This is a genomic window from Cytobacillus sp. FSL R7-0680 (genome assembly GCF_038009245.1).
In the GTDB taxonomy this organism is placed as follows: Bacteria; Bacillota; Bacilli; order Bacillales; family Cytobacillaceae; genus Cytobacillus; species Cytobacillus kochii.
Window position 1 is genome coordinate 1 of the sequence record NZ_JBBPAO010000001.1, and the last position, 461,373, is coordinate 461,373.

The following is a 461,373-nucleotide window of genomic DNA, read 5'->3' on the forward strand; positions in this document are numbered from 1 at the left end:
GCGCACAAGACAAAAGAAAAAGGCAGAGAATTGCGCGCAAGTAGTGTACACGCGCACAATTCAAAAGAAAAAGGCAGAGAACTGTGCGCAAATTATGTAAACGCGCAAAAGACAGGCAGAGAACATGCACAAGTCGTGTTTATATGCCAAGATTACAAGCAAAGTAGAGGATGCTATGGCATAAATAAAATGTATATCGATAGCTTGAGGTTTTTAAAAGGAGCTAGATCGACAGAAGGATTCTGTATAATTTATTTTTTTTCCATAAGTAGTCGAACTTCACTTATCTTTCTTTCTTCTTTCTAAAAGAATCACATCTCTCCATCCGTTTACATGCTTGGCGATTTTCTCACGGATTCCTACTTGGCGAAATCCGTGTTTTTTATGTAAAGAGAGACTTGCATGGTTTTGTGGAAAGATACAGGCTTGCAATGTCCAGATTCCATGCTTCTCACTTTCAATGATTAAATTTGATAATAATATTGAGCCAATCCCTGTTCCTTGATATCCATTGAGAATATAAATACTTATTTCCGCAACGCCCTTATATACCTCTCTATTCGAATAAGGAGTGAGGGCAGCCCAGCCAACCACTTGCTGTCCATCTTTAGCAACTAAACGAGCATAAGGTAAATGTTTCTCATGCCAGTTATGCCAGTTTGGTGTTTCCTGCTCGAAAGTAGCTAAGCCGCTATCTATCCCTTGTTGGTAGATCTCTTTTACTGATTCCCAGTCTTCAACTACTAATGATTCGATTTTCATAGCTATTCTCTCCTCTATATCTCCTATTTTTTTAAAAAAGTCTTTTTATAAAAGGAGATAATTGTTAATAGTGTAATATCTCTTATAAGAAAAAGATATCAATCATTTCTAAGGAGGAGTATAAATGAGGAGGAGTTATGTATCGAAAAGTAAGCGTGGTATTAATCGTGAATCTCTCCCGTTTAAATTGTACGAAAAGGCAAAGAAATTTGGTGTGTGGGACCCTCGTGACATTGACTTTAGTCAAGATAAGAAAGATTGGCATACTTTATCAAAAGAACAACAGGATTCGATACTCAGACTAGTTGCTTTGTTCTATAGCGCTGAAGAGGCTGTAACTAAAGATATTCTGCCGCTGATTTATGCGATATCAAAACAAGGTCAATTTGAAGAAGAAATGTATTTAACGACCTTTCTTTTTGAGGAAGCAAAACATACAGATTTCTTTCATTTGTTTTTAAAAGAAGTAGGTATAGAAAGAGATAATAATTATCATTCTGAAGCATATTTAAATGTGTTTGATGAGATCCTTCCGCAAACGATGGAAAAGCTATTGGTAGATCAGAATCCACAAACAATAGCTGATGCAGCAGTTGTATACAATATGTTTGTTGAGGGTATATTGGCGGAAACAGGGTATTGGAATTTCTATGAAAACCTACAAGACTTAAAAAAATTACCAGGCTTACTTGAAGGGATATCTTATATTAAAAGAGATGAGTCGAGACATATTGGCTTCGGCACTTTTTTGCTACAACGTCTTATTACTGAAGATGACTCTATGTTTGATTATATTATGAATAAACTTCATCATCTCATGCCAATTGCCGAGGCAATTAATCAAATGCCTGAAGAAGTTAACCCATTTGGGGTGAAATTAGCAGATAGCAGAGCTTTTATGCTGAAGCAGTTACATGCAAGAATAGAAGTTTTACGTAGAGCGAAAGGTAAAACCTTAGAAGAAATTTATAAAATGGAACTTGTTGTAGAGTAGGATATGCTGTTCTTTTAAGCCGTTCATAAAGAATGGCTTTTTATTTTGAAAAGAGTAAATTCCTTCTTTATATTGAATTTAGTGACATGTTTTCTTAAGCTTGCTTTATATAAATAGAGGTTGGATATGAATGGATATGGATTGTTGAGTAGTGTTAGAATAAAGAATGAATCAATATAGAGAGGTCATTATGGATATATCTTACTTAGGATTAGCACTGGTAGAGTCATGGGGGATTGAAACGAGCACAAAATGGAAGATGGAGAATCCTGCTTTAGGACAATGTGGTGTCACAGCCTTAGTTGTTCAAGAATATTTAGGTGGAGAAATTGTGAAAACATTGATCGGCGAGATGTGGCATTTCTACAATAAAATAGGAGATAACTATATAGATTTTACAGTTAGCCAATTCGATCCTGCCATTGATTATAAGCCTGTTATTTCTAATAGACTGGAAGCATTTGAGGATACCAATATCAATCAGTATCGTTATTTAACAAAGGAAATGAACAATCGACTTTATTACTACTTAGAGAGGTAGGAAGAAATGATGGTAGATAGCCTTATTTTTGATTTAGATGGCACGTTATGGGATTCTAGAAAAACAGTTGCTGATTCATGGAATATCGTTATTCGAGAAGATGCAGAAGTGAAGAAAGAATTAACAGTAGCAGATTTAAAAGCAACAATGGGGCTAAGAATGCATGAAATTATGGAAAGACTGTTCCCTTATTTAAGTAAGGAGAAAAGAGAATCGTTATTAGAAGATCTTAGCAAAGAGGAACTAGAACATATCCGGAACTATGGAGGGACACTATACCCAAAAGTAGAGGAAACCTTGTCAGAGTTGGCTAAGACCTATCAATTGTTCATCGTAAGTAATTGCCAAGAAGGATATATTGAAGCGTTCTACGAGGCACATGGATTGGAAAAATATTTTCAGGACTTTGAAAACCCAGGAAGAACTGGATTATCTAAAGGGGAAAATATACAACTCATTATAAAGAGAAACAATCTACAGTCTCCCATTTATATTGGCGATACAGATGGAGATAGAGAAGCTGCAAAATATGCCGGAATACCTTTTGTGTATGCGAGTTATGGTTTTGGAGAAGTGATAGACAAAGATCAAATAATTGAACAATTTCAAGACCTACTACATATGAGGCTAGAGAGGGGATAGCTTATGAAAGCATTGGTCATATTATTCCCGGCATACGCTGATTTTGAAATTAGTCATAGTTTATTTTTACTTCGAAAAGTCGCAAAAATGGAAATTGTTACTACAACGGTTGATGGATCGCCAGTCACAAGTATTGGTGGTTTAAAAACAGCAATTGATGTCTCATTAGAAAATCTGAATATAAATGATTACCATTTTATTTTAATCCCCGGTGGTGATGGAATTGATAACGAGCTACTGAATAATAAATGGTTAATTCAGCAAATTCAATCAGCATTCCATTCACGTATTCCGATTGCATCTATCTGTGCATCGGCATTAATTCTCGGAAAAGCAGGTATATTGTCTGGTGAGCAATTCACTTGTTTAGCACATACTTATGATAAGTATCAATCACTCTTTGAATCAAGCTTCTATACAGGACAACCAATTGAAGTAAGTAATCGCATAATTACGGCTAAAGGAACATCCTTTGCTGCTTTTGCAATTGCCGCGCTTAAACTAACTGGTGTGGAACTCACTGACCAAGAGTGGGAAAAATGGCGCCAGTTTTGCATGATAACATAGTATTTATTTGATATGAAGTAAATCAGAAGAAACTAGTAATCACTTATATATTGGTTTTGAAAGAAAAAACACAAGGGGTGTGTTATTTTTGGATGAACGTAATGATTTAATTGGTGATATGTTAAAAAGCAAAAAATCTACGCCACTGCCAGGACAAGGTAAACCACTTCCTAAAGGCTATCTACAGAGGGATATTTTTCAAAACTTCCAAAAAGTTGCCAAGGATGCTGGTTACTTACCTCCATGGTTAACACTTCAAAAGGAAATCGCAGTGCTTGTACATCAAGCACAAAGTAAACAAGATATTGCCACCATTAATGAAAAAATTAAAAAATACAATTCGATTTGTCCACCACAAATGCAGCGCTACCCAATTAGTCTAGAGGGGCTAGAAAAAGCAAAAACACTATGGTGAAAAAAGTCCACTCGAACAGATTCTTATTCGTTTGATAGTCAGCCTGTTATACTTGCAAGAAAAGGAGGCGATCATTTTGAGTAAAATTATATTATTCGATGGGGAATGCAATTTTTGTGATCAGAGTGTGCAGTTTATATTGAAGAGGGACCATCAGGGTGATTTTTATTTTGCCTCCTTACAAGGTGAAAACGGGCAATCTCTATTAAGAAAACATGAAATAGATCCTGCAACTGATAGTTTTATATATATAGAAGATGATCGTGCCTATGATCAATCAACTGCTGCAATTAAAGTATTGCAACAATTAAGGGGAATGTGGAAACTAATAGCTGTCTTCCGTATCATTCCAAAACCAATCAGAGATAAGATGTATCAATTTATTGCTAAGCGGAGATATAAGTGGTTTGGTAAAAAGGAAAGTTGCCGTTTACCCTCACCGGAAATTCGAAAAAGATTTCTAGATTAATCTGATTGATTGGTAATCAAAAAAATAGGCATACATTTCATTTTAATAACATATATTGTGGTTTAGTTGTTAAAAGACACGGTCAATCTACAAAAAAAAAACAGAAGGTGTTCTTCTGTTTTTTTTAAGCAGTTGGTTTATTAAAATACTTTGTTGTAAAGGAAGTTAAAATTGCAAGAACTGTGTACAATACTGTCCAAATCATAAAGGTTCCATTATAGATTGTAAAGGAGAGTAAAGTAAAGATAATTGCTGTTAATAAAGGAACGAGATACATATTCCGTTTTTTCCAAGCCACAAGAATAGAAGCGGCTAATACAATAGTTGGATAGATAAGTATGGTTAATACGAGTGTCATTTTAAATCGCCTCCATTATCTCTATACCCGAAAAATAAAAAAAGAACCATTTTCGGTTCTTTAAAATTCTTTTTGGGAGATAGGAAGAAATAATTTAATACCCCTACGATTAAAAGGAAGGAGTTTGGAGTCAAGCGCAAGATGACTAATATATCCCGTCATACAAGCAATATAAGCTCCATTTATGCCCGTCGATAATTGAAAAAAATCAGCAATAAAATGAAAGAATACTACACCTAAAATAGAATGAGTGTAACTCCTGTGTGGGACAAATGATGCTATAAGAATATAGCAGCCCATGAGCATAAGCCAAACTTCTCGTAATAATATTCCGCACACAATGACTCCTATCCCAGTAATGATAAGCATATGTCGCTGCTTTATATAGGAAGATAAAAGAAACATCGCAAGTCCAATCCCCATGCTTACCCATTGATCTAAGGCTGTAGCTTCATAAAAACTATAAAAAATAATTAACAATCCAATCATTTGCGCAGTTGCTTTAATAAATTTGTGAGAGAGGGTGATTTTATTTCTCAGTTTACCATCGATATCTAGATCTGGTAAAAGTGCAGATATTGTGCCAATACCAATAAGCGCTAATGTGGCCGATGGCGTTGCTTGGAGTGTATTTGCGGTCACAAAACCTGCAACAGCACCAATACTCGCATGAGCGGTACCATTCACTTTAATTCCACCTTTTTCTAAGTTGTCTTTTTCTATTCTACAATAAAACATCTGTTCTGTTTATCCTTTTTGCAGGAAAAATGTCAAATGAACAAGAATTTATGTTAAATACTTTAATTAATGGGAATCAACCTCTCTTTTTTTCATCTTTTAAAACAATTTTGCCATAAGGAAGGTTAGGTACGATCCTCTTTATGGGTAAATACATTAAAATAAGTGGAATAAAAGGTTATGGTCACAAGAATATTTAAACGAATGACTATCGTTTTTATGTTTAAGATACAAAAAAGAGGAGAGGGACAATGAACTGGACACATCCATTTGCACTGGCAGTATTAGCTTTCTGGGCGTCTTATTTTATGAATGATTCATTAAGCATCTCTTTATTAGTGGCGTTGGGTGGATTCATCATCGGTTTGATATTCTCATTATTGATCTTTAAGAAGGCAAAAAGAAAACATATATGACAAGGAACTAAGAATTTATATTCCTATGAAGAGGGTGATGACGATACAAGCGGTTTTATTTGATTTTGACGGTACATTAGCTAATACATTGCCACTGTGCATTTATTCATTGCAAGAAGTGTTTCTTAAATTTGATCAGCGAGAATTAGCTGTGAAAGAAGCAAAAGAGTGGTTAGGAAATTCTGAAAAGAAGATTATAGAAGAGCATTTAATAAGCAATCAGAAATTAGACGCAATAGAATATTATTATAATGTTTATAAGAACAACCATTCAAGGCTAGTAGATAATAATAGAGAAATTGACCATTTATTGTCTTATTTGAAAGAGGAAGGAATTAAGCTGGCGATCGTTACGGGGAAAGGGAGAAGAAGTCTGCAGATTTCTTTAGAATGTCTGCATATGACAACCATTTTTGACTGTATAGTTACGGGAGATGATGTAGTGCAAGCAGAACCTGATCCAGAAGGTATCACTCTAGCCTTATCCATGTTAGATGTACCGGCATCCGAGGTGATTTTTTTAGGGGATAGCAATTGTGATATCGAAGCAGGGTTAAAGGCGAATATTTATACAGCGGGTGTGCATTGGCTACCTGATGGTAAGACAACTGAATTTAAGGTGATACCAGATTCAGCTTTTTTAACGGTGGATGAATTTTTAGAATTTTTAAAATTAGGTGCTTTACACGAGAGTTAACAAAATAAATAGATGAATAGGAGGTAAGGAAGCAATGAGTATTCAATATCCAATAGGCGAATTTTCTGTATGTGAAAAGGAAATTAATGAGAACAAGATTAATACTTGGATAATGGAAATAGAGAAATTTCCGCGCCTACTCCGTAAAGTTGTAGAAGAGCTTACTGAAGATGAACTAAATATACCCTATAGAACAGGGGGATGGACAGTGCGGCAGCTCATTCACCATTTAGCAGATAGCCATTTAAATGCTTATTTAAGGGTAAAGTTAGCGTTAACAGAAGAAAATCCGATGATCAAGGATTATCAACAAGATCAATGGGCACGTTTAGAAGACTATCATCTACCAATTGAAGTGTCTTTAAGTATGATAGAAACTGTTCATTTGCGTTGGACTGTTGTGCTAAAAAGTTTGTCTATTCATGATTGGGAGCGCACGTTTGTTCATCCTGAATCGGGACAAATTTCCATTGGGAAAGCAATTGGAATGTATGCATGGCATGGGCGCCATCACCTTGCTCATATTACGACTAAGCATAAAGGTGAGAAATGAATGAAGGATAAAAAATGGGGAGAATTTACGATTTCTCTTAATAAATCATATTTAGATAGAGAGTTAATTTATCAGTTTTTACATAATGAAGCGTATTGGTCAATCAATATTCCTAGAGAAGTCGTGATGAAATCGATTGATGAAAGTAGGCTAGTTTTTGGGCTGTATAGAGGTAGGATCGACGGTGATTTTGAGCAAGTAGGGTTTGCAAGAGCAGTCACAGATTTATCTACATTTGCTTATCTATGTGATGTTTTTATTTTACCTCAATACAGAGGAAAAGGCCTTTCGAAATGGTTGGTCGAAACAATCATTTGGCATCCAGATTTACATGATATTCGTAAATTTATGTTGGCAACAAAGGATGCCCATTCGTTGTACGAAAGATTTGGGTTTGAAACAGTTGAATCACCTGATTTGATATTGCAAAGGGTAAGGAAAGTACCTTATTAATCGTTCTTTAGAAAGGTGTAATCGTTTGTGAAAAGGTTACTATTTACATGTTGAGATGCTTTTTTATACATTAACTAGTTCTTTTGGTATGGTAAATTACCATTATTATTAAAGCAATATTCTAAAAATATTGAATTATAAAGATGGAATCGATAAAATGTATAAATATAGAAATAGAAAAGGGGTGTCACATGAAAATGGAACTGATTAGACATACCATTCGTGCAAGAGAAACATATGAAGTGAAGATAGAGTCATCGTTATTATGGGAGTGTGCCCTCGGAATCGCAGCCGTGACAAATACGCGTTTAATTTCACATATGGAAAAGCCGATGGAGGAATGGGATAATATTAAAAAAAAATTATCAAACGAGCTCCTAAATGAACTAGATATCGTCCAAAAGCACAATACATGGAAGGCATTGCTACAATTATTACATCAAAAAGAATTTGATAGTTTACATATGTTTGTTGATTATATTAATCATTTATCAGATAGAACGTTACGCTTTATATGTTTACCTTATATCGGATCGGATTTCCAACAATTAAGGTGTGATGCTTCAACAACAGATGAAACAGCGATAAAAGATATGCAGGAAGTAACGGAAAATAATTCTTTCTTTCCAAAATATGTTGAATATATTAGCTCTTCAGATGCAGATTTTTTGAAAAGGCATTTGGTTACAGTAATGACAGGCTGGTATGAAGCAATTATCAAACCAGAAGAAAAGCAGCTACGAAACATTCTCGAAAAAGATAAAAAGCTAAAAGAGTCTATGTATAAAAAGATGACAGCTGAAGAATTAGTAGAATGGGCGACAGGAGGCATCATTTATCATCCCGAACCAAGTGTAAAGAATGTGATGCTCATTCCCCAATATACATACAGGCCGTGGAATATTGAAGCTGATATAGAAGAAACAAAAGTATTCTATTACTCAGTATCGGATGAGAGTATAAGAGATACGAAGCCCTATGCAGTTAATCCATCATTAGTTCTTAGATACAAGGCATTAGGCGATGAAACAAGAATGAGAATGGTGAAATTACTTTCTGAAGGCGAATGTAGTTTACAAGAAATAACGGAGCGGTTAGCACTTGGGAAAACAACAGCTCATCACCATTTAAAAATTTTAAAAACAGCAAAACTAGTCGATACTGAAACATCTAAATATAAATTAAAACAACAAGCACTCCATTGGATGAATGAGGAAATGGGCATCTATCTTTCACAATAATGTTGAAATCAGGTGAGGAACGATAATGATAAGGTTAAAGATTAACAACGAGCTAGAATTGAAGGGTTTTATGTATGAAGAGGCGGATGAACTATTTGCGCTTATTAATGAGAATCGTACATACTTACGCGAATGGCTTCCATGGGTAGATGGAACAAAATCTGTTCAAGATTCAAAAGCGTTTATTGACCATACAGTTGAACAAATGGATCGAAATACTGGCTTAACCGTTGGTATTAGAGAAAACGGAAAGTTAATCGGCATCATTGGCTATAATAAGTTGAATCATGCCAATCGGATAGGTACAATCGGGTATTGGCTTTCACAGCAGGCAGAAGGTAAAGGTGTGATGACAAAAGCTGTGCAAGCGATGATTTCCTACGGATTTACTCAGCTTAATTTAAATAAAGTAGAAATTCATGCTGCAGTTAAAAATAGTAAAAGTCGTCGTATACCTGAAAAGCTTGGTTTTGTATATGAAGGAACGATTAGAGATGGCGAATGGCTCTATCATTATTATGTTGACACAGTTATTTATGGTTTGTTGAAAAGAGAATATAAGTGATGAGCTACCATTGATGCAAGAACAAATTCTATTTAAAAGAATTTGTTCTTTTCTTTATGAATAGAGTAGGAAAAAGGATTTACTTCTAGAATCTTATTAAAGATAGAAAGTGGGTGGAGGATGAGAGATGGAAATTAAAACTGAGGCAAAGAAAAATGTAAGATGGAAGCGCTTGCTACTATGGATGGGAGGGAGTCTTCTTGGGCTCATTCTACTTGTAATCATTGGCGCTTATTATTTCTTGAATCGCCCGTTACCTCAAGTTAATGGTGATATTCAACTGAAAGGGTTACAACAAGCTGTTGAGGTGGTCCGAGATGAAATGGGTGTTCCTCATATAGAAGCAACGAATGAGTATGACCTTTACTTTTCCCAAGGATATGTACAAGCGCAAGATCGTCTATTTCAAATGGACTTAAGTAGGCGGCAGGCATCTGGGAGATTAAGTGAAGTAATTGGTGAATCGACAGTAGATACAGATAAGTATTTCCGTACCTTGGGCTTAAGAAGAGCAGCAGAAGAATCAGTAGCTGAATATTCAGATGAGGGGATGCGGGTATTAAATGCATTTGCAGACGGAGTAAATGCCTATATAGAGGAATTACATACCACTGGAAAGTGGCCAATAGAATTTACGATACTTGGCTATAAACCGGAAGCATGGAAACCAATTGACTCATTAACAATTGGTAAGTATATGGCCTTTGATTTGGGCGGACATTGGAAAGATCAAGCTTTTAGACAGTATCTGTTGCAAACATTTCCTGAAGAAAAAGCGTATGATTTATTTCCGACCTATCCAGAAGAGGCACCAACTATTATTACTAAAGAACAATTAGATTTTTCAACCGCCTTTGCTCAAGCTGTTATCCCACATGAATTCAATGGGAGTAACAATTGGGTGGTAAGCGGAGATAAAACGGCAACTGGCAAAAGTCTTTTAGCAGATGATCCCCATTTAGGGTTGGCGACTCCTTCTGTATGGTATCAAATGCACTTACAGTCTGATGAAGTGAATGTAGGTGGAGTGATATTTGCCGGAGTCCCTGGAATTATTTTAGGACATAACGAAAACATCGCATGGGGTGTGACTAATACTGGTCCTGATGTGCAAGATCTTTATATTGAAAAAAGAAATCCAGAAGATCCTCACTTGTTTCTTTATAACGACAAATGGGAGAAGGCTCAAGTGATAGCTGAGCCTATAAAGGTAAAGGATAGTGAAACAATTGATTATGAAGTCATAGAGACAAGACATGGGCCTATTATTTCAGAGTTTGCCGCCGATGCTGCTACTAGTGAAACGGCACTTTCATTACAGTGGACAGCATTAGAGGCAACGACAGAACTAGAGGCGATTTTAAATATGAATCACGCTGAAAATTGGAAAGAATTCGAAGAGGCATTAGCAGCTTTTGAAGCACCAGCACAAAATTTTGTTTTTACAGATCGAGAAGGAAATATTGCTTATAAGGCGAATGGAAAAATTCCTATCAGGAAAAAAGGAAATGGCCTATTACCTGTACCGGGATGGACAGATGAGTATGCTTGGGAAGGTGCGATTCCTTATGACGAATTACCAACTATCGTCAATCCGGAAGAAGGTTTTATTTCTACAGCCAATAATAAGGTGGTAGGAGATGATTACCGTTATCATATCAGTCACAATTGGGCGCAACCATATAGACAAATGCGTATTCAAGAAGTATTAAGTGGAAGCAATAAATTAACTGCAGAAAATATGATGGAACTACAAATGGATGAAAAGAACCTTCAGGCAGAAGAATTTGTGCCTGTGATGCTTAAGCAATTAGCAAACGAAAAAGGTGAGAACATCCAATCAGCCCTTGACATCTTATCGAAATGGGACTATAAAGATCATCAAGATCTTGCTGCTCCTTATATTTTTAATCGCTGGATGGTTGAAATAGGAGAAGCATTATTTGAAGAGCAGATTCCAAAAGAAACGTTAGAATTATTTGGTGGTAAAAGATCGGCTGTTGATCAGCTTCTGCGTAATGCATTTGCAGGTAACCCGGGGCCATGGGTGAAGGATGTAGGGGGCATTAATGAATTATTAGTTGTATCGTTAACGGAAACACTTTCACAAATACAGGAAGATGAAGGCGGCGATATGGCAAATTGGAACTGGGGAGATTATCACCAAGTTTCCTTCACACACCCGTTATCTAGCGTAGCTCCTTTAAATTATTTATTTAATTATCAAGGTAGTATGGCAACAGGAGGAAGTGCTGTCACTGTTAAGGCAGCTGCATTTAAAAATGATGGGACGGTGAATCACGGAGCATCATGGCGATTTGTTATGGATATGAACAATCCAATGCAGGCTTATCATATCGTCGGTCCAGGTCAATCTGGGCATGTATCGAGTGACTGGTATCAAAATCAAATGGCGGATTGGGTAGAGGGAGATTATCATAAGACTACTTTAGGGGAGCCTGAAGGGAAGAGACTACTCTTAACACCAGAAGAATGATTATCTAGGATTTTTGAGTTGATAAGAAGAAGATAAATCCAACGCATTTTTTTAATCGATTAAGATTTTACCCTTTTTAATATGTACGGACTAGAGACAGGTGAATGAGAAGAGAAATAGCCAGCTAAAATAACTTTTTGGCTGGCTAAAAAATGTAATTAAATGATTACAAAAGAAAGCTTGCTATCCAAGAAATCAAAGGAATGGTTAAGATAGAAATTAACGTGCTATATACCGTTACCATAATGGCTTCGTTTTCTTCTTGTGTGTAGCGGGAAAATAATACTGAAGCCAGCATGAAGGTAGGCATACTTGTTAAAATAACTAATAAGAAAGTTAAATCTGTTTGTATTGACGTAAAACGTAAACAAATGATGCCGAAAAGTGGTAATATCAACAATTTCATTAATAAAGGAAACCATAAACCTTGAAAGTAAAACCGTCGTCCAACTTGAAAGAAAGTTGGAAGCAGAAAGCCTATATATAACATGGCTAATGGCGCAGCTAAGTTAGATAGCATTGAAGCCAGTTGCTTGAATATGATCGGTGCTTCCCAACCACTGATTACATATAACAACCCCAAACTAATGGCTAATAAAGGTATGTTTAATAAAGCTTTTAATTGTTTAAATTGGAATTTTTGATTGCTTTGTAATAAGTAGATACCTAATGAAAAAAGAACGACATCTAACCCTGCATCAAATACAGCGGCTAATAATCCACCGAGAGGCCCAAATAATGTAGCACTAAGAGGGATGCCGATGAAACCTGTATTACCTAGGGCGGCGAGTAAAGCCAATTGTTTAGGCTGATTAAGGTGTAAAAGACGGCCTAGAACTAATGTAAGGATAATACCTCCAGCATTAAATACAATGGATATCCCGAATACGAGAAAGACTTGTTGGAAAATGACGTCCGTAATTTTAGTATTGAAAACACCATTCAATATAATAAAGGGAACAGCTAGATTTAAAATAATCATCATTAATATATTTTTCATTTCTGCTGTGATTGATATCTTTAAAGCGATTAGTGCTCCGAAAACAATGATTATACCCATTGTTGAAATCGCAAGAATAACAGAGGTGACTTCCATATGACACTCCTTTCAGTATAAATTATACTGAAAATTCTTATATTTTTATAGTTCATAAAAGCAGAAAACTATAAAAATATCATTGGACCATTTATACTTAACGACAATAAGAAAGGTGTGGGTAGCTATGGTTGCTAAAGTAGCGATAGTAACAGGAGCGAATTCAGGAATGGGCTTAGAAACGACAATCGGTCTTGTAAATAAAAATGTAAAAGTAATCATGCTCTGTAGAAGTAAAATAAGAGGTGAAGCCGCGCTACAAAAAGTGAAAGCCATTACAGGAAAAGAAAATGTAGATTTAATGCTCTGTGATTTAAGTTCTATCAAAAGCATCGATGATTTTGTGGCAACCTTTTTTAGTAAGTATCATCATTTAGATCTTTTAATCAATAATGCAGGTGTAGTGACAATAAAAAGGCAAGAAACAGTTGATGGATTTGAGATGATGTTAGGGGTAAACCATCTCGGTCATTTCCATTTAACCAAGCAATTATTAGCAGCTTTAAAGGCTTCGGCTACTGCAAGAATTGTCATTGTATCTTCCGGTGCTCATAAATGGGGGAAAATGGATTTTGCAGATCCGTTTTTTAAAAAGGGTTTTAATGTAGCAAAAGGTTATGGAAGATCGAAGCTAGCCAATTTATTATTTATGAAAGGTTTACATGAAAGATTAGCACACACAAATGTGACAGTGAATGCACTTCATCCAGGAGCTGTTGCAACAAACATAGGTGTGGATAGAGAAACAGGATTTGGTGGCAAAGTGGTAAAATTACTGGTGCCATTTTTTAAAACAGCAGAGCAAGGGGCGGAAACGGCCATCTATTTAGCCACGAGTCCGGATGTAGAAGGGATATCAGGTGAGTACTATATTGACAAGAAAAAAGCCCATGTCTCTAAAAGGGCGAGTGATCCCCAACTAATCGAGCACTTCTGGAGATGGAGCATAGAACAGACGACGCTTTAATGATGACATCTAATAAAAAAGTTAACAGTGGGGTGAAATTTGTCTTCAATAGGTGAAATTGAAGAAGTACACGGTATATTAGTTTTGGAATTAAAATAATATTGAGTGAATCCCTTGTAGGACAAGGAATCAGGGTTTAAACAAACGAATAAAACTAATTTGAATGGTTTCATGCTTTAAGGAACGGGAATGAGTGTGAAAGAACGGCAAAAGAGGGGATGTTGCTATGTCTGAAAAAGGAGATTTCATGCTGGCGCATAAACAAAAGTTGAGGAACAAATTTACGTTGATAAGCATTTAGAAGCCGTGATAAAAGCGATTGCCATGTATGAAGTAGAAATGAGTATAGGGTCAATGAAGCCAATTTGAGAAGTTAAAGGGAAGGGTGGAGGAAGAGTAATGAGTTTTAAAGCAATAGTTGTAGATAAAGATGATAAAGATTTTTCTATCCAGTTGCGTCAACTTGAGGTAAGGGATTTACCTGCAGGAGAAGTATTAATTCAAGTAAAATACTCCGGAGTAAATTATAAGGACAGTTTAGCTAGTATACCTAATGGAAATATCGTTAAAGACTATCCAATGGTACCGGGCATTGACTTAGCGGGCATCGTTGTTTCATCTCAACATCCTGATTTTTCCAAAGGTGATGAAGTCATTGCTACGAGTTATGAAATTGGTGTATCCAGATACGGGGGGTATAGTGAATATGCACAAGTACCTGCACAATGGGTACTGCCACTTCCAAAAGGACTTACATTAAAGAAGGCAATGACGATTGGCACAGCTGGATTAACAGCGGCTCTTTCCATATTAAAATTAGAACAGAATGGTCTAACTGAAAATAGTGGGAAGGTGTTAGTTACTGGGGCTACTGGTGGCGTTGGGAGTTTTGCCGTTGCCTTGTTAGCTAACCGTGGCTATGAGGTCGTTGCAAGCACTGGAAAGAAGAATGAACGTGATTACTTAATGAACTTAGGAGCTTCTTCAGTGATTACAAGGGAAGAAGTGTATGATGGGAAGATAAGCGCATTAAGCAAGCAAAAATGGATAGCAGCGGTTGATCCTGTCGGTGGAGAGCCATTGGCATCCTTGTTAAGCCAAATTCAATATGGGGGTGCCGTAGCGGTTAGTGGTTTAACTGCTGGAACGAATTTACCTACGACGGTTTTTCCTTTTATTTTACGTGGGGTGAGTCTCTTGGGAGTTGATTCCGTTTTTTGTCCAATGGAGATGAGGAAAGAAGCTTGGGAACTATTAGCGGAAGAAAGTGATAAACTTCCGTTTGATCAGTTTATTTTTCAAGAAGTTTCATTGAGTGAAGTTGAGCATGTCTTGCCATTGCTTTTAAAAGGAGAAACGAGAGGAAGAGTACTTGTACACATATAGTATCTACTCACAATAACTTATAAAAAGGCGGTCCTAATTTCTGATAGAATGGAGCGAAAGACATGCAGTTGAAAAGTAACCGTCTCGTCATTCGATCGTATATGTATGAAGATTACGAAGCTTGGATAGCGGGATTAAAGAACCGTTTAGTATCGCAATCACGTCATGATGAAGGACGCCCACAAGATTTACCTGCTTATACTAAAGAAAAATTCAAGAAGAAAATCGAGCAATGGAGCAAGCAAGATGATGCCTGGCAATTATCTGAGTTTGGTATATTTAGAGAAAATGATGGTGCACATATAGGAATAATAGAATTGTATCGAACACAGAGGAATGGCAAGGAGTTAGTACTACTTGGTTATGCAATTCACAATCAATATTGGCGAAAAGGATATGGAAAAGAAAGCGTAGTAACGATCATACCTTTTATTTTTGAATATTTACAACCTGAAAGAATAGAATTACATATTGATAGTGATAACCTCGCCTCCATTCATTTAGCAGAATCTATTGGTTTTAAATATGAAGAGAAACAGTCTCAATTTTCATTTGATAGTGGAGAATGGAGCGAATTTTTTATCTATTATTTAGAGAAATAAGGAGAGGCCCCCGATTATGAAGGAGCCTCCCTGATATTAAGCGTTCAATTTTTCTTTCTCGTAAACAGGTACCCAACCTTCTGGTGTAACAAAGAGGCGAATAGCAACAACTTTTCGATCATCAGATAAAGTAAAATAGTGGCGCGTGTTTACGGGTACAGAAATTAAATCACCTGGATCTAAATGGACTTCAAAAAACGATTCATCTTTTCCTTGGATAATAAAGACTCCATGCCCACTTACGATGAAGCGGACTTCATCATCGGTATGATGGTGTTCTCTTTGAAAGTTAATTAATAATTCATCTAAATTTGGCGTACTGTCTGAAAGTGAAATAACATCTGCAGCTTTGTAGCCGCGCTTTTCAGAAATGGTTTTGATTTCAGTTGAAAATGCATCTAGTATGGCTTGCTTTTCATCATCAGATAAATCGTATTTTTCGTGTAATGTCACTTCTAATTGCTCAATGTTCCAATTTTCATAGATGACTTCTTGTGCAGTTAAAAATGTAGATACCTCTTGTTGATCAGTAATCACTTTTTCTTCGTTTTTGAATTTAATAATGGCCATGTAAAACGCCTCCTTTTAATTGAATAAGAGATAATTTATATTGAAATAAAAATTCGCAAGCCTCTAATAATTTTTTCGCTTCAAACCCATCGACTCCCCAAACAGTAATCCCGTGGTTGTGAATTAAGACTGCACCTTTCTCTTTGCTGACGTAAGCAGAAAAGTGATCCGCTAATGTAGGGATATCCGCATCATTGCGAATGATCGGGATGGTGAGTATATCATCTTCTCCCCATAGTCCAAATGCTTTAATTAACTCTTGATGCTGAAAAGATACTACACCTTCTTGATAGAAAAGCTCAGAAATAACATTATTAGCAACTGTATGAACATGAAGACTTGCTCCTGATGACGTTTTCTTATAAATTTCACAATGTAATAAAGTCTCAGCTGAAGGTTTAGATGACGTGTTTTCTAGGGGCTTTCCTTCTAAGTCTACTAATAAAAAATCATTAGCTGTTCTCTTTCTTTTATCAAGTCCGCTTGAAGTGACTAAAAAGCTGTTTTCATCTACGCGAATGGATAAATTACCACTAGTACCCATAAACCAATCTCTGGCTGCTAATTCATCTTTAATATCAGCTAATGTATCCCACTTTGTTTCATACGTTGTCATGATTTCGCACCAACTAGTTCATCGAGGTATTCAATGCAATCATGGAAGGTTTCGAAAGGTGTATAAGAAATACCAGTTTCTTCACATTTTTGAATTAAGAAATCTCTAGCAAGTACGGCATCTGCTATTTTGGCTGCTTCAAAGTCTGTAATCGAATCTCCAATAAGAATATTAAAGTGTTCAGGAGAAGAGTGTTTTCTAATAATGGTTGGTTTACAACAGCCGCAACCTTGTGAAGAACATAGTTCATCACACTGGTGTGGATAGTGAATATCTATTGTTTCTAAAGCAAAGCTTGCGTGATTGCAAAATACTTTCGTAAATGGCCCATAAGGTTCAAGTACTGGTTCTAAAAAAAAGTCAATCCCACCACTAACAATATAAAGAGGGATACCGTTTTCATGTGTATATCTAACAAAAGCTGAAAATCCTTCACGAATTTCTGCACTATTTAATACAAAATGGATAATCTCTTCTTTTTTACTTGTTGGTAAAAGTGAGAAGAGATTTTTAACACCCTCTTGGATAGAGATATTTTGAGCTAAAATATCTTCCTTGATCTGTTTTGCCTCAATAGGACCGAAATGCTCCATAATCTTTACAATGTTGTCGTTATTCGTAATTGTTCCATCGAAATCACAAAAAATCATTGGTTTTGTCATCTTTTATGACGTACCTCCCCATTTTGCTAATGCTGCTTCTAATTCTTGCGCTTTTGTTGCACGATGAGTATTTTGTTGTATGACGTGATCAATGGCTTGCCTAAAAGCTCTCACGCCAGCTGCTGCTCCTTCAGGATGACCATGGACCCCGCCGCCAGCATTAATTATACAATCATTGCCAAAGTCATGATAAAGCAACGGCACTAAACCTGGATGAATGCCTGCTGAAGGGACCGGGAATGCCTGATTCAAGCCATTTTCTTCGGTTAACTGTCTAGCGATAGCTAAGGTTTTTTCTTTTTCCATGGCAACAGAACCATATGGAGAAGGAAATAAAGAGAAATCTGCGCCTGCTAAGCGAGTAAGATTACCGAGTAATAAATCAGGAGCCACACCATAGAAGTTTGAAGAAGTATAGGCCCCACTATATGCAGGATGTGCCATGATAGGTAACTGCACTTCATTGTTTTCAGCTAGTGTTTGGAGCATATCTAGACCGTAAGTGTGAACATTGAATAATAATGCATCCGCACCTAATTCGCTCGCATGTTTTGCTTTATCTACTAAATCCATTGTTCTCCCAGATAAATTGACTGCATAAAGTGTCCTTTTTCCAGTCTTTTCATAGACTTCATCTAGTATTTCTTTACCTGCGATAATTCGGTCTTCAAAAGAGATGTTGACATCAAAAAGAATTTCATCATCTTTTACAATATCAACGCCCCCCATAGCCTGGTCTCTTAACTGTTCTCTTAAAAAGTGAATATCCCTGCCGATAATGCCTTTAAATATACTCATAAGTAATGGGCGGTCTTGAATATTTAGTTTCGATCTTATATTTTTTATACCGAATTTTGGTCCAGGAAAACGGGAAAGATCCTCATTATCAAATTCCAGATTTAATAATTTTACTTCACCATCTAGAGATAACTTTCCAAATACAGTTGTTAAGATTGCTGGAATATCAAATGTGAAATTATATGTAGGGTAGGCGATACTAATTTCGCACCTTACTTCACCGAATCGATTGGGATGTTCATCATCATAAAATTCTTGTAGTGCAGTGACTCTGCCTTTATGTTTTAGTAATTGTTTTTGCTCAAGTAATGGTAACGCTGTCCACGAGCCTATCGTTAATCCTAAAGCGATATCCTCTGCTTTTTTCTCTAATGAACCGGGTCTTGCGTATACTTGATAAGTTGCAATTACATCTCCCATATGAGAACCCTCCCTGATGATTTCGAATTAACATTGACAATAAAAAACCCTCTTCTTAATCAATAAGAAGAGGGTTAGTTCGCAGTGATAGAACCTTCTCCTTATCTGTCAGCATGATTGCTGCAAGAATTAGCACCGTGTTCATTTAGAATCGGTTGCCGGGCTTCATCGGGCTCGTCCCTCCGCCTGCTCTTGATAAGAAAATTTATGATTATCGTTTTAAATTTTTGCACAATTGTATTATGTCACCAGGTGTTTTATCTGTCAACAGAGAATTTTTTACGTTATATGACAAAATTCTTTTCCTTAAAAAGATGAAAAGTTTTAAAAAAAAGATTGACACTTTTTTATAATCGGTGCTAGTATTTGCTCAAGATATTTCAAAAAATGAATCTTTTATACTCTTATCAAGAGCAGGTGGAGGGAAATATGGCCCGATGAAACCCAGCAACCGACCGTAATATCGTTGTGAAACGAGGCGCAGCTAGAGAATTTCTGCGCCTAATGTAAGGCACGGTGCTAATTCCATTCAGAAGTTATTCTGAAAGATGAGAGGCAAAATCGTAATGACGAATGCCTCTTTCTGTACAGGAAAGGGGCATTTTTGTTTCTGTAATGACAAAGCAGGTCCGACTACATCTCTTCATGTAGTCACCCCTGTTTTGTGCCACAGATAAATAAAGAAATAAGGGGGAAGAGATATGGCTGTTTTAGATAATATAGGTTATCGCGCTTTGACAGAGGAATCAGCGTGTGAATACGTGAAGAGTTTAAAACTGTTTTTACCGGATGAAAAAATGACGGTGGAAGAGATTGGTGATGGTAATTTGAATTATGTTTACCGTATTACTTCTAATCATAAAAGTGTAATTATTAAGCAAGCACTCCCTTATGCAAAAGTAGTCGGAGAAAGCTGGCCTCTAACACTTAAACGTGCAAAACTGGAGGCAGAAGTGCTTAAGAAGCATGGTGAATTCGTTCCTCACCTCCTCCCAGCAGTACTAGCATCAGATGAAGAGCTAGCATTAACTGTGATGGAGGATCTTTCCCATTTGACAATTGTAAGAGACGGATTGATTCAAGGGGATCATTATCCGAATTTATCAGCTCATATTGGTGAGTACTTAGCAAAGACATTGTTTTCAACTTCAGATTTTGCTCTTCATCCGTTTGAGAAAAAGAAATTGGTCGCTAAATTTTCAAATCCTGAACTATGTAAAATCACTGAGGATTTAGTATTCACCGATCCATTTTTTGATGTGGAAACGAATGATTTTGAAGCTGAGTTGGCTGAAGTGGTTCAGCAACTATGGGCTAATGACAAGTTGAAACTTGAAGTAGCCAAAATAAAATATGCTTTTCTCACAGAAGCAGAGAGCTTACTACATGGTGACCTACATACAGGGAGTATATTTGCGAGTAAGAGTGAGACGAAGGTGATCGATCCTGAGTTCGGCTTTTATGGTCCGATTGGATTTGATGTCGGTCAATATATTGCCCATCTCATTTTCCAAGTACTTGTACGAAACGAAAACGATAGAATCGTTATTCTTCAACAGATAGAAGAAGTATGGGATGTGTTTTCTCAATATTTTTCAGAAGCTTGGCAAAATTCTGTTGTTAATCCTTTTACGAAAGTACCAGGCGCTCTAGAGTCTTTTCTAGCTAAAGTATTTAAAGATGCTATCGGAGTAGTAGGGTGTGAATTAATTCGGAGAACAATCGGATTGTCGCATGTGAAGGATCTTGATGGAATAGAAGATAGTTCAATTAGATTATATGTGAAGAAGGCAACGATTCAATTAGGTTCATCCTTGATTATTAATCGCAAAAACATAGTAACAATCTCGCAACTTCTTAAGGAACTGGAGGCGTATACATCATGAGTATACCAACACCAATTGAATGGCAAGAAGGTAGATTGAAAATTCTTGATCAAACCTTATTACCCCATCAAACAAGATGGATAGAACTCGAAACCATTGAAGATGTCTTTGAGGCAATTATTCAGTTGAAAGTAAGAGGGGCGCCAGCTATTGGAATTACTGCTGCTTATGGTTTAGCGATTGCTGCAAAAAAATACGAAGGGGTCGACATTGAAACTTTCCATCTTAGAATTCATGAAGATTATCTTTATCTAGCGGGCTCTAGACCGACAGCTGTTAATTTGTTCTGGGCTTTGGATCGAATGATGAAAGTAATAGAAACGCTGTATTCAACAGAGGAGACAATTATCAGTTTGGAGCAAGAAGCAAAGAAAATACATCAAGAAGACGAGGAGATTTGTCGCCAAATTGGTGAAAATGCACTAAGTCTATTGAATGGAAGGAAAAAGGTATTAACGATTTGCAATGCGGGGACGATTGCTACGGGAAAATATGGTACAGCGCTAGCGCCGTTTCATTTAGGCAAGGAGAAGGGTGTTGACTTTCAAGTATATGCTTGTGAAACGAGACCGGTTCTTCAGGGAGCGCGCCTAACTGCTTGGGAGCTTCAACAGTCCAATGTGGATGTGACGGTCATTACTGATAATATGGCTGCTCATACCATAGCAACCAAGGGGATTGAAGCGATTATAGTCGGGGCCGATCGTATTGCCAGCAATGGAGATACAGCGAATAAAATCGGTACATGGCAACTAGCTATTTTAGCAAACTATTTTCAAATTCCTTTCTATGTAGCTGCGCCATTATCGACATTTGACTTTTCTATCGCATCAGGGGCAGATATTCCGATTGAGGAGAGGTTGGCAGAAGAGGTGACTCATATTGGGCCAAACCAGATCACACCAGAAGGAACGAAAGTGTTTAATCCGGCGTTTGATGTGACAACGGCTAATTTAATTACTGCAATTATTACTGAAAAAGGCATTTTTGAAGCTGATCGAAACAAATTGGCACAATTGAATAAAGCAGAAGAGGGAGTTAGGGCATGAAGAACAATCGTATACTATTAGCGTTTCTTATTATTTTTATTTTAATCTTGGCAGGCTGCCAGCCAAAAGGAAGCAATTCAAGTAGTGAAGCAACTGCATCAACTAAAGAGAATAGTGTACATCCGTTAGCTAATAAAAAGATCGCACTAATCATGCAAATTAATTTAGGAACTTTTTCTGCACAATATATTGAAGGGGTAAAAGAGCAGGTAGAAAAGTTTGGTGGAACCGTTCAAGTATTTACTTCTGAAGGTGACTTAGCAAAAATGGCTTCCAATTTAGATGCAGCGATTAATCAAAAATTTGATGGGATATTAATTGATCATGGAACGAAGGAAGCGTTAACGCAAGGAGTAGAAAAAGCGGCTGCACAAAATATACCTGTAGTGGTCTTTGATGCTGATATTGCAGTGAAAGATGTAACTGTACTTCAACAAGGCGATGAAGAAATGGCGAAGTTGACATTAACCAAGCTTGCTGCAGATGCAGGAGGGAAAGCAAATATTGTTAAGATTTGGGTAGCTGGATTTGCACCGATGGAAAGAAGACAAGTAGCTTATGAACAATTTTTAAAAGAGAATACAGATATTAAGGAAGTAGCAGCATTTGGTGCTGCCACCGATAATACAGCATTAGATACTCAAGCACAAATGGAAGCAATCCTAAAACAATATCCAAATGAAGGTGAAATAACAGCAGTTTGGGCAGCTTGGGATGAGTTTGCTAAAGGAGCTGTCAGAGCGCTAGAGCAGGCAGGAAGAGAAGATATTAAAGTCTACGGGATTGATATGAGTGACGAAGACCTGCAACTGATACAAAAAGAAAACAGTTCATGGGAAGCGACAGCTGCCGTTGATCCAAAAGATATTGGTCGTATTCAAGTTCGATATTTGTACCAAAAATTAAACGGTGATTCGCCTAAAGAAAAAGTTATCCTTGATCCTGTTTTTGTAGAGAAAAGTCAATTACCTGATGAGGCAATTACAACAAACGAACTGCATGAATATATAGATGGTTGGGGAGAAAGTGAACAAGGCTATACGGAAGAATTAAAAGCACTTGAGGGCAATTGAATGAAATGGTTTGTAGCTAGTCAACCGACTTTTAGAGAGTCGGTTTTTGTATCTATGAAGGAGGTCTCCTTTAAGTGAGTGAAGTTGTTTTGGAAATGAAAAAGATTAGTAAGAGTTTTGGAAAAGTTACGGCATTAAAGAACGGGGAGTTAGTGGTTCATAAAGGAGAAATACATGCCTTGCTTGGAGCAAATGGAGCTGGGAAAAGTACATTAATGAAAATTCTCTCTGGGGTATATAGACAAGACCAAGGAGAAATTTTGATTAACCACGAAAAAGCAACTTTTCAACACCCTAGTGACGCGAAAGAAAAAGGAATATTTTGCGTTTATCAGGAGGTTGATACAGCCATTGTTCCACAGCTTACTGTAGCGGAAAATATTATGCTTGATCGCTTTTCACAAGAGAAAGGGTGGTACTTCTCTCGTAAGGATCTACATCGTCAGGCACAGGAAGCATTAACATTACTCGAGGTGAATGATATTGAGCTAAATCAAGCAGCTTCAAATCTAAGTCTTGCTAAAAAGCAATTGGTTCTCATAGCTCGGGCGTTAGTGCAAACGACTAAAGTCATTATTTTTGATGAGCCAACCGCTCCATTATCACATATAGAAGCAGAGAAATTATTTCATGTAATTAGGCAACTGAGAGTAAAGGGAATTGGTTGTATTTTTATTACACATCGATTACCTGAAGTATTCGCCATTGCAGATGTGGTAACGGTTATGAGAGACGGATGTCGGATTTCAACCGTACCAATTGCTCAGATAACGCAGGAAATGGTAATTGAACAAATGCTTGGAGAAGTATGGCATGAGGAAAGAAACGTTATGCACAGTTATAAACGAGGGGAAGAGGTTTTAGCACTTAAGAATATCAATCTAGGAAAGTTACAAAATATTAGTTTAAATGTATATGAAGGTGAAGTTGTAGGAATTGCGGGCTTGGTAGGTGCTGGAAAAACAGAACTAGCGAAAACAATATTTGGAAATACACCAGCCACTTCAGGAGAAATCAGAGTCTCTGGTAAGAAGATACAGGTGAAGCATCCAAAAACAGCTATTGCTTGTGGTATCACTCATATTCCTGAAGAAAGGCGGAAAGAAGGTCTATTCATTAATGAAACGATATCGAAGAATGTAACTTTCCCACAGCTGAAAAAGTACGTAAAAGGGGGTTTTATTAACAGAAAGGCTGAGAGAAAAGCTACTGAAGAAGTGATTTCAACTTTGCAGGTGAAAGCAAATGATGTGGACGTAGAGGTGAATCATTTAAGTGGGGGAAATCAGCAAAAGATCGTTATCGGTAAGTGGTTATCAAGTGAAGCGAAGGTTTATTTATTTGATGAGCCTACTAAAGGCGTGGACATCGGTGCGAAAAGAGAGATTCTTAAACTAATTCAACAGCTTGCAAAGGAAGGCAAGGCCATTTTGTATTTTAGTAGTGAAATCCAAGAATTATTAACAGTTTGCCATAGAGTATTAGTGATGTATGATGGCAAAATCGTGAAAGAATTTACGCAAAAAGAGGCAACGCAAGAAAAGATTCTGTTATATGCAAGTGGTGGAAAGGAAGTCAATCATGAAGGACCAATTGATCGCATTTCTATTTAAATACGGGGCAATTACTTTACTTATTCTTATTATTTTTTATTTTACAAGTGTGAGCCCATTCTTTTTAACCTATGATAATTTTTCGGATATATTACGTTCCATTTCGATTGTCACTGTGCTCGCGCTCGGGGTCACATTTACATTAGTAGTTGACGGTTTTGATTTATCTGTTGGCTCCACGATGTCATTAGCAACTGTTTTTACAGCTTCATTGATGGTTTGGTATGATTTACCGCTATGGTTAGTTCTACTATTACCAATTATCGTTGGAGTGGCAGTTGGATTATTTAATTCGTTCTTAATTGTTGTGATAGGTATTCCCGATTTATTAGCAACATTGAGCAGTATGTACATCGTAGCGGGATTACATCGGACTTATACAGAAGGATACTCAATTTATAACCATATGCCACTGACTTCTGGTGGGACAGCAATTGGTGAGTTTTCTAATGCCTTTCTATGGATTGGTCAAGGCCATTTATTAGGTATCCCTGTACCTGTATGGATCATGGTCATTCTAGTGTTAGCTTCCTACTGTTTTTTGAATTATACGAGATGGGGCAGAATCTTTTATATGACAGGAGGGAATGCCGAAGCTGCGACCTTATCTGGTGTAAAAGTAAAGAAAATCAAATGCATGGCTTATGTAATTTCAGGAATTTTTGCTAGCATAGCAGGCATTTTATTTACTGCTAGGGTAGGATCAGGGCAAATCGATGCAGGTGCACCACTACTGATGGAGGCTGTTGCAGCTGTATTTGTTGGCTACTCGGTACTAGGGGCTGGAAAACCAAATGCGTTAGGTACATTTTTTGGCGCAGCAGTCATCGGCGTATTATTAAATGGTTTAACTATTTTGAATCTACCTTATTATGGTTTTGATATTATTAAAGGGACTGTACTCGTTTTAGCATTGGCAGTGACTTATATGTATGCGAAAAATAAGTTTTCAACAAATAGCTTATAGAAGTAGTAGTAGTGGGTGAGGCACTTTTGTAGTTGCAGGTAGGCTAATCGCTTACTTTGGAAGATACAAATATTTGTTTTAGTTGATAAGGCAAAGGTGGTTTGTGTCTCATTTAAACGGAGAAATAGTGATGAAAGCTTTAGCAAATGCCGTTTACGAGTGGCTCAGATGAGAAATAGGAGACGAGAGGTGAGCAATGGCGATAGCGAGTGGCTCAGATGGAAAATAGGAACCGAGAGGAGAGCAAATGGTGTTTGCGAGTCGCTCAGATGGAAAATAGGAGACGAGAGGAGAGCAAATGGTGTTTGCGAGTCACTCAGGTGGAAAACAGGAGACGAGAGGAGAGCAAATGGTGATAGCGAGTCGCTCAGATGGAAAACAGGAACCGAGAGGAGAGCAAATAGCGATAGCGAGTCGCTCAGGTAGAAAACAGGAAACGAGAGGAGAGCAAATGGTGTTTGTGAGTCACTCAGGTGGAAAACAGGAAATGAGAGGAGAGCAAATGGAGTTTGTGAGTCACTCAGATGAGAGACAGGAACCGAGAGGAGAGCAAATAGCGATAGCGAGTCGCTCAGGTAGAAAATAGGAAACGAGAGGAGAGCAAATGGTGTTTGCGAGTCGCTCAGATGGAAAACAGGAAATGAGAGGAGAGCAAATGGTGTTTGTGAGTCACTCAGGTGGAAAACAGGAGACGAGAGGAGAGCAAATGGTGTTTGCGAGTCGCTCAGATGGAAAAACAGGAACCGAGAGGAGAGCAAATGGCATTTGCGAGTCGCTCAGATGGAAAACAGGAACCGAGAGGAGAGCAAATAGCGATAGCGAGTCGCTCAGATGGAAAACAGGAACCGAGAGGAGAGCAAATAGCGATAGCGAGTCACTCAGGTGGAAAACAGGAACCGAGAGGAGAGCAAATGGCGATAGCGAGTCGCTCAGATGGAAAACAGGAACCGAGAGGAGAGCAAATGGAGTTTGTGAGTCGCTCAGGTGGAAAACAAGAACCGAGAGGGGAGCAAATAGCGATAGCGAGTCGCTCAGGTAGAAAACAGGAGACGAGAGGAGAGCAAATGGTGTTTGCGAGTCACTCAGATGGAAAACAGGAACCGAGAGGAGAGCAAATAGCGATAGCGAGTCGCTCAGGTAGAAAACAGGAAACGAGAGGAGAGCAAATGGTGTTTGCGAATCGCTCAGATGGAAAACAGGAACCGAGAGGAGAGCAAATGGTGTTTGCGAGTCGCTCAGATGGAAAACAGGAACCGAGAGGAGAGCAAATGGCGATAGCGAGTCGCTCAGGTAGAAAACAGGAAACGAGAGGAGAGCAAATAGCGATAGCGAGTCGCTCAGGTGGAAAATAGGAGACGAGAGGAGAGCAAATGGCGATAGCGAGTCGCTCAGGTAGAAAACAGGAACCGAGAGGAGAGCAAATGGCGATAGCGAGTCGTTCAGATAGAAAACAGTAAACGAAAGCAGAGCAAAAGTGTTTTGAACATTACGTTGACCGGGAATCGGTGCTTGAGATAGGAAAACAGATAGGACAAACATAGAGGTGAGAATAGATACGGAGGAGTTCGCTGGAGGTAAGTATTTGTCCTAGTTTTAACTGGAACAACTTTTTCTTGTTACCTCTCTTAATAGGTGCAGATATTTACTTTGAAGATTCTCCACCAAGTGAACGAGCAAACTGGTTACCATAGCTCACCATTTTAGAATCGGCACCCGAAAAACACAAGTCGTTTCTTCTATATTTTTTCTCGGAATTTCACTCTCCACAATGGTTCAACAATTAGCATGCAGCTGATATAAAAAAGGCCGCTGAACATTTTTGGGTTCAGCGGCACTTTGTTGATTATTTTTCTTCTATGGATGCTTCAATATAGTTATTCATTTCTGTTTCGATTAGCTCAGCTAGTGATTCTGCCCCTGTTTTTCCTACATGGACGCCATCACCTCCGAAGTATTCGGGATGATTTTCTCCGAGTTTGTGCCAATCGACTAGTGTGACATGGTCTTCAACTTCCGCTTTTTCCAATAAAGCTTTATTTACATCTTCTTCCCATGAACGTGGTACCTTTGTATTTACAAGGTAAATATCTGCTTCACTAAATAAATCAACCAGTTCATCTAAATGCTTTTCACGGAAAAAGCCGTTTGTACCTAGCATGAAAATGATCGCATTTTCTTTTTGGTTAAAGGAAGTGTATTGCTGGCTAACATCGACTGCTTGATGAACTTGACGCCCTACCTTTGCATCAATCGTAATAGCAGGAAAGCGTAACTGTAGACTTGGTGCAACATCAAGCATTAATGAATCACCAATGGCAAGAATTTGGTTATAATGCTCAGCGGCAGGGAGTGGCTCTGCCTGTTTTTCTGCTTCATTCTCAACTTCTTCCGTACCTTCTGTATTCTCCTCTGGAGCTTCTTCAGAGGAGTCATTTTTCTCTGGAACATTCGAAGCTTCTTCTTTCGTTTCTTCTTTCGGTTGATCTTCACTATTTTCTTGGGAAATAACTAACTCTGTTGGTTTCTCTTCTTGCTCTTCTCCCTTGACAACTCCCGTCATACCAGCAATAAAGATAATAGCTACTAATGGGACAAAAGCTGCACCAACTCTACATTGTACATTTAAACTTTTCCATTTGAGCGGATTTATTTTCTTGAAATTTTTAAAGAATGCTCTAAAACCATACTTTCTAATCGGTTGCTCTAAGAATCGGTAGGAAACTTCTGCTATTGCAAAAATAGCAATGAGCTGTAATAGCACTCTCCATAACTGCGGTGCCGCTATTTGGTCGAGAGGCGTTGTTAAAATAATAATTGGATAATGCCATAAATAAATACCATATGAGCGAGTACCAATCCACCTAAGGGGTTTCCATGATAGCCATTTGCTTAATATACTTGATGGGTGACAGACACAAGCAATAACAACCGCTGATAGGAGTGCAATAAGGAACAAGCCCCCAATATATAGAAACGGATTATATTCATTAATGGTAAACATGCATAGTAACAAAATCACTAGCGCACCGACACTGGTTACATTAAGTGTTTGTTTTAGTTGGGGTGATAGCTTTTTAGCTGATAGCCTTTTCATTGGCCAAACAAGTGCTAGCCAACAACCAATTAATAATTCAAATGAACGTGTATCAGTCCCATAATAAACTCTGCTAGGATCACCATTGGGATCATATTGTAATGACATCCATAAACAAGATAATAAAGCACCTAAAAAGATAATCTTTGAAACAGTTGCTCGATGCTTGAAGATATAAATTAGAGCCGTTAGGGCAAGTGGCCATAATAGATAGAATTGTTCTTCAATTGCCAGTGACCATAGGTTTTTTATTGGAGATGGAGCAGCAAAACTATCAAAATAGGAAACCTCGTGGAAAATAAACCACCAGTTACTTACATAAAATAGAGAAGCTAGCGCATCACCACGCATAACGGATAACAAGTTTTGATGAAAAAGAACGACCCACACAAAGGTAATAAAAATCATTGCATAAGAAGCGGGTAATAAGCGGCGAGCACGGCCAACCCAGAACTTCTTCAAATCTAATTTCATGCTTTTGTTTTGATCCGGTAATAGAGTGGAAGTAATAAGGTAGCCAGATAGAACAAAGAAAAGGCTAACGCCTAAAAATCCACCTTCTGCCCAATCAAAGCGAAAGTGATAGGCGATGACGGCTAAGACTGCAATCGCTCTCAGTCCGTCGAGCCCGGTAATATAATGTGTGTGTGTCTTTTTTTTCATATGTACGTCCTCCATTTTTGATGCAATTAAACTCTAGCTGACGGAGGGAACCTTCCTCCGTTTTAAAGTGAACCTCTACTTATTTACGTATTTTCTATTAAACTTTATGTATATAAAATAGACGATGATTATGTCGTAATTAGTTTCAAAAAGCTTGTAAAAAAATTTGCAGAATAGCGATAAAAAAGCACTACAATTATTCATTTTACTCTTATTATGTAATGATTTGGATAGGTGGAAAGAATGATATATTATAAGGGGGAAAAGTCCTGTTTAATAGGGAAAAATAAGCAGTTAACAGGAGAAAAGAATCTTGAAATGATCAATGATATATTAGAAAAGGTCATTTAAAATTCAAGTTTACAATTATGGCTTCTTCCCAAAAAGTAAGACCCCTCTTTTTTAAGTAGGAGAGGCCTCATTTCTATTTATTCAAATCATACTTAGTTTATATAACGGTCACTTACTAGTATTTCATCGATGATCTCAGTTGGAATTTCAAACTGAACAACGCCCATATAACCAGGTGCCACTTCATATTCATTAAAAGAGATGATCAGGTGGTTATCTTCGTTGATAAAGAATGGTTGATCGCGATTAATAGTAGTAAATGATTCGACATCATCTAGCCAATAAATAAGATTTTCATCATTGGCCATATTCTGCTTCATTTGCTTTTTAATTTCTTCACTTATTACCTCTACATATGCTTCTGAAGTAAATAAACTAGGTAAAGTAATAACGGTTTGTAATTCTTTATCAATCGTAAGGTAATCTTTTTGTTCATATCCAGATGCTTCAGCTTTAAACGTATTAAGTTCAATAGAAAGTATCTGATTATTTTCATTCACAATGGAGTAATCACTTTGAATAGCTAGGTGACCATTACTATCCATATATTCTTGATATAATTGCTTTCCTTTTTCTAGAAAAGCTTGATTTAAATGAGTTTCTAGTTGGTGATTTTCTAGACCAGAGATTTCTGGTATCTCTACATCAATGGATTTACTTTCTTGTTCCTCGTGTATTTTATCAATGGTAATAACCTCAATAATTTGTTTTAAAATAGGTACTTCTGACATTGCTTTTGCCGCCTGAGGGCTAAAGTTTACTGTTGCTGTAAAAATACTCGCAGCTGCCACAATACTAGTTGGCCATATCCAACGCTTTTTCGTATGCTTTTGTTGAGTGTGACTAGTTAGTGCACTTTCTATAATATCATCTAACTCTGTTGGTATAGGTATATCATTATATTGTCTACGCCATTCTTTCAGTCGGTTACTCATCCATTTCATCTCCTTCTGTCAGTTCAAGCTTTAATAATTTTAAGCCGCGATATAATCGAGTCTTGACTGTATTGACATTTTCATCTATTACAGTAGCAATTTCTTGAATCTTTAAGTCTTCAAAATAGCGTAGTAAAATGACCGTTTTATATTGTAAGGGCAATTGTGCTAATGCATCATGTAAGTCAAAATGCATATAATCATCATGTTCTCCACTTTGCAAATAGGTGATTGTGTCATGATCTGATACAGTCATGCGTTTATGCTTTTTTAAGAAGTCGAGCGATGTACGTACGATAATCTTATAGAACCAACTTCTTAATGCATCTACATTTTCTAATTTATTCATTGAAAGCAATCCTTTTTTTATGGATTCACTGACAATATCTAAGGCATCTGCTTGGTTTCTAACATAACTATAAGCAAGCCGGTAGTAATCTTGTTTATGCTCTTCAATCATTTGTACAAACAAATTTTGGTTATTCATCTTTCAAGGAGCTCCTTTTAAAAAACTTTGTACAATGGATAGACGATTGATCTCATAGAAAAAGTTTGTGCGGAAAAAAACTTTTTATTTATTAATTATGCTAATGTTTGCTTAAGAAATAGAATTCGTAATGTAAAAGAAAAGTTGAAGAAACTGGAGGTGTGTTTATGGATCAACATTTATTTTTATTTGGTGGAAGTCCGCCCTTTGGAAGAATTCATGGAAAGCAGTTTGCTAGTCTCTGTAATCAAAAAAATGGACATGTAGCGATATTTTGTTTAAATCGTAAAGGCTGGCAAACTTATATGCCTAAATATCAGCATATTTTAGAAGAAGAAGGTGTAACTGATTTTCGCTATTATTTATTAGAAGAGACGAACTCAATCCGTAGTGAAAAAATAACTGGCATTATTATATGTGGCGGTGACACACTGTCCTATCATCACTATATCGTAACTAAAAGGGTAGGGGAGGAAATAAAGCAACTTTTTCAAGAAGGAGTGCCAATCGCAGGCTTTTCTGCCGGTGCTTTGATCTGCTCAGAATATTGTATGGTTTCCCCGAGCGATTATAAAGGAGATAAGCTGATGATTTTAAATGGCTTAGGTATTTTACAGAATTATATTATCGCTGCTCATTATTCAAAATGGAATGAAAAGCAGAACCTACTTGCTGTGATGACTGAAACGAAGACAGAGAAGGGGTTGGGCTTGGATGATGAAGCAAGTGTATATTTGAAAAATGGCCATATTGAATCGTTAGAAGGTAAGAATGTACATATCGAGAAAGGTTGGAGTTTTGAATGATAATCAAAGAGCTTTCCGTAGATGATGCGAAACAACTTGTACAATTAATGGAGGATGTAGAGGCAAGCAGTCCTTATATGTTGATGGAAGCAGGGGAAAGAACATTAACAGTTGAAGGAGCAGAGGCCATTATTAATAGAGATAATATAACGGTTATTGGTGCCGAAGATGAAGAACGATTGATTGGGTATACACTTGTGATCAAAGAAACGGTACGAAAGAAAAAACATTGTGCGAGTATTGTTGTCGGTGTTCATAAAGATTACAGAGGAATGGGAGTTGGAGGGCAATTATTACAGGCGGTACTAGCATGGGCCAATCATCAAGCTATCATGCGGATTGAATTGACAGTAGTATCAGAAAATGAAGCAGCACTTGCACTATACAAAAAAATAGGTTTTGAAGTAGAAGGGGTGAAGCGAAGATCGTTATTAATGGACGGAGAATATTATGATGAGTATTATATGGGGAAATTATTTTAAAAGAATTGAATAAAAAGAGAGAGATGATAGAACTCAACCTAATATAATTCAAGACACTTGAAAACATAAGAGATAGGTAAATAGAGAATATCCACTCAAGTGGATACACCACAATAGAAAAAGCAAGTCCACATAACTCTTGGCGATTGCTAAAAGATATGTGGACAAGATATTATGCTATGATTCAACTTTTGATTATACTAGAGCCGATTTGCTTCTTATCTTTCTAATTCGGCTTCCGTAACCCATTTATGGTTTTTGACTTTTTCCACACCAGTGGTTGGCGTATAGTCAATCATATAAACGGTTGTGTCTTCACTTGAAGCGATTTCTACTTCTGCGCCCTTCATACCTTCCATATGATCAGCAGTAGTCACAGCGGTTTCTCCCTCTTGTAATGGTGCTTCACCTGGTTCTTCAAGCTCTTCATGAATAATCCATTTGTGATTTTTCACAGGGTCACCACCAGAAGTAGGGGTATAGTTTACTGCATAAGCTGTTGTATTATAGGCGCCAACAATCTTTGCCTCCGCACCTTCCATGCCTTCCATATGTCCATTTTTTATTGTAACTGTAGAGCCCACAGCGTAAGTGGGTTCATCCGCTTTTTCTAGGCCTTCCGGGATTTCACCATCACTAGAATGATCCATTCCTTCATGGTCCATCTCTTCATGATTCATTTCTTCTTGTTCGTTCGTTTCATCATTAGTTGGTGATGAATCATTGTTGTTAGTACAAGCAGCTAAAAATACCATTGCCAACAAGGCAATTATTCCAACGGTTAGTTGCTTTTTCATTTAGGTCATCTCCTTTAATGGATTTGCAATTATTATAAATCGTAAATTTGCAGATTATATGAAGGAATATTGTCTTCTTCATTCTGAACAAAAGGAAAGATTATGATACCCATTTATATCCAATTCCCCATACGGTTTGTAAATGCTGATCAATAGGGAAGTCGACTTCACGTAGCTTTTCTCTTATATTTCGTATATGTGAATCAACTGTTCGATCTTCGATATATACACCGTATCCCCAAATTTTCGTAATGAGATGTTCGCGAGAGAAAACATGATTTTGATGAGATAAAAAAAGCTCAAGTAACACAAATTCTTTTTGCGTGACAGGGATTTTTTTCTTTTGATAGTAAAAATCATAGGATTCCTTATTTAACTGTAGTTCTTTAAATATGATTTCACTGCCAGTTGATTTTGTTCTTCTTAAGACAGCTTCGATTCTAGCGATAAGTTCTTCTTCATCAAATGGTTTTGCAATATAATCGTCGGCACCAATGGTTAGCCCCTTGACGACATCTGGTTTACTTCCTTTCGCTGTTAACATAATAATCGGCACATCACTTTGTTGTTTAATCAATTGACATAGATCCCACCCGTCCATATCAGGCATCATTACATCAATGATAACTAGTTCAATAGCGTGATCTTCCATATAATTAAGCGCACATGCACCGGAAGTTTTTTTTATACAAGAAAACCCGTTCTGTGATAAATATAGGTCTAATAAATCAAGCATCCGCATTTCGTCATCTACTAAAAGTATCTTTCTCATTTAATACCGCTCCTTTTAACATGATAGTAAAAGTTGTCCCGGTTTTTGAGTTGCTTTTGACAGTAATCTCACCATTATGGGCGTTGACTAATTCTTTCACAATCGAAAGACCAAGACCAGAACCTCCTTTACATGAATCGTTGCTATATGTTCCACGATAAAAGCGTTTAAAGATATGTGGGAGATCTTTTTCTTGAATGCCACTTCCGTTATCAATAATTCTTAAGTATAAATCTTTTGTATTCGTCCATATTTTTAATGTTGTTTCCGTAGCTGTTTGACTATATTTCAAAGAATTATCCAAAAGGTTATAAAGCATTTGTTCTACTCTAGCAGAATCGATATTCACATTAATATCTTTTTGGGGCATTTCCACATGTAATCTCATGGATTGATGCAAGAAAGCTGGTTCAAATTTATGATGTAAATGGGCTATGAATTCGCTTAACTGAATGGTTTGTTTCTTCATTTCAAAGCCGTATTGATCTATTTTTGCTAATTCAAATAAGTCTTCTACTAGTGTATTTATTCTTTTGGCTTCTTCCTGAATGATGGATAAATATTTATCACGTTCTTCAATGGAGAGATTCTTTCTTTGAACAATGTCAGCATATCCTTTAAGGTAAGTGAGCGGTGTTCTTAATTCATGAGAAATAGTAGCTAAAAATTGACTGCGTTCTTCCTTTAAATGCATTAACTCACTTGCAAGTAGGTTGATGGTTTTTGCTAGTTTACCAAGTTCATCATTTCCTATATCAGGTAGAGATATGGAGAAATCGCCACTTTTTATTTGTATCGTGGCTTCTTTCATCTTATTAAGCGGTCGAACTAAAGCGATAGAAAGCAATATTATAATCACAATCGTTAAGATAGCTGTGATTAATCCGGTAATAAAAAAATGATTATTTAAACGATCAATCAGTGTTTGAATAGAATCAGTGTTTTGGAACATGAAAACGTATCCTTGATTAGGAATAGAGCTTACAGTAACAATATAGGGTTGATTTTTCCAATCATTTTCTACGACACCGTTTTGTAGCTTCATTCCTGATGAAATTATTTTTTTTAAATCAATTGAAAGTGAGGAAGCAAGTACACTTCCCTTTAAGTTTGTAACCATCACATCCGTATTGGCTTCCTTTTCCATTAGGGCTACATGCTCAATTGTATCTGCTTCAAAACTTGTCTTTAACGTATCTCTATGAGCGTCTCCCCTAGATTGTAAGGCAAAAAGTTCCTCTTCCACTCGCGACTCAACTAAGGAAGAGTGAAGAAAGAAAAATAGAAAGAGTTCTAAAGTAAATATAATCAAGAAAAATATAAGTCCTAGTTTTACGGATAAATTCTTCATAGCATCACCTATCGCATATTATAGAGAATAGTTGTGGAGAATGTGTGCAGAGTGACTTGTCATATCTTAGCTTGTTTCGTACATAAGTATAGAGCAGAAAGCAAAAGAATAGTCACTTTCGGAGTGGAAGGTTGTGAAATGATGTACCGTGGTAAAAATAAATTCACCTCAATTATTATCGTGCTTGCTTTAACACTAATGATATATTTAATTATGAATGTATTTAAGCATACCGATGTCTATATCGTATATCGAGCAGGAATTGGGACATTTGTAATCACGGGGTTTATCATTACTGCAATTGTTGTTCTATATATAAAGGGAAATTCATTTGGTAAAAGACGATAGAAAGGGAGAGGTAATTCAAGTTTAAAAATTTAAGTACTTCCTGTATGCCTAAGTTCCTTTTATTGTCCTTGCATACTTTATCATATGCTGGTTGAAGATTGGCATGGAGAATAAGTAACGGAGATTTACTCAAAAGGGTTTGTATTTGTTCAGAACTCAAGAAGAGAAAAATAGCTAGAAGTTTTAGCATATTGGCACACGAGAAAAGGAATGTACGACATGATACGTGGTGTATCATATGCATATCTAATCTAATACAAAGCAAGATTTTGTCTTGCCATACTTAGAGGCTTCCAAATATTTAGTTGGAAGCCTTTTTTGTGTAGATATAAATTAATCTTCAACAATTATAAGGGGTTCAATCTATGTATGAAAGGTGTGATTCTGGAGACATTATGTGAATACGATGCAGGGGCTAGGAGGATTGTAGATATGTTTGGATTACCGATAAAATGTTTGCCTCTTTCAACATTTTTTTATTATCCCTATTTAAATTCAATTAGCCAAAAAGGTTGCTATAGACCCACTCGACTAGTGATTGCTATGATAAATATAGCTATTGAAGGGTGTGTTTTTTAGTGGATGAACAAAAATATAAGAATTTAAAAATTGGTGAAAAAGGTGCAAAGTTAAGTATTATTGTCTATATAATACTATCGGTTTTTAAGTTGACCGTTGCCTATATGACAAACTCAGCTGCGCTAAAAGCAGATGGATTAAATAATGTGACAGATATTATTGCGAGTATTGCCGTATTGGTGGGCTTAAGAATTTCACAACGGCCTCCCGATAAAGATCATAAATATGGACATTGGAAGAGTGAAGCAATTGCCTCCTTGATTGCTGCTTTTATTATGTTTGCTGTAGGTGCAGAGGTAATTATTGGAGCGTTTTCCTCTTTAGTAAATCAAACATCCGAAGCTCCTAATGCGATTGCTGGATATGTGGCTTTATTGGCTGCTGCAATAATGTTTGTTGTGTCTACTTACAACCAAAAGTTAGCAAAAAGCATTGATAGTAAATCACTATATGCAGTGGCAATGGATAATCGCTCTGATGCTCTTGTTAGTATTGGTGCTGCAATTGGTATATTTGGATCTCAACTTGGATTACCTTGGTTAGATACTGTGACAGCTGTAATAGTTGGGTGTTTGATTGTTAAAACAGCTTGGGAGATCTTCAGGGACTCTACACATCAATTAACAGACGGCTTTGATGAGGATAAGATTGAGGAATATGAAAATGCCATTCATGCGATTGAAGGTGTGAAAGAAATAAAGGAAATCAAAGGGCGTTTGTATGGAAATAATATCGTTGTAGATGTGATTATTTGTGTAGAAGGAACGATGGATATTAATCTTGCCCATGATCTTGCTACATTAGTTGAAAAAGAATTAATCGAGAATCATCATGTTTATGATGTCCATGTTCACGTTGAGCCTCATGAAACTTGTGAAGATGGGGGCTAATCGTAAATAAAAGAAGCTCATCTGAATAAATTCGGGTGAGCTTTTTTACTATTGTAGAACAAAACAATTTACAAAAGGGGAAATTCTAATTGACCAAATACAGTCAGTAAGCGTTAAAATAATTAAGTTAGAACAACAAGAAATAGAGGAGAGAATGGATGCAATCATTTGGAAAATTATTAAATTACATAAAGCCATATTGGTTTTTTGCTTGTTTGGGCCCTTTATTAATGTTTATTGAAGTAAGTATGGATTTACTTCAGCCCACAATCATGCAACATATGATTGATGACGCAATTGCTAATAATAACACGGAGCTGACGATTCAGCTTGGTATTTCTATGATCATTGTCGCCATCATCGGATTAATTGGTGGGATTGGTTGTTCTATTTTCAGCACAAAAGCTGCTGTCCATTTTTCAACAGACATAAGAAAGGATGTATTTAATCGTATTGTCCAATTTTCAAGTAGGGACGTGGATCGATATGGTTCGGGTAAGCTCATAACGATTGTAAGTAATGATATAAGTGTTTTACAGCGTGCGATATTAATGACGTTGAAAGTTTTTGTAAGGGGACCATTATTGTTCATAGGTAGTGTCCTAATCGTCTTTTTTACTGCAAGAGAACTCTTTCCAATTGTTATGATTGCTGTGCCGATCTTATTTATTATTATTATTTATTTCACAAAAAAATCAGCAGCTTTATTTAAAAAAGTGCAAGAAGCAATCGATGTCATCAATACGCGCTTACAAGAAAATTTAGCCGGTATTCGCGTTGTTAAAGCATTCGGAAGGGAAAACTTTGAAAAGAAGCGCTTTGCCGAAAAAAACAGCATGTTAACGAAGGTCAATATTTCAGCAGAACAATTTATTGCTCTCATGATGCCATTGTTGCTTTTTATTGTGAATTTAGGCATTGTGGCTGCTTTATGGCTTGGTGTAATAAAGGTTGATGGAGGAGCAATTGAAGTGGGAGCAATCCTTGCTTTTATAAACTATATGACAATTATTATGAATGGCTTGATGTCCAGTAGCCATGTGTTGATGTTGATAACAAGAGCTTTCCCTTCAGCTAATCGCATACAAGAAGTACTCACGGTTGAGCAAGATATGGTTGACGGTGAATATACCATTGTTAATCAAAAAGAGGATCATTTACTATTTAAAGATGTTGCTTTTAGTTATAGCAAAAATGGGGAGTATGTGCTGAAAAATTTGAACTTCACTATTCAACGAGGTAAGACATTAGGAATCATCGGTCCAACTGGTAGTGGAAAGACAACGATAGCCAAACTAATTCCTCGATTGTATGATGTCGATCATGGGCAAATCTTTTTGAACGGTGTTGATATAAAAAATTACACCAAAGAAACGTTACGGAAACAAATCGGTTTTGTCAGCCAACGTGCACTATTATTTTCTGGTACTATTGCAAACAATTTAAAAGATGGGAAAACCGATGCATCACTAGAAGAAATGAAACAAGCGGCAAATGATGCATGTGCAGTCGAGTTCATTGATAAATTGGATGAAGGTTATGAGTATGAAGTGGCGCAAGGAGGGAAGAATTTTTCCGGTGGTCAAAGACAAAGACTTTCCATTGCTAGAGCATTTATTAGGGAGCCAGACTTGCTCATTCTTGATGACTCAACATCCGCCGTTGATGCACTATCTGAAAAGAAAATTCAACAAGCATTAAAGCAGCGTCATTCGACGAAAATTATTATTTCATCAAAGATATCTTCCATAAGAGAAGCTGATGAGATTCTTGTTCTTCATGAGGGTGAGGTTGTGGCTAAAGGTAATCATGATACGTTGTTAGAAGAAAGTGGAGTGTACAAGGAGATTTACCAAACACAAGGGGGAGCCGGCCATGAATAATCAACCAAAAGAACAAAAAACACTAGATTTTGGCCGAGGACCTAGCCGCATGAATGGGAAAGGTGCAACACCGAAAAAATTTACAGGGACATTGCTACGTATATGGCAGTATATGAAACAACAAAAGTTAAGAATGATACTTGTTGTTTTTATGGTGTTATTATCAACTTTATTTACATTAGCTGGTCCTTATTTAATCGGTGTCATTATTGATGATTATATTTTAAAAGGTGATATTACAGGTACCATTGTCATGTCCGCCATACTTGCATGTATATATATCCTTATATCTATTACCACATGGGCACAAGCGCTCATAATGGTAAATGTGTCATTATTAACAATAAAAAAAATCCGCCAGGAATTATTTGATCAGCTCCAAAGTTTATCATTGAAATTTTTCGATAAGCGTTCTTATGGCGAATTAATGAGTCGAGTAACAAATGATATTGATCAATTACATGCAGCACTTAGTCAAAGTGTGATTCAAATAGTTTCATCCGTTTTAACAATTACCGGGGTAGCGATAGCGATGATTGCTTTAAATGGTGTGATGGCCATTGTGGCATTCTTGGTGATTCCACTTATGTTTTTAGCAACTAAAGCGATTGTGTCTTATAGCAGTCGTTATTTTTCTGCGAGACAGCGAGATCTTGGCGAAGTGAATGCGAAAGTGGAGGAGTCCATCTCTGGATTGGAGATCATTTCATTATATGGCAAAGAGGATGATGTTCTTACTTCTTTTAATTATCAAAATGAGTCGTTACGAACTTCTTCTATTCGTGCTGAAATATCTTCAGGATTTCTTGGCCCAGTGAATAATTTTATGAATAACTTGGGGTTAGCCTTTATTATATTTACAGGCGCGTTACTAGCGATTGTAAATATGGCTTCGATAGGGATGATTGCATCATTTGTGACGTATTCTCGCAATTTTTACCGTCCAATTAATCAGTTGTCAAATTTGATTACCACCTTCCAATCCGCCATTGCTGGTGCAGAGCGTGTATTTGAAGTTTTAGATGAAAAAACTGATATAGTTGATAGGCCCAAAGCTTTGAAGGTGTCTGCATTGTTAGGAAATGTTGAATTTAGGAATGTTTCTTTTGCTTATGAGAAGAAAGAGGTTTTATCATCGCTTAATTTTAGTGTGAAAGCTGGAGAGACCATTGCCATCGTTGGTCCAACTGGTTCGGGTAAAACAACAATCATTCAATTACTCGCTCGTTTTTATGATGTTACAAAGGGTGCAATCTATATTGATGGTGCAGACATAAGAGACTATGAAATCCGTCTACTTCGTAAAAATATCGGAATCGTCCTACAAGATTCTTATTTATTTTCTGGAACAGTTATGGAGAATATTCGTTATGGGAAGCTTAAAGCAAAAGATACAGATGTAATAGAGGCAGCCAAGCTTGCGTCAGCTCATGCCTTTATAAAACATCTCCCTAAAGGATATGATACGTTAATAGAAAGTGGCGGCAGCAATTTAAGTCAAGGTCAAAGGCAGCTTCTTTCTATCGCAAGAGCTATGCTTTCGAATCCCAATATTCTAATTTTAGATGAAGCCACATCGAGTATTGATACACAAACCGAAATTCATATTCAAAAGGGATTAGCACAATTAACGAAGGGGAAAACGACATTTGTCATTGCCCATCGCCTCAAAACAATTGAGAATGCCAATCATATTATGGTCATTAAGGATGGAGAAATCGCTGAACAAGGGACTCATCAGCATTTGTATAATCAAAATGGTGTTTATGCAGAAATGTATAACCAGCAGTTTTTAAGTCACTGATGTTATATACATACAATAATAAGGTGAAGGATTAAACGAGCACAAATGATAAACTTGTGTTATTTAATCACATATTGTATGAATGCGAATTTAAGGTGTCTTCATCTTAATCAATATCTTATGTAGAGAGGATTGTTCGTCCAAAGGAGGACCAACATCCTCTGTTTTATTTAGAACATGCTATTAGTCATGTTAAACGGTGTTTTTTTATCCTGTATTGTAGATTTTGTCTACTCATACCAAGTTCTTTTGCCGTATTGGTAATATGGTGCTGGTTTCTTATAAGTGCTTGTTGAATAAAATGGCGCTCGGCTTTTGTTAAATAGTCATTTAAAGTGTGGCCAATGTGTTCTTGCTTATTACTGTCGACAGGGTGATCGAATACTTTCTCTTTTTTTAAGAATGGTTGGGATTGTAATCGATGTCGATAATGAAAAGGTAAGTGATGATAGGTAATCGATTCTTCATATTCGATTAAGTTCATTGCGCCTTCAATAAGATGCTCTAGCTCTCTGACATTACCTGGCCATTCGTAATGAAAAAGGTTTGATAAAAGGGATGAATCAATATCTTTTACGCCCATTGCAAACTTCTCATTGTACTTATGAATGAAATGGTATACCAGTTCCTCTATGTCTTCTCTGCGCTCTTTTAACGGAGGGATGGATAAAGAAACAACACCTAACCGATAATATAAATCTTTTCTTAAATGTCCATTCGTAATTGCATCAATCGGATCCTCATTGATTGTAGCGATAATACGGACATTAAATGAACGGTCTCGTGTATCTCCCACCCGCCTTACTTTTTTCTCTTGTAGAACTCTCAATAATTTTGCTTGTAAGTGAATATTTAAAGAATTAATTTCATCCAGTAGAAGTGTACCACCTTCTGCTTCTTCAAATAATCCAGGCCTTTCGATTGCTCCGGTAAATGCCCCTTTTTTTGTGCCAAAAAGCAAGCCTTCTATCAGATTATCTGGTATGGCTGCACAGTTTTGCGAAATAAATGGTTTATGTGCCCGCTCACTTGCGTTGTGAATACTCTGAGCAAATAGTTCTTTTCCTGTACCTGTGTCACCGATGATTAAGATAGAAGAATCCGTACGCGTTGCTCTTTTGCTTGCTTCGATCACTTCAGTTATGGCTGGACTATGACCAATGATACTTTGGAAAGTAAAGCGAGTTTCTTCTCTTTGTTGTCTATTCTCTCTGATTAACTTTTCTAATCTTGTAATATCACGGGCAATCTCCATTGCGCCAATACGCTCGTTTTCGAAGAAAATAGGTAAAGTATGATTAACCGTAGTAATTTCTAGTCCTTGATTATTGTAATAACTTTGCTTTGCGTTCTCGATTTTAATGCCTTTTTCAACAGCTTCAAGCAAACGACTTTCTTCATTATGTTCAAATGAAAAAACATCATGTAAGTTTTTATATAGTACTTCGGCTTTAGCCATCCCTTCAATTTCAGCCATTTTCCGGTTATAAATGACCGTATTTCCGCCTTCATCAACGACATGGACACCAGCGTCAATTTCATCTAAGACTTTATCATAATAGTAATTCATTCGTTTTAGAAAGTTGTTCATGAATGTCCCCCCTGTAATTATTTATTATACACATTCGCAAAAATATTTTGCAGAAGATAGAAAAATATTTTTGCGAAAAGAAAAATATTTTTGCACCCAATAGGACGAAAATATTGTTAATTCGCATTTTTAGTAATTGGCACGTTATTTGCAATAATAATGGGGAACGATAAAAATAGAATAAGAGAAATACAATATAGAGTAGGAGGAATTTCGAATGGTACAGCCATATAAACATGAACCATTTACTGATTTTAGCGTAGAAAGTAATCAAGCGGATTATTTAAAAGGACTCGAAACGGTTAAATCCTATTTAGGTCAAGACTATGATTTATTAATTGATGGCGAAAGAATCTCTACAGATGAGAAAATCGTATCTATCAATCCAGCAAATAAAGAAGAAGTTATTGGTCGTGTGTCAAAAGCAAATCAAGCATTAGCAGAAAAAGCAATGCAATCGGCTGTGAGGGCATTCCAATCTTGGCGTAAAGTAAAGCCAGAAACGCGTGCCGATGTTTTGTTTAAAGCAGCTGCAATTATTAGAAGACGTAAACATGAGTTTTCCGCTCTTATGACAAAAGAAGCGGGTAAGCCTTGGAATGAGGCAGATGCTGATACAGCAGAAGCCATCGATTTCTTAGAATATTATGCACGACAAATGCTAGCGATTAAAGATGGTGTACCTGTCAATAGCCGACCGAATGAATACAATCGTTATGACTATATTCCACTTGGGGTAGGAGTTATTATTTCTCCTTGGAACTTCCCGTTTGCCATCATGGCTGGTACAACAGTCGCTGCAATTGTGGCGGGTAATACAGTGCTTTTAAAGCCAGCTTCAACTACACCAATCATTGCGGCTAAATTTGTAGAGGTATTAGAAGAAGCTGGATTACCTAAAGGCGTACTTAACTTTGTACCAGGAAGTGGTGCAGAGGTAGGTGACTATTTAGTTGACCATAAGGATACTCGTTTTATTTCATTTACAGGCTCAAGGGATGTGGGTCTTCGAATTAACGAACGTGCATCGAAACTAAATGATGGTCAAATCTGGATTAAACGTGTGATTGCTGAAATGGGAGGTAAAGACACGATTGTTGTTGATAAAGAAGCTGATTTAGAGCTTGCTGCTCAATCAATCGTCGCTTCTGCTTTCGGATTTTCAGGCCAGAAATGCTCAGCCTGTTCGCGAGCAGTCATTGTAGAAGATGTTTATGATCAAGTACTAGCAAGAGCAGTAGAAATCGCGAAAGATAAACAAGCGGGTAATCCTGAAGATCGAAGTAACTTTACAGGGCCGGTTATTGATCAATCAGCGTTTAATAAGATTATGAGTTATATTGAAATTGGAAAAGAAGAAGGAAAGCTTATGCTCGGTGGAGAAGGCGATGATTCTAAAGGTTATTTCATTCAACCAACGATATTTGCGGATCTAGATCCACAGGCGCGTATCATGCAGGAAGAGATTTTTGGTCCAGTAGTCGGTTTTACAAAGGCAAAAGACTTTAATCATGCAATCGAGATTGCGAACAATACAGAATATGGCTTAACCGGAGCTGTTCTCACGAATAATCGTGAACATATCCAACAAGCAAGAGAAGATTTCCATGTGGGTAATCTTTACTTTAATCGTGGTTGTACGGGTGCAATTGTTGGTTATCAGCCATTTGGTGGTTTTAATATGTCAGGTACAGATTCAAAAGCAGGCGGACCAGATTATATTATGCTTCATATGCAAGCAAAAACAACGTCTGAAATGTATTAAAGTCAATCAAGGTTAGAAAGGGATGATCATCCCTTTCTAGCAATCTATTAATCAAAACTGGAAGGATGTCGATAAAGATGAAAAATACAGTACAAACAAAACACCTGATCGAACAATCTGAAAAATTTGGTGCGAATAACTATCATCCACTACCAATCGTAATTAGTGAAGCTGAAGGGGTCTGGGTAAAAGATCCTGAGGGTAACAAATACATGGATATGTTAAGTGCTTATTCAGCAGTTAACCAAGGGCATCGCCATCCGAAGATTATTCAAGCGTTGAAAGATCAAGCAGAACGCGTGACATTAACATCAAGAGCTTTCCATAATGATCAATTGGGTCCTTGGTATGAAATGATTTGTGAGTTAACAGGCATGGATATGGCTTTGCCAATGAACACAGGTGCTGAAGCAGTGGAAACAGCTATAAAAGCAGCTCGTCGATGGGCTTATGATGTAAAAGGAGTAGCTGAGAACCAAGCAGAAATCATCGCTTGTATAGGAAACTTTCACGGCAGAACGATGACAGCTGTCTCCCTTTCTTCAGAAGAGGAATACCAAAAAGGTTTTGGCCCGATGCTTCCAGGAATTAAGCTAGTTCCTTATGGAGATATTGCTGCGTTAAAAGCTGCTATTACGGAAAATACGGCAGCATTTTTAATTGAACCGATTCAAGGGGAAGCTGGAATTGTTATTCCTCCAGAAGGGTTCTTAAAAGAAGCGCGTGAATTATGTAAAGAGAAGAATGTCTTGTTCATTGCCGATGAGATTCAAGCTGGGCTTGCACGCTCTGGAAAAATGTTTGCTTGCGAATGGGAAGGCGTAAGTCCTGATATGTACATTCTAGGTAAAGCTTTAGGTGGAGGAGTCTTCCCTATTTCTTGTGTAGTTTCAAGCAAGGAAGTTTTGGGTGTCTTCAATCCGGGCTCACACGGCTCTACTTTTGGTGGGAACCCGATGGCATGTGCGGTTTCTATGGCTTCCATTGAAGTGATTAAAGAAGAGAAACTTGTAGAGCGCTCTTTAGAGCTAGGTAACTATTTTGTTGATCAATTGAAGGAAATTAAAAATCCAATGATTAAAGAAGTGCGTGGACGTGGGTTGTTTATCGGGGTTGAGCTTACTGAACCTGCACGTAAATATTGTGAAGCGTTGAAAGAAGAAGGGCTTCTTTGTAAAGAAACACATGATACGGTTATTCGTTTTGCACCGCCACTTATTATTTCTAAAGAAGATCTTGATTGGGCAATTGAAAAAATAGTAAAAGTTTTAGGATAAGACAGTTTTTAATAAATTATTAGAATAATTTTTCTATATATGATATTATCTTAATAATCACTTTAACGCTGTAAGAGGAGAAAGATACAATCAATCACTTTTATCTTTCTCCTAAACCTTTATTTCATGGAAGTTATCAAACTTTTAAAAACGTAAACGCTTTCTTTTTTTAGAAAAATCCTGTTCGCATTTGTTTATTGGTAAAGAGTATTCATTAATAAAACATGATAGTAATATAACTTATTGCAAACAAATTCAGCTAGAGATTTCTCACCAAAGAAGAACTGGCCATACTGTTCATTCGTGAGAAGTCCTTGTACATATGTACAAGGCTTTTTGTGTATCTATAGAGTCAGTCAAAGGTGAATTTTTGTAAAATTTTCTAAAGTCTAAAAGGGATGATTTTATGAACTATAAAGATCAAATTCAAGAATGGTTTAATGAATTTCATAACCATCCAGAACCTAGTTTTAAAGAGTATGAGACAACCAAAAAAATTGTGTCTATACTGAGTGATTTAGAGGTTGATTATCAAACTTTTGGGGATTTAACTGGTGTAATAGCAGAGGTGGGAAGTGGAGATGAAGTAATTGCTGTTAGGTCGGATATAGATGCCCTCTGGCAGCAAGTAGATGGTATGTATCGTGCTAATCACTCATGTGGGCATGATGCACATATGGCTATTGTTTTAGGTAGTATTCTTTATTTGGATAAGCAAGCTTTAAGTAAGCGCATACGTTTTATTTTTCAACCAGCTGAAGAAAAAGGAAATGGATCTCTAGAAATGATTAAGCATGGCGCGATGGAAGATGTCACACATTTGTTTGGCATCCATCTCAGACCACATGAAGAATTATCTTTAGGACAAGTATCCCCATCCATCCATCACGGAGCATGTGTCACATTAGAAGGGAAAATTAGTGGTGAAGATGCCCATGGCGCCAGGCCTCATCAAGGAAGAAGCGCAATTGATGTAATTGCTACGATTTATCAATTTTTAAAGAATATCTATTTGTCTCCGTTTGATGCGTATTCTGTCAAATTAACTAATATTCAAACAGGTGGAGCAAGCTTAAATATCATTCCAGGTCATGCCACCTTTGGTATCGATATAAGAGCGCAAAAAAATGAACAATTAAAAGAGCTACAAACAAAAGTGAGTAAAGGGTTAGGCGATATTGCGACATTGTTTGATGTCGATATTTCATTTGATTGGATAGATTATACCCCTGGTGCAGTCGTCTCTCAACAAGCAGAGGAGATGGCAATACAGGCAATAACAGAGGTATTAGGTTCAGAAAGTGTGGCTCCCCCACTCATTACCCCGGGAAGTGATGACTTTCATTTTTATACGATCAAACATCCAAATGTCCATGCAACAATGATTGGTTTAGGTGCTGACTTAAAGCCGGGATTACATCACCCGCAAATGAATTTTAACCATACAGTATTGGACCAGGGTGCTCGAATAGTAGCAGCCTTGTTGAAAGCATAATTAAAGTGAAAAATATAAATGGGAGGATTTCTATGAAACAGGATCAAAAAATGACATTCGGTATGGCGCTAATTCCATTAGTTGTCATGATAGTAACAATGATGATTGCGGTTATTTATTTAGATCAAGGACCTCATATTCCATTAATTATTGGAACAATTACGGCTGCATTAGTTGCTTGGAAAGCAGGATATAATTGGAAGCATATTGAGGAATCGATGTATAAGGGGATTAAACTGGCATTACCTGCGGTCATAATTATCATGTTAGTTGGTTTAGTCATCGGTTCTTGGCTTGGTGGTGGTATTGTAGCAACAATGATTTACTATGGATTAAAGATTATCACCCCATCTTTGTTCCTCGTCTCTATAACGATTATATGTGCAATCGTTTCTTTATCAATTGGCAGCTCTTGGTCAACAATGGGAACGATAGGTGTAGCGGGAATGGGCATAGGCATGAGTATGGGCATCCCAGCTCCGATGATAGCTGGTGCGATTATTTCAGGCTCTTATTTTGGTGATAAGATGTCTCCGTTATCAGACACAACAAATTTAGCATCCGGCTTAACAGGTACTGATTTATTTGATCATATCAAACATATGTTATTTACAACCGTTCCTGGTATTATCATTGCATTAGCGGTTTATTGGTTCTTAGGCAAAGACTTTGGTAAAGGAGGAGCCAATCCAGCAGAAATTAATCAAACAATCCTTGCCTTACAAGATTCTTTTGTTATTTCACCATGGTTATTACTTGTTCCCCTTGTAGTTATTATTATGGTAGCAAGAAAAGTTCCGGCAGTACCAGCATTAATTGTAGGTATCCTCCTAGGCGTTCTTTGTCAAATCTTTGTACAAGGTGGTTCGCTATCTGAGGCAGTATCAGCTTTACAATCCGGTTACAAAATGGAAAGTGGAAATGAGATGGTTGATGGTCTCTTTAATAGAGGAGGTCTCGATTCGATGATGTACACCGTCTCCATGACGATTGTGGCCATGACGTTTGGTGGAATATTAGAAAATACAGGTATGCTACAAGCGATAGTCAATCAAATCTTAAAGCTAGCTAAGTCAGCAGGTAGTCTTGTTGCAACCACTATTGTATCTGCCTTTGCAACAAATGCGACGGCATCAGAGCAATATATTTCAATTGTTGTTCCTGCAAGGATGTTTTCCAAAGCATATCGCGATAAAAATCTGCATTCAAAGAACCTATCCAGGGCCCTAGAAGATGGGGGAACTTTAACCTCTGTATTTATACCATGGAATACATGTGGAGTGTTTATTCTTGCCACACTCGGAATAGGTGCATTAGAGTATGCACCCTATGCTATCCTGAATTTCATCGTTCCGATTATTTCTATCATTTATGCTTTTATAGGATTTACCATTGTTAAAATCACTGATGAAGAGAAAAGGGCATTGGAAAAAGAAGAAGAAGCATCATTAAATGCATAAACATAATGAAAGAGGGAGCCGAGTTTTTTCTTCGGCTTTCTTCTTTTATTGATAAGGAGAGAGAAATATGAAGATTACATCCATCGCTATCTATGCGATTCGTCTACCATTAAAACAACCGTTTGTCATCAGTTATCATACATATAAAGATATGCCATCCATTATCGTAAAAGTGGAAACGGATGAAGGTCTCATAGGCTACGGAGAAGCAGTACCTGATGAGCATGTGACAGGAGAAACATGGGAAGGCACTTATCAAGTAATTAAACATACACTTGGACCTGCCATATTAGGTATCAATCCAATGGAAATTGAAAAGGTACATGAAATCATGGACAAGCTCATTTATCAAGCACCTGCTGCTAAAGCTGCGATCGATATTGCTTGTTACGACTTAATCGGTAAAAAACTACAAGTGCCCGTGTATCAGCTCATCGGTGGACGTTACCATGTGCAATTTCCCATCACGCATGTGTTAAGTATTGGTGAGCCAGAAAAAATGGCGACAGAAGCACTGGAACAAGTCTCTAAAGGTTATACATCATTTAAAATTAAAGTAGGTAGAGATGTGAATGGGGACGTAGCAAGAATTAAGGCAGTTGCTGATAGCGTTAAAGACAAAGCCGTTATACGAGTGGATGTAAACCAAGGTTGGCAAACAGCGGCTGCTACTTTAAAAGGAATTAAGGCATTAGAAACGGTAGATATAGATTGGCTAGAGCAACCGGTAAGAGCAGATGATATTGATGGTATGGCATTTATTAGGTCTCATTCAACAGTTTCCCTTATGATTGATGAAGGACTAAAGGGAGCAAGAGAGTTGAAAGAGATTATTCAGAAAAATGCCTGTGATCGTATAAACATTAAGTTGATGAAGTGTGGTGGTATATTGCCAGCAGTTAAGCTTGCATATCAGGCAGAACTAGCCGGGATTGAGTGCCAGGTCGGATCAATGGTAGAATCATCGATTGCTTCAAGTGCAGGTTTTCATGTGTCATTTTCTAAAAAGAATATTACAAGTGTAGAATTAACCGGACCACTGAAGTTTACTAAGGATATCGGTGACTTACATTATGATATTCCTCATATTTCTTTAAAAGATCAACCTGGATTAGGCGTAAATATTGATGAAGAGATTCTAAAAGAATTGACTGTATTTGAAGATGTATTAAAGGAGAGTTGAAGAGATTGAATGTAATCATGAGAGAAATGACAAAGCAAGGCCCATCTTATGAAGTTACAAATCTAGAAGAACAGCATATTGAACAAATTTTACAATTGCAACAAAAGGTTATCCATGCCCTTCCGGATAAAAAAGTATTACAGCCTTTAGCGAAAGAGGAGTTCCTCAATATTTTAAGGGGAAATGGAAAAATGGTTGGTGCTTGGGTCAAAGAGCAATTAATTGCCTTTCGCGCATTGCTAATTCCACCTGAAAATGATCCTGAGCACCTTGGTCTAGATGCTGGTGTAACGGATTTATCCACGGTTATCTATCAAGAAATATCTAATGTAGATCCTATGTATAGAGGGAATAAATTACAGCAAAAGCTTGCTCAAATTTTAATGGAACAATTGAAAAAAGAATCACATCAGTATAGATATGTTTGTTGTACAGTCGCTCCTTTTAATTACCCTTCACTTAAGGATAAGTTTGCCCAAGATATGCAAATCATTGATCTTAAGGAGAAATATGGGGGTAGCCTTCGCTATGTTTTTATGAAAGATTTGCAAGCTACTAAAGTTGTCCAACAAGGAGAAGTGATTGAAATAAAGATGGATGATATCACCAAACAACAGCAATATTTACAGTCTGGTTGGCGCGGGGTGAAAATGATCATAGCAGAACAGGAGACAAAAGTGGTTTACACCCGTTTTAATGAGGCAGATTTATAAACGAAATAGTTTGACATTTAGGGTGAAGCGATGTATCTTAAATAATAATATTCGAGAGCGTTGAGTTGGAGGAGTAGTTTGACACCCTTATTTATAAGAGAGCTGCTTATTTTAGCTGAAAGAGTGGCGATAAGGAGTTAGATGAAAGACACCAATGAGTTCCATCTGAAAAGTTTTTACTAAGTAGGCGTGGACGGTGGCCACCGTTAACGGGCATATAAGAGATTACATTGAATGATGTAATAATTAGGGTGGTACCGCGAGAACCGAGCCTCGTCCCTTCTGGGATGAAGCTCGGTTTTTTTGTGTGATAAGAAAGGGGTGATTCACATGGATAGTGATGATGACGATAACGAAGATACAAACAAAATAATAAGGAGTGTGAATGATGATGTTCAAGATCAATGATGGAATAAGCCGTGTGAATTGCTCCGATGTAATGAAACATGTGAACAGAAAGATTACACTATGTGGGTGGGTTCACCGTGTTAGACATTTAGGAAGAATTACTTTCTTACAGTTACGGGATCGTAGTGGCATCATTCAATGTGTATTAGAGAATGAATTGGCTGAAATGAAACTTTCATTAGAGTCAGTTTTTTCTGTACAGGGTCTTGTTGTAAAGACAATGAAAACCGATACGGGTGTAGAGGTAATTGTAGATAAGCTTCAGTTATTAAACACTGCTAATGCACCTTTACCAATTGAATTAAATCAAAAAGAATTAGATGTCCACATGGACACATTATTGAATAATCGTGTTTTATCACTACGGAACCATAAAGAGCATCTCATGTTTAATATAAAGTCGGCAATTGTTGACGCCTTTTCATCTTTTTTACGAAATGAGGATTTTATCCAAATTTTCACACCGAAAATTGTAGCAGCGGGTGCTGAAGGAGGGGCGAACCTTTTCTCAATAGACTATTTTAATCAACCTGCTTATTTAGGGCAATCACCACAATTTTATAAGCAAATGATGGTAGCAGCAGGATATGAACGAGTATTTGAAGTAGCTCCTGTTTATCGAGCGGAAGAACATGCGACATCTAGACATTTAAATGAATACATTTCCCTTGATTTAGAGATGGGTTTTGTATTTTCGAGCAAAGAGTTGATGGAATTAGAGGAGAATCTATTACGGTTTATTTTTAACACCATTCGGGACGGTTATCAAAAAGAGCTACAAGAAGTCGGTGTAACAATTCCTTTAATTGAAAGAATACCCAGTATATCACTTCATGAAGCAAAGCAAATTTTAGCTCATGAATATCATAAATCCACTAGTGAGATGGAAGATTTGGATCCTGAGGGAGAACGGTTAATTTGTCAGTATTTTTCTGAAAAGGAAAACAGTGAATTAGTTTTTATCACACATTATCCAAAGACAGTTAGACCAATGTATGCCAAGCCATTAGAAAATCACTCATTATACACAGATTCTTTTGATCTATTGTTCAAAGGGATAGAGATTACAACTGGTGGCTTGAGGATTCATGACTATCAAGAATTAATCACTTCAATAGAAGAAAATCACTTAAAAGTTGCAGATTTTGAAAGTTATACGAATGTCTTTAAGTACGGTATGCCACCACATGGCGGTCTTGCAATAGGCTTAGAGCGACTGACAGCTAAAATAATGAATCGTCCTAATGTCCGCTTTGCGTCGGCATTCCCGCGAGATCGGCATCGATTAACCCCATAAGAAAATGCACGAACAAATGCTAAAGGTATAAGTATTTGTTCGTGCTTCTTTATAGAAGGCAAGCTATGACATGACAGAAAGAATATCAATCACTATCTACTGTCGTATCAGCCATCTCCACTAAATGTTGAGCGTTGCGACTAATTTCTTGAATCGTCGCTGAAAACTCCTGAATGGAGGCTGCTTGGGTATCTGTTAATTGATGAATTTGTGAGAAAGATTGATTAAGCTCAGTGAGTAACCCCGCTATACTTTTCGTAATTTGATCTATTTGCGAAACATGGTCTTTACTATTACTTGCAAGTTTACGAATCTCTTCCGCTACTACAGAGAATCCTCTTCCAGCGTCCCCAGCTCGTGCTGCTTCAATTGCTGCATTTAAACCTAAAAGGTTACTTTGATCAGAAATACTTTTTACAGCAGTGGATATTTTTCCGATTTCATCTGCACTATGGCTAACAGTCCCCATTTGTGAAGACATATCAGTCACTTTATCTGCAAGAATAGTCACTGATTTACTTATCTCTTCAATGGCTGCAGCTGTTTGTTCTGATACTGCTGAAAGACTTTCTGCTACATCGAAGAGCTGATTGGACTTTTCTAAACTAATTCCAATACCTACTCCACCGATTACTTCACCCTTCTCATTATGAAGGGGGATGGCTTTTGCAATAAGGGGAAAACCGAATAATTCTTTTGGTACCATAGATGTTTTGGTGCTATTTGTACGTATGGATTCTGTAATAATGTCACCGTCTATTAGAGGGTCCCCAGGAGAGACATTTAATGAAAATGTCTTTCCTGGATAATTAATGATTAATTTCTCTGTATCATATATACCAATAGTGATATCATCATGAATTAATGTATTTAAGTAAGGTGCTACCTTTAGAAAAGCGTCCATTACGTTTATTGATTGCTGTTCTGTTTCAATCATATTTTTATCTCCCTAATTATTAATATGGCAATTGTCTTTGACTATAATTAACAGAAATCCATTTCATTGTTGTAAACTCATCTAAACTCCAATCTCCATTTAATCGACCAAGTCCGGATTGTTTTTCACCACCAAAAGCAACAATAGGCTCATCGTTAATTGTGACATCATTTACATGAATCATACCCGTGTGAATTCTTTTTGCCATTTCAACACCGCGTTCTACATTGGCAGTATGAAGCGCCCCGCTTAATCCGAGTTGTGTATTGTTGGCAATATTAATGGCATCTTCTTCTGTATCAAAAGTCATAATACAAACAACAGGACCAAAGAGTTCTTTTTGTGCGACTGTCATTTCAGGGGTCACATTTGTTAAAATCGTTGGTGCAACTAAATTCCCGCTAATTTCTCCTAATAGGATAGGTTCTGCACCTTCTTGAATGCCCGTATGAATTAAATCCTCTAATGTTGATGCTTGTCGTTTATTAATAACAGGACCGATAACGGTTTCAGGGTCGCTAGGATCCCCGACTTTAAGTGCTGCTACCTTTTCTTTAAATTTGTTCATAAACGTTGGGTAAATTGATTTTTGAACGAGAATACGATTCGCAGACATACAAATCTGTCCTTGGTGTGTGAAACGGCTAAATGTTGCTGCATTAACGGCATAATCAATATCTGCATCTTCCATGACGATAAAAGCACTATTACCGCCTAACTCTAGTAAAGGTTTTTTAAAGTTCTTCACTGCTACTTGACCGATGTAACTACCTACTGTAGTAGAACCGGTAAAAGAAATGATTCTTGGAATCGGATGTTCTACAAAGCCATCGCCAATTTCCTTAATATCACATAATACAACATTTAGTAATCCTTTAGGGACACCAGCTTCTTCAAATATCTTTCCTATTAATGTACCACCAGTTACCATTGAATCTTCATGAGGTTTGAGGACTACTCCACATCCCGCGCCAAGTGCAGGAGCAACTGATTTCATAGAAAGGAAGAAAGGAAAGTTAAATGGACTAATGACTCCAACCACACCAGCTGGAACACGATATAATCTATTTTCTTTATGGTCTTCTGTAGACGGCAGAATTTTACCTTCCATACGAAGTGGGTAAGTGGCTGCCTCTTTAATCATATTTTTTACAAGGCCAATTTCAAAAGCCGCTTTTAATCGAGTACCTCCAAGTTCAGCAATAATTAACTGGACAATTTCTTCTTCATGTGAGTCGATAATGGCTACCGCTTTTTCTAATATGTCTCGTTTTTTATAGGGGTTGACACGATCCCATTCTAGCTTTGCCTTAGCACTTGCTTGATATGCTTCATCAATATCTTCTAATGTAGCACCATTTACTTCTGCAAGGATGTCTTCATTAAATGGATTAATATTTTGTAAGAGAGTTTGACTATTTCCTTGGCGCCATTCTCCATTTATAAACTGCTTATTTAATACTGATAATTGAAAACTCATGGAAAAACCTCCTTAGAATATATGAATCTAAGATGTTTATCGACTATAAGAGTCGAAAATGATAGTTAGTAAATGTAAAATATATAGGTAATTATATCTAATGTTGTTCATGTTTCGTTGAATTGTCACAAACGGTAGTTTTGTAAATATTTCATGAAATCAATTTGTTGGTTATTTTCTTTTTTCATCCAAGCGTACGTATGGGCTTGGGGTAATGTAATTTTTGATTGGGGGACTTCTAATAACCATCCTTCCATTAATTCTCTTCTTACAGTGGACAGCGGTAAATAGGAAACACCCAATCCCTCAATAATGAACCGTTTAGAAATGTGTATTTGCGATACTTTCATTGTTTTGATAAAGGCATACTGATAGTGAAGATCATTTTTTAGTTTAGACCAGTATATGGGATGATTGTCGGTTATTAAAAGATGATGAAATAAAATATCTTCCTCTTCCAATGGTGGTGCGCTCTCAGCATCTTTTCCATCATGCGCGATGATTAATTTAACATCTTCAGAGTATAGTATTTGATATTGCACCTCTCTTGAATTAGGCAGATTACAGCTCAAGCCGATATCAATATCCTCTTCGAAGAGAGCTTTTTCCATTTCCTCGGATTCTAGTACATGTACAGCTACTTCAACAAATGGATGCTTTCGCATATAATTTTTTAATGCGAAAGGTAGAATCGTATCAGCGATAATAGGAGAAATTCCTATGCTTAGCGAGGAAGTATATCCTTGCGTATAATGACTAAGTGCTTTTTTACCATCTTCAAAACTTGCTAGAATTTGTTTAGCATACGGAAGAAATTGTTTCCCGGCCTTTGTTAAACGCATGGAACGTCCCTCTTTCTTGAAAAGAGTGGTTGCTAATGCTTTTTCTAAATGACGGATATGAACAGTAACTGACGGTTGCGAAATATAAAGAGCTTCTGCTGTTTGTCTATAGTTTAAATAGTTTGCTGCTGTAATAAAGGTTTTTAACCATTGGAACTCCAATTTCCTCACCATCCTATCAATTAATATTATTAAATGAATTGATAAAAAATATTTAATTTTCTTAATTATACAACGATCGTATACTAAAAAAAAGAAGAGAGGAGAATGAAAATGTTCAGGAAAGGCTTAAAGGGTGTCGTTGCGGTTGAAACAAAAGTGGCTTCTGTAGATGGAGAAAAAGGAAGATTAACTTATCGAGGTTATGACGTTGGAGAATTGACGAAAACATTAACATTTGAAGAAGCAGCATTTCTACTGTGGTATGGGGAGTTGCCAACGGATAGGGAAGTGAAGAAGTGCATTCAAAAGATCAAAGATAATAGAGCATTAAGTCCTTTGCAATGGGAAGTGCTGCAGGCATTACCAAGAGATATGAGTTTAATGGATGTCATTCGAACGCTTATTTCATTAGAAGGTGATCAAACTTACAGCGGTCCCCCTACAGTGGAACAAGCCATCAAGCTAACAGCGGTAATTCCTACGATTATTGCTCACCGTACGAGACTATTAGCAAACAAAGATGTGGTCCATCCAGAGCTACAATTGTCACATGTTGAAAACTATTTATATATGCTTACTGGAAAAAAACCGTTAATAGCTCATGTTCAGGCATTAGAGACGTATATGATTTTAACGATGGAACACGGTATGAACGCATCAACATTTGCCGCTCGTGTGACCGCTTCTACTGAGTCAGATATCGTTTCTAGTATTGTAACAGCAATTGGTACAATGAAAGGACCACTACATGGTGGTGCGCCTACAGGTGTTATCGCATTATTAGAAGAATTGAAGGTTAGTAACGATAGAAAGAAAACGATTAAACATAAGATACTAAGTGGTGAAAAATTAATGGGGTTTGGCCATCGTGTATATAAAACGGTTGATCCAAGAGCCGAGGCTTTAAAAGAAAAGTTACTATCGATGCAAGTAGAGGATTCTTGGCTTCATTTTGCAATTGAAGTTGAAAAAGAAGTGGTTACAATACTTGCTGAGTTAAAACCTGATAGAAAACTATATACCAATGTTGAATTTTACGCAACAGCAATTATGAGAGCGCTCTCAATGGATCCTACTCTTTTTACTCCCACCTTCACTGCTGCTAGAATGGTAGGCTGGACAGCACATATTCTTGAACAAGCTGAAGATAATGTCATTTTTAGACCACAATCGACGTATGTTGGATCGGAAAAATAATCTCTGTATGTAAATGACAAAAAAGTTGCCCGAAAAATGGGCAACTTTTTTTGTGTAATTTTACATTATTACCCATATATTAATGATTTAGAATAAAGTATATTAAGCGTATGTAATTTTGAAAATGATGGATGGGAGGGAAGGGATGAAGTATATTTATTCTTTTAGTGTGTTTATATTGGTTTTGTTAATGTGTTTTTATTTAGTTGCTACAAGCATTGTAGGTAGTTATCTTATTGGTGATGAGTTGTATAAGAATCATCTTATTTTTCCAACTGCACAAGATGGAACACCTACTGTGGTGGATCAAGCGTTGTATGCATTTAAAGTTTCAGGCTATCCCTATTATGCCCTTCTCTGCTTTATGATGATTATATTTACTCTGTATAGAAAAAAGAGGAAAAGTAAGTAGTTACGACTTATTCAAAATACTTCTCAATAAAAGCTTCTTCTTCTTCTGGGGATAAGATTCCAGTTGCCTTACCAATTGTGCCATTTTGCAATGACCAGAAATAATTGTGGTCATTATCTACATTAGAGAAATCCCCTTTGCTCCATTTATCTAAAATAGTTAAAAGCTCTTCTTCATGTTCAAATTGATTGTTTTCAATCGTTTTTTTTACTTCTTCAATTGCTTGTTCTGACATTCGAACAGAACCCCACTTTTCACTTGCCTTGACTTTTTGATGTGTCATTTTATGCATCACATCAATTACTTCACTTTGAGTCGAATTTGTACTTAATCCTGTGTTTTCCGTATAGGCATTCATATCCCCATCTATACTAGCTTTTCTTGATGCTTTATTTGAAGTATCACCTTGAAGATTAGCTACTGAAAGAGAATCATTACTGAGATAACTTGCAGTAAACCAGCCTCCGCTAATAATCACAAATCCACTTATTATAATAATTACGAGCCATTTTTTCATATTAATTTGATCCCCTTTCAAAGTAGGAAGGTTTGTGAAGGTGGAAACTTTCTTAGAGAATTGATTTTAATACAGATTATTGTGAATATTTTACCATAACTTAAAAACATTTGTATATTTATCGTATTATACGATATAATCTTATTATAAGATGAAAAAGAATGAGGTTGATTATATGAATCCAACTGAACTAAATAAATACTGGACAGACATCTATTTTTACTTACGTTATCAAAATCAAAACGAGGATAAGATATCCCATCAAGGTGTAAGGATTTTGCAGCTTTTAGATAAGTGTGAACATATTGGAATAAAAGAAGTAGCGAAAAATATTGACGTCTCACACAATACTGCGTCTGAACATGTGAAGAGATTGATTCATAAGTCATGGATACATAAAGAAAGATCAACAGTAGATGAGAGAATGGTTATATTAAGGCTAACTGAACAAGGGAGGCAAGTACTAAAGAGAAATGCGAATCTTGACGAGGGAAAATTAGCGCATATTCTTGCTAGTATGACGCCTTCGGAGAAACAAATCATTGATTCAGCCTTACACTTATTAAGTGAGCGAGCGAAAAATGCAACTAATAGTTAAAATACTTCTTTCAGCAATCATTATTGGCGTTGTTACAGAAATGGCTAAACGTTTTCCTACATATGGTGGTGTCATTGCTGCATTGCCACTTGTCAGTTTATTAAGCCTTATTTGGCTCTGGGTAGAAAAAAATGATACAGGAGTGATGAGTGAATTCACACTTGGGGTTCTTTTAGGTTTACCAAGTACGATAGTGCTTTTGGCTATTGTCTTTTTTTCGCTAAAGTCTGCTTTTTCTTTTGCTGTTTCTATTCTTTTCGGTGTCATAGGTTGGGCAGTTTTTCTCGGGGCACAATTTGTCTTACTTAACCTATGGAAAAACATTAATTAATCAACGAGCTTTTTTCTCTTAGCGGTTTGCGTTATAATAATCAATGAATATTTAGTGCATCTAAAAAAATGATGATTAGATAAAAGTTGAAAGAGAGTGGGACATATGGGCCGTAAATGGAATAATATAAAAGATAAGAAAGCGGCAAAGGACGCCAATAATAGCCGTATTTATACGAAATTTGCCCTTGAAATCTACGTAGTGGCAAGACAAGGGGAACCTGATCCAGAATCGAATCAGGCATTAAAACAAGTATTGGAACGTGCAAAAACATATAATGTACCGAGAAATATTATCGACCGCGCGATTGATAAAGCGAAGGGTGGCGGGGAAGAAAAGTATGATGAACTTCGTTACGAAGGATTTGGTCCTGGAGGTAGTATGATTATTGTTGATGCCCTTACCAATAATGTCAATCGCACAGCATCAAATGTGCGTGCTGCATTTGGTAAGAATGGTGGAAATATGGGTGTAAGTGGCTCTGTTTCTTATATGTTTGATGCAACAGCTGTTTTTGGTTTAGAAGGAAAAACAGCGGATGAAGTGTTAGAAATATTGATGGAAGCGGATATTGATGTGCGTGACCTTCTTGAAGAAGAAGAATCAGTGATTGTTTATGCAGAACCTGACCAATTCCATGCTGTTCAAGAGGCGCTAAAAGGTGCTGGCATTGAAGAGTTTACGGTTGCAGAACAAACGATGTTACCACAAACAGAAGTGAACTTAGAGGAAGAACAACTTGCGCAATTTGACAAATTAATTGATGCCCTAGAAGATTTAGATGATGTACAACGTGTTTACCATAATGTAGACATGAGTGAATAAATATGAATGATGGATGCGATTTTTTGTTTCGCATCCATTTTATTCTATTTTTAGGAGGTGGTCACAAAATGCAAATCACCTTTTTGCTAAATAACGAAACAGCTCACGCAAAGCCTATAGAGAAGGCGATACTTTGTGTGAGGTAGAATAAAAGCAATCGCCATGTCTCTTCATTAGGCTTTGCGTCCTTATTATCTACAAACAATAAGGAGCGAGCGTAAGATGAGATATCAAAAAGCAAAGAATGTGTTACCACCTGAATTATTAAAAGAGATACAAAAATATATTCAGGGTGAATCGATTTATATCCCTAAACCCGTTCACAATAAGGATGGTTGGGGAATGAAATCAGGAGCAAGACTCAAAATCAGTCAAAGAAATGAAGAAATTAGAGCATCCTATAGTATGGGGAAAACAATGGATGAGCTAAGCGATGAATACTTTTTAGCTCACGAGACAATAAGGAAAATTATTTACACAAAATAAATGATTTATGCCGACTTTAATTTTTATTTAAATTCGGCATTTTTTTATGTTTACATATAGGGTAAATTAATAAGGAAGAAACTAAGGCAGGAGTGAAAATAATGATAGCCTTTATGACCAACGAACAGTATAATCTTGTGAAAAAACAGGTGAATAAAATAATAAATGCCAAGGCCTCTGTCAATGATCCAACGATCTTAAAAACAGTAAAAACATTGGCATGGGAAGCGGTTCAGCAATCATTACCTGATATGGCGGAGGAGGAGGCTTCCTTACTGGGACAAATGCAATTGGTTGACGATCGATTAGCTGCAGATAAATTCTTCTATGAATTAAAGCGTTACGTTATCCCCTTCCCAGCTCTGTCAGAAACGAAACTAAGGAAGTTATTTCCAAAAGTGAAGAAGCTGAAGTTCCCATTAATTGATGCAGAAGATTATCAAACAATGACCTATCTATCTTGGGATGAAAAGGGTAGTCAGTACCGAATGATTGTTGCCCCATACGAGCAAAGCTATATTGGTTTAAGAGGAACTTTCCAACCTTCTGAACAAAAAGGGCTTTGTCATATTTGTCACCGTTTTACAGATATAGGCATGTTCATAGTCGAGACAAAGGGTGAAGTGGTTGGTACTTTTACCAAAAGAGGTAATACGGTGTGTAAAGATATGAAAGATTGTAATCATCATGTAGAAACTTTGCTTCATTTGTCAAAATTTATTCGACATATAAAAGGAAAATAGATAAATGTAGCGAAATACTTAAGTGGATATTGATTTGATTTTTAAGCGGCACTTCAGCGATGAAGTTGCCGTTTTTCTTTTGGTTGAGAAAATATAATTTGTCTAGTAAAATGCGCACATGCTGAAGGCTTCTAGGCTGACTGTATGTGTTTTTTTCTTCAAGGTATGAGAAGATTCGGTTTTTTCTCTTTTTATCTTGTCAATTGAGAGATGTTTTATTATAGTAAATGATAACGATTATCATTTTCGCCAAGAGTTGAGGTGGATTTTTTACATAGAAACAAAGACGGTAGTATCTTAACTATTTCTATACATTTTAATAGAAAAATAAATAAAAAGAGTTGTGGGGATTGTGAAGAATAAAACAAGATTAGCAAAAATGATTATATTGATATCACCTATACTTATTATAATAACAACTATTTTATCTGTTATTTACGGAACTAAAGGGATATCTTTAGCAACGATTTGGGAAGCTTTTACTGCATACGATGAAGGTAATACCGATCATGCGATTATTATTACCTCAAGGTTACCGAGGGTATTAACGGCCATGTTAGTTGGTGCATTTTTAGCTGTATCAGGTGCGATTATGCAAGGGATGACAAGGAATTATTTAGCTTCTCCTTCCATTATGGGTGTAACAGATGGTTCGGCTTTTGTTATTACTATTTGCATGATTGTATTGCCGAATATGACTTCAATTGAAATGATACTGTTTTCAATGGTTGGCTCCGCATTAGGTGCAGGGATTGTCTATGGGTTTGGCTCATTAATACCAAAAGGTTTGACACCCGTTCGATTAGCGATTATTGGGACCGTCATAGGTACCTTTTTATCAAGTACTTCTGCTGCATTAGCATCGTATTTTCAAATTTCACAAGATGTTAGTTTTTGGTATAATGCCAAACTACATCAAGTAGATGTAGATACATTTCTTTTGGCCATTCCATTTGGTGTCATTGGTTTGATTATCGCTCTCATCACTTCTGGACATATTACCATTCTTTCTCTAGGAGAAGAAATTGCTGTTACTTTGGGGCAAAAGACGAAATGGGTGAAAGCACTTGCTTTATTGGCAGTCATTTGTCTGACTGGGACAGCAGTAGCCCTCGTTGGTAAGGTTGGTTTTGTAGGGTTAATTATTCCTCATATTGCGAGATTTTTAGTTGGTGTAGATTATAGATGGCTCATTCCATCTTCCGCAATAATTGGGGCGATATTTCTAGCAGTATGTGATATCATTAGCCGGTTTGTCAATCATCCGTTCGAGACACCAATTGGTGTTGTGACAGCACTCATAGGAGTGCCATTCTTCCTCTACCTGATTTATAAGAGAGGGGGCGAAAAGCATGCGTAAAACCGTTCTTATTGCGATTGCTTTATCTATTCTTATTTTAGTGAGTGCTTATGTAAGCTTAGTTTATGGAGTTATAAATGTAAATTTTACTGATGTCATCAATACTTTATTCCGTATTGATCCGTCTGATCAGCTTGATTTAGTTATTTTTGATTTTCGCTTGCCTCGAATTGTCATTGGAGCACTTGTTGGATTTGGTTTAGGAATAGCAGGTACGGTCATTCAAGGTGTAACAAGGAATGGATTGGCTGATTCCGGAATTCTAGGAATCAATGCTGGAGCAGGGGCTGCAATTGTTATATTTATGTTGTTTTTCCAAGGGCAGCTGGATTTAACTGGTTGGCTATCGATTATGATTATGCCGATTTTTGGATTGATTGGTGGACTACTTGCAGCGGTTATTATCTTTTTCTTCTCTTGGCAAAAGGGGACATTTGATACTGGTCGGTTAATTCTAACTGGAATTGCCATTAGTTCGGGTTTTGGCGCGCTTTCTATGTATATCTCTTTAAAAATGAATTCTTCTGATTATGAGATGGCTGCTGTTTGGGTATCTGGGAGTATTTATAATGCGAATTGGATTTATATTATTTCAATGATACCTTGGCTAGTTATTCTTATTCCATTAATTATCCGGAAAAGTTATTTATTAGATCTTTTTCGACTATCTGACATTAGTTCGAAGGGTGTAGGAGTACCTGTTGAACGTGAAAAGATTAAACTCATTATTTTAAGCATTGGGTTAATTAGTGCTTGTGTATCTGTTTCAGGAAATATTAGCTTCATTGGTTTAATGGCACCACATATTGCACGACAATTGGTAGGAATGAAGCATCAATATATTTTACCGATTTCGGGCTTGATTGGTATGTTTCTTGTGGTCATTGCTGATTTTGTTGCCAAAAATGTTTTCACGCCAGTCGAATTGCCGGTAGGAATTGTCATATCAATGATTGGTGTACCATATTTCTTATATTTATTAGTCAAGCAAAAAAGATAATGATGGGGGATGGGAAAGTGTTACATGGAGAAATACAACAATGGACAGTACATTCTAAAACAAAGCAAGACTATGTCATTTCAATTCATATGCCAGAGAGTCCACCCCCACCTGAAGGCTACGGTGTTCTTTATGTACTTGATGGTGATGCCTATTTTCAGTTGATAAAGGAAGTTATTCGGCTGCAGGCGAAACGGTCTGCTAAAACAGGCGTATCTGAAGTGATTATTGTAGGTATAGGATATGGAGCTAAAGATTTTCATTCAAGGAGGGTCTTTGATTTTACCCCACCTGCAGAAAGTGACCAATTACCACTACGACCAGATGGTAGTGCTTGGGGAGATACTGGGGGAGCGGAACAGTTTTATAACTTTATAGAAAATGAGTTAAAACCAGCTATTAATAAAGAGTTTCCGGTTAATCAAGAGAATCAATCCTTATTTGGTCATTCTTTAGGTGGGTTATTCACATTAATGACGATGATGAAAAATCCAACTTCTTATCAGGCGTATTTCGCTTGTAGTCCTTCGATCTGGTGGAATGGTCAAGCTCTCATGCAAGAAGTGCCAGCTTTTATGGAACGATTTGAACAAAGGCATGAGAATCTTGACATTCGCCTTTTTCTAGCAGCAGGTGGGGATGAGAAAGAACATTTATTGATAGCTGTTAGAAAGTATTATGAGAAAATCAATGAAATGGAACAACTGTCAGTTATCTATAAGGAAATAGAAGGAGAAAATCACGCTTCTATTATACCAACAGTATTAAGTACAGGTTTGAGATTTCTTCGGTAATTCTATAAAAAGGGGTTTTGTGATGCTTTATCACAAAACCCCTTTTTTAAATTGTTGCGGTTGTAAAATCAAATATGTTTTGGAATAAAAACCAACTTCTTCCCTCATATTAAGAAAAAGGGAGGTAAGAGATGATGGTTCGAAGTATTACCGCTTTAAATTCATTTCCTGTTTTGGGCCTTGCCATAGGTTTGATGACCCATGTAATTGTATTGCCCTCTGTATTAAGCGTGGCAGGACGTAGTGCTTGGGTTAGTTTAATGATAGCTGGAAGTCTTTATATTATTTGGATTCCTCTCATTTACATAATAATAAAGAAAACAGGGCAACAAAACCTGATGAACTGGTTAAAAACAAGCAGTCCTCCAATTGTGTATAATGCCATTCGAGCACTGATATTATTTCTTTTATTCATCAATGTCTTTGTTACATTATATACAACTTTTTCTTGGGTGAATACCAATTATATGATTCAAACACCTAAGTATGTTTTATTTATCATTTTAATCATTCTTTGTTTATTAGCTGCCCTCTCAGGTATAAAAGCAATTACAATTGCTAGTGGAATTCTATTTCCTATCGTTTGTTTACTTGGTTTTTTTATTATGATAGCCAATTTTAAGTTTAAAGATTATTCGTTACTTTTTCCCATTTTTGAAGAAGGATGGGCACCTATTCTTTTTGGTGTTGTTATTTTATCAGGAGGGCTTTTGGAGATTTTTTTGTTAGTTTTATTACAGCATCATATTAATGATAACATATCTTTAAAATTTTTCATTCCGATATGTATTTTCTTCGTCTTTGTTAATTTTGGCCCTTTAATTGGTGCGATTACTGAATTTGGTCCTTCACAAGCAGCAGAGTTAACGAACCCTGCTTATGCACAATGGCGCTTAATAACCTTAGGGAAATTTTTAAATAAGTTAGATTTTCTTTCTATTTATCAATGGCTTTCTGGTGCGTTTATTCGTATTAGCTTGTCTATCTTTATCATTGGGGATTTATTTCATTTTAAGACGCAAAAAAGAAAGGTGATTTTATTAATTAGTGTGTGTCTTTTTTTAATAATCGGACTATCTTTACCGATTGATGGACCGACTTATAAAATCATGATTGATCATTACTTTTTTTCTATTACAGTTATTGGGATTCTACTTGTGACGCTCAGTATTCATCTAATCCTATTAATTAAAGGAAGAGTGGAAAAAAATGAAAACGCGATTAAACAATAAGAAAAGACTGCCGAAGACTGATAAATTGGATGAGCAATACTTAAGGCAGCAATTCGCAATCAATGGCGACGTGCAATTTGTTAATTATTCGTTTCAGTATTATCCACAACCAGGGAAAGTGGTTGTTCTCTTTTCTGAAGTAATGATCGATAAAGGTAAATTAAGTGAGGCTTTAGGTAGGTTAGAAGAAAGTTTTTTAGCAGACCGACGCCTAGAAGAAAAAAGGGAAGAAAATGAGCAATTACTGATGTATCAAGTGAATGTGGAGGAAGAAGATAAAGAATCAATAGCTGAAGATATTTTTTCTGGTATGGTTTTTGTTCTAGTGGAAGAATTAGATGAAATCTTTAAATTTGATCTCCCTCAAATTCCAAACCGATCACCAGAAGAGTCCAATTCAGAATTATCTTTTCGAGGACCAAGAGATGGTTTTGTGGAAGACTTGCATATTAACCTTGCGTTAATAAGAAAACGGTATAAAACCTCAACGTTAGTAAATGAAGCAATTGAGTTAGGGGTACGTGGGAAAACAAAAATTAGTTTATTATATGTGAAAGATATAATAAAGGAGCAATATGTCATTGATTTAAAAAGCCAGTTAGCAAAAATAGAAACAGATGTGATTATTAGTACAACCGATTTAGAAGAGGTATTGTCAGGTAAGTACTATACTCTTTTCCCCTTGTTTAATTATACCGGACGTCCTGATAACGTAGTTGCTAATCTAGATTTAGGTAGATTTGTCATTATTGTGGATGGTTGTCCTACTGTAATGGTTGGTCCAACTACATTATTTTCAGTATTAAAAACACCGGAAGATCGCTTCACAGAATATTATTATACGAATATGCAAATGTTTTTTAGGTTAACTGGTCTTGTCATATCAAGTATTTTGCCAGGATTCTATGTTGCTATGATTTCCTTTCATATGGATCAATTGCCTTTCCCATTTTTGGCGACTATCACAGTATCGCGAATGGGATTACCATTATCACCACCGTTAGAGGCATTTTTAGTCTTAGCTTTATTTGAGTTATTTAAGGAAGCAGGTAATACTCTTCCAAGGGCTATCGGACAAACATTAACGGTCGTAGGGGGGCTAATCATTGGTGATGCAGCAATAAGAGGTGGTTTAACAGCTCCCACCATGCTTGTTATTGCTGGTGTCACTTCTGTTGCTGCGTATACCCTTGTTAACCAGTCACTCGGTGCCTCCTTAAGCCTTGTACGTTTCTTTATCTTGCTTTTTTCAGCAGTACTCGGTTTATTTGGCTTTTTTATCAGTATTTTTTCAGTGATATTGTATTTATCTAGACTAGAGATGTTTGGTTTGCCTTATTTAGCTCCACTTTCTCCTTTGTCATTTAAAGATACATTTGCAAGTATTTTAGAAAAACCATATCTTTTACGAAAAAAAAGGTCAAGTACTATGCGACCTAAGGATGACACGAAGGGTAGGCTAAAATGAAAAAAATCCTTATACCTATTATCGTATGTGCTCTTCTATTAAGTGGTTGTTGGGATGAAAAGGACATTGTGGAAATGCAATATATAACCGCCATTGGCATTGATTATGATAAGGAAAAAGAGGATTATATATTGTACGCACAGGTAGTGTCTTTTGCAGGTGTAGCAAAGTCGGAGCAAGCAGCAACAGTGCCGTCGAAAGTCTGGGTTGCTAAAGGGCAAGGAAAATCAATGGAAGCTGCTATAAATATGATTTACGATAAATCCAATCAAATAGTATACTGGGCACATATAGGAATCATTATTTTTCATGAACGATTACTGCAACATGGGATTGATCAAATAAGTGACAGTTTGGCTCGTTTTCAACAGATACGGGAAACTAACTGGATGTATGGCACGAAAGATTCGATTGAGGATATCCTACTAGTAACAAGTCTCTTTAGCTCCGCGGTTCAAACAACACTTTTTAATCCAGAGGAAGCTTATCATGTACACTCTATCATTTCACCTATCAGAATGCATCGGTTCTATTCAGACTTTACTGAGAAAGCTACCACCACAAAACTACCGATGATATCAGTAAAAGAGGATGTTTGGAGAACTAAGGGAGCAACAAATGATTCAGCTAAAAGCTCTGGAGTCTTCCTTTTAAAGGAAAAGAAATATTTAGGGGGCTTACCAATAAGTCAATTCAGAGGCTTACGTTGGGTAACAAAGACCACAAAAAGGTCTCCGTTAAGAATCAAATTGGAAAATAATGATGAAGTAAATCTCATTATTACCCAATTAGACCCACATTTGAAAATAAATGAATTAGACAAAGATAAATTTGATATCGATATTAATGCAAATGGAGGAATCATTGAGGTTCATAAAGAAATTTCGTTACCCATTCTGAAGGAAAAAATTATCGAAAAAATGGAGAAGGAAATTAGAGAGACCTATGAGAATGCTTTAAACATAAAAGCAGATATATATAATCTTGAAGAACTTGTGTATAGAAAAGATTATGACCGTTGGAAGCATGATTACAAAGGAAGGTTTACACTAACAGAAAATTCTATTGCGAATATAAATATCGATATTACTATTACGAAAACAGGAGAGTACGATTATCAATTTTCTTATTAAGATTGGGAGAGGGGAAGCAAGACGAAATGGAATACTATAAAAAGATAAGAGAGTATGTAGGTAAGGAGCCATTACTTTTACCTGGAGCTGTTGTTGTTATCGTGAATGACCGAAATGAGATTTTGCTACAACAAAGGCCGGAGTCTCTTTGGGGCTTACCCGGAGGATTAATGGACTTAGGTGAAAGTATGGAGGAAGTAGCGAAAAGAGAAGTTAGAGAGGAAACGGGGCTTGTAGTCGAGAATCTTTCGTTTGTTCAGTTGTTTTCAGGTAAGGAATTCTTTGTACGTACAAAAAACGGTGATCAGTTTTATGCCATTACTGCGGTTTATATGACAAATGACTATAGTGGGAAATTAACTACAAATAGTGAGGAAACCTTGTCTGCACAATTCTTTCCTATTGAACAGCTTCCAAGTGGATTAATCGAGAATTATCAAAAGTATATAGAACCAGTTAAACAATTATTAAAGCAACCATAAAAAAACAAGGCTCTCATTCTATACTTGAAGAGCCTAGTTTCTTAATCGCCTATTTAAAATGTAACAGTGATTGTTTGTTTCTAATTTCTGTTATGAGTGATTCTGCTGCTTTTCTACTAAGTACAATTTTCCCGTCGGCTAGCACTAAATTATCGTTCTCGATTTCACCAGTTATTTGACAAGCTTTACTGGCATTATACTTTTGTAATATAATTCGATCATTTTCAACGAATATTTCAAGTGGATCCTTCTCATAAATTTCTAAAGTATTTCTTAGTTCCTTTGGAATGACTATTCTCCCTAATTCATCAACTTTACGAACAATGCCTGTGCTTTTCAAAATGACTACCTCCTATTAATGGTTGTGGATTCCACTTATTTTTTTTAATAGTTAATTATTATACAATGTTAGCAAAAATCCTTTATTAAACTGGTTACATTTATATTACTATTTTTATCGTTTTTGTCATAAAAGTTTTTTTCTGTAAAATGGGATAGAGCAATCATAATAAGTTGACAGAAAATCGAATTCGTGATAATTTTATCTCAAGTTAAAGATATTTTAATTCAAGATATATAAATACTTTTAAATTATTATGTAGATATTAATTCTAGAAGGGAATGATTCGATGTACGGTATAAAAGGCGTTCATCATGTAACTGCGATTACTAGTAGTGCAGAAAAGAATTATCAATTTTTCACCTATACTTTAGGTATGAGATTAGTGAAAAAGACTGTCAATCAAGATGATATTCAAACATATCATTTGTTTTTCGCAGATGATACGGGAAGTCCTGGAACAGATATGACTTTCTTCGATTTCCCTAATATACCCAAAGGTGTTCATGGTACAAATGAAATTTTTCAAACATCTTTCCGTGTACCTAGTGATCAGGCATTGGCTTATTGGGTGAAAAGGTTTGACCGGTTAAATGTTGCCCATAGCGGTATACAAGAGCAATTTGGCAAAAGAGTTTTGCCGTTTGTTGATTTTGATGGTCAGCAGTATCAGCTTATTTCCGATGAAAATAATAAAGGTGTCGAAGCTGGGACACCGTGGCAAAATGGTCCTATTCCTTTAGAGTATGCGATTACTGGCCTTGGTCCGGTCTTTGTACGTGTATCTAATATTGATTATTTTAAAGAAATGCTGATGAAAGTATTAGAGTTTAGAGAAATTGCCCAAGAAGGTGACTTGTACTTATTTGAAGTTGGCGAAGGTGGTAATGGTGCACAAGTAATTGTTGAGTATAATACCGTTTTACCGATGGCACGTCAAGGATACGGTACCGTCCATCATGCTGCTTTTAGAGTGGAAGATAGGGAAGCTATTGATCATTGGACTGGGAGAATGGCGCAATTTGGCTACCAATCATCAGGTTTTATTGACCGTTTCTTCTTCGGCTCTTTGTATACAAGAGTTGCACCGCAAATTCTATTTGAGCTGGCAACAGACGGTCCAGGGTTTATGGGAGATGAACCATATGAGACACTAGGTGAATCGTTGTCACTGCCACCATTCTTCGAATCTAAAAGAGAACAAATTGAAGGCCTAGTCAGACCAATCGATACAGTTCGAAGTACAATTGACTTTAAAAAAGAATGACGCACTCTATGAGTATTAATTAGGATTAAGCAAACGCGATCTCATTTGATCGCGTTTTTTAATTTCGTTAAAATTAATTATGCTTAAAACAATACATACTTATCTGAGTTGATTATTTTTCAAGATGATACATAACACCCACCAATTAATAGGGATACTATTCATATGTTTTATCTAATTTGTGTGAAATACAATATTTATAACTAAAAGGAATAAGGGAATAACATGGAGGAGTGTTTTTTTAAAGAAATAAGAGAAATCAATTTTCATTTTGCATTTTCTAGTTTAGTATGGTTATATGTATAAAAAGTACGGTTAGGTTAGATGAAGGGGAAGATCGTTGCATGTCAGAAGAAAATATCACGAGAATACATATGTATGAAAAAGAATATATCCTTATTGGTACAGCACATATATCCAAAAATAGTGCGGAGCAAGTAAAAGAAGTGATTGAAAGAGAGCAGCCTGACTCCGTATGTATTGAATTAGATAAAGGTAGATATGAGTCTATTACAGAAGGAAATAAATGGAAAGACATGGATATTTTTAAGGTGATTAAAGAAAAGAAAGCAACACTTTTATTAATGAATCTTGCTATCTCCTCTTTTCAAAATCGTATGGCTAAACAATTCGGAATTAAAGCAGGACAAGAGATGATTCAAGCCATTGAATCTGCTAAGGAAACCGGAGCAAAGCTTGTGTTAGCTGATAGAAATATCCAAATTACGTTTTCTCGTATCTGGAGAGGACTGGGTTTTAAGGGAAAAGCAATGTTACTTTCACAAGTATTTGCCGGTATATTTAGCAATGAAACGATAACTGAAGAAGAATTAGAAAAAATGAAAAATCAAGACTCAATTGATTCCATTTTAAATGATTTTACTGAGGTATTCCCACAATTAAAAGTACCTTTAATTGATGAACGCGATCAATATTTGGCAGAAAAAATAAAGAATGCGCCCGGTGAAAAGGTTGTTGCTGTATTAGGAGCAGCTCATGTTCCAGGTATTAAAAGGGAATTTGAGAAAAAACATGATCTCAAGAAATTAACGGAGGTACCACCAAAATCAAATGCGCCAAAAGTAATTGGCTGGATGATTCCAGTAGCAATTTTAGTCCTTATTGTTCTTACTTTTCTCATGAATCCATCGGCTGGAGTACAACAAACAATTAGTTGGGCCCTTTGGAATGGAGGGCTCGCTGCTCTAGGGGCTGCTATTGCATTTGGACATCCTCTTACAATATTATCAGCATTTATTGCTGCGCCATTTACATCTTTAAGTCCGTTGTTGGCTGTAGGTTGGATCGCCGGATTTGTCCAAGCATTCATTAAGCGTCCGAACGTTCGCGATTTCGAAAACCTCTCGGAAGATGTATTTACATTGAAAGGGTTTTGGAATAATAAAGTAACTAGAATTCTCCTCATTATTGTGCTATCCAATCTCGGTAGCTCATTAGGAACTTTTATTGGCGGAGCAGATGTCATTCGTTTATTTATTGATCATTTATAAGTTATACTAGAATTAGTAATGTTCATTGAAAGGAAGTATGACGTTTGAAGAAATTCCCAACAATTATTATTGTTGCTATTGTAGTTGCGATAATAGCGTTTAATATGCTGGAAGCTGATTCAGCAGAATTAGTATTACGTGATCGAACGTTGATTTCAGCTGGTGCAGGTGTTTTGTCCGGAACCATTATGTGGATTCTTTTAACACTTGATAAAAAAGATAAAAAGTAATGTAAGAGCGCCTTTTCTTTTGAAAGGCGTTTTTTTATATGGGCTTTAGTTGTGATGTTCTCTTTTTGTCATAACAGTTGAGGTTGGTCAATACAATGAAATAACAACGAATGAAAGAGGGGACAGCATGAATACGAATAGGGTGATTACCAATGAAGTACTTGTACGCTATGCGGAGCTCAGCAGATTAAAAAAACAAATTGATGAAGAGTTAGGTGCTATGAAAAAAGTATTCAATGAATACTTTGATCAAGCGGTAGGGAGAAACGAAAAAGGTGAACTCATCCTCTCCCAATATAAATTACAGCGTCAAATTAGGGTGAAAGAGCAGTACGATAGAGAGAAGACGGTAAACAAATTAGAATCTATTAATCAGCATCAACTTATTCAAAAAATACCAGATGAGAAGAGAATTCAGTCTGCACTAGATTTAGAAATTATCGATGATAAAGATTTATCTGACTGTAAAACCACACAATATACGAAGGTGATTGTCGTTAAAGCAAAGGAATGAGGAGAAAAGATATATGGGATTTAGCATAGTTTGAAATATGTATTTTACACGAACAAATCCATTTTTTTGAATTTGTTCGTGTATTTGGTATTGTTCTGACTATATTTTGAACCGGCTTGTCTTATTTAAAGATGGTAGAGATTTGCTCTATTTCTTCTCCGGAAAGTTGCACTTCTAATGTTTTTAAATTATTCAACACTTGCTCGGCTCTTTTAGCCCCTGGGATAATTGCGTCGATGCTGTCTTTTGTTAAATACCAGGCTAAAACTATATGGGCGACTTCCACATTTTTCGCTTGGGCAATACCTCGTAATTCATCTACTTTTGCTAAGTTATCTTCAAAAACCTCTTTTTGAAAATGTGGGGAGTTAGCACGCAAGTCACTGAATGTTGTATTTTTATCGTATTTCCCTGCTAATAAGCCAGATGCTAGTGGAAAATAAGGTATGAATGAAATATTGTTTTCTTTTGTATAAGGAAGTAAGTCTGCCTCGGCGTTTCTCTGTAATAAATTGTATTCCCCTTGGTATACATCTACATAACCATCTTTATTGGCTTCTTTTAATTGATCAATAGAAAAATTAGATACGCCAATAGCTCTTATTTTTCCCGCGTCTTTCAGTTCTTTCAACGCTCCAACTGCTTCGTCTTTTGGTGTTGATTCATCAGGAAAATGAATGTAATAAAGGTCAATATAGTCAGTTTGGAGTCTACGTAAGCTATCGTCTACAGATTGTTTTAAGAAACTGGGACTGTTATCCATCACCACATCTTCTTTAACGAATTTATGAGCGCCCTTGGTCGCAATGACTGCTTCTTCACGTTTGCCTCTTTCTTGTAAAACCTCCCCAATGAGTTCCTCTGACCGCTCAGGCCCGTAAATAAAGGCTGTGTCAAGAAGGTTCACGCCATTATTCAATGCTTCATGAACCAGTTTTTTTCCTTGTGCTTCATCAAGGTTGGAGTATAAATTATGTCCACCCACTGCATTTGTTCCAAGACCAATAGGATTAACAAAAAGTCCAGATTTACCTAATTGTTGTTTCGACTTCATTTACTTCACTCCTTCTTTTAAGTTAATCTGATCATAACAAATAATGTTAAGATAACAAAGAAATGCGTTTGTCATTCTTTCTTTTAAGTTGACATCTACTTGACATGAAGCAGAACGATAATGAATAGTAAAACATACGTCAGGAGATTATGGTGAGTGAAATGAGAACTGTTTTAATAGTGGAAGATGAATTACCAATTAGCCAAGTATTAAAAGTTTATTTACAAAAGGCAAACTTTCAAACTGTCCAAGCATTTAATGGAACTGAAGCAATCCAAAAATTAAATGAATATCATCCATCACTTGTTTTATTGGATGTTATGTTGCCAGATCGGGATGGATGGTCAATTTTAAAGGAAATCAGAGCGCAAATGAAAACGCCTGTTATTATGTTAACCGCTCTAGCGGACGTTCAATATCGATTAAATGGATTAAATGAAGGAGCAGATGATTATATCGCTAAACCATTTAATGCAGAAGAAGTTGTAGCTAGAGTGCAAGCGGTCTTAAGAAGGACTGGTAAAAGTGATGAAAAAATCAAGAAGTACGGTGGTCTGATAATTGATATTAAGTCTCATAAAATTACATTAAATAGTGTGGTCATTGAGTTAACGCCTAGAGATCTTGCTTTGCTCATTTTTTTAGCAGAGCATCCGAATCAAACATTTACTAGGGAACAATTAATTGAACATGTTTGGGGTTGGGAATATGAGGGAAGCGATCGAGCGGTAGACTTAGCGATTAAACGAATTAGAAAAGCATTGCATTCATGGTCTTCAGAAGAAGGTGAAATCAAGACTTTACGTGGATTGGGGTATCAATTAAGTGTCTAATCAACAAAGTAAACCTAGAGAATCTCTACTTCGATATTGGACGACTCGCTATTTACTTGCACTTTGTGTCGGACTTCTAATTATCGCCTTTTTTTCTGTATTATGGATTAGGCATACCACAGTTGAAAACCGCCTCAATATTATGGAGTTAATGGCGGAAGAAATTGCTGACCGTTTTGTAGAAATGAGTGAAGGAAAGCCAATTCCAAAAGGAGATGTCCCAGGGTATTTGAATGATAGAGGACGTTTTATGGATTTAGAAAGTGATCCACTTATTTCAATTGTTGATACGTATGGAAATACTTTAACAACCAATCGGCCTCAAGATCGAATGTTACAATTTTCCGAAGTTCTTTTAAATGAGGATAAAACTGTTCAAGAATTAAATAATGATGCAACGAAAGAAGCTTTTTATGTTGTAAAAGTACCGATTACTTATCAAGATGCGCCTGTAGGCTGGGTAGTTATGCTAGAATCGAAAGCAAATCTAGCAGAAGTAAACCAAGAATATCGATTATTAGCTATGATGATTATTGGTTTGGCATTAATTGGCTGGGCAGCGATTTACTTCTTGTCGAAGAGATTGTCTAAACCTATCCAAGAAGTAGCAGAGGCAGCTAGGGAAATTCAAGCGGGGAATTATCAAATTGATTTAAAGGATTCATACCAAGAACAGGAATTATATGAGCTTGTACATTCTTTTAAAGAAATGTCTAAACGGTTAGAGAAATTAGAAACATTACGTACGGAGCTGTTAGCAGGTGTGACTCATGAATTAAAAACGCCGGTAACGTCAATTGACGGGTTATTGCAGGCTGTTCATGAAGGAGTGGTGGAAGGTGAAGAGGCAAAAGAGTTTATCAAACTGTCCATATTAGAAACAGAAAAAATGAAAAAAATGGTGGAAGATCTATTAGCCTTTAACACTTATGCCACGAATGTGATGCCAGTTCAACTACAAGAATATGAAATTAATCAATTAATTAAAGAATCAGTCTATCAATGGGAAATTACGCATGAAGTAAGTGAGGATTTTCAACTTGTTGTGTACCAAGCGAGCACGCCTTTATTTGTGCATATTGATCAGATAAGATTACAACAAATTCTAATTAATTTACTTAATAATGCCTTCCAGGCAATGGATGGAAAAGGGAAAATCGAGGTTAAAATAGATACGGGACCGAAGAATATCTCTATAAAAGTTAATGATAGTGGAAAGGGAATACCTGACGAAGAAGTACCATACATTTTTGAGCGTTTCTTTCGTGGACAAGAAAAGAAGCTTCGTGTAAGAGGGTTAGGTCTTGGCTTACCATTTAGTAAACTGATAGCACAATCAATGAATGGTGATTTAATTTTAGTTAAGACATCTGAGTGTGGTACTGAATTTATGATCGAATTACCTTATCAAAAGCACAGTTTTAGGAAGGATTGACCAAAGTGAAAGAACCTGATCATACAGCTGTAAGAGTGTCTTTATGGCGAGCATTACATTTAATTGTTGATGAAAAACCTTATATTTTTCATGATAATATCGGTTTAAAACTTATCTCTCCAAATGTTGATTGGCAGAAACGTCCTGATATAGATGTAGCAAATACAAGTGCTTTTAGAGCATCAATTGTCGCTCGCTCTCGTTTTGTTGATGATTTAGTTGTTGAACAATTTGAAAAAGGGGTAGATCAATATGTGATTCTTGGTGCGGGGCTTGACACTTTTGCACAAAGGCATCAAGAGTTATGTCCTCAGATGACCATTTATGAAATCGATCAAGTTGATACACAGTTATGGAAGAAAAAAAGACTGGAAGAAACAGGGTACCACATTCCTGATTGTTTAAAATTTGTACCGGTAAATTTTGAAGAGAAACAAGGGTGGTTAGATCAATTAAAGAAGAATGGTTTTGATGTTACGAAGCCTGCCGTTGTTGTTTCAACAGGGGTTACTCAATATTTAACTATAGATGCCATTATGGATACATTGAAAATGTTTAGTAAGTTAGCAAAGGGCTCAAGGTTGGCGCTGACTTTCCTACTCCCATTTGAAAACATAAAAAAACAGGATGAACGGAAAGAGGTGGATGAAGCAGAAAAAGGAGCAAAAGCAGGTGGAACGCCATTTATCAGTTTTTTCACCCCTTCAGAAATGCTAGCACTAGCTGAAGAGGCAGGCCTAAAAGATGTGACTCATCTATCATCTATTGATTTAAAAGAGAAGTATTTTCGTGAACGGAAAGATCAATTGATGCTGCAAGGTGGAGAAGATTTTATTATAGCAACGATATGAAAATATGTCGTTCCCTACTTTTATAAGATATCTATTCACATTTAACCCGCAATTTCAGATTATACCTGAAAGTTTGCGGGTTTTTTCGTACTTGGATACTCGGCGATTGAGCTGTGTGCTTTGGAAAAGTATTATGTCAAAACGAGATAGAACTGAAAGCCGAGGATAATACGTTAGCACGTCATTCAGATGGAAAAGCAGAATCGAACGCTTCGCAAAAGGTGTTTGCAAGTCATTCAGAAGGAAAAGAGGAAATGAACGCTTCGCAAAAGGTATTTGCAAGTCATTCAAAAGGAAAAGCAGAAACGAAAGCTTCGCAAAAGCTATTTGCAAGTCATTCAAAAGGAAAAACGGAATCGAAAGCTTCGCAAAAGGTATTAGCAAGTCATTCAGAAGGAAAACCGGAAATGAACGCTTCGCAAAAGCTGTTTGCAAGTCATTCAAAAGGAAAATCGAAAATGAACGCTTCGCAAAAGGTATTTGCAAGTCATTCAAAAGGAAAAGCAGAAACGAAAGCTTCGCAAAAGCTATTTGCAAGTCATTCAGAAGGAAAAGCGGAAATGAACGCTTCGCAAAATGTATTTGCAAGTCATTCAAAAGGAAAAGCAGAATCGAACGCTTCGCAAAAGCTTTTTGCAAGTCATTCAAAAGGAAAAGCGGAAATGAACGCCTCGCAAAAGGTATTAGCAAGTCATTCAGAAGGAAAACCGGAAATGAACGCTTCGCAAAAGCTGTTTGCAAGTCATTCAAAAGGAAAATCGGAAATGAACGCTTCGCAAAAGGTATTAGCAAGTCATTCAGAAGGAAAAGCAGAATCGAACGCTTCGCAAAAGGTGTTTGCAGGTCATTCAGAAGGAAAAGCGGAAATGAACGCTTAGCAAAAGGTATTTGCAGGTCATTCAGAAGGAAAAGCGGAAATGAACGCTTCGCAAAAGCTGTTTGGAAGTCATTCAAAAGGAAAAACAGAAATGAACGCTTCGCAAAAGCTGTTTGCAAGTCATTCAGAAGGAAAAGCGCAAATGAACGCTTCGCAAAAGGTGTTAGAGAGTACGTTAACAAACAGAAAACGAGAATTAACCCAAGGTGGAACCAACCGCAGAGATAAAAGAAATAACCGTCTTATGGAATAAACATACATTTATGTTTCATACTAACAAAAAGGAGTATGGGAGGTGGCGTAATGTATCAGTTAACGACGAAAGAATTGTCGGCAATTGAAGATGAAATTCGGGCGGAGGAAATAACAGCGAAGACGTTTAACTGGTGTGCTTCTCTTTGTGAGGACGAAGAAGTAAGGATGTCATTGGAAAAATTAGCAGAGGAACATCAGCTAAGGATTGCAGAATTATCAACCTATTTCAACCGAGCGAGGAAATTACATTAATTTTATTGGAGGTGGTTTCATTGCCGAATAATATCAATGGTCGTGGATTAACAGAACGAGAAATGTTGCAATTATGTTTAGAATTAGCAAAAGGAAGAGTTCCCGCTATTAGCCACACATTAATGGAAACGACTCATGATGAATTGAGAGATATTTATGAAGGGTGCTTAAAAACAAGTGCAGAAGCCCAAAAGGAAATCTTTCAATTAATGGAAAAGAAGGGATGGTATGAAACGCAACTCGCTACAGTAGAAGAAATCGAAAATGTACAAAACTTTATGCAAAATAATTTAAACCCATCTCCCTCCGAATAATATTCGGAGGTTTTTATTTCTTTTTTTACATAAAAAATTATTTTGACATATGCCTGACACATTCACTGATTAAATTATAAAACAAGGCAAGCAAAATCAAATGAAAGAAGGGATTTTTAATGAATGAATTCAATCATTTTGAAGATAATCGCGAGTATCAATCGAAGCGAAAAAATACTTGGTTTAAAAGTGTAACAATGACTGTAGCAAGTGGAGTTATGGGCTCAGCCCTAACTTTAGGAGCAATCAATTATTTTCCTAATGAAACAAAACAGTCTACGGAGGTTGTACAGGAGCAAGCAGAAACTAATGTTTCCAAAGTTAATGCTGAAACGGTATCAACTACGAGTGATGGGTCGATTGCAGATATAGTAGAAAAAGCCTCTAAAGCAATCGTAGGCGTTGTCAACATGCAAGAGCAGCAAGCAAACCCTTTTAGTCATTCTACAGGCAACACCCAAAGTGGGGAAGCAGTTGAAAGTGGTACTGGCTCTGGTGTTATTTTCAAGCAAACAGACAATGAAACGTATATTGTGACAAACAATCACGTCATTGAAGGAGCGTCTAATATTCAGGTTTCTCTGCATAATGGTGAAAAGCTTCAAGCTGAACTTGTTGGAACAGATTCATTAACAGATATTGCCGTGTTAAAAGTGAATGAAAAAGTAGACGCTGAAGTCCTTTCTTTTACTGATTCTTCAAACCTTCGTGCAGGAGATCAAGTGTTAGCAATAGGCAATCCACTAGGCTTAGATTTATCCAGAACAGTAACTCAAGGAATTGTAAGTGCAGTGGATCGATCGATTGAAGTCTCTACCTCAGCCGGAGAATGGGATTTAAATGTCATACAAACAGATGCAGCAATAAATCCTGGAAATAGTGGTGGAGCACTTATTGACACAAATGGGAATATGGTTGGTATTAATAGTTTGAAAATAGCTGATAGTGGCGTAGAAGGGTTAGGCTTTGCCATTCCAAGTAACGATGTCGAGAACATTATTGATCAGTTAATGAAGGATGGTAAAATCATTCGACCTTATCTAGGTGTTGGTTTGATGGACTTAAATCAAGTACCGCAGTTTTATCAAGAACAATTACCAAAAAATGTAGAAGAAGGTGCCATTATTACCCAAGTTGAGGAAGGTTCGACAGCAGAAACGGCGGGGTTGCAAGCTGAGGATATTTTAGTTTCAATTGGTGATCAAACTATTACAGCCGCTAATGACTTAAGAGAATCTCTTTATAAAGACTTTTCAATTGGCGATAAGGTTAAAATATACTTTTATCGTGATGGTGAAAAGAAAACAGTAGAAGTAACGTTACAAGGAAATGGGGAAAAGCAAGTTGAAAAAGAATAAATTATTGATTGCCACTGGTTGTATGTTTGTTGCTGCTGTCATAGTTGCTGTTGTTTTATACAATAGCCATTCAAAAGCAGCGACAGTCAATGGAGAAAATATAAGCAAAGATGATTTGAATGAAGCGTTAATGTCTCAATATGGCACTTCTGTTCTAGATACATTAATATCTGATCAAATTGTTCTTCAAGAAATGGATAAGGAGAAGGTAACTGTAACTGAAGAAGAAGTGGCTGAAGAAATGGATGCCTATATGGAGCAATATGGGGGAGAAGAGGCATTTAAAGAAGTGTTAGATGAAAACGGGGTATCCTATGACTCTATAGAACATAATATCGAAATCTACTTAGGTTCAAAGAAATTGATCACACCAGGAATAGAAATTACTGATGATGAGATGGAAACATACTTTGAAGAAAATAAAGAAAGTTTTTCTCAGGCAGAAGAGATAGAAGCAAGTCATATCCTAGTAGAAGATGAGGATACTGCCAAAGAAGTAAAACAAAAACTCGATGATGGTGACGATTTCTCAGAATTAGCAGCTTCTTATTCAACCGATGATTCAAATAAAGATAATGGCGGTGAATTGGGGTATTTTGGTGAAGGTGAAATGGTAGAAGCATTTGAAGAAGTGGCTTTTGCTATGGAAGTGGACGAAGTGAGTGATCCAGTTAAAACAGATTATGGTTATCACATTATTAAAGTAACAGATCATAAAGAAGCGAAAGAAGCCAATCTCGAAGATGCGAAAGAAGAAATAAAAGAGATGTTAATAGAGTCTAAGCTTTCTACTGAATATACGGAATGGCTAAATGAGAAATACGAAGAATACGAGATTAAAACGTATATTTAAAGGAGGTGAACGATTTTGAAAGGAAGGAAAGAGCTCAAACATGAAATCTCAAAAATGGATGGGGTTATACTTAAAAAACGCTTAAGTTCCTTTATGAATGCGGACCCCCATTCAAATGGGAGAGGGGGATATAATGTTCGTAGCGTATACTTTGATAACTTTGAAAACAAAGCACTAATAGAAAAAAAAGAAGGCTATATGAACCGGGCAAAATATAGGGTTCGCACATATAATAATGATTTTGACACAATTAATCTAGAAAAGAAAAGTAAGAAGAATAATCTGACCTATAAAGAAAAATGTCGGATGACAGCTGAGGAATATGAGCTTATTAGAGCTAGCGACATTTTATGGATGGAGAATGATTCCAGACCATTAATGAGGGAACTTTTCCATAACATGATTCGTTATCAATTGAAGCCAGTAACGGTTGTCGATTATGAGAGGGATGTTTATATCTACCCATATGGTAATGTACGTCTCACTTTTGATAGCAATATTCGTACAAGCTTAAGGAATCCCGACTTTTTAAATACGACAATGCCTATGGTACCATCCCTTGATCATCAATTGATGATACTTGAAGTAAAGTATGATGAATACATTCCCGATGTCATTAAAATGCTTCTGCAAATGCTAGATCGCAGGAAGGGCACGTATTCTAAATATCAATTAAGTAGAATGTATGGATTATAGAGAGAATAGGAGAAAAGCAAAATGGAAAGTGTGAATTTTTCAGATGTATTTAAATCAAGCTTTTTAGAAAAGACAGAGAGTTTTTCAATTATAGATTCCCTAATAGGTTTATTCATGGCTTTTGCAATTGGACTTTTTATTTATGCAGTATATAAGAAGACATTTTCTGGTGTGATTTATTCACATACTTTTAATATATCCCTCATTATAATGACCATGGCTACAGCATTAATTATTATGGGAATTTCCTCGAATGTCCTGTTATCACTAGGTATGGTTGGTGCTTTATCCATTGTCCGTTTTCGTACACCAATTAAAGACCCTATGGATCTTGTTTATCTTTTTTGGGCGATTGTTGCCGGTATTCTTTGCGGAGCAGGCTTTATTCCATTAGTGATTATTGGCAGTTTAATGATCGGTCTCGTACTTGTATTGTTCGTTAACAAAATTACGATTCAGAACCCTTACTTACTCATTGTAAAATATGGGGGTGAAGATGTGGAATCTCAACTAGAATCGCTATTATCAAAGGTCACTAATAAACATATGATGAAATCCAAATCTATCATGAATGGTAATCAAGTAGAAATTACTTATGAAGTAAGAATGAAAAAAGAGCAATCTCAAGTGGTGAATAATGTAACGAACCTTAGCGGGGTAGAGTCGGCTGTAATGTTAAGCTATGACGGTAATTTTACAGCGTAAATGAACAGGAGAAAGGAATATGATTAAACGCAAATATGTCGTTCTCGTTTTTCTAATGTTGGCTGTTTTATTTGTTGGTATTCTATTCTTTCTACCTCATTTACTTCCAAAAGGGGAAGTAGTTGATCACTCTTATGTTTCAAAAGTATTCAATAAAAATAAAGTGACTCAAGTTGAGTTAACCCTAGCAGAAGATGATTGGGAAGATATACTAGAGAATCCGACGGAAGAAGAATATAAGATGGCAAATGTGACGATAAATGGAACTAAATTGAACCAAGTAGCTGTTCGGACAAAGGGGAATTCTTCCCTTTCTTCCGTTGCTAGAATGGAAGATTCTGATCGTTATAGCTTCAAAATAGACTTTGATTACTATACCGATCAAACTTTATATGGATTGAAAAAGTTGAATCTAAATAACCAATTTAGTGATGCTACGCAAATGCGAGAATATTTATCGTATCAATTAATGGAGAATATGGGATTACCCACACCTGCTTATTCTTATATGTATGTGACCATTAATGGTCAGGAATGGGGATTATATTTAGGTGTTGAACAAGTAGACGAAGTGATGCTTGGAAGATATTTTGAAAATCCATATGGATCATTGTACAAGCCAGATGGTACAAATAGTGACTTGAAATGGGTAAGTGATGATATTGATGATTACTCAGGTTTAAACTTGAAATCAGAGGAGCAAGATGAACAAGCGTTAATAGATATGTTAGATAGTATCAATAATGGTGGCAATTTAGAAAAAACTTTAGATGTGGATCAAGTATTACGATATTTTGCAGTAAATACGGCTGTCGTTAGCATGGATAGTTACCAAGGGCAAATGAAGCACAACTATTATTTATATGAAAATGATGGTAAGTTCTCAATCATTCCGTGGGACTATAATATGGCATTTGGCGGCTTTGGAGTAGGTATGGGTGGCGGAGGACGCATGAACGGAGATTCTTCAATCGCTGAAGAAAACCAAAACAAAAATCAAAATCAGGAACAACAAGGTCTAGCACCAGGAGAAGGTGGGCAAGGTGAGGATGAACAAGGTCAAGTTCACCAAGCTGAAATGGGGAACTTCGATGGTGGCATGGGAAATAGTAATTTAATGAGTGAAGATACGATTAATTTCAGTATTTCAGAACCTGTAGCTGGTACTTCTTTAGATGAGAGGCCTTTACTTAATGCTTTATTGGCAAATGATGAATTTAAAAAGCAATATGAAGCATACCTTGAAAAGATTGCCGAAGAATATATGACAAAAGAGTCTTACCAAAATACAACTACACAAATTAGTACATTGATTCTTCCTTATGTAGAACAGGATCCTACCAAGTTTTATACAACAGAAGAATTTCTACAAGCAGTGCAAGGTGATGAGAGTTTACCAGCATTTGCTGAGGCGAGATCAGAATCGATACTTGCTCAGCTTTCAGGTGAATTAGAAGTAGAATCACAAGCTTCTGAAGTCAATAACATGTTCCCTAGCCGAGCAGGTGGTGATGACCAGGAAGGTCAAGAAAGAGGAGAAGTATTCCAACCGCCAAACGGTAATGAAGGAAACATTGATGGTGAAATGCCTGAACATCCGCAAGGCAATGGAGACTTTCCGCAGGAAGGAGATTTTGAGACACCAGAAGGGTTTGAAGGTATGCCTGGTGGTGAGGGACGTGGACAAGAAGAGCAACCTAGTACAGTAAAGTTCAAAACGTCAGCAATCATCTTGTATGTGGGTCTAATCACAGCTTTATTAGGAACAATTTTTTTTATCTTCTTGTTTAAACGAAGAGGAAGATAAGTAAATGCATAAATAATCAAAATACTATTGACAATTAATTCAATACCCGATAAAATTTCCTTTATCAAAGCAACACATTAAATTTAATATGATTCTTATCGAGAGAGACTGAGGGACCAGGCCCGAAGATGTCCGGCAACCTCCTTTTAAAGGGAAGGTGCTAAATCCTGCAGAATGATTTCATTCTGAAAGATAAGGTTTAATAACAATCATTTGTTGAGCCTCTTTCAAAGTGAAAGAGGCTCATTTTATGTTGTAGAGGATTTAGGGAGGGTGAGGTAAATGATTGAAGTCAATCATTTAGTGAAAATTTATAAAAGCAAAAAGAAGCAAGTAATAGGGGTTGACAATGTATCCCTTTCTATTAAAGAAGGGGAAATATACGGGATTATTGGCTATAGTGGAGCAGGGAAAAGTTCTTTATTACGCTGTCTAAATTTATTGGAGAGACCGACATCTGGTGAAGTGAAAATTGATGGCGTTGATTTAACATCTTTAACAAGTAAAGAATTAAGAAAAGCAAGGCAGAAGATAGGTATGATTTTTCAGCATTTTTATTTAGCGAGTTCGAAGACAGTGTATGAGAATATTGCCTTTGCTTTAAAAGCGGCAGGTAAAAGCCCGAAAGAAATAGATATCAGGGTGAAAGAACTATTAGAATTAGTGGGTTTAGCAGATAAAATTCATCAGTATCCCACACAATTAAGTGGTGGTCAAAAGCAAAGGGTAGGAATAGCCAGAGCACTCGCTAATGATCCAAAGGTTTTACTTTGCGATGAAGCCACGTCAGCTCTAGACCCTAAAACAACAAAATCAATCCTGAACTTATTAAAATCAATTAATAAAAAGCTAGGATTAACCATCGTACTTATCACTCATGAGATGGAAGTAGTCAAAGAGATTTGTCATAGGTTAGCTGTTATGCAAGATGGAAAGGTCATAGAAGAGGGACCGGTGTATGATATATTTGCGAATCCAATTGAACCACTTACAAAGGATTTCATTCAGAGTGTTCTTCAATTTGACTTACCACAACAATTGGTTGAAAACAGGAAGGGAACAATCATTAAGATTCAATTTAAAGGTGCAATAGCAGAAGAATCTGTTGTTTCTGAACTGTTCCAAACATTCAAAGTAAAAGGAAATATTCTTCACGGCAAGATTGAATATATTCAAGAAGTACCTCTTGGTATTTTTATTATGGAGTTGACTGGCGAAATACCTGAAATAGAAAGAGCTATACAATATATTCAAGAAAGAACACAGAATTTGGAGGTAGTTGAACATGTTGCTTGAGTCCATTCAGGCGTTACTTCCTGAACTAAATACAGCTGTATTACAAACAATTTATATGGTCGCCATTTCTTTAGTTGCGGCACTTATACTAGGTCTTCCACTAGGTATCTTATTATTCGTTACAGACGAAGGATTGTTCTTAAAGAATAGATTTGTAAATGCTGTTACCGGTTGGATTGTCAATTTGATCCGCTCTATTCCTTATATTATTTTGTTAGTAGCTCTATTGCCGTTAACAAAATTAATTGCAGGTTCAACTATTGGTCCTACAGCGGCTTCTGTTTCATTATCTGTAGCAGCGATTCCGTTTTTTGCAAGATTGGTAGAAACATCCTTAAGAGAAATAGATAAAGGAGTCATTGAATCTGCAGTAGCAGTAGGCGCTTCCCCTTGGATGATAATTAAGGAAATTCTTGTCCCAGAAGCGAAACCTGGAATTGTTCAAGGTTTAACGATTACGACTATTAGTTTAATTGGTTATTCAGCAATGGCAGGTATTATTGGCGGCGGTGGTATTGGTGATTTAGCGATACGTTTCGGTTACTATCGCTATGATAATGTCATTATGATTACGACAGTAATTGTCCTCGTTGTATTGGTGCAAATCATTCAAATTGGTGGGGATAAATTAACTAAATATGTAGATAAGAGATAATAAATTCAAACGATAGATATAGTAAAGGGGATAGAGCCTTTACTATATCTATTTATCCTAATGATTGAGTATTAAAGAGAAGATGGAAACAGACGGGGAGGAAGGATTCTATGAGCACGATAACAGCTTCATCTAAGGAAGCGTATTTAGCTGAACAACTCGCTCGACCATTTATTAAGACGGCTCAACAAGAAGAATTATTTCATAAAGCTACGATATTAGCAGAAGGATTTAGTAAGAGGGCGCAAAAGATTGATGAAAATGCAGAATTCCCTTTTGAAAATTTTGAAGAATTAAAAAAATCAAATTACTTAAGTTTAACGATTCCGAAAGAATATGGTGGTAAAGAGATTTCCTTATATGAATATTTCTTAATACAAGAAAGGATTGCCCAAGGTGATGCGTCTACGGCTTTATGTATTGGTTGGCACTTAGGTGTTATCTATGATTTAAGGGTTAAACGGAAATGGAAGGAAGAACAGTTTGCCAAGTTATGTGAAATGGTTATCAAAGATAATAAATTGATTAACCGCTGTGCAACTGAGGTAGCAACTGGCAGTCCAACCCGTGGTGGACTACCAGCGACTACTGCGGTGAAAAAAGGAACACAATGGATCTTGAATGGAAGAAAATCTTTTGCTTCGATGGCACCAGGGTTAGATTTTTCTCTTATTACAGCAACGATAGAAGCTTCAGGAGAAATTGGTATATTCCTTGTACCTCATGAGAACCCTGGTTTAAAAGTGGAATCAAATTGGAATATGCTAGGGATGCGGGGCACGCGTAGTGACGATCTCGTGTTAGAGAATGTAATTGTAGAAGAAACAGCATTAGTCGAATTAGAAGGTGTTCATTTTTATGCGATTCCTAATGCATGGTTACTACATTCAGCTGCTTGTTTTATTGGCGTTGCTATTGCAGCTCGGAACTATGCCATTATTTTTGCTTCTGAATATCAACCTAATAGCCTGCCTGGTCCAATCAGTGAAGTACCAGAAGTGCAACGTAAAATTGGGGAAATGGAACTCGAGCTACTAAAAGCGCGAACAGCACTCTATTCTATAGCGGATCGTTGGGATAATGAACCGAATAAACGAGGAGAATTAGGAGCAGAACTTGGAGCCATCAAACATCTTGTCTCTAACAGTGCTAATAAAGTGGTCGATTGGGCAATGAGAATAGTTGGTGCACAAAGCTTGCAACAAAGAAATCCTTTGCAGCGTTATTACCGTGATGTGCGAGCTGCGCTCCATAATCCGCCTATGGATGATGTAGTAATCACAAATTTAGCAAAAAAAGCATTATCATTTCAAAATAACAATGATTAATAAAACTATTTAAATCACATGCCCCTCTTCATATTTGGAGAGGGTTATTATTTGTATAGGCATATAGATTAGCTCCAATTTTTATCATTTTCATCGTATATGGGCTTCAAAATATTTCGTTTTTCATAATTCTTTTTTTAAAGGCTTCTTTCCTTTTGAAAATGAATTATACTAGTAGATGTGAAAATGAAAAACGTAGAAAGTGGTGTACAGATTGAAAAAGTTTATTTCATCAATGACAATGGTTTCTTCCGTACAATGGGTCTTTTTTATTTTTGCCAATACTGTTGTCATTCCGATTTCCATTGCCAATGTATTTGAGCTATCTAGTGAAACGATGGCAATGATGATTAGAGCATCACTCATACTTACAGGTATTACTTGTATACTACAAGGATGGAAAGGTCATCGTTTCCCGATTATGGAAGGGCATTCAGGCTTATTATGGGGAATTATCCTTAATCTTGGGCTTTCAGCACAAGCGCTTAATATTGGATTAGAACGTATTGGTGGTGGGATTGTTACTGGTATTGTTTTAGCTAGTCTAGTGACCATTTTGCTGATTGCTTGTGGTGGTTTTTCATTATTGCAAGCCATCTTTAGTCCGATGGTAATGACTGTATATTTGTTTTTGCTTACTTTTCAATTAATGTTTATCTTTTTTGAAGGTATGTTAAAGATGACCTCGACTGGCGTCATTGATATAGGTATAAGTCTTTATTCTGTAGTACTCGCGCTGATTGTCGCTACATTAAAAATGAAGGGTAATCAACTTATTAGCAATTTTTCTATCTTAATTGGCCTTTTAGGGGGCTGGCTTGGTTATGTCCTATTGTTTGGTAATGATGGGGCGGGTATGACAACATCGGCACCTTTCCAACTTTTTCCATTAGGGGCTCCTAATCTTGAAATGGGAATTGTCGTAGTCACTTTTGTTGCCGTATTATTAAACTTAAGTAATACATTTGCTTCTATTAACGCTGCAGAAAAACTTCTACAAAGGAGAGCAGCAAAAAAAGAGTTTAAAGGCTCAATGCTGATTACTTCAATTTCTACCATTATTGGATCTGGTTTCGGACTTGTTCCCTATACACCATTTACATCAACGATTGGTTTCTTGCAAAGTACGAGAATTTATGAAAGAAAGCCATTCTTTATCGGTGGTGCTTTACTTACGATCATTGGTATTGTTCCAATTTTAGGCTCATTTCTTTCAATGTTGCCTGTTACAGTTGGAAACGCAGTCTTGTTTGTTGCCTATATGCAATTATTTGGTACTGCATTCAGTAGTTTAAATGGAAAGACGTTTAATTCCAATACGATATTTAGGTTAGCAGCACCTGTATTAATTGGTATTAGTATTATGAATATTTCACCTGCTATCTTTTCGGAATTACCTGTACTCATTCAACCATTTTTAGCAAATGGGTTAATAATGGGTGTTATTATCTCAATTATATTAGAAAAAGGAGTGAACTGGCTTAAATACGAAGATCAACCTATTAAAAGAGGAAAAGCAAGTTGATGTTTCCTTCTTTGGTATAAGACATATTCTTGCACGTTTCTTAACTAGGCAAATGAAAATAAAACACGTAAGATAGAATAGTAGCGAATCAAAAAAGGGGATTTTGTGATGGAAGGAATTACACTGAGTTCATTGCTAGATGTAATTGGGGAGTTATTTTCAGATGAAGTGTCAATTGTAGTTTCAAATACAACAGAGTATATTTACTATCGTCCAAGTAAACGTGTTGACTTGAAAATTCGGCCAGGGGATATTGTAAAAGAAGGAAGTATTGCTGACAAAGCGCTTAAGGCTGAACAAAAGGTGTCAGAGTTTATTAATAGGGATGTATTTGGTGTACCTTATCACGGGATGGCTGTTCCATTTAAAAATAATGGAAAAATTGAAGGTTGTGTGACTGCTATTTTTCCAACATTGACAGAGGGGAAATCTGTCGTTACATTAAAGACAAGTGATGGTTGGGTACCTGTTCCATTTAATGAAGTATATTTCTTGGAAGCCAAAGATCGTAAAACACATGTTCATGCTATTTACTCTTCTGGTACGCATAAAAATACGCTACAGGAGTTTGAGTATATTTTACCAAAGGAAAACTTTATTCGCTGTCACAGGTCATTTTTGGTGAATGTTAATCAAATACAAGAGATATTTCCTGACTCTCATTCTACTTTTTTATTATTAATGAGAAATGGTGCAAAAGTGCCTGTTAGTCAATCCTATTCTAGTTATTTTCGTAAGTTGCTCGGCTTCTAAATCAAAGGCATAAATGGATGAATAACATTTAACTCAATATTTTCTGATTATCTGAAAAAATCTGCTGGCTTATCGGCAGATTTTGCTGTTTTATCAAAATTTTTCATTAATTATACTAAAAAAATAATCCCATTCTGATTTATTAGTAAAATAGTTATTAAGTATTCTTTACAGAAAGAGGGATGGGAATATGGATAATAAACTTGGGAGAGTTAAAATTCAGACACTTCAGAACAATATCATGACTGCAGAAGGGGCTGCAGAAATGATTAAAGATGGCATGACATTGGGGTTAAGTGGATTTACTCGTGCGGGAGATGTGAAAGCGGTTCCTGTCGCATTAGCAGAAAGAGCAAAAACAGAAGATTTTAAAGTCAATGTGTATACAGGCGCATCTCTTGGTTCGGATGTTGATAAGTTGTTTGCAGAAGCCGGTATTTTAAATAAGAGATTACCATTTCAAGCGGACTCAACAATGAGAAAAGGCATTAATAAAGGGGACTTCTTATTTGTTGATCAACATTTATCTCACACAGCAGAACTTATCCGTTCAGGGGTATTACATGTGGATGTAGCTATTTTGGAAGCGGTTTCGATTGAAGATGACGGAACAATTGTACCTACAACATCAGTTGGTAACTCCCTGTCTTTTGCAGAACATGCCCATAGTGTAATTGTTGAAATTAATATGGCCCAATTACCATCACTAAAAGGGTTACATGATATTTATAGTCCAGATAAACAAGGTGAGCGTGGTCCAATTCCAATTACAAATGTAGCCGATCGTATTGGTGCGATAGGTATTAAAGTGAATCCGGAGAAAATTAAAGCGATTGTGTTTACTGAACAAGGCGATTCACCTTCAACTATTGTTCAGCCAGATGAGGAAACAGTTATTATGGCACAACATTTAACCAACTTTCTTCGCAATGAAATTGCAGCAGGGAGATTAGATGAAAAACTTGCCCCATTACAATCAGGCATTGGTTCGGTAGCAAATGCTGTATTACATGGCATGATTGACTCTGAATTCACAGACTTAGAGGTGTATTCAGAAGTACTTCAAGATGCAGTATTTGATTTAATTGATGCTGGGAAAGTAAAGTTTGCGTCAGGCTGTTCCATTACACTTTCAGAAGAAAAGATGCAAGAAGTGTTTGCACATTTCGATCAATATCGCGATAAGTTATTGTTAAGACCACAAGAGATCACTAATCATCCGGAATTAATTCGCCGCTTAGGATTAATCTCTATCAATACTGCATTAGAACTAGATATCTATGGCAATGTGAATTCTACTCATGTTCAAGGAACTAAGATGATGAATGGTATTGGCGGATCAGGGGATTTTGCAAGAAATGCAAGGTTAGCTATATTCGTGACAAAATCAATTGCTAAAGATGGAAAAGTTTCAAGTATTGTACCTTTTGCTTCACATATTGATCATACAGAACATGATGTTGACGTAATTGTCACAGAACAAGGCTACGCAGATTTAAGAGGATTGGCTCCTCGTGAACGAGTTGAGTTAATCATTGAAAATTGTGCGCATCCGTTATACAAGGATCAACTTAGAGATTATTATTATGAAGCATTATCAGCAGGTGGCCAAACCCCACATATTCTAGCGAAAGCTTTTTCTTGGCATTTAAACTATGTGGAAAATGGCACAATGTTAGCTTCAGAGAAAGTGGATGTTTAAGGAACAAATATAAATTATAAAATACGAGTTAGAAAAGTAACCTAAGTTAATACTCAGGTTACTTTTTGTCGTGTCTCACTATCGTCTTTGTCTATATATACTGGAAAGGAAAGAGACTGAGTCGGAAACGAGTCAAAAAAGGGAGCCCAGGCAAAAATTTGATTGAATTCAAGCAGAAACGAGTCAAAAAAGGGAGCCCAGGCAAAAATTTGATTGGATTCAAGCAGAAACGAGTCAAAAAAGGGAGCCCGGGCAAAAATTTGATTGGATTCAAGCGGAAACGAGTCAAAAAAGGGAGCCGGGGCAAAAATTTGATTGGATTCAAGCAGAAACGAGTCAAAAAAGGGAGCCCGGGTAAAAATTTGGTTGGATTCAAGCGGAAATGAGTCAAAAAAGCGAGTCCACGGCGAAATTTGATTGGATTCAAGCGAAAACGAGTCAAAAAAAGCGGGCCCGGGCAAAAATTTGGTTGGATTCAAACGGAAACGAGTCAAAAAAGGGAGCCCGGGTAAAAATTTGGTTGGATACAAACGGGAACGAGTCAAAAAGGCGAGCCCAGGCAAAAATTTGATTGGATTCAAGCGGAAATGAGTCAAAAAAGCGAGCCCGCGAAAGAATTTGGTTGGATTCAAGCGGAAACGAGTCAAAAAAAGGGAGCCCGGGCAAAAATTTGATTAAATATTCAAGGGTAATTGCCTCACTCAGTCCGTTTCATCAGTTGTTTCGTTTTCGTATTTATCTCTGAGCTTTAAAGCCTTGTCAATCAGTGTACTGCCAATTTCATTTTTAAATTGAGTGTAGACTGGGTCTAGGACCTTTTTCCAACTGTTTTTTTCTTCATTGGTAAGTTCGTGAATGTGGATTGAACTCACTTTTCTTATTTCTTCGAGTTGATTTTCATTCATCTGGGCAGCTTGTTTTCGATTCCATTGCGTGACTTCAGACATAGCCTCAGTTAAGATTCGTTTTGTTTCACTTGATTGCTTATTCCAAACATTCTCATTCATTAAGACGGCATAACCGAGATAGCCATGATTGCTTATTGTCATATACTTTTGTAAGTTATAAAACTTTTTCGAATAAATATTAGAGATAGTGTTCTCTTCGCCGTCTACTTTCCCACTATCTAACAAGTCGTATGTAGAATTAAAAGATTCTTTCACTGAATTTGCATTCAATTCAAGAAATTGTGATGAGAGGACATCACTTTGCATGATTCGGAATGTTTGTCCAGCTATATCTTGCGGATAAATAATTGGACCATCATTGGATGTGAATTGCTTAAATCCATTACTCCAATGAGCTAAACCGATGAGTCCATCCCCCTTTACACTAGATAATAGTGTTTGTCCGATAAACCCGTCTAACCCTTCGTTAATGGCTTCATAGGAAGGGAAAATAAACGGCAAATCGAGTAGCCCCCATGCAGGGTTTAACATGCCAAGTTTTGATGTGGAGGGAGCAATAATATCAACATTGCCTTCTTGAACCGCTCGTATTTCTTCTATATCAGAGTAGAGAGAGCCGTTAGAGAAGACAACAATTTTAATATTTCCGTCTGATTTTTCAGCAACAATCTCAGCAAATTTATCAGCGGCCATTCCCTTTGGCGTATTATTGGAGACAACATGACTAAAAGTTAAAACGATTTGATCATTGAGCCCTTCTTGTTCATCATCATAAGGAAGGTCTTCTGTGAGAATATATTGTTTAAAACTAAAAAAAAGTGCAAGCGTTATAATAATGGTTAATAGTATGATGCTATATTTACTTTTCATCACCTTCACCTCATACTAAATAGTATCATTATTTTCAGATTAAAGGTCAAGTGTAGGTGGCAATGAAAGGAAGATTTGTTTGAAGGAAATACCTATTCGTTGGAAAATAACGTTGCTATCATATGGGGTTGTTATCTTTTTACTGCTTATTTGCGGGCTTGTTGTTATCGCAAATATGCAACAACAAGAAGAATTGGACTTAAGAGGCGAATCAATGAGTACGGCTAGGACAGTAGCAGAGCTTGCAGATATAAAAGATGGACTTGAGGGAGATGAGGGCTGGAAGATTATTAACCCCATTGTTGAAGAAATAAGGGTCATTAATAATACGGATTATATTGTAGTAATGAATATGGATAGAGTCCGTTTCTCACACCCAGTTAGAAGTATGATAGGTCATGTGTCAACTGGTAGTGATGAAGATCCTGCATTTGCCGAACATATTTATTTTTCCAAAGCAAGGGGAGAAGATGGTACATATTTAAGAGCGTTTATTCCAGTATTAAAAGATGAACAACTAAACCAAATAGGTGTGGTAATGGTTGGTAATAAAATTCCAACATTCAAGGAAATCGTCTCTGGCTTTTCTAAAGAAATCCTATTTATTGTGTTCCTCACTTTAATTGTAGGGTTTATTGCCTCATATATATTAGCCAATCATATTAAGAAGCAAATGTTTGATTTAGAACCGTTCGAAATTAAACGAATGTTTGAAGAGAGAACAGCAACCTTTCATTCCATCAATGAAGGGGTAATTGCGATCGATTATCATGAGAAAATTACGATCTTTAATGAAAAAGCAAAAAAAATATTTAATGTGAATGGAGAAGTAACGGGATTATCGATTCGTTCCGTTTTAGAAGATACACGTTTACCAGAAATTGTTGAGAGAAATGAACCGGTTTATAATGAACAAATTATGGTGAGTGGAAAAAGCATCTTGAGCACGAGAATTCCTATTAATAAAGATGGCCAATTAATTGGCGCCGTTGCTATTTTCCAAGATAGAACGGAGGTAGCAAAATTAGCAGAGGAACTTACTGGTGTAAGGAGTTTTGTTGAGGCACTGCGTGTGCAAAATCATGAGCATATGAATAAATTGCATACAATTGCTGGGCTTATCCAATTAGGAAAGCCAGAAAAGGCATTTCAACTTGCATTTGCTGCTTCAGAAGAACAAGAAAGTATATCTTTATTTCTTCATGAAATAATTAAAGACGATGCGGTAGCTGGACTCCTAATTAGCAAAATCAGGAGAGGGAAGGAACTAGATATTATCGTGACAGTTGATACTAATAGTAATTTGGATCACTTTCCTCCTCATTTAGATCATCATGATTTTGTTCTATTATTAGGTAATTTGGTTGAGAATGCTTTCGGCTCCTTCGAACAACTCGATCAGGAAGAAAAAATGATAGATATAAGTATCGAACAAGATGACTACATTTGTTCCATCCTTGTAGAAGATAATGGGATAGGTATAGAAGAATCTAATTTAGAAAAAGTTTTTACAAAAGGATTCACGGAAGGAAAAGAAAATGGGACTGGTTACGGATTATATTTGGTCAAACAAATTGTGGATAAAGGAGAAGGGCAAATAACTGTCACTTCTAAGGTAAATGAAGGTACTTCTTTTTTAATTACCTTTGGGGAGGTTTAACTTATGAATGATATTCAAGTACTATTAATTGAAGATGATCCAATGGTACAAGAAGTTAATAAAGGTTTTATATCTAAGGTAAAAGGGTTTCATGTGAAAGCCATTGCTAATAACGGAGAAGAGGGCATTAGACTTGCTAAAGATTTCTCACCAGATTTAATATTGCTTGATGTGTTTATGCCGAAAAAAGATGGATTAAAAGTTATGTACGAATTAAGGAAACAAAAGCTTAATGCAGAAGTAATCGTAATCTCGGCAGCTAAAGATAAGGATACGATTAAAATGATGCTACAAAATGGAGCAATCGATTATATAATGAAGCCGTTTAAATTCGATAGGATGAAGCAGGCACTTGAGAAGTTTCGTCAGTATCGTGAAAGCTTAAAAAATGAAGGAACAATGTCGCAAGAGCAACTTGATCAATTACTTTATACAGAACAAGTAACGAAAGTAGAGGTAGATTTACCTAAAGGGCTAAATGAATTTACATTGAAAGAAGTCATTAATTATCTAACCGTTCAACAACAACCGCAAGCAGCTGGAGAAGTGGCTAGCGGTATTGGGATTGCAAGGGTGACAGCTCGGAGATATCTTGATTATTTAGAGAAAAAAGGTGTAATAGTACTAGATATACAATATGGTGGGGTAGGGAGACCTGTGAATCGGTATATGATTAAAACGTAGTGCTGAAATATAGAATAATAATCACATAATCATGAACTAAAAAGAACTGTTGAGTAAAAGCTATTCAACAGTTCTTTTTAGTTCATTTGCCCCTATAGTAAAACTACTACTTTCCATGCATTGACGATGAAAGGGAGAAAATTTACGATAGATTATATACTTTAATTAAAGTATATAATCTATCTCCAAATGATCAAAGAGGAGGAAATGTTAGATGAAAGAGATTATCTCATTACAAGACATTAAACATTTTGATTCAAGATCAGAACAATTCCAACCGTTAGAATGGTACAAATCGATGCTTGAAAGTGGGTCTATTAGTTATAATGAGAATTCTGATACTTGGAATGCATTTAAGTATGATGCCGTAAAGACCGTTTTAAGCGACTATGAACATTTCTCCAGTGAAGGAGACCGTACAACGATTTCAGTAAAGTTTAGTGAAGATGATAAGCAAATGAATAGTAAAGTGAACTTCTTGAAAATGGATCCTCCACACAACAGAAAAGGAAGATCCCTATTAGCATCAGCATTTACTCCAAGAAGTTTAGAAAATTGGAAACCGCGGATTAATCAAATTGCTGAAAATTTAATTACACAAATAGAAAAGGGCAAGACGGAAGATATCGTAGCGGCATTAGCCAATCCTATGCCTGCAATGGTAATGTCAGACTTATTAGGGATTCCGAAGCCCGATGTAATTAAATTTAAGAAATGGGTCGATATATTATTTCTACCATATGATAAGAGCAAAAAGGATGTAATCGATAACCAAAAAAATCAAGCAATTAAAGAGTTCTTTACTTATTTACAACCAGTCATCATTGAAAAGCGACAGCAGTTACAAGATGACATCATTTCTGACCTCATTAGGGCGGAAGTAGATGGAGAAAGACTAACGGACTTTGAAATTATTGAAATGACAATGGCTATATTAGGTGCAGGGGTAGAAACAACGAGTCATATGATCTCAACAAGCTTTTATGCCCTTTTATATGATGACAACGAGTTATTTTCAGAATTAAAAGCCCACCCAGAATATATTGATCGAACGGTCGAAGAGATGTTACGATATCGTTTTCATATGAGTCGAAGAGATCGTACGGTGAAGAAGGATAACAATATTTTAGGGGTAGAGTTGAAAAAGGGAGATGTCGTTGTTGCCTGGATGAGTGCGGCTAATATGGATGAGGAAATGTTTGAAGAGCCATTTCAATTAAATATTCATAGAAAAAATAATAAGAAACATCTTACATTTGGAAATGGACCTCATTTTTGTTTAGGTGCACCATTAGCAAGACTTGAGTTGAAGCTCATTTTAGAAAACTTAGTTAAGCGTTTTTCCAAAATCGAACCTATCGAATCATTTGAACTAGAGCCCAACTTAACTGATTCTGCGACGGGTCAAACGTTAACCTCATTGCCTCTTAAACTTTCTTGAAATAAATAGAGTGAAGATTCAAGGTAAAATTAAAAGAATGAACAATGAATAGTTTCTCGGAAAATACGAACAAATTCTAATGAATAGGTTCGTATTTTTATTTTTAAGTATACAGATTTTACCGATTAATTAACGAACATGCTCTTATTAATTGAAACTATAATGAAAGAATCAGATGCGTTTATCTCCCAGTATAAGTTAAGATAGCTATATACGTTTTTGGAGGTGAACGGGTGAATGATTAGAATATATATCTTAGGTATGTTAGCACATTCAGTAGACTATCCTTATAATATCCGCAAAAAACTAATGAATGCACAGCCTTTCATAAAGATTAGTGAAGGAAAGTTTTATTATGATTTTGAAGCATTACATAAAAAGAATTGGATAGAGCCTGTACAAAAGCTACAAGAAGGAAGTCGCCCAGAAAAAACACTTTATCGGATAACCAATGAGGGACGTGGCCATCTGGTAGAAGAACTCTATCTTTGTTTTCAAAAATATACGGAAGTGGCAGATTTGTATATTGCCATTCATTTCTTAAATTATATTAATAAAGAAGAAGCCGCTTCTATTTTGAAACAAACCATTCAAAAGGAAAAAGAAAAGTGGGATACATTAAAAACGAAAAAAGAAGAAAAGGAAAAATATAACAAAGTCTCTGACTCAAGCCAATTAATTGCTTCTCATGCATTTGATAAAGCGGAATTTAATATTAAATGGTTAGAGAGAGTACTAGAATTCATAAAATAAATTACTAGACGAAAGAGAGCTTAAATAAATTGTGGCTCTCTTTTGTCTAGTCTATCCCTAATTTGACCTTAAATTTCACTTAGATGCTTATGGTAAGAGTAATCGGGGACTCTCCTCCTTTACTGGTTAAAATTATGTAACTTGGCAGTAGTCCATATATGCCAATCATTTTTACTGTCTCAACTAATAAGACCAAAATGAACAAAATGTTCACTATGACCATAAACTTCTTTTCATTTTCTGAAAACGCTATCATTCTAATTACAAAGAATAGTCAGATAGATAGTGTGACAGGAGATGATTAATGTGGGATTTTTAAGAATCTTTAAGAACTTAACCGTTCAAGTGTTAACAGCGATCGCACTTGGTGTGTTAGTTGGTTTAATTTGGCCAGATATAGGTAAAGAATTACAGCCGTTAGGAACTACTTTCATTAATGCAGTGAAGATGGTTATTGCCCCAATTATTTTCTTAACAATTGTTTTAGGAATCGCAAAAATGGGAGATATGAAAAAAGTTGGTAAGGTTGGTGGGAAAGCTTTTATCTATTTTGAAGTTGTTACCACGCTTGCTCTCGTTATTGGATTATTAGTCGTTAATATTGTAAAACCAGGTGACGGGTTAAATTTTAATGAGCTTGAACAAGGTGACGTATCTCAATATACAACCAATGCTGAAGAAGGCATTGATTGGATCGAATTCGTTACACATATCGTACCATCAAATATGGTGAATGCTTTTGCGGAGGGAGATATCCTTCAAGTTTTATTCTTCTCCATTCTATTTGGTGTTGCTCTTGCTTCTTTAGGTAAACGGGGAGAAGTTATTACTGATTTTCTTGACCGGTTATCCCATGTGTTCTTTAAGATTATCGGTTATGTCATGAAAGCTGCGCCAATTGGTGCGTTTGGTGCAATGGCATATACGATTGGACATTTCGGCTTAGGTTCTTTAGCACCGCTCGCTAAGTTGATGATGAGTGTGTATATTACAATGTTCTTATTCATCTTTATCGTTTTAAACATCATTTGTAAATATTATGGATTTAGCCTATTTAAATATTTACGTTTTATTAAAGATGAGTTACTTATCGTATTAGGAACGAGTTCTTCTGAATCTGTATTACCAAGAATGATGGATAAAATGGAAAGATTCGGTGCGTCAAAATCAGTTGTTGGTCTTGTCATTCCGACGGGTTATTCCTTTAACCTTGATGGGACTTCTATTTATCTTTCAATGGCGACGGTATTCTTAGCTCAAGTATTTGGAGTAGATTTATCTATTGGTCAGCAAATAACGATTATCTTAATTCTTATGCTTACATCTAAAGGAGCTGCTGGGGTTACAGGAAGTGGATTTATCGTGTTGGCTTCGACATTAGCAGCTATTCAAGTTATTCCGTTAGAAGGTTTAGCACTCTTACTCGGTGTTGACCGCTTTATGAGTGAAGGTCGTGCCATTACGAATATGATTGGTAACGGAATCGCGACAATCGCCGTGGCGAAAAGTGAGAATGAATTTGATGAAGAAAAATATCAACATGCAATTTCGAATATGAAAGAAATATCTCAAGAAGTGAATAAAGCAAGTTAAACGGTAAAGCCCTCTCAAGATAAACCTGAGAGGGCTTTGTCTGTAAGATGCTATTTGTGGTACGATAAATAAATCATTGATTGGTAAGGTGGAGCGTATATGAAGTTAACAGTAAAACCGTCATACATAAAGAAGTATAGGGAAGGTTTTCCATTAATAAATGAACAATCTGTTGAACGAATCCCTCAAATGGAAGAAGGGACGATTGTTGAGCTAGTGAATGAAAAGGGACAGTTTCTCTGTAAAGGTTACTATGGAATTCAAAATAAAGGTAGAGGCTGGGTATTAACGAAAAACCAGCATGAGCGAATAGACCAAGCCTTTTTTATGGAAAAGCTGAAGGCAGCAGTAAATCATAGACAAAAACTTTTTAACGACCCAGAAACGACTGCTTTTAGAATTTTTAATGGAGAAGGCGATGGCGTTGGAGGCGTTACAATAGATTACTATGATACGTATTATTGCATTAGTTGGTATAGTGAAGGTATCTATCAATTCAAACAAGAGATTATTAGGGCATTAGAGCAATGTATGCCGGTGAAGGCCATTTATGAAAAGAAAAGATTTAATCATAAAGGGTTGTATGTAGAAGATGATGATTTTGTTTGTGGTGAAAAGCCGACATTTCCTATTATCGTTAAGGAAAACGGGATAAATTATCCAATCTATCTTAATGATGGCGCTATGGTTGGGGTTTTCCTAGATCAAAGAGAAGTAAGGAAAAAAATAAGAGATCAATATGCCGATGGTAAAACAATCTTGAATACATTCTCATATACAGGAGCTTTTTCGGCAGCAGCTGCATTGGGCGGTGCAGTGAAAACAACGAGTGTCGATTTGGCTAATCGAAGTAAAGCGATGACAATCGAAATGTTTAGTGTAAATGGTATTGATTATGAAGAACAGGATATCATTGTTGAAGATGTATTCAAATACTTTAAATATGCGGTGAGAAAAAATTTATCATTCGATCTTGTCATTTTAGATCCACCTAGTTTTGCACGATCAAAAAAACATACTTTTAGTGTTGCAAAAGATTATGCTGCTTTATTAGAAGAAGCTATCTCGATTACTAATCAAGGAGGGATCATTGTTGCTTCATCTAATGCAAGTAATGTGCCGATGAAAAAGTTTAAAACATTTGTCTCAAAAGCATTTGCAACAAGTAATGGAAAGTATAAGATTCTTGAAGAATATTCATTACCTATTGATTTTAAAACGATTCCGTCTTTTCCCGAAGGAGACTATCTTAAAGTTTTATTTATAAAGAAAGATTAATAAAAAGCTACAGGGTACAGCACTACAGTATCCTGTAGCTTTTCTTTACAAATAATTGTTAATTGTTTTTGTAGAATAAATTTTTAGAATAATTGTTGTTTTTTTAATTTTTTCTTGTATACTTGTAATACAAGATTGAAATTAAAACGTTTTCATTTGGTGAAAGGGGGAGAATTATGAAAGGTAAAAAAATAAAAATTACAATCTCAATCGCTGCTATTATTTTTCTTACCATTTTTGGTATTAAGACGGCTGCTGATAATGAAGATAAAACCTTTTTATCCGTAGCGACAGCTTCAACAGGTGGTACCTATTATCCGATTGGAGTAGGTATGGCCAATATATGGAGTTATGAATTAAAGAATAAGAAAATTCAAGCAAGTGGACAATCTTCTGCTGGTTCGATTGAAAATATCGAGCTTTTAAGAGAGGGAGAAGCTCATTTAGCTATTCTTCAAGGGTTAATATCTTCTCAAGCTTATGCTGGAGATGATGGTTTTGCAGGTAAACCTTATAAAGACTTACGTACTGTGGCTATGTTATGGCCCAATGTAGAACATTTTGTGTTAATGGATAATGCTATTGAAACCGGTAACATTTCAGACATTGATGGCACTCGTTTTTCCGTTGGACCCCAAGCAAGCGGAACAGAACAATCAACTGTAGTAATGATGCAAGGGTTAGAATTAACTAAAGCTAATATATCACCAGAGTATCTCGGTTATAACGATACTGTTTCTGCAATGAGAGATGGTAGATTAGACGGTGGATCATTACCAGCCGGCATCCCAATCTCAGCAATTACAGATATGTTTGCTAGTAATGTCAAAGCTAGTATTCTTGAAGTAACAGATGAGCAGTTAGAAAAAATTAACGCTGTTTCAAACTCTTGGTACCCTTATACGATTCCTGGAGGAACTTATCCTCGTGTAGAGGAGGATATCCAAACCATTGCACAGCCTAACCTTTTATCTACAACAAAAGATATTGACGAAGAGACAATTTATACGTTAACAAAAACGCTTTATGAGAATCTAGACAAAATGTATGAAGTGCATAATTCTGCAAAAGAAATTACTTTAGAGACAGCACTTGATGGAGTGACTGTACCTTTACATGTAGGTGCTTACAAATACTTTAAAGAAGTTGGTTTAGAGATTCCTGAGGAATTAATTCCGCCAGAGGCAAAATAAGGAGGTTAGAAAATGTCGAATGTAAAAGGGGATGCCGTAACAGCAAATCAACAAGGCTTAGATAAAGAGGCTGGCGGAGGTATGCGTGTATTGCATGGTTCGTATGCCAAGGTTGTAGCGATATTAGCTATTTTATTATCTATATTTTCCATTTATTCAAATGGACTTTCTAATATTCAGGAGATTTATAGAAACTTAATATTTCTAGGTTTTATTCTCGTTTTAACATTTTTATTATATCCTGCAAGATCTTCATCAAAAAGTGGGCGTTTTACATTAGCTGATTATTTGTTTGTTGCATTAGCAATTTTGGGTGTAGGTTATTTAATTATTAATTATACAACCATTCATGTTGATCGTGGCTCACAGCCAATTTTAATTGATTATATTTTCGGTGCTATTACTATTATCGTATTGTTTGAAGCAGCAAGAAGAGCTGTAGGTCTATTTATCCCAATCCTTTGTGGTATTTCTGTTATCTATGCCTTATTTGGCACAATTTTTCCGTGGATATTTGGCCATGCGGGGTTCTCTTTAGAACGTTTGCTTTACCGTTTATATATGACCACTGAAGGCATCTTGGGTCTTACATTATCAACTGCATCAACCTTTATCGTTATGTTTATTTTATTCGGTGCCTTTTTATCTGCAAGTGGTGCGACACAACTATTTAACGATTTAGCATTAGCTATTGCAGGTAGAAAAAGAGGTGGGCCTGCACAGGTAGCTGTTATATCTAGTGCTTTAACAGGGTCATTAAGTGGGAGTGCTGTAGCAAATGTTGCCACAACAGGAGCTTTTACGATCCCGTTAATGAAATCAATTGGTTTAAAACCAAAATTTGCTGGCGCAGTTGAAGCAGCAGCATCTACTGGTGGAATGATTATGCCACCAATCATGGGTGCAGCAGCTTTTATCATGGCTGGATTTTTAGGTGTTTCCTATACTACTGTTATTCTCGCAGCCATTATCCCAAGCTTCTTATACTATATCGCTCTCATCTTTGCGATTGATATAGAAGCGAAGAAACAAGGGTTAAAAGGGATTAGTAAGGAGAATATACCAAATGTTTTACAAGTGTTAAAGGAAAGAGGCGTACTGATTGTTCCTATTATAGTGGTTATAGGAACATTATTGATTGGTAAAACAGCATTATTTGCAGGTTTTGCAGGTATCGGTTCCGTTATTGTTGCCAGTTGGTTAACGAAAGATAAGTCTAATAGAATCACAATTAAGAAAATGATTGAAGCATTTATCGATGGAGGGAAAGGGACAATACAAGTAGGTATCGCTTGTGCCGCAATCGGTATTATTATTTGTGTTGTTACCATGACAGGTATAGGTTCAACACTAGCTTTTAATATTGTTGATTTAACCGGTGGACAGCTTTGGTTAATACTTATTGTCGTTATGCTAACTTGTATTGTGCTAAGTATGGGATTACCTTCTACCGCACTATACATTGTTGTTGCTGTAACTGCTGCACCTGCATTAGTAGAGGCTGGCGTACAACCAATTGCAGCTCACTTCTTTGTATTCTGGTTCGGTGCTCTTTCAAATATTACGCCACCAGTAGCGCTTGCATCTTATACGGCAGCAGGAATTGCTGGAGCAAATGCAATGAAAACGTCATGGGAAGCTTTAAGACTTTCATTAGCAGGATTTATTATTCCGTTTATGATTGCATACAATCCAATACTATTACTCCAATCACCTGATGGCGGTAGTGTGGAAATTCTTTCTGTTATACTAGTATTAATTACTAGTACTCTAGGAGTCTATGCGCTAGCTGTTTCTATGGGGAATTACTTGAATACTTACTTACATGTAATTGAAAGAATTTTATTATTTTTCGGTGCATTGATGCTCATTAAACCAGGTATTATCACTGATGTTTCTGGTCTGGCTGTATGTGCACTTGTATTCAGTATTCATTTAATTCGTACAAGAAAGGAGACAAGTAAGGGTGTAGAGGTGAATATGTAAAGGAGATTAATAAATGAAAATTGAACGGAAGAAGATATCGGCACAAGTATTAGAGCAATTAAATGAAAAAATTAAAAGCAAAGAGTTTCCGCCCAATCAACCATTACCTTCTGAGAATGAATTGGCGAAATTATTTGGCGTAAGCCGCGCTCCTGTTAGGGAGGCACTCAGTGTCTTATCAGCAAGTGGGATCATTGAATCAAGACAAGGTGGCCGAAGTTATGTTAAAGAATTACATCTTGTCGATATGATGGACCGCTTAACATTGCAATATATTTCCTTAGAAGAGGTTTTTGAATTATTGGAATTAAGGATGATAATGGAAACAGAGGCCGCTGCTCTAGCTGCTAATCGTCGTGATTCTTCCGACTTAGAGAAAATAAAGAAAGCGCTAAAAGGGCTAGAGGAGACACTTACTAACCCTGATGAAGTGGGTCTTCAAGCTGATTTAGATTTTCATAAATATATGATTGAAGCAACAAAGAATAGCTTTATGGTAGGGGTCATGGATAATATCGGTGACCTTTACCGTAAGGCTGTCGCTTTTTCATTAAAGAAGAACTTAGGATTACAAAGAAAAAGGGAAAGCGTTTATCTTGAGCATGAAGCTATATATAAAGCGATTGAAAGTCAAGATGAAGAAAATGCAAGAAAGGCAATGAAGAATCATCTACAAAATGTACGAAAGAAATTAAGGGAAGAAAAGTAAAGGAAGAAGGTGCCATCATGTTGATAGATGAGATGGTCGAACAATTTCAAAAAGCCATAAATTCACCAACGAGAATGTTAAAAGAAAAAGCGGATTTAGTCTCTTATTCATATGATGGGTCGTTCGGTACTTATTTACCTGAATTAGTCATACAGCCAATGTCAACACAGGAAGTTGTGTCTATCGTAAAGGTGGCCAATCAATATAGAGTGCCTTTATATCCAAGAGGTCGAGGAACAAGTCTAAGTGGTGGACCCTTGCCTGTTCATGGCGGAGTGGTCCTGGACTTTTCACAGTGGAATCAAAAATTAGAAATAGATAGTGATGATACAATTGCTGTTGTTTCGCCAGGAGTATTGACAGCTGAAATAGACAAAGCAGCGAAAAAATATGGGCTGATGTATCCCCCTGATCCGAGTAGTGCGCATGTGTCAACGATAGGTGGTAACTTAGCTGAAAATGCTGGTGGACCAAGAGGCTTAAAGTATGGGGTAACAAAGGATTATGTGTTGGGGTTAGAAGTCGTTACACCTGAGGGAGAGGTCATTAAAACAGGTGGTCGTACAATTAAAAATGTTACTGGCTATGACTTAACTAAGCTGATAGTCGGATCTGAAGGTACTTTAGGAATTATTACTGAAGCAACACTACAACTAGTTCCACGGCCACAAGCAACTGGAACGATGATGGTCATTTTCGATGATATTGTCGATGCAGGGAGAGCCATATCAAAAGTTCTCACATCTGGGATATTACCTTCTAAGATGGAGATTATGGATCAAGCATCTATTATAGCTGTTGAAGAATATGAATCAGTCGGACTTCCGACCGATGTTGATGCCATTATTCTTATAGAATTAGATGGTCATCCAGTGGCGATTGCTGATGAGTGTAAACAAGTAGAACAAGTTTGCCTAATGGTAGGAGCACGAGAAGTTCAGATAGCAGCGAATGATGTGGCTGCAGCGAAACTCTGGAAAGCGAGGAAACTTGTCTCCCCAGCGATTGTTAGAAAAAAACCAACGAAGATTTCTGAGGATGCGACAATCCCAAGAAGTAAAATCCCAGAAATGTTTAAACGGCTTAAACAAATTAAAGAAAAATACAATATAGATCTAGTAGTATTCGGGCATGCAGGTGATGGCAATCTCCATCCAAATATTATTACTGATAAACGGGATAAAGAGGAAATGAAAAGAGTCGAACTTGCTGTAGCTGAGATATTCGAAACAGCTATACAATTAGGTGGGACTTTATCAGGCGAACATGGCATCGGCACAATGAAGACACCGTTTATGAAAATGGAGCTAGGGGAGGCTGGATTAGATATGATGATAAGAATGAAGAGCGCATGGGATCCTAAAAATATCATGAATCCTGGTAAGGTTTTTCCCGAAAATGAAAATCAAAGGCTTGTATTAGTCGATGAATAATCAATTAGCATACGAAGAAACATTTGATTGTGTCCAATGTGGGTATTGCTTACCTGCCTGCCCGACTTATACGACAATGGGAAAAGAAAGGCATTCGCCTAGAGGAAGAATTAATTTAGTACAGATGGCTTCTGAGGGTAAAATTTCGATTCAAGAAATAGAAGATTCGATGGAATTATGCCTTGGCTGCAGAGCATGTGAGACTGCTTGTCCGACCAATGTTCAATACGGGAAAATTTTATCTTCTTATAAAGAAGTGAAAATGGAGCAGGAAGGTAGCTCACTTATCAATCGCTTGGCGATGAAAAAAGGTCTTGCGAATAAGAGCATGTTGAATACAATGAATCTTTCCTTGAGGTTTTATCAACAATCCGGGATTGAAAAATTAGGCAAAGTAACAAAAGGGATTCGGGTACTACCTGAGAATTTACGTGCATTTGAAGCCATTATACCTAATATAACAAAGCCTGATAAGGAACTTAGAAAAGGCACACTTATCCCAGATACTGAAACAAAACTAAAAGTCGCCTTTTTTACTGGATGTATCATGGATGTGTTTTTTGCTAAGATCAATGATCTAAGTATAAAGTTGCTTCAGCATGCTGGATGTGAAGTAACCGTAATAAAAAACCAAACATGTTGTGGAGCTCTACAGCATCATGAGGGTGATAGCGAGACCACTAAACAATTAGCAAGAGAAAACATCGTTGCATTTGAAAAAGAGCACTATGATTATATTGTTAATAGTATTGGTGGATGTGGTGCGATGTTAGTTGAATATGATCAACTGCTTCAGTCTGAACCAGAATGGGTTGAACGAGCAAAACGATTTGCTGAAAAAAGTAAAGACATTAGTGTGATTTTAGCAGAGTTGGATATTGAATTTACGAAGAAGGTTGAAAAAAGAATTACATATCAACCCTCATGCCATTTATCAAATGTGCAAAAAGTAAAAAAATCGCCATTAGAGTTAATTTATCGTATACCAGGAACAACGTATATTCCCCTCCCGGAAATGGATATGTGTTGTGGCTCAGCAGGGACGTACAATGTTTTTCATTATCAAGAATCAATGGAAATATTAGATGAAAAAATGTCCTATGTAAAAGAAACGATTCCAGAAGTAATTGTCACTTCTAATCCTGGTTGTCATTTGCAGATGTGCATGGGTGTGAAGCGTGAAGGATTAGAAAGTAAGGTTGAAGTCGTTCATATTGTCGAGATACTAGCAGAAGCATGTGGTTTAAAGAAATGATAGAAGGTGAAAAGGATGTATGATTATATTATTATTGGTGGAGGAATTGTTGGTCTATCCGTTGGGTTAGAACTACTTGAACAAAAACCGGCACTAAAGATTGCTATCGTTGAAAAAGAAAGCCATGTAGCGGCACATCAGACAGGGCATAATAGTGGTGTTATTCATTCTGGCATATATTATAAGCCAGGTAGTGAGAAAGCGAGATTAGCTAAAATCGGCGGACAATCCATGAAGGATTTTTGTGAAAGTAATGATATCGAATATGATATTTGCGGTAAAGTAATTGTCGCTAGTGAAGAAGAAGAGTTGCCACTATTAGATAACCTTTATAAAAGAGGGATACAGAACGGACTTGATATTCAATTAATGGAAAAAGAAGAATTATTGGAAAGAGAACCACATGTAAATGGGAAAAGAGCCATTCATGTACCAATGGCAGGAATTGTTAACTATAGACAAGTGTCTGAAAAAATGGCGGATATCATTCGCCATAAAGGTGGAGATATTCTCCTTAATCATGAAGTTGTGGCCATTCAAGAGGATAATAATGAAGTGGTTGTTATCACTGATCAAGGAGATATAAAAGGTCAATTTTATATCAACTGTGGTGGTCTACACTCCGATCGGATTGCGAAAAAGGCAAAATTATTAACTGATATGAAAATTGTCCCCTTCCGTGGTGAATACTATCAACTGGTTGAGGAAAAACGTCATCTAGTGAAGCATTTAATTTATCCTGTTCCCAATCCAAAGTTCCCATTCCTTGGCGTTCATTTTACGAGAATGATTGGCGGTGCGATTGATGTCGGTCCAAATGCAGTATTGGGCTTCAAACGCGAAGGTTACCGAAAGACAGATATTCACTTACCGGATTTATTTGAAGTGTTAGCATATAAGGGCTTTTGGAAGCTGGCAAGTGGTTATATGAAGGAAGGGATTGAGGAAATGATCCGTTCAGCCTCTAAACAGCTTTTCTTAAAGAATGTACAAAAACTTATGCCAGAAATACAAGCGGCAGACTTGAAAACTGGACCAGCAGGAGTAAGAGCACAAGCATTGAAGGATGACGGCTCATTAGTGGATGATTTTTACATACTGCCGAGCAAGCGTGCGATTCATGTATTAAATGCACCATCTCCTGCTGCAACGGCGTCTATTGAGATTGGCAAGGAGATTGTCAGAAAACTGATATAAAAACTAAATTTCTTGGGTGTTTGAGAGCTATAGACTTTTTTACTATAGCTTTTTTCTTTTTGTTTTAAGGTGAATATGACAAAAGAACTTAGGGGATTTACATTAATCGCCTTTTTTCTATTTTATTTTTAAAAATTTCCCGGAAAATAAGTGGTCGAAGGAGATTAATGTCAAACAGTAAATAGGAAGAAATTACAGCCGTTACTTATATAAATGCGGGAGAGGATAAAGGATAAAGGAGTGTGTTTGCACATGAAGAAAACAGTAATGATTTTATTACTTATTTTCATTCTTTTTCCTAATAGTATATTAGCTAATGAAGATTCTTCCATCGTATCTGAGGCCCTTTTAACCTCTCTCGCTCCTGTGCTTACCGAAGAAATTCATCAATTTTATGGGTATGAAAAACAATACAATCTGTATGACACGGAGATAAAGAAAATCAAACGTAATCGAAAAGGGTATCATATTATTGTCAAACTTGAAATAACTACCTATGAAAAAGAGTATTTACCTCCTTATGGACAAGATTCTCTTGTACTGGACATAACGCCTTTAGGAGCAAAGGTCATTACCTATAAACATAAAGGAGACGCGGAGGAGAAAAAAGTGAATCACTTCTACCGGAAAGTTGCAAAGGACATTGAACATAGCTTCAAAAAAAAATGGCGCAGTTATCGTCAAACACGATTTAACCAATTTCAATTTCTAGCTAGCAACAATGGTTGGAATGATCGTCTTGGACCAGTAACGCAATTAGTTAAGGATATTAATGAAGAAGCAACATCAAAGTATAAAAATACCATTCAACCACTCATCTACTTTAATAAAGAGGAAATCTTAATTCTCTATAAAAATAAAATAGGATTGAATGAGATGATTACTTTAAAACATGTAGGCGATGGGTGGGTAGTAGATGAAAGAGAACAGAAACACGGAAAGAAAATGACTGAGCAAATATTATCTTATATGTAGATTAATGATTGTTTCTTACCAACCCTGATGCTAAAATTTAATTACTATTTGATAGGGTTGGGGGTGTACATATGCCATCAAATCATTTCCATGATCAAAACATATCTGCGGATAAAATAGTGGCTGTTGCTAAAGAGCTCGTCACTGATAATGCATTTCAAAATATTACTTTAGAAGATATTGCTGTGAAAATGAGATGCCAAGTGAAGGATCTGACGGTTCATTTTAATCATATCGATGGTTTATTATATCGAATAATTGAGGAAGACTTCAATGATTTAACGCAGATGTTAGTCACTATTCAATATGGTGATGATAATAAAATAGATAAGCTTAAACAAATCTTAATTACTTTCATGGAATTTGGTATAAACCTTCATCACCGTTACGATGGGTTATTTGCTTTTTATACAAGCAACGATAAGCATTCGATTACAGAAATGGCCCAAAAAACTTATTACCGGTTTGAATATGCTGTTCTACAATTAAAAGATCAACAAACTGAAGAATCACTTATTTATTCTGCCTTCATTGCCCTACATGGTTTTATTCAACACCATAAAGGCTATGTTAAAGACTTTGAAGAAGTTCGAACTTATGCAGAGTCACATGCTTGGTTCGTTCTAAAGGGTTTATCATAAATAAAAGTCAGCAAATATTGAAGCGCTAAGAGCAGGGGATTTACTAGCTATGCTAGGATTCCCTGCTCTTTATAATATTGAAGTTAGGAAGAATGGGGATGGACGGAGGGAAAAGTAAAGATGAATACGGTTCCTTCATTAATTTTACTTTGTACTTTTATTGTTCCTTTCATTGCTCTGGCGATGCTAAAAACAACCATCATTCCTAATCCAGTCCCTTTTGCTCCTTTTGTGGAATAGTAAGGCTCTCCTAGGCGACGAATTTGATCTTCTGTCATACCGAGCCCTGTATCTTGAACTTCGATTCTAATGTGCGTAGAGGAATAATTAGAGCTTATGTATAGTTGGCCACCTCTTGGCATCGATTCTATGGCGTTTTTAATAACGTTTAAGAAGCATTGCTGAAACTTTTGTCGATCGCCTTCGATGTCACCTATGATAGAAAAATTAGTTGTTATTTCTACCGAATTTTGATTAGCTATCGGGCGTAGTATACTAATGACATGACCTAGTTCTTTCTTTACGTTCATTGTTTCAATTTTATCTAGTCCAGGTTTAGAAAAAGTTAGATAGTTTTGAATGACACGTTCTGCTGATGCCAGTTCATGTTGGACGATTTCTAAGTATTCATTTCTTTTTGAAGGGGAAAGTGTTTGTTCTTTTAATAATTGAACAAATCCTGCAGCAGCTGTGAGTGGATTCCTAATTTCATGTGAAATCGCTGCCCCCATTTGCTCAACGGCTTCTAATTTTTCTGCGATAATAAGCTTTTTCTGCATATCGATTGTTTTGAAGACAAATTCAATAATATATACTGCCATTCCTACACCAAGAGCTGGAATGGTAAGCAGAGCAAACCATAAATCAAGTGAGTGTAATTGTGGTACATATAATTCATATAAAATTAGTGAAACGATACTAGAGATAAACGTAATAAGAACAGCTAGAATAATTCTTTTATTGGCAGAAATCTGTTTAAATCTTGGGTATAAATATAAAAACAAACATCCCAGCAAAAGGTATTCAAACATAGTTACATAGAATCCTAAATTCATTCCGTAAAACCATCTTACAGCAATAACGACAATTATGAGTAAAGGGCCGACACCAACATACAATCCACCTAATATTACAGGTATAATCCTTAGGTCCATCATTAAACCAGGCACAGGTTCAAATGAAAAAATATAACAAATACCAATCATCAATGCCAGACTAATAGTTGCCGATGTTCTTGAAAAATGAAAACCGAGATTTTTTTCAGTCCATACAAGCAGAAAAAATAGGATGACAATTAACAGTGATAGATTAAGGAAAAAATGAGTGGTAATGACCATTTTTTCACATCCCTTTTAGTGTATAGGAAAATTTTATATGTTTTCCTTGCATCTGACAATAAAAATGCGGAAAATTAAGAAAAATATAATAGGTGATGCCTACTATTTTCTAAAAACCATAATGAATATGAATTAGATAAAGAATAAAAGATTTCCTTTCTTTTTCTCCTAGCAATTTTTATTTTTCTATTATATGCTAAACAAAAAAAGAAAATGGAGGGTTAGTGTGCAAATACATGAGGGGTTAGGGCTTGTTCTTGACGTAGAGACAACGGGCTTGTCGCCAATTAATGATGAAGTAATTGAAATCGCCTTGAAGTTATTTTCATTTGATCAACAGACAGGTGATATTCTTACCATAAAAGACGAACGAAGCTATTTAAGAGAGCCGGAAACCACCAGTGCATTAAGAAATTATAATCAAGCTTATAAAATTCACGGCATCCCTTTTGAAGAAGTGGTGGGGAAAAGCTTTGATGATCGTGAAATAAAGAAGATGTTCGCATATGCGGATATCGTACTTGCTCATAATGCATCATTTGATAGAAGCTTTCTCTATCAAATGTACCCTAATGATGTAAATGAACTGAAATGGTATTGTACGATGAGAGGGGTCCCGTGGAAAGAATATGGTTTCTATAACAGTAAATTATTGACGCTTTTAAAAGGTCACCAAATCACAAACTATCAAAATCATAGAGCAATGGATGATATTACATATTTACTAGAATTACTGAAAAACAAAAATCCAAATGGAGAATCATATTTAAAGGATGTTTTAAGGAAAGGTCCGATGCGTAAGTATCAGCCTAAAGTCAAGAAGTATATTTGATTTCCTCATAAATAATATCAAATCTATCGTATAAAAAGGTGTTTTCACTGTAAATGATCGTTGTGAAAGCACCTTTTTTACTATGAGCCTATGTCCATTTAAATTGTAATAATATAGAACTGACATTACTAACGATAGAGTCTCTGATTGTTAATCAGAGACTCATATAAAGATATGAAACATTAAGCTACACTATTATTCCAATTAGATATATCTTCTTCCAATGGAATTTTATTAGCTCTAGCTTTCCGTGCAGCAATAAAGAATATTGTAATTAAAACGATAGCGCCTATAGCTCCACCTATCCAAGAAGTAGTCATAGAGAGACCAAAGCCGATTTGGGCATTTAAGATATACGTAATTACCATCACTAACATAAAACTACCTGGTATTAAAGCGATAAAGTAATTCTTTTTAGCAATATATAAGTACATAGCACCGACAAACAATGCAATTACTGCTGTTGATTGGTTTGCCCAGTTGAAGTATCTCCATAATACATTAAAATCGACTTGGGTAAGTACCATGGAAATTCCAAATAACGGTACAGCAATCCATAATCGACTAGAGAACTTAACTTGAGGAAACTTAATATAGTCGGCAATTATCATTCTAGCACTTCTAAATGCGGTATCGCCTGAAGTGATAGGAAGTACCACTACCCCTAACACAGCTAATGTACCACCGATTGCTCCAAGTAAAGTTGTAGATACTTCACTAACTACTGCACCAGGACCACCGGCAGCAAGCATTTCATTTAAGCCACCATAACCATTAAATAAGCTCATTGCAGCTGCGGCCCAAATCATGGCAATAATACCTTCTGCAATCATCATTCCATAGAAAATCTTTCTTCCTTGCGTCTCATTTTGAGTTGTTCTAGAGATGATGGGTGTTTGGGTAGCATGGAATCCAGATAGCGCCCCACATGAAATGGTAAAGAATAATAAAGGTAGCAAAGGAGCATTGTCAGGGTGAAAATTCTGAAAAGAAAGCTCAGGAATAGGTGCACCTGTGACTAAAAGACCGATACCAACCCCCAATGCACTAATTACTAATAACGCACCAAAATAAGGATAAAGACGACCAATGATTTTATCAACAGGCAAGAGTGTTGCTAAAATATAGTAAAGAAAAATAAATCCGATAATAAGACCTAGTGCGACTTTTCCGTCCATTAAAAGGTGTAATAAACTAGCAGGAGTAGAAACAAAGACTGTACCTACTAATAATAACAATAGTATTGCAAAAGCATTTACGACATGCTTCATAACTTTTCCAAAAAATTTACTAGCTAACTCAGGCAAGTGAGCTCCGCGATTTCTTATAGAAATCATACCTGTTAAGTAGTCATGTACAGCACCTGCAAAGATACAACCGATAACGATCCAAACAAACGCGACTGGTCCATATAAAGCACCTAAAATTGGCCCGAAAATTGGACCTGTACCAGCAATATTAAGTAATTGAATAAGTGAGTTTTTAGATGTACTCATAGGTAGATAGTCGACATTATCTTTGTGTGTGAATGCAGGTGTTGCTCTAGCTCCTTTCACCCCAAAAACTTTCTCAACATACTTACCATAGGTGAAATACCCAATAATTAATAAGATAATACAAGAAAAAAATGTAATCATAGCATTGCCCCCTTTGTTAATGTATACGTTTTCATTTATTATAAATGACTATGATTCAAGGTTGAGTATTTTGAGCATAACATGTATAAATCCGTGATTAAGAGGTCCTTAAATTAAATTAAGATGCATTTTTTAGTGTAAATAGTCTGATAATTAATTGAGCTCCATGACCTATATTTCTAGTTTTGTTCTTAAATCTTTTACATAATTTCTGCTGACAGAAAGTTTTTCATTCGATCCTTTTAGCTCTAACTGAAATGCCCCATTGAACCAAGGAGAAAGTTTATTAATATATCTTAAATTAACAAAATAGCTTTTATGTATTCTACAGAAAGAATAAGTAGATAGTCGATTTTCTAGCTCTTTTAATGATGCTTTTGTCTCATAGGCATTATCTACAGTTATGATTCGTGAAAATTTATCTTCCTTATAAACATAAATAATATCTTTAGGTTCGATGTAAATAATTTCTCCATTGTCTTCAATTGCTAGCTTTCCAGCTAATTTACTTTGCTTAGGTAGATCTATTGGTTTTAAATATTTGATGATCCGGCTGACCGTTTCAGAGATTTGCTCTTCATCATATGGTTTCAGTAAGTAATCAATCGCTTCATAGCGAAAAGCTTCTACAGCAAACTGAGGGTAAGCTGTTGCGAATATGATTTTAGGTGGATTTTTGAATTCCATTAAACTTTTAGCTGTTTGCATGCCATCCATTTTGGGCATTTCGATATCAAGAAAAACGATATCTGGCTGTAATTGAATCGTTTGTATGATGGCATCTTCTCCAGAATCAGCTTCGCCAACAATATGAATAGAGTCAAATATGGATAACAAATGCTTTAATTCTTCCCGGCTGTACGGTTCATCATCTACAACGAGCACTTTAATCTTTGTCTTCATTTTTTTCCCCCATTGGTATATTAAAAGTTATTTCCGTTCCATTGTTTTCTTCACTATTTATGTGTAATCGGGCGTTCTCCCCAAATGTCATGATTAACCTTCTATTTACATTGTATAATCCAAGACCTGTGCCTATTTTTGATGCGATTGGTTCTTTCCCAATTTGCTTTAACCGATCATGATCAATACCAAGACCATTATCTTTAATAGATATAGCAACTTCATTGTTCATTTGTTTAATTTGTACTTTAATCATACAATTTTTGTTCATTTGCTTAAATGCATGTTTAATTGCATTTTCTACAATAGGCTGTAAGGTGAGCGGTGGAATCTTACTATTAAGAACTTCATTTTCAATATAATAATCGACTTGAATTCTGTTTTCAAATCTCGTTTGTTCTATCATTAAATAGGCTTTCATATGAAGAATATCTTGTTCCAAAGTGATACGGTTTGCGGTTGTTGCATTTAAGTTTTGCCTTAGAAATTGAGACAAAGTAATAAGCAATTTTCTTGCTTTATCGGCATCAATACGGACGAGAGAGACAATGGTATTTAATGTGTTAAAAAGAAAATGGGGACTAATTTGCGCTTGCAAAGCTTTAATTTCTGCTTCTTTAGCCAATTGAAATGCTTTATCTGCTTCGGCTATTTCTAGCTGATTACTTAGTAACACACTTAAACCTGAGATCAACTCAATTTCTAAATTAGTCACTTCCTTCTCAGAGGTGAAATATACCTTTAAAGTACCGATGATTTGCCCGCGTTGCTTTAGGGGAGCAATGACAGCTGCTCCAAGTGGACAATGCTCATTTTGACATTGTATTTCTTCATTACCTACTACTATTAGTTTACCATTATTAATTACTTCCTTTGTGATTTCTGTTTGGATGGGGTGGTCTACTCGGTGATGATCATCACCTGAACCAACATGGGCAAGAATCACATGTTTATTTGTAATGGCGACTGCCTTTGCATGTATTTCCCTTAATAATATGGTACACACAGCCTTAGTGGAGACCTGTGTCATTCCTTTCCTAAGATGTGATAAAGTTTGATCAGCGATTCGTAATGACTTTTGCGCTTGTAGTGCTCCTGCCTTTTCTTCTTCATTCACTACATTTTTAATGATAAGGAGGAATAAGGCTGATCCTACACCGTTTGCAATAATCATTGGAACACCAATTACTTCAACTAAAGAGACGGCCTTTTCAAACGGCCTCGAAAGAAGGAGAATAAGAAGCATTTGAACGGCTTCTGCAGTAGCTCCTATAAAAAAGGCAGAAGATAGCTTTACATGGTCTTTCTTCTTATGAAAATAGCCTGCTATTAGTCCGGATATAATCGTTGCTAATCCACATGAAAAGGCAGTAAAACCACCTAGTGTAAAACGATGGATTCCAGCAATTAATCCAGCACCTAAACCTACTTTATAACCACCGAAAAGCCCAGCTAAAACAACACCAATTACGCGTGAGTTAGCAATTGCTTCTTCACTTGTTAAATTAGATGCCCATCTGTCTATATTAAATGTCTCAGCATTTAAAGATAAACCTGTGTACGTCCCGATTATTCCGAAAAAACCAAAAAATAAGATCGCTTTTAATTGTAGATCTTTTTTTACATTTTCCTTATAAATCATATCTCGAAAAAATTGGAACCGTGTTAGAATAAAGGCTATGGTAACAATAATACCTAGCCTCTCTAACATAGTAATGAACAATTCAAACATAAGAAAACTCCTTCGTCATATATACATCTATCATACATTAAAAGGGTAAAATATCTAAGTATCATAAAAATTTTCGAAAAATTCCCGCTTTTACCTTTGCATTCTTTTCCACTTTCTGCTATTATGAAAGAAATTATTTTTGTTCGGAATGTAAGTAGGATGCGTTTGTAGACGTTTGCTTCATGTATGTTCCACAAGAATAGTCATAATTTATGTGTTATACATAAGGAGGATTTATTCATGGCAGAAGGAAAAGTGAAATGGTTTAATGCAGAAAAAGGTTTTGGTTTCATTGAAACACAAGAAGGACAAGATGTGTTCGTACATTATTCAGCTATCCAAACGGAAGGTTTCAAAACGCTTGATGAAGGACAAAGCGTAACATTTGAAGTGGAAGAAGGTCAACGTGGCCCACAAGCTTCTAATGTAGTTAAACTATAATATGCTTGAAATACAAGCCTGATGAAGGGCTTGTATTTTTTTTGGCGAAAACAAGCGGTTGTTTTCTAAAAAATAGTACAATTACAAACTTACTGGAATCCTTTTTTTCTTAATGATAAATAGACTATAATATAGATAGAGACTAAATAAAGGTAGGAATCGTTATGATTGTAAAAACTGAAGAAGATTTAGCGGGTTTAAAGGAAATTGGGAAAATTGTTGCTTTAATCAGAGATGAAATGATTGCTCAAACAAAGCCTGGCGTCACAACTAAAGAATTGGATGAGATAGCTGGAAAGATGTTTGAAGAGCATGGGGCATTATCTGGTCCAAAGGGTGAGTATGACTTTCCAGGATATACTTGTATTAGTGTAAACGAGGAAGTAGCACACGGTATCCCTGGAAATAGAGTCATTGCAGATGGAGATTTAGTTAATATTGATGTATCTGGATCAAAAAATGGTTATTTCGCTGATACAGGTTTATCAATCGTTGTAGGTAATGGGGATGAGAAACTACAGTCTTTATGTGAAACAGCGCAAAAAGCTTTTGATGAGGGCCTAAAAAAAATAAAGCCAGGTACGAAACTTAATCGAATCGGAAAATCTGTCTACCAAACAGCAAAAAATAATGGTTTTAATGTTATTATGAATTTAACTGGCCATGGAATTGGTCGTTCTTTACATGAAAAGCCAGATCATATTCTTAATTATTTTGATAACTGGGATAATCAATTATTACGTGAAGGGATGGTTATCGCTTTCGAACCCTTTATTTCCACTGGAGATGAAGAAGTTCGTGAACAAAGTGATGGCTGGACTTTCATTACACCTAATAAAAGCTTTGTTGCGCAATGTGAACATACAGTTATCGTGTCGAAGGAAGGCCCGATTATTATTACGAAGTAAATCAAATGAAGAGCGGTAGCGATATCTAGTCGTGCCGTTCTTTTTTTGTTTTTTTAAGATGAGCTATTGAATTGCTTTAATTAGAATCTCCCTGTGTTTGTTGAAACTGACTGGATGAGATATGCAATTTTCTTAAGGTTTATCACTTTTCACAACAATAGATTACCCTTATGATAGATATAAAAAGGAGTGTGGGAACGAATGAAAGCAGTGATACATAAAGGTGAAGCAGGATTGAATGGAACGGGTTATCAGGACGTAAATGATTTTACTGTTGGTGATAAAGAAGTAAAAGTTGAATTAAAGGCGGCTGGATTAAACCATAGAGATTTATTCATTCTTCATCGACATCAATCAACTGAACCAGCACTTGTATTAGGTTCTGATGGTGCGGGGGTCGTGGTGGAAATTGGTGCAGAGGTGACGGGTATTAAAGTCGGAGATGAGGTTGTCATTAATCCAGGATTAGGCTGGGAAAAAAATAGTGACGCACCACCAGAGGGGTTTGAAATTGTTGGCTTTCCGTATCACGGTACTTTTGCCGATCATATTGTTATTCCTGCCATTAATGCTTTCCCTAAACCTCCACATATGTCATGGGAAGAGGCAGGCGTGTTTTCATTAGCAGGTTTAACTGCTTATCGTGCCTTATTTACAAGAGGGCAAGTAAAGTCTGGGATGAAAGTATTTATCCCTGGCATTGGTGGAGGAGTGGCTACTTCTCTTTTACAATTTGCTGTAGCAGCTGGTGCGGAAGTATACGTTAGTTCTCGTTCAGAAGAAAAGCGAGAAAAAGCTTTATCATTAGGTGCTAAAGAAGCTCTGGATAGTGGGGCAGATTGGCAAGGGGAAATTGGGGGCAAAATGGATCTAGTCATCGAATCAGTTGGAGCTGCAACTTTCAACCAATCCTTAGCTGTTCTTCGTAAAGGAGGCACACTAGTAATTTTCGGTTCATCTACAGGTGACGAGGTGACAGTAAATCTTCGACAATTCTTTTACGCACAGCAAAACATTCTTGGTAGTACAATGGGAAGTGCTGAAGAATACAAAGAAATGATTACGTTTATGAACGATCATAAAATCAAGCCAGTAATGGATCAAGTTTATCAGTTAGCAGATTATCAAAAGGCATTTGCCAGATTAGAACAAGCAAAACAACTAGGAAAAATCGTTTTTCAAATAGGTAAATGAGTAATAAGGGTGAACGAAGAAACTAAAAAACTTCGTTCACTCTTTCTTTTATCCAACATAAAAAATCGTCGGATATTGTATCCACTAAAAAAATGAGTGCTTTTCTAAAGGGAAGGAGCTCAAAAATCACTTTTTCCTTCAAATTAATGGAAGATAATGATGTAATATTACACTTTTATACCTTTCTAGAGACCTAAATTCACTTTTAATTCCGAGTAATAAAAAGGGTAATTATCATGAATATTGATTTTATGGAAAAAAATACCTGATTTAATGTTGAAAAAAATGTCTGATGGCCTGCTACTTGGAAAAAAATATGTCAAATTTACTGTTTTTTACAAATAAATAAATGCTGAATTTTACACATTGTTGTAGTCTGAATTTTTGAAATATAATTACCCCTAAGTAAGACATTACAATTTGGGGAGGAACAAGTAAATGACGAAAAAGAAAACAGTAGCAGCTGCACTACTTAGTCTTACGTTAGGGATGTCCGTATTTACATCAGGTATTTCTGCACAAGTTTCAGATGAAGCAAAAGGGAGTGAAACATATCGCGTATTGATACAAGCCCCTAGCAATTCTGTTAATGCATTAGAAACAAAGTATGAAAAACGATGGGACTTTGGTAAAGAAGGCTTCACTGCAGATGTGAGTGCTAAGGAGTTACAAACATTACAAGCGACAAAAAATGTCGAAGTACAAAAGGTAAATGAAATGAATATAGCAACAGTAACAGGAGAAGTGTCGAAAGCAGAAGTAACAGCTGTGCCAAGTTCACAAACACCTTGGGGAATAAAATCAATCTATAATAATCAATCTTTAACAGCAACATCAGGTGGTAATGGTATCAAAGTAGCTGTGCTTGATACAGGTGTTTATACAAATCATATTGATTTAGCAGGATCAGCAGAACAGTGTAAAGACTTTACACAATCAAGCCCACTTGTAAATGGCTCTTGTACTGATCGTCAAGGACATGGTACACATGTAGCAGGAACTGTTTTAGCACATGGTGGTAGTGATGGACAAGGTGTTTACGGAGTAGCTCCTGATGCGAAGCTATGGGCATATAAAGTGTTAGGTGATAACGGTTCTGGTTATTCAGATGATATCGCTGCAGCGATTAGACACGTAGCAGATCAAGCAACTAGCACAGGCTCTAAAGTAGTTATTAATATGTCTCTTGGCTCTTCCGGTAAAGATTCACTCATCTCAAGTGCAGTAGACTATGCATACAATAAAGGTGTATTAGTTGTTGCTGCGGCAGGAAACAGTGGTTCAGGTAGTAATACAATTGGTTATCCAGGAGCATTGGTCAATGCAGTTGCCGTTGCAGCTTTAGAGAATGTGCAACAAAATGGGACTTATCGCGTAGCGAATTTCTCATCAAGAGGTAACCCATCAACTGATGGAGATTATGTCATTCAAGAGCGTGATATTGAAGTGTCTGCCCCAGGTGCAGCAGTGGAATCCACTTGGTATAATGGCGGTTATAACACAATCAGTGGTACTTCAATGGCTACACCACATGTAGCTGGTTTAGCAGCAAAGATTTGGGCTGCGAATCCTTCTTGGAGTAAATCTACTTTAAGAACAGAATTACAAAATCGTGCCAAGGTTTATGATATTAAAGGTGGAGTTGGTGCAACAACAGGCGATGACTATGCATCAGGATTTGGTTACCCTAGAGTAAAATAATTAAAATAGGGGTTGCTATATTCAAGTAGCAACCTCTTTTATATATGATTATGACGTGCTAGAATTCTTTAAATACTTAGGATTTTTCATAACCGAAACGAGAAGGATAACCCCGCTTGCAATCAGTAATAGACTTGTAGTAATAAAAACGGCAGTAAACCCAAAGGCCCCAGCAACCATTCCTCCCATAACTGGTCCGATGACATTTCCTAGAAATCTTAAACTAGTATTATATCCCAGCACCTCTCCTTGCATGGCTATAGGTGCAGCCTGTCTAATATAGGCAATACGCACAGGTATAATTCCTCCAATAGTTACCCCGAGTGCAAAACGAATGATAATAAGCTGCCACATTTCAGTGACAAATCCACCTGGAAAATAGACGATACCAGCTAAAAACAATAAGGCCATTAATATTTTAATATAACCATAATTGTCCCCAAGCTTTCCCCAAGTTTTTGACATCATTAAGTTACCTACACCAGCTGCGGAAAAAGCAATACCTGCATATAGAGCTAAATTTTCTGGGCCATGTATTTCGCTGACATAAAGGGACAGAATCGGTTGAATACTAAAATGAGCGACTTGAATCAACATCGATAAGATTAAAACAGTCACAAGGACAGGGTTTGTAAGTATATGTTTTAATACTTCTTTACTCGTATAATTCTGCTTCTCTGATTTCTTCACTTCATTGATTTGAAATTCTTTCGTGAAGATAACAAGAATCGCAGAAATAAAAATGGCTAATGATGTCCAATTGAAAGTAGAAGAAAAACCGACCATGTCAGCTAGTGCACCACCTATTAAAGGTCCTAAAAGAGAGCCTGTGATACTTCCTGTTTGTAAGGTGCCAAGCACTTGTCCTGCCATTCTTTTTGGTGTTTGTGTAGAAATAAAAGCTTGTGAAAGGGGAATAAAACCTGTGAAGATACCCATAAATAGCCTTAGATAAAACAAATGCCATACGCTTGTCGCAAAACCTAATAGGAAAATACAAAGGGCCATTCCTGAAGCAGAAATGATTAACACCTTTTTCTTTCCATACAAATCACCAATTCTTCCCCAAATTGGAGCTACAATAAAGGCAGTAACGAATGTAATGGCAAAAATCCAACCCGACCATCTTTGAATATAAGCGTCGGAAAACTGACCAAAGGTTTCAATATATAATGATATAAAGGGCAAGACCATCGTCATACTAGCTGAAACAAAGAAGTTGGCAAACCACATAATTTTAATATTTGTCTTTACTTGTGGATGGATCATGAACGAACACTTCTTTCTCATTTGAACATTTCGTAACACTAAATTTATCATAAACGAACTCAACCAAAATAAAAAGGAAAAGGTTTTTATACGACATTACCTTATAAATAACGAAAGTCGATTTAACATGAGCCATTGTTATTTGAACAGGATACCTTTATATTATGTATTATAAACGTATTTCATCTGCATGAAGTCGTTTTAAACTGTTTATCGTTAAATAAAGGAGTTATATCATCTATGGAAGTTATTGGTGAACTAAAGCCGTTTATTAAAAAAGTATGGGAACAATCGCAATTTAAACAACCAACAAATATACAGCAAGAGGCGATTCCAGTAGTATTAGAGGGAAAAGATCTTATTGCTCAATCCCCAACAGGTACCGGAAAAACGTTAGCGTATTTATTACCTGTTTTAGAAAAGATTCAACCAGAAAGCAAGGATGTGCAGGTAGTTATTCTCGCATCATCCCAAGAGTTAATTATGCAAATCTTAAGTGAAGCACAAAAGTGGGGAAGAGATAGTAATATCCGTAGTGCATCGTTTATCGGTGGTGCGAATGTAAAGAGACAGTTAGAAAAATTAAAACAACGTCCACATATCGTTTTGGGTACCCCAGGCAGAATACTTGAATTGATTAAGCAAAAGAAATTAAAAATGCATGCGGTGAAAACAGTTGTCCTTGATGAAGGCGATCAGCTTCTCATTCCCGAACATCTTGAGCATGTGAAAAGTATAATAAAAGCGACTTTAAAGGAAAGACAAGTAGTGCTGTTTTCTGCTACTTTACCTAAAACAATAGAAGTAGAAGCTAAAGGTTGGATGAAATCACCAGAAGTTATCACCATTGAAAAAGATGAGACGATTACAGCAGGTGATGTGGGGCATATATACTTTAACGTGGAACAACGGGAAAAAGTTAAAGTATTGGAAAAGCTTTCTCGAATGGATCATTTGAAGGCGCTGGTATTTGTTAAGGATATCCCCAATATCATGATTATGAAAGAAAAGCTAGAGTATAACCATATTCACGTAAATGTACTTCACAGTGATTTAAATAAATTCGAAAGATCTAAAAATTTGAATGGCTTTAGGAAAAAGGATGCTCGCTTACTTTTATCAACAGATGTAGCAGCGAGAGGTTTAGATATTAAGGGAATTACTCATGTCATCCACTTTGACTTACCACGTGAGAAAACGCAGTATATCCATCGCTCAGGGAGAACAGGACGTTTTGGTGCAGATGGAACAGTGGTATCACTTGTTACCATGAATGAAGAAAGAGATTTAAAGCGCTTTGCTAAAGAATTAAATCTTCAATTAGAAGAGAAAATAATGCACGGCGGAAAAATCGTCAATCCAGAACATCAATCAAACGAAAAAAGACGCTAAGGAGTAATGGTGTAAGACGCTACAATAAGAAATCATAGAAAATCCGCAACAAGGTTTGATGGTTGCGGATTTTTTTCTTTTTGTTCTATATCGCTACATTTCAAGATGAAATGGAAACATCTTCAATCTATCGATGCCGATTTTGATTAATTAAGAATGTACAATTTTTTTCAACCACTTATGTGACATTATTCTATCTGGAAGCCGCACTAATCCAGTTAAAAGAAAAACATTTAAAAGTTTCCAAAACTTAGCTTACCTTACCTTTATGGTCATATGCGTTAATCCATCTTTTCCAAAGGTTCAGTTGCTGGACCTTCAATGACCTCGCCATCATATGAAAAACGGGATCCATGACATGGACAATCCCAAGTGCGATCGCCGGCATTCCATTCTGTTTCACAACCTAGATGAGTACAAGTTGTGTCAACAATATGAAGTTGGCCATCATCATCGCGGTAACAGCCTCGGCGTTTTCCATCCACTTTCACCAGGCCGCCTTCATTATTTGCTAGATCCTCAGGGTGCTTAAATTCTGGCTCGAGTTTCCCTTTTATTAATTGTCCTGCAACATCTGCATTATAAGTGATAAAGTTTTTAATACTAGGGTTCGCATGAAATCTCGATGGGTTAAAAAGTTCCTGATAAGGTGTATGCTGTTCAGTTATTAAATCTTTTAACAAAATTCCGGCAGCTGTACCGTTTGTCATACCCCATTTGCGATAACCAGTAGCCACGAAGATATTATTTTCATTAGATGTGATAGGACCAATATAAGGTATTTTATCTAATGAAGTTAAATCTTGTGCAGACCAGCGAAAGGTGATTGGCTTTTCCCCGAAGACCTCATTAGAGAAAGCCTGTAATGTCTCGTAATGTTGATAAGTGTTAATGCCTTTTCCTGTTTTATGACCCTCTCCGCCAATAAGAATAAGTTTCTTACCAGTCTCCTCTGAAGTTGTAGCACGGATCGAACGGACAGGGTTATTGGCACAATAGTACATGTTTCCTTCAAAATCGTCGTCACTTTCGATAGCAATTACATAGGACCGTTCAGGTAAAAGCCTGGAGAAATATAAACCTTTCCATTTTAAAAATGGGCTATGGGATGCCATAACAACATAGTTACATAAAATACGATGCCCTTTATTTGTTATGACAACAGGTTGTTTACCTTCCTCGATATCAACGACCGTTGTTTGTTCATAAACAGTACCTCCTAAGTCGATGAAACGCTTAAGTAAGCCTTCTAAATATTTAACCGGATGAAATTGTGCTTGATTGTTCATTTCAAGCACACCTGTAGTTGGAATGGAGAATGGGATACTCTCTTTTAATTGCCCTATAATCCCCAATCTTTTATAGGCGTCATATTCAAAAGTTAATTTTTCACTGTATTGATCATTGGTTGCATAGATAAAAGAGCTTTCATTACTAAAATCGCAATTTATATTTGCTGCTTCTTTTTCAATCATTTTTATTGCGTCAGCTTGGGCTTCATAATACAGTCTTGCTTGCTCTATGCCGAAATGTTCAATCAACTCGTCATATATTAAACCATGCTGTGCAGTCACTTTTGCAGTTGTATGGCCAGTCGTTCCTGCTAAAACTTCCCCGGCGTCTAATAAAATCACTTTCAACCCTTCTTTAGCCAATAAGTAAGCTGAAGTAATCCCTGTTATACCAGAGCCAATGATAACTACATCTGTTTTAGTGTTACCGTCCAATGATTGATATTGGAGTTGTTTTGCTTCCAACCAGTACGATTGAGGGTATTTCGGCATATTATTTTTTTCATTATTCATACAATCACCTCTAAAATATATATCTCCGTTTAATATAGCCTTATGGATGTTTCTTATACTTCTTTCCTCAATTGACGTAAAAAAGTACAGTGAGCTATAATGATAGAATTAAGAAATTTATGAAAATAAAACAAGGTGATTTATACTTTTAGTGTATAAAAAGGAGATTCAATAGGATGAAATTTGAGACGGCATTATTACATGGAGATAAAAAAGAAAAGCGCACAATTCAAAGTAAAGCAACACCGATTTATCAAACATCTGCATTTACTTTTAAAAGTTTAGAAGAACTAGAGGGTTTTTATAGTGGAAACGGCAACTACTTGTATACGAGATCAGGCAATCCAAACACTGATGAGTTAGGAGAAGTTGTCGCAAGATTAGAAGGTGCAGCATCAGGAGTTGCAGCTGCATCAGGTTTAGGTGCCATTATGGTAGGAATATTAGCAGTGGCTAAAAATGGTGATCATATTATTGCTACTGATGATGTGTATGGAGGAAGTTTTCATCTTATTGTGGAAGAGCTCACGCAATTCGGTATTGACGTAACAATTGTTCCTTTTAGCGATATGACGCAAGTCGAGGCGGCAATCAAAGAGAACACGAAGCTTTTATATACAGAATCAATTACTAATCCTTTATTAAGAGTAGAAGATCTTAAAGCTGTTGTATCATTGGCGAAAAAATACAATCTGAAGACATTGATTGATAATACATTTGCTTCACCGTTTCATTGTCAGCCGATTGAGCTTGGGGTAGACATGGTTGTTCATAGTGCGACCAAATATATTGGTGGGCATAGTGATGTCACTGCTGGTGTCATTGTTGGTAGTACTGAGTTAATCGAACTGGCTGCAGCAAAAGTCGTAAATCTTGGCGTGAACTTAAGTCCTTTTGAAGCATGGTTAACAGTAAGGGGAGCAAAGACATTAGCATTAAGGATGAAGGAACAATCTTATCATGCGAAAAAAGTAGCAGAAGCTTTACTTATTCATGAAGGAGTGGAGAGAGTTTATTATCCCTTCGAACAAAATGGAGCATATGGATACGGGGCAATGGTCACGATCGAACTGAAACAACAAGCTGATGTATCAACTTTTTTCCGTTCACTAGGGTGGATAAAAATTGTTCCTACTTTAGCTGGTGTTGAATCTTCTGTTTCACATCCAATTACAACTTCGCATCGTGCGGTACCAGAAGAAACTTGTGAGGCGTTAGGCATTAATGAGCATTTGATTAGAATCTCCATTGGTATTGAACATTACGAAGATATTATTTCACAGCTTTCCATGGCTATTGAAAAAGCAATGAATAAGTAAAAAGAAAGGCTGTGACGGTGGTGGTCACAGCCTTAAAATATTTAATTTAAGAGGTCATCTATCTCTTCTTTTTTTTCATCTATTTGGGTAGAATCTTTTGAATGAAGCGCGTACCTTAATGTGTAAACAAAAACGCCAGCAGCCAAACCAACGATGAGTAAATAAGCGCTTGTTGCTATCCATAAATAAGCGATAATGATCCACCCCTTTCATTACACTTATATGCAAGTCATCACTTTTTCTTTCCATTAGACAAAGGAAACTTTTCATCGGATGACGAAATTAATTAGTAGAGTGAGGAGGGATATCATGTCTTTTAAAACAGCAGATTTATGTGACGACCATCATGAATATGTAAAGGTAAATCAAGAAGTATTATATTCATACGGTAAGAAAAAGAGATTCCATGGTAAGGTTTCAACAGTTAAGGTTTTTGAAGATAATGTACTTGTACTTGAAGCACTGGAAAGTATCCCAGAAGGTCATGTGCTTGTTGTTGATGGTGGCGGGTCAAGGAGATGTGCACTTATGGGCGATCGATTAGCAAAAATTGCAGAAACGCGCGGATTGGCGGGTGTCATTATATATGGTTGTGTGCGAGATACAGCAGATATAGCATCAATGGATATTGGTGTATTAGCAATTGGTAGTAGTCCATTAAAAAGTAGAAAAGCTGGCAAAGGAGATAGGGATACGATCGTGACATTTGGGGGGCTTGATTGGTTGCCAGACGAATATGTATACGCTGATGAAGATGGTGTCATTGTTTCAGAAAAGCCATTGTTATAAAAGGGAATAATAAAAATAATCCTTGGTCTTGCCCCTTTCAAGTAGTCAACATAAAAAAACAAATCAAAGAACGCTTGTCGATAATATTCAATAGGCACGCGTTTCTTTATCTCCTTTTGTAATCGTAATAGTAAATGTAATCCTCGGGTAGTTTGTCTCCTGCCTCCCAATTACTTATATACAGCTATGCGGTTTTTTTAGGGTGAGGTGAAAAGAGTGATTCTATACAGCCTTCCTTTGCGTGAGTGGCTGCTCTTAATTTTGTAAATCCCCCTAATCGGCAGCTGAATAGCTTTAAGTTATATTCAAAGCCTTGATTTGAACGAAGAACAGCTAATGTAAGTTAAATCATTTCTGTTGGATAGCTTTCGAATGATGAGTGGTATGTTCATTGCCGTCATTAATCTGTGTAATTAAGCACCCACATTCATTTAAATCGGCAGGGGACGGCTGTTTTAGGTTTCTTTGGCATAGAAAAAATCCTCCAAGTAGTATTCTAATCTTCATGGAATCATGAAGGTTTTTTATCTACTTGAAGGGGACATGAACATTCGTTATTTAAGAATTTAGGCTGTCACTTTTAATCCCCAGAGGGTATAAAATAAGGTCGGATAATAATTCTCCGTTTTAAGTATCTCCGTTTGCACGTATTTCTTTTGGTAATATCTTTGAAGCGTTGGGAACATGGCGTGGTGAAGTCTCAATTTCGTCTGAAGATTTGATTACAACAATCATTTGACCACCATAAACGTGTGCGCTTATAAGTAAAGGAAACTCATAAGGGTTTGTAAAGGTAAAGTCTGGTCCATACCAACTTACTGTTGCGTCTCTTCCTTTTGGTACATAAGGGACTCTTTTGCTATGGGAGAATCTCTCGCCAATTTCAACACCGGCACGATCGACGGCATTAAATAGTGTAGAAGAGACCTGGCATATCCCGCCACCAATATCTTCAGATAGTTCCCCTCTTACAATTACGGGCGCACGTAGGTATCCTTTATCCTTCGTTCTTCTCCCAACAACCTCATTAAAAGAAAATGTTTCTTCAGGAAAAATGACATAATTATTAATAGCCTCAGTAGCTAATGAAATATTATGAGAGCGATTTTGATTATTGCTATTAAAGTAAGTGACATACTGTCCAATTGTTTTCACATTGATTTGACTGATTAAGTCTTTATCCACTCTTGCTGGTACAGATATAAGAGGAAGCTGGATAGTTGAGACTCCTTTGGAGAAATAATAACGAAAAAATTGATTCTTGAATTCTTTACGGTATAAACGCTTTCCTTCAATTTCTGAGATAATCATATTTCCTTTAATATAGGCGTCTTTAGGGGCAATAAATGTTTTTTTATCGAGATCTTCCATAAATGTCTCGAATTTTTTCATTTCAATAAATGGCAAATTGGACTGTGGAATAGCAAAGTCCTCTCTCTGTATTTGTGTAATTACTTTATCTTCTTTTTTAATTGTGAATATGGAATCATCATTGATAGGTGAAATCATTAACAAAAATGAAAGCAACCAAGAATGAGACATTGTCACACCTCCCAATTGTAGTATGAACTTAAATTAGTTTTACATGTATAGAATAAAATGGACTCAGCTCTCGTTCAGACTTAAGTCTTAGAGCAAAATCAAGCTGTGGCACGTTATGTACGATCTTATAAATAGGTAAGATAAATAGTGAAAGGAGGATGAGAAATGAAAAAATTTCTTTTAATCATAGCAGGTGGAATTGCGGCAATAGTTGTATTGGCGAATTTAGGTTCACTTATCGCATTAGCGATTACAGCTGCATTACTTTATTTAGTATTTAAACAATTTATCAAAACAGATGGTTGGGAAAAAGTAGCTTGGGGTACTGTAGGTGTCGTTTTACTATTGTTCTCTATCAGTAATATCCCAGCAATTTTAGCTGTTCTAGCTCTTTATGTCATTTACCTGATTTACAAAAATTGGAATAAAGAAAAGCCAAAAACAAGACAAAGTGATGATCCATTTGTGAACTTTGAGAAGCAATGGTCCGATCTTCATAAATAAGCTTTGAAACAATAGGAGGAGACAATATGGTAAATCTATTAACAAGAATTAAAAACACGATTGTAACAGATATCAATGAGGTGCTCGACAAAAAGGAAAGTAAAAATCCAATAGCGTTATTAAATCAGTATTTGAGGCAAAGTGAGCAAGAAACAGAAAAAGTGAAAAAATATATCGAAAGACAATTTAAGCTGAGAGAAGAATTTCGTAAAGAACTTGCCCATGCCATGGATATGGCTACTAAAAGAAAAGGACAAGCGGAAGTTGCTGAACGAGCGGGTGAAGAGGAGCTAGCAACATTTGCGAAGACAGAAGCACAGTACTTTTCTGAAAGAGCAGATAAATTACAAACGATGGTGGCAGAAGCATCAGAGGAGCTTGGAAAGTTAGAAAGACAGTATGAAGAAATGAAGCATAAACTAAAGGATATGCAAATTCGCCGGATGCAATTAATGGGGAGAGAAAATGTAACCCGTGCCCAAGTAAAAATGAATAAAGTATTAGGAGAAGAACACTCCCAGCAAACTTCTTATGATAAGTTTAATGATATGGAGAAATATATTTCAGAGTTAGAACAAAAAGTGCAAAATCAATACTTCCATAATCATATTGATAAAAAAATTGCTGATTTAGAATTGAAAATGAAAAAGGATGATTCCTTGCAGTCATAAAAACATGGTATGCTAAAGATAATTGACCGAGAAACAAGCATTGAAAGGCGTAAGGCCGACTTGCGCCTTTTTAAACAACATGATTAGGAGGGATGTCACATGTTTGAAAAATGGAATGAGGACTATAAAATGTGGATATTCATTGCCTTGGCAATGATTATTTTAGAAATGTTCTTTTTTAATCATGGGCTGATCTTCTCAATTATCATTGAAATTGGTATGATCTATATTGGTCGTAAATGGATGCCGAAGACTAGGGGCAAGGTCCTTTTTTGGCTAGGGATTTTACTTTTTGCGATTACTATTTTTAATATGATGGCATTCAAGTTGTTAATCCTTGCACTTATTGTTCATTTTGGTTATCAATTTTACTTAACGAAAAAGAAACCAAAGAAGGTTCAGCCTAGAGCAGAACAGCGGAAAGCAGATGAGCGAAAAGAGGCTGTGGTTCAGAAGAAGAACTTATTAACGAATAAAATCAGTGGGCATCAAAATACTTCTGAAGAGGTATATGAATGGGGAGATATAAATATCCAATGTGGCTTAGGGGATACTGAAATTGATTTGAGCTATACGGTATTACCTAATCAAGAGAATATCATATTTATCAAAAACCTTATTGGAAATGTACGCATATATATTCCTTATGATGTAGAGGTGTCAATCAATCATTCTGTTATTGTTGGCTCTAGCCAAATTTTCGATTTGGTAGAGAAAAGAGCTTTTAACCGCAATTATATTTTTGAGACGGAAAATTATAACCAAACTGAACAAAAGGTGAAAATCGTCACCTCTTTAATTGTGGGTGATATAGAGGTGAAGCGCTCATGAATATGGCTCAACGTCAGATCTTATATGGAGTGCTTCTTTCATTACTATTACTTATCAGCATGATGTTGTCGTTTTATTTTATTTTCCCTATTCGCCTGATTGATTTCTGGCATTTTAAAGTAGTTGATATTCCCTTTGCATTGTTTGCACCAATGATAAGCATCTTATTAGGTGTTTTTTATGGGTTATTATCTGGTTATAGATGGCAGAAGCAACTGAAAGAGATGGAAGGCTGGCTTCATGAGGTAGAAGAAGGAAGAGTACTCACGGTTAATCATGAGGAAGTAAGTGCTGATGTTCAAAACATATATCAAAGAATGATTAAAATACAGAAGCAAATATCAGAACAGGCAAAGTATACGCAACGGCTCGCAAATGAAAAAGCGAAAGATATTGATAATCGTATGCAAGAAATTATATATGAAGAAAGAAATCGTTTGGCAAGAGAATTACACGATTCAGTCAGTCAACAGTTATTTGCTGCATCTATGTTAATGTCAGCGATTATGGAACAAACAGAGGAAAAATCGGCCAATGAGGTTAAGCAATTGCAGTTAGTAGAAGGGATGATTCACCAATCCCAGCTAGAAATGCGTGCTTTATTGCTTCACCTACGCCCTGTTGCCTTAAAAGGAAAAAAGCTAATAGAAGGTATCGAGGAACTGCTGCTTGAGTTAAAACAAAAAGTCACAATGAATATCAAATGGAGAGCAGAGGACTTTTATTTAGATAAAGGGATTGAGGATCACCTTTTTCGCATTCTACAAGAATCTGTTTCCAATACTTTGCGTCATGCAAAAGCAGACACCTTAGATGTATTACTTATTCAACGTGACGGATTTGCTATTCTACGTATTATTGATGATGGCATCGGTTTTAATGTAGATAAGGCAAAAGCAGGTTCATACGGTATTCAAAATATGTATGAAAGAGCACTAGAGATTGGTGGTACATTAAAAATGATCAGCCTTCCTAATAAAGGAACAAGATTAGAAGTAAAAGTACCAATTATTGAAGGTGGAGGGGGCGATGAAAAATGATACGCGTATTATTTGTAGATGACCATGAGATGGTGAGGATTGGTGTGACCGCTTATTTATCAGCTCAACCTGATATAGAAGTAATTGGCGAGGCGGATAACGGTAAACAAGCGATCGAGCTGGCAATGGAATTACGACCAGATATTATTCTAATGGATCTAGTGATGAAAGAAATGGATGGGATTGAAGCGACAAAGCAAATTGTTGAGCAATGGCCAGAAGCAAAAATAATAATTGTAACGAGCTTCTTAGATGATGAAAAGGTTTATCCAGCACTTGAGGCAGGAGCTACTAGCTATATGTTAAAAACATCAAAAGCAAGTGAAATTGCTCACGCGATTCGCAGAACACAACAAGGAGAATCTGTTTTAGAACCTGAGGTCACTGGAAAAATGATGTTAAAGATGAGAGGAAAAAAAGAACAACCTCTCCATGAAGAATTAACCAGTAGAGAAATGGAAATTCTACTTCATATGACGCAAGGAAAAACTAATCAAGAGATTGCTGATGAACTATACATTGCTTTAAAAACGGTTAAAACACATGTAAGTAATATCTTAAGTAAACTTGATGTCCAAGATCGCACTCAAGCCGTAATCTATGCATTTAAGAATCATATAGTGAAAGAATAGTTTAGAGAGAGTTTTGTGATGAAGCTCTCTTTTTTTGGTCTTAACCTGATTGGTGTAGAGATGCATTTATCTTAACTCTAAGTCAAATGTTGATGTCCTTTTAGTCAATTAATAAAGGGAAAGGGATATTGAGCTAGCTTTTGCACTGCTATTTACTGGGGATTTTTAATAGGATAGTTAACTTAGAAAATTTTACTCAGAATAAACGAGCAAGGGTACTTAACCAAGCCTACATTCATAACAGTGAGTAGATTATCATGATATTTATAAATTTGAAAGTAGCCAATGTAGATGGGTATATTAGCCTTTTCCCACAGCACAGAAAATCAAAAAATCGATAAAATATATGTTTGAAAATGATTGTTATTTTAGAATATTTCATTTAAACTAGTAGTAACTGAATGGAAAAAGGAGGTGTAGAAGAGATGAGAGGAACTGTTTTAACGCGTGGAAAATGGCTTGAACATTTAACTATTTTCTGTGCAATTTTTGGCGCAATGACTGCTAACGGGATACGTCTGTCCTTTTATAACAATTGCATAGCTAAAATAAGCAGTGAAACATCTCTTTACACCCGTCAAAGAGCACAATCATAATACTGAATATTTTCTTGTATGGATACAGGTGAGTATTTATATTTAAATGAGAAAAGGGTCACAGGAGAAGTTTATTCTCTGTGGCCCTTCTTTTCATTTAATCAAATTTCTGTCTAGCTCATGTTGCTTACGGTGGTAGGAAAAAATGAGCTTTAACGCTGACAAGTGACGAAATGAGCTATTCTTAATATGGAGGAAAATGAAATGATAACGAGCGGACAAAATATAACGAAATTGTACGGTGGTGATACAGTCTTCACTAATATTAGTTTTGACATACGGAACCACTCGCGAGTAGGTATTGTTGGGAGAAATGGTAGTGGAAAGTCTACGTTATTAAAAATCATGGCTGGGGTAGAACAACCTGACCAAGGTCAAATACATTGGCGTAAACATATTGTGATTGGCTATTTACATCAAATACCAGAATATAATGAATCAGTTATTGCTTTGGATGTAGTGGAGGAAGCCTTTTCTAATTTACTTGGGGTAAAAAGAAAACTAACAGATATGGAACAAAAATTAGCTCAATCACACACCTCGAATGGGGTTGAACAACTACTCAATGAATATGGGAAGTTACAAGATTATTTTATGAATGACGGCGGCTATGAAATAGAAGGAAAAATAAAAGTAGTCATTAATGGACTTGGTATAGAAACATTAATGGAGAAAAAGTTTCAAATGCTTAGTGGTGGAGAGAAAACAAAAGTTTGCTTAGCCAAAGAGCTACTTAAGAAACCAGATTTATTATTATTGGATGAACCGACAAATCATCTTGATCTCCAAGCTGTTGATTGGTTAACAAGTTTTATTAAAGATTATGAGGGGACAATTGTTATGGTTTCACATGATCGGTACTTTCTCGATCAAACTGTGAAGATGATTATGGATTTAGAAGATGAAGAATTAACGAATTATCATACCAATTATTCTGATTATGTAAAAGAAAAGGAAAGTCGACTATTACAGGAATTTCAAAAGTATGAAGATCAACAGAAGAAAATAAAAAAGATGAAAGAATCGATAAAAAGGTTAAGAGAGTGGGCAAATCAAGCCAACCCACCTAATGCCGGGCTCCATAAAAAAGCAAGTAGTATGGAAAAGGCACTAAATCGGATGGAAAAGATAAAAAAACCCGTTTCTCATCGCAAACTACATTTGCATTTGGCAGCAGAAGAGAGAAGTGGGAAAGACACGTTAGTTATAGAAAATATGACAAAGTCTTTTAGTGGAGAGATTGTGTTAGAAAGTATTGACATGCATTTACGTTTTCAAGATCGTGCAGTGCTTGTTGGAGAAAACGGCAGCGGTAAAACTACATTAATAAAATTAATTTTACAACGTTTACTTCCAGATGAAGGAGAAGTGCGAGTAGGTAGTAATTGTAAAATTGGCTACTTAGCTCAACAAATATTTACAGAGAGAGAAAACCAAGAAAAAACCGTACTACAATTGTTCAGGGAAATACATGCTGTAGCGGAGGGAGAAGCGAGAGGGATTCTCGCAAATTTTCTTTTCTATGGTTATGCCGTTCATAAGAAGGTGAAACAGTTAAGTGGTGGTGAGCGCATGCGACTGCGTTTAGCACAACTCATGTATCAAAATGTGAATTTTCTTATCCTTGATGAACCCACAAATCATCTCGATATTGAATCGAGAGAAGTACTTGAACAGGCACTGCAGGAATTTCAAGGAACCATTTTAGCTGTTTCTCATGATCGTTATTTCATCGAGCTATTATTCAACCAAACGTATATATTGAATCAGAGAAGGCTTTCCTATTTTAATGGTTCATTCACATATGCATGGGAAAAGTGGTGCAACCAAATTCGACAGTTGGCGCCTCCAATTAAGGGAGCGATAAAAAAGGTTGAAAGGGAAAGTACAGTAAAACAAAATATTCATCAAACAGATGATATAGAAGAGGAATTGGAAAAGCTAGAAGAAAGATTACAGATAATAGAAAGAAAGATGATGACTGGTGAAGCCTTGAGCATGTTGCAAGACTTACAATATGAGAAGGAACAATGTCAAATAGAACTGGATTACTTATATAAGAAGTGGTCAGCATCTTTATTGGAAGAATAGATAGAAAGGTCGGTACTATCTGGAAATCAGACTGACTATACCTGTGTATATGGATAAAAATCAGCAAAAAGTGTTGACGTAAGAAACATCGCCACACATCCATTGTCCATTTATGGTGTGTAGGCAGTTGATGGATTAGCAAACAGAATATCACATTAAAAAGGGTTGTCCAAAATGTCACTTCTTCGACTTTTGAGCAACCCTTTTACTCTTTTCAAAGCCTTCGTATAGGACAAAGATACCAAAAATGAAGTGTTAATTTTCCAGAATTATCCATTAGGTTTCTTACCCTTTTTCTTCATTAATATTTGATGAAAGACAAAAATATCCCTTCTCTAGCAAATGCAAGTGAACCGCCCCTGCAGTGGCTATATCGACTTTATCTACCATTCATTGTTCCATATGTATGTCCCTTTTTTAGGTTAGAAAAAAACAAAAATAGAGTGAAGTGATCAGCAAACAAATATTCAACTAGGTTAATAATTTTAAGGGTTGTCTCATAGGATAGAAGAGATTATTTATTTGTGGGAACAAAAAGGAGAGGCGAAATGAACAAGTTCTTCAAGGGATTGCTTTTATTAATTCTAGCGGCTTTTGCAGGTGAATGTATTGAATTTCTGATTAATATGGTGCTTGCTAGGCAGTTAGGTGAACATGGTTTAGGGCTTTATATGTCTATTCTTCCAACCATTTTTTTGATTGTTTTATTAGCTAGTTTTGAAATGCCTGTTTCCATCTCTAAATTTATTGCAGAAAAGGATAGAAAATATCACTATAGTATGCTCAATCATGTGATTAGAATGACGGTTATCTTTTCACTTATATTAATCCCGTTAGCATCAGCGATTCTCCCATTTATTACTGTTTTTGATGATTATCATCCACTATTAAGGTGGATGGCTATTATTCTCATACCGATTATTTCATTTTCTTCTATTGCTAGAGGTTATTTTATGGGCAACGAACAAATGGGGAAGATTGCTTCTGCCAATTTTTTGAGAAAATTCATTCAGCTTTCATTGCTGGTATTACTTTTTCATTTGTTTCGCTTTGAAACGGAAACGGCAGTTTTTATAGCTGTCTGTACATTTGTTGGCAGTGAAATAGCGATTTTTGCTTACTTCATTCATTTATTTGTCATCCAGTATCAAAGGATGAAGAAATTGCCGTTTGAGCCGATGTCTGGTATGAGTGTGTGGAAAAACTTGATGGGGGTGTCTATCCCTACAACAGGTCTACGGATATTTCATGCTTTAACCCATGCGATCCAACCATTTTTAATAAAAGCAGCATTGCTAAAGTCTGGAATCAGTACGGATATTGCCACTGAACATTTTGGGATGGTTGCAGGTGTAGCAATGACAATTGGAATGTTTCCCGCTTTTATTGCTCATTCCTTTATGGTTATGCTCATTCCTACTGTTTCAAGAGCATATGCTGAAGAGAAGCATAATTACTTACGGCGGTTACTTCAACAAGTATTTTTTATCACCTTCTTGTATGGCGTTCCTTCTGTTACCATTTTTTATTTCTTTGCCGAACCTTTAACTAGTACATTTTTCCATTCGATAGAAGCAAGTATATATGTGCAATTACTGTGGCCATTCTTTCTGTTACACTTTTTTATTTTCCCTATGCAAGCATTTCTTATCGGTTTGGGGCTTATGAAAGATGCCTTTTATCATGCTGTGTGGTCAACACTTATATCTTTTGTTGCGATGTATGTATTTGGTTCGATGGAAAGTCTGCAAATGCATGGAGTAATTTTAGGCATAAATATGGGAGCCATTTTATTAATGTTCATGCATTACATGACGATATGTAAGAAGATTGGTGTTACTTGGTTTCTTACAAAACAAACAAGTTTTTCTTAAAAAAATCAAAAACACTGTAGGGGAAGAAGATCTATCATTCGTCTATTAGGGTAAGAAAAGAAATAAAGGAGGAAAGGGTAATAGACCCAGATGAAGTATGGAAGCAACAATTAACTACACATTCGAAAATTATGTGAGCGAGTATGCTCAATCATTATACAGATACATTTATTCTTTAATTAAACATCCCCAAAGAGCGGAGGATTTACTCCAAGAAGCCTTAATTTCAGCTTATTTAGCTTTCCCTTCCTTGAAAGAAGAAACAAATATTAAAAATTGGCTATATAAAATTGCATTAAACAAATGTAGGGATCAATGGAGAAAACAACAAAGTGAACGACAATTTTTAGAAGAGAGGCTACCTGCTCTATATGAGGAGGCCAAATCTCCAGGGGCCGATGAATTGTTTGTTAAAAAAAGTAATCGAGAAGAAGTAGAGAGGATTATCTTTTGTCTACCTGAAAAATATAAAGAACCACTATATCTTTATTACTTCGAACAAATGTCATTAAAGGAAATAAGTGAAGCAACAAAGCTACCTCTCTCGACAATTAAGACAAGGTTGAGGAGAGGGAAGGCAAAACTTCACCCAATGATTGTAGAAGAAAAATAACCTAAGGAGAAATCCCTAGGTTATTTTTCTTCTTGTTGATTATTATAATAATTAACGGAAGTCATAGCACCTTCACTGACCATTTCATTATCGCGGGTGTCTTGTGGATCGGGATGTCCGGCTTTCATTTCATATTGATTCTCACTATTAGTTGGAAGATAACTTTTCATTTTATGTGTGAGTGTCTGTAACTTTTCACGATTTTCCTTCTTAGCAAGTAATAGTAAACTTGTTACGCCAACTCCTGCAATAATAAAGTTCTTTGGACGAGATTTCATATTAACTCCTCCTTCATTTTATGGAAAGTTTATTTCTTGCATGTATTATAATTACCCGTTTTATTTATATATAAACATATGGTTTTGTTATGTTCATTTTCAGGGAATGTTAAAGTAGGAGGGTGAGAATGAATGGATACAAAAGAGATGAATAATTGGCGATGGCTTAATTTTTTTGAACCAGAAGCAAACAAACATCTAGAATTCCCTTTTTATAAAGAAGAGATAGAAATGTGGATTGAGCATATTTCTTCGCAAGAATCAAATCATCTCCATTTGCGATCAACGGAAGGGAAAAGCTACATTTGTGGATCGCTCATCTATGAACAAAAGCTTAATCAACAAAATGAATATAAACTTCTCCATTATTTTCTAACAGAACATGTATTGATAACGAGTGAATTTGAACAGGATAGTCATATTAATGATGATATGATGGAAGCTGAAAATGCAGTTGCTGGTTTCTCTATTCTTTTAGCTGAGATATTAAAGAATAGTATTAAAAGAATTGATGATTTTGAGCTGAAATTAAACGATTTACTTTGGGAAATCAAACAAAAGAACAGTATTGATCGATTAGAAGAAATTTTTCAGTTAAGGCATGAAGTGTTAGTTTGGAAAAACTTTATGATTCCAATTATAGAATTATCGTTTGGTTTGGAAGAAGCATTTTCAAGCGAAATTGTTGAGACAAAGCATTATAAAAATATGAGAAAAAGATTAGAGAGAGGAAGTATGTTAACGAAAGAGTATATTGAAGAAATTGATCACCTTGTACATTTTGAAGAAATGGTATCCTCCCATCGAGGAAATGAAGTTATAAAAACTTTAACAGTTATTACGACATTATTTACACCAATTAGTGCATGGGGAGCTCTTTGGGGGATGAATTTCTCATTTATGCCAGAATTAGATGAGAAATGGGGATACGCAGGTGCATTGGTCATTATTATTCTATCTACTGTAGCTGTCTATATGTTGCTGGTGAAAAAAGGATGGACAGGGGACACACTCAGGCCAAAAAAGAAGAATTCATTTTTTAAATAACGGTAATGAGGTATGATATATAAAGGTATCCTTTGATACTTTTATGAAGGGAGAAAATAGTGTGAGTGAATCAAAGTTTTGTAAAGAATCATATGTTGTAAAAACAAGTATTGTTCAACCACCAGATACAAATGGACATGGGACGCTGTTTGGTGGGAAGTTAATGGCTTATATAGATGATATTGCTGGGATTGCAGCTATGAGGCATTCAAGAAGAGCGGTTGTAACAGCGTCAACTGATTCAGTTGATTTTTTACATCCTATTTACGCTGGTAATGCGGTTTGTTTAGAAGCATTTGTTACATATACAGGCAGATCTTCAATGGAGATATTTGTAAAGGTTATTTCAGAAGATCTTTTAACAGGAGATAGAAATATTTGTGCACTATCTTTCCTTACAATGGTAGCACTTGGTGAAGATGGGAAACCAGCACCAATTCCTAAAATTGTACCAGTGACTGACGAAGAAATGAGCCTATATGAAAGTGCAAAAGAAAGAGCGGAACATAGAAAGCGTAGAAGGAAGGATAGCGAAAAAAGGGCACAAAGCTTTGGAACAGAACTACCGTGGAGAGAATAGATTCCTTTCTTTAGTGTAATAACACGGGTTATATGAATGGGTACTAAAAATAGCTTGCCAATTGGCGAGTTATTTTTTATTTGAAAAGAACTTCCTCATGTAAAATAAGAAAAATGAATAATTATTCATTTTAGGCAGGAAGATTCATTTACCACATAGAATATTAATAAAGTTACTGCGATGAAATGAAAGATACGAGGACAATTAAATACTGAAAAATGGGAATTTTAGATTAACCAATTTCTTTCTATTTTATGTTTGCTTTTCTATGTCCTTGCACAGCTTATTTCTTGATAAGAGGAGGCTTAACATGTCTGTATTACTTGAACTTGAAGAAATGACGGATAAAATGAATAATCAACCAGAGTATATTGTAAATGAAAAAAATAGAGTGTTTCAAGTGGATTTAAAAGAAAGTGGCCCCATTCAAATTGTTTTATGCGATGGAAAGGTAAGTGTAATTGAAGGGGAAGCTGACGATCCTGCGGTTAAATTAAGAATGAGTGATAGTCACTTTTCTAGTCTATTAAAAGGTGATTTAAACACGACGGTAGCGTTTATGACAGGTGGTTTAAAGGTTGAAGGTAATGTTGGGTTAGCATTGAAGCTTCAGGAAATATTAAAAAAATATCAATCTTTATAAGAGGTAATGTTTAAGGCAGGCGTTCAAGTAAACACCTGCCTCAAACTCATTTTAATTGTAAGACCATATGAATTTCATCATAATAATGTCCGACCACTTTTAAAGCACGAGGTTCATGAGCATATGAGCGAAATCCTAGTTTTTTGTATAATTTTATTGCAGGTTGATTATCAGCCATGACAGTTAAATGTAATTGTTCAATAGTCGTACTACCTTGTGCTTTTTCTATGACCGTGTTCATTAATTGTTTTGCCATCCCAAGCCCTCTAAATTCCTCTCGTACAAATAAACCAACGATATGTGCTTTATGGCGCATTTTTAATTTACTTTCATATAACAAAGTGATGATGCCGCCTAATTTACCTTCATGAAAAGCACCGTAAGTGATTGCTTGACTAGAGAGCAATTTCTTTTCGATATCTAGTATTGATTGCTGTACTTCTTCTTCAAAACTAGAGGCAAAACTTTCTGGATGTTCTTTAAGTCCAATGAGACGTATTTGTTTGAAACTTTCGGCATGTTCTTTATGTAAAGGTATGACTTTCATTTTATTCTCCTCAACGTTTATAAAAATTATGATAGAGCTCGTTTCTTTAAATGAAAATTAGGGTACTAATAATAACAGCAACTTACGGGATGGGGCATGGTAATGAAAGGTAGAAGAAGAGTAGAGTTTTTATTTGTATTCATTCTGATGGTTACATTATATATCGGACTTTTTATGGCAACAAGTATAATGACTACGATAATGTGCCTTGTATTTTATAGTTTGGCAATATTAGTGATATGCTATTCCATTATGCTGGAAGATCGAACCCCACAGCATACATTATTATGGATGTATGTAATCGTATTCTTTCCGGTGTTTGGATATTTATTTTATTTATTTTCAGGGCAATTATATATGAAAGGGTATTTATTTAAAAGTAAACGTAGCAGAGATAGAGATGAATGGAAACGCTTAATGCATAGAGAAGAAGAACAAGACATATCATTCCTCCAAGATGGCCAGCTTCGATTTGCGGAATTTGCTAATCATTCATCATTAACTCCGATAAGTACGAAGTCTAAAGCAACCATTTTAAAAAACGGTGATGAAACTTTTTTTGAAATTAAGAGAAGGCTGTTACAGGCAAAAAAATTCATTCATATGGAATATTACATTTTTCGTTCTGATCGCTTAGGAAAAGAAATAATGAAGATATTGATGGATAAAGCCAAGCAAGGAGTAGAGGTGTTATTTATTTACGATGCAGCTGGGAGCTTAACACTGCATGCGGAAGATATCAACCAGATGTTAGATGCTGGCATCCGAGTAAAACCATTCTCGCCTTTAAAGTATGGTTTTTTTAATCAGAAATTTAATTTTAGAAATCACCGTAAGATTATCATCATTGATGGAGAAATCGGCTTTACGGGTGGATTGAATGTTGGAAATGAATATTTGGGTGAAGATAAGCAAATTGGATTTTGGCGAGATACCCATCTTTTATTAAAGGGTGAAGCTGTCTATATACTACACACGATATTTTTATTAGATTGGGAATATGTTGCTAATGAAGAGGTGTTGGATAAATATCGTAATGATAGGAAGCCTATACATAAAAAAGATGATGTGGTAGACGGAGCGCTTCAGGTCGTTGCCAGTGGACCAGATACGCAACAGGGTATTATGGGGGATTTTTATTATTCGATGATTTCGTCTGCTGATTATTCCATTTGGATTGCTACCCCTTACTTTGTACCAGATGAAGCCATTCGTACGGCATTAAGAGTAGCTGCGGCAAAAGGGATTGAAGTGAGAATTCTCGTCCCTGAAATCAATGATAGTTTTTTTACGCAATATGCTAGCCGTTCTTATTTTTCTGAACTTCTTCGCTATGGAGTAGAGATCTATTCATATAAAAAAGGTTTTCTTCATCAAAAAATAATTATTATTGATGGGAATTTAGCCAGTATTGGTACTGCTAATATGGATATGAGAAGTTTCCATTTGAACTTCGAGGTGAATGTTTTTCTTTACGGGACAAGTTCTATTAGAGATTTAGTTGCTCATTATGAAGATGATATGAAAGATAGTTTTAAAATAAGTCCGGTACAGTTTTACAAAAGAGGATTATTAGAAAGAACAAAAGAGTCATTTGCGAGATTATTTTCTGGTGTACTTTAATTCGGAACATTGTTTTGAACTGTTCGTAATCATATGAAAGAATCGGAAGCTGGTTCTTAAATGCAAAAAGAAGAGCATCCATTCTTTCTTTGCTTTTGATATTAAGTTTAACTGGCTAGAATACAGTTAAGATTTATTTGAGAAGTTACATAGGGGAGTAGGTATCAGCTCGAATTGAAACAATAAATAGTAACATTTTTAACGTTGCTAAAATGGTTTCTTTACTTTTAAGCAAATTATTATCGTTTTCACTAACAATCCAATAGAATGGAGATATTAAATATTGGGGGTTCGCCATTGGAACTTATAGCTAGTCTTACTTATATAAAAGTTGTGCGTAAAATTGATTGGAATGTCCAAAAGTATGAGGAAATAGAAAGTGAAATCAAACTTTTCGATGAGAAAATTATATGGAGTGAAGACGAAATAGATATCCAAGCTGTTTTTGATATTTCATTTAGAGAATCGAAAAAAAAGCTAGGTACATTGTATTTACATACTAATCGTGGTGTATATCCTTTTTATATGAAAGATGTACCTAAGCATTTTATAGAGCAATATCGAAATCTAATTAAAAAATAACTAAGATTGGATTCCTCTTCATACAATCCTTGTTCCTTATTAGAGATTATTCCTTCATTTACCTATTTTAAAAATGTCCACGAGAATACTAACGTTTTCACTTATCAATAAACTACCCTTTATTTAACTCTGCGTCCATGACCAATCGTTTTCTATAGCTAATCTTTGAAAGAAACAGTCCAAGTTCATATAGTCCAATTAATGGAAAGAGTACGAGTATTTGTGAGAAAAAGTCTGGTGGCGTAATGAGTGCAGAAACGACAGCAAGCACCACATATGCGTATTTTCTTACTGACTTTAGCATTTCAGGGGATACGACCCCGATATTTGTGAGAAAAACTAGTAATAATGGAACTTCAAATAGAAATCCAAACGGAATAGTAGAAATCAATAAAAATGAGAAATATTCTCGAGCAGTAATCATCATAGAAAAATTACTTTCGCCAAGGTGCATGAGAAAGCCATAAATGGTTGGGAATACAATGAATAAACCAAATGATAAGCCAATGGCGAAACTACAAATAATTCCTGGAATGAACATGATCGAGATTTTTGCTTCTTTATCATTCAATGCAGGTCTAATAAATAGCCATGCTTGAAACGCAATGAAGGGAAGGGAAATGCCGAGGCTAATGCTACCGGCAATCCCTGTGTATAGTCTAATTACATCTAATGGCCCTAGCATGACGAGATCATAGTCATTAGCTAGAATGGGAATAAGGTGGTTAATAAACACTAAGCAAAGGATAAAACAAAAGGTAAAGAAGACAATCGATCGAATGAGCACTTTTCTTAAATCAGTTAAATGCTCCACTAGTGTTTGGTCATTATTCTCCATCTTTACGCCTCCATCACAGATGTTATTTAGATTCCTCTTCATTTTTAGCAGCCACTGTTAATGTTTCCTTGTCGCTATCGTCCATAATTTCTCTTGTCGATCTTTTAAATTCAGCTAATGTTTTTCCGAAAGCTGAGCCAATTTCAGGTAGTTTTTTTGGTCCAAATATAATCAAGGTGATGACAAGGATAATGATTAAACCTGGTATTCCGATATTTGTTAAACCCATTACAAATCAACCCCTTTCCTACTAATTAGGCGAGCATGCCACCTTCTTTGCTATATTTGAGGATACCTTCTGCTGCTCTGAATGCGAGTGCACCGACAGTTGCCGTTGGGTTATAGCCCCCATTATGTGCAAAAGCAGAGGCACCTACAACAAATACATTCTCAGCATCCCACATTTGCAGATAATTATTAACAGCAGATGTTTCCGGTTCAGCGCCCATAATAACACCACCTGTATTATGAGTTGTTTGATATGGCACAATATCATAACTTTCAAGATTCGAACGTTCATTTACTTTATCTGCGCCCATTTCAAGCATAATTTGATCTGCAATTTTGCCGATATAGTTATAAAGCTCTTTATCTTGTTTTGTAAAGTCGTAAGTTAAGCGAAGCAATGGTAAACCATAAGCGTCTTTGTACGTCGGATCAAGGTCCATAAAGTTATGTTGTACAGGCATGGAAGCCCCTTGTGTTCCAATATTGAGTGATCTTGTAAAATACTTGATAGATTGTGCTTTAAACTCAGCTCCCCAGTTTGGTGTACCAGATGGAACGGTATTTGAGCCAATCGGTCGTTTACCTGATTGATTAATGGAGATAGAGCCACCATGGATAAAGTTTAGATCTGAGTGATCGAAGTTATCACCATTATAATCATCAATTGTTGCACCTAATGCTCCTGCCCCCATAAAAGTGTTAAAGCGTTCTTCTTCAAAAAAGCCTGTAGAGCCAGGGAGAATCTGATAACAATAGTTCTTACCAATCACACCAGTCCCGTTTTCCGGGTTATAGGCTTTGCCTATTTTTGAATGTAGAAGTAGTTTCGTATTATTCATGACATAGCTCGTAAGAACGACTGTATCAGCCGGTTGAATGAATTCTTCTTTCGTTAATACATCTACGAATTTCACACCTGTTGCTTTTCCACCTTCATGTATGATTTCAGTTACATTAGCAAAATTGCGTATATCTACATTGCCTGTTTCCATAGCATAAGGAATGACGGCAACAGTTGGGTCTGCCTTTGCACCGTATTCGCAACCAAAACGTTCACAAAATGCGCAATATTGACAGTTAGCAATCTTTGCACCGTACATGTTCTCATATGGTTCACTTAAATTAGCTGAAGGCATATGGTATGGATGCATACCTAATGAGGTTGTTGCATCTTTAAACCGTTTGGTTAATGGTGTCTCTTTCATCGGTGGTGTTGGATATGGATTGGATCGTTCCGGTCCAAAATGAGCCTCTTCACCACTAATACCAGCGACCTTCTCATATTTATCAAAATATGGTTCCAATTCGTCGTATGTAATGCCCCAATCCTGAATTTGTAATCCTTTGATTTTACTTTCACCATATTTTTCAATTGTTTTTGATCGTATTTCAAAATCATAAGGCAAAAAACGGAAGGATTGGCCGTTCCAATGAACACCAGAACCACCAGAACCCTCACCTAATAGGAAAGAACCAAGTTGACGCATGGGAAGGGCCCTTTCCTTTTGGTTATTACGGAAAGTTAAACTTTCCTTTGATAAATCTTGCATTAATTCATAACGAATAGCATAACGAAGCTCATCGTGTACGACATAATAATCTTTCAAGCCTCTTTCTTTACCTCGTTCTAATCCAACAACCTTTAATCCTTCCTTACCAAGCTCGGCAGCAATAATGCTACCAGCCCAGCCCATACCGACGATGACGACATCGGTTTTAGGTAATTTTTCAGCCATTGTATTTCCTCCTATTCAATCCACTTATTTTGTATAAGAATGTAGGGCTTGTGGTTCAATTTCCATAAATTCATCTGATTCAATTTTGTCGTAATAACTCATTTGATGCCCAGGATAGTTTTTCATTTTCCAGCCTTCCATATTAATATTTCCTCCATATGCAGGGTCAGCATATACACCTTCAATCGTGGCTGCTCTGAGAATATTAAAAAAGGTTTTGGATGTTACTCCTTTGAGCTCAACCTCATCATTTTGGAAGGAAGTTAAGATAGCATCTTGTTGTTCGCCTTCCAAGTCAGGGAAATTCTTATCGTGTTTTTCATTAGCCACTTTTTGCAGTGCCTTTATCCCGGTATCAAATACTTCATGTCTCTTAAGAGGGGATTGATAACCTTGGAAGTTAGAGCCTGGAAAGAATGGTCCTTGCATATATTCACGAGCATTGTTCCCCCAAGAACCAGCGAGCGAGTGATCTATATAATAGGCAACGCCTAATTCATCAGCTCCTGGACCGTTATCATCACTTGGGAAAATTCTTTCAGAAGCAGCGACTAAAACGGCAAACATTTCAGGGTTTGTAAAATAAAGAGGTGCTTGTAGATAGCTGGTTCCTTGATGTTCCCCTTGTGTATTTGTACCTTCTTGCTCATCATTCATATTGGCACCAATGAGCCCACCGATAATTCCTCCACCGACAAGTCCACCTGCTACGTATCCAGAGTTTCTAATAAAGCGTCTTCTTGACATTTTCTTTTCAGAGTGTTGTTCTGCCATTGGAAAAAAACCTCCTTTTTTCGTATTATGTTTATAAAGTGTTCCGATTATCCAGATTTATTCATTTTTGGGCATAAAAAAAACGACAGAAAGTAATCTGTCATTGTCGTTCTTCGTTTTTATAATGTTACTTGTTATTTTCTATCTTTCAGTAAACCAATTAGTCTAAGTAAGTTTAAGAAGAGATTAATAAAATCTAAATACAATTTCAAAGTGTAAGTAGGGATTTGACTTTTTTTAATACCGTATTTTTTCAAACGGTTAAAGTCATATAGAATATAGCCACTGAATATGAGAACACCTATAAATGAATATATGAGTAGTGAAGTGTCATCTAATGGCCAAAAGATTCGAATGATAGCAATAATGATAAAGGCAAGTAATGCAATTGATAATATACCGCCTAAAAAACTAAAATCTTTCTTTGTAATAGTGGCATAGCTCGCAATAAAAATAAAAATGATAGTTGTTGCTATGAGTGTCATTAGTATCGTTTGCATACCTATTGAAGACACATATTGATGTAGAATTGGATAAATAGACAAGCCAGATATAAAGGTAAATAAGAATAAGAAAAAGTAGGAAATCCCCTTTTTTCGTCTAAGAAAAAAAGCGATGATTAACATAATTACTTCAATTATCTTGATCGGTAGAAAATACTGGCTTGGAACAACTGTACCAAGAAAGACCCCAATAGTGGCAATAGCAAGAGAAATCATAAAAATAATAATAACACGACGAAAATATTGTTTTTGAATAGATGATGGCATTGGACCACTTCTTTCTATATAAGATTAGCTGTGTGAATAGATGCATGAGCATTTATGTGGCAAATAGGAAAAAGAACAAATGATATGATGAGATGTCTATCATTTGTTCTTTTTGCCACTCATATATATATTCCTAGATTTTATTTAGGACTCATGATTTTGTTTTTTTGTTATATCAAGTGAGTTCTGCTCTTGTTTTTGCAACAAGTCACGAATTTCGATTAGTAATTCTTCTTTTGCATCTTTTTCTGGCGGTTCAGGCGTACTCTCTTCTTCTTTCTTCCTAATTCTTTTATTCATAAATTGGACAAAAAGAAAAATGGAAAAAGCGACAATCAAAAAGTCGAAAACGGTTTGAATAAATTGTCCATATAGTATAACAGATTCCCCAAATGGAGGGGAATAAGAGAGTTTTGTGAAATCGACTCCACCGATAAAGATTCCAAGAATAGGCATAATCAGATCATTCACTAGAGAAGTAACAATTTTTCCAAAAGCTGCCCCTATAATGACCCCGATTGCCAGGTCTAACACATTTCCTTTCATAGCAAATTTCTTAAATTCTTGTAACATAGCAAAAAATCCCTCCAAATCAAAAAGTAGTTCTTATGTTGAATTCTTTAAGAAACATTGTATATAAATATTTAAACATAGTAAACGGGAGAAATCAGGACATTAAGTTTACTTTACGATTATTTATTCTGTTTGTAGTATTGTTTCAGATTTGTTACAATTTAGAATGTCAATAAAGAAATGTATGATAGCTTAAAAATAGAATTGACGACTAGTCTTTCATAAAAAGGACTTTACTTAGAATATTAAGCACTTGGCAAGGGCCAAGTGATTTTTGTTGATAGGGAGATTTAAATGAAGAAATATTTATATATATTAATGTTAACTACTCTCATGTCTGGTTGCATGAATGAGTCAAAGGTGAATAAACAAGAAATGGAGCCAAGTTCAACTGTTGCTCATGAAGCGGATGAAGTAGAAAAACAACAGGTGGCAGTCCTTGAAGAAAATGCCATTTACGAAACAACAATGGTGGATGGGGAAAAAAGTTATGAAGTATATATTTCCTCAAATCAAGATGATAGCAATCAATATTCATTTTTTGTTGCTGAAGAGAACGGCAAAATGGCATATAGCCAAGAGCTTGCCTATGAGAAATTCAATAAAAATAATATCTATTCACTGAATACAAATAAACAAACTCTTATTATATTATCACTTGAAAAGAGTGAGGAAGTATCGTCACTTCGAGTTATTTCAATGGACCAAGGGATATTGAGAGAGGTACCGATTGAAGGTGGAGAATTGCTTAACTTAACAGATAGAAAACTTAAATCCTTAAGTCAAAATGTCCTTCAATCGGCCTATCCGGTTAATCAAAATGAATCGATTTTTCTCAGCTGGGAATTACAAAATGATCCATTAGTCCTTTCACTCCATGATGAAGCAACGGTAACTGAAGATTCTGGTGCTTATCAATCATTATTAGATCAGTCTTGGATGGATATTTGGAGCGAGACGGAAGAAGTGTTTTATCCTTATGAAAATATTGAGTTGACTAAAGAAGTAATTGAAAGAGCGAAAATGGGTATACCTATGGGTGGCCCTTATCCAATTGGTACGAACATAGAAGACATTAAAAAATCTAACCCTTATTACATTCAAGAGGGAATACTTCATGGTCAACAGTATTTAATGTATCCAGAAACAATCTACTACTATAACAGAGAAGATGGGGCTGTATCTACAGTTGCCATCCCAGGGGAAAGATTACAATCTTCATTAGCAGATCTCAAGAAGTTATTAGGAGATCCAGTTAGACAAAAAGAGGAGAACGGTTTAATCTATTCTGAATTTCTTGCTGATAAATATGTTCTTAAAACCTATACGGATGAATCAGGAGAGATCAAGCAAATCTCATTAAGTAAGCAATAAAACATTATATTTTGATCATAGGTAGGCTGCGAAATTTTTAAAAACAAGATAGTAGCAGCCTATTTGTGCTGCCTAAATTCAAAGGATTCTGGCATGGTAAGTCACTCAGAAAGAATAAAGAGAGTGAGCGCTTTGTAAAATGGATTAGCAAGTCATTTAGAGAGAAAAGAGAGAGTGAGCGCTTCGCAAAAAGAGTTTGCAGGTCACTCAGCAAGAAAATAAGAACGGAGCGCTTTGAAAAATGGATTAGCAAGTCACTCAGAGAGAAAAGAGAGAGTGAGCGCTTAGTAAAAGGAGTTAGCAGGTCACTCAGCAAGAAAACAAGAACTGAGTGCCACGCAAAAGGGAACAGCAAGTCACTCAGAGAGAAAGCAGAGAGTGAGCGCTTTGCAAAGGGATTAGCAAGTCACCCAAAGAGAAAGCAGAGCATGAGCGCTTCGCAAAAAGAGTTAGCAGGTCACTCAGCAAGAAAACTAAAACTGAGTGCTTTGCAAAAGGAGTATGCAGGTCACTCAGCAAGAAAATAAGAACTGAGCGCCACGCAAAAGGGATTAGCAAGTCACTCAGAGAGAAACTAGAGCATGAGCGCTTCGCAAAAGGAGTTAGCAGGTCACTCAGCAAGAAAACAAGAACTGAGCGCCACGCAAAAGGGATTAGCAAGTCACTCAGAGAGAAAGCAGAGAGTGACCGCTTCGCAAAAAGAGTTTGCGGATCACCCAGCAAGGAAACTAGAACTGAGCGCTTCGCAAAAGGGATTAGCAAGTCACTCAGAGAGAAAAGAGAGAGTGAGCGCTTAGTAAAAGGAGTTTGCAGGTGACTCAGCAAGAAAACAAGAACTGAGCGCCGCGCAAAAGGGAACAGCAAGTCACTCAGAAAGAAACCAGAACATGAGCGCTTCGCAAAAGGGATTAGCAAGTCACCCAGAGAGAAACTAGAGTGTGAGCGCTTTGCAAAAGGAGTTAGCAGGTCACTCAGCAAGAAAACAAGAACTGAGCGCCGCGCAAAAGGGATTAGCAAGTCACTCAGAAAGAAACCAGAACATGAGCGCTTCGCAAAAGGGATTAGCAAGTCACTCAGAAAGAAAAGAGAGAGTGAGCGCTTCGCAAAAAGAGTTTGCAGGTGACTCAGAAAGAAAACTAGAACTGAGCGCCGCGCAAAAGGGAACAGCAAGTCACTCAGAGAGAAACCAGAGCATGAGCGCTTCGCAAAAAGAGTTAGCAGGTCACTCAGCAAGAAAACTAAAACTGAGTGCTTTGCAAAAGGAGTATGCAGGTCACTCAGCAAGAAAATAAGAACTGAGCGCCACGCAAAAGGGATTAGCAAGTCACTCAGAGAGAAACCAGAGCATGAGCGCTCCGCAATAATCTGTTCCTCAAAAAGCAATATTACTTAGAGTAGTAGGAATAACAATAAAGTATGATTCACAAAAAACAGAATGCTCAGGGGGCGTGCTTGCTCATTCACAAAAGATATTGTATCCCCAAAAAATCACGAAAAGTAGACCCAAACGCTAGCGTTTGGGTCTGAAGAGTGCACACGCAATATTTCTTTGTTAAAATGCCCAATCTCCTTTACGGAATACAGGCTCAGTTGTACCATCTTCAAGGATACCGTCAATATCCATTTCAGAGGAACCGACCATAAAGTCTACATGGGTGATACTTTCGTTTAATCCGTTTGTTTCTAGCTCTTCACTATTCATTTTTTTGCCACCTTCTACACAGAAGGCGTAGGCGCTGCCGATAGCGAGGTGATTCGATGCATTTTCATCAAATAATGTGTTATAGAAAAGAAGGTTTGATTGAGAAATTGGTGATTGAAATGGTACAAGCGCGACTTCACCAAGATAATGAGAGCCCTCATCTGTCTCAACTAGTTGTTTTAAAATAGCTTCGCCTTCCTCAGCTTTATAATCAACTATTCTTCCATCTTTAAAAGTAATGGAGAAGCGGTCAATAATGTTACCACCATAACTAAGTGGTTTTGTGCTTGCGACAGTGCCATTTACACCATATTTATGTGGCACTGTGAACACTTCCTCTGTTGGCATGTTTGCCATGAATTCATGACCGTTTTCATTGACGCTTCCAGCACCAACCCATAAATGTTTTTCTGGTAATTCAATCGTCAAATCTGTTCCTGGTGCGGTGTAATGTAATTTTTTATAACGTTTTTCGTTTAAGTATTCTACTTTTTCATGTAATGTTTGATCATGATCTTTCCATGCTTGGATAGGATCATCTAAATCAGTTCGTGTTGCTTTAAAGATAGCATCCCATAGTAAGTTGACTCGTTCCTCTTCTTTTGCGTCAGGGAACACCATATTCGCCCAAGCTTGAGAAGGTGCGGATATTACTGTCCAGCTTACTTTATCTGTTTGCACAGCTTTACGATATTTTGCTAATGCTTGACCTGATGCCCTTTGGAATGTGCTGATTTTCTCAGGGTCAATTCCTTTCAGTAAGTCAGGGCTAGAAGAGACAATCGCAATAAAAGCTGCTCCGTTTTCTGCTAATTCTTCCGTTTCACGCGCACGCCATTTCGGATACTCTTTAAAGGAATCAATCGGTGCTAATTCATACTTTGTACGAGAAACAATATCATCATTCCAGTTTACAATAACTTGATCAGCACCAGCTTCATAAGCATTTTTTACAATTTTTCGAACCAATTGGGCAGAATCAATAGAAGTATTGATGACTAATGATTGACCTTTTTGAATATTGACACCCACTCTAACTGCTAATTCTGCATATTTGTCGAGCTTTTCTTCAAAAGTACTCATACTATGTACACTCCCTTTGTCAAAAACTTCTTACTTATTGTAACTTTTCTATAGGAAAAAAGAAACTTTTTATCTTTATGACAAGATAGAGGGAAGAACTACACGGTTTACATGGTAAAACATAAGCAAGAAGTTGTTCATGATATAACAAAAAAACTGCCAAAACAGCAAGATTCTTACTGGATTGACAGTGTATGTTTACTCTTTATCTTCCATTGCTTGTTTTAACAAGTCACCAAGGCTCGTACCGAATTGATCATTTTTAGCAGAGTATTTCTGAACAAGCTTTCTTTCTTCACGTTTATTGACTTTTTGTTTCTTATCTGCCGCTTTTTCAACCACATTACATTTGCGACATTGGAAGTATGTGCCAGCTTTCCCGTTGTGAACTTCCATCTTTTTATGACATTGAGGACAACGACGATTAGAAAGCTTTGGATCTTTTCTTTTTCTGAAGTTACAATCCAGACTCGAACAAACGAGGATTTTCCCATCTTTCGTATTCCGTTCTTTTAAGAAAGAGCCGCATTCAGGACATTTCGATCCGGTTAAGTTATGGGCGCGGTAAGATTTATCACTTTTCTTTACTTCGGATACTATTTGCTTCGTTTGTTGTCTAATTTTCTTTAGAAAGTCATCACGTTTTGCTTTTCCATGTGCGATGGCTTCAAGTTCTTTTTCCCACTTAGCTGTTAATGCTGGGGATGTTAATTCATCATTTACAAGATCCATTAACTGCTTCCCTTTTTGGGTGGAATGAAAGCGCCCGTTTTGTCTTTCTACTACTTCTGATGAGATAAGTCTTTCGATAATTTCGGCACGCGTTGCAGGTGTACCTAAACCAAATTTCTCCATCCCTTGTAACAGATCGGCTTCACTTAAGCGAGCAGGGGGCTCTGTTAATTTTTTTATCGTCTCGACTGTATGAACTTGCAGCTGTTTCCCTTGTTGTAACTGATTCAACGCAGTCTTTGAATTTTGTTCATTCGTAGATGAATGGAGCGTTTTAAACCCTAAGTCAATGATATGGGTTTCTTTAGCTACGAACGTTTCACCAGCTATATCTAACTTTAATAGTACACTTTCATATTGATATGGCGGATAAAATAAAGCAAGGAATCGCTTAGCAATGATATCAAATAATTTTTTCTCATCTGTTGATAAATCACTGAGATGTACTCTTTGTTCCGTTGGTATGATAGCATGATGATCCGTCACTTTACTATTATTAAATACCTTTTTGGCTAGTACCTTACCCTTTTTCGCAAGCAAAGGTTTTACTTCTGTACTATAAGAACCAGCAATTGCCTCTAATCTTTCCATCATTGTACTTTCCATATCGCTTGTTAAATAACGAGAGTCTGTACGTGGATACGTTACGATTTTATGTTGTTCGTATAATTTTTGCAGTACAGATGATGTTTTTTTAGCTGAGAAGCCGAATTTTTTATTGGCATCGCGTTGTAGCTCAGTTAAATCATATGGAAGTGGTTGTGCTTCACTTCTTTCTTTCCGAGTAATCGATTGCACTGTTGCTTTTGCTTTTGCTGTTTGTTTTTTAATCGTTTCAGCTTGATCACTATTAAAGATTCGTTTCTCACCATTGTTTTCCCATTCTGTTTCTAATACGCCCACTTTTGCATGAATCATCCAATAATCCTGTGGGGTGAATTTCTGGATTTGTTTCTCACGATCCATAATAAGGGAAAGCGTTGGAGTTTGCACTCTACCAGCAGAAAGAGGTTCTTGATACTTCGTTGTTAATGCACGTGAAATATTTAATCCGATGAGCCAATCTGCTTCAGCTCTGCAAACAGCAGAATCATATAAATTTAAAAAGTCTTTCCCTGGTTTAAGGTTTTTAAATCCTTGTTGTATTGCTCGATCGGTGACAGATGAGATCCAGAGGCGGTGGATTGGCTTTTTCCATTTAATCTTCTCTAAAATCCATCTAGCAACTAACTCACCTTCACGCCCAGCATCGGTTGCGATAATAAAGTCTCCTACATCATTTCGCTTGGAAAGATGCTCGACCGTTTTAAATTGATGACTTGTTTGCTTCATTACCTTGATGCCCATTTTATCAGGAATAATTGGCAGGTCTTCTAGTTTCCATTGTTTGTATTTGCTATCGTAATGTTCGGGCATCTTGAGTTCTATTAAGTGACCAAGCGCCCATGTAACAATATAATGCTTGCCTTCTATATAGTTTTTATGCGACTGATTGCATCCTAATACTCTGGCTATTTCTCTGCCGACACTTGGTTTTTCGGCTAATACTAATGATTTCATATTTTCTCCCTTCCAAAAAAACAATCTCCTAAACTAAAGGGTCGTTAATTATTATAGCGGAAAATGGAATGAATTTATATGGGTTGCTCTAGTGCTTTATTTTGCTAACATGGTAACCAGGTAGAATATGGTAAAAATCAATTGACATGAGTAAGCACCGCTTTATAATATAGATATAAGACAGATCAAATAGGTGAAGTATCATGAACGTAAATAAGAATAATTTTATTTTAATAAAAAGACCCAAGTATCATTTCGGTGATACTCGGGTCTTTTCTTTATTTTGCTAATGTGATAAGGAGGTAATAAGATGATTGAATTAACAGGGGAACACCTGACGATAGAGCAAGTGAAAGCGGTGGTCTTTCACGGAGAAGAAGTTAATATTGCCCGTATGAGTATAGAAAATGTAGAAAGAAGTCATATGGCTGTAAAGAGAATAGTTGCGGAAGGTAAAACTGTATATGGGATTACGACTGGTTTCGGAAAGTTTAGTGATGTTCATATTGATCGCAAACATGTAGAGGAGTTGCAGATCCATTTAATACGCTCTCATGCATGTGGAGTGGGTGAGGAGTTCTCAGAGGAGGTCTCTCGGGCAATGTTATTGTTAAGGGCTAATGCGCTTATAAAAGGGCATTCAGGGGTTCGTCTTGCATTAATTAATAGACTACTTACTTACCTTAATCAACGTATTCATCCTGTCGTTCCTCAGCAAGGATCCTTAGGTGCGAGTGGTGATTTAGCACCACTATCCCATTTAGCACTTACACTAGTTGGTGAAGGTGAAGTCTTTTTCAATGGACAAAAACAAAAGAGCGCAGAAGTACTACAGGCATGTGATCTTACTCCGCTGACTTTAGAAGCAAAAGAAGGTCTTGCGTTGATTAACGGTACGCAAGCTATGACCGCTCAAGGAGTTATCGCCTATATTGAAGCAGAAAACTTAGCTTTTGAAAGCGAAAAGATTGCAGCTATATCGGTAGAAGCATTAAATGGAATAATCGATGCATTTGATCATAAAGTACATGAAGCTCGTGGTTATCCTGAACAAATCGCAACAGCAAAACGAATGAGGTCATACTTAAGTGGTAGTAAGTTAACTACTGTTCAAGGAGAAATGAGGGTCCAGGATGCCTACTCTATAAGATGTATTCCGCAAGTGCACGGTGCTACTTGGCAAGCACTTAACTATGTGAAAGAAAAGCTCGAAATTGAAATGAATGCTGCAACAGATAACCCTTTAATCTTTGATGATGGAGAAAAAGTAATTTCAGGCGGGAATTTTCATGGTCAACCAATTGCGTTAGCTATGGATTTTTTGAAAATTGCGGTTGCTGAGTTAGCGAATATATCTGAAAGAAGAATAGAAAGGTTAGTTAATCCACAACTCAATCAATTGCCCGCTTTTCTTAGCCCAGAACCGGGGCTGCAATCAGGTGCCATGATTATGCAATATTGTGCAGCTTCACTCGTGTCAGAGAACAAGACACTGGCTCATCCTGCTAGTGTTGATTCTATTCCTTCTTCTGCTAATCAAGAGGATCACGTAAGTATGGGAACGATTGGTGCAAGGCATGCCTATCAAATCATAAAAAATGTAAATAAAGTTATCGCAATTGAATTGATTTGTGCTATGCAAGCGGTTGAATTTAAGGGAATAGATAAAATGGCTAATCATACCCGCTCACTATATGAACAAGGTCGAACAATTGTACCAACAATTAACCAGGATCGTATTTTTTCTAACGATATCGAAAATTGCACAGAGTGGCTAAAAATTAAAGCTTATCATTAACTTTTTTTATAAAAAAGGCTGTAAGCCCTAAGGTTACAGCCTAATAAAAATATTAACGGTTTTCACTTTGTTCAATGCGATTTTTAAAGGCTTCTTGAACGACTAAAAACTCCTCGTCTTCTTGAGCTTCAGTTGATTTTTCTTTTTGATATTGTTCATTAAACGCACCTGGATGCTGTTTGTTCTTATGATTAAAATGTTTACCTCTTGACATAGTGAATCGCTCCTTTCCATTTTATATTTCCCTTCATTCGTTAGGGATATGTAACTGCATGGAGTATCATAAGATGAAGATGAGGTGATAATTTAATGGATTTATTCTCAATTTTAGCAGAAGAGAAAATCAAACAAGCGCAAAGACAGGGAGAGTTTGCTCATTTAAAAGGGCATGGTAAGCCTTTACCGAAAGATGAACTAAGCGGGGTACCAGAATCTCTAAGAATGTCTTATAAAATAATGAAAAATGCAGGATATACAACAAAAGAAATTGATCTTAGGAAAGAGATGCTAACAATTGAACAATTAATTGCAAGTTGTGAGAATGAAGAGAAAGAAGGAGAACTAAAAAAAGAGCTGAATGAAAAGAGGTTAAAATTTCAAGCATTGTTATCAGAAAGAAAAGTGGCAACAAACACACAAATTTTCAAAAATTATGAACAGAAAATCGAAAACAAGCTTTTTAAATAACCATACAAAAATGATGCTATTCATTCATTTTTGTGTGGTTTTTTTATGTATATAAACACAAAAAGACAAATAGGATAAAAGACCTTATTAAGTTACTTCAATTACATAGAAATATGTCGAAATAAAACAAAGAAACCAGTATCTGATAAAAAAGTAATGAGTAAAAAGTTTTGAAGTAAGTATTTTTTGAAGTAGGTGTGATAAGGATGGATAAAACAACTTGGATAGGTGTCATATTAGGAATTATTGCAGTTGTGTTAGGTATGTTTCTAAAAGGAGTAGGACTGGGTGTATTAGTAAATCCCGCTGCCGTTATGATTATTATCGTTGGAACAGTAGCGTCTGTTTTAATCGCTTTTCCAGTCTCTGAAGTGAAAAGAATACCTAAAATAATGAGCGTCATATTCAAAGAAAGAGAGACATTACCGATGTCTCAAATTATTAGCCAATTTGCTGATTGGGCTCAGCTTGCACGAAAAGAGGGGTTGTTATCATTAGAAGTAAGAATAAATGAAATCAATGATCCCTTTTTGAAGAATGGTTTATCACTAGCAGTGGATGGACAGAGTGCCGATTATATTAGAGACGTATTAAATGAAGAAATTGATGCAATGGAAGAGCGCCATCAATCGGCAGCGCAAATATTTTCTCAAGCAGGAACATATGCCCCCTCACTAGGTGTATTAGGTGCAGTAATTGGATTAATTGCGGCATTAGGAAATATGAGCGATATTAACGCTTTAGGTGAAGCAATAAGTGCTGCATTTGTGGCAACGATGTTAGGTATCTTTACGGGATATGTATTGTGGCATCCATTCGCAAATAAGTTAAAGAGGAAATCTAAAATAGAAGCTAAACATAAGAGGATGATGATAGAGGGGATTTTATCTATTTTGGAGGGAGAATCTCCACGTGTGATTGAACAAAAACTATCTTCCTACTTACCAGGAAAAGAAAGAAAAGAATTTCTAGATGAAGGAAGCAAAGAATCATGACTAGAAGGAAGAAGAAGAGTCACGAAGATGAGCATGTTGATGAATCCTGGTTACTGCCTTATGCGGATTTACTTACATTATTAGTTGCTTTATTTATCGTCTTATTTGCTTCTAGTGCAATCGATGTTCAAAAGTTCCAAAAAATGTCCACAGCTTTTAATGAAGTTTTTTCTGGAGGTAATGGTGTAATTGATTTTCCTAGCCCAATGCCAGAAGGAAGTATGGCCCCTCAAAAAAAAGAAAGTGTGTCAGCTAGTCAATTGTCTGGTCTATCTGATGAAGAACAAGATACTGAGGAACTTAAAAAGTTAAAAGCCAAAGTTGATCACTATATTATAAGTAATGATATTACTGATAAGTTTGAAACGGAGCTTACAACTGAAGGCCTGCTTGTGACGATTCGAGATAATGTATTATTCTCCTCAGGTAGTGCAGAAGTGAGAACTAGAGATATACAAACAGCAGAAGAAATCTCTGATCTACTTGTGATGAACCCTCCAAGAAATATTATTATTAGTGGCCATACGGATAATATACCGATACGAAATGCTAATTTTGAGTCAAACTGGGAACTAAGTGTAATGAGAGCTGTCAATTTCATGAAAGTGCTTTTACATAATCCAGAGCTTAATCCTGAATGGTTTAGCGCCAAAGGGTTTGGTGAATATAAACCTAAAGAATCGAATGAAACGGTTACGGGAAGAGAAAGAAATCGTAGAGTAGAAATTTTAATACTTCCGAGAGAACTGACAACCAACAGATAAACTTTGAGAAAGTTTATCTGTTTTTTTATGAGAAATAGTATAGCTATAATTAGAATTTGCAGAAATATCAAACTATTGTTTATAATATAGACAAATGTTCTCAGGAGGGGGAGCCATTGAATGAAAAAGAGCAGCAAATTTTAAATTCCATAAAAGATAATCCTTATATTTCACAGTCTGAGCTAGCAGACAGCTTAAGCATTTCTCGTTCTACCGTCGCAGGCTATATTTCCTCTCTTACAAAAAATGGCTATATATTAGGTAGGGCTTATATTTTACCAAAGCAACCATCTATTTTATGTGTGGGCGCTGCCAATATTGATAGAAAATTGCAAGCTGTGGACGGCTTAGAGGAAGGGACATCGAATTCTGCGAAAACTGAACAATCAGGAGGAGGGGTAGCAAGGAATATCGCGGAGAATTTGGCTAGACTTGAAATGTCCGTTTCTTTATTATCTGCTATTGGTGAAGATCACGAAGGTATATGGTTGTTAGATCGCCTAAAGCCACTAGTAGATACAACACCTTCGATAATTATACCTACTTGCCGAACAGGAACTTATACAGCAGTGTTGGATAAAAAGGGAGAAATGAAATTAGCATTATCTGATATGGGAATTAACGATGACCTCGATGTGGAGATAATAGAATCACGATGGGGGTATTTTACTTCGGCTAAAATGGTTGTTCTAGATACGAATTTCCCAAGTGTTATATTGACAAGAGTAATAGAAAAATGTAAACAATTCAACACACCATTATGTATTACAACAGTATCTACATCGAAAATAAAAAGACTCCCTGCTCAACTATTAGGTGTGAGTTTTCTTATTGCCAATAAAGATGAGGCAAGTTTGCTTTCAGGAGTAAAACTTACAAGTGAAGGAGATTACTTTAAAGCATGTGAAATCATTTTAGCAAAAGGTGTAGAAAGAGTGATAATAACGAGAGGGGAAAATGGCCTTGTTTTCGCCACACAAGATGGAGAGGCAGGAGCTATTATGCCCCCTTTTGTTCATGTCGTTGATGTAACAGGTGCTGGAGATGCCTTAGCATCAGGAATTATTTATGCACATCATAAAGGAATGCATATAGAAGATGCTTGTAAAATAGGAATTATCTGTGCAAGTGTAACGCTTACAAGTAAGGAAACGGTTCATCCACAATTAAACCCAAAGAAACTACAACATGCCTTTCAAGAATATTTTTAGAGGAGTTGTTACAAATGAGAAAAGATTGGTTAGATTACTCTGATGAGGTGATCGAAGCAAAAAAACAGTTAAAACCAATTGTCGCACTAGAATCAACAATCATCTCTCACGGTATGCCTTACCCTCAAAATGTACAAACAGCCAAAGAAGTTGAAATGATTATCAGGGAGAATGGGGCAATCCCAGCAACCATTGCTATTATAGAAGGTAGAATTAAAATCGGACTATCAGACGCAGAACTTGAACTACTTGCAACGAACGATTCAATTATGAAAGTTAGCAGAAGAGATTTTCCCTATGTCATTGCAGCGAAGAAACATGGAGCGACAACTGTTGCTGCCACGATGATTTGTGCAGAACTAGCTGGGATTGAAGTTTTTGTAACAGGTGGTATTGGTGGTGTCCACAGAGGGGCAAGTGAAACAATGGATATATCAGCCGATTTGCAGGAATTAGCAAAGACAAATGTCGCTGTCGTTTGTGCCGGTGCTAAATCGATTCTGGATATTAAATTAACAGCTGAATATCTAGAAACATATGGTGTCCCAATCATCGGTTACCGTACAGATAAGATACCCGCTTTTTATACGAGAAAGAGCCCGTATAATGTCAATATTCGTGTAGATGAGATAAAAGAGATTGCTGAAATGATGAAGGTAAAGTGGGGACTAGGCTTAAATGGAGGGCTAGTTATTGCTAATCCAATACCAGAAGCAGATGCTATGAATGAACTGGAAATGAATGAGATGATTGATCAAGCTCTTGTTCATGCAGAAGAAGAAGGTATCTCAGGGAAAGAGATAACACCATTCCTCTTATCTATGATTAAAGAATTAACCGGTGGTAAGAGCTTGGCAGCCAATATTGCATTAGTTAAGCATAATGCCGAAATTGGGGCAAAACTTGCTATGCAATTATAATTCAAGATATAAAAGTATCCAATTTTAAAAATCAAAGAGGAAGCTGAACATCAATCAAACTTTTAAAGGAGGAATTGATGTTCGGTTTTTTTATTTGTAGGTATTTTTTGACTCAAAAGTTCCGATTTTTTCCTCTATTCTACAAGTTTCATTATACACTTGTCGTTTTTTGATTGAAAATGAAGAAAAAAATTAGCAGATTTTAGAATGAACTAGTAGTAAAATGTAAATATCTACAATAGTCTGAAAATAAAGCGGGATTTATTGCAAAATAGGACTAATTGAGAATATGCTTCAAGTCTAAAGGGGGATTTAATTTGGAAAGGTCTTTAGTTATAGAAACACTAGATGAAGAATGGCTTGCCCTTATTGAAGAAGCAAAACAATTAGGTTTAAATAAAGAAGAGGTGAGAATTTTTCTACAAGCTAAAGAAGAGGAATAACATGACATTGAGGCCTCCGAATTAATGAGCTTACAAGATTATGGTTAAAATGGAATAAAAAAAATATAAGAAGAAAAAACCTCCGATAAACGCGAAGATTATCGGAGGTTTCATTCATATCTCTTTTTATCTTTATAGATTCGTTTGTAAGCTTGTCTTATTTATTTCTAGTCTTCCACTTATTAAAGTCGAGAAACTCCCGAAATTCTTCTTTTGAAACCCCAGATTCCATCGCTTCTTTGACTATATTTATCCAATCAGTATCTAATTCTTCTTTATTAATTTGATCATGGATAAGGTGATCAACAGGTACATTGAGTACAGCTGCGATTTTTTCGAGGAATTGAATGGAAGGGTTCGTTTGTAAATTTCTCTCTAATGAGCTTAAGTAGGATTTAGCTACTCCTGCTTGATCTGCAAGCTCTGATAAAGACATTTTTTTCTCTTGTCTTAATGCTTTGACTCGATTACCAATCATCACGTTCACCCTATCTATCTTTGTTGTTAACAGTATCATATCAAAAAAAGAGAATCCAACCGCTTATGTCCGTAAATTGTAATCGCTTAGTCTTTTAATTGTAATAAAAAATTTTTAATCATTACATTACGGAGCTGCCGATATAAATGAGACTGTATAAACTGAATAGATTGAATTCTTACCGTTCTAAAAGAATTTTAACAGAAAATAAATATCAAGTATAGTTGTAGGGCATGTTTTCTTTAATATATTAATTAACATACATATATGTTTTAAGGGAAGACTTTCAGGGAACGGACATAATATAACCAACAATATAAACCATAAAGGAGAGATAGTAAATGAGTAAAAAAATTGCTTGTCTAATTACCGATATGTTTGAGGACTCTGAGTATACAGAACCAGCAAAAAGTTATAAGGAAGCAGGACATGAGGTTATTACAATTGAATCAGAGGCTGGTAAAGTCGTAAAAGGGAAGCAAGGAAATGATCAAGTGACGATTGATAAAAGTATAGATGATGTGAACGCAGATGAGTTTGATGCTCTCTTTATTCCAGGTGGATTTTCTCCGGATATGTTAAGAGCAGATGATCGCTTTGTTCAATTTACGAAAAAGATGATGGATGCGAAAAAACCTGTTTTTGCTATTTGTCATGGACCACAATTATTAATTTCTGCTAAAACATTAGAAGGTAGAGGAGCTACAGGCTATAAATCCATTCATGTAGATATGGAATATGCAGGAGCTAAACTTCAGGACAAAGAAGTAGTGGTTTGTCAGGATCAACTTGTGACGAGCCGCACACCTGATGATATTCCTGCCTTTACAAGAGAGTCTTTAAAATTACTCTGATAATTTAAGAAAAGCAATCGTTGCATGATTTTTGTAAAACTTTTCATTCAGCGCTAATATTAATAAGTAGAGTATAATAACTTTTAATATAACAGTGACTGAAAGAAGGTTTTGCTATTGATCGTGTTGAAATCACCTAGAGAGATTGAAAAGATGCATGAAGCAGGTAAGGTACTTGCTGAATGTCATAAAGAGATTGCCATGAGAATTAAACCGGGTATAACTACATGGGAAATTGAAGAATTTGTTGATGCCTATCTGAAGAAAATAGGGGCTACACCTGAGCAAAAGGGCTATCGCGGGTATGAGTATGCTACTTGTGCCAGCATTAATGATGAAATTTGTCACGGATTTCCGAGGAGGGAACCATTAAAATCAGGCGACATTGTAACGATTGATATGGTGGTCAATTATAATGGAGCTCTTGCAGATTCAGCTTGGACGTACGGCGTTGGAGAAGTGAGTGAAAAGGTATCTACCCTATTAGATGTCACAAAGGAATCATTATATAAAGGAATTGAGCAGGTGAAGATAGGCAACCGAATTGGAGATATTGGTTATGCGATTCAACAGTTTGTTGAAGAGAAAGGATTTTCGGTAGTAAGGGAATTTATTGGTCATGGGATAGGGGCAAGCATCCACGAAAAACCGGATGTTCCTCATTTTGGCCTCCCTCATAAAGGACCGAGAATAAAAGAAGGTATGGTATTCACCATTGAACCAATGGTGAATACTGGAATGCATCATATGAAGATGGATCAAAATGGCTGGACTGCGCGAACAGTTGATGGTGGTTTATCAGCTCAATATGAACATACAATTGCAGTCGGTAAAGATGGAATCACGATTTTAACTGAGCAATAAAACAAAAAGCAGCTGCAAATCATGCAGCTGCTTATAATAAGGACTTATTTATTCTTGCGCAAGTTTCCTAATTCTTCAGCGATTGCTTGCATTTCATTAGGACTGAAATGATTTTTTTTCATCACTAAATCGTAAATATCTTTTAGTTCTTCGTACATTTCTTCGTCAAAATGAGAAGATTTAATGGCGCCAATATTTAATACTTTTAGTTTTTCCTTGATTTTTTCGATCATATAATCGACATTTTCAGTTGATTTCTGTGATAAATTCACTTGATTTCCCCCCATAATACATCAGTAGTATAATCTTTCCATGGTTAAAGTGAAAAGTCAACCATTGATAGGTGCAAAGCTTGCATGTTTTTAGAGAAAAAAAGAAAATAAAGTATAGGTAGATTAAAAAGAATAAAGGAGTGAGGAAAATGGGAAAATCATTGTTTTGGAAAGGTGTTGTCCTTGGAGCGGTAGCGGGCGGTGCGCTCACGATGCTAGACCGTGATACAAGAGAAAATGCAAAATCTAAATGCAGAGAAACGACAGAAAGTGCAAAATATTACATAAAAAATCCCGATGAAGCCGTTCAACAAGTGAAAGGTGTCTCTTTAAAAGTTAGAACAGCAGCCCAGCAGATCGGTGAAGATGTGGCTTTCTTAACGACCACAATTGAGGATATTAAAACAAAGGCAATTGAAACAAGAGAAGCCTTAAATGACCCTAAAAGTGAAGTAGAGGTTTCAGAAGCGACGTTAGAAGGGAATGTTAGGAATAACTAACAAGGTTTGGGGGATCGCTGATGAAACAAGTCACTACTTTTGGAAAGGAACTATGGGAGCAAATAGATAAGGATGATGTTTTCGGCGTAGCTGCACAATTGGCCTACTTCTTTCTCCTATCACTTTTTCCATTATTAATTGTTTTGATATCATTGCTGCCTTATTTACCGATTACTCAAGAGGATATATTTGCTATCGTTAGAGATTTCGCACCAAAAGAAATTATGTCATTATTGGAAGACAATTTGAGTGCCGTCACAACGAAAAATGGGGCTCTGTTATCAATTGGTATTATCGGTACATTGTGGTCCGCGTCCGCCGCGATAAATGGCATTATGAGGGCTTTTAATAAGGCGTATGATGTCGTTGAAAGTCGATCATTTATTGTTGCAAGAGGCATTGCTATGCTTTTAACTATTTCTATGGTTTTTGTTTTCTTAGTAGCATTATTATTACCTGTGTTTGGGAGACAAATTGGTCTATTTATCTTTGATGCATTTGGATTGACTGAGCAATTTTTGAGCATATGGAATGCACTTAGATGGCTGGCGAGTCCGCTTATCATCTTTATTATCTTTAGTGGACTGTACTGGTTTGCTCCTAATAAGCGTTTAACGAATGTGACAGTTATCCCAGGTTCACTTTTTGCTACAATTGGCTGGATTCTATCTTCCTATGCGTTTTCATATTATGTGAGTAATTTTGGAAATTACTCGGCCACATATGGGAGTATTGGTGGAATCATTATATTAATGATTTGGTTTTATTTAACGGGTATTATTATTATGATTGGTGGAGAAATAAACGCATTGTTAAATAAATACAGCAAAGTGAAAAACACATAGTAAAAGTTACCTGATTGTAAGGTGCATCAATGGACAACCTAGGCTTAAGGAGGGTGATTACATTGACTGCAAATAAAGATGGTAACACAAAACAAAAAGGTAAAAATAAACCTAAACAAAAAACATCTAGTTCGGCTAATAAGCAAAACGGCTATCATTAAATAAAGAAGCAGCTATCCATTCACACACTTGGATAGCTGCTTTCTTTTAGTTCTTCAACAACCTTAAGCTATTTAATATCACTAAAATGGTTGAGCCTTCGTGACCGATTACACCGTAAGGAAGATCTAATATCTGTAGAAAATTAGAGCAAATTAACAGCATAATAACTGATATAGAGAAAACAATATTTTGTTTAATAATGGTGTTCATGCGTTTGGATAGGGCAATTGCATGAGCGATTTTAGGAAGATCGTTTTTCATTAAAACAATATCTGCTGTTTCTAATGCGACATCGGTTCCTTCACCCATGGCAATCCCAACATTTGCAGTCGCAAGTGCAGGCGCATCGTTAATTCCATCTCCAACCATTGCTACTTGTTGATACTGATTTCTTAATTCCTTAACATGATCCACTTTTTTTTCTGGCAAACATTCTGCAATAAAGTCTTCTACATTTGCTTCAGTAGAAATGGCTTGAGCGGTTGATTGGCTATCGCCTGTTAACATGATGGTGTATATACCTTGATCATTTAATTGTTTAACCGCAGCTTTCGTTTCTTGACGAACTTGATCCTTTAATGCGATTAATCCACACACCTCATGATCGCGTTCAAATAAAACGATCGTTTTACCATTCGAAGCTAATGTTTCTTGCTGTTCTTTTAATTCTGGCGCAAGTTCGTTATTGTTCAAAATAAATGATGGTTTACCAATTTTCCAAGTGACGCCGTTAATCACTGCTTTAATGCCCCATCCTGGTACATCTTCGATTGATTCGGGCTCTATAAGGGGAGAGCTCTGCTCTTCTTTTGTATACGAGACGATGGCAGTAGCAAGTGGATGGTTTGCATGGTTTTCAATTGATCCAACAATGCGTAAATAATCATCACGATGCTGAGTGTGTAGTGTAATAAAATCTGTTACTTCTGGGCGTCCTTTAGTTAAAGTACCTGTTTTATCAAACGCAATGGCTTTAATATGGCCTAAGTTCTCTAAATGTACCCCGCCTTTAAATAAAATTCCCTGTCTTGCTCCATTAGAAATCGCAGACAATGTAGCCGGCATAATAGAGGCGACAAGTGCACAAGGTGAGGCGACTACTAGGAGAATCATGGCACGGTAAAATGTTTCGTTCCAACTCCATCCAAGTAAGAAGTGTGGGAGAAATAGCATGAGTGCGACGGTCAGTAGTACAATTTTTACATATTTCCCTTCGAAATTCTCTATAAATAACTGACTAGGGGACTTTTCACTTTGTGCTGATTGGACCAGTTGAATGATCTTTTGAAAAAGAGTTTCATCCGCTTTTTTTGTGATTTCTACTTTAATGGCTCCATTCATATTGACGGTGCCGGCATACACTTCTTCAGATAACCCTTTTGTTACCGGAATCGATTCACCAGTAATCGTTGCTTCATCTATAGTTGTTTGTCCGTAGACAATGATTCCATCAGAGGGAACGCGTTCCCCTGGTTTAACTAGAATTTTATCTCCGATTTGTAGTGTAGAAACGTGAACAAGTTCTTCACCATCCTCATGAATTAATAAAGCTTCTTCAGGTTGCAACTCCATAAGGCTAGAAATTTCTTTTTTACTTTTATTCATTGTATATGTTTCTAGTGCGCCACTCATTGCAAAGATAAAAATAAGAATGGCACCTTCAATCCAATAGCCAATGATTGCGGAGCCGGTTGCGGCAAAGATCATCAGCATTTCAACGTTTAATTCCTTATTAGCAATCGTTTCTTCAATACCTTCTTTTGCCTTCGCAAAACCTCCGATTATAAAAGATAAGATAAAGATAGTGATAGAAGTTGTTTCATAGCCTCCTTTACTAAGTAACCAACCGATAAGAATAAAAACACCTGAAGTAATTGCGGCTATAAGCTCGATATGTGGTAGTAACTTTTCGAATAATTGACTAGATGATTGCGATTGTTTTTGTACTAGGACATTTCCTTCCATATTTTCATTTCCTCCATTCTCATTGAGAAGAATAATCAACATCATTACCCTTAAAAACGACGAAAGCTGCCACCATATAGGTGACAGCAGAAAAAGTGCCGAATTGATAATATTTAATTGCTTTAATTTTACATTATATTGTAACTTTTGAAAAGGGTTATTCTCTATATTAGACGTTTTTTAACATAATTTAACTGTGAAACAATTGCTTGCTCATCTTATGGCGACCAAAATAAGCGATAATCGTAAAATTGATGAGCATCATCCCACTAATAACGGCGAAAAAGCTTAGTGATTGTATATATTGAATAAATAAACCGCCTGCGTAAGGTCCAATAAGACTGCCTAAGCTAAAGGCAACACCACAAAGAAGATTTCCGGTAGGTAAAAGCTGAGTGGGAGTTAAATCTGTCATATAACTAATTCCCAATGAAAAAGTACTTCCTACAGCCATCCCTGCTAAAAACAGTAGCAACATTAGAATGTTGACATTCTGTTCAAATATCGCAGCAGAAGAGAAAAGAATAAAGCCACAGAATAAAATAATCATTAAAATATTTCTTCGTCCATAGCGGTCACTTAACATCCCTAAAGGCAACTGAAAAATAATCGCTCCGACAGCAAATGAGGTAAGTAATAACGAAACTGATGAGACTTCTATTCCCATGCGCACAGCATAAACAGGGAAGCTCCCATTTATTGACGATTCTAAGAATCCGTAACTAAATGGTGGGATAAAGGCAATCCAAGCATAAGTAGATACATCGTAAAAACGATGGAAAGTCCCTTTTAGTGATTGAACAGCGATTGTATGCTGTGGTTGCTCATTATCAAGAAAGAACACAAACCCCCATGCAATAAAACAAAAGAGGGAAGAAATAATAAATGGAAGAGATTCACTTATATGAACTAATGGTGTCATTAGTGGTCCAACAGCAAACCCAATCCCAAAGAATAATCCGTAGATGGAAATATTTCTCCCTCGATTGCGTTCAGGAGAAAATGACGTTATCCATGTTTGTGTTGAAAAATGGAGGGCGTGGTCGCCGATTCCAATCAATAACCTTAAAATAAACCAAAACCAAAAACTCTTCCATAGTGGAAATAATAAGAGGGAAGTAGCTACTAGAAGTCCCCCGATAATAATGACTGGTTTATATCCATATTTTCTTAGGGGATATTCCATGAAAGGTGAAATAAGTAATATACCAATATATAAACCTGCTGCATTTAAGCCATTTAAACTTGAAGATACACCATCACCTTCAAAAATAATAGCGATGAGCGGTAATAGCATTCCTTGACTAAAACCTGATATCGCAACAATGAATACTAAAATCCAAAACCTTACTCTTAGTTTTTTGTCCATAAAATAACCTCAATAAATGAAAATAATAAATCTTCTACCACAATAGATATTATATGTGAAAGATAAAATTGACAAGAGAATAATCATAATCTTTTCATAACAATCCTTAAAAATGTTTATCTTAAGAAAAGTAAAGCGATTTTTTTTGAGGAGGATGGGATGAATAAAGTATTTGCTATACTCGTATTTATTGGCGTACCGTTATCCGTAATAGGAAGTCTTCTACATTGGTCAAGTACATTGATGTTCATTATTTATTGTGTTGCTATCATTGCCTTAGCTAGTTTTATGGGACGATCGACAGAAAGTTTGAGTATTATTGCTGGTCCTAGAATAGGTGGATTGTTAAATGCGACATTCGGCAATGCGGTTGAATTAATTATTGCGATTTTTGCATTAAAAGAGGGATTAATTGGTGTTGTTTTAGCATCATTAACAGGAAGTGTATTAGGTAACTTATTATTAGTAGCCGGTCTTTCCTTTTTTATTGGAGGTATAAAGTTTAAAAGGCAAAGCTTTAATATCCATGATGCACGCCATAATGCGGGCTTACTCATCTTTGCAGTCATTGTGGCTTTCGTTATTCCTGAAATATTTTCAATGTCAATGAATGAAGAAAAGACGATGATCTTTAGTATTGGAATTAGCATCATCCTGATGGCTTTATACTTAGCCGCATTATTCTTTAAATTAGTTACACATAGAGGTGTGTATAATAAAGGAGATGAAGACGGAAAGAAGAAAGTGGAGGAAGTACCAGAATGGAGCAAAGGAAAATCCATTTTAGTATTAGCTCTTGCTACATTAGCTGTAGCCTATATTTCTGAAAATCTTGTTCACACCTTTGAGGAAGTAGGGAAGACATTTGGTTGGTCGGAATTGTTTATCGGCGTCATTATCGTTGCAATTGTAGGGAATGCCGCAGAACATGCTTCCGCTATTATTATGGCTGCGAAAAATAAAATGGATATTGCCGTAGAGATTGCCGTTGGTTCTACTTTACAAGTAGCTATGTTTGTCGCGCCCATACTTGTCCTTATCTCGTTACTTTTCCCTGTAGCGATGCCGCTCGTATTTACAGTACCAGAATTAATCACGATGGTATCAGCTGTTTTTCTAATGGTGGTTATCTCCAACGATGGTGAGTCTAATTGGTTTGAGGGTGGCACCCTTCTAGCAGCTTATTTCATCATCGGTATAGGATTTTATTTACTATAATAAAAAAACGACTCCTAGGTTATCCGGGAGTCGTTTTGAAATATTTCGAATAAAAAGGAAGCGCTTGCAATTTTATTTTTAACTCATTAAGTATTTAATCGAGGACTGCTAGTGTGCATTCGCTTGAATTCATTAACCACTCCTTTATGGTGTTTGTTCATAAATAAAGCGAATCGTAATGAAGCTGCCCTCCTTTCGAGTGAGTGTATAAATAGTATAAAATATATAAAGACTTTTGTAAACATTCAAAACATTACAAAAATGTTACTTTTTTATTTTCCTTTATGGATAATATTCACATCATACGAAAAAACTAATGCATATAAGTTTGAAAGGAGTAAGAGAAATGAAGAAATGGCTATATGCTTTAGTATTGATGACCATTGGGGTGACATCCTTTCAATCAGCGATATCTGCTGAAGGAAAAATAGAAACAAAGGGGGAGACGATAGAGATACCAAGTTCTGTTCTAAATGTAGAAAAGGACAATACGTATCCAAACCCTGCTCAAGATTTACCAACATTACAGCCGAGTGAATTAACACAAGAATTAATGGAGACATCAAGAGTAAAAATAGATAACCCTGAATTAATACGTATGTTAAATGAAACAACAGTAAATAGTACACCTTTTGCCATCGGATACCGTGCGATTGTTTATTTAGGTCAATGGCCACTCAATTATCAATCACAAGAAACATCACCTAATTGGGAGTTTCAAAAGATCAATACGAACTATTTTGATAATCGCGGGGGAGATGCGGTCTATCAAATGAATTATGTTCAAGAAATGCAAAAGGTAGTGAAAGGTGGACTTACATCTAAGGTTCCACATGCGCAAGATGTTAAAAAGATGATGTTGTTGAAGGCAACAGAAAAAAGTGGATTACCCTTATCCTTTGAAACGGTTGTAGGGGCAGGAACGAAAAAAGATCATAAATATCATGTTGCAATCAACCGTCTGGGCTACCTATATGCATACGCACCTGCTATTAATGAAAAAGGGAAAGTTACTTATGGTGAAGTTTATATAATGTTGAAAGGAAGCAAAAAAACCTTAGTAGTGAAAAATATCACTTCTCAAGGAATTGGCGCATGGATTCCAATACAGGATCATGTCTCATTTGGCTTTATTGTTTCGGAACGACCACGTTAAATAGAAAAGTGCGCCATTTATATTGGCGCACTTTTCTATTTTTTAACTGAGATATTTGCTTTTTTAGTTTGGAAGTCTATTTCAGGGTAATAACTGTCTTTTACTAACACATTTGGCCCTAAACATCTTGCTTCACTACAATGGCAATTTAAAGACTTAGCAAGCTTTGTTTCCATCCACTTATCGAAAACAGATGGCAGTCCATCTGTCTGTATATTCCCTAAAGGAGGTGTATCACCAAAGTCCGTTACAATTACATCACCTGTAAAAATATTTACATTTAGTCTTGAACGACCATCAGGATCATTTCTGACAGTGACATTCTGTTCATTATGAAGACGTTGTAATAAAGCTAAGTCTTCTTCATTATTGCTGCATGGATAAAACGGCAATGTTCCAAACAACATCCAAGTATCTTTGTCTCGAATATCCAGGAGGTGATGGATTGCTTGGCGCATTTCTTTTAATGATAAAGTTTCGAGAGTAGATGCAAAATCTGAAGGGTACATTGGATGAACTTCATGACGTTGACAATGCATTTCTTCGGTTATTTGCTTATGGATTTTCTCTAAATAGGGTAATGTTCTTTTATTTAACATTGTTTCAGCAGAGACCATTACACCAGCTTGTACGAGTTCTTTACTATTCTCGATCATACGATCAAAGAGTACCTGTCTTTGCTTTATGGATGGTTTTCTTTCCATCATAGCAAAACCACCCTCAATAAATTCTTCTTCGGTACCCCAGTTATGAGAAATATGTAAAACATCTAAATAAGGGATAATGCTATCATATTTACCTCTATCTAATGTGAGGTTAGAATTAATTTGTGTTCGAATACCTCGTTCGTGAGCATACTTAAAAAGAGGAATCACATAGTTATTAACTGATTTCTTCGATAGCATCGGTTCGCCTCCCGTTATAGAGAGTGAACGCAATTGCGGGATTTCCTCTAAACGTTTGATTAATAAATCAACAGGAAGTCCATCAGGATCTTTTGGCTGCAGAGTATACCCAACAGCACAATGCTCACAACGCATATTGCATAAAACCGTAGTTGTAAATTCAATATTGGATAAGGTTAATTTTCCATAATCATCGATATCCATATAAGCTTCCCAAGGGTCATAACTTGGTGAAATTGGTAACGTTTGAGATATCATTTAAAAAACTCCTTTAAGTAAATCTGTAGTCATTATTCATCTAACGTAAGCTTCTGTCAACCTTTAATGAAAAATAAACCTTTATTGCAGCTCTATTGCATTTCATGTAGGATTAAAGTTGTGTAGAGAAAGGAGCGAATACTGTGGGCAATTCAATTACTGATAAAGACAATCAAGTAGCTTTCTTAAAGCAACGTCTTCATATGTTTATGGACGTATTAGATGCGATAGAACCTGAAAACACGGAGTTAGAGGATGTTGATCGTCTCATCGAAATGATCGATGATCTTGAATCTAAAGTAAGGGAATTTAATCATAGAGATTAAAAAGAAGTGGTGAAACCCTATGAAAAAAATTGGGTTTCACCATTTTTTTGTTTCTACAGTTGGTCTTTTCTTGACTAAAGAATGAGTATATAATGGTATACGATAATGATTCTAATTTTTCGCAAAAGAAATTGATCGGTCGCAAAGGGAAAGGGGAACTTTGAGAAATGAATATGGAGCAATTCCAAAAAAGTATGTACGACTTAATTGTAGAAACTTCGACGAATTTACCAAAGGATGTTCGTCGGGCAATTAAGGCAGCAAAAGAAAGAGAAAGTGCTGGTACGAGATCAGCGATGAGTCTGGCAACAATTACAAATAATATCTCTATGGCAGATGATAACGTATCGCCAATCTGTCAAGATACAGGATTACCGACATTTAAAATCAAAACACCAGTTGGCGTTAATCAACTAAAGATTAAAGAAGCAATTAAGAATGCTATTGCAGAAGCAACAAATGATAGTAAATTGAGACCTAACTCTGTTGATTCCTTAACAGGTGCTAATAGTGGAGATAATTTAGGTGGTGGCACACCAGTTATTAAATTTGATCAGTGGGAAGAAGAGTATATAGACGTTCGCTTAATTCTAAAAGGCGGCGGTTGTGAAAATAAAAATATACAATATAGTTTGCCTGCAGAACTAGATGGTTTAGGAAGAGCTGGACGCGATTTAGATGGTATACGTAAATGTATAATGCATTCGGTTTATCAAGCACAAGGACAGGGATGTAGTGCAGGGTTTATAGGTGTAGGGATTGGCGGAGATCGTTCATCTGGTTATGATTTAGCAAAGGAACAACTATTCCGTTCTGTAGATGATGTAAATCCAAATGAAGATTTACGAAAACTGGAGGAATATGTTCTTAAAAATGCAAACGAGCTTGGAATTGGGACAATGGGATTCGGAGGAGAAACGACTTTATTAGGATGTAAAGTTGGTGTGATGAATCGTATTCCTGCTAGCTTTTTCGTATCTGTAGCCTATAATTGCTGGGCATATCGTAGACTTGGGGTAAAAGTAAATCCTGACACAGGTGAAATTAATGAATGGCACTATCAAGATGGTGAAAAAATTAATTTTGCTGACGAAGCAGCGCAAGAAACAGCTGCAACAGCAGAAGCTGAACAAGAAACAAAAGTTGTTACGCTTCAAGCTCCAATAACAGAGGAACAAATCCGTGAACTTAAAGTTGGCGATGTTGTTCAAATCAATGGTCGGATGTATACAGGTCGTGATGCGATCCATCATCATTTAATGGAGAACGATGCCCCTGTAGATTTAAATGGACAAGTAATATATCATTGTGGACCAGTAATGATGAAAGATGATCAAGAAAAATGGCATGTAAAAGCAGCAGGTCCAACTACAAGTATTCGTGAAGAACCATATCAAGGAGATATTATGAAGAAATTCGGTATTCGCGCCGTGATTGGAAAAGGCGGTATGGGACCGAAAACATTAAAAGCGCTAGAAGATCATGGTGGAGTATACTTAAATGCAATTGGTGGAGCAGCGCAATATTATGCTGATTGTATTAAAGAAGTAGAAGGCGTTGATTTAATGAACTTCGGTATTCCAGAAGCCATGTGGCACCTACGTGTAGAAGGATTCACAGCAGTGGTTACAATGGATTCTCACGGAAATAGTCTTCATAGAGATGTAGACAAATCCTCGTTAGAGAAGCTAGCGAAATTTAAAGAACGTGTATTTTAATTTGTTTTTGAGACACCAACATATAGTGGTGTCTCTTTTTTTATGTGAATAATTATTTTGGAAACTTTTAGCGCTCGTAATTTATTGTTGCTAGCAAAGAATAAGAAAAAAAGAAGGAGAAGCGCTATGAAAAAATTGATGATATTAGTAAGTAGCTTTCTGTTTATCTGTTCAATCCCTGTCTCAGCAAGTGAATTCAGCCATGCTCCTATCCATTGGGGAATTAAAAAAGCACAGAATGAATCACCGGCGGAAGCGGGAAAAATGCTTGATAATCTTCTAACAAAGCATCAATCTGTTTATAAGGGAGATCCGACTAAAAAAGAAATTTATCTTACTTTTGATAATGGGTATGAAAATGGGTATACGGATAAAATTCTTGATGTGCTTAAAAAAGAAAAAGTACCTGCGACATTCTTTATTACGGGTCATTATATTCATACGGCACCAGATTTAGTAAAAAGGATGGCAAGGGACGGACATATAATCGGCAACCATTCTTGGACTCACCCAGATATGACAAGGATCAGTCGCGATAAATATAAACAAGAATTAGAAAAAGTGAGAGCTGAGACAGAAAAGTTAACAGGTGTTAAACATATGTCCTATTTAAGACCACCTCGTGGTATTTTTAACGAACAAGGATTGGCTTACGCAAATGAATTAGGCTATACCCATATCTTTTGGTCTCTAGCCTTTGTTGATTGGAAAACAGATCAACAAAAAGGCTGGAAATACTCATATGACAACATTATGAGGCAGATTCATCCAGGAAGCATATTATTATTACACACAGTATCAAAAGATAATGCAGATGCTTTGCAACAAGCAATTGTGGATTTAAAAAAACGAGGATATGAATTCAAATCGTTAGACGATCTCATGTGGAGCCAAGCCTTGGATAGCTCTTACTTATATTAACAGTCACCACCTACAATGAACTTCATTGTAGGTGTTTTGATTTATAAAAAAAGAAAAATGGCAAACAGAGTGCCAACGGGATTAATAAGGGTGAAAAGGGAAACGGTGAGCAAACAACGAGTCTCAGGATAAGCCATGAAAAAGAGGAAAACAAAGCAAATAGAAAGTGCCCTGGATTTAAAAGCCATGAAAAAGGGGAAAACAAAGCAAATAGTGAACTTTCTTGAATCTTGAATCTATAAGCCATGAAAAAGAGGGAAACAAAGCAAACAGAAAGCGCTCCGGATCTATGAGCCGTGAAAAAGAGAAAAACAATGCTAATAAAGTTCCATCAAAATTTATAAGCAACATAAATAATAGATGCAGTATTCATCATTTATTAAGAAGTAAAAATCCCCATTAAATCATTGTAAAATTCTTGTTATAATTATAAATAAGAACAGATATTCGTCTTGATAGAAGACAGTTGAAAAAGCTCATAAAAAGACCCTTAGTATAATACGAGAAAAAACAGTGAAGGATGAACGGTGAATGGAGATAATAAAAGAAATAGGTGGACCCTATAATTTTGATGCTGTTTTAAGTCGCTTATCAAGTGACCCGCTTATTTGGGTGAATCGAGACAAGAGAATGTTAAAGGTACCCCTTAAGTTACAAAATGAATCCGTCGTCGTTACAATCACAGGTTTGGGTACAACGAACAAACCTAAATTTCTAATGACAGGATTAAATGAAGTAACAAAAGAAGAAGCGTTGGTTAGATTAACAGATATTTTTCGGTGGAATATTCCCTTAGCAGATGTTCATCAACATTTTTTAAAAACGGATTTGCGCCATGTTTTTCTCGCTCATTATGGAACACCTTTTGTGTTAGATTTTGATTTATTTGGTTCGCTCCTCAAATGTATTGTTCATCAACAATTGAATATGAAATTTGCTTATACGCTTACAATGAGGTTTGTGCATAAGTTTGGTTATGAGAAAGATGGTGCTTGGTTTTATCCTGATCCTGAAACAGTAGCTAATGTAACAATTGAAGATTTAAGGGCATTACAATTCAGTGGTAGGAAAGCAGAGTATGTTATTGGGATTGCTAAAGAGTTATCAGAAAAGCAATTATCTTTATTGCAACTAAAAGAACTGTCAGATCGTGAAATTCATGATAAACTGATTAAATTAAAAGGCGTAGGTCCATGGACAGTGCAGAATTTTTTGATGTTTGGTTTAGGGAGAGATAATCTTTATCCAATGGCAGATATTGGCTTGCAAAATGCGTTAAAAAAGCTTTATCAATTAGAGCAGAAGCCTTCCTACGAACAAATGGAATTATATGCAAAAGACTGGACGCCTTATTTAAGCTATGCCACCTATTATTTATGGCGTAGTATCGAATAACTGTGGAGTGATTATTTTTGAATAAACAAACGAATCGTAAAAAAGAAACTGCCGTTCAGTTAAAACTCAAGCAACGGTTTCCTTTAACAATCAAAAGGTTAGGTATTAACGGAGAGGGTGTCGGATATTTCAAAAAGAAAGTGGTCTTTGTTCCTGGTGCCCTGCCTGATGAAGAGGTTGTGGTAGAAGTCACAAATGTTCAACCGAAATTTTCAGAAGCAAAGATAAAAAAAGTTAGGAAACCTTCTCCCTACCGAGTAGAGGCACCTTGTCCGTTATTTGGTGAGTGTGGCGGATGTCAGTTACAACATCTTCGTTATGATCGCCAGTTAATAGAAAAAAGGGATATGGTTATTCAATCACTTGAGAGACATACCAAAATAGATCCAAGCACCATTCAAATAAAACAAACAATCGGAATGGAGGACCCTTGGAGATACCGGAATAAAAGCCAATTTCAAGTAGGGATGAAGCAAGGTGAAGTGATTGCAGGATTATATAGCATGAATTCACATCAGCTTATTGATATTGATGAATGCATCGTGCAGAAGCCAGAAACAATATCTGTTACAAATACGATGAAGCGTATTCTTCAAGATTTAAACATTAGTGCTTATAATGAACGCACGCGCAAAGGTGATATCCGTACAATTGTGACGAGAGTGGGTGTGAAAACTGGGGAAGTGCAAGTTGTGCTCATTACAAGACAAAAAGAGCTTCCAAAGTCTTCACTAATAGTAGAAGAAGCTACCAAGCGGATTCCGAATTTACGTTCGATTATTCAAAATGTCAATGGCCAAAAAACATCTCTCATTTTTGGGGATGAAACCATACCACTTGCGGGTGAAACGTTTATATATGAAATGCTAGGGGATATCCAATTTGAATTATCTGCACGTACTTTTTTTCAACTCAATCCAGAGCAAACCGTCAAATTGTATAATGAAGTCAAAAAAGCAGCAAATCTAACTGGTAAAGAAACGATTGTTGATGCGTACTGCGGAGTAGGAACAATTGGATTATGGTTGGCAGATCAAGCAAAAGAAATACGTGGAATGGATATTATAAAAGAATCAATCACAGATGCAAAGAGAAATGCAGCTAAACATGGAGTGAAGCATGCTAAATATGTAACGGGTAAGGCTGAAGAATGGTTACCTAAATGGGTGAAAGAAGGCTTTCGTCCAGATGTTATCGTTGTCGATCCCCCAAGAACAGGTTTGGATCAAGCATTATTAAAAACAATCCAACAAGTCAAACCTAAAAAATTGGTTTACGTGTCTTGTAACCCATCTACACTGGCAAAAGACATCGATTTTCTCCACCGTCAATATAAAGTAAAAAGCATACAGCCGGTAGACATGTTTCCCCAAACGGCGCACGTGGAATGTGTCGTCTTATTAACCTTGATATAACAGAGTGATTGGCAAGGAATTGATGTGATTAATCGCGTTTTAACTACGTCAGAATGACCACATCAACTTCTTGCTTTTTTAGTGTGTAGCGACCGTATATTAACTTATTACAATTTTAATACTTCATCAAACTGTGCAATTCTTACCTGCATGTCATGAGTAATTATGATTAAACATGTCTAATGGTCATATACGAGAGCCAGAACCAGAGCCAGAACCAGAGCCAGAGCCAGAACCAGAGCCAGAACCAGAGCCAGAACCAGAGCCAGAACCAGAGCCAGAGCCAGAACCAGAGCCAGAGCCAGAACCAGAGCCAGAGCCAGAGCCAGAACGGTTATCATTAGCTTTTGATCCTGGGTTTCTACTTAGGAATTCCTCATTTCCAGCGTCTTTTGCCTCATTTAGAAGCTTTTTTACGTCTTCTTTTCCCATCTATAAAAACCACCTTTCATTATAATCCTTAATATTTAAGGTAGTTTATTTTATGAAAAAATTTTTCATTGGTTCTAAACTTCCAATTAATTAATGATCATTTGCATTATTTTTTTCATATGATAATGGGTAAAGTGAGGGAGGCGAGGATATAAGATGCAGACGAATACTGTACCTACATTAAGTATTTCTATGCAACCAGAACTGATGGAATTTTTAGAAAAAAATATTTGGCATGATGAATTAATTCCTTCTCAATTAGTTATAAACAATCATTCATTTGATATCGGTATTAGTTATAGAGGAAATCATACACGTAAATTAAGAAAAAAATCTTACAAAATTGATTTTGGAACATATAATGAGGAGTTTCTTGGACGTGAAATTCACATTAATGCAGAGTATTGCGATCCTTCTTTCATTCGAAATAAGCTATCTTTTGATTTTTTTAAGAAGATTGGGATCAATTCACCTGATTGCAGGTATGTTTTAATTGAGATAAATGGAAGGTCCTCAGGAATTTACTTACAGCTTGAATCTGTTGATGATTACTTTTTACAAAAAAGACAACTTTCATATGGGCCTATTTATTACGCAACGAATCATCAAACTAATTTTTCTTTGTTAACCACGAAAGGTGAGCCTAAATCTTCATTAATTTCAGGGTATTTGCGTAAAATTGGGAATGTTGAGGACGATTCTGATTTAGAAAAGCTAATAATAAAAGTCAATACGATACCACGTAATGAGTTTGGCAAAGAAATAGTAAAGTACTTGGATGTCAAAAAATATTTAATTTGGCTGTGTGGTGTGATTTGCACACAAAACTACGATGCTTTCATTCAAAATTATGCCCTTTATCGAAATGGAGAATCAGGATTGTATGAGATGATCCCATGGGATTTTGATGCAACATTTGGAAGGGATTGGAATGGAGGGGTTATGAAGTTTAATCGAGTTCCTATCGAAGGTTTTAATACACTCACGGCAAGACTTCTTGATGTAAAGGAATTTCGTGTTCAATACCGCATTCTTCTAGAAGAGATATTAGAGAATTACTTTTCAGTTTCGGAATTTGAACCAAGAATTATCAATCTTCATAAATTATTGCGTCCCTATATAGCATTAGATCCATATAAAAAGGATGCTATCGATTTATTTGATAAAGAACAAGAATTTATCCTGCAATTTATTTTAAATCGCAATCAGTATCTTAGAGATCATCTTAAAGATCTGGAATAAAGGGAAAATATTATTTCATGCCTAGACTCTCAGTATTTTAGATGGGAGTCATATTAGTGTGCAAAGGTAGTTAATAAACAGGGTATGAAAGTTCCCATGGAGTCAAAGTCGAGCATGTCTCGTCGTGTTATGCAGGATTTGAACGCAGCCCTGGACAAATCCTCTGTCTGAGATAAGAGGTATATTGTTGAACTAGTTTGCAAAACAAAACAAGGTTGAGATCAGGCTGCGGAATCTCTAAATATTTTGTTAAGTTCATTCGTTTTGTAGTACACCAATAAGGTATGATGGGACATTTAATTGCAGGATAACTCGAGCAATTCAAACAAGGACTATTCATCCTCTTTTTTAGAATTGCTCATTAATTTTTGAATAAGGTTTAAATATCCTTTATCCGTACCGATGTCATAGCGTTTTGCAGATACTTCCACACCGTAGCACTTTTCTAACTTTAATAATTTTTGGATTGCATCCGTTAGTTGAACTTCACCTCCAACTCCTTTACCTCCTTTTTCTAAATATGAAAAAATAGATGGTTCAAAAATGTATCTCCCACTTACGGCTAAATTAGATGGGGGAGTGGAGCGAGGCTTTTCTACAATATCAGAAATTTCATAGGTATTATCTTGCAAATCAATCGCTTTCACTACCCCGTAGTTTTTTAATAACTTTTCATTCAATTTTTCCAGAGCTATTACTGTAGATTGATAATTTTCGTATACGTCTAAAAGCTCTCGTAAAGCGGGCTGGCCACTTTGTAGAAATATATCATCAGGAAGAAGAACAGCAAAGGGATCTTTACTTGCAAATCTTTTACCTAAGAGTATTGCTGTACCTAGTCCATCTGCAAAGGGTTGGCGTACATATTGAATAGAAATAGCGGGCCCGACAATTTTATTCAATAAATGCTGTTTTCCTGTCTTTTCTAAAAAGGCTTCATATTCTAGAGATCGGTCAAAATAATCTAAAATCATATTTTTATTACGGGATACCACTATTAAGATTTCTTCAATTCCTGATTCAATGGCTTCTTCAATAATATATTGTATGGCTGGTTTACCTGCGATCGGGAACATTTCTTTTGGAAGCACCTTTGTTATTGGCAAATTTCTTGTACCGAAACCTGCAGCAGGAATGATTGCTTTTTTTACTGTCTTCATCATAACCTCTCCTCTTCACTTTCTATATATTAATCTAATATATTTTACTTGGTAATTTGTCCAATAAGAAAAGGTACTTAACCATATAGTTTTTGTTTTTTTACCATTTTCATCTTAAATATTTTTCCCACTTTCACGTTTTGTTTGAAGCTAAATAAGATAATGATAAATTGAATGTTTTTAACATGAGCAAGTAAGGATGATAATGGTGAAAATATGTGTCATTGGTACAGGGTATGTTGGTTTAACAACTGGTGCTGTGTTGGCAGACTTAGGTCATGAGCTTTACTGTGTTGATAAGAATAAATTGATAATAGAAAAATTAATTGAGGGAGAAATCCCTATTTATGAACCAGGATTAAAGGAACTGATTGTTCGAAATAAAAAAAGAGGTCTTCTTCATTTTTCAACGGATATCCAGCGTGTGATAAAAGAATGCCCAATTCTTTACATCACAGTCGGTACTCCTACAAAAGAAGATGGGAGTCAAAATCTAACTGCGATTAATGAAGTCATTGACACCTTGGTACAGACGATAACCTCTCATAAAACAATCATTATTAAAAGTACGGTACTACCAGGTACCAATGAATGGATTCATCAAACATTAATAGAAAAAGGGATCGACTCGCGTATGTTCGACGTTGTATCCAATCCAGAGTTTCTTAGAGAAGGAAATGCTGTATTTGATATGATGAACCCGGATAAAATTGTTGTGGGTGGAAAAAGCCCTCAATCTATTAAAATAATTCAAACTCTCTATGAGAAGTTACAAGCACCTTATATTATTACTTCATTAACAGGAGCAGAGATGATTAAATATGCCAATAATGCCTTGTTGGCAACAAAAATCTCATTCATTAATGAAATCGCCCGTATTTGCGACGCCTATAATGTGGAAGTAACGCATATTGCAAAAGCGCTAGGGACAGACAATAGAATTGGTCCCTATTTTTTGAATGCAGGATTAGGTTATGGTGGGTCTTGTTTTCCAAAGGATATTCGGGCATTAGAATACGCTGCCAAACGGAGAAATGTTAATCCTGAGATGTTAAGGGCCGTTCAAAATGTGAATGACTCTCAAATTGATTTGTATATTGATAAATTAACAAATCAATTAACAAACTTGGATGGGAAAAAAATAACCGTTTGGGGCTTAGCTTTTAAGCCCGACACAGATGATATACGTGAATCAAGGTCATTATTATTAATTGAGAAATTATTAGAAAGAGGGACAGAGGTCCACGCCTATGATCCTATTGTCAATTCTTTTGAACCTGCCATTACCATTCATCATGATATGTATGAAGCTATTAAAGGAGCAGATGCATTAATTATTGCAACAGAATGGAACCAGTTTAAAACCGTAGACTGGAAAAAGGTAAATGAGTTAATGAAGGGAAATATTTTAGTGGATGGACGGAATATCATTGACCCTAAAGTCGTAAGAAAACATCAACTTCAATATATTGGGGTGGCTAGACAATGAGGATTATCGTAACAGGAGCCGCTGGGTTTATCGGTTCTCATTTATGTGAGAGGTTATTAAGAGAAGAAGAGAATGTTGTTATTGGCATTGATGGTTTTATAGACCCATCCAAGAAGTCAATTAAACTAAGAAATATAGAAAATCTGTTGATTCATCCACGTTTTCAATTTATAAATAAGAATTTACTAGGCATTGATTGGAGTGAAATTCTTGCCAAAGATGATGTGATATATCATTTAGCTGCTGTGCCTGGTGTTCGTTCAAGCTGGGGTAACAATTTCAAGTTGTATGAGGAAAATAATATTCTTGTCACCCAACGGCTATTAGAGGCTTGTAAGAATGTCTCTTTAAAGAAGTTTATTTACGCCTCCACCTCTTCTGTATATGGAGAAAAGGTTGGTATGGTTTCAGAAGATTGCCCACTTTCACCACTTTCTCCTTATGGTGTAACGAAGCTAACAGGAGAGTATTTATGTAAGGTATACAGTGAAAATGATGGTCTTCCAATAACTATTCTTCGATACTTTACTGTTTATGGACCTAGACAACGGTCTGACATGGCATTTCATCGATTTATCGAATGCATTTTAACGAATAAACCTATTCCAATATACGGTGATGGCAAACAAACACGTGATTTTACGTTTGTAGAAGATTGTGTAGAAGGAACTTTTGCTGCTCTTTATGCAGAGGATACCCTTGGAGAGACAATTAATATTGGTGGTAAAGAACGGAAATCTATATTGGATGTCATTGAAATATTAGAAGATTTAACAGGGAAAAAAGCAACCGTGGAATTTATTGGAGAACCGCGCGGGGAACCGCGACATACTTGGGCAGATATTTCAAAGGCATTGAAGATTCTGCAATATAAGCCAGCTGTGCCGTTAAAAGAAGGGCTTCTCCGAGAAATAAATGATTTAAAGATTATTTATAAGGAGGAAGAGTAATGAGGCTTGCTTTAATTTGTACAGAAAAACTCCCTTCTCCTGCTATAAAGGGAGGTGCAATTCAAATGATGATTGACGGTGTAGTTCCTTTTCTCAGTAAAGAAAATAACTTAACTATTTTCTCTGTCACCGATCCATCTCTACCTGATTATGAAGTACGTAACGAAGTGCAATACATTCGGTTACCATCTGAAAGTTATGAAATTGATATTGCTAAAATACTTACTGAAAAAAGGTTTGACATTATTCATGTTTTTAACCGTCCATTAAATATTCCTCTCTATAAAAAAGCTTCCCCTTCAAGTCAGTTTGTTTTAGGACTTCATAATGATATGCTTTCTGAAAAAAAGGTATCACTGGAGAATGGAAAGGAAATTGTAAACTCTGTTGAAAGGATTGTTACAGTTAGTGAATATATAAAACAAACTGTGGTGGAGAGGTTTCCAGAAGCAGAATCAAAAACAAAAGTAGTTTACTCAGGAGTAGATCTAGTAGAATATCCTCCAGTCTGGTCAGAGAAAGGAAAACAAATTAGAGAAGAATATCGACAAAAATACAATATTGGAGATAAAAAGGTCATATTATTTGTTGGAAGACTCACTAAAAATAAAGGACCTCATCTTCTAATATCCGCCTTTAAAGCTATTGCTAAAAGATACCCTCATACTTTACTTGTGATTGCTGGGGGAAAGTGGTTTAGTGATGATGGAATAAATAACTATATTCGTTATTTGAAGAAACTAGCCGAACCGTTAGGTGACAAAGTTATTTTCACAAATTTTATTCCTGCAAGTGAAATTTCTAACATCTTTTTAATGAGTGATATTTTCTGTTGTTCTTCCCAATGGCAAGAACCCTTAGCTCGGGTTCACTATGAAGCTTTTGCTGCTGGTATCCCTATAATATCAACAAATAGGGGAGGAAATGCAGAGATAGTTTCTCATAAAGAAACGGGTTATTTAATTGAAAAGTATGATCAAGCTAGTGAATTTGCAAAAGGAATTAATTTCTATTTAAAGAACCCGGATACTATTAATAGCATTACCCGAAATGCAAGAGAATTAGTGGAATCTAATTTTCAATTTCATCATGTTGCTAGCCGGTTAACCAACGTTTATTCTGAGTTGATTCCAAAACAAAACAAAGATCATTATCGTAAAATGTTTCGGTCGCCACTCTTTCGATTCTAATCGATTAACAAAAAAGAGGGTGAGTAAGGTTGCTAGCTAACCTTTTGCTCACCTTTTTTATTGTTAGTAAACATGATGTTAATAATGACAGTTAAAAACAAAATTTTGCGACCGATAAAAACTGTTGGTGTGTAGGTGATCAGGTGATTTTAAGCATCATTCGTCGGTCATATTCTAGCAAGCCTTCTTGTACATAAGCAATAACTTTTAAAGAATATCATTTCTAAATCTAAAGGCAAACTGACTTTTCATTGTGTTTAATCTTTAAACAGTAGGACCCTTATTCCTAATTTTATCTTGTTACAGTCACTTTACCATATCAGAAGTTTTCCTTATTTCTATTTAAATAAAGCCGTTGAAATTTTATGATTGTAAAATTTCAACGGCTTCGTCATTTTCGAGGAAGTTTCTCTACCTCAACGTTGATTCAGTCTAAGATTCAATAGTTGCTTGCTTTATTAGCTAATATTTCTTTATTAATCCATGGTATCGAAGCAGTAGTAATCTTTTTAATTGGCTGCTTTTGTTTTGGTCGGATTGGTTTTTTCTCTATAGGCGAAATCTTCTCAGCTACAGCTTTTTTGGTAAACAGTTGTTCTTCTTTCTCGCCATTCATGTTAGAAGTACTACTAATGTCAACGTTATTTTTAATTTTATAATCAATCCCGCTCCACACTTGGGAAATATCGTCGATGACTCGATTCCAATTATGATTTTTTTCTACAAAGCTACGACCATATTGACCCATTTCTCTACAGAGAGAAGGACTGGAAAGTAATTTGGATAAATGAGCTACAAATTCTCGAGGGTCATCTGCTTGCTCAACGATAAACCCATTTTTTCCAATCTCGATTATTTCAGGGTTTCCTCCACGAGCAGTTGTCACAATGGGTAACCCAGCCGCCATTGCTTCATAATGTACTCGTGCTAACGGCTCTTCCCATTGAGAAGGACAAACGAATATATCAGCAGTAGCAAACCAGTCTTGAATTTCATCAGGGTGAACAAAGCCAGTAGTTATAACAGGTATAGGAAGGCGTTCTGCAATCGCTTTAATATAAGCAATGTAATCGGTCATTCTATTATCACTAAAGCCTTTACTTCCCATTAAAACCAAGGCCGCATTAGGATGCTTTTTAGCCAAATCTAGCATGGATCGTAAAAGTATATCTGCTCCCTTGTTCACTGAAAGTCGTCCAGCAAATAAAATTACCTTTTTCGATTCTAGTTTGTGTTTTTGACGCATGGAAGCTCTAATCCTTTGACCCTTGACAGAATACGTTGGAACAAATCGCTCTAAATCCACTCCTGAATAAATTGTTTGAATTTTAGGTTGGGCATCGGGGTAAAGCTTTACTATTTCATTACCAATATAATTACTAATGGTAATAATTTTATCTAATTGATCAATTGCTTTCTGGGCTTCTTCAGTATCTATTTTTTCCCTCTTGAACATATCATTGTGCATGCTTAATATGAGTCGTGAGTTTGGTGCCACTTCTCGTATTGGTAATACTAAACGGGGGCGGTTAAAAATGTGAATTAAGTCAAAAGTATTGTTTTTAAGATAATCTACAACACCTTCCCTGTAAGTCTCCAATAATCCTCCTGGAACCCTTACATAATGAACACCATCTTTTATTTCTTTATCGGGTAATGTGTCATCGTTTCTTCCGATTATTGTAATAGAATGGTTTTTACTTAAGTTTGGAATAGCTCCAGCGATGAATGTTTGTATTGCTCCTCCTTTTACCGGTGGAACTGGAAGTTTTTCTGTACAGACTATTAGCACTTTCATTTCCTTTTTCCCCCTCTCCATTCTTTACGTAATTGCTCAAGAATTGGCCATTTGGTCTTATCGATTTCAACGATTCGCTGGACAATAGCATCCAAATCGCTATTTAATGCTATGGTTGGTTCGAATAACATATCTTTTACATTTTTATAATATAAATTTGGTAATGAGAAATCGATCAAGAGAATCTCAAACAACTCGTCAGTGATAGGGTTAGCTTCATTGTACGCTTCTAGCATTCCTATTATCCAATCAATATCCCACCTTCCTAGATCATCCATAGAACCAGATATGAGTTTGCGTAAATCACGAATAGGCAAATCATAGGCTACACCATCAAGGTCGATAATCCACATACCTCCAGGTCCCATTTGTCCATTCGACCATCCATAATCCTGATGGACTAATCCCCATTCTTTATTTCCCTTTGCGACCAGCTGTTGATAAGAGGATTGCTCCAGCATAGTCAATGCCTTTTTTGCTTGCTCCTCAAACATATCAACTGTACTTAAGATCGTCTTACTCGTGGGCATTTCTGAATATAAGTTCGCTACATTTTTAAACCAAGATATTTTTCTCACTACTTTTTTATATGCATTTGGCCATCGTAAAAGTCTTGAAGCATTCTCTGCTCCTTTAGGAGGAACATACCCTTTGGAAAGTTGATGGAACTCTCCAATAGCGTTACTCAATAGCTTTGCTCCTTCAATATCGGCAGATACTTGATATAGAGGTTCAATCCAATCGGCAACAAACCAGATTTTCCCTCCCATTTCCACTATATTGCTACCCGATTTTGTCTTTACAATCGGTGGTATTCTAGCCTTTTTTTCATTAACTAAATATTCCTGTGCACCAATGCTAAATAAACTCCTGGAGGGTTTCCGATGGAGTATTTTTAAACTTTTGGGTCCTATGTTCGTATTGATCTTCCATATAAGTCCACCCTTATCTGCCTTTGTTGTAATAACTTCCATGCTACTCACATTAAAATTGTATTGTTTAATCACTTGTTGAGCCATTTCTTCAATAAATGGTGGCACATATAAATCAGCTAATGTCTCATCTAAATCCCATGGTGTAATAAGCTGCTCCAAACTAGTCATTCCTTTCCTTGGGTAATTTGTCTTTACATCCTATTCACTCAGGTGAAAATAGGTTGGACATTTGTCCATATGAAAATGAAAAATAATGTGTATAAGCCCATGTAATAAAAGTGGAATCAAGAAGGTATTTATTTTAAAGTTTGAATTACTTTCAATTTAACTTGTTCAATTGGAATAAATTTTTAAAAAAGTGTAACGAGTGAAGTAAAAGGGAGCATATGTAATAAGCAATATGGATAAATTTGGTGATAAGTGGCTATGAACAGAATTTCTTTGTGTGGGATGTGATAAAACACCCATACATTAACTTTAAATGCTTTAGTAAGTTAAGAGTTGTCAAGGATATGTCAGAAGGAGTTATGATACACTTCTTACTTTAAAAATTATGTAACAAAAGAGCATCGGTGTTTTTTATTTAAAACATTGATGCTCTTTTGTTTTTTTATATTTGTAATTATTTTTCCATTATTATCAGTATATTGATGGTTATGTAAGATGTTTTAACATGAGATTTAATAAAAAATATACTGTTATTTTCTTTTGTTAAATAATAAAAAGTTATGGAAAAACAGATATCTATTAAAAATTAATGAGTATAAAGATTTACTAATAAAACTTTATTCTAAATATATTTAATTTATAAAAAATTTAGTCTTTTCATACAATTTCTTATCCACTATAATAAATGACAAGAAAACACTGCGACAACAGTGTTTTCTATTCGAAACAAAAATTCCGTAGTTGGTTTGGTTTAAAAGATCTGAAAATTTTGAATAAGGGGGAAGGGTAAATGAAGAAAAACAAAAGGGCGTTATTGGCTATTATGTTAGTTCTAAGTATGCTTCTAGCAGCTTGTGGGAGTGGTGGTGGACAAGCGTCAGGAGATGGTGAAGGTGAGTCAATTAAATTAGGTTTTACACTTGCTTTAACAGGCAATTTTGCTTTTATGGGTGAAGGGGTGAAAGAAGGGGTAGAGCTTTTCTTCGAAGAGAATGATTACAAAATTGGTGATAGACCGGTGGAATTATTTTTCGAGGATGATGCTGGAGATCCTCAAAAAGCCTTGAAGAACTATCAACAACTAACTCTGAATCAGGAAGTGGATTTCCTTGGAGGAGGTACAATTGGTAGTATTTCATATGCACTCACAGAAGCTGCTGAAAAAGATAAGCGTGTCCCAATTATTAATGTAGTCGGTTCAGGTAATAGCTTATCATGGGGAGACAAAAGTGATTATGTTTGGCGAATTGGTTTTTCCTCTCTCAATTATGCAGGCACATTAGGGGTTGATATGGCTGAAAATATTGGTAAAAAAGCAGTCGTTATTGCTTCTGACTATGTGGCTGGACATGAACAGGCGACTGACTTTTCTGCGAATTTTAAAGAGCATGGGGGAGAAGTGTTAGATATTCTTTGGGCACCTTCGGGTACTAGTGACTTTTCTTCTTATATTAATCAAATTAAACAGCATGATGCTGATGCTGTATTTATGTTTATACCAGGTGCGGACGGTCCGAGATTTGTGCAACAATTTAAGGAATTTGGATTAGCTAAGAATTACGCTCTTGTCGATGGTGGTTCTGTTTTGAATGCCCCATCAACAGTTGAAGCAGTTGGTGATGCAGTAGTTAATGGTTATACACTGTCTCATTATCATGTGGGTTTAGAAAATGAGTTAAACAAAAAGTTCGTTGATGATTATACCAAGAAGTATGATAAAGTGCCCGACAATTATGTTATTAACGGCTATGATACGGCCAAAGTGATGTCAGAATCAATTCAAAAAGCTGGTAGTACAGAAGTTGGCGATATTATTGAAACTTTAAAAGCTGGTTTGTCATTTGATAGCCCTCGTGGACCAATTGAGTTAGATCCAAAAACGAATCACCCAATCCAAAATCACTATATTTTAAAAGGTGCCGAGAAAGATGGAGAAATCGTCTTTGAACTCGTTCGTACGTATGAAAAAGTGCAAATGCCGGCAGAAGATCCTGGATACGAGAAAGCAAAATAAGATTTAAGAGGGACTCTTTACCTGTAAAAGAGTTGTAAGGGGAAAGGCATGATACTCCATCAATGCCTTTTCCAAAAAATATACAGAGGAAGTTATTTCTTCGTAGTTATTTATTCTGAAGGGAGTCGAACAAGTGGAATTTTTTATTGCTAACACCGTTTCAGGATTGGCGTATGCCATGTTGTTATTTTTAATGGCTGCAGGTCTCTCCATTATCTTTGGTTTAATGAAGATTATGAACCTTGCCCATGGATCTTTTTTTATACTCGCAGGATATGTTGCTTATTCGTTTTCTAGGAGCGGAATGAATTTTTGGTTATCGATGGTTTTGGCAGTCATTGTGATTTCCATTTTTGCTCTAATTATTGAAAAATTACTTATATCGAGAGTGCATGGAAGTGAAACTGATCAGGTGTTGCTAACTGTTGGTCTCGTTTTTGTACTCGGTGATTTAGCGTTATGGATTTGGGGAGGTAATTTTCTCTCTATCCCAGTACCAGCACTCTTTGACTATTCACTAGATTTTGTGGGAATGACATTCCCTGCTTATCGTCTATTTGTCATTGCTATGGGAATTCTGTTTGCTTTCGTTCTTTGGTATTTTGAGGCAAAGACAAGAGTAGGAATGATTGTGCGAGCAGGTGTAGATGATATGGAAATGGTATCAGCACTTGGGTTTAATGTGAAAATCATTTTTTCAGGGGTGTTTATCTTTGGTGCTGCTTTGGCTGCTTTCGGGGGTGTGTTAAGTGGACCTATACTTGGAATGTACCCGATGATGGAATGGGAGATTCTTGTTAATTCAATGATTGTCGTCATTATTGGTGGTTTAGGCAGTTGGAAAGGTGCTTTTATTGCTTCAATGATTGTTGGGTTTGTCGATATTTTCGGAAGAATTTATATGCCTACGTTTGCGATGGCTTTTATCTTCATATTAATGGTTGCAATTTTAATGGTTAAACCAACAGGTTTATTCGGAAGGGTGGAATCATGAAAAAAGCATTATTATCAACTATTCTTTTGCTTATCACTGTTTTAATTCTGCCTCACATCATTTCTCCATTTATGGTGTATTTATCAACAGAAATTCTTGTTTTCGCTATTTTTGCAATGAGTTTGGGTCTGATTATGGGTTTTGGAGGAATGCCATCATTAGGACATTGTGCACTATTCGGTTTAGGTGCTTACACCGTTGCTATTTTGAGTGAATATACAGCAAATATCTATTTACTTTTAGGTGCAGCTATACTAATTTCACTTTGTTTCTCACTCGTTACAGGTTATATTGCTATTCGTAATAAAGGGGTATTCTTCTTAATGATTACCTTAGCTTTTACTCAAGTCTTATTTTTAATTACTTCAAGAATGAAGTTCTGGGGTGGAAATGATGGCTATAGTGCAAGTTTGACAGCTAATTTTGGTTTTGGGGAGATCACTTCTAATATCGGTTTATTTTACATGATGGGATTTTTCTTTGTTCTTACTTATTTTCTCTTGAAACTTTTTGTTAATGCCCCAGCAGGCAAAGTGCTAAAAGGCATGATGGAGAATGAAGGCAGAATGATTGCTCTAGGCTATAACCCGAAGACTTATAAAATGTTTGCTTATTTAATTGCCGGTAGTATGGCAGGTTTAGCTGGAGGCTTATACATTTATAAAACACAATTTGTTTCTCCGGCACTGTTCAGTGTGCATATGGGTGCAGAAGTAATGGTCATGGTTTTTATTGGTGGTATGGGTACGATTTTTGGTCCGGCATTAGGTGCTGGGGCATTTGTTTTCCTACAAAACTATATTAGTACGATGACAGATCGCTGGCCGCTTATCTTAGGATTATTATTCATAGCAATTGTTCTCCTAAAAAGAGGAGGGATATTGCATCTTCTCCAGTTTGTTGCGACATTTGGCTTAAAGTTATTTAAATCATCTCGGAATGCTCCTGTAGATAAACATGTTAAAGGAAAGGAGCAAGCAAGCTGATGACATTATTGAAAATTGAAGACTTAAATAAATCATTTAAGGCATTGCATATCTTAAAAGGTGTCAATATCGAAGTAAATAAGGGAGAACGTCATGTGATTATAGGCCCCAATGGAGCTGGTAAAACAACTTTATTTAATTGTATTTATGGTACATTGCCATTATCTTCAGGAAAAGTTTATTTAGCGGGCAAGCGTATTGATCATATTCCTTCCTTTAAAAGAACCGAGAAGGGGATGGGGAGAACTTTTCAGAAGAATAATCTTTTTGAGGAATTAACAGTTGAAGAGAATGTACGTTTAGCGATTATGGGGAAAAAGAAATATCGACTCAATATGTTTAAGCCTATGCAAAATTATAATGATTTAGCAGAAGAGTGTCATAGATTACTAGAAGAGTGGGAAATGACAGAGCGCCGTACTGTATTGGTCAAAGAACTTTCCTATGGTGAACAACGTTTATTAGAAATTATTTTATCATTGAGTACAAATCCGGAAATTATACTCTTGGATGAACCGACCTCAGGAATGTCGCCAACAGAAACAAGTAGATTTGTTAAACTAATCAAAAAAATACCTGATCATATTACTTTGGTTATTATTGAACATGATATGGAAGTTGTGTTTAGTTTGGCTAATAAAATCACTGTCCTTCACCATGGGACAGCGATGATGACGGCTAGCCCTGAAGAAATTCGAGGAAATCAAATGATCCAAGAAATTTACTTTGGTGGAGGAGCGTTGAGTCATGATTGAGCTAAAGGAAGTACATTCATATTATGGTCATAGCCATATATTACACGGTGTTAATTTACAGGTGAAGAAGGGTCAGTGTGTTGCACTTCTTGGTAGAAATGGTGCTGGCAAAACAACAACGATTCATTCTATCGCTGGGCTAGTTGTTCCTAAGGAAGGCACCATCCAGTTTAAGGATAAAGAGCTTGTTGGTAGAACACCAAATCATATTTCTAAAGCTGGTGTTGGTCTTGTCCCTCAAGGGAGACGGGTTTTCCCCTCTTTAACGGTGAAAGAAAATTTGTTAATAGCTGAAAGAAAAAGTATATCTAGTGAAAAACAATGGACAATTGAAGAAGTTTATCAATTATTTCCGATATTAAAAGAACGTGAAGAGAATATGGGCAATGAATTATCAGGTGGGCAACAACAAATGCTAGCCATTGGCCGTGCGCTCTTACTTAATCCAGATTTCTTGTTAATGGACGAGCCATCTGAAGGACTTGCACCTGTTATTATTGAACAAATTAAAAATATCATTTTAGATGTCAAGAAAACAGGATTATCCATGCTAATCGTAGAACAAAATATTGATTTAGCCTGTTGTGTGGCAGATGAAGTGATTATTTTAAACAAGGGAGAAGTCGTTTGGCAAGGGCTTCCTGCTGAGCTATTGCATAATGATGAATTATTAAAAGTCCATTTAGGTGTATAAAGTACCGATGTATAATGAAATGGATTAAGTGTATCGAATCAATCACGAACAGTTCACATTTGAACTGTTTCGTGATTATTTTTATACTGTTTCAAATTACCTCCTACCTTATTTGAGCTTTTTACAATCGAAAATGTTCTCTCGTTTTAAAAGGACCTTTGAATAGAAAGTTGAATTTGATGGGTATTTATATTTATGAAAGAATATGGAATTATTTCAAAAACAACCGATATTAATAGTATAATTTACCTATTAAATCATTCGGGGGAAGCATTCATGAGTTTGTTTAAAAAAAGAACGAGTAAAAAGTTAAATGAAGAGGTTGAAGAAGGAAAGGGTGTATTGGACCTTGGTGACGCATCTAAGTTCACACGACAAATGGAATTAATTCATTTAAGTGAAACTGATTTAGGTCTCATAAACAAGATGCAGCCAATCATTCAAACGCACAGTGAACAATTAGTTAATCAATTCTATGATAATATTTACAAAGAGCAATCACTTATTGAAATTATTGAAGATTATAGTACGGTAGAGCGTTTAAAAGGAACATTGAGGGTACATATTGAAGAAATGTTTGCCGGTATAATAAATGAAGAGTATGTGGCGAAGCGGTTACGGATTGCCCATGTACATGTGAAAATAGGCTTACAAACAAAATGGTATATGTCTGCTTTCCAAGGATTATTATTATCGATTATCCAGCTTGTAGAAAAGATGGAACTTACTTCGCGTGATTGCTGTCTTCTAATTGCTGCCGTAACGAAAATTTTTAGCTTTGAACAACAGCTGGTCTTAGAGGCTTATGATACAGAAATAGAGACTTTAAAAGCAAGAGAAGAAGATAAGAAACAAGAAATAAGGGGAAATGTAGCAACAGAAACAGAAACCCTTGCAGCCATTTCTGAGGAAACTAACGCATCTTTCCAAGAATTAATTGCTCAAGCAGAAGAAGTAGTCGAGCATGCTGAGAAGGGGCAAGATTTTTCTCTAAAAGCGAAGGAGTATGCTGAAAACGGCAAGCAATTTATCAATGAACAAGGTGAATTAATGTTGACGATTGTCGACTCTGTTGCAGAAATTAAACAAGATGTTAAAAGTTTATTGTATGTAATGGATGAAATGCATGAAATTACTACAATTGTAACGGATATATCGAGTCAGACGAATTTATTATCCCTCAATGCTGCTATTGAGGCCGCTAGAGCAGGCGAACATGGACGTGGGTTTTCGGTAGTGGCAGAGGAAGTGAGAAAACTTTCGGATCAAACAAGATCGTCTGTAGAAAATGTCTCACAATTAATCGCTAATACAAATGGACAAATCGATAAATTAAGTGAATCACTTCAAGAAGTAAGTAATACAGTCCAAAACGGTCAATCTCATATGAAGGCGACAGAAGAACATTTTGAATATATTGTTGGTACAATGAAAGATACGATGCAACAGAATCAAAAGATTATGGAAGAAATCGATGGAATTGTTAACGTAGTCCATCTTTTAGGAAAAGGGTTTGAAGAGGTAGCGTTTACAGCAGAGAATTTAACCTCAATTGCTCAAGATATGTGATGATTAGAAAGAATCTTTAATGGGTAAATGAAAAGGTATGCTAAATTTTTTATAAAAATGAGGACAGAAGTGTTGTTCAATCCAGTCTAACTTTTTATCTTAAACTGTACAACACTTTCTATCAATAGAATCTGCTCAGCTATTTGGTCCTTTGTCTTTCTTTGATGTTTGGGTGTTTTTTGTAGGAGTTTTTTTAAATAGTATAAATCACGAAGAAAAAGAAGTTGTTCCGCTGTTGTTAACATGATCAACACTCCTATTTATTTCTGTCCTACTTATTTACCCATTTGTGTAAAAATCAAACAAAATTTATTTAAGTAAAAGCTAGGTACACATAGTTGTACCTAGCTTTTATTACTTTTAACAAATGTGTAAATAGCTGTCTTTTTATTCATGAGAAAAGGTAAAAAAGTTAAAATAATAAGAGATAAGCCACTTACTAAGAATATATTTTGAATCCCAAAAAGGTGAATAAGATAGGCTCCCCCAAGAGGAGAGATGAAAATCGTCGAACTTGTTAATGACTGATAAATACCAGCAATGGAACTCACTTCGTCTTCCTGTGGAATTGTTTGTATACAATAGTTAGTAATAATAATAGAAATGCCAGTTCCTATTCCGCACAAGACACCAAGGAGGAGAATATAGCTAAGGGAAAAGCCCTTTTCTAAAAAACCAAGGCCAGTAAACCCTAAACCAAGACTAAGAAGGGCTAAACTAAGCCATCTCTCTAAGCGCACAAACCTTTCTTTTTTACTAATGATATAGATTGTTAATACTGAACCGCATCCAATGCTTGCAATCAATAATGTCATATATGCAGGTTTTGTTGGCGCAACTAGTTGAAATAGCGCAGGGAATTGTGCATCAACTAATTGGATAATGAACATTCCTACTATATTTAATGATAAGACAATCATTAAAGTTGGAGCACGATATAAACTTTTCCAACTGTTTTTCCATTGATTTAAAAATGTATTGTCAACTGTTTCACGCGGTGATTGTGTATACTTTGCTTTTGTTTGTATGATTTTTCTTAAAGAAAATAATAAACAAGCAGAAATCATAAAAGCGAATGCGTTAAATAGTAGTAAATGTTTTGCAGGTAATAAGGTGAGTAATGCACCACCTATTAATGGTGCAATGATTTTTGCTGCTTGATTCACACCTCCATTCCAAGAAACGGCCTTTAGTTTTAAATGAGCTGGAATGAGCTCATGAACTAAACCTTGTTGAGCAGGAAAGTGAACAGTACCGACAAAAGATCGAAGTGCCAATAAAATGAGTGCTAACCAAGGAGTGTTTGCAAAGAATAGCAAAATTGTAAAGAAAACCGTTACTAAATCAGCACATCCCATAAGGATAATTTTATTGCGCTTTTGTACAAAGATGCCAGAAAATTGAGAAAATAAAACTTGTGGTAAAGCATAAGCAATGGGTATGAAAGCAAGTAGAAAAGAACTCGTTTGCCATACATATCCAAATAGGACCATAATTGCTACCATATCAAACCATTGACCAATCATTGATAGACAATAAGAGATAAATAACCTACTGTATCCTCTGATTTCCCATATGGAACGCGCAACTTCTTGTGGTTGCCATGATGAAGGGAACTGCCGAGTGCGAGTTTCCACTGTACTCAGCAATTCTTCTATTTTGATTTTCGCTATTTCAAGAGTATAATGATCCATGGTTTATAAAACAAGTTCGCCAATATTAGTTGCTATTCGCTCATCATGATCTTGTAAAACATGTATTTCACCTTTAAAAGATTGACTGATCTTTTTCTTTAATATCACTTTTGTTGTTTCATCTACAACTAAAATATCCCCTGCTAAAATAATTTCTGAGATATGGTCAATATCTGCATGAGTTAACGTGTCATTTATTGTTAGTTGATCTTGTATGATTATTGTTGTTTGTGGATCTAACTGCTTAAAGTTAGTCGAAAACCATGTCTCCTCTTTTACTGCTATATAGTTTTTAACATAAACAAAAACTTCATTTTCGAGATTGGCTAATTTTTCAAAAAGAATATCTTCTGTACCTTCTGGGCACAAGATATAAGATAAAGAATGAATAGAAGAGAATGCTTCATTCAATCCTTCTCTAGTTATAGTTGAATCAATAAATATAGGTTTAGTTGTATAAATCGATTGTTGTTTATATCTCTTAATATTATGTTTATTTAAATGGGTTTGAGTTGAGAGTACTTGATAGCCTTTTGGGATAATGTTTTGGTTACCGTTAATACTTAATTTTCCTGAGATTAAAGGTTGCTGAAAATCATAATAACGAATCGTACCGTTAATATCTAACCTCGCGATCTTTTCCTTCAATAATGTTAAATCAACATGCTCATCAATTGTTATTATCCCGTTTACTAATAGATTTGTGCCTTCACGTAACCCTTCTAAATATCCTGTTGTTAAATGAAGGTTTCCATTTTCTAATTTAGGTTCTGGCCCTTCATAACTGACTAATGTACCATTTGTTGTTAATAATTTGGATTGAATAGCGCCGTTCAAGTGAGATGGAGAGTAGATGATACCGTTGACAATAAATGTGATGTTTTTTTGCAGAAGTTCTTCTAGTGTGACATCTACATTCACAATGACTGCTCCATTGATAAACACCGTTTCATTGTCATCTACAATTTTTAAATAAGCAGAATCAACCTTGTAGACACCGTTAGCCATTTTCACATTCTTCTCTACCATAATGGTTTGGCCAATATTTTTTACATTTAATTTTGGCACGAGGTATGCATTCTTTTGTGAATAGACGAGTAACCCTACATTATTAATCTTTTCTATTTCTTGAATGCTTTCCTCAGTTGCTTGGATAAGATTTAAAACCCCGACATTACTATATTTTTTTCCCATTATTATTGTTCCTCCTCTAAGATCTTTCGTAGTTTTTTCATTGCTTTTGCTAAATGATACCTAACAGTTGAAGCTGATAAACCAAGCTTTATAGCAATTTCATCACTTTTTAAACCAATCCAGTATTTTTTGAAAATGATATCACTTTCAATAGCTGATAATTGACTAAGTAACTCTACCGTTTCAATTGAGGTTTTCATAAAGGTAGGTAAAATTACTTCTTCATTTTGGTCAATATTCATTTCTCGTTTGAATTTTCTCCGCTGATCAATCAATTGATTTTTCATGACACGGTAAAACCAAGCTTTTTGCTTATATTTTGGCCAAGAAGACAAATCATCTAAATGCATGGCCTTTTCTAAAGCTTGTTGGATCAAATCCTGTGCTTCATGCTCATCATAAGCAATAGACGAAGCAAATTTATATAAATCATCCCGCAATGATATATAAATAGATTGCAATACAATCACCTTTATTCCATGGAAAAGTAGTTTTTCTTCTCAGCTTCATATAGATAACGAAATAGATGCTACAAATGTTGGTGGAGTATAAAAAAATTTTGAGAAAAGTGCAATTTCAAACAACAGATTTAGAAAAATGGCCTCAGCAACAATGTGAAATATAGGCATTTCATAAGAAGTGAATAGGATAATGTATGGCTCACTCACTCTAGCTGAAATGCTGGCACGCTTCCCGTAGAATCCACGTAACTGCAGGATTATCTCTGTCTTTCTCAACTGGAAAGTACAAAATGAAAGCTTTAGAAAAATGGGTTTTGCCGGTCTCCCTTCATTTTGTACATTCCTAAGTAATGAATGATATACATCGTTCTCTTCACCTTTACAATGGCTCCTTCATCTAGCTTACCATTGGAAACGTTCTTTTTACCTTAAAAGATACATCTTTTATTCGTCTTATGAATAGAACGTATTAATATTTAGAATTTAATAAATATACAAACAATGGTACGATAGATAGTAGTTATCTGATTATTTATTAGCGCGATAAGGGGGTTTTTAAGATGAAGGTTTCACTTTTTGCTACCTGTTTAGTCGATATGTTTAACAGTAAAGCAGGGGTAGCAACTGTAGAATTATTAGAAAGGCTTGGCTGTGAGGTGGATTTTCCTGAAAATCAAGTATGTTGTGGTCAACCATCTTACAATAGTGGTTACGTAAAAGAATCAAGGGATGCAATGAAAAGGATGATAGAAACCTTTAGTCATTCTGAATATGTAGTTTGTCCATCTGGTTCATGTGCCTATATGTTTCATGAATATGAGCAAATATTTAAAGACGATCCACATTGGGGGCCACAAGCGAAAAAATTAGCTAAAAAAACGTATGAATTAACAGAGTTTATCGTTGATGTGTTAAAAGTTGAGGATGTAGGCGCAAGCTATCAGGCGAAAGCTACTTATCACACTTCCTGTCATATGACACGATTGTTAGGTGTAAAAGAAGCGCCGATGAAATTATTATCACATGTAAAGGGATTAGAGTTTACAGAATTGCCAAATAAAAGTCAATGCTGTGGATTTGGTGGAACATTTTCTGTAAAGATGGGGGCCATCTCAGAGCAAATGGTAGATGAAAAAGTAGCCCATATTAATGAAACAGGAGCAGAGCTTTTAATTGGCGCTGACGGTGGCTGTTTAATGAATATTGGCGGTCGAATTGATAGAGTGGGCGAACCAGTGAAAGTGATGCATATTGCTGAAGTATTAAATAGTAGAACAGAAAGATAGGGTGATTGATATGCCAATGAGGATTGGAAATGAGCAATTTACTGATCGAGTAGCGTCTGGTTTAGAAAATCGCTTTATGAGAGGGGCGGTTTCAGGGGCGCAAGATCGCTTGGAAGTGCGTAGACAGGATGCAGCAAATGAATTAGGCGATTGGGAAGAATGGCGAGCACATGGGGAAGAAATTAGACAACATGTATTAGAAAATCTAGATTATTATCTGTTTCAACTAAGTGAAAATGTAGAAAAGTTAGGTGGACATGTTTTTTTCGCGCAAACACCAGAAGAGGCTAATGATTACATTAAAGGTGTAATTAAGAAGAAAAATGCTAAGAAAGTAGTAAAGTCGAAGTCAATGGTGACAGAAGAAATCGATCTCAATCATCATTTGGAATCGGTTGGGTGTGAGGTCATTGAAACAGATCTAGGTGAATATATTTTGCAAATCGATGATCATGACCTTCCATCACATATTGTTGCTCCAGCACTACACAAAAATAAAGAACAAGTAAGAGATGTGTTTACCAGGAAATTAGGTTACCAGGGGACAGATAGACCGGAGGAATTAACACAACATGCTAGGAAAATGCTAAGAAATGAATATTTAACAGCAGATATAGGTATAACTGGATGTAATTTTGCCGTCGCTGAAACAGGTTCAATCTGCCTCGTAACGAATGAAGGAAATGCCGACTTATCAACTTCTTTGCCCGATACACAAATAACTGTTATGGGAATGGAGAGACTTGTGCCATCGTTTACAGAATTAGAAGTATTAGTAGGAATGCTTTCTCGTAGTGCAGTCGGACAGAAATTACCAAGTTATGTTACCGTTTTAAGTGGCCCAAAAGAAGAGGGAGCAGTGGATGGCCCAGAAGAGTTTCATTTAGTTATTGTTGATAATGGTCGTTCAAATATTTTAGGTGGAGAATTCCAATCGATCCTCCAATGTATACGTTGTGCCGCTTGTGTAAATGTATGTCCCGTTTACCGTCATGTAGGCGGACATTCATACGGTTCTATCTACTCAGGTCCAGTTGGTGCAGTACTTTCTCCATTACTCGGTGGTTATGAAGAATATAAAGAACTTCCTTATGCTTCCACATTGTGCGGGGCGTGTACTGAGGTTTGTCCGGTGAAAATACCATTGCATGACCTTCTTCATAAACATAGGCAAGTCATTGTTGAAAAAGAAGGAAAAGCCCCCATTTCTGAAAAGTTAGCGATGAAAGCTTTTGGTCTTGGAGCAGCTTCTCCTGCTTTATATAAAATGGGTGGGAAATTTGCCTCAAAGGCTGTTGGGCCATTTTCTGATGGGACAAAGCTAACAAAAGGTGTCGGTCCATTAAAGGCGTGGACGGAAATCCGTGATTTTCCTGCTCCGCAAAAGGAAAGATTCCGTGACTGGTTTAAACAAAGGGGCAAGGAGGAAAAGAATCATGGCGATTGAAAATAGAGATATATTTCTTAAGAAAATTGCAGCACGATTAGGAAAAGAAGAAGTGAGGAAGAAGATAGAAAAACCCGAGTGGAAATATGCCCCACAAAAGCGGGTGTTAAAGGGGGCATCGCAGTCCGAATTAATTTCGGTCTTAAAGAACCAATGCAAATTAATTCACACGGACTTGATTGAAACAAATCTATCAAACTTGCCGCAAACATTAGAAGACCGAGTGTCAGATTACGGCGGTGAATCCATCGTAACTTGGCGTGATAGTAGATTAAAAGCATGGGGAGTAACAGCCAAGCTTGATGAATTGCATAAGCAAGGGGTAGCGTACTATGAATGGAATCATGAAGTTGAAGTAGAAAATATAGCAATAGCTGAAAAAGCAAACATCGGATTAACGATTAGCGAGATTACCCTTGCAGAATCGGGAACTGTCGTATTATTTAGTGATAAACACAAAGGCAGGACAGTCAGCTTCTTACCGGAAAAATCAATTATACTTGTACCTAGAAGTTCTATCGTACCGAGAATGACACAAGCAGCTGCCTATATCCGGGAAAAAATAAAAGAAACAGGAGTAATTCCTAGTTGTATTAACTTTATAACTGGACCAAGTAATTCTGCTGATATTGAAATGAACTTAGTCGTCGGTGTACATGGACCCATAAATGCAACATATATTATTATCTCTGATTTATAAGGTTACTGAGGAACAAGGGAATATGCAAAATGAGAATCCGAACAAATACTAGGGAATAGTGTTTGTTCGTTTTTTTATGGAATTGATCATTTTTCTTCATTCGGTTGTTTGTTTTGATTTTTGTCAATGCGCTTCCCTAGATTTCGTCCCACGCAATTATCATACATATATACAACTATTAGAAATGGACATATTTATTTCTTCTTATCCGCCTTTATTTATTTTTTAAATATAATTTTTTGGTTTGTTTCCTTTCTTTTAGTGGTACAGTTATTTTAAAGAAAGAAATCATTGTTTCTTCTTAAATATAGGAAAAAAATAATTATTCGCAAAATAATTTTTATTGCTAATTTATGATATAATGACCATGTGAAAATTAATAGACAAGGAGTAATCGCTATGCTGAAAGATCTATTTATAGGCTTATCTCAAAATCAATTTTTAAATAGTGCAGCAAAAAAATATGGTTTAAAACTGGGTGCTCAAAGTGTCGTTGCGGGTACAAATATTGAAGAAGCGATTGTTAAGATTAAAGAATTAAATGCCCATGGTATCGCATGTACAGTCGATAATCTAGGGGAATTTGTTAATCAAAAAGAGGATGCGACTGCAGCAAAAGAACAAATCTTAGCAGTTGTTGAAGCGATTCATGAGCATGAAGTCGATGCTCATATTTCGTTAAAACCATCTCAATTAGGTTTAGACATTGATTACTCCTTTTGTTTGGAGAACTTAAAAGAAATAGTAAGTAAGGCTCATGAATATGGCATCTTTATCAATTTTGATATGGAGGATCATGGCCGTTTACAACCTTCATTTGATTTATTGGATGAATTATCAAAAAGTTATGATAATATAGGGACTGTTATCCAGGCCTATTTTTATAGAGCAATAGAAGATATAGAAAAATATAAAAATTATCGTTTGCGTATTGTAAAAGGTGCATATAAAGAACGAGCTGAAGTTGCTTATACTGCGAAGGAAGAGATTGATAGCAACTATATTAAACTTATAGAATATCATTTGTTACATGGTAAATTCACGTCGATTGCAACACATGATCATCATGTAATTAATCATGTGAAGAAATTTGTAAAGGAACACGATATTCCAAATGATCAATTTGAATTCCAGATGTTATATGGATTCAGAAAAGAAATGCAATTAGAGCTTGCGAAAGAAGGCTACAATTTTACCACATATATTCCGTTTGGTGATGACTGGTACGGTTATTACATGCGACGTCTCGCAGAAAGACCACAAAACATCAATCTCGTTGCAAAACAAGTATTTAATAAAAAGACAAATACTATTCTTGGCGTTGCTGCTGGTGCATTCTTACTCGGTAGATTATCTAAAAAGAAAAAATAAACTGATATAATAAAAGGTTCCGAATGGGGGCCTTTTTTTGATCATAGAAAATAGAACATAAGGAAACTCCTATATTTAATAGGGGATTCCTTATGTTAATTTTAGAGCAATTTTTCAATGTCACTCGTTAATTTTTCCGGTTCGGTTGTTGGTGCGTATCTGTCGTATACTTCCCCATTCCGGTCAATAAGAAACTTGGTGAAATTCCATTTAATATTCTTTGAAAGTACACCTTTCTTCTCTTCTTTTAAATAAGAAAACAGTGGTTCTGTGTTATCACCGTTTACATCTATCTTTGCAAACATTGGAAAGGAGACACCATAATTCACTTGACAAAACTCTGTTGTTTCATCGATATTAGCGAATTCCTGGTTGTTAAATTGAGCACATGGAAAACCAAGGATGACAAAGCCTTTATCTTTATATTTTTCATATAGCTCTTGCAATCCTTCAAACTGAGGAGTAAGGCCGCACTTACTGGCAGTATTAACGATTAGGATTACTTTTCCTGCAAAATCTTTTAACTGTTCTGTATGACCATTTGTTTTTTTTACTTCAAAGTCATAAATAGTTTTCATTATTATTCCTCCAAACATCAAGTAGGTTTATTTTAGCCGACTTTATTATTTATAAGTAGGATTCTGCTTGTTCATTGAAAAGCATTGATTCGCTTAATTCTTTTCTTACCCTATTAATATGGTTACTCATTAATTGCCGCGCTTCATTCCCATTTCCTGATGCAATTGCTAAATAAATATCACGGTGCTCTTCCATAGTAGATTTTTCCCGTTTATTGTCTTCTGCAAACCGGTTTGACCTCGTTACTTTTATAGTATTTTTCATATGTTCAGTAAGGTTAGTCATGAGTTTGATAAATATAGAATGGTGTGACGCATAAACGATATGTAAGTGAAATTGAAAATCCGCGTGGATGCCGTCTTCGGGCGTGGATGCCGTTTCCATCGCTAAAAGCGAATGGCGGATATTGGCTATATCTGTTGATGTCGCTCTAGATGATGCCAAACCAGCACACTCCACTTCTAAAACTTTTCGTAAATCTAACATTTCATATATATTTGTCTTTGGATTAGCAGAAAGGATAGGTGCTTCAGAAGTTAAACAATCAACTGATCTAATGTATGTTCCACTACCTTGCCGAATCTCTAAGACACCTTTCATTTCTAAAATTTTCAATGCTTCTCTAATTGATGTTCTGCTAGAGGAAAAGAGAGTTGCAAGTACTCTTTCAGGGGGGAGGCGATCTCCTGATGATAGTTGTTGATTGATAATATATCCTTCTAATTGTTCTGTAATAATCATATGTATTTTTTTCTTTTGCGACATGATTTCCACTCCCTTTCATATCATCATACAAAAAAAGGGAAAATGCAGCAATTTTAAATTTTTAATTATTGATTTTTTTGAATTTTCTTGTACAATGAGAACATGTTAGACCAATTTTCTCAAAATTCAATAATTGGTCTGTACAATTTTGATTTGTAAGGAGAGAGACTAAACAATGAAAACAACAGAGGGCAGTCAAACGAATAATCAAGAATTAGTAAGCGCTTTATTGAGTTTTTTAACAGATGAACAAGTATCTATTAATGAAACCATTCTTGACTTACATAGTAAAGATGAATCCTATCATAAAGGTAGTCATCCTGATATTGTTGTTTATCCCAAAAATGCTAGTGAAGTAAGTCAAATTATACAAAAGGCGGGAGAATTCCAAACGCCCATTATTCCTTTCGGGGTTGGGTCGAGTTTAGAGGGACATGTCATTCCTTACAAAAAGGGAATAACGATGAATTTTACTGAAATGAATAGAATTTTAGAAGTTAAGGAAGAAGACTTTTTAGTAAAAGTTCAACCTGGTGTGACACGTTCGCAACTAAATAAAGAGTTAAAAAAATACGGTTTGTTTTTCCCTGTTGACCCAGGTGCTGATGCTACATTAGGCGGGATGGCAGCAACCAATGCAAGTGGAACCACTTCAGTTAAATATGGTGTAATGAGAGATCAAGTACTAGATTTAGAAGTGGTTTTAGCTAATGGGGAGATCATACATACCGGTAGTTTAGCCGCCAAATCTTCTTCTGGCTATCATTTAAATGGACTATTTGTCGGGTCAGAAGGGACTTTAGGCTGCTTTACTGAGTTGACGTTAAAAGTGTACGGTATTCCAGAATTCCAAATGGCTGGTAGAGCAACCTTTCCTACAATTGATGATGCAGTTGGTGCTGTAGTTGGTATCCTACAAGCTGGCATTCCGATTGGCAGAGTTGAATTGGTAGATGAAGCTTCAATTAATCAAGTGAATCTTTTTAGTGAGACTAATTACGAGATTAAGCCAACGCTATTTTTAGAATTTCATGGTAATGAAGCAGGGCTTCAACAAGATGTAGAATTCATGAGAGAAATTGTAGCTGATTTCCATTGTCAAGATATAACATTTGAAACAGATACGGCTGCTCGTAACCTATTATGGGATGCAAGACATAATTTAGCCTACGCTTATGTACACGGTTATCCAGGAAAGAAAATGATGGTAACAGACGTATGTGTACCGATCTCAGAATTAGCGGGTGCCGTTACTTATGCAAGAAAATGCCTAGATGAGATTAATTTAATTGGTGGCCTGACGGGACATGTAGGAGACGGAAACTTCCATTCGCTTGTGATGATTGATTTGAATAATGAAGAAGAAGTAAACAAAGCTAAACATTTCAATGAACAACTTGTCTTGTATGCTTTAGAAAAGGGTGGCACTTGTACTGGCGAACATGGTGTTGGGGTAGGAAAGATGAAATATCAAGAACAAGAGCATGGGAAGGCATTAGAAGTGATGAGGAACATTAAGAATGTCTTAGATCCAAATCACATCTTAAACCCAAATAAGGTTATTCCTTTTAATTCGGAGGGGGAGAGTTAATTGAAGATTCTGGAAACCGTTAGTAATCTCGCAGGAAAGTATTTTGCTTTTCTTGTTATTATTGCTGCAGTTGTGGCTTATCTCTATCCACCGTTATTCGTAGTCTTCGGTGGATATATCACCTTGTTACTTGGCGTAGTCATGTTCGGTATGGGTTTAACATTAAAACCGGTAGACTTTAAATTAGTATTTTCTCACCCACTCCCAGTTTTACTGGGCTTTGTAGCACAATTTACAATAATGCCTTTGACAGCTTTCGCTATTGCCTACCTTATGCAATTACCGGCAGAATTAGCAGCGGGATTAGTATTATTAGGGTCAGTCCCGGGTGGTACAGCATCTAATGTCATGGTGTATTTAGCAAAAGGAAATGTACCCTTATCGATAACAATGACATCGTTATCCACTTTGATTGCACCAATAGCTACACCGCTCATACTTTTAGCTCTAGCAGGTCAATGGATGCCCGTTGATGCGTGGAGTATGTTTGTATCAATTGTTCAAGTAATTATCGTTCCTATTATACTTGGTTTAGTAGTGAAGAGAATATTCCCGGTTATCGTAGAAAAAAGTATAAACGTTGTTCCACTTATTTCTGTTACAGCAATCATTATTATCGTTACCGCTGTTGTAGGAGGGAATGCTGAGAAAATTGCTTCTTCTGGGCTTTCTGTCTTTATTGCGGTGATGCTCCATAATGCAGCAGGTTTACTATTAGGATACATGGCTGGCGTGCTTTTCAAAATGGATGAAGGTACGAGAAGAGCGATTGCTATTGAGGTGGGCATGCAAAACTCAGGGTTAGGTGTTTCGTTAGCAACTGCTCACTTTGGTCCAGTTGCCGCTATTCCAAGTGCTTTAGGCGCTGTTTGGCATAATATATCGGGTCCTATTTTAGCTACGTACTGGTCAAAAAAACCAGCAAAAGAAAAAGAAGTAATCACTAAACAAACAAAGGTGATTTAACTTATATACCAATAATAAAAGAGCATCCTTTACGGATGCTCTTTTTACAAAACTTGTTTATTGTACAACAGCGATAATTCCTTGTTCATCGTCGAGTACGAGGTTTATACCTGCATATGGATCGCGATTAAGAAATTCATCTAACCATAATCTTAATGCTTCGATCATATTCGCTGTAATCAAGACTTGCTTGCGGCCGCCAACATGAGATTCGGCAGAGAAACCATAATCGTCATCATACATGAGCTCAATTTCGACTTCTTCTAGCTTCACTTGTTTTTTACGAGAAATGTACACACATAATGCATTGACAATATCTTGTTCAGGAATAATTAATTGTTCCATGGATTTGGTTCCTGTTTTTTCTTTTTATCTTTAATCATCGTAAAGATTTTACGAATAATCATAATGACAAAGACGATAGCTAAAACATTGACAAGTAAACCAAGAATACTACCTAACATACCCATATTTCCAAACAGGCCACCAAATAATAATCCCGCTAGTCCACCTAACATAAGTCCTTTCATTAATCCGCCAGAAAAGAAACCACCATTATTCTTTTGTTGTTGATTTGTTGCTGTGTTGTTTTTTTGTTGCTGATTATTTTGAACGTTCGATTGGTTATTATTGTTTGTCGTGCTTTTATTAAAGTTTACACCTTTTTTACCTGATTTATAAGATTTCGCCTCAACAGTTGAAACCTGGTCTTGGAAGATTGTTGTTCCTACTGGTGAAAAGACAAGTGCTGCAGTAAGTATAGCTGCAAAAATTTTCTTCATTATCTATAGTTCCCCCTAATAGTGTATTACTACTTATTATATCAAAATAGGTTAACAATTTGTAAGCAAAATTAGATTGTGCGTTTTTTGACATAAATGATTTAAACGGTTATTCATTGCAAAGATGAAAGAAGTTAGCTATAATTTTCGCGATATAGATAATTTTCAGAAAGGTTGTGTTTACTTGAACAGATACTCACTTGCGTTTGCAATGGAGAAAGACCAACAAGATCAACTGGCAAAATATCGTAAGGAATTTTACCTGAGAGACGATTTAATATATCTAGATGGAAACTCTTTAGGGTTATTATCTAAAAGAGCTGAAAAATCACTAAATGAAGTAGTTCAATCATGGAAGGAATACGCAATTGATGGTTGGACCGAGGGAGGGGCTCCGTGGTATTATATGGCCGAAACAATTGGGGAAAGCTTGGCCAAGCTCGTAGGAGCTAAGAAAGCAGAAGTTATCGCATCTAATTCTACGACAGTTAATTTGCATCAAATATTAGCTACCTTTTTCCAACCAAAAGAAGGTAAAAATAAGATTATCGCGGATGAGCTAAACTTTCCGTCTGATATTTATGCGATCAAAAGTCATCTTCGTATGAGAGGCTATTCAGAGGAACAATTTATTAGTATTCAAAGTAGAGATGGTCAATTTATTCGCGAAGAAGATATTATTGCAGCGATGAATGAAGAAATTGCACTCATTATTTTACCTAGTGTATTGTATCGAAGTGGACAAATTCTCCAAATGAAAAGGTTAGTCGAAGAAGCTCATAAAAGAGACATACTAATTGGCTTTGATTTATGTCATTCCATTGGAGCCATTCCCCATTCATTAACAGAATGGAATGTTGACTTTGCCTTTTGGTGCAATTATAAACATCTAAATGGTGGACCTGGTGCTGTAGGTGGTTTATATATCAATGAATGTCATCATGGAACAGCTCCTGGCTTAGCTGGCTGGTTTGGTTCTCATAAACAGAAGCAATTTGACATGGAACATGAGATGACTGTAGCAGATGACGCAAGTGCATATCAAATGGGCACGCCACAAATTTTAAGTATGGCACCATTATTGGGAGCGCTTTCTATGTTTGATGAAGTTGGGATTAATGCTATTAGGCAAAAGTCTTTGCAATTAACAGATTATATGATGGACTTAATTCACTATGAATTAAAACCTTTTGCCTTTCAACTATACAACCGCACGGATGAGAGTAGAGGGGCACATATTTTACTTGGGCATAAAGAGGCTGCGAGAATTTGCAAAGCTTTAAAGGAGGAAGGTGTTATTCCTGATTTTCGCATGCCAGATGGAATCCGTTTAGCACCTGTGTCCTTATATAATTCGTTTGAAGATGTATGGCGTGCAATAAACATATTGAAGAAAATCATGGAAGAGGAAACATATAAAAAGTTCGAAAATATACGAGGAGTGATTGCCTGATGGGACATTGGATAGATATTTCTCAGCCACTGCACAATGGGATGGCACATTGGCCAGGAGATGAAGCTTTTTCTTTTAACTTATCTGCAACGAGAGAAGAGACTGGTTCGGTTAATATTGGTCAACTGTCTACAAGTATACATATCGGTACCCATGTAGATGCACCGTTTCATTTTATAGAAGATGGTAAAAAGACAAATGAATTAGATATTAATTTGTATATTGGTAGAGCTAAACTGATTGATTTATCAGGTGAAGAAAGAATCACAACCGCCTTATTAGACCAATTCCCATTACAGAATGTAAAGCGACTATTAATCAAAACGAGTAGTGAGCCTAAGCCAAAGCATTTTCCAACAAGGGTCCCTGTCATCAGTGAAGATGTCCCGTTATATTTAAAAAAATGTGGGGTGGAACTGATTGGTGTTGATTTTCCGTCAGTGGATGAATTGGATAGTAAAGCATTACCTATTCACCATAAGCTCCATCAACATAATATTCATATACTAGAAAATATCGTTGTTCATGATATTGTACAGGGAGACTATGAACTGATTGCTCTTCCACTAAGAATTGAAGGCGGGGATGGCAGTCCAGTAAGAGCAGTAATAAGAAAATTAGAAGGAGGGGGTGCATGATGACAAATAAACAGGGGCAGCCCCCGTTTGAGAATGAAAATGGGATACATACCGCATTCGATGAGAATATGACATATGGTGAATACTTGCAACTAGATCAAGTACTGGGCGCGCAAAAAAGGTTGTCTGGTCACCATGATGAGATGTTGTTTATTATTATTCATCAAGTATCTGAATTATGGATGAAACTTATCTTACATGAAATTCAATCAAGTATTGCAGCCATTGAAGCTGATGACTTGTCGACAGCACAAAAATGCTTATCTAGGGTAACGAAAACACAATCTCAAATTATACAGGCTTGGGACGTTCTATCTACTCTCACACCATCTGAGTATATCGAGTTTCGACCTTTCCTCGGCCAAGCTTCAGGCTTTCAATCTTATCAATATCGTATGATAGAATTCGCACTAGGGTATAAAACACCGCATGTGCTAAAAATCTATCAAAAAGATGCTGACTTGAAAGAAGAGTTGTTGAAATCATATGCAGCAAAAAGTCTCTATGATGTCAGTATCCATTGTTTACAGCGTAATGGATTAACAATTGATGAGACGATACTTTGTAGAGATGTAGAAGATACTTATGAATATAATGAATCGGTTAAAGAAGCATGGAAATCGGTGTATTTAAATAACGAGAAGTATTGGGAGCTCTATGAATTAGCAGAGAAACTAGTAGATATTGAGGATTCGTTTCAACAATGGAGATTTAGGCATATGAAAACAGTAGAGAGAATAATAGGCTTCAAGAAAGGTACAGGTGGCTCATCTGGCGTCGGTTATCTAAAGAAAGTCATTGATCAACAGTTCTTCCCTGAGTTATGGATGATTAGAACAGAATTATAAATGAATAAATAGTAATAGTCCAAAAAGCCCTCTATATCATTTGAAGACAGGGGCTTTTTTCTACTTTTATAGCAAATTGTTACGTAAACGAATGATAAGATAGGAATAATAAATCATTAGGTGAAAAGTAGTGGTTTGTTACAGGTTTTGATTTTTATACTTAAATTTCTGAATATTTAGGTATTTACTCTCTTGTCATATTTTCCTAATATTACTATATTTATTCTTAATTGAAGAACAATTGAAACGAGAAGGGAGGAGGAAGTATTCGAAAGGTCATTTCGGTCATTGGTAATAGTTTATTTGTCCTTCTCATTTTATTAGGTGTTCTTTCTTTATACACGCTAATCACTAGTGACCAAAATCAAGAAAAGCCACCATCTCTATTTGGGAGAAGTCTTCTTATTGTATTAACAGGAAGCATGGAGCCGAGTATCTCACCAGGTGATGTTGTTGTGGTTAAACAATCTACGTTTAATCAAATCAACGAAAATGATGTGATTACATACCGAAATGGGGCAGACTTTGTCACTCACAGAGTAACTGAAGTAGCTAAGGATGAATCTGGCTCATTTTTTAAGACGAAAGGCGATGCAAATAATACTGAGGATGAGACGAAGATACGGTCTGAACATCTAACAGGTAAAGTAGAATGGGTGTTGCCGAAAGTAGGCTCTATTGCTGAATTCTTGATCAGTCCAATTGGTTTAAGTTTGATGTTTTTCATTGTTCTTGCCATTATTTTTTCAGACAAGCTATTTAAAAGGAACAAAAAAATCATAAATGAATTTGAGGGGGAGAAGAGTTGAAAACAAAATTATCGTTAAGTTCATTGGCATTATTATTAATTGCTACAGCTATTTTTGGGACAGTTGCTTATTTTTCTAAAAGCTTTACGAGTACAGGAAACACAGTTCAAGCTGCAAAATTTAATGTGAACGCAGTGAATGAAAGCGGTGAGACAATTGGGGATGGACAATTCTCCTTAGGTGAGAATTTTTACCCAGGGATGGATCCTGTCAAAGTTTATGCTTTTGAAATTCAAAAAAATGATACGAAGGTGCCCGTTGAGTATCAAGTAGATTTAATTCCATCGGGTAAATTATTCCCTGCCAATGGCAATTCGCCAATTGTTTTGTCATTAGAAAGAAAAGTGAATGGGGAGTGGAAGGAAATCGATCATACTTCAACATTTAAACCGACAGTGGATAACGAGCAATTTCGTATTTTCGCAAGGTGGCCACATGGTGATAATGATATTAACTTCCAAGGGAAAACAGGAAATTTAAAACTGAAAGTTGTCGCTACTCAAGTAGATGAAGAGGAAGGACCTCCGTATTATACTGGTTCAATCGCTTTTAAGGCAACACCTTCAGGGGATATCAGAACAACAGCAAATAAAGAAGTGAATTTTTATAAAAATGACCAAGGTAATAAGGTCATTGAAGTGAAAATGGGAGAAGGTAATGGGGACTTCGAGAAAAAGGTCGGTAATTTTACAATAACAGAATCACAAGAGGGTGGCAATACATGGTATAAAGTCGTGACAGATCATGAATATTACGCTGGACCAAAAGTTTGGAAATTAACAGCGGATCGTGTCAATACTTCTCAGGCTGGTGTAATCGATTTTAGAAAAGATACGAATGTTTACCTAACTATTGAATCGCAACAGTTATACAAATGGTTTACTTCAAACTAATACTGAAGGCAGGATAACCAGGGTTACTGTAGAATAGTTAGTTGAGAGAGTAAGAAAGGGGCAAGTTGTTTGTTATTATATGAATCAATATATATCTTCTTTTCAGCCTAATCTAACGAGAAAAGGGGTTAAAGAATGATATATACGAGTAATCTACAAGATATAACGATAGACATGCTATCAGGTTTTTTTGTGGGATGGGGGAATTATCCGCAACCGAAAACGCATCTATACCTAATGCACAATAGCTATAAAGCGATTGTGGCCATTGATGAAACGAACGATAGAGTCGTAGGCTTTATTACAGCTATCAGTGATGGTGTGATCTCGGCATACATTCCGCTGCTAGAAGTACGACCAGACTATCAACAGCAAGGTATTGGAGAAACACTTGTAAAGATGATGCTACAGGAACTGAGCGATATTTATATGATTGACTTATCTTGTGATGATGATTTAGTTCCGTACTATGAAAGATTCGCCATGACGAAGGGAAATAGCATGATTATACGCAATTATGAGAGGCAGTCTGGGAGAAATATTAATAAAACGATATAAAGAAGTTCTTGCATTAAAACGGGCAAATGCTATTTCAATAGCTTTGTTCGTTTTTTTTTGTATTGGCAAAAGAATGAAATGGAAGGAGTTTACATTAATGATTATGAACACAACAAGTAGAATATTAGTTGAAAAGTTAATGGTTTCCTGCTTTTTAATTTGCACTGGCGAGTTGTCTTTATTTTCCGAAGGACTTCCAGTATGCTTATGTTGAGAGCAACTGTGAGGAGGATACATATGAAGAAAATCTATAGTGATATTATTCAATTTAGAGGCAATCATTATGATTATGGTTTCTTGCAAGGGGAGTTATTAAAGGACTCATTGTCCGTGAAAAATAGAGAAGACCAGTGGAAGGTAAGGAAGCCACGCTTTACTATCAATGTAGAAGAAGCAAAGTCGATGATTACACACTTTGCTCCAGGTGTTTGGGATGAACTAATGGGTTTACAAGAGGCATTAGAATGGCCAATAGAGCGGGTATTACAAGAATACGGTGGCTATCGCGTGAATCATCATAAATCAGGCTGTTCTATATATATAGGTGAGGATTATTTAATCCGCAATTATGATTATCATCCCAAAACATATGAAGGGCGATATACACTATTCCAACCGACTGATGGAATGGGCTATAGTATGATTGGTCCATCGCAACGAGTAACAGGGCGAATGGATGGTATGAATGAGTGTGGTTTAGCAATGGGCTATAACTTTATGAATAGAAGAAGACCAGGTGATGGTTTTATTTGTTGTATGATTGGCAGACTTATTTTAGAGTCATGTCAAGATGTTGAAGAAGCAGTTGCGATGTTAAAAGAAATTCCTCATCGTCATTCCTTTACTTATGTTGTTCATGATAAGAAGGGAAGAAGTGCGGCAGTGGAAACCACCCCAAGAGAAGTGACAGTGCGTGAAACTCTATCCTGTACAAACCATTTTGAGAAACTCTTATCAGAAAACCGTCATCAATTAGCAGATTCAAAGCGTCGTTTAGCTGTTATGGAAGAAAATCGCGCAGCAATGAGTAGTCCAGAGCAAGCTTTTCAATTGATGAATGGTATAGGTAAAGGTGTATTTTCTGATTTGTATGGAAGCTGGGCGGGGACTATTCATACATCTGTATATTTTCCGCGTAGCCTAAAAGTATGGATGGCATTGGGAGGAAATCAACAACCTTATGAGATTGACTTTGCTTCTTGGCTATTAGGAAAAGAGTTATCAATCGAGAGAATGACTGGTAAAGTGGACACGGATATTCCTTTTCTTCATATGGATGAAGGGGCGAATTGGTTTAAGTGAAATGATAAAAAAAGAAAAAGCCAGTTGTGCAAATGAAGAAATGCTCAAAACTGGCTTTAGGGTGGCCTGTTATGGTACTGATTTTGATTATAATTCTCTTCTCATCGCCTTAAGAACATCCACTTTTGTTGCTCTCTTTGCAGGGCGGAGACCTGAGAATACGGTAACGAGTAAACAAATACCGACACTAATAAGGGTCAGTGACCAAGGGATATATGACAATAATAGTCCTTCTGGAGCTGCCTCATCAAATGCTGTTTGAATAATAAATGGTACAGATAAATTGACTAGGAAGCTGACACCATAAGCAACAATCGTCCCAAAGATGGCGCCTAATAAGCCGATATAAGTACTTTCTAATAAAAAGATATTTTTAATTGTACGTGGATGTGCACCAATCGCTTTCATAATTCCGATATCCGGTGCCCTTTCCGTTACAGCCATTGTCATCGTATTGTATATACCAATAGATGCAATAATCAATGCAATCGTACCAATAAAGATAAGGCCGATTTTCATAATAAGGAAGATGACATTCATTTGTTTCATTTCATTGGCAATCGAATAAATCATATAGCCTTTATCTTCAAGAGTCTTGTTAATTCCTTCTACTTCTTGAACGTTATTTGCGTATACTTTTACATAATCATAGACGTCTTCCGATTGTTTGGCGTCAAGTTCGCCGCCTTCGTACATTTCAGTGGCACCGCGCATAACGCCAGTGAATTGTTCAACTTCTTGTAAGATTTCTTCGGAAATAAAGACATGTGCTTCATATGCCCAATCGCGAGCAGGCTTTTCAGCGATTCCTACAATTTTAACAGAAATGGTTTTCTTCGTTTCTTTCCCATCTGTTAATTTAATGACTTCCATGTCCATTTCTTTATTTAGCAAGTCATCAGTATAGACATAGTCCTCGTTGATATTTCCTTCATCATCGTACAATTTCTCAGGGTTAGCACCGTTTTTAATTAAGCTGTCAGTAAAGTGATAACCGACAACAACTTCATTCTCCCCCTCAGGTAAGCGCCCAGAGGCGAGCTTGAAGTCTGCTTTAATCTCTGATGGAAAGTGTGTGACGATGGCATTCGTATTAGATGTATAGTCATCTAGTTGGAAGAAAGGCATCTGCGCCAATTCATTCCTGCGGGTAACGGCTTCCACTCCGTCCATTTCTTCAAAATAAGTAATATCTTCATTTGTTAGTCCTTGTGAATCTTCTTTCCCGTATATCTCCACTTGGGTAACCAATTGGTTTTGCATCATATCAGAAATAATCGATTTATGAAGTCCGAAGCCGACAGAGGCAAGTACAATTAAGAATGCAACACCAATCGCAGTAGCAAGTACTGTCATAAATAACCTAGATTTATTTTTCTTTAAATTTTGTCTAACGAACTTAAACTGATCTTTAAATGTCATTTCCCTACTTCCTCCAATACATGACCGTCAACAATTTCTATTGTGCGATGACCGAACTCGGCAACCTCTTCATCATGAGTAATGATAAGAAAAGTAATCCCTAATTCTTCATTTAATTGTTTAATGAAAGCGAGTAAGCTTTTCTCGGTGTCACTATCTAGGCTACCCGTTGGTTCATCAGCAAGAATAAGAGGTGGATTCACTACAAGTGCACGAGCAATACTGACCCGTTGTTGTTGTCCGCCTGATAATTCGCTTGGGTAATGGTCCTTGAACTCTGCTAGTCCAACACGCTCAAGTGTCTCTAACGTTTTTTGTTTACGTTCCTTTTCATTCATCCCTTTAAAAGTTAACGGCAATTCAACATTTTGGAATGCTGTCATACTTGGAATCAATTGAAAGTTTTGAAAGATAAAACCGATATGCTGAAGTCTAAAGGAGGCAAACTCTCCTTCAGAAAGCTCCGTCACAGTTTGATTATTAATCTTAACTTCACCATCCGTTGGTTTAATAAATCCGCTAATAATATTTAGTAAAGTTGATTTTCCAGATCCGCTTTTACCTACAATGGATACAATTTCTCCTTTGTTAATTTGGAATGATACATCCTTCAGAACAGGTATGACCGTTTTCTTCTCTTTTTTACCTATTTCAAAAGAATGATAAATCTTATTTACCTCAATCATGCATTTTCCCACCTTTTCTTTTGAATACAACTTAATAGACGTAAGTGAAATGAAGTATCCCTACATATTTATCAAAAAAATCTTTTTTAAATGCAAAAGTCATTCAATTGTTGATAGAGATTGAGTTGAAGTAGTGATGTTGTGATAAACTATTATCATTGAGAAAAAGTTGAGGTGTACGTAATGGAAACGGTGTTGATCGTCGGTGGTGGCATAAATGGTCTGTCAGCTGCCCATGAACTACAAAAATGGAAAAACGCAAACAATCGCGACATTCGCATTATATTAACAGAAGCACAAAATCATCTAGGTGGAAAAATTAAAACCGTTGAAGCGGATGGATTTATGATGGAAACGGGCGCTGATTCTATTGTCTCAAGGAAAGTAATGGGTAGAGAAATCTTTTCAGAACTGAATTTAAGTGATGAGGTCGTTTATAACGGGACAGGTCGCTCTTATTTATTTACCGATGGCGAGATAAAGCCCATCCCAGTTGATGCTGTATTTGGTATACCGACAAGTATCGAGTCATTGGCTAAAACTACATTAGTCTCTGCTGAAGGTAAAGTTCGAGCATTAAAAGACGTTTATCACCATAAGAATCCATTTACAGTTGAAGATAGTATTGGTGACTTTCTTACCTATTATTTTGGCGAGGAATTAGTAGAGAAGCAGATTGCTCCAGTATTATCGGGTGTTTATTCTGGAAAACTACAAGATTTGACGATTTCATCTACCTTACCAGCTGTTTTCGAATATAAAAAGAAATACGGAAGCATTATCATGGGGTTCAATGATCATAAGGAGAAATATCAGAGTAGCGGTGAAAGGAAGTTCCTCTCTTTCAAAAATGGTCTTTCAACAATTATTGACGCATATGAAAAATCTCTTGGGGCAGTGGAAATCAAAAAAGGATACGAGGCACAATCAATACAAAAAGTGAAGCAACATTATAAGGTGAGTTTTTCAAATGGTGAAGTGATGAAAGCAGATCATATTGTCTTGAGCACTCCACATCAAGTTGCGCAACAATTACTTGATGACGCAGCATTGAATCAGTATTTTTCTAACATGAAAAACAGCTCACTCATTAGTGTTTACATAGGATTCGATGTTCCTGATGCGGTCTTACCCAAAGATGGAACTGGCTTTATTACATCAAGCAATAATGAGCTACACTGTAATGCTTGTACATGGACGAGTAGAAAATGGAAACATACGTCTAAAAGTGGGAATCTGCTTGTCCGTCTCTTCTACAAAAGTAGCCACCCTTCATTCGCTAGCGTGAAGGATATGGAAGATACAGGATTACTTGATCTTGCAAGAGAAGATTTACAGAAAAGCTTAAAACTAACAGCTGAACCCATTGTATGGGAAATAACAAAATGGAATGAATTAATGCCTACTTATACACTGGACCACCCGCATTTAATCAAAGGAATTGAACAAACGCTTATAGAAAAATATCCTGGCGTGTATATAGCAGGAAGTTCTTACTATGGTTCAGGGATTCCGGATTGTATGGAGAATGGTATTGAAGTGGCTAGAAGAATAACAGCTACATTGTGAAGAACTAAAAAAACAAGAGGGGGGAGGTTATTCCTCCTTCTTGTTATTTAGTTCTTCCATTTTTTCTTTCTTTTTCTTTTTTAAGCGTTTTTTCTCTTCTTCCATTTTACTCTCAATCCAACGTTTTTCATCTTTTAGTTCTTGTTTGATTAATTGTTTTTGTAACCTTCTTGACATTAGTTTATCTTTGGTTGCGCCTGAAAGCTCTAGTTCTCTTTTTACTTGCTGCAGTTCTTTGATTAAAGATATCGTCATGAGGATCATTACGAACGAAAATGGGAAGGCAGCAATAATCATTGTATTTTGTAGTGCTTGTAGGCCACCAGAATAGAGCAATACAGTGGCGATGGCTGATAGTAAGACACCCCATATGAGTTTATTACGATTCGTCGGATTTAACACACCTTTAACTGATTGCATCCCCAACACAACAGTAGCGGAGTCACCTGATGTAATAAAGAAAATAGCAATCAAGATAAGAGAGAGGACAGAGGTAATAAAACTAATCGGCATCTCTGCTAATGTTCCAAATAGCATTTGCTCTGTAGTCATTGAAGCCAAATCAGCTATCCCTGTCATTTGCATATCGATAGCAGTACCTCCTAAGAAAGCGAACCAAATAAATGTAACAATGGTAGGTACAAGCAATACTCCAATAGTAAATTCACGTATGGTCCTTCCTCTAGATACTCTTGCTATAAATGTGCCGACATACGGTGACCATGCCATCCACCATGCCCAATAAAAAATCGTCCAATTGTTAATCCACTCTCTGCTTTGCTCATTATTGGGTGTTAATCTAAAACTCATCTCTGGCAGTCGTTGTATATATTTTCCAATCGTGTCTGTGAACAAATTTAAGGAATAAACAGTTGAACCAAAAACAATAAAAAAGAGTAGGAGTACGAGCGCAAGTATCATATTGACATTAGATAAGAGTTTGATACCTTTATCAATCCCAGTGGTGGCTGAGATTAAGAAAATGACTGTAATAATGATAATAATCACTAATTGAATGAGAAAAGAATTAGGGATATTCCAAATGTAAGAGATCCCGCCATTAATTTGACTAGCACCAAAACCAAGAGTAGTGGCGATTCCCGCAACAGTGGCAATAATACCGATAATATCTATTAGTTTTCCTAACGGACCATCGGTATTTTTCATAATAGGAGATAGTGTAGAGCTAATTGAACCATCTCCCCCTCGACGAAAATTGAAAAAGGCAAGACAAAGAGCAATAATGACGTATATACTCCAACCATGAATACCCCAATGAAAATAGACATACCTTAAAGCATCCATTGCTGCTTGATCGGTACCCGTTTGCCCTGTAGGAGAGTCAATTGCGAAATGAGAAATCGGTTCTGCTGTTCCCCAGAAAAGGAGTCCTGTACCCATCCCGGCACTAAATAAAAGGGCAAACCAAGTAGGATAACTATATTCTGGTTTTTCATCTGACTTCCCCAGTTTTAATTTCCCATAAGGGCTAACAATTAAAAATAAGCAAACACAGACAAAAACCGTGACTATGATTAAATAATACCAGCCAAAAGTAGAGGTGATGGCTGACTGAATAGCAGCTGTATAGTTTTCCATCACTTTTGGAGCGAATGCACCGATAAAAATTAAAACGAGTAAAATACCAACTGACCAATAAAAGACGGCCCCGAATTTCTGATGTTTAGTTTCATTATTCACTGTCAAATACCACCTTTTTTATTGTCAAAGCGTAACTCCGGATGATTAAATGGAAGATCCCTACTGTAATTCTTTTACCTTTTCTAGTGTTTCGAATTAATATAAATATTATGTACACTTATCATGTGAAAAATGGTAAGGAATACTGCAGTGATAGGAAGTGTTTGTTCTTTTATGCGACCGTAGTTAACCTATCCAAACAGAGCAATAAATGACAGGAGTAAATAAATGATTCGGTATACAATCGAACCGAAGGAGAAGAGACTATGAGTTGGGTAACAGATATACAAAAAGCGTTGGATTATATTGAAGCAAACCTGTTGAAAAAATTAAACAGTGAGGAGGTAGCAAAACAAGCGAATACGTCTCCTTTTCACTTTCAACGAACGTTTGCCATTTTAACGGATATGACGCTAGGGGAATATATAAGACGACGAAGATTAACGGGTGCAGCTATTGAGCTTGGTAATAATGATGAGAAAATTATTGATATTGCCCTAAAATATGGCTATGAAACCCCAGAAGCATTTACTAAGGCATTCAAGAAGCAACATCATATCTCACCATCAGAAGTAAAGAAATACCGTGGAAAGTTGAAATTATATCAGCCCTTAAAAATACATGTAACATTAGAAGGAGCGGAACCAATGAATCATACAATAATTTCAAAAGATAGCTTTCAAGTAGTAGGCATAAGAAAGAATTATTCCCTTGAAAACGATGCAAACCTAACAGAAATTCCAAAGTTATGGAATCAAGTGAATCAAGATGGGACTTGTGATCGCTTACTTTCATTAAATAATGGCTCAATAAAAGGTGTGCTTGGGGTTTGCGTGGATCATATAAATCATAGGGAAATTGACTATTGGATTGCTGTCAATCATAATGGGCATTCTACTAGTTTTGAAACAATAACGATACCAGCCTCAACTTGGGCCGTATTTCAAGTGCATGGAGAGATGCCTAAAGCAATCCAACACACGTGGAAACAAATATTCTCAGAATGGTTTCCAACGAGCGGTTATAGACATGCGGGAACAGCTGAGTTAGAGGTATATCCTGAAGATGGTTCCAACCGTAGCAATTTTTACTCAGAAATTTGGATTCCTGTAATCAAAGAGTAGTAAGTAAAAAAAGCTGGGTTGTAATTATGAACCCAGCTAAATGATTTAAGAGATTTGCTTGAGGTTTGTGGTTTCCTGCACAAAAACATTTCTTCCAGCCCCGATCCCACATAAAGTAAAAAGAACGGCAATAGTAATAAGGGCAAAAAATGCTGTATGCCATTGGTGAAAAAGGTCATAAAGAAGTCCAAGTAAGAAAGGACCACATGCTGCCAATAAATAACCAAAAGATTGGGCCATGCCAGAAAGAGAGGCAGCCTGTTCACTGTTCATAGATCGTAGACTCATTAATGCTAATGAATGACTTATCGCAGCTCCTAAAGAAAGACCAATGAGGATAATACTTAGAAATGTGATCACCATATTTGAAGTGAGAAATAACCCGCATAAACCTGTAATAAGGGTTGTACCAATCCCTAACCCAATCCATTTTTGATGTGATAATCTTTCTCCTAAAATAGGAATAAAAAAACTCGCTGGTAAACCCGAGATTTGCATGATAGTTAGCATCCAACCACCCATTTCTAACGTGAAACCTTTTATTATCAATATCTCTGGTAACCATGTGGAAAAACCAAAATAGATAAACGATTGCAACCCCATAAAACCGGTGATTTGCCATGCTATTCCCGACCTAAACAATGTAGAGAATGAAAGGAGAGGAACAGGGTTTTTTTTAGGTGTCTTTTTAATAAATGGTATCCATAGAAGACAAGCAAGTAAAACAGGGATTACCCAAATTAGTAGACTGGTTTTCCATGCAATCCCATTGCTAGAAAGTGTTCCACTAATACCTGGTGCAAAGCCAGCAAATACCCCCATTGCTAACGTATATATGCCAGTAATTAGCCCTATTTTTAATGGGAATTGTGCTTTAACAAGACTTGGGAGTAACACGTTACAAATACCTATCCCTAACCCGATCATGAAGGTACCAAGAAATAGTATGAAAATAAAATTAGTAGAGCGCATGAAGACACCTAGACCTATCAGTGTTAGACCGCAGAAAAGCACCCTCTCAATTCCCCATTTTTTTGCAAAAAAAGGAGCAAAGGGGGAGATAGCTGAAAAGGCTAATAAAGGGAGCGTGGTTAGTAAACTCACTGTACTCGTATTAAACTGCAATTCATGTTGTATGTCACCAATAATGGGGCCAACTGAAGTAATCGTAGGGCGTAAATTGAATGCAATTGTGATAATCCCTATAAAAATAAGTATATTCCTACCTTGATCGCTTCTATCTGTCATAATTAACGCCTCTTTTCAAGTAATCCAAGACGCGTTAATTATAATGAATTTTCTGATATTTGTATAGGGCAACGAAATGTTTATCTATTATTTCTTTGTCTTAGGTGGTAATTGGAGGCTTCGTAACAATTGGGTCTCTATACTATTCTGAACAGTATGCTCGATGAAGAAATCACTAATCATTTTCTTATACTTCTCGTCTTCAAACATTTTTTTATTTTGCAATTCCATCTCGGCGAGTCCTTCATATATGGCAATGAGGCAATAGGTATGGTCATTACCGGAAATAGGGCAGAGAATTTCAACCTCGTGACTGTAGTTTTCGTTGCGAAAGCTTTTGATATTAGCGAGATTTTGTATGCCTTCTTGAAAGTTTTCTTGTTTTAGTTGAAATGATTGATATACATAAATACTCATAATGAACATTCCCCAATCTTCTTTTATCAATTTAAACTTCACTCATTTTTGGTCGATATAGAATGATATAGGAGTATTTTGACATTAATATATCACGATTATTCATTTTCTTCTTAGAAACTTAAGCAACGTTAGAGAGTTATGTAGCTTTTGCTCTATTTTTTATCGAAATATCTTTATAAGTAAAGGAAAGTCGACTTTTGCTCAATTGAAGAATTTATGCTTTATGTAAGTGTAAATCGAGTTTGTGCAGCTAACATTGTAGAATGCATGATTGATGACTGAGCAAATCAAATTTGCGCAGCAATCTTTCCGATTTTTACACATGATGACCGACAAATTGAATATGAGAAGTTAACTATCTGAAATCGCTCTGATTGGTATGAGGAAACAGTTGCTACTCACTATTTGTTTATGAAGGAAGAGTTAGGAAGGCAATAAAAAAGCACCTGATGACATCAGATGCTTTTCCCATGATGGTTATTTCTTAAATACCTTATTTACAAGTTCGTTCATTGACATGTCACTATTTACTTCAAAAGTCCCTGGACGTAGATCATTTTCTAGACCCTTTTTCTCTACGGCATCAAAGAAGTCTTTACCATTTTTAATGATTTTTGCAGACTCAAGTGCATTACCGACGTCGATACTAGTCATACCAGAGGTAACTGTGAGCATCGTACGGTAAACAGCTTTTTCATTTTCATTTTCTTTTGCATCGTTAAGTTGCTTTTTTAGCTTTTCATTTTCTTCTTTAACAGAAGCGATATCTTTCATATCTTTATTAATATTGTTCCATTCTTCTTCACTATGAATAATAAATCCTTGAGATTGTAAGGCTTCTTCCATCTCTTCAGTACTAAGTTCTTCTTTGGTTGCTTCTGCGGGTTGATCGACTTCTTCTGTTGCTTTTGGCTCGGCAGCTTCTGTTTGTTTGCTTTCGGCCGGACTAAGGAAATAAGTAATCCCGAGAATGACTGCTGCGACAATTAAACCACCAGCAAAGCTGCGCATCGTTTTCTCACTCATTGAGCTACTTTACTCCTTTCCGTACTACGTTTTTCGTATGGAGCTAGTAGGTTATTCACTTCTTGTAATGACATCTTTAGTTTTTGAGCGATGCTTTCGTTGGAGTATCCTCTTCTATGTAGGTCAATCATTTCACGTAGAAGTAATCTATGATCCGATTGTACTTCAGATGTACCTGCTTCTACCGCTGTTATCTCAGCATCTATTTCCATGAATTTTACTTTTTGCTGTAGTTGGTGAATTTCATCCATTAAGGAAAAAGAAACCTGGTCAATATGTTGTTCTTGTTCTGATTTCGATTGTTTACCCTTAACAAATGATAAAATGAGCAACACAACAGCTGCACCAAGTAAAATGGCTAATACCCATTCCATCTTATAATTCCTCCTTATATGAAACTATTATCCTGTGATTTTATAATTATACCTTCCTTTTTGTCGAAATACGATTATTTATGTCAAAAATGCCACTAAAGTCATATTTTTGTAACATAAAAACACAGGTTGCATGCTCCTATTATAGTATAAGAGAATGGGGTCTAAATTCAAGCAATGTACAATGAGTGTGTTTTTTTTTGCAAAAGGTTTGCGTCTTTATGAAAGAAAAGGTTAAAATGCAATAAATAGTTTGAAGGAGTGCAACATGAATACATTATTTAATAATCAAGCAAAAGTTTATAAAGAGAAAAATAAAAACAGGGGTCGCTTGCTCATCAAATGCCCTGATCAACCAGGGATTGTCGCCCACATTTCGAAGTTTTTATTTCAACACCAAGCTAATATTATCGAATCCAGTCAATATTCCACTGATCATGAAGGTGGCAACTTTTTTATGCGCATTGAATTTGAGTGTCCTGAACTTCCACAAAAATTTGGACAAATGAAAGAGTCATTTATAAATGTTGCTCAAGATTTTGAAATGGAATGGAAGTTACAACAAAATAGTGAATTAAAAAGAACGGCAATCTTTGTTTCAAAGCAGCTCCATTGTTTAAGAGAGATACTATTAGAATGGCAGAATGGCGACATGATGATGGAAATTCCATTAGTTATCAGTAACCATCTAGAGGCAAAAGAAATTGTTGAGTCATTAGGAATTCCTTTTTACCATATCCCTGCTTCGAAAGAAAATCGTGAAGAAGTGGAAACAAAGCAGCTACAATTACTTGAAGAGTATAATATAGATGTTGTCATTCTCGCTCGTTATATGCAAATTTTGACATCTCGATTTGTTTCTGCTCAAGCTAATAAAATCATTAATATTCATCATTCGTTTCTACCGGCATTTGTTGGTGCGAAACCATATGATCGTGCCTATGCTCGCGGAGTGAAGATTATCGGTGCAACTTCACATTATGTAACCAATGATTTAGATGAGGGGCCGATTATCGAGCAAGATATAAGTCGAGTTGATCATAGGGATGAAGTAGAGGACTTGAAGAGAAAAGGAGCCTCAATCGAACGCAGTGTTCTAGCGAGAGCAGTAAAGTGGCATCTTGAAGATCGCGTGATTGTATATGGTAATAAAACCGTTGTTTTTTAAAAATAAATCGTAATACCTAAATCGGGGAGTTTTCCTCGATTTTTTTATTCTAATAAAACGATGAAAGCGTTTTATTGTTCAAAAAGAATTATTAAAGTAAGTAAAAATCCTTATCTTTGCGGAGTTTTAATTGTTAGATTTCCTTACATCATAATTGACAGCTTGTATAAATTGTTTTTCAATATAACTATCATAAAAAACAGAAAATTATAAATTTTAGGAGGGTGATGATGGAGGAGGCAATAAAAATAGCAAGCCATCCAGTTGTGTGGATTATCTCACTTACAGTCATTGGTGTAGTCATTTTCCAAGGAATTAAATTTATTCAAATGGCAAAGAAAACAAGTGAAAGTGTAGGTCTAAGTAAGCAAGATGTTAACAGCGCTTTAAAAGTTGGGATGATTAACGCAATAGGTCCTTCATTTGGGATTGTGGTTGTAGCTGTATCTTTAATTACTTTACTAGGTGACCCTTTAACATTAATGAGAATAGGCATTATAGGTTCTGCTGCTACTGAATCGATGGGCGCCAATTTGGCTGCAACCGCTTATGGAACAGAACTTGGATCTGAAAGTTTTACTGCAGAAGCGTTTGCAACTGTCGCATGGCTTTTATGTATTGGTGGATGTGGTTGGCTACTCTTTGTCTTCTTATTTACTAAATCATTAGCAAAGATTGAAAGGAAAGTATCAAATAAACAACAAGCAGATGGCAAACTCCCCATTATGATGATTGTGTCAAGTGCTGCTATGCTTGCGGTTTTTGGTAACTTTGTTGCAGGTGAAATATTCAAAGGGGTGGAAACAGCTATTGTTGCTTTAACAGCGGCTGCTGCGATGCTAATCGTGAGTTTTATTGCAAATAAAAGTCATCAACTCAAATTTTTACATGAATGGTCATTAGGTGTATCGATTATTGTTGGTTTAACAGTTAGTTATTTTGTCCTTTAAGGAGGGAAAAGTATGGCGGTTTCCGAAAGTAATATAGCAGCTAAAAAAAATGAGGTGATTCATTCATATGAAATGTATACTTTTCATCAAAAATCACATTTCTGGGGACGCCTAACTATTGGGTTGGTCATTGTATTGACTATCTCACTTCCTCTATATCTATCCTTTGTATTAGGTATACATCCCGGTTGGCAACCAATTATTACTGGGTTGATAGCTTATGCTGCCGCCATCGGGTATGCCTGGTTTATGGAGCCAATATCATATTATCCAACTTTAGGGATATCTGGTACCTATCAAGCCTTTTTAACAGGAAATATTGCTAATATGTGCTTGCCTTCTGCTGCGGCAGCTCAAAATGCTGTTGGTGCTGAACCTGGAACGAAAAAAGGTGAAATTGTTGCGGCTCTTGCAATAGGAGCAACATCATTAATGAATATGGCCATATTAATTTTCATTATTGTTTCTGGATCTTATCTCGTATCAATTATTCCGGAATCGATTCAAGGAACATTTATATATATTGTTCCTGCTATTTTTGGAGGTATATTTGCGCAGTTTGCCCTTAAGAAGCCGTTATACGGAGGTATTGCATTATCAGTAGGATTATTTGTAAATCTAATACCTATTCCCACTTTTTTTAAAGGAATTATCTGTATCATCTTAACTATCATCATTTGTATATCATTAGAGAAAAGAAAGTAATTATAAAGGAGGAATTTATAATGATCAAAGAAGAACTTATAGATTGGATAAAAAATAAAGAAGAATTTTTTTCAGATATGGCAAAAGATATATGGAATCATCCACAAGTTGCTTATGAGGAAGAATACGCATCGAATTTACAAAAACAAGTCTTACAAGAAGCAGGGTTTGACATTCGAGAAAACGTAGGAGGAGCACAAACAGCATTCGTTGCCGAATATGGAAGCGGGAAGCCTGTTATTGGAATATTAGGAGAATTTGATGCCTTACCAGGACTTTCACAAGCGGTATCTACAAACAGGGAAGAGATTATTAGTGGTGGACCTGGACATGGATGTGGACATAATTTGTTAGGAACCGCTGGTGTGGAAGCTGTTATCGCGATGAGCGAAGCAATGAAAACGAGTGAAATAAATGGAACGATTCGTTATTATGGATGTCCTGCAGAAGAAGTTCTTTCTGGGAAAACATTTATGGCAAGAGAAGGAGTATTTAATGATTTAGACTGTGCATTAACTTGGCATCCAGGTGTAGCGAATTTTGTTGTCAATATGTCAATGCAAGCAATGGTTTCGGTAGAATATCAATTTAAGGGAATAACTGCTCATGCTGCTGGAGCTCCGCATGCAGGGAGAAGTGCATTAGATGCCGTGGAATTAATGAATGTTGGAGCAAATTATATGAGAGAGCATGTATTAGATGGCTCAAGGATACATTATGTCATTACTAATGGCGGCCTTGCACCTAATATCGTACCTGATCAAGCAAGTGTATGGTATTATTTGCGTGCAACTACGAAAGAACAAGTAGATAGTATGTTCAACCGATTAGAGAAAATTGCACAAGGTGCAGCACTAATGACTGAAACAAAAGTTGAGCATCAAGTGAAGGCATATGCGTACAATGTCTTGCCTAATGACACACTTAATAAGGTAATGTTAAAAAATATGGAAGGTGTGTCTTTTTCATTTAATCAAGATGAATTAAATTTTGCAGAAAAGTTGGTAGCAACAGTTGATAACGAAGTTGTTGAAATGTCCAAGAAGCAGTTCGGTATTGAACTAGAAGATCTATTACCAACGGATAAAAATCATTTCAAACATTTGAAAGGGCAATGTATAGGGGGATCAACAGATGTTGGTGATGTAAGTTGGATTACACCTGTAGGTCAAATCATGACAACTTGTGCACCAGTTGGTGTTCAACCCCATTCTTGGCAAGCTACAGCTTCTTATGGGTCCTCCATTGGACTGAAGGGGATGCATTTAGCAGCAAAATCAATGGCATTAACTTTATTTGATTTATTGACGGATACAAATTTAATCGATGTGGCAAGAGAAGAGTTTGTTAAAGAGACTGCTGGAAAGAAATATGAAGCAGCAATTCCTGATGATTTACGACCACCATCGTTAAAAAGCATGAAAGAATTAGTTCGTATGTAGCAGGGAAGTTGATTGGATAGGAATTATTGTGTAGATAAGCCTTAACAATATTCATTAGAATTGCTAAGGCTTTTTTTGTTTTGATTTCCTCATTCCTCTCCATATTTCTCACGATAATGTGATAAGGCTAAAAGAGGGAAAATGTAACGGTAACTGTGATAATGAAAATAAATCGCACCAGCGAGGCCTTGCCCTGCTGGGTAGTCTTCGCTCCAATCGTCATTGTCCAAAGATGTGAGGAGGTATTTTATGCCTCTTTTAATTGTCTCATCTGGCTTCTGACTTACCGAAATTAATGCATCTATGGCCCATGCAGTATGTGTGAGCGTACTATCACCTAATGGAATATATTTTTTTTGTTTATCACTTAAAGCGGATTCCCCATAACCTCCATCAGCATTTTGAATGGATCGTAGCCAGCTTGTAGCCTTCTTGATCATTTCACTTTTATTATCATATGCAATTGCTGATAATCCCGTAAGAGCTGCCCAAGTCCCGTATATATAGCAAATGCCCCATCTGCCATACCATGAACCGTTCTTTTCTTGGTGTGTTTTAAGCCATTCAATACTTTTGTCGAAATGAGAATGTTGGTGTGGCATTTGTGTGTAATTGCCTAAAAACTCCATGGCTCTTCCTGTTAAATCGGCACTGCTTGGATCGGTGAGAATAAATTCACTATCTTGGATTGGTACTAAAGCTAGTAACTTATTATTGGTATTCTTTTCAAAAGCTGGCCAACCGCCATCATCATTTTGCATGGAAACGAGCCAATTCACGCCTAAATTCCAAGCCTCTTTTATGTTATCATCGATTTTTGCAGAGTTTGTAATTGCACGAAGAGTGGCTGAGGTATCATCAGTATCTGGCTGAAAAGTGTTAATGTTAGAAAATCCCCAAGCTCCTGGTTTTGTCTTGGGATTATGAATGATCCAATCTCCAAATTTATATTGTTGTCTACTAAGTAAATAATTAGTTGCTTTCTTTATCATTGGATCATTTGGTGTTAATCCAGCTTTTTGTAAAGAATAACTGAGCAAGCTTGTATTCCAAACAGAAGCAGTAGTGAATTGGATATGTGTATGACCCTTTACTTTTGTCTTGAATCCGTATAATCCTTTTACCGCATTCTCAATTAACGGATCATCTTTTTTATGTCCTAATGAAAGTAATGCAAACACCATTAAAAATGTCGAGCTAATATAGCCAAATAAGGTCCCGTCAGGTTCTAGGTGATTCATCATATATTGTTTTGCACGGCTCATACTCAGTTGGTGTAACTCTTGTGGTAGGCCTATAATTTTCTTAATACTTGATTTGATTGTTTTGTGTATGGTTCGCCATTCAGAGGAACGGGACCAACTAAAATTTGCTTCCTCTCTCGAAGTGAACAGATCTGATAAATCTGGACTGCTGGCTGTTCGAAAACGAAACTTCTTTTCTGCGATAATCATAATGGGAACTATATTTGCTCTGCCGTATACGGAGATGCTATAGAAATTAATTGGCATGATAGGTTGGATGAGCATTAGTTCAATTGGTAGGGGAAAGAACTTTGGCCATTCATACTGTCCTGTGATGGTAAGAATCAGCTTGGTTAGGAAATGGGTTTCCTCTATGCCACCTTGTTGTAAAATGAATCGTTTTGCTTTTTTCATTCGATCATCTTTTTTATCGATATAACCAGAATACAACAATGCATGATATGCCTCGACAGTTAAGGAAAGACTGCCTCCTCTTTCATCGTAATAATGTTTCCATGCTCCGTTTTCCTCTTGTTTACTTAGTATCCTTTTAACCAATTGTTTTATCATCTCTTCATCATCAATTTCCAAACTTCTTAATAAAATAATCATATACGTATCAGTGGATATACTAGATTCAAAAGGATATTCCCAAGTACCCGAAGTTGTTTGGTCAGCTCTTAAAGTAGTAATTAAATGATTGATTCCATTTGAGACCTTCATGATATTCACCCTTTTCGTTACTTTTCCTAACAATGTAAGCAATATTAATACATGAGTATTCATTGGACAAAATTATCATTCATAATGGTGGTGTTTTCCATATTTTTAATTCATAAATGGCGAAGAAAAAGCTTAAAATCATCTATTACTAGGAGAAAGCTAAAAAAAGAATTAGTGACCTTACTAAAGAAAAACAAGCAGAACACAATAAATGAACTTAATCTTGACGAACAACAGATCCTAGAAAAGATAAACCAACAAACAACAGCTTGTAATCTCAATAATGTGACAAGAACAAATGCTTATCTCGCGTTTTATTTGAAATACCCCCAAGTGCATTGGGCTTTGCTAGCCCATTTCGTCTCCAGAAATGCGGGTTGGAATATGACAGATTTAAAGGGGGATTTATTATCAAAGATATTAAGTGAGACAGAACAGAATGCGTTCTTTCAATTTATGGAACGAGCCAATTGGTTGATTTTTCAAGATGCATATCCACAGTTATTGCTATACGAGGAAAGTGTCAGACAAAGTAAGCCGTTATTTCATTTGCTCTCTCATTTAGGAGTTTCTTCATTTATGCAAGCCGTATGGTCCATTTTTTGGCAGCAAAAGCAATCACATATCCTTACACATGCGCTTATTATTAATGAACAAAACTATATAGAAAAAAGAGTGGTACAAAACCCAATTTTTAAAGAAGAAGTGACTTCAACACTTGAGTTCAAATTACAAGATGTTTTTGCTTTTAACTATATTCTTTTTCCGTATCAGACGCATGGAATATCACAGTTAAAAGGGTTAGTTGTTCATTTATTTACAAAGTTGAATCAGAGAATAGAATTAGGGTATAAATTGTACACACTTCTATACGAAAACCCTTCTCAACTACGAAGCTATGTGAAGTGGGCGAACCAACATCCCCATACAGGGTCAAGAAGTGATTACTGGAGGAATGTCTATTGCGTCGTTCAGGAGGGAATACCGACAAAAACCTATAAGCCAAGAATTGCAGATGGTCATTTAAAAAGCGGTGCGAAAAAGTTATTTAGTCCTGTGCTTGTTCATGTATGGAAAGATACTAGTCATAAGAAGCCGGAGGTAGAAGATTGGTTTCAGAATGAGGGTATAGTGAAAATGCTATTTAAAGAAATGAATGTAAAAGATCATAACGTGAAACTGGCGTATATGAAATCCTTAGAAAGATTGGAGCTAGCAGTTGCTGCGAAAAGTTTATTATCGTAATGCAAAGACATACCTTTTTAATTCAGAGGGTATGTCTTTTTTTTGTACAACAATTTTAAATCTTACCATGCCTAGTAGTTTGACAGTAATCGTTTACCTTAACTTATGTTGAAGAGAAGGGATGAACTAGTTAACAATTATATGCTATTTAAGTGAATTTATAGAAATAAAAGCGCTTTCAAATAAAAAGATTATTAAAAATAATAATAAAAGACAAAATGTTCTTTTAATTTAAAAAGGAGCGTGATACTATTGTAAAATATCAAAATCGAATTTAAAGGAGTGGCATGTATGTCTCAGCTAATGGCTTTTGTAATTGTAATTGGAATTTTATTTATTGGGGATGTGGTAGCTACCAGAACAAAGGCATGGGTGCCATCCATGTTTATATGTGCTTCACTATTTCTCCTTGGATATTGGACGTTCTTCCCTACGGATATTGTTGAAGTGGCTGGTATCCCATCGTCTGTAGCAACATTATTAATGTATTTGCTCATTACTAATATGGGTACATTGCTTTCTTTACGGGAATTAAAGCAGCAGTGGAAAACGGTAGTGATTGCTCTTTCTGGAATCTTGGGCATTATTGTCATTTTATTTACAGTTGGTGTACTACTTTTCGATTTTCAAACAATGGTAGTGGCTATTCCACCACTTGTTGGTGGTGTAGTATCGGCATTATTGATGTCAGATGCAGCTGCCGAAGCGGGACTTGTATCATTATCCGTATTTGCCATTGTTATTTACGTTATGCAAGGTTTTGCTGGTTATCCACTGACATCCTTTGTCTTGAAAAAGGAAGGGAAAAAGCTTCTTCAGCAAGTACGTAAAGGGGAATTGAAAATAAAGGATTCTGTCGAGGAGACAGCAGCCACAACTGAAGAAGTAGAATTAAAGTTGTTTAAATGGCTACCTGAGAAGTACAATACAGACTTTTTTAAGTTTTTCCGTCTAGGTATAGTTGCTTTCTTTGCCTATCTTGTGTCAACTGTATTAACCCCGGTCGTTTCAATTAGTCCGTTTGTCCTCTGTTTATTATTTGGTGTGATTGCTACAAGTTTTGGATTTTTAGAGAAGCAGTCGTTACAAAAAGCAAATGGGTTTGGTTTCGCAATTATGGCATTGATGTTATTTATCTTTGATGGACTAAAGCAAGCAACACCAAGTATGATGCTAGAAATAATTTATCCTTTAATTGCAACAATCGTCATTGGTGTAATCGGTATGTATATTTTCTCAATGATCGTCGGTAAAATTCTTAAGGTAAGTAAAGAGATGGCCTTTGCTGTATCTTTAACCGCATTATACGGATTTCCAGCAGATTACATTATTACCAATGAAGTAATTAAATCATTAACAGATGATGAAGAGGAAAGAAATATCCTCACTAGTCATATGTTGCCACCAATGTTAGTGGGCGGGTTTATAACCGTCACGATCGTCTCGGTTATTTTAGCAGGTCTATTTGTCCAATTCTTATAAATTCGCAATCGAAATGAAGGAGTGATGAATGTTGAGTAATGTATTAACTCGAATTGATCAACATATAAAAACACTTGGTAAGTATACAAGTACGCCCGGAAAAGGTACAACGAGACTTACTTATTCAAATGAAGATTTACAAGCAAGAAACTATTTGAAGGATGTCATGAGAGACTACGGATTAACTGTATCGGAAGATGGTGTAGGGAACATTTTTGGTAAATTGGCTGGAGAGGTGAATGGACCAAGCGTTTTAATCGGCTCTCATTTTGATTCTGTTCCACATGGTGGTGATTATGATGGCCCTGCTGGGGTGGTAGCTGGATTGGAAGTGGCAAAACTATTCCAAGAGAATGGCATTAAACCTAAGTATCCATTGGAAGTTGTGGCACTAGTAGAAGAAGAAGGGTCAAGGTTTGGTGGCGGGTTAATGGGATCTAGAAGTATAACAGGTAAGCTTACAGACCAGACATTTAGAGAGTTGGCGGATTCACAAGGAGTTTCCACAGTTGAAGCGATGAAGAGTATTGGTTTGAACCCAGACCTCGTAAAGAAGCGTGACAGAGATACGATGAAGGCGTACTTAGAACTGCATATTGAACAAGGACCGATTTTAGAAAATGAGAAGACCTCAATTGGTATCGTAGAAGGCATTGTGGGTTTATCACAATTGGAGATAACAATTAAGGGAAAGGCAGGTCATGCAGGAACAACACCAATGGATGGTCGTGCAGATGCGCTTGTAATGGCAGCACATATGATTGCTAAGCTACCTAAGATTGCTGAAACTTACGGAGAGGGGACTGTCGTTACAGTTGGTAAACTATCAGTCTATCCGAATGGAGCAAATGTTATACCTGGGTCGGTTACATTTACGATTGATTTACGGTCAACAGAAGAAGCTAAATTGAAAACTCTACTAGAGGAAACACAAACTTTTATTCGTCAGTTACAAAGTGAGAAAATATCCATCTCTATTGCAGAACAATTATATATGTCACCAACAATATTAGATGATGAGATGAAGAAGCAATTAGAAAAGGGCTGCGAGAAATATAAAATATCTTATCAATCTATTTTCAGTGGGGCTGGACATGATGCCATGGTATTTGCTGAACAAACGAAGGCGGCTATGATCTTTATCCCAAGCAAAGATGGATTAAGCCACTGCCCAGAAGAATGGTCAGACCATCAAGATATTGAAAAAGCAGTATATGTTTTATTTGAAGCAGCAAAACATCTCACGGAGGTGAACTAACATGAACAACTATATTAAAGAGGCAATACTTGCGAGAGCGAATGAAGTGATTCAATTAAGAAGAAAGCTTCATAGTGAGCCGGAATTATCATGGGAAGAAGTAAAAACAACAGAGTTTATTGCTAACTACTTGGAAGATTTACAAGTTCCATATCGGAGAATGAAACCGACTGGTATAGTTGCTGAAATTACTGGCGGTAAGCCTGGAAAAAAAGTAGCTTTAAGAGCGGATATTGATGCCCTACCTGTAGAAGAGCTAAATACAGAATTATCTTACGCATCACAAGTAGAAGGGAAAATGCATGCTTGTGGCCATGATGCACATACAGCCATGCTATTAGTAGCAGCGGATGTTTTAAATAGTATGAAGGAAGAATTAAGTGGAAGTGTTCGTCTTATTTTTCAACCAGCTGAAGAAGCAGCCAGAGGTGCACTAGCAATGGTCGAGCAAGGAGCAATGACAGAGGTTGATCATGTGTTTGGTATTCATATTTGGTCCCAAATGGAGACAAATAAAATTGCTTGTACCGCAGGACCTCAGTTTGCATCTGCTGATATTTTTCATGTAGCTTTTCAAGGCCAAGGGGGACATGGTGCAATTCCACATGATTGTATAGATGCAACAGTGATGGCTTCTTCCTTTGTGCTGAATTTGCAGTCGATTGTTTCAAGAACAATTGATCCACAGCAAGGAGCAGTTGTAACAGTAGGAAAGCTTGAGTCTGGAACTAGATTTAATGTCATTGCTGAAAATGCTAAACTTGAGGGAACCGTTCGTTGTTTTGAACCTGCAGTTAGAGATCACATAGAGGAGCAATTATCTCACTATGCAAATCATGTTGCTGGTCTATACGGTGGCAAGGCAGTGGTTGAGTATACGAGAGGGACCCAAGCAGTAATTAATCATGAGGAGAGTGCTGCGTTAGTCCAAGAGGTGGCAGTCGACTGTTTTGGCCCTGATGTCCTATTTGATGAAAAACCAACAATGGGTGGAGAAGATTTCAGTTTTTATCTGGATTACGCACCAGGCAGCTTTGCGCTTGTAGGAAGTGGAAATAAGGATAAGGATACCGAATGGGCACATCACCATGGTAGGTTTAATATAGATGAAGATGCTTTAGTAACGGGTGCAGAGCTATATGCACAATTTGCCTGGTCTTACTTATTGAAAGTTTAATAAGCTAGCTTCTGTAATCATAAGTAAATCTTAAATGACAATAAAGAAACCAATCATTCAATGATTGGTTTCTTCTTTTCTATTCATAAAGGATTATTATTGTTTAATCCTGAGTTTTGATGGTTGGCTATAATTGATTGTTTGCGCCTCAGTAATTGTAGATCTATAAATAATTGGCATCGTGTATTAAAGTCATCAAAATTAATCGTAGTTAATTGATGTATTTTCTTTAATCGGTACTTTAGCGTATTTTCATGAATGAACAATTCTTCTGCTGTAGGCTTGAGACGACAGTTATTGAGAAGGTAAGCTTCTAATGTATCAATATAATTCGTATGATTATTTTGATCCTTCGTCAATAAAATAACTAAATCTTCATTACTATAATTGGTTTGTTTATTATGTTGTTCAATGATAGCTAAATAGCGTAATGTTTTTAGTTTTCGATAATTGATTGGAAGAGACTGTTCCTTATTAAAAAACATAGCGGTTTGTAAAACCTCAAGAGCCTCTGTATAGCTTTGCCTTAATTTATAGATAGAAGAATACTTATTTCCAATCCCAACGACCAACGATGTATCTGCATATTGCAAACGTATTGACTGTACGAGGTGTTCTGCATTCTCTTCTAAAGAAACATCTTGTTGATCATGACTAGCAAGCAAAACAATCATTTCTAAGTGGTAGAAGAAAATATAGGCAGACTGAGTCATATTATTGACAGATAATCTTACCGTATTAATGATTTCTTCAAAGTTTTTATCATCGCCTTCTTCCACCTTAAATACAGCAACAATAAAAGCTTTAGGCAATGTAACCTTTGCTGAAGCTGCCTCTACCTTTAATTGATGTTTCGTTTGGAATGAGTCTTCGATGACTTTTTCATAAAAATAATGATCTTCTTCAACCTTACCATCTTTAGCGAGCTTGTCACGATTAAGCAAGAATGCGATATGAGAAGAAGCGGCATCCAGGAACGCTAACTCTTTTTCTTTTAACTTAGGTGCTGTTTCTTGTATCCATATATAACCGTAAATGTCATTTTGATAAATAGCGGAAACAACAACCCGTTTATTCAGTGAAATATCTTTCATTGCTTTTATACGAAAAGGTTTCTTATGCTTAGTTAACTGATCAACGATACCTTCATCTGTAAATCTTTCAAAGATTGAGATGGGCCATTGTTTATTAAAGATGGTTTGCTTATTCACTTCATCATAATCCTCGGTAAAATAAGAACTATAGGCAATTAAAGAAAACTGTGCATCTTCAATAACAACAGGTTTTTTAAGTTGGATACTAATCATTTCGGCTATTTCTTCTATATTGGTAGAGGATTCTATTCTATCTAATTGTAAATCCATGCTTTTATCCTCCTTACGATGGACATTCAAGTCACATACCCCATATTATATTAAAAAAGACCTATGAAAGCCAATAGTATAAAAAGAGCAAAAAAAAAAGACCTAGGCAACTCGCCTAGGTCTTTTCACTCTCTAGAAATTAAGATTTAATCACTCGTTGATATTCATCGAAATCTTCTTCCACTTTTTTAGGTGGTTTGCTCGTTAAAAGGCTAACCACAATTATAGCTAATAAGCTGATTAGGAATCCTGGAATTATTTCGTAAAGGGTATCAGATAAACCTGCTGCTGACCAAATGATGACTGTCGCAGTTCCGAAAATCATACCAGCTAGTGCACCCCAACTTGTCATACGCTTCCAATATAAACTAAGTAATACTAAAGGTCCAAATGCAGAACCAAATCCAGCCCATGCATAACCGACAAGATCTAAGATCGTAGAATTCTTTTCCCAAGAAAGATATAAAGCAATTACCGAGATAATTAAAACTGACAATCTACCGATAAATACCAACTCTTTATCAGTGGCCGATTTACGTAAGAAGGAATTATAAATATCTTCAGTAAGAGAGCTTGATGTTACTAATAATTGAGATGAGACAGTACTCATGATTGCTGCCAAAATCGCTGCAATAATAAACCCAGTAATTAATGGATGGAATAAAATCTCGCCTAATAGTATAAATACTGTTTCTGGATCATCGATTGAATATTGAGTATTATTGAAGAAACCAATCCCAACGAAGCCAATAAACATGGCACCAATAATACAAAATACCATCCAAATCATACCCATCCATGTTGCCTTTTTCACGTCTTTTACTGATTTAATAGCCATAAAACGAACAATGATATGAGGTTGACCAAAGTATCCAAGTCCCCATGCTAATAATGAGATGATCCCAAGAAATGAAGTTCCGCGAAAGACATCTAGTAGAGCAGGGTCAATTTCTTTTGCTGTATCAACAGCGACACCTAAGCCACCAATCTCAGTTAAGGCAACAATTGGTACTAATACTAAAGCGATAACCATAATTAAACCTTGAACTAAATCAGTTAAACTAACAGCAAGGAATCCTCCAAATAAAGTATAAGCAATTGTTACCCCTGCAATAATTAAGAGTCCAGTATGGTAATTAAGGCCGAAGATACTTTCAAATAAGACGCCACCAGAAACCATCCCGGATGATACATAAAATGTAAAGAATACTAAAATAACAACACCGGAAACCATTCGCAATATTTTGGCTTTTTCGCCAAAACGATTTTCTAAATATCCTGGAATAGTAATAGAGTCATTCGCAATTTCTGTGTACACACGTAATCGTGGTGCCACATAAATCCAGTTTAATAAGGCACCAACTGTTAATCCTACAGCAATCCAGCCCGAACTTAACCCTGTGGCAAACATAGCACCAGGAAGACCCATTACAAGCCAGCCACTCATATCTGAGGCTCCAGCACTAAGTGCAGTTGTTAATGGTCCTAAATCTCGTCCACCTAGCATATAATCATTTAAATTAGATGTTCTTTTATAGGAGTAATACCCTATATAAAGCATACCTAGCATATAAATTGCTATAGATATTATAATTCCTGTTTCCATTCTTTTTCTCCTTCCACATTCCAATACAATTTTTTCTAGTTTAATAATTAACATTCCAAAAAAAGAGGGAATTTATTTATATAGAAAAGACAATAAAAAAAAGACGTACAAATAGGGCTTCTCCCTCAAAATTTTTTTAGAAAGTCAATTATAGTAACTACCCAAATGCTCACCTTATTAATCATATATTTTTATATGAGCTATATCAATATATTTTCAACACAATGATATGGTCATTCTTTTGTCCCATATAGACAAAAGAAGATAATATTTAGTATATTAATGGATTTGTGTACTGAATTTTTAAAATATTTTATTTACAATGCAATATATTTATATTTTAATAGTAATATAGTTTTGAAAAATGAATTAATTTCTCGGGGGGCAAGGAAAATGAGAGGTTTAATGAAAAAATTGGTAGGATTTACAGCGCTTTCAAGTGTGCTTTTTTTAACCGCATGTGGAGGCGGCGGTAATGAAGAATCAAGTGGTACTGAAGGAGGAGAGGTTTCAGCAGACGTTGGAGTGGTCTCCTTTTTAACTGGATCAGGTGCTGCATACGGTGAAGCTATACAAGGTGGTTTAAAGTTAGCTCAGGAAGAAATAAATGCAAAAGGTGATGTGAAAATCAATCTAATCTTTGAAGATTCAGCAGGTAAGCAAGACCAAGCCTTAACTGCTGCTCAAAAATTAATTAACTCAGATAATGTAACAGCAATTATTGGTCCGACACTTAGTACAGAAATGAATGTCGTTGGACCAGAAGCAGACTTAAGTGGTGTGCCGATTATCGGAACGTCTACAACTGCTGAGGGGATCCCTCAGATTGGCGATTATGTTTTCCGTAATTCTATTCCTGAAGCGTTGGCTATTCCTGCATCAATGCAACAAGCAATAGACAAATATGATGTGAAGAAAGTGGCTATTCTTTACGGGAATGATGATGTGTTTACAAAGTCTGGTTATGACACGATGAAGAAAACAGCTGAAGAAATGGGACTTGAAGTCTTAACGACAGAAACGTTCCAAAAAGGTCAATCGGATTATAATGCCCAATTAACGAAGATTAAAAATTTGAATCCCGATTTAATTCTTGCTTCAGCGCTTTATAACGAAGGGGCAGTCATTATGGACCAAGCACGGAAAATGGGGATTGATGTTCCGTTTGTTGGTGGTAACGGATTCAATTCTCCGGAAGTTATCAATATTGCCGGTGAGTCTTCAAATGGGTTGATAGTAGCAACACCATGGTATAGCGAAAAAGAAGATGAAAAGGTACAGGAATTTGTGACGAAATTTGAAGAGGAACATGGTCATGTTCCAGATCAATTCGCTGCTCAAGCCTATGACGCATTATACATTCTAGCAGATGCACTTAAAAATGCCGGAAGTTCAGATCGTGATGCTGTAAGAGATGCATTAGCAAAAACAAAGGATTTTGAAGGAATTCTCGGCAATTTCTCTTTTGACGAAGAGGGCGATGTATTAATGGACCCTACGGTGTTAGTTATTGAAGGAGAAAAATTCGTTGAATTTAAGTAAGAAGAAAAATGTGTTAGAAGGTGAGACACCGTGTTAATAGAACAATTAATTAATGGACTAACATTGGGCAGCATTTATGCAATTGTTGCCCTTGGATTTACTTTAGTATTTGGCGTTTTAGGTATTATCAATATGGCACATGGCGAGATCTTTATGTTTGGAGCATTTATTGGAGTAATGATTACATCGACATTAAATGCGCCTTTATGGGTTGCTTTTCTGGGTGCAATCATCATTACGGCTATTATGGGTTACTTATTAGAGAGGTTTGCTTTAAGACCGTTAAGGCATAAACAAGGTGTATCACATCTAGCCCCACTAATAAGTACAATAGGTGTTTCTATTCTTTTAGAGAACTTATCACACCATCTTTTTGGTGCAGGGAATCATCCATTTAGAACAAGCTTTGCTGAAATCAGTTTTCAAATAGGATCAATCACCGTTTATTTAGTACAAATCGTTATTTTCGTCATTTCTATCGTGTTAATGCTCGTATTAACATTTTGGTTAGGTAAAACAAGAGCTGGAAAGGCATTAAGAGCCACGGCAGAAAATCTAGAAACGGCGAGTCTCTTAGGTGTGGATACGAAAAAAACCATCCTGATGACAGTAATCATTGCTTCAGCCATGGGTGGAATAGCTGGTATATTGGTCGGAATGGCTTTTAACTCAGTAACGCCGCAGATGGGTCTATCAATGGGCTTAAAAGGTTTAGCGATTATCATTCTTGGCGGAATGGGCAGTGTGAGAGGAGCCATGTTCGGTGGCCTCATTTTAGGATTAGCGGAAACCTTCATCGTTGTATACGGAGATTCAGGCTATCGAGATGCTATTGCATTCTTAGCTATTATTATTATTCTTCTCATTCGGCCTCAAGGGTTGTTTGGCCAGAAAATTTCAACGTAAGAAGGTGAACGCAGGATGCTAGCAGAATTAATTAATCCGTACTATTTACAAGTAGGTTGCTTTATTTTAATTAATATTATTTTAGGTATCAGTGTATATATAACACTATCAACAGGACAGTTATCATTGGCGAATGCTGGTTTCATGGGAATTGGCGCTTATACATCAGCACTATTAACGATTCATTTTGAGTTGCCTATTATCATCGGTATTATCATCGGTGCATTAGTTGCCGCTTTATGTGGAGTACTTATTGGTATTCCAACATTAAGGCTTCAGGGTGTTTATTTAGCCATTGTAACCTTAGGTTTTGGAGAAGTTATTCGTGTGATTTTTGTCAATTGGGAAAGCGTAACGAATGGCTCAGTAGGTATATCAGGAATCCCTCATATAGGAAGAGAAATACTGAAAACATTACAAGGATTTGGTTTTCAACCGAGCTCTATTGGATTACAAAATAATCAATTTATATTTTTAAGTATTTTTATCCTTCTGTTATTAATTACCATTTTTGTGATTTGGTTTTTCAGAAGACAGCACCAATCAAGAGTGGGAAGAGCTTTTGCTGCTATCAAATTAGATGAAAAAGCTGCGGAATCAATGGGAATCAATATCACTTATTATAAGGTTTTAGCCTTTGCACAAGGTGCACTTGTTGCCGGTTTTGCCGGGGCAATGTATGCTCATATACTTGCTTATATTAGCCCTGCCGATTTTGCCTATCATCGTGCGGTTGAAATTTTAATCTTTGTTGTGTTCGGTGGTAGTGAAGTGATTTGGGGTCCAATATTCGGAGCATTCTTCTTAACATTAATGCCTGAGGTGCTAAGGTTTATTAGCGAGTATCGTTATATGATTTATGGACTGATTATCATTATTATGATGGCTGTCCGCCCACAAGGACTTATCGATGTGCCATTATTGAAGGCTTTAAGTAAAAAGGGTAGAAAAAGGGGGCAGAAGCATGGTACTGGAAATCACAAAAGTATGTAAAAATTTTGGTGGATTAAGTGCTTTGACTGATGTTACCTTCTCAATAAATGAGGGAGAAATATTTGGTTTAATAGGCCCTAATGGTGCCGGTAAAACAACGATGTTCAATTTGATTACGTCTATGTTTACACCAACTTCAGGACAAATTACTTTTAAAGATGAAGATATTACAACGATGAAATCACATAACATTACCGAAAAAGGGATATGCCGAACGTTTCAAAATATTCGTTTATTCCCTGAAATGTCGGCCCTTGAAAATGTCATGGTCGGGCAGCATTCCCGCACTCGCTCAGGTGTGTTAAAAAGCGTCTTTCGTACAGCTTCACAAAAGAAAGAAGAAGCAAAAATAAAAGGTATAGCAGAAGAACTTTTAGACTTTGTCGGATTATCTACTTTTTCTGATGTTACTTCAGAAAATCTCGCCTATGGACAACAAAGGCGGCTCGAGATTGCACGTGCACTTGCTAGTGAGCCAAAAGTACTCCTGCTTGATGAACCGGCAGCTGGTATGAATGAGACTGAAACAAGCGACCTGTTTGATTTAATTAAGAAGATTCAACAGAAGGGCATAACGGTTTTAATTATTGAACATGATATGCCACTTGTGATGAAATTATGTGATCGCATAGCTGTATTAAACTTTGGCAAGAAGATAGCAGAAGGTACTCCGATTGAGATACAGAACCACCCAGAAGTAATTGAAGCTTATCTCGGTAAGGAGGAGGAAGATCAATATGCTTGAAGTTAGTGGTATTCATGCCGGTTATGGGAAAATTCAAGTGTTAAAAGATGTATCGCTAGAAGTGGAAGAAGGAACGATTGTCACCATCTTAGGGGCAAATGGCGCTGGGAAATCAACCACAATGAAAAGTGTATCCGGATTATTAAAACCTTCGGCAGGGAAGATCTCTTTCCTTGGTGAAGATGTAACGGGGTTACGCCCTGATCAGCTCTTAAGAAAGGGTATTGCCCTCGTTCCTGAGGGGAGACAGATTCTTGCAGGCATGACAGTGCTAGAGAATTTAGAAATGGGTGCTTATCATAGGAAGGATACGGAGATAGACTCAGATTTAAATAAAATGCTCGAGCGCTTTCCTATTTTGAAGGAACGAGAAAAGCAGCTTGGGGGAACATTATCTGGTGGTCAACAGCAGATGCTTGCAATTGCTCGTGCGATTATGAGTAGGCCGAAATTGTTGCTATTAGATGAGCCTTCAATGGGATTGGCTCCACTTGTTGTTGCCGATATTTTTAAAATCATTAAAGAGATTAATCAATCAGGAACGACTGTATTGTTAGTAGAACAAAATGCGAGACAAGCTCTGAAAATCTCAGATAAAGGTTATGTGCTGGAAACTGGAAAAATGGTTGCAAGTGGTAATGCAACAGAGTTATTAAGTGATGCGCGTATTATGGAAGCGTATCTTGGAAAGAAATCAAGTTAAACTAATGTAGTTCAACTTAGCATATAATCACATCCGAAGACTAGAGGAGATCGTTTAAAAACGGTCCCTCTGGTCTTTTTATTTTGTGAATTTGTCTCAGTTTGATATTTGTAGTGATTATTGTCAATTTATAAAAACAAGTGACAATAAATTGGAAGCGAGATGAAAAAGGAAATTTGGAGATAATGAGAAGGTGGGGCTTCATAGGGGTTTGGGGAATTGATCAATTTCTGTAAGGCAAGATGGGCAATAATTGAAAGTGAAGTAACCAAATGTCATTATTGACTTTCATATTATCCTGTGAAATAATCTACCTAACGGTCGTTAGTTGAAGGGGTGTGATAATTGGTGAGTGCAGAACTTATTCGTGATGTTGCGCTAGTCCATTTCGCAGATAAGGGATATGAGGGAGCATCTTTACAGGATATAGCCACAGATGTAGGTATTAAGAAACCGTCGATATATGCTCATTTTAAAGGAAAAGATGACTTATTTTTACATGTTGCAAACTATGTGTTTCAGCAGGAAAAGCGGAAGATGATTACCTTATTTGCTTCGAGGAAAGATCATTCATTAGAAGAGAATTTAGTTTATTTTTTTGATTGGATTGTCGAGGAAAACAAGCATAACGAGCATGCAAAATTCTTACTGAGGGTGTCTTACTTCCCTCCAGCGAAACTTTATAATGAGTTAATGCGAATAGTCAATCCATTCTTTGCAGATATGGAACGGTTGTTAGCAAAATATATGAGGAAACACTCGAGTGAAGAAAATGACCAAAAGAAGTATTTAAAGGAAGCACTTGCTTATATTACGATTGTTGATGGTGCGGTTATTGATCTTATTTTTAATGGAGAAGACAGCTATTACAGAAGAGTTCGTGCTATCTGGCCAATATACTTTAAAGGCGTACAATGATAAACAACTAGAAAGAAGGGGTATAGATGACTAGGCATTGGTTACTTGTATTTTTAGCAGGCGTGTTAGAGGTTGGTTGGGTTTCAGGATTAAAATATGCTCAAAACACACTGGAATGGATTGCTACTGGAATTATAATTACATTAAGTTTTATAATATTAATTCTTGCTACGAAGCATTTACCAGTAGGAACTGTTTATGCAGTATTTGCTGGTTTAGGTACGGCGGGTACAGTAATAGTAGAAATGGTCGTTTTCGGGGAGCCATTTAAATTGATGAAAGTACTATTAATTATTATGCTTCTAGCAGGTGTGGTCGGGTTGAAGTTATTATCTGACCGTGCACCGGTTGAGAAAGGAGGATCTCAATAATGTACTGGATTGCCTTAGTTGTTGCAGGGTGCTTTGAGGTTCTCGGTGTATACCATTTGAAGAAAGTAGCTGATAAGCAATGGAAATCTATTATTTTCCTTGCTTTATCATTTGCGATCAGTTTTTCTTTACTTTCATTTGCAATGACGGATATTGCTATGGGTACTGCTTACGCTATCTGGACAGGAATAGGTACCGTTGGAGCAGCGATAGTAGGAATGGTCGTTTTTAATGAACCGAGAGAATGGAAAAGACTTGTTTGTATTGCGCTTATCTTAGGCGCAGCAATTGGATTAAAATTAATCTCCTAGATGTGAAAATAAAAGGCAGCGAAGTTTACAGTCGCTGCCTTTTATTATGATGTTTTCTTTATTACTTTATTAACAGTTTCATTTACTTCATCACGAGTCATTTTTTCTCGACCGTCTACTAACGCTTTTAATGTTCCATGGGCAAGTGAAAGTGGTATTTGACAGAAATTCACGATTGTCTCTGTCTCGATACTCGCTACGTATTCGTCAGCTCGAGATAGATTTTTATGCGCATAATCAAACATATCGTCTAGGCTATAACTATCTGGGAAAAAGCTTACACCGCGTTCTGCATCTTCTTTATAATTTCTTAAAATGTTAACAGCTTGAAGTCCACGACCGAAACCAATTCCAAGCTCTTTATCAGCTTCAGTTCCGTCATACCATTTCCATATGTCGGTTAACATCACACCAACTAATCCAGCAACTGTATACGTATATTGATCAAGGTCCGCTTCTGATTGTATTTGCCAATCTTTATCAACCCAATCACCCATCCCAGATGCCATGATTGCAGTTGACTCAACTACTTTTACTCTAATTTCATCTGGACAGAAAGAAATCCAATCATATAGGCGAAGAGTAACTTCTGGTAATTCGTTTTCAAATGGCTTGAACATCTTAATAAAGGTTTCTTTATTGTATTGAGCGGATTGAAGGACGTCACCGATATTATGCAATAGTTTGCTTTTTAAAGCTGGTTCCAAATCAGGATGATCTTCAATTTCATCAATTGCGCGCATACAAAGGTAAGCAGATGCAACGGTTTCTCGTAACTCTGTTACTAATAAGCTGATTGGAATGAAAAAAGTGCGGCTTGTCTCCCTTAATGTTTCAATAACATCATTATGTAATTGTTGGTCGTGATTCGTATTTTTCACCTTTTATCGCATCCTTTAGTTTTATAATTATAAGTAAGTTACTTTTTTAACCATTTTGAGAATACATTACACATGACATGATGCATGTTAGTATATGGATTACAAAGAAAATTTAGTCGTATAGTTAAAAAATCCCTTATGATTGAATAATAGGTTAAATGCTTAGTAAGCATTGAAAAATGTTCAAGGTAAGTATGCTAAATTGTGTTAAAAACGAAGAACAACTTTTGAAAAAGTCAATGTTCTCTACCTCTAAAAATTTTAACATAACATTAAAGAAATAAAAATCAGAATGAATTATTTAAAAATTATGTAAAAAGGTATATGATAGTTCATATCTATTTAGTTAAACGAAGTATTAGTTTGGGGGAAAGCTATGACAAAGATACTCAAATTTATTAAACCTTATCGAGTCGCGGCATATATTGCATTAATACTTATGCTTATTGAGTTATCAGTTGAATTGCTTCAACCATTATTAATCGGCAAAATTATTGATGAAGGTATTCTAAATAATGATATGAGTGTGGTCCTTTATTGGGGAGGTATGATGCTCCTACTATCATTAATTGCCTTCTTCTCAGGGATTACAAACTCATATTATGCAGCCTTCGTTGGACAAAATTTAGGATTTAGTATTCGAAAGAAACTAATGAAAAAGGTGCAATCTTTTTCATTCGCCAACTTTAATACCTTTCCTCACGCATCCTTGATTACAAGAATGACTAATGATGTGACACAAGTGCAAAATATCGTGTTTATGGGCTTAAGAATTATGTTAAGGGCTCCTTTACTCATTATAGGTAGTCTTATATTAGCTGTCCTAGTGAATTGGCAGTTAGCGCTTATTTTTCTAATTACCATACCGGTTGTAGTGATCTTCCTTGTTATTGTGATGACTAAAGGCGGTAAGATGTTTAGGTCTGTTCAACAAAAACTGGATACAGTCAATAATGTCATGCAGGAAAGTTTAATAGGATTAAGGTTGATTAAAGCGTATAACCGCAGAACTCATGAAGTAAAAAAGTTTATGAATGTAAGTAATAACTTAAAGGAACAAACAGCAAGCGCTCTAAGATTGATGGAAGCAGCTATGCCTGCATTACTATTCATAATGAATGTTTGTATTATCTTTATTTTATGGATCGGTAGAGAACAATTGCAAGCGACAAATATAGAAGTGGGGGAAGTCGTTTCAATTATTAATTATGCTACGAGAATGACTACTGCCTTTTCAATGTTTTCATTCATCATTATGGCTTTTTCGAGAGCGCGTGCTTCATCTGAACGGATTGTTGAAGTACTTGAGGCGAAGATTGATTTAGAAGATGAAGAAGATGGCAAAAGCCTTGAGCAGTTAAAAGGAGCGGTTACATTTGAGCATGTCTCATTTAGGTACCCAGGGATGTCTACATATGTCTTAAAAGATATTAGTTTTCATATTCGTCCAGGAGAAACTGTCGCTATATTGGGTAGTACAGGTGCTGGTAAAAGTTCTATTCTACAACTTATTCCTAGATTATATGATCCTACTGAAGGTGCAGTTTATGTGGATGGTATGAATCTGAAAGATGTTAAAATGGATGATTTACGAAAGAGAATTGGTTTTACCCCTCAAGAGTCCATCTTATTTAGTGGTACAGTGGAAGAAAACTTAGCATGGGGTAAATCAGACGCGACTTTATCTGAAATGAAAGCGGCGGCACAAGACGCGCAAATACATGAAACCATTACTGATTTAAAAGATGGCTATGAAACAAAATTAGGACAAAAAGGAATTAATCTATCAGGAGGTCAAAAGCAAAGATTATCGGTTGCTCGTGCTTTAATTAGAAAGCCTAATATTCTCATATTGGATGATAGTACGAGTGCTTTGGATTTACAAACAGAGTCCAAAGTATTGGATGCGATTGATAAATATAAATGTACTTTATTCATTGTCACACAAAAATTAAGTACGGCCAAGAGAGCGGATAAAATTATGCTTATAGATGATGGAAAAATCATTGAAGAGGGAACACATGATCAATTGATGAATACGTCTACTCTTTATAGAGAAATAGCGTATTCTCAGTCAGAACAGGGGGCTATGAATAGTGTTTACTAAAATAATGGCCCCATTCAAACAACCAAAGATACATAATCAAATAAATAACGATAGGAACAAAAAGCAACGTAAGCCCAATGACTTCAGTGCTGTCATTAAAAGAATTTGGTCTTACCTTGCCATCTATAAAATACGGCTATTATTACTCTTTTTTATGATTGTCATTAGTTCAGCGATGTCTTTACTTGGTCCCTTTTTAGTAGGAATAACAATAGATACTTTTATAGAAGAAAATGAAGCGGTTGTTTTCGTTTGGTTATTACTAGGTTTACTTGTAACTTATATCGTTCAATCATTGTCACTATGGCTACAAAACTATTGGATGATCGGTGTGTCTCAAGATACAGTATTTAATATGCGCGCAGATTTATTCCGGCAAATACACCGCTTACCTGTAGCTTTTTTTGACAAAAGACAACTTGGTGAATTGATGAGTAGGATTACAAATGATATTGAAAATGTTAGTGCGACTTTAAATAGTTCAATTATCCAAATCATATCTAGTGTTTTCACACTCGTTGGTACGATTGCAGTCATGTTATGGTTGAGCCCGTTGCTAACAATTCTGACTCTTTTAATCATACCGATGATGTTCTATGGAATGAAATGGATTACGAAGCGAACAAGTATGTTGTTTAAAGAGCAGCAAAAAAACTTAGGAGAAATGAATGGCTATATTGAGGAATCTATTTCTGGGCAGAAATTAATCAAAATGTTTTCACAAGAAGAGAAAGTGATGGATGATTTTTTGCATAAAGCAGAAAACCTAAGAATTTCTGGATTTTGGGCACAAACATTCTCAGGGTTTATTCCTAAGTTGATGCATTTATTGAATAATTTCAGCTTTGCCGTCATTGCTGCGATTGGCGGGATACTCGCATTAAACGGTGGAGTGAGCATTGGCACAATTGTTGTTTTTACCGAGTATTCTCGACAATTTACAAGACCACTCAATGATTTAGCCAATCAATTTAATACGTTATTATCTGCCATTGCTGGAGCTGAAAGAGTTTTTGAGCTGATTGATGAAAAAGATGAATTAACGAGTGAAAAAGATAAGCAGATGCTTGAAAATGTAAATGGTGAGGTTATTTTTGATAACGTATCGTTTACTTACGGGGAAGACAGAGAAATACTTTCTCATATATATCTTGAAGCCCGTCCTGGTGAGACTGTTGCTCTAGTAGGTCCAACAGGCGCAGGTAAAACAACCATAATTCAACTTATTAGTCGTTTCTATGAAGTGAGTAAAGGGAGAATATTATTAGATGATCGTGATATCTCCACAATACATAAAGAGAGCTTACGATCATATATGGGCTTTGTTCTGCAAGATTCCTTTCTTTTTCAAGGGACCGTCAAGGATAATATCCGCTATAGTCATCTTGAGGCAACGGATGAGGATGTTATACAAGCTGCAATGAAGGCAAATGCTCATTCATTTATTATGAAATTACCACAGCAGTATGACACGACTTTGAGTTTTAATGGCAGCGGGATTAGTCAAGGACAGAAACAATTAATTAGTATCGCTCGTGCTTTTTTGGCACAACCAAAAATTTTAATTTTAGACGAAGCTACGAGTAATATTGATACGGTTACAGAGGTGAAGATTCAACAAGCATTACAAAAGTTGATGATTAATCGAACATGTTTTGTCATTGCCCACCGGTTAAATACTATTCAAAATGCGGATAGAATCTACGTATTAAAAGATGGAAAAATAATAGAAGAGGGTACACATCAATCATTGCTGAAAGAAAAAGGTTTCTATCATCAATTGCAAAATAGTAAAGAAAGAAGTGGTTAATTAAAGATGCCAGTACATCAACCTTGTGTTTGATGTACTGGCATCTTTTTTGATGAGAAAATAAATCTAATGTCTTTGCTGAAGGGGGTTTTTGGCTGCACGATCAGCACGTTTAAATTCTTTTGCATATGTAACTTCTTGCATGCTTGAAAGACCACTAAAGCTCCGTTCTTTCCTCTTTTTATCATTTGCCATAACATTCACCCTTTCTTATTAGTAGTAAACTTTATTAGATTGCCCTATTTTCACGAGTACCATACGATTGAAGTAAGAGATGAGGAAGTAAATAGAGAATAAAAGTGTTCGAGAAGGGGAGAGAATCGCGAAAGTGTTGGCTTTTTAGAAGGGAAAGAAACTGAGAGTGTCGCAAGAGGAAGAATAGCCTTCCTGTCGTCCTTAGAGGAGAAAAAGGAGAACTGCAGACAATACGTGTATATGTGCAAAATGCAGTAAGAAAAGGGGGAGAACTGCGCGCAAAACGTGGATACGCGCAAAAGACAGCAAGAAAAGGAAGAGAACTGCGCGCAAAACGCGGATACGCGCAAAAGGTAGAAAGAAAAGGAAGAGAACTGCGCGTAAATGGTATATACGCGCAAAAGGCAGCAAGAAAAGGGGGAGAACTGCGCGCAAAACGTGGATACGCGCAAAATGCAGCAAGAAAAGGAAGAGAACTGCGCGCAAACAGAAGATACGCGCAAAAGGCAGCAAGAAAAGGGAGAGAACTGCGCGCAAAACGAAGATACGCGCAAAATGCAGCAAGAAAAGGGAGAGAACTGCGCGCAAAACGAAGATACGCGCAAAAGACAGGAAGAAAAAGGAGGGAATTGCGCGCAAAACGAAGATACGCGCAAAAGGCAGAAAGAAAAGGAAGAGAACTGCGCGCAAACAGAAGATACGCGCAAAAGGCAGCAAGAAAAGGGAGAGAACTGCGCGCAAAACGTGGATACGCGCAAAAGGCAGCAAGAAAAGGGAGAGAACTGCGCGCAAACAGTAGATACGCGCAAAAGGCAGCAAGAAAAGGGAGATAGCTGCGTTCAAAACGTGGATACGCGCAAAAAGGCAGAAAGAAAAGGAAGAGAACTGCGCGCAAAACGAAGATACGCGCAAAAGGCAGAAAGAAAAGGAAGAGAACTGCGCGCAAACAGAAGATACGCGCAAAAGGCAGTAAGAGAAGGAAAAGAACTGCGCGTAAATCGTATATACGCGCAAAAGACAGCAAGAAAAGGAAAAGAACTGCGCGCAAACAGTAGATACGCGCAAAAGGCAGAAAGAAAAAGGAAGAGGACTATACCTAAATAGATTTTAAATCCAAAAACACAAAAAATCGCGAAAAAGCAGTTTTGTATTAATTTCCATAGGAGTACAAACAATCAAAAAGTACTTTGCTAGCTTGAAATTTATACAGAAATTCACGAGAGTGAGGAAATAGGAGAAATCACCGTCCTCAGAAAAGAATCATGCCCCAGATCGTCCTAGGGAAGAATTTCTTCCCCGAAAAAGTTCAATTAACTTAACGGAGAAGCACGGCGAATGGATAAACGACCATTCTTAGTAGAAAAGTGGTTAAAAGAAAAAATCAGAGCAAAAAAAGTGAAAGAAATGGTCTATTTACGTAAACAAAAGATGCGACCACTCAAAAGAATCACTTATCTTCTGTATTTAATCAACAGAGTGTATTTGTAACATCAAAATATTAAAGCTACTTCTGATAAATATCTTCTAATGCTTCTTTTAAATGAGTAAAATGAAAAGGGTAATCATGACTCAGAAGCTTATTTGGTGTAACTTTTTGCCCTTCAGTTACGAGCTTACTCATTTCACCAAGGATAGCTTTTACTGCAAATGAAGGGACAGGTAGCCAATGTGGTTTATGGAGCACAGTGCTTAATGTATGGCCAAACTCATTCATGGTTACTGGGTTTGGAGCAGTAAAATTGACGGGACCTTCTATTGATTCATGTTCAATCATATAAACGATTGCGGAGATAACGTCATTAATATGAATCCAAGAAAGCCATTGATTACCACTACCAATTCTACCTCCAGCAAAGAGTTTATATGGAAGGGCCATCTTAGGTAACGCCCCTGCATTTTTATCGAGAATGATGCCAAAACGACAACATATCGTGCGTATATTCCAATCTTTTTCGGCAGTTTTTGCTATATCCTCCCAGTTTTTAACGACAGTACTTAAAAAATCCTCACCAGAATAAGGACTTGCCTCGTCAAATGTACGCTTTTCTGATGTGCCATAATAGCCAACAGCACTTGCATTAATAAGGGTGTATGGCTTTTCGTTTAGATGATCGATTAGGCGTATTACCTCATTTGTAGCATGCATTCGACTATGGTATATTCGTCTTTTTCTTTCTTCAGTCCAACGACCACTGTTGATTGATTCCCCAGCTAAATTAATGAGGACATCTATTCCTTCTAGCATTTCTTCTGGTTCATCCCCTTCATTTAACCATTGAACAAAGTGGAGACCTTGTTTTTCTTGCTTCTTTCCTTTATTTCTTGTAAGTATATAAACTTGGTGATTTTCTTGTAATAATTGGTCAGTTAGTTTTTGTCCAATAAAGCCCGTTCCGCCTGTTAAAGCAATTTTCATGTTGACCCCTCCGCAAAAATTCTCTTCTATTTCTAAATGAATTCAATGAAAAGTGGATTAAAACCTGTTTTTTTTGTGGTAAAGTTAAAGTGAGGTGAGGATATGCCTACAATTACTAAAATTACGATTCAAAAGAAAAATAAAGATCGCTACAATATCTATACCGACAGTGAGCATGGAGAGACGTATGCCTTCAGTGTGGATGAAGATGTGTTAATTAAATATAATATGAAAAAAGGGAAAGAGATTGATTCCTTACTCATCGGAGAAATTCAATTCCAAGATGAGATTAGAAAGGCGTACAATACGGCCATCCATTATCTTTCTAGTAGAATGCGTTCTGAATCTGAAGTTCGTACACATTTAATCAAGAAAGAGTATGCTGTTGAGTTGATAGATGAAGTGATCCATAAATTATATCAATACCAATTCTTGAATGATGAAGAATTCGCTATTGCATTTGTGAGAACCCAAAAGAATACGACAGATAAAGGTCCAAATATAATTAGACATGAATTGAAAGATAAAGGTATAGCTGAAAAAATCATACAAGATGTTATAGAACTATACCCAAAGGAAGAGCAAGTTGAAACAGCCATTTCTCTTTGTCAGAAATATACGCTTAAATATAAAAAAGATTCCTCAAGAATGATGCAACAAAAAATAGAGCAAATGTTAACGAGAAAAGGCTTCAGTTATGATATGATTCAGTTGGCACTTGAAGAAATACAATTAGATAAAGACGATGATGAGGAGATGGGAGCTCTGAAACGTCAAGCTGAAAAAATAAGTAGAAAATATAATCATGAAGAACCATTCATCTATGAGCAAAAGTTAAAGCAAGCGTTATTTCGAAAAGGGTTTCCTTTGCATTTAATTGATGCCTATTTAAAAGAAAATAAAGATGTATGAGGAGGTCTTTTTACTATGCAAGAAAAAAGGTATAGCCAATTGAGCGAATATGAGCTAAAACAAGAAATTGCTCAATTAAGAGAAAAATCTAGAAAAGCTGAGCAATTAGGAATGGTTAATGAATTCGCTGTACTGGAAAGAAAAACAGTGATGGCTAAGTCGTATTTGCTCAATCCCGATGACTTTATTACAAATGAAATATATGAAATAGAGGGAGATCCAGGCTCTTACTTTAAAATTGATTATATGAATGGCGTTTTTGCTTGGGGTTATCGCTTATCTGGAGATCAAGAGCAAGAAGCTTTACCGATTGCAATGCTCGGCAAGTTGAAAAATCTTTAAAAAGAGGATGACGTATTTATCATCCTCTTTCAGTGTTAAGGGGTTTTTTGTAAAGTTCGCTTGAGCTTAATAAGATTTTGCGTTTGTTGTGTCTCTCCATTTACTTGGTAATGTGCCTTTTTCGGATTGAAATGTCCGGATGCAAACGGACTGTTAAATTCGTTTTCACCAAAGATTTCTTTTTTGTTTACCATGTAAATTAACCCCCTAAGTTTAAAAATCAGTTGTATTGCTATTGCGATTTGATGATGCCTTCATCCGTTCCTGTGGCTGTGTTTGTATCGTTCCATCTGCTCTTTTGGAAGCAAACTCAGCTTTGGCACGTGGTTCACCGTCAAACTTATTGTGGTTCTGATTAGGGAAATGAGCGGCTTTATTACGCATCGTTTTTGCCTCATTTCTAAAAATATTTGCGAAGCGTCATTTATTCAACTTCGCCTATTCATTAGTATAAGCAAATACGTATTTCACACACGGAAAAAATAATTTGGAAGTAGGGTAAAAGATGAATGAATTTCAAAATAAACTTCTTAATCGTTTATTGGAAATAAATGATCAATTGTCTGTTCACATTGCCAGAACATGGATTGAATTGCTTTGGGAGGATTTTGAAGCGACCTATGCGAAGGCAGGAAAAAAATATCAGGGTGAAGAGATGACTGCTAAAGTAGTCAGCCAATGGATTGAAAATCATGGGGCTAAATTACATGAGTTTATCGCAAAAAATCCAAAATATAAGCATTTACTTGAGGAAGATAAAAATAAAATGAATTAAGCCATAAAAGAGAGCTCCCCCGTTCGTTAATAGGAGCTAATGGGGGAGCTTATTTGTTGTGTTTGCACATTTACTGTTTAATTTGTAATAATATCTAATTTCTTCTTCAATTTCTCCTCACTAAATATCCAGCCCGTATATGAGTTGATGATCGTTAAATCCTTGTCTAAATGGGCAACAGCAACAAATGGATAATATTCATTGCTACGATATCTTAAATCGATAAATCTAATTTCTACAATGTTTTCGATTGTCTCAATTTCCCATCTATATACTGGAGAAAAGGAAAGAAAGGCAGAGATATTCTTATCTTTCGTTGCTGCGTTAAAAATCGGTGTTTTTGGTATAGGTACACGCTTAAACTGATCAACAATACGAACTTGACCTCTAAGGGCGCGTCCAACAAAAAAGCTATCTTTATTTTTTATAGCAATTCTCCATTGGTTGTATTTCATAGTTGGTGATATAATGATTTCTGTTGCGTCAGGGATGAGCTTTTGAACTTTCGCTTCAACGGATTTCTTTGCAAAATAACGTAAAATATAATAAATAAATAAAATACAATAAATAACTAGGAATGTATATCCTGGGTCCATTCCGAATATCCACAGAAACAAGCCAAAGACGTGCATGGCAAAAATAAACGGATCAAATGTATTGATCATACCTAATGCTACCCATCTCGATGAAAATGGCCTTAAAGCTTGTGTGCCATAAGCATTAAAAATATCGACAAATACATGTAAAAATACAGCTATAAAGGTCCATAACCAAAGGTGAAAAAGATTTGTTTCCGGAAAAAATAAATAAATAACACCTGTTATTAGTAATGGCCATAGTATCACCGCTGGAATGCTATGAGTAACACCCCGATGATTTCTTATATATGAAGCGTTATTTTTTAATTTTAATATGGTATCGATATCTGGTATTTGTGATCCAATTATTGTACCGACCATTACACTTGCTGCTGTTATTGAACTATTGGCAACAACGGGGTCAAGTGTTGCAAGTCCTCCGAGCGCCAGTCCCATGACTACGTGAGTTCCGGTATCCAAAAGAGGAATTCCTCCTTTTTGTTTTTAATATTTTATTTAGTATATTCCCTAATTAACATAGTTTCAAATCATGGAGGTTAAAAAAAATGAACAATTCTCAACTAAAAGATAATCTTATAGATATTTATGCATTTCAACAGGATTTATTATCTTGGTTTGAAAAAGAGCAGAGAGACCTACCATGGAGAAAGGATAAAGATCCATATAAAGTATGGGTGTCTGAAATCATGCTCCAACAAACAAGAGTCGACACCGTTATCCCGTACTTTTTACGTTTTATGGAGGCGTTTCCTACAGTGAAAGATCTTGCAGAAGCGGAAGAAGAAAAGGTGCTGAAACTTTGGGAAGGTCTTGGTTATTATTCTAGGGCAAGAAATTTACAATCTGCAGTCAGAGAAGTACAGGAACAGTATGACGGAGTAGTACCTAACAATATTAAGGATATTTCTGCATTAAAAGGTGTTGGCCCTTACACTGCTGGTGCGATATTAAGTATTGCCTATGGCGAGCCAGAACCTGCAGTTGATGGCAACGTGATGCGTGTTCTTTCACGTATTCTCATGATCGAGGATGATATCGCTAAAGCTTCAGCGAGAAAAATATTTGAAGCAGCGGTAAGAGAGTTAATTTCTCATGACAACCCATCGTATTTTAATCAAGCTTTAATGGAGTTAGGTGCGCTTATATGTACGCCAACTTCCCCATCTTGCTTATTATGCCCAGTGAGGGATCATTGTCATGCTTTTTATGAAGGTAAGCAAGCGGAATTACCTGTAAAAACTAAAAAGGTGAAAAATAAGCATGTTCAGATTGCTTCCGCCATTCTCTCTAATAGTAAGGGGCAGTTATTAATCCGCAAAAGGCCAAATAAAGGATTATTAGCTAATTTATGGGAGTTTCCTAATGAAGAAATTCATCTTCAAATCGATTCAGATAAACAGCAACTCCAAAATCAATTATCTAAGTCATACGATACGCATTTGAAAATTAAACAGCGTATTGGTCAAATCGATCATGTGTTCACGCATCTTACATGGCATATCAATTTGTATGAAGGGGAAATTCATTCAGTAACCGAAACAGAAAATGTAAAGTTAGTATCCTTAGAAGACATAAAAAAATATCCATTTCCCGTCTCCCATCAAAAAATGTTCAAGCAGTACATGCAGTATAAGGGGATAATGGATGAATGAGATTGTCAATCATAACACAACAAGATAAAATGGGTACGATGGAAGAATTGAACATTGAAAGGAGCAAGTTTTTAGATGAATGAAGGAAAAGTTGCACTAATTACAGGAAGTAGCAGAGGCATTGGCAGAGCTACTGCATTGAGACTTGCACAAGAGGGTTATGATATTGTTTTAAACTATGCTCGTAGTCGTTCACAAGCGGAAGAAGTCGCTCGGGAGATCGAATCATTAGGAAGAAAAGTATTAACAATTAAAGCAAATGTCGGCGATAATGAAAAAATAAAATCAATGTTTGCGCAAATAGATGAAACGTTTGGCCGTTTAGATGTTTTCATTAGTAATGCTGCATCAGGCGTACAAAGACCTATCATGGAACTAGAGGAAACTCATTGGAATTGGACAATGAATATTAATAGTAAAGCGTTGTTATTTTGTGCGAAAGAAGCAGCTAAGTTAATGGAGAAAAATGGCGGTGGAAAGATTGTCAGCATTAGCTCACTAGGTTCTATTCGCTACTTGGAAAATTATACTGTAGTCGGTGTTTCTAAAGCTGCTGTTGAGGCTTTAACAAGATATTTAGCTGTTGAATTAGCACCGAAAAATATATGTGTAAATGCCGTATCAGGTGGAGCAGTGGATACAGAGGCATTAAAACATTTTCCGAATAGAGAAGAGTTATTAGCTGAAGCAAATGAAAAAACGCCAGCAGGTAGAATGGTCTCTATTGATGATATGGTCAACTCGGTCATGTTTTTAGTATCTGATGATGCTAGCATGATTCGTGGACAAACGATAATAGTGGATGGTGGCATCTCATTATTAGTTTGATGTAATATTCGGAATATAATTACTTCGAAAAAAATGGATAATTCCTCTCGCTCTGGTTAAATTAATGAGCGTGGAGGTGATTAGGATGGCTAAAAAGCAAAATCAACAACAACAAAACCAACAACAATATAATCAAGAATTTGCGAGTGAAACAAACGCTCAAGAAGTAAGACAACAAAATCAACAAGCTGAAGCTAATAAGCAAAAAGCGAAAAACCAAAACAACCAAAATCAACAATAGTTCTTCATAAAAGGCGCTCCTTTTTTTCAAAAGGGGTGCTTTTTTATATTTAGTCTTCTTTTATTTCGACAAAAGTTCTATCTCATCAACAATAATCTGCAAAGGAATCGATACAAAAAAGATAGAATAGGTTAGAAAAGACTTTAAAGGCTGGTGTATTTTTATGAAAGAATTTCAAGCATTGGTTGAAGAACAAATGAAAACAATGGATCATTTACTTTATTTGCAAAGTGAAGTGGAGAGATGTCATGAACTTCAAAATGAACTTTCTCGTTTACGCTCTAGAACAGCTGTAAGCGATATTCACAGTGAGATCCAAAAAATGAATGATGAATTAGATGAAATAGTGGCTGTATTCGAACAGCAAACGAATGAAGTTGTGAAATTGTTTCGCAAACAAAATATGAAAAATGCAAAGATTATCGTTTAGTAAACATATGTTAAAGGCAAGAATGATACAATAGGATGAGCATTACATACCCAATTACTGCTGAATCTACCGACAATTAAGCTGTCTTTGTTTTAAAATTCATTTTTTAACGTTATAATAAATAGAAAATAGGATCTGCACTTTGTTACCTTTAATCATCAATCAACTTATCGGAAGCATTATAGAAGGTAATAAGTTTGAGAGGATGTCCTTTTTAATAAAAGGTTCCAAAGCTTCCAGAAAGGAAAGTAGGGGAAAAGAATGGCGGTACCCATAGAAGGTGAACCGGTACAAATTCATAGTTATAAACATAATGGGCACATCCATCGCGTCTGGGAAGAGTCAACAATCCTTAAAGGTACGCAAAACTTAATTATTGGAGCAAACGATCGTACAATGGTTACTGAATCAGATGGTCGAACTTGGATTACGAGAGAACCGGCAATCTGTTATTTTCACTCACAATATTGGTTTAATATTATCGGAATGCTGAGAGAAGATGGCGTGTACTATTATTGTAATTTAAGCTCTCCTTTTATTTACGATGGAGAGGCGGTTAAGTATATTGATTACGATTTAGATATTAAAGTTTTTCCGGATATGACGTTTAATTTATTGGATGAAGATGAATATGAGCGTCATCGGCAAGAAATGCGTTACCCCACACCGATTGATAAAATCTTGTGGGCAAATGTGGACAAGTTGATATTCTTAATCAGACAACGAAAAGGTCCTTTTGCACCGGATTTTGTGGATGGTTGGTATGAAAGATACTTAACTTACCGAAGATAAAATGTTTTATTTGCGCCTGTTGATATGATAAACAACAGGTTTTTATTTGGCATGAAAAATAAATGGTATTATCTTTACATAATGAATATCTAGAAGGCTTGAAGAAGAAATGAATCATGACAATCTGGATAGATTAAAAGATAAATGAACAAAAAGGGTGACAGGCTAAAATTGAACATAATTAAAAGATATATGCATTTTGTTAAGCCGTATCGCCTACAGATTTTCTTAACAATACTAATTGGTATTGTGAAATTTGCAATACCATTGTTAATCCCGCTGTTAATTAAATATGTAATCGATGATATAGTCGGAAATGATGCGCTTACACAACCTGAAAAAATGACACAACTTTTAACGATCATGGGTATGATGTTGATTATTTTTATAATTGTAAGGCCACCAGTAGAATATTATCGACAATATTTCGCACAATGGGTAGCGAGCAAGATTTTATTTGATATTAGAGATAAACTTTTTACTCATATTCAGAAATTAAGCTTTAAATTTTATGCGAATAATCGATCAGGTGAAGTGATATCTAGAATCATAAATGATGTAGAGCAAACAAAGAATTTTGTTGTTACAGGACTGATGAATTTATGGCTGGATATGGCCACCATTATTATAGCTGTTGCAATTATGTTTACGATGGATGTTAAATTGACGATTGTATCGCTTATTTTAATGCCGTTCTATGCATTAAGTGTAAAGTATTTCTTTGGAAATTTACGAAGGTTAACAAGAGATCGATCACAAGCTTTAGCTGAGGTTCAAGGTTATTTACACGAAAGAGTTCAAGGAATGGCCGTTATTAAAAGTTTTGCCACAGAAGATTATGAACAAAGAAATTTCACGAAGCATAACAGTAACTTTTTATCAAAGGCTATTGATCATACAAAGTGGAATGCGAAAGCATTTGCAGTCGTGAATACAATTACTGATATTGCTCCACTCCTAGTAATTGCCTTTGCTGGATATCAAGTAATACAAGGACAAATCACTTTAGGTGTTATGATGGCATTTGTAGCTTATATTGACCGTTTATATAATCCACTTAGAAGGCTAGTCAATTCATCGACAACATTGACACAAGCTATCGCTTCAATGGACCGTGTGTTTGAATTAGTTGATGAAAAATATGATATTGATGATAAAGAAAATGCTATCCCTTGTAGAAATGTAGCTGGCCATATTGAGTTCAAAGATGTTCATTTTAAATATAATAATGAAGATGGTGCTGTTCTTCGTGATATTAATTTAGATGTGAAACAAGGGGAAACCATTGCACTTGTTGGAATGAGTGGTGGAGGAAAATCTTCACTAGTTAGTTTAATTCCCCGCTTTTATGATGTTTCAGGTGGGCGAATATTACTTGATGGTGAAGATATTCGTTCTTTCCAAGTAAGAAGTTTACGAGATCATATTGGTATGGTACTACAAGATAATATTTTGTTTAGTGAATCAGTAAAAGCAAATATATTACTCGGAAAGCCTGATGCTAGTGATGAAGAGGTCATTAGAGCAGCTAAGGCAGCTAATGCACATGGATTTATAATGGATTTGCCTGAAGGGTATGAAACGAAAGTGGGAGAACGAGGAGTAAAGCTTTCCGGTGGGCAAAAACAACGAATTGCTATTGCACGTATTTTCTTGAAAAACCCTCCAATTCTTATATTAGATGAGGCGACCTCAGCATTAGATTTAGAAAGCGAACATCTTATTCAAGAGGCATTAAATGATTTGGCAACGGATCGAACGACGTTTATCGTCGCTCATAGATTATCTACAATCACACATGCCGATCGCATTGTTGTTGTTGAATATGGTGAAATTGTGGAGACGGGCTCACATGAGGAATTAATGGAGAGACAGGGTCATTATTATAAGCTTTTCCAAGTACAACAACTCGAATCGTAATTAGATGGTAACGCTATCGAAATCACATTCATGTAAAATTCTTTTTAGAATTTAGACATGTATGTGATTTTTTAGTTTCTGTTGGCTTGAGTTAGTATCTGAAAACAGGTAGTTCCTAAGATACACTCGAATGTAAATGCAGATAAGGCTTGTGACTCCCGACTCTATAAAATATATAAATTGCTATTTTATTATATTAATAATTGGAAAATTCGGAATTATATTATAAAAAAATAACAAACTAGCGTAATTTTAAAGAATTATAATTATATTTAAATATTTCTGAAAAAACAATAGACTTATTCTTACATATTTTATAAAATATTAAAAAACGGAGGGAGAATGTAGAAGAAACTGATAAAGGGGTGACATAGTGACGCAATCTCCAGTATTAGAGGTAAGAAATCTAGAAACTTCGTTTGTAACTAAAGACGGAGAAGTAACCGCCGTCGATCAGGTAAGTTTTACTATTCATAAAGGAGAGGTAATAGGGATTGTTGGTGAATCAGGTTGTGGTAAAAGCGTAACATCATTGTCTATTATGAAGCTTGTGCCGCAACCACCTGGGAAAATAGTTGGCGGGGAAATACTACTTAACGGTGAGAATATAGTAGGGGCTAATGAAAAGAGAATGAGAGAAATTCGTGGTAATGAAATTGCTATGATCTTTCAAGAGCCAATGACTAGCCTCAATCCGCTTTTTAAAATAGGGGAACAAATGACAGAAGGCATCAAAATACATATGAAAAAGACAAAAAAAGAAGCAAATGAAATCGCACTTAAAATGCTAAAGCTAGTAGGCTTACCAAGGGCAGAGGCGATAATGAAAGAGTATCCGCATCAGTTGTCTGGTGGAATGAGACAGCGGGTAATGATAGCCATGGCACTGTCCTGTAATCCCGAAGTACTAATAGCTGATGAACCAACAACTGCTTTGGATGTAACCATTCAATCGCAAATTCTTGGTCTGATGAAAGAGCTAAATAAAACTTTGCAAACTTCTATTATGATGATTACACATGACCTTGGAGTAGTGGCGCAAATGTGTGAGCGTGTCATTGTAATGTACGCAGGACAAGTGGTAGAAGAAGCAAAGGTAGGAGATTTATTTAAAAACCCAAAGCATCCTTATACACAGGGGTTATTAAAGTCGGTTCCAGATATTAGGGGAGAGCATTCCAGATTATATTCTATTCCAGGCAATGTACCGAAACCAGGCTCAATTACAAAAGGTTGCCGTTTTGCTGAAAGATGTGAATTTGCTCATGAACGCTGCGTAATGGAAGACCCTGTATTGTTTATGGAAGATGGTGAAGAGCATACGGTAAGATGCTTTCTACATGAGAAGAGGAGGGAAGTCTCATGAGTAAAGCAATATTAGAAGTAGAAAATCTAAAAAAATATTTTCCGATTACTGCTGGCGTTTTTAATCGCAAAGTTGCGGATGTAAAAGCAGTAGATGATATTAGTTTTTTTGTTAATGAAGGAGAAACATTAGGAATCGTTGGTGAATCGGGTTGTGGGAAGTCAACAACTGGACGGATGTTGATGAGATTAATTGAGCCAACCGAAGGGAAAATTTCATTTAACGGTAAAGAAATTACGAAATTATCAGATTATGAGATGAGAAAATTGAGAAAAGACATGCAAATGGTCTTTCAAGATCCATTTGCTTCACTCAATCCACGTCACTCAGTCGAACAAATATTAGAAGAACCTTTAATTGTTCATGGGATTGGAGATAAAGCTACACGGAAGAAGCAGGTAAGAGAAATGCTTGAAGTTGTTGGATTAAGTGGTTACCATGCTAAACGCTATCCCCATCAATTTAGTGGGGGGCAAAGACAACGGATTGGAATTGCGCGCGCATTAATGACCAGACCCAAATTAATTATTGCTGATGAACCTGTGTCTGCTCTAGATGTATCCATACAGGCACAAGTATTGAATTTATTAGAAGATTTACAAAAAGAATTCGGTCTGACCTATATATTTATCGCCCATGACCTAGGGGTGATCAAACATATTAGCGACCGTGTAGGAGTTATGTATTTAGGAAGAATGGTTGAGTTAACAACCGCTAAACAATTGTATGATAAGCCACTTCATCCATATACAGAAGCACTTCTAAGTTCCGTTCCGATCCCTGATCCAGAAATAGCTGTTACTCAGGGAGTGCTATCTGGAGATATCCCTAACCCTGCTGATCCACCAAACGGTTGTGCTTTCCATACGAGATGTTCAAAATGTATGGAGATTTGTAAGCAAGAACGACCACTTTTGCAGGAAATAGAAGATGGACATATGGTGGCTTGCCATTTATATGAGAAAGAGATTGCAAATTAGAAGGGAGAGAATGAAGAATGAAGAAAAAGAAAAGTTTTTGGCTACTTATTGTATTAATGGTTAGTACCCTTATTTTTGCTGGATGTAATAGTTCTACGTCAGGTGATAATGGAGATGAAGGCGGAGAAGCAGATGAAGGGAGCACTGGAGGAACACTTGTCTTTGGTCGAGGAGGAGATTCAACTTCTCTTGACCCAGCAATTACAACTGAAGGTGAAGCTTTTAAAGTAACGAAAAATATTTTTGAAACGCTTGTTGAATTTGGTGAGCAAGATACGGAGCTTCATCCTGGTCTAGCAACAGATTGGGAAACAAGTGAAGATGGGTTGACTCAGACACTTAAACTACGTGAAGGAGTTAAGTTCCATGATGGAACAGATTTTAATGCGGAAGCTGTCGTATTCAACTTCGAACGTTGGATGGCAGGGAATAAAGAACAATTCTATTATTACAATTCTCAATTTGGAGATAAGGTTGATAGTGTAACAGCAGTTGATGATTATACGGTTGAAGTCAAGTTAAATACAGCAATTGCACCGTTCTATAAAAACTTAGCGATGTCACCATTTGGTATCGCCAGTCCAACAGCCATTGAAGAGCATGGTGATAAATTCCTTGAAAACCCAGTTGGAACGGGTCCATTTAAATTTCAAGAATGGAAAAGAAATGACAGAATCACAATCGTAAAAAATGAAGAGTATTGGGATGAAGGTTTACCAAAATTAGACTCAGTCATTTTCAGATCTATTCCTGAGAACTCTGCAAGACTAAACGCTTTAGCTTCAGGAGAAGTTGATTTAATTGATGGTGTGAATTTCAGCGACGTCCAACAAATTGAAGATAATCCAGACCTACAAACATTTGAGAGACCGACAATGAATGTTGCTTATGTTGGATTAACGAATACGAGAGGTCCTTTACAGGAAAAGTTAGTCCGTCAAGCACTTAACCATGCGGTGAATAAAGAAGAAATCATCGATGCATTCTATGCTGGCGCAGCGGACCCAGCTGTAAATCCAATGCCACCGGTAATCTCTGGTTATAATGATGAAATTGAAGACTATCCATACGATCCAGAAAAAGCAAAAGAATTACTTAAGGAAGCTGGATATGAAGACGGATTTGAGATGGAATTATGGGCAATGCCAGTTCCAAGACCATATATGCCGGACGGCCAAAAAATAGCTGAAGCCCTACAAGCTGATTTTGCTGAAATTGGCGTTAAAGCTAAGATTGTTTCATATGAATGGGGAACATATTTAGAAAAAGCTAATAATGGAGAAGCTGATTCATTCTTACTTGGATGGACAGGTGATAATGGTGATGCAGATAACTTCTTGTATGTATTATTAGATGAAGATGCCATCGGTTCAAATAACTACACTTACTACAAAAACAGTGAAGTACATGATTTATTATTAGAAGCGCAAGCAACTACTGATCAAGCGAAAAGAGATGAGTTATACAAACAAGCACAAGTAATTATAAAAGAAGATGCACCATGGATTCCGCTTGTACATTCACGTCCTATTTTAGCTGGGAAATCTAATATTAAGAATTTCCTACCACATCCGACAGGGTCTGATTTGCTTTCACATGTGGAGGTCAGTCAATAAATCAATAGAGATAGAAAAAGGGAGTGGCACACTCCCTTTTCTATTCATCTGATAATAATGTAGTAATAGAGGTGAGAAGATGTTTACTTACACAGTTAGGCGGTTAATTGCATTAATACCCGTTCTATTAGGTTTATCACTGATTGTTTTTCTAATGATTCGTGCAATTCCCGGTGATCCAGCTCAAATCATATTAGGGCAATTAGCTACGGAAGAGGCGATAGAGGCCTTAACGCAACAGCTCGGGTTAGATCAACCGTGGTATATTCAGTACTTTACATATTTGGGAGATTTATTGACTGGTGATTTGGGAGAATCAATCAAAACCAATACAGCGATAAATCAGGAAATTTGGCCATACTTAGCAGCAACTTTAGAGTTATCCTTTTGCGCAATGTTAATTGCCATTTTTATAGGGGTTAATGCTGGTATCATAAGTGCATGGTTTCAGCATTCTTGGTTTGATTACATAGCGATGATTTTAGCACTGATCGGTGTTTCTATACCTATTTTTTGGTTAGGTTTGATGGAACAATGGTTCTTCTCTATTCAGCTTGATTGGTTACCGACATCTGGAAGGGAAGAGGTAAGGAACCCTGTTACATCTATAACAAATATATATTTAATAGATACATTGATTCAAGGTAGGTTTGATCAATTTGTTGATGTGTTACGTCATTTAATATTGCCAGCGTTTGCTTTAGCTACAATTCCAATGGCCATCATTGCTAGAATAACGAGATCTTCAATGTTAGAGGTAATGAAATCTGACTATATTAGAACAGCAAGAGCTAAAGGAATAAGAATGTTTTGGGTTGTGTACAAGCATTCATTAAAAAACGCAGTGATTCCTGTTCTTACTGTGATAGGTTTGCAAACAGGATTATTGTTAGGTGGTGCGATTCTTACCGAAACGATATTTAGTTGGCCGGGTATGGGCAGATATATTTACGATGCGATTAGTGCGAGAGATTATCCTGTCATTCAATCTGGAATATTAGTGATTGCATTTATATTTGTCATGATTAATTTATTCATAGACTTATTGTACGCTGCAATCGATCCGCGAATTAATTATCGTTAAGGGAGGAATAGACGTGGAAGTGTCAGTAAATAATAAACCACCTATTCAGCCAAAAAATAATGAAGATAAAGTACAATCGCCTTGGGTGGAGGCGTTACAAAGCTTCATGAAAAACAAAATTGCCTTAGTCGGTACAGGGATTGTTGTATTTTTTATACTGTTAGCCATTTTTGCACCATTCATTGCGCCACAGGGCATTAATGAGCAGAATATGGCAAATAGGCTTCAAGCCCCATCAGCGGAACATTGGTTTGGAACTGATGATTTTGGGAGAGATATTTTTTCGCGAGTGATTTTTGGGGCGAGAATATCGTTATGGGTTGGTTTTTTAGCGGTAATGGGTTCGGCTGTTGTGGGTTCTTTATTAGGGATTATTGCGGGGTATTACGGGAGATGGATCGATACGATTATCTCTAGGATTTTTGATATAATGCTTGCTTTCCCAAGTATTCTTTTGGCAATTGCTATTGTGGCCGTCTTAGGACCATCACTGCAGAATGCATTAATTGCGATAGCTGTTATTAATATTCCTAATTTTGGGAGGTTAATTCGTTCAAAAGTTTTAAGTGTTAAACAAGAGGAGTATATTGTAGCCGCGAAGGCAGTTGGGATGAAAAATAATCGAATTCTATTTAGGCATGTACTTCCCAATAGTATGGCACCTATTATCGTTCAAGGAACTCTGGCAATTGGTACGGCTATTATTGAAGCAGCAGCTCTAGGGTTCTTAGGTTTAGGAGCAGAGGCACCAAATCCGGAATGGGGTAAAATGCTTTCAGATGCAAGAGTGTTACTTATCCAAGCACCGTGGACAATGATATTCCCTGGCATAGCCATTATGTTAACAGTTCTCGGCTTTAACTTAATGGGGGATGGATTAAGAGATGCCTTAGATCCGAGGATGAAGAATTAGAAAAATTTAGAGGAAAAGAGGCTATCGGAGATTTTATATCCGGTAGCCTCTTATTGATTATTGTTCGTCAACGGCTTCATCTAATGTTAAAGAAGAGTCTTCTTTATGGAACTTTTGAAAGCTACTAATAAGGCAATTCAATCGTTCCACTTGTTCATTATAATCCATCATTGCAGATACAATATGCATAGTATGAGCTAATTCTACCTGCCCATCATCTGAAATGAGATGTTGTTGTTCTAAAAAGAGCGTGAAAAGTTCCTTTCTGCTTAAAGTAATATCGCCTTCTTCAAAAACGACTTCCGGTCGAACTTTCCCAATAAATTTTAATACCGCATGTTCATGATAATGAGTAATAATATCCAATTGTTGCTGGATAAGGTGTTGAAAATCTTCCGGCATTTCTGCTAAATCATTCTCAAAGCGATGCATCTTTGTTAAAGTATCTAGAGCTTTTTTATTCGCGGCATTCATTTGCCGGTAAATGACTAATTTTCTCGGTTTGGAATGGTTCTTCTTTTTAAAGTAATTACGTTCTTCTTTATATAAAGAAAAAAGCGTATCAATCTTTGTTAATCCTTCTTGCATGGTCCGTATATCATTCTTTAATAAATGATGTTCAGAGGCATGCCTTATATTTAAGCGAATCCACTTTGTAATTTCTTCGGTTAGATTAGAAATCTTTACATATAACTTCTTCTCATATTTCGGTGGAATAAACACCAGATTAACAATAAATGCAGAAAATATCCCGAGGATAACTGTCGAGAACCTAAGAATGGCAAACTCAGTAAAGGTATCTCCTGGTGTGACCATAATCGCTACCATTGTAACGAGTGATAAACCAATAGTGTTATCAAGTTTTAATTTTAAATTAATCGTAATAACCACTATTGCTGCTAAACCGATAATGAGAATTTCATGACCAAATAATAGTACAAATAATACCGCGATTACTGCTCCGATTATATTTCCTTGAATTTGTTCAAGTACAGATAAATAAGAACGATAAATCGTTGGTTGCAGTGCAAAAATAGCTGCAATCCCTGCAAAAACAGGAGATGGGAGTTGAAAAAGTTCTGCTAAAAATAAAGATAGTATGATTGCGATCCCCGTTTTCAGAATGCGGGCGCCAAGCTTCATATTTAAATAATCCTTTCTGCTCAATCATTAGTATGGCTGTCATGATAAACACCCACTCTTACTTTATACGTTTTTTTTCTTTATTAAACAATTATGTACTATACATGGATATTAGTATAAGTTCAATAGACAAATATGAAAAGTCGTTAAAATTAATAAAAAATTAAAGTTGATTAATTCTAAATGAAAAAATAGAAATATATCAAACGGCAAGCAAGAGGGAGAAATTTGTTTGGACTAGCAGAGAATCGCATCAAAATCCAGCAAGAGAGAATAATTAGCTAGAAATGAGGCGAAATATCAATTAACTTCAGATTGGCATTTAAAGACAAACGGATAACCGATAATGTTGAAGCCCGAATCTGTTTCCGCACTCCCAGTGAAATGAGTCACATAAATTCATAAAGAAACACGAGAAATTCATCATTAGAATTCCTCGTGTCTCAAGTTTAGCAGAAAAACAAAATCAAATTAGTATTTCTTAGCAAAAGAAATGTATGTTATATCACTCAGTTGAAACAGAAGGATCGGCTTGTTCTTTAACTGGAACAACTTGCAAAAAGTGACTACTTAAATCTGATAAAAGAGCTTTTAAACCAATTGCTTCTTCTTCTTGGTTTTGATCCATCAATAGATTGATATATTTTTCTAATAGTTCTTTTACATCATCTAGTCCATTTTGGTCAAGCTCGGTTACGTTTACTTTTGCACCTTTAGCTATTCTTCTTTCAATTGCCGCTTTTGTTAATCCCATTTCAGGTTGATGTCTTAAGTAGACGACGCCACCTGTCATCCCTGCACAAATCCATGGGCCCGGATCACCTAATACAAGGCCGCGACCGTTTGTCATATATTCAAACGCAAATCCCTTAATATTCGCATTTGTACCGATTTTCCCAAATTCCTTCTCTGGAATTGCACTTGTTAGTTGTCCACCGATAATCATATCAGCTCCAGATAGACGAATACCAGCTCTTGCATCAGCGTTTCCTTGGGCAACGAGAAGTCCCACTTGTGCACCATAGCCAAAACCTTTTCCAACAGATCCATTATAATACTGTCCATTCTTACCTTTCGATTTAAAAATTAAGATTTGACCACCGAAGGAAGTTTTACCAATACCATCTTGTGCACCGCCTGCTACTTCGATGTTTATGCCGAAACTGTTATAGGCTCCTAATCCGTTACCAGGGATAGACCCATCATTATATTTGAGGTCAACTGGAGGAAGGGTTTTATATGATCCATCTAAGCGTCCTCTTACACGGTGACAAGATACACGACTACCAAGCACCCTTTGCTCTGAAGTAACATTAGAGAAGGTACGCGATTGGTGTAATTCTTCTACACTCTTGTCTAGATATTCAGCACCAACAGCTACTTGTAATTGTGCCTCACTCACTTCTTTAGGTTGTTCATTATTGGTGAGCTGTGAAATCTCTAATGTACGAAGTAAGTAGTCTAAATTCAATTGTTCTTTTCCTTTTATTTGTTCAAGTAAATCTGTACGTCCAATGGCATCTTGTAAATTGCGAATACCGATGCTACCCGCAAGTGCTTGCAGTTCTTTACCGAAAGCAGAAAATAAGTTAACTAAACCTTGGACAGCAGATTCAAATTGACGAGGAACGAATCTTCTTAACCCATGTTCTTTTGCTTGTGCCTCTGAATCAATTTGCGTAGCAATTCCAACATGACAAGTATCTAGATGACACCCACGGCAAGTTGTACAACCAATGGCTAACATTGATAAAGTACCAAACCCGACTCTATTTGCACCAAGTAACATCACTTTTAAAACATCACTAACACTTTTTAAGCCGCCGTCTGCCCATAGCTCAACATAATCTCTTAATCCAGCTTCTAGTAAGGCGTTGTGTGCCGCTTTAACACCAATTTCAACTGGTAATCCAACATGTTGGAGCGCGTGGATTCTAGCTGCACCTGTACCGCCATCAAACCCACTTAAAGTGATAATATCCGCACCAGCTTTAGCGATCCCTACAGCAATTGTTCCAATATTAGGCACAACAGGAACTTTAACTGACACTTTCGCCTTATCGTTCGCTGTTTTTAATTCATGAATCATTTGTGCTAAATCTTCAATAGAATAAATATCATGATTATTTGAAGGTGAAATTAAATCAGATCCAATTGTTGCATTTCTAGCTTCAGCTATTTTAGCTGTTACTTTAGAGCCTGGTAGATGTCCACCTTCACCTGGTTTTGCTCCTTGGCCGATTTTAATCTCAAGGAGGTTAGAAGAGTTAAGAAGCTCAGCGTTTACTCCAAATCGTCCTGAGGCAACTTGCTGACCTCTTGTACGAGGGTATTTCCCGAGCATATCTTTTATTTCTCCGCCTTCGCCATTTAAACTAATCATATTTAGTCTTTCTGCACCTTCTGCATAGGCTCTAAAAGCAATTTCATTTTGAGAACCAAATGACATAGAAGAAATAACGAATGGTAAGTTATGATCTCCAACAGAAATATTAACATCCTCTGGTGAAATTTTGGTTTCTGATTGTTTAAAATCAGTTAGGTGACGGATGGTTGTTGGGTTCTGAGCTTCTTGTTCGCTTATCTTTTCACGGTAAGCATCATATTCACCTGTGGATGCAACTTCACCAATTGCTTTCCAAATTCTCGGGAATAGATGGAAGGTTTTCCCGATTCTGTTTTTCTCGTTAATAAAGTCTTCAGCTCTTAATAAAGCATCTTCTTTCATGTGACCAAAATTGTATTTAAGCTCACCTGAACCAAAGAAATTGATGATATTTAAATATTCAGCGATTTCTTCGTTTAAGCCAATAGTTGAGAATAAGCGACCATATCCTCTTAGTTCATGAATACCGATTGTAGAGATTACCTTTTCCAACCCTTTTGTTAAAGCTGAATATAAGTTAACAAGAGGAGTTATTTCTTCGTTAGCAACAGTTACAAACATATAATATGGGCTAATTAAATCTGCACCTAAACCGTAAGCTGTAATAATATCATGTAATGACCTGATAGAAGCGGAACGTAAAAGTAAAGAACAGTCTCTTCTTATTGTTTCTTTTACTAATGCTTGATCAATGGCAGATACGACTAAGTGTGGATCCATCCAGTAGGAATCTTCTTGATGAGCACTAGCATCATTCAAGACAATAAGTGTTTTACCAGCTTTAACTGATTCAATCGCTTCTTTTGATAAGCGTGAAATTGCCTCTTTAATCGTTTCATCTTTTGAAAAAGTGATAGAAAGATAGGCAATTTTCTTTTGTGCTTGATAATATTCAGTTACTTGATCATAGCTAGGCTGATTGATTTCCTTAACACACTCGTATCCTAATTTTCCTTCTATTAATAATGGTGTTTGTAATTCAAGTACATCTATTGATTCTTCATTATTAAAGAGCGACGGTCTTTTACCGATAATTGTTCTAGTAGAGAAATGTTCTGTTTCTCTATCTCTATCGATGGCAGGGTTCGTAACAACTGCGACACTTTCTTTAATAAAATCAGCGATATTTGTTCTCTCACCATTTAAAGCAGCTAATGGAGCATCATGGCCAAGTGAACGGATAGGTTCCGCGCCTTTTTCTGCCATTTGTTCTACTAAGTTCACATGGTCTCTTTCCCAACCAAACGCTTTATATTGACCATTATGAATTTTTGTAGGGAAAGCCATTGTAGTTACTTTATTCAAAACTGGCGCACTTAAACGATTTTTATAATCTTTAACATTTACACGAGAAGAGAAGCGATTAAATGTTTCTTCCTGATAGTTTTCATGTTCATATTTTTCTAGTTTATTACCGTTCCATTTGAAGCCAACTTTTTCACCAGGAGATAAGGGCTTTGGTTCATTTACATATTCACTCGATGAAATAATCCCTGGTTCAGATGAGAATAAATAAGAACTTTCAGTCTCTAACATCCAAAGGGGTCTTAATCCAAGGGAGTCTACACTATATACTGCTTCGTCTCCGAATCTTGAGATAATTCCAGCAGGCCCTTGAGCGAAATGTCCCCATGCTTCTCTTATATAAGTATATAAATCTTGCAAATGCGGAGGGTATGACTTGATTTCGTTAATGATTGGAGGGAAGAGTACGTCCATCGCTTCAAATAATGAATAGCCATCTCTACAAATGAGTGTTTCAATGGTTCTGCTTAAATCTTGGGAATCACTACCTCCTCTAACGAGTGGTACATTAATCATTCTAGCTTCGTCGCGTAATTTTGCAATCGTATTAATTTCACCATTATGCCCTAAGACGGCAAATGGTTGCACACGAAAAAAGCTTGAGAGTGTATTAGTCGAATAACGATTATGGCCAAGAGTCATAGTCGAAGCTACCAATGGGTTTGCTAGGTCATGGTAGTATTTAGGTAAAATATCGCCAGCTCCCATTACTTTATATACAGCATGAAACTGACTAAGGGATGCTACGTGAATAAATTCATTTTTTTCTGCTTCTACAATAACTTCTAATATCGCTTGATTCAGATCTGTTTCATTTTTATCAACCATACATGCAATTTGCCAAAAAACAGGGTTCTCTTGAATCGCTATTGGGCCAAGTGCAGAAGAATCTGTCACTTCATCTGATTCGAAAATTAAAGAAAACCCTTTATCATCAAGAAGTTGGCGTACTTCTGTTTTGAAGGTTTCACTTTGTTCATTACGAGTGAAAAAGAGATGACCGACGACAAAATTGGGTGTGTCAACAACTGTTGAATCGATTTGAGCATTTTTAAGTTTTTCTTTCCAGAGTGTACGGGGGATATCGATATGAATCCCGACGCCATCTCCTTCTCCATTAATAAATCCTGCACGGTGGTTCATTGTTACTAATGCATCTATACAACTGAAAATATTTTCACGTGTTGGAATCTTTTCTTTTTCTAATGAAGAAACAATCCCACATGCATCGTGTTCTTGATTATTAAAATTTTTGAATTGGGAAGGGGTCCATTGTTGAGTCATAGTATTCGGCTTTTTGAGGCAATGCCTTAAGCCGTTCACCTCCTAGTTTAGTAATGTTTTTGAGGTTGCTAGATTGTTAAGATTTCTAGCGAAGTTAATTGAAATGTTATTTAACTGGGTAACGCATTAAAGTGTTTCGGTAACGAAGGAATTATACAGAATATTTTCATTATCATATCACATGAATTTTCAGAAATCAATTATTTATACATTTTTATGGATATGGAAAAGGTTGAGAATGTATAAAAATGTATAGCGGAATCTATATTTGTAAACGTTTTCATAGTATGTATCAAGAGAAAAAGAGAGCTAGTAGGCTCTCTTTTTGTGTATAAAAAATGAATATTTTATTTATTGGTTGGCTAATTCTTCGAAAGTATCATGGACTGCTTGAATGGTAGCGTCAATATCTTCTTCTGTATGAGCAATTGTAAGGAACCATGCTTCATATTTGGAAGGTGCTAGGTTGATGCCTCTATTTAACATAAGCTTGAAGAACTTAGCAAACATCTCACCGTCCGTATTTTCTGCTTGTTCATAGTTGATTACTTTTTCATCAGTAAAATAAACAGTTAATGCACCTTTTAATCGATTAATTGATATGGAAATATTGAACTGCTTGGCCGCATTCATGATGCCATCTTCAAGCTTTTCACCTAATCTATCTAAGTATTCATATACCCCAGGTTGTTTTAATACTTCTAAGCAAGCAATTCCAGCTAAGATTGATGCAGGGTTTCCTGCCATTGTTCCTGCTTGATAGGCGGGACCTAGTGGAGCAACACTCTCCATAATCTCTTTTTTTCCACCGTAGGCACCAATGGGTAAGCCGCCGCCAATGATTTTTCCTAATGCTGTGAGGTCTGGTTGCACACCTAATAAATCCTGTGCACCTCCATAGTGAAAACGGAAAGCGGTAATAACTTCATCATATATAACGAGTGAACCATGTGAATGACTTATCTCATTTACCTCTTCCAAGAACCCTGGTAAGGGCTCGACAATACCGAAGTTCCCTACAATCGGTTCTACTAAAACTCCTGCAATCTCATGTCCCCATTTATCCATAGCTTGTTTAAATGAATCAATGTCATTAAAAGGAACGGTGATTACTTCTTTTGCAATCGATTGAGGTACCCCGGCAGAATCAGGTGTACCAAGGGTTGACGGACCAGAACCAGCTGCAACTAGTACTAGATCTGAATGTCCGTGATAACAGCCGGCAAATTTAATTATTTTATCTTTTCCTGTATACGCTCTTGCAACCCTTATGGTTGTCATCACAGCTTCCGTACCGGAATTCACAAATCTTACTTTTTCTAAATTAGGCATCGCCTCTTTTAGCAATTTAGCGAAGTCTACTTCATACGGAGTAGGTGTGCCAAATAGTACTCCTCTTTCGGCAGCTTCTTTAATGGCTTTCGTTATATGAGGGTGAGCATGTCCTGTAATAATGGGTCCATAGGCTGCTAAATAATCAATATATTGATTCCCATCTACATCAAAGAAGTAAGCACCTTGGCCTCTCTCCATTGCAACAGGTGATCCTCCACCAACCGCTTTATAAGAACGAGAAGGGCTGTTTACGCCCCCGACAATGTGTTCAACAGCTTCTTTATGTAGTCGTTCGGAATTGATAAAATGCATCAATATTCCTCCTTAAGTAATATAATCTCCCTTTATATTTTAACATGTAAGCTATCGATATGTTAAAAGCAAAATATTTTCATATCTATAGTCAGTAAGACAACTTGTCATACTCTCAAAAGGTTGAACGTATAATGGTAATACCGTCACGAGAGAGGTGAGGTTAGTCTTGCTATTTTTTTTCGTTATTTTTACTGTTACATTATGTATTTTTATGAGTATGCAAAGCCTCTTAACCCCTAAAAGAACGAAGGGAAGATGGGTGTCATTAGATAACTTTTTTTATTTAATTTGTCTATATGCTACGATTTTAATTGCTTTTGGGTTAATATATATTATTCTCGATTTAAATGGGCATGTTGTGCTAATAGATGAAACAAGCTATGGAGGTATTAATTTCTTAGATCGTCTTGCATCAGGTTTTTATTTTAGTGCTGTTACTCTTTTTTCATTGGGTTATGGAGATGTTATCCCTGTGGGTTTAGGCCGTATGGTTGCGATGGTTGAAGCGTTGATAGGTTATGTCATTCCAACAGCATTTGTCGCAAGAGTTGTTTTTAATATTGATAATAAGAATGATCAATGAGAAGAAGGGTGTTTACTTGTATTTCACTCTTGTTTTTTATAGTCTAAGAAAAACGTGGTTAAGGAGTGAACGATTTATGAGTATAGAACTTGGAGAAAAAGCACCCGCATTTACATTAGAAGCAAGTAATGGAGAAGTTGTTAATCTAGAAGATTTTCGCGGGAGAAATGTCGTATTATATTTTTATCCTAAGGATATGACACCTGGTTGTACGACTGAGGCATGTGATTTCCGCGATAAGCATAATGACTTTTCTGATGTGAATACGGTCATTATTGGTGTCAGTCCTGACCCAATTAAACGTCATGAGAAATTTATTGAGAAACATGGGTTACCATTTCTTTTGCTTGCAGATGAAAATCATGAAGTTGCAGAAAGCTACGGAGTTTGGAAGTTGAAAAAGAATTTTGGTAAAGAATATATGGGGATTGAACGCTCTACATTTGTGATTGACGAGGAAGGCAGACTAATAAAAGAGTGGCGAAAAGTGAAAGTAAAAGGACATGTAGAGGATGCATTGCATTTCTTACAGGATAGAAAAGGTTAGGCTTTTAAATAACATGATAATAACTTGCCCATTTTAAAAAATTTAAGGCTTTTGTCCACGCAAGTAAAGCTAGTTTGAATATGATTAAACTAGGGCATACCTCCTCAAATATATTTTCCGGACTTTTAAAATGAGTCCGGAATTTTTTATGATGACAGGTTAGATCTGTTGATTTGTGGGATGAGAAATACAAAGGTATTAACAAAGTTAAGTTTATTAAAGATGGAATATTAGATGAGTTTAGTCTATATGATAAAATAAGAAAAACATACTTCTTGAAACGCGGTTATTGACAACTTTCAATAATTATTAGTAAACTATTTATAAAGATTATAATTTAAGAATGAATAGAAGAGAGGTGCATGACGGTGGCGCAAACACATCTTAAAGAAGCATTGGATACGTTAAAAGATACAGGGGTTCGCATTACTCCACAGCGTCATGCGATACTTGAATATTTAATAAACTCAATGACGCACCCAACAGCTGATGACATATACAAAGCATTAGAGGGAACGTTCCCAAATATGAGTGTGGCTACAGTTTACAATAATTTAAGAGTATTTCGTGAGGTTGGGTTAGTAAAAGAACTAACCTATGGAGATTCATCCAGCAGATTTGATTTTGTAACAACACAACATTATCACGTCATTTGTGAAGGTTGTGGTAAAATTGTTGATTTTCATTATCCTGGTTTGGATGAAGTTGAACAATTAGCAGCACATGTGACTGGCTTTAAAGTAAGTCACCATAGAATGGAAGTTTATGGGGAATGTCCAGAGTGTTCAAAGAAAAAAGAAATGCATTAAAAAATGTCTAAAGCTGTCAGCGTACTGCTGCCAGCTTTTTCTCTGTATTTTTTTGCTTAGTTTTCTATACAAATGAGTAAACATATTGTTTGTTTTAAGATTTACATCCTTTTTGGCGTGTGAAAATCTACTGTTTTAATGAAGTATCTTTTCGATTATATTTTTCGTCAAAATCTTTTCCTTCTAGTGAGCGATCGAGCGTTAGTGGTTCACGACAATGCATGCACATATCAACCCGTCCTAATATTTTGGTTGGCTTGTTACAATTTGGGCAAACAACTTGTATTGCTTTAGTTGAAAGGATGCCAATCCACAAGTAAATAACCGTACTAGCAATAATGAATAATACACCAAGCAGCATACATAAAGACATAATTAATGGTGAAGTTCTGAAAAAGATACCTATGTACATGACAATAAATCCAACAAATATTAAGCTTAAAGCGAAGGTTCTTATTTTATTTATTTTACTCGAATATTTTTTTGCCATTTTGTTCCCTCCTAAACACTAACTATATCATATCATTGTAAGAAAAAATAAAAAAATTGTCACTATTTGTTGGTGTTTATCAAAGGAAATTTAGATGAATTGTCGAACTAATATATATTAATACGAAATTATGGGGGCGTTATGATGGAAGATATACTCCGTCCTATTTATCAAGAAAGAGCTAGTCAACTAAATACACTAGGTGTGTTAATTGTAGAGGGAAATGAAAAGACAATTTCAAATAGAGATACGTTTGATGCAATACTATTAATTATCGTAGAAAATGCGGATACGCCTATTTTTGTGAAGCATTACACATTTGAAGATAAGAAAGCCTCAATGCAAATAATAACGAAGCAACAATTGGATCAATGGATACTTATGGGGAGTAATAGGAAGATTTTTGACTGGCTTTATAGTGGGAAGGTTTTATTTGATCGCAATGAATATATAGGAAACTTGCGTGATAAATTAAACGAATTCCCTTTCAAGGACAGAAAGCTCAAAATGGGACTAGAGTTTGCTAAGCTGATAAGAAGATATACAGATGGGAAAACTTTGTTTGAAAATCAGAATTATTTCGATGCTTATAATAATGTTGTTCATTCTTTGCATCATTTAGCAAGGCTTTCAATTATAGAAAATGGTTTCCATCCAGAAGTAACATTGTGGAATCAAATTCGCCATATGGAACCAGAAATAATGAAACTTTATGAAGAGTTAGTACAAAGTCATGAGCCGCTTGAGAAAAGGTTAGAGCTATTATTTTTAGCTAGTGAATTTTTAATTCATTCACGAACAAAGGCTGGAGTTGGCCATTTACTTGAAGTTTTAGCAGAACAATCAGTTTGGACAATTCAAGAAATCATCCAGCATAAAGAACTGAGACACTACTCAGTGGATTTGGTGATTCTACTAGAATACTTAATTGATAAAGGGTTTATTAAAGTGATTAGTGAAGAAACAAAAGGAAAAGGGATTAAACACCGATATTACAGTTTGTAATAAATTATATTAAAAAAGCAAAAAGTGGTTGACCCAGGAAAAAAATGATGATATATTAATAACCGTCGCTAATAACTGTATGAAAAACAGCTAACGCGACGGATGATTTAAAAAAGTATTGACTCCATAATAATAGATATGTTATTATTGGAAAGTCGCTTCTAAAGCGAACGAGATTGTTCTTTGAAAACTGAACGAACGTAAAACGTCAAGCGTAATTCTAAAAAAGCTGATTTATCAGCAACAAAGCACCATAGGTGCAAATGAGCTAATCAAACACTTTATTGGAGAGTTTGATCCTGGCTCAGGACGAACGCTGGCGGCGTGCCTAATACATGCAAGTCGAGCGAATCTGAGGGAGCTTGCTCCCAAAGATTAGCGGCGGACGGGTGAGTAACACGTGGGCAACCTGCCTGTAAGACTGGGATAACTCCGGGAAACCGGGGCTAATACCGGATAATATCTATTTATACATATAATTAGATTGAAAGATGGTTCTGCTATCACTTACAGATGGGCCCGCGGCGCATTAGCTAGTTGGTGAGGTAACGGCTCACCAAGGCGACGATGCGTAGCCGACCTGAGAGGGTGATCGGCCACACTGGGACTGAGACACGGCCCAGACTCCTACGGGAGGCAGCAGTAGGGAATCTTCCGCAATGGACGAAAGTCTGACGGAGCAACGCCGCGTGAGTGATGAAGGTTTTCGGATCGTAAAACTCTGTTGTTAGGGAAGAACAAGTATCGGAGTAACTGCCGGTACCTTGACGGTACCTAACCAGAAAGCCACGGCTAACTACGTGCCAGCAGCCGCGGTAATACGTAGGTGGCAAGCGTTGTCCGGAATTATTGGGCGTAAAGCGCGCGCAGGCGGTTCCTTAAGTCTGATGTGAAAGCCCACGGCTCAACCGTGGAGGGTCATTGGAAACTGGGGAACTTGAGTGCAGAAGAGGAAAGTGGAATTCCAAGTGTAGCGGTGAAATGCGTAGAGATTTGGAGGAACACCAGTGGCGAAGGCGACTTTCTGGTCTGTAACTGACGCTGAGGCGCGAAAGCGTGGGGAGCAAACAGGATTAGATACCCTGGTAGTCCACGCCGTAAACGATGAGTGCTAAGTGTTAGAGGGTTTCCGCCCTTTAGTGCTGCAGCAAACGCATTAAGCACTCCGCCTGGGGAGTACGACCGCAAGGTTGAAACTCAAAGGAATTGACGGGGGCCCGCACAAGCGGTGGAGCATGTGGTTTAATTCGAAGCAACGCGAAGAACCTTACCAGGTCTTGACATCCTCTGACAATCCTAGAGATAGGACTTTCCCCTTCGGGGGACAGAGTGACAGGTGGTGCATGGTTGTCGTCAGCTCGTGTCGTGAGATGTTGGGTTAAGTCCCGCAACGAGCGCAACCCTTGATCTTAGTTGCCAGCATTTAGTTGGGCACTCTAAGGTGACTGCCGGTGACAAACCGGAGGAAGGTGGGGATGACGTCAAATCATCATGCCCCTTATGACCTGGGCTACACACGTGCTACAATGGATGGTACAAAGGGCTGCAAGACCGCGAGGTTTAGCCAATCCCATAAAACCATTCTCAGTTCGGATTGTAGGCTGCAACTCGCCTACATGAAGCCGGAATCGCTAGTAATCGCGGATCAGCATGCCGCGGTGAATACGTTCCCGGGCCTTGTACACACCGCCCGTCACACCACGAGAGTTTGTAACACCCGAAGTCGGTGGGGTAACCTTTTGGAGCCAGCCGCCTAAGGTGGGACAGATGATTGGGGTGAAGTCGTAACAAGGTAGCCGTATCGGAAGGTGCGGCTGGATCACCTCCTTTCTAAGGAATATACGGAATTAACTTGATGTTAGACTGTTCGTTCAGTTTTGAGAGTATAATCTCTCAAAATAAGGTGAAAGTAGCGAAGGATTCAAGGAAGCGTAAGCTGACGAGAATACCAAAGCTTACCATTCATCAATCGTTCTTTGAAAACTAGATAATGTAATGAAGAAGATTACCGAGTAATCGCCACCTTAGTTATTTTCTCTCTATATAATAGAGTAGAGATACTAAACTTTTTTTAAAAACATACAACCGGAGGGTTGTGAGAAGCAAGCAGTTCAAGGAAGCGAGCGAGGAAACACCGGAGTGTGCGTCTTGTGCACATGAGGATGTTGACGAGTGAGCTGACGCCGAAATGCGTAGCTTATCGCAAGCCGAACAATGGTTAAGTTAATAAGGGCGCACGGTGAATGCCTTGGCACTAGGAGCCGATGAAGGACGGGACTAACACCGATATGCTTCGGGGAGCTGTAAGTAAGCTTTGATCCGGAGATTTCCGAATGGGGAAACCCCCTATCCGTTATGGGATAGGATCCATACCTGAATACATAGGGTATGGAAGGCAGACCCGGGGAACTGAAACATCTAAGTACCCGGAGGAAGAGAAAGCAAACGCGATTCCCTGAGTAGCGGCGAGCGAAACGGGATTAGCCCAAACCAAGAGGCTTGCCTCTTGGGGTTGTAGGACATTCTATACGGAGTTACAAAGGAACGAGATAGACGAAGAGGTCTGGAAAGGCCCGCCATAGGAGGTAAAAGCCCTGTAGTTGAAACTTCGTTCCCTCCAGAGTGGATCCTGAGTACGGCGGGACACGAGAAATCCCGTCGGAAGCAGGGAGGACCATCTCCCAAGGCTAAATACTCCCTAGTGACCGATAGTGAACCAGTACCGTGAGGGAAAGGTGAAAAGCACCCCGGAAGGGGAGTGAAAGAGATCCTGAAACCGTGTGCCTACAAGTAGTTAGAGCCCGTTAATGGGTGATAGCGTGCCTTTTGTAGAATGAACCGGCGAGTTACGATTACATGCGAGGTTAAGTTGGACAGACGGAGCCGTAGCGAAAGCGAGTCTGAATAGGGCGAATTTAGTATGTGGTCGTAGACCCGAAACCAGGTGATCTACCCATGTCCAGGGTGAAGTCCAGGTAACACTGGATGGAGGCCCGAACCCACGTACGTTGAAAAGTGCGGGGATGAGGTGTGGGTAGCGGAGAAATTCCAATCGAACTTGGAGATAGCTGGTTCTCTCCGAAATAGCTTTAGGGCTAGCCTCATGCGTAAGAATCTTGGAGGTAGAGCACTGTTTGGACTAGGGGCCCTCATCGGGTTACCGAATTCAGACAAACTCCGAATGCCAAAGATTTATCCATGGGAGTCAGACTGCGAGTGATAAGATCCGTAGTCAAGAGGGAAACAGCCCAGACCACCAGCTAAGGTCCCAAAGTATACGTTAAGTGGAAAAGGATGTGGAGTTGCTTAGACAACCAGGATGTTGGCTTAGAAGCAGCCACCATTTAAAGAGTGCGTAATAGCTCACTGGTCGAGTGACTCCGCGCCGAAAATGTACCGGGGCTAAACGTATCACCGAAGCTGTGGATTGAACATCGTTGATGTTCAGTGGTAGGAGAGCGTTCTAAGGGCGTTGAAGCTAGACCGTAAGGACTGGTGGAGCGCTTAGAAGTGAGAATGCCGGTATGAGTAGCGAAAGATGGGTGAGAATCCCATCCACCGAATGCCTAAGGTTTCCTGAGGAAGGCTCGTCCGCTCAGGGTTAGTCGGGACCTAAGCCGAGGCTGAAAAGCGTAGGCGATGGACAACAGGTTGATATTCCTGTACCACCGTATTCTGTTTGAGTGATGGGGGGACGCAGGAGGATAGGGTAAGCGCACTATTGGATGTGCGTCTAAGCAGTTAGAGGGACCATGAGGCAAATCCCATGGTCACATACCTTGAGCTGTGATAGCGAGGGAAATTTAGTACCGAAGTTCTTGATTCCACACTGCCAAGAAAAGCCTCTAGCGAGGAATAAGGTGCCCGTACCGCAAACCGACACAGGTAGGCGAGGAGAGAATCCTAAGGTGAGCGAGAGAACTCTCGTTAAGGAACTCGGCAAAATGACCCCGTAACTTCGGGAGAAGGGGTGCTCATTAGGGTGTTAAAGCCTTGATGAGCCGCAGTGAATAGGCCCAGGCGACTGTTTAGCAAAAACACAGGTCTCTGCGAAGCCGCAAGGCGAAGTATAGGGGCTGACGCCTGCCCGGTGCTGGAAGGTTAAGAGGAGAGGTTAGCTCACGCGAAGCTTTGAATCGAAGCCCCAGTAAACGGCGGCCGTAACTATAACGGTCCTAAGGTAGCGAAATTCCTTGTCGGGTAAGTTCCGACCCGCACGAAAGGCGTAACGATCTGGGCACTGTCTCAACGAGAGACTCGGTGAAATTATAGTACCTGTGAAGATGCAGGTTACCCGCGACAGGACGGAAAGACCCCGTGGAGCTTTACTGTAGCCTGATATTGAATTTTGGTACAGCTTGTACAGGATAGGTAGGAGCCTTAGAAGCCGGAGCGCTAGCTTCGGTGGAGGCGTCGGTGGGATACTACCCTGGCTGTATTGAAATTCTAACCCACATCCCTTATCGGGATGGGAGACAGTGTCAGGTGGGCAGTTTGACTGGGGCGGTCGCCTCCTAAAGAGTAACGGAGGCGCCCAAAGGTTCCCTCAGAATGGTTGGAAATCATTCGTAGAGTGTAAAGGCACAAGGGAGCTTGACTGCGAGACCTACAAGTCGAGCAGGGACGAAAGTCGGGCTTAGTGATCCGGTGGTTCCGCATGGAAGGGCCATCGCTCAACGGATAAAAGCTACCCCGGGGATAACAGGCTTATCTCCCCCAAGAGTCCACATCGACGGGGAGGTTTGGCACCTCGATGTCGGCTCATCGCATCCTGGGGCTGTAGTCGGTCCCAAGGGTTGGGCTGTTCGCCCATTAAAGCGGTACGCGAGCTGGGTTCAGAACGTCGTGAGACAGTTCGGTCCCTATCCGTCGTGGGCGCAGGAAATTTGAGAGGAGCTGTCCTTAGTACGAGAGGACCGGGATGGACGCACCGCTGGTGTACCAGTTGTCTTGCCAAAGGCATCGCTGGGTAGCTATGTGCGGAAGGGATAAGTGCTGAAAGCATCTAAGCATGAAGCCCCCCTCGAGATGAGATTTCCCATAGCGCAAGCTAGTAAGATCCCTGAAAGATGATCAGGTTGATAGGTTAGAGGTGGAAGTGTGGCGACACATGTAGCTGACTAATACTAATCGATCGAGGACTTAACCAAAAACGAAAAGCGAAAGCACCTACCTAGGCGCTGTAGCTGGACAATACGAAATGCGGGCGGCTTTAAGCCGCCGCAGCTAGACAGCACTACGTAAGTAGTCGCGTCAGCACGCATTCAGGCGATTACTCAAAACAATCTTCTTCAACATTACCTAGTTTTCAGAGAATGATTTAAAATTTCTCTTGAAAATTTTATTAAAGACGTTATAATAATATATGTCTTTAAAAAGTCCGGTGGCGATAGCGAGAAGGTCACACCCGTTCCCATACCGAACACGGAAGTTAAGCTTCTAAAGCGCCGATGGTAGTTAGGGGCTGTCCCCTTGTGAGAGTAGGAAGTTGCCGGGCATACATACTATTAAATTATTCCGCAGTAGCTCAGTGGTAGAGCATTCGGCTGTTAACCGAACGGTCGTAGGTTCGAATCCTACCTGCGGAGCCAATGGAGAGCTGTCCGAGCTGGCCGAAGGAGCACGATTGGAAATCGTGTAGGCGGTTTATAGCCGTCTCAAGGGTTCAAATCCCTTGCTCTCCGCCATTAAACATATAAATTGGCCCCTTGGTCAAGCGGTTAAGACACCGCCCTTTCACGGCGGTAACACGGGTTCGAATCCCGTAGGGGTCACCATTTTGGAGGATTAGCTCAGCTGGGAGAGCATCTGCCTTACAAGCAGAGGGTCGGCGGTTCGATCCCGTCATCCTCCACCATTCATATTATCGCGGGGTGGAGCAGTCCGGTAGCTCGTCGGGCTCATAACCCGAAGGTCGCAGGTTCAAATCCTGCCCCCGCAATTTGGTCCGGTAGTTCAGTTGGTTAGAATGCCTGCCTGTCACGCAGGAGGTCGCGGGTTCGAGTCCCGTCCGGACCGCCACTACATAAATTCACACAAATTAATTTAAAACATATTGTAAAACGTATAAGTTTTGGCTCAGTAGCTCAGTCGGTAGAGCAAAGGACTGAAAATCCTTGTGTCGGCGGTTCGATTCCGTCCTGAGCCACCATTTGCCGGCCTAGCTCAATTGGTAGAGCAACTGACTTGTAATCAGTAGGTTGGGGGTTCAAGTCCTCTGGCCGGCATTGTTTTTTATGGAGGGGTAGCGAAGTGGCTAAACGCGGCGGACTGTAAATCCGCTCCTTCGGGTTCGGCAGTTCGAATCTGCCCCCCTCCACCATCTAGGGGTATAGTTTAATGGTAAAACGAAGGTCTCCAAAACCTTTGATGTGGGTTCGATTCCTACTACCCCTGCCAATTATGGCGGTTGTGGCGAAGTGGTTAACGCATCGGATTGTGGTTCCGACATTCGTGGGTTCGATTCCCATCAGCCGCCCCATTATTTTAAATTCACATTTTTTGCTTTCATGCATAGAATATACAAATGGGCTATAGCCAAGTGGTAAGGCAACGGATTTTGATTCCGTCATTCGCAGGTTCGAACCCTGCTAGCCCAGCCAGATCTGCGGAAGTAGTTCAGTGGTAGAACATCACCTTGCCAAGGTGAGGGTCGCGGGTTCGAATCCCGTCTTCCGCTCCAAGTAGTTATTTATATTGATGGCGGCATAGCCAAGTGGTAAGGCAGAGGTCTGCAAAACCTTCACCACCGGTTCAAATCCGGTTGCCGCCTCCAATACATATTCACTCATTTTTATACACCTCATGCCGGGGTGGCGGAACTGGCAGACGCACAGGACTTAAAATCCTGCGGTAGGTGACTACCGTACCGGTTCGATTCCGGTCCTCGGCACCATAATTAAATAAAAGAATATTTGCCGGTGTGGCGGAATTGGCAGACGCGCACGACTCAAAATCGTGTTCCATCACGGAGTGTCGGTTCGACCCCGACCACCGGTATTTGCGGGTGTAGTTTAGTGGTAAAACCTCAGCCTTCCAAGCTGATGATGAGGGTTCGATTCCCTTCACCCGCTTATATGGAAGTAAAGGACTGTAGACAATCTCTATTTATTAGCAGATTGTCTACAGTTTTTTTAGTTGAAGTGATTAGTTTTGTTGTTTTTTACTAACCTTAACGAAGTGCATAATGAGTGAAGAGAATGGATGAAAGGCTTCAGTAACGAGAAATGCATTCTCCTTAAAAAATATATGCAGAATACAGGTTGGTTAACAAGAAATATGGTGGAAATGAAAACTTTTCGTATTGATGGTTGACAGGATAGCTTTTATTAGATAAAATTTTCTTTGAAGTTGATAATCATTATCAATGACATGATGATGATCTAAAATGTTCGGATGGAGTGAATGACCTTGTCTAGATTATTTACTGAAGACTTAAGAATTGCATACGGTGATAGAGAGATTGTGAAGAACTTAAACATGATGATACCAGACGGTGAGATTACGGCTATTATTGGGCCGAATGGTTGTGGTAAATCGACTGTCTTAAAGACGATTGCAAGAATTATCCAAGCCAAAGCTGGGTCTGTATATCTTGATGGTAAGCAAATCAGTAAGGAATCGACAAAAGCGATTGCACAAAAAATGGCCATTCTTCCTCAATCTCCTGATGCTCCTGAAGGCTTAACGGTTTCAGAGCTAGTATCTTATGGAAGATTTCCATATCAAAAGGGTATGGGGAGATTAACAGCAAAAGATCGCCAGGTGATAGATTGGGCACTCCAAGTAACAGGAATTGCAGAATTTAAAGATAGAGAAGTAGATGCATTGTCTGGTGGACAGCGGCAAAGAGTATGGATCGCGATGGCTTTGGCTCAAGAGACTGATATAATCTTATTAGATGAGCCGACTACATATTTAGATATGTGTCATCAATTGGAAGTATTAGAACTGTTAAAAGAGCTTAATCAGTTAGAAAATAGAACAATTGTTATGGTTATTCATGATTTAAACCATGCAGCAAGGTTTGCTGATTATTTAATTGCTATGAGAGCAGGCAAAATTATTAAAAATGGTGCTGCGAAGGAAGTTATGAATAAGCAGATTTTAAGAGAAGTATTTAATATTGATGCAGAAATTGGTATTGATCCACGTACACAAAAACCAATCTGCTTAACTTATGATTTAATTGATAGTAGGATGGTAGTTCAAGAGCAAGTCGTTTAATGATTTGCTTCTTTTTTTGACTATAATTGAGAATGATTATTATTTTAAAGGTGGATGGAGAACTTGAAAAAGCAATTGGTATTTTTATTTTTTATTCTATTATTAGTTTTAACAGCTTGCGGAAATGGTGGGAATGAATCGTCAGGTGAAGGCAGTAAGGAAACGGAAAAAGAAACATTTACATATAAATCAGAAAATGGAGAAATGGAGTTACCAGCTAATCCTGAAAGAGTAGCATCTATGGCTTACACTGGTAATGTTCTATCATTAGGGATTACGCCAGTAGCAATAGATGAGTGGTCTAAAGCGAACAAATTTTATGGTGATAAACTGAAAGATTCTGAAGTCATTACAGCAGATAATGTAGAGAAATTATTAGAATTAGAACCAGATTTAATTATTGCATATTCAACTGACGAAAATTTAGATAAATACAAAGAAATCGCGCCAACCGTCACATTAACTTATGAAAAATATGGCTATTTAGATCAACACCTTGAAATAGGTAAGGTGTTAGGAAAAGAGCAGGAAGCACAAGCATGGGTGGAAGAGTGGAAAGAAAAGACAGCTGCTGAAGGTGAGAAAGTAAAAGAGGCAATTGGTGATGATGCGACTATTATGGTATTTGAGACATTTGGTAAAGACATGTATGTGTATGGTGAGAACTGGGGACGCGGAACAGAAATCATTTATCAAGCACTTGGTTTAAAAGCACCTAAAGCGGTAGAAGAAGAAGTATTTGGACCAGGGTACTTAGCTATATCTTCAGAAGTCATACCAAAATATGCTGGAGATTATATTTTCCTAGGAGATGGACAAGGAGCCGATAATTCCTTTACTGAAACAGATGTTTGGAAAGGCATCCCAGCAGTGGAAAATGACCGCGTGTTTACATTTGACTCTTCTTCTTTCTATTTCAATGATCCCATTTCATTGGAAGAAGAATTAGCATTTATCGTTGAAAATTTACTTGGGGCTAAGTAATATAATGAAAAATAATACTTTTAATGAAGCAAAGGAAAAGAAAATATATGCACGTCCTGCAATTGCTTCTATTATTCTAGCACTAAGCTGCCTACTTTTAGTAGGTAGCTTAGTTTTGGCTATTTCGGTTGGAGCAGCGAGTATTTCATTTGCAGATGTTTGGCAAGCTGTATTTGCTTATGAACAAGGAAACGAAGACCACCAAATTATAAGAAGTATACGATTACCTCGTGAGCTAGGAGCTGCTGTTGTCGGCGCGGCTTTTGCTGTTAGTGGTGCCATTATGCAAGGAATGACAAAAAACCCTTTAGCAGATCCGGGTTTACTAGGTTTAAATGCAGGTGCAAGTTTAGGACTAGCGATTGCCTTCTCGTATGTAGGCAATACAAATTATATGATTATTATGTTATTCTCATTTATTGGAGCAGGGATTGCTGCTTGCTTAGTATTTGGATTTAGCGCAATGAAAAGAGGTGGGATGAGTCCACTAAAAATAACGTTAGCTGGTGCGGCAGTTACTGCATTTCTTTCATCGATTGGAGAAGGGATAGCACTTATAAATAAATTATCACAAAGTATTGCCTTTTGGACTGCTGGTGGCGTTTCAGGAACAACATGGGCACAGTTGCAAATTGTTACACCTACAGTACTTTTCGGTATTATAATTGCCATCATGCTCTCAAGAAGTTTGACTGTATTAAGCTTTGGAGAAGATGTGGCTAAAGGCTTAGGGCAAAGAACTTTTATTGTTAAGGCTGTGCTCATGACGGTTGTTCTTATATTAGCAGGTGCCGCGGTTTCTCTTGTTGGGGCGATTGCTTTTGTTGGTTTATTAATTCCTCATATCGTGAGATTTTTAGTCGGTACGGATTATAGATGGATTATTCCGTGTTCAGCCGTAATAGGTAGTGTGTTTTTAGTTTTAGCCGATACGGCAGCAAGAATGGTTAATCCTCCTTTTGAAACACCAATGGGAGCAATTGTAGCAATACTTGGCCTACCTTTCTTCTTGTACCTTGCAAGAAAGGGGAGATCATTAATATGATTAGTGCCCGCCACTTTAAACGTTCAATTATTATCATTATCTCGACGTTCGTGTTACTATTGCTTATCTTTACAATTAGTGTAGCAACAGGATTTGCCTCTTTAAGTCCCGATCGTCTTTTGCCAACATTACTTGGTAATGGAACGGCGAAGGAAAACCTGATTTTATTTACCTTTAGATTGCCGAGGATACTGATTGCGGTGCTCGCAGGCATGGGTTTAGCTTTGTCGGGGGCAATATTACAGAGTATTACGAGGAACCCGTTAGCAGATCCGGGAATACTAGGAATTAATTCAGGTGCCGGTTTGTTTGTCGTTTTCTTTGTTTTGTTATTTGGAAATAGTACAGGCAATCATTTATATTTGTTGCCACTATTCGCTTTAATTGGAGGATTAATTACCGCTATATTCATTTACCTTCTCTCTTACAAGAGAGGGGAGGGCATTCAACCTGGTAGAATGCTTTTAGTTGGTGTAGGATTAGCTGCTGCTATAAATGGTGCATTGTTAACTCTTGCTTCTAAAATGGCTAGAGAAGAGTATGATTTCTTCGCCAACTGGGCTGCAGGGAGAATATGGGGAGATGATTGGTTATTTGTCTTTGCTCTCCTTCCTTGGCTTGCAATATTAATCCCGTTCATTTACTTTAAATCAAATACGCTAAATACGATGGCTTTAAATGAAGAGCTTTCTGTAGGTCTTGGAGTTAAAACGAATAAGGAAAGGTATATACTGTTATTGGCTTCCGTGGCCTTGGCAGCTGCGTCAGTATCCGTTAGTGGTGGTATAGCATTTATCGGTTTGTTAGCACCCCATATTGCAAGAAGCTTAGTCGGTCCTAGACATCAGTTGTTTTTGCCTGTTGCGGCAATGTTTGGGGGCTTACTTTTACTTTCAGCAGATACGGTTGGCAGAGTTTTACTTGATACGATTGGCATACCAGCGGGAGTAATTGTATCATTTATTGGGGCGCCGTATTTTCTATATTTAATGGCTAAGAAATAATAGACTTAAAAATCGAACAAAATAAGAGTGAAATGCACCCCACTTGCTAGACACAATCTAACAAGTGGGGTGCATTTTTTCTATAGCCAAATTTAATGCTGTAGAAAAATAGGATATTATTTTTTTAAACTATTACCTCAACTTGACCATTACCTCCATGAACTTGGATAAACATATCTTTTAGTGAGTTGAGCAGTGCTTGTGCCTCAACTGTTTCAATTGAATGTCTTAAAAAGACGACTTGTAATGCATTGGTTGTCTGTTCATTAACATTTGTTCTAGTAGAATCTACAAATGGACTACCAAATGGCCCAAGTGAATCACTTAAAATAATTAAGTTTTTTAGTGAATTATCACGTCCGTTTAATCCTCCGTAAACTTCTCCATCAGCTCCGATTCTCACATCAATATTTCCGTTGATACAATCTAAATCGTATATGCCAATCGGGACTTCGTATTTTAATGAGAAAAAATTATTAATATCAGCGGCACTGTTGATGCTCTGTAGGTAGTTCTGTTTTTTAATTCTTCGATACATTGCTTCAGCAGAATGACGATATTTGTTGGGGTCTTTACCTGTTTGTTTGAAAATACTTCGCCATTCTTTTATCCCTGCAAATTCAGTTATATTCTTTTCTTCAAGATCAAAAAATAATGACTCTTGAAAGAGTTGTAAGCGGCCCTTTACCATTTGGGGAGAACCTGATATAGTGATATGATTGTATGTAATGATGCCTATTTTGAATTGAGGGAATAAGGTCTTTAAATCTTTTGATATGTTGATTACCAATGTTTACACCTCCTGATTTTATAATAACTAGTTTATCATGAGAGGGAAGATGAATCACATGGAAAACCAAGGAGGAGTGAATAATCCTTGAATATAGCTGAACTAAAAGAAGAAATCATTCGATATAGTAAGACGATTGGAATAGATAAGATTGGATTTACCACTGCATCAACTTTTGATGGTTTGCGGAATAGATTAATGAAACAACAAGAGCTCGGATACCAATCAGGTTTTGAAGAGCCTGATATAGAAAAGAGAGTCAACCCTGCGTTATTGATGGATCAACCGATGTCGATTATTAGTATTGCCCTAGCTTATCCAACAAAGATGAGAGAGCGCGTAGTGAGTAAACCGGGTGAGAGAAGAGGTATTTTTTGCCGTGCTTCTTGGGGAGATGACTATCATTTAGTGTTGAAGGATCGTCTAAGTAAGTTAGAAGCCTACTTGGAAGAGCTTGTTCCTGATGTCCGATTTACATCAATGGTCGATACAGGTGCTTTATCTGACCGTGCTGTAGCTGAGCGAGCGGGTATAGGGTGGAGTGGAAAGAATTGTTCTATCTTTACACCTGAATTCGGCTCTTACGTCTATTTAGGTGAAACCATCACAAATATTCCTTTTGAACCGGACGAGCCACTAGAGTCAAAGTGTGGGACTTGTACGAAATGTATTGATGCTTGTCCTACAGGTGCACTCGTTCAAGGCGGGCAACTAAATGCGCAACGTTGTATTTCCTTTATTACGCAAACAAAAGGATTTATGCCCGATGAGTTTCGCGAAGAATTAGGGAATCGAATTTATGGCTGTGATACTTGTCAAACGATTTGTCCAGAAAATAAAGGCAAGGATTTTCATTTTCATGAAGAAATGGAGCCAGATTCAGAAATTGTCAAACCTTTGTTAAAACCGATACTTCATATGAGCAATAGAGAGTTTAAGGAGAAGTTTGGTCGTCTTTCTGGTTCGTGGAGAGGGAGGAAACCTATTCAGAGAAATAGTATTATCGCTCTAGCTCATTTTAAGGATGAATCAGCTGTGGGAGATTTAATCATGTTAATGAAAAAAGACCCACGACCAGTAATTAGAGGAACAGCAGCATGGGCATTAGGGAAAATTGGAGGCGAAGAGGCAGAAAAAGCTTTACAAGCAATGCAAGCTACAGAAGAGGATCCTGAAGTCCAACAAGAAATCGAAAAAGGTTTAAAGATGTTTAATCCTATTATGTAGTATGTGAGAAAGTAATGCGATTACTTTCTCTTTTTTTATCGTTAAACCCCTCTTATGAACATATGCATGTTAATGGAGGGAGTGATACGATGAAAGAACAATTGCAAGAACTATTAGAAAAAAGAGTCAGGCAATGTGTCAGCAATGAGAGAGAATCTATTCATACTTGTATGAAGATAAAAAATAAAAAAAGAAGTTTAGAAAAAAGGGGAGCAAGTATCGTAAAGGCAAAGGCAATTGGAAAAATCAAAGGAGAGCCGCACATTCAAGAAGATAGTAAATATATTTCGTATAAGGCGCATTTTCAATATTTAATTAAGCAAGAAAAGACTTTTTATATTGAAGAAGAGGTGGAAGAACGAGTGGCTGAGTTTTATAAAGAAACGCTCGTTGAGGATAAAGAAAAGTTGGTTCTTTATGATCAAGACACGGTTGATATCTTAGAGGAAGATTCGCGTTCATCTTATCCATTTCATTTTGACCGCAGAAAAGCGGTACAATACGCAGAAAAATGGTGGAATAGCCATAATCCACAGTTTCATGCATTTGATGTCGATTGTACGAATTATATCTCTCAATGTCTACATGCAGGAGGAGCCCCGATGCGCGGATTTCCTGCTAGGGGAACGGGGTGGTGGATGCGCAGTAAGAATTGGAGCTATAGTTGGAGTGTAGCTCATTCTATGCGTATTCATTTAGCTAACTCGACAATTGGATTACGAGCGAAAGAAGTGGAGCGTCCTGAGGAATTATTGCTAGGAGATGTCATTTGTTATGATTTTCAAGGAGATGGTCGTTTTGACCATACGACGATTGTGACGGCTAAAGATGAACAGAATATGCCGCTTGTAAATGCCCATACGACTAATAGTCGCAAACGCTATTGGGATTATGAAGACTCTACCGCTTATACTGAAAATATTAAATATAAATTCTTTACGATTTATGATGCCTAGCACTTACCTTTCGTAATGAGCTGAAGAAGTGTATAATAAGAGCGAGATATTATAATAGAGGTGAACAGTTAGTGTCAGTGAATGTTGTTTTATATCAACCAGAAATTCCAAGCAATACAGGTAATATCGCTCGTACTTGTGCAGCTACTTATACAACGCTTCATTTAATTCGACCATTAGGGTTTTCAACGGATGATAAGATGTTAAAAAGAGCGGGTTTAGATTATTGGACGTATGTAGATATTGTTTATTATGATTCGTTAGAAGAATTTTTAGAGAAAAATAAAGACGGCGAATTTTTCTTGTTAACAAAACATGGGAAACAACCGCATACTACTTTTGATTATAGTGATCAATCAAAAAATTACTTCTTTATCTTTGGAAGAGAAACAACTGGCTTACCAAAGGAATTTATTCAAGCGAATCTTGATCGCGCTTTAAGAATACCTATGAATGAGCATATGCGCTCACTAAATTTATCAAACACAGCAGCTATTTTGATTTATGAAGCCCTGCGTCAGCAAGGATATCCACGAATGAGCTAGCGTGAATAAGAAGGTCTGCTCTTACATTTGGCAAGATCTTCTTTTTATATACTAATTTTTTTTACATAGGGGAGATGAGATGATGAATGAAATGATTCAATTGATGAAAGACCATCGTTCAGTACGCCATTTTGAGGATAAACGTTTAACGAAAGAGCAAATTAAGGAGATTGTGACAGCCGCTCAGTCTGCTTCTACTTCAAGTTTTGTACAAGCGTATTCTATTATAGGTGTTTCCGACCAACAGAAGAAGGAAAAGTTGGCCGAATTGGCAGGAAACCAAGGGTTTGTTGCAGACAGTGGGCATTTCTTTGTGTTTTGCGCAGATCTTCATCGTCATGAAGTCATTGCAGAACTAGAAGGGATAGATTTAACTGAGTCCATTGAAAGTACGGAAAAATTTATGGTGGCTTTAATCGATGCAGCTTTAGCAGCCGAAAACGCAAGCTTAGCAGCTGAATCCATGGGTCTTGGCATTTGTTATGTTGGTGGCTTACGGAATCAACTTCAAGAAGTAAGCGAAGTATTAAAAACACCTGATCATGTGATACCATTATTCGGACTAGCAGTTGGGTACCCAGCGAAAAGGAATGCGCAAAAGCCGCGTCTACCAATGAACCATATTTATCATGAAAATGAATATGAACAGGACAAGGACATATATATTCAAGAATTACAAGCATACAATGAGGTGATTTCTGCTTACTATAAAGAGCGAACAGCAGGTAAGCGTGATGATACTTGGACAAGTCAGATTGCTGGTATGTTTGAGCGTAAAAAGAGAATGTACATGAAGCAATTTGTTCAAGAAAAAGGTTTAGATAAACGATAAAAAAACTGCGGGAGTTAGACTCTCGCAGTTTTTTTTTGTGTTAGCGCATATTATTTAATGTGCTTACCAGGCTTATCATCATAGCCCGCTGTGAAAATTGAAACTAAAAATGCCACCATCACACCTAAAATTAGGACTGTACCCATTATGTATGGCCTCCTTTTTCCTAAAAATAGAAACACAACATATAACTTTATTATATCCTAATAAATTTAAATAGTGAATGCAAATCATGGATATTATTGGACAGTTCTGCATAGGAATGTGTATTAGATATTAGCGTTATTCAAGACCCACTTTTTACAGATCTTGGGGGATGGATAATCTAATGTTGTTTTTATTTGTAAAAGCCCTTTAACCGACTAAATTTTTTGTCATTTGTTTTCGGTAAGCATGTTTGTTTTTCTTCAAGCATAGATTGTAATAATCGTCTCTGATAATGTGACAGGGGGAGGTCCATATGGATATTCTAAAAAAAGTGGAGTTGTATAGACGAGAAGAGGAAAAGTTGAAATGGGAAGGGACTTTTGGAGAGTACTTAGAAATCATAAAAGAAAAGCCATGGGTTGCCCAGTCCGCACATTCACGGGTTTATAATATGATCAAAGACGCTGGTGTTAATGATGTGAAAGGGCAGAAAACATATGAATTCTTTAGCAATCAATTATTTGGCCTAGAAGAGTCATTAGAACGACTTGTCGAAGAATATTTTCATCCGTCGGCGAAAAGATTAGATGTGAGAAAGCGGATATTATTATTAATGGGGCCCGTAAGCGGCGGGAAATCAACCCTTGTGACGATGTTAAAGAGAGGGTTAGAAGCCTATTCATTAACAGATAAAGGAGCGGTATATGCCATTAAAGGCTGTCCAATGCATGAGGACCCACTTCATCTTATCCCACATCATTTGCGCAAAGACTTTTTAGATGAATATGGAATTAGAATTGAAGGAAACTTATCACCACTCAATATGATGAGGCTTGAACAAGAATATAATGGAAAAATTGAAGATGTAATAGTCGAAAGAGTGATGTTTTCAGAAGATAAGCGGGTAGGGATTGGTACATTTAGCCCCTCTGACCCTAAATCTCAAGACATTGCTGATTTAACAGGAAGTATAGACTTCTCCACAATTGCCGAATATGGTTCCGAGTCTGATCCAAGAGCTTATCGATTTGATGGGGAACTGAATAAGGCCAATCGGGGTATGATGGAATTCCAAGAAATGCTTAAATGCGATGAAAAATTTCTATGGCATCTCCTATCATTAACGCAAGAAGGAAACTTCAAAGCAGGCCGGTTTGCCTTAATATCAGCGGATGAATTGATTGTTGCTCATACAAATGAAACGGAATATCGTTCGTTTATAAGTAATAAGAAAAATGAGGCACTGCATTCACGGATTATTGTGATGCCAATTCCATATAATTTGAAGGTAACCGAGGAAGAGAAAATTTATGAGAAAATGATTTTTGAAAGTGATGTGTCAGATGTTCATATTGCTCCCCATACATTAAAAGTTGCTGCTATGTTTACAATATTAACAAGAATGAAGGATCCGAAAAAAGGCGATATTGACTTAGTTAAGAAGATGCGTTTATACGATGGTGAAAGTGTAGAAGGTTTTAATCGTGCAGACGTAGAAGAAATGAAAAAAGAACATGCAGATGAGGGAATGAGTGGCATCGATCCCCGTTACGTAATCAATCGCATTTCCTCTACCATCATTCGTAAAGAGATGACGTCGATTAATGCCTTAGATGTATTAAGGTCATTAAAAGAGGGATTAGATCAACATCCATCCATTACTGCTGAACTGAAAGAACGATATTTGAACTTTATTTCACTTGCTCGAAAAGAATACGATGAAATTGCGAAGAAAGAAGTGCAAAAGGCATTTGTTTACTCTTATGAAGAATCAGCGAAAACATTAATGGAGAATTACCTTGATAATGTTGAGGCTTATTGCAATAAGGCTAAACTAAGAGACCCACTTACTGGAGAAGAAATCAATCCAGATGAAAAACTAATGCGCTCGATTGAGGAGCAAATCGGGATTTCAGAAAATGCTAAAAAAGCATTTCGTGAAGAAATTCTCATTCGTATTAGTGCTTATGCTAGAAAAGGTAAACGATTTGATTATAATTCGCATGATCGCCTGCGTGAAGCTATTCAAAAGAAATTATTTGCTGACTTAAAGGATGTCGTCAAAATTACAACTTCTTCAAAAACACCGGATGAACAACAATTGAAGAAGATTAATGAAGTAGTCGCACGTCTTATTGATGAACATGGCTATAATTCCACATCTGCAAATGATTTACTTCGTTATGTGGGTAGTCTATTAAATAGGTAAACCGTCCAGTCTATTGTTTAAAAAAGACAGAAATAGGGTATTTAAACAATAGAGGTGACGAATAATGTCAAAAGAAGAAAAAGTACCGGAAAATAGCTCAATGGCAAGCAATGAAGAAGAAATAGAAACTCTTGGAAAAGAAATGGAACAAATGAAATCGAAAGAAGAATTGAAAGAAATGCAAAAAACACCTGATCCTAAACAGGAAGTCGGTAAGCAAAAATCATAAAAGCTACAAACAATGAAAAAAGCAATGGACCCCATTGCTTTTTTCATTATATTCATATTTTGTATTAGTTGAACGATGGATGATAGATAGTAATCGCCCAACTTTAATAATTGTCTAAATAATATGTAAATAATTCTGTTTTAAAGCATAGGATAGAGTAATCAACATTTTTTGAACCTAGCTATAAGTAAATATTTTCAGGTTAGCAATGGACACTCGTCATATTGTATGTTTTTGGGTGAGATATGTGAATGAATTCCGTAAAATCCTTAAAGTTTTTTATAAACAAAAAAGGAGGGCAAATGAGAATGACCGAAAAAAATCAAAACCATCAGTTTGTCGTGTCACAGGAAGATTGGTCCCTCCATCGTAAAGGGCATGATGATCAACAACGCCATCAAGAAAAAGTACAGGATGCCATCAGAAACAATTTACCTGACCTGATTACAGAAGAAAACATTGTCATGTCCAATGGTCGTGATGTCGTTAAAATACCGATTCGTTCCTTAGATGAATATAAAATTCGCTACAATTATGATAAGAATAAGCATGTCGGTCAAGGTGATGGCGATAGTCAAGTTGGTGATGTAGTAGCGAGAGATGGGTCAGGTCAGAAAGGGCAAGGTAAAGGGCAAGGTGCAGGGGATCAAGCGGGTGAGGATTACTTTGAAGCAGAAGTCTCTTTAATGGAAATTGAGGAAGCGTTATTTAAACAATTGGAGCTACCGAACTTAAAGAAAAAGGAACAAGATCAAATTGTCGTTGAGAATATTGAATTTAATGATATTCGCAAAACTGGTCTTATGGGGAATATAGATAAAAAGAGAACAATGATGTCAGCTTTTAAGCGAAATGCGATGCACGGGAAATCAGCTTTTCACCCCATTTATCAAGAAGACTTAAAGTTCAAGACTTGGAATGAAGTCGTGAAGCCTGAATCGAAAGCAGTTGTGCTAGCAATGATGGATACAAGTGGTTCGATGGGTATCTGGGAGAAATATATGGCGAGAAGTTTCTTCTTTTGGATGACTCGGTTTTTACGAACGAAATATGAAACGGTAGAAATTGAATTTATTGCGCATCATACAGAAGCAAAGGTAGTATCAGAAGAAGATTTCTTTTCTAAAGGAGAAAGTGGCGGCACAATCTGTTCGTCTGCTTATCGTAAAGCATTGGAGTTAATTGATCAAAAGTATAACCCAGTCAGATATAATATATATCCATTCCATTTCTCAGATGGGGATAATTTAACTTCAGATAATGCAAGATGTGTAAAACTTGTTGAAGAGTTAATGAAAGTATCAAGTATGTTTGGCTACGGGGAAGTGAATCAATATAACCGCCATTCCACTTTAATGTCAGCATACAAAAATATAAAAAATGATTTGTTCCGTTATTATATTTTAAAGCAGAAGGCTGATGTATTCCATGCGATGAAAGGCTTTTTTAAAGAACAAGAACAGAAGGAAAAGTTGGCTTAATGAGAGCCTGTTTTGAAAGGTTCGCAACTAAGTTCTGAAGTGTAATAGCTTACTTACGAGCGTTTCGGAGGCAGGTTTTGAAAAATGATGAGAACAAAGCAATCGAGCTTTTTAGTTATATCACAGCGATTGATGCTGTGTTTTTTTTTGCTCAACTGACTTAGCCCTATGTAGATTTGAGCACTTTTATCTGTAATTCTTTTAAGTAGCTCTCTTCATCTACTTATGTCATAATTTTCATAAAGAGTAATATGGAGGGGTTTCCTTTGCACAAAATTCAAGATTTAGGTAATGATATTAAACTGATTGATTTAATGGATTTACAAACACCTGAGCGTACGGGGGCGTATATATTAGGTGCTGAAGAATTAACAGTGATTGAAACAAGTGCTAGTCCTTCGATTCCCCATCTTATAGAAGGAATGCAGGAATTGAACATTAACCTTGAAGACATCAAGCATATTATTGTCACTCATGTACATTTAGACCATGCTGGGGGAACTGGTTTGTTCTTAGAACAATGTCCAGAAGCAAAAGTATATGTTCATCCAAGAGGTAAACGGCATTTAGCTGACCCTAGTAAATTAATTGCTGGTGCTAGAATGGTATATGGCGATGATTTTGATCAACTATTTAATCCGATTGTGCCAATTGATGAGAAGAGATTAGTCGCGATGGAAGAGGGACAATCATTGGATATCGGTGGGCGTTTGTTAACTTTCTATGATACCCCTGGCCATGCAAAGCACCACTTTTCAATCCATGATTCGAAAAGTAATGGCTTCTTTACTGGCGATACAATTGGCGTATTTTATCCTAACATAGCAAGAAAAGGTTATCCATTAGTTCTGCCATCGACTTCTCCTAATCAATTTAATCCAGAGGCGATGTTATCTTCTGTTGAAAAAATCGAATCACTTCAACCACAACATATCTTTTTTGGGCATTATGGTGAGGGCCCTGAACCAAAGGATGTTTTTACTCAAATTCGTTATTGGTTACCTATATTTACTTCAGTTGCAGATGACGTTTTTCTCCAAGGAAATGACATAATAAAAATGCAAGAAGCCATACAATCGGAATTGTTGGAACAAGTAAAACATTATTTATTAACAGCGCACGATGTTGAACTTAGTGCAGAGGATAAGAAGCTAATAGGCTTAGATTTAAATGTCTGCACAATGGGGATGATTGATAGATTGCAGAAAGTGAAATAAAGATTTAAGTCGTGTGGTTTGGAGGTAATTAACATGGATTTGGAAGAAATAAGATCAGAGATACAGCATCGTCAATCAGATATATTGGGTAGCTCCAGATTGGTTAAATTCGCTGTTCTTCTTCCCCTAATAGAAAAAGATAGAGAAATACATATTTTGTTTGAAGTACGGTCTTTATCTATGAGAAGACAGCCAGGGGAAATTTGCTTTCCTGGGGGGAAAATGGATCAAGACGATGTGGATTTAATAGAGACGGCAAAAAGGGAGACCAGTGAAGAGTTAGGTATCCCAATTGGAGAAGTCTCTGTTTTTTCAGAACTTGATTATGTAGTGACACCTTATGATACAGTGATTTATCCGTTTGTAGGCACAATAGAGAGCATCAGTGATCTTAAGCTAAATCCAGAGGAAGTGGATCAAATTTTCACAGTACCACTTGCTTATTTTTTGAAAGAGGGACCATCTATTCATTATATTGAGATGAAGCCAGAGCCTAATAGTAGCTTTCCCTATCATCTCATTCCTAATGGGGAAAAATATAAATGGCAAACGCGGAGGATGCAAGAAATTTTTTATACTTATAAAGGTCATGTGATATGGGGGTTAACAGCTAAGATACTGTATCATTTTTTGACGCTTATCCAGGATGAAAATAAATAAATTTTCAAAATGTTATTGACGATTCCCTATAAAAGGGTATATGATGTTAAACAAATAAATATGAACTTCTTATCCAGAGAGGCGGAGGGACTGACCCAGAGAAGCCTCGGCAACCAGCAATCTTTTGTATGGTGCTAATTTCAGAGGATATTATCCAAAGATAAGGAGAAGGTGAGCTCGTTAATTCAAAGCCCTTCTGCCTCTTCTAGGTAGAAGGGCTTTTTATGTGATAGAGCTAATATTTTATTGGAATATAAAATATATTCAGATTTCATATTGACGACAAATCATTTTTTGGATATAATTCTATTTGTAATTAAAGTATTAACGCTTTAAAAAATAAAATATTTCTTATCGAGAGTGACGGAGGGATCAGGCCCTATGAAGTCCGGCAACCTTCAAGCAATTGCTTGAAAAGGTGCTAAATCCTGCAGGCAGTAAATGTCTGGAAGATAAGATGAGGCAACCCCCTCTTCTTATGAAGAGGGGGTTATTTATTTTAATCATCCGACTAAAAAGTAGAGGAGAGTATATAATGACGAATCAATTTAACACTTATGATGATGAGACGATTTTATTACATGGAGGTCAATCACCAGACCCGACAACGGGATCTCGTGCAGTTCCTATTTATCAAACAAGTTCATATGTTTTTCATAATACAGACCATGCGCAAAGCCTATTTTCATTAGATGAGACGGGAAATATCTATTCACGAATCGGTAATCCAACGGTAGATGTATTAGAAAAACGTATTGCTTTATTAGAAGATGGGGTAGCGGCAGTAGCGACTTCATCTGGAATGGCAGCTATAGCTCTTTCAATTATGAATATTGCCCAAGCGGGTGATGAGATTGTTGCAGCGTCGAACCTTTATGGTGGAACATATAATCTTTTTGCCATAACACTTCCGAAATATGGGATTAAAGTTCATTTTGTTGATGGATCTGACCCTGAGAATTACCGTAAAGCGATTACGCCAAAAACTAAGGCTTTATATGGAGAGATTATTGGGAACCCAAGTCTTCATGTCCTAGATGTAGAGGCAGTTGCAAATATTGCTCATGATAATGATATTCCCCTTATTATTGATAATACTTTCGCTTCACCTTATCTTTGCAAACCAATCCAATGGGGAGCAGATATTGTCATTCATTCGGCAACAAAATGGATTGGTGGTCATGGAACAACAATTGGCGGACTTGTAGTTGATGGCGGACGATTTAATTGGAATCATGATAAGTTTCCTGGTTTTACTCAGCCAGATCCAAGTTATAACGGTATTGTTTATGCGAATGAGTTTGGTACACTCGCTTTTAGTACAAAACTTCGTGTTCAGTTGCTGCGCGATTTTGGGTCATCTTTAAGCCCACATAGTGCATTTCTTTTACTCCAAGGATTGGAAACACTCCATTTACGTATAGAGAAACATACGGAAAATGCAGCGAAGATAGCCCATTTCTTAAACGCTCATCCAGCTGTCGATTGGGTCGCATATCCAGGTTTAGCAGAGCATCCAGCGCATGAACTCGCGAAGAAATATTTAAACACTGGCTTCGGTTCCATTGTGAACTTCGGTATTAAAGGTGGCCGAGATGCGGGTAAAAAAGTGATAGATACAATTGCATTGTGGTCTCATGTAGCCAATGTAGGTGATGCGAAGTCACTCATTATTCATCCGGCTTCAACCACACATCAACAGTTAAGTGCAGAAGATTTAATTAAAAGCGGTGTAAGTGAGGAACTCATACGTTTATCAGTTGGGATTGAATCGGTTAGAGATTTAACCAATGACTTAGATCAAGCCTTCTATGAAGCGACTGGTATTTCTTCGAAGGGAGAACAAAAAGGAGAAACAGCAGTAAATGATGAAGGTGTTATTCGATGGGCATTACAATCATCCTCATTAAAAGAAGATGTGGATGGCAAAGAACTGCAAAGAGCAAAAAGGATAGCTGTTGTTGGATTAAGTGGAAATCCTGCTAGACCAAGTTACCGTTTAGCAAGAAAAATGCAAAGATTAGGTTATCAAATCGTGCCAGTTAATCCAAGAGAAACAGAAGTATTAGGTGAACAGGCATATCCAAATTTAAAATCCATTCCTTTTACCATTGATATTGTGCAAGTATTTAGAAGCCCTGAAGCTGCGATAGAAGTGGCGAAAGAGGCAGTAGAAATCCAACCGAAAGTTTTCTGGCTACAAGAAGGTGTCATTTCACCAAAAGCAGTTGAAATAGCAAAAGAAGCCGGACTTGAAGTGGTACAAAATCGCTGCACATATAAAGAGGCACAGAGATTAAGAGGTTCTATTGTAACCTTTGCTTGTGAAATTTAAAACCGAGATTGAGGAGAGTCATCGATGAAAAAATGGTTCGTATTTTTAATTGTCGTTTTATCAATTGGATTCATTAGTGCTTGCGGAGATAGTGAGGCAAGCACTGATGATAGTAATGACGAAGGAAAACCAGAAAAAATTGTTTTAGACTATGCCTATTATTCTCCAACAAGTGTAGTTTTAAAGAAATTCGGCTGGGCAGAAGAAGCGTTTGCCGAAGATGATATTGATGTTGAGTTTGTCCTCAGTCAAGGAAGTAATAAGGCACTTGAGTTTCTTAATAGTAGCAGTGTTGATTTTGGCTCAACTGCAGGTGCAGCGGCATTAATTGCAAAAGCAAATGGTGCTCCAATTGAATCAGTCTATATATACTCAAAACCAGAATGGACGGCATTAGTTGCACCGAAAGAATCAGCTATCAAATCAGTTGAAGACTTGAAGGGAAAGAAAGTAGCAGCAACGATTGGAACAGATCCATATATCTTTTTACTGCGCTCATTAAATGAAGCCGGATTAACATCAGCGGATGTTGAAATCGTTAACTTGCAACATGCTGACGGTGGAACGGCATTAACAACAGGGCAAGTAGACGCTTGGGCTGGTTTAGATCCCCATATGGCTAAATTAGAACTTGAAGCAGACACAGAATTTATTTATCGAAATATCGATTTTAACACTTATGGCACATTAAATGTGAGAAGCGAATTTGCTGAGAAGTATCCTGAACAAGTGAAAAAAGTAATTGAGCTTTATGAAAAAGCTCGTACATGGGTATTAGAAAATCCTGAAGAAGCGGCAGAGATACTGGCAGAAGAAGCACAAATCACCCTAGAGGTAGCGAAAAAAGAATTAGAGAGAAATGACTTTAATGAACCAATACCTGGTGAAGTGCAAATAGAAGCATTAAATGCTGCTGGTGAGGTTTTAAAAGAAGAAGGCATTATTAAGAGTGATGACGTAGGTAAAGTGGTTGATGAATTAATAAACCCAGATTTCTCAACAGAGGTCATTCAATAGGGTTGGTAAAGGAGAATGAATATGAAGGAAGTCATAGCGATCCCCAAAGTAAATGAGGGTAAGGAGAAGCATAGAAAAATTAACCCTAGTATTCAAAGGGTATTACTTGGAAGTATCGTGCCAATCTTACTTATTCTTGCATGGGAGTACTTGAGTCGGATCGGTGTGTTCCCTCCTCATTTACTCCCGGCTCCATCAATCATTTTGCAATCACTTATGACAATGACGACAGATGGAAGTTTATGGACACATACGAGCATTACATTATATCGCCTTGTGCTTGGTTTCTTATTTGGCACTGCTGCAGCTTTAATTATCGGCGCCGCTGTTGGCTACTTTTCAACAGTTGAAAGTTTATTAGATCCCCTGATCCAAGCTTTTCGTTCCATACCTTCATTGGCATGGGTGCCATTATTTATTCTTTGGATGGGAATTGGGGAACCTTCCAAGGTGGTTTTAATCGCTGTCGGTGTTTTCTTCCCAGTTTATCTAAATATCGTTTCAGGCATTCAAGGAATTGACCGTAAACTAATTGAAGTGGGGAAAATCTATCATTTTAGCTCATGGCAATTAATTTGTAAGATTATCTTACCAGCAGCTTTGCCATCTTTTTTAGTAGGGCTGAGAAGCGGATTGGGACTTGGTTGGATGTTTGTTGTTGCAGCTGAATTAATGGGAGCTTCTACAGGTATTGGCTACTTGCTTGTTTATGGCCAAAACACTTATGCACCGGAATTAATTATTTCTAGTATCGTCTTATTTGCCATATTAGGAAAAATAACAGATGCCATTTTAAAAGGGTTAGAGACAAAAACATTGCATTGGCAAGATACGATCGTCAAGAAGTAGGAGGTGGCAAGATTGTTATCAATTGAGCGAGTGTCTAGAACTTTTTCAAATGGAACAACGGGATTCAAAAATATTGACTTAAAGGTAGAAAAAGGTGAAGTCATTGGAATCTTAGGAACAAGTGGTTGCGGTAAAAGTACGCTCTTACGTGTATTATCCGGCTTGGATAAACAATATGATGGCCAGGTTGTAATAGATGGCGAAACTGTCCATGATGTTCATAAGAAAATCGGGATGATTTTCCAAGAACCTAGATTGATGCCTTGGTTAAAAGTTTATGACAATATCGGATTCGGTCTACAAAAAAAAGTTCAAAGTAAAATAGCGCAATATATTAAAGCCGTTGGGCTAGAAGGGTTTGAAAACCATTACCCGAAAGATTTATCTGGCGGGATGGCGCAAAGGGTGGCCATTGCCAGAGCCCTCGTTACCTCACCAGAAATATTACTTTTAGATGAACCGTTTAGTGCATTAGATGCTTTTACAAAAATGCAATTACAAGATTTATTACTGAATCTCTGGCAAACCTATCAATCAACTATCCTCTTAGTAACGCACGATATTGATGAAGCATTATATTTAGCCGATCGCATTATTATTCTTAGGGGACAGCCGGGAGAATTATATCAAGAAATAAAAATTGAAAAATCAAAACCAAGATCAAGAGGAGATAAAGATCTTGCTGCACTAAAAGATGAGATTTTGCAATTATTAGATTTATCTCATTCGAAAGCAATCTAAAGATAAAGGAGCTAATGAATTATGACAGTGATAGAGCGGCAACAGCTTGCCCCCATTGAAGGAGATTACAACTTAACAAACTATGAAGAGGCATGTCAAAATATTTCATGGGATGAGGTTAAACAACAGTTTAGCTGGAGCCAATCAGGTCTAGTCAATATGGCTCATGAATGTATTGATAAACATGTGGTTGACGGTTATGGAAACAAAATAGGGTTGCATTATGTGAATGGTTCATATGAAGAGACATACACATTCGCAGAGATTAAAGAAAAAACGGATCATATCGCCACCGTTTTAAGAAACCAAGGGGTGAAAAAAGGTGATTTCGTTTTTATTTTTCTACCTAAACATCCCGATTGTTATTTTACAATGATTGCCACCATTAAACTCGGCGCAATTGCGGGTCCTCTTTTTGAAGCATTTATGGAGGAAGCAGTAAAAGATAGAATCTCTGATTGTGATGGGAGATTTTTGATTACGGATACTGACTTACTTAACAGGGTACCAAAGAACGAACTGCCTTGTTTAGAGAAGATATTTCTTACTGATGCTGATGACGTACAATTATTAGGTGAAAAAGAAATTTCACTCATCAAAGAATTAGAGAAAACAGTAAAAGAAGAAGATATCACGACGTGGGTTGATCTCGAGCATGGTTTAAACATCCACTATACGAGCGGTTCAACAGGAAAGCCAAAAGGAATTATTCATGCTCATAGAGCGATGGTTCATCAATATCAAACAGGGAAATGGGTACTCGATTTAAAAGATGATGATGTGTATTGGTGTACCGCACATCCAGGTTGGGTTACGGGAACTGTGTATGGCATTTTCACACCTTGGTTAAATAGAGCGACAATTGTTGTTAATGGTGGCCGCTTTGATGCAAAGGGTTGGTATCATACATTAGAAACAACTGGAGTATCTGTATGGTATAGTGCACCGACAGCATACAGAATGTTAATGGCAGAAGGAAATGACCTACCAAATGATTATGATTTATCCAACTTAAGACATTTATTAAGTGTTGGTGAGCCGTTAAATCCTGAGGTCATTTATTGGGGACAAGAAACGTTAGGGAAAAGAATTCATGATACATGGTGGATGACTGAAACAGGGGCACAATTAATTGTCAATTTACCTTCAGAAGTAATTAAACCCGGATCAATGGGTCGACCATTTCCTGGTATAAGCATCGCTATCCTCGATGATGATGGTGTCGAACAATCAAGAGGGTCGATTGGTCACTTAGCAATTAAAGCACCATGGCCAGGAATCATGAAAGAAGTATGGAAGAATGAGGAGAAATACCAGTCATATTTTCCTTTTGAAGGTTGGTATGTATCAGGAGATCTAGCTGTTCAAGATGAAGATGGATATATATTCTTCCAAGGTAGGAGTGATGATATGATCAATTCTTCCGGGGAGAGAATCGGACCTTTTGAGGTTGAAAGTAAGCTCATTGAACATCCTGCTGTAGCAGAAGCTGGAGTCATTGGAAAACCAGATGCATTAAGAGGAGAAATCGTCAAAGCCTTTATTGTCCTAAGAAAAGGATTTACAGGCAGTGATGTACTACTTGAAGAGATTAGAAGGTTTGTAAAAACAAGATTAGCTGCTCATTCTGCCCCACGAGAAATGGAAATTGTCACAGAACTACCTAAAACAAAAATCAGTGGAAAAATATTGCGCAGAGAATTAAAGGCAAGAGAGCTTGCCAAACTTAGTAAAAAATTACAGTAATATGATGTAATGGGAGGTAAAGGGTTTTGACGATAAATATCGCTTTACTTGGCTATGGTACTGTTGGTAAAGGCGTTTACCGTACAATTCAACAGCATCAAGGGCGTTTACAAAAGTTATTAAGTGAAGAAGTAAAGGTTGTTGCTATTCTAGTGAGGGACATTAAGAAGCATACTGCCCCCGATCAGTCAGTTATGTTGACAAACCAATATGAAAAAATCCAACAATTGGAGAATATTGATGTAGTAATTGATGCAATTGTTGGTATTGAACCGGCTGCAACTTATTTACAAAGTGCGATTGAAAAAGGTCGCCACGTAATTACGGCAAATAAAGAGATGTTTGCAGAAAAAAGTAATATCTTAAGAGAATTAGCAAAAAAATATCATGTCTCAGTCGGCTACGAGGCTACTGTAGCAGGCGGTATTCCTATTATTCAAACTTTAAAAAAACTACTAAATGCTAATAAAGTAACGAAGGTTGAAGGCATATTGAATGGTACATCTAATTTTATATTAACTAAAATGAGAGAAGAGCAATTATCATTTGATAATGCTCTGGCGCTAGCGCAAAAATTAGGTTATGCGGAAGCGGATCCGACGAATGATGTTGAAGGCTTTGATGCGTATTATAAAGCTGCTATCTTAAGTGAGTTGATTTATGGAGAGAAACCAAAAAGCGAGCAGATTGAAAGAAACGGGATTGCGAGTATTGCTAAATCAGATATTACTTTCTTTAATGAATTAGGTCTTAGATACAAGCACGTGGCAACTATTGAATACGCTCATTCTCAAGTAAAATGTGCTGTTCGGCCAGTGTTAGTTGAAAGTAACCATCCTTTATATCAGGTGGAAGGTGTGCAAAATGCTATCCATATCGAGGCGGATATTGTCGGGAGTATTAGTTTGCAGGGGCCAGGTGCAGGTATGTATCCAACAGCAAGTGCAATTATAGAAGATTTGATTCATTTATCAGAAAAGGATCAGGAGTATACTTTTAATGAAGAGTCCACCCTTGATCAACAGCGTAGTGCGAAAACGAGTTGGATTGCATATGGACGCTCTGCCTTACAGCAATTACCTGAAGGAGCAGAAATTATGAAGATGATTGCTAATGATACATGGGTAGTAGAAATAGAGGGGGATTTACTTATAGAAGATGCATCCTTAATTCAAATATTAGGTGATGCTACAAGATTAAAAGAAATGAAAAAAATCCATTAAAGTAGTGGATGATAAATCCTTATAATTCTATTGATAAAACTAGACAATTTCAAGTATCAGTATCATGGTCAAATTTACTTACCTTGTTCAACTTGAGGAATCGTTCGTTGAACAAGGTAAGTATTTTTATGGCTCTGTTAACATTAGTCAATAACAATAACTAAGCAGTGAAAGAAATCATATTTGCGAAGGATATGAATATTTGTAGGGTTCTTTTTGAAGTCCTGCTTACCTAAAATGAAGAAAAGCAGTATCTCAGTATTCATCAAAGTAAATAAAATAATAGAATGAATATTCTTATGTGGAAAGGCCATACCGTTAAAAAATGAAAATAACTAGTGTTAATAAGCAAAGGATGAAGGAAAAATTTTTCTGTAAACCTTTAAATCATCAACAACGAACTGTTTTATTTCATAAATGTATCGTTGATTATCTAAATAAAAAAGGATAACTAGCCCTTATTTATAGACTAACTATCCTAGGAAATATAATCTTTAATAAGATTTCTCACCAGTTTTTAGACGGATTGCGATGGTGTTTTTACTGATTGGTTTGGAAGTAACGTTTGATTGATTTCTGAATATAAATCCTTTATATTGACAGTGACAATTTTGGCTCCGATCTGTACGTGAACCATATTATCAAAGACTGCTGTAACGAGACCATTTAAAGACACGCTTGTTCCGATACTTACATCTTTCTTTTCATTCTTTCTGATATTCGTAACTTTGTTATTTGCCATATTCTCCACCATCCATTCTTATAAATTATAAGTACAGAAGTCTTCTACTTCATTTACACTATATCTCTTTATATTACCTGTTTATAGTAAAATAAACGTTAAAAGTGAAAATGTCCAGTAAAAAGGTTGGTCTTTTTATCGACAAATTTCTCTCATTCTATATTTGTAATAAATCATTCAATTGCTTCTTTAAATCAGGATATTGATTAAAGTTTGTAATCATTCCTTTAATGACTGGAAGTCTGGGATATTCCCTTTGGGTTTCTTCTTCTATCATATCGAGGGAGACCTCTAATGTTTCCTTATCGTCGCATGCTTGTATTTGTTTTCTAATATCTGCGATGGTAGTCGATGGACTAGTATTTGGTAAACATATATTAAAATTATGCAGGAAACGGTTCATCTTAGCTTCAGTGATCAAAGGTTCTTCTTTTTTTAGACCTTCTGCTAAAGAGTCCATTCTATTTAATAAATAATCAGTCACATGCTCAGGCTTAAATATTTCTTTGTCAATGATTAATATTTTTACGTATGAATGAAAAAGACCATCAAGGAGTTGAGATAAATCCCATAAATAAGGAGTCATTTCTTCTCCATATATAGAAGATAAACTTTTGCGGTAAAATTCATTCATTTCAATTTGCTTTGTGAATAATAATTCTTTAATTGATTCATTAATAGGTATGGTTTGTTCTCTTGTTTGAGTAATAATAAAATCCTTATGTTGGATTAACATATCAATGGTTGTATTGATTTGTGCCTTGAATTTTTCTCTGGCTGTGAGGTTCTTATTGTCCCACTGCATGATTTCTTCAGTTAATTGATCAAAATAATATATTAATAAGGACTCTAACAATTTTTCTTTTGATTTAAAATATAAATAAAACGCACCTTTGGAAATGCCGCTATCAGTGGCGATATCTTGTACAGATGTGGCAGTATATCCTTTTTTAGCGAACAATTTAATCGCAGCTTCAATAATTATTTTTTCTTTTTCTTTCATCTGTAACAACTCCTTAACCGAAGAAGAATCTCCGTGTTAACAAAAACTTCACAATAATATAATTGACACTTGACTGACCGGTCAGTTATATTTATTGGTGATGTGACCCACTAGTCATATTCTATAGGATACCCGAGATTGGCGTCAAGAAAACAAACAAAATAGATTCTATAGAACCAGTAACGATTTTTTTTGGGTATGATAGTGAGTATTCCTATATGTAAGACTTCATTTACGCTGATTTCTACTATATACATAATGGTTATCGGGTAAAGGAAAATCGAATTAATAAAAAAAGAGGTGTCAATGTGAAGGGCATAGTCAATTTCGTTTTAAAGAATAAGCTCGCTGTGTGGTTATTAACCATAATTATTACAGTTTCAGGTGTTTACTCAACTACACAGATGAAAACTGAAACAATCCCGGATATCTCTATTCCATTTTTAATGGTAAATGGTGTTTATCCTGGTGCCACACCTGAGCAAGTGATGGAAGAGGTTTCAGTGCCAATTGAACAGGCAGTTGAAGGGCTAGATGATGTCAATGCTGTTTATTCTAATTCAAGTGCGAATGTAGGAAGTATTCAAGTAGAATATAAATATGGCGTTGATATGGATGATAAAAAGGTTGAACTAGAAAGAGCGATTGCTAATCTAAATCTTCCTGAAGATGTGGAAGAGCCGACTGTGACATCTATCAGCATGAATATGATGCCAGTAGTTGCACTTTCAATTAGTAGTACAGAAGAAGATATAGTTGGACTGACTGAATTAGTTGAAGATGTGATCTTGCCTGATATTGAAAAGATTGAAGGAGTAGCATCTGCAACAATGACTGGTCAACATATTGAACAAGTTGAATTTACTTGGGATGAAGAAGAGCTAGCCAAGTTTGAATTGAACCAAGATGATGTAAAAGAACTGATTCAAGCAAGTGATATGGCATTATCTTTAGGGCTATTTGATTTTGAAGAAGCTGAAGAAGCTGTTTCGGTAGATGGGAAAGTAACAACTGTTGATGAGTTGAAAGAAATGATGATCCCAGTAACGCCAACTGCCGACCACCCACAACCGTTTGTTGAGCTAAGTGAACTTGCTCAAATTGAACAAGTAGGTAAAGTAGAGTCTGTTTCTCGTACAAATGGAGAAAATGCGATTGCGATCCAAATTGTAAAAGGACAACAGGATAACACAGTAGATGTAGTTAATCGTGTAAAAGACTATGTTGAAGAAGAAACAGAAAAGTATGATGGCCTTGCCATTGATATTTCTTTAGACCAGGGTGAACCGATTGAAAAGTCTGTTAGCACAATGGTCGAAAAAGCACTTTTTGGTGGTTTAATTGCTGTATTAATTATTCTACTCTTTTTAAGAGACTTTAAGTCAACGATTATATCCATTGTTTCCATTCCGGTGTCGATTTTTATGGCATTTTTAGTCCTTAATTGGTTGGATATTACGTTAAATATTATGACTCTTGGAGCGGTTACAGTAGCAATTGGTCGTGTAATCGATGACTCGATTGTTGTTGTTGAAAATATTTATCGTCGCTTACATTTGAAAGAGGAAAAATTAAATGGTCGTGCTTTAGTAAGGGAAGCGACTATTGAAATGTTTAAGCCGATTCTTTCATCTACATTAGTAACTGTGGCCGTTTTTGCGCCGTTAATTTTCGTAGGTGGAATGGTTGGTGAGCTATTTGTTCCGTTTGCTTTAACGATGACATTTGCATTGGGTGCTTCATTAATTGTTGCGATTACAATTGTCCCAGCCCTATCTCATTTCTTATTCAAGAAAAAACTTTACGGTAAGAAAGAGGAGAGCAATCATAAAGAAGTAGGTAAACTTGCTTTATGGTATAAAGGCATTCTAAGTAAAGCGTTAAACCATAAAATTATTACGTCAGCTATCGCTATTCTTTTATTAGCTGGATCATTAGCATTGACTCCATTAATCGGTTTTAGCTTCCTTGGAAGTGAAGAAGAGAAGGTAATGTATTTAACATATACACCTGAAACCGGCGAAAAGATGGATATAACAGAAGAGAATATTTCTGAAGTAGAAGAAGAGTTATTAAAACGCGATGATATTGATATACTACAATTGTCCATTAATGACCCAGACAATGTAGATCCTGCTGCTATGATGATGGGTGGGGGCGCTAGTGGGGCTCTTATGTATCTAATTTTTGATCCAGATATGAAGAACTTCCCAGAGGTAAGAGAAGAAATTGAAGAATATGTATTTAATATAGAACAATCTGGTGAGTGGAAATCTCAGGACTTTTCTTCAATGGGTGCGAATACTAGTGAAGTAAGCTATACATTGTATAGTGAGAATTTAGATAAACTAAATGATGCCGTGACACAAGTGGAAGATGTCATGCATGATACTGATAACTTAGATGATATTTCATCTACGGCAGAAGACGCTTATGTAGAACATATCTTAAAAGTTGAGCAAGCAGATGTCATGCAGTATGGCTTAACGACAGGTCAAATCGTTATGGCGTTAAACGATAAAGGTAATAGTGAAGTGCTGACAACTGTTCAAAGTGATGGTAATGAAATAGATGTCATTATTCAAACTGAAGCTGCTGAGCCTGCGAAATCAATTGATGAGTTATTAGATACAGAGGTTCCGACTGCGACAGGCCAAGAAATGCCATTATCTGAGCTTGTTAATGTAGAAGAAGGAACAACATTAAATACATTGTCTCGTAGTAAAGGTGAGTACTATGCAACAGTTTCTGCAACAGTAACTTCAGATAATTTATCCAAAGTTACGAGTGAGCTGGATAAAGGTATCGATGATTTAGACTTGGCACAAGGGGTAACTCTTGATGTTGCTGGTGTAACTGCAGATATGAATGAAACGTTTACGCAATTAGGTTTAGCAATGCTTGCCGCTATTGCGATTGTATATTTCATCTTAGTTGTTACATTTGGTGAGGGTGTTGCACCGTTTGCCATTCTGTTCTCACTACCGTTTGCAGTAATTGGCTCATTTGTCGGATTATACATTGCAGGGGAAACAATCTCTGTTACGGTTATGATGGGTCTACTCATGTTAATCGGTATCGTTGTTACGAACGCTATTGTATTGGTTGACCGGATTATTCATATGGAAAGAAACGGTATGACGATGAGAGACGCTATTCTAGAAGCGGGTGCCACTCGTCTTCGTCCGATACTAATGACAGCTATTGCTACAATGGGTGCGCTGGTTCCATTATTATTTGGTTCAGGCGGTGGAGGCTTAATCTCTAAAGGATTAGGTATCACAGTTATCGGGGGTCTTGCAAGTTCGACCTTATTAACTCTAGTTGTTGTTCCTATTGTGTATGAAGTATTATCAAAAATGTTTAAAAAGAATCGAAAAGATGTTCAAGATAATTAATTAAAAAATAACCCAAAGCATTGATGCTTTGGGTTATTTTTTTTGATGAAGTTCATCTAATGAATAAGGTAAGCTTGTAGCAAATATAGTATCATTTGTTCTACGTTTGTCTTAAAGAAGTAGATTAAACACTTTTTTGAATACAGCTGTGTTCATGTTAAAATGAACCAGAGCATGGAAAAGGTGAGTGATAATAATGGAAAAAAAGATAGGGTTTATCGGTTGTGGAAAAATGGCACAAGCGATTATTGGAGGTATATTAAAAAACGGTTTAGTCAGTCATCATGAAATTATTTCAAGTGCAAGAACGAAAGAAACACTACATAAGGTAGAAGCAAAGTATGCGATTCATACAACCCACTCCAATAAAGAAGTGGCAAGAAACGCCGAAGTGATCTTTTTAGCGGTTCCTCCTAAGGATCATAAGGAAGTAATTGATGAAATAAAAGAAGTAGTAAATGAACATAGCATTATCGTAACAATTGCTGCTGGCATTACTCTAAATGATATCGAAGAGTACTTTGAGCGAAATGTAATGGCAGTACGTACAATGCCAAATACACCTTCACTGGTTGGTGAGGGAATGAGTGTGCTAAGTAGCAACCAGTATATTAATGAAGAGAAATTAAATAAAGTAATACGCATCTTTTCTGCTATCGGGAAAGTGGAAGTAGTTGACGAGTCATTAATGGACGGCATTCCAGCAATTAGCGGTTCTTCTCCTGCATATGTGTTTTTATTTATAGAAGCACTGGCCGATGGAGCAGTAAAGGACGGTATACCAAGAGACACTGCTTATAAGCTAGGTGCTCAGGCAGTATTAGGTGCAGCAAAGATGGTGCTTGAATCTGGTAAACATCCTGGAGTGTTAAAAGATGAGGTTTGTACCCCTGGAGGTGCGACTATTGATGCGGTCAGCAAGTTAGAAGAAACAGGATTTCGTTCATCTGTTCTCACTGCTATGAAAGCTTGCAGCGAGAAGGTAAGAAGCTTATAAGTAATAAGAGTTTTGATTTTAGCTGTAGCATCGTTAGCTTATTTTAAGCGATGCTGCAGCTTTTTGCCTTTCAAAGGGGAATAAAAAAATATGTAAACAGTTGAAAATGTTAAATAAGAGAAGGCCAATAGATAGATTGGTATATATTCATGAAAAAAGCATATACCATAAAGGATAATTAAATCTGAATTCATACTTGACGTATAGGAATAATCGTATTATCATATGAAATTGTGCAAAAGTAAGATATTAGGAGGGGTAATGATGGATAATGTATGGTTTATTATTAACTTAGCATTAATGATTGGTTTTATTAGTTTATTATTTATTATGCAACGTAAACATATTTCATTTTCTAAAAGAGTCTTTACGGCATTGGGAATAGGTATATTGTTTGGTTTAGCATTGCAACTGATTTATGGACCAACTTCAGAAGTATTGGCAAGGTCAACAGATTGGTTTCAACTAGTTGGTGGGGGTTATGTTAAATTCTTACAAATGATTGTTATGCCACTTGTGTTTATTTCCATTTTAGGAGCGTTTACAAGATTGAGCCTCTCAAGTAATATTGGTAAAATTAGTGTATTAATTATCGGAATACTACTTGGGACTACAGCTTTGGCTGCTATTGTAGGTATTGGTTCGGCGACTGTCTTTAATTTAGAAGCCATCCAAATTGAAGAGGGAGATGCAGAAATCAGTAGAGGGACACAAATGGAAGAAACATCTCAATCACTAGCAGCTCAAACATTGCCTCAACAAATTTTAGAGTTACTTCCTGCAAACCCTTTTCTTGACTTAACAGGAGCGAGAGCGACTTCAACGATATCGGTCGTTATATTTGCAGCAATCTTAGGTATTGCCTACTTGGGCGTAAGAAGAAAAACACCTGAGCAAGCAGAGGTATTTGCAAAAATTGTCGATGCCTTTTATAGCATTATTATGCGTGTGGTTACACTAATCCTTAGATTAACTCCTTATGGCGTGCTAGCTATTATGACAAAGACAGTTGCATTAAGTGATTTCTCTGCAATCTATAATTTAGGAAAATTTGTCATTGCTTCATATGTAGCGTTAGCGGTTATGATGCTAATTCATTTGTTATTATTACTATTTGTCGGATTAAGTCCACTACAATACTTAAGAAAAGCTTTTCCAGTGCTTGCGTTTGCCTTTACGTCAAGAACAAGTGCTGGGGCATTACCTTTAAATATTAAGACGCAAAAATCATTAGGGGTGTCAGATGGAATAGCCAATTTCGCTGGCTCATTTGGTCTCTCGATTGGACAAAATGGTTGTGCGGGTATTTATCCGGCTATGTTAGCTGTTATGATTGCACCTACGGTCGGGATTAATCCATTACAACCAAGTTTTCTACTTTCTGTTATCGTTATAGTTGTTATCAGCTCATTTGGCGTTGCGGGAGTAGGTGGAGGAGCTACTTTTGCAGCCATTCTCGTCCTTTCAGCTTTAGATTTACCTATCGCGCTTGCGGGTTTATTGATTTCAATTGAACCGTTAATTGATATGGGAAGAACAGCGGTAAATGTAAGTGGTTCTATGACTTCGGGTATATTAACGAGTAAAATTACGAAAGATATCGACCAAGAAGTTTATAATAACCCACATAATAAAATTGAAGAGGTAGAAGTCTAACTCATTCAATCCTATATTGGTAAAAAAGAAAATCCGAACACTCATCAATCAGATGCTTAAATTGCTTTAGCATTTGGTGAGGTGTTCGGATTTTTTATTTAGCTAATATATGTTTTAATCATTCAACTTTAATGTGGTAAAAAGAGCAATTGAATGAGAAATAATACAGCGAAAATATAAACGAGTGGATGAACTTGTTTACCTTTGCCTTTAAATATTTTTAAGATTGGATGTGTTATAAACCCGAGTGCAATACCTGTAGCAATACTAGAAGTGAGCGGCATCGTCAAAATAATTAAAAAGGCTGGGAAAGCTTCATCAAACTCACCCCATTTAACTTTAACTAAGCTTCCCATCATTAAGCTACCAACAATTATGAGTGCAGGCGAAGTAATGGCAGCAATGCCTGAAACCGCACTGACAAGTGGACTAAAGAATGCAGCAACGATAAAAAGGATACCTACTGTCAAAGAAGTTAGTCCGGTTCGTCCACCGGCGGCAACTCCACTAGAAGATTCAATGAAAGCAGTTGTAGGGCTTGTTCCGAACATAGAACCGACAGATGTGGCTAATGAATCAGATAATAAAGCCTGTCTTGCACGTGGCAATTTATTCCCCTTCATTAAACCAGCTTGTTGGGCAACACCAATCATTGTTCCGGTTGTATCAAATATTGTTACTAATAAAAACGAGAAAACAACCGCATAAAGGCCATGAGTGATGACGTCCCCAATAGCTGAAATGGGGTTGAATACTAAAATGCCTTCTGGAAGCGAAGGTAAAGATGTAAGCCCGTCACTAAACTGTAGTTGCCCAGTAAAGAACGCGATTAAGCCTGTTATAATCATGCCGAAAAACAGTGCTCCAGATACATTTAGTGCGATTAAAATGAGTGTGATGACTAAACCAACTAGCGTTAATATTGCCGAAGTTGCTGTTAAATCCCCTAGAGCAACAAGATTGCTAGGATCACTTGTAATAATGCCGGACATTCGCAGTCCAACAAATGCAATAAATAAACCAATACCAGCTGAAATTCCAGCTTTTAAGTTTTCGGGAATGGCTTCAATTAATTTTTCACGAAAAGCAGTTAAAGATAAAATCACAAAGATTAGTCCGGCTACGAAGACGGCAGCAAAAGCTGTTACATAATCTAAGCCCCCACCAACAACAGAATAGGCGAAATAAGCATTTAATCCCATACCGGGAGCAATAGCAATTGGATAATTAGCAAAAAGGGCCATCCAAAGTGTACCAACAACTGCTGCAATAATCGTTGCAGTAAAGACTTGATCAAATGGGACACCAGCGTCAGAAAGAATGACTGGGTTAACAACAACAATGTATGCCATTGTTAAAAAAGTTGTAAAACCGGCGAGTATTTCTGTTTTTGCTGTAGAATTGTTTTCTTTTAACTTAAACATTAGAATCCTCCAAGCTGTAAATACATGGTCGTGTGTAATAATACGAACGAAAAAAGGTCACATGGACTATAGTATTCGTTTTTATGAAGATTTTCAAGTTCTTTATAGTATTTGTTATATATGTGTTCTTATTAGAAGAAGACAAAAAATCCTTAAAGGATATAAACCCTTAAGGATTTGTTTGCATTATAAGAAAGAACTCAAAATCAAATAAGTTAATCCAGCTATTGTTGCTGAAATCGGCAAAGTAATAACCCAAGTAATTAACATACGTTGTGCTGTTCCCCATTTGACTCCTTTTACTCGATGGGCTGAGCCTACACCGAGGATAGATGAAGAAATAACATGAGTTGTACTAACTGGCATATGTAGTGCGGTTGCACCAAAGATGACCATTGCCCCCGTAATGTCTGCTGCTACTCCGTTAACAGGGCGAATCTTCATGATTTTACCGCCAACTGTTTTAATAATTTTCCAACCACCAACAGATGTACCCAGTCCCATCGCGATTGCACAAGATAATTGGACCCAAAAAGGAATGTCCGTTGAAGTTACATAGTTATTGGAGATTAACGCTAGTGTGATAATCCCCATCGCTTTTTGTGCATCATTTGTACCATGGGTATATGATTGCAATGCAGCGGTGAAAATTTGTATCGTTCTAAAATTTCTATTTGTCTTTGTTAAATTATTATTTCTAAAAACAATTTTAAAAATGCTATAAATAATAAATCCGGCTGCAAAAGCAATCAGTGGTGAAAAAATGAGTGCCTGTATAATACCGATAAATCCACTATAGTTTAATGCAGAAAAGCCAGCTGACGCAATGGCAGCACCTGCGATTGAACCAATTAAAGCATGAGAGGATGAACTTGGTATGCCGAAATACCAAGTCAAAAGGTTCCAGAAAATCGCTGCTATAAGGGCAGATAGAATGACAATTGAGCCGTTTTGTAAGGTGAAAGGATCGACAATATCCTTCGTAATCGTTTTCGCAACACCTGTAAAAGTCATTGCACCTACAAAGTTCATTGTTGCAGCTAGTATAATAGCATGTCTAGGTTTCAAAGCTTTCGTTGACACTGAAGTTGCAATAGCATTCGCTGTATCGTGAAATCCGTTAATAAAGTCAAAGACTAAAGCAAAAATGACGATTAATACTGTGATAATTAAAATTGCATCCATTAGTTATTGCTCCTCACGCGTTTTTCATTATAATTGTTTCGAATGCGTTGGCAACTGTTTGGCAGCTGTCAGCAATTTCCTCTAGGTTTTCGTAAATTTCTTTCTTCTGAATGATGCGAATTGGATCTTTTTCAACAGAAAAAAGATGTTTAATAGATTGGCGTAATACGCCGTCGCATTTTGATTCTAGGTCTTTGATTTTAATTGCATGATCTCGTATTTTTAGCAACTTTTTAGAGGATAATAGCTCAACTGATTTTTCAATTTCTACTGCACTTTGTTGAATAGCTTCTACAAACTTTAACATATATTCATCAGCATTAATGATGGAGTACATTTCAAATAAATCTGCTGTTTGTTCAAAACCATCTAATACGTCATCCATTGCCATTGCAAGATGAAGAATATCTTCTCTTTCAATTGGTGTAATGAAGGCATTGTTTAATTCTTTAATTGTTTCATGAACAAGTGTGTCGCCTTTTGTTTCGTATTCTTTCATTTTTTCTGAGAAAATTTTTAAGTCACTAATGTTATTTAGCTTATAATCGGCGAAATACATAGCTCCTTCTTTTAAGTTGATTGCAATATCACTTAACAATTTATTGAATTTATCTTGTTTTTTAAAAACCATCATTAATACCCCCAGTAATTTTCGGAAAATAAACCCTTCAAACGTTATTATTTTAAACGAAAAATTTTATTGTATAAAGCGTAATTTTCGGGTCTAGAAGAAAAATGTCGAATTATGTTCAAATGTAATCTAATTGTAATGTTTCTTATTATTTAATTAAATACCTTTATATCCCTTGTTATTACTAACTTTCTAAGAGTATGAGTGAGTGAAATCCATACTATTTTTCATGAATTGGTTGTATTCGCCTTTACAAAAAATTAATAAAGTTTTTCTTTACTTTTACATTATTCCTTAACTTAATTAATATCTATTCATATTGGAATGTCTTAAAAGTACTGCGCATTTATTTGATTGTTATGCATTTTTCTGATAATATATATTTCTTCTCACTTACACAACGTCAGATTACTCTCCATCAGCGGCTAATTATTAAAATGGAGGTAAATGATATGACAACGGTACATCAACACCCCGATTACAATGAAGAAAACCAGCGCTTAGAATATACAAAAAGATATATGGAAGCTGTTATTAAAACAGCAGAGACATCGAAGGATAATTTTCAAGACAATATGAAAGCAGCCTTTAAAGACGTCGATTCCAGCTTAGGTTATTCGTCCTTATTAACGAATGCTCGCTTTTTTGATATGTCAAAAGAAGAGCTATCAAGTTTGAAAAAGTCCCGTCTCAAACCTTATTTTGCAAGAATTGATTTTTCCAGAGATGATCAACCGGCGGAAGAAGTTATCTATATTGGGAAAACGTCTTTATACTCAAGAGAAAATCAGGATCAATTAATTGTCGATTGGCGTTCACCAATAGCAAATCTTTATTATGAAGGCAGACTAGGGGATGTTTCGTATGTCTCTAATGGAGAGAATTTTAACGGTGAGCTTTTATTAAAAAGACAATTTATGATGGAGCGAGGCCTCCTAACTGAGATTCGTGATATTGATTTGACAACAAATGATCAATTGTTACAAGAAACCCTAGCTGGAAGTGCAAGTAATCGCCTCACAGAAATCGTATCTACTATACAAGAGGAACAAAATAAAGTTATCAGAGCTGATTTGAATAAACCTATCATCGTTCAAGGCGGTGCGGGAAGTGGTAAAACGACGATTGCTCTACACCGAATTAGTTATTTTATCTTCCAATACAAAGAAAACTTTCAACCTGAGCAATTGATGATTATTGCTCCAAGTAATCTATTCCTTGATTATATTTCCGAAGCGCTACCTGAGCTTGGTGTTGAGAATATTAAGCAAAAAACGTACGAGGATTATGTAATAGGAGCGTTACAAAAGGAAAATATAAAATTGAAAAAAGATGATAAGTTAATTCAATTATTAGAGAAAAATCATCAAAAGGAAACAGTTCATGCGCTTCAAATATCAAAATTGAAGGGGTCTAAAGTTTTTCAAACAATACTGAATGAATATATGAAAGAAATATTTCTAACTTTTCATCCGCCTACTGATTTTTATGTTGATAAGTATCGATTATATAAAAGTGCAAGATTTGTGCAATTATTGGAAGAAGATTTTTATTATTTACCTTTGTATAAGAGAATAAATAAGTTACGTTCGATATTACAAAATGAAATAAAACATAAAAAAAAGAAAATGCTTGAGAAAATTGAAATGTTTTATGATGACAAAATTGAAAGAGCATTATATCAAGCGAAAGATCCCGTGAAGAGAAAAAAATATGTATCACAAGCCCTTGATAAGAAAGAAGCAAGGTTGAATGAAATGAAAACGGCAATAAAGAGATCGGTAGCTACATATATGAAGCAATTTCCTAAAAAGAATATTTGGTCCTATTATAAAGATTTATTTCAAAATCCACAGCAATTAGTAAAACGCTCACATAATCAGTTAACACAAGTAGAAGCAGAAAATATTATACGGTATCAACAAGACTTGTTTAAGAGGCGAATGTATGAAAGAGAAGATTTAGCTTTATTATTGTATTTGCAGGTTCATTTGTTTGGAATTGAAAAAGAGTGGAAAGTAAAAAACATAGTCATCGATGAGGCGCAAGATTATACGTTCATGGAACTTCTTTCTCTTAAGAAAGCAGCTGATACCGATATGTTTACATTAGTGGGAGACTTAGCACAAGGTATTCACTCTTATAGAGGGCTTACATCTTGGGAAGACGTAAAGGCTGAGATTTTCCCTCGAGCCACTTATACAGAATTACAGAAGAGTTACCGGACTACTGTAGAAATTATGGAAGCAGCTAATCATATATTAAAAAAACTGCCGTATACCTTTCCTGAAGTAAAGCCTGTTGTTAGACATGGAGAGCATCCGCAGTTTATCCCATCCCCCGAAGGCAAGCACTATATAAATGTCTTAGAGGCTAAATTACTTAAAGTAAAAGAAGAAGGGTTTAAAACTTTTGCATTAATTGGGAAAACGATGAACGATTGTATGAAGCTTTATCAACAATTTGAAAAAACTGGCGATATGGTGGTTTATTTACTAGGAGAACATGGACAAATTCCTAAAGAATCAGTCGTCATTGTTCCGGCTTATTTAGCAAAAGGTTTAGAGTTTGACGTAGTATTTATCTTTTCGATTGATGAAGTATTTACCTCAAAAGCTCCTTTAGAAATACAGTTGTTATATGTGGCAATGACTCGACCGCTTCATCGTTTATATTTTTATGGAAATAAAAAAACAGACTTTTTACTTGAGGAGGATGAGGGATGGTAAAAATACCTAATGTAAAATTAGCAAATGGGGTCTTGATGCCCCAATTTGGTTTAGGAGTATATAAAGTAGAAGAAGGTAAGGAAGTGGAAAATGTCGTAAGGAATGCGATTCAACTAGGTTATCGCTTAATCGATACTGCCAGCTTCTATGATAATGAAGAAGGTGTAGGCAGAGCAATAGAACAAAGTGGCATACATAGAGAAGAGCTGTTTATTACGACAAAGGTTTGGAATGATGATCATGGATATGAGCAGACGATTGCAGCCTTTAAGAAAAGTTTGAAAAAATTACATTTATCTTATATTGATTTATATTTAATTCATTGGCCCATGCCAAAAAAGTATAAAGATACGTGGCGAGCACTTGAGTATTTGTATGAAGAAGGGTTAGTAAAGGCAATAGGCGTTAGTAATTTTCACGAACATCACTTAGAAGAAATAAAAAAAGACGCAAATATAATGCCAATGGTAAATCAGGTTGAATTGCACCCGCAATTATCACAACAACCACTTCGTGAGTATTGCTGGAGTAATAACATTCAAGTGGAGGCGTGGGCGCCAATTGCAAGAGGTGAACTGTCTAAGGAGCCACAATTTGTTACCTTAAGTGAAAAATATAATAAAACAGTCTCGCAAATTATTCTGCGTTGGCATATACAAAATCAAGTAATTGTTATACCTAAAACAACGAAATTAAAGAGGCTAGAGGAAAATCAAGCTATATTTGATTTTGCTCTGTCTGACGAGGATATGAGTGTTATTGACGAATATAATAAAAATAAACGGATGGGTAAAAATCCTGACGATTTGTAATTGATATTTCCATATTAGGAAAAAACTGAATGAATGATTCGTTGAGTGCTTTCACAACCTAAGTGTACATCTAATGAAGATGAAATAGATGTAATGAAGGAGTGAAGAGCATTGTTTAGCTTTTTATGGTCATTAATTATAGGTGGACTTATCGGCTGGGTAGCGAGTTTAATCGCAGGTAGAGATATCCCAGGAGGAGTTATAGGCAATATTATTGCTGGCTTCATCGGAGCTTGGTTAGGGACTCTTATTTTAGGAGACTGGGGACCAGTAATCGCAGATTTTGCTATAATTCCAGCGATCATTGGTGCGATTGTGCTTGCCTTTATCGTAAGTTTCATCATGAGGTCCATGAGGAAATCGACAGATTAAAATAAGTAAAACGAACAATTTGAACTGTACTCCAATTGTTAGAAATGAGCTAACAATTGGAGGTGCAGTTTTTTTATGGCTAAATTTAAGGAGCACTTCACTTCGAATTTGCTCGTTGTTTTGTGTTTTTATTATCGATTGTAAATAGATAAATAAAAGAGCTGATAGTAGACTTTGTACTTTGTTTCCTTTATGGACATAATGAGCGGAAGTCTGCTGGTGCTGGACAAGTGATTTCCTGTTTTTCTTTTGTGAAGGGGTGCTGCCACTCGAGTTTATAAGCATGCAATGCTTGTCTTGTTAGCAGGTTCTTTCCTCCATATAAATGATCACCAACGAGTGGATGTCCGATATGACTTAAATGGACACGAATTTGATGGGTTCTGCCTGTATCAAGTTGACAAGTAATGAGTGAAATATTTCTTTTGCTGTCATAAGCTTGGACGTCATAGGTCGTTTTGGCATATTGCCCTGTAGTTGAGACTCTCCGCTTATTGGAATGATGGCGATCCTTTCCGATGGGGAGTTCAATACTATCATGTTTATTTTTAAGTTGGCCATGGACGAGAGCCATATACGTGCGCTTGATAGTTCTTTGTGCAAGTTCTGTATCAAGGATAGCACCTGCTAAAGAATGTTTGGCAAATAGTATCACACCAGATGTCTCCTTATCTAATCGGTGAATATGTCGGATGTAAGTAGATTCACCCTGGAATTGCATATAATATTTGGCTGCATCTAAAAGGGTATTTTTTTGGACTGAGGTGTGTGGGTGTGTTTCCATCCCAGCAGGTTTGTTAAAAATGATTAAATGATCATCCTCGTACCTAACATCTACATCTGTATAGAAACCATCATTCTCAAGATTTTCTACCTGATGATCCGTTAAAAGTTTGAATTGTAACCGATCTCCATGGATTAGTGGCTTTTCCCATATAATAGGGTTGTTATTCTTTTTTACGCATTGTTCCATGCGCATTTGATGAGTCAGCTTTTTAGGGGCGCCCCAAATCTCTCTAAACAATTGCGTTGCAGATTGTCCAGCCCATTTTTTTGGAATGGTTAATTCAAACCATTCTCCTTTTTTACTTACTGTTACCATTATTTACTTCCTTCCTTTTAAGCATTTCATATAGTGTTTATTCATATAGATGAAAGTGTATTTAACAAGGATTATTTAAGTTCTCTTTTAGAAAACGATATTTGCATCAATAGTATATAAAATCATGGTGATAATTACCACCGAGAGGCAAAAGTAGTTTATGCTATTCTATTGGTAATCATGAAGTATTAGTGAACAAAGGTGGGTTACTTGTGAAAGTAGTTTTTGCGGCAACAACAGAACAAGAGGAGCAAATTGAAGCATTGGTCGATAAAATGTTTCATCATGTTTTACCTCATTATTTTTCAGAAAAAGAATTACAGGCATTTGGTGACATGAATATTTTAAAGCCGACAGAGAAGTGTATGGAAACTTTAGGAGATGCTTACTCGGTATTGGCTAGTTTACAAACTTTAATGCACCTTCTTGAAGATGCAGGGTTGAAGAAAGAACATTGTGAGTTATTTAAAAGAAATACTGAGATTTTAAATCGTTTTGATATCTCTTTTCCATTTTCCTTTCATCATTTCCTTCCTGAACAAACGAAAGAGCCAATAAATATAGACCAAGCATACTTACAGTAAGAATCATTAAAGGGAAATACAAAAAAACGACCAAATGTTCAAAAATAAATTTGGTCGTTTTTTTAATTTTAATCCGTTTTTATTCTGTTACGTTTTCCTCAAACCAATCTTGAAATACAGCTTCCTCTTGGTATCCTGTAATACGAGCTACTTCTTTTCCATCTTCATAATGCACGATAGTTGGTGTTTCTGAAATACCAAAGTCATTCCAACCTTGATCGAATTCTAGTAAGTTGTATTGTAATAAGTCAACGCCTAAGTCATCAGATAAAGGAGCAACAATTGGAGTTGTTCTTTGGCAGTGAGGGCATGTCGGACTAAAAAAGTATACTGTAGCTTCGCCGCTTTCACTTAATTGACTTTCTAAATCCTCCGGTAACACAATATTGCTATAATTAGGATCATCTAACTGATCAATCGTTTCTTGCTCTAAATCAGTTGTTCCGTAAGGGTTGTCCCCTGAAACTTTTTGATCGTTCTGCATTTTTGTTAACAGTGCAACTCCACCAAAAAGAATAATAATGACTGCTAAGAATATGATAATTTTTTTCATTCGGTCTTCTCCCCCTTTGTTTTTTTCCATATCATGACACTACAAATAAAAATAATAATAAATGCAACCAATGCTAGAAATGGAATAGTGATAAAGCCCAACCAGTTAATATACTGTCCCGTACAAGGAACTCTGCCACATGCTGGCGCGCTTTCAGTTAAAAAAGAAAACTTTTGAATACCGTAATGGTAAATAGAGATGAGTCCTCCAATTCCAGATAAAATCATCGTATAAAAGCTGATTCGAAAGTCTTTTTTAACTACTGCTATGCCTAAAATGACAATTAGAGGATACATAAGAATTCTTTGGTACCAGCATAATTCACATGGCTCATACTGTCTAATTTCCGAAAAATATAAACTGCCGAAAACAGCAATGACTGAGGCAGCCCATGCTGTAAACAGTATACTTTCCCTAGCATCCTTCTTTTCTGTTGGTTTCATAACGTTCTCCCTTTTTTCATATTTATAGGCGAAATGAAAAATATGTATACTAACGTATTTTAACAAATTATACGTCTCTTTAACGTAAAAATAAACGATGCTTGAGAAAATTCTATAAAAAGTCATAAAATCAACACAAATCAAGCATAGTTATGTGTTGACAAATGAATCTATAGGGGGACCATTTGCCTAAGATTAGAAAAGGGAAAATAGGGGTATAAGAGTAACAAACGTTTGTTTCAATGAAAATAAGGGGAGTATTTATGAGAAAATTAGATTTAAGCAAATTTGAGAAAAAAATGATTATTAGAAATATGAAAGAAGAAGATATCGACAAAATTATTGCGCTACAAGAGGTATGTTTTCCAGGAATGGATCCATGGAAAAGAGATCACCTTGAAAGCCATTTAAATATATTTTCGGAAGGACAATTTGTAGCAGAGTATGATGGTGAAATCATTGGTTCTTGTTCCAGTTTAATTATTAATTTTGATGAATATGATGATCGCCATACATGGGCTGATGTCACTGATGACGGTTATATAACTAACCATAACGATGATGGCTACAATCTGTATGGTATTGAAGTAATGGTTCATCCTGAGTATCGTAGAATGAAGATTGGTCACCGTCTTTACGAGCAAAGAAAGGAGCTAGCTCGGGAGTTAAATCTAAAGAGTATTATTATTGGAGGGCGAATCCCTAATTATCATAAGCATGCAAAAGAGATGAGTCCGAGAGAATATGTTAATGAAGTATCACTTCATAAAATATATGACCCTGTATTATCCTTTCAATTATTAAATGGTTTTACACTGATGAGGATAAACCCTAATTACTTGCCAGATGATAGGCAATCCAATAAATACGCAACATTAATGGAATGGAATAATGTTGATTATAAATCGACAACGAAAAGATTTTATAAAACAAGTTATCCAGTTAGAATTTGTGTCGTACAATATATGATGCGCCAAATTCAATCGTTTGAAGACTTCGCTAGTCAAGTCGAGTATTTCACAGATGTTGCGTCAGATGCAGAAGCGGACTTCGCAGTTTTTCCAGAGATATTTACGACGCAATTAATGTCATTTCTGGACGAGAAAGTACCGAGTCTTGCCATAAGGAAGCTTACTGAGTATACGGAAGAGTATATTCAATTATTCACTGATTTAGCTGTTAGGTATAACATAAATATTATAGGTGGATCTCATTTTGTAAAAGAGGATGAGGATAAAATTTATAATATAGCCTATTTATTTAGACGTGATGGTACGATTGAAAAGCAATATAAACTCCATATTACTCCTAATGAAAGAAAATGGTGGGGGATATCCTCAGGTGACTCTGTCCGCGTTTTTGATACAGATTGTGGAAAAATTGCGATTCAAATTTGTTATGATATTGAATTCCCTGAATTAGCTCGAATTGCGACTGATTTGGGAGCAAAAATTATATTCGTTCCTTTTTGTACCGAGGACAGAGAAGGTTATTTACGTGTTCGATACTGTGCACAAGCTCGGGCAATTGAAAATCAAATTTATACAGCAATATCAGGTACAGTAGGGAATTTACCACAAACAGAAAATATGGATATACAATATGCACAATCAGCGATTTTTTCACCTTCAGATTTCGAGTTTGCTAAGGATGGAATTGTCGGGGAGACGAATGCAAATATTGAAATGGTGCAAATTGGTGATGTAGACTTAGAGGTATTAAGAAGGAAAAGACAGGACGGTACAGTAAGACATTTGAAAGATAGAAGGCATGATATTTATCAAATTCAATATCGTAATCATAAATAAATTCTATAGATAGCTATCCTTGCACGAACAAATTTATTTGTTCGTGTTCTTTTTGGAAAATGATGAATGTGGACTCTTAGGGATATATCCTTTAAAGAAATTGAAACAGAAACTGCAGTAATTTATTGAAAATTTTATAAAAATCCACTATTTTTAATAAGAGAGAATAGCTTACAAAATGGATTATTTTAGTCGATAATGGAAAGAGGCATTTAACTAGGGGGGAAAACGATGGATTGGAAAAGCAATGTAGATAGATGGAATACATATTCGCAATTGACTTCTGAAATGAAAGAAGAATTAATTCAATTAAATGACAATGAAAACCATTTGGAAGATGCATTTTATAAAGACCTCGAGTTCGGAACAGGTGGGATGAGAGGAGAGATCGGTGTAGGCACAAATAGAATGAATATTTATACCGTTAGAAAAGCATCTTACGGTTTAGCCAAATACATAATTGAAAAAGGGCAGGAAGCAAAAGCAAGAGGTGTGGTGATTGCCTATGATTCAAGACATATGTCACCAGAATTTGCTTTAGAAGCGGCAAAAACGCTTGCTTCAAATGATATTCAAACATATATCTTCGATGAGTTAAAACCCACACCTGAGCTTTCGTTTGCTGTAAGGTATTTGCATGCATATGCTGGTATTGTCATTACGGCTAGTCATAATCCAAAAGAATACAATGGTTTCAAAGTATACGGGCCGGATGGAGCACAATTGATACCAGAAGATGCCGATACAGTTATAGCAAAAGTAAATCAAATTGAAAACGAGTTACTTATTGAAGTAGAAGAAGAAGCACTGTTAAGAGAGAGAGAACTGATTGTTACAATCGGCGCATCTATTGATCGTGCTTATGTTCAAAAGTTACAGACAATTTCAGAAGACCGTTCTATAGGAGAAAAAACGGATCTTTCTATCGTATTTTCTCCATTACATGGCACTGGCAATAAACCGGTTAGAGAAGGGCTTGCAAGCTTGAATTATAAGCATGTTCATATTGTAGAGGAACAAGAAAAACCTGATGGTGATTTTCCTACAGTAGATAGCCCTAATCCTGAAGAAAGGTCTGCATTTACGTTGGCTATAAAAAAAGGGAAAGAGGTAAATGCTGATTTACTTATTGCTACTGACCCCGATGCGGACAGATTAGGAATAGCAGTTAAAAATGATAAAAATGAGTATGAGCTTCTGACAGGCAATCAGACAGGTGCTCTAATTCTTTACTACATGCTAGCACAAAAGAAGGATAAAGATAGCATTCCGTCAAATGGAATTGTATTGAAAACAATTGTAACTTCAGAGCTAGGAAGAGAAATTGCAGCTTCGTTTGGTTTAACTACAAAAGATGTACTTACAGGCTTTAAATTTATTGCTGAGAAAATAAAAGAATATGAAACAACAGGTGAGTATAAATTCCTTTTTGGTTATGAAGAAAGCTATGGTTATTTGATTGGTGATTTTGCAAGAGATAAGGATGCTGTTCAAGCAGCACTATTAATTGCTGAAGCAGCTGCTTTTTATAAAGAAAAGGGCCAAACCCTTTATGATGTATTAATGATGATTTATGAAAAGTATGGTTATTTCCGTGAAGGATTAAAGTCGATAACTTTAAAAGGCAAAGCAGGTACAGAAACAATTGCAAACATACTCTCTACGTTTAGAAATGCATCTTCAATTGATATAGAAGGTCTTAGTCATATCGCGACAGAAGATTATTTAACAAGTATTCGTACAGAAAGTGATCATCGTTCGGATATTCATCTTCCGAAATCTAATGTATTAAAGTACTTCTTCGCTGATGGTACATGGATTTGTTTACGCCCATCAGGAACGGAACCAAAGATTAAGTTTTACTTCGGTGTTAAAAGCGAATCATTAAGCTTGAGTCAAGAAAAGCTTGACCATGTTCAAGTGGAACTAATGAAGAAAGTGGATCAATTGATACAAGAGGAATTGAAAAACTAAAAAAATTCGAACATCATTCAAATCTTAAAGGATGAGAATATGTTCGATTTTTTTATTCAAGTAATGGCCTTGTTAATCCCTCATGAACCCTAGGGTAAATAAAAGTAAAGTTCATTAAAGAGATCATTGTAGTAAAGGTTTGTTTTAGCAGTAGCTTATTTAAAGCCAAACAAAGTGGATTCGCGTTTTGAGGATAATTGCTGAGGATTCACCAATTTTAGTTAAAAGTAGTAGCAAATAAGCTTCATATATACGACCTTAGGCTGAGATATTTTCATCGATGCGAATGAAGATCATTACATAAATACTCGTTATAATAGTCATAAAGAGAGGGTTAAAGAGAATGGCGGATCAACAAATTCGTGAAGCAGTCATACTTAAGGAAATAGCGGAATTACTTAATGAAGGAAGCGAAATGAAAGAAACATTGTCTGCTGTATTAGAAAGATTGCTACAAGTCACTCAATTACAAACAGGCTGGCTTTTTTTAATCAAGAACCATGAACCAACACTAATCGCACATCATCAATTGCCCCAAGCATTAACAACAAATCAGTTAGCTCCGATGTGTTCGAAAGAATGCTGGTGTGTAAATCGTTACAATAACGGTGAATTAAACCGTGCGAGTAATATTATCAATTGTAAAAGAATTGAAGAGGCAAAAAAGAATGGATATGCTGACATTGAAGGTTTAACCCATCATGCAACAGTTCCCCTTCGCTTTGGTGAAGAAATGTTCGGCATTTTAAATGTAGGAGCTCCGAATAAAATTCATTTCACAGAAAAGGAACTTTCTTTATTAGAATCTGTTGCTTTTCAAATAGGATCGACATTAAAAAGAATGGCATTAACTGAGAGGGAACGAGAAATGGCACTTATTGAGGAAAGAAATCGCCTTGCACAGGAATTGCATGACTCTGTCAATCAATTGTTATTTTCGGTTAGTTTAACGGCTCGAGGAGGAAGAGAGATAACAAAATCTAAAACTGTTCAAGAAACATTTGCTTATATACAAGAGCTTTCCCAACAAGCACTTCATGAAATGCGTGATCTGATCTGGCAGTTACAACCAAAAAGTCTAGAAAACGGGTTGCTTACATCATTAAAAGAATACAGTGAAATGCTTGGGCTTCAGTTACATTGTCATGTTAATACATTAACAAATATTTCTCCACAAACAGAAGAAACTTTATGGAGGATAGCTCAAGAGGCAATGATGAATTGTAAGAAGCATTCTGGTCAGGATAAGATTGATATTGCAATTGATTTCAACCAGGATAAACAGATAATACAGATGAGTATAACTGATCAGGGTGTAGGATTTAATTACAGTCCATCTGTATTCTTACCTTCCCATGGATTGCGAAATATGCGTCAACGAGCTGAACGGCGGAATGGTACAATGGAAATAACTACTAGTGAAGGGGAGGGGACGAAGATCATTATACGCCTGTTCAATTGAGAGGAGGGTCTAACGGGTGAATGTATTAATTATTGACGATCATCATGTTGTAAGAAAAGGGCTTATCTTTTTTTTGAAAACACAAAAGGATATCCATATTGTTGGTGAAGGAAGTACTGGAGAGGAAGCAATAAAATTAACAGAACAATGTATGCCTGATCTTATTTTAATGGATCTTGATATGCCTGACATGAATGGAATCGAAGCAACTAAAGCAATTAGAAAGAAATTTCCTCAAGTAAAAATACTCATACTGACAAGTTATTCAGATCAAAGCCATTGTATCCCTGCAATAGCAGCCGGCGCATCAGGTTATCAACTTAAGGATGTTGAACCAGATGAGCTCGTAAAAACGATGAATGAAATAATGGACGGGGAAAATTATATCCACCCTAAAGCGACCACTCATTTAATGTCAAAATTCTCACATGAAAATGAGGACATACATTTATGGCATGAACTTACAAAAAGAGAAAAAGAAGTATTATCCGAAATGGGTAAAGGTAAATCCAATAAAGAAATAGCGACCGATTTATTTATAACAGAGAAAACGGTAAAAACACATGTGTCTCATATATTATCAAAGTTAGACGTCGATGACCGCACGCAAGCGGCCATTTTTGCAGTGAAAAATAACTTTGTCAAATAAAAGAAGAGCACTACAAATAGATAGTGCTCTTACATTATTTGGTGGAATTCTACATAAAATAGGGTGAAGCTGTTTTCATTTCTTCTTCCGATAATTGATTGGCGTGATCAATATAACGTAGAAGTGTATATAGATGCTGTTCGATAATCGTGTAATCTTTTTCAAAATTGTACGCATGTAGAAAATGCTCGATTTTTTTCGCTAAAAATTGATCACTTGTTCTAACCATAAGAATGAGTAAATTATCCCATTCGGATCGGTGAGTATAATATAACGCACGGTCATAATCCACTTTATTCATTTTCATTCTCCTCCCTTGGGAGTTAAGATTAGTTTGAGCCATAATGAATTATTTTTTCAACCAAAAATTTGGTCAACCTGTTATTGCACGTTTATCAAGTTTTACCTGTATAAAAATAAATTTCTTACATTGATACATAATCGAGTTACAATTTGAAAAAGATAGAAGTAGTAATTTTAGATAAACGGGGGTTTATTGTATGAAAAAGCTACTTTTATTGTTACTTACTGTAGTATGTTTAAACTACATTCAGGCACCAGTATTTGCCGACGTACATACACATGGAGAACATAAAGAAAAAGTCGATTATAAAAAATACGGCAGAATTGCAACAGTGGTTGTGAAGGAAGATTACCCAGAGGAAGAAGTTGTTGATTATCAGTATGCTGGAAGACGGATGATTTCAGAAAATGAAGTCATTGATACTTTTATATTTCAAGTAAAAGAGGATGGAAAAGATTTGACTGTGCTTGTTAAAGTAACTCATCGACTAGACGATAGTAAATTTTTAAATTTAACTGTTGAAGAGCAGGAGCGAAAGTGAAAAGAATGTAGTAAACGCCTAGCGTCTCCTTTAGAAAAAAATAATTATTTCACAAAGGATGCTCATTTTAAGGGCATCCTTTGTTTGTCTAAATGAGGATTAAATGGATCACTAAAAGTCTTGTTTGAAAGACTGAAGTATACTCATCATTCTCTTTTTTCTATCATAGATTATGTTAAAGGTGAAGATAGGGAGTGAGAGAATGCTTGGTAGTGAACATAAATCGTTAGAGTATGCAATAGACGAAATCACAGAAATCGCCACAGGTTTTGGACTGGATTTTTATCCGATGAGATATGAGGTATGTCCAGCAGAAATAATTTATACTTTTGGTGCTTATGGGATGCCAACAAGGTTTTCCCACTGGAGTTTTGGAAAGCAATTTTTTAAGATGAAACTACATTATGATCTCGGTTTGTCGAAAATATATGAATTGGTGATTAACTCTGATCCCTGTTATGCTTTTTTATTAAATTCCAACTCTTTAATTCAAAACAAATTAATTGTCGCACATGTCCTTGCTCACTGTGACTTTTTTAAAAATAATGTTCGATTCCAAAATACAAAGAGAGATATGGTTGAAAGCATGTCTGCTACGGCAGAGCGTATTAGAAAATATGAAATTGACTATGGAAAAAAAGAAGTAGAGACATTTTTAGATGCCATTTTAGCTATTGAAGAGCATATAGATCCTTCTCTTATGCGCCCGAAATTTATTTGGGATCATGAAGAAGAAGAAGAGAGCTCGTCTTTCCATGTTGAAACGCCTTATGACGATTTATGGGGACTTGATCAAAAAGAAGTAAAACAGAAAAAGAAAAAAATGAAGAAGTTCCCACCTAAGCCAGAAAAAGATATACTTTTATTCATTGAACAATACAGCCGTGAATTGACTGATTGGCAGAGAGATATCTTAACAATGATGCGAGAAGAGATGCTCTACTTTTGGCCACAACTTGAGACGAAAATTATGAACGAAGGCTGGGCCTCCTTTTGGCATCAACGAATTTTAAGGGAGATGGATCTTACTTCTGGAGAAGCTTTGGAATTTGCGAAATTAAATGCTGGTGTTGTGCAACCATCAAAAACAAGTATTAACCCTTATTACCTTGGCTTGAAGATTTTTGAGGATATTGAAGAACGATATAATCACCCTACGGAAGAAATGATTAGGAGAGGAGTAGAGGTTGGCTCTGGTAGGGAAAAAATGTTTGAAGTACGAGAAATTGAATCTGATATCTCGTTTATCCGGAATTACTTGACAAAAGATTTAGTGATGAGAGAGGATATGTATTTATTTCAAAAGCAAGGAAAAGATTATAAAGTTGTCGATAAAGGATGGGAAAATGTGCGCGATCAGCTAGTTAGTATGAGAGTAAATGGGGGATTTCCTTATCTGACGGTAAATGATGGAGATTATATGAAGAATGGTGAGTTGTATTTAAAGCATTGGTTTGAAGGGATTGAGCTTGATTTGAAATACTTAGAGAAAGTTCTGCCTTATGTATATCAGTTATGGGGAAGAGCGGTTCATATGGAAACAATTGTAGAAGAGAAGGAAATGGTTTTTACTTATGATGGAAAGGCGCTTCATAGAAAATATCTATAAAGGTGACCACTGAAAATTCAATGATCATGACAAATACGAACAGTTGAGGATTCGCTTCTGTTCGTATTTTTATGGGTGGTGGTTAAACAGCAATAGATGAATGGCAGTATTTTAAAACTAATGAAGAGCAGATTTGAATTTACTACCTCGTGCTTCTTGTGTGTCCATTATGGTTGTAAAAGCAAGAGGATCAATCTCAGCAATGATAGTTTTAAGTTTAGATATTTCTAATCGAGTCACAACAACATAAATAATTTCTTTATCAGTATTAATATATCCACCTTTGCCGTTCAACTTCGTCACACTTCTTCCTAGCTTTGTAATAATACAATCAGCCATCTCCTTATAATGGTCAGAAACGATGAGCACAGCTTTCGTATCTCCTTCAAAACCTTGTACAACCATATCAATCGTTTTAGAAGCAATATAGTAAGTGATGATTGAATACATGGCTTGTTCCCACCCCAAGACGAATCCTGCCCAGACAAAAACGAAAATATTAAAGAACATGATAAATTCCCCTATAGAAAAGGGGATTTTTTTTGTTAAAAGAATTGCCATAATATCAGTTCCATCTAACGCACCACCATGTCGAATGACTAGCCCCACTCCTGCTCCTAGGATGACACCTCCGAATACTGTTGCCAGTAACGGGGTAGATGTAAAAGGAGAGGTATGATGAAATAGTGATTCGACTCCTGCTAAAGAGATAATGCCTATTAGGGAAGCAAGAAAAAAACTTTTTCCTAATAGCTTATAACCAGCAATTAAAAAAGGAATATTAAAACAAATAAATAATACACCGAAATGGATGGTTGTTAAATGGTTAACGATTAAGGAAATACCAATAATGCCACCATCTATAATCAGATTTGGTATAAGAAATAATTCAATTGATAAAGCAGCAAGTGTAGCACCAGCAATGATCATTAAGAACTTATAAATAAAATATGCTTTACGGTTGATGAGTGCTTTTATCATGAAAAATCCTACTTTCTGTTGAAGAAGCTTTGTTCGTATGGTTTTGTTATTATGTGTAAAATATTATTTTTGTAAACAATACCATATTTTGGACTATAAACAAACTTTTCATTCGATTTCATACAAAACAGTTGAACAATTTCGTTTAGTTCTTCATAATGTAATATATGAACATATATTCATATATAAGAGGTGAATTATAATGAGTCATGATCATTCCCATTCTCATCATCATCATTCGTCTAACAATCAAAATGTATTATTACTTACCTTCTGTTTAATTTTTGGATTCATGATTATTGAGTTTATTGGTGGTCTGTGGACGAATAGTTTAGCACTTTTATCAGATGCAGGCCATATGTTAAGTGATGCAGGAGCGTTAGGGTTAAGCTATATTGCCATCAAGATAGCTCAAAGGGAATCAACCAACAAAAAAACATTCGGATTTAAAAGGTTTGAAATTTTAGCGGCGGCGATAAATGGGGTAACATTAATAGTCATCGCTATTCTTATCATGATTGAAAGTGTGAAAAGGTTTATCTCACCGCCAGAAGTAGCAAGCTTAGGTATGTTAACAATTGCTACAATTGGTTTTCTTATCAATATAGTAGCAGCTGTTATCTTAATGAAAGGTGACAAAGATGAAAACCTTAATGTGAAAAGTGCGTTTCTTCATGTAATTGGAGATTTACTAGGCTCTGTAGGAGCGATTATAGCAGGTTTACTGATCTACTTTTTTGACTGGGGTATTGCTGACCCAATAGCAAGTTTAATTGTTGCTATTTTGATTATAAATAGCGGCTATAGAGTGACAAAAGAAGCCTTTCATGTATTGATGGAAGGGGTACCTGACGGGATGCAAATTGAGGAAATTAAAGCCTCCATCAAAACACTTCAAAATGTAGAGGATGTACATGATATACATCTCTGGACGATTACTTCAGGATTCCCTGCTTTTAGTTGCCATATTGTCTTAAATGATGATGGGCACCATGATACTGTCCTCAAAGAAACAAAAGAATTACTTTCTCATCAATTTGGCATCAATCATAGTACAATCCAAGTTGAAGGCAGAAGCAGTGGTTGTCCAAACCATAAGGACGTGTGTAATTAAGAATGGCGAGTATGTTCTATTGTTTGTTTTAATAAATGCATAACATGTTCATCATCGTGACTATAATATAAAGTAGTTCCTTCACGTCGGAATTTAACTAGCCTCAAGTTTTTTAGGAATCTTAATTGATGGGAGACAGTTGATTGCAACAGAGAGAGCTTATCGGCAATCTCATTTACCGAGTGTTCTTCGTGAAAAAGTAAATGTAGGATTCTAAGCCTTGTCGGATCAGATAAGGCTTTAAAAGTTTGTGTGACTAAAAAAAGAGTTTCTTCGTCTAATTCGTTATAAGATGGATTGTCGTTCATTATTTTATTCACCTTCCTATTTATCATAAGTATACCTTTGTTAAAATCGAAAATAAATATCGAAGTCATCTTTCGATTGCATTTAGTGATGACGAAATGTGACTTTCATATTTTTAACACCGTTTTGACACATAAATGAGATATAATTCTTTTATTAAAATGAAAATATACCTATACAATAAACTTAGATTACCTGTTTAAAGGATGGTGGTTATACATGAATTTATTAGTAGTTGAAGATAATGAAAGTGTTTGTACAATGCTTGAAATGTTTTTCATGAAAGAAGGATATAAAGGAACCTTTGTCCACGATGGACAATCAGGATTTGAGGCGTTTAATAAAGGAGAATGGGATTTAATTATACTCGATTGGATGCTCCCAGCTATGGACGGTGTAACATTATGTAGAAAGATCCGTGATATTAGCAGTGTGCCCATTATTATGTTAACAGCGAAAGACAGTGAATCTGATCAAGTACTTGGACTTGAGATGGGTGCGGATGATTATGTGACGAAACCATTTAGCCCGTTAACTTTAATGGCGAGGATTAAAGCCGTATCTAGAAGATTTCAATCAGATACAACAGAGAAGGATCATCACTTTACGACAAGCCATTTTTTCAAAATTAGTAAAGAAGCTAGAGAAGTCTACTTTAAAGATGAACTGCTTTCAAATTTAACACCTAAAGAGTTCGATTTATTGTATTACTTTATTACCCATCCAAAACAAGTATTTTCGAGAGAGCAATTACTCGATAAAGTATGGGGATACCAATTTTATGGAGATGAAAGGACAGTCGATGTTCATATTAAACGTTTAAGGAAAAAGATAGGCAGTGCAGATCAACCATTTATCCATACTGTGTGGGGTGTAGGTTACAAATTTGATGAGTCGACGGATACCTATGAGAAATAAATATTTTCTTAAACTGCTATCCAGTCATGTTCTTATTCTAATACTGGCGTTTCTATTAATGGGTTTGATTTTTTCACAATTTGTAAGAAGTTATATATTCGAAAACAAAGTGGAAGAATTAAATGAATATGGCCAGCAGATTTTAGAAGATGTATCCATTCATGAAGAAAGTCCACAAACTTTTTTGAATAAATATAGTAAGCTACTTGAAGCAAGAAATATTCAATATATTTTATTCGATAGTAATGCAGATATTATCTACCCCAATGTTTCTATGGACCCTAGTATACGCCTTTCCCAAAAAGAGTGGGAAAAGTTGTCAAAAGGTGAGTCTGTAACAATCCTTCATGATATTAAACGGTTTGAACAGGAAGTATCATTAGTAGCTTTACCGTCAATGGAAGGTGAAAACATAACCGGTGGAATTTTATTACTTTCGCCGATAAGTACGTCTTTAAAAATGATTGGACAGCTTAATCAATATTTATTGTATACGATTGCTATAGCTGCAACGGCAGCAATCTTTTTAAGTTTAATCTTCTCCCGTAACTTATCAACTAGAGTGAGAGCGTTTAGAAAGGCAACTTCAATGATTTCATCAGGCGATTATAATGTAAATGTGCCAGATGATTCCAAGGATGATTTAGGTTATTTAGCAAGGGATTTTAATGAGATGGTTGTGCAATTAAAAAAATCTCAAGAGGAAATTGAAAGGCTAGAAAATCGCAGACAAAAATTTCTTGCCGATGTCTCACATGAATTAAGGACACCATTAACGACTATTAGTGGATTAGCAGAAGGAATTAAAAATCAATTGATTCCTGAAGAGGAAGTTGATAAAGGGATGAATTTAATTGACCGTGAAGCTAAAAGGTTGATTAGATTAGTAAATGAAAACTTAGACTATGAAAAGATTCGTTCAAACCAATTAGAATTACATATGATTGATATTCAAGCTATTGAGGTATTTGAAGTCGTAAGTGAACAGCTTCTAATGCAAGCAGATGAAAAAAATAACCAAATTTATATTGAGGCAGCAGATGATATCTATATTCATGCTGACTATGACCGCTTGATTCAAATTCTTATTAATATTGTTAAAAATAGTATTCAATTCACAGAAAACGGATGGATATCCATGCGCGCCTTTGAGAATGAGCATGATATTTGTATTGAAATTGAAGATAATGGAATTGGTATAGATCCAAAAGAAGTTGATTGGATTTGGGAAAGATTCTACAAGGCGGACAGTTCAAGAACGAACAGTTATTTTGGTGAATTTGGGATTGGTTTGTCAATCGTAAAACAATTAGTTTCTTTACACCGTGGTAAAATAGATGTTCAAAGTGAAACAAATAATGGAACCATTTTCCGATTGTTTTTTCCTAAAAAATGAATGGCAAAATAAAAAAATCGCGCTGAATTTCAGCGCGGTTTTTTATTTCATATTTGGACTTGTGATTCTGTAGACAAAGGAATTTGGGAAGGAGCTATTTCTTCAATTACTGGTTTCTTGTATACCTCCACTAATTTGATATGGTGATCTTCCATTTCTACAATAGTAAACACAAAGTTCTCCTGTTCAATAAAGTCGCCTTCTTTGGCTTCATAATTCTCAGTTAACAACCAACCACCTATTGTGTCAACATCTTCATCATTGATGGAAATATCTAAAATATCGTTAATTTGGCTAACTAAAACTTTTCCATCTAAGATATAATGATTATCTTTCACTTTTTGAACACTTGGTACTTCGTCCACATCAAACTCATCTCTAATATCACCGACAATTTCTTCGATAATATCTTCAACGGTCACCAATCCTGAAGTTCCACCATATTCATCCATCAATATAGCCATATGGATACGTTCTTTTTGCATTTTTAACAACAAATCATGAATCGGTGTAGAATCGATTACACGAATGATAGGACGAATATAAGTGGATATCGGTTTTATTGTTGACTGAGACTTAGAAGAAATTAGGTCCGTTAAGATTTCTTTCACATTGATCATACCGATGATATGGTCTTTATCACCGTCTATAATGGGATACCGTGTGAACTTTTCATTCTTGGCGGTAGGTAAAAATTCCTCTAGGGTATCATCTTTAGAAATAGAAATAATCTCTGTACGTGGGACCATAATTTCTTTCGCAATGCGGTCATCAAAATCAAATATTTTGTTCACATATTTAAATTCCGATTGGTTGATTTCCCCGCTTTCATAACTTTCTGAAAGAATAATCCTTAATTCTTCTTCAGAGTGAGCCATTTCGTGTTCAGAAGCAGGTTTTAGCCCAATCATTTTTGTTAACAATCTGGCAGATCCGTTTAGCACCCAGATAAATGGGAACATAATGCGATAGAACCAAATTAAAGGCTTGGCTACCATTAATGTGACCGTTTCGGCTTTCTGAATAGCAATTGTTTTCGGCGCAAGCTCTCCAACGACAACATGTAAAAATGTAACGATGGTAAAGGCGAATGCAATAATCAAAATATGAGATAATGAGGCAGGTATATGAAACAACTGGAATATCGGTAAAAGTAGATTTTCAAATGTTGTTTCACCAAGCCAACCGAGAGCTAATGCCGTAATCGTAATACCTAATTGACAGGCAGACAAATACTCATCTAAATGAGTAGTTACTTTTTTTACTGAGATGGCTCTCTTGCTACCTTCTTCGATTAATTGATCCACTTTTGAGCTTCGTACTTTCACAATAGCAAATTCTGAAACGACAAAGAATGCCGTTAAGCCAATTAAAATGGCAACAATAACCAAGTTTAATATGTCCAAATAAATTCCCCTAAACCCAATAAAGGGTAGGGTGTCACCTCCTGAGAATTGAAAAATAGATGAGCTCCTATAACAAGCAATCGAAGCAATCAATGAGTTAAGTATCTATTTGATATATACTTAAATTTTCCTATTTCAAATTTAGAGGTAAAGATTTATCGTCTTTAATTTAAAAAAATATGGAATAGCTTCGATTACCATGTAAATCACTGTATTTCTTTTCCATAGTAAGTTCATCATCATAATTAGAAAAAACTTCATTTAAGACTATTTCATGCAATAACTTAATTTTCGCTAATCCACCGATGCGATAGAATATCCCATTTTACCACCTCAGTTTGAATATTTTAAAAATAATTATACGTTAAGAAAATATAATCAGTCAAAGGGTAACTTCTTATTTAAGACTATTTTATTCGAAAATTCTGTAAATATGAAGGTCGAAAGAACGAATTACTGTTCCATTTAGGCTCAATTAAGGGTATAATATTCATACATCTTTTACCAATTGTGATCTGTACTTAACAGAGAATAAAGAACAAGGTCATGAAAATGGTTATTAATGTATTCGTTGTCTCTGAGAATACCTTCTTGAGTAAAACCTAATCTTTCTGGTATTTTACGGCTTTTTTCATTTTGTACGGCACATTTGATTTCTAGGCGATGAAGATGTAAAAGAGAAAACGTATAGTTAATGAGGTGATTAGCTGATTTCGTAATAAGACCTTTTCCTTGATGTGTCTGGTCTAATAAATAACCAATGCTTGCTTGCTTATTTTGCCAGTCTATTGTATGAAGACTAATAGAACCGATTAATTTTTGATTTATAAATATACCTAAAAAAATCCCGTTCTGTGTATGATATTGTTGGAGCCATGAGGAAATCATTGCACTTGTTTTTTCAATACTATCTGTGAATTGCACCCATGGCAACCACTCAGCTAAATACGCACGATTTTTTTTGATTAATAAATAAAAATCTTCTGAATGATAAGGCTCTAATAAGTGAAGTTTAAGAGAGGAATCGATACTCATTTTCCACTTCGACAAAAATCTCACCCTTTCGACATTTAAAAGTAAAATAAAACCATTATTATGGGTATAAAGTTCTATTTTTTATCACGAATGGACAAAATGTTTTGCAGAAACACACTTTTATATATTACGATTGTAATTCGAGTATATTATTTTATGGGAGGACTTCTATGAAAATTACCACAAAAATTATTATTGCGTTACTTGTCGGTGCAGTTGTTGGAATTATCTTAAATGTAACCGCTCCAAACGTATTTGAAGTACTAGATACGTGGTTATTTTATCCACTTGGACAAATTTTTCTTAATTTAATTAAGATGTTAGTTGTACCAATAGTTTTATTCTCAATAATTCTCGGATTTACTGGACTAGGGGATCCGAAAAAATTAGGGAGAATCGGTGTTAGAACCATTTCATATTTCCTTGTAACAACTGCAATAGCTATTGTCATTGCAATTTCTTTGGCTTTAATATTTAAGCCTGGCGAAGTTGGCACATTTGACACAGCTAATGCTGAATTCAATGCAGAAGAAGCACCACCAGTAAGTGATACCTTACTTAATATGATTCCTGCTAATCCATTTGCAGCGATGACTTCTGGTGATATGTTACAAATCATTGTTTTTGCAGCATTTATTGGTTTTGCTCTAACGATGTTAAGAGAAAAAACACAAGGTGTTATAAAGCTAATTGAACAAGGCAATGAGATTATGATGTATCTTGTTGGTGTTGTAATGAAATTTGCACCATACGGAACTTTTGGTTTAATTGCTTCAGCAATCGGAAGTCAAGGTTTCTCAGCAATTAAAGCAATGGGCTTATACTTCATCCTAGTTGTTGCTGCACTAATCATACATTTAATTATTGTATATGGAGGTACAGTATACTTCTTAGGTGGTAGAAAAAATCCTTTGAAGTTCTTTAAAGGGTTTACACCGGCAATGGGAGTGGCATTTAGTACATCTAGCAGTAATGCTGTTTTACCAATCTCAATGGAAGTAGCCCAAGAGAACTTAAAAGTACCTAAGCATATTAGTAGTTTCGTTCAACCTTTAGGAGCAACGATTAATATGGATGGAACAGCGATTATGCAAGGTGTAGCGACTATTTTTATTGCTCAAGTATATGGTATTGATTTAAGTATTGGTCAATTAGTGACAGTAGTTCTAACAGCGGTCCTTGCTAGTATTGGGACAGCAGGCGTACCGGGTGTAGGTTTAATTATGCTTGCCATGGTATTACAATCAGTTGGTTTACCTGTAGAGGGAATTGCGTTAATTCTCGGAATTGACAGATTATTAGATATGGCGCGTACAGCTGTGAATATTACAGGGGATGCAGCTTGTGCAGTTTATAATACAGCTGCAGAAGAAAGACGCGAAAAAAAATTAGCTAAATAATAATTAATAATGCATAAATAATTCATGCGTCATGCATTACTTCCGAACAACATGTGAATTCTTCTTAAAGGAGATTCACATGTGTTCGGTTTTTTTATGGGTTTTAAAGGATAAGTTTATAATTGAAATAATATTATTAAGCGGTTATGAATAGGAGAAGGATGCCATCATACATATGAGGAACGTACTTTTTGACAAAAAATAATAATATTTGATCAGTGGTAGGTGGTGGTGAAAATTGCCTGCTTCTCTTTAAAAATAATCCATTTTATATAGTCCGTATTTCTTAATTATTTGCAATTAGGTTATGTTCATTTGAGTAATCTTTCTTGCAATGTTAATATGATTATCAATCGATGTGGATTGGACTTTTAAATATTTTTATAACACAAAATGACATTTGTTGAAAAATGTATGATGTATATGTTGTTTATTCATTTCGATTTTTATTTGAAAGGTTCGAAAAATTTAATTATAATCGATATGAAAAGGTGTAAAAATACACGAAAAATAAATCAAGGGAATGAAATGATTTTGACTAGAGATGAAATCATATTAAAAGTTTCGGAAAAGATGCGCTTAATTCGTACTGAAGCTGGTTATACACAGGACAAAATGGCAGAAATCGTTGGTGTTTCAAAAAAAACACTTGTACAAATTGAAAAAGGCCGGGCCAATGCTGGTTGGTCGACTGTCGTTGCTGTATGTGCATTGTTTAGAGAAACAGAGACAGTAAGGTTTTTGTTCGGAAACGAGCCTTTAGAGGTAATTGAAACAGTAGTGAGAGAGGGAATTGATTTTCGTAAAGAGAAAACTCTAGGTGGAAAGATTTGGTGGAAAGAAATACAGAATAAAAGCGGCTATGTTTTGCAACAAAATATCATTAGTCAACATTACCGAATTATTGACGAAGAGCATTTCCGTATTTATAGTAGCTTTGATGAAACTTCTGCCAAGGAGAGATTCGCTGAAGTCATTGAAGAACTTCAACATCAATATTAATTCATTTAATACATAGCTGCAAAAAACCCAACAAAGTTGGGTTTTTTGCTTATTATTTGACGACCATTACGCTACATGGCGCTTCTTTTGTTATTTTTTCACTATTGCTTCCTAAGAAAATTCTTTTTAATCCTTCTTTTGAGGAACTTCCTACGAATATAATGTCTGCTTTTAATTCTTCAGCTAATTCGCATATAGCATCTGCCGGTTTGCCTCCCAATATTTTTATTTCTAATTTTTTTCCAGCTTCATCAGCAATTTGTTTAGCATGTGTAATCGCTTGGTCGACGCTGTTAATTATTGTTGAATGTGTCGTCTTTTCTTCTGCGTGATTACTAATATGGAGCGGTTGTATTTGCATGCCTTCAACAATCATATTATTCGATCTTAACTGAGGGTTTTTTTCAGTTGCTGAATAAGAATTTTCAATCACTTCTTCATCAGCATGAGCTAGAATGATTTTTGTGTCAGTCGTAGAGAAAGAAAGTGCTTTTTCCAATGCGTGACGGCTGTTTTCAGAATCATCATACCCGACAATAATTGTTTGAAAGTTTAACAATCTTATCACCCTTTCGTCTTATGTTATACTTTACCCTTATTGATGAAGTATAATCCTATAATAATAGAAATTTTCTTGCTAGGAACATAAGGTGGAGATGTTATGAAAAGGGAAAAAACACCATTTGTTTGGTTGAAAAACATGATAAAGAAATTGCATATATGGCAGGTAATATTATTACTCATATCACTGGGAGTCCTTTTTGGTTTAATCTATATCATTCCATTTGCAACAAATAATGATATTGAAGGTCTAAATAGTCAATTAAGCAAGCCAACGATTATTTATGATAAAAATGGTGAAGTAGCTAGTAAGGTTTCTGCTAACAAAAATGAAGGAGTAGCCTTTGAAGAGATACCGGAATCACTCATACACGCTGTTATTGCTATTGAGGATCATCGTTTTTTTCAACATGAAGGCGTCGATTATCAAGGGATTGGCCGCGCTTTTTTAACCAATATACGAGCTGGTAGAATTGTTGAAGGCGGAAGCACAATCACTCAACAACTTGTAAAAAATGAACTTCTCACTGCAGAAAAATCATATGACAGAAAGCTTCAAGAGTTTTTTATAGCTAGAGAAGTAGAACACCAATATAGTAAAGAAGAAATACTACAAATGTATTTGAATAGAATTTATTTTGGTGAGGGTGCGTATGGGGTGAAAAAAGCAGCTAATAAATACTTTGCTAAAGATTTAGGCGAATTATCGTTAAGTGAATCTGCAATGTTGGCTGGTTTAATTAAAGCACCTTCTACGATTAATCCATACAATGACAAACAAAAGGCAATAGCAAGAAAAAATCTTGTTTTAAAGCAAATGAAGCAACATGGATATATTAATGAAGAGGAAATGAATCAAGCAATAAATGTAGAAATGAGTTTTAAAGAAGGGGAAGCTGATCCAATGAAAGGAAAGTACCCTTATTATGTTGATGCTGTTCTCGAAGAAGCAATGAATCGATATGATCTCTCATTAGATGAGTTGTTAACGCAAGGTTATCAAATATATACCGAATTAGATCCTAGTATGCAAGCTGATATAGAGTCTACTTATCAAAATGATGCGATTTTTCCTTCAACAACAGGGGAGCGACCGGTTCAAAGTGGGATGATATTAATGGATCCTGAAACTGGTGGCATTCGTGCTTTAGTTGGTGGGAGAGGTGAGCATACGCTCCTTGGACATAATAGAGCCATTCACCCTGTGGGAGAACCAGGTTCAACGATGAAACCGATTATTCCTTATGCTGCTGCAATTGAAGCTGGATGGGAAAATACAGATATGTTGAAAGATGAGAAATTATCATTTGGTGAGTATGCTCCAAATAATTATAATAACCAATATCTAGGTGAAGTACCAATGTATGAGGCTGTGATGCATTCTATCAATTTACCGGCTGTATGGTTATATAATGAAATAGGTGTAGATAGAGGAAAGAAGATGGCCGAGCAATTCGGCATTCCGAAGAATGTATTGGATGGAGGCCTAGCTCTTGCTTTGGGTGGGACAAGCCGTCCTGTGTCTCCTAAAGTGATGGCTGAAGCTTATAGTGTTTTTGCTAATGGTGGTAAGAAAGAAGAAGCTCATACAATTATTGAAATAAAAACCCAATCTGATGAGCCTTTCGTTCAATGGGAAAGTAAGAAGGAAACAGTAATCTCTGAACAAACAGCAAATCAAGTGACAGCAATGCTATTAGGTGTCGTCGATTATGGTACAGGGAAAGCTGCTAAAATTGATGGAGTTGAAATCGCAGGGAAAACTGGTTCAACACAGTTAGGGATTGAAGGTTTAAGTGGGACAAAGGACCAATGGTTTGTTGGTTATACTCCTCATCTAGTAGGTGCCATCTGGGTTGGCTATGATCAAAGTGATCGTAATCATTATTTGACGACGAGTAGTAGTGAAGGCACAGCGCCAATTTTCAAGGAAGTAATGGAAAAAGTGCTTCAAGGAAAACCGATTGAAAGCTTTAATGTCGATAAAATCGATGATAAATATAAAAAGCAGCAACGTAACAAGGAGAAACAGGAACAGAGGGATGAAATAAGAAACTGGTTAGAAGATAAAAGGAATCAGTTTTTTTGACTGGTTTAATTAAATATGATATTTAAAGGGAAATAATGAAAAATCTACTGAGAGAATCTTTATTCTCATGGAGAATCTTTCTTATTTCCCTATACCTTTACTAAAATAAGATATCTTATACATGTACACTTCTGTTCAATAATAAACTTTTAGGCTCTGCTGTAAAGTGAACATCATTCGTACACAACGTTTTAATTTGAATAAGTATTTCTTCTGGCTCAGTACCTTCCACAATCACTTTCAATTCGTCTTTCGGTCGGACCATCATCAGAAAGGTTACTAGTTTTGACAAGTGAGAAGGGATCACTACATTATGTTGATAAAGAAAATAAATTGTGCCGTCGTATTTATATGCAGTTTGGTATATAGCAATCATTTTCTTTATATTTAATGATTTTTCAAATTTTAAACTGGAAGAGATAATTTTTCTATTCATGATATGTAACTCCTTTTAAAAGAATTTAATAAAAAATTACCCCTTTATTTTTAAGTTAAACATTTTATAATTAGAATGTTTTACGTTTAATCTTTGTCGGATTTATTAATAGAAAAGTCGAATAACTTGATTCTGTTGATTAGGAATGTAAAACTAAGGATGGAGCTTTTATAAACCTATTTTAAAATGCTTTAAATTAGGAAAATAATAGATAGACAAGAATTTTTGGGAGGTAGTAAGATGACTGAATATCGTGTAGAGAAAGATACGATTGGTGAAATTAATGTGCCTGCTGAAAAATATTGGGGTGCACAAACAGAAAGAAGTCGCAATAATTTCAAAATAGGTATTGAAAAAATGCCATTAGAGTTAATTTATGCTTTTACTACGATTAAGCGCTCAGCAGCGATAGTCAATCATGAATTAAATAAGTTATCAGAAGAAAAGAAAAATGCAATTGTTGCAGCGTGTGATGAGGTGTTAGCTGGGAAATTTGATGAACATTTCCCTTTAGCTGTATGGCAAACAGGCAGTGGAACGCAAACAAATATGAATGTCAATGAAGTAGTGGCAAGACGGGCAAATGAATTATTGGATAATGAAGATATTTCTATTCACCCAAATGATGATATAAACATGTCGCAAAGTTCTAATGACACTTTTCCAACAGCGATGCATATTGCAGCACTGAACAGTGTGGATAAACATTTAATTCCTGCGCTTATTCGTTTAAAGGATGTCATTCTACAGAAGGAAAACGATTTTGCAGATATCGTAAAAATAGGAAGAACTCATCTTCAAGATGCAACTCCTCTTACATTAGGACAAGAAATAAGCGGTTGGCGTTATATGTTAGAGAAGGATGAGCGCCTTATCAATGAAGCGAAACTAGCACTAGGAGAACTGGCTATCGGTGGAACTGCTGTCGGAACAGGTATTAATGCTGACCCGTCGTTTGGTGATAAGATGGCTAGTGAGATTTCTAAATTAACGAAGCTCTCGTTCACTTCTTCTCCTAATAAATTTCAAGCACTAACAAGTCATAGTGAGATTGTTCATCTTCATGGAACTTTAAAAGGTTTAGCTGCAGATTTAATGAAGATTGCTAATGATGTTAGATGGCTTGCGAGTGGACCAAGAAGTGGGATTGGAGAATTAACGATACCTGCTAATGAACCAGGAAGTTCAATTATGCCAGGAAAAGTAAACCCAACACAAAGCGAAGCGTTGACAATGATTTCAAGTCAAGTATTTGGAAATGATGCAACGATAGGCTTTGCTGCCAGTCAAGGTAATTTTGAATTAAACGTCTTTAAGCCAGTAATCATTTTTAATTTGCTTCAAAGTATTACATTACTTAGTGATGGTATGAATTCTTTTAATAAAAATTGCATTGTTGGTTTAGAAGCTAATACTGAAAAAATCTCTCTGTTTGTCAATCAATCCCTGATGTTAGTGACAGCTTTAAACCCCCATATCGGGTATGAAAAAGCAGCTGAAATTGCTAAGTTAGCTTTTAAAGAGGAGCTAACATTGAAGGAAGCGGCATTAAAAACAGGATATATTACTGAAGATCAATATGATAAATGGGTTGTACCAGAAAAAATGATCTAAACAAATAAAGCCCCCTAGGTGATAGGGGGCTAATCCATATTATTAAGTTTTGCAGCTTAGAACTTTCCGCCACCAAGTTGTTGTTCAGCCATTTGAACAAGACGCTTAGTAATTTCTCCACCTACAGAACCGTTCGCACGAGATGTTGTTTCAGCGCCAAGGTTAACTCCGAATTCACTTGCGATTTCGTACTTCATTTGATCTAAAGCTTGAGCTACTCCTGGTACTACTAATTGATTTGAAGATTGGTTTGCCATAATGTGTTTCCACTCCTCTAAATTTTTTTTTGGCTGGGTTAGTTGGCAATGAACCAACGCAATTTTCTTTGCACCATATTTGGTTTAACCCATCGATAGTAGAAGTTTTAAGCGTGTTTGCCGCTTGTAATAGTTATTATGGTTGATATTTAAAAGATTATGCCTGAATATTTTTAGGGAATTATTTCCTTATAAATGTTTTGTTGTCTTTTTATTGTGCATAGGGAGGAACAGTAGAAACATGATATAATATAAATCATCAATTTAATCGTCATTAAAATTATGGGTATGCTTTTACATTCGCTAACACAGATGATTAATGATGACCCTAATCATTGAAAATGAGGTTAGAAGGTGAATAAATGGATTATACAGAGGATATGAAAAACAGGCTTAAAAGATTAGAAGGTCAAATGAGAGGCGTATTACGGATGATGGAAGAAGAGCAACATTGTAAAGATGTCGTTACTCAGCTTTCAGCTATTCGCTCGGGCATTGACCGAACGATTGGTTATGTTGTCGCAAAGAATTTGGAAGCTTGTATAAGAGAAGCAAATTCAGAAGGTAGAAATGCAGAAGAAGAGATACAACAAGCTGTTAATATGATTGTGAAAAGTAGGTAAGATGTTTTTGGTAAAAGGAAAGGAACGATTGCTCACAATCGTTCCTTTCTAGTCTATTCTTCATCACAGCAATGCGGAGGTTGTTCTTTTTCTAGTTCTCTCGCTTCTTCGATATTCGTATGTCCTCCACTAACATGCACAGTACCTCCGGACATTCCTTCGTTAATATAACGATCAACATCGAGAAAGGCTTCATCGCGTCCTTCATATGGTAAATCTTTTACTAAATCGTCTTTTTTGTTTGCCATAAATGAACCTCCTTAATTTCAGAAGAATGGTTCATATTCTTCCACAATTCTTTACCGGTCATACACATGGTAAAGCATGAGTTCGTGAATATGGCTTTTTAACTTGTCTTCATGATTATGGTCCGGAACAGTGGATAACCATTCAATTTTTCCATCACGATGATATATACCTAAATACTTTTTGCCATGATGAAAAAAAGAAAATTTCCATCCTGGTAATTCTTTGTTTTCATATAATGATTGAAATTGAAAATGTGAAATCATGATTATTCCCCCTTGTTCTCATTTTAACTTGAATCGAGGAGTTCTGAAAATGAAAATAAACATAATTTAATGAGGAAAAGTGGGAAAACCGCTTAATTGCATACATAAGTGACAAATTGCTTTGATTCGTTTGTTTTCAATATGCTCTTCATCAAAACTCATAGGCTTGGAATTTACTTCATACAAGTAGAATTTACCGTTCGCACCTACACCTATATCTAAAGAGAATTCCCCGAATAAACCTAGTTGTTCATTTAATAAATGACCCACCTCTTGTATGATTGAATTGAAAAATATATAGTCCTCTTCTTTAGCAAATAGTTCATAAGGCAATATCTTCCCACCATTGGGTACATGTGTTGTGACTTGTTGGTGACTGCTAGATTGCCTTATACCAATCCCAGAAATGACAAAATTGTTCTTCTCTTTATGTGATAATATTCTGAAATCATATCTTGATTCATCATATAAAGCTGGTTCAATTGCTTCTTGTATGATATATCGGTCCTTAGCTAAATGAACTTTTAATTCATTCCATAATTCGTTTAAGGTAGCGAACTCTTTTGTTAGATGAACACCTTCCATTAAATATTGATTTTCCTCTAGGGAGATTCGAAAGATTCCTTTTCCCTTTGCACTACTAACGGGTTTGATATATATTTTTTGTTTGTCTTTCAGCCAATCATGTAGCATTTCTTCAGAAGTTAATAACGAAGTTTCTGGTAATAAAGGTTTTAATGAGGAAGATTCCATTAATAAATGATGCATTTCCAATTTATTTATAAAACAGGGATTGAAAAAAGGAATATTATGTTTTTGTAAGAACGATGTAAGTGCAGTAAAATCAGTTTCTTTTTCTAGGTTGCGGAAAGGAATACGGTTATATATGACATCAGGTAGAGGGGATGAGACCTGTATCCATTTTCCTAGAGATGGATGAAATGTATAACCAGTTACAAATGATACTCCAAAATCATCTGGCGTAAAGACAATAGGTAATGCGCCTATTTTTGAAAATTGTTGTACAAGGGATAAAAATAGCGGACCATTGCCCGCTAATTTTTTATTTTTTCCTTTGCTTGTTAAGATCCCTATAATTGGACCGATTCGATGAGAATCTTCATTTAATGAGAATGGCAACCATTTTTTTGAATAATGAAAGAGTTTTTCTGTTTTTATTTTATTGTTTCCAAACATTTTTTCCTGTGCGTGATACCACTTTTGAGATAAAGGGTCATAGTAGGAAGTAGTCATCTAAACAATGCCTCAGGGCTTTTCATTGCTTGTTCTGTTAGGTAGATACTATATGCTAAAGAAAGTTTTCGTGTTAAGAAATCAAATTTTTTCATACTTGGATGAGTAAAGATTGAACGTCCTGGTTTTGAATTCGCTTCGAAAAACCAAACTTTTCCTGACTGGTCTATGCCTAAGTCAAAGCCTATTTCTGCGACAAGACCTTCCATATTATTTTCTATTGCTTCGCTTAACTTTAAGGAAGCTGTTTGCAATTTATTAGCAATTTCTTCTCTTTCAATTGGATCCTCGAAAATTTCATCTAATGATTGAATCGTACCTCCACTTTTTACATGGGTTGTAACACTTCCATTTCCAGCTACTTTTGCTGCACAAGCAGTAACAATCCACTGTCCTGTTGAATCTTTATTCGTGTGTAACCGAAAATCAATGGAGCATTTCTCTTTCTTCAACAGATATATACCCTGTTGGATAATCATTCTTTCGAGGTTTTTACCTGCAAAAATATGCTTCATTAACCCTTCTAGACTAGAGAATTTCTTTAGTTTATTCATACCAGCTTTTAAATCTCTGTACCGACAATAATAAGCACTGTCTTCTCTGTTATAAATAATCTGATGAATACCTAATCCCAGACTGCCATTCATTGGTTTAATGTATATATGGCCATATTTGGCGAGCATGTTTTCGATGGCGGAATAAGAACTAAACGGCTGTGTTTCAGGTAAATACTCCGAAATTTCCTCGACTTGAAATAAACGATCATAAATATCCATTTTATTAAAAAAGCCTGGATTATACCAAGGAATTAAATATTCTTGTTCAAGTCGTGACTTTACTTCTTTTTGTTGTTTTTGCCGTTCACTTTTTCTATTTGGAAGGCGATCATAGATTACGTTTGGGAAAGGCACTTCAATTGTCTTCCACCCATTTTGTAAATAAAATAAACCTTGTATAGTACCAGAATCCCAATTGATATGCTTCTCTCCAAATACGAAAGGAAGTGCACCGACACTAGTACTTACAGATAAGAGTTTAGAAAAAATAATTGAGCGATCACCGATAGGCCGCATGGGAAATGATGTGAACCCTGACGTGAAAATGCCAACAAGGGGTCCGATTGTTAATGTTTCATCATGTATAAAAATATGAAGAGGGTGCTTGACATAAGGGAAGAAAATATCTTTAGCGAGATCTTCACTGATGGTGATTGCTTGTTTGGAGCTCGGTTGTTGCTTAAATTTAGCATCAATGGTAACTGTACCGAAATTTAATTTGTAAAGGGCAGTATTTAGATTTATATGGTTTGGCAAGAATACACAGCCCTTATAGTCTGAGGTGATATCTATCATAAATGTTTGATTCATCATTCTTTCACTTCCTTTCTGCTAATGCCCGTTGGGATAATAGGTAATCTCCATACTTAAATGGAGAAGTGTAAAGGACATCTGCTAATTGTGGATTTGTTTGTAAGACCAATTTCCTGCCAGGTTTAGAGTTAATATCAAGAATCCAGATGCCACCTTCTTGATCAATTCCGATGTCGATACCTAATTCAAATAGTGTTGAAAAGCAAGATTCCATAATTGAGGGAAGAATAATTAATATTTCCTTTAATTCTTCCTGTAAAAACGACTTTTGGCTTTTTGGAATACTATCTAGCCAATGCTCATAGGAAGAGGTTGTTCCACCGGCACTTAAATTAGAAATTATGCCGTTTTCATGACCAGTTCGCATGGCTCTTGCTTGTTCTTGCCATTCACCGTTAGCATCCTTTTGCAGAAAAACGCGTAAATCAAAGGGGCGATTCTGTTCATCAACGAGTAATAAGAATGGTTGGATTAGATATTGATATCTTTTTGTCAGCCTCTCTAACCAAACCGTTGCTTTATGAATGGGAAGCGTTTGTTGAATCTGCTTAGAGCCTTTGTCTGTTTTGATAATCATTGAGTCACCTTTGATTGAGATAACATAAATACCTATACCTTGTGACCCATTTACTGGTTTTAATACGAGTGGTGACTGCTTTTTTAACTGTTTAATGAAAGATTTCGCTGAAGTGAAAGGATCTGATTGCAGTAAATAAGGAGCGAGTCTAGAATGTTTTAGGGCATCATATATTTCGAGCTTATTTGGAAGTCCTTGACCTAAGAATTGGGTCTTACCACTCTTTTTTAACCAATTTGTTATGACTTTGCATTTTTTTGAATGATCATCTTCTTGATAAAAACAACGGTCATATAACAGTTCAGGTAATGGAAAAACCGTAGACTCCCATTGTTCGGTTACTTCATTAAATAGCTCTCCATTTACTTCATTATTGTGTGGTAGGATGTTTTTCGGAATAAAACGAAAGCATTGATAGCCGTGATGTTTAGCTTGTGAAGCAATAGCTGTTATATAGGTCCTTTCACTTGTTTCGTAAAGTGTCATAATACCAAGTGTTTTCATGCTGATTTTTCCTCCTTATTGTTATGTTGAAAAAGCTAAAAAAGTACAATACTCTACAAGTGCTCTTGCAGAAGGTCTGATCTGATTGAATTCACCATCAATTTGCTTAGATGGTTTAGAGTTTGCTTCAATCATCCACAAATGCCCCTCATAATCAACGCCCATATCAATGCCAAGTTCACCATATAGGCCAAATGTTTTTTGATCAATCATCGTGCATAGCTCTATTGAAATTTCTTTCATTAATGCTAATATTTGTATTGCGGTGGTTTTATCAAATAGTGTAGTTAGCAGTGCTAGTGGTTTTCTCATTTCCCCTCCTTGGGCAAGATTAGATACAAATTGTTCTGCATTAGAGATTCGGGCTACAGCAGAGGTAACTTTCCAAATGTTTTGCCTATTTTTATGACAAAGAATGCGAAAGTCAATCGGTCTTTTGTTGAGTTGAATGAGCGGTATGCCTTCTTGGATAATATAGTTACTTGTTCTATGCTCTTTCTCGAATTGCGATATGAAGCTATCAAGATGATGGAATGGGTGGCTTGTTTTTGCCTTTTTCCCTGATGAGTAACCAACGGCGTACATATCTTTATTTTTACGTATGTGAATAATTTGTTTCCCTTGACTTCCATTTACGGGCTTTATGAAGATAGATGGATACTTTTCTATAAAATAAAGTAACTTTTCTTTCGAATAATCTGCTGTTTCTGGTAAATAGGTACGTAAATGAGTTTCGTCGAATAAGAAATCATATACATCTTTCTTTGATAAAAATTGTTCATTAAAAAAAGGGATGGCATTTTTATATAGCAAATTTTTAAGGTTTGCAAAGCTAGGTGAGCTTTCAATCTTTCTAGAGTGAACGCGGTTATAAATAACATCAGGAAGTGGCAGTAGTTGTTTCTTCCATTCACCCTCGATATTTATATAACCATGGACTTCAGTTTCTTTAATATCTTTGGGATGACAAACATAAGCAATTCCTCCTAAAAGCTCAACAGTTTGATTGATTTCATGGCAAAATTGATGGATGGTGCGAAAATGTGGAGGAGATTGATCTCCCATTTCAAAAAAGTCAGTCATGATAGCAATAATTGGCCCGAGTGACAATACCTTGCTTTGAACAATATAATTAACAAGCATGAGGTGCCCTTCAAATGGTATATTGAAATAATCGAATACAGATTGACTAATGAACAGTTCCTTTTCATCTACTTGACGATAAATGAGGCGAATGGTTAATTGTTTTTGCCCTAATGATAAACGGATATGTTCCTCATTAGAAATTAGTAAATGTTCTGCTAATGCTGGGTTGAGCTCTAGAACCATCTTATTTTCATACGGAAGTACTCTGATTTTAATGTTTGTATATCGTGTCATCATTAATCCCCATTTGCCCGCAAGAAGCGAGTAATTATATAATAAAATCTAGGCGAATGCTGATACGCTATCTTATGAATGGCAAGATAAATTGGTGCGATTGCACAAAGAATTTGGTGAAAGAAGAAAGGTAGAGAGCGGAATGAAAGAAATTTTTACGACCCTACTAATGATGGTTGCCACTGGTGCCATCATTGGAGGAGTTACAAATTATTTAGCTATTAAAATGATATTTAAGCCTTATAGAGCGATTTATATTGGGAAATGGCGTCTTCCTTTTACACCAGGGTTGATTCCTAAACGTAGAGGTGAGATGGCCGAACAAATGGGTAAACTTGTCATAAATCATTTGTTAACACCAGAAGGGATACAAAAGAAACTACAAAATGAGCGTTTTCAAACAATGCTGACACAATTTGCCGTGGTAGAAGTAGAAAAGAAATTGAAAACAGAAAAAACGTTAGAGCATCTGTTGGAACAAATAGATATAAATGAACCTGCAAAAATGGCTGAGGATAAGATTGGTGCGTTTTTAGAGGTGAAATATGAGAATTGGATGCGTACAAATCAAGATGTAGCAATGAAAGAAATCTTGCCACAAAAACTTGTAGGTAAAGTGGAGGAACAGTTGCCTCAACTAAGCAATTGGATTGTGCAATCAGCAAAGAATTATTTCGCAAGTGAAGAAGGAAAAGAAAGTATTCAAAGGATGGCCGATGATTTTGTCCAAAAACGAAGTGGCATGATTAAAAGTATGCTACAAATGTTTTTAGGCAATGTGAAATTAGGGGAAAAACTACAACCTGAAATCGTAAAATTCTTAAATCATCCTGGAACAGATGAGCTTTTAACATCACTTCTTAGAAAAGAATGGCGAAAATTATTAGATAAAAATATTGCTGAGTTTGAAGATAAAATAGGAAGAGATAACCTCCTTCCATTCATAAAGCAGACTGTGTTTCGATTTGTTCAAGTTCATGAAATATTTCAAATGCCAATTAGTCAACTAACAGCAACAATAAGACCTTATATTATTACTGAACTTATCCCGAAAGTAACAGTAGGAATAAGTAAGTTATTAGCTGATAGAATATCTGTTTTAATGGAAAAAATGAAGCTCAATGAAATTGTAAAAGAACAGGTAGACTCATTTTCTGTTGAAAGGTTAGAGCAAATGGTGTTCTCGATTATTAATAAGGAATTAAGAATGATTACATTTCTTGGAGCCTTACTGGGTGGTCTAGTAGGTGTGTTTCAAGGTATTACTGCCATATGGATATTATAAATCCTTATATTTTATAGGTTTTTCCTCGATTTTACTTCCATTGTCTGTTATAGTGGTGGAAGTCTATGAAAAGGAAGTGTTCAATTTGGCAAATAATTTACAAGACGCAGCAATCGAATTAGAAAAAGCAATCCGTGAAAGCAATGAATATCAAAGCTTAAAGGATTCTTATGATAAGGTGAATGCAGATCCATCAGCTAAATCGATGTTTGATAACTTTAGAAATATTCAAATTCAGTTACAACAGAAGCAAATGTCTGGTCAAGAAATTACACAAGAAGAAGTGGATCAAGCGCAAAAAACAGTTGCCCTTGTACAACAACACGAACTGATTTCTAAACTTATGGCCGATGAACAAAAAATGAGTGAAGTTATCACAGACTTAAATAAAACAATCATGAAGCCTCTCGAAGATTTATACGGTTCAGCCGAGTAATTCATGAGTAATAGACTTGGTTCTATTTCATAAAAGCACAACCTTGCTTTCAATAGCAAAGTTGTGCTTTTTTTCGTGCAGGTGCAAAACCTCATGCCTTCTTAAGGATGTGACGGCTTATATACAAATACAAATGTCGCGGAATTTTGATAAAAAAAGATTAAGGAATGGCAGGAAACGTAACTATGTTTAAAACGCAAAGAGAACAGACTTCTTTATCTCTATTCTTCCTGTTCTATTTTCTGTTGCGGGTACATAAAAGTGTCATAAGGACAATTTTCATCCAGAATAGGGGGCAAAAAGATGATTTATCGTCTCTTAGCTATAAATATTGATGGTACCCTTCTTCAAAGTAATGGAAGGCTGCATAAATCAACAAAGGAAGCAATCGAATACGTCCAGCAAAAGGGAATTTATGTGACGTTAGTAACAGCAAGAAGTTTTCCATCGGCTAAGAAAGTGGCTAAAGCATTAAAATTAAATTCCATCCTTGTAACATCAGCTGGAGCTTATACAGCGGATAAATTGGAACAACCAATTGAAGTAAAACGCATCAAAAAAGAAGTAACCTTCGATATTGTACGCTTATTAGAAGGATTCCCTTGTCAAATAAGACTTGTGCATGAAAAGTTTTCACTAGCGAATAAGACAAAAACAAATAATAATATCCTCGCTAAAACGGTGTTCTCAACAGGTGATCCTGTTTTTTATTCCCACCAGTTTGTTGAGTCTCTGAGTGAAAATTTGCTAGAAGATCCAGTTAAACCACCAAAAATTGAAATTTACTTTGAAAATACCAATGATCTTATACATGCCAAAAAAGCATTAGATGTCATGTATGATGAGGAAATTGCTATTACCCAACTAAATGACTCTCGTTTAGATATTGTCCCTTATGGTGTATCCAAATGGAATGGTTTACTGAGATTAAGTAAGGAACTTGATATTGCACCGCAAGAAATTGTAGCCATTGGAGATGGCTATGATGATTTGCAGATGATTGAAGGTGCGGGTTTAGGTGTAGCGATGGGGAATGCCCCTCATGTCTTAAAAAAGCAAGCTGATTGGGTAACAAGAACAAATGATGAACATGGTGTAACATATATGGTAAAAGAGCATTTCCGCAAACAACATCCTATCCAATTTTTAAGGAAAATGAATCTCTTGAAGTAAGGTAGAAGCTCTGAAGGTGGTAGAACGGTTGCTACCTTCAAAGCTTCTTATTCGTATTCCTTAATTTAAGGGGGGTGGTCTTTTAGCAGCATATGCCAAATATAGCTAACAAACTGATTTACTAAAATACAAACGACCTGTGAATGGAGATTGACCCGTAAGGTCTTTTTTTTGTAAACTTAAAGAAGTTTGATCAAGAGAAAGTATAAAGGTGATTAACAATGAATATATCTATTTTAGGTTTGAATGATAACCGTTATATAAGACCATTGCAGTTAATTGGTAATTTATTTTTTGAAGAATGCTCTGTAAAACTTGATAAACATGAGGGTGCAGATGTAGTTATATCTTTCCACTATGAAGTAAGTGAAGAGATTAACATGAGTGTTCAGCTTACTACAAGCGAGGAAGAAGTCTATACCGCTAACTATAGAAAGAATCTTAAGGCGTTTGAGACAGAAAAGGAATTCTTTAATCAATTAAAGTATGCAGCTTCCCATGTGTATTTAACTGTTTTACAAGATTGGACAGGTATTGTGCAGAAATGGGGCATATTAACAGGGATAAGGCCAACAAAGCTTTATCATCGTCATATGATGTCTGGAAGTAGTAAGGAAGATGCTCATCAAGCTTTGAAAAAAGATTATTTGATTTCAGATGAAAAAATTAATTTAATGGAAAAAATCGTTGCACGACAATTAACGGCGATTCCTGACCTTTATGATTTAAAAAAAGAAGTCAGTATCTATATCGGCATTCCCTTTTGCCCAACAAAATGTGCTTATTGTACATTTCCTGCTTATGCAATTGGTGGTAAACAAGGTAGAGTCGATTCCTTCTTAGCTGGGCTGCATTATGAAATCAGACATATGGGAGAATGGTTAAAGGAAAATGACATCAAAGTAACAACCGTATATTATGGTGGAGGTACGCCAACAAGTATTACAGCAGAGGAAATGGACCTTCTATATGAAGAAATGTATGAGTCGTTTCCAGATATGAGTCACATTCGAGAAATTACGGTCGAGGCAGGTAGACCGGATACGATTACTGCAGATAAGTTAAATGTATTAAAAAAATGGAATATTGATCGTATCAGTATCAATCCACAATCATATACGCAAGAAACGTTAAAAGCGATTGGGAGGCATCATACGGTTGAGGAAACAATCGATAAGTTCCACCTGGCGAGAAGTATGGGTATGAACAATATTAATATGGATTTAATCATTGGCTTACCAAATGAAGGCACAACAGAGTTTGCACACTCATTAAATGAAACAAAGCAATTACTACCCGAGTCACTGACTGTTCATACATTATCTTTTAAAAGAGCTTCTGAAATGACAAAGAACCGGCAGAAATATAAGGTTGCAGATCGTGAAGAAGCAGAAAGAATGATGAATATGGCAGAAGAGTGGACGGCTGAACATCATTATGAGCCCTACTATTTATATCGTCAAAAAAATATTTTAGGAAATTTAGAAAACGTTGGCTATGCGTTACCGAAACAAGAAAGTCTTTACAATATTATGATTATGGAAGAAATGCAAACGATTATCGGAATTGGCTGCGGGGCAGCAAGTAAGTTTATCCATCCTGAAACAGGTAAAATTACTCATTTTGCAAATCCGAAAGACCCTAAATCCTACAATGAAAGTTTTGTTGAATACACGGATAAAAAAATAGCTATGTTAAATGAGCTCTTTAATATTGAGGCAAAGTCTATATAAGCTTAATGTGAGCTGTACCTTGGTTAAAGGTGCAGCTTTTTTGTTTGTGAAAATAGACTAGATTTAATTATGGCAACTTTAATAGAGGATTTTATTAAAAAAACAAGAATGTAATAGGTACAAAAGCGCATAAACATCTATGATAATGTAAACGGTTACTAAAAGGGAGGCGATTGGTGATGAATCATTCTTCTTTGACGATGGCACAGATGATAAAAAGAGCAGAAACGTTTTTCGCAAAAAAAGAGGTTGTATCTAGAACAGCAGGTGGTATTCAAACATTTACGTATAAGGAAATGGCAGAACGAACACGAAGACTTGCTTCAAGTTTACAAAGGCTTGGTATTAAAAGAGGGGAGAAGGTAGGGACATTTGCCTGGAACCATCACCGCCATCTGGAAGCATATTTTGCGATTCCTTGTAGTGGAGCGGTGTTGCATACAATTAATATTAGACTCTCATCTCAGCATATCACCTATATTATTAATCACGCAGAAGATAAAATTCTCCTCATAGATGAAGAGTTAGTTCCATTAATTGAACAATGTAGAGACGAACTTTCCAATGTAAAAGCATTTATCATTATGAGTGACCATAAGGAACCTCCAACTACAACTTTATCTCCAGCATATAATTATGAAAGTCTACTAGAAGAGGCAGATCCCAATTATCAATATCCTGATGATCTAGATGAAAATGACCCGGCAGGGATGTGTTATACATCGGCGACCACCGGAAATCCTAAAGGCGTCATTTACTCTCACCGGGCAATTGTGCTCCATAGCTTAGCATTAGGTTTAGCGGATAGTGTTGGTGTAAGTGAAAAAGATATTGCCCTACCTATCGTCCCGATGTTTCATGTCAATGCATGGGGCTTACCTTTTGCAGGGGTGTGGTTTGGCACAAAATTGATCATGCCTGGGCCTGCATTTACGCCTAAATTAATTGCCGAACTAATAGAAGAATATAAGATTACTATTACTGCAGGTGTACCAACTATTTGGCTTGGATTATTGAAGGAATTGCAAGCGAAAAAATATGATTTAAGTTCTTTAAGAAGCATTCTGTGTGGCGGATCTGCTGCACCAAAAGGCATGATTAGAGTGTTCGAAGAAAAGTATAAGATACCGTTTCTTCATGCTTATGGAATGACAGAAACAAGTCCACTCGCAACTGTCTCCAATCTAAAAAGCTATCAAGAAAATATAGATTTTGAAGAGAAACTGGAGTTAAGAAGCAAGCAAGGATTATTGGTTCCGGGATTAGAAATGAAAGTGATTGACGAAAAAGGGATTGAAGTGGAGTGGGACGGAAAGCAGATGGGCGAGCTCTGCTTAAGAGGTCCGTGGATTGTAACCGAATATTATAATGATGAGCGGACTGCCTCGAGTTTTAAAGATGGCTGGCTTCATACGGGTGATGTTGTCACCATTGATGAAGAAGGACTTTTGAAAATTGTTGATCGCACGAAGGATTTAATAAAAAGTGGTGGAGAGTGGATTTCTTCTGTTGACATAGAAAATGCGCTCATGGCTAATGAAGCCATTTTTGAAGCTGCTGTCATTGGTATTCCGAGTGAAAAGTGGCAAGAGCGTCCATTAGCCTATGTTGTATTACATGAACAATACAAAGGGAAAGTGACTGCTGAAGAAGTGCTTCAGTCATTAAGCGCTCAATTTGCAAAATGGTGGATTCCTGATGATGTCATTTTTATTGATGAAATTCCCAAAACATCTGTAGGGAAATTTTTAAAACGTGATTTACGAGAGAAATATCAAATGGATAAAATTAATCAGTAATTATTTTCAATATGAACAGTCATTCATTTTCTAGTAAAAAAATTCAATTATATTTGGAAAATAAAAAATATTTTATTTATAATAGAGGTATCCAAACTTAAGGAGGAAAATGAATGGCGCTTGATTTTGATACAAAGACCGTTAATTATTCGATTGAGGGAAGAGTAGCGCATGTAGAAATGAACCGGCCAGAGTCATTAAATGCACTAAATGTGGAAATGATTCATGAGCTTGCTGCTGTAATGAAAGAGCTAAGTAATTTAGAAGAAATAGATATCGTTGTTCTGAAAGGGGCGGGTAGAGCATTTTCTTCAGGCGGAGACATTAAAACGATGCTGATGGATGCGAATGAAAACGATTTCCCCGTTGTGATGGATGCGATTAATGAGTTAGTTGTTACATTGTATAGTATGCCTAAAATCACCATTAGCGCAATAAAAGGTGCAGCTGCAGGGCTCGGATTAAGTTTAGCTTTAGCTACCGATTTCATTTATGCTCATAAGGATAGTAAATTAGCGATGAACTTTATTGGTATAGGGTTAATCCCGGACGGTGGTTCCCACTTTTTCCTTGAAAGTAAGTTAGGGCCCGACCAAGCAAAGCACCTCATATGGGAAGGGAAACCGATGACAGCTGAAGAAGCATGGGAGAGAGGACTTGTTCATGAAGTCGTAGGTGATGATCTTGACGAAGCAGTAAATAAAAAAGTGTACCATCTGAGTCATCTTCCAATCCTTGCGATGATTAAAACAAAAAAAATACTGACAGATAAGAATCGCCCATTATTGTTAAAATTATTAGAGCTCGAAAAAAGTGGTCAAGCACAAATGAGGAAAACATCTGATCATAAAGAAGGCATAAACGCTTTTATTGAAAAAAGGCAGCCTCGATTCACAGGGAAATAACAGGAATGAAAGACACGCATGTTTTATCAGAAACATGCGTGTCTTTATTTGATACGTGGTGTATAGTATAACCTGAGGTCTATCGGTGAAATAATATAAGCTTTCCTGCTGGAGATGAGCAACGATGTGTTTTCTCTTCTAATCCTTTTTCTTTCAGGAGGTTTTCTCCGGTCACCTTGGCTTCTTGATCATTTGCTGATTCGAATGATTCATCAAGAATTTTTTCACCAGTTGGTTCGAATGCCGTTAATTTATAAGTTTTCATCATAAAGACTCCTTGTAATGTAGTTGAATATTCCGATATTTAATTATATTTTGGCATAATTCCATCAATCTTGCAAAAAGAAACATACTTATTTAATGAATCTTTTTTAGTTTTATATCGTAAATAAATGAAAGGGAGGGACAGAATTTATATGTCTTTAAAATTAGAAAATGTTACGAAGAAGTTCGGTCAATTTACCGCAGTAGATGATATATCTATAGAAATACCTGAAAAGGAAATGTTTGGTTTTTTAGGAGCGAATGGTGCTGGAAAGACGACTACTTTTCGAATGATTTTAGGGTTAATTGATGCAACCAAAGGAAACATCACTTGGCAAGGTAAACCCATTAATTATTCAGTGAGTGGTCAGATTGGTTATTTACCTGAAGAGCGTGGGTTATATCCAAAATTACAAGTGAGAGAACAACTTGTTTACTTAGCACGGCTAAGAGGGATGGATAAACAATCTGCCTTGAAGGAGTTAGACAACTGGCTTGATCGCTTTAAAGTACCTGATTACAAAACAAAAAAAGTAGAGGAGTTATCAAAAGGGAATCAACAAAAGATACAATTTATATCTAGTATTTTACATAAACCTAAGCTATTGATTCTTGATGAGCCATTTAGCGGGCTAGATCCAGTAAATGTAGAGCTGCTAAAAGACGCAGTTGTAGACTTGAAAAATAGTGGTACATCAATCGTGTTTTCTTCCCACCGTATGGAACATGTTGAGGAGTTATGTGAGCATCTTTGTATCATGCAAAAAGGTAGGCCAGTCGTACATGGTGAATTGAAGGAAATTAAGCGTTCTTATGGAAAAAAAACATTAATCATTCATGGTGATTTTTCAATGGCTTTTTTACAAGACCATCCTGCGGTGAAGAAATTTAAAATGACGACAGAAGGGGTGCATCTGCAAATTGAAAATGAATTGGCAGCGGACGATATACTAAAGGATATTGTTGGCAAAGGATTTATTCGCAAATTTATGCTTGAAGAACCATCTTTAAATGACATCTTTATCGAAAAGGCAGGTGCTTCTTATGAGTAATTTTTGGACAATTCTATGGCATACGTATTGGACAAAAATAAAAACAAAGTCTTTTCTTATTACGACAATTATTACGGCACTTTTATTTGTGCTGTTAGCCAATATTACAACTATTATCGATGCTTTTTCAAATGAAGAAACACCGAAAGTGGCAGTGATAGATGAAACAAACAGTTCCATCCAAGCAATAGAACGCATAGAGGCATATACATCAGAGGAAGTCATCTTAGAAAGTGTACAACAGTCAGAAGCTGAAGTGGACGAGAAGGTAATATCTGGGGAATTTACAGGTGCACTTTACTTAACTTCTAACGGTGAAAATCTCATTAGCGGTGAATATAAATCCTTGAGTATAGCTGATACTACTATCTCTAGCTTATTGCAAACAGCTTTGCAGCAAATAAAGACAGAATTAACTGCAGAGAGTATAAATTTATCACCAGAGCAATTGCAAACATTGTATGCACCTGTATCGTTTGAGACGACTGCACTTGAGGAAAATGCCAAGTCTCAAGAAGAATTAAGTCAGGCAAGAGGTCTTGTTTATGTGGTCTTATTTTTAATTTATTTTGCTGTCATCATGTATGCGAGTATGATTGCTAATGAAGTGGCAACTGAAAAGTCATCTAGAATCATGGAAATTCTTATATCAAGTACCCCACCTGTTCAGCAAATGTTTGCTAAGATACTCGGAATCGCTCTCTTGAGTGTGACACAAATGCTGATATTAGGTTCCATTGGTTTTATTGCATTGAGAGAAAGCATGTCTAAGCTTGAAGGTGGCTGGTTCGAAGCGTTTGGGTTTAGCAACTTATCTCTTGGTATATTGGTTTATGCAGCCATCTTTTTCTTATTAGGCTATTTTTTATATGCGACCCTAGCCGCTTTTCTTGGGTCTTTAGTTAGTCGGATTGAGGATGTTCAACAAATGATTATGCCAATGACGATGTTAGTAGTTGTGGGCTTTTTACTCTCAATGTATGGTCTATCTAACCCAGATACAACTTTTATTACTATTGCCTCTTATATTCCTTTTTTCACGCCAATGCTGATGTTCTTAAGAGTAGGAATGCTTTCATTGCCGGTATGGGAACCAATATTAGGCATGGCCGTTCTTATTGTGACAACAATTATTTTGGCGATATTCGGTGCACGAGTGTATCGCGGCGGTGTCTTAATGTATGGTCGCTCATCTTCGTATAAAGATATTAAAAAAGCGATTCAATTAACGAAGAAAGAAAAATAAGTATTTACATTCAAGCTTCTCATACTTTGTATGGAGAAGCTTTTTTAGCAAAAAAGAATTGATAAATGTAGTAGTGACCATTAATCTGCCGGCTCTGCTAATGTTTATTTATCGGTTCGTAACAACTTCACCCTTTATTGAAGAAGAGGCAGTGAAGTAAAATAAATTAATGACAAATGTAACTATTTGCTTTTTGCCTTTCTTGACATACTTACACTAACAAGGCGAAAGGGTGTGAGCGGATGATTGCCTCACTAAATGGGATTGTGAAACGTTATGATTCGAAACTAGTGTTGGACTACATTGATTTGGATATAAATGAGGGTCAAATTATTGGTTTACTTGGTCCTAATGGAGCGGGAAAATCAACATTAATTAGATGCCTAACAGGAATGGAGACAGTTAATCAAGGGAATGTTACGTTATTTGGGGATGGAAAAAAACCATTTCAGAATAAAAACAAAGAAAAAATTGGTTTAGTCACGCAGGAAATATCGATTTTTCCAGAATTAACAGCACAGGAGAATGCGAACTTTTTTGCCGGAATTTACGGGTTAAAAGGGGAAATGAGAAAAAGAAGGGTGGCAGAGGCCTTAGCGTTTGTTGGATTAGCAGAACATACAAAGGGAAGGGCACAAAATTTTTCTGGAGGAATGCAAAGGCGGCTGAATATTGCATGTTCCTTAGTTCATGATCCTAAGTTTTTAATTATGGATGAGCCGACGGTGGGGATAGATCCTCAATCGCGAAACCATATTTTGCAAGCTGTAAAGAAATTACAAAGAAACGGAACGACTATTCTATATACAACGCATTATATGGAAGAGGTTGAGGCGATTGCATCAGAGGTTGTGATATTAGATAAAGGGCAAATCATTACAAGAGGAACAGTTCAAGATTTGATTCGAAACATTCAGCATGAAGAGAGAATCAAGGTAGAAGTAAGTCATCCTGAAGAAGTCTCTTTGGAGAGTATTCAGGCACTGCCAGATGTAAAACAAGTCATTAAAGATGGGAATCAAATTTTGGTTGTATCTTCTGCTAATTCAGGACACCTTGATCGTATTTTAACGATTATAAAAGAGGACTCTGGTGTTGTCGGCATTAATGTAGAAAAAGCAAATTTAGAGGATGTTTTCTTAACTTTGACTGGAAGAACCTTAAGGGATGGAGGTAGTGCATGATGCGTGTCCTAAGAACCATTCCTTATACAGTGATTCGAATGAGTAGAGACTATATTACGCTATTGTTGCTCTTAGTTGTTCCAATTATCCTTATTACCATTTTTTATTTCGTATTAGGAGACTTAAAAAATCAATACGGTGATCCTGCGTTCTATGATACAGCACAGTTAATGACACTCGTGTTTCAATTGTTTGGCGGTTCAATCGTGATTGCCCATATTCAAGATGATTTATTTTCTCCAAGACGGCAACGTTTAATGGTGGCGCCGATTAGCCGACCTTTTTATGCTCTCTCAATCTCATTATGTGGCATGTTATATTCCATTTTTCTGGGTTTTTTGTTATTTCTATTTACAGGAATAGGCTTAAAGGTGGAGTGGGGAAATGGATTTTGGGTAATGTACATCATTGGCTTATTGGCTGTACTATCAAGCCTTGTAAGTTTAATTCTTATTTTTGCAGTAAAGAACTTTAAATTAGCAGAACGGTTAAGTGAAGTATATGGAATTGGATGTATTGTGTTGGCAGGGTTGTTTTTTCCAATTCCTGATTATACGGTTATCACATTCATTAATGAATACCTTAATCCTCTATTGTTAGCTGCTAATGCAATTGGCTATGCACAAAGCAATTTATTTCCTGATGCTTATATTTATATGTTTCGGTTAGGAGTAGGAATTGTAATTACTTTTATTATTGTGTTTGTGCTCGGTAGGAGGAAGATTTAAATGACTGTTTTCCACTTTGTACTGAAGAGAAGTATTGCAAATAAAACAAGTTTGTTGATTCTATTTCTCTTCCCAGTTGTTGCGATCTTTCTGCCATCAGGAGAGTATTGGCCACATCTTCCATACGGATATCAATATTTTGGTATTTTTATTTTGTTTATTAGTTTGAAGCTCTCTGGATTAATTTTAGAAGATAGAATGAGAGGAATTGCTAAAAAGGTATCAATTGCCCCCATCAGTCATTTTAGTTATCTAGCACAAAATTTGCTAGCATATTTTTTCATTTTAATATTACAATGTCTGATTTTAGTTTATGGAGGCGTATTAATTGGGAAAGAACTTTACCAGCCCTTTTGGTTACTCATTTTATTTATTACATTTAGTATGGCATCGATTGCCTTTGCACTAATGTGGATTTCATTTTTTCGTAATAAAGAAATATCCATGTTAATTTTTATGTCGATTATCAGTATAATTGCTTTAATCGGTGGCGTCTTGATTCCAATCGAGTTGTTACCTGAATTATTACAAAAAATAGCGATTATTTTGCCGACTTTTTGGCTAGCTTGGGGTATAGACTGGATTGTTTTTGGTGGCGAACTGAAGGAGTTTCTGCTTGTGAATGGAATGCTTATTTTGTATATGTTTTTATTTTTAATTACAGGAAGTGCGAAAAAATTGCATTGATAGCTGAGGAGAGGTGTGCATATGAGAGTGTACGAGCGATATTTCAGATTTGTGATATTTTGGCGAATAGTACAATTACTTATCCTAGCACATCTTTGGCTCACAAGTACTGCTGGCTTTGAGGCAATTGTTTTTATCCTGCTTTTGCTCATTGTTATGAGCATACGTATAAGATTTTCTATACCAAAATGGAGTTTTATTATTGAAATAGTCCTCTGTATCGTTTTCATTCCATATTTTCCGTTTGCCCTATACGGTTTAGCCATCGCTATTTTCGAAGCAGCAATAGTTGGGAAGTGGTGGTTGGTTTTCCCAATGACGATTTTCATGATTGCTTACTCTGCCTTTGATATGACTTTGATCTGGTATAGTTTACTCACAGTATTAGTCGGAAGCTTCACTTATCAGTCAATGAAAGAACGTAAGCAACTAGAAAAGGCTTTAGACAAGGAAAGAAAAGAAAAGCATGAGCTTGAACAGATCAAGATGGAGCTTTTAGAAGCTTATTTTGAGGTGGAAAAGGCAGCAGAACTGAAGGAAAGAAATCGGATTTCAAGAGAACTGCATGACCACCTGGGGCATGATTTAACAGGTGCCCTTCTAGCTATTCAAGCATATGAACAAGTAGAAAATAAAAATCAAGCACACACCCTTTTGGAACAGGTGAAAATCAGGCTTTCAAGGAGTACAACGAGATTAAGAAATACAGTTCATAATCTCACACCAGTTACTTATATAGGTGTTGATAGGTTGCAAAGAATCGTAGTAGATTCAGAGCCATTACTCATAGATTTTCAATATAATGGAAATGTTGAAAATGTATCTTCTCAATCTTGGGTGATGTTGGAAGCGTGTCTTAAGGAAGCTATTACAAATGTAAGTAAATATAGTAATGCGACGAAAACGAAAGTTGAACTTGATATTACTGAAACACTTGTAAGGTTGAAAATCCATGATAACGGTACCAATACCCAAAAATCAGTGAACGGAAGTGGACTAAGAAGTTTACAATTAAGGGCAAGAATGTTAAAAGGAAGCTTTACAATTGATCGTCAAAATGGGTACTTGCTCGTATGTGTTTTACCTTTACAGAGAAGGGGGAAGTAGCTATGGATATATTAATTGTGGATGATGATCGTTTAATTTGTCAGAGCTTACAATTACTTCTCGATAAAGAAGAAGATATAAAAATTGTTGGTGTGGTCGAAAATGGAAGTGAAGCGATTTCTTTTTGTGAGAAAGTGCAGCTAGATGTTATTCTAATGGATATCCAAATGCCGGTGTTGAATGGAATTGAAAGTACCAAGGTTATAAAAAGAAACTGGCCACATATTAAAATAATGATGTTGACAACCTTTAAAGACGAAATGAATATTCGGCTTGCTTTAAAAGCAGGTGCTGAGGGCTACATCATAAAATCTAGTAAGATTAAAGATATGGCCAAACAGATTCGTGCAATCGGATCAAATGCGAGGGTTCTTACTCCGGAAGTACTTGATAAACTTGTGCTACAAAATAAGTCAGATGGGTTCTGGGCATTAACCGAAAGGGAGAAAGACGTAATGGAACTTGTGGTGGAAGGTTTATCGAATAAAGAAATATCGAAGCAGCTTTATTTAAGTGAAGGAACCGTACGTAATGTTCTTTCTATTGTTCTTGATAAACTGGAGCTACGCGATCGTACACAACTAGCCATTTACTATTGGCAACGGCAAAAATAGGGTGTCAACTCGAATCTTACACCGCATGTAGAGAAAAGCAGTTGATTATTATCTAAACAAAACCGGGAGATGAGTCCGGTTTTTCTTATGCGATAAAAAACGAATATTTCTTAATAGAATTTAGCAAGTTGATATAAAGGTCAAAACTACCATTATGGTGACGGAGCTGAGTCGTCTAATCCCTTCATTAAAATTGAACATTTTTAATTCTACAATCGACCAAGTAAGAACGTGCATTCGCTTTTGGTTTGCGTTAAAATAAAAGAAAAATGTAAGAGGGATAAAAAATGGAGCCTATCAAATTTATTCATGCTGCAGATTTACATTTAGACAGCCCTATGGTGGGATTAAAAGACTTACCCGACTTCATATTTGAGCGGTTAAAGGAAAGTACATTCCGTTCATTTATTAAGCTCATTGATGTTGCAATAAGTGAAAAAGTTGATTTTGTTATCTTAGCGGGAGATTTATATGATGCAAGTGATCGGAGTATAAAAGCACAAAACATCTTGCGAGAACAGATGTTACGTTTACATAAGGCTAGAATTCGTGCATTTATTGTTCATGGTAACCATGATCATCTAGGTGGAGAGTGGATTAAATTAACGATGCCAGAGAATGTATTTATTTTTGGTGAAATACCAGAAGTAACTAGATTTAAAAAAAACGATACAATTATTCATCTTTATGGCTTTAGTTACAAAGAACGACATGTCGATGAAAGAATGGTTCAGCTTTATCAGAAAGAAGAAGCGGCTGGTTATCATATCGGCATTTTACATGGCAATTTGGAAGGATTAACAGAACACGGGAACTATGCACCGTTTACGATTTCTGACTTGATAGAAAAGCAGTTTGATTATTGGGCCCTTGGTCATATACATAAAAGAGCTGAAATCAATACAGTGCCGCCAATTATTTATCCAGGGAATATACAAGGACGACATAAAAAGGAAACAGGTATAAAGGGTTGTTATTTAATAGAATTACAAGAGCATACTTGCGAGAAGCGATTTATTGAGACAAATGATGTGGTTTGGGATGAAGTGGTCCTTGATTGTAGTTCATTCAATTCTTTTGAGGTTTTATTATCAAATTGTCTCAACTTGTTAGAATCAAAAAGAAGAGAAGGAAAAGCCATTATACTTAAATTAGAATTACAACACTTAAGTATGAGTGAAATAGAAGAAAAGGCCTTTAGGTCAGGTGAATTAATAGAATTTCTCCAAGAAACTGAACGAATACAACAATCCTTCGTTTGGGTAAATGAGTTAAAAGTTAAAAAGCAGTTAGTGTGGGATGAGGAAAGTTTACGAAGTCAATCACCTTTTTATAAAGAAATGTTAGATCTTGCAAATGAAGAAATAGTACTGAAGGCATTATCCCCATTATATAGGCATAAACAAGCAAGTCGATGGATAGATGAAATATCACAAACAGATCAAAAAGAAATTGTTGCAGATGCAAAGCAATTGTTACTTGAACTATTAGTGGAGGGGGTGAACGAATGAAGCTTAAAGGTATGGAGATCTATGGTTACGGAAAATGGGAAAATATCAAAATTAAACAGTTAAACGATTTTCATTGTTTTTACGGGCAAAATGAAGCGGGTAAATCAACACTGATGTCTTTTATTCATAGTATGTTATTTGGTTTTCCATCTAAAAAAGGAAATGAAAGAAATTATAAACCTAAGAATAGTAGTCAATATGGTGGAAAATTGATTTTCACTTTACCAGATGGTCATGAAGCAATGATTGAGAGAGTAAAGGAAAGAACACCGGATGAAGTGAACGTTGTGCTCAGTTCCGGAAGAAGCGGTGGTTCTACGTTATTAGAGGAATTGCTCCAAGGGATGGACCAACCATTATACCGAGCGATCTTCTCTTTTGACCTGTTTGATATTCAAAATGTGCAATCATTTAGTAAAGAAGATTTAGGGCATTTTTTATTTTCTTCCGCGGTTGTTGGAACAGATGGCATTTTAAAGGCAGAACAATATTTGCAGAAGCAACTCGATTTGCGTTTTAAGCCATCTGGAACAAAGCCAGTTTTAAACAGCGGTTTAAAAGAGCTAAAAAAAGCATATGAAAATCTAAAAAAAGCGGAAAAAACGAATAACCTTTATAAAGAACGAACTGAGAAAAAAGAAGAATTAATTTATAATAACGAACTACTTGAACAAGAAGTGGAACAGTTAGAAGGGATGCTAAGCTCTTTAAGGAAGTGGTTTACGGTTGAGGAAGTATATCTTCATTATTTAAGTTTACTAGATGAAGAAAGTCAATTAGACGTAGATGAATTTCCAATAGATGGGTTAAAGCAATTAGAGGCTATACAACAGAGTAAGGAAGTATTAGAAGACCAAAGAAATGAACTCATCATGAAAAGAAGTACCCTTGACGAAAAATTAATGAATGCAGGATTACAGAAGCAAATACTTGAAAATAGAGCAGAAATCGAAGCTGTTTGCGAACTGAATACTGTCAGAGAGAATCAAGTGCAGACGAAGAATGAATGGCAACTCGAAATAAAAGCTTTGGAGGAAGAATTGCAGCATATGTCAGATAAGCTGCATATGCAAATATCTGACGAAGAGATTTTATCTTTTGATACGAGTATGTTTCAAAAAGAACTTATCTCTAATGTAATGAAGAAAAAGTCGCGGTTGTCCGATAGAAAAGTACAATTGGATGAAGAGTCGGAGACTATAAGAACTGAATTAAATGGATTAGAAAATAAAATAAATGAAAGTAGAAAGAAGTTACTATCAAGAGAAGAGAGAGCAAACATTCTTAAACAAATCACTACTTTTGAGCAAAAGGAAAGTCACCATCAGAGATTAACTGAAATCAATGTCAATATACAATTGCTCACAGAGAAACATAAACAAGCAATTACTAAGGATAAGAGATCCCAAAAAATTGAATATATGAAGATAAGTTCACTTTTATTATTATTTATTTTCATTGGCATATGGGGATTCTTTGAAGCTTCATTCCTCATCCAAGCATTAGCGATTGGTGGAATCTGTATTACTTTTATTAGTTCATTTTTTAAACAGAAGGCAGTCTACTCTAGTGGAATAAAGGATGAATTAGATTATTTAAGACAACAAAAAGTGGTATTAGAAAAACAAGAGCCCATCGCTGCTAAGGAGCAGGTAGATGAATGGAAGCAGCAAATTGAAAGAGATAAAGAGCAAGAAGCCGAAGTCGCCGAATACGCTCGGCGATTAGATTATGTCAATAGTCAGTATGAAAAAATCATTGCCGCATATGAAGTGTGGGAAGGTGAGATGAGAGAAGTTGATAGTAAGATAGATCTCATTGCCGAGCCATATAAATTAAATAAATCAACTATGAAAAATCAATTACTTGATGCCTTCTTATTGATTGAAGAGATGAAGGGCACGATTAGAAAAAGGAAGATAAAGAAAGCGAAATTGGATGACTTAAGCCAATCTATTACTAATATAGAGGAGAAACTATCTCATTATTTCTCGTTAGTGGTTATCGAACCACGCTCTTATGCTGATGGCGTGATTCAGTTAAAAGATATCATCGATAAAGAAAGAAACAAACTTGCAAACTTTGAAAAAAATAAGGAAATAAGAGAATCAATCCAATCAGATATTACGATTATAGACGAGAAAATAGCAAATAGAGAAAAGCATATTCAATCGTTACTAGAAGAAGCAGGTGTGTCTTCAATCATAGCTTTTAAAGAAAAAGGGATGGCTGCTAAAAGGAAGCAAGCCATTAAAGAAGAGCTACGAACCGAAAAATTAAAGTTAAATATGACAAACTTATCACAAGAGACATTAAATAAATATGTTGAATTAAGACCGACAGAAGAACAAATAAAAGAATACCAAATAAGCATTGATACGAAGAAAGAAAGAATAACCAAGCAACAAGAAATACTACATCATCTTTCTTATGAAATTAAACAATTAGAAGAAGGTGGAATTTATGCTGAACTATTACACAAATACAAACAATTAAAAGCAGAATGGAATGAGTTGGCAAAGGAATGGGCCGTGTATGCAACAGCAAAGAGCTTACTATCTGAAACGGTAAACACCTTTAAAGAAGAAGAATTCCCAAAAATATTAAAGAAAGCTGAGAGGTATTTTTCTGATTTAACATTAGGTCAATATAAGCGGATTTTTTATGATAGCGACAAAGACCATTTATTATTAGAGCATAAGGAAGGGATGTTTTTTGAGCCAAGATCGTTAAGTCAATCAACAGCTGAGCAACTTTATATTAGTTTGCGGTTGAGCTTGGCAGAAATTGTGTTCCATCGGTATCAGCTCCCTTTTATAATTGATGATGGATTTGTGAACTTTGATCATAAAAGACTGGAAGAAGTAATGCGAGTACTAAGGGGTAAAGAGGAGCAGATAATTTTCTTTACTTGTCATAAAGGGATGTTGCAAAGTTTTAACGGGGATGAAGTGATTGATTTAAGTGAACTACAAACAGCAACAAGCTTTTAAAAATGAAGGCTTTAAGATAGATATGATATACTTTTACTTAAAGGTAAGACTTAGAGGAGGCAGGTGTAACGATGACTAAAGGAATTGTTTATTACGATACAGGAGAGCAGGTTGAATTGTTCTTACTAATAAAAAATGCTACAAAAGGTGTGGCAAGTAACGGTAAACCTTTTTTAACTTTGATTTTTCAAGATAAAAGTGGGGATATCGAAGCAAAACTTTGGGATGTTTCCGAACAGGATGAAAATAATTACGTGCCAGAAACAATTGTCAAAGTGGCGGGAGATATCTTAAATTATCGTGGACGACAACAGCTACGGATAAGACAGATTCGTACGTCAAATGAAAACGATACGGTAAAGTTAGCAGACTTTTTAGAAACTGCCCCTATTGACGCTGAAGAAATGATGGGGAAAGTCACACAATACATTTTTGAAATGAAAAACCCTAATATTCAAAGAATCACTAGACATTTATTAAAGAAATATCAAGCTGAGTTTCTAGAATATCCTGCAGCGACTAAAAATCATCATGAATTTGTCTCAGGTTTAGCTTATCATGTTGTTTCAATGTTAGATCTCGCTAAAGCGATTGCAAATCTTTACCCTACGTTGGATAAGGATTTATTATATGCAGGTATCATTCTGCATGATTTAGGTAAAGTTACAGAGCTATCTGGTCCTATATCCACAACTTATACAGTAAAAGGAAACTTACTCGGCCATATTTCCATCATGGTAAGTGAGATTGAGACGGCGGCTGAGGAGCTATCAATTCAAGGAGAAGAGGTCGTTATTTTACAGCATATTGTTCTGTCTCACCATGGTAAGGCAGAATGGGGTAGCCCGAAACCGCCTTTAATTAAAGAAGCGGAAATCATTCATTATATTGATAATTTAGATGCGAAAATGAATATGCTTGATCGATCATTATCTAGAGTCAAACCAGGTGAATACACAGAAAGAGTTTTTGCGTTAGATAATCGGGCATTTTATAAGCCGACCTTTCATGAATAACTTAGAAAAGCAAGTATGTGAAATGTAAGAATGTCACATAACTTGCTTTTTTTGCGGTTTACCAGTCGGGTGTATGTGTTCGTGATGCCTATGGAAATGAGAGTAAGGTGAGCAAAATGGTTATGAAAAATTTTTTGCATATTATGGGACGAGCAGACATATTTTCTAATAAGAGAGTAAGGAGGAGTCCAATGATACCTATATGGCTTTACTTTGTGATTGCAGGTATTTTCATTAGCGCATTTATGGCGATTAAGACAGGTAGGGATGAAAGAAAGGCGGAAACTGCTCAAATTGAGCAGGAAGGTGAAGTTTATATGCAAAGGTTAGAATCCGCTAGGGATGACAAACGAGAACAATATGAAAGGCAAGAAGGATAATAAAGGTCGAACCATAGATACGAAAGGAAATATACCCATAAATAGTCTAATGGGTTCGAGACCAAAGAAAAGACCTGGTTATGTCATATAACCAGGTCTTTTATGTTATTGTTCTTCTTTTGCTTCAGCATCATTGGCTTCTGCTTCAGGAGCTTTGAATAACTCTTTAAAATCATTATCTTTTACTTCCACACCTGAATTTTCTAATTCCCTCTGCATTGCTTCTTGAATAATTGTACTGTCGACTTTCGCTACTTTCACTTGATATTCAATTTCTTCTTTCATATCTTCATATGATTCTTTTTCTTTTTTGTCAGTTACTTGAATGATATGGAAACCATGTTGTGACTCAACAGGATCACTAATTTCATCTACTTCTAATGCATAGGCAGCTTCTTCAAATTCTGCAACCATCTGACCAGCTCCAAACCAACCTAAATCGCCACCATTGGCAGCAGATGCTGTATCAGTTGAATATTCTTCAGCCACTTTTGCAAAGTCTTCGCCATCATCTAATTTCTTTTTCACTTCTTCAGCTGTTTCTTTATCGGCTACAAGAATATGACGCGCTTGGATTTCTGGCTTATAATTCTCATAGTATTCCTTCATTTCTTCTTCGGTAGCTTCAACATCTTTAATTGCCGCTTTTTCTTGCATTAGACCTGTTCTTAACATTTCTTTTAGGTCTTCTTCACTTTCCATACCGTATTGTGCAAGTGCTAATTGGAAGTTAGAACCTAATTGTTCTTTCATTGTATCTACTTGTTCATTAAGTTCATCCTCGGAAACCTCATAATTTTCTGAGAGGACTTTCTCATAAACGAGTTCTTGAAGAACTTGTTCACCATATTGTTCTTTCAAGGCTTGATAAAAGTCTTCTTGTGTAATATTTCCGTTTCCTGTTTCGACTACTACTTCAGAATCTCCTGAACTACAAGCGCTTAAAACTAATACACCTGTTGCAACAGAAAGGGATAAAATCCATTTTTTCATGTTGAACACTCCCACGTTTATTGTTGTATATACACAGTAAATACTATAACACAAATCATTTCCTTAACAAAAATATTTACTACAAAATTAGGTTTATTTAAGAAAATTTTGGGTATTAGACTAACCATTCTGGAGAGTCCAACATAGGATATAAAGAAATTGAAAATGATATTTCGTCCAAAGAAGTTTAGAGAAAATATAAAAAGACGAGATACGCGCCTATTCGCACGACAGAGTGTTTGAATAGTATGTGGTAACAACCTAATAAGGGAGGTGTTATCATGGGTGGAGGATTTGGATACGGCGGAGGCTTCGCTTTAATTGTTGTTCTTTTCATTCTATTAGTCATCGTAGGTGCTGCTTGGTTATAAAAAATAGCGTTATAAGACAATAAAGAAAGAACTTATAACGGACGATAGAAGGGAGGAAAATCCATGTCACACGGCGGTGGAGGATTTGGATACGGTGGAGGTTTCGCTTTACTCGTTGTCCTTTTCATTTTATTAGTAATTATTGGAGCTTCTTGGGTTTGCTAATTAATTCATACCTCAAGCTTTTCCATAGAGAGAAAAAAGCGGCGAAAATCTCGCCGCTTTTTTTACATTTATTTTAAGTAAATGCAATTTCAACAAAGGAAGAAATAAGCAGTATCGTAATTAAAACATTAATTGTTCGATATACTTTAGGTTGTTTCTCCTCTGGGATTTCCTTTTGTAAACATAAGGAAAAAGTAAGTCTGTTAATATTGTATAGAATAAATACAGCAAAAATAATAAAAATGGAGATCATCGATGATTCCCTCCCCTAGTCAATCGTAGTCTATTGTTTTACAATATCAAAAATAATCATAAAAAGATAGTATAAAAGGTTGGAAGAGTGGATTTTATCTAGTTTCCTTGATTTGTATTAATATATTGAGTCCAATCTCATTCTCTTCAATATATGAAAATTTAGGTGTGTTCATTACGATTTTTATATAGATTAAATCACGGCATGATAATCCAATATGCAAAGATAAAAGAATGATGAAAAACGCTCCATATTGTTGAAATGATAACATTAACAACAAAAGTGTTCCATTAATAAATAGTATTGGTGCGATTAAAGCACTTAGATACATCAATTTAGGTACTGGTTCATTGACTTTTAATTGTATCATGGGTACACATTTTGATCGTAATTCCAACGATTTCTTTATATTTTTATTTACCGGCATTAATGGAATATAATGAATCAATTTATGGATAGGATACAATCCAATCAGAAAGAGGGTAAAGATACTTAAACTTTCTGTATTAATCACTGTATCAGGAAACAAATAATTCATTGGTAAATATGTGATAATAAAGACTGTAAATGCCAGTATAGCAGACATGAAGTCCAACCATAATTGTCCATACTGCTTGTTAACATTTATCTCCTTTACACAGCTCATAAACAAAATAATCCCTCGCAGTTCAGCGCTCATGTTTTAAATTCAAACACTACTTTACTCTCCTCTTTAAGAAAAATCAATACCATTTTTTCGATAAAAAAATGATTGTTATATTTCAACATAAAAGTGAAGGGATGTAAGGGTTTTCATTATTTTATTTTATTTTATAATCAATGAATATATTGTCTTTTATACCAAAATAAAAAAGCGGAGAAGTTTGTTTATAATTCCGCTTTTATCGTACAAAATTATACTAATTCTTTTGTATATTCTTTCTTCTTTAATAGTTTACCATCTTTTTCCTCAAATTCGTTATCAATATTTGAAAATGATTTTTCGAATATTTCCATAAAATCATCTCCGTAAATGTTGCGGATAATGGCCATCACTTCAATGATTTCTGGGAATTTTCCATATAATTCTTTTAAAGGCATCGCACCTGAAAAAACAGAATTTTTATCTGGATGATATGTTTCCATTAATTCTAGAAAAACGCTTTCACCTTTATCCGTTAATTTAATGTAAGTATTCCTTTTATCACTTTCTCTTTTTGAAAATTCAAGATATCCTCTTTCTTCAAGCTTTTTAGAAAAATTAAATGCGGTAGATACATGCATAACGCCAAACTTCGCTACATCAGAAATGGATGCGCCATTTAAATGATAAGCAATCCATAAAATATGGTGTTCATTGATATTTAAGTCATATGGTTTAATCCATTGTTGCCAATCTTTTTCAATAGATTTCCATAAAGCTTTACTCAATTGAGCAACCCTTTGACTGAAAAGCATGGCTTCCTTGATTGAGAAATTCGTTTCTGACATTTCGCTTCACCTACTTTTTTATTATTGTATATTTATTATGCCAATAAAGCAAAAATTAATAAAGATATTAATTTGCATAATTTTTAGATTTTGTTTCTTGTTTTTAGGAGTAATACTTCTGTTAGCATTTGGCATAATCTTAAAGCAAACCATTTTTATAACATAATATATTAGATTTCTTTTTTAAAATAAGAAATCCTTCTTTTTTTCTAAAATAATTAGAGAAAAAAGAAGGATTGTAAAATAGAAGGATATTTATTCTTTGTCCATTGGATTGGCATGTTTTAATGTTTGTTCTAATTCAGCTATTGATTTTTCAATATTTGCGATTTCTTGTTGTAAGTTTTGCTGATGGGGCAGTATTTCACTTTTCCATTGTTTAATGGAAGATGATACGTCTTCGGTTAAAGTGGAAAGAGCTTCTTTCCCTTCTTCACCTACATGGACGATCTGATTCTTGATATCAGTTAGTTGTTTACCTAATTCTTTTATTTGAATAGAAGCCGATTTTGATTGTACAGTAATATATTTTCGGGTATCTTTACCAGAAGCAGGCGCATTAAAGAGTGTAGCTGCAGCAGCTGCTACTCCGCCAACGACAAAGCCTAAAAAAAGTGATTTCGCTTTCAATCTAAACTCTCCTCTCAATTTTAATGTCTACGTATATCATACATGAATCCAGTAAAAAGAACATCTATTACCCCTTATATTCCACGCTTAGTAGCTATATTAAACATAAAAAAAACACCTGTAGTCTACTACAGGTGAGGACGTTTATAAATGAATCGCATGTTCATTTAATTTAGTCCTTTTATTAATAGATTTTGTAATTGGGAACAATACTGCCATTAAAACGGCATTTAATAATACGGTTGGTAAGACGCTTGCTGCAAATAACCCGATAAAGGCACCTGGTAGACCTACAATGATGTAAGCAGATGTTAAAAATATAAATCCAGATATCAGTGTGCCAATCGCTGTTAAGACAATAGCGACAATTGATTTAGCGCTGATATTCTTTAACAGTGACAAAAGACCATAAAAGATAAAGGCAGTTATCAGCTTATCAATAATATTAGGAATTTGTCCTCCTGGAAATCCTGTAGTCAAGGCTGAAAGAATACCACTTACAAGTCCAATAAGAACAACGCTTTTGACGTCGGTAAATAATAAAATGCCTAAAAACATCATGACTAACATCATGTCAGGCTTTACACCCATAAAAATCGGTGGAGTTATGGCATGTAGGACAACACCCATTCCTGCCAAAAGGGCAAGGGCCACAATATTTTTACTTTTCATTTTCTCATCTCTCCTCAAGCTAATCTCATTTTGAACTGTATTCTCCTACAATGCACTCATTGCTTGCAGCGAGAACTTTTATTAATTATAACATCACAAATATCATATGAACATATCTATTTTATGGTTAATATTTTTCTTTGAAGTTCTTCATAAATGATACTAAAGCTTCTACATGTTCTAATGGAACAGCGTTATAAATAGATGCTCTACATCCTCCAACAGAGCGATGTCCATTTAACCCAACAAATCCTATTTGTTTCGCCTCTTCAAGGAATTTGGTAGAAAGTTCTTCGCTTTTTAAGTTAAAAGTGACATTCATATGAGATCGGCTCTTCTCATCAGCATGCCCAATGTAAAAGCCATTGCTATTATCAATCATATTGTATAAGAGGGAAGACTTCTCTTCATTTCTCTTGCTTATTGCCTCTATCCCACCATTTTCTTCTACCCATTCTAAAACTAGAGAGAGAAGGTAAATCGCTAGTGTTGGAGGTGTGTTATATAAAGAGTTATTTTTTGCAAACGTTTCATAGTTTAACATAGTAGGTAGTGCTGGTTGACTTTGGATGAGTTCTTTACGAATAATAACTACTGTTACCCCAGAAGGTCCTAAATTCTTCTGCGCACCTGCATAAATAAGGTCGAATTGCTCTATTTGAAATGGGCGGGACAAGATATCGCTTGACATATCTGCAATAAGCGGGACTTGTGTATTTGGATATTGGTGCCATTGTGTCCCAAAGATCGTATTATTACTCGTTAGATGGAGATAAGCTGCATCTTCTGACAAATTAATTTCCTCTAGCTCAGGAATGCGATGATAGCCCGTTTCCTTCGTCGAAGCAGCAACATGGGTGGAACCAACCTTTTTGGCTTCTTTTAATGCTTTATCTGACCATGAGCCAGTAAGGATATAGTTTGCCGTCTGATCTGGCTTTAACAAATTCATTGGGATCATAGAAAATTGTAAACTCGCTCCACCTTGTAGAAAAAGAACTTCATAATCATCTGGGATGGATAGGATGTTTCTTAATGAGGCAATAGCTTTGTTATGTACTATTTCATAATCTTTACTTCTATGGCTTAACTCCATTAAAGCCATACCTGTTCCATTAAAATCTAGCCAAGCTTCTTTTGCTTTTTCTAGGACCGCAAATGGCAAAGTTGCTGGACCTGCATTAAAGTTAAATGCTCGTTTCATGCTTTTCCCTCCATCATTCACAATGTTGTACTATATCGCTGTAGCGAAATAAAGATATCATTATGTTATCAAAAAAAACACATTTGTACAGAATTAATTAAAAAGATTTTGAATTTTTTTAGAAATATTTTAAGTAAGGTTTCTTTTAGGACGATGGTTAAAGGAAAGTGAGATGGAGAGGAGAAAATATATATTTATTGGCTTTTGATTCTTGAGTGTAGATACAACTACATGGAAGGTTGATAGAAATACTTGTGAATAGGTTTTATCAGACACAGATCTTGCTGTGCCTGATAAAAGCTTTATGATAAATGACTATGTATTTGTTGTGACATCATTTGGAGATCTTCAGGCGTATATTCTGAAGTATGTGTTTTCCATACGACACCTAAACCATCACCTTGGCCATATCTAGGAATAAGGTGCATATGATAATGAAAAACCGTTTGGCCAGCAATTTCCCCATTATTATTAATCGTGTTTAATCCATCAGGCTGGAACTCTGCTTTAAGCGCACGACTAATGGCTGGAACAGCTTCAAATACGTGACGGGCTGTTTCTTCATCTAATTCAAAGATATTTTCTTTATGAACCTTTGGAATAATCAACGTATGACCTTTGGTTACTTGACTGATATCTAGAAATGCAACGACATGCTCATTTTCATACACTTTTGCTGATGGGATTTCCCCAGCTACTATTTTACAAAAGATGCAATCACTCATATTCTTTTCATCTCCCTTATGCTTGAATTGACCATATTTTATCATAAAATTAGACAAATCATAAATAAAAGAAGCAGGATTCAATAAGAATCCTGCCGAAATTGAAGGGGAATGCTTCTTGGCTTCTACTCTTGGAAATACTCTTTAACAAACACCTCATTTGACAGTTTTGTTAAATGCATTGAATAACTACCATCACAAACTACTTGTAATTGGTATCTTTAATAAACACCTCATTTAGAAATGATGATTTAAACCACTTTCGGTAAAGCGATTTAAATGTTTAAAAAAAGCTCAATGCGTTTTCATTACATTTGTGCAATAAAAACATCTCCTTTAATAGTTGCATTTGAAGCTACAATCGGTTTGAAAGATTATTGTCTGCCGTAGACACCTCATTCAAGTTCATTCATTAAGATAATGAATGTTGATTTGTATTCCCCTTCATAAAATAGAATGCCCGTAATAAGAAGAGATATGCGTCACCCAAAAAAATAGTTGTTTTCTTTACAATATGGTTTTAATTTACTTACAATAAGAATAACTTTTTACAAGGAAGGTCGATCAAATGACTTTATTAAATATTAAAGAGGTAACAGGTGGTTATACGAGAAATCCCGTATTAAAGGGTATTTCCTTTGATGTCAAACCGAATGAAATTGTAGGATTAATTGGACTGAATGGTGCAGGTAAAAGTACAACAATCAAGCATGTTATTGGTCTTATGGAGCCAAATAAAGGTGAGATAACAATTAATGGGAAAACATTCTTAAGTGACAAAGATGCGTATCGTAGACAATATACCTTTATACCAGAAACGCCTATTTTGTATGATGAATTAACCTTAGATGAACATTTAGAAATGACAGCTATGGCTTATGGACTCGAACGCGAAACCTTAAAAGAAAGAAAAGCGCAGTTACTTAAGGAATTTAGGATGGAAAAGCGCTTAAAATGGTTTCCTGCCCATTTCTCAAAAGGAATGAAACAAAAAGTAATGATTATGTGTGCTTTCCTTGTTCAACCTTCCTTATATATTGTTGATGAACCTTTTGTAGGGCTTGATCCGCTCGGAATTCAATCACTATTGAATTTAATGGAGAAAATGAAGAATACCGGCGCAGGTATCCTGATGTCCACTCACATTTTAGCAACTGCAGAAAGATATTGTGATCGCTTTGTGATCATACATGAAGGTGAAATTAGAGCGAAAGGCACATTAGAAGAGCTAAGGGTACAATTTAATATGGCCGGTGCTACATTAGATGATTTATATATCCAGTTAACAAAGGAAGAAAATTATGAATGATATACAAAGTATCTGGAAGAATCGCTTTGCGAATAGAACAAAGGAACTAAGTCGCTACTTAAAATATATTTTCAATGGCCACATCGTTATTGTAATGGTATTTCTTATTGGTACAGTGGCCTATTATTATCAAGAGTGGCTAAAAACGCTCACTTCGGATTTTCCAGTGGCAGAAATTATGGCCATTCTACTTGGTCTTATCGTTACATATAGCCCGATTTATACATTTTTAGAAGAAGCAGATCGTGTGTTTTTACTGCCATTAGAGAATAAACTAGGTATGTATTTCAAGAAAGCAATTTTAACTAGCTTTTTATTATCCTCATACTTAATTCTAATTGGCTTGGCCGTGTTAATGCCAATGTATGCAAGTGTAAATCAAGGAGATTTCAGTTCGTTTTTTCCGTTTTTAATTATTTTGTTGTTAGTAAAGGGTGTGAATATGCTTATTCGTTGGCGAGTCCAATATGAGATGGATTATACTACCCATTTAATTGACTCATTTGTTAGATTCGTCATTAATGTTGCGTTGTTATTTTTCATATTTAGCTCAGCACATATTGGGTTCACAATCGCCACTATAGGTATTCTTTTATTACTTTATTTGTATTTTTATCAGAAAACAAAAGGAAAAGGATTAAAATGGGAATTCTTAATTCAATCTGAAGAGAGAAAAATGGCCAAGTTTTATCGAGTGGCAAATATGTTTACAGATGTACCACATTTACGTGATCAAATTAAGCGGAGAAAATGGTTGGACTGGGTGTTACAATCGGTTTCCTATCAGCAGGAAAACACCTTTCATTATTTATACTTAAGAACTTTTCTCCGAACGGGAGATTATCTAGGCATCTTTTTCCGTTTAACAGCCATCGGCGGTGTGTTAATCTATTTTATTAATAATGGAATCGCACAAATAGTTATTGCCATGCTTTTTATCTATCTAACTGGGTTTCAACTCGTACCATTGTGGAGACAACATCAAAATAAATTATGGATAGATTTATATCCAGTCGATGTTAAAATTCGAGAAAATTCATTTAAATGGTTAATTGCTCGTGTACTAATCATTCAAGCCATCATTTATGCGTTACTCATTATGATAAAAGGAAGTTTCTTTGTAGGTTTTGGTGTGCTCGTTTTAAGTGGGTTAGTAGCCGTTGGTTATGCATATCTTTATATGATGAAAACATTGCGTTCTCAATCGTAAGCTGATAGAAGTAATAATTGATAATGGAGTGTGTGATATTATGGGGAGTTATGAGGATGCTGTCTCAAGAGAAGTAAAAGATTGGCTTTATCAAATGCGGAAAAAGTCAAGGTTATGGAAAAGAACATCCAAGCATGCCCAAGATAAATTCAATGGATTAATCCCAGAAAAAGCTCATCACTTGATAACAGATGCTATCAAACATATGGTAAATGCTACATTATGGGGGAGTGAATATACAACTAAGAGACCTTCTCATATAGTGGTTACGTTACAGGAACAAGATGAAAAGTTAACAGAGACGTTGATTAAATACAGAAACACGGCTTCCGTTGAAGGAGCAGGAACAGGTGCTGTAGGATTTATAGGTGGGTTAGCAGATTTTCCACTGCTTCTTAGCATAAAAATGAAGTTCCTATTTGAAGCAGCAATGATATATGGTTATGATACTTCAGAATATGAAGAAAGATTATTTTTACTTCATATTTTCCAATTAGCATTTTCAAGTGATGATAAACGGAGAGAAACAATGGATATCATTGAAGATTGGGAAAATAGGAAAGCAGAGCTTGTAGATATGGACTGGCAGGTATTTCAACAAGAATACAGGGACCATATTGACTTAATTAAAATGTTACAAATGATTCCTGGGATTGGTGCTGTAGTTGGTGCCTATGCTAATTTTCATTTATTGGAACAATTAGGGGCGGTCGCTAAAAATGCTTATCGGTTAAGAAGAATCCAACAAAATAACTGAACTAATTGCCACAGATGTTACTTCTGTGGTTTTTTTGTTATAAAAACATATTTCCTGGGGAATTCCGACAAAAAAATTGGCCATGTCGAATGGTGATACACACAACTTTTTCTCCCAAACATATTTTAAAGTAATCCATTAGGGCAGATGCCTAATAAATGGATGAGGGGGGAGAATGACGAACATGGGCGTCGAATTAACAGCAATACATTGGATTTATGTAGTGTTTATCTTATTAATTATTGGATTTATGGTCGCTAGAAGAGATACAACCTTTATTTGTATAGTCGGGATATTCTTAATCGCGATCACAGCAACGAATTCGATTAATTCTTCGATCAGTGGAATTTTTAACAGTTTTATTTTTGCTATTACGGAATTACTACCTACAATATTAGTCATCTCAATTATTGTAGGTATGAGTAAAACATTAACATCAACAGGCATTAATGATGTCATGATTTCACCATTTACAAAACTGATTAAAACACCAACGTTAGCTTATTGGGTAATAGGGATTTTAATGATGGGAATTTCATGGTTCTTTTGGCCGTCCCCGGCAGTTGCTTTAATTGGTGCAGTGTTATTACCAGTTGCTTTAAGAGCAGGTCTACCTGCACTAGCAGTAGCGATGTCAATGAACTTATTTGGCCATGGTATAGCATTATCAGGAGACTTTGTTATTCAAGCTGCTCCTAAACTGACTGCAGACGCAGCAGGGTTACCAGTTGGCGATGTCATCTCAGCAAGTATTCCACTCGTTATTGTTATGGGTGTTGTGACCACCTTAACAGCGTTTTTCTTTATTAAGAGGGATATGAATTCAGGCAAACTTAATATGTCAACTGCTATGACGGAAAGTGCAGATTTACCAACTGATTTACCGCAAGCAAACCTACTTACACCAATACAAAAAAAGATTTTTGCTATTCTTATTCCCGTTTTATTTGTGATTGATGTGGTTGTTATGTTTTTATTCGACCTTCAAGGAGGGGATGCAACCGCTTTAATTGGGGGTACAGCTATTCTCATTTTACTCACGATTACATTATTTTCTCATAGACAAAAAGGCCTCGAAAAAATAACCACTTATTTAGTCGAAGGATTTCAATTCGGGTTTAAAGTATTTGGACCAGTGATTCCAATTGCTGCATTCTTTTATTTGGGAGATGCTGGGTTTCAAGCAATCATCGGAGAGCGGCTTCCTCAACATTCACATGGAATCGTCAACGATTTAGGCGTTGCACTTGCATCTGTTGTACCATTAACTGCACAAGTTGGTGCGATTACATTAACGGTAGTAGGAGCAATAACTGGCTTGGATGGTTCAGGTTTTTCAGGAATATCATTGGCTGGATCTATTGGTAGTTTGTTTGGTACAGCGATTGGTGATGGTGCAGCAACATTAACTGCTTTAGGTCAAATTGCAGGAATTTGGGTAGGTGGCGGAGCGTTAATTCCATGGGCAATGATTCCCGTTGCCGCTATATGTAAAGTGGATGTATTTGAGTTAGCGAGGCGTAATTTTCTTCCTGTCGTCATTGGTTTGATTGTGACAACAATTGTAGCGATGTTTTTAATATAGTGATATAAAATTGATAGGGCTGAGGCGAAGTGAAGTAGCCTCAGCCTTTTTATAAACATTCTCGTCGCTGGCGTTTTTTTCTATTACTGTAATTGGCTGATGTTTTTTCAAGTGGGAAGCTTTTATTTATCTGTCGTTTGTATATAATAAAAACTGGTATATGCAGGATCTGATAGTAATTCTTTCTTATTACTTTGTTCTTCCTGTATTTTTTTTGCTATAGGATTTGTACTTTCCCAGTTCTTATATGAAGATTCGGAGTCCCAGGCTGTAATAATTACATAAGTATGACCTTTCATCGGAGTTAAAACCCTAGCTGCTCTAAAACCAATTGTATTTGTAAAGTTTGAAGAGAATTGCTGAAATTTGAATTCGAAAATGGGTTTTCCTTCATCAGTTAAGGGGATATATTGAATAGCAATAAATTTACTTCTATGAAGGTCTCCAGTTGAATCATGGATGTGATAAGATTTTGGTTGTTGAAACTTACTTTTTTTGCTTTCTGTTTCATGTACTAACAGGGTATTCTGACTATTTTGCATGAGAACGATATTCTCATTACTGAATTTTTCCATCAGGGGAAGTAGGAAATTTTTAGTGCCGCTTGTCATATAAAGATTCATTACTTTCACCTCGATTTTAGTGATAAAAACGTCAAATTTTCGACATTTGAAGCGGGTACTGTACAATAAACACCGAAAAAAGTTATAGTTAATGTGAACATTTACTAAATAAGAATAATTCTAAGCTTATTTGTATGGAAAATACATAAGGCAAATGAAAGGTGGACTTAATTTAATGACTATAAATGATACATTCCTAAAGGCGGCTCGAGGAGAGAAGACTGATTATGTGCCTGTGTGGTATATGAGACAAGCAGGCAGATCACAGCCGGAATATCGCGCAATTAAGGAAAAATACTCTTTGTTCGAGATTACACATCAACCTGAATTATGCGCATATGTAACAAGACTTCCTGTAGAACAGTATAACAATGATGCGGCTATTTTGTACAAGGATATCATGTCACCGCTTCCAAGTCTCGGTGTGAAAGTTGACATAAAACCTGGTGTGGGTCCAGTCATTGATGAACCAATTCGTTCGATGCAAGACGTTGAGAAGCTCGGCGAGATACATCCTGAAGAAGATGTTCCATATATTCTAGATACGATTAAGTTATTAACAAAAGAGCAATTAACTGTACCGTTAATTGGTTTTACCGGTGCACCATTCACATTAGCGAGTTATATGATTGAAGGTGGACCTTCTAAAAATTATTATAAGACAAAAGCGTTTATGTATTCAGAACCAAAAGCATGGTTTGCACTTATGGATAAATTAGGTGAAATGGCAATCACATATGTAAAAGCGCAAATTAAAGCAGGTGCTAGTGCCATTCAAGTTTTTGATTCTTGGGTTGGTGCATTAAATGTAGAAGATTATCGTATTTATATTAAACCCGTCATGGAAAAAATCTTCTCTAGTTTGAAAGATGAAGGGGTACCACTTATTATGTTCGGTGTTGGCGCGAGTCATTTAGCGAATGAATGGAATGACCTTCCAATTGATGTTGTAGGCCTTGACTGGAGGTTGCCAATTAGTGAAGCAAGGTCAAGGGGTATTTCAAAGACAGTGATGGGGAATTTAGAGCCAGCCTTGTTACTTGCTCCGTGGGAAGTAATTGAGAAAAAGGTCCGTGCTATTCTTGATGAAGGCATGAGTCAACCCGGATATATTTTTAACTTAGGACATGGTGTCTTCCCAGAAGTAAATCCTGAGACATTAAAAAAACTCACATCGTTTATCCACAGTTATTCTAAGGAACAATTTGGGAAATAATAAAAGAAAAAGTAATCATTTTTAAAGAGGTGTAAGAATGAATAAAGAAAAAATTGGTTTGTTAGTAATGGCTTATGGAACACCTTATAAAGAAGAAGATATTGAACGTTACTACACACATATTAGACATGGTAGAACTCCATCGGAAGAGATGTTAGAAGATTTAAAGAGTCGCTATAAAGCGATTGGAGGAATATCGCCATTAGCAAAAATAACTGAGAATCAAGCGCTATCACTTCAAGAACATTTAAATCAGATTCAAGATCAATATGAGTTTAAAGCTTATATCGGTTTAAAGCATATAGAACCATTCGTTGAAGATGCAGTTCAACAAATGCATAATGATGGGATTACTAAAGCTGTCAGTCTTGTTCTTGCACCACATTATTCTACTTTTAGCATCAAATCTTATAATGGACGAGCAGAAGATAAAGCTCAGACGCTTGGTGGTCCAACTATTTACTCAGTTGATAGTTGGTATAAGGAACCGAAATTTATTCAATTTTGGGCAGATGGTGTGAAGAAGCAAATCGCTAAAATGTCAAGTGAAGAAAGAGATCAATATATATTAATTGTCTCTGCACATAGCTTACCAGAAAAAATTAAAGAATATGGTGATCCATATCCTGATCAACTACAAGAAACAGCTGAGTTAATTGCTAAAGAAGCTGGCGTTCGTGAATTTGCTGTCGGTTGGCAAAGCGAAGGAAATACACCTGACCCATGGTTAGGGCCTGATGTGCAGGATTTAACAAGAGATTTACATGCAAAAAAAGGCTATAAAGCATTTATTTATGCACCAGTCGGTTTTGTCGCTGATCATTTAGAAGTCTTATATGATAATGACTATGAATGTAAGGTGGTTACAGATGAAATAGGAGCTGCCTACTATCGTCCAGAAATGCCAAATAGTCATCCAGCGTTTATTGATTCTTTAGCAACAGTTGTCTTAGACAGAATGAAAAATAAGTAATGAGTTGATTGCAACCGCTTTTTTTATTTTCATAAAGAAGCGGTTTCTTTTTTAAGGATTTTTTGACAATATGAACAGTTTGGTCATAGAGAGGGGAGAAGTAAATGGCCGTTGACCGTAAACAATTAATTATTCAAGCTGCCACAAAATCATTTTCTCTTTTTGGCTATAAAGCTACAACAATGGAGCAAGTAGCCAAAATTGCTAATGTAGGAAAAGGGACTATATACACTTTTTTTAAAAATAAAGAAGAATTATTTGATGAAATTATTACGGCACTTATTAGAGAAATGAAAATAGAGGCAGAGCAGGTTTTGTCACCAGATTTATCTTTACAAGAAAATTTACATTTAGCTCTATATCGCATTTTGGAATATAGACTAGAGCATCAATTAACAATTAAGCTGTTCCAAGAGGGAAAAGAAATGGGGACCACTGCAGTTATAGAGATGACGAACAAAATGGAAAGAGAAATCATTTCTTATATAGGAGAAAAGGTAAAAACATTAGGTATTGATAAAGGAGAAATCGAGCCGTGCGACCCTGAATTGACTGCCTTTATTATGTTAAAGTTATACATATCACTCATTTTTGATTGGGAAAGACAGCATGCCCCACTTTCGAAAAGTGAAATCGCTGAGCTTATGGAAAGGTATGTGTTTAAAGGGCTTATAAAATCATGAATGTAGGATGGAATCATCATCAAATCAGCTCGCACATCAAGTGTGGGCTGGTTTTTTTGTTTCTAATAAAGTGATTTTAGATAACAGTTATTTCACTGTGCTTATTTAAAAGGTAAATCTAAGCAGCGCTAAAATATTGTATGAATTAGCTCACTCCAGCAAAACCAATCTTCACTCAGCGGGGTAAGAGAGTCCGGACTTAAATAAGTCATTCTGTTTGAATAACAGAAATGAAGCCGAGCAAATAGAGTTTCCAAGTCAGTCAAAATCGGAAATTGGAAATGAGAGCTGAGCAAAGGTGATTTGCGTCTCACTCAGATCAAAAACCAGAAAGAAATGCCAAGCTGAGGTTTCCTGTAACAGTATTTATTCTTTTTACACCTGGATTCAAAAGTCATTCATACTAGAAGGCTTGTTGGAGTAAAACAAAAAGAAGACTTGCTAAGGGGAGCAGGCCTTCTTCTTCCAATGGTTATATATTAAGGGATGGAAACTAGCATTCTATAAATCTGAGACACCTAAACAATGGTCACACTTATTACCGTAACATTCATGTTGCTCTTCGATGGACTTCCCGCATTCAGTACATTGCTTTTGTGGGAGATTCCTAAAGAAATCTAAAATGTTTTGAACCATGGTTGAAGCCTCCTAATCGTTAATTGAATTGTTTTGATATTTACATTGTATTATAACAGTTTAATATAGTCAACAACTGTTTCAATACAAATTAGAAAAAATGAAAAAATGGGCATTATTTAGTATAGTTAGAGATGAATCAAAAGGAGGGAAATGCAATGAAGTTAACGGTTATAGGTGCATGTGGAGGTTATCCAAAAGTGGGAGAAGCAACTGCGGGGTACTTATTAGAGCATGATGATTTTACATTATTAATTGACTGTGGAAGTGCTGTTATATCCAAAATGCAAGAGATTAAACAACCAGAGGAGTTAGACGCAGTCATACTTTCCCACTACCACCCAGATCATCATGCTGATATAGGTGTACTTCAACATGCTCGTTTAATTCAAGGGTACTTAGGAAAAAAAACAAGTATTTTACCGATTTATGGGCATGATGAAAATGAATATGAATTCCAAAAATTAAATTATAAAAATATCTCAGAAGGTGTACCTATTAAAGAGAGCCTACCATTAACAGTTGGCCCCTTTACAATTACTTTTCAACGGACTAACCACCCTGTATTATGCTTTGCGATGCGCATAAAAGTAGATAATAAAGTAATTGTATATACAGGTGATACCTCATATAAAGAAGAGTTAGAAGGGTTTGCTCATGAAGCAGATATACTTCTATGTGAGTGTAATTTTTATGGACATCAAGAAGGTAAAAATGCGGGACATATGAATAGCTATGATGCTGGTCGGTTAGCACAAATAGCTAAAGTGAAGCATCTTCTATTAACCCATTTGCCCCATTATGGTAATATAGAATCGTTAAAGGATGAAGCTTTAACAGAGTACAAAGGACCGATTAGTCTAGCCGCATTTGGCATGACTTTTGAAATTTAAAGGAGTGGTACCATGAAATTTATAGATAATCAAGGAATTACAGATCCTCGCATTAATTTAGCTATTGAAGAATATGCGTTGAAGAATTTAGATATTAATGAATCATATCTATTGTTCTACATAAATAAACCATCTATCATAATTGGTAAAAACCAAAATACGATTGAAGAAATCAATACAGAATACGTTGAAAAAAATGGACTGCATGTGGTGCGCCGTTTATCTGGTGGCGGTGCTGTATACCATGATCTTGGTAATTTAAACTTTAGTTTCATCACAAAGGATGATGGCGAAAGCTTTCATAATTTCTTAAAATTCACTGAACCAGTAATTACTGCTCTAAAAAAGTTAGGTGTAAATGCAGAATTAAGCGGTAGAAATGATTTGACAGTAGATGGGAGAAAGATTTCTGGAAATGCACAGTTCTCTACAAAAGGGAGAATGTTTAGCCATGGAACATTAATGCTCGATTCAGAAATTGAAAATGTTGTCTCTGCACTTAAAGTGAGAAAAGATAAGATTGAATCAAAAGGAATCAAATCTATTCGTAGCCGGGTAGCAAACATCTCTGAATTTTTAACTGAAAAAATTTCTATCGAAGAATTTAGACAGCTAATTTTACATCATATTTTTGAAGGTAGTGAAGTAAGTGAATATCGCCTAACAGAAAAAGACTGGGAAGAAATTCACAAAATCTCAGAACAAAGATATCAAAATTGGGAGTGGAACTATGGCAAGTCACCAAAATTTGATTATGAGCATTCTAAAAGATTCCCAGTGGGTTCTATTGACATTAGACTGAATGTAACAAAAGGACAAATTACTGAATGTAAAATTTACGGTGATTTCTTTGGTGTCGGAGATGTAACCGATATTGAAGAAAAGTTAGAAGGCATCCGCTACGAAAAAAGCGAAATTGAAAAGGCGCTAGCTGGTGTAAATATAAAACATTATTTCGGTAATATCACTATAGAAGACTTTGTAAATTTAGTTTATTAGAGCTGTATCAGTCTGTTTTTACTAAGGCATGAAAGTATTTTCACCGTTTAGGATGAAGAACTTTTATGCTTTTTATTTTATTATAAAGAAAAAAATAGAGTAGATATCCGTAGACTACTTGAATCCTGAAATTTCTTTTAATATAATAAATTTAGAAAATTTATATTATAAAAATGAATGACTATTCATTCAGAAAAGAGGGAGAAACTTGAATTTAACAAGTCAGCTTCACAAGATTGCCTTAGAAAATGGGGAAAAAAATGCGTATTATTTTATGGATCAAGCATGTACATACGCAAAGCTCGATGAACAAGTAACAAGGTTTGCATCAGGACTTTCGTCATTAGGTATTAAAGAAGGTGATCATATTGCCTTGCTACTTGGTAATTCGCCGCATTTTGTTATTAGTTTATATGGTGCGTTAAAGCTAGGAGCAAAGGTCATACCGATAAACCCTATCTATACGCCTGAAGAAATTGGCTATATTTTAAGAGATGGTGATGTAAAAGCGGTGATTATGCTTGAGCAATTATTACCATTAGCAGAAAAAATGCATCATTTATTAACAGATATTAAGCATTATATTGTCTGCGAAACCGGTCAAACAAGTGGACTTCCAGCTCTGGGAGATAAGTCGGTATTTCCTAAATTGAAATCGTTTTCAGAGCTTGTTTCCAATGGAGATGTAACATTTGTTGATGCAGATGTTACACCCGATGATGTCGCGATTATACTCTATACATCAGGAACAACAGGCAAACCTAAAGGAGCCATGTTAACTCATCGTAACCTGTATAGTAATGCGAGTGATGTCGCGGACTATTTGCAGATTAATGAACGTGATACGGTGATTACAACCTTACCTATGTTTCACGTGTTTTGCTTAACTGTTGCTCTGAATGCACCTCTGATAAGTGGAGCAACAATCTTAATAGACCCTAAATTTAGTCCGAAAGAAATTTTCCGTTTAGCGGAAAAATACAAGCCAACTGTTTTTGCCGGCGTGCCTACAATGTATAATTTTCTTTATCAATATCCTGAAGGCAACCCTGGTGTCTTCCAATCTATGAGATTATGTATTTCTGGAGGTGCTTCACTTCCTGTTGCATTGTTAGAAAATTTTGAGAAGAAATTCAATGTGGTTATTTCTGAAGGCTATGGCTTATCAGAAGCTTCTCCGGTCACATGCTTTAACCCACTAGATCGTCCACGGAAACCGGGGTCGATTGGCACATCTATTATTCATGTTGAAAATAGAGTAGTTAATGAATTAGGAGAAGAGGTCGCTGTAGGTGAAGTAGGGGAGCTTGTTGTGAAAGGCCCTAACGTTATGAAAGGATATTACAAAATGCCTGAAGAAACATCTGCCTGTTTAAAGGAAAATTGGTTATATACAGGTGACTTAGCTAAGAGGGACGAAGAAGGATACTTCTACATTGTTGACCGTAAGAAAGATATGATAATTGTTGGTGGCTATAATGTGTATCCAAGGGAAGTAGAAGAGGTTTTTTATGACCATCCTGACATTGTAGAAGCGGCTGTTTTAGGTGTACCTGATCAGAATACAGGAGAAAAAGTTTTAGCCTATATTGTACCTAAAACTGAAAATTTAACAGAGGCACATATATTGACTTATTGTAAAGAAAAGTTAGCCAAATACAAAATTCCTTCCTCTATAGAATTTTTAGAAGAATTGCCGAAGAATACAACAGGAAAGATACTGCGACGTGCTCTTAAGAAAAAGGTACTAGAAAATCAGGAAGCATAAGTTAAAAAACATGTTGACAAAAGATTCTAAATATTTTAGAGTAACTATATCAATTAAATAACCACTATCTAGAGAGGTGGAGGGACTGGCCCTACGAAGCCTCGGCAACAGACTTAGCATTGCAAGTACTGTGCCAATTCCAGCAAGCTAGCATTTAGCTTGAAAGATAGGAAGAGAATGAAATATTTATGAGCGTACGTTACCTCTTCCTTTTTGGAAGAGGTTTTTTTATGGCTGATTGGACCACCAAAAGCGATAAACATTCTTAGCACAATTGATAAATACATTATTATGCTTCTTTTGTAGAAGTATTAGAGGAGGTAATGGCAGTATGAGTTATAAAAAACAAATGATATTGAATGCATTTGAAATGACAAGTGCAATGCACAATTCTCATGGGCTATGGAAGCATAAAGATTCCAAACGACATCGTGCCTATAAAGATATTAATTATTGGATGGAATTAGCCAAAACACTCGAGAAGGGAAAATTCGATGCTGTCTTTTTTGCGGATGTATTAGGTGTTTATGATACGTATAAAGAAAGTAAAGAACCTTCAATTAACGATGGATTACAGTTTCCTGTTAATGATGGGGCGTTTGTCATCCCTGCTATGGCAGCAGTGACAGAGCATCTGTCATTTGCATTAACGGTGAGTACAACATATGAGCCACCTTTTGGGCAGGCAAGACGGTTTTCCACATTAGATCATTTGACAAAAGGAAGAGTGGCATGGAATATCGTTACTTCTTATCTTCCTAATGCAGCAAGAAATTTTGGTTTCAAAGATATGATCAAACACGATAAGCGTTATGAAATTGCCGATGAATATATGGATGTCGTTTATAAACTGTGGGAATCAAGCTGGGAAGATGGAGCAGTGATAGAAGATACAGAACAAGGGGTATTAATCGACCGTAAGAAAATCCATGAAATTCACCATAAAGGAGAATATTTTGATGTCGAAGGACCGCATTTAACAGAACCGTCACAACAAAGAACACCTGTTTTATATCAAGCAGGGACTTCTCCTAAAGGACGTGCTTTTGCAGCAAAACATGCAGAATGTGTATTTGTAGGTGGGCCAACACCTGAAAGAGTAAGACATTATACAGAGGATATTCGAAAACAAGCGGAAGAATATGGCAGGAATCCGGAAGATATTAAAATATTCACTTTCCTAACAGTCATCGTAGGTAAGACAACTGAAGAAGCGGAAGAGAAATTTGCTGAATACAACCAATTATGGAGTGCAGATGCAGCGAAAGCACAGTTTGGGGGCGCAAGCGGTTATAATGTTGCGGAATTTACAAAGGATGAGTTAGATAACCCATTTGAATTTAAAGCTACAGAGCATGGGCATTATAAAGCTGCTTCATTAACGAAAGATGCGAAGAAAAAACTATCGATTAAAGAAGCGATTTCAAAACTAGAAGGATTAGATAGAGACAATATAATTGTCGGCAATCCATCAGAAGTAGCAGACCAAATTCAATATCAGTTTGAAGCCTCTGGTGTCGATGGTTTTAATTTAAATCATTTAGTAACGCCAGCAGATTTGGAAGATTTTATTGAGCTTGTTATTCCGATTCTACAAGAACGTGGTTTATATAAAAAGGAATACAAAAAGGGTACGTTAAGAGAAAAGCTTTTTACTCATGGCTCGCCCCTTTTACCGAGTGGTCATCCAGGAAGTAAATATCGTAAAGGTGAAAAGATAAATAATTAAAATAAGAGGTGAAGGGTATGAGAAAAGTTTGGTTATTATTTTTTGTACTGACTTGTTGCACTGTTTTAAGTGCATGTGGGACATCAGGTTCATCCGGCGAAGAAAAGAAAGAGATGGTCTTAGGGGCGACAGTTCCTTATAGTGATATGCTTGAGCAAGGTGTAGCACCACTACTTGAGGAAAAAGGGTACAAAGTAGAAGTAAAGGAATTTAATGATTATGTTCAACCGAATATTGCTTTAGATAGTGGAGATTTGGATGGTAATTTATTTCAACATAAAGTGTACTTAGAGAATTTTAACACTGAAAAAGGGATGGATCTAGTAGATATTATTTCTGTTCCTACAGCTCCAATTGGTATTTATTCAGAAAAATTCAACTCCCTTGAAGAAGTGAAAGATGGCAGCACGATGGCCATTGCTAATGATCCTACAAACTTAGCGAGAGGATTAACAGTTGCGCGTGATGCTGGTTTAATAGAATTGAAAGATGATATAAACCCAGTCAATGCAACAGTAAATGATGTATTATCTAACCCGAAAAATTTGAAATTCCATGAAGTAGATGCAGCCCAACTGCCAAGGTCTCTTGAATCAGTTGATCTTGCTGCTGTTAATGGTAACTTTGCGGTTGCTGCAGGATTAGATTTAACAACAGCAATTTATCGGGATCAAATTCCTGAGGAAATCCAAAATAGGATTGTTGTTCGTAAAGAAGATAAGGACGCCCAAATGGCAAAGGATATCATTGAAGCCATAGAGTCGGAGGAATTTGCAAAAGTAATTGAAGAAAACTTTAAAGGTTTTCATAAGCCAGAATGGATGGGCGAATGAGTAAATCATCTTAATTTTTAAAAAATAATTGACAAATATTGATAAATATTATAGAGTAAATGATATAAAATTTAATATGATTTTTCTTATCCAGAGAGGTGGAGGGACTGGCCCTTTGAAGCCTCGGCAACAGGCAATTTATTGCACTGTGCCAATTCCAGCAAGCTGTTGCTTGAAAGATAAGGAGAGATAAAGAACGGAACTTTAACCTCTTCTTGTCAGAAGAGGTTTTTTATTTTGCATGATTTAATCACCAAGGGATGATCTCCTCTATACAAATGCTGTTTTTAAACTGATTAAACCTATTTGTTAAGTTGGAATTAAAGTAGCTGATTGGACCTCCAAAGGCAGTAGTGCAGCTAGATTTACATCAACGGGAAAAATCGGCAATGGTAGTCAACCATTGTCCACCAAAATGTTGCAATATAAAGGAGGACGAAAAAATGAAAAGAGTAGAATCAACAGTTATACCAGGTGCAGATTCTTTTTATTATGAAGGTGGGGACATTGGTATTCTCCTCATTCATGGCTTTGTTGGAACACCGCAGAGCATTGAGGACTTGGGTGCGGAACTTGCAAATAGGGGTTTTACTGTTCATGCCCCAAGGCTCACGGGACATGGAACAAAAAGCAGAGATTTAGAGTTATATGGTTATGATGATTGGTTCAATGATGTTGTTACAGCTTATAAGCAATTAAAGGAGAAGTGCAAACAAGTCTATTGTTTAGGTCAATCTATGGGCGGTGCATTAGCGCTGTTGTTAGCTAAGAAATATGGAGAGCTAGATGGACTGATCCTAATTAATACTGCACTGACATTACCAGATTACGAGTATTTAAGATATTACGATGAGAAACACTATATTGACGAAGGTAGCCCAGATATCAAAAATCCGACTATACATGAAATTACTTACGATAATATTCCGGTAAAAGCAGTTCACTCTTTACAAAAGGTAATGAGTGACGCAGGAAAAAGTTTATCTCAAATTCATTGCCCAATATTATGCTTTAAGTCTATCCATGATCATGTTGTACCTCCAGAGAATACAGATCGTATTTTTATCGAAATTCAAACAGATCATAAATGGCTTCGAGTCCTTTACAACTCATACCATGTAGCATCCATGGATTATGATCAGACCAAAATTATTCAGGATACAACAGAATTTCTAGATACGATGAATGAAGAAAAAAAGAACACCGAGTGGGGGGGGAAAGAGGTTGGCTAAGTTTTTACAAAAAGCGATAGCAAAGAGAAAACAAACCTTAATCAACCTTATGCTTACTATAGATGAAATAAAGTTCAAGCGACATGAATTAGAACAGTTAACACTTACAGAAATAGAGGAGCTTGTAAAAAGACTAAAATAAGTCCCATAAAGGAGAATTTTATGGAAAAACACATTGATCAAGATAAAATTCATACCATTCTCACAACATTAAAGGAACTCGAATATGGTTGTGTCACCATTACTGTACACGAAGGGGATATTACCCAAATTGACATTACCGAGAAGAAACGATTTGCTCTGAAAAAGAAACAACAAAATAAAAAATGATGGAATGGAGCAAATGAAAAGGAGTGAGTTACATGCAGTCAACAATTAGTAATCAAGCACCCAATGTAGCTAAAAACCTATCAGGCTGCATGTACTTGAATCTACCTGACTTTCACTTTATTAGATGGTGTTGTCAATCTTTTAATATTAATAAAGGAATCTTCCATACGGTTGAACAATCGCTTTATGACAAAGGGTTGCATTCAATAATTGTTAGGAGACTGTTCGTCATCGCGTTTTTGGATTTTGCCTCGAATCAAATTGAAAATCGAAACAATAAAACGAGAATCAAATTTGGAAAAGGTGGTTTAAGTAAAGCACTTGATGAGTTTTTTATAAAATATGATCACTAAAGGAGAATTAAAAATGACCGCGAAAAGAATGTACCTCAATGCTTTTGATATGAACTGCGCTGGGCATCAATCACCAGGACTATGGACACATAAGGATGATCAATCTTCCACTTATAAAGACATATCATATTGGACACATTTGGCTCAAGTACTTGAAAAGGGACGTTTTGATGCCATTTTCCTGGCAGATGTGCTTGGTACATATGATGTTTATCAAAATTCTAGAGAAGCAGCGGTTAAACAAGGGGTACAAGTGCCAGTTAATGATCCTGCTTTCGTTGTTCCTATAATGGCGCAAGTAACAAAACATTTAGGGTTTGGTCTAACGGTTTCAACTAGTTTTGAACATCCATATGTATTTGCAAGGAGGATGTCCACTCTCGATCATTTAACAAAAGGAAGAATAGGTTGGAATATTGTCACATCTTATTTAAATAGTGCCGCACTAAATATAGGACTAGATCAACAAATCAGCCATGATGAACGTTATGAGATAGCTGATGAATATTTAGATGTCACATATAAACTGTGGGAACAAAGCTGGGAAGACGACGCAGTGGTTTTAGACAAGGAAAAAGGGCTCTATACAGATCCAAGTAAAGTTCACGATATTAACCATGAAGGGAAATATTTTAAGGTGCCAGGTGCACATCTATGTGAACCTTCTCCGCAAAGGACACCGGTTATTTTTCAAGCGGGTGCATCTACAAGAGGGAGAAAGTTTGCTGCTAAACATGCAGAGTTGGTCTTTATAAGTGTGCCCACAAAAGAAGCCGGTAAAGTAATAGTCGATAAAATTAGGGAAGCAGTAAGAGCGGAGGGGAGAGACCCCAGTGAAGTAAAGATTCTCTCTCTCGTCACGCCTATTATCGGTGAAACAGAGGAAGATGCTAGAGTTAAGTATGAGGACTATCAAAACCATGCTAGTTATGAAGGATCATTAGCGTTATTTGGGGGGTGGAGTGGTATCGACTTCTCAGAGTATAAAGCAAATCAACCAATCGAGTACGTTAAAAATGACGCCATTCAGTCAATCGTTGAAACATTTACGAATATAGATTCTACAAAGAGTTGGACGGTCGATGACATTGCCAAATTTGTTGGTGTTGGCGGGATGGGTCAAGTGGCTGTTGGTACAGCACACTCTGTTGCTGATCAATTAGAAGGATGGAAAGAAGAGACAGGAGTTGACGGGTTTAACGTTGCATATGCCGTCACTCCAGGTACATTCGAAGAGTTCGTTGAGCATGTCATTCCAATCCTACAAGATAGGGGGCTCGTAAGAAGAGAGTATGAAGAAGGTACTTTAAGAAAGAATTTATTTGGGTATGACCATTTGCCAGAGCATCATTATGGTAAAAAATTTAGTAAGTTGACAGTTACAAAATAGGAGGCGTCTGAAGATGACAAATGTTGTAATCATATCGGGAAGCACATCAAACAATTCCCGTTTAAACGGATTAGAGCAAGAAGCGATTGCTTTTTTAAACAAAAAGGGCGTGCCATATGAGCAAATTACAGTAAGGGAGCTACCTGCTGAAGATTTAATTCATGCAAAATTTGATAGCCCAGCAATTATCGCAGCGAATGAAAAAGTAGAAAAATCAGATGCTGTAATTATATTAACACCAGTATTTAAAGCCTCTTATACAGGTGTACTAAAAGCTTATTTGGATTTATTACCTCAAAAAGGCTTCGTTGATAAATCTGTATTACCGCTTGTGATAGGGGGCTCATTCGGACATTTACTTATGATTGATTATGCATTGAAACCAGTTATATCCAGTTTAGGAGCAGAAACAGTCCTTCAGGGTGTATATGTTTTAGATAAAGAGATTGAAAGAACAGAAGAACATCGTTTTATTGTCGAAAATCATGTAAAGGAAAGATTAGATAAAGAATTAAATCGTCTGCATTCTTTATTGTCTATAAAGGAGTTACAACTAAAATAACTGAAAATATATTTTTTGCCGAACAACTCCTGTTTGTTCGGCTCCTTTAATTGTTTGAAAAAACTTTGAGATACAATATTTTTATAAAATTTAGAGTTGTATAATAAATAAGAGAAGATAAATTTTAGCTATTGTTTTGCCACTACTTTTATAGATTGAGGCATAGAATATATTATTATTGAATTTTTTAAAATGGAGGTTGATGATGTGACAATAATGAAATTAAGTGACGGTACAAGTATTTATTTTGAAGATGTAGGTAATGGTGAACCAGTCATTTTTATTCATGGTGTATGGATGAGTGGTCGATTCTTTGAAAAGCAGATAGAATACTTTAAGACTGATTATCGTGTGTTAATACCAGATTTACGAGGACATGGTCAATCAGAAAAAATCCATCATGGCCATACCATTGCACAGTATGCCGAAGATATTAGACAATTTATCACAAATTTAAAACTAGAGAATGTGACCCTTGTTGGCTGGTCGATGGGGGCATTTGTCATATGGGAGTACTTAAAGTTATTTGGTGATAAACATATTAAATCGACAGTAATCGTAGATGAACTTGCCTCCGATTTTAAATGGCCTGATTTCTCAATAGGCGCCTTTGATATGGAGACTTTAACTAGTTTTATGAGAGAAGTGCAAAGAGACCAAAAAGCCTTTTTAAAAGGTTTCATTCCACTAATGTTTAAAAAAGAATTAAGTCTAAGCGAGCTAGATTGGATGCTTGAAGAAACGACAAGATTACCTGCTTCCGTTGCAAGTGCCATTCTGTTTGATCAATCAGTCGTTGATTATCGTAGCTCTCTACCCGATTACGACATTCCCACACTTCTATGCTTTGGTAAGGAAGAAAAGTTGATACCAGTAGCGGCAGGCAAGCATCTTTTAAATGCTTTACCGAATGCAAAGCTGCATATATTTGAGGAAAGTTGTCATTGCCCTTTTCTAGAGGAAACTGATGTTTTTAACAAAATCGTAGATAACTATATTAAAGGTTTATAAAGAAGGTAACTAGCTTTTCTTCATAGGGAAGGCTAGTTTTTCCTATGTAATTTTTTAAGGTGAATGGCTTTGTTTTATATTTGAAAGGGTTTTCATGATTTAGTGGCGAATATTGTTATGAATATTTTTTAAAAAAGAAAAGGAGCTAGAGTATGGAACAAATTCAATTAGATATCAACGATTATATTGCTACAATAAAATTAAATCGTCCTGATGCGTTAAACGCATTTAATTATGAAACGTTAATTGAGTTACAACAGCAAGTAGAAAATGTTCGAGCAAACCCAGAGGTGAGAGTAGTTATTTTAACTGGGACTGGCAATCGTGCATTTAGTGTTGGTGCAGACCTAAAAGAAAGAAGAAATCTTACCGATGAGGAAGTAAGGCGAAACCTATATAAAATGGGGGACGTTTTTAATATGATTGCAGAGTTGCCTCAGCCGACGATTGCAGCTATTAATGGTTTTGCGTTTGGTGGCGGTTTAGAGCTTGCTCTATGTTGTGATTTTAGATTTGCGGCGGATGTAGCTAAGGTAGGCTTAACTGAAACAGGTCTAGCTATTATTCCTGGAGCAGGAGGGACGCAGAGGCTTCCTCGCTTAATTGGTGAAACAAAAGCGATGGAATTAATACTAACAGCGAAGAGGTTATCAGCCATAGAAGCACAGCAATACGGTATCGTAAATGAGGTATGTAATGAAGATATATTGTTAGATACAGTCATACAATTTGCGAGTAAAATGCTTAATAATGGCCCAATCGCACTTAAACAAGCAAAGTTTGCTGTTAAACAAGGAATGAATACTGACTTACATACAGGATTACATATTGAAAGAAAAGCTTATGAAGTGTTACTACCAACAAAAGACAGAGTGGAAGCATTACAAGCCTTCGCAGAGAAAAGAAAGCCGAATTTCCAAGGAAACTAACTGTTTAAAAAACCCTTTAACCACTATTTGTTCATTAGTTGTTAAAGGTTTTTTTGTGGAGATAATAACAGCTGTAAAAAAACTAAATATATTTACTTCAGTACCAGAAGGAGAACCTAGCATACACCATATAAAACAATACCTTCATTTTGTTGTAAAGCGCGCAAAAGGAATTTTGTCGCATCACTCACGGAAATGAGAGCTGGGCAAAATCATGCGTAACGCTTTAGACCCGGAATAGGAAAATAAATCTAAGAAAATAGGAAGAAGTATATGGGAAAGTCACAAATAAGATACTTGCTATCTATAAAAGGTGAGTATGTTTTATCTTAGTAATCAAGTAGATAGTAATGTGCTTCTTGACAAAGTAGGGTAGTATTCATTCGACCAAAATATAGACCAATATTTGGTGTTGAACGAAAGAAGTGAAAAAAATGTTAAATATTTGCGAAAAAACAATTGACTATGATAATCATTATCAACTACAATTACGTTGTAACGGTCATCATCCTAATTACCTAGTCCATAAAGGGGAAGGAGGCATATTATTTTTTTTGTATAACGTTGAGAATGATAATCATTAAAATCCTATGGCTTATTGTATAAGGGTGAAGATAAGTTTTTTTATTTCAATATAATTGAGAATGATAATCAATTATATAGAGGAGGGTATATTTTTGTTAGTCAAAAAGTTTTCGGCTCTACTTTTATCAGTAATTGTATTCTTAGTCATTACTCCAGCCCTACATACGTCAGCTGCACTAACTGATGGTACATATTCTGTGTCGTACTCAGTTATTAAACCAGATAGTGGCTCAGCATCCATGGCAGATGGGTATTTTGCTAAGCCAGCAAAAGTAAAAGTAGAAGGTGGCAAAATAACGGTCCAATTAACAACAACGAGCAGCATGATTAAAGATTTCCAAGTTGAATCAAAAAATGTATCTGTGCTATCAACTAGCGGTGAAAATGAAACAGTTCAGTTTACAGTAAATAGTATTTCTCAACCTGTAAATGCAAAAATTCATGTCGTTGCAGATGCCTCTTATGATCACTGGTATTCTATTAGACTGTCTTTTGATGAAGCGAATGCAAAGTTAATTGAGGCGGCAACGAATAATCAAGAAACAGCACCTGCTTCATCTGGTGGTGAAGAAGATAATAATACCAGCGGACAGAATCAAGAACAAGAAGTTGTAGCTAATCCAGAGACTGGAGACAATGTTCAACTTTATGTTCTACTAGCTATCGGTGCAGCTTTATTTATTTTATTCACTTATCAAAAACAAATGAAAAGGGGTTAAATATGAAACGCTTATTAAGAGTAACAGTTGCACTATTTGTCCTTGCCTTAGCTGTTTTACAAAATGCCTCACCAATAAAAGTAAATGCTGCGCAAGATTTAGCAAATGGGAAGTATACCATTAATTATCAAATTTTATATAATGGTCAGCCTAATGCAAGCTGGAATAGCTTTTTTGAAAATCCTGCATCATTAATAGCAAAAGATGGAGCATTAAGCATCACGATAAAAATTAATGGTGCCAACCAAGTAATGCAAAAGATACAAACAGAGTCCAATGGTACCTATCAAGATGCCCAAGTTGTAAGTGAAGACCAGGCTTCAAGAGTATATCAATTTCCTATTGATGGACTGAATCAATCAACAAATGTGAAATTATTCATGTCTTACGGAACCCATACCATTCAACTTTCTTTTGATGAAAATTCAATTACTACTGTTGAATTAGATCAACCTGAAGAACCAAATCCAGAAGAGCCAAGCACGGAAGAGCCGGGAACTGAGGAGCCAGGAACGGAAGAGCCAGGCACAGAAGAGCCGGGAGCTGAGGAGCCAGGCACAGAAGGACCGGGAACTGAAGAGCCAGGCACAGAAGAGCCGGGAACTGAGGAGCCAGGCACAGAAGGACCGGGAACTGAAGAGCCAGGCACAGAAGAGCCGGGAGCTGAGGAGCCAGGCACAGAAGAACCAGGAAATGAAGAGTTAGCAGATGGTCAATATACAATCAAATATCAAGTGTTATATGATGGGCAACCAGCACCTGCAAATTGGGCAGGATTTTTCCAAAGCCCAGCGACGTTAACGATTGCAAAGGGTGTTCCTTATATTTCTTTCAACTTAGGGGCAAGTCATGTAATTACTAATCTTCAATCAGAATTAAATGATGTTTTTGAAGATGTAGAAGTAGTAAGTGAGAACGCTGCAGAACAAACAAAACTAGTTAAATTCCAAATAGCAGATGTGAACCAATTGACTAATTTACGTATGGTTATGTCTTATGGTAGTACTCATGATGTAGCACTTGAGTATGATGTAGACAGCATCCAACCAATTGGAAATGATCCAGGAACTGAAGAACCTGGAGGAGAGAATCCGGGAACTGAAGAACCAGGCACAGAAGAACCAGGTGATAATGAGCCAGCACCAAATGATGATGTGTTAGCAGATGGTGAGTATCCATTACCATTATCTATTCTTGGTGTAGATTCTGATACGGAATCTGCATTTGCGAAATATTTTGCGGATGAAGCTTTATTAACTGTAAATGACGGTGAGTATTCCCTGCAATTTACACAAGTGACGGGGCTTGATACGTTAGGAACAATTGAATTTGATATTGCTGGTGAAAAGGTAGCTTTAGAAGAAATAAGTAGAGACGAAGAAGCTGAAGAACGTGTATTATCAGTTGATATTGAAGCAATCCAAGAAACATATGTAGCTGCTATTGAAGCCATTGGTGCACCACATCTTTATCCTGTTCGATTTGTGTTAGATGTATCGAGCTTGGATGTTGAAATTGACGATGATGGTAATGGTCAAACACCCCCTCCAATCACTCCTGGGGAAGATAAGGGTAGCGGAAGTGGAAATAACAATGATAGTCATTTGCCATTTGACCGTAATGATAATCAAGAACAACCAAAAGATAATCAAAAAAATGTAACCAATGTAAAAACAGGTGATTCATTAAATTATCTTCAAGTAGGCATTTATGCAGCATTACTTCTTTTGTCTGGATTCTATTTATTTAGAAAATACAGATTAAAAGGAATGGGTATGTAAGGAATTTAGTAATAAACTGCTGTTCGCATTTTGAACAGCAGTCCCATTTGGAGGTTTCTTATGAAAAGAATTCAACTAATATTTTACATCATGCTATTATTTTTCATTGCTGGGTGTGCAGGCGGACAGACTGCAGGTGAAGAGAAGGAAGCGAAAGATGAAGGTCAAACAGAAGAGGAAAAAGTAAGAATTGTTGCAACAACTACTGCTATAGCAGAAGTGATGAACGAACTGGAGCTGGATTTAGTCGGAATACCTACCACTTCATTTCCACTACCTGAACGATATCAAGATGTTGTCGAGGTTGGAAATCCTATGAAGCCTGATATGGAGGTCATTAAAACATTAAATGCTGATAAGGTTTTATCAGTGACTACATTAGAATATGACTTGAAGGACTCGTTTGTAAATGCAGGAATTGAAACAGAATTTCTCAACTTTCAAAGTGTAGAAAGTATGATCACAACAATCAAGGAATTAGGAGGTACATATCATCGTGAAGCTCAAGCAGAAGCTCTATCTCAAAACGTTGAAAGTAAAATTGAAGAGATACAAGAAAAAACCGCACAATATCAATCTCCAAAAGTACTAATCTTACTCGGGATTCCTGGAAGCTACTTAGTGGCAACAGAAAACTCTTATGTAGGTAATTTAGTGAAGGTTGCTGGTGGTGAGAACGCAATTACTGGCTTTAACGAAGAATATATATCAGCAAATACAGAGTATTTACATGAAGCAGATGCTGATGTCATTTTGCGATTATCACATGGGATGCCCGATGAAGTAGTTGAAATGTTTAATAGTGAGTTCAAAGACAATAATATTTGGCAACATTTTAATGCAGTTAAAAATAATCGCGTATACGATCTGAGGGAACCTTTATTTGCCACAACCGCTAATTTGAATGTAACAAACGCACTTGATGAGCTTGTAGACATACTATACGTAGATTAAAAGGAAGAAGCTTATGAATAAAAAAAATTTCTATTTTGTAATCGTGACCATTCTTTTGTTAGTAGTGACGGGCTTTTCTGTTTTAAGTGGAAGTGTATCTGTCACGATCAAAGAATTAATAATGGACCTGTTTTATGGAGGAAATGAGGAAGTAGCTGTCATTCGCGATTTACGCTATCCCCGCATTATCGTTGCAATGTTTGCTGGTGCCGCCCTATCAGTAGCGGGTGTTCTGTTTCAATCAGTGATGAGGAATCCATTAGCTGATGCAGGGGTCATTGGGATTTCTGCCGGGGCGAGCTTCTTTTCTTTGTTTGGTATGTTGTTTCTTCCGGGCTTATATATAAGTGGGCCGTTATTTGCTTTCATTGGGGGAAGTATCGCTTGTTTTCTCGTTTATTCTATGAGCTGGAAATCAGGATTAAGTCCTTTACGTATTATCTTAACGGGTATTGCTGTTAGCGCAATGTTTACAGGATTAAGAGAAGCACTCTTAATGATCTGCAGTTATTTCAATATCGCCCTCGGTCCATCTAATAGCTCTACGTTAACAATGAAAACATGGGCAGAGGTTGAAATCATTGTCATGTACGGCATTCTTGGTCTCGTGCTAGCATTCTTAGTCAGTCCATGGTGTAATCTATTGGCATTGCAAGATAAAAAGGCTAAGAATTTAGGTATGAATGTCAATGTCTCAAGAATAATGATATCAGCCATCGCTGTACTTTTAGCTGCAGTTGCAACGTCTGTTGCCGGAGTCATTGTATTTGTTGGCTTACTCGTTCCTCATATTGCTAGGCAATTAATCGGTACGGATCATAAACGATTAATCCCATTTTCTGCTATTGCAGGTGCATTATTAATTTTGACGGCTGATACACTAGGTCGTACGCTAATCGCTCCACTAGAGATACCAGCTTCGACGATTATGGCTGTCATCGGTGGGCCGTTCTTAATATTTCTATTAAGAAAGAGTGATAAAGTTTATGGAATTTAAATCCATCCAATTTTCATACGATAAGGAAAAACAAATATTAAAAGACAATACTGGGGTTTTTCCAGCAGGGAAAATCTCTACCATTATAGGGCCTAACGGGTCCGGTAAATCAACGCTATTATCATTATTAGCAAGAGATGAAAAGTTGACAGCTGGATCGATAATGATCGATGGCAAACAAATACACCACTTTAAAGCAAAGGAGTTCGCAAAGTTAGTAGGAACAGTCTACCAGCAAAATGAAGCGCCGATAGATTTAACAGTAGAGAAGCTCATTGCTTTTGGTAGATTACCATATAAGCGAGCCTTTCAAAAGTTGTCCTTAGAGGATGAGGAAGTCATCGATTGGGCAATTTCATTAACCAAGCTTGAAGACAAACGAGAGCGGCAGTTGAATCAATTATCTGGCGGTGAACGGCAAAGAGTTTGGATAGCGATGGCGTTAGCGCAGAAAACAAAAATGCTTTTCCTTGATGAGCCAACAACGTATTTGGATATGTATTATCAGTTGGAATTATTAGAGCTGATTCAATTACTTAACCGAGAATACGGTTTAACGATTGTGATGGTTCTTCATGATATTAATCAGGCAGTACGCTATTCTGATCAGCTTATTGTCATGTGTGATGGTGAAATTGTTGCATCTGGTCTGCCCCCAGAAATCGTCAACGAATCCTTAATTAAAGATATATATGGCGTAGATGTTTGTGTAGAGCATAATATTCGTACGGGACTGTATTTAGTTCCTTTAGGAACATGACAATGAAAATGCTCAAAACATTAGTTAACCTTTTGGCTATTGGTGTTTTCCTCTATGCTGGTTCACAACTTTTTCTCATTTTTTATGACTATTATGAGAACAGGCAAAACATGAATAATGTGCAAGAGATTTATCGGGCAGATGAACATGAGCCAAATACGCAAACAACGGGATTAAGAGCGCAGTTTGAACCATTAAAAGAATTAAATGAAGATATTATAGGCTGGATTACGGTTGACGATACAGCGATTGATTATCCGATATTACAGACACGGGATAATGACTACTATTTAACAAGAAATTACTTGCGAGAAGAAACTAGAGCTGGAAGTATCTTCATGGATTATCGCAATAATATCAGCGATGAGGAGGATCTTAATACGGTCATATATGGACATCGAATGAAGGATGGTACAATGTTCGCTGGTTTGAAGAAGTATTTGGATTCATCTTTCTTTAATAAGCACCAAGTCATCTATTACGATACGCTTTATCAAGGCTATGATTTGGAAGTTTTCTCTGTTTATCAAACGAAGACTGATTTTTATTATATTGATACAGATTTTTCATCTGACAAAGAATATGGCGACTTTATTCATTCGCTAAAGGAAAAGTCTGTACATGAGACAGATGTGCAAATAACAGGAAATGATAGAATTGTCACCCTTTCAACTTGTGATTACTCTTTAGATCGAACAGAAGGAAGGCTAGTTGTCCATGCGAAGTTAGTAGAAAGGGGATAAAAAGTGATGAGAAAATGGTTAGGCGCTTTTTTGCTTGGCACATCCATTAGTTTAGTAGGCTGTGGTGTACAAGATACAGAACATGCGGTCTCCTCTTCAGTAGAATCGTCATATACAATAGAAGATTTTGCTGGTAGGGAAATCGGTTTTGTTGAGGAGCCGACTAAAATAGCCGCATTAAGCAATGGTGATGTCGATATTATTTATTCATTGGGAGAGAAGGTAGTTGGCAGACCGAATGCCGATACGTGGATTAAAGAAGCCGAGGGAGAACAACAAATTGGCTCCACACATGAAGTTAATTTAGAAAGAATAGCATTACTGAAACCTGACGTAATATTAGCCAATCGAACGTTGAATGAAAAAGATGTACCTTCATTGGAATCATTAGGAGCAGAAGTAATTTTAACAGAAGCTAATTCAATTGAAGACATAATGAATCAAATTTCACTTTATGGATCGATGTTAGATAAAGAAGAAGAGGCGAAGAGTGTAAGGTCAGATCTAGAAACGACGTTAAAAGAGGTAGAACAACCATCGACTGCAGTTCGCGTTTTACTTGTTTATGGTGCGCCAGGAACATATATGGCCGCTCTACCGAATTCCTTAAGTGGGGATATCCTAACATATGCAGGCGGTGAGAATATTGCTGCAGATTATCAAGCGTTAGAGAGTTTCCCACAATATGCGCAAATCAATACGGAGAGAATTATTGAAGCAAATCCTGACTTTGTCATGTTAATGACCCACGGGAATCCCGAAGAGGTGAGGGATGGGTTTATAAAAGAAATGCAACAAAATGCAGCTTGGAACTCTATTGAAGCTGTGAAAAACGGCAGAATTGAAGTGTTACCTGCTGACCTATTTGGTACAAATCCTGGCACAAGGGTTGTGGAAGCAGTCAGTTTTCTCTCAGAGAAGTTGAAAGTGAAGTGAACCATCATTGAATGTAGTAAAAAATAGGAAAGTCGTGTTGACTTTCGTGGTCCTAATTGTCCTTACACTACTATCTATCTATGCAGGTATTTCCTTCGGAGCTATTTCCATACCGTTAGTTGAAATCCTCCAAGCTTTTCAAGGAAATGGGGTGGAAATGTATCAGACGATTATATTCGATTTACGTTTACCAAGGGTACTAGTTGCTTTACTAGTGGGCGCATGTCTTGCTGCCTCGGGGGCTTTGTTGCAAGGTGTGATGAAAAATCCATTGGCAGACCCGGGGATTATTGGTGTTTCTGCTGGTGGCGGTTTACTTGCTGTCATAACGATGCTCGTTTTTCCTGCTTACAGCTATTTATTGCCGGCAGGTGCATTTATTGGCGCATTTCTAACAACGATACTCATCTATTTACTAGCATGGGAAAAAGGCGCTTCTCCAGTGAAAATTATTCTGGCAGGTGTAGCAATGAATGCCCTTTTAGGTGCGTTAATGAATGGTGTTATGGTCATTTATAGTGACCGCGTGCAAGCTGTTCTCTCGTGGTTATCTGGTGGCTTAAATGGGCGCAGTTGGTATCATCTTGAATTCATGTTGCCATATGCAGTTATTGGTCTACTGCTTTCTTTTTTTGCTATTAAGAAAGCGAATCTTATGCTTTTGGGTGACGAAACAATAAAACTACTTGGTCAAAATGTAGAGTGGGCAAGATTGCAAATGATATTACTGGCCTCTTTTTTAGCAGGAACCGCGGTCAGTGTTGGAGGGTTAATTGGTTTTGTTGGTCTAGTCGTACCTCATATGATTCGATTAATTATTGGTGAAGATTATCGCTATCTTTTACCATTTTCAATCCTAGGTGGAGCTAGTTTAGTAGCTTTTGCCGATACTGTAGCAAGAACATTGTTTGACCCAATTGAGTTACCTGTTGGGATATTGCTCGCTTGCATAGGTGCACCATTCTTTCTTTATTTATTAAGGAAGAGGAGGGTTTCTGCATGATAGATTTGCAGCAAGTCGCGTATAAGCAAGGGAATTTTCAATTAAAAGATATCCATCTGACATTTCCAACAGGGCAAATTACAGGGATTGTCGGACCGAACGGATCGGGTAAATCGACACTATTAAAATTGGTAGCGAAACTTATATCCGCTAACCGAGGAGATATTCTTATAAATCATGAGAGTATCAATAACTATACAAGAAAGAATTTAGCGAAAGAGTTAGCTATGCTCGTTCAGCTAAAGGAGGGGATGCCGGGGTTCTCAGTGCGACAAATGGTTGCGTATGGAAGAACACCTTATCAAAAAATGATGAAAAGTGAGAACGTAGAAGACAATGAAATCATTGATTGGGCAATGAAGGTAACTGGTATTACTCATATGAGCGATCGTCTTGTGCAAACATTATCGGGAGGAGAACAGCAACGTGTCCGCATTGCGATGGCACTTGCTCAAAAAACGAATATTTTGCTCTTGGATGAACCGACGACTTACTTGGATATCGGACACCAAATTGAACTGATGTCATTGCTAAAAGAACTGAATCAACAGTTTAAAATGACCATTGTCATGGTACTTCATGAGCTCCAATATGCAGCGATGTATTGTGATTCAATGGTAGTTCTGCAAGGAGGGGAAATTGTCGCAACCGGTCTCCCCAAGGAAATCCTAAATGCAGAATTACTTAAAAAAGTATATAAACTTGATGCTGATGTAATATTTGATGGTAAAGTGCCATTAATTAAACCAAATCAATTTTAAGGGGGAACCTGAGATGTATATTGTAACAAATACTGTTCACCTTCAACCAGGAAATGCTGATATGTTTGTTGAGAGATTTAATCGAGAAGGTAAGGTAGAAACGATGCCGGGCTTCGTTGGTTTAGAAGTTATGTTAACGGAAAATACGAAAGAGTATGAAGAAATAACTATTGTTACAAGATGGGAAGATCCAACAGGCTTTAAAGGATGGATGAAAAGTCGAGAATTTAAAGATGCCCATAGAGGCGGAATCCCTGAATTTATTATTAAAAACAAAACGACTTATTATCAAGTAAAGTTACGTCGCAAGCCAAGGATAGAGACAGAAAGCTCTGTCGGGTAAATGTACTTAGTTCCTTACAAAAAGATTGTAAAGACATCCTATTTGGGGGTGTCTTTTTTTGAATGTTGAAATAATCAATAGAGTATAGACAATAAGCGTTTAAAGAGGGGGCAAACTGATTAGAAATCGGTGTATCATCATAAAGAAACTAAGTTTTCTTTAAACATCATAATAAGAAAAAATGTACATTATTTGAGCTGTTCTTTTTCTTGCCCATCATACTTGTCCACGACCTGAATGGTGAGGTTATTTTCTCCTTTGTCATATCCTTTGAGGTTACCATTTCATAATCAGTCCATTATTCAATGGTGAAAGGATGATGAGTAGGTTTGCGTTAACATTCAATGTATACGTCTCCATTAGGGGAAACAATCGTTGGCTTATGGACTTTCCTTTTAACAAGGGTCTAATGCTTGTTGTATCTACCCTGAATTCAGGTCCCATTTAACTATAATAAGGGGATTTCTTGGACAAACAATTTCATTTAAGATATGCGTCTTGATTATCCTATGTATCAGAAAATGTATAAAAGTCAAGTCTTGAAAAAGAACGTATGTTCCCTTAAGTTTGTATCTAAAGAACTTATAAATGAATGATAATCTTTTGAAAGTAGGTAGTATACAGTGAAGCTTGACACACCCAAGATCCCTGAAGATCTAACTGAAAAGAGATTTACAGATATATTTTACGAAGAAGATCCGGAATTTGAAATGTGTATGGTTACCGATTCAGAATTTGCCAACGAAGTACTTGATCGAGTGAGACTATATAAAACAGTGATTAGGAATTGTAATTTCACAAATACGGATTTTAGGCGAATTGACCTTACTGATGTACGCTTTGAGAATTGTGATTTATCCAATGCTAATTTGGGTAATGCCTCCATGAATCGAGTTGAGTTTCTTAATTGTAAGTTACTTGGCAGCAGCTTAACAAAGTCTTATATCGGTAATACAAGATTTATGGAATCAATTCTTAATATGGTTACGTTCGGTGACTCAAAACTTGAAAAGGTGATTTTTGATAATGCTGCGTTAAAAAATGCTGACCTTTTTGCCTGTAAGCTTAAAAAAGTAGAATTTCTGTCATGCAACCTTAATGGGGCAAACTTTGATGAGACACCATTAAAAGGAATTGATATTAGCTCATCCGATTTTGATTCTTTAACTGTTTCAATAGAAAACTTAAGAGGGTGTATAGTATCAACGTCTCAAGCGATACAATTTGCTTCGTTATTAGGTCTAAAAATCCGACAGTAACGTCCCCTTTAACTTCGTAATTTGATTTTAATGGCACAAAATGACTTATGAAAGCTTTATTTATCATAAAAGGCAAACAAATTTTGATGATATTTATGCAAAGTTTCTTTTTGCCAACATGTAGTAATATTTTAAATGAGAGGTTGAAATAGATGTCAAATTATCAAGTCATTGATTTAGAAAGTTTTCCAAGAAGAAATTATTATGAGTATTTTATGGCGACAGACACAACCTTTGAAATGACAGTAAAAATTGATGTTTCGCGAGCAGTTGAAAAATGCAAAGACGAATCTATAAGTTTTTATGCTTACTCCATTTTTAATTTAACTAAATCGGTTAACAAGATTCCGAATTTGAGGTATGCCCACAAAAATCAGCAATTAGTAGAATGGCAAGAATTAGTGCCAACGTTTACGAACTTTAATCAAGAAACAGAGTTATTTTATAGTTTATGGTTGGAAGAATTAACAGATTATAAATCAGTTGACTGTGAGTACAAAAAGCTTATAAAAGACTATGCAAACACAACAGATATCGCACCAATGGAAGATGTCCCACCAAATGTGGTGAACATTTCATCGATTCCTTGGATGCATTTTGAACATTTTTCATCTCACGCAGGAGCTATTAAAAATAATTTAACACCAATGATTACTATTGGAAAGTATGAAAAGGTAGGTTCACAGTTGCTACTGCCGGTGAATATTAAAGTTCATCATGCGACAGTAGATGGTTATCATGTATCGCTTTTTTTTGATATACTGCAACGTGAAATGAAGCGTTAACTTTTAGCGCTCTCACTATAATCGTTTTTTGAAAATGTTTCTAAGAATAGAAACTTTAAATATTCATTTTGGTTAGCTTGATGGCTATGAGGGAGAATCGCATAAAAACTTCAAGAATACGATAGAGGCCCAATTATGGGAGATGAACATTAGAAAATCACCAAACTTTATTATGAAAATTAAACAACGTTTAATATTTCACATAGAAAATTGAAGTAGAACTTGTGGAAGCAAATACTCTTTTAGAGATGAGTGACATTATAATAGTTGAAAGGATATAAAAAAGAGAAGGTCTGTTAATCTTCTCTTTTTTGTTACTTTTATTCTTCATTTATTTTTACTAAGACCTTACTGATGCACACCGTGATTTACTTTGGAATAATAAATTTAGTCAAACAATCACCTTTGAATATCTATATAAGCTAATTGGACATGGGTTAGATCAATAAAAGTTTAGATGTTGATTGTGGCTTTAGTCATTTTAGGGGGGAATTAACAAAAAGAAGATTTATTATACAATCTACCGGATTAGATATCATTAAGAATTTTATTAGAATCTCTAGATGAAATATCCGAATAGTCATTTTATCTACATAATCCAGGGAAGATGTACGACATATAGCACTCCTAAAATAATTTTACGCAGCCAACATCTACAACACATTTGCCACTATTGAGACTATGCCAACAATAAGAACATTGAGTAGAAGGTATTTTATCTTTACCTACTGTAATGATAGGTACTGGTGGAGTAGAGTTTCTAAAAAAAATAAGAATACTTGTTAGAACCAAAATGATAAAAACTAGACTTCCAAAAAAGCCACTTCAAATAAGTCCCCTCTAATAATACTTTTTTCATTAGACGACCCAATTCGTATTTCGTTACAGCCAACGACATTTCTTTGTGACTCTTTCGTAGTTTCTAGAAATTAAAATAGAATGAGTAGATTTAAGGAGAAAAAAACGTAAAAAAATTATGCAATTTATTGGCAATTAGTTTATTATGAGTATGTAAGGTATTTGACCCTGTACCAAAAGAATCAGTACTAGCAGCTGGTTATAGTATTAGTGGATCATACGGCAGGAGAACTTACCTTATATGTGCCATCATCTTATGAAGGGAGTGATTAAGTTCCGTTAATGGTGATGTTGCATGACTGCACGCAAGCTGTTAGTCAATTTGCGACATGTTAAAATGAATGCGCTTTCATAAGGGGTTTTCTCGTTTTATATCCTAATAAAAGTGCTTCTGCTAATAACAATAATTGTTGGAATTGGTTTGAAGAGATGGCGGGCCTAGTATCTTTGCAGGAAAGAAATGCGCCAATATTTTTTCGAGTTATAACAAAGTCTATAGGGTTATCAGCTGGAAAAGGGATGCTATTTTAGAGGCAACTTATCCAGAAGTGTTTTGTTGGTACGGGTTTAGAATATAAAGCAGAGAAGAATATCGGTAATTGGAATCACTTCGAACAAAACAGAGTGGAGAGCGGTTTTACAAACCAAATGAAACAGAAAAAATTAAGTGCCTGACGGTTAAACTTACAAGGTTGAAAAATATAAGACTACTGAAAATGAGGTTCTTTTGCTCAAGGTAACTATTCAAAAGTTTTTGTAGGGAGCTCGTTGCGGATGGGGGAGGGGGGAGTAACAATAAAAGTGGTTGGCAAGTGGATGTATAACGGCACGTATCGAGGCATCCTTTCATTTGATACAACAAGTGTACACAAAGGTTACCACATAGCGAAAACTCGAGTGTGCCTAAGCAATGACAGAGGGGTGTACCATAGCTTAGATTAGATTTAAAAGTAGGGATATTGGATTATGCCATGAATTAATATACAACGGTTACGGCGTCTAATATAGGACAAGCTACTATCCAACAAGGTTCCTACGTAGATTATTCCAAGCAGTTATTAACTGTAGAAGATTACTACAGAAAAAGTACAACTTCGCTTAAAAGCGAACGCACGGCAGGATTCAATACAAACGATGTAGAATGGTATGTTGGGAAAAGGGTATCCATTAGCTGATCATTTTTATTCAATAGTGGTAGTAATATACATTAAATTAATTGAAAATTTATAATAATTAATTATATATTAATTGTAGTTCCAATTTCATGGAATTCATTCTATTTTTTAGTGTCAGATAACATAAATTTTTGGAAAATAATAAAAAGTTCTTGTCTCCTTAGTATTATATGTATATAATTTAATGAACCAAAGCACAAAAGCATAAAAGCGATAAAGTGAAGGAGATGAATGAATAGTGAAAAAGAAAAATAGGTGGAAAACATTATCGACAGCTGGATTATTAAGTGCATTAATATTGGCAGGATGCGGAAACTCTGAAGAAACAACGAATGAGGCAAGTGGAGAAAGCGGTGAGAAAAGCTATCAAGTCGGTATCACGCAAATCGCTGAACATCCAAGTTTAGATGCAGCATCTGTTGGCTTTCAACAAGCATTGAAGGATGAGGGATTAGAAGTAGAATTTGATACACAAGTTGCACAAGGGGATCAAAATAATAATCAATCGATTGCGAACAACTTTGTAAGTGATCAGGTGGATTTAATCTTTGCTAACTCTACACCAAGTGCACTAGGTGCATTAAATGCTACAAAGGATATTCCGATTGTGTTTACTTCTGTAACAGATGCTGTTGGTGGCGGACTTGTTGATTCTATGGAAGCACCTGGCGGAAATATTACAGGCACATTAGATAATCACCCAGATGCCATACCGAATACAGTAGAATTCATAAACAAATATTTTGATATTGAAACAATTGGCGTTGTGTATAATTCGGGTGAAGCCAACTCTGTATCGCAAATTGAGACAGTGAAAGAAGTTATAGAAGGAACAGGATTGAAATTAGCTGAAGCAACTGTTTCAACATCAGCTGAAGTAAAACAAGCTACAGAATCATTAGTCGGTAAAGCAGATGTCCTTTATATCATTACAGATAATACAGTAGTAACAGCTCTAGAGTCAGTCGTTCAAGTGGCAACAGATAAGAAAATTCCACTTTTTGTTGGTGAATTAGATTCTGTCGCTCGTGGCGGATTTGCTGCATACGGGTTTGATTATAATGATATCGGTTATGAAGCAGGTGTGATGGCAGCAGAAATATTAAAAGGTGAGAAAGAAGCAGGCGAAATGGATGTACAATATCCACAAAATCTAAAGCTTGTTATAAATAAGGAAGCGGCTGAAGCAATGGGTGTTGAACTAAATCCTGAATGGGAAGAATCTGCGGAATTTATTGAATAATGACAGGTATCTTAATCAGCACGACAGATGAAAGGGAGAGAGCATAATGCCTTCAGCAATATTTGGCTCCATTGAAGCAGGTGCAATTTATGCATTAATGGCGTTAGGTGTATATTTATCTTTTAGAGTATTAGATTTTCCTGATTTAACTGTTGATGGTAGTTTTGTCACTGGTGGAGCAGTTGCTGCCGTTTTAATTGTAGGAGGAACGAATCCATTCTTAGCAACAATTTTAGCTTTCGTTGCCGGTTTCCTAGCTGGCAGCGTGACAGGATTACTTCACACAAAAGGAAAGATCAATCCTTTATTATCAGGGATTATCATGATGATTGCTTTGTACTCTATTAATCTACGCATTATGGGTAAGTCGAATATCCCACTATTATCAGAGGAAACCGTCATTACAAAACTAACTGATTTTTGGCAAGGATTAGGTTTAGATAACGCCTTAGCTTTCATTGGCTTTGTGCCAAAAACATGGGCAATCTTAATTCTCATGCTGATATTGGCTCTTTTTGTCAAAGTAATTATTGATTGGTTCTTGAAAACTGATATTGGTCTGGCCATTCGAGCAACAGGTAATAATGAAACGATGATTCGTAGCTTTTCAGCGAATACAGATACATTAAAAATATTAGGTCTAGGGCTATCTAACGGTTTGGTAGCTTTATCAGGTGGCTTAGTGGCACAATACAATGGTTTCAGTGATGTCGGCATGGGTATAGGCATGATTGTTATTGGGCTTGCTTCTGTTATTATCGGCGAAGCGATTTTTGGTGCAAAAACAATTGTTCGAGCAACATTAGCTGTTATCGGTGGGGCGATTCTGTATCGTATTATTGTTACATTAGCGCTACGCGTGGAGTTCTTAGAAACGGGAGATATGAAATTAATTACGGCATTGATTGTCGTCTTCGCGCTTGTACTACCGAAGATTCTTGAGAAGCAAAAAGAGAGACAACGAAAGAAAAAACGAATGCTTCAAGCAGGAATGGAATAAGTAGAAGAGAGGGGTGACGACATGCTTGAATTAAATCAGATTCATAAAATCTTCAATGAAGGCACACCAGATGAGAAGATTGCACTAACACAGATGAATCTCGATCTTCATCAAGGCGATTTTATGACGGTCATTGGTAGTAATGGGGCAGGAAAATCTACTTTAATGAACATTATCTCAGGGAAGTTAATACCGGATGTCGGTCAAATAATTATTGATAGAAAAAATGTATCGAATGTAAAGGAAAATAAACGGGCACGTCTAATAGGGCGCGTATTCCAAGACCCAATGGCAGGGACTGCACCTGCAATGACGATCGAAGAGAACTTAGCCATTGCCTACACAAGAACGAGATCACGCGGCTTGCATATAGGCGTTTCGAAGAAAAGAAAATTGTTTTTTCAAGAAAAATTAGAGATGCTTCATTTAGGTTTGGAAAACAGACTGCAAGCAAAAGTAGGTTTATTATCAGGTGGTGAGAGGCAGGCATTGTCTCTTTTGATGGCAACCTTCACAGAACCTAAAATCCTTTTATTGGATGAGCATACGGCCGCTTTAGATCCATCCCGGGCAGAATTGATTACGAATTTAACGAAAGAAATTGTTGCTAAATACCAATTAACGACATTAATGGTAACTCATAATATGCAGCAAGCGATCGATCTAGGAAATCGGTTAATTATGATGGATAAAGGCCAGATTATTTTTTCTGCGGATGAGAAGCAAAAATCGCAGCTTACGGTTGAAAAATTATTAAATGAATTTCAACAAATTCGTGGTGAAAAAATGAACAGTGACCGTGCAATACTTGCATAAATGAAGATTTTAGTGTGAGAAAGAGTCCGTTAGTGGACTCTTTTTTTTGTGGTGGGGACTTGATTTTTGTTCTATCAATAGATTGTTTATAAATACGATAGCAGGGTGATTTCTATTTAATGATTTTGTCTTGGTGAAGGAATGTTGCGGTTGATCAAATCTTGTAATGAAACTTGATCTAAGATAAAGGCAATTTCTTCACGCAATAGTGCCCATAGTGGCTGAAGCACACACCCTTGATCTTCTAATGGACAATATTCATAAGCGGTGATACTGACACAACTCATCGGTGCAAGTGGACCTTCTAGTTGACGAATGACCTCTCCTATATTAATCTCATGACTTTCTTTCTTTAACATATAGCCCCCGTAGACACCTCGTTTACTTTTTACATAACCATGGCTTTTTAAAAGAAGTAGAATTTGTTCCAAATATTGAACAGGTACTAATGTTTGAGCTGAAATGTCTTTGATGGTTATAACAGTTCCTTCATTATTCCCGAGAACAATTAATGAACGCAGCGCATATTCACCTTTACTCGATATTTTCAAAAGTTCGGCCTCCTGTTAAACATCTTATAAAAGGGTATTAGTGCTTTCAGAGAATTATAACCTAGGCTTCTACTCATTTTCTTGCATTCTAATCACGAAAGTACAAGCTTGTCATATTGTATTTTAGAAAGTTGAGAAAGTCGATCAACTATTCATAGAATTGCATGTAAAGGAGCGATTTACACCGTGACATTTCAAGAAAAAGTTCGCCAAGTTTTACAAGAAAAAGAAGTGCCTTTAGATAAGGCGATTCGTTCATTAAATATTTGTTCAAAAGAGTTGGAGCCTTATATTACACAACCGCAAGGGATGTTAGAGTATGGGAGAAACGTCATTTATCGCAATCAGCAGGTTGAGGTCATTGTTGTTTATCTTCCGCCATTTGCTAAAACGCTTGTCCATGATCATGGTTTTTCAAAAGGAGAAGTTTATGTTGTTCAGGGAAGCTTACTTAATCTCATTTATCATAAAGATTTATCGGTTAATAAAATTGAGTCATATAAGGCAGATGAGTCTTTTCATGTACAAGGGGATACCATTCATCTCATGTTTAATCCCACACCATTTGAGGTCATTAGTTTTCATGTGTATTCACCGCCATTAGCACATAATCAGACTTATCCTGCTGAAGGGAGAGAATAAGCTTGTTTATTGAAAGCTTAAAGGATGGCAGAAATGTGTGGTTGAACGGTAAAAGAATTGATATTACCGAAGATACAAATTTTAGAGGTACGTTGACGACGATTGAATCCTTGTTTTCGCAATTAACGAACCCAAAGTTACAGCCATTAATCGGTTATTTTGATGATGATTTACAGCAATGGGTGCATAAGGCTTTTTATTTGCCAAGAAATATCACTGAATTACAGGAAAGGCGCACGGCTTTTGAGGCATGGGCGAAAGATACGAACGGCATGATGAGTCGACTTTCCGATTATGCCCGTTCGCGAGTGGCAGGCTGGTATGCAAATAGAGAAGCGTATCGTGAATTAGATCCGCATTTCCCAGGAAAAATAGAGGCTTATTATCATATAGCCAAAAGAGAAAATCGTTTCATTGCCATTGTTCAAAGAGATCCGCAAATCAACAGGAGTGCTAATGAGTATTATAATACGAAAAAGTTAGGTTTATTGAGAATAACAAAAAAGACAAACGAAGGCATATATATTAATGGGGCTAAGATGATTGGCACTTCCGCACCTTATGCCCATGATATTATTGTTTATCCCTTAGCACCTTTAGATGAGGCGAAGAAAGATTTAGCGCATATGCTGATTGTGCCCGCAAATGCTAAGGGCTTGCATATGGTTTGTCGTGAGTCTTTTGCAGAAGCGTCGCAAGTTGAACATTCCCTTAGTGCACAATACGATGAAATGGATGCGGTCTTGATTTTCGATGATGTCTTTGTTCCGTGGGAGAGAGTTTTACTGCATGATAATCCTATTGCTTTAGCTCAGTTAAAAGTTGATTCTATTTCTAATAGCTTAGCGTATCATCAAGCCATTGTGCGCTTGCAAACGAAGTTATCTTTTATGGCAGCAGTAGCAAATGCCATGGCACATGTGATTGGAGCAGATGGCTATTTACATGTACAAGAAAAGCTAGGGGAACTTATTATCCAAATTCGCACAATTGAAGGGTTAATCATTGCCGCTGAACAAAATGGAAAGTTGGAGAAAGACATTTATATTCCAGATTTTAATTATATTCAAACAGCGAGAGTACTGGGGACGAAATATTATCCCAATGCAGTTGAAATCATTCAATTAATAGGTGCTGGCGGCTTGATACAATTACCTTCGTCCATGGCCGATCTATCAGGTGAAATCAGTCAGTTGACACAACAGTATTATAAAGGGAAGAATGCTACTGCAGAAGAAAGGACGAAGCTATTTAAATTAGCTTGGGATTTAATAGGTTCACCTTTTGGTTCTCGTCATGAATTATACGAGCGCTTTTATTCTGGGGATCCGATGCTGCAAACAGCAGATATGTGGCGGAAATATGATAAAAAAGAGTGGACGAGACAGCTAGCTCCCTTTTGGAAAAACTGTTAGTAGAAGAAGCCTAAACATTGAAATAGCCACCTGATAAAAGGTGACTATTTTTAAATTACCTCACAACCTAATTCTTTAACAATAATTTCATGAATTTTCTTTTACCTACTGAAACAATCATATTATGGCTAATCGTAGTCGTTTCCATATCAGTGGTGATTTTTTTACCATCTATTTTAATTGCGCCACCAGCAATCATTCTTTTAGCCTCGGATTTTGAAGGCAGTAAGCCTGTATCTACTAACAATTGCACAATGGTGATAGAAGTTGGGCCAGTCCATGTCATTGTCGGCAGTTCTTCAGGTACTTCTCCTTTTTGGAAAATCGTAATAAATTGTTGTTCTGCTTTTTCAGCTGCCTCTTCATCATGGTACATTTGTACAATTAGCTTTGCTAATTGCATCTTTACATCACGTGGATGGAGGGTTCGCTTAACTAGCCCTTCTTCTATCTCAGTTATTTCTTCAGGTGTAAGTGGAGTAATAAGTGTAAAGTACTTCACCATGAGTTCATCCGGAATGGACATCGCTTTCCCGTACATTTCGTTTGCTGGTTCATTAATACCGATATAATTATTCTTCGATTTTGACATTTTCTCAACGCCATCTAATCCTTCAAGTAGTGGCATCAGCAGTGCAATTTGCTTAGTTTTTCCAAATTTCTCTTGAAAGTGCCTACCCATAAGGACATTAAAGTGCTGATCGGTGCCCCCTAACTCAATATCACATTCAAGCACAACAGAATCGTATCCTTGCATGACTGGGTAGAAGAATTCGTGTAAAGAAATCGGCTTCCCGAAGGCAATTCTTTCTTCAAAGTCATCACGTTCCATTAAACGGGCAATGGTAATTTTACCTGCTAATTGAATGACATCATCAAACTTAAGTTGAGAGAGCCATGTTGAATTATAATGTAATTCAACTTTTTCCATATCGAGTACTTTACCAAATTGCTCAAAATAAGTTTGGGCGTTATGCTTCACTTCTTCATCGGTTAACGGCTTTCTAGCGATGGACTTACCTGTTGGATCACCAATCTTACCAGTAAAATCCCCAATTAATAATTGAATCGTATGACCATTATCTTGGAATTGCTTTAACTTCTTTAAAACAACCGTATGACCTAAATGAACGTCAGGAGCTGAAGGGTCTAAGCCAAGCTTTATCTTTAAAGGTTTATTTAATAAAATAGATTTTGCTAACTTTTCTTCTAATTCTTCAGTGGGTATTATTTCTTGCACACCTTGTTTGTATAACTTTAATTGTCTCTGTAACTCTTTTAATTGCTGTTCTGATAATTTTTCTTTCACAATTATTCACATCCTTAAAAAATAATAAAAATCCACATCCCTGATAAAAGGGACGTGGATTTCACGCGTTACCACCCTAATTGAGAAGTATAATACTTCTCCACCTCAACATTTAACGAACGTAGCCGTTCATTGCAAGTAGCAATGAAAGTTCAAGAAGTTGTAATTCGCTTCATCCTTTATACCGACTCTCAGTCATTTGTCGGCTCTCTGTGATAGGGAGGAGGTTGCTACTAAGACTTCTATCATCACTTTTTCTTTATTAAAATTTATTGTCTTTAATGAGCCGGTAAAGGGTTGCAGCTAATTGCTTTTGATCGTCCGTTTTTAACCCTTTAACAATGGAGATTTCTCCCTCATGAAATTCGGGATAAAGCTCTTCAATGACGTCTCTACCCTTAGGTGTAATCACAACAAAAGTGTTTCGGCGATCTCTTGGGTCGGTTTCCCTTCTGCAAAATGACTTATTCTCTAATGTACGCATAATATTACTGATTGTTGCTTTTGATACACCTGCAGAAAGGGCAAGCTCTTTTGTTTCCATTTTTCCATATATCCATAAATCATAAAGAATCGAAAAGGAAGTCCAAGAGATTTTATGCTTGGCTAACACTTCTTGCTCTAGCTTATTTTTAATGCCTTGGCCAATGCGATATAGGCTAGTGACTACGGCTATTGCATTTGGCTCTATCGTTGTTTTTTTACTTATCTTTTGAATGACCGTTGACTCTTCAGGATGCAAATAGCCATCTTCGTCTAATTGGTGAATAGGATCACCCCTCTTTTATTTTCAGAATCATTAGCTATGAAATGATTCTACAAAAAAAGAAACAGAATTGCAACCCTCAAACTTAAGGGTAATACAAAACTGTTTGATAAATAATCATATCTTCCCCAATATTGCGATACGTATGAGCTTTGTTGGCGGAGAAACGGATGGAATTACCTGGTTGAATGGTGTATTGTTGTTCATTAATTTCAAGTTGTAGTGTACCAGTGATCACCGTTACATACTCTTCAACACCTTCATTATGTTTTTCTGATAGATGTTCATAACCTGTCTCAATCTCGACAGTAAAAATTTCAAACTTTTTCCTTGGGTCAAATGGGAAGACCGGATATACGCGATATTTCCCACTATACTCCATAATGGGGCTTATATCATGGCGATTAACCACATGAATAGGAGACTGCTGTTCCTTAATTAAAGATGAGAAGGAAACTTGTAATCCTGTGGCAATCTTCCATAATGTTGTCACTGTTGGGTTGGATTCACCACGTTCTATTTGCCCAAGCATCGCTTTACTTACATTAGTTAAGTTTGCTGTAGTATCTAGACTTAAACCTCGTGCTTTACGTAGATTTTTTAAGTTAACACCGATATTTTTTTGAATATTATCCATAATTCCTCCGAAAATGATTGTTTATTATAACGTACGAATGTATAATATAATGTACAAATAACTAATCAGTTTATTTATTCAATATTATACTATTTTTTGGGATGAAGGGTAGGGAGAAATCTTGGCGGAGCTATTGTTACAAACAAGAGAAGTACCATTTCGAAAAGGGGTGCAGGCTGGTGTAAGTATTGCGATTGGTTATGCCCCCGTTGCACTTACGTTTGGCTTATTAGCAAAGACAACAGGTTTATCTTTTATAGAGACTGTACTTATGAGTATGATTGTTTTTGCAGGTGCATCACAATATATTGCACTTAGCTTAATTAGTTTAGGGACGAGTACTTTCGAAATTATTTTTACAACTTTTATTGTTAATATTCGCCATTTTCTGATGAGTACAGCGCTTAATGAAAAAGCCGAAGATGACAGACTAATGAAAAAGGCACTCTATTCATTCGGCATTACAGATGAATCTTTTTCAGTTATTGCTACAAAAGATGGCGTGCAAAAAACTGGTTTTATTTTAGGTGTGAATATCATTGGGTATATGAGCTGGGTTACCTTTACTGCTCTTGGGTTCGTCGTTGGTGCAAACTTGCCACAAGTGTTACAAGAAAGCATGACAGTTGCGCTATATGCAATGTTTATTGGTCTACTTGTCCCTTCGATGAAAGGCAGTGCTAAAGTTGTTTACCTTGCTGCTATTGCTGCCGGATTAAACACTATTTTTACCTTTACCGGTGCACTTTCAACAGGATGGTCAATTGTTATAGCAACTTTAATTTCTTCCGTTCTTGTTGAGGTTATAGAAGGAATGAAGAGGGAGGATCGGCAAAATGAGCAATGAAGTACTTTGGTTAATTATTGGCATGGGTCTTGTTACATATCTTCCAAGGGTTGCGCCATTTTTACTTTTTAAAGGAAAGGAACTGCCTATATTTGTGCAATCTGTTCTGAAAAATGTTCCTTATGCGACTCTCGGTGCTCTTATTTTTCCTGGGGTTTTGCTTATTGGAGAAAGCATCTGGTACGGCTTACTTGGTGCAGCGATTGCGTTTATTGTTGCTTATATTGGCGCGAATGTAGTCTTTGTTGTCCTTAGTGCTATTATTGTTTTGTCAGGTTACTCCTTATTCATCAGTTAGTTATTTCTTTCCTCTTTTTTGCAGTTCTAAATATGGAAAAGTATACTAAACTAAGTATGAAGGGTTGTACTTTTTTCATTGAGATTAAAGGAGGGAACAAATTGGCAAGAAAAATTGGTCTTTATGGCATTCTTGGCTACTTTTTATATGGTTTATTCTTTTATTGGTATTTATTCCATTTTGCAAATACAGATTTACCATTCGAGTATCAAGGTACAGTTGCTGATCCTGCCACTTTTTTAAATGGTAGAGAACTTGTATTAACTGAGGAATATTCAAAAATACGTAATTTACTATTTTTCTTGTCTACACCTTTTGAATGGATGTTTTACTTATCAATTCTTTTATTGGGGTTATCTGGTGCATTTAAAAAATGGGCTGAGCAATCTTCTAAATTCAAATTTGTGCAAACGTCTATTTATGTTGCTTGGTTGTCACTATTCGCTTTTATCGCTACGACACCACTCAGTTATATCAGTTATCATTTTTCAAAGCAGTACAATATTTCTACGCAAAGCTTTGCTAGCTGGATGAAAGATGAACTTATAGACTTTTGGGTGAACTTTGGCATGATGGTGCTTATCGTTTATGTATTGTATCTGCTTATTAATAAAAGCAGGAAGCGGTGGTGGCTATATGCTTGGATGTTAACCGTTCCTTTTTCATTGTTTTTAATGTTCCTTCAACCAGTGGTCATTGATCCGTTATATAATGATTTCTCTCCTTTAAAGAATAAGGAATTAGAGAGTAAAATATTGGCGCTTGCTCATGAAGCAAACATCCCAGCTGACCATGTGTTTGAAGTTGATATGGCGGAGAAAACGAATGCTTTGAACGCTTATGTTACTGGTATTGGATCAAATTCCCGGATTGTTCTCTGGGATACAACATTAAATAGATTAGATGATGACGGTATTTTATTTATTATGGCACATGAAATGGCGCACTATGTTGAGAAGCATATATATATTGGCATAGGCGGATATTTATTATTATCTTTAGTTGGATTGTATTTAACTTATCGCATAATGGAATGGGCGGTAACGAAGTATGGAGATGCATTGAAGATTCCAGCAGTAAATGATATCCGTTCATTACCATTATTTCTTATAATTATTTCCATGCTTCTGTTCATTTCTAGTCCGTTGTCCAATTTAGTTTCACGCTATCAAGAAACAAGAGCGGATCATTATGCAGTTGAATTAACAAAAGATCCAGAAGCGGGGATCGAAACTTTTCAAGAGCTTACCAAAGCTGGTCTTAGTCAAGTGAATCCACCATTACTTGTGAAGGTATTTCGCTATGGACATCCGACAATGTTGGATCGAATCATTGACTTAGAAGAATATCAAATAAAACATCGAGACGATGAATAGATAAAAAAGAGGTACCATTTTGTGCACACAGCCTTTTGCATTTGCAACGGGGGGTGTGTATATTTTGTTTTTTTAATTTTTTCCCTTCCTTACCTTGATTCCCAGTATAATTCAAAAATAAAAAATCCCCCATTGGTGGTGGAGGATAATAGGTTACGAGCCATATTCTTTTTGCAGTTGAATATATTCATTTGATAGTGTAATGAACATTTTTTTATTTTTGCAGTCTAATGCTTTATCTAATTTCACTTTTACAGCTTGCAGTTTTCTGTTTAGGATAGCGTCGCTAATGACCATGTCGACATATAAGTCTAAAACAAATGCTTCTTTCTTTCTTTTGCGTTTCATGGCGCTTGCTTTCATTAATTCGGCGTATGATTTTTCTTTCATAAAAATCACCCCAATGGCTTTTTATTAGTATATGTAAAGAATTGTATTTATTCAACTTATTTTTGAATTTTTAAAAAATTTAATATATTATTTTCAAATAAATTGTCAATTAAATAGGAAAAAAGACTGGTTATCATCTTCTCTTTCTGGTAAAATAGAGCTAATTTTAAAAATATTTAGTTTATTTTTCAAAAAAAGTAAAGGGGTGTACCGTTTTATGGCTGAGAAGGAAACGATGATTGAAGAGTATGAAATTAATACAGAAACAATGATGATTTTGCCTATTGAATATGGTAGTAAGATTTATTCTCATATTTATGAAATCGAAGGTGAAGCGGTTTCGCCTTTTAAACCGCTTGAAATTATTAAGAAAAGTTGTCGCTTCTTTGGTGCTAGCTATGAAGGTAGAAAAGAGGGGACAAGACAACTGACAGGTATTACACATAAAGCACCTATTACGATTGATCCCACTAATCTCATTTATTTTTTTCCCACAGCTTCTGCTACAAACCCCAACTGTATATGGATATCTAATGAGCATGTGCTCCATTATCGTCCGCATGAGGGAGGACAAACAGAAGTAACTTTTAGAAATAGGCGTACGCATATTATCCCTGTTTCACATAACATATTTCAAAATCAAATTCTAAGAACCGTTCTGTTAAAAGATACGTTATCGAGCAGAATTGAAGAAACGGAACGAAAATCGCTTTACTTTCTAAAAAGGAAAAAAGCTGAGAAAGTTTCAGAAAACATTAACTTCCTTCGCAGATTATGATGGATATTATTGGCTAATTTGCGATGAAGTATAACGTTTGAATAAATAAAACTCCAGTAATTCATGGACTTTATTTCGTATACGAGGGTTAAAATAATTATGCTGCTCTTCATATCCTTTATAAAGAAACATGAACATTGTAAATGCTTCATCGCGCTTAATTTCTTGTACACTCAACTTTTCTTTATTCATATAGTGCTTCACGCTTCTTAATTCCTTCTGAATTACCCTCATTGTTTCATCAACTAAATTCACATAAGGTTGCTTCAACTTAAACGGACTTGCATCAATCACTTTTAAATCCCTATTAAGTATCGTAAGCACCATTGGCAAATAAATCGCTTGTTCCATAATATTCCGGTCTCGCTCAGGAATTCTTGTCATCGTAAATACTTCTCCTTTTTTGGTATAGAACATTTGTTCTTATTATATTCTACTCTCATTAAAATATTCATGCAACTGTATCCATTTTTTGTTATTTGATTTTTAGCTTGAAAGAGAGGTATGAATTACTCACAATAAAAGTGGGTAAATAAAGGGGAATATTCCTTACGTCACGAATAAAAGTGAGAAGAACCTATAGAGGAGTGAAGAGGATGAATGCAAAAAAACGAATCAAGCCGGAGGATCAATATCAACTGAAGTCGGTAACTGATCCACAATTAAGTAAGAATGGCTATGATTGTATTTATATAGAAACGACCATGTGTGAAGAAGAAAATACATATAGCTCTCATTTGTTTTACATAAATACCAATCAACCTGCAGAAACGCAACAATTAACATACGGAAAAGGGAGAAACTTGGCACCAAGATGGTCACCAGATGGGTCACAAATCGCATTTGTTTCTAATCGTAATAATGAGGTGAATCAAATATTTATGTTATCAATGAATGGAGGCGAAGCAAAACAGCTGACAAATGAACCGAATGGTGCGACCAACCCTATATGGTCACCGGATGGTAAAAGAATCGCTTTTCAATCAACTGTAGAGAAAGAGAACCTTCCAGAAAAAAACAAGGATAAACCAGAGCCGGTTGAAATAGAAAGGATGAAATATAAGTCTGACGCCAAAGGTTTATGGTCTGGTGATTATCAACATATTGGCGTAATTGATATTGCTTCAGGAGAGCGTGAATGGCTTACAACAGGAGAGCAGGATTATTATCTCCAATGCTGGTCTCCGGACAATCAATCCATCGCATTATTAGCCGATTTGGCAACAGATAAAGATCATTCCTTCAATAATGATGTTTACATATTAGATGTTGAAAGTAAGCAGATGGAGAATATGACAAAAGGAGTTGCCAGCTTCTCTCATGTATCATGGTCCCCTGATGGCAAATGTTTAGGGCTAATTGGGTCGAAGTCGACTTATAAGAATGCTTCTTTGTCCAAGATATGGACATTAGATGTATTCTCAGGAGAATTGACTTGTTTAACAGAAGAATGGGATGTACAAGTCGGTGATTATGTTGTTGCTGACTTCCATCAGTCTGCAAATACTTCACAGATTTTATGGGCTGAGGATAGCTCGAGCTTCTATTTTCTAGCATCTGACCATGGCAATACAGTACTGTATTTTGGCACAGTTGAAGGAGCGATGTATCCCGCATTATTAGAAGAAAGGCATCATATTTATGGTGTTTCTACAGGGGGCACGATAGATAAAGCGATAGTAGCGATTAGCACACCTACTAATCCAGGAGATTTATACTTGTTGAACGTGACTAGTGGGGAAAAAACAAGACTGACAAATATTAATCAAGCGTTCTTTGAGGAGACGGCTGTTGCTGATGCAGAGGTCCTTCAATATCAATCGATAGATGGCTGGGAATTACAAGGTTGGTTAATAAAGCCAATAAATCACGAGACAAGAGAGAAGTATCCTCTTATTGTAGAGATTCATGGTGGTCCACACACGATGTATGCCAATACATATGTCCATGAATTTCAAGTGTTAGCCGCAGAGGGATATGCGGTGTTATATACAAATCCACGGGGCAGTCATGGATATGGACAAGCTTTTGTAGATGCTGTTAGAGGAGATTATGGTGGCAAAGATTATGAAGATATCATGACTGCTGTCGATTATGTTCTCGAATATGATGAGGGAATTGATCGTGAGAGGTTAGGGGTAACAGGCGGTAGCTACGGTGGATTTATGACAAATTGGATTGTAGGACATACAAATCGTTTTAAGGCAGCTGTTACCCAGCGCTCCATATCTAACTGGATTAGCTTTTATGGTGTAAGTGATATCGGCTATTATTTCACTGACTGGCAAATAAAAGGCCAGTTAAATGATATAGAAAAATTATGGAAACATTCACCATTAGCATTTGTGGAACAAGTAGACACCCCACTATTAATTTTACATAGTGAAAATGATTTAAGATGCCCGATTGAACAAGCAGAGCAATTTTACATTGCATTAAAACACCATAACAAACAAGCGAAGTTTATTCGTTTTCCACAAGCTAATCATGAACTCTCTAGAAGTGGTCACCCAAACTTAAGAATGAAGAGACTTCATTATATAAAAAATTGGTTTAATCAATATATTTAAAGATGCTTACCCCGGAAGTGTGATCACTTTCGGGGTATTTGGTAATATTTCGTAAGTGAAACTTTTTTCATGCTGTATCAGTCATATATAAAGGGACGGAAATATCTTTATAAAGATGTAAAGATAATAAAGAAATGATTTAGAAAAAAGGCTGTAACGTGTATAATTCTAGTATATCTTTTAAAAGAGTTACTGTTCTGTTTATTCCAAAAGTAACAGTATCGGGATAATCTGATATAATTTACAAAAAGAAAGAAAAGAATAATAGGATGAAAGGATATATCTAAAATGAGATCTGAAAGACATCAAGGAAAGAAGAAAAAGCGGAAATTTGGCAAAATAATAAGAAATTTATTTATCATATTCTTGCTTGTTGTTGTTGCAGTAGTAGGATATTCTTACTACCAATTTAAACAAGGTCTACAAACTTCTAAAGCAGATAATGATTCAAGTGTACCAGAGCAAGTATACGAATTTAATGGTGAAAAAGATCAATACGGTGGAACGAATATTTTACTCTTAGGTAGTGACTCAAGAGGAGAAGAAAATGCACGTGCAGATACAATTATGGTTGCACATTATCAACCTGATTCAGGCACTTATAAAATGATTTCTTTTATGCGCGATATGTATGTCGATATTCCAGGACATGGTCAAAATCGTATTAATGCTGCACTTGCTTATGGAGGTCCAGAATTATTAAGGCAAACGATTAAAGAGAACTTTAACATCGACTCGCAATATTATGCAATTCTTGATTTTGAGGGGTTTGAAAAGGTCATTGATGTGGCTTTTCCAAACGGTGTAGAAATCAATGTGGAGAAAGAGATGTCTCAGAAAATCGGTGTAACATTAAAACCTGGATTACAGAAATTGGATGGCGAACACCTATTAGGATATGTCAGATTCAGAAATGACGCGGTTGGCGATTTCGGTCGAGTTGAAAGACAACAAAACGCGATTAAAGCAGTAATGAATCAATTTACTAGTTTAAATACGATAGCTAAACTACCTAAACTAGTAGGAGTTGTTACACCTTACGTCAATACCAATATGAAAACAAGTGACATCTTATATATGGGAAAAGATGTTTTAATGAATGGAAGCCCGCAAGTAGAGTCATTAAGAATTCCAGCAGATGGCACTTACCAAAATGTTAGAATCAGTGGAATGGCTGTTTTACAGGTTGATTTAGAAGCAAACAAACAAGAGTTACAGCAATTTTTAACTAACTAAAAGAAGAATATCTATGTTTTTTCGAGCGAGAGAAGGAGAGTATGGATGGATTTAGAGAGTATCAGACAGTGGCTTACACTAGAAAATATATTAGCTCTAATTGAAGAATATCGTTCATTTGGCCCTCTTCCAGGAATTCTACTACCTTTAATAGAGGCATTTTTACCTTTTCTCCCGCTTTTTTTATTCGTGATGGCTAATGCGAATGCGTTCGGATTATGGGGCGGATTTTTTTATTCTTGGATTGGCTCAGTTGCAGGAGCTTTGCTCGTTTTTTTTATCATTAGAAAATATGGCCAAGCGCGATTCTTAAGTGTAATTAAAAACCATGATAAAGTAAAAAAATTAATGGCATGGGTTGAAAAGCATGGTTTTGCACCGTTATTTTTATTACTATGCTTCCCTTTTACACCATCTGCTATTGTAAATATTGTGGCTGGCTTATCGAGAATAAGTATTGCCCAATACGCATTGGCAGTCATAGCAGGAAAAATGGTGATGATTTTTACAATGAGTTTTGTCGGGCATGATATTGCCTCACTGATTACAAAACCGACGAGAACGGCCATCGTCATCCTCATCATTGCTATTCTTTGGTATGTAGGTAAAAGAATAGAAATTAAATTAAATACAAGTGTAGAAAAAACGAAAAAATAGATAGTTTAGAGGAAAGCCCGGCAGACGTTTGCTGGGCTTTTTGAATTTTTGAATAAGAACAGAAAAAGAATAGAGCACATGCATCTATCCTGCAACAATGTTAAGCACCAAGCAGAATTGCCTGTATTTACTTTAAACACAAAAAGGAGAAAAGTGTGAGAGATGTGCTAAAATAGGAACAAAGATTCTATAGGTCGATTCACATTGAAAGTGAAGGTGAAAATACATGACAGTAAAGATGTTAATTGGTCGGTCTCAGACAGGAAAAACCGAGAAGATGGTCAGTGAGATAAAGCAACTTATGAAAGAAAATCCTGAAGGCTCACCAATTATTTATATTGTTCCAGAACAGATGACGTTTCAATCTGAATATAAATTAGCTAGTTCTAAAGGTTTAGGAGGAATGATTAGAACACAAGTTTTTTCTATCACGAGATTAGCATGGCGAGTTCTGCAAGAGACTGGTGGAATAAGCCGTTATCATTTAAGTAGTATTGGTACAAACATGCTCATTCGCAAGATTATTGAGGAACAGAAGGATGAGCTGAAAATTTTTCAAAATGCAGCTGATAAAAATGGCTTTATCCAGCAGATGGAAAGCATGTTAACAGAGTTTAAACGCTATTGTGTGAACCCTACTGAATTACAAATGCGAATAGCGCAATTACAACAGAATGATCATGAGAAAAAAGTGTTAGCAGAGAAACTGCATGATTTAGAATTGATTTATTCGAAGTTTGAAGCCGGTATATTGGATAAATACTTAGACTCGGAAGACTATTTGCAATTACTTGCTGAAAAAGCAAATGAATCGGTTTATTTGCAAAAGGCAACAGTTTATATCGACGGTTTTCATAGTTTTACACCACAGGAATACCGCGTTATTGAAGCACTTATCCGTCATTGTCCAAATATGACAATTGCCCTAACGTTAGATCAGCCGTTTGATAACGAACCACCAGATGCCCTCCATTTATTTAGGCAAACAGGTGAGACATATCAAACAATTCTAGAGATAGCTAAGCAACAAAAACATCAAGTCGAATATGAGTTACTTTCTCAAGTTCCGACAAACAAGCATGAATCATTGAGACATTTTGAAGCCAATTTTGAAGTGCGTCCGACTATCCCATTTAGTGGGGAGGCACGGGTCATGATTGCCCATGCAATGAATCGCAGAGCAGAAATTGAGGGGATTGCCCGGAAGGTTCGTGCCCTTGTTCGTGATGAAGGGTTAAGGTATAAAGATATAACCGTACTTATGAGAAACGGTCATGAATATCATGATTTAATTACAACCGTGTTTAATGATTATGAGATTCCTTTATTTATTGATAGAAAGAAGTCCATGTTACATCATCCTGTTGTCGAATTTATTCGTTCCAGTTTAGAGGTGTTAATGAGTAACTGGCGATATGAACCTGTTTTCCGTACGATAAAAACTGAAATGATTTTTCCACTTAACTATTCGTCTTCATTATTACGTGAGAAGATGGACCGGTTAGAAAATTATGTTTTATCTTATGGCATACAAGGTAGTAAATGGACAAAGAAAGAGCGCTGGAAATATCGGAGAATTCGTGGCCTTGAGATGACAAATACAGGGCAAACAGATGCAGAAAGAGACATAGAAGAAGAAGTCAACCAATTAAGAGATATCGTAGCTGCACCACTATTGAGACTTTCAAGGCGAATGAAGAAAGCGGAAACAGGCAGGGAGTACGCAGAAGCCCTTTATTTATATTTAGAAGAAACAGATATCCCAGCCAAAATAGAAAAACTGCAAATAGAGACGGAAGAAAGAGGAGAGCTTGTTAGATCTCGAGAGCATAACCAAGCATGGAATGCAGTTGTTGAGCTATTGGATGAATATGTAGAAATGCTTGGTAGTGAGCAGATGACGACAGAGCGCTTTGCGACAATATTAGATGCAGGTATTGAAGCACTACAATTTAGTATTGTACCACCTGCAATGGACCAGGTAATTGCTGCTGATATGGAAAGGTCACGAGTGGCTGATATGAAAGCTGCCTTTATTATTGGTTTAAATGAAGGGGTTCTACCAGCAAAGTTTCCAGAAGAAGGTGTATTAGCAGATGATGATCGCGAGCAGTTATTGTCACTAGGAATGAAAGTAGCTCCTTCAACGAAAACGAGATTGTTAGATGAAGAGTTTTTGGCGTATAAGGCATTCGTCACACCGTCAGATTATTTATTTGTTAGCTATCCAATGGCAAACGAAGAAGGTAAGGCACTCATTCCCTCTCCATTTATAAAGAGAATACAAGATCAATTTGTACAAATAAAAGAAGAGTATTTGATGTCAGATCCAGCAGAACTAAATGAAGAAGGACAAATAGACTATATCAGTCATATTAATACAGCATTAACGTTTTTAACATCGCAATTACAATTACAGAAACGCAATTATGCCATTTATGACATGTGGTGGGATACGTATAATATTTATTTACAGAAATCAGGCTGGCAAGATATCACAAACAAGGTTTTAGCAAGTTTACATTATGAGAATAGGACAGAACAACTAGATGAAGAGATTAGTAAAGCATTGTATGGTGAAACGATTCGTGCAAGTGTATCAAGAATGGAACTCTTTCATAGCTGTCCGTTCTCACATTATGCCCAATATGGTTTGCGTTTGAGAGAACGGCAAGTCTTTCGATTAGAAGCACCTGATATTGGTGAATTATTTCATGCCGCCCTAAAATATATAACCGAAACGGTTATGCATAAGGACTTGCAATGGTCAGATATGACAAGGGAACAATGCGAATTACTTGCAAAAGAAGCCGTTGAACTACTTGCACCTAAATTACAGCATGAAATCCTCCTAAGCTCTAATCGATACTTCTATATTAAGCGAAAACTGGAGCAAATCATTAGCCGTGCATCCTTTATTATGGGAGAACATGCAAAAGCCAGTGGATTCACACCCGTCGGTTTAGAGATGAGCTTTGGACCTTCTGGTGATTGGCCATCTCTATCTTTTCCATTGAAAAATGGCAGTATGATGGAACTAGTGGGACGCATTGATCGTGTTGATCAAGCGAAAGGTGAGAAGACAGGATCGTATTTACGCATTATTGATTATAAGTCAAGTGAGAAAGACGTGAATATTAACGAGGTATATTACGGATTATCGTTACAAATGTTAACCTATTTGGATATTGTCATTGCCCATTCAGAGGAACTCATCGGTATGAAAGCTGATCCAGCGGGTGTTCTGTATTTTCATGTTCATAATCCAATGATTAACTCAAGCAAAATGCTTGGTTTAGACGAGATAGAAAAAGAGATCTTGAAAAAGTTCAAAATGAAGGGATTATTATTAGGAGAAGAAAATGTTGTACGTTTAATGGACAAGTCTTTAACAACAGGCGATTCGCCGATTATTTCTGCTGGCTTTAATAAAGATGGGTCGCTATCAAAGCGATCCAAGGTTGCTGATAAAGCGGAATTTAATTACTTGCGACAATTCGTGAGAAATAAATATATTAAAACGGGTAACCAAATGACTGGTGGTCAAGTGGAGATATCACCATATAAATTGAAAGAACGGACGCCATGTACATTTTGTTCTTTTAAATCCATCTGTCAATTTGATGAGTCATTAGAAACGAATACATTTAGATTATTAGATGAAAAACCGAGAGATGAAGTGCTAACTCGAATAAGAGAGGAGGCAGAAAAGGATGCCTAAATCTATCATTCCACCAAAGCCTGAGAATCTTACTTGGACAGATGATCAATGGAAAGCGATCCATGCGACAAATCAAGATATTCTCGTAGCGGCAGCAGCAGGATCGGGGAAAACCGCTGTACTAGTTGAAAGAATCATTACCAAAATATTAAACACTGACAATCCCATGAATGTCGATGAGCTCCTTGTTGTCACATTTACTAATGCTTCAGCAGCAGAAATGCGTCATAGAATAGGAGAAGCGCTAGAGAAGGCAATTCAAGCGGACCCACATTCCTATCATTTACGTAAACAATTAACTTTGCTCAATAAAGCATCCATCTCAACGTTGCATTCTTTCTGCTTAGAGGTAATAAAGAAATATTATTATTTAATCAATATAGACCCAGGATTTAGAATTGCAGATGAAACAGAGGCTCAATTATTACGAGATGAAGTTTTAGATGATTTATTTGAAGAAGCTTATGGTAAAGAAGATAACGAAGCATTTTACCACTTAGTGGATACGTTCACAAACGATCGCAGTGATGTGGCGCTTCAAGATATGATTAGACAAATCTATGATTTTGCTCGAGCAAATCCGTCAATGGATGATTATTTGGACAAGATGATTGAGATGTACAATGTGACTCCTACTGCAAATATGGGCGCTATTCCATTTGTCGGTTATCTCCTCTCGGATGTTCGCCTGCAATTACAAGGTGTGAGAAGTTTATTAACCCACGCACTTGAGTTAACAAAGCAACCTGGGGGACCAGCGCCAAGAGCGGACAACTTTGTAGCAGATATCCAACTAGTCGATATCTTAATACAGGCGGCTGAGCAATCTTGGGAGACATTGTATGAGGCAATGCAGTCTTATAAATTTAAAACTTTAAAGGCTTGTAAAGGGGAAGAGTTTGAGCCAGAACTAATAGAAGAGTCGAAAAAAGTGCGAGATCAAGCGAAGGATGTCTTGAAGAAACTGAAAGAAGAGCTTTTTAGCAGGAAAGCAGAATCTTTTCTAAAAGATATGTTAGAAATGAAGCCACATATTGCAGGATTAGCACAATTAGTAAAAGCATTTGCAGAGAGGTTTGCAGCAGTTAAAACAGAAAAAGGACTAGTAGACTTCGCTGATTTAGAGCATTATTGTTTGGATATTCTTGGGGTTGTTGATCAATTTAATCAATTCATTCCTACAGACGCTGCCCTTGCCTATAAAAAACAATTTAAAGAAGTGCTTGTCGATGAATACCAAGATACGAATATGGTACAAGAGGCGATTCTTCAACTAGTCACAAATGATAATGAGTTAAACGGAAACCTCTTTATGGTTGGAGATGTAAAACAATCGATTTATCGTTTCCGATTAGCAGAACCGAACTTATTTTTAAACAAATATAATCGGTTCACGACTGACGGTGAATCAACTGGTTTACGCATTGTTCTGGCGCGGAATTTCCGCAGTAGAAAAGAAGTCCTACATGGCACCAATTTTATCTTTAAGCAAATTATGGGAGAAAATGTAGGGGAGATTGTTTATGATGAAGCAGCTGAACTTGTTCCTGGAGCTGCTTATCCTGAAGAAGTGAAGCACCCCATTGAGTTATCGATGATTGATCTTGAAGATGAAGATCATACGGAACAACCTGATTCGTTTGAGGAGGAAGAGCTCGCGCAATCACAATTAGAAGCAAGACTCATAGCAAAGAAAATTAGAGAATTAATGGCTAGCCATAAACAAGTGTATAATGCAAAGCTTAAGCAAGAGCAACCGATGAAGTATCGAGATGTTGTGATTTTATTGCGTTCAATGACATGGGCACCACAAATGATAGAGGAATTAAGACAGCAAGGGATTCCTGTTTATGCTGATCTTTCACAAGGCTATTTTGATGCTACCGAAGTTTCCATTATGATGTCACTCTTAAAAGTGATAGATAATCCATATCAAGATATTCCATTAGCCGCTGTATTACGTTCACCAATTGTTGGTCTAACAGAGAATCAATTAGCGACCATAAGAGTTCCTCATCAAACTGGTGCTTATTATGAAGCAGTTCAACAATTTTGTTCTGAAGTTCAAACAGGAGCTAAGGTTGCCATTTATGACAAGCTAAAGCCGTTTTTATTGCAGTTAGAAAATTGGCGACAAAAAGCCAGACAAGGTGCTTTATCTGATTTGATTTGGCAATTATATAGAGAAACACGATTTTATGATTTTGCAGGTGGGATGCCTGGTGGAAAACAACGCCAAGCTAATTTGCGCGCCTTATATGATCGGGCAAGACAATATGAAGCTACATCATTTAGAGGATTGTTTAGATTTTTGCGCTTTATTGAAAGAATGAGAGAAAGAGGAGACGATTTAGGGGCTGCCCGTGCCTTAGGAGAACAGGAAGATGTAGTACGTATCATGACTATTCATAAAAGTAAAGGGTTAGAGTTTCCTTTTGTCTTTATGCCAGGGCTAGCACGAAACTTTAATACGATGGATTTGAAGAAGTCTTTCTTGCTAGATAAGGATCTGGGGTTAGCATATAAATATGTGAATGCAAATAAACGGATTTCTCTTGCTTCGTTACCGCAGCTTGCCTTCAAACGTAAGAAAAAAATGGAGATGCTTGCTGAAGAAATGCGAGTGCTTTATGTTGCTTTGACAAGAGCGAAGGAAAAGCTTTTCTTGATTGCTTCACCGAAAAATATGGCTAAGAAGTTGAAGGATTGGCAAAGGGTGTCGAGGAAGTCAGACTGGCTACTTGATGATTTTACTCGTGCTCAAAGTACAAGCTATTTAGACTGGATCGCACCTGCTATCATCCGACATCAAGATAGCGCAACTTTAGATACTAGTTTGAGTCCGGTAGTAGCAGCAATTCATAACCATCCATCTAGTTGGGAAGTTCAAATTGTTGCAAAAGAAGAAGCGAAGGCGGTTATTGATGAAAATCAAAATGAATCTGACCTTCTCTTAGAAAAAGTACAGCAGGGAGAAAGAGTCGATAAAAAATCTCGTTATTATGAAACGATTAAGCATCGTCTGGAATGGTCATATCCTTATCAATCAGCAATGAAATCAAGATCGAAACAGTCAGTTTCTGAAATAAAAAGGCAAAAAGAAATCTTTTCTCAAGAGGAAAGTGGGCAAGAATTAGTTAAAGGGTTTAAAAAGCCAATTTTAAATCGACCGTTATTCATGCAAGAAAAGTCCATTACACCTGCTGAAAGAGGAACGGCCTTGCATACAGTGATGCAACACTTAGACTTACATGATCCAACAGATGAAAAGCATATAACGGAAAAAGTAGAACATCTAGTGAGAAAAGAGCTGTTAACAGCTGAGCAAGCTAAGGTCATTGACCCAGCTTTGATTGTTGACTTCCTTGAAAGTGAGCTAGCTGAGCGTATGAGAAAAGCAATAACTTTGCAAAGAGAAGTACCGTTTAACCTTGCTTTGCCAGCTAGTGAAGTTTACTCCCATTGGGATCAAGCAGAAGATACGGTATTAGTACAAGGAATAATTGACTGTTTGTTTGAGGATCATAAGGGCCTTGTTATCGTGGATTACAAATCAGATCGCATTACCGATCGTTTTAGAGGCGGAATTGATGAGGCAGCGCCAATTTTAATTGATAGATACCGAGTTCAAATTGATTTATACACGAAAGCGGTCGAACAGATAACAAAAAGGAAAGTCGAACAAAAGTACCTTTATTTCTTTGATGGCGGTTATTTTTTGGAAATATAAAAAGAGGGCAGTTGCCCTCTTTTTAGTGTATTCTTATAAGTTGCCTACAGTTGGCTGATCCAATAGGTTTGCATCTAATACATTACTTGCACTGAGCCCGTTGTTTGTCATTATAAATCCACCAGTGTTCAAAGTTCCAGAGCCAGTAGTGGATTTAGAGTTACTTTTTGGTGATATATAAAGTGAATCGCCGAATTGAACAATACCACCTGAAACATTGATTATCTGGACAGGGCCGATAATTGCCGGCATAATAAACACCCTTTATTCTTCGTTTTTCACAAATTGTCTAAAATGTTTCACACGAGATTCCATACTAATATCTTTCGTATTGCCAATATGAAGGACTGAGCTTGATGAAACGCCTAAAATATCTATATTCTTAACTTTAATAATGGGTTTATGTTGAATATAGTGAGTTTGGATATTTTCAGTTATTTTCGGAATAATTAATTCTTCTCTATAGAGGTCATAAGCGTTGTAATTACCTTCTTTACCATAAAAGATTTCAGCGTCTCGCTGCAGTGCCAATGCCCTGGAATAACCTTGGATATAAGAAGTATCACCGATTTCGAAAATGGAGGAGAAGCCAAATGTGTCCACCTTAATCTGGTCTACAACTGATGTTCTTTTAAACATGTAATTACTCCGGTGTTAGTGGTACAAAGGGACCGATAATTAGTGATTCAGGTGGTGTATCAAAGGTAGAGGCAAGCTGTATCGTTTCCGCATCACCGACAAGAAATATGGATGAACTTGACACACCAATTATCCGCACATCTCCCACACATAACTCGCGGTTATATACTTGGAAATTCATTCTTTTTTCATCTCCTTCATATTCTCCGGTAAATGACTAAGGAAGGCATAGACACCATTTCGTATTTCCGTTTTTAATGTTTCAATCACTTTTGTTTTCTCTTCCTGGCTGTCTAGATTACGATTAGACTGCTGTTTCAAATAGTAGTCTACACGACTAGAAAGCTGCTTTTTAATATCCTCTTTAATAAATTCTACATAGGAGCTATCCTTTGGCATTTTTAAGTTTGCTTCTGCTTCTTCAACAATTTGTGGGAGCTCCCCTTCTATAAAAGTTAATAATGCCGTTTCTATTTCCATATTTCTTTTAAACAAATTTTTGGGAGAATAAGGTGTTTGTAATTCTTTTTGATCGACAGAGAAATCATCAATATCTTGCAAATCTGATGGATTTAAGCCAATGTTTAATGTCCCTTCCAATGTCTCTACTTTTAACTGGTCAAATTTATATTCGATCCGGTCGATATGAATAGGCTGACGATCATTTTGTGCCATTTCTTCCTTCATTTTTTTCATTGAAGATTCAAGCTTTTGAATTCGCTGTTCTTGCATTTGTACATAAGCTTGTAATTGTTGAAAATACGTGTAAAGATCTTGACTCATCCTAAAATCGCCGCCTTTCCAATCTTATTATGGTTTCGATGGAGCAGTTAAGGGAACGAGTGGTGTCCCTACTGTTGTTCCTGGGGCAATTGGCGTTTCTTCATATTCTGGTGCAGGTTCGGTAAACCCTCCCGTATTATACAAGTGGGAGGATGGTTTAATAATACCTGCACTGCCAATTTGAAATACGGAAGAGTTTGAGACCCCGCCGATTTTAATTAGCTGAATAGAAATAGATTGTTGAATATAATAATTATTCATCGCTCATCACCTTAAAGTTATGCATTAAAGTAGTTACCTTGGTCAACGCTATCGTTATCATATGTGTTGGTTGTGCTATTGTAGTTAACAACATCTAATCCATCCCCTGTATTAAAAGAACCGGCTCCAGAAAACGTTTTGGCATTAGAGAGGGGCATTACCTTATAAATATCACCAATGTTAAAGACGGAACTACTTCCTATAGAAATTACTTGAACAGCTCCAACAATTGCTGGCATATAAACACCCTTTGCATACACAGAAGTTTTGAAAACGGGCGAATGCCCTAATTATCTATTTATCATTATCCTATGTGCCTAGTGTAATAGTGTGAAGAAACTTTATGATTAAGGGTGAAAAATATAGATGTCAGACTGTTGAAATGCTAAAATAATTATAATCAGAAAATTTTAATTATTTTAGCGAGGAGTGATTTACCGTGAAGGTACCATTAATATTAACTGAATTTCTAGATCGTGCGGTAAGATTATATGGAGATAAAGAAGCAATATATGGTGATACGCTCACACTTACATATAATCAATTGAATAAAAGGGTGAATCAATTATCACATGGGCTAGAAAGCATTGGTGTACAAAAGGGAGACCGTGTCGCTTATTTAGCGCCAAATACTGTGGAAATGCTTGAAGGGTTTTATGGTGTATATCAATTAAATGCAATTATGGTTCCACTTAATATCCGCCTGCAGCCAAATGATTACGTTTTCATATTAAATCATAGTGAATCAAAAGTACTTTTCGTTGATCAAGAACTGTATAGATTGATACAACCAATTAAAGATCAGTTAGTAACAGTAGAAACGATTATTGTTCATGATATGGATGGTGATACAACTGAAATTGGTTATGACAATTGGTTAGCATCTTTTCCTGAAGAAAGTTTTTGTAGAGAAGAAATAGACGAAGAGGATGTATGTTCTTTGTTATATACGAGTGGAACAACAGGAGACCCAAAAGGTGTGATGCTTACTCATCGTAACAACTACTTACATGCATTAAGTACGATGCATCATTTGCGGGTGAGTGATCAAGATACACTTATTCATGTACTGCCGATGTTTCATGTTAACGGCTGGGGTTCGCCATTTTATTATACAGCGAATGGGGCAAAACAACTTTGTCTGCGTAAAACGACACCAGAAGTCATCTTTCAAGCAATGGAGAAATATAAAGTGTCTATCGTTCATATGGCACCGACTGTATTGAATAGCTTAATGCAATACTATGATCAGTATCAAACGAAGTTCTCACATCCTATTCGCGTAGTGATTGCAGGTTCTGCCCCGCCACCTGCTTTTGTTTCTAAAGTGGAAGCTGAGATGGGCTGGGACTTTATCCAGGTATATGGGATGACCGAATCTTCACCACTAAGCACGATATCACAAATCAGATCTCATATCCAAATAAATGAAAAAGAAACATATAGAATGAAGGCAAAAGCCGGTTATCAAATGATTGGTTCTCAAGTGAAAGTTGTGGATGAATATGGTGCAGAAGTTGCAAGTAATAGCAAAGATATTGGCGAAGTGGTTGTGCGTAGTCACGGGGTAATGAAAGGTTACTGGAAAAATGAAAAAGCAACGGCAGAAACGATTCGTGATGGCTGGCTACATACTGGTGATATGGGGACAGTTGATCAATATGGCAACATAGACATTGTGGATCGTAAGAAAGATATTATTATTTCCGGTGGTGAAAATATTTCTTCAATAGAAATTGAAGGTGTATTATACGAACATCCTGCCATTTTGGAAGCAGCTGTTATTGCCGTACCACATGAGAAATGGGGAGAAACCCCACATGCCTTTATTGTTTTAAAGGAAGGGATGGACGGGGTGAACGAAAAAGATATTATTGCTTTTACTCGTGAAAATATGGCTCATTTTAAAGCGATAACTAGCATAACATTTACAAACGAACTACCAAAAACAGCTTCAGGAAAAATCCAAAAAATTCATTTACGTAACGATTATTGGGCTACAAGTGGGAAAGACGGTAGATATGTTAATTGAAAAATTTGTTTGAAGCGAGAGCGCATGTTTTTTGGATTTATTTAATAATGAGAAGTATGGGCATATCTTTTAAGGTAAAGATATGCTTTTTTTCATGTTCGGTAATGTACGTTAAGAAACTGCAAAAAAAAAGTAAGAGAAAATGATTAAATTGATAGTAGAAAATATGCTATATTAAGGTAGTGTGTTGATGAATATTGGAATTAAAGGAAGAAATAGGTTAACTGTTTTCAGGTGGCTCTACTTTTATTCTCTCATCAGATTCTAATAGAAATAAGTGACCAGTTAACAAATTAAAGACCGGCAGTCGGGATAGACTGGGAAAAAGAGAAGGAGGTAAAAGGAACGACTTAGTTCAATTGTAAAAACAATTTCTTAGGAGGAAGTTATGCAATCGCTTAACGAAAACAGAAGAATTCATTCCATCGATGCAATGAGGGGATTCGCTTTATTTGGTATTTTAATAGTCAATTTTTTATCTTTCCATTCACCATATACGCATATAGATCCGTTTAGTTATTGGGATAAAGCAGGAGATAGTACGGTTTTTCCTATTATTGATGTATTTTTTCAAGCGAGTTTTTATCCGTTATTTTCTTTATTATTTGGCTATGGTGTCATGATCCTAAAAGAAAGGGCAGAGTTAAAAGGCGTTCATAGTCCATTATTACTTGCAAGAAGATTTCAATTTTTATTAATCATCGGTTTATGTCACGCATTATTCATTTGGCATGGAGATATTTTAGTTACTTATGCTATCGCAGGATTTGCTCTTATTTTATTCATAGAACTGTCAGGGAAACTGTTAATCTTACTTGGTCTACTCATTTATATCATTCCAAATCTACTCTTAGTTGGGATATTACTTCTTACGTTATTCATAGAACCAGATCTTTCGGCGATGATGACGACATCTGTTGCTGACATTGTTCAGGTGTATCAATCAGGCACATGGCTAGAAATCGTACGTCAGAATATAGATGACTGGTTAATGAATAATAATTTGGCCACAATGCCCATTTTAATGATTAGTATTTTACCATTGTTTTTAATTGGAGCAGGGCTACGAAAGCTTCAAGTGGTTGAAAAACTTGAACAAAGACGGATGACAGCGATTGTTCTCATGATTGTATTTCTTACTACTGGATACCTTATTAAACTATTACCATATTTCATTAGTACTAATTTAGCAATGCAATATATACAAGATATCTTTGGGGGCCCATTGGTAGCGGTTGGGTATAGCCTGCTCATCCTTGTGCTCGTTAATAGCAAGATAGGGATAATCACAAAACCTTTACAAACAATCGGGCGCTTGTCTATGACGAATTATTTAATGCAATCCATTGTGGCTACATGTTTATTTTATAGTTATGGGTTTGGATTGTATGGCAATGTATCATTGCTGACAGGAACAATGATTGCCATTATATTATACGTATGTCAAATTCTATTCAGCATAATATGGATGAAATATTTTGTATATGGCCCATTTGAATGGTGCTGGAGATGGTTCACTTATTGGCAAAAGCCGTCTACATTTAAAAGAATTCAAAAGTAAGAGTCATCTATTATTCACAATCATTTGCTAACATTTCAGTTAATTTACGCTATACTTATTTAAAAAGGGGTGTAGAGTGTGAAGTACATAACATATGAATACAATAATAAACAAGCTTACGGCGTACTTGTGAAAGAAGAAAAAATGGTCTTACCTTTGCAGGAGGCTGCACAAAACAAAGGGGTACCTTTGCCAGAAGATTTAGTGGATGCCATCGGACATGAAAAATGGAGCGACACATTCATACAGGAATTAATAAGCGATGAAAGTGAATCTACCCTGTTGATAGCCTTAGAAGACATTCAATTAAAAGCACCAATTCCAAGGCCGAAAAAGAATGTTTTCTGTGTAGGGAAAAACTATGCAGAACATGCAATTGAAATGGGAAGTTCAGCAGATATTCCTAAAGAAATGATTGTCTTTACGAAGTCACCTACAACAGTAGCTGCTCCAGACGAAGAAATCCCTCATTATCAACAACTAACAGAAATGTTAGATTATGAAGGAGAAGTAGGAGTAATTATCGGTAAAAAAGGCAAAGAGATAGAAGAAGCGGAAGCGTTAGATTATGTGTTTGGATATACGATTATTAATGATATAACAGCAAGAGATATACAATCTAAACATAAGCAATACTTTTTAGGGAAAAGCTTGGATCAATCATGTCCGATAGGTCCGTGGATTGTAGGGAAAGAAGAGTTAACAAACCCTAATGATTTGCGTATTACGACTAAGGTCAATGGAGAAGTAAGACAAGATTCTCATACTTCAAAATTTATCTTTCCTATCGAGAAGATTATTCACATCCTTTCAAAAGGGATGACGCTAGAACCAGGAGATATTATTGCCACAGGTACACCTGCTGGCGTTGGTAATGGCTTTAAACCACCACGTTTTCTAAAGCCAGGTGATCATATTGAAATCACAGTTGAAGGTGTAGGGCAGTTATCTAATACAATAATGACTATTAATTAATCATTATTGTAAAGATTGATAGTAATCTTTAGGCTTTATCTATTTGATTATGGTATGATGTAAACGAATTATTCTCTAAGGATAAGAGAATAAGAAATTTAAGGGGGTTCTAATGTGACACATGCACATTTAACAACATGGATCGTTGCCTTTATTCTATTCTTTGTTGCCTTATCATTGCAGAAAAATGGCAAAGATAAAGTGGTACATATGATTCTAAGATTATTTTACTTATTAATCATTGCCACAGGTGTAGGTATGCTTTTCTCAATTAGTAATATTGATATTATGTATGTATTGAAAGCGCTTGTTGGCCTATGGATTATCTCTATGTGGGAAATGATCTTAATTTGTAATAAAAAGGGCAAAAAGTCAACCATTTTATGGGTTCAACTAGTTGTCGCTTTTTTACTTGTCCTTTATTTAGGCTTAAGTTTGCCATTAGGATTCAAACCATTTATGTAGGTGTAAAGACTCTATTGAAAGCTGCTAAAATTAGCAGCTTTTTTCTTTTTTTCGTGTCATTATATCGCCTTTTATGGTATTTTTAATCTGATAGTACTATATTAACTTTCTTGTTTTAGGCATTTAATACTACATGAAACGAAGTTGTGCTACCTGACACAGTCCCTATTATTAGAGGGTATGGTCAACATTGTACGGATGAGAACCTCCATGATTGATCATGAAGTAAAAGATGAGGGCGGTTATTCAATTAAATGAGAATAAACCGATAAAAGAATTGTGAGTGTTAGAGGAAAGACCTTTTTATTATCGTCAAAGATAAAGTCCTTATAATTTAAATCGAGGTTGGATTATAAAGTATCAAACGTTGACGAATGAAAGGTGGACATACACTCGCAGGAGGATACGAAATGGCAGCTATACTATCAGGAATTGACAAAATGGACAAATGCAGCTTGAAAATCAGGTGCCATCGTTTATTTCAGTAACAAAGGAGGAGCCGATGATGGTCGATTCGTTTATTCAATTACCTGTCAATGATCGTAAACGAACAAAACAATTAATGATAGAGTGCCAAAATTTAAAGCAGTGCTATCATGTTTTGTTCCAAAATAACACAGAATCTATCTTTACTATTGATGCTGAGGATCGTTTTACAAGTGTCAATTCAGCTTTAGAGGAAAATTCGGGCTATACAGCAAAGGAACTAATTGGTCTGCCATTTACTCGTTTATTTGATCATTGCCAACTTCCGATTATCAAAGCTTTTTTTGACCGTGCAAGAATGGGGGAAACACAGCAGTTCCAAACAGATATCATTGGGAAACTTGGTAAGAAAGACTTTTATGATATTAAACTCATCCCAGTTATTCGAGATGAAAAGGTAAGTTGTATATATGGAATTGCTAAAAATGTTACAGAACTAAAGAAGATCGAAAATAAATTAACCGAATTATCGTACTATGATCATTTAACTGGACTCCCAAATAAACATAGATTTACTGAACAATTAATCTCGTCAATGAAAAGGGCGAAAAAAAATCAGCAATCTTTTGCTTTACTATCTATTGATATCGATCGTTTTAAAATGATTAACGAAAGTGTTGGATATTTAATAGGCGATCAGATCATTCAGCAACTGGCTTATCGTGTCAATCAGACCTTACCAACCGATAGCTTTTTAGGGAGCTTTGGTGGGGACCGCTTCTTATGCTTATTACCTGAGAATTTACAGACAGAAGAAATAATGAGGCTCACACAGACTTTACTTGAGACCATCGACCGTCCCATTATTATTCAACAGCAAGAGATTCATGTCACAGCAAGTTTCGGCATTAGTTTATATCCAAATGATGGGATAGATTCCGAGCAACTGATGAAAAATGCTGATATCGCGATGCATCTTTCCAAACAGAAAGGTGGTAATCAATTAACCTTTTTTTCTGAAGAAATGAATGAAGAAGTGTTAAAACGATTCGAGATGGAAGGCTATTTAAGAAAAGCATTAAAAAATAAACAGTTCACACTTCATTACCAGCCCCTCGTTTGTTTAGAAAGTGGAGAGCTCTTTGGTAGTGAAGCTTTGATTAGATGGTACCATCCGAAAATTGGAAATATCTCTCCGGCACAATTTATACCTTTAGCAGAGGAAACAGGACTCATTAACGATATTGGTCGATGGGTATTAAATGAGGCATGTAAGCAGAATAAATTATGGCATGATCAAGGTTTTACACATTTACAAATATCGGTTAATGTAGCTGCACGTCAATTTCAACAAAAGCATTTTTTAAAGGTTGTTAAAGATGCCCTGCAACAATCGGGCCTTCCACCAAAGTATTTAATTTTAGAATTAACAGAAAGTACGATGCTGAAAAATAAAAAACATAGTATTGCAGTTATGAAAGAGTTGCAAAGAATGGGCATTCAAGTATCGATTGATGATTTTGGTACAGGATATTCCTCATTAAGTTATTTGAAGGATTTGCCAATTGATACATTGAAGATTGATCGTTCTTTTATACATAATTTACGTATGAATACATCTGATGCTGCGATTGTGAAAGCAATCATTACGATGGGGAAAGGGTTGCAGTTAAAAGTGTTAGCAGAGGGTGTAGAAACAGAAGAGCAAATGAAAGTGCTGAAGAAACTGGATTGCCACTTTGCTCAAGGGTATTTTTTTCAAAAGCCATTAGTAAACCAAGAATTTGAAAAAGGGTTGCAGCAGCAATGATCATAACATTGGAAATGAGACTGTAGACGAGCTTGTAGTGAGTGTCTACAGTCTTTTTTTCTTTTTTTTGTATGCTCATTTTATCCGGAAGAAGAGATTTTTTCAATGACCATTCTTTTTCCACTATTTAAAGTAAATTCGAAACGGTCTGTCTCTTTTTCATAATAAAAGAAATGATGCTGTACGCTACAAATATGCTCTTGATTATCAAAAATCATAAAATTAACACCGCTTTTTCTTGTTTCATCACCGAAAAATGTCAACTGATTATAGCAGTAAATACAATCAAAAATGGAGAAATCAATGCTGTTTAAACTAGTGATGAATTGTACAAAGGCATCGTCATTTACTTCTTCTAATAATGATTCTAATGAGAAAACGAGATGCTTTTTAATTCTTATCTGATCTTGATCTTTTAAATGGAGCAGATCACTGCCGCAATGGATTTGGCCATTGAGTGATAATACACCTTTTCGCCACCGTTTCAGTCTAAATACCTCAATTTCTTGTTGGCGATACTCTTCTAATGAAGATGCTTCATCCGTTTCCTGGTCAAAAAATACCCACTGATTATTAATAAATTCAACATTCCCCTCCATATAGGCTCTTGATTGTTGTTCTATTAAATTGAGTCGTTGTTGTCTGTTCATCATAAACCTCCAGGTAAAAGTCTTTCACTCTATTTTTTGGCAATTTCCTAATGTTTTATAACCTTTATCTAGGACAATTAACCATTTATTTTAGCTCGCATAGAATAAATCCATGCATGATGTTCCGGGCAATTCCACTCGTTTGACATCATTAATTATCCGCTTAAATATTTGCTGCATCTATGATGCTCGTAGAAAGGGTGAAGAAGCCATGTGTGGAATCACGGGCTGGGTTGACTTCAATACAAATATGCAAAATGAACGTCCGACACTAGAAAAAATGACGAATACTTTATCTAAAAGGGGTCCTGATGATACGAATATTTTTGCTTCTGGGCCAGCCGGGTTTGGTCATAAGCGATTAGTCGTTGTTGATCCAGTTGGCGGAAAGCAACCAATGACTATTGATAAGAATCAAAATCGCTATACAATTTGTTACAATGGCGAACTTTATAATACAGAAGATTTAAGAAAAGATCTCCTTATAAAAGGATATTCGTTTAAGGGTCATTCTGATACAGAGGTGCTACTAACTTCTTACATTGAATGGGGAAAAAATTGCCTTCAATATTTAAATGGGATATTCGCCTTTGCGATTTGGGATGAAAACGGTCAAGAACTTTTTATTGGTAGAGATCGATTAGGGGTTAAGCCGCTTTTTTATAGAGAGACAGTAAAGGGGTTACTGTTCGGTTCAGAAATAAAGGCGATTTTAGCACATCCAGAAGTAAAAACAGAAGTAGATAGAGAGGGATTAGCAGAAGTATTCGGTCTTGGACCTTCAAGATCCCCAGGATCAGGTGTTTTTCGCGGGGTGAAAGAGCTACGACCAGCTCATGCATTAACACTATCACAACAAGGGTTAAAGATTTGGCGATATTGGAATGTGGAAAGCAAAAAACATGAAGACTCTTTAGATGAGACAGCTGAAAAAGTACGTAATCTTGTTACAGATGCAGTAACAAGACAACTCGTATCGGATGTTCCTTTATGTACGCTCTTATCTGGTGGATTGGATTCAAGTGCGATCACAGCCATTGCAGCCACAGCATATCAAAAAGAGGGAAAACCACCATTAAAAACCTATAGTATTGATTACGAAGGCAATGATCAATTCTTTAAGGCAAACGATTTTCAACCAAATGCGGATGGTTTTTATATTAAGAAAATGTCAGACACTTTCCATACCATTCACCAGAATTGCATTATTTCACAGGAGGAGCTTGCCGCTCATTTAGTTGAAGCAGTTCATGTAAGAGATTTACCAGGTATGGCAGATATCGATTCTTCTCTACTTTGGTTCTGTCGTGAAATTAAAAAAGAGCATGTGGTTAGTTTGTCGGGAGAATGTGCGGATGAGATTTTTGGAGGCTATCCATGGTTTCATCGTTCGGATGATCTCAGTCGAACTGGATACCCTTGGATGCGATCAATCGATGAAAGACAGCGCCTCCTGAAAGAAGATTGGAGAAAGAAATTAAACTTAAAAGATTACAGTATGGATAAATTTAATCAAGCGATTGCTGAAACCCCACTTTTAGAAGGAGAAACACCGGAAGAAGCAAGAAGACGGCAATTATTCTATATAAACATGCTTAGCTTTATGACAACGTTATTAGATCGTAAAGATAGAATGAGTATGGGAGCTAGTTTAGAAGTTCGTGTTCCTTTCGCGGATCATCGCCTAGTAGAATATGTATGGAATATTCCATGGGATATGAAAATGCATGGTAATCGAGAAAAAGGAATACTAAGGAAGGCGTTGGAAGGGGTATTACCAAACGAGGTATTATATCGTAAAAAAAGTCCTTATCCGAAAACACATAACCCTGCTTATATTAGCATTGTGACAAAAATGTTGAACGACGTATTAGAAGAATCATCCTCCGTTCTTTTTGAATTATTCGATGAAAAGAATTTACGAGAAATCGTAGCAACTGAAGGCTCTGCTTTTCAAGTTCCATGGTTTGGACAATTAATGACTGGACCGCAGCTTCTCGCTCACTTAGCACAAATCCATTATTGGTTTAAAGATTATAATATTAATATTGTTGATTAAAAAAAGAGGTGTTCCCTTTTTAATTATTATGGGAGCACCTCTTTTTTTCTACGATAAAAATAGAAATCTCACTCCAATTAATTAGTACGATATAAAAGAAATGTTACGATTTTAAATATTTTGTTCACTTCTGTTTGACGAAGTAACAACAAACCGCTAATCTATAATGGTTAACGTTTTTGTAAAATAGAGACAAACTATCATTAAGGAGGAGAAAGATGAAAAAGGTCATCACCCTCATCTTAATTCCGCTATTACTAGTGTCATTAGTGCCAAGTGTATTAGCAGAAGAAAAACGAAGCTTACAGGATGAACTTATTTATTATGTTATGATTGATCGTTTTAGCAATGTAGATAGTAAGAATGATTACCATGTGGATGTGAAGGACCTTGAAGCGTTCCATGGTGGTGATTTTGTTGGTATTATTGAAAGACTTGATCATATTGAAGATTTAGGTATGACGACGATTACCTTGAACCCGATATTTGCAAACGCCGATAAAGGTTATCATGGATATTGGGTGGAAGACTTCTATGAAACAGAAGAACATTTCGGAACGTTGGAAGAATTTAAACGACTAGTGGAAGAAGCACACAAAAGAGATATCAATGTCATGATTGATTTCCCACTAAATTATGTTGCAGCTACACACCCATGGGTAAACGACCCTACTAAATCAGATTGGTTGAAGGAATCTGAGGAGATCTCAACACCAGATATGTTCACTAAAGATTGGTTAGCTGGGTTGCCCCAAATCAATTATGAGAATGAAGAAGCAGCACAATATATCATCGAAGCGGCTAAATGGTGGATAACAGAAACAGGTGTAGATGGTTATCGTTTAGAAGGCATCCAGTTAACAGATAAAGATTTTCTTCAAAGCTTTGTAGACAGTGTAAAAGAAACCGATAATGAGTTTTTTGTTTTAGGTGAAGTATGGTCCACAGACCCACAAGAAATTGCTAAATATGAAATGACCGGTATAGATAGCTTAACAGACTATGCTTCAACATCTAATATAAGGGAAGCATTTGTAAAACCGGATGTGTCAATGACTGATACTATTGGTGACATCGAAAATAACATTGATACATATGAAGAACCAAATATGGTTACAAGACTAATTGATAGTAAAGATATGATTCGTTTTACAAATCAGCCAGTCGCATTAAATGAACATCCAGGACCAAGGTGGAGAACAGCGTTAACGTATTTGTTTACAACCCCTGGGATTCCAATGTTATATTATGGTAGTGAAATTGCGTTAATTGGGAATGAAACCCCCGATAACCGCAGACAAATGGATTTTCGTACGGATCCTGAATTAATTGAGTACATCGGACAGCTAACAAAAGCAAGAGAAAAATTACCTTCTATTGCAAAAGGAGATTTTACTCTTTTACATGAAAGTGAAGGTTTTACGGTTTTTAAGAGACAATTTAAAGAAGAAACATCAATAGTAGCCATCAATAATACAAGTGGTACGAAAGATTTAGTATTAACAGGAGAAGAGATAGAGAATGATAAAGAGTTGCGAGGATTATTAGCTGGTGGGTTAGTAAGAAGCAATGATCAAAATGAATATCATCTCGTACTAGACCGAGAAGAAGCTGAAATTTATGTTCTTACCGAAAAGCAAGGGTTTAACTTTGTTTATGGAGCAACATTGTTATCAGTGTTACTTGCCTTCTTTGCCTTTTTATTCTTGGCTAGAAGAAGAGGTAGAAATCGGACAGGAGAATAGAGAACAAAAGATGCCGAAACAGTCTCGGCATCTTTTTTTGATAGTAAATGTAATTTGATTGGTTAGGTGCATTTCAAGGTTATATTACACTACATAATAGTGGGGCAGAGAGAAAAAGATATGTAGCATTCTTTTTTAGTCTTGTCCCCCTCTTACTTTCCCTATCCATTAACAATTTTCCCGCCGTTAATATGCAACATTTGTCCACTCATATAACTAGAATCGTCGCTTGCTAAGAAGACATAAGCCGGAGCGAGTTCAAAGGGCTGTCCCGCTCTTTTCATTGGAACATTTTTTCCAAATGATGCAACTTCTTCAGCAGAGAAAGTGGACGGAATCAATGGTGTCCATATAGGACCAGGGGCAACACCATTCACTCTAATCTCTTTGGACGCTAACTGCAAGGAAAGTGACCTAGTAAAAGAGACAATGGCCCCTTTAGTTGAGGAATAGTCAACTAATAGTTCATTACCTGCATAAGCGGTGACCGAAGCGGTATTAATGATCGAGCTGCCAGCTCCTAGATGTGGTAGTGTGGCTTTTGTTAAATAAAACATAGCATAAATATTTGTTTGGAAAGTTTTTTCAAGTTGTTGACCACTAATGTCCTCGATATTTTTTTGTGGATGCTGTTCACCAGCGTTATTAACAAGAATATCTATTTTCCCAAATTTATTTAACGCTTGCTTTACGACTTCCTGACAAAAAGGTTCTGATGAAAGGTCTCCGCTAATTAAAAGGCATGTCTTCCCAGCTTGTTCGACTAATGTTTTGGTTTCTTTTGCATCTTCATGCTCATTTAAATAAGGAACAATAACGTCTGCACCTTCCTTAGCGAAGTAAATAGCTGTAGATTTACCTATACCGCTATCTCCGCCAGTAATAATAGCTACTTTACCTTCTAGTTTTCCAGCAGGTTTATAATCTTCATTCACATAGATCGGCTTAGGAATCATTTCCTCTTCCGTTCCTGGTTGATGATTTTGATGTTGTGCCATAAAGCTTTTTGGCAATTGTTTATTATCCATCCTAATCCCTCCTTGCTGTTGTTTTCCCTTTTTATTATGTTGAAAACCTTACATTGTTATGAGGACAAACTTAAGTACAAAAAAGAGGCAGTGGAATCACTGCCTCTGTGCTGGTATGTAATTATCGATAATTAGAAAATTGAACATCGATTGTTAAATCAGCTTCTCTTACTAGTGAGATGATTTGTTGAAGATCATCTCTATTTTTCCCTGTGACGCGGATTTGATCATCTTGCATTTGACTCTTAACTTTAACACCACTATTTTTAATTAATGTATTGATTTTCTTCGCGTTATCTTTGTCAATCCCTTGAACTAAGCTTGCTCTTTGTCTAACTGTGCCACTTGAAGCAGGCTCAATTTTGCCATAATCTAAATTCTTAATCGGGATCCCTCGTTTAATCATCTTACTAATTAGCACATCTTTCAGTTGCTCTAGTTTGTATTCGTCATCAGAAATAAGGACGAGCTCTTCTTTTTCTAAAGTAACCTTACTTTTACTTCCTTTAAAATCATAGCGTGTCTGTATTTCTTTCATTGCAATTTGAATTGCGTTAGTGACTTCAGCAAAATCTACTTTTGATACGATATCAAATGAACTTTCTTTAGCCATTAAATAATTGTCCTCCTCATGAAAAGAGTTTCACTTTATGTTCTTATTATAGTAGAATATAGCAATGCGAACAACTTTAGGAGGATTTAAATGGCTTTAATAGATGAGATCGGCAAAATTACAGAGTTATTAGTTTCCAGAGAAGCGGCTTTTGGTTATTTCTTAACAGATGGAGAAGAGGACGTTCTGCTTCATAAGAATGAGGTCAAAGAAGAAATTACAGAAGGACAAAAAATTTCTGTCTTTATTTATGTAGATTCTGAAGGTAGAAAAACAGCAACAATGACATTACCTGAGATTACCGTTGGAGTATATGGCTGGGCGAAAGTAGTAGATGTTAATCCTGAGCTCGGGGTATTTATTGATATTGGTATTAGTAAAGATATGTTACTGGGAAAAGAGGATTTACCTGTACACGAACGAGTATGGCCGACTGTTGATGATACGGTATATGTTACATTAAGGGTTAATCGAAACGGTAGAATATATGTGAAGCTTGCGACAGATCAAGTGATAGCTAGTATTTCACATAAGGCTGGAAGGGAAGAACTTAATAAAGATATCCACGGATTTATTTATCGTACAGCCAAAGTTGGAAGCTGGATTTACACAGCAGATGGCCTAAAAGGCTTCATCCATGAAACGGAAAGACGTCAAGAGCCAAGACTTGGGGAAAAAGTGAACGGTAGAATCATTGATGTCAAACAAGATGGTTCGATTAATGTCTCCCTCAATCCAAGAAAACAAGAAGCGTTACTTGATGATAGTGAAATCATTCTTAATTACTTGCAATCACGTAATGGAGCTATGCCATACAGTGACAAAAGCGCACCAGAGGATATAAAGGATAGATTTCAACTAAGCAAAGCTTCTTTTAAACGTGCACTTGGTCGATTGATGAAGGATGGTAAGGTGTATCAAAAAGAAGGTTGGACTTATATAAAAGAGAATGAGTCAAAATAAATGAAAGCGGGAAGGTGTGAGAGCCATCCCGCTTTTTTTGTATGATTTCATAATAATCTTATGAAATCGGGCAAAGACTGAAGTTGTATTAGTTGATAGTAAAGGTAGAACTAAGATTTGGTCTTGGTAGAAGTCGTTGCTAAAAAAGAGCGAGAAGGAAATATATGCGATGTAAAAGAGAGAAACAAAGAAATGAGTAAATAGAAAAATCGAGAACTAATAGTTTGAGGGGAGAAAGAATGAGTAGGGCAAATGAAGAAATCGCGACTAAAAGTTGAAGGAAGAAAGAAATAAGTAGGGGAAATAGAGAAATCGCGACTAAAAGTTGAAGGAAGAAAGAGATGAGTCGGGCAAATGGAGAAATCGCGACTAAAAGTTGAAGGAAGAAAGAGATGAGTAGGGGAAATAGAGAAATCACGACTAAAGGTTGAAGGAAGAAAGAAATAAGTCGGGCAAATAGAGAAAATGCGACTAATAGTTGAGGGGAGAAAGAAATGAGTCGGGCAAATGGAGAAATCGCGACTAATAGTTGAGGGGAGAAAGAAATGAGTCGGGCAAATGAAGAAATCGCGACTAATAGTTCAAGGAAGAAAGAAATAAGTAGGGCAAAAAGAGAAATCGCGACTAATAGTTCAAGGAAGAAAGAAATAAGTAGGGCAAAAAGAGAAATCGCGACTAAAAGTTGAAGGTAGAAAGAAATGAGTCGGGCAAATGAAGAAATCGCGACTAAAAGTTGAAGGAAGAAAAAAATGAGTCGGGCAAATGAAGAAATCGCGACTAATAGTTCAAGGAAGAAAGAAATGAGTAGGGCAAAAAGAGAAATCGCGACTATAAGTTGAAGGAAGAAAAAAAATGAGTAGGGCAACGTGAGAAATCGCGACTAATAGTTGAAGAAACAAAGAAATGAGTAGCGTAAATAGGAAAAACGCGATTAAAAAGACGCCCACCGCTATACCCACGAAAATAGTATATCCTAACAACATGGTTAAGGATATGCACAAAAAATAATCTTTGAAAAATATCCATTGAGCCCAATCTCAAGAGAAAGTTTTGTAAACTGTATAAGTCCTAAAATACTTGAGGTATCTTAGGACTTCACTTTTATCATTTGAAAACTTTTGTTCAATCAAAGATGGTCTGTTTTCTTTGAAAAGCTTTTTCGACCTTCTTGCTTATTTTTTGTTTCTTCCATGTTTTTTTCATGGTTGAATGCGTTGTTATCTTTTGCTTTTTTGTCATTATCAGTTGTATGAGACATAAAATAAACTCCCTTCCATTCTTCATCTGTACACATTTAGTGTTTGAAAGAATGGAAAGAAGTATGTATAAGTGCGTTAACCTTTAAGTTTATTTAAAAAGAAAATTGCAATTGTGCCGGCACCAGCATGGGATCCGACTGCTGAACCAATTGGAGAAATATAAAAGTGTTCAACACCAAATTCTTTTTGAATCATCTCTTTCACTTCTAGGGCAGTGGCTTCATCATCACCATGACTAATAGCCACCATTTGTCTATCCAAGGCAACGCCTCTTTCCCTCATGATATCAATGATCCGTTTAAAGAGCTTTTTACGACCGCGATGTTTTTCAATTGGTACAAGTTTTCCATCTTCAACATTCAATAGTGGTTTAATATTGAGTAGCCCACCTAAAAAGGCAGATGCTTTAGAAACTCTACCGCCCTTTGCTAAATACTCTAAGTCATTAACCGTAAATAAATGTTCCATATGTTCGCAATTGAATGTTGCATTGCTAACAATTTCATCTTTGGTAAGTTGCTCTTTTGCATCTTTTGCAGCATTCAGTACAACTAATCCATAACCTAAGGAAGCACATTTACTATCTATGATGGTTAAGTTAAAGTCTGGGTAGGTTTCTTTTACTTGATCTAACACCATAACTGCAGTGGAATATGTTCCAGAAAGTGCGGAAGAAAAGGCTATATAGATACCATCTTCCTTGTTTTTCGCCATATTCGTAAAGATCTCTTCAAATAAAAGGGGAGAAGCTTGGGAGGTCTTAGGTACCTTACCTTCTCTTATGGCTTCATAAATATTCTTGGAATCGATCGTCAACAGGTCATCGTATTCCTTTCCATTTAAATGAACCTTCAATGGAATAAGTGTGACATCGTTTTCTTCAAAAAAACTTAACGGTAAGTCACATGCGCTGTCAGCGAGAATTTTAACTGACATTATTTCACCTGCTTTCAACTTATAGATGATACTAGTTTATAGAAACTTAGGAAAAAAAACAATGGAATGCATTGAAAAACCTAAACTTGGGTAAAGAAAAGATAGAGAGATGATTAAGGAGGTCAATATGAATTGGATTGAAACAAGAAAAATCATCATTATTGTTGTGGGGGCTATATTAAATGCGATAGCGATGAACTTTTTCCTCATACCCGCAAATGTATATGCGAGCGGCTTTACTGGAGTAGCTCAACTTCTTTCGAGTATATTAAATGGTGCAGTTTCTACTGGCATACTTTTATTTATTTTAAATGTACCAATAGCTATCTTTGCATGGAAACGTGTGGGTAAACTTTTTACCTTATATAGCCTTTTAAGTGTTGTGATTACAACTGTTTCTATGGAGATTATCCCTGTCATCAGTGTATCAAAAGATATTTTGTTAAATGCTGTGTTTGGGGGAGTCATTGCAGCCGTCGGTGTCGGTATCACATTGAAATGGGGCGCTTCAACAGGCGGTATGGATATTATAGCTATGTATCTCTCGAAGGCTAAGGATCGACCAGTTGGTACATACTTTTTTTCATTAAATGCTGTTATTATTATTACAGCTGGCTTCCTTTTTGGATGGGAAAAAGCACTTTATACATTAGTGACATTATATGCATCCACACGGGTTATTGATGCAATTCATACAAGACATGAAAAGCTTACAGCGATGATTATTACTAATAAGCAAGATGAAATGAAGAAGGCCATTCATAATAAATTGGTTAGAGGAATTACAATGATTCCTGCAAGAGGAGCATTTTCCAATGAACATCGGGAAATGCTAATGATTGTAGTATCAAGATATGAATTATTTGACTTACAAAGAACCATTCAAGAAGTAGATCCTAACGCATTCACTAATATTGTAAATACTGCCGATGTCTATGGTGTTTTTAGAAGAGATTAATGAAAGGGGGCAGTTATGCTACATTTACTGCTTAGTGCCATACTTGCGACGAATTTTCTTCCACAGCAGTCTGAAATGGAAGCAAACAACCATATGGATATTCAATTTGAAGTTCAAGCGGTTTCGGAAGAAAAATTGGTCCTTACTTTTACTGTTCATAATCAAACAAATGAATTGGTCGAATTGCAATTTAATTCTTCCCAAAAGTATGATTATGAGGTGGTGGATGAACATGGAAAAGTAATATATAGGTATTCGGATGGAAAAGCCTTTTTACAAATGATTCAAACAGAGAACCTTTCTGCGGGAGAAAAAAAGGAATGGAAGTCTACTTGGGATTATCAAACCGCAAATGAAAATACCTTAAACCCAGGCAGTTATAAGGTTGAGGCGAAATTTTTAGGACAGGTAATAAAGCCAGAAGGAATGGAAATAAACCAAACTTCACAAACCACATTTATGTATGGTAAAGATCAACTCTTTAACAATATTACAGTTGAGGGCAAAGATGGTATCTATCATATTAAGGGGCATTATAAGGGGCAGTTGCCGGTTATGTATTCTGTAGAAGATGGCCATTTTTTGCTTATAAAAGAACAGCCTGTTCAAGTGAATAAAGATGGTGATTTTAATATTGCTGTGAAAGTGAAGGAAGAAGATTTACCAAAAAACGGTTCTTTAATCGCTTACCTTTCTGAAAAGGGAAGTAAAGGAACTCCGATTATACTGCAAAGTTTTTAAGATGGAAAAAGAGCTAACTCGAGAAAAGTTAGCTCTTTTTCCTTCGAAATTTTATATTCCACCGAGGGAAGAGTCATTTACATTCTTTAACTTTTCAGCTTCTGCCTCCGAGTATGTTGAATGGTAGGGTATACGTGCATCATGCTGAGTGACACTATCGGCACCTTGCTTAATAAAGCGCTTCGATTTATTACGTTTGCCCATTTATAATCTCCCCTTAATGAAGAATATTGAAGTAGCTAATTGCTACGACATCCTTTATTTTGTACCATTTTTACTTTTTTTAAAAAGGGTAGATTTTGGTTAGTGTGTTTTTAAATTCAAATAATCATTTAAGAAGATACCAATCCCATCTTCTTCATTTGTTAAGGTCACTTCATTAGCCGCTGTTTTAACAGCGTCAATACCATTACCCATAGCCACACCAATACCAGCAAAATCAAGCATTTCTAAATCATTATCTTCATCACCGAAAGCAATCACTCGCTCTTTAGGAATATTTAAATAATCACAAGCTTGTTGAATGCCAATTGCCTTGTTTAAACCAGCCTTAACGATTTCGATAATATGGAAAGGTTCGCCCCAGCTCCGTTGATGAATAACTTCAGCATGCACATCATTCAAATGGCGCTGAATTTGTGTTATTTGCTCTTGATCTGTATGAATGAGCATACTTGTTGGGGAAGCAGGCAGGAAGTTTCTTAAATCCCCTGTAGTGACTTTAGGGTTACCGAGATTAAACATATTCATCAGTTTTTCATCATGATAATGATAATATACATCATCAAGCACTTCCGCAATAATATTATTGAACTTAAAATCTTGACTAGCATCAATAATGTCTCTTGTCACTTTCATATCAAGAGGCGTATGGCGTATTCCCCATTTTGGATTTGTTGGATGATGAATAAAGGCACCGTTGAAATTAACGATAGGTGTGGTCATTTGCATTTCCTTATAATACATTTCACTTGAACGATAAGGCCTTCCTGTAGCAATCATCACCTCATGTCCGGCTTCACGGGCTTTAAATAGGACTTCTTTTGTTTTTTGTGAGATGGTTTTATTATCTTTTAATAAAGTGCCATCTAAATCAAGAACGATTAAATGTTTTTGTGTCATAATATCTCCTTCAGTTTTTTATAGGAAAAAATCATTCATCTAATAAGCATTAAAGTATGGTAAGGCGCAAATAAATGTTAAACTTGAAAGGCAGTTAATATTTTCAAGTAGTACTTATAATCTAAGTTTACACTATATTACCAATGTATACGGTCATTTGTAAAAGAAATAACCTCTTTTATAAGATGTTTACATTTTCTTATAGTTTTTAACATAGGAGGAGACATAGTGGTTATTATTGATCATCAAGAATTAAAAGGTATTCCCGCTTTGCATATCGTGAAAGATGAGTTTAAATCTGAATCGTTGCCCCTCATTTTCTTCATTCATGGTTTTACTAGTGCGAAAGAGCATAACCTACATTATGCCTACCTTCTTGCTGAAAAAGGATTTCGTGTTATATTACCAGAAGTGAATGAACATGGTGAAAGAGGTCATGGATTGCCAGAGCCTGAATTGCAATTGAAATTTTGGGATATGATTATTCAAACAATTAAAGAATTACCTGAGATAAAAGAAGAGTTAGTAGCTAAAGGGTTAGTTGATGAGAATCGTATTGGTGTGGCAGGTACTTCGATGGGCGGAATTATTACACTCGGTGCCTTAACACAATATAAATGGTTGAAGGTGGCAGTTAGTTTAATGGGCATGCCATATTATGAGAAGTTTGCTGGTATGCAAATTGAAACAATGCGGAAAAAAGTAAAGGATTTCCCATTATCAGACACTCAAGTAGAGGCTGTTCTAGATGAAATTACAAAGTATGATTTAAGTAAACAAGAGGAAGTTTTATCAGGGCGTCCGTTGCTATTTTGGCACGGTAAAAAAGATACGACTGTTCCATTTGCGCCAACTTATGACTTTTTTCAAACGATACAACCTTTATACAAGGGACATCCAGACAGGTTGAATTTCATTGTTGATGAAAATGCAGGACATAAGGTAAGCAGAGAAGGATTATTAGCAACAGTTGAATGGTTTCAACGATATTTATAAGAAAAAGTGATAGTTAAAACAGCTATTCCTTTTTCATTGATGACTTTTTTGTTATGATAGCTATAACATATGATATGAGGAGTTGTGTTCGATGGACAAAGATTTAAAAGAAAGCATTATGGGCGCACTTGAACTTGTTGTTGACCCTGAATTAGGAGTAGATATCGTTAATTTAGGACTCGTCTATGATGTTACTATGGATGATGAAGGAAATACGGAAGTTGAAATGACTTTAACTTCCATGGGTTGTCCTTTAGCTGGCACAATTGTTGATCAAGTGAAAACAGCGCTTGCTGATATCCCTGAAGTAAAAAGCACGGAAGTCAATATTGTATGGAGTCCGCCATGGACAAAAGATAAAATGTCTAGATATGCAAAGATTGCATTAGGCGTTCGTGATTAATTAAGGTGTAAGAAAAAACAGCAAAGCATTGCTTGCTGTTTTTTTGTATGAAAAAATATAGAAATAAAATAGCGCTCCTTTGCCTTAGGTACAGGGATAAAGCTTAAAGTAGAGAAGCGAACGATATTTAGTACTCTAATTGGCATATGCCAATAGAAGATTTCATGTTATATTGGAATAAAATCATTTTACATTTTATTTATAGAAAAAGTTATCGACGTGATCGATAAGACGGAGTTGATTTACATGAAACAAACTCATATTAAGGATTCACTCAATCGGCCATTACGAGATTTACGTATATCAGTAATTGACCGTTGCAATTTTAGATGCCAATATTGTATGCCAGCAGAAATTTTCGGACCAGATTTTGTTTTTCTACCTAAGAATGAATTGTTATCTTACGAAGAAATTGAAAGATTAGCACGGATTTTTGTTGGTTTAGGTGTAGAAAAAATTAGGTTAACGGGTGGAGAACCCTTACTACGGAGAGAATTGCCTTTATTAGTGGAGAAACTATCTCAAATTGAAGGCTTAGAGGATATCGGCTTAACAACTAATGGCGTATTATTACCTAAATTTGCTACTCAATTAAAAGCCGCTGGGTTAAAACGGGTGAATATTAGCTTAGATAGTCTGAAAGATGAATTGTTCGGTGAAATTAATGGACGCAATGTTGGGACAGGTCCGGTGATAAAGGGAATACACGCAGCAAAAGAAGCGGGACTCGGTGTCAAAATTAATATGGTTGTGAAAAAAGGCTTAAATGATGAAGAAGTCCTACCAATGGCGAAGTTTTGTAAAGAAAATTCACTACAGTTAAGATATATAGAGTATATGGATGTTGGTGATACAAACGGTTGGAAAATGGATGATGTGGTGACAAAGAAAGAAATTTTCCAGCAATTAAATGAACATTATGATCTTGAGCCTGTTGATCCTGACTACTTTGGCGAAGTTGCTAAAAGGTATCGATACACTGGTACTGATATAGATGTAGGATTTATAACCTCAGTATCTGAATCTTTTTGTTCTAGTTGTACCCGCTCAAGATTATCTGCTAATGGGCAGTTATATACATGTTTATTTAATGGTGAAGGACATGATATTAAATCATTTATTCGTTCAAATGTCTCTGATGATGATATTGTCGGATATGTTACTGACATATGGAACCATCGGAATGATCGTTACTCTGATGTCAGAACAGACGAAACGAGAAAAAATCGCAAAAAACTTGAAATGTCTTATATTGGCGGATAAAGATTATTTAGGGGATGGAAACAGATGCTAGAAAAGAGGAAGCCGATTCAGGTTGCTGAAGCAGTTGAAAAAGTAATGAGATATAAACAAAGCGGCGCCGTTGAATTTGTCTCAATTAAGGAAAGTCATGGTAGATATTTAGGAAAAGATTTAACGGCAACAAGTGATGTACCACATTTTAATCGCTCCCCATATGATGGCTTTGCAGTTAGGTCTATAGATACGAAAGAAGCTTCTTTACAAAATGAGGTCGTTTTTGAAG

Annotated in this window: 444 protein-coding genes, 17 tRNA genes, 3 rRNA genes, 7 riboswitches and 2 other annotated features (1 of these 473 only partly in view); of the genes, 333 read left to right on the forward strand and 131 right to left on the reverse strand. The window is 36.3% G+C overall.

Going from position 1 to position 461,373, the window contains the following annotated elements:
* Positions 1-279: 279 nt before the first annotated feature.
* Positions 280-762: a GNAT family N-acetyltransferase gene (locus tag MKY26_RS00005; protein ID WP_341091751.1), complete on the reverse strand. Its 483-nt coding sequence runs from the start codon at positions 760-762 to the stop codon at positions 280-282.
* Positions 763-886: 124 nt separating this feature from the next.
* Here MKY26_RS00005 and MKY26_RS00010 point away from each other — a divergent pair, with 124 nt between their 5' ends.
* From MKY26_RS00010 to MKY26_RS00035, 6 genes are all read left to right on the forward strand, one after another.
* Positions 887-1,756, forward strand: a complete 870-nt coding sequence (locus MKY26_RS00010; protein ID WP_341091754.1) for a R2-like ligand-binding oxidase — start codon at positions 887-889, stop codon at positions 1,754-1,756.
* Between the two features lie 190 nt (positions 1,757-1,946).
* The gene (locus MKY26_RS00015) at positions 1,947-2,297 is read left to right on the forward strand and encodes a YunG family protein (protein WP_095370221.1); all 351 of its coding nucleotides are present in this window, start codon (positions 1,947-1,949) and stop codon (positions 2,295-2,297) included.
* Between the two features lie 6 nt (positions 2,298-2,303).
* A complete protein-coding gene (locus tag MKY26_RS00020; protein WP_340978156.1) occupies positions 2,304-2,939 on the forward strand; it encodes an HAD family hydrolase in 636 nt (211 codons plus the stop codon).
* 3 nt (positions 2,940-2,942) lie between these two features.
* The gene (locus tag MKY26_RS00025) at positions 2,943-3,506 is read left to right on the forward strand and encodes a DJ-1/PfpI family protein (protein ID WP_095370219.1); all 564 of its coding nucleotides are present in this window, start codon (positions 2,943-2,945) and stop codon (positions 3,504-3,506) included.
* A gap of 88 nt (positions 3,507-3,594) precedes the next feature.
* Positions 3,595-3,921: a DnaJ family domain-containing protein gene (locus MKY26_RS00030; RefSeq protein ID WP_095370218.1), complete on the forward strand. Its 327-nt coding sequence runs from the start codon at positions 3,595-3,597 to the stop codon at positions 3,919-3,921.
* 76 nt (positions 3,922-3,997) lie between these two features.
* Complete coding sequence (locus MKY26_RS00035; RefSeq protein ID WP_328199601.1) at positions 3,998-4,390, forward strand: thiol-disulfide oxidoreductase DCC family protein; 393 nt, start codon at positions 3,998-4,000, stop codon at positions 4,388-4,390.
* Between the two features lie 124 nt (positions 4,391-4,514).
* Here MKY26_RS00035 and MKY26_RS00040 read toward each other — a convergent pair whose 3' ends face one another.
* Both MKY26_RS00040 and MKY26_RS00045 read right to left on the reverse strand, forming a co-directional pair.
* On the reverse strand, positions 4,515-4,748 hold the full coding sequence (locus MKY26_RS00040) for a DUF2651 family protein (RefSeq protein ID WP_095370216.1): 234 nt from the start codon (positions 4,746-4,748) through the stop codon (positions 4,515-4,517).
* 60 nt (positions 4,749-4,808) lie between these two features.
* On the reverse strand, positions 4,809-5,435 hold the full coding sequence (locus MKY26_RS00045) for a metal-dependent hydrolase (protein ID WP_095370215.1): 627 nt from the start codon (positions 5,433-5,435) through the stop codon (positions 4,809-4,811).
* Positions 5,436-5,737: 302 nt separating this feature from the next.
* Here MKY26_RS00045 and MKY26_RS00050 point away from each other — a divergent pair, with 302 nt between their 5' ends.
* The 7 genes from MKY26_RS00050 to MKY26_RS00080 all read left to right on the forward strand — a co-directional run bounded on the left by MKY26_RS00050 (position 5,738) and on the right by MKY26_RS00080 (position 11,908).
* Positions 5,738-5,902, forward strand: a complete 165-nt coding sequence (locus MKY26_RS00050) for a hypothetical protein (protein WP_157733768.1) — start codon at positions 5,738-5,740, stop codon at positions 5,900-5,902.
* A gap of 37 nt (positions 5,903-5,939) precedes the next feature.
* Positions 5,940-6,599: an HAD family hydrolase gene (locus tag MKY26_RS00055; protein WP_095370214.1), complete on the forward strand. Its 660-nt coding sequence runs from the start codon at positions 5,940-5,942 to the stop codon at positions 6,597-6,599.
* Between the two features lie 34 nt (positions 6,600-6,633).
* Positions 6,634-7,152 (forward strand): YfiT family bacillithiol transferase, encoded by a 519-nt coding sequence (locus MKY26_RS00060; protein WP_341091763.1) that lies wholly within the window; start codon positions 6,634-6,636, stop codon positions 7,150-7,152.
* Complete coding sequence (locus tag MKY26_RS00065; RefSeq protein ID WP_095370212.1) at positions 7,153-7,605, forward strand: GNAT family N-acetyltransferase; 453 nt, start codon at positions 7,153-7,155, stop codon at positions 7,603-7,605.
* 197 nt (positions 7,606-7,802) lie between these two features.
* A complete protein-coding gene (locus MKY26_RS00070; protein WP_095373511.1) occupies positions 7,803-8,846 on the forward strand; it encodes an ArsR/SmtB family transcription factor in 1,044 nt (347 codons plus the stop codon).
* 25 nt (positions 8,847-8,871) lie between these two features.
* Positions 8,872-9,411 carry a GNAT family N-acetyltransferase gene (locus MKY26_RS00075; RefSeq protein WP_095370211.1) on the forward strand — a complete coding sequence of 180 codons (540 nt, stop codon included), beginning with the start codon at positions 8,872-8,874 and terminating at the stop codon, positions 9,409-9,411.
* A gap of 127 nt (positions 9,412-9,538) precedes the next feature.
* Positions 9,539-11,908 (forward strand): penicillin acylase family protein, encoded by a 2,370-nt coding sequence (locus MKY26_RS00080; protein ID WP_341091767.1) that lies wholly within the window; start codon positions 9,539-9,541, stop codon positions 11,906-11,908.
* 166 nt (positions 11,909-12,074) lie between these two features.
* On the opposite strand, the gene MKY26_RS00085 is transcribed toward MKY26_RS00080, so the two are convergent.
* Positions 12,075-13,004 carry an AEC family transporter gene (locus tag MKY26_RS00085; protein WP_095370209.1) on the reverse strand — a complete coding sequence of 310 codons (930 nt, stop codon included), beginning with the start codon at positions 13,002-13,004 and terminating at the stop codon, positions 12,075-12,077.
* Positions 13,005-13,131: 127 nt separating this feature from the next.
* Here MKY26_RS00085 and MKY26_RS00090 point away from each other — a divergent pair, with 127 nt between their 5' ends.
* From MKY26_RS00090 to MKY26_RS00100, 3 genes are all read left to right on the forward strand, one after another.
* The gene (locus MKY26_RS00090; RefSeq protein ID WP_307319312.1) at positions 13,132-13,971 is read left to right on the forward strand and encodes an SDR family oxidoreductase; all 840 of its coding nucleotides are present in this window, start codon (positions 13,132-13,134) and stop codon (positions 13,969-13,971) included.
* A gap of 399 nt (positions 13,972-14,370) precedes the next feature.
* A complete protein-coding gene (locus MKY26_RS00095) occupies positions 14,371-15,357 on the forward strand; it encodes an acrylyl-CoA reductase family protein (protein ID WP_095370208.1) in 987 nt (328 codons plus the stop codon).
* A gap of 62 nt (positions 15,358-15,419) precedes the next feature.
* Positions 15,420-15,959, forward strand: coding sequence for a GNAT family N-acetyltransferase (locus MKY26_RS00100; protein ID WP_341091769.1), 540 nt, complete (start codon positions 15,420-15,422; stop codon positions 15,957-15,959).
* Between the two features lie 36 nt (positions 15,960-15,995).
* Here MKY26_RS00100 and MKY26_RS00105 read toward each other — a convergent pair whose 3' ends face one another.
* Genes MKY26_RS00105 through MKY26_RS00120 form a run of 4 tightly spaced genes read right to left on the reverse strand, consistent with a single transcriptional unit; the run spans position 15,996 to position 19,025 of the window.
* Complete coding sequence (locus tag MKY26_RS00105; RefSeq protein WP_307319305.1) at positions 15,996-16,529, reverse strand: 1,2-dihydroxy-3-keto-5-methylthiopentene dioxygenase; 534 nt, start codon at positions 16,527-16,529, stop codon at positions 15,996-15,998.
* A complete protein-coding gene (locus MKY26_RS00110; RefSeq protein WP_095370205.1) occupies positions 16,516-17,145 on the reverse strand; it encodes a methylthioribulose 1-phosphate dehydratase in 630 nt (209 codons plus the stop codon). Before MKY26_RS00110 ends, MKY26_RS00105 begins: the two co-directional genes overlap by 14 nt.
* Entirely contained in the window at positions 17,142-17,807 is a 666-nt protein-coding gene (locus MKY26_RS00115) for a 2-hydroxy-3-keto-5-methylthiopentenyl-1-phosphate phosphatase (protein WP_307319301.1), read from the reverse strand. Before MKY26_RS00115 ends, MKY26_RS00110 begins: the two co-directional genes overlap by 4 nt.
* A gap of 3 nt (positions 17,808-17,810) precedes the next feature.
* Positions 17,811-19,025 (reverse strand): 2,3-diketo-5-methylthiopentyl-1-phosphate enolase, encoded by a 1,215-nt coding sequence (locus MKY26_RS00120; RefSeq protein WP_095370203.1) that lies wholly within the window; start codon positions 19,023-19,025, stop codon positions 17,811-17,813.
* 98 nt (positions 19,026-19,123) lie between these two features.
* A riboswitch (SAM riboswitch) is annotated at positions 19,124-19,227 on the reverse strand.
* Positions 19,228-19,426: 199 nt separating this feature from the next.
* A riboswitch (SAM riboswitch) is annotated at positions 19,427-19,580 on the forward strand.
* Positions 19,581-19,726: 146 nt separating this feature from the next.
* Here MKY26_RS00120 and mtnK point away from each other — a divergent pair.
* The 7 genes from mtnK to MKY26_RS00155 all read left to right on the forward strand — a co-directional run bounded on the left by mtnK (position 19,727) and on the right by MKY26_RS00155 (position 26,965).
* On the forward strand, positions 19,727-20,911 hold the full coding sequence (mtnK, locus tag MKY26_RS00125) for an S-methyl-5-thioribose kinase (protein WP_307319298.1): 1,185 nt from the start codon (positions 19,727-19,729) through the stop codon (positions 20,909-20,911).
* Positions 20,908-21,960: an S-methyl-5-thioribose-1-phosphate isomerase gene (gene mtnA / locus MKY26_RS00130; protein ID WP_095370201.1), complete on the forward strand. Its 1,053-nt coding sequence runs from the start codon at positions 20,908-20,910 to the stop codon at positions 21,958-21,960. The genes mtnK and mtnA overlap by 4 nt, the downstream gene beginning before the upstream one ends.
* Entirely contained in the window at positions 21,957-23,033 is a 1,077-nt protein-coding gene (locus tag MKY26_RS00135) for a sugar ABC transporter substrate-binding protein (protein ID WP_095370200.1), read from the forward strand. The genes mtnA and MKY26_RS00135 overlap by 4 nt, the downstream gene beginning before the upstream one ends.
* A 74-nt stretch (positions 23,034-23,107) precedes the next feature.
* On the forward strand, positions 23,108-24,646 hold the full coding sequence (locus MKY26_RS00140) for a sugar ABC transporter ATP-binding protein (RefSeq protein WP_095370199.1): 1,539 nt from the start codon (positions 23,108-23,110) through the stop codon (positions 24,644-24,646).
* Positions 24,615-25,613, forward strand: coding sequence for an ABC transporter permease (locus tag MKY26_RS00145; RefSeq protein ID WP_180316995.1), 999 nt, complete (start codon positions 24,615-24,617; stop codon positions 25,611-25,613). Before MKY26_RS00140 ends, MKY26_RS00145 begins: the two co-directional genes overlap by 32 nt.
* A 298-nt stretch (positions 25,614-25,911) precedes the next feature.
* The gene (locus tag MKY26_RS00150; protein ID WP_341091772.1) at positions 25,912-26,199 is read left to right on the forward strand and encodes a hypothetical protein; all 288 of its coding nucleotides are present in this window, start codon (positions 25,912-25,914) and stop codon (positions 26,197-26,199) included.
* 142 nt (positions 26,200-26,341) lie between these two features.
* Positions 26,342-26,965 carry a hypothetical protein gene (locus MKY26_RS00155; RefSeq protein ID WP_095370195.1) on the forward strand — a complete coding sequence of 208 codons (624 nt, stop codon included), beginning with the start codon at positions 26,342-26,344 and terminating at the stop codon, positions 26,963-26,965.
* A 491-nt stretch (positions 26,966-27,456) separates the two neighbouring features.
* Here MKY26_RS00155 and MKY26_RS00160 read toward each other — a convergent pair whose 3' ends face one another.
* The 3 genes from MKY26_RS00160 to MKY26_RS00170 all read right to left on the reverse strand — a co-directional run bounded on the left by MKY26_RS00160 (position 27,457) and on the right by MKY26_RS00170 (position 31,143).
* Positions 27,457-29,370 carry an acyltransferase family protein gene (locus tag MKY26_RS00160; protein WP_341091774.1) on the reverse strand — a complete coding sequence of 638 codons (1,914 nt, stop codon included), beginning with the start codon at positions 29,368-29,370 and terminating at the stop codon, positions 27,457-27,459.
* A 443-nt stretch (positions 29,371-29,813) separates the two neighbouring features.
* Complete coding sequence (locus MKY26_RS00165) at positions 29,814-30,656, reverse strand: DUF3298 and DUF4163 domain-containing protein (protein WP_341050224.1); 843 nt, start codon at positions 30,654-30,656, stop codon at positions 29,814-29,816.
* The gene (locus MKY26_RS00170; protein WP_095370192.1) at positions 30,649-31,143 is read right to left on the reverse strand and encodes a sigma-70 family RNA polymerase sigma factor; all 495 of its coding nucleotides are present in this window, start codon (positions 31,141-31,143) and stop codon (positions 30,649-30,651) included. The genes MKY26_RS00165 and MKY26_RS00170 overlap by 8 nt, the downstream gene beginning before the upstream one ends.
* A 167-nt stretch (positions 31,144-31,310) precedes the next feature.
* On the opposite strand from MKY26_RS00170, the gene MKY26_RS00175 reads away from it, so the two are divergent.
* On the forward strand, positions 31,311-31,949 hold the full coding sequence (locus MKY26_RS00175) for a Type 1 glutamine amidotransferase-like domain-containing protein (protein WP_307317673.1): 639 nt from the start codon (positions 31,311-31,313) through the stop codon (positions 31,947-31,949).
* On the forward strand, positions 31,946-32,431 hold the full coding sequence (locus MKY26_RS00180; protein WP_095370190.1) for a GNAT family N-acetyltransferase: 486 nt from the start codon (positions 31,946-31,948) through the stop codon (positions 32,429-32,431). The genes MKY26_RS00175 and MKY26_RS00180 overlap by 4 nt, the downstream gene beginning before the upstream one ends.
* A gap of 218 nt (positions 32,432-32,649) precedes the next feature.
* On the opposite strand, the gene MKY26_RS00185 is transcribed toward MKY26_RS00180, so the two are convergent.
* From MKY26_RS00185 to MKY26_RS00195, 3 genes are all read right to left on the reverse strand, one after another.
* A complete protein-coding gene (locus MKY26_RS00185) occupies positions 32,650-33,228 on the reverse strand; it encodes a YdhK family protein (protein ID WP_095370189.1) in 579 nt (192 codons plus the stop codon).
* A 100-nt stretch (positions 33,229-33,328) separates the two neighbouring features.
* Positions 33,329-34,000 carry a response regulator transcription factor gene (locus tag MKY26_RS00190; RefSeq protein ID WP_095370188.1) on the reverse strand — a complete coding sequence of 224 codons (672 nt, stop codon included), beginning with the start codon at positions 33,998-34,000 and terminating at the stop codon, positions 33,329-33,331.
* Positions 33,975-35,351: a HAMP domain-containing sensor histidine kinase gene (locus MKY26_RS00195; protein WP_322910011.1), complete on the reverse strand. Its 1,377-nt coding sequence runs from the start codon at positions 35,349-35,351 to the stop codon at positions 33,975-33,977. Before MKY26_RS00195 ends, MKY26_RS00190 begins: the two co-directional genes overlap by 26 nt.
* 138 nt (positions 35,352-35,489) lie before the next feature.
* Here MKY26_RS00195 and MKY26_RS00200 point away from each other — a divergent pair, with 138 nt between their 5' ends.
* From MKY26_RS00200 to MKY26_RS00215, 4 genes are all read left to right on the forward strand, one after another.
* Entirely contained in the window at positions 35,490-35,699 is a 210-nt protein-coding gene (locus MKY26_RS00200; RefSeq protein ID WP_157733767.1) for a hypothetical protein, read from the forward strand.
* 578 nt (positions 35,700-36,277) lie between these two features.
* Positions 36,278-37,168, forward strand: coding sequence for a cation diffusion facilitator family transporter (locus MKY26_RS00205; protein ID WP_095370184.1), 891 nt, complete (start codon positions 36,278-36,280; stop codon positions 37,166-37,168).
* 158 nt (positions 37,169-37,326) lie between these two features.
* The gene (locus tag MKY26_RS00210) at positions 37,327-39,051 is read left to right on the forward strand and encodes an ABC transporter ATP-binding protein (RefSeq protein ID WP_341091776.1); all 1,725 of its coding nucleotides are present in this window, start codon (positions 37,327-37,329) and stop codon (positions 39,049-39,051) included.
* On the forward strand, positions 39,044-40,855 hold the full coding sequence (locus tag MKY26_RS00215; RefSeq protein ID WP_307317659.1) for an ABC transporter ATP-binding protein: 1,812 nt from the start codon (positions 39,044-39,046) through the stop codon (positions 40,853-40,855). Before MKY26_RS00210 ends, MKY26_RS00215 begins: the two co-directional genes overlap by 8 nt.
* Before the next feature lie 187 nt (positions 40,856-41,042).
* Here the strand turns inward: MKY26_RS00215 and MKY26_RS00220 are convergent, their stop codons facing one another.
* Complete coding sequence (locus MKY26_RS00220) at positions 41,043-42,446, reverse strand: sigma-54 interaction domain-containing protein (RefSeq protein ID WP_095370181.1); 1,404 nt, start codon at positions 42,444-42,446, stop codon at positions 41,043-41,045.
* 217 nt (positions 42,447-42,663) lie between these two features.
* On the opposite strand from MKY26_RS00220, the gene pruA reads away from it, so the two are divergent.
* The 7 genes from pruA to aspS all read left to right on the forward strand — a co-directional run bounded on the left by pruA (position 42,664) and on the right by aspS (position 52,044).
* Positions 42,664-44,211 (forward strand): L-glutamate gamma-semialdehyde dehydrogenase, encoded by a 1,548-nt coding sequence (gene pruA, locus MKY26_RS00225; RefSeq protein WP_307317657.1) that lies wholly within the window; start codon positions 42,664-42,666, stop codon positions 44,209-44,211.
* A gap of 77 nt (positions 44,212-44,288) precedes the next feature.
* A complete protein-coding gene (locus tag MKY26_RS00230) occupies positions 44,289-45,488 on the forward strand; it encodes an ornithine--oxo-acid transaminase (protein WP_095370179.1) in 1,200 nt (399 codons plus the stop codon).
* A gap of 406 nt (positions 45,489-45,894) precedes the next feature.
* The gene (locus MKY26_RS00235) at positions 45,895-46,983 is read left to right on the forward strand and encodes an amidohydrolase (RefSeq protein WP_095370178.1); all 1,089 of its coding nucleotides are present in this window, start codon (positions 45,895-45,897) and stop codon (positions 46,981-46,983) included.
* Between the two features lie 32 nt (positions 46,984-47,015).
* The gene (gene nhaC, locus MKY26_RS00240; RefSeq protein ID WP_095370177.1) at positions 47,016-48,443 is read left to right on the forward strand and encodes a Na+/H+ antiporter NhaC; all 1,428 of its coding nucleotides are present in this window, start codon (positions 47,016-47,018) and stop codon (positions 48,441-48,443) included.
* Between the two features lie 67 nt (positions 48,444-48,510).
* A complete protein-coding gene (locus tag MKY26_RS00245) occupies positions 48,511-49,626 on the forward strand; it encodes a mandelate racemase/muconate lactonizing enzyme family protein (protein WP_095370176.1) in 1,116 nt (371 codons plus the stop codon).
* 5 nt (positions 49,627-49,631) lie between these two features.
* A complete protein-coding gene (locus MKY26_RS00250) occupies positions 49,632-50,339 on the forward strand; it encodes a GNAT family N-acetyltransferase (RefSeq protein WP_370873372.1) in 708 nt (235 codons plus the stop codon).
* Between the two features lie 51 nt (positions 50,340-50,390).
* Positions 50,391-50,623: a binding site (T-box leader), on the forward strand.
* A gap of 116 nt (positions 50,624-50,739) precedes the next feature.
* Positions 50,740-52,044: an aspartate--tRNA(Asn) ligase gene (gene aspS / locus MKY26_RS00255; protein ID WP_445293135.1), complete on the forward strand. Its 1,305-nt coding sequence runs from the start codon at positions 50,740-50,742 to the stop codon at positions 52,042-52,044.
* Positions 52,045-52,129: 85 nt separating this feature from the next.
* Here the strand turns inward: aspS and MKY26_RS00260 are convergent, their stop codons facing one another.
* The 3 genes from MKY26_RS00260 to MKY26_RS00270 all read right to left on the reverse strand — a co-directional run bounded on the left by MKY26_RS00260 (position 52,130) and on the right by MKY26_RS00270 (position 55,465).
* Positions 52,130-52,981, reverse strand: coding sequence for a methyl-accepting chemotaxis protein (locus MKY26_RS00260; protein ID WP_095370175.1), 852 nt, complete (start codon positions 52,979-52,981; stop codon positions 52,130-52,132).
* A gap of 19 nt (positions 52,982-53,000) precedes the next feature.
* A complete protein-coding gene (locus MKY26_RS00265) occupies positions 53,001-54,461 on the reverse strand; it encodes an aldehyde dehydrogenase family protein (protein ID WP_307317652.1) in 1,461 nt (486 codons plus the stop codon).
* 125 nt (positions 54,462-54,586) lie between these two features.
* Positions 54,587-55,465, reverse strand: coding sequence for a LysR family transcriptional regulator (locus MKY26_RS00270; RefSeq protein ID WP_095370173.1), 879 nt, complete (start codon positions 55,463-55,465; stop codon positions 54,587-54,589).
* A 105-nt stretch (positions 55,466-55,570) separates the two neighbouring features.
* Between MKY26_RS00270 and MKY26_RS00275 the strand changes: the two genes are divergently transcribed.
* Positions 55,571-56,662, forward strand: a complete 1,092-nt coding sequence (locus MKY26_RS00275; protein WP_095370172.1) for a citrate synthase/methylcitrate synthase — start codon at positions 55,571-55,573, stop codon at positions 56,660-56,662.
* A 145-nt stretch (positions 56,663-56,807) separates the two neighbouring features.
* On the forward strand, positions 56,808-57,074 hold the full coding sequence (locus MKY26_RS00280; protein WP_095370171.1) for a hypothetical protein: 267 nt from the start codon (positions 56,808-56,810) through the stop codon (positions 57,072-57,074).
* 7 nt (positions 57,075-57,081) lie between these two features.
* On the opposite strand, the gene MKY26_RS00285 is transcribed toward MKY26_RS00280, so the two are convergent.
* A complete protein-coding gene (locus tag MKY26_RS00285; protein ID WP_224935203.1) occupies positions 57,082-57,591 on the reverse strand; it encodes a DUF6241 domain-containing protein in 510 nt (169 codons plus the stop codon).
* 175 nt (positions 57,592-57,766) lie between these two features.
* On the opposite strand from MKY26_RS00285, the gene MKY26_RS00290 reads away from it, so the two are divergent.
* The 12 genes from MKY26_RS00290 (at position 57,767) to MKY26_RS00345 (ending at position 68,043) form a co-directional block, all read left to right on the forward strand.
* Complete coding sequence (locus MKY26_RS00290) at positions 57,767-58,189, forward strand: MarR family winged helix-turn-helix transcriptional regulator (protein WP_095370169.1); 423 nt, start codon at positions 57,767-57,769, stop codon at positions 58,187-58,189.
* Positions 58,173-58,520: a DUF3147 family protein gene (locus MKY26_RS00295; protein WP_095370168.1), complete on the forward strand. Its 348-nt coding sequence runs from the start codon at positions 58,173-58,175 to the stop codon at positions 58,518-58,520. The genes MKY26_RS00290 and MKY26_RS00295 overlap by 17 nt, the downstream gene beginning before the upstream one ends.
* Before the next feature lie 105 nt (positions 58,521-58,625).
* The gene (locus MKY26_RS00300) at positions 58,626-59,345 is read left to right on the forward strand and encodes a YebC/PmpR family DNA-binding transcriptional regulator (protein ID WP_095370167.1); all 720 of its coding nucleotides are present in this window, start codon (positions 58,626-58,628) and stop codon (positions 59,343-59,345) included.
* Positions 59,346-59,567: 222 nt separating this feature from the next.
* Positions 59,568-59,831: a CD3324 family protein gene (locus MKY26_RS00305; RefSeq protein WP_095370166.1), complete on the forward strand. Its 264-nt coding sequence runs from the start codon at positions 59,568-59,570 to the stop codon at positions 59,829-59,831.
* Between the two features lie 101 nt (positions 59,832-59,932).
* Positions 59,933-60,574 (forward strand): FusB/FusC family EF-G-binding protein, encoded by a 642-nt coding sequence (locus MKY26_RS00310; RefSeq protein ID WP_095370165.1) that lies wholly within the window; start codon positions 59,933-59,935, stop codon positions 60,572-60,574.
* Between the two features lie 379 nt (positions 60,575-60,953).
* Positions 60,954-61,934, forward strand: coding sequence for a FecCD family ABC transporter permease (locus MKY26_RS00315; protein WP_095373509.1), 981 nt, complete (start codon positions 60,954-60,956; stop codon positions 61,932-61,934).
* Positions 61,927-62,934: a FecCD family ABC transporter permease gene (locus MKY26_RS00320; protein WP_095370164.1), complete on the forward strand. Its 1,008-nt coding sequence runs from the start codon at positions 61,927-61,929 to the stop codon at positions 62,932-62,934. The genes MKY26_RS00315 and MKY26_RS00320 overlap by 8 nt, the downstream gene beginning before the upstream one ends.
* A 17-nt stretch (positions 62,935-62,951) precedes the next feature.
* Positions 62,952-63,728, forward strand: a complete 777-nt coding sequence (locus tag MKY26_RS00325; RefSeq protein WP_341054678.1) for an alpha/beta hydrolase — start codon at positions 62,952-62,954, stop codon at positions 63,726-63,728.
* 131 nt (positions 63,729-63,859) lie between these two features.
* Entirely contained in the window at positions 63,860-64,960 is a 1,101-nt protein-coding gene (locus MKY26_RS00330; protein ID WP_341091781.1) for an endospore germination permease, read from the forward strand.
* Positions 64,938-66,428, forward strand: coding sequence for a spore germination protein (locus MKY26_RS00335; RefSeq protein ID WP_328199577.1), 1,491 nt, complete (start codon positions 64,938-64,940; stop codon positions 66,426-66,428). The genes MKY26_RS00330 and MKY26_RS00335 overlap by 23 nt, the downstream gene beginning before the upstream one ends.
* Positions 66,425-67,561 (forward strand): Ger(x)C family spore germination protein, encoded by a 1,137-nt coding sequence (locus MKY26_RS00340; protein ID WP_095370160.1) that lies wholly within the window; start codon positions 66,425-66,427, stop codon positions 67,559-67,561. Before MKY26_RS00335 ends, MKY26_RS00340 begins: the two co-directional genes overlap by 4 nt.
* Positions 67,562-67,587: 26 nt before the next feature.
* Positions 67,588-68,043, forward strand: coding sequence for an NUDIX hydrolase (locus MKY26_RS00345; protein ID WP_095373508.1), 456 nt, complete (start codon positions 67,588-67,590; stop codon positions 68,041-68,043).
* Between the two features lie 49 nt (positions 68,044-68,092).
* Here the strand turns inward: MKY26_RS00345 and MKY26_RS00350 are convergent, their stop codons facing one another.
* Complete coding sequence (locus tag MKY26_RS00350; protein ID WP_095370159.1) at positions 68,093-68,383, reverse strand: AbrB/MazE/SpoVT family DNA-binding domain-containing protein; 291 nt, start codon at positions 68,381-68,383, stop codon at positions 68,093-68,095.
* A 289-nt stretch (positions 68,384-68,672) separates the two neighbouring features.
* Between MKY26_RS00350 and MKY26_RS00355 the strand changes: the two genes are divergently transcribed.
* The 4 genes from MKY26_RS00355 (at position 68,673) to MKY26_RS00370 (ending at position 71,905) form a co-directional block, all read left to right on the forward strand.
* On the forward strand, positions 68,673-69,650 hold the full coding sequence (locus tag MKY26_RS00355) for a ring-cleaving dioxygenase (protein ID WP_341091784.1): 978 nt from the start codon (positions 68,673-68,675) through the stop codon (positions 69,648-69,650).
* 344 nt (positions 69,651-69,994) lie between these two features.
* Positions 69,995-71,161 carry a TraB/GumN family protein gene (locus MKY26_RS00360; protein WP_341091786.1) on the forward strand — a complete coding sequence of 389 codons (1,167 nt, stop codon included), beginning with the start codon at positions 69,995-69,997 and terminating at the stop codon, positions 71,159-71,161.
* Positions 71,162-71,205: 44 nt separating this feature from the next.
* Positions 71,206-71,391 (forward strand): hypothetical protein, encoded by a 186-nt coding sequence (locus tag MKY26_RS00365; protein ID WP_095370157.1) that lies wholly within the window; start codon positions 71,206-71,208, stop codon positions 71,389-71,391.
* 127 nt (positions 71,392-71,518) lie between these two features.
* Positions 71,519-71,905 carry a hypothetical protein gene (locus MKY26_RS00370; RefSeq protein ID WP_307317619.1) on the forward strand — a complete coding sequence of 129 codons (387 nt, stop codon included), beginning with the start codon at positions 71,519-71,521 and terminating at the stop codon, positions 71,903-71,905.
* A 121-nt stretch (positions 71,906-72,026) separates the two neighbouring features.
* Here the strand turns inward: MKY26_RS00370 and MKY26_RS00375 are convergent, their stop codons facing one another.
* On the reverse strand, positions 72,027-72,959 hold the full coding sequence (locus MKY26_RS00375; RefSeq protein WP_251162923.1) for an aldo/keto reductase: 933 nt from the start codon (positions 72,957-72,959) through the stop codon (positions 72,027-72,029).
* Positions 72,960-73,120: 161 nt separating this feature from the next.
* On the opposite strand from MKY26_RS00375, the gene MKY26_RS00380 reads away from it, so the two are divergent.
* From MKY26_RS00380 to MKY26_RS00465, 18 genes are all read left to right on the forward strand, one after another.
* The gene (locus tag MKY26_RS00380; RefSeq protein ID WP_095373506.1) at positions 73,121-73,792 is read left to right on the forward strand and encodes a response regulator transcription factor; all 672 of its coding nucleotides are present in this window, start codon (positions 73,121-73,123) and stop codon (positions 73,790-73,792) included.
* Positions 73,785-75,227 (forward strand): sensor histidine kinase, encoded by a 1,443-nt coding sequence (locus MKY26_RS00385; protein ID WP_095370155.1) that lies wholly within the window; start codon positions 73,785-73,787, stop codon positions 75,225-75,227. The genes MKY26_RS00380 and MKY26_RS00385 overlap by 8 nt, the downstream gene beginning before the upstream one ends.
* A gap of 5 nt (positions 75,228-75,232) precedes the next feature.
* Positions 75,233-76,078 carry a class I SAM-dependent methyltransferase gene (locus tag MKY26_RS00390; RefSeq protein WP_341091788.1) on the forward strand — a complete coding sequence of 282 codons (846 nt, stop codon included), beginning with the start codon at positions 75,233-75,235 and terminating at the stop codon, positions 76,076-76,078.
* 113 nt (positions 76,079-76,191) lie between these two features.
* The gene (locus tag MKY26_RS00395; RefSeq protein ID WP_341091792.1) at positions 76,192-76,956 is read left to right on the forward strand and encodes a hypothetical protein; all 765 of its coding nucleotides are present in this window, start codon (positions 76,192-76,194) and stop codon (positions 76,954-76,956) included.
* Between the two features lie 39 nt (positions 76,957-76,995).
* The gene (locus tag MKY26_RS00400; protein ID WP_341091794.1) at positions 76,996-77,208 is read left to right on the forward strand and encodes a hypothetical protein; all 213 of its coding nucleotides are present in this window, start codon (positions 76,996-76,998) and stop codon (positions 77,206-77,208) included.
* A 50-nt stretch (positions 77,209-77,258) separates the two neighbouring features.
* Positions 77,259-77,462 (forward strand): hypothetical protein, encoded by a 204-nt coding sequence (locus tag MKY26_RS00405; protein ID WP_095370152.1) that lies wholly within the window; start codon positions 77,259-77,261, stop codon positions 77,460-77,462.
* Positions 77,463-77,482: 20 nt separating this feature from the next.
* Positions 77,483-77,776, forward strand: a complete 294-nt coding sequence (locus MKY26_RS00410; RefSeq protein ID WP_095370151.1) for a spore coat protein — start codon at positions 77,483-77,485, stop codon at positions 77,774-77,776.
* A gap of 119 nt (positions 77,777-77,895) precedes the next feature.
* Positions 77,896-79,134, forward strand: coding sequence for a S1C family serine protease (locus MKY26_RS00415; RefSeq protein WP_341091795.1), 1,239 nt, complete (start codon positions 77,896-77,898; stop codon positions 79,132-79,134).
* The gene (locus MKY26_RS00420) at positions 79,121-79,987 is read left to right on the forward strand and encodes a peptidylprolyl isomerase (protein ID WP_322910021.1); all 867 of its coding nucleotides are present in this window, start codon (positions 79,121-79,123) and stop codon (positions 79,985-79,987) included. Before MKY26_RS00415 ends, MKY26_RS00420 begins: the two co-directional genes overlap by 14 nt.
* 15 nt (positions 79,988-80,002) lie before the next feature.
* Positions 80,003-80,683 (forward strand): polyphosphate polymerase domain-containing protein, encoded by a 681-nt coding sequence (locus tag MKY26_RS00425; protein WP_307317599.1) that lies wholly within the window; start codon positions 80,003-80,005, stop codon positions 80,681-80,683.
* Positions 80,684-80,704: 21 nt separating this feature from the next.
* Positions 80,705-81,388 (forward strand): DUF4956 domain-containing protein, encoded by a 684-nt coding sequence (locus MKY26_RS00430; protein ID WP_095370148.1) that lies wholly within the window; start codon positions 80,705-80,707, stop codon positions 81,386-81,388.
* Positions 81,389-81,407: 19 nt separating this feature from the next.
* Positions 81,408-83,195, forward strand: coding sequence for a CotH kinase family protein (locus MKY26_RS00435; RefSeq protein ID WP_341091798.1), 1,788 nt, complete (start codon positions 81,408-81,410; stop codon positions 83,193-83,195).
* A 92-nt stretch (positions 83,196-83,287) separates the two neighbouring features.
* Positions 83,288-83,394, forward strand: a riboswitch (SAM riboswitch).
* Positions 83,395-83,477: 83 nt separating this feature from the next.
* A complete protein-coding gene (locus MKY26_RS00440) occupies positions 83,478-84,491 on the forward strand; it encodes a methionine ABC transporter ATP-binding protein (RefSeq protein WP_341091800.1) in 1,014 nt (337 codons plus the stop codon).
* Positions 84,481-85,146, forward strand: a complete 666-nt coding sequence (locus MKY26_RS00445; protein WP_095370145.1) for a methionine ABC transporter permease — start codon at positions 84,481-84,483, stop codon at positions 85,144-85,146. The genes MKY26_RS00440 and MKY26_RS00445 overlap by 11 nt, the downstream gene beginning before the upstream one ends.
* Before the next feature lie 110 nt (positions 85,147-85,256).
* Positions 85,257-86,474: an acyl-CoA dehydrogenase family protein gene (locus MKY26_RS00450; protein WP_341091802.1), complete on the forward strand. Its 1,218-nt coding sequence runs from the start codon at positions 85,257-85,259 to the stop codon at positions 86,472-86,474.
* A 205-nt stretch (positions 86,475-86,679) separates the two neighbouring features.
* The gene (locus tag MKY26_RS00455; RefSeq protein ID WP_445293113.1) at positions 86,680-87,999 is read left to right on the forward strand and encodes a uracil/xanthine transporter; all 1,320 of its coding nucleotides are present in this window, start codon (positions 86,680-86,682) and stop codon (positions 87,997-87,999) included.
* A 108-nt stretch (positions 88,000-88,107) separates the two neighbouring features.
* Positions 88,108-88,752, forward strand: coding sequence for a LytTR family DNA-binding domain-containing protein (locus tag MKY26_RS00460; protein WP_095370143.1), 645 nt, complete (start codon positions 88,108-88,110; stop codon positions 88,750-88,752).
* A gap of 190 nt (positions 88,753-88,942) precedes the next feature.
* A complete protein-coding gene (locus MKY26_RS00465) occupies positions 88,943-90,454 on the forward strand; it encodes a succinate CoA transferase (protein WP_341091804.1) in 1,512 nt (503 codons plus the stop codon).
* Between the two features lie 701 nt (positions 90,455-91,155).
* Here MKY26_RS00465 and MKY26_RS00470 read toward each other — a convergent pair.
* Complete coding sequence (locus MKY26_RS00470; protein WP_307317585.1) at positions 91,156-92,232, reverse strand: DctP family TRAP transporter solute-binding subunit; 1,077 nt, start codon at positions 92,230-92,232, stop codon at positions 91,156-91,158.
* Positions 92,233-92,305: 73 nt separating this feature from the next.
* On the opposite strand from MKY26_RS00470, the gene MKY26_RS00475 reads away from it, so the two are divergent.
* The 14 genes from MKY26_RS00475 to MKY26_RS00540 all read left to right on the forward strand — a co-directional run bounded on the left by MKY26_RS00475 (position 92,306) and on the right by MKY26_RS00540 (position 109,030).
* The gene (locus tag MKY26_RS00475) at positions 92,306-93,892 is read left to right on the forward strand and encodes an ATP-binding protein (protein WP_157734002.1); all 1,587 of its coding nucleotides are present in this window, start codon (positions 92,306-92,308) and stop codon (positions 93,890-93,892) included.
* A 3-nt stretch (positions 93,893-93,895) separates the two neighbouring features.
* Entirely contained in the window at positions 93,896-94,576 is a 681-nt protein-coding gene (locus MKY26_RS00480) for a response regulator (protein ID WP_307317582.1), read from the forward strand.
* 214 nt (positions 94,577-94,790) lie between these two features.
* Positions 94,791-96,017, forward strand: a complete 1,227-nt coding sequence (locus MKY26_RS00485) for a cytochrome P450 (protein WP_095370137.1) — start codon at positions 94,791-94,793, stop codon at positions 96,015-96,017.
* A gap of 237 nt (positions 96,018-96,254) precedes the next feature.
* A complete protein-coding gene (locus tag MKY26_RS00490) occupies positions 96,255-96,770 on the forward strand; it encodes a PadR family transcriptional regulator (RefSeq protein ID WP_322910024.1) in 516 nt (171 codons plus the stop codon).
* Positions 96,771-97,076: 306 nt separating this feature from the next.
* Positions 97,077-98,363 (forward strand): C4-dicarboxylate transporter DctP, encoded by a 1,287-nt coding sequence (gene dctP, locus MKY26_RS00495; RefSeq protein ID WP_233435288.1) that lies wholly within the window; start codon positions 97,077-97,079, stop codon positions 98,361-98,363.
* Positions 98,364-98,462: 99 nt separating this feature from the next.
* Positions 98,463-99,641: a class I SAM-dependent rRNA methyltransferase gene (locus MKY26_RS00500; RefSeq protein ID WP_341091806.1), complete on the forward strand. Its 1,179-nt coding sequence runs from the start codon at positions 98,463-98,465 to the stop codon at positions 99,639-99,641.
* A 176-nt stretch (positions 99,642-99,817) separates the two neighbouring features.
* On the forward strand, positions 99,818-100,834 hold the full coding sequence (locus MKY26_RS00505; RefSeq protein WP_307317575.1) for a TAXI family TRAP transporter solute-binding subunit: 1,017 nt from the start codon (positions 99,818-99,820) through the stop codon (positions 100,832-100,834).
* 12 nt (positions 100,835-100,846) lie between these two features.
* Positions 100,847-102,820, forward strand: a complete 1,974-nt coding sequence (locus MKY26_RS00510) for a TRAP transporter permease (RefSeq protein ID WP_322910026.1) — start codon at positions 100,847-100,849, stop codon at positions 102,818-102,820.
* A gap of 13 nt (positions 102,821-102,833) precedes the next feature.
* Positions 102,834-103,529: a FadR/GntR family transcriptional regulator gene (locus MKY26_RS00515; protein WP_095370132.1), complete on the forward strand. Its 696-nt coding sequence runs from the start codon at positions 102,834-102,836 to the stop codon at positions 103,527-103,529.
* A gap of 17 nt (positions 103,530-103,546) precedes the next feature.
* Positions 103,547-104,962, forward strand: coding sequence for an FAD-binding oxidoreductase (locus MKY26_RS00520; RefSeq protein ID WP_341091809.1), 1,416 nt, complete (start codon positions 103,547-103,549; stop codon positions 104,960-104,962).
* On the forward strand, positions 104,955-106,217 hold the full coding sequence (locus MKY26_RS00525) for a (Fe-S)-binding protein (protein WP_322910027.1): 1,263 nt from the start codon (positions 104,955-104,957) through the stop codon (positions 106,215-106,217). Before MKY26_RS00520 ends, MKY26_RS00525 begins: the two co-directional genes overlap by 8 nt.
* A gap of 15 nt (positions 106,218-106,232) precedes the next feature.
* Entirely contained in the window at positions 106,233-107,414 is a 1,182-nt protein-coding gene (gene lhgO, locus MKY26_RS00530; RefSeq protein WP_095370130.1) for an L-2-hydroxyglutarate oxidase, read from the forward strand.
* Positions 107,415-107,666: 252 nt separating this feature from the next.
* Positions 107,667-108,389: a DUF3888 domain-containing protein gene (locus tag MKY26_RS00535; RefSeq protein WP_341091811.1), complete on the forward strand. Its 723-nt coding sequence runs from the start codon at positions 107,667-107,669 to the stop codon at positions 108,387-108,389.
* 71 nt (positions 108,390-108,460) lie between these two features.
* Complete coding sequence (locus MKY26_RS00540) at positions 108,461-109,030, forward strand: TetR/AcrR family transcriptional regulator (protein ID WP_095370128.1); 570 nt, start codon at positions 108,461-108,463, stop codon at positions 109,028-109,030.
* Between the two features lie 83 nt (positions 109,031-109,113).
* Here the strand turns inward: MKY26_RS00540 and MKY26_RS00545 are convergent, their stop codons facing one another.
* Positions 109,114-110,367 carry a sensor histidine kinase gene (locus MKY26_RS00545; protein WP_307317566.1) on the reverse strand — a complete coding sequence of 418 codons (1,254 nt, stop codon included), beginning with the start codon at positions 110,365-110,367 and terminating at the stop codon, positions 109,114-109,116.
* 226 nt (positions 110,368-110,593) lie between these two features.
* Here MKY26_RS00545 and MKY26_RS00550 point away from each other — a divergent pair, with 226 nt between their 5' ends.
* Positions 110,594-111,199, forward strand: a complete 606-nt coding sequence (locus tag MKY26_RS00550) for an exonuclease domain-containing protein (protein ID WP_095370127.1) — start codon at positions 110,594-110,596, stop codon at positions 111,197-111,199.
* Between the two features lie 182 nt (positions 111,200-111,381).
* On the opposite strand, the gene MKY26_RS00555 is transcribed toward MKY26_RS00550, so the two are convergent.
* The 3 genes from MKY26_RS00555 to MKY26_RS00565 all read right to left on the reverse strand — a co-directional run bounded on the left by MKY26_RS00555 (position 111,382) and on the right by MKY26_RS00565 (position 115,471).
* On the reverse strand, positions 111,382-112,836 hold the full coding sequence (locus tag MKY26_RS00555; protein WP_341091812.1) for a carbon starvation CstA family protein: 1,455 nt from the start codon (positions 112,834-112,836) through the stop codon (positions 111,382-111,384).
* A gap of 171 nt (positions 112,837-113,007) precedes the next feature.
* A complete protein-coding gene (locus MKY26_RS00560; RefSeq protein ID WP_307317561.1) occupies positions 113,008-113,739 on the reverse strand; it encodes a LytR/AlgR family response regulator transcription factor in 732 nt (243 codons plus the stop codon).
* Positions 113,723-115,471, reverse strand: coding sequence for a sensor histidine kinase (locus MKY26_RS00565; RefSeq protein WP_095370124.1), 1,749 nt, complete (start codon positions 115,469-115,471; stop codon positions 113,723-113,725). Before MKY26_RS00565 ends, MKY26_RS00560 begins: the two co-directional genes overlap by 17 nt.
* A 240-nt stretch (positions 115,472-115,711) precedes the next feature.
* On the opposite strand from MKY26_RS00565, the gene MKY26_RS00570 reads away from it, so the two are divergent.
* The 4 genes from MKY26_RS00570 to MKY26_RS00585 all read left to right on the forward strand — a co-directional run bounded on the left by MKY26_RS00570 (position 115,712) and on the right by MKY26_RS00585 (position 119,715).
* Positions 115,712-115,912: a cold-shock protein gene (locus MKY26_RS00570; protein WP_095370123.1), complete on the forward strand. Its 201-nt coding sequence runs from the start codon at positions 115,712-115,714 to the stop codon at positions 115,910-115,912.
* A gap of 164 nt (positions 115,913-116,076) precedes the next feature.
* Positions 116,077-116,820, forward strand: coding sequence for a type I methionyl aminopeptidase (map, locus tag MKY26_RS00575; RefSeq protein WP_095370122.1), 744 nt, complete (start codon positions 116,077-116,079; stop codon positions 116,818-116,820).
* A 201-nt stretch (positions 116,821-117,021) separates the two neighbouring features.
* Complete coding sequence (locus MKY26_RS00580) at positions 117,022-118,014, forward strand: zinc-binding dehydrogenase (RefSeq protein ID WP_095370121.1); 993 nt, start codon at positions 117,022-117,024, stop codon at positions 118,012-118,014.
* 438 nt (positions 118,015-118,452) lie between these two features.
* Entirely contained in the window at positions 118,453-119,715 is a 1,263-nt protein-coding gene (locus MKY26_RS00585) for a S8 family peptidase (protein ID WP_341050290.1), read from the forward strand.
* 48 nt (positions 119,716-119,763) lie between these two features.
* Here MKY26_RS00585 and MKY26_RS00590 read toward each other — a convergent pair whose 3' ends face one another.
* Positions 119,764-121,074: an MFS transporter gene (locus MKY26_RS00590; RefSeq protein ID WP_307317688.1), complete on the reverse strand. Its 1,311-nt coding sequence runs from the start codon at positions 121,072-121,074 to the stop codon at positions 119,764-119,766.
* Between the two features lie 150 nt (positions 121,075-121,224).
* On the opposite strand from MKY26_RS00590, the gene MKY26_RS00595 reads away from it, so the two are divergent.
* Positions 121,225-122,376, forward strand: a complete 1,152-nt coding sequence (locus MKY26_RS00595) for a DEAD/DEAH box helicase (RefSeq protein WP_341050292.1) — start codon at positions 121,225-121,227, stop codon at positions 122,374-122,376.
* Positions 122,377-122,657: 281 nt separating this feature from the next.
* Here MKY26_RS00595 and MKY26_RS00600 read toward each other — a convergent pair whose 3' ends face one another.
* Positions 122,658-124,181, reverse strand: a complete 1,524-nt coding sequence (locus MKY26_RS00600) for an FAD-dependent oxidoreductase (protein ID WP_095370117.1) — start codon at positions 124,179-124,181, stop codon at positions 122,658-122,660.
* A 176-nt stretch (positions 124,182-124,357) separates the two neighbouring features.
* Here MKY26_RS00600 and MKY26_RS00605 point away from each other — a divergent pair, with 176 nt between their 5' ends.
* A complete protein-coding gene (locus MKY26_RS00605; protein WP_307317550.1) occupies positions 124,358-125,500 on the forward strand; it encodes a trans-sulfuration enzyme family protein in 1,143 nt (380 codons plus the stop codon).
* 309 nt (positions 125,501-125,809) lie between these two features.
* Complete coding sequence (rraA, locus tag MKY26_RS00610) at positions 125,810-126,289, forward strand: ribonuclease E activity regulator RraA (RefSeq protein ID WP_095370115.1); 480 nt, start codon at positions 125,810-125,812, stop codon at positions 126,287-126,289.
* A 627-nt stretch (positions 126,290-126,916) separates the two neighbouring features.
* Here the strand turns inward: rraA and MKY26_RS00615 are convergent.
* The gene (locus tag MKY26_RS00615; RefSeq protein ID WP_322910031.1) at positions 126,917-127,831 is read right to left on the reverse strand and encodes a VanW family protein; all 915 of its coding nucleotides are present in this window, start codon (positions 127,829-127,831) and stop codon (positions 126,917-126,919) included.
* Positions 127,832-127,996: 165 nt separating this feature from the next.
* Between MKY26_RS00615 and MKY26_RS00620 the strand changes: the two genes are divergently transcribed.
* The 9 genes from MKY26_RS00620 to MKY26_RS00660 all read left to right on the forward strand — a co-directional run bounded on the left by MKY26_RS00620 (position 127,997) and on the right by MKY26_RS00660 (position 136,683).
* The gene (locus MKY26_RS00620; RefSeq protein ID WP_307317545.1) at positions 127,997-128,335 is read left to right on the forward strand and encodes a lmo0954 family membrane protein; all 339 of its coding nucleotides are present in this window, start codon (positions 127,997-127,999) and stop codon (positions 128,333-128,335) included.
* 26 nt (positions 128,336-128,361) lie between these two features.
* Positions 128,362-129,006 carry a PspA/IM30 family protein gene (locus MKY26_RS00625; RefSeq protein ID WP_341091815.1) on the forward strand — a complete coding sequence of 215 codons (645 nt, stop codon included), beginning with the start codon at positions 128,362-128,364 and terminating at the stop codon, positions 129,004-129,006.
* Positions 129,007-129,105: 99 nt separating this feature from the next.
* Entirely contained in the window at positions 129,106-129,837 is a 732-nt protein-coding gene (gene liaF / locus MKY26_RS00630) for a cell wall-active antibiotics response protein LiaF (RefSeq protein WP_095370112.1), read from the forward strand.
* The gene (locus MKY26_RS00635) at positions 129,834-130,877 is read left to right on the forward strand and encodes a sensor histidine kinase (protein WP_307317538.1); all 1,044 of its coding nucleotides are present in this window, start codon (positions 129,834-129,836) and stop codon (positions 130,875-130,877) included. The genes liaF and MKY26_RS00635 overlap by 4 nt, the downstream gene beginning before the upstream one ends.
* On the forward strand, positions 130,874-131,509 hold the full coding sequence (locus tag MKY26_RS00640; protein WP_095370110.1) for a response regulator transcription factor: 636 nt from the start codon (positions 130,874-130,876) through the stop codon (positions 131,507-131,509). The genes MKY26_RS00635 and MKY26_RS00640 overlap by 4 nt, the downstream gene beginning before the upstream one ends.
* 401 nt (positions 131,510-131,910) lie before the next feature.
* Positions 131,911-132,105: an RAxF-45 family protein gene (locus tag MKY26_RS00645; protein WP_157733763.1), complete on the forward strand. Its 195-nt coding sequence runs from the start codon at positions 131,911-131,913 to the stop codon at positions 132,103-132,105.
* Positions 132,106-132,309: 204 nt separating this feature from the next.
* A complete protein-coding gene (abc-f, locus tag MKY26_RS00650) occupies positions 132,310-134,196 on the forward strand; it encodes a ribosomal protection-like ABC-F family protein (RefSeq protein ID WP_341091817.1) in 1,887 nt (628 codons plus the stop codon).
* Positions 134,197-134,744: 548 nt separating this feature from the next.
* Positions 134,745-136,070: an oligosaccharide flippase family protein gene (locus MKY26_RS00655; RefSeq protein WP_095370108.1), complete on the forward strand. Its 1,326-nt coding sequence runs from the start codon at positions 134,745-134,747 to the stop codon at positions 136,068-136,070.
* Between the two features lie 97 nt (positions 136,071-136,167).
* Complete coding sequence (locus tag MKY26_RS00660; RefSeq protein WP_095370107.1) at positions 136,168-136,683, forward strand: RNA polymerase sigma factor; 516 nt, start codon at positions 136,168-136,170, stop codon at positions 136,681-136,683.
* A gap of 20 nt (positions 136,684-136,703) precedes the next feature.
* Here MKY26_RS00660 and MKY26_RS00665 read toward each other — a convergent pair whose 3' ends face one another.
* Complete coding sequence (locus tag MKY26_RS00665; RefSeq protein ID WP_095370106.1) at positions 136,704-136,961, reverse strand: hypothetical protein; 258 nt, start codon at positions 136,959-136,961, stop codon at positions 136,704-136,706.
* Positions 136,962-137,093: 132 nt separating this feature from the next.
* Here MKY26_RS00665 and MKY26_RS00670 point away from each other — a divergent pair, with 132 nt between their 5' ends.
* From MKY26_RS00670 to MKY26_RS00680, 3 genes are all read left to right on the forward strand, one after another.
* On the forward strand, positions 137,094-138,008 hold the full coding sequence (locus MKY26_RS00670; RefSeq protein ID WP_341091820.1) for a magnesium transporter CorA family protein: 915 nt from the start codon (positions 137,094-137,096) through the stop codon (positions 138,006-138,008).
* Between the two features lie 61 nt (positions 138,009-138,069).
* A complete protein-coding gene (locus tag MKY26_RS00675) occupies positions 138,070-138,588 on the forward strand; it encodes an acyl-CoA thioesterase (RefSeq protein WP_341091822.1) in 519 nt (172 codons plus the stop codon).
* A gap of 310 nt (positions 138,589-138,898) precedes the next feature.
* The gene (locus MKY26_RS00680; RefSeq protein WP_095370103.1) at positions 138,899-139,231 is read left to right on the forward strand and encodes an SCP2 sterol-binding domain-containing protein; all 333 of its coding nucleotides are present in this window, start codon (positions 138,899-138,901) and stop codon (positions 139,229-139,231) included.
* Positions 139,232-139,277: 46 nt separating this feature from the next.
* Here MKY26_RS00680 and MKY26_RS00685 read toward each other — a convergent pair whose 3' ends face one another.
* Positions 139,278-139,778 (reverse strand): GNAT family N-acetyltransferase, encoded by a 501-nt coding sequence (locus MKY26_RS00685; protein ID WP_095370102.1) that lies wholly within the window; start codon positions 139,776-139,778, stop codon positions 139,278-139,280.
* A gap of 102 nt (positions 139,779-139,880) precedes the next feature.
* Between MKY26_RS00685 and cls the strand changes: the two genes are divergently transcribed.
* Together cls and MKY26_RS00695 are read left to right on the forward strand one after the other, a co-directional pair.
* Positions 139,881-141,401, forward strand: a complete 1,521-nt coding sequence (gene cls, locus MKY26_RS00690) for a cardiolipin synthase (protein ID WP_095370101.1) — start codon at positions 139,881-139,883, stop codon at positions 141,399-141,401.
* Between the two features lie 297 nt (positions 141,402-141,698).
* Positions 141,699-141,983 (forward strand): hypothetical protein, encoded by a 285-nt coding sequence (locus tag MKY26_RS00695; protein WP_095370100.1) that lies wholly within the window; start codon positions 141,699-141,701, stop codon positions 141,981-141,983.
* Between the two features lie 112 nt (positions 141,984-142,095).
* Here MKY26_RS00695 and tatC read toward each other — a convergent pair whose 3' ends face one another.
* The 6 genes from tatC to mscL all read right to left on the reverse strand — a co-directional run bounded on the left by tatC (position 142,096) and on the right by mscL (position 146,902).
* Positions 142,096-142,821 (reverse strand): twin-arginine translocase subunit TatC, encoded by a 726-nt coding sequence (gene tatC, locus MKY26_RS00700; RefSeq protein ID WP_095370099.1) that lies wholly within the window; start codon positions 142,819-142,821, stop codon positions 142,096-142,098.
* Between the two features lie 22 nt (positions 142,822-142,843).
* The gene (gene tatA, locus MKY26_RS00705; RefSeq protein WP_095370098.1) at positions 142,844-143,050 is read right to left on the reverse strand and encodes a twin-arginine translocase TatA/TatE family subunit; all 207 of its coding nucleotides are present in this window, start codon (positions 143,048-143,050) and stop codon (positions 142,844-142,846) included.
* Positions 143,051-143,075: 25 nt separating this feature from the next.
* Complete coding sequence (locus tag MKY26_RS00710) at positions 143,076-144,785, reverse strand: GMC family oxidoreductase (RefSeq protein WP_095370097.1); 1,710 nt, start codon at positions 144,783-144,785, stop codon at positions 143,076-143,078.
* 24 nt (positions 144,786-144,809) lie between these two features.
* Positions 144,810-145,559, reverse strand: coding sequence for a gluconate 2-dehydrogenase subunit 3 family protein (locus MKY26_RS00715; RefSeq protein WP_095370096.1), 750 nt, complete (start codon positions 145,557-145,559; stop codon positions 144,810-144,812).
* Between the two features lie 134 nt (positions 145,560-145,693).
* Entirely contained in the window at positions 145,694-146,329 is a 636-nt protein-coding gene (locus MKY26_RS00720) for a Bax inhibitor-1 family protein (protein ID WP_341091825.1), read from the reverse strand.
* A gap of 144 nt (positions 146,330-146,473) precedes the next feature.
* Positions 146,474-146,902, reverse strand: a complete 429-nt coding sequence (gene mscL / locus MKY26_RS00725; RefSeq protein ID WP_095370094.1) for a large conductance mechanosensitive channel protein MscL — start codon at positions 146,900-146,902, stop codon at positions 146,474-146,476.
* 294 nt (positions 146,903-147,196) lie between these two features.
* On the opposite strand from mscL, the gene MKY26_RS00730 reads away from it, so the two are divergent.
* The 4 genes from MKY26_RS00730 to MKY26_RS00745 all read left to right on the forward strand — a co-directional run bounded on the left by MKY26_RS00730 (position 147,197) and on the right by MKY26_RS00745 (position 149,568).
* The gene (locus MKY26_RS00730) at positions 147,197-148,276 is read left to right on the forward strand and encodes a hypothetical protein (protein ID WP_341091827.1); all 1,080 of its coding nucleotides are present in this window, start codon (positions 147,197-147,199) and stop codon (positions 148,274-148,276) included.
* 65 nt (positions 148,277-148,341) lie between these two features.
* Positions 148,342-148,803 carry a hypothetical protein gene (locus MKY26_RS00735; protein WP_341091829.1) on the forward strand — a complete coding sequence of 154 codons (462 nt, stop codon included), beginning with the start codon at positions 148,342-148,344 and terminating at the stop codon, positions 148,801-148,803.
* 54 nt (positions 148,804-148,857) lie between these two features.
* The gene (locus MKY26_RS00740) at positions 148,858-149,073 is read left to right on the forward strand and encodes a hypothetical protein (RefSeq protein WP_322910035.1); all 216 of its coding nucleotides are present in this window, start codon (positions 148,858-148,860) and stop codon (positions 149,071-149,073) included.
* Positions 149,074-149,214: 141 nt separating this feature from the next.
* Positions 149,215-149,568 carry a hypothetical protein gene (locus MKY26_RS00745; protein ID WP_341091831.1) on the forward strand — a complete coding sequence of 118 codons (354 nt, stop codon included), beginning with the start codon at positions 149,215-149,217 and terminating at the stop codon, positions 149,566-149,568.
* Between the two features lie 260 nt (positions 149,569-149,828).
* On the opposite strand, the gene MKY26_RS00750 is transcribed toward MKY26_RS00745, so the two are convergent.
* Together MKY26_RS00750 and MKY26_RS00755 are read right to left on the reverse strand one after the other, a co-directional pair.
* Positions 149,829-151,061, reverse strand: coding sequence for an aminopeptidase (locus MKY26_RS00750; protein WP_322910037.1), 1,233 nt, complete (start codon positions 151,059-151,061; stop codon positions 149,829-149,831).
* Between the two features lie 198 nt (positions 151,062-151,259).
* A complete protein-coding gene (locus MKY26_RS00755; RefSeq protein WP_095373503.1) occupies positions 151,260-153,353 on the reverse strand; it encodes a DNA topoisomerase III in 2,094 nt (697 codons plus the stop codon).
* 310 nt (positions 153,354-153,663) lie between these two features.
* On the opposite strand from MKY26_RS00755, the gene hutH reads away from it, so the two are divergent.
* On the forward strand, positions 153,664-155,151 hold the full coding sequence (gene hutH / locus MKY26_RS00760; protein WP_307319365.1) for a histidine ammonia-lyase: 1,488 nt from the start codon (positions 153,664-153,666) through the stop codon (positions 155,149-155,151).
* A 52-nt stretch (positions 155,152-155,203) separates the two neighbouring features.
* Here hutH and MKY26_RS00765 read toward each other — a convergent pair whose 3' ends face one another.
* A complete protein-coding gene (locus MKY26_RS00765) occupies positions 155,204-155,365 on the reverse strand; it encodes a hypothetical protein (protein ID WP_224935434.1) in 162 nt (53 codons plus the stop codon).
* Between the two features lie 95 nt (positions 155,366-155,460).
* Between MKY26_RS00765 and MKY26_RS00770 the strand changes: the two genes are divergently transcribed.
* The 6 genes from MKY26_RS00770 (at position 155,461) to sinI (ending at position 160,171) form a co-directional block, all read left to right on the forward strand.
* Complete coding sequence (locus tag MKY26_RS00770; RefSeq protein ID WP_095370089.1) at positions 155,461-155,838, forward strand: DnaJ family domain-containing protein; 378 nt, start codon at positions 155,461-155,463, stop codon at positions 155,836-155,838.
* Positions 155,839-156,044: 206 nt separating this feature from the next.
* Entirely contained in the window at positions 156,045-156,833 is a 789-nt protein-coding gene (gene motA / locus MKY26_RS00775; protein ID WP_095370088.1) for a flagellar motor stator protein MotA, read from the forward strand.
* Positions 156,830-157,597 (forward strand): flagellar motor protein MotB, encoded by a 768-nt coding sequence (gene motB / locus MKY26_RS00780; protein ID WP_095370087.1) that lies wholly within the window; start codon positions 156,830-156,832, stop codon positions 157,595-157,597. Before motA ends, motB begins: the two co-directional genes overlap by 4 nt.
* A gap of 116 nt (positions 157,598-157,713) precedes the next feature.
* Positions 157,714-158,808: a carbohydrate kinase gene (locus MKY26_RS00785; RefSeq protein ID WP_341050311.1), complete on the forward strand. Its 1,095-nt coding sequence runs from the start codon at positions 157,714-157,716 to the stop codon at positions 158,806-158,808.
* Between the two features lie 14 nt (positions 158,809-158,822).
* Positions 158,823-159,728 (forward strand): pseudouridine-5'-phosphate glycosidase, encoded by a 906-nt coding sequence (locus MKY26_RS00790; protein WP_095370086.1) that lies wholly within the window; start codon positions 158,823-158,825, stop codon positions 159,726-159,728.
* 317 nt (positions 159,729-160,045) lie between these two features.
* Positions 160,046-160,171, forward strand: a complete 126-nt coding sequence (gene sinI / locus MKY26_RS00795; protein WP_157733760.1) for a DNA-binding anti-repressor SinI — start codon at positions 160,046-160,048, stop codon at positions 160,169-160,171.
* A 157-nt stretch (positions 160,172-160,328) separates the two neighbouring features.
* Here sinI and MKY26_RS00800 read toward each other — a convergent pair whose 3' ends face one another.
* Complete coding sequence (locus tag MKY26_RS00800; RefSeq protein ID WP_095370084.1) at positions 160,329-160,649, reverse strand: helix-turn-helix domain-containing protein; 321 nt, start codon at positions 160,647-160,649, stop codon at positions 160,329-160,331.
* A gap of 341 nt (positions 160,650-160,990) precedes the next feature.
* On the opposite strand from MKY26_RS00800, the gene MKY26_RS00805 reads away from it, so the two are divergent.
* Entirely contained in the window at positions 160,991-161,503 is a 513-nt protein-coding gene (locus MKY26_RS00805) for a type 1 glutamine amidotransferase domain-containing protein (protein ID WP_095370083.1), read from the forward strand.
* Between the two features lie 117 nt (positions 161,504-161,620).
* Entirely contained in the window at positions 161,621-162,367 is a 747-nt protein-coding gene (map, locus tag MKY26_RS00810) for a type I methionyl aminopeptidase (protein ID WP_095370082.1), read from the forward strand.
* 44 nt (positions 162,368-162,411) lie between these two features.
* On the opposite strand, the gene MKY26_RS00815 is transcribed toward map (MKY26_RS00810), so the two are convergent.
* On the reverse strand, positions 162,412-162,639 hold the full coding sequence (locus tag MKY26_RS00815; RefSeq protein WP_095370081.1) for a DUF1128 domain-containing protein: 228 nt from the start codon (positions 162,637-162,639) through the stop codon (positions 162,412-162,414).
* A gap of 149 nt (positions 162,640-162,788) precedes the next feature.
* Between MKY26_RS00815 and MKY26_RS00820 the strand changes: the two genes are divergently transcribed.
* The gene (locus MKY26_RS00820) at positions 162,789-163,139 is read left to right on the forward strand and encodes a YtxH domain-containing protein (protein WP_095370080.1); all 351 of its coding nucleotides are present in this window, start codon (positions 162,789-162,791) and stop codon (positions 163,137-163,139) included.
* A 20-nt stretch (positions 163,140-163,159) separates the two neighbouring features.
* Positions 163,160-163,984 (forward strand): YihY/virulence factor BrkB family protein, encoded by an 825-nt coding sequence (locus MKY26_RS00825; RefSeq protein WP_095370079.1) that lies wholly within the window; start codon positions 163,160-163,162, stop codon positions 163,982-163,984.
* Positions 163,985-164,191: 207 nt separating this feature from the next.
* On the opposite strand, the gene MKY26_RS00830 is transcribed toward MKY26_RS00825, so the two are convergent.
* Both MKY26_RS00830 and MKY26_RS00835 read right to left on the reverse strand, forming a co-directional pair.
* Positions 164,192-166,111: a heavy metal translocating P-type ATPase gene (locus MKY26_RS00830; protein ID WP_341091835.1), complete on the reverse strand. Its 1,920-nt coding sequence runs from the start codon at positions 166,109-166,111 to the stop codon at positions 164,192-164,194.
* Positions 166,112-166,301: 190 nt separating this feature from the next.
* The gene (locus tag MKY26_RS00835) at positions 166,302-167,480 is read right to left on the reverse strand and encodes an MFS transporter (RefSeq protein WP_095370078.1); all 1,179 of its coding nucleotides are present in this window, start codon (positions 167,478-167,480) and stop codon (positions 166,302-166,304) included.
* Positions 167,481-167,639: 159 nt separating this feature from the next.
* Here MKY26_RS00835 and cax point away from each other — a divergent pair, with 159 nt between their 5' ends.
* Together cax and MKY26_RS00845 are read left to right on the forward strand one after the other, a co-directional pair.
* On the forward strand, positions 167,640-168,698 hold the full coding sequence (gene cax / locus MKY26_RS00840; RefSeq protein WP_095370077.1) for a calcium/proton exchanger: 1,059 nt from the start codon (positions 167,640-167,642) through the stop codon (positions 168,696-168,698).
* Between the two features lie 346 nt (positions 168,699-169,044).
* Positions 169,045-169,854 carry a YfkD famly protein gene (locus tag MKY26_RS00845; protein ID WP_307319345.1) on the forward strand — a complete coding sequence of 270 codons (810 nt, stop codon included), beginning with the start codon at positions 169,045-169,047 and terminating at the stop codon, positions 169,852-169,854.
* 35 nt (positions 169,855-169,889) lie between these two features.
* On the opposite strand, the gene yfkAB is transcribed toward MKY26_RS00845, so the two are convergent.
* Positions 169,890-171,017, reverse strand: coding sequence for a radical SAM/CxCxxxxC motif protein YfkAB (gene yfkAB / locus MKY26_RS00850; protein WP_307319343.1), 1,128 nt, complete (start codon positions 171,015-171,017; stop codon positions 169,890-169,892).
* A 143-nt stretch (positions 171,018-171,160) separates the two neighbouring features.
* Between yfkAB and MKY26_RS00855 the strand changes: the two genes are divergently transcribed.
* The 5 genes from MKY26_RS00855 to rlmD all read left to right on the forward strand — a co-directional run bounded on the left by MKY26_RS00855 (position 171,161) and on the right by rlmD (position 176,792).
* Positions 171,161-171,343, forward strand: a complete 183-nt coding sequence (locus tag MKY26_RS00855; protein WP_095370074.1) for an SE1561 family protein — start codon at positions 171,161-171,163, stop codon at positions 171,341-171,343.
* Between the two features lie 167 nt (positions 171,344-171,510).
* Positions 171,511-173,061 carry a fumarate hydratase gene (locus MKY26_RS00860; RefSeq protein WP_095370073.1) on the forward strand — a complete coding sequence of 517 codons (1,551 nt, stop codon included), beginning with the start codon at positions 171,511-171,513 and terminating at the stop codon, positions 173,059-173,061.
* 126 nt (positions 173,062-173,187) lie between these two features.
* On the forward strand, positions 173,188-173,982 hold the full coding sequence (gene pdaA, locus MKY26_RS00865) for a delta-lactam-biosynthetic de-N-acetylase (RefSeq protein WP_095370072.1): 795 nt from the start codon (positions 173,188-173,190) through the stop codon (positions 173,980-173,982).
* Positions 173,983-174,513: 531 nt separating this feature from the next.
* On the forward strand, positions 174,514-175,377 hold the full coding sequence (locus tag MKY26_RS00870) for a DNA-3-methyladenine glycosylase family protein (RefSeq protein ID WP_307318059.1): 864 nt from the start codon (positions 174,514-174,516) through the stop codon (positions 175,375-175,377).
* Between the two features lie 17 nt (positions 175,378-175,394).
* The gene (rlmD, locus tag MKY26_RS00875; protein WP_095370070.1) at positions 175,395-176,792 is read left to right on the forward strand and encodes a 23S rRNA (uracil(1939)-C(5))-methyltransferase RlmD; all 1,398 of its coding nucleotides are present in this window, start codon (positions 175,395-175,397) and stop codon (positions 176,790-176,792) included.
* A 186-nt stretch (positions 176,793-176,978) separates the two neighbouring features.
* Here the strand turns inward: rlmD and MKY26_RS00880 are convergent, their stop codons facing one another.
* On the reverse strand, positions 176,979-177,224 hold the full coding sequence (locus MKY26_RS00880; protein ID WP_322910044.1) for a hypothetical protein: 246 nt from the start codon (positions 177,222-177,224) through the stop codon (positions 176,979-176,981).
* A gap of 156 nt (positions 177,225-177,380) precedes the next feature.
* On the opposite strand from MKY26_RS00880, the gene MKY26_RS00885 reads away from it, so the two are divergent.
* A complete protein-coding gene (locus tag MKY26_RS00885; RefSeq protein WP_322910045.1) occupies positions 177,381-178,466 on the forward strand; it encodes a CotH kinase family protein in 1,086 nt (361 codons plus the stop codon).
* A gap of 332 nt (positions 178,467-178,798) precedes the next feature.
* Here the strand turns inward: MKY26_RS00885 and MKY26_RS00890 are convergent, their stop codons facing one another.
* Positions 178,799-179,629 carry a UTP--glucose-1-phosphate uridylyltransferase gene (locus MKY26_RS00890; RefSeq protein ID WP_341091838.1) on the reverse strand — a complete coding sequence of 277 codons (831 nt, stop codon included), beginning with the start codon at positions 179,627-179,629 and terminating at the stop codon, positions 178,799-178,801.
* 205 nt (positions 179,630-179,834) lie between these two features.
* Here MKY26_RS00890 and MKY26_RS00895 point away from each other — a divergent pair, with 205 nt between their 5' ends.
* Genes MKY26_RS00895 through MKY26_RS00905 form a run of 3 tightly spaced genes read left to right on the forward strand, consistent with a single transcriptional unit; the run spans position 179,835 to position 183,255 of the window.
* Positions 179,835-181,115 carry a UDP-glucose dehydrogenase family protein gene (locus tag MKY26_RS00895; protein WP_095370066.1) on the forward strand — a complete coding sequence of 427 codons (1,281 nt, stop codon included), beginning with the start codon at positions 179,835-179,837 and terminating at the stop codon, positions 181,113-181,115.
* Positions 181,112-182,065: an NAD-dependent epimerase/dehydratase family protein gene (locus tag MKY26_RS00900; RefSeq protein WP_322910047.1), complete on the forward strand. Its 954-nt coding sequence runs from the start codon at positions 181,112-181,114 to the stop codon at positions 182,063-182,065. The genes MKY26_RS00895 and MKY26_RS00900 overlap by 4 nt, the downstream gene beginning before the upstream one ends.
* Entirely contained in the window at positions 182,065-183,255 is a 1,191-nt protein-coding gene (locus MKY26_RS00905; RefSeq protein WP_340978203.1) for a glycosyltransferase family 4 protein, read from the forward strand. Before MKY26_RS00900 ends, MKY26_RS00905 begins: the two co-directional genes overlap by 1 nt.
* Positions 183,256-183,694: 439 nt before the next feature.
* Here MKY26_RS00905 and MKY26_RS00910 read toward each other — a convergent pair whose 3' ends face one another.
* Positions 183,695-185,053, reverse strand: coding sequence for a glycosyltransferase family 4 protein (locus MKY26_RS00910; RefSeq protein ID WP_307318052.1), 1,359 nt, complete (start codon positions 185,051-185,053; stop codon positions 183,695-183,697).
* The gene (locus MKY26_RS00915; protein WP_445293114.1) at positions 185,050-186,147 is read right to left on the reverse strand and encodes a CotS family spore coat protein; all 1,098 of its coding nucleotides are present in this window, start codon (positions 186,145-186,147) and stop codon (positions 185,050-185,052) included. Before MKY26_RS00915 ends, MKY26_RS00910 begins: the two co-directional genes overlap by 4 nt.
* Positions 186,148-186,946: 799 nt before the next feature.
* On the opposite strand from MKY26_RS00915, the gene MKY26_RS00920 reads away from it, so the two are divergent.
* From MKY26_RS00920 to MKY26_RS00945, 6 genes are all read left to right on the forward strand, one after another.
* Positions 186,947-188,170 (forward strand): ABC transporter substrate-binding protein, encoded by a 1,224-nt coding sequence (locus tag MKY26_RS00920; protein WP_322910050.1) that lies wholly within the window; start codon positions 186,947-186,949, stop codon positions 188,168-188,170.
* 133 nt (positions 188,171-188,303) lie between these two features.
* Positions 188,304-189,164 carry a branched-chain amino acid ABC transporter permease gene (locus MKY26_RS00925; RefSeq protein WP_224935586.1) on the forward strand — a complete coding sequence of 287 codons (861 nt, stop codon included), beginning with the start codon at positions 188,304-188,306 and terminating at the stop codon, positions 189,162-189,164.
* Complete coding sequence (locus MKY26_RS00930; RefSeq protein ID WP_341091844.1) at positions 189,161-190,150, forward strand: branched-chain amino acid ABC transporter permease; 990 nt, start codon at positions 189,161-189,163, stop codon at positions 190,148-190,150. Before MKY26_RS00925 ends, MKY26_RS00930 begins: the two co-directional genes overlap by 4 nt.
* A complete protein-coding gene (locus MKY26_RS00935) occupies positions 190,150-190,905 on the forward strand; it encodes an ABC transporter ATP-binding protein (RefSeq protein ID WP_095370061.1) in 756 nt (251 codons plus the stop codon). The genes MKY26_RS00930 and MKY26_RS00935 overlap by 1 nt, the downstream gene beginning before the upstream one ends.
* Positions 190,898-191,599 (forward strand): ABC transporter ATP-binding protein, encoded by a 702-nt coding sequence (locus tag MKY26_RS00940; RefSeq protein WP_095370060.1) that lies wholly within the window; start codon positions 190,898-190,900, stop codon positions 191,597-191,599. The genes MKY26_RS00935 and MKY26_RS00940 overlap by 8 nt, the downstream gene beginning before the upstream one ends.
* A gap of 276 nt (positions 191,600-191,875) precedes the next feature.
* Complete coding sequence (locus MKY26_RS00945; RefSeq protein ID WP_095373500.1) at positions 191,876-193,168, forward strand: globin-coupled sensor protein; 1,293 nt, start codon at positions 191,876-191,878, stop codon at positions 193,166-193,168.
* Between the two features lie 86 nt (positions 193,169-193,254).
* Here MKY26_RS00945 and MKY26_RS00950 read toward each other — a convergent pair whose 3' ends face one another.
* The 4 genes from MKY26_RS00950 to MKY26_RS00965 form a co-directional block, all read right to left on the reverse strand.
* The gene (locus MKY26_RS00950; protein ID WP_157733759.1) at positions 193,255-193,413 is read right to left on the reverse strand and encodes a hypothetical protein; all 159 of its coding nucleotides are present in this window, start codon (positions 193,411-193,413) and stop codon (positions 193,255-193,257) included.
* A 99-nt stretch (positions 193,414-193,512) separates the two neighbouring features.
* A complete protein-coding gene (locus tag MKY26_RS00955) occupies positions 193,513-194,862 on the reverse strand; it encodes an MFS transporter (protein WP_341054893.1) in 1,350 nt (449 codons plus the stop codon).
* 3 nt (positions 194,863-194,865) lie between these two features.
* Positions 194,866-196,056 carry a hypothetical protein gene (locus tag MKY26_RS00960; protein ID WP_341091846.1) on the reverse strand — a complete coding sequence of 397 codons (1,191 nt, stop codon included), beginning with the start codon at positions 196,054-196,056 and terminating at the stop codon, positions 194,866-194,868.
* Positions 196,057-196,058: 2 nt separating this feature from the next.
* Positions 196,059-196,526, reverse strand: a complete 468-nt coding sequence (locus MKY26_RS00965) for an RNA polymerase sigma factor (RefSeq protein WP_233435280.1) — start codon at positions 196,524-196,526, stop codon at positions 196,059-196,061.
* A 551-nt stretch (positions 196,527-197,077) separates the two neighbouring features.
* On the opposite strand from MKY26_RS00965, the gene MKY26_RS00970 reads away from it, so the two are divergent.
* The 4 genes from MKY26_RS00970 to MKY26_RS00985 all read left to right on the forward strand — a co-directional run bounded on the left by MKY26_RS00970 (position 197,078) and on the right by MKY26_RS00985 (position 201,321).
* On the forward strand, positions 197,078-197,803 hold the full coding sequence (locus tag MKY26_RS00970) for a (Fe-S)-binding protein (protein ID WP_341091849.1): 726 nt from the start codon (positions 197,078-197,080) through the stop codon (positions 197,801-197,803).
* A 10-nt stretch (positions 197,804-197,813) separates the two neighbouring features.
* On the forward strand, positions 197,814-199,250 hold the full coding sequence (locus MKY26_RS00975; protein ID WP_095370056.1) for a LutB/LldF family L-lactate oxidation iron-sulfur protein: 1,437 nt from the start codon (positions 197,814-197,816) through the stop codon (positions 199,248-199,250).
* On the forward strand, positions 199,240-199,950 hold the full coding sequence (locus tag MKY26_RS00980; protein WP_341091852.1) for a LutC/YkgG family protein: 711 nt from the start codon (positions 199,240-199,242) through the stop codon (positions 199,948-199,950). Before MKY26_RS00975 ends, MKY26_RS00980 begins: the two co-directional genes overlap by 11 nt.
* A gap of 399 nt (positions 199,951-200,349) precedes the next feature.
* Positions 200,350-201,321, forward strand: a complete 972-nt coding sequence (locus MKY26_RS00985; protein ID WP_341091856.1) for a proline dehydrogenase family protein — start codon at positions 200,350-200,352, stop codon at positions 201,319-201,321.
* A gap of 101 nt (positions 201,322-201,422) precedes the next feature.
* Here the strand turns inward: MKY26_RS00985 and MKY26_RS00990 are convergent, their stop codons facing one another.
* Complete coding sequence (locus MKY26_RS00990) at positions 201,423-201,899, reverse strand: glutathione peroxidase (protein ID WP_307318038.1); 477 nt, start codon at positions 201,897-201,899, stop codon at positions 201,423-201,425.
* 49 nt (positions 201,900-201,948) lie between these two features.
* Complete coding sequence (locus tag MKY26_RS00995; protein WP_233435279.1) at positions 201,949-202,665, reverse strand: FadR/GntR family transcriptional regulator; 717 nt, start codon at positions 202,663-202,665, stop codon at positions 201,949-201,951.
* Between the two features lie 175 nt (positions 202,666-202,840).
* Here MKY26_RS00995 and MKY26_RS01000 point away from each other — a divergent pair, with 175 nt between their 5' ends.
* Together MKY26_RS01000 and MKY26_RS01005 are read left to right on the forward strand one after the other, a co-directional pair.
* Positions 202,841-204,256 carry an FAD-binding oxidoreductase gene (locus MKY26_RS01000; protein WP_095370052.1) on the forward strand — a complete coding sequence of 472 codons (1,416 nt, stop codon included), beginning with the start codon at positions 202,841-202,843 and terminating at the stop codon, positions 204,254-204,256.
* Positions 204,257-205,222 (forward strand): bile acid:sodium symporter family protein, encoded by a 966-nt coding sequence (locus MKY26_RS01005; RefSeq protein WP_307318035.1) that lies wholly within the window; start codon positions 204,257-204,259, stop codon positions 205,220-205,222.
* A gap of 57 nt (positions 205,223-205,279) precedes the next feature.
* On the opposite strand, the gene MKY26_RS01010 is transcribed toward MKY26_RS01005, so the two are convergent.
* Both MKY26_RS01010 and MKY26_RS01015 read right to left on the reverse strand, forming a co-directional pair.
* Positions 205,280-205,567 (reverse strand): YxcD family protein, encoded by a 288-nt coding sequence (locus MKY26_RS01010; RefSeq protein WP_224935623.1) that lies wholly within the window; start codon positions 205,565-205,567, stop codon positions 205,280-205,282.
* Complete coding sequence (locus MKY26_RS01015) at positions 205,555-206,004, reverse strand: hypothetical protein (protein ID WP_095370049.1); 450 nt, start codon at positions 206,002-206,004, stop codon at positions 205,555-205,557. Before MKY26_RS01015 ends, MKY26_RS01010 begins: the two co-directional genes overlap by 13 nt.
* Before the next feature lie 211 nt (positions 206,005-206,215).
* On the opposite strand from MKY26_RS01015, the gene kynU reads away from it, so the two are divergent.
* From kynU to MKY26_RS01050, 7 genes are all read left to right on the forward strand, one after another.
* Positions 206,216-207,457 carry a kynureninase gene (kynU, locus tag MKY26_RS01020; protein WP_341098658.1) on the forward strand — a complete coding sequence of 414 codons (1,242 nt, stop codon included), beginning with the start codon at positions 206,216-206,218 and terminating at the stop codon, positions 207,455-207,457.
* Entirely contained in the window at positions 207,457-208,095 is a 639-nt protein-coding gene (kynB, locus tag MKY26_RS01025; protein ID WP_095370048.1) for an arylformamidase, read from the forward strand. The genes kynU and kynB overlap by 1 nt, the downstream gene beginning before the upstream one ends.
* The gene (gene kynA / locus MKY26_RS01030) at positions 208,092-208,943 is read left to right on the forward strand and encodes a tryptophan 2,3-dioxygenase (RefSeq protein ID WP_095370047.1); all 852 of its coding nucleotides are present in this window, start codon (positions 208,092-208,094) and stop codon (positions 208,941-208,943) included. Before kynB ends, kynA begins: the two co-directional genes overlap by 4 nt.
* Before the next feature lie 287 nt (positions 208,944-209,230).
* A complete protein-coding gene (locus tag MKY26_RS01035) occupies positions 209,231-209,752 on the forward strand; it encodes a signal peptidase I (protein WP_322910077.1) in 522 nt (173 codons plus the stop codon).
* A complete protein-coding gene (locus tag MKY26_RS01040; RefSeq protein WP_180316991.1) occupies positions 209,749-210,645 on the forward strand; it encodes a hypothetical protein in 897 nt (298 codons plus the stop codon). Before MKY26_RS01035 ends, MKY26_RS01040 begins: the two co-directional genes overlap by 4 nt.
* Before the next feature lie 135 nt (positions 210,646-210,780).
* Positions 210,781-211,203 (forward strand): GNAT family N-acetyltransferase, encoded by a 423-nt coding sequence (locus MKY26_RS01045; RefSeq protein WP_095370044.1) that lies wholly within the window; start codon positions 210,781-210,783, stop codon positions 211,201-211,203.
* Between the two features lie 237 nt (positions 211,204-211,440).
* Positions 211,441-212,505 (forward strand): C45 family autoproteolytic acyltransferase/hydolase, encoded by a 1,065-nt coding sequence (locus MKY26_RS01050; RefSeq protein WP_307318029.1) that lies wholly within the window; start codon positions 211,441-211,443, stop codon positions 212,503-212,505.
* An 87-nt stretch (positions 212,506-212,592) separates the two neighbouring features.
* On the opposite strand, the gene MKY26_RS01055 is transcribed toward MKY26_RS01050, so the two are convergent.
* A complete protein-coding gene (locus tag MKY26_RS01055) occupies positions 212,593-213,927 on the reverse strand; it encodes an ABC transporter permease (protein WP_307318028.1) in 1,335 nt (444 codons plus the stop codon).
* Positions 213,924-214,613 (reverse strand): ABC transporter ATP-binding protein, encoded by a 690-nt coding sequence (locus MKY26_RS01060; protein WP_095370041.1) that lies wholly within the window; start codon positions 214,611-214,613, stop codon positions 213,924-213,926. The genes MKY26_RS01055 and MKY26_RS01060 overlap by 4 nt, the downstream gene beginning before the upstream one ends.
* Before the next feature lie 183 nt (positions 214,614-214,796).
* On the opposite strand from MKY26_RS01060, the gene hemG reads away from it, so the two are divergent.
* Entirely contained in the window at positions 214,797-216,182 is a 1,386-nt protein-coding gene (hemG, locus tag MKY26_RS01065; RefSeq protein WP_095370040.1) for a protoporphyrinogen oxidase, read from the forward strand.
* A 27-nt stretch (positions 216,183-216,209) separates the two neighbouring features.
* On the opposite strand, the gene MKY26_RS01070 is transcribed toward hemG, so the two are convergent.
* Entirely contained in the window at positions 216,210-217,883 is a 1,674-nt protein-coding gene (locus MKY26_RS01070) for a BCCT family transporter (protein ID WP_307318024.1), read from the reverse strand.
* Between the two features lie 266 nt (positions 217,884-218,149).
* On the opposite strand from MKY26_RS01070, the gene MKY26_RS01075 reads away from it, so the two are divergent.
* Positions 218,150-219,007 carry an AraC family transcriptional regulator gene (locus MKY26_RS01075; RefSeq protein ID WP_322910059.1) on the forward strand — a complete coding sequence of 286 codons (858 nt, stop codon included), beginning with the start codon at positions 218,150-218,152 and terminating at the stop codon, positions 219,005-219,007.
* Positions 219,008-219,052: 45 nt separating this feature from the next.
* Here the strand turns inward: MKY26_RS01075 and MKY26_RS01080 are convergent, their stop codons facing one another.
* The 4 genes from MKY26_RS01080 to MKY26_RS01095 all read right to left on the reverse strand — a co-directional run bounded on the left by MKY26_RS01080 (position 219,053) and on the right by MKY26_RS01095 (position 222,075).
* Entirely contained in the window at positions 219,053-220,255 is a 1,203-nt protein-coding gene (locus MKY26_RS01080; protein ID WP_341091860.1) for a CynX/NimT family MFS transporter, read from the reverse strand.
* Between the two features lie 87 nt (positions 220,256-220,342).
* On the reverse strand, positions 220,343-220,672 hold the full coding sequence (locus MKY26_RS01085) for a hypothetical protein (protein ID WP_095370037.1): 330 nt from the start codon (positions 220,670-220,672) through the stop codon (positions 220,343-220,345).
* 480 nt (positions 220,673-221,152) lie between these two features.
* Positions 221,153-221,701 (reverse strand): hypothetical protein, encoded by a 549-nt coding sequence (locus MKY26_RS01090; protein ID WP_095370036.1) that lies wholly within the window; start codon positions 221,699-221,701, stop codon positions 221,153-221,155.
* Positions 221,698-222,075, reverse strand: coding sequence for a hypothetical protein (locus MKY26_RS01095; RefSeq protein WP_095370035.1), 378 nt, complete (start codon positions 222,073-222,075; stop codon positions 221,698-221,700). Before MKY26_RS01095 ends, MKY26_RS01090 begins: the two co-directional genes overlap by 4 nt.
* A gap of 268 nt (positions 222,076-222,343) precedes the next feature.
* Here MKY26_RS01095 and purU point away from each other — a divergent pair, with 268 nt between their 5' ends.
* The 4 genes from purU (at position 222,344) to MKY26_RS01115 (ending at position 226,340) form a co-directional block, all read left to right on the forward strand.
* A complete protein-coding gene (gene purU / locus MKY26_RS01100; protein ID WP_095370034.1) occupies positions 222,344-223,243 on the forward strand; it encodes a formyltetrahydrofolate deformylase in 900 nt (299 codons plus the stop codon).
* A gap of 230 nt (positions 223,244-223,473) precedes the next feature.
* A complete protein-coding gene (locus MKY26_RS01105; RefSeq protein WP_341091862.1) occupies positions 223,474-224,193 on the forward strand; it encodes a DUF5058 family protein in 720 nt (239 codons plus the stop codon).
* 12 nt (positions 224,194-224,205) lie between these two features.
* Positions 224,206-224,898 (forward strand): small-conductance mechanosensitive channel, encoded by a 693-nt coding sequence (locus tag MKY26_RS01110; RefSeq protein ID WP_233435276.1) that lies wholly within the window; start codon positions 224,206-224,208, stop codon positions 224,896-224,898.
* A gap of 20 nt (positions 224,899-224,918) precedes the next feature.
* On the forward strand, positions 224,919-226,340 hold the full coding sequence (locus MKY26_RS01115) for an amidohydrolase (protein ID WP_095370032.1): 1,422 nt from the start codon (positions 224,919-224,921) through the stop codon (positions 226,338-226,340).
* A gap of 89 nt (positions 226,341-226,429) precedes the next feature.
* On the opposite strand, the gene shc is transcribed toward MKY26_RS01115, so the two are convergent.
* The gene (gene shc / locus MKY26_RS01120; RefSeq protein WP_307318010.1) at positions 226,430-228,307 is read right to left on the reverse strand and encodes a squalene--hopene cyclase; all 1,878 of its coding nucleotides are present in this window, start codon (positions 228,305-228,307) and stop codon (positions 226,430-226,432) included.
* A gap of 174 nt (positions 228,308-228,481) precedes the next feature.
* Here shc and MKY26_RS01125 point away from each other — a divergent pair, with 174 nt between their 5' ends.
* The 4 genes from MKY26_RS01125 (at position 228,482) to MKY26_RS01140 (ending at position 233,469) form a co-directional block, all read left to right on the forward strand.
* The gene (locus MKY26_RS01125) at positions 228,482-229,552 is read left to right on the forward strand and encodes a DUF2515 family protein (protein ID WP_233435344.1); all 1,071 of its coding nucleotides are present in this window, start codon (positions 228,482-228,484) and stop codon (positions 229,550-229,552) included.
* A gap of 291 nt (positions 229,553-229,843) precedes the next feature.
* Positions 229,844-231,034 (forward strand): hypothetical protein, encoded by a 1,191-nt coding sequence (locus MKY26_RS01130; RefSeq protein WP_095370029.1) that lies wholly within the window; start codon positions 229,844-229,846, stop codon positions 231,032-231,034.
* Positions 231,035-231,062: 28 nt separating this feature from the next.
* Positions 231,063-232,292, forward strand: coding sequence for a Zn-dependent hydrolase (locus MKY26_RS01135; protein WP_095370028.1), 1,230 nt, complete (start codon positions 231,063-231,065; stop codon positions 232,290-232,292).
* A 1-nt stretch (position 232,293) separates the two neighbouring features.
* The gene (locus MKY26_RS01140) at positions 232,294-233,469 is read left to right on the forward strand and encodes an amidohydrolase (RefSeq protein ID WP_095370027.1); all 1,176 of its coding nucleotides are present in this window, start codon (positions 232,294-232,296) and stop codon (positions 233,467-233,469) included.
* An 83-nt stretch (positions 233,470-233,552) separates the two neighbouring features.
* On the opposite strand, the gene MKY26_RS01145 is transcribed toward MKY26_RS01140, so the two are convergent.
* Both MKY26_RS01145 and putP read right to left on the reverse strand, forming a co-directional pair.
* Positions 233,553-234,833: a PucR family transcriptional regulator gene (locus tag MKY26_RS01145; protein WP_095370026.1), complete on the reverse strand. Its 1,281-nt coding sequence runs from the start codon at positions 234,831-234,833 to the stop codon at positions 233,553-233,555.
* 139 nt (positions 234,834-234,972) lie between these two features.
* Positions 234,973-236,439 carry a sodium/proline symporter PutP gene (gene putP / locus MKY26_RS01150; protein WP_095370025.1) on the reverse strand — a complete coding sequence of 489 codons (1,467 nt, stop codon included), beginning with the start codon at positions 236,437-236,439 and terminating at the stop codon, positions 234,973-234,975.
* A gap of 393 nt (positions 236,440-236,832) precedes the next feature.
* Here putP and MKY26_RS01155 point away from each other — a divergent pair, with 393 nt between their 5' ends.
* From MKY26_RS01155 to MKY26_RS01190, 8 genes are all read left to right on the forward strand, one after another.
* Positions 236,833-237,981, forward strand: coding sequence for an ABC transporter substrate-binding protein (locus MKY26_RS01155; protein WP_095370024.1), 1,149 nt, complete (start codon positions 236,833-236,835; stop codon positions 237,979-237,981).
* A gap of 30 nt (positions 237,982-238,011) precedes the next feature.
* Positions 238,012-238,887 carry a branched-chain amino acid ABC transporter permease gene (locus MKY26_RS01160; RefSeq protein ID WP_095370023.1) on the forward strand — a complete coding sequence of 292 codons (876 nt, stop codon included), beginning with the start codon at positions 238,012-238,014 and terminating at the stop codon, positions 238,885-238,887.
* 15 nt (positions 238,888-238,902) lie between these two features.
* A complete protein-coding gene (locus tag MKY26_RS01165) occupies positions 238,903-239,880 on the forward strand; it encodes a branched-chain amino acid ABC transporter permease (RefSeq protein WP_095370022.1) in 978 nt (325 codons plus the stop codon).
* A complete protein-coding gene (locus tag MKY26_RS01170; protein ID WP_095370021.1) occupies positions 239,852-240,625 on the forward strand; it encodes an ABC transporter ATP-binding protein in 774 nt (257 codons plus the stop codon). The genes MKY26_RS01165 and MKY26_RS01170 overlap by 29 nt, the downstream gene beginning before the upstream one ends.
* Complete coding sequence (locus MKY26_RS01175; protein ID WP_095370020.1) at positions 240,618-241,328, forward strand: ABC transporter ATP-binding protein; 711 nt, start codon at positions 240,618-240,620, stop codon at positions 241,326-241,328. Before MKY26_RS01170 ends, MKY26_RS01175 begins: the two co-directional genes overlap by 8 nt.
* 348 nt (positions 241,329-241,676) lie before the next feature.
* Complete coding sequence (locus MKY26_RS01180; protein ID WP_157733756.1) at positions 241,677-242,246, forward strand: TetR/AcrR family transcriptional regulator; 570 nt, start codon at positions 241,677-241,679, stop codon at positions 242,244-242,246.
* Between the two features lie 26 nt (positions 242,247-242,272).
* Complete coding sequence (locus MKY26_RS01185; protein ID WP_095370018.1) at positions 242,273-242,617, forward strand: DMT family transporter; 345 nt, start codon at positions 242,273-242,275, stop codon at positions 242,615-242,617.
* On the forward strand, positions 242,617-242,928 hold the full coding sequence (locus tag MKY26_RS01190; RefSeq protein WP_095370017.1) for a DMT family transporter: 312 nt from the start codon (positions 242,617-242,619) through the stop codon (positions 242,926-242,928). Before MKY26_RS01185 ends, MKY26_RS01190 begins: the two co-directional genes overlap by 1 nt.
* Before the next feature lie 44 nt (positions 242,929-242,972).
* Here MKY26_RS01190 and MKY26_RS01195 read toward each other — a convergent pair whose 3' ends face one another.
* Positions 242,973-243,809 carry a squalene/phytoene synthase family protein gene (locus MKY26_RS01195; RefSeq protein ID WP_095370016.1) on the reverse strand — a complete coding sequence of 279 codons (837 nt, stop codon included), beginning with the start codon at positions 243,807-243,809 and terminating at the stop codon, positions 242,973-242,975.
* Between the two features lie 376 nt (positions 243,810-244,185).
* On the opposite strand from MKY26_RS01195, the gene MKY26_RS01200 reads away from it, so the two are divergent.
* Positions 244,186-245,916: an ABC transporter ATP-binding protein gene (locus MKY26_RS01200; RefSeq protein WP_095370015.1), complete on the forward strand. Its 1,731-nt coding sequence runs from the start codon at positions 244,186-244,188 to the stop codon at positions 245,914-245,916.
* On the forward strand, positions 245,906-247,726 hold the full coding sequence (locus MKY26_RS01205) for an ABC transporter ATP-binding protein (protein WP_411674992.1): 1,821 nt from the start codon (positions 245,906-245,908) through the stop codon (positions 247,724-247,726). The genes MKY26_RS01200 and MKY26_RS01205 overlap by 11 nt, the downstream gene beginning before the upstream one ends.
* A 66-nt stretch (positions 247,727-247,792) precedes the next feature.
* Here MKY26_RS01205 and MKY26_RS01210 read toward each other — a convergent pair whose 3' ends face one another.
* Positions 247,793-247,921 carry a YfhE family protein gene (locus MKY26_RS01210; RefSeq protein ID WP_095370014.1) on the reverse strand — a complete coding sequence of 43 codons (129 nt, stop codon included), beginning with the start codon at positions 247,919-247,921 and terminating at the stop codon, positions 247,793-247,795.
* Positions 247,922-248,163: 242 nt separating this feature from the next.
* Here MKY26_RS01210 and MKY26_RS01215 point away from each other — a divergent pair, with 242 nt between their 5' ends.
* From MKY26_RS01215 to MKY26_RS01225, 3 genes are all read left to right on the forward strand, one after another.
* Positions 248,164-248,754, forward strand: a complete 591-nt coding sequence (locus MKY26_RS01215; protein ID WP_341091866.1) for a hypothetical protein — start codon at positions 248,164-248,166, stop codon at positions 248,752-248,754.
* Positions 248,755-248,767: 13 nt separating this feature from the next.
* Positions 248,768-249,025 carry a hypothetical protein gene (locus tag MKY26_RS01220; RefSeq protein WP_341091869.1) on the forward strand — a complete coding sequence of 86 codons (258 nt, stop codon included), beginning with the start codon at positions 248,768-248,770 and terminating at the stop codon, positions 249,023-249,025.
* A 231-nt stretch (positions 249,026-249,256) separates the two neighbouring features.
* The gene (locus MKY26_RS01225; protein WP_341091871.1) at positions 249,257-249,409 is read left to right on the forward strand and encodes a hypothetical protein; all 153 of its coding nucleotides are present in this window, start codon (positions 249,257-249,259) and stop codon (positions 249,407-249,409) included.
* Positions 249,410-249,425: 16 nt separating this feature from the next.
* Here MKY26_RS01225 and MKY26_RS01230 read toward each other — a convergent pair whose 3' ends face one another.
* A complete protein-coding gene (locus tag MKY26_RS01230) occupies positions 249,426-250,337 on the reverse strand; it encodes a TIGR01777 family oxidoreductase (RefSeq protein ID WP_307317995.1) in 912 nt (303 codons plus the stop codon).
* Positions 250,338-250,439: 102 nt separating this feature from the next.
* On the opposite strand from MKY26_RS01230, the gene recX reads away from it, so the two are divergent.
* Together recX and MKY26_RS01240 are read left to right on the forward strand one after the other, a co-directional pair.
* A complete protein-coding gene (gene recX / locus MKY26_RS01235) occupies positions 250,440-251,249 on the forward strand; it encodes a recombination regulator RecX (RefSeq protein ID WP_307317993.1) in 810 nt (269 codons plus the stop codon).
* A 15-nt stretch (positions 251,250-251,264) separates the two neighbouring features.
* A complete protein-coding gene (locus MKY26_RS01240) occupies positions 251,265-251,591 on the forward strand; it encodes a YfhH family protein (protein WP_095370010.1) in 327 nt (108 codons plus the stop codon).
* A gap of 35 nt (positions 251,592-251,626) precedes the next feature.
* On the opposite strand, the gene MKY26_RS01245 is transcribed toward MKY26_RS01240, so the two are convergent.
* A complete protein-coding gene (locus MKY26_RS01245) occupies positions 251,627-251,785 on the reverse strand; it encodes a YpzG family protein (RefSeq protein ID WP_095370009.1) in 159 nt (52 codons plus the stop codon).
* Positions 251,786-251,804: 19 nt separating this feature from the next.
* A complete protein-coding gene (locus MKY26_RS01250; RefSeq protein WP_095370008.1) occupies positions 251,805-251,975 on the reverse strand; it encodes a small, acid-soluble spore protein K in 171 nt (56 codons plus the stop codon).
* A gap of 121 nt (positions 251,976-252,096) precedes the next feature.
* Here MKY26_RS01250 and MKY26_RS01255 point away from each other — a divergent pair, with 121 nt between their 5' ends.
* Entirely contained in the window at positions 252,097-252,366 is a 270-nt protein-coding gene (locus MKY26_RS01255; protein ID WP_095370007.1) for a YfhJ family protein, read from the forward strand.
* A 77-nt stretch (positions 252,367-252,443) separates the two neighbouring features.
* Here the strand turns inward: MKY26_RS01255 and MKY26_RS01260 are convergent, their stop codons facing one another.
* The gene (locus MKY26_RS01260) at positions 252,444-253,424 is read right to left on the reverse strand and encodes a metal-dependent hydrolase (protein ID WP_095370006.1); all 981 of its coding nucleotides are present in this window, start codon (positions 253,422-253,424) and stop codon (positions 252,444-252,446) included.
* An 86-nt stretch (positions 253,425-253,510) separates the two neighbouring features.
* Between MKY26_RS01260 and mutY the strand changes: the two genes are divergently transcribed.
* From mutY to nikC, 11 genes are all read left to right on the forward strand, one after another.
* On the forward strand, positions 253,511-254,617 hold the full coding sequence (gene mutY / locus MKY26_RS01265; protein WP_322910068.1) for an A/G-specific adenine glycosylase: 1,107 nt from the start codon (positions 253,511-253,513) through the stop codon (positions 254,615-254,617).
* Positions 254,618-254,692: 75 nt separating this feature from the next.
* Positions 254,693-255,445 (forward strand): enoyl-[acyl-carrier-protein] reductase FabL, encoded by a 753-nt coding sequence (gene fabL / locus MKY26_RS01270; RefSeq protein ID WP_341091875.1) that lies wholly within the window; start codon positions 254,693-254,695, stop codon positions 255,443-255,445.
* An 85-nt stretch (positions 255,446-255,530) separates the two neighbouring features.
* Positions 255,531-255,686, forward strand: coding sequence for a gamma-type small acid-soluble spore protein (locus tag MKY26_RS01275; protein ID WP_224935696.1), 156 nt, complete (start codon positions 255,531-255,533; stop codon positions 255,684-255,686).
* A gap of 163 nt (positions 255,687-255,849) precedes the next feature.
* On the forward strand, positions 255,850-256,116 hold the full coding sequence (locus tag MKY26_RS01280; RefSeq protein WP_095370003.1) for a YgaB family protein: 267 nt from the start codon (positions 255,850-255,852) through the stop codon (positions 256,114-256,116).
* 261 nt (positions 256,117-256,377) lie between these two features.
* On the forward strand, positions 256,378-256,908 hold the full coding sequence (gene ntdP / locus MKY26_RS01285; protein ID WP_095370002.1) for a nucleoside tri-diphosphate phosphatase: 531 nt from the start codon (positions 256,378-256,380) through the stop codon (positions 256,906-256,908).
* Between the two features lie 171 nt (positions 256,909-257,079).
* Positions 257,080-258,828, forward strand: a complete 1,749-nt coding sequence (locus tag MKY26_RS01290) for an ABC transporter ATP-binding protein (protein WP_095370001.1) — start codon at positions 257,080-257,082, stop codon at positions 258,826-258,828.
* 373 nt (positions 258,829-259,201) lie between these two features.
* Positions 259,202-260,194 carry an ABC transporter ATP-binding protein gene (locus MKY26_RS01295; protein ID WP_095370000.1) on the forward strand — a complete coding sequence of 331 codons (993 nt, stop codon included), beginning with the start codon at positions 259,202-259,204 and terminating at the stop codon, positions 260,192-260,194.
* A complete protein-coding gene (locus tag MKY26_RS01300; protein ID WP_095369999.1) occupies positions 260,191-261,174 on the forward strand; it encodes an ABC transporter ATP-binding protein in 984 nt (327 codons plus the stop codon). Before MKY26_RS01295 ends, MKY26_RS01300 begins: the two co-directional genes overlap by 4 nt.
* 17 nt (positions 261,175-261,191) lie before the next feature.
* Entirely contained in the window at positions 261,192-262,790 is a 1,599-nt protein-coding gene (locus tag MKY26_RS01305) for an ABC transporter substrate-binding protein (protein WP_095369998.1), read from the forward strand.
* Positions 262,791-262,869: 79 nt separating this feature from the next.
* Complete coding sequence (locus MKY26_RS01310; protein ID WP_095369997.1) at positions 262,870-263,874, forward strand: ABC transporter permease; 1,005 nt, start codon at positions 262,870-262,872, stop codon at positions 263,872-263,874.
* Between the two features lie 19 nt (positions 263,875-263,893).
* Positions 263,894-264,787: a nickel transporter permease gene (gene nikC, locus MKY26_RS01315; protein ID WP_233435343.1), complete on the forward strand. Its 894-nt coding sequence runs from the start codon at positions 263,894-263,896 to the stop codon at positions 264,785-264,787.
* A 57-nt stretch (positions 264,788-264,844) separates the two neighbouring features.
* Here the strand turns inward: nikC and MKY26_RS01320 are convergent, their stop codons facing one another.
* From MKY26_RS01320 to MKY26_RS01330, 3 genes are all read right to left on the reverse strand, one after another.
* Entirely contained in the window at positions 264,845-265,930 is a 1,086-nt protein-coding gene (locus tag MKY26_RS01320) for an FUSC family protein (RefSeq protein ID WP_307317977.1), read from the reverse strand.
* Between the two features lie 505 nt (positions 265,931-266,435).
* Positions 266,436-270,905: a glutamate synthase-related protein gene (locus MKY26_RS01325; RefSeq protein ID WP_095369994.1), complete on the reverse strand. Its 4,470-nt coding sequence runs from the start codon at positions 270,903-270,905 to the stop codon at positions 266,436-266,438.
* Between the two features lie 351 nt (positions 270,906-271,256).
* Positions 271,257-272,552 carry a glutamate-1-semialdehyde 2,1-aminomutase gene (locus tag MKY26_RS01330; RefSeq protein WP_095369993.1) on the reverse strand — a complete coding sequence of 432 codons (1,296 nt, stop codon included), beginning with the start codon at positions 272,550-272,552 and terminating at the stop codon, positions 271,257-271,259.
* 169 nt (positions 272,553-272,721) lie between these two features.
* On the opposite strand from MKY26_RS01330, the gene MKY26_RS01335 reads away from it, so the two are divergent.
* The 3 genes from MKY26_RS01335 (at position 272,722) to perR (ending at position 274,494) form a co-directional block, all read left to right on the forward strand.
* A complete protein-coding gene (locus tag MKY26_RS01335; RefSeq protein ID WP_224935704.1) occupies positions 272,722-273,138 on the forward strand; it encodes an ion channel in 417 nt (138 codons plus the stop codon).
* 76 nt (positions 273,139-273,214) lie between these two features.
* Positions 273,215-273,685 carry a thioredoxin-dependent thiol peroxidase gene (gene bcp, locus MKY26_RS01340; RefSeq protein ID WP_095369992.1) on the forward strand — a complete coding sequence of 157 codons (471 nt, stop codon included), beginning with the start codon at positions 273,215-273,217 and terminating at the stop codon, positions 273,683-273,685.
* 368 nt (positions 273,686-274,053) lie between these two features.
* Entirely contained in the window at positions 274,054-274,494 is a 441-nt protein-coding gene (gene perR / locus MKY26_RS01345) for a peroxide-responsive transcriptional repressor PerR (RefSeq protein ID WP_180317040.1), read from the forward strand.
* A 127-nt stretch (positions 274,495-274,621) separates the two neighbouring features.
* Here the strand turns inward: perR and MKY26_RS01350 are convergent, their stop codons facing one another.
* Positions 274,622-274,984: a YgzB family protein gene (locus MKY26_RS01350; protein ID WP_095369990.1), complete on the reverse strand. Its 363-nt coding sequence runs from the start codon at positions 274,982-274,984 to the stop codon at positions 274,622-274,624.
* 144 nt (positions 274,985-275,128) lie between these two features.
* Between MKY26_RS01350 and MKY26_RS01355 the strand changes: the two genes are divergently transcribed.
* From MKY26_RS01355 to MKY26_RS01475, 25 genes are all read left to right on the forward strand, one after another.
* On the forward strand, positions 275,129-275,989 hold the full coding sequence (locus MKY26_RS01355; RefSeq protein WP_251163047.1) for a nucleotidyltransferase-like protein: 861 nt from the start codon (positions 275,129-275,131) through the stop codon (positions 275,987-275,989).
* Positions 275,990-276,270: 281 nt separating this feature from the next.
* A 16S ribosomal RNA gene (locus MKY26_RS01360) occupies positions 276,271-277,819 on the forward strand.
* Between the two features lie 386 nt (positions 277,820-278,205).
* Positions 278,206-281,139, forward strand: a 23S ribosomal RNA gene (locus MKY26_RS01365).
* 229 nt (positions 281,140-281,368) lie between these two features.
* Positions 281,369-281,486 (forward strand): 5S ribosomal RNA (gene rrf / locus MKY26_RS01370).
* The 16S, 23S and 5S rRNA genes sit together here with 17 tRNA genes alongside, the layout of an rRNA operon.
* 19 nt (positions 281,487-281,505) lie before the next feature.
* A tRNA-Asn gene (locus tag MKY26_RS01375) sits at positions 281,506-281,580 on the forward strand.
* Between the two features lie 2 nt (positions 281,581-281,582).
* Positions 281,583-281,676: transfer RNA gene (locus MKY26_RS01380), tRNA-Ser, on the forward strand.
* 15 nt (positions 281,677-281,691) lie between these two features.
* Positions 281,692-281,766: transfer RNA gene (locus MKY26_RS01385), tRNA-Glu, on the forward strand.
* 4 nt (positions 281,767-281,770) lie between these two features.
* Positions 281,771-281,846: transfer RNA gene (locus MKY26_RS01390), tRNA-Val, on the forward strand.
* Positions 281,847-281,856: 10 nt separating this feature from the next.
* Positions 281,857-281,930, forward strand: a tRNA-Met gene (locus MKY26_RS01395).
* Between the two features lie 3 nt (positions 281,931-281,933).
* Positions 281,934-282,010 (forward strand) — tRNA-Asp (locus tag MKY26_RS01400).
* A gap of 54 nt (positions 282,011-282,064) precedes the next feature.
* Positions 282,065-282,140 (forward strand) — tRNA-Phe (locus tag MKY26_RS01405).
* Positions 282,141-282,143: 3 nt separating this feature from the next.
* Positions 282,144-282,216, forward strand: a tRNA-Thr gene (locus tag MKY26_RS01410).
* Positions 282,217-282,227: 11 nt separating this feature from the next.
* A tRNA-Tyr gene (locus tag MKY26_RS01415) sits at positions 282,228-282,311 on the forward strand.
* A gap of 3 nt (positions 282,312-282,314) precedes the next feature.
* Positions 282,315-282,388, forward strand: a tRNA-Trp gene (locus tag MKY26_RS01420).
* 6 nt (positions 282,389-282,394) lie between these two features.
* Positions 282,395-282,470, forward strand: a tRNA-His gene (locus tag MKY26_RS01425).
* Positions 282,471-282,516: 46 nt separating this feature from the next.
* Positions 282,517-282,591, forward strand: a tRNA-Gln gene (locus MKY26_RS01430).
* A gap of 5 nt (positions 282,592-282,596) precedes the next feature.
* Positions 282,597-282,671: transfer RNA gene (locus MKY26_RS01435), tRNA-Gly, on the forward strand.
* Between the two features lie 19 nt (positions 282,672-282,690).
* Positions 282,691-282,764: transfer RNA gene (locus tag MKY26_RS01440), tRNA-Cys, on the forward strand.
* Between the two features lie 31 nt (positions 282,765-282,795).
* A tRNA-Leu gene (locus MKY26_RS01445) sits at positions 282,796-282,884 on the forward strand.
* 21 nt (positions 282,885-282,905) lie between these two features.
* Positions 282,906-282,988: transfer RNA gene (locus MKY26_RS01450), tRNA-Leu, on the forward strand.
* A gap of 3 nt (positions 282,989-282,991) precedes the next feature.
* A tRNA-Gly gene (locus tag MKY26_RS01455) sits at positions 282,992-283,062 on the forward strand.
* A gap of 337 nt (positions 283,063-283,399) precedes the next feature.
* Positions 283,400-284,215 (forward strand): ABC transporter ATP-binding protein, encoded by an 816-nt coding sequence (locus MKY26_RS01460; protein ID WP_095369988.1) that lies wholly within the window; start codon positions 283,400-283,402, stop codon positions 284,213-284,215.
* A gap of 63 nt (positions 284,216-284,278) precedes the next feature.
* On the forward strand, positions 284,279-285,199 hold the full coding sequence (locus MKY26_RS01465) for an iron-hydroxamate ABC transporter substrate-binding protein (protein WP_307318270.1): 921 nt from the start codon (positions 284,279-284,281) through the stop codon (positions 285,197-285,199).
* Positions 285,200-285,203: 4 nt separating this feature from the next.
* Positions 285,204-286,244, forward strand: coding sequence for a FecCD family ABC transporter permease (locus MKY26_RS01470; protein ID WP_095369986.1), 1,041 nt, complete (start codon positions 285,204-285,206; stop codon positions 286,242-286,244).
* Positions 286,241-287,248, forward strand: coding sequence for a FecCD family ABC transporter permease (locus MKY26_RS01475; RefSeq protein WP_095369985.1), 1,008 nt, complete (start codon positions 286,241-286,243; stop codon positions 287,246-287,248). The genes MKY26_RS01470 and MKY26_RS01475 overlap by 4 nt, the downstream gene beginning before the upstream one ends.
* A gap of 124 nt (positions 287,249-287,372) precedes the next feature.
* Here MKY26_RS01475 and MKY26_RS01480 read toward each other — a convergent pair whose 3' ends face one another.
* Positions 287,373-288,038, reverse strand: coding sequence for a B3/B4 domain-containing protein (locus MKY26_RS01480; protein WP_095369984.1), 666 nt, complete (start codon positions 288,036-288,038; stop codon positions 287,373-287,375).
* Between the two features lie 87 nt (positions 288,039-288,125).
* Between MKY26_RS01480 and queG the strand changes: the two genes are divergently transcribed.
* The 15 genes from queG to MKY26_RS01555 all read left to right on the forward strand — a co-directional run bounded on the left by queG (position 288,126) and on the right by MKY26_RS01555 (position 305,452).
* The gene (queG, locus tag MKY26_RS01485) at positions 288,126-289,265 is read left to right on the forward strand and encodes a tRNA epoxyqueuosine(34) reductase QueG (RefSeq protein WP_095369983.1); all 1,140 of its coding nucleotides are present in this window, start codon (positions 288,126-288,128) and stop codon (positions 289,263-289,265) included.
* A gap of 89 nt (positions 289,266-289,354) precedes the next feature.
* Positions 289,355-290,221: an amidase domain-containing protein gene (locus tag MKY26_RS01490; RefSeq protein ID WP_307318271.1), complete on the forward strand. Its 867-nt coding sequence runs from the start codon at positions 289,355-289,357 to the stop codon at positions 290,219-290,221.
* A 71-nt stretch (positions 290,222-290,292) separates the two neighbouring features.
* Complete coding sequence (gene trmL, locus MKY26_RS01495) at positions 290,293-290,766, forward strand: tRNA (uridine(34)/cytosine(34)/5-carboxymethylaminomethyluridine(34)-2'-O)-methyltransferase TrmL (RefSeq protein WP_095369981.1); 474 nt, start codon at positions 290,293-290,295, stop codon at positions 290,764-290,766.
* Between the two features lie 82 nt (positions 290,767-290,848).
* Positions 290,849-291,598, forward strand: coding sequence for an oxygen-insensitive NADPH nitroreductase (gene nfsA, locus MKY26_RS01500; RefSeq protein WP_095373493.1), 750 nt, complete (start codon positions 290,849-290,851; stop codon positions 291,596-291,598).
* A 460-nt stretch (positions 291,599-292,058) separates the two neighbouring features.
* Positions 292,059-293,954 (forward strand): PrkA family serine protein kinase, encoded by a 1,896-nt coding sequence (locus MKY26_RS01505; protein WP_307318272.1) that lies wholly within the window; start codon positions 292,059-292,061, stop codon positions 293,952-293,954.
* Between the two features lie 64 nt (positions 293,955-294,018).
* Positions 294,019-294,183: a hypothetical protein gene (locus MKY26_RS01510; protein WP_307318274.1), complete on the forward strand. Its 165-nt coding sequence runs from the start codon at positions 294,019-294,021 to the stop codon at positions 294,181-294,183.
* 308 nt (positions 294,184-294,491) lie between these two features.
* Entirely contained in the window at positions 294,492-295,664 is a 1,173-nt protein-coding gene (yhbH, locus tag MKY26_RS01515; protein WP_095369979.1) for a sporulation protein YhbH, read from the forward strand.
* A gap of 266 nt (positions 295,665-295,930) precedes the next feature.
* A complete protein-coding gene (locus MKY26_RS01520; RefSeq protein WP_322909116.1) occupies positions 295,931-296,881 on the forward strand; it encodes an MBL fold metallo-hydrolase in 951 nt (316 codons plus the stop codon).
* Between the two features lie 33 nt (positions 296,882-296,914).
* Entirely contained in the window at positions 296,915-297,541 is a 627-nt protein-coding gene (locus MKY26_RS01525) for an NUDIX hydrolase (RefSeq protein WP_341091880.1), read from the forward strand.
* Positions 297,542-297,607: 66 nt separating this feature from the next.
* A riboswitch (SAM riboswitch) is annotated at positions 297,608-297,708 on the forward strand.
* Positions 297,709-297,889: 181 nt separating this feature from the next.
* A riboswitch (SAM riboswitch) is annotated at positions 297,890-298,000 on the forward strand.
* Between the two features lie 76 nt (positions 298,001-298,076).
* A complete protein-coding gene (locus tag MKY26_RS01530; protein ID WP_095369976.1) occupies positions 298,077-299,876 on the forward strand; it encodes a PLP-dependent aspartate aminotransferase family protein in 1,800 nt (599 codons plus the stop codon).
* A 24-nt stretch (positions 299,877-299,900) separates the two neighbouring features.
* A complete protein-coding gene (locus MKY26_RS01535; RefSeq protein ID WP_307318278.1) occupies positions 299,901-300,893 on the forward strand; it encodes an aliphatic sulfonate ABC transporter substrate-binding protein in 993 nt (330 codons plus the stop codon).
* Between the two features lie 21 nt (positions 300,894-300,914).
* Positions 300,915-301,742, forward strand: a complete 828-nt coding sequence (locus MKY26_RS01540; protein ID WP_233435275.1) for an ABC transporter permease — start codon at positions 300,915-300,917, stop codon at positions 301,740-301,742.
* A gap of 12 nt (positions 301,743-301,754) precedes the next feature.
* Entirely contained in the window at positions 301,755-302,483 is a 729-nt protein-coding gene (locus tag MKY26_RS01545; protein WP_307318281.1) for an ABC transporter ATP-binding protein, read from the forward strand.
* A gap of 21 nt (positions 302,484-302,504) precedes the next feature.
* Positions 302,505-304,229, forward strand: a complete 1,725-nt coding sequence (acsA, locus tag MKY26_RS01550) for an acetate--CoA ligase (RefSeq protein WP_341091882.1) — start codon at positions 302,505-302,507, stop codon at positions 304,227-304,229.
* Positions 304,230-304,255: 26 nt separating this feature from the next.
* Complete coding sequence (locus tag MKY26_RS01555; protein WP_307318285.1) at positions 304,256-305,452, forward strand: homoserine dehydrogenase; 1,197 nt, start codon at positions 304,256-304,258, stop codon at positions 305,450-305,452.
* Between the two features lie 517 nt (positions 305,453-305,969).
* Here the strand turns inward: MKY26_RS01555 and MKY26_RS01560 are convergent.
* Positions 305,970-306,194 carry a hypothetical protein gene (locus tag MKY26_RS01560; protein WP_095369970.1) on the reverse strand — a complete coding sequence of 75 codons (225 nt, stop codon included), beginning with the start codon at positions 306,192-306,194 and terminating at the stop codon, positions 305,970-305,972.
* Positions 306,195-306,351: 157 nt separating this feature from the next.
* Positions 306,352-307,197, reverse strand: coding sequence for a TetR/AcrR family transcriptional regulator (locus MKY26_RS01565; RefSeq protein WP_095369969.1), 846 nt, complete (start codon positions 307,195-307,197; stop codon positions 306,352-306,354).
* A gap of 308 nt (positions 307,198-307,505) precedes the next feature.
* Here MKY26_RS01565 and MKY26_RS01570 point away from each other — a divergent pair, with 308 nt between their 5' ends.
* The 3 genes from MKY26_RS01570 to MKY26_RS01580 all read left to right on the forward strand — a co-directional run bounded on the left by MKY26_RS01570 (position 307,506) and on the right by MKY26_RS01580 (position 313,248).
* Positions 307,506-310,595, forward strand: coding sequence for an efflux RND transporter permease subunit (locus MKY26_RS01570; protein WP_307318288.1), 3,090 nt, complete (start codon positions 307,506-307,508; stop codon positions 310,593-310,595).
* 196 nt (positions 310,596-310,791) lie between these two features.
* Complete coding sequence (gene proC / locus MKY26_RS01575) at positions 310,792-311,592, forward strand: pyrroline-5-carboxylate reductase (RefSeq protein WP_307318289.1); 801 nt, start codon at positions 310,792-310,794, stop codon at positions 311,590-311,592.
* A gap of 264 nt (positions 311,593-311,856) precedes the next feature.
* Positions 311,857-313,248, forward strand: a complete 1,392-nt coding sequence (locus MKY26_RS01580) for an L-cystine transporter (protein ID WP_307318291.1) — start codon at positions 311,857-311,859, stop codon at positions 313,246-313,248.
* A gap of 128 nt (positions 313,249-313,376) precedes the next feature.
* Here the strand turns inward: MKY26_RS01580 and MKY26_RS01585 are convergent, their stop codons facing one another.
* From MKY26_RS01585 to MKY26_RS01595, 3 genes are all read right to left on the reverse strand, one after another.
* Positions 313,377-314,672: an NCS2 family permease gene (locus tag MKY26_RS01585; protein WP_095369965.1), complete on the reverse strand. Its 1,296-nt coding sequence runs from the start codon at positions 314,670-314,672 to the stop codon at positions 313,377-313,379.
* A 186-nt stretch (positions 314,673-314,858) separates the two neighbouring features.
* Complete coding sequence (locus MKY26_RS01590) at positions 314,859-315,857, reverse strand: inorganic phosphate transporter (protein WP_095369964.1); 999 nt, start codon at positions 315,855-315,857, stop codon at positions 314,859-314,861.
* A 13-nt stretch (positions 315,858-315,870) separates the two neighbouring features.
* Positions 315,871-316,488 (reverse strand): DUF47 domain-containing protein, encoded by a 618-nt coding sequence (locus MKY26_RS01595; protein WP_095369963.1) that lies wholly within the window; start codon positions 316,486-316,488, stop codon positions 315,871-315,873.
* A gap of 452 nt (positions 316,489-316,940) precedes the next feature.
* On the opposite strand from MKY26_RS01595, the gene MKY26_RS01600 reads away from it, so the two are divergent.
* The 3 genes from MKY26_RS01600 to MKY26_RS01610 all read left to right on the forward strand — a co-directional run bounded on the left by MKY26_RS01600 (position 316,941) and on the right by MKY26_RS01610 (position 320,401).
* Positions 316,941-319,217 carry a HelD family protein gene (locus MKY26_RS01600; RefSeq protein WP_341091885.1) on the forward strand — a complete coding sequence of 759 codons (2,277 nt, stop codon included), beginning with the start codon at positions 316,941-316,943 and terminating at the stop codon, positions 319,215-319,217.
* Positions 319,211-320,029, forward strand: coding sequence for an aldo/keto reductase (locus tag MKY26_RS01605; protein WP_095369961.1), 819 nt, complete (start codon positions 319,211-319,213; stop codon positions 320,027-320,029). Before MKY26_RS01600 ends, MKY26_RS01605 begins: the two co-directional genes overlap by 7 nt.
* 111 nt (positions 320,030-320,140) lie before the next feature.
* Positions 320,141-320,401, forward strand: coding sequence for a GlsB/YeaQ/YmgE family stress response membrane protein (locus tag MKY26_RS01610; RefSeq protein ID WP_224939070.1), 261 nt, complete (start codon positions 320,141-320,143; stop codon positions 320,399-320,401).
* A 190-nt stretch (positions 320,402-320,591) separates the two neighbouring features.
* On the opposite strand, the gene MKY26_RS01615 is transcribed toward MKY26_RS01610, so the two are convergent.
* Complete coding sequence (locus tag MKY26_RS01615) at positions 320,592-321,503, reverse strand: RluA family pseudouridine synthase (RefSeq protein WP_341091888.1); 912 nt, start codon at positions 321,501-321,503, stop codon at positions 320,592-320,594.
* 212 nt (positions 321,504-321,715) lie between these two features.
* On the opposite strand from MKY26_RS01615, the gene MKY26_RS01620 reads away from it, so the two are divergent.
* The gene (locus tag MKY26_RS01620) at positions 321,716-322,087 is read left to right on the forward strand and encodes a DUF5365 family protein (protein WP_095369958.1); all 372 of its coding nucleotides are present in this window, start codon (positions 321,716-321,718) and stop codon (positions 322,085-322,087) included.
* Positions 322,088-322,166: 79 nt separating this feature from the next.
* On the opposite strand, the gene MKY26_RS01625 is transcribed toward MKY26_RS01620, so the two are convergent.
* Both MKY26_RS01625 and MKY26_RS01630 read right to left on the reverse strand, forming a co-directional pair.
* Positions 322,167-322,640, reverse strand: a complete 474-nt coding sequence (locus MKY26_RS01625) for a thioredoxin family protein (RefSeq protein WP_095369957.1) — start codon at positions 322,638-322,640, stop codon at positions 322,167-322,169.
* Positions 322,637-323,083 carry a disulfide oxidoreductase gene (locus tag MKY26_RS01630; protein WP_095369956.1) on the reverse strand — a complete coding sequence of 149 codons (447 nt, stop codon included), beginning with the start codon at positions 323,081-323,083 and terminating at the stop codon, positions 322,637-322,639. Before MKY26_RS01630 ends, MKY26_RS01625 begins: the two co-directional genes overlap by 4 nt.
* A 263-nt stretch (positions 323,084-323,346) precedes the next feature.
* Here MKY26_RS01630 and MKY26_RS01635 point away from each other — a divergent pair, with 263 nt between their 5' ends.
* The 4 genes from MKY26_RS01635 to MKY26_RS01650 all read left to right on the forward strand — a co-directional run bounded on the left by MKY26_RS01635 (position 323,347) and on the right by MKY26_RS01650 (position 328,976).
* Complete coding sequence (locus MKY26_RS01635) at positions 323,347-324,891, forward strand: bifunctional GNAT family N-acetyltransferase/carbon-nitrogen hydrolase family protein (protein ID WP_307318302.1); 1,545 nt, start codon at positions 323,347-323,349, stop codon at positions 324,889-324,891.
* A gap of 231 nt (positions 324,892-325,122) precedes the next feature.
* Positions 325,123-326,865 carry a phospho-sugar mutase gene (locus MKY26_RS01640; protein WP_095369954.1) on the forward strand — a complete coding sequence of 581 codons (1,743 nt, stop codon included), beginning with the start codon at positions 325,123-325,125 and terminating at the stop codon, positions 326,863-326,865.
* A gap of 343 nt (positions 326,866-327,208) precedes the next feature.
* Positions 327,209-328,327 (forward strand): GAF domain-containing sensor histidine kinase, encoded by a 1,119-nt coding sequence (locus tag MKY26_RS01645; protein WP_307318304.1) that lies wholly within the window; start codon positions 327,209-327,211, stop codon positions 328,325-328,327.
* A gap of 16 nt (positions 328,328-328,343) precedes the next feature.
* A complete protein-coding gene (locus MKY26_RS01650; protein ID WP_095369952.1) occupies positions 328,344-328,976 on the forward strand; it encodes a response regulator in 633 nt (210 codons plus the stop codon).
* Between the two features lie 49 nt (positions 328,977-329,025).
* Here the strand turns inward: MKY26_RS01650 and MKY26_RS01655 are convergent, their stop codons facing one another.
* Positions 329,026-329,277 carry a YhdB family protein gene (locus MKY26_RS01655; protein ID WP_095369951.1) on the reverse strand — a complete coding sequence of 84 codons (252 nt, stop codon included), beginning with the start codon at positions 329,275-329,277 and terminating at the stop codon, positions 329,026-329,028.
* Between the two features lie 199 nt (positions 329,278-329,476).
* Between MKY26_RS01655 and MKY26_RS01660 the strand changes: the two genes are divergently transcribed.
* Both MKY26_RS01660 and MKY26_RS01665 read left to right on the forward strand, forming a co-directional pair.
* Positions 329,477-329,821 carry a DUF3889 domain-containing protein gene (locus MKY26_RS01660; RefSeq protein ID WP_095369950.1) on the forward strand — a complete coding sequence of 115 codons (345 nt, stop codon included), beginning with the start codon at positions 329,477-329,479 and terminating at the stop codon, positions 329,819-329,821.
* Between the two features lie 202 nt (positions 329,822-330,023).
* Complete coding sequence (locus MKY26_RS01665; RefSeq protein WP_095369949.1) at positions 330,024-331,430, forward strand: SpoVR family protein; 1,407 nt, start codon at positions 330,024-330,026, stop codon at positions 331,428-331,430.
* Positions 331,431-331,547: 117 nt separating this feature from the next.
* On the opposite strand, the gene MKY26_RS01670 is transcribed toward MKY26_RS01665, so the two are convergent.
* On the reverse strand, positions 331,548-332,411 hold the full coding sequence (locus MKY26_RS01670) for a YitT family protein (protein ID WP_095369948.1): 864 nt from the start codon (positions 332,409-332,411) through the stop codon (positions 331,548-331,550).
* Positions 332,412-332,613: 202 nt separating this feature from the next.
* Here MKY26_RS01670 and MKY26_RS01675 point away from each other — a divergent pair, with 202 nt between their 5' ends.
* On the forward strand, positions 332,614-333,525 hold the full coding sequence (locus MKY26_RS01675) for a cation diffusion facilitator family transporter (RefSeq protein WP_095369947.1): 912 nt from the start codon (positions 332,614-332,616) through the stop codon (positions 333,523-333,525).
* Here MKY26_RS01675 and MKY26_RS01680 read toward each other — a convergent pair.
* Positions 333,522-333,833, reverse strand: coding sequence for an ArsR/SmtB family transcription factor (locus MKY26_RS01680; protein WP_095369946.1), 312 nt, complete (start codon positions 333,831-333,833; stop codon positions 333,522-333,524). The two genes, MKY26_RS01675 and MKY26_RS01680, sit on opposite strands and share 4 nt — an antisense overlap.
* A gap of 217 nt (positions 333,834-334,050) precedes the next feature.
* On the opposite strand from MKY26_RS01680, the gene MKY26_RS01685 reads away from it, so the two are divergent.
* Both MKY26_RS01685 and MKY26_RS01690 read left to right on the forward strand, forming a co-directional pair.
* Entirely contained in the window at positions 334,051-334,749 is a 699-nt protein-coding gene (locus tag MKY26_RS01685; RefSeq protein ID WP_095369945.1) for a response regulator transcription factor, read from the forward strand.
* 58 nt (positions 334,750-334,807) lie between these two features.
* A complete protein-coding gene (locus MKY26_RS01690) occupies positions 334,808-336,145 on the forward strand; it encodes a HAMP domain-containing sensor histidine kinase (protein ID WP_322909124.1) in 1,338 nt (445 codons plus the stop codon).
* Between the two features lie 47 nt (positions 336,146-336,192).
* On the opposite strand, the gene MKY26_RS01695 is transcribed toward MKY26_RS01690, so the two are convergent.
* Together MKY26_RS01695 and MKY26_RS01700 are read right to left on the reverse strand one after the other, a co-directional pair.
* Complete coding sequence (locus MKY26_RS01695) at positions 336,193-337,551, reverse strand: hemolysin family protein (RefSeq protein WP_307318311.1); 1,359 nt, start codon at positions 337,549-337,551, stop codon at positions 336,193-336,195.
* Between the two features lie 501 nt (positions 337,552-338,052).
* On the reverse strand, positions 338,053-338,601 hold the full coding sequence (locus MKY26_RS01700; RefSeq protein ID WP_341091891.1) for a GNAT family N-acetyltransferase: 549 nt from the start codon (positions 338,599-338,601) through the stop codon (positions 338,053-338,055).
* Between the two features lie 155 nt (positions 338,602-338,756).
* On the opposite strand from MKY26_RS01700, the gene MKY26_RS01705 reads away from it, so the two are divergent.
* On the forward strand, positions 338,757-339,986 hold the full coding sequence (locus tag MKY26_RS01705; RefSeq protein ID WP_095369941.1) for a dicarboxylate/amino acid:cation symporter: 1,230 nt from the start codon (positions 338,757-338,759) through the stop codon (positions 339,984-339,986).
* A 534-nt stretch (positions 339,987-340,520) separates the two neighbouring features.
* Entirely contained in the window at positions 340,521-340,988 is a 468-nt protein-coding gene (locus MKY26_RS01710; protein WP_191815030.1) for a helix-turn-helix transcriptional regulator, read from the forward strand.
* Between the two features lie 52 nt (positions 340,989-341,040).
* Here MKY26_RS01710 and MKY26_RS01715 read toward each other — a convergent pair whose 3' ends face one another.
* Positions 341,041-341,547, reverse strand: a complete 507-nt coding sequence (locus tag MKY26_RS01715; protein WP_157733753.1) for a universal stress protein — start codon at positions 341,545-341,547, stop codon at positions 341,041-341,043.
* A gap of 102 nt (positions 341,548-341,649) precedes the next feature.
* Between MKY26_RS01715 and MKY26_RS01720 the strand changes: the two genes are divergently transcribed.
* Positions 341,650-343,638, forward strand: coding sequence for a transglycosylase domain-containing protein (locus MKY26_RS01720; RefSeq protein ID WP_341091893.1), 1,989 nt, complete (start codon positions 341,650-341,652; stop codon positions 343,636-343,638).
* A 115-nt stretch (positions 343,639-343,753) separates the two neighbouring features.
* On the opposite strand, the gene MKY26_RS01725 is transcribed toward MKY26_RS01720, so the two are convergent.
* Complete coding sequence (locus tag MKY26_RS01725) at positions 343,754-344,074, reverse strand: hypothetical protein (protein WP_095369938.1); 321 nt, start codon at positions 344,072-344,074, stop codon at positions 343,754-343,756.
* Between the two features lie 240 nt (positions 344,075-344,314).
* Here MKY26_RS01725 and fumC point away from each other — a divergent pair, with 240 nt between their 5' ends.
* A complete protein-coding gene (fumC, locus tag MKY26_RS01730) occupies positions 344,315-345,688 on the forward strand; it encodes a class II fumarate hydratase (protein ID WP_322909126.1) in 1,374 nt (457 codons plus the stop codon).
* Positions 345,689-345,744: 56 nt separating this feature from the next.
* Here fumC and MKY26_RS01735 read toward each other — a convergent pair whose 3' ends face one another.
* On the reverse strand, positions 345,745-345,945 hold the full coding sequence (locus MKY26_RS01735) for an alpha/beta-type small acid-soluble spore protein (RefSeq protein ID WP_157733752.1): 201 nt from the start codon (positions 345,943-345,945) through the stop codon (positions 345,745-345,747).
* 362 nt (positions 345,946-346,307) lie between these two features.
* Between MKY26_RS01735 and MKY26_RS01740 the strand changes: the two genes are divergently transcribed.
* On the forward strand, positions 346,308-346,568 hold the full coding sequence (locus MKY26_RS01740) for a metal-sensitive transcriptional regulator (RefSeq protein ID WP_095369936.1): 261 nt from the start codon (positions 346,308-346,310) through the stop codon (positions 346,566-346,568).
* Between the two features lie 53 nt (positions 346,569-346,621).
* Here MKY26_RS01740 and MKY26_RS01745 read toward each other — a convergent pair whose 3' ends face one another.
* The 6 genes from MKY26_RS01745 to MKY26_RS01770 form a co-directional block, all read right to left on the reverse strand.
* Positions 346,622-346,816 (reverse strand): hypothetical protein, encoded by a 195-nt coding sequence (locus tag MKY26_RS01745; protein ID WP_341055004.1) that lies wholly within the window; start codon positions 346,814-346,816, stop codon positions 346,622-346,624.
* A gap of 51 nt (positions 346,817-346,867) precedes the next feature.
* Positions 346,868-347,080, reverse strand: a complete 213-nt coding sequence (locus tag MKY26_RS01750; protein WP_341091896.1) for a YheE family protein — start codon at positions 347,078-347,080, stop codon at positions 346,868-346,870.
* A 66-nt stretch (positions 347,081-347,146) separates the two neighbouring features.
* A complete protein-coding gene (locus MKY26_RS01755; RefSeq protein WP_341091898.1) occupies positions 347,147-348,334 on the reverse strand; it encodes a YheC/YheD family endospore coat-associated protein in 1,188 nt (395 codons plus the stop codon).
* Positions 348,331-349,701 (reverse strand): YheC/YheD family endospore coat-associated protein, encoded by a 1,371-nt coding sequence (locus MKY26_RS01760; RefSeq protein ID WP_095373491.1) that lies wholly within the window; start codon positions 349,699-349,701, stop codon positions 348,331-348,333. Before MKY26_RS01760 ends, MKY26_RS01755 begins: the two co-directional genes overlap by 4 nt.
* A 7-nt stretch (positions 349,702-349,708) precedes the next feature.
* Positions 349,709-350,785, reverse strand: coding sequence for a YheC/YheD family endospore coat-associated protein (locus MKY26_RS01765; RefSeq protein ID WP_328198662.1), 1,077 nt, complete (start codon positions 350,783-350,785; stop codon positions 349,709-349,711).
* 21 nt (positions 350,786-350,806) lie between these two features.
* Positions 350,807-352,168 (reverse strand): YheC/YheD family endospore coat-associated protein, encoded by a 1,362-nt coding sequence (locus MKY26_RS01770; RefSeq protein WP_341091902.1) that lies wholly within the window; start codon positions 352,166-352,168, stop codon positions 350,807-350,809.
* Between the two features lie 139 nt (positions 352,169-352,307).
* Here MKY26_RS01770 and MKY26_RS01775 point away from each other — a divergent pair, with 139 nt between their 5' ends.
* From MKY26_RS01775 to MKY26_RS01800, 6 genes are all read left to right on the forward strand, one after another.
* The gene (locus MKY26_RS01775; RefSeq protein WP_322909130.1) at positions 352,308-353,450 is read left to right on the forward strand and encodes a DUF445 domain-containing protein; all 1,143 of its coding nucleotides are present in this window, start codon (positions 352,308-352,310) and stop codon (positions 353,448-353,450) included.
* 85 nt (positions 353,451-353,535) lie between these two features.
* Complete coding sequence (locus MKY26_RS01780; protein ID WP_322909131.1) at positions 353,536-353,886, forward strand: YlbF family regulator; 351 nt, start codon at positions 353,536-353,538, stop codon at positions 353,884-353,886.
* Between the two features lie 303 nt (positions 353,887-354,189).
* Entirely contained in the window at positions 354,190-355,059 is an 870-nt protein-coding gene (locus tag MKY26_RS01785) for a Cof-type HAD-IIB family hydrolase (protein WP_307318329.1), read from the forward strand.
* A gap of 221 nt (positions 355,060-355,280) precedes the next feature.
* Entirely contained in the window at positions 355,281-356,792 is a 1,512-nt protein-coding gene (locus MKY26_RS01790) for a coproporphyrinogen III oxidase (protein WP_322909132.1), read from the forward strand.
* Positions 356,793-356,971: 179 nt separating this feature from the next.
* On the forward strand, positions 356,972-358,591 hold the full coding sequence (locus MKY26_RS01795) for a long-chain fatty acid--CoA ligase (RefSeq protein ID WP_307318331.1): 1,620 nt from the start codon (positions 356,972-356,974) through the stop codon (positions 358,589-358,591).
* A 113-nt stretch (positions 358,592-358,704) separates the two neighbouring features.
* Positions 358,705-359,496, forward strand: a complete 792-nt coding sequence (locus tag MKY26_RS01800; protein WP_095369925.1) for an enoyl-CoA hydratase — start codon at positions 358,705-358,707, stop codon at positions 359,494-359,496.
* Positions 359,497-359,575: 79 nt separating this feature from the next.
* Here MKY26_RS01800 and MKY26_RS01805 read toward each other — a convergent pair whose 3' ends face one another.
* Positions 359,576-359,761 carry a YhzD family protein gene (locus tag MKY26_RS01805; protein WP_095369924.1) on the reverse strand — a complete coding sequence of 62 codons (186 nt, stop codon included), beginning with the start codon at positions 359,759-359,761 and terminating at the stop codon, positions 359,576-359,578.
* 151 nt (positions 359,762-359,912) lie between these two features.
* Between MKY26_RS01805 and MKY26_RS01810 the strand changes: the two genes are divergently transcribed.
* The 11 genes from MKY26_RS01810 to MKY26_RS01860 all read left to right on the forward strand — a co-directional run bounded on the left by MKY26_RS01810 (position 359,913) and on the right by MKY26_RS01860 (position 372,278).
* Positions 359,913-360,812 carry an ABC transporter ATP-binding protein gene (locus MKY26_RS01810; protein ID WP_307318332.1) on the forward strand — a complete coding sequence of 300 codons (900 nt, stop codon included), beginning with the start codon at positions 359,913-359,915 and terminating at the stop codon, positions 360,810-360,812.
* Entirely contained in the window at positions 360,805-362,058 is a 1,254-nt protein-coding gene (locus tag MKY26_RS01815; RefSeq protein WP_095369923.1) for an ABC transporter permease, read from the forward strand. The genes MKY26_RS01810 and MKY26_RS01815 overlap by 8 nt, the downstream gene beginning before the upstream one ends.
* 242 nt (positions 362,059-362,300) lie before the next feature.
* Positions 362,301-363,242: an ABC transporter ATP-binding protein gene (locus MKY26_RS01820; RefSeq protein ID WP_322909133.1), complete on the forward strand. Its 942-nt coding sequence runs from the start codon at positions 362,301-362,303 to the stop codon at positions 363,240-363,242.
* Complete coding sequence (locus MKY26_RS01825) at positions 363,239-363,970, forward strand: ABC transporter permease (RefSeq protein WP_233435274.1); 732 nt, start codon at positions 363,239-363,241, stop codon at positions 363,968-363,970. The genes MKY26_RS01820 and MKY26_RS01825 overlap by 4 nt, the downstream gene beginning before the upstream one ends.
* Complete coding sequence (locus MKY26_RS01830; protein WP_095369921.1) at positions 363,971-364,657, forward strand: ABC transporter permease; 687 nt, start codon at positions 363,971-363,973, stop codon at positions 364,655-364,657.
* Between the two features lie 21 nt (positions 364,658-364,678).
* Positions 364,679-365,764, forward strand: a complete 1,086-nt coding sequence (locus MKY26_RS01835) for a sensor histidine kinase (protein ID WP_307318339.1) — start codon at positions 364,679-364,681, stop codon at positions 365,762-365,764.
* Positions 365,765-365,766: 2 nt separating this feature from the next.
* The gene (locus MKY26_RS01840; protein WP_095369919.1) at positions 365,767-366,378 is read left to right on the forward strand and encodes a response regulator transcription factor; all 612 of its coding nucleotides are present in this window, start codon (positions 365,767-365,769) and stop codon (positions 366,376-366,378) included.
* A gap of 287 nt (positions 366,379-366,665) precedes the next feature.
* Entirely contained in the window at positions 366,666-367,889 is a 1,224-nt protein-coding gene (locus MKY26_RS01845) for a metallophosphoesterase family protein (protein ID WP_340978369.1), read from the forward strand.
* The gene (locus MKY26_RS01850) at positions 367,886-370,882 is read left to right on the forward strand and encodes an ATP-binding protein (protein ID WP_341091907.1); all 2,997 of its coding nucleotides are present in this window, start codon (positions 367,886-367,888) and stop codon (positions 370,880-370,882) included. Before MKY26_RS01845 ends, MKY26_RS01850 begins: the two co-directional genes overlap by 4 nt.
* A gap of 71 nt (positions 370,883-370,953) precedes the next feature.
* Positions 370,954-371,898 carry a 3'-5' exoribonuclease YhaM gene (yhaM, locus tag MKY26_RS01855; RefSeq protein ID WP_095369916.1) on the forward strand — a complete coding sequence of 315 codons (945 nt, stop codon included), beginning with the start codon at positions 370,954-370,956 and terminating at the stop codon, positions 371,896-371,898.
* 191 nt (positions 371,899-372,089) lie between these two features.
* On the forward strand, positions 372,090-372,278 hold the full coding sequence (locus tag MKY26_RS01860) for a sporulation YhaL family protein (RefSeq protein WP_095369915.1): 189 nt from the start codon (positions 372,090-372,092) through the stop codon (positions 372,276-372,278).
* A 105-nt stretch (positions 372,279-372,383) separates the two neighbouring features.
* Here the strand turns inward: MKY26_RS01860 and MKY26_RS01865 are convergent, their stop codons facing one another.
* Positions 372,384-373,271 carry a peptidylprolyl isomerase gene (locus MKY26_RS01865; protein ID WP_289433286.1) on the reverse strand — a complete coding sequence of 296 codons (888 nt, stop codon included), beginning with the start codon at positions 373,269-373,271 and terminating at the stop codon, positions 372,384-372,386.
* Between the two features lie 281 nt (positions 373,272-373,552).
* On the opposite strand from MKY26_RS01865, the gene MKY26_RS01870 reads away from it, so the two are divergent.
* The gene (locus MKY26_RS01870) at positions 373,553-373,642 is read left to right on the forward strand and encodes a YjcZ family sporulation protein (RefSeq protein ID WP_095369913.1); all 90 of its coding nucleotides are present in this window, start codon (positions 373,553-373,555) and stop codon (positions 373,640-373,642) included.
* A gap of 63 nt (positions 373,643-373,705) precedes the next feature.
* Positions 373,706-373,807, forward strand: coding sequence for a YjcZ family sporulation protein (locus tag MKY26_RS01875; protein ID WP_095369912.1), 102 nt, complete (start codon positions 373,706-373,708; stop codon positions 373,805-373,807).
* 73 nt (positions 373,808-373,880) lie between these two features.
* Here MKY26_RS01875 and MKY26_RS01880 read toward each other — a convergent pair whose 3' ends face one another.
* The 7 genes from MKY26_RS01880 to MKY26_RS01910 all read right to left on the reverse strand — a co-directional run bounded on the left by MKY26_RS01880 (position 373,881) and on the right by MKY26_RS01910 (position 378,761).
* Positions 373,881-374,060 carry a hypothetical protein gene (locus tag MKY26_RS01880; protein ID WP_095369911.1) on the reverse strand — a complete coding sequence of 60 codons (180 nt, stop codon included), beginning with the start codon at positions 374,058-374,060 and terminating at the stop codon, positions 373,881-373,883.
* Between the two features lie 94 nt (positions 374,061-374,154).
* Positions 374,155-374,706 carry a DUF3267 domain-containing protein gene (locus tag MKY26_RS01885; RefSeq protein ID WP_341091911.1) on the reverse strand — a complete coding sequence of 184 codons (552 nt, stop codon included), beginning with the start codon at positions 374,704-374,706 and terminating at the stop codon, positions 374,155-374,157.
* Between the two features lie 248 nt (positions 374,707-374,954).
* Positions 374,955-375,530 (reverse strand): HTH-type transcriptional regulator Hpr, encoded by a 576-nt coding sequence (locus MKY26_RS01890; RefSeq protein ID WP_224937656.1) that lies wholly within the window; start codon positions 375,528-375,530, stop codon positions 374,955-374,957.
* Positions 375,531-375,785: 255 nt separating this feature from the next.
* Complete coding sequence (locus MKY26_RS01895; RefSeq protein ID WP_341091914.1) at positions 375,786-376,160, reverse strand: YtxH domain-containing protein; 375 nt, start codon at positions 376,158-376,160, stop codon at positions 375,786-375,788.
* Positions 376,161-376,304: 144 nt separating this feature from the next.
* Entirely contained in the window at positions 376,305-376,832 is a 528-nt protein-coding gene (locus MKY26_RS01900) for a tryptophan transporter (protein ID WP_095369907.1), read from the reverse strand.
* Between the two features lie 127 nt (positions 376,833-376,959).
* Positions 376,960-378,036 carry a 3-phosphoserine/phosphohydroxythreonine transaminase gene (serC, locus tag MKY26_RS01905; RefSeq protein WP_095369906.1) on the reverse strand — a complete coding sequence of 359 codons (1,077 nt, stop codon included), beginning with the start codon at positions 378,034-378,036 and terminating at the stop codon, positions 376,960-376,962.
* A gap of 302 nt (positions 378,037-378,338) precedes the next feature.
* Positions 378,339-378,761 carry an HIT family protein gene (locus MKY26_RS01910; RefSeq protein ID WP_095373489.1) on the reverse strand — a complete coding sequence of 141 codons (423 nt, stop codon included), beginning with the start codon at positions 378,759-378,761 and terminating at the stop codon, positions 378,339-378,341.
* Positions 378,762-379,329: 568 nt separating this feature from the next.
* Here MKY26_RS01910 and MKY26_RS01915 point away from each other — a divergent pair.
* From MKY26_RS01915 to MKY26_RS01930, 4 genes are all read left to right on the forward strand, one after another.
* Complete coding sequence (locus MKY26_RS01915) at positions 379,330-380,070, forward strand: ABC transporter ATP-binding protein (RefSeq protein ID WP_095369905.1); 741 nt, start codon at positions 379,330-379,332, stop codon at positions 380,068-380,070.
* Entirely contained in the window at positions 380,063-381,280 is a 1,218-nt protein-coding gene (locus MKY26_RS01920; protein ID WP_095369904.1) for an ABC transporter permease, read from the forward strand. The genes MKY26_RS01915 and MKY26_RS01920 overlap by 8 nt, the downstream gene beginning before the upstream one ends.
* Positions 381,281-381,320: 40 nt before the next feature.
* Positions 381,321-382,037 carry an EcsC family protein gene (locus tag MKY26_RS01925; RefSeq protein ID WP_341091918.1) on the forward strand — a complete coding sequence of 239 codons (717 nt, stop codon included), beginning with the start codon at positions 381,321-381,323 and terminating at the stop codon, positions 382,035-382,037.
* Between the two features lie 184 nt (positions 382,038-382,221).
* Complete coding sequence (locus MKY26_RS01930) at positions 382,222-383,622, forward strand: hypothetical protein (RefSeq protein ID WP_095373488.1); 1,401 nt, start codon at positions 382,222-382,224, stop codon at positions 383,620-383,622.
* 122 nt (positions 383,623-383,744) lie between these two features.
* Here MKY26_RS01930 and MKY26_RS01935 read toward each other — a convergent pair whose 3' ends face one another.
* A complete protein-coding gene (locus tag MKY26_RS01935) occupies positions 383,745-384,245 on the reverse strand; it encodes an antibiotic biosynthesis monooxygenase family protein (RefSeq protein ID WP_095369902.1) in 501 nt (166 codons plus the stop codon).
* A 175-nt stretch (positions 384,246-384,420) separates the two neighbouring features.
* Between MKY26_RS01935 and hemE the strand changes: the two genes are divergently transcribed.
* The 3 genes from hemE (at position 384,421) to MKY26_RS01950 (ending at position 387,117) form a co-directional block, all read left to right on the forward strand.
* Positions 384,421-385,461, forward strand: a complete 1,041-nt coding sequence (gene hemE / locus MKY26_RS01940; protein ID WP_095369901.1) for a uroporphyrinogen decarboxylase — start codon at positions 384,421-384,423, stop codon at positions 385,459-385,461.
* 37 nt (positions 385,462-385,498) lie between these two features.
* Complete coding sequence (gene hemH, locus MKY26_RS01945; protein WP_095369900.1) at positions 385,499-386,434, forward strand: ferrochelatase; 936 nt, start codon at positions 385,499-385,501, stop codon at positions 386,432-386,434.
* A gap of 104 nt (positions 386,435-386,538) precedes the next feature.
* The gene (locus MKY26_RS01950; RefSeq protein WP_095369899.1) at positions 386,539-387,117 is read left to right on the forward strand and encodes a TetR/AcrR family transcriptional regulator; all 579 of its coding nucleotides are present in this window, start codon (positions 386,539-386,541) and stop codon (positions 387,115-387,117) included.
* Positions 387,118-387,618: 501 nt separating this feature from the next.
* Here the strand turns inward: MKY26_RS01950 and yhfH are convergent.
* A complete protein-coding gene (gene yhfH / locus MKY26_RS01955; protein ID WP_095369898.1) occupies positions 387,619-387,753 on the reverse strand; it encodes a protein YhfH in 135 nt (44 codons plus the stop codon).
* A gap of 158 nt (positions 387,754-387,911) precedes the next feature.
* On the opposite strand from yhfH, the gene MKY26_RS01960 reads away from it, so the two are divergent.
* From MKY26_RS01960 to MKY26_RS02095, 28 genes are all read left to right on the forward strand, one after another.
* The gene (locus tag MKY26_RS01960; RefSeq protein ID WP_307318727.1) at positions 387,912-388,646 is read left to right on the forward strand and encodes an MBL fold metallo-hydrolase; all 735 of its coding nucleotides are present in this window, start codon (positions 387,912-387,914) and stop codon (positions 388,644-388,646) included.
* A gap of 12 nt (positions 388,647-388,658) precedes the next feature.
* On the forward strand, positions 388,659-389,645 hold the full coding sequence (locus tag MKY26_RS01965) for a lipoate--protein ligase (protein ID WP_095369897.1): 987 nt from the start codon (positions 388,659-388,661) through the stop codon (positions 389,643-389,645).
* 208 nt (positions 389,646-389,853) lie between these two features.
* Positions 389,854-391,413: a fatty acid--CoA ligase family protein gene (locus MKY26_RS01970; RefSeq protein WP_341091922.1), complete on the forward strand. Its 1,560-nt coding sequence runs from the start codon at positions 389,854-389,856 to the stop codon at positions 391,411-391,413.
* A gap of 61 nt (positions 391,414-391,474) precedes the next feature.
* Positions 391,475-391,586, forward strand: a riboswitch (SAM riboswitch).
* A 158-nt stretch (positions 391,587-391,744) separates the two neighbouring features.
* The gene (locus MKY26_RS01975) at positions 391,745-393,142 is read left to right on the forward strand and encodes an LLM class flavin-dependent oxidoreductase (protein WP_095369895.1); all 1,398 of its coding nucleotides are present in this window, start codon (positions 391,745-391,747) and stop codon (positions 393,140-393,142) included.
* 17 nt (positions 393,143-393,159) lie between these two features.
* The gene (locus MKY26_RS01980) at positions 393,160-393,975 is read left to right on the forward strand and encodes a MetQ/NlpA family ABC transporter substrate-binding protein (RefSeq protein ID WP_095369894.1); all 816 of its coding nucleotides are present in this window, start codon (positions 393,160-393,162) and stop codon (positions 393,973-393,975) included.
* Between the two features lie 83 nt (positions 393,976-394,058).
* Positions 394,059-394,161, forward strand: a riboswitch (SAM riboswitch).
* A gap of 257 nt (positions 394,162-394,418) precedes the next feature.
* Positions 394,419-395,207, forward strand: a complete 789-nt coding sequence (locus tag MKY26_RS01985) for an alpha/beta hydrolase (RefSeq protein WP_095369893.1) — start codon at positions 394,419-394,421, stop codon at positions 395,205-395,207.
* A complete protein-coding gene (locus MKY26_RS01990) occupies positions 395,200-395,349 on the forward strand; it encodes a hypothetical protein (RefSeq protein WP_157733748.1) in 150 nt (49 codons plus the stop codon). The genes MKY26_RS01985 and MKY26_RS01990 overlap by 8 nt, the downstream gene beginning before the upstream one ends.
* 20 nt (positions 395,350-395,369) lie before the next feature.
* A complete protein-coding gene (locus tag MKY26_RS01995) occupies positions 395,370-395,537 on the forward strand; it encodes a YezD family protein (RefSeq protein ID WP_095369892.1) in 168 nt (55 codons plus the stop codon).
* A 32-nt stretch (positions 395,538-395,569) separates the two neighbouring features.
* A complete protein-coding gene (locus tag MKY26_RS02000) occupies positions 395,570-395,890 on the forward strand; it encodes a hypothetical protein (RefSeq protein ID WP_095369891.1) in 321 nt (106 codons plus the stop codon).
* 13 nt (positions 395,891-395,903) lie between these two features.
* Complete coding sequence (locus tag MKY26_RS02005) at positions 395,904-397,280, forward strand: LLM class flavin-dependent oxidoreductase (RefSeq protein WP_307318715.1); 1,377 nt, start codon at positions 395,904-395,906, stop codon at positions 397,278-397,280.
* Between the two features lie 13 nt (positions 397,281-397,293).
* The gene (gene ssuE, locus MKY26_RS02010) at positions 397,294-397,842 is read left to right on the forward strand and encodes an NADPH-dependent FMN reductase (RefSeq protein WP_095369889.1); all 549 of its coding nucleotides are present in this window, start codon (positions 397,294-397,296) and stop codon (positions 397,840-397,842) included.
* Between the two features lie 207 nt (positions 397,843-398,049).
* Positions 398,050-398,853, forward strand: a complete 804-nt coding sequence (locus MKY26_RS02015; RefSeq protein ID WP_180316986.1) for an alpha/beta fold hydrolase — start codon at positions 398,050-398,052, stop codon at positions 398,851-398,853.
* A gap of 152 nt (positions 398,854-399,005) precedes the next feature.
* Positions 399,006-399,782, forward strand: coding sequence for an enoyl-CoA hydratase-related protein (locus tag MKY26_RS02020; protein WP_307318708.1), 777 nt, complete (start codon positions 399,006-399,008; stop codon positions 399,780-399,782).
* Between the two features lie 677 nt (positions 399,783-400,459).
* Complete coding sequence (locus MKY26_RS02025) at positions 400,460-401,086, forward strand: NEAT domain-containing protein (RefSeq protein ID WP_157733747.1); 627 nt, start codon at positions 400,460-400,462, stop codon at positions 401,084-401,086.
* A 2-nt stretch (positions 401,087-401,088) separates the two neighbouring features.
* Complete coding sequence (locus MKY26_RS02030) at positions 401,089-402,867, forward strand: NEAT domain-containing protein (protein WP_341091928.1); 1,779 nt, start codon at positions 401,089-401,091, stop codon at positions 402,865-402,867.
* A gap of 60 nt (positions 402,868-402,927) precedes the next feature.
* Entirely contained in the window at positions 402,928-403,821 is an 894-nt protein-coding gene (gene isdE, locus MKY26_RS02035; protein WP_095369884.1) for a heme ABC transporter substrate-binding protein IsdE, read from the forward strand.
* Positions 403,822-403,834: 13 nt separating this feature from the next.
* Positions 403,835-404,818, forward strand: coding sequence for a FecCD family ABC transporter permease (locus tag MKY26_RS02040; protein WP_095369883.1), 984 nt, complete (start codon positions 403,835-403,837; stop codon positions 404,816-404,818).
* Positions 404,808-405,578, forward strand: coding sequence for an ABC transporter ATP-binding protein (locus MKY26_RS02045; RefSeq protein ID WP_095369882.1), 771 nt, complete (start codon positions 404,808-404,810; stop codon positions 405,576-405,578). Before MKY26_RS02040 ends, MKY26_RS02045 begins: the two co-directional genes overlap by 11 nt.
* A gap of 2 nt (positions 405,579-405,580) precedes the next feature.
* Positions 405,581-406,321, forward strand: a complete 741-nt coding sequence (srtB, locus tag MKY26_RS02050) for a class B sortase (protein WP_233435273.1) — start codon at positions 405,581-405,583, stop codon at positions 406,319-406,321.
* 6 nt (positions 406,322-406,327) lie between these two features.
* Positions 406,328-407,257, forward strand: coding sequence for an ABC transporter substrate-binding protein (locus tag MKY26_RS02055; RefSeq protein WP_095369880.1), 930 nt, complete (start codon positions 406,328-406,330; stop codon positions 407,255-407,257).
* A 37-nt stretch (positions 407,258-407,294) separates the two neighbouring features.
* Positions 407,295-408,260 (forward strand): FecCD family ABC transporter permease, encoded by a 966-nt coding sequence (locus MKY26_RS02060; protein ID WP_322909144.1) that lies wholly within the window; start codon positions 407,295-407,297, stop codon positions 408,258-408,260.
* The gene (locus tag MKY26_RS02065; RefSeq protein WP_095369878.1) at positions 408,257-409,021 is read left to right on the forward strand and encodes an ABC transporter ATP-binding protein; all 765 of its coding nucleotides are present in this window, start codon (positions 408,257-408,259) and stop codon (positions 409,019-409,021) included. The genes MKY26_RS02060 and MKY26_RS02065 overlap by 4 nt, the downstream gene beginning before the upstream one ends.
* Positions 409,022-409,034: 13 nt before the next feature.
* Positions 409,035-409,364 (forward strand): heme oxygenase, encoded by a 330-nt coding sequence (gene isdG, locus MKY26_RS02070; RefSeq protein WP_341091930.1) that lies wholly within the window; start codon positions 409,035-409,037, stop codon positions 409,362-409,364.
* 623 nt (positions 409,365-409,987) lie between these two features.
* Positions 409,988-410,623, forward strand: coding sequence for a pentapeptide repeat-containing protein (locus MKY26_RS02075; RefSeq protein ID WP_095369876.1), 636 nt, complete (start codon positions 409,988-409,990; stop codon positions 410,621-410,623).
* A gap of 152 nt (positions 410,624-410,775) precedes the next feature.
* On the forward strand, positions 410,776-411,408 hold the full coding sequence (locus MKY26_RS02080) for a CatA-like O-acetyltransferase (protein WP_095369875.1): 633 nt from the start codon (positions 410,776-410,778) through the stop codon (positions 411,406-411,408).
* Positions 411,409-413,676: 2,268 nt separating this feature from the next.
* Positions 413,677-414,684 (forward strand): ABC transporter substrate-binding protein, encoded by a 1,008-nt coding sequence (locus tag MKY26_RS02085; protein WP_095369874.1) that lies wholly within the window; start codon positions 413,677-413,679, stop codon positions 414,682-414,684.
* Positions 414,685-414,730: 46 nt separating this feature from the next.
* Positions 414,731-415,684, forward strand: coding sequence for an ABC transporter permease (locus MKY26_RS02090; protein WP_095369873.1), 954 nt, complete (start codon positions 414,731-414,733; stop codon positions 415,682-415,684).
* 21 nt (positions 415,685-415,705) lie between these two features.
* The gene (locus tag MKY26_RS02095; protein WP_095369872.1) at positions 415,706-416,500 is read left to right on the forward strand and encodes an ABC transporter ATP-binding protein; all 795 of its coding nucleotides are present in this window, start codon (positions 415,706-415,708) and stop codon (positions 416,498-416,500) included.
* A gap of 116 nt (positions 416,501-416,616) precedes the next feature.
* Here the strand turns inward: MKY26_RS02095 and MKY26_RS02100 are convergent, their stop codons facing one another.
* Complete coding sequence (locus tag MKY26_RS02100; RefSeq protein WP_307317969.1) at positions 416,617-417,051, reverse strand: RrF2 family transcriptional regulator; 435 nt, start codon at positions 417,049-417,051, stop codon at positions 416,617-416,619.
* A gap of 186 nt (positions 417,052-417,237) precedes the next feature.
* Here MKY26_RS02100 and MKY26_RS02105 point away from each other — a divergent pair, with 186 nt between their 5' ends.
* On the forward strand, positions 417,238-417,693 hold the full coding sequence (locus MKY26_RS02105) for a cysteine dioxygenase (RefSeq protein WP_157733746.1): 456 nt from the start codon (positions 417,238-417,240) through the stop codon (positions 417,691-417,693).
* 2 nt (positions 417,694-417,695) lie between these two features.
* Positions 417,696-419,108 carry a 4-hydroxyphenylacetate 3-hydroxylase family protein gene (locus tag MKY26_RS02110; protein ID WP_341091933.1) on the forward strand — a complete coding sequence of 471 codons (1,413 nt, stop codon included), beginning with the start codon at positions 417,696-417,698 and terminating at the stop codon, positions 419,106-419,108.
* Between the two features lie 67 nt (positions 419,109-419,175).
* On the opposite strand, the gene tyrS is transcribed toward MKY26_RS02110, so the two are convergent.
* The 3 genes from tyrS to MKY26_RS02125 all read right to left on the reverse strand — a co-directional run bounded on the left by tyrS (position 419,176) and on the right by MKY26_RS02125 (position 421,820).
* Positions 419,176-420,423 carry a tyrosine--tRNA ligase gene (gene tyrS / locus MKY26_RS02115; RefSeq protein WP_341098660.1) on the reverse strand — a complete coding sequence of 416 codons (1,248 nt, stop codon included), beginning with the start codon at positions 420,421-420,423 and terminating at the stop codon, positions 419,176-419,178.
* A gap of 39 nt (positions 420,424-420,462) precedes the next feature.
* Positions 420,463-420,675, reverse strand: a binding site (T-box leader).
* A 4-nt stretch (positions 420,676-420,679) separates the two neighbouring features.
* Complete coding sequence (locus MKY26_RS02120; RefSeq protein ID WP_095369867.1) at positions 420,680-421,159, reverse strand: MarR family winged helix-turn-helix transcriptional regulator; 480 nt, start codon at positions 421,157-421,159, stop codon at positions 420,680-420,682.
* Between the two features lie 109 nt (positions 421,160-421,268).
* Positions 421,269-421,820, reverse strand: a complete 552-nt coding sequence (locus MKY26_RS02125; RefSeq protein WP_095369866.1) for a helix-turn-helix domain-containing protein — start codon at positions 421,818-421,820, stop codon at positions 421,269-421,271.
* Between the two features lie 121 nt (positions 421,821-421,941).
* Here MKY26_RS02125 and MKY26_RS02130 point away from each other — a divergent pair, with 121 nt between their 5' ends.
* From MKY26_RS02130 to MKY26_RS02140, 3 genes are all read left to right on the forward strand, one after another.
* Positions 421,942-422,667, forward strand: a complete 726-nt coding sequence (locus MKY26_RS02130) for an AzlC family ABC transporter permease (protein ID WP_341091935.1) — start codon at positions 421,942-421,944, stop codon at positions 422,665-422,667.
* Positions 422,657-422,965 (forward strand): AzlD domain-containing protein, encoded by a 309-nt coding sequence (locus MKY26_RS02135; RefSeq protein WP_095369864.1) that lies wholly within the window; start codon positions 422,657-422,659, stop codon positions 422,963-422,965. Before MKY26_RS02130 ends, MKY26_RS02135 begins: the two co-directional genes overlap by 11 nt.
* 101 nt (positions 422,966-423,066) lie before the next feature.
* On the forward strand, positions 423,067-424,341 hold the full coding sequence (locus MKY26_RS02140) for a M48 family metallopeptidase (RefSeq protein ID WP_095369863.1): 1,275 nt from the start codon (positions 423,067-423,069) through the stop codon (positions 424,339-424,341).
* A gap of 153 nt (positions 424,342-424,494) precedes the next feature.
* Here the strand turns inward: MKY26_RS02140 and MKY26_RS02145 are convergent, their stop codons facing one another.
* The gene (locus MKY26_RS02145; RefSeq protein WP_095369862.1) at positions 424,495-424,731 is read right to left on the reverse strand and encodes an IDEAL domain-containing protein; all 237 of its coding nucleotides are present in this window, start codon (positions 424,729-424,731) and stop codon (positions 424,495-424,497) included.
* Positions 424,732-424,948: 217 nt separating this feature from the next.
* Between MKY26_RS02145 and MKY26_RS02150 the strand changes: the two genes are divergently transcribed.
* Positions 424,949-425,509: a competence protein ComK gene (locus MKY26_RS02150; protein ID WP_095369861.1), complete on the forward strand. Its 561-nt coding sequence runs from the start codon at positions 424,949-424,951 to the stop codon at positions 425,507-425,509.
* 6 nt (positions 425,510-425,515) lie between these two features.
* Here the strand turns inward: MKY26_RS02150 and MKY26_RS02155 are convergent, their stop codons facing one another.
* Complete coding sequence (locus MKY26_RS02155; RefSeq protein ID WP_095369860.1) at positions 425,516-425,893, reverse strand: hypothetical protein; 378 nt, start codon at positions 425,891-425,893, stop codon at positions 425,516-425,518.
* Between the two features lie 212 nt (positions 425,894-426,105).
* On the opposite strand from MKY26_RS02155, the gene MKY26_RS02160 reads away from it, so the two are divergent.
* The 5 genes from MKY26_RS02160 to addA all read left to right on the forward strand — a co-directional run bounded on the left by MKY26_RS02160 (position 426,106) and on the right by addA (position 437,423).
* Positions 426,106-428,079, forward strand: coding sequence for a S9 family peptidase (locus tag MKY26_RS02160; protein ID WP_341091937.1), 1,974 nt, complete (start codon positions 426,106-426,108; stop codon positions 428,077-428,079).
* 288 nt (positions 428,080-428,367) lie between these two features.
* Positions 428,368-429,315: an LCP family protein gene (locus MKY26_RS02165; protein WP_095369858.1), complete on the forward strand. Its 948-nt coding sequence runs from the start codon at positions 428,368-428,370 to the stop codon at positions 429,313-429,315.
* A gap of 45 nt (positions 429,316-429,360) precedes the next feature.
* Positions 429,361-429,972 carry a TVP38/TMEM64 family protein gene (locus tag MKY26_RS02170; protein WP_095369857.1) on the forward strand — a complete coding sequence of 204 codons (612 nt, stop codon included), beginning with the start codon at positions 429,361-429,363 and terminating at the stop codon, positions 429,970-429,972.
* 226 nt (positions 429,973-430,198) lie between these two features.
* Entirely contained in the window at positions 430,199-433,693 is a 3,495-nt protein-coding gene (addB, locus tag MKY26_RS02175) for a helicase-exonuclease AddAB subunit AddB (RefSeq protein ID WP_095369856.1), read from the forward strand.
* Entirely contained in the window at positions 433,686-437,423 is a 3,738-nt protein-coding gene (gene addA / locus MKY26_RS02180; RefSeq protein ID WP_341091940.1) for a helicase-exonuclease AddAB subunit AddA, read from the forward strand. The genes addB and addA overlap by 8 nt, the downstream gene beginning before the upstream one ends.
* Positions 437,424-437,456: 33 nt before the next feature.
* Here the strand turns inward: addA and MKY26_RS02185 are convergent, their stop codons facing one another.
* The 6 genes from MKY26_RS02185 to MKY26_RS02210 are packed head-to-tail and all read right to left on the reverse strand — an operon-like array spanning position 437,457 to position 439,345.
* Positions 437,457-437,675 (reverse strand): spore germination protein, encoded by a 219-nt coding sequence (locus MKY26_RS02185; protein WP_095369854.1) that lies wholly within the window; start codon positions 437,673-437,675, stop codon positions 437,457-437,459.
* 12 nt (positions 437,676-437,687) lie between these two features.
* Positions 437,688-438,062 carry a spore germination protein GerPE gene (locus tag MKY26_RS02190; RefSeq protein ID WP_095369853.1) on the reverse strand — a complete coding sequence of 125 codons (375 nt, stop codon included), beginning with the start codon at positions 438,060-438,062 and terminating at the stop codon, positions 437,688-437,690.
* A gap of 4 nt (positions 438,063-438,066) precedes the next feature.
* Positions 438,067-438,243 (reverse strand): spore gernimation protein GerPD, encoded by a 177-nt coding sequence (locus tag MKY26_RS02195; protein ID WP_095369852.1) that lies wholly within the window; start codon positions 438,241-438,243, stop codon positions 438,067-438,069.
* Positions 438,240-438,845 carry a spore germination protein GerPC gene (gerPC, locus tag MKY26_RS02200; protein WP_341050430.1) on the reverse strand — a complete coding sequence of 202 codons (606 nt, stop codon included), beginning with the start codon at positions 438,843-438,845 and terminating at the stop codon, positions 438,240-438,242. Before gerPC ends, MKY26_RS02195 begins: the two co-directional genes overlap by 4 nt.
* A gap of 27 nt (positions 438,846-438,872) precedes the next feature.
* On the reverse strand, positions 438,873-439,106 hold the full coding sequence (locus tag MKY26_RS02205; RefSeq protein WP_095369850.1) for a spore germination protein GerPB: 234 nt from the start codon (positions 439,104-439,106) through the stop codon (positions 438,873-438,875).
* Between the two features lie 17 nt (positions 439,107-439,123).
* On the reverse strand, positions 439,124-439,345 hold the full coding sequence (locus MKY26_RS02210; RefSeq protein ID WP_095369849.1) for a spore germination protein: 222 nt from the start codon (positions 439,343-439,345) through the stop codon (positions 439,124-439,126).
* Between the two features lie 200 nt (positions 439,346-439,545).
* On the opposite strand from MKY26_RS02210, the gene MKY26_RS02215 reads away from it, so the two are divergent.
* From MKY26_RS02215 to MKY26_RS02235, 5 genes are all read left to right on the forward strand, one after another.
* A complete protein-coding gene (locus tag MKY26_RS02215) occupies positions 439,546-441,138 on the forward strand; it encodes a long-chain-fatty-acid--CoA ligase (RefSeq protein WP_341091942.1) in 1,593 nt (530 codons plus the stop codon).
* A 388-nt stretch (positions 441,139-441,526) separates the two neighbouring features.
* Complete coding sequence (locus tag MKY26_RS02220) at positions 441,527-442,699, forward strand: DUF418 domain-containing protein (protein WP_341091944.1); 1,173 nt, start codon at positions 441,527-441,529, stop codon at positions 442,697-442,699.
* Positions 442,700-442,777: 78 nt separating this feature from the next.
* The gene (locus MKY26_RS02225) at positions 442,778-443,674 is read left to right on the forward strand and encodes a fumarylacetoacetate hydrolase family protein (protein ID WP_341091945.1); all 897 of its coding nucleotides are present in this window, start codon (positions 442,778-442,780) and stop codon (positions 443,672-443,674) included.
* Between the two features lie 114 nt (positions 443,675-443,788).
* Complete coding sequence (locus MKY26_RS02230) at positions 443,789-444,139, forward strand: YisL family protein (protein ID WP_341091947.1); 351 nt, start codon at positions 443,789-443,791, stop codon at positions 444,137-444,139.
* Between the two features lie 502 nt (positions 444,140-444,641).
* Positions 444,642-446,375, forward strand: a complete 1,734-nt coding sequence (locus MKY26_RS02235) for a putative bifunctional diguanylate cyclase/phosphodiesterase (protein ID WP_341091950.1) — start codon at positions 444,642-444,644, stop codon at positions 446,373-446,375.
* An 80-nt stretch (positions 446,376-446,455) separates the two neighbouring features.
* Here the strand turns inward: MKY26_RS02235 and MKY26_RS02240 are convergent, their stop codons facing one another.
* Entirely contained in the window at positions 446,456-447,025 is a 570-nt protein-coding gene (locus MKY26_RS02240) for a DUF2777 domain-containing protein (RefSeq protein ID WP_095369844.1), read from the reverse strand.
* Between the two features lie 211 nt (positions 447,026-447,236).
* Between MKY26_RS02240 and asnB the strand changes: the two genes are divergently transcribed.
* Positions 447,237-449,084, forward strand: a complete 1,848-nt coding sequence (gene asnB, locus MKY26_RS02245; RefSeq protein ID WP_340978693.1) for an asparagine synthase (glutamine-hydrolyzing) — start codon at positions 447,237-447,239, stop codon at positions 449,082-449,084.
* A gap of 218 nt (positions 449,085-449,302) precedes the next feature.
* A complete protein-coding gene (locus tag MKY26_RS02250; RefSeq protein ID WP_340978427.1) occupies positions 449,303-450,829 on the forward strand; it encodes an alpha-amylase family glycosyl hydrolase in 1,527 nt (508 codons plus the stop codon).
* 161 nt (positions 450,830-450,990) lie between these two features.
* On the opposite strand, the gene MKY26_RS02255 is transcribed toward MKY26_RS02250, so the two are convergent.
* Complete coding sequence (locus MKY26_RS02255; protein ID WP_281202608.1) at positions 450,991-451,857, reverse strand: SDR family oxidoreductase; 867 nt, start codon at positions 451,855-451,857, stop codon at positions 450,991-450,993.
* A gap of 121 nt (positions 451,858-451,978) precedes the next feature.
* Positions 451,979-452,470, reverse strand: a complete 492-nt coding sequence (locus MKY26_RS02260) for a YajQ family cyclic di-GMP-binding protein (RefSeq protein ID WP_095369840.1) — start codon at positions 452,468-452,470, stop codon at positions 451,979-451,981.
* Positions 452,471-452,560: 90 nt separating this feature from the next.
* Between MKY26_RS02260 and MKY26_RS02265 the strand changes: the two genes are divergently transcribed.
* Complete coding sequence (locus MKY26_RS02265; protein WP_095369839.1) at positions 452,561-453,433, forward strand: CvfB family protein; 873 nt, start codon at positions 452,561-452,563, stop codon at positions 453,431-453,433.
* Positions 453,434-453,572: 139 nt separating this feature from the next.
* On the opposite strand, the gene MKY26_RS02270 is transcribed toward MKY26_RS02265, so the two are convergent.
* The 3 genes from MKY26_RS02270 to MKY26_RS02280 form a co-directional block, all read right to left on the reverse strand.
* Positions 453,573-454,298: a hypothetical protein gene (locus MKY26_RS02270; protein WP_341091952.1), complete on the reverse strand. Its 726-nt coding sequence runs from the start codon at positions 454,296-454,298 to the stop codon at positions 453,573-453,575.
* Positions 454,299-454,559: 261 nt separating this feature from the next.
* Positions 454,560-454,691: a DUF3941 domain-containing protein gene (locus MKY26_RS02275; RefSeq protein ID WP_095369838.1), complete on the reverse strand. Its 132-nt coding sequence runs from the start codon at positions 454,689-454,691 to the stop codon at positions 454,560-454,562.
* 76 nt (positions 454,692-454,767) lie between these two features.
* Positions 454,768-455,628 (reverse strand): DegV family protein, encoded by an 861-nt coding sequence (locus MKY26_RS02280; RefSeq protein ID WP_307317926.1) that lies wholly within the window; start codon positions 455,626-455,628, stop codon positions 454,768-454,770.
* 127 nt (positions 455,629-455,755) lie between these two features.
* Between MKY26_RS02280 and MKY26_RS02285 the strand changes: the two genes are divergently transcribed.
* On the forward strand, positions 455,756-456,586 hold the full coding sequence (locus tag MKY26_RS02285) for a YitT family protein (RefSeq protein WP_095369836.1): 831 nt from the start codon (positions 455,756-455,758) through the stop codon (positions 456,584-456,586).
* 15 nt (positions 456,587-456,601) lie between these two features.
* Entirely contained in the window at positions 456,602-457,327 is a 726-nt protein-coding gene (locus tag MKY26_RS02290; protein WP_307317924.1) for a BsuPI-related putative proteinase inhibitor, read from the forward strand.
* 51 nt (positions 457,328-457,378) lie between these two features.
* Here MKY26_RS02290 and MKY26_RS02295 read toward each other — a convergent pair whose 3' ends face one another.
* Together MKY26_RS02295 and MKY26_RS02300 are read right to left on the reverse strand one after the other, a co-directional pair.
* Positions 457,379-457,531: a hypothetical protein gene (locus tag MKY26_RS02295; RefSeq protein ID WP_191814850.1), complete on the reverse strand. Its 153-nt coding sequence runs from the start codon at positions 457,529-457,531 to the stop codon at positions 457,379-457,381.
* 99 nt (positions 457,532-457,630) lie between these two features.
* Complete coding sequence (locus MKY26_RS02300) at positions 457,631-458,449, reverse strand: Cof-type HAD-IIB family hydrolase (RefSeq protein WP_095369834.1); 819 nt, start codon at positions 458,447-458,449, stop codon at positions 457,631-457,633.
* Positions 458,450-458,677: 228 nt separating this feature from the next.
* Between MKY26_RS02300 and MKY26_RS02305 the strand changes: the two genes are divergently transcribed.
* The 4 genes from MKY26_RS02305 to MKY26_RS02320 all read left to right on the forward strand — a co-directional run.
* Positions 458,678-459,445: a prolyl oligopeptidase family serine peptidase gene (locus tag MKY26_RS02305; protein WP_322909160.1), complete on the forward strand. Its 768-nt coding sequence runs from the start codon at positions 458,678-458,680 to the stop codon at positions 459,443-459,445.
* A 91-nt stretch (positions 459,446-459,536) separates the two neighbouring features.
* Complete coding sequence (locus tag MKY26_RS02310; protein ID WP_095369832.1) at positions 459,537-459,848, forward strand: metal-sulfur cluster assembly factor; 312 nt, start codon at positions 459,537-459,539, stop codon at positions 459,846-459,848.
* Between the two features lie 246 nt (positions 459,849-460,094).
* Complete coding sequence (gene moaA, locus MKY26_RS02315; protein ID WP_328198732.1) at positions 460,095-461,111, forward strand: GTP 3',8-cyclase MoaA; 1,017 nt, start codon at positions 460,095-460,097, stop codon at positions 461,109-461,111.
* 24 nt (positions 461,112-461,135) lie between these two features.
* A protein-coding gene (locus tag MKY26_RS02320) for a molybdopterin molybdotransferase MoeA (protein WP_307317918.1) crosses the window boundary here: on the forward strand, positions 461,136-461,373 show its 5' end (the start). The gene runs 1,028 nt beyond the window's last position; the window shows 238 of its 1,266 coding nt (coding positions 1-238); its start codon is at positions 461,136-461,138; its stop codon lies beyond the right edge, outside the window.

Excerpts from the sequence above, each read along its gene's own strand:
- MKY26_RS00005 (WP_341091751.1), bottom strand. The coding sequence starts at position 762 with ATGAAAATCGAATCATTAGTAGTTGAAGACTGGGAATCAGTAAAAGAG.
- MKY26_RS00010 (WP_341091754.1), top strand. The coding sequence starts at position 887 with ATGAGGAGGAGTTATGTATCGAAAAGTAAGCGTGGTATTAATCGTGAA.
- MKY26_RS00015 (WP_095370221.1), top strand. The coding sequence starts at position 1,947 with ATGGATATATCTTACTTAGGATTAGCACTGGTAGAGTCATGGGGGATT.
- MKY26_RS00020 (WP_340978156.1), top strand. The coding sequence starts at position 2,304 with ATGATGGTAGATAGCCTTATTTTTGATTTAGATGGCACGTTATGGGAT.
- MKY26_RS00025 (WP_095370219.1), top strand. The coding sequence starts at position 2,943 with ATGAAAGCATTGGTCATATTATTCCCGGCATACGCTGATTTTGAAATT.
- MKY26_RS00040 (WP_095370216.1), bottom strand. The coding sequence starts at position 4,748 with ATGACACTCGTATTAACCATACTTATCTATCCAACTATTGTATTAGCC.
- MKY26_RS00050 (WP_157733768.1), top strand. The coding sequence starts at position 5,738 with ATGAACTGGACACATCCATTTGCACTGGCAGTATTAGCTTTCTGGGCG.
- MKY26_RS00055 (WP_095370214.1), top strand. The coding sequence starts at position 5,940 with ATGACGATACAAGCGGTTTTATTTGATTTTGACGGTACATTAGCTAAT.
- MKY26_RS00060 (WP_341091763.1), top strand. The coding sequence starts at position 6,634 with ATGAGTATTCAATATCCAATAGGCGAATTTTCTGTATGTGAAAAGGAA.
- MKY26_RS00065 (WP_095370212.1), top strand. The coding sequence starts at position 7,153 with ATGAAGGATAAAAAATGGGGAGAATTTACGATTTCTCTTAATAAATCA.
- MKY26_RS00070 (WP_095373511.1), top strand. The coding sequence starts at position 7,803 with ATGGAACTGATTAGACATACCATTCGTGCAAGAGAAACATATGAAGTG.
- MKY26_RS00075 (WP_095370211.1), top strand. The coding sequence starts at position 8,872 with ATGATAAGGTTAAAGATTAACAACGAGCTAGAATTGAAGGGTTTTATG.
- MKY26_RS00080 (WP_341091767.1), top strand. The coding sequence starts at position 9,539 with ATGGAAATTAAAACTGAGGCAAAGAAAAATGTAAGATGGAAGCGCTTG.
- MKY26_RS00085 (WP_095370209.1), bottom strand. The coding sequence starts at position 13,004 with ATGGAAGTCACCTCTGTTATTCTTGCGATTTCAACAATGGGTATAATC.
- MKY26_RS00090 (WP_307319312.1), top strand. The coding sequence starts at position 13,132 with ATGGTTGCTAAAGTAGCGATAGTAACAGGAGCGAATTCAGGAATGGGC.
- MKY26_RS00095 (WP_095370208.1), top strand. The coding sequence starts at position 14,371 with ATGAGTTTTAAAGCAATAGTTGTAGATAAAGATGATAAAGATTTTTCT.
- MKY26_RS00100 (WP_341091769.1), top strand. The coding sequence starts at position 15,420 with ATGCAGTTGAAAAGTAACCGTCTCGTCATTCGATCGTATATGTATGAA.
- MKY26_RS00105 (WP_307319305.1), bottom strand. The coding sequence starts at position 16,529 with ATGGCCATTATTAAATTCAAAAACGAAGAAAAAGTGATTACTGATCAA.
- MKY26_RS00110 (WP_095370205.1), bottom strand. The coding sequence starts at position 17,145 with ATGACAACGTATGAAACAAAGTGGGATACATTAGCTGATATTAAAGAT.
- MKY26_RS00115 (WP_307319301.1), bottom strand. The coding sequence starts at position 17,807 with ATGACAAAACCAATGATTTTTTGTGATTTCGATGGAACAATTACGAAT.
- MKY26_RS00120 (WP_095370203.1), bottom strand. The coding sequence starts at position 19,025 with ATGGGAGATGTAATTGCAACTTATCAAGTATACGCAAGACCCGGTTCA.
- mtnK (WP_307319298.1), top strand. The coding sequence starts at position 19,727 with ATGGCTGTTTTAGATAATATAGGTTATCGCGCTTTGACAGAGGAATCA.
- mtnA (WP_095370201.1), top strand. The coding sequence starts at position 20,908 with ATGAGTATACCAACACCAATTGAATGGCAAGAAGGTAGATTGAAAATT.
- MKY26_RS00135 (WP_095370200.1), top strand. The coding sequence starts at position 21,957 with ATGAAGAACAATCGTATACTATTAGCGTTTCTTATTATTTTTATTTTA.
- MKY26_RS00145 (WP_180316995.1), top strand. The coding sequence starts at position 24,615 with ATGAAGGACCAATTGATCGCATTTCTATTTAAATACGGGGCAATTACT.
- MKY26_RS00150 (WP_341091772.1), top strand. The coding sequence starts at position 25,912 with ATGGTGTTTGCGAGTCACTCAGGTGGAAAACAGGAGACGAGAGGAGAG.
- MKY26_RS00155 (WP_095370195.1), top strand. The coding sequence starts at position 26,342 with ATGGAAAAACAGGAACCGAGAGGAGAGCAAATGGCATTTGCGAGTCGC.
- MKY26_RS00160 (WP_341091774.1), bottom strand. The coding sequence starts at position 29,370 with ATGAAAAAAAAGACACACACACATTATATTACCGGGCTCGACGGACTG.
- MKY26_RS00165 (WP_341050224.1), bottom strand. The coding sequence starts at position 30,656 with ATGAGTAACCGACTGAAAGAATGGCGTAGACAATATAATGATATACCT.
- MKY26_RS00170 (WP_095370192.1), bottom strand. The coding sequence starts at position 31,143 with ATGAATAACCAAAATTTGTTTGTACAAATGATTGAAGAGCATAAACAA.
- MKY26_RS00175 (WP_307317673.1), top strand. The coding sequence starts at position 31,311 with ATGGATCAACATTTATTTTTATTTGGTGGAAGTCCGCCCTTTGGAAGA.
- MKY26_RS00180 (WP_095370190.1), top strand. The coding sequence starts at position 31,946 with ATGATAATCAAAGAGCTTTCCGTAGATGATGCGAAACAACTTGTACAA.
- MKY26_RS00185 (WP_095370189.1), bottom strand. The coding sequence starts at position 33,228 with ATGAAAAAGCAACTAACCGTTGGAATAATTGCCTTGTTGGCAATGGTA.
- MKY26_RS00190 (WP_095370188.1), bottom strand. The coding sequence starts at position 34,000 with ATGAGAAAGATACTTTTAGTAGATGACGAAATGCGGATGCTTGATTTA.
- MKY26_RS00195 (WP_322910011.1), bottom strand. The coding sequence starts at position 35,351 with ATGAAGAATTTATCCGTAAAACTAGGACTTATATTTTTCTTGATTATA.
- MKY26_RS00200 (WP_157733767.1), top strand. The coding sequence starts at position 35,490 with ATGATGTACCGTGGTAAAAATAAATTCACCTCAATTATTATCGTGCTT.
- MKY26_RS00210 (WP_341091776.1), top strand. The coding sequence starts at position 37,327 with ATGCAATCATTTGGAAAATTATTAAATTACATAAAGCCATATTGGTTT.
- MKY26_RS00215 (WP_307317659.1), top strand. The coding sequence starts at position 39,044 with ATGAATAATCAACCAAAAGAACAAAAAACACTAGATTTTGGCCGAGGA.
- MKY26_RS00220 (WP_095370181.1), bottom strand. The coding sequence starts at position 42,446 with ATGAACAACTTTCTAAAACGAATGAATTACTATTATGATAAAGTCTTA.
- pruA (WP_307317657.1), top strand. The coding sequence starts at position 42,664 with ATGGTACAGCCATATAAACATGAACCATTTACTGATTTTAGCGTAGAA.
- MKY26_RS00230 (WP_095370179.1), top strand. The coding sequence starts at position 44,289 with ATGAAAAATACAGTACAAACAAAACACCTGATCGAACAATCTGAAAAA.
- MKY26_RS00235 (WP_095370178.1), top strand. The coding sequence starts at position 45,895 with ATGAACTATAAAGATCAAATTCAAGAATGGTTTAATGAATTTCATAAC.
- nhaC (WP_095370177.1), top strand. The coding sequence starts at position 47,016 with ATGAAACAGGATCAAAAAATGACATTCGGTATGGCGCTAATTCCATTA.
- MKY26_RS00245 (WP_095370176.1), top strand. The coding sequence starts at position 48,511 with ATGAAGATTACATCCATCGCTATCTATGCGATTCGTCTACCATTAAAA.
- MKY26_RS00260 (WP_095370175.1), bottom strand. The coding sequence starts at position 52,981 with ATGATTGAAACAGAACAGCAATCAATAAACGTAATGGACGCTTTTCTA.
- MKY26_RS00265 (WP_307317652.1), bottom strand. The coding sequence starts at position 54,461 with ATGAGTTTTCAATTATCAGTATTAAATAAGCAGTTTATAAATGGAGAA.
- MKY26_RS00275 (WP_095370172.1), top strand. The coding sequence starts at position 55,571 with ATGAAAATGTTCAGGAAAGGCTTAAAGGGTGTCGTTGCGGTTGAAACA.
- MKY26_RS00280 (WP_095370171.1), top strand. The coding sequence starts at position 56,808 with ATGAAGTATATTTATTCTTTTAGTGTGTTTATATTGGTTTTGTTAATG.
- MKY26_RS00285 (WP_224935203.1), bottom strand. The coding sequence starts at position 57,591 with ATGAAAAAATGGCTCGTAATTATTATAATAAGTGGATTTGTGATTATT.
- MKY26_RS00290 (WP_095370169.1), top strand. The coding sequence starts at position 57,767 with ATGAATCCAACTGAACTAAATAAATACTGGACAGACATCTATTTTTAC.
- MKY26_RS00295 (WP_095370168.1), top strand. The coding sequence starts at position 58,173 with ATGCAACTAATAGTTAAAATACTTCTTTCAGCAATCATTATTGGCGTT.
- MKY26_RS00300 (WP_095370167.1), top strand. The coding sequence starts at position 58,626 with ATGGGCCGTAAATGGAATAATATAAAAGATAAGAAAGCGGCAAAGGAC.
- MKY26_RS00305 (WP_095370166.1), top strand. The coding sequence starts at position 59,568 with ATGAGATATCAAAAAGCAAAGAATGTGTTACCACCTGAATTATTAAAA.
- MKY26_RS00310 (WP_095370165.1), top strand. The coding sequence starts at position 59,933 with ATGATAGCCTTTATGACCAACGAACAGTATAATCTTGTGAAAAAACAG.
- MKY26_RS00315 (WP_095373509.1), top strand. The coding sequence starts at position 60,954 with ATGATTATATTGATATCACCTATACTTATTATAATAACAACTATTTTA.
- MKY26_RS00320 (WP_095370164.1), top strand. The coding sequence starts at position 61,927 with ATGCGTAAAACCGTTCTTATTGCGATTGCTTTATCTATTCTTATTTTA.
- MKY26_RS00330 (WP_341091781.1), top strand. The coding sequence starts at position 63,860 with ATGATGGTTCGAAGTATTACCGCTTTAAATTCATTTCCTGTTTTGGGC.
- MKY26_RS00335 (WP_328199577.1), top strand. The coding sequence starts at position 64,938 with ATGAAAACGCGATTAAACAATAAGAAAAGACTGCCGAAGACTGATAAA.
- MKY26_RS00340 (WP_095370160.1), top strand. The coding sequence starts at position 66,425 with ATGAAAAAAATCCTTATACCTATTATCGTATGTGCTCTTCTATTAAGT.
- MKY26_RS00345 (WP_095373508.1), top strand. The coding sequence starts at position 67,588 with ATGGAATACTATAAAAAGATAAGAGAGTATGTAGGTAAGGAGCCATTA.
- MKY26_RS00355 (WP_341091784.1), top strand. The coding sequence starts at position 68,673 with ATGTACGGTATAAAAGGCGTTCATCATGTAACTGCGATTACTAGTAGT.
- MKY26_RS00360 (WP_341091786.1), top strand. The coding sequence starts at position 69,995 with ATGTCAGAAGAAAATATCACGAGAATACATATGTATGAAAAAGAATAT.
- MKY26_RS00370 (WP_307317619.1), top strand. The coding sequence starts at position 71,519 with ATGAATACGAATAGGGTGATTACCAATGAAGTACTTGTACGCTATGCG.
- MKY26_RS00375 (WP_251162923.1), bottom strand. The coding sequence starts at position 72,959 with ATGAAGTCGAAACAACAATTAGGTAAATCTGGACTTTTTGTTAATCCT.
- MKY26_RS00380 (WP_095373506.1), top strand. The coding sequence starts at position 73,121 with ATGAGAACTGTTTTAATAGTGGAAGATGAATTACCAATTAGCCAAGTA.
- MKY26_RS00400 (WP_341091794.1), top strand. The coding sequence starts at position 76,996 with ATGAACGCTTCGCAAAAGCTGTTTGGAAGTCATTCAAAAGGAAAAACA.
- MKY26_RS00405 (WP_095370152.1), top strand. The coding sequence starts at position 77,259 with ATGTATCAGTTAACGACGAAAGAATTGTCGGCAATTGAAGATGAAATT.
- MKY26_RS00415 (WP_341091795.1), top strand. The coding sequence starts at position 77,896 with ATGAATGAATTCAATCATTTTGAAGATAATCGCGAGTATCAATCGAAG.
- MKY26_RS00430 (WP_095370148.1), top strand. The coding sequence starts at position 80,705 with ATGGAAAGTGTGAATTTTTCAGATGTATTTAAATCAAGCTTTTTAGAA.
- MKY26_RS00435 (WP_341091798.1), top strand. The coding sequence starts at position 81,408 with ATGATTAAACGCAAATATGTCGTTCTCGTTTTTCTAATGTTGGCTGTT.
- MKY26_RS00440 (WP_341091800.1), top strand. The coding sequence starts at position 83,478 with ATGATTGAAGTCAATCATTTAGTGAAAATTTATAAAAGCAAAAAGAAG.
- MKY26_RS00445 (WP_095370145.1), top strand. The coding sequence starts at position 84,481 with ATGTTGCTTGAGTCCATTCAGGCGTTACTTCCTGAACTAAATACAGCT.
- MKY26_RS00450 (WP_341091802.1), top strand. The coding sequence starts at position 85,257 with ATGAGCACGATAACAGCTTCATCTAAGGAAGCGTATTTAGCTGAACAA.
- MKY26_RS00460 (WP_095370143.1), top strand. The coding sequence starts at position 88,108 with ATGGAAGGAATTACACTGAGTTCATTGCTAGATGTAATTGGGGAGTTA.
- MKY26_RS00465 (WP_341091804.1), top strand. The coding sequence starts at position 88,943 with ATGGATAATAAACTTGGGAGAGTTAAAATTCAGACACTTCAGAACAAT.
- MKY26_RS00470 (WP_307317585.1), bottom strand. The coding sequence starts at position 92,232 with ATGAAAAGTAAATATAGCATCATACTATTAACCATTATTATAACGCTT.
- MKY26_RS00480 (WP_307317582.1), top strand. The coding sequence starts at position 93,896 with ATGAATGATATTCAAGTACTATTAATTGAAGATGATCCAATGGTACAA.
- MKY26_RS00485 (WP_095370137.1), top strand. The coding sequence starts at position 94,791 with ATGAAAGAGATTATCTCATTACAAGACATTAAACATTTTGATTCAAGA.
- MKY26_RS00490 (WP_322910024.1), top strand. The coding sequence starts at position 96,255 with ATGATTAGAATATATATCTTAGGTATGTTAGCACATTCAGTAGACTAT.
- MKY26_RS00500 (WP_341091806.1), top strand. The coding sequence starts at position 98,463 with ATGAAGTTAACAGTAAAACCGTCATACATAAAGAAGTATAGGGAAGGT.
- MKY26_RS00505 (WP_307317575.1), top strand. The coding sequence starts at position 99,818 with ATGAAAGGTAAAAAAATAAAAATTACAATCTCAATCGCTGCTATTATT.
- MKY26_RS00510 (WP_322910026.1), top strand. The coding sequence starts at position 100,847 with ATGTCGAATGTAAAAGGGGATGCCGTAACAGCAAATCAACAAGGCTTA.
- MKY26_RS00515 (WP_095370132.1), top strand. The coding sequence starts at position 102,834 with ATGAAAATTGAACGGAAGAAGATATCGGCACAAGTATTAGAGCAATTA.
- MKY26_RS00520 (WP_341091809.1), top strand. The coding sequence starts at position 103,547 with ATGTTGATAGATGAGATGGTCGAACAATTTCAAAAAGCCATAAATTCA.
- MKY26_RS00525 (WP_322910027.1), top strand. The coding sequence starts at position 104,955 with ATGAATAATCAATTAGCATACGAAGAAACATTTGATTGTGTCCAATGT.
- lhgO (WP_095370130.1), top strand. The coding sequence starts at position 106,233 with ATGTATGATTATATTATTATTGGTGGAGGAATTGTTGGTCTATCCGTT.
- MKY26_RS00535 (WP_341091811.1), top strand. The coding sequence starts at position 107,667 with ATGAAGAAAACAGTAATGATTTTATTACTTATTTTCATTCTTTTTCCT.
- MKY26_RS00540 (WP_095370128.1), top strand. The coding sequence starts at position 108,461 with ATGCCATCAAATCATTTCCATGATCAAAACATATCTGCGGATAAAATA.
- MKY26_RS00545 (WP_307317566.1), bottom strand. The coding sequence starts at position 110,367 with ATGGTCATTACCACTCATTTTTTCCTTAATCTATCACTGTTAATTGTC.
- MKY26_RS00555 (WP_341091812.1), bottom strand. The coding sequence starts at position 112,836 with ATGATTACATTTTTTTCTTGTATTATCTTATTAATTATTGGGTATTTC.
- MKY26_RS00560 (WP_307317561.1), bottom strand. The coding sequence starts at position 113,739 with ATGAAGACAAAGATTAAAGTGCTCGTTGTAGATGATGAACCGTACAGC.
- MKY26_RS00565 (WP_095370124.1), bottom strand. The coding sequence starts at position 115,471 with ATGTTTGAATTGTTCATTACTATGTTAGAGAGGCTAGGTATTATTGTT.
- MKY26_RS00570 (WP_095370123.1), top strand. The coding sequence starts at position 115,712 with ATGGCAGAAGGAAAAGTGAAATGGTTTAATGCAGAAAAAGGTTTTGGT.
- map (WP_095370122.1), top strand. The coding sequence starts at position 116,077 with ATGATTGTAAAAACTGAAGAAGATTTAGCGGGTTTAAAGGAAATTGGG.
- MKY26_RS00580 (WP_095370121.1), top strand. The coding sequence starts at position 117,022 with ATGAAAGCAGTGATACATAAAGGTGAAGCAGGATTGAATGGAACGGGT.
- MKY26_RS00585 (WP_341050290.1), top strand. The coding sequence starts at position 118,453 with ATGACGAAAAAGAAAACAGTAGCAGCTGCACTACTTAGTCTTACGTTA.
- MKY26_RS00595 (WP_341050292.1), top strand. The coding sequence starts at position 121,225 with ATGGAAGTTATTGGTGAACTAAAGCCGTTTATTAAAAAAGTATGGGAA.
- MKY26_RS00600 (WP_095370117.1), bottom strand. The coding sequence starts at position 124,181 with ATGAATAATGAAAAAAATAATATGCCGAAATACCCTCAATCGTACTGG.
- MKY26_RS00605 (WP_307317550.1), top strand. The coding sequence starts at position 124,358 with ATGAAATTTGAGACGGCATTATTACATGGAGATAAAAAAGAAAAGCGC.
- rraA (WP_095370115.1), top strand. The coding sequence starts at position 125,810 with ATGTCTTTTAAAACAGCAGATTTATGTGACGACCATCATGAATATGTA.
- MKY26_RS00615 (WP_322910031.1), bottom strand. The coding sequence starts at position 127,831 with ATGTCTCATTCTTGGTTGCTTTCATTTTTGTTAATGATTTCACCTATC.
- MKY26_RS00620 (WP_307317545.1), top strand. The coding sequence starts at position 127,997 with ATGAAAAAATTTCTTTTAATCATAGCAGGTGGAATTGCGGCAATAGTT.
- MKY26_RS00625 (WP_341091815.1), top strand. The coding sequence starts at position 128,362 with ATGGTAAATCTATTAACAAGAATTAAAAACACGATTGTAACAGATATC.
- liaF (WP_095370112.1), top strand. The coding sequence starts at position 129,106 with ATGTTTGAAAAATGGAATGAGGACTATAAAATGTGGATATTCATTGCC.
- MKY26_RS00635 (WP_307317538.1), top strand. The coding sequence starts at position 129,834 with ATGAATATGGCTCAACGTCAGATCTTATATGGAGTGCTTCTTTCATTA.
- MKY26_RS00640 (WP_095370110.1), top strand. The coding sequence starts at position 130,874 with ATGATACGCGTATTATTTGTAGATGACCATGAGATGGTGAGGATTGGT.
- MKY26_RS00645 (WP_157733763.1), top strand. The coding sequence starts at position 131,911 with ATGGAAAAAGGAGGTGTAGAAGAGATGAGAGGAACTGTTTTAACGCGT.
- abc-f (WP_341091817.1), top strand. The coding sequence starts at position 132,310 with ATGATAACGAGCGGACAAAATATAACGAAATTGTACGGTGGTGATACA.
- MKY26_RS00655 (WP_095370108.1), top strand. The coding sequence starts at position 134,745 with ATGAACAAGTTCTTCAAGGGATTGCTTTTATTAATTCTAGCGGCTTTT.
- MKY26_RS00660 (WP_095370107.1), top strand. The coding sequence starts at position 136,168 with ATGGAAGCAACAATTAACTACACATTCGAAAATTATGTGAGCGAGTAT.
- MKY26_RS00665 (WP_095370106.1), bottom strand. The coding sequence starts at position 136,961 with ATGAAATCTCGTCCAAAGAACTTTATTATTGCAGGAGTTGGCGTAACA.
- MKY26_RS00670 (WP_341091820.1), top strand. The coding sequence starts at position 137,094 with ATGGATACAAAAGAGATGAATAATTGGCGATGGCTTAATTTTTTTGAA.
- MKY26_RS00680 (WP_095370103.1), top strand. The coding sequence starts at position 138,899 with ATGTCTGTATTACTTGAACTTGAAGAAATGACGGATAAAATGAATAAT.
- MKY26_RS00685 (WP_095370102.1), bottom strand. The coding sequence starts at position 139,778 with ATGAAAGTCATACCTTTACATAAAGAACATGCCGAAAGTTTCAAACAA.
- cls (WP_095370101.1), top strand. The coding sequence starts at position 139,881 with ATGAAAGGTAGAAGAAGAGTAGAGTTTTTATTTGTATTCATTCTGATG.
- tatC (WP_095370099.1), bottom strand. The coding sequence starts at position 142,821 with ATGGAGAATAATGACCAAACACTAGTGGAGCATTTAACTGATTTAAGA.
- tatA (WP_095370098.1), bottom strand. The coding sequence starts at position 143,050 with ATGGGTTTAACAAATATCGGAATACCAGGTTTAATCATTATCCTTGTC.
- MKY26_RS00710 (WP_095370097.1), bottom strand. The coding sequence starts at position 144,785 with ATGGCTGAAAAATTACCTAAAACCGATGTCGTCATCGTCGGTATGGGC.
- MKY26_RS00715 (WP_095370096.1), bottom strand. The coding sequence starts at position 145,559 with ATGGCAGAACAACACTCTGAAAAGAAAATGTCAAGAAGACGCTTTATT.
- MKY26_RS00720 (WP_341091825.1), bottom strand. The coding sequence starts at position 146,329 with ATGCCATCATCTATTCAAAAACAATATTTTCGTCGTGTTATTATTATT.
- mscL (WP_095370094.1), bottom strand. The coding sequence starts at position 146,902 with ATGTTACAAGAATTTAAGAAATTTGCTATGAAAGGAAATGTGTTAGAC.
- MKY26_RS00730 (WP_341091827.1), top strand. The coding sequence starts at position 147,197 with ATGAAGAAATATTTATATATATTAATGTTAACTACTCTCATGTCTGGT.
- MKY26_RS00740 (WP_322910035.1), top strand. The coding sequence starts at position 148,858 with ATGAGCGCTTCGCAAAAGGAGTTAGCAGGTCACTCAGCAAGAAAACAA.
- MKY26_RS00750 (WP_322910037.1), bottom strand. The coding sequence starts at position 151,061 with ATGAGTACTTTTGAAGAAAAGCTCGACAAATATGCAGAATTAGCAGTT.
- MKY26_RS00755 (WP_095373503.1), bottom strand. The coding sequence starts at position 153,353 with ATGAAATCATTAGTATTAGCCGAAAAACCAAGTGTCGGCAGAGAAATA.
- hutH (WP_307319365.1), top strand. The coding sequence starts at position 153,664 with ATGATTGAATTAACAGGGGAACACCTGACGATAGAGCAAGTGAAAGCG.
- MKY26_RS00765 (WP_224935434.1), bottom strand. The coding sequence starts at position 155,365 with ATGTCAAGAGGTAAACATTTTAATCATAAGAACAAACAGCATCCAGGT.
- MKY26_RS00770 (WP_095370089.1), top strand. The coding sequence starts at position 155,461 with ATGGATTTATTCTCAATTTTAGCAGAAGAGAAAATCAAACAAGCGCAA.
- motA (WP_095370088.1), top strand. The coding sequence starts at position 156,045 with ATGGATAAAACAACTTGGATAGGTGTCATATTAGGAATTATTGCAGTT.
- motB (WP_095370087.1), top strand. The coding sequence starts at position 156,830 with ATGACTAGAAGGAAGAAGAAGAGTCACGAAGATGAGCATGTTGATGAA.
- MKY26_RS00790 (WP_095370086.1), top strand. The coding sequence starts at position 158,823 with ATGAGAAAAGATTGGTTAGATTACTCTGATGAGGTGATCGAAGCAAAA.
- MKY26_RS00800 (WP_095370084.1), bottom strand. The coding sequence starts at position 160,649 with ATGATTGGTAATCGAGTCAAAGCATTAAGACAAGAGAAAAAAATGTCT.
- MKY26_RS00805 (WP_095370083.1), top strand. The coding sequence starts at position 160,991 with ATGAGTAAAAAAATTGCTTGTCTAATTACCGATATGTTTGAGGACTCT.
- MKY26_RS00820 (WP_095370080.1), top strand. The coding sequence starts at position 162,789 with ATGGGAAAATCATTGTTTTGGAAAGGTGTTGTCCTTGGAGCGGTAGCG.
- MKY26_RS00825 (WP_095370079.1), top strand. The coding sequence starts at position 163,160 with ATGAAACAAGTCACTACTTTTGGAAAGGAACTATGGGAGCAAATAGAT.
- MKY26_RS00830 (WP_341091835.1), bottom strand. The coding sequence starts at position 166,111 with ATGGAAGGAAATGTCCTAGTACAAAAACAATCGCAATCATCTAGTCAA.
- MKY26_RS00835 (WP_095370078.1), bottom strand. The coding sequence starts at position 167,480 with ATGGACAAAAAACTAAGAGTAAGGTTTTGGATTTTAGTATTCATTGTT.
- cax (WP_095370077.1), top strand. The coding sequence starts at position 167,640 with ATGAATAAAGTATTTGCTATACTCGTATTTATTGGCGTACCGTTATCC.
- MKY26_RS00845 (WP_307319345.1), top strand. The coding sequence starts at position 169,045 with ATGAAGAAATGGCTATATGCTTTAGTATTGATGACCATTGGGGTGACA.
- yfkAB (WP_307319343.1), bottom strand. The coding sequence starts at position 171,017 with ATGATATCTCAAACGTTACCAATTTCACCAAGTTATGACCCTTGGGAA.
- MKY26_RS00860 (WP_095370073.1), top strand. The coding sequence starts at position 171,511 with ATGAATATGGAGCAATTCCAAAAAAGTATGTACGACTTAATTGTAGAA.
- pdaA (WP_095370072.1), top strand. The coding sequence starts at position 173,188 with ATGAAAAAATTGATGATATTAGTAAGTAGCTTTCTGTTTATCTGTTCA.
- MKY26_RS00870 (WP_307318059.1), top strand. The coding sequence starts at position 174,514 with ATGGAGATAATAAAAGAAATAGGTGGACCCTATAATTTTGATGCTGTT.
- MKY26_RS00880 (WP_322910044.1), bottom strand. The coding sequence starts at position 177,224 with ATGGGAAAAGAAGACGTAAAAAAGCTTCTAAATGAGGCAAAAGACGCT.
- MKY26_RS00885 (WP_322910045.1), top strand. The coding sequence starts at position 177,381 with ATGCAGACGAATACTGTACCTACATTAAGTATTTCTATGCAACCAGAA.
- MKY26_RS00890 (WP_341091838.1), bottom strand. The coding sequence starts at position 179,629 with ATGATGAAGACAGTAAAAAAAGCAATCATTCCTGCTGCAGGTTTCGGT.
- MKY26_RS00900 (WP_322910047.1), top strand. The coding sequence starts at position 181,112 with ATGAGGATTATCGTAACAGGAGCCGCTGGGTTTATCGGTTCTCATTTA.
- MKY26_RS00905 (WP_340978203.1), top strand. The coding sequence starts at position 182,065 with ATGAGGCTTGCTTTAATTTGTACAGAAAAACTCCCTTCTCCTGCTATA.
- MKY26_RS00910 (WP_307318052.1), bottom strand. The coding sequence starts at position 185,053 with ATGAAAGTGCTAATAGTCTGTACAGAAAAACTTCCAGTTCCACCGGTA.
- MKY26_RS00920 (WP_322910050.1), top strand. The coding sequence starts at position 186,947 with ATGAAGAAAAACAAAAGGGCGTTATTGGCTATTATGTTAGTTCTAAGT.
- MKY26_RS00930 (WP_341091844.1), top strand. The coding sequence starts at position 189,161 with ATGAAAAAAGCATTATTATCAACTATTCTTTTGCTTATCACTGTTTTA.
- MKY26_RS00935 (WP_095370061.1), top strand. The coding sequence starts at position 190,150 with ATGACATTATTGAAAATTGAAGACTTAAATAAATCATTTAAGGCATTG.
- MKY26_RS00940 (WP_095370060.1), top strand. The coding sequence starts at position 190,898 with ATGATTGAGCTAAAGGAAGTACATTCATATTATGGTCATAGCCATATA.
- MKY26_RS00945 (WP_095373500.1), top strand. The coding sequence starts at position 191,876 with ATGAGTTTGTTTAAAAAAAGAACGAGTAAAAAGTTAAATGAAGAGGTT.
- MKY26_RS00950 (WP_157733759.1), bottom strand. The coding sequence starts at position 193,413 with ATGTTAACAACAGCGGAACAACTTCTTTTTCTTCGTGATTTATACTAT.
- MKY26_RS00955 (WP_341054893.1), bottom strand. The coding sequence starts at position 194,862 with ATGGATCATTATACTCTTGAAATAGCGAAAATCAAAATAGAAGAATTG.
- MKY26_RS00960 (WP_341091846.1), bottom strand. The coding sequence starts at position 196,056 with ATGGGAAAAAAATATAGTAATGTCGGGGTTTTAAATCTTATCCAAGCA.
- MKY26_RS00970 (WP_341091849.1), top strand. The coding sequence starts at position 197,078 with ATGAAGGTTTCACTTTTTGCTACCTGTTTAGTCGATATGTTTAACAGT.
- MKY26_RS00975 (WP_095370056.1), top strand. The coding sequence starts at position 197,814 with ATGCCAATGAGGATTGGAAATGAGCAATTTACTGATCGAGTAGCGTCT.
- MKY26_RS00980 (WP_341091852.1), top strand. The coding sequence starts at position 199,240 with ATGGCGATTGAAAATAGAGATATATTTCTTAAGAAAATTGCAGCACGA.
- MKY26_RS00985 (WP_341091856.1), top strand. The coding sequence starts at position 200,350 with ATGCTGAAAGATCTATTTATAGGCTTATCTCAAAATCAATTTTTAAAT.
- MKY26_RS00990 (WP_307318038.1), bottom strand. The coding sequence starts at position 201,899 with ATGAAAACTATTTATGACTTTGAAGTAAAAAAAACAAATGGTCATACA.
- MKY26_RS00995 (WP_233435279.1), bottom strand. The coding sequence starts at position 202,665 with ATGTCGCAAAAGAAAAAAATACATATGATTATTACAGAACAATTAGAA.
- MKY26_RS01000 (WP_095370052.1), top strand. The coding sequence starts at position 202,841 with ATGAAAACAACAGAGGGCAGTCAAACGAATAATCAAGAATTAGTAAGC.
- MKY26_RS01010 (WP_224935623.1), bottom strand. The coding sequence starts at position 205,567 with ATGGAACAATTAATTATTCCTGAACAAGATATTGTCAATGCATTATGT.
- MKY26_RS01015 (WP_095370049.1), bottom strand. The coding sequence starts at position 206,004 with ATGAAGAAAATTTTTGCAGCTATACTTACTGCAGCACTTGTCTTTTCA.
- kynU (WP_341098658.1), top strand. The coding sequence starts at position 206,216 with ATGGAGAAAGACCAACAAGATCAACTGGCAAAATATCGTAAGGAATTT.
- kynB (WP_095370048.1), top strand. The coding sequence starts at position 207,457 with ATGGGACATTGGATAGATATTTCTCAGCCACTGCACAATGGGATGGCA.
- kynA (WP_095370047.1), top strand. The coding sequence starts at position 208,092 with ATGATGACAAATAAACAGGGGCAGCCCCCGTTTGAGAATGAAAATGGG.
- MKY26_RS01045 (WP_095370044.1), top strand. The coding sequence starts at position 210,781 with ATGATATATACGAGTAATCTACAAGATATAACGATAGACATGCTATCA.
- MKY26_RS01050 (WP_307318029.1), top strand. The coding sequence starts at position 211,441 with ATGAAGAAAATCTATAGTGATATTATTCAATTTAGAGGCAATCATTAT.
- MKY26_RS01055 (WP_307318028.1), bottom strand. The coding sequence starts at position 213,927 with ATGACATTTAAAGATCAGTTTAAGTTCGTTAGACAAAATTTAAAGAAA.
- MKY26_RS01060 (WP_095370041.1), bottom strand. The coding sequence starts at position 214,613 with ATGATTGAGGTAAATAAGATTTATCATTCTTTTGAAATAGGTAAAAAA.
- hemG (WP_095370040.1), top strand. The coding sequence starts at position 214,797 with ATGGAAACGGTGTTGATCGTCGGTGGTGGCATAAATGGTCTGTCAGCT.
- MKY26_RS01075 (WP_322910059.1), top strand. The coding sequence starts at position 218,150 with ATGAGTTGGGTAACAGATATACAAAAAGCGTTGGATTATATTGAAGCA.
- MKY26_RS01080 (WP_341091860.1), bottom strand. The coding sequence starts at position 220,255 with ATGACAGATAGAAGCGATCAAGGTAGGAATATACTTATTTTTATAGGG.
- MKY26_RS01085 (WP_095370037.1), bottom strand. The coding sequence starts at position 220,672 with ATGAGTATTTATGTATATCAATCATTTCAACTAAAACAAGAAAACTTT.
- MKY26_RS01090 (WP_095370036.1), bottom strand. The coding sequence starts at position 221,701 with ATGAGTGAGAAAACGATGCGCAGCTTTGCTGGTGGTTTAATTGTCGCA.
- MKY26_RS01095 (WP_095370035.1), bottom strand. The coding sequence starts at position 222,075 with ATGGAATGGGTATTAGCCATTTTACTTGGTGCAGCTGTTGTGTTGCTC.
- purU (WP_095370034.1), top strand. The coding sequence starts at position 222,344 with ATGAATACATTATTTAATAATCAAGCAAAAGTTTATAAAGAGAAAAAT.
- MKY26_RS01105 (WP_341091862.1), top strand. The coding sequence starts at position 223,474 with ATGGAGGAGGCAATAAAAATAGCAAGCCATCCAGTTGTGTGGATTATC.
- MKY26_RS01110 (WP_233435276.1), top strand. The coding sequence starts at position 224,206 with ATGGCGGTTTCCGAAAGTAATATAGCAGCTAAAAAAAATGAGGTGATT.
- MKY26_RS01115 (WP_095370032.1), top strand. The coding sequence starts at position 224,919 with ATGATCAAAGAAGAACTTATAGATTGGATAAAAAATAAAGAAGAATTT.
- shc (WP_307318010.1), bottom strand. The coding sequence starts at position 228,307 with ATGAAGGTCTCAAATGGAATCAATCATTTAATTACTACTTTAAGAGCT.
- MKY26_RS01130 (WP_095370029.1), top strand. The coding sequence starts at position 229,844 with ATGTCTCAGCTAATGGCTTTTGTAATTGTAATTGGAATTTTATTTATT.
- MKY26_RS01135 (WP_095370028.1), top strand. The coding sequence starts at position 231,063 with ATGTTGAGTAATGTATTAACTCGAATTGATCAACATATAAAAACACTT.
- MKY26_RS01140 (WP_095370027.1), top strand. The coding sequence starts at position 232,294 with ATGAACAACTATATTAAAGAGGCAATACTTGCGAGAGCGAATGAAGTG.
- MKY26_RS01145 (WP_095370026.1), bottom strand. The coding sequence starts at position 234,833 with ATGGATTTACAATTAGATAGAATAGAATCCTCTACCAATATAGAAGAA.
- putP (WP_095370025.1), bottom strand. The coding sequence starts at position 236,439 with ATGGAAACAGGAATTATAATATCTATAGCAATTTATATGCTAGGTATG.
- MKY26_RS01155 (WP_095370024.1), top strand. The coding sequence starts at position 236,833 with ATGAGAGGTTTAATGAAAAAATTGGTAGGATTTACAGCGCTTTCAAGT.
- MKY26_RS01165 (WP_095370022.1), top strand. The coding sequence starts at position 238,903 with ATGCTAGCAGAATTAATTAATCCGTACTATTTACAAGTAGGTTGCTTT.
- MKY26_RS01170 (WP_095370021.1), top strand. The coding sequence starts at position 239,852 with ATGGTACTGGAAATCACAAAAGTATGTAAAAATTTTGGTGGATTAAGT.
- MKY26_RS01175 (WP_095370020.1), top strand. The coding sequence starts at position 240,618 with ATGCTTGAAGTTAGTGGTATTCATGCCGGTTATGGGAAAATTCAAGTG.
- MKY26_RS01185 (WP_095370018.1), top strand. The coding sequence starts at position 242,273 with ATGACTAGGCATTGGTTACTTGTATTTTTAGCAGGCGTGTTAGAGGTT.
- MKY26_RS01190 (WP_095370017.1), top strand. The coding sequence starts at position 242,617 with ATGTACTGGATTGCCTTAGTTGTTGCAGGGTGCTTTGAGGTTCTCGGT.
- MKY26_RS01200 (WP_095370015.1), top strand. The coding sequence starts at position 244,186 with ATGACAAAGATACTCAAATTTATTAAACCTTATCGAGTCGCGGCATAT.
- MKY26_RS01210 (WP_095370014.1), bottom strand. The coding sequence starts at position 247,921 with ATGGCAAATGATAAAAAGAGGAAAGAACGGAGCTTTAGTGGTCTTTCA.
- MKY26_RS01225 (WP_341091871.1), top strand. The coding sequence starts at position 249,257 with ATGGATAAACGACCATTCTTAGTAGAAAAGTGGTTAAAAGAAAAAATC.
- MKY26_RS01230 (WP_307317995.1), bottom strand. The coding sequence starts at position 250,337 with ATGAAAATTGCTTTAACAGGCGGAACGGGCTTTATTGGACAAAAACTA.
- recX (WP_307317993.1), top strand. The coding sequence starts at position 250,440 with ATGCCTACAATTACTAAAATTACGATTCAAAAGAAAAATAAAGATCGC.
- MKY26_RS01240 (WP_095370010.1), top strand. The coding sequence starts at position 251,265 with ATGCAAGAAAAAAGGTATAGCCAATTGAGCGAATATGAGCTAAAACAA.
- MKY26_RS01245 (WP_095370009.1), bottom strand. The coding sequence starts at position 251,785 with ATGGTAAACAAAAAAGAAATCTTTGGTGAAAACGAATTTAACAGTCCG.
- MKY26_RS01250 (WP_095370008.1), bottom strand. The coding sequence starts at position 251,975 with ATGCGTAATAAAGCCGCTCATTTCCCTAATCAGAACCACAATAAGTTT.
- MKY26_RS01255 (WP_095370007.1), top strand. The coding sequence starts at position 252,097 with ATGAATGAATTTCAAAATAAACTTCTTAATCGTTTATTGGAAATAAAT.
- mutY (WP_322910068.1), top strand. The coding sequence starts at position 253,511 with ATGAACAATTCTCAACTAAAAGATAATCTTATAGATATTTATGCATTT.
- fabL (WP_341091875.1), top strand. The coding sequence starts at position 254,693 with ATGAATGAAGGAAAAGTTGCACTAATTACAGGAAGTAGCAGAGGCATT.
- MKY26_RS01275 (WP_224935696.1), top strand. The coding sequence starts at position 255,531 with ATGGCTAAAAAGCAAAATCAACAACAACAAAACCAACAACAATATAAT.
- MKY26_RS01280 (WP_095370003.1), top strand. The coding sequence starts at position 255,850 with ATGAAAGAATTTCAAGCATTGGTTGAAGAACAAATGAAAACAATGGAT.
- ntdP (WP_095370002.1), top strand. The coding sequence starts at position 256,378 with ATGGCGGTACCCATAGAAGGTGAACCGGTACAAATTCATAGTTATAAA.
- MKY26_RS01300 (WP_095369999.1), top strand. The coding sequence starts at position 260,191 with ATGAGTAAAGCAATATTAGAAGTAGAAAATCTAAAAAAATATTTTCCG.
- MKY26_RS01305 (WP_095369998.1), top strand. The coding sequence starts at position 261,192 with ATGAAGAAAAAGAAAAGTTTTTGGCTACTTATTGTATTAATGGTTAGT.
- MKY26_RS01310 (WP_095369997.1), top strand. The coding sequence starts at position 262,870 with ATGTTTACTTACACAGTTAGGCGGTTAATTGCATTAATACCCGTTCTA.
- MKY26_RS01320 (WP_307317977.1), bottom strand. The coding sequence starts at position 265,930 with ATGAAGCTTGGCGCCCGCATTCTGAAAACGGGGATCGCAATCATACTA.
- MKY26_RS01325 (WP_095369994.1), bottom strand. The coding sequence starts at position 270,905 with ATGACTCAACAATGGACCCCTTCCCAATTCAAAAATTTTAATAATCAA.
- MKY26_RS01330 (WP_095369993.1), bottom strand. The coding sequence starts at position 272,552 with ATGCATTTTATCAATTCCGAACGACTACATAAAGAAGCTGTTGAACAC.
- bcp (WP_095369992.1), top strand. The coding sequence starts at position 273,215 with ATGAGTATAGAACTTGGAGAAAAAGCACCCGCATTTACATTAGAAGCA.
- MKY26_RS01350 (WP_095369990.1), bottom strand. The coding sequence starts at position 274,984 with ATGGCAAAAAAATATTCGAGTAAAATAAATAAAATAAGAACCTTCGCT.
- MKY26_RS01355 (WP_251163047.1), top strand. The coding sequence starts at position 275,129 with ATGGAAGATATACTCCGTCCTATTTATCAAGAAAGAGCTAGTCAACTA.
- MKY26_RS01470 (WP_095369986.1), top strand. The coding sequence starts at position 285,204 with ATGAAAAATAATACTTTTAATGAAGCAAAGGAAAAGAAAATATATGCA.
- MKY26_RS01475 (WP_095369985.1), top strand. The coding sequence starts at position 286,241 with ATGATTAGTGCCCGCCACTTTAAACGTTCAATTATTATCATTATCTCG.
- MKY26_RS01490 (WP_307318271.1), top strand. The coding sequence starts at position 289,355 with ATGAAAGAACAATTGCAAGAACTATTAGAAAAAAGAGTCAGGCAATGT.
- nfsA (WP_095373493.1), top strand. The coding sequence starts at position 290,849 with ATGAATGAAATGATTCAATTGATGAAAGACCATCGTTCAGTACGCCAT.
- MKY26_RS01505 (WP_307318272.1), top strand. The coding sequence starts at position 292,059 with ATGGATATTCTAAAAAAAGTGGAGTTGTATAGACGAGAAGAGGAAAAG.
- MKY26_RS01510 (WP_307318274.1), top strand. The coding sequence starts at position 294,019 with ATGTCAAAAGAAGAAAAAGTACCGGAAAATAGCTCAATGGCAAGCAAT.
- yhbH (WP_095369979.1), top strand. The coding sequence starts at position 294,492 with ATGACCGAAAAAAATCAAAACCATCAGTTTGTCGTGTCACAGGAAGAT.
- MKY26_RS01525 (WP_341091880.1), top strand. The coding sequence starts at position 296,915 with ATGGATTTGGAAGAAATAAGATCAGAGATACAGCATCGTCAATCAGAT.
- MKY26_RS01530 (WP_095369976.1), top strand. The coding sequence starts at position 298,077 with ATGACGAATCAATTTAACACTTATGATGATGAGACGATTTTATTACAT.
- MKY26_RS01535 (WP_307318278.1), top strand. The coding sequence starts at position 299,901 with ATGAAAAAATGGTTCGTATTTTTAATTGTCGTTTTATCAATTGGATTC.
- MKY26_RS01540 (WP_233435275.1), top strand. The coding sequence starts at position 300,915 with ATGAAGGAAGTCATAGCGATCCCCAAAGTAAATGAGGGTAAGGAGAAG.
- acsA (WP_341091882.1), top strand. The coding sequence starts at position 302,505 with ATGACAGTGATAGAGCGGCAACAGCTTGCCCCCATTGAAGGAGATTAC.
- MKY26_RS01560 (WP_095369970.1), bottom strand. The coding sequence starts at position 306,194 with ATGGCAAATAACAAAGTTACGAATATCAGAAAGAATGAAAAGAAAGAT.
- MKY26_RS01565 (WP_095369969.1), bottom strand. The coding sequence starts at position 307,197 with ATGAAAGAAAAAGAAAAAATAATTATTGAAGCTGCGATTAAATTGTTC.
- proC (WP_307318289.1), top strand. The coding sequence starts at position 310,792 with ATGGAAAAAAAGATAGGGTTTATCGGTTGTGGAAAAATGGCACAAGCG.
- MKY26_RS01580 (WP_307318291.1), top strand. The coding sequence starts at position 311,857 with ATGGATAATGTATGGTTTATTATTAACTTAGCATTAATGATTGGTTTT.
- MKY26_RS01585 (WP_095369965.1), bottom strand. The coding sequence starts at position 314,672 with ATGTTTAAGTTAAAAGAAAACAATTCTACAGCAAAAACAGAAATACTC.
- MKY26_RS01590 (WP_095369964.1), bottom strand. The coding sequence starts at position 315,857 with ATGGATGCAATTTTAATTATCACAGTATTAATCGTCATTTTTGCTTTA.
- MKY26_RS01595 (WP_095369963.1), bottom strand. The coding sequence starts at position 316,488 with ATGGTTTTTAAAAAACAAGATAAATTCAATAAATTGTTAAGTGATATT.
- MKY26_RS01600 (WP_341091885.1), top strand. The coding sequence starts at position 316,941 with ATGACAACGGTACATCAACACCCCGATTACAATGAAGAAAACCAGCGC.
- MKY26_RS01605 (WP_095369961.1), top strand. The coding sequence starts at position 319,211 with ATGGTAAAAATACCTAATGTAAAATTAGCAAATGGGGTCTTGATGCCC.
- MKY26_RS01615 (WP_341091888.1), bottom strand. The coding sequence starts at position 321,503 with ATGGTAACAGTAAGTAAAAAAGGAGAATGGTTTGAATTAACCATTCCA.
- MKY26_RS01625 (WP_095369957.1), bottom strand. The coding sequence starts at position 322,640 with ATGAAAAAAATTATCATATTCTTAGCAGTCATTATTATTCTTTTTGGT.
- MKY26_RS01630 (WP_095369956.1), bottom strand. The coding sequence starts at position 323,083 with ATGAAACCAACAGAAAAGAAGGATGCTAGGGAAAGTATACTGTTTACA.
- MKY26_RS01635 (WP_307318302.1), top strand. The coding sequence starts at position 323,347 with ATGAGAAAATTAGATTTAAGCAAATTTGAGAAAAAAATGATTATTAGA.
- MKY26_RS01640 (WP_095369954.1), top strand. The coding sequence starts at position 325,123 with ATGGATTGGAAAAGCAATGTAGATAGATGGAATACATATTCGCAATTG.
- MKY26_RS01645 (WP_307318304.1), top strand. The coding sequence starts at position 327,209 with ATGGCGGATCAACAAATTCGTGAAGCAGTCATACTTAAGGAAATAGCG.
- MKY26_RS01655 (WP_095369951.1), bottom strand. The coding sequence starts at position 329,277 with ATGAATAAAGTGGATTATGACCGTGCGTTATATTATACTCACCGATCC.
- MKY26_RS01660 (WP_095369950.1), top strand. The coding sequence starts at position 329,477 with ATGAAAAAGCTACTTTTATTGTTACTTACTGTAGTATGTTTAAACTAC.
- MKY26_RS01665 (WP_095369949.1), top strand. The coding sequence starts at position 330,024 with ATGCTTGGTAGTGAACATAAATCGTTAGAGTATGCAATAGACGAAATC.
- MKY26_RS01670 (WP_095369948.1), bottom strand. The coding sequence starts at position 332,411 with ATGATAAAAGCACTCATCAACCGTAAAGCATATTTTATTTATAAGTTC.
- MKY26_RS01675 (WP_095369947.1), top strand. The coding sequence starts at position 332,614 with ATGAGTCATGATCATTCCCATTCTCATCATCATCATTCGTCTAACAAT.
- MKY26_RS01680 (WP_095369946.1), bottom strand. The coding sequence starts at position 333,833 with ATGAACGACAATCCATCTTATAACGAATTAGACGAAGAAACTCTTTTT.
- MKY26_RS01685 (WP_095369945.1), top strand. The coding sequence starts at position 334,051 with ATGAATTTATTAGTAGTTGAAGATAATGAAAGTGTTTGTACAATGCTT.
- MKY26_RS01690 (WP_322909124.1), top strand. The coding sequence starts at position 334,808 with ATGGGTTTGATTTTTTCACAATTTGTAAGAAGTTATATATTCGAAAAC.
- MKY26_RS01705 (WP_095369941.1), top strand. The coding sequence starts at position 338,757 with ATGAAAATTACCACAAAAATTATTATTGCGTTACTTGTCGGTGCAGTT.
- MKY26_RS01720 (WP_341091893.1), top strand. The coding sequence starts at position 341,650 with ATGAAAAGGGAAAAAACACCATTTGTTTGGTTGAAAAACATGATAAAG.
- MKY26_RS01725 (WP_095369938.1), bottom strand. The coding sequence starts at position 344,074 with ATGAATAGAAAAATTATCTCTTCCAGTTTAAAATTTGAAAAATCATTA.
- fumC (WP_322909126.1), top strand. The coding sequence starts at position 344,315 with ATGACTGAATATCGTGTAGAGAAAGATACGATTGGTGAAATTAATGTG.
- MKY26_RS01735 (WP_157733752.1), bottom strand. The coding sequence starts at position 345,945 with ATGGCAAACCAATCTTCAAATCAATTAGTAGTACCAGGAGTAGCTCAA.
- MKY26_RS01740 (WP_095369936.1), top strand. The coding sequence starts at position 346,308 with ATGGATTATACAGAGGATATGAAAAACAGGCTTAAAAGATTAGAAGGT.
- MKY26_RS01745 (WP_341055004.1), bottom strand. The coding sequence starts at position 346,816 with ATGGCAAACAAAAAAGACGATTTAGTAAAAGATTTACCATATGAAGGA.
- MKY26_RS01750 (WP_341091896.1), bottom strand. The coding sequence starts at position 347,080 with ATGATTTCACATTTTCAATTTCAATCATTATATGAAAACAAAGAATTA.
- MKY26_RS01755 (WP_341091898.1), bottom strand. The coding sequence starts at position 348,334 with ATGACTACTTCCTACTATGACCCTTTATCTCAAAAGTGGTATCACGCA.
- MKY26_RS01760 (WP_095373491.1), bottom strand. The coding sequence starts at position 349,701 with ATGAATCAAACATTTATGATAGATATCACCTCAGACTATAAGGGCTGT.
- MKY26_RS01765 (WP_328198662.1), bottom strand. The coding sequence starts at position 350,785 with ATGAAAACACTTGGTATTATGACACTTTACGAAACAAGTGAAAGGACC.
- MKY26_RS01770 (WP_341091902.1), bottom strand. The coding sequence starts at position 352,168 with ATGATGACACGATATACAAACATTAAAATCAGAGTACTTCCGTATGAA.
- MKY26_RS01775 (WP_322909130.1), top strand. The coding sequence starts at position 352,308 with ATGAAAGAAATTTTTACGACCCTACTAATGATGGTTGCCACTGGTGCC.
- MKY26_RS01785 (WP_307318329.1), top strand. The coding sequence starts at position 354,190 with ATGATTTATCGTCTCTTAGCTATAAATATTGATGGTACCCTTCTTCAA.
- MKY26_RS01790 (WP_322909132.1), top strand. The coding sequence starts at position 355,281 with ATGAATATATCTATTTTAGGTTTGAATGATAACCGTTATATAAGACCA.
- MKY26_RS01795 (WP_307318331.1), top strand. The coding sequence starts at position 356,972 with ATGAATCATTCTTCTTTGACGATGGCACAGATGATAAAAAGAGCAGAA.
- MKY26_RS01800 (WP_095369925.1), top strand. The coding sequence starts at position 358,705 with ATGGCGCTTGATTTTGATACAAAGACCGTTAATTATTCGATTGAGGGA.
- MKY26_RS01805 (WP_095369924.1), bottom strand. The coding sequence starts at position 359,761 with ATGAAAACTTATAAATTAACGGCATTCGAACCAACTGGTGAAAAAATT.
- MKY26_RS01810 (WP_307318332.1), top strand. The coding sequence starts at position 359,913 with ATGTCTTTAAAATTAGAAAATGTTACGAAGAAGTTCGGTCAATTTACC.
- MKY26_RS01815 (WP_095369923.1), top strand. The coding sequence starts at position 360,805 with ATGAGTAATTTTTGGACAATTCTATGGCATACGTATTGGACAAAAATA.
- MKY26_RS01820 (WP_322909133.1), top strand. The coding sequence starts at position 362,301 with ATGATTGCCTCACTAAATGGGATTGTGAAACGTTATGATTCGAAACTA.
- MKY26_RS01825 (WP_233435274.1), top strand. The coding sequence starts at position 363,239 with ATGATGCGTGTCCTAAGAACCATTCCTTATACAGTGATTCGAATGAGT.
- MKY26_RS01830 (WP_095369921.1), top strand. The coding sequence starts at position 363,971 with ATGACTGTTTTCCACTTTGTACTGAAGAGAAGTATTGCAAATAAAACA.
- MKY26_RS01835 (WP_307318339.1), top strand. The coding sequence starts at position 364,679 with ATGAGAGTGTACGAGCGATATTTCAGATTTGTGATATTTTGGCGAATA.
- MKY26_RS01840 (WP_095369919.1), top strand. The coding sequence starts at position 365,767 with ATGGATATATTAATTGTGGATGATGATCGTTTAATTTGTCAGAGCTTA.
- MKY26_RS01845 (WP_340978369.1), top strand. The coding sequence starts at position 366,666 with ATGGAGCCTATCAAATTTATTCATGCTGCAGATTTACATTTAGACAGC.
- MKY26_RS01850 (WP_341091907.1), top strand. The coding sequence starts at position 367,886 with ATGAAGCTTAAAGGTATGGAGATCTATGGTTACGGAAAATGGGAAAAT.
- yhaM (WP_095369916.1), top strand. The coding sequence starts at position 370,954 with ATGACTAAAGGAATTGTTTATTACGATACAGGAGAGCAGGTTGAATTG.
- MKY26_RS01860 (WP_095369915.1), top strand. The coding sequence starts at position 372,090 with ATGATACCTATATGGCTTTACTTTGTGATTGCAGGTATTTTCATTAGC.
- MKY26_RS01865 (WP_289433286.1), bottom strand. The coding sequence starts at position 373,271 with ATGAAAAAATGGATTTTATCCCTTTCTGTTGCAACAGGTGTATTAGTT.
- MKY26_RS01870 (WP_095369913.1), top strand. The coding sequence starts at position 373,553 with ATGGGTGGAGGATTTGGATACGGCGGAGGCTTCGCTTTAATTGTTGTT.
- MKY26_RS01875 (WP_095369912.1), top strand. The coding sequence starts at position 373,706 with ATGTCACACGGCGGTGGAGGATTTGGATACGGTGGAGGTTTCGCTTTA.
- MKY26_RS01880 (WP_095369911.1), bottom strand. The coding sequence starts at position 374,060 with ATGATCTCCATTTTTATTATTTTTGCTGTATTTATTCTATACAATATT.
- MKY26_RS01885 (WP_341091911.1), bottom strand. The coding sequence starts at position 374,706 with ATGAGCTGTGTAAAGGAGATAAATGTTAACAAGCAGTATGGACAATTA.
- MKY26_RS01890 (WP_224937656.1), bottom strand. The coding sequence starts at position 375,530 with ATGTCAGAAACGAATTTCTCAATCAAGGAAGCCATGCTTTTCAGTCAA.
- MKY26_RS01900 (WP_095369907.1), bottom strand. The coding sequence starts at position 376,832 with ATGAAAAGTAAAAATATTGTGGCCCTTGCCCTTTTGGCAGGAATGGGT.
- serC (WP_095369906.1), bottom strand. The coding sequence starts at position 378,036 with ATGAAACGAGCATTTAACTTTAATGCAGGTCCAGCAACTTTGCCATTT.
- MKY26_RS01910 (WP_095373489.1), bottom strand. The coding sequence starts at position 378,761 with ATGAGTGATTGCATCTTTTGTAAAATAGTAGCTGGGGAAATCCCATCA.
- MKY26_RS01915 (WP_095369905.1), top strand. The coding sequence starts at position 379,330 with ATGACTTTATTAAATATTAAAGAGGTAACAGGTGGTTATACGAGAAAT.
- MKY26_RS01920 (WP_095369904.1), top strand. The coding sequence starts at position 380,063 with ATGAATGATATACAAAGTATCTGGAAGAATCGCTTTGCGAATAGAACA.
- MKY26_RS01925 (WP_341091918.1), top strand. The coding sequence starts at position 381,321 with ATGGGGAGTTATGAGGATGCTGTCTCAAGAGAAGTAAAAGATTGGCTT.
- MKY26_RS01930 (WP_095373488.1), top strand. The coding sequence starts at position 382,222 with ATGGGCGTCGAATTAACAGCAATACATTGGATTTATGTAGTGTTTATC.
- MKY26_RS01935 (WP_095369902.1), bottom strand. The coding sequence starts at position 384,245 with ATGAATCTTTATATGACAAGCGGCACTAAAAATTTCCTACTTCCCCTG.
- hemE (WP_095369901.1), top strand. The coding sequence starts at position 384,421 with ATGACTATAAATGATACATTCCTAAAGGCGGCTCGAGGAGAGAAGACT.
- hemH (WP_095369900.1), top strand. The coding sequence starts at position 385,499 with ATGAATAAAGAAAAAATTGGTTTGTTAGTAATGGCTTATGGAACACCT.
- MKY26_RS01950 (WP_095369899.1), top strand. The coding sequence starts at position 386,539 with ATGGCCGTTGACCGTAAACAATTAATTATTCAAGCTGCCACAAAATCA.
- yhfH (WP_095369898.1), bottom strand. The coding sequence starts at position 387,753 with ATGGTTCAAAACATTTTAGATTTCTTTAGGAATCTCCCACAAAAGCAA.
- MKY26_RS01960 (WP_307318727.1), top strand. The coding sequence starts at position 387,912 with ATGAAGTTAACGGTTATAGGTGCATGTGGAGGTTATCCAAAAGTGGGA.
- MKY26_RS01965 (WP_095369897.1), top strand. The coding sequence starts at position 388,659 with ATGAAATTTATAGATAATCAAGGAATTACAGATCCTCGCATTAATTTA.
- MKY26_RS01975 (WP_095369895.1), top strand. The coding sequence starts at position 391,745 with ATGAGTTATAAAAAACAAATGATATTGAATGCATTTGAAATGACAAGT.
- MKY26_RS01980 (WP_095369894.1), top strand. The coding sequence starts at position 393,160 with ATGAGAAAAGTTTGGTTATTATTTTTTGTACTGACTTGTTGCACTGTT.
- MKY26_RS01985 (WP_095369893.1), top strand. The coding sequence starts at position 394,419 with ATGAAAAGAGTAGAATCAACAGTTATACCAGGTGCAGATTCTTTTTAT.
- MKY26_RS01995 (WP_095369892.1), top strand. The coding sequence starts at position 395,370 with ATGGAAAAACACATTGATCAAGATAAAATTCATACCATTCTCACAACA.
- MKY26_RS02000 (WP_095369891.1), top strand. The coding sequence starts at position 395,570 with ATGCAGTCAACAATTAGTAATCAAGCACCCAATGTAGCTAAAAACCTA.
- MKY26_RS02005 (WP_307318715.1), top strand. The coding sequence starts at position 395,904 with ATGACCGCGAAAAGAATGTACCTCAATGCTTTTGATATGAACTGCGCT.
- ssuE (WP_095369889.1), top strand. The coding sequence starts at position 397,294 with ATGACAAATGTTGTAATCATATCGGGAAGCACATCAAACAATTCCCGT.
- MKY26_RS02020 (WP_307318708.1), top strand. The coding sequence starts at position 399,006 with ATGGAACAAATTCAATTAGATATCAACGATTATATTGCTACAATAAAA.
- MKY26_RS02030 (WP_341091928.1), top strand. The coding sequence starts at position 401,089 with ATGAAACGCTTATTAAGAGTAACAGTTGCACTATTTGTCCTTGCCTTA.
- isdE (WP_095369884.1), top strand. The coding sequence starts at position 402,928 with ATGAAAAGAATTCAACTAATATTTTACATCATGCTATTATTTTTCATT.
- MKY26_RS02040 (WP_095369883.1), top strand. The coding sequence starts at position 403,835 with ATGAATAAAAAAAATTTCTATTTTGTAATCGTGACCATTCTTTTGTTA.
- MKY26_RS02045 (WP_095369882.1), top strand. The coding sequence starts at position 404,808 with ATGGAATTTAAATCCATCCAATTTTCATACGATAAGGAAAAACAAATA.
- srtB (WP_233435273.1), top strand. The coding sequence starts at position 405,581 with ATGAAAATGCTCAAAACATTAGTTAACCTTTTGGCTATTGGTGTTTTC.
- MKY26_RS02055 (WP_095369880.1), top strand. The coding sequence starts at position 406,328 with ATGAGAAAATGGTTAGGCGCTTTTTTGCTTGGCACATCCATTAGTTTA.
- MKY26_RS02065 (WP_095369878.1), top strand. The coding sequence starts at position 408,257 with ATGATAGATTTGCAGCAAGTCGCGTATAAGCAAGGGAATTTTCAATTA.
- isdG (WP_341091930.1), top strand. The coding sequence starts at position 409,035 with ATGTATATTGTAACAAATACTGTTCACCTTCAACCAGGAAATGCTGAT.
- MKY26_RS02080 (WP_095369875.1), top strand. The coding sequence starts at position 410,776 with ATGTCAAATTATCAAGTCATTGATTTAGAAAGTTTTCCAAGAAGAAAT.
- MKY26_RS02090 (WP_095369873.1), top strand. The coding sequence starts at position 414,731 with ATGCCTTCAGCAATATTTGGCTCCATTGAAGCAGGTGCAATTTATGCA.
- MKY26_RS02095 (WP_095369872.1), top strand. The coding sequence starts at position 415,706 with ATGCTTGAATTAAATCAGATTCATAAAATCTTCAATGAAGGCACACCA.
- MKY26_RS02125 (WP_095369866.1), bottom strand. The coding sequence starts at position 421,820 with ATGGATAATATTCAAAAAAATATCGGTGTTAACTTAAAAAATCTACGT.
- MKY26_RS02135 (WP_095369864.1), top strand. The coding sequence starts at position 422,657 with ATGAGCAATGAAGTACTTTGGTTAATTATTGGCATGGGTCTTGTTACA.
- MKY26_RS02145 (WP_095369862.1), bottom strand. The coding sequence starts at position 424,731 with ATGAAAGAAAAATCATACGCCGAATTAATGAAAGCAAGCGCCATGAAA.
- MKY26_RS02150 (WP_095369861.1), top strand. The coding sequence starts at position 424,949 with ATGGCTGAGAAGGAAACGATGATTGAAGAGTATGAAATTAATACAGAA.
- MKY26_RS02155 (WP_095369860.1), bottom strand. The coding sequence starts at position 425,893 with ATGACAAGAATTCCTGAGCGAGACCGGAATATTATGGAACAAGCGATT.
- MKY26_RS02160 (WP_341091937.1), top strand. The coding sequence starts at position 426,106 with ATGAATGCAAAAAAACGAATCAAGCCGGAGGATCAATATCAACTGAAG.
- MKY26_RS02165 (WP_095369858.1), top strand. The coding sequence starts at position 428,368 with ATGAGATCTGAAAGACATCAAGGAAAGAAGAAAAAGCGGAAATTTGGC.
- MKY26_RS02170 (WP_095369857.1), top strand. The coding sequence starts at position 429,361 with ATGGATTTAGAGAGTATCAGACAGTGGCTTACACTAGAAAATATATTA.
- addB (WP_095369856.1), top strand. The coding sequence starts at position 430,199 with ATGACAGTAAAGATGTTAATTGGTCGGTCTCAGACAGGAAAAACCGAG.
- addA (WP_341091940.1), top strand. The coding sequence starts at position 433,686 with ATGCCTAAATCTATCATTCCACCAAAGCCTGAGAATCTTACTTGGACA.
- MKY26_RS02185 (WP_095369854.1), bottom strand. The coding sequence starts at position 437,675 with ATGCCGGCAATTATCGGCCCTGTCCAGATAATCAATGTTTCAGGTGGT.
- MKY26_RS02190 (WP_095369853.1), bottom strand. The coding sequence starts at position 438,062 with ATGTTTAAAAGAACATCAGTTGTAGACCAGATTAAGGTGGACACATTT.
- MKY26_RS02195 (WP_095369852.1), bottom strand. The coding sequence starts at position 438,243 with ATGAATTTCCAAGTATATAACCGCGAGTTATGTGTGGGAGATGTGCGG.
- gerPC (WP_341050430.1), bottom strand. The coding sequence starts at position 438,845 with ATGAGTCAAGATCTTTACACGTATTTTCAACAATTACAAGCTTATGTA.
- MKY26_RS02205 (WP_095369850.1), bottom strand. The coding sequence starts at position 439,106 with ATGAATAATTATTATATTCAACAATCTATTTCTATTCAGCTAATTAAA.
- MKY26_RS02210 (WP_095369849.1), bottom strand. The coding sequence starts at position 439,345 with ATGCCAGCAATTGTTGGAGCTGTTCAAGTAATTTCTATAGGAAGTAGT.
- MKY26_RS02220 (WP_341091944.1), top strand. The coding sequence starts at position 441,527 with ATGCAATCGCTTAACGAAAACAGAAGAATTCATTCCATCGATGCAATG.
- MKY26_RS02235 (WP_341091950.1), top strand. The coding sequence starts at position 444,642 with ATGATGGTCGATTCGTTTATTCAATTACCTGTCAATGATCGTAAACGA.
- MKY26_RS02240 (WP_095369844.1), bottom strand. The coding sequence starts at position 447,025 with ATGAACAGACAACAACGACTCAATTTAATAGAACAACAATCAAGAGCC.
- asnB (WP_340978693.1), top strand. The coding sequence starts at position 447,237 with ATGTGTGGAATCACGGGCTGGGTTGACTTCAATACAAATATGCAAAAT.
- MKY26_RS02250 (WP_340978427.1), top strand. The coding sequence starts at position 449,303 with ATGAAAAAGGTCATCACCCTCATCTTAATTCCGCTATTACTAGTGTCA.
- MKY26_RS02255 (WP_281202608.1), bottom strand. The coding sequence starts at position 451,857 with ATGGATAATAAACAATTGCCAAAAAGCTTTATGGCACAACATCAAAAT.
- MKY26_RS02260 (WP_095369840.1), bottom strand. The coding sequence starts at position 452,470 with ATGGCTAAAGAAAGTTCATTTGATATCGTATCAAAAGTAGATTTTGCT.
- MKY26_RS02265 (WP_095369839.1), top strand. The coding sequence starts at position 452,561 with ATGGCTTTAATAGATGAGATCGGCAAAATTACAGAGTTATTAGTTTCC.
- MKY26_RS02275 (WP_095369838.1), bottom strand. The coding sequence starts at position 454,691 with ATGTCTCATACAACTGATAATGACAAAAAAGCAAAAGATAACAACGCA.
- MKY26_RS02280 (WP_307317926.1), bottom strand. The coding sequence starts at position 455,628 with ATGTCAGTTAAAATTCTCGCTGACAGCGCATGTGACTTACCGTTAAGT.
- MKY26_RS02285 (WP_095369836.1), top strand. The coding sequence starts at position 455,756 with ATGAATTGGATTGAAACAAGAAAAATCATCATTATTGTTGTGGGGGCT.
- MKY26_RS02290 (WP_307317924.1), top strand. The coding sequence starts at position 456,602 with ATGCTACATTTACTGCTTAGTGCCATACTTGCGACGAATTTTCTTCCA.
- MKY26_RS02295 (WP_191814850.1), bottom strand. The coding sequence starts at position 457,531 with ATGGGCAAACGTAATAAATCGAAGCGCTTTATTAAGCAAGGTGCCGAT.
- MKY26_RS02300 (WP_095369834.1), bottom strand. The coding sequence starts at position 458,449 with ATGACACAAAAACATTTAATCGTTCTTGATTTAGATGGCACTTTATTA.
- MKY26_RS02310 (WP_095369832.1), top strand. The coding sequence starts at position 459,537 with ATGGACAAAGATTTAAAAGAAAGCATTATGGGCGCACTTGAACTTGTT.
- moaA (WP_328198732.1), top strand. The coding sequence starts at position 460,095 with ATGAAACAAACTCATATTAAGGATTCACTCAATCGGCCATTACGAGAT.